Source organism: Serratia sp. G204Y (genome assembly GCF_051172435.1).
GTDB classification, from domain to species: Bacteria; Pseudomonadota; Gammaproteobacteria; order Enterobacterales; family Enterobacteriaceae; genus Serratia; species Serratia sarumanii.
Genome location: NZ_JBPIZA010000001.1, coordinates 1,908,486 through 2,363,292, shown reverse-complemented (window position 1 = coordinate 2,363,292; position 454,807 = coordinate 1,908,486). Strand labels below are relative to the sequence as shown.

General features: G+C 59.3%; 414 protein-coding genes, 2 tRNA genes, 5 pseudogenes and 1 other annotated feature (2 of these 422 only partly in view). Of the genes and pseudogenes, 236 read left to right on the top strand and 185 right to left on the bottom strand.

What is annotated here, in order from left to right; translation table 11 throughout:
* The 9 genes from ACSBQQ_RS11470 to urtE all read left to right on the top strand — a co-directional run.
* On the top strand, positions 1–2,558 hold the 3' portion of the coding sequence (locus ACSBQQ_RS11470; RefSeq protein ID WP_060428282.1) for a putative mucin/carbohydrate-binding domain-containing protein. It extends 10 nt beyond the left edge of the window; the window shows 2,558 of its 2,568 coding nt (coding positions 11–2,568); the start codon falls outside the window, past its left edge; its stop codon occupies positions 2,556–2,558.
* Between the two features lie 223 nt (positions 2,559–2,781).
* Positions 2,782–4,611: an allophanate hydrolase gene (atzF, locus tag ACSBQQ_RS11465; protein WP_033646985.1), complete on the top strand. Its 1,830-nt coding sequence runs from the start codon at positions 2,782–2,784 to the stop codon at positions 4,609–4,611.
* A 2-nt stretch (positions 4,612–4,613) separates the two neighbouring features.
* On the top strand, positions 4,614–8,234 hold the full coding sequence (gene uca / locus ACSBQQ_RS11460) for an urea carboxylase (protein ID WP_060428598.1): 3,621 nt from the start codon (positions 4,614–4,616) through the stop codon (positions 8,232–8,234).
* A 14-nt stretch (positions 8,235–8,248) separates the two neighbouring features.
* Positions 8,249–8,959, top strand: a complete 711-nt coding sequence (locus tag ACSBQQ_RS11455) for a GntR family transcriptional regulator (RefSeq protein ID WP_049212848.1) — start codon at positions 8,249–8,251, stop codon at positions 8,957–8,959.
* Between the two features lie 39 nt (positions 8,960–8,998).
* Positions 8,999–10,267 carry an urea ABC transporter substrate-binding protein gene (gene urtA / locus ACSBQQ_RS11450; RefSeq protein WP_033646977.1) on the top strand — a complete coding sequence of 423 codons (1,269 nt, stop codon included), beginning with the start codon at positions 8,999–9,001 and terminating at the stop codon, positions 10,265–10,267.
* A gap of 56 nt (positions 10,268–10,323) precedes the next feature.
* Positions 10,324–11,904, top strand: coding sequence for an urea ABC transporter permease subunit UrtB (urtB, locus tag ACSBQQ_RS11445; RefSeq protein ID WP_060418335.1), 1,581 nt, complete (start codon positions 10,324–10,326; stop codon positions 11,902–11,904).
* Positions 11,904–12,980, top strand: coding sequence for an urea ABC transporter permease subunit UrtC (urtC, locus tag ACSBQQ_RS11440; protein ID WP_033637598.1), 1,077 nt, complete (start codon positions 11,904–11,906; stop codon positions 12,978–12,980). Before urtB ends, urtC begins: the two co-directional genes overlap by 1 nt.
* Positions 12,977–13,783, top strand: a complete 807-nt coding sequence (gene urtD / locus ACSBQQ_RS11435) for an urea ABC transporter ATP-binding protein UrtD (protein WP_015377102.1) — start codon at positions 12,977–12,979, stop codon at positions 13,781–13,783. Before urtC ends, urtD begins: the two co-directional genes overlap by 4 nt.
* Positions 13,784–13,795: 12 nt before the next feature.
* Positions 13,796–14,494 carry an urea ABC transporter ATP-binding subunit UrtE gene (urtE, locus tag ACSBQQ_RS11430; protein WP_060387435.1) on the top strand — a complete coding sequence of 233 codons (699 nt, stop codon included), beginning with the start codon at positions 13,796–13,798 and terminating at the stop codon, positions 14,492–14,494.
* A gap of 7 nt (positions 14,495–14,501) precedes the next feature.
* Here the strand turns inward: urtE and ACSBQQ_RS11425 are convergent, their stop codons facing one another.
* A complete protein-coding gene (locus ACSBQQ_RS11425; protein ID WP_060428284.1) occupies positions 14,502–14,759 on the bottom strand; it encodes a type II toxin-antitoxin system RelE/ParE family toxin in 258 nt (85 codons plus the stop codon).
* Between the two features lie 25 nt (positions 14,760–14,784).
* The gene (locus tag ACSBQQ_RS11420; RefSeq protein ID WP_033646967.1) at positions 14,785–15,048 is read right to left on the bottom strand and encodes a type II toxin-antitoxin system ParD family antitoxin; all 264 of its coding nucleotides are present in this window, start codon (positions 15,046–15,048) and stop codon (positions 14,785–14,787) included.
* Between the two features lie 135 nt (positions 15,049–15,183).
* Here ACSBQQ_RS11420 and ACSBQQ_RS11415 point away from each other — a divergent pair, with 135 nt between their 5' ends.
* A complete protein-coding gene (locus ACSBQQ_RS11415; protein WP_060418338.1) occupies positions 15,184–15,696 on the top strand; it encodes a DUF2165 family protein in 513 nt (170 codons plus the stop codon).
* Positions 15,697–15,718: 22 nt separating this feature from the next.
* Here the strand turns inward: ACSBQQ_RS11415 and ACSBQQ_RS11410 are convergent, their stop codons facing one another.
* The 3 genes and pseudogenes from ACSBQQ_RS11410 to ACSBQQ_RS11400 form a co-directional block, all read right to left on the bottom strand.
* Complete coding sequence (locus tag ACSBQQ_RS11410) at positions 15,719–16,231, bottom strand: GNAT family N-acetyltransferase (protein ID WP_435013033.1); 513 nt, start codon at positions 16,229–16,231, stop codon at positions 15,719–15,721.
* Positions 16,232–16,272: 41 nt separating this feature from the next.
* Positions 16,273–17,490, bottom strand: a complete 1,218-nt coding sequence (locus ACSBQQ_RS11405) for an FAD-dependent oxidoreductase (RefSeq protein WP_043146941.1) — start codon at positions 17,488–17,490, stop codon at positions 16,273–16,275.
* Positions 17,491–17,567: 77 nt separating this feature from the next.
* A pseudogene (locus ACSBQQ_RS11400) lies at positions 17,568–17,708 on the bottom strand (DUF4865 family protein); the annotation flags it as partial.
* Between the two features lie 123 nt (positions 17,709–17,831).
* On the opposite strand from ACSBQQ_RS11400, the gene ACSBQQ_RS11395 reads away from it, so the two are divergent.
* The gene (locus ACSBQQ_RS11395) at positions 17,832–18,701 is read left to right on the top strand and encodes a LysR substrate-binding domain-containing protein (RefSeq protein WP_060428285.1); all 870 of its coding nucleotides are present in this window, start codon (positions 17,832–17,834) and stop codon (positions 18,699–18,701) included.
* On the opposite strand, the gene sseA is transcribed toward ACSBQQ_RS11395, so the two are convergent.
* A complete protein-coding gene (sseA, locus tag ACSBQQ_RS11390; RefSeq protein WP_060428287.1) occupies positions 18,698–19,543 on the bottom strand; it encodes a 3-mercaptopyruvate sulfurtransferase in 846 nt (281 codons plus the stop codon). The two genes, ACSBQQ_RS11395 and sseA, sit on opposite strands and share 4 nt — an antisense overlap.
* Positions 19,544–19,645: 102 nt before the next feature.
* Between sseA and ACSBQQ_RS11385 the strand changes: the two genes are divergently transcribed.
* Positions 19,646–20,068, top strand: coding sequence for an NUDIX hydrolase (locus tag ACSBQQ_RS11385; RefSeq protein WP_043146947.1), 423 nt, complete (start codon positions 19,646–19,648; stop codon positions 20,066–20,068).
* Here ACSBQQ_RS11385 and ACSBQQ_RS11380 read toward each other — a convergent pair.
* Positions 20,056–21,495: a PLP-dependent aminotransferase family protein gene (locus ACSBQQ_RS11380; RefSeq protein ID WP_033646949.1), complete on the bottom strand. Its 1,440-nt coding sequence runs from the start codon at positions 21,493–21,495 to the stop codon at positions 20,056–20,058. The genes ACSBQQ_RS11385 and ACSBQQ_RS11380 overlap by 13 nt on opposite strands.
* Before the next feature lie 180 nt (positions 21,496–21,675).
* Here ACSBQQ_RS11380 and ACSBQQ_RS11375 point away from each other — a divergent pair, with 180 nt between their 5' ends.
* The 3 genes from ACSBQQ_RS11375 (at position 21,676) to ACSBQQ_RS11365 (ending at position 23,849) form a co-directional block, all read left to right on the top strand.
* Complete coding sequence (locus tag ACSBQQ_RS11375; protein ID WP_033637613.1) at positions 21,676–21,858, top strand: DUF1127 domain-containing protein; 183 nt, start codon at positions 21,676–21,678, stop codon at positions 21,856–21,858.
* Between the two features lie 9 nt (positions 21,859–21,867).
* Positions 21,868–22,491, top strand: a complete 624-nt coding sequence (locus tag ACSBQQ_RS11370; protein ID WP_060428290.1) for a glutathione S-transferase family protein — start codon at positions 21,868–21,870, stop codon at positions 22,489–22,491.
* 227 nt (positions 22,492–22,718) lie between these two features.
* A complete protein-coding gene (locus ACSBQQ_RS11365) occupies positions 22,719–23,849 on the top strand; it encodes a Gfo/Idh/MocA family protein (protein ID WP_060428292.1) in 1,131 nt (376 codons plus the stop codon).
* 102 nt (positions 23,850–23,951) lie between these two features.
* Here the strand turns inward: ACSBQQ_RS11365 and ACSBQQ_RS11360 are convergent, their stop codons facing one another.
* From ACSBQQ_RS11360 to ACSBQQ_RS11350, 3 genes are read right to left on the bottom strand one after another with little or no spacing between them, the layout of a single operon-like run.
* Positions 23,952–25,823, bottom strand: coding sequence for an amidohydrolase (locus ACSBQQ_RS11360; RefSeq protein ID WP_060428294.1), 1,872 nt, complete (start codon positions 25,821–25,823; stop codon positions 23,952–23,954).
* Positions 25,824–25,844: 21 nt separating this feature from the next.
* Positions 25,845–26,390: an antibiotic biosynthesis monooxygenase gene (locus ACSBQQ_RS11355; RefSeq protein WP_060428296.1), complete on the bottom strand. Its 546-nt coding sequence runs from the start codon at positions 26,388–26,390 to the stop codon at positions 25,845–25,847.
* A gap of 48 nt (positions 26,391–26,438) precedes the next feature.
* Positions 26,439–27,083 carry a hydrolase gene (locus ACSBQQ_RS11350; protein WP_033637618.1) on the bottom strand — a complete coding sequence of 215 codons (645 nt, stop codon included), beginning with the start codon at positions 27,081–27,083 and terminating at the stop codon, positions 26,439–26,441.
* A gap of 140 nt (positions 27,084–27,223) precedes the next feature.
* Here ACSBQQ_RS11350 and ACSBQQ_RS11345 point away from each other — a divergent pair, with 140 nt between their 5' ends.
* From ACSBQQ_RS11345 to ACSBQQ_RS11310, 8 genes are all read left to right on the top strand, one after another.
* On the top strand, positions 27,224–28,135 hold the full coding sequence (locus ACSBQQ_RS11345) for a LysR substrate-binding domain-containing protein (RefSeq protein WP_033646934.1): 912 nt from the start codon (positions 27,224–27,226) through the stop codon (positions 28,133–28,135).
* 42 nt (positions 28,136–28,177) lie between these two features.
* On the top strand, positions 28,178–28,546 hold the full coding sequence (locus ACSBQQ_RS11340; protein ID WP_060428298.1) for a cell envelope integrity TolA C-terminal domain-containing protein: 369 nt from the start codon (positions 28,178–28,180) through the stop codon (positions 28,544–28,546).
* 154 nt (positions 28,547–28,700) lie between these two features.
* Positions 28,701–29,732 carry a fatty acid desaturase gene (locus tag ACSBQQ_RS11335; protein WP_060418342.1) on the top strand — a complete coding sequence of 344 codons (1,032 nt, stop codon included), beginning with the start codon at positions 28,701–28,703 and terminating at the stop codon, positions 29,730–29,732.
* A 40-nt stretch (positions 29,733–29,772) separates the two neighbouring features.
* Complete coding sequence (gene osmF, locus ACSBQQ_RS11330) at positions 29,773–30,702, top strand: glycine betaine ABC transporter substrate-binding protein OsmF (RefSeq protein ID WP_033637621.1); 930 nt, start codon at positions 29,773–29,775, stop codon at positions 30,700–30,702.
* Positions 30,703–30,763: 61 nt separating this feature from the next.
* The gene (locus ACSBQQ_RS11325; RefSeq protein ID WP_033637622.1) at positions 30,764–31,924 is read left to right on the top strand and encodes an ABC transporter permease; all 1,161 of its coding nucleotides are present in this window, start codon (positions 30,764–30,766) and stop codon (positions 31,922–31,924) included.
* Positions 31,921–32,856 (top strand): ABC transporter ATP-binding protein, encoded by a 936-nt coding sequence (locus ACSBQQ_RS11320; RefSeq protein ID WP_033637623.1) that lies wholly within the window; start codon positions 31,921–31,923, stop codon positions 32,854–32,856. Before ACSBQQ_RS11325 ends, ACSBQQ_RS11320 begins: the two co-directional genes overlap by 4 nt.
* Complete coding sequence (locus ACSBQQ_RS11315) at positions 32,853–33,626, top strand: ABC transporter permease (protein WP_033637624.1); 774 nt, start codon at positions 32,853–32,855, stop codon at positions 33,624–33,626. The genes ACSBQQ_RS11320 and ACSBQQ_RS11315 overlap by 4 nt, the downstream gene beginning before the upstream one ends.
* Positions 33,627–33,654: 28 nt before the next feature.
* Complete coding sequence (locus ACSBQQ_RS11310; RefSeq protein ID WP_077791439.1) at positions 33,655–34,416, top strand: phosphate/phosphite/phosphonate ABC transporter substrate-binding protein; 762 nt, start codon at positions 33,655–33,657, stop codon at positions 34,414–34,416.
* A 6-nt stretch (positions 34,417–34,422) separates the two neighbouring features.
* Here ACSBQQ_RS11310 and ACSBQQ_RS11305 read toward each other — a convergent pair.
* The 5 genes and pseudogenes from ACSBQQ_RS11305 to ACSBQQ_RS11285 all read right to left on the bottom strand — a co-directional run.
* Positions 34,423–34,503: pseudogene (locus tag ACSBQQ_RS11305) on the bottom strand (SDR family oxidoreductase); the annotation flags it as partial.
* A 175-nt stretch (positions 34,504–34,678) separates the two neighbouring features.
* A complete protein-coding gene (locus ACSBQQ_RS11300; protein ID WP_016928550.1) occupies positions 34,679–34,855 on the bottom strand; it encodes a hypothetical protein in 177 nt (58 codons plus the stop codon).
* A gap of 106 nt (positions 34,856–34,961) precedes the next feature.
* A complete protein-coding gene (yedA, locus tag ACSBQQ_RS11295; RefSeq protein WP_060428300.1) occupies positions 34,962–35,882 on the bottom strand; it encodes a drug/metabolite exporter YedA in 921 nt (306 codons plus the stop codon).
* A 110-nt stretch (positions 35,883–35,992) separates the two neighbouring features.
* Positions 35,993–36,487, bottom strand: a complete 495-nt coding sequence (locus tag ACSBQQ_RS11290) for a DUF2878 domain-containing protein (protein ID WP_033637629.1) — start codon at positions 36,485–36,487, stop codon at positions 35,993–35,995.
* A 177-nt stretch (positions 36,488–36,664) separates the two neighbouring features.
* Positions 36,665–37,318 carry a helix-turn-helix transcriptional regulator gene (locus tag ACSBQQ_RS11285; protein WP_060428302.1) on the bottom strand — a complete coding sequence of 218 codons (654 nt, stop codon included), beginning with the start codon at positions 37,316–37,318 and terminating at the stop codon, positions 36,665–36,667.
* Between the two features lie 103 nt (positions 37,319–37,421).
* On the opposite strand from ACSBQQ_RS11285, the gene ACSBQQ_RS11280 reads away from it, so the two are divergent.
* The 3 genes from ACSBQQ_RS11280 (at position 37,422) to ACSBQQ_RS11270 (ending at position 40,153) form a co-directional block, all read left to right on the top strand.
* Positions 37,422–38,876: an MFS transporter gene (locus ACSBQQ_RS11280; RefSeq protein WP_060421402.1), complete on the top strand. Its 1,455-nt coding sequence runs from the start codon at positions 37,422–37,424 to the stop codon at positions 38,874–38,876.
* Between the two features lie 186 nt (positions 38,877–39,062).
* Positions 39,063–39,632 (top strand): helix-turn-helix domain-containing protein, encoded by a 570-nt coding sequence (locus tag ACSBQQ_RS11275; protein WP_033646915.1) that lies wholly within the window; start codon positions 39,063–39,065, stop codon positions 39,630–39,632.
* Between the two features lie 2 nt (positions 39,633–39,634).
* Positions 39,635–40,153 (top strand): GNAT family N-acetyltransferase, encoded by a 519-nt coding sequence (locus ACSBQQ_RS11270; protein WP_043146968.1) that lies wholly within the window; start codon positions 39,635–39,637, stop codon positions 40,151–40,153.
* Positions 40,154–40,156: 3 nt separating this feature from the next.
* Here the strand turns inward: ACSBQQ_RS11270 and ACSBQQ_RS11265 are convergent, their stop codons facing one another.
* From ACSBQQ_RS11265 to ompC (ACSBQQ_RS11255), 3 genes are all read right to left on the bottom strand, one after another.
* On the bottom strand, positions 40,157–40,987 hold the full coding sequence (locus ACSBQQ_RS11265; protein ID WP_043146972.1) for a 5'-nucleotidase, lipoprotein e(P4) family: 831 nt from the start codon (positions 40,985–40,987) through the stop codon (positions 40,157–40,159).
* Between the two features lie 17 nt (positions 40,988–41,004).
* The gene (locus ACSBQQ_RS11260; RefSeq protein ID WP_060428304.1) at positions 41,005–41,856 is read right to left on the bottom strand and encodes a GNAT family N-acetyltransferase; all 852 of its coding nucleotides are present in this window, start codon (positions 41,854–41,856) and stop codon (positions 41,005–41,007) included.
* A gap of 179 nt (positions 41,857–42,035) precedes the next feature.
* Positions 42,036–43,133 carry a porin OmpC gene (gene ompC, locus ACSBQQ_RS11255; protein ID WP_033646909.1) on the bottom strand — a complete coding sequence of 366 codons (1,098 nt, stop codon included), beginning with the start codon at positions 43,131–43,133 and terminating at the stop codon, positions 42,036–42,038.
* Between the two features lie 241 nt (positions 43,134–43,374).
* On the opposite strand from ompC (ACSBQQ_RS11255), the gene ACSBQQ_RS11250 reads away from it, so the two are divergent.
* The 4 genes from ACSBQQ_RS11250 to dinG all read left to right on the top strand — a co-directional run bounded on the left by ACSBQQ_RS11250 (position 43,375) and on the right by dinG (position 47,135).
* A complete protein-coding gene (locus ACSBQQ_RS11250) occupies positions 43,375–44,031 on the top strand; it encodes a glutathione S-transferase family protein (RefSeq protein ID WP_041034091.1) in 657 nt (218 codons plus the stop codon).
* A gap of 124 nt (positions 44,032–44,155) precedes the next feature.
* Positions 44,156–44,488, top strand: a complete 333-nt coding sequence (locus ACSBQQ_RS11245) for a carboxymuconolactone decarboxylase family protein (protein WP_033653414.1) — start codon at positions 44,156–44,158, stop codon at positions 44,486–44,488.
* Positions 44,478–44,870, top strand: coding sequence for a tautomerase family protein (locus tag ACSBQQ_RS11240; protein WP_060425546.1), 393 nt, complete (start codon positions 44,478–44,480; stop codon positions 44,868–44,870). The genes ACSBQQ_RS11245 and ACSBQQ_RS11240 overlap by 11 nt, the downstream gene beginning before the upstream one ends.
* A gap of 66 nt (positions 44,871–44,936) precedes the next feature.
* The gene (gene dinG, locus ACSBQQ_RS11235) at positions 44,937–47,135 is read left to right on the top strand and encodes an ATP-dependent DNA helicase DinG (protein WP_033637643.1); all 2,199 of its coding nucleotides are present in this window, start codon (positions 44,937–44,939) and stop codon (positions 47,133–47,135) included.
* Here dinG and ACSBQQ_RS11230 read toward each other — a convergent pair whose 3' ends face one another.
* A complete protein-coding gene (locus ACSBQQ_RS11230; protein WP_033646897.1) occupies positions 47,136–47,570 on the bottom strand; it encodes an Lrp/AsnC family transcriptional regulator in 435 nt (144 codons plus the stop codon). It lies immediately after the preceding gene.
* A 136-nt stretch (positions 47,571–47,706) separates the two neighbouring features.
* Here ACSBQQ_RS11230 and ACSBQQ_RS11225 point away from each other — a divergent pair, with 136 nt between their 5' ends.
* Positions 47,707–48,615, top strand: coding sequence for a DMT family transporter (locus ACSBQQ_RS11225; protein ID WP_033637645.1), 909 nt, complete (start codon positions 47,707–47,709; stop codon positions 48,613–48,615).
* Positions 48,616–48,618: 3 nt separating this feature from the next.
* Here the strand turns inward: ACSBQQ_RS11225 and prpR are convergent, their stop codons facing one another.
* Positions 48,619–50,208: a propionate catabolism operon regulatory protein PrpR gene (prpR, locus tag ACSBQQ_RS11220; RefSeq protein ID WP_033646895.1), complete on the bottom strand. Its 1,590-nt coding sequence runs from the start codon at positions 50,206–50,208 to the stop codon at positions 48,619–48,621.
* 245 nt (positions 50,209–50,453) lie between these two features.
* Between prpR and prpB the strand changes: the two genes are divergently transcribed.
* The 4 genes from prpB to ACSBQQ_RS11200 all read left to right on the top strand — a co-directional run bounded on the left by prpB (position 50,454) and on the right by ACSBQQ_RS11200 (position 54,742).
* Positions 50,454–51,344, top strand: a complete 891-nt coding sequence (gene prpB / locus ACSBQQ_RS11215; protein ID WP_060428306.1) for a methylisocitrate lyase — start codon at positions 50,454–50,456, stop codon at positions 51,342–51,344.
* A 33-nt stretch (positions 51,345–51,377) separates the two neighbouring features.
* Entirely contained in the window at positions 51,378–52,541 is a 1,164-nt protein-coding gene (gene prpC / locus ACSBQQ_RS11210; protein ID WP_033646891.1) for a bifunctional 2-methylcitrate synthase/citrate synthase, read from the top strand.
* 40 nt (positions 52,542–52,581) lie between these two features.
* Complete coding sequence (locus tag ACSBQQ_RS11205; protein ID WP_060387816.1) at positions 52,582–54,033, top strand: bifunctional 2-methylcitrate dehydratase/aconitate hydratase; 1,452 nt, start codon at positions 52,582–52,584, stop codon at positions 54,031–54,033.
* A 79-nt stretch (positions 54,034–54,112) separates the two neighbouring features.
* The gene (locus tag ACSBQQ_RS11200; protein WP_060387451.1) at positions 54,113–54,742 is read left to right on the top strand and encodes a LysE family translocator; all 630 of its coding nucleotides are present in this window, start codon (positions 54,113–54,115) and stop codon (positions 54,740–54,742) included.
* Here ACSBQQ_RS11200 and ACSBQQ_RS11195 read toward each other — a convergent pair.
* On the bottom strand, positions 54,739–55,578 hold the full coding sequence (locus tag ACSBQQ_RS11195) for a helix-turn-helix transcriptional regulator (RefSeq protein WP_033637650.1): 840 nt from the start codon (positions 55,576–55,578) through the stop codon (positions 54,739–54,741). The genes ACSBQQ_RS11200 and ACSBQQ_RS11195 overlap by 4 nt on opposite strands.
* 99 nt (positions 55,579–55,677) lie before the next feature.
* Here ACSBQQ_RS11195 and ACSBQQ_RS11190 point away from each other — a divergent pair, with 99 nt between their 5' ends.
* The 4 genes from ACSBQQ_RS11190 to ACSBQQ_RS11175 are packed head-to-tail and all read left to right on the top strand — an operon-like array spanning position 55,678 to position 60,689.
* Entirely contained in the window at positions 55,678–57,102 is a 1,425-nt protein-coding gene (locus tag ACSBQQ_RS11190) for an MFS transporter (RefSeq protein ID WP_060387452.1), read from the top strand.
* Positions 57,103–57,158: 56 nt separating this feature from the next.
* Positions 57,159–57,788, top strand: coding sequence for an FMN-binding negative transcriptional regulator (locus ACSBQQ_RS11185; protein ID WP_060428308.1), 630 nt, complete (start codon positions 57,159–57,161; stop codon positions 57,786–57,788).
* Positions 57,789–57,826: 38 nt separating this feature from the next.
* Complete coding sequence (ybiB, locus tag ACSBQQ_RS11180; RefSeq protein ID WP_060428310.1) at positions 57,827–58,786, top strand: DNA-binding protein YbiB; 960 nt, start codon at positions 57,827–57,829, stop codon at positions 58,784–58,786.
* A gap of 46 nt (positions 58,787–58,832) precedes the next feature.
* Complete coding sequence (locus ACSBQQ_RS11175; RefSeq protein ID WP_060419967.1) at positions 58,833–60,689, top strand: M3 family metallopeptidase; 1,857 nt, start codon at positions 58,833–58,835, stop codon at positions 60,687–60,689.
* Positions 60,690–60,755: 66 nt separating this feature from the next.
* Here ACSBQQ_RS11175 and ACSBQQ_RS11170 read toward each other — a convergent pair whose 3' ends face one another.
* The 3 genes from ACSBQQ_RS11170 to ACSBQQ_RS11160 all read right to left on the bottom strand — a co-directional run bounded on the left by ACSBQQ_RS11170 (position 60,756) and on the right by ACSBQQ_RS11160 (position 62,736).
* Positions 60,756–61,391, bottom strand: a complete 636-nt coding sequence (locus tag ACSBQQ_RS11170) for a carbonic anhydrase (protein ID WP_435013016.1) — start codon at positions 61,389–61,391, stop codon at positions 60,756–60,758.
* Between the two features lie 287 nt (positions 61,392–61,678).
* Positions 61,679–61,939 (bottom strand): multiple stress resistance protein BhsA, encoded by a 261-nt coding sequence (bhsA, locus tag ACSBQQ_RS11165; RefSeq protein WP_015377148.1) that lies wholly within the window; start codon positions 61,937–61,939, stop codon positions 61,679–61,681.
* A 167-nt stretch (positions 61,940–62,106) separates the two neighbouring features.
* A complete protein-coding gene (locus ACSBQQ_RS11160; RefSeq protein ID WP_033646882.1) occupies positions 62,107–62,736 on the bottom strand; it encodes a flavin reductase family protein in 630 nt (209 codons plus the stop codon).
* A gap of 118 nt (positions 62,737–62,854) precedes the next feature.
* Between ACSBQQ_RS11160 and rlmF the strand changes: the two genes are divergently transcribed.
* The 5 genes from rlmF to ACSBQQ_RS11135 all read left to right on the top strand — a co-directional run bounded on the left by rlmF (position 62,855) and on the right by ACSBQQ_RS11135 (position 67,813).
* Positions 62,855–63,820, top strand: coding sequence for a 23S rRNA (adenine(1618)-N(6))-methyltransferase RlmF (gene rlmF, locus ACSBQQ_RS11155; RefSeq protein ID WP_170929824.1), 966 nt, complete (start codon positions 62,855–62,857; stop codon positions 63,818–63,820).
* A 295-nt stretch (positions 63,821–64,115) separates the two neighbouring features.
* Positions 64,116–65,420 (top strand): methyl-accepting chemotaxis protein, encoded by a 1,305-nt coding sequence (locus ACSBQQ_RS11150; protein ID WP_033653405.1) that lies wholly within the window; start codon positions 64,116–64,118, stop codon positions 65,418–65,420.
* Positions 65,421–65,603: 183 nt separating this feature from the next.
* Positions 65,604–66,173, top strand: coding sequence for a TetR/AcrR family transcriptional regulator (locus ACSBQQ_RS11145; RefSeq protein WP_060418344.1), 570 nt, complete (start codon positions 65,604–65,606; stop codon positions 66,171–66,173).
* A gap of 183 nt (positions 66,174–66,356) precedes the next feature.
* On the top strand, positions 66,357–66,821 hold the full coding sequence (locus ACSBQQ_RS11140; RefSeq protein WP_230199884.1) for a GNAT family N-acetyltransferase: 465 nt from the start codon (positions 66,357–66,359) through the stop codon (positions 66,819–66,821).
* Entirely contained in the window at positions 66,809–67,813 is a 1,005-nt protein-coding gene (locus tag ACSBQQ_RS11135; RefSeq protein ID WP_060387457.1) for an alpha/beta hydrolase family protein, read from the top strand. The genes ACSBQQ_RS11140 and ACSBQQ_RS11135 overlap by 13 nt, the downstream gene beginning before the upstream one ends.
* On the opposite strand, the gene ybiO is transcribed toward ACSBQQ_RS11135, so the two are convergent.
* The 6 genes from ybiO to dps form a co-directional block, all read right to left on the bottom strand.
* Entirely contained in the window at positions 67,810–70,035 is a 2,226-nt protein-coding gene (ybiO, locus tag ACSBQQ_RS11130) for a mechanosensitive channel protein (RefSeq protein WP_060387458.1), read from the bottom strand. The two genes, ACSBQQ_RS11135 and ybiO, sit on opposite strands and share 4 nt — an antisense overlap.
* 154 nt (positions 70,036–70,189) lie before the next feature.
* The gene (gene glnQ, locus ACSBQQ_RS11125; protein WP_004939230.1) at positions 70,190–70,912 is read right to left on the bottom strand and encodes a glutamine ABC transporter ATP-binding protein GlnQ; all 723 of its coding nucleotides are present in this window, start codon (positions 70,910–70,912) and stop codon (positions 70,190–70,192) included.
* On the bottom strand, positions 70,909–71,568 hold the full coding sequence (glnP, locus tag ACSBQQ_RS11120; RefSeq protein WP_004939229.1) for a glutamine ABC transporter permease GlnP: 660 nt from the start codon (positions 71,566–71,568) through the stop codon (positions 70,909–70,911). The genes glnQ and glnP overlap by 4 nt, the downstream gene beginning before the upstream one ends.
* Positions 71,569–71,672: 104 nt before the next feature.
* Positions 71,673–72,416: a glutamine ABC transporter substrate-binding protein GlnH gene (gene glnH / locus ACSBQQ_RS11115; RefSeq protein ID WP_004939223.1), complete on the bottom strand. Its 744-nt coding sequence runs from the start codon at positions 72,414–72,416 to the stop codon at positions 71,673–71,675.
* Positions 72,417–72,753: 337 nt separating this feature from the next.
* Positions 72,754–73,020, bottom strand: a complete 267-nt coding sequence (locus ACSBQQ_RS11110) for a DksA/TraR family C4-type zinc finger protein (RefSeq protein ID WP_033646872.1) — start codon at positions 73,018–73,020, stop codon at positions 72,754–72,756.
* A 140-nt stretch (positions 73,021–73,160) separates the two neighbouring features.
* Positions 73,161–73,664: a DNA starvation/stationary phase protection protein Dps gene (gene dps, locus ACSBQQ_RS11105; protein WP_004939215.1), complete on the bottom strand. Its 504-nt coding sequence runs from the start codon at positions 73,662–73,664 to the stop codon at positions 73,161–73,163.
* 354 nt (positions 73,665–74,018) lie between these two features.
* Between dps and ACSBQQ_RS11100 the strand changes: the two genes are divergently transcribed.
* Entirely contained in the window at positions 74,019–74,570 is a 552-nt protein-coding gene (locus ACSBQQ_RS11100; protein ID WP_033647478.1) for an AAA family ATPase, read from the top strand.
* Here the strand turns inward: ACSBQQ_RS11100 and ACSBQQ_RS11095 are convergent.
* Entirely contained in the window at positions 74,552–75,019 is a 468-nt protein-coding gene (locus tag ACSBQQ_RS11095) for a YhcH/YjgK/YiaL family protein (protein WP_033646871.1), read from the bottom strand. The genes ACSBQQ_RS11100 and ACSBQQ_RS11095 overlap by 19 nt on opposite strands.
* Positions 75,020–75,151: 132 nt before the next feature.
* On the bottom strand, positions 75,152–76,039 hold the full coding sequence (gene rhtA, locus ACSBQQ_RS11090; RefSeq protein WP_004939202.1) for a threonine/homoserine exporter RhtA: 888 nt from the start codon (positions 76,037–76,039) through the stop codon (positions 75,152–75,154).
* A 400-nt stretch (positions 76,040–76,439) separates the two neighbouring features.
* Between rhtA and ompX the strand changes: the two genes are divergently transcribed.
* Positions 76,440–76,958 carry an outer membrane protein OmpX gene (gene ompX, locus ACSBQQ_RS11085; protein ID WP_033637662.1) on the top strand — a complete coding sequence of 173 codons (519 nt, stop codon included), beginning with the start codon at positions 76,440–76,442 and terminating at the stop codon, positions 76,956–76,958.
* 87 nt (positions 76,959–77,045) lie between these two features.
* On the opposite strand, the gene ACSBQQ_RS11080 is transcribed toward ompX, so the two are convergent.
* Positions 77,046–78,029, bottom strand: a complete 984-nt coding sequence (locus ACSBQQ_RS11080; protein ID WP_039566890.1) for a nitrilase family protein — start codon at positions 78,027–78,029, stop codon at positions 77,046–77,048.
* Positions 78,030–78,120: 91 nt separating this feature from the next.
* Between ACSBQQ_RS11080 and ACSBQQ_RS11075 the strand changes: the two genes are divergently transcribed.
* The gene (locus ACSBQQ_RS11075) at positions 78,121–78,993 is read left to right on the top strand and encodes a LysR family transcriptional regulator (RefSeq protein WP_043146992.1); all 873 of its coding nucleotides are present in this window, start codon (positions 78,121–78,123) and stop codon (positions 78,991–78,993) included.
* A gap of 3 nt (positions 78,994–78,996) precedes the next feature.
* Here the strand turns inward: ACSBQQ_RS11075 and ACSBQQ_RS11070 are convergent, their stop codons facing one another.
* The 6 genes from ACSBQQ_RS11070 to ltnD all read right to left on the bottom strand — a co-directional run bounded on the left by ACSBQQ_RS11070 (position 78,997) and on the right by ltnD (position 84,649).
* Positions 78,997–79,527, bottom strand: a complete 531-nt coding sequence (locus tag ACSBQQ_RS11070; RefSeq protein ID WP_033637665.1) for a GNAT family N-acetyltransferase — start codon at positions 79,525–79,527, stop codon at positions 78,997–78,999.
* Positions 79,528–79,590: 63 nt separating this feature from the next.
* Positions 79,591–80,961 carry a GntP family transporter gene (locus ACSBQQ_RS11065; protein WP_033646865.1) on the bottom strand — a complete coding sequence of 457 codons (1,371 nt, stop codon included), beginning with the start codon at positions 80,959–80,961 and terminating at the stop codon, positions 79,591–79,593.
* Positions 80,962–81,066: 105 nt separating this feature from the next.
* Positions 81,067–81,843, bottom strand: coding sequence for a 2-oxo-tetronate isomerase (gene otnI, locus ACSBQQ_RS11060; protein WP_033646864.1), 777 nt, complete (start codon positions 81,841–81,843; stop codon positions 81,067–81,069).
* A 3-nt stretch (positions 81,844–81,846) separates the two neighbouring features.
* On the bottom strand, positions 81,847–82,479 hold the full coding sequence (otnC, locus tag ACSBQQ_RS11055; protein ID WP_033637668.1) for a 3-oxo-tetronate 4-phosphate decarboxylase: 633 nt from the start codon (positions 82,477–82,479) through the stop codon (positions 81,847–81,849).
* On the bottom strand, positions 82,476–83,735 hold the full coding sequence (otnK, locus tag ACSBQQ_RS11050; protein ID WP_080281273.1) for a 3-oxo-tetronate kinase: 1,260 nt from the start codon (positions 83,733–83,735) through the stop codon (positions 82,476–82,478). Before otnK ends, otnC begins: the two co-directional genes overlap by 4 nt.
* Positions 83,735–84,649 carry an L-threonate dehydrogenase gene (gene ltnD, locus ACSBQQ_RS11045; protein WP_033646860.1) on the bottom strand — a complete coding sequence of 305 codons (915 nt, stop codon included), beginning with the start codon at positions 84,647–84,649 and terminating at the stop codon, positions 83,735–83,737. The genes otnK and ltnD overlap by 1 nt, the downstream gene beginning before the upstream one ends.
* A gap of 283 nt (positions 84,650–84,932) precedes the next feature.
* Here ltnD and ygbI point away from each other — a divergent pair, with 283 nt between their 5' ends.
* Complete coding sequence (gene ygbI / locus ACSBQQ_RS11040) at positions 84,933–85,703, top strand: DNA-binding transcriptional repressor YgbI (protein ID WP_033637671.1); 771 nt, start codon at positions 84,933–84,935, stop codon at positions 85,701–85,703.
* A 149-nt stretch (positions 85,704–85,852) separates the two neighbouring features.
* Here ygbI and ACSBQQ_RS11035 read toward each other — a convergent pair whose 3' ends face one another.
* The 4 genes from ACSBQQ_RS11035 to ACSBQQ_RS11020 form a co-directional block, all read right to left on the bottom strand.
* Entirely contained in the window at positions 85,853–86,380 is a 528-nt protein-coding gene (locus ACSBQQ_RS11035) for a hypothetical protein (RefSeq protein ID WP_048321379.1), read from the bottom strand.
* A 122-nt stretch (positions 86,381–86,502) separates the two neighbouring features.
* Positions 86,503–87,270 carry a molybdopterin-dependent oxidoreductase gene (locus tag ACSBQQ_RS11030; protein ID WP_033637672.1) on the bottom strand — a complete coding sequence of 256 codons (768 nt, stop codon included), beginning with the start codon at positions 87,268–87,270 and terminating at the stop codon, positions 86,503–86,505.
* The gene (locus ACSBQQ_RS11025; RefSeq protein WP_033646856.1) at positions 87,263–87,868 is read right to left on the bottom strand and encodes a cytochrome b/b6 domain-containing protein; all 606 of its coding nucleotides are present in this window, start codon (positions 87,866–87,868) and stop codon (positions 87,263–87,265) included. The genes ACSBQQ_RS11030 and ACSBQQ_RS11025 overlap by 8 nt, the downstream gene beginning before the upstream one ends.
* A gap of 12 nt (positions 87,869–87,880) precedes the next feature.
* Positions 87,881–88,507, bottom strand: a complete 627-nt coding sequence (locus ACSBQQ_RS11020; RefSeq protein WP_033637674.1) for a hypothetical protein — start codon at positions 88,505–88,507, stop codon at positions 87,881–87,883.
* Between the two features lie 140 nt (positions 88,508–88,647).
* Here ACSBQQ_RS11020 and ACSBQQ_RS11015 point away from each other — a divergent pair, with 140 nt between their 5' ends.
* From ACSBQQ_RS11015 to ACSBQQ_RS10975, 9 genes are all read left to right on the top strand, one after another.
* Positions 88,648–89,319 (top strand): heavy metal response regulator transcription factor, encoded by a 672-nt coding sequence (locus ACSBQQ_RS11015; protein WP_033637675.1) that lies wholly within the window; start codon positions 88,648–88,650, stop codon positions 89,317–89,319.
* The gene (locus ACSBQQ_RS11010; RefSeq protein ID WP_033646854.1) at positions 89,316–90,737 is read left to right on the top strand and encodes a heavy metal sensor histidine kinase; all 1,422 of its coding nucleotides are present in this window, start codon (positions 89,316–89,318) and stop codon (positions 90,735–90,737) included. Before ACSBQQ_RS11015 ends, ACSBQQ_RS11010 begins: the two co-directional genes overlap by 4 nt.
* Before the next feature lie 516 nt (positions 90,738–91,253).
* Positions 91,254–92,093, top strand: coding sequence for a winged helix-turn-helix domain-containing protein (locus ACSBQQ_RS11005; protein WP_060428313.1), 840 nt, complete (start codon positions 91,254–91,256; stop codon positions 92,091–92,093).
* 168 nt (positions 92,094–92,261) lie between these two features.
* Positions 92,262–92,891, top strand: coding sequence for a helix-turn-helix transcriptional regulator (locus ACSBQQ_RS11000; RefSeq protein WP_033646850.1), 630 nt, complete (start codon positions 92,262–92,264; stop codon positions 92,889–92,891).
* A 425-nt stretch (positions 92,892–93,316) separates the two neighbouring features.
* Complete coding sequence (gene ecpA / locus ACSBQQ_RS10995; RefSeq protein ID WP_033646847.1) at positions 93,317–93,904, top strand: common pilus major fimbrillin subunit EcpA; 588 nt, start codon at positions 93,317–93,319, stop codon at positions 93,902–93,904.
* A 77-nt stretch (positions 93,905–93,981) separates the two neighbouring features.
* Positions 93,982–94,650, top strand: a complete 669-nt coding sequence (locus tag ACSBQQ_RS10990; protein WP_049196268.1) for a hypothetical protein — start codon at positions 93,982–93,984, stop codon at positions 94,648–94,650.
* Positions 94,651–94,700: 50 nt separating this feature from the next.
* Positions 94,701–97,220 (top strand): fimbrial biogenesis outer membrane usher protein, encoded by a 2,520-nt coding sequence (locus ACSBQQ_RS10985; RefSeq protein ID WP_039566876.1) that lies wholly within the window; start codon positions 94,701–94,703, stop codon positions 97,218–97,220.
* Positions 97,210–98,844: a fimbrial adhesin EcpD gene (ecpD, locus tag ACSBQQ_RS10980; RefSeq protein WP_039566874.1), complete on the top strand. Its 1,635-nt coding sequence runs from the start codon at positions 97,210–97,212 to the stop codon at positions 98,842–98,844. The genes ACSBQQ_RS10985 and ecpD overlap by 11 nt, the downstream gene beginning before the upstream one ends.
* Before the next feature lie 18 nt (positions 98,845–98,862).
* The gene (locus ACSBQQ_RS10975; RefSeq protein WP_049233507.1) at positions 98,863–99,522 is read left to right on the top strand and encodes a fimbria/pilus periplasmic chaperone; all 660 of its coding nucleotides are present in this window, start codon (positions 98,863–98,865) and stop codon (positions 99,520–99,522) included.
* Here ACSBQQ_RS10975 and ACSBQQ_RS10970 read toward each other — a convergent pair.
* Positions 99,519–100,985 (bottom strand): annotated as a pseudogene (locus ACSBQQ_RS10970) (HAMP domain-containing sensor histidine kinase). The gene ACSBQQ_RS10975 and the pseudogene ACSBQQ_RS10970 overlap by 4 nt on opposite strands.
* 3 nt (positions 100,986–100,988) lie before the next feature.
* The gene (locus ACSBQQ_RS10965) at positions 100,989–101,702 is read right to left on the bottom strand and encodes a response regulator transcription factor (protein WP_039566873.1); all 714 of its coding nucleotides are present in this window, start codon (positions 101,700–101,702) and stop codon (positions 100,989–100,991) included.
* A gap of 150 nt (positions 101,703–101,852) precedes the next feature.
* Here ACSBQQ_RS10965 and ACSBQQ_RS10960 point away from each other — a divergent pair, with 150 nt between their 5' ends.
* The 4 genes from ACSBQQ_RS10960 to ACSBQQ_RS10945 all read left to right on the top strand — a co-directional run bounded on the left by ACSBQQ_RS10960 (position 101,853) and on the right by ACSBQQ_RS10945 (position 104,137).
* Positions 101,853–102,464 (top strand): cytochrome b/b6 domain-containing protein, encoded by a 612-nt coding sequence (locus tag ACSBQQ_RS10960; protein ID WP_039566871.1) that lies wholly within the window; start codon positions 101,853–101,855, stop codon positions 102,462–102,464.
* A 10-nt stretch (positions 102,465–102,474) separates the two neighbouring features.
* Positions 102,475–103,251 (top strand): molybdopterin-dependent oxidoreductase, encoded by a 777-nt coding sequence (locus ACSBQQ_RS10955; RefSeq protein WP_039566870.1) that lies wholly within the window; start codon positions 102,475–102,477, stop codon positions 103,249–103,251.
* A 59-nt stretch (positions 103,252–103,310) separates the two neighbouring features.
* Positions 103,311–103,601 carry a pentapeptide MXKDX repeat protein gene (locus ACSBQQ_RS10950; protein WP_039566869.1) on the top strand — a complete coding sequence of 97 codons (291 nt, stop codon included), beginning with the start codon at positions 103,311–103,313 and terminating at the stop codon, positions 103,599–103,601.
* Positions 103,602–103,666: 65 nt separating this feature from the next.
* Positions 103,667–104,137, top strand: coding sequence for a YkgB family protein (locus tag ACSBQQ_RS10945; RefSeq protein ID WP_033637683.1), 471 nt, complete (start codon positions 103,667–103,669; stop codon positions 104,135–104,137).
* 44 nt (positions 104,138–104,181) lie between these two features.
* Here ACSBQQ_RS10945 and ACSBQQ_RS10940 read toward each other — a convergent pair whose 3' ends face one another.
* On the bottom strand, positions 104,182–106,221 hold the full coding sequence (locus ACSBQQ_RS10940; RefSeq protein WP_033653535.1) for a choline transporter: 2,040 nt from the start codon (positions 106,219–106,221) through the stop codon (positions 104,182–104,184).
* A 399-nt stretch (positions 106,222–106,620) separates the two neighbouring features.
* Here ACSBQQ_RS10940 and betI point away from each other — a divergent pair, with 399 nt between their 5' ends.
* From betI to betA, 3 genes are all read left to right on the top strand, one after another.
* Positions 106,621–107,223, top strand: coding sequence for a transcriptional regulator BetI (gene betI / locus ACSBQQ_RS10935; protein ID WP_004939107.1), 603 nt, complete (start codon positions 106,621–106,623; stop codon positions 107,221–107,223).
* 14 nt (positions 107,224–107,237) lie between these two features.
* Positions 107,238–108,710, top strand: coding sequence for a betaine-aldehyde dehydrogenase (gene betB / locus ACSBQQ_RS10930; protein ID WP_033653381.1), 1,473 nt, complete (start codon positions 107,238–107,240; stop codon positions 108,708–108,710).
* A 137-nt stretch (positions 108,711–108,847) separates the two neighbouring features.
* Positions 108,848–110,515 (top strand): choline dehydrogenase, encoded by a 1,668-nt coding sequence (gene betA, locus ACSBQQ_RS10925; protein ID WP_060426551.1) that lies wholly within the window; start codon positions 108,848–108,850, stop codon positions 110,513–110,515.
* Positions 110,516–110,624: 109 nt separating this feature from the next.
* On the opposite strand, the gene ACSBQQ_RS10920 is transcribed toward betA, so the two are convergent.
* From ACSBQQ_RS10920 to ACSBQQ_RS10910, 3 genes are all read right to left on the bottom strand, one after another.
* Positions 110,625–112,250, bottom strand: a complete 1,626-nt coding sequence (locus ACSBQQ_RS10920) for an FMN-binding glutamate synthase family protein (RefSeq protein WP_049196260.1) — start codon at positions 112,248–112,250, stop codon at positions 110,625–110,627.
* A gap of 186 nt (positions 112,251–112,436) precedes the next feature.
* Positions 112,437–113,027 carry a LuxR family transcriptional regulator gene (locus ACSBQQ_RS10915; RefSeq protein WP_004939094.1) on the bottom strand — a complete coding sequence of 197 codons (591 nt, stop codon included), beginning with the start codon at positions 113,025–113,027 and terminating at the stop codon, positions 112,437–112,439.
* Between the two features lie 21 nt (positions 113,028–113,048).
* Positions 113,049–113,765, bottom strand: a complete 717-nt coding sequence (locus ACSBQQ_RS10910) for an EAL domain-containing protein (protein WP_033637688.1) — start codon at positions 113,763–113,765, stop codon at positions 113,049–113,051.
* Positions 113,766–114,277: 512 nt separating this feature from the next.
* Between ACSBQQ_RS10910 and ACSBQQ_RS10905 the strand changes: the two genes are divergently transcribed.
* Genes ACSBQQ_RS10905 through ACSBQQ_RS10890 form a run of 4 tightly spaced genes read left to right on the top strand, consistent with a single transcriptional unit; the run spans position 114,278 to position 119,244 of the window.
* Positions 114,278–114,820: a fimbrial protein gene (locus tag ACSBQQ_RS10905; RefSeq protein WP_033647475.1), complete on the top strand. Its 543-nt coding sequence runs from the start codon at positions 114,278–114,280 to the stop codon at positions 114,818–114,820.
* Between the two features lie 48 nt (positions 114,821–114,868).
* Positions 114,869–115,555: a fimbrial biogenesis chaperone gene (locus ACSBQQ_RS10900; protein ID WP_033646826.1), complete on the top strand. Its 687-nt coding sequence runs from the start codon at positions 114,869–114,871 to the stop codon at positions 115,553–115,555.
* A gap of 12 nt (positions 115,556–115,567) precedes the next feature.
* On the top strand, positions 115,568–118,162 hold the full coding sequence (locus ACSBQQ_RS10895) for a fimbria/pilus outer membrane usher protein (RefSeq protein ID WP_033646825.1): 2,595 nt from the start codon (positions 115,568–115,570) through the stop codon (positions 118,160–118,162).
* Positions 118,163–118,176: 14 nt separating this feature from the next.
* Positions 118,177–119,244 carry a fimbrial protein gene (locus tag ACSBQQ_RS10890; protein WP_033647471.1) on the top strand — a complete coding sequence of 356 codons (1,068 nt, stop codon included), beginning with the start codon at positions 118,177–118,179 and terminating at the stop codon, positions 119,242–119,244.
* A 73-nt stretch (positions 119,245–119,317) separates the two neighbouring features.
* Here the strand turns inward: ACSBQQ_RS10890 and ACSBQQ_RS10885 are convergent, their stop codons facing one another.
* From ACSBQQ_RS10885 to ACSBQQ_RS10865, 5 genes are all read right to left on the bottom strand, one after another.
* Positions 119,318–119,770, bottom strand: coding sequence for a helix-turn-helix domain-containing protein (locus ACSBQQ_RS10885; RefSeq protein WP_033637692.1), 453 nt, complete (start codon positions 119,768–119,770; stop codon positions 119,318–119,320).
* A 206-nt stretch (positions 119,771–119,976) separates the two neighbouring features.
* Entirely contained in the window at positions 119,977–121,557 is a 1,581-nt protein-coding gene (locus ACSBQQ_RS10880) for a malate:quinone oxidoreductase (protein WP_060387464.1), read from the bottom strand.
* A 461-nt stretch (positions 121,558–122,018) separates the two neighbouring features.
* On the bottom strand, positions 122,019–123,446 hold the full coding sequence (gene phoA, locus ACSBQQ_RS10875; protein ID WP_060387465.1) for an alkaline phosphatase: 1,428 nt from the start codon (positions 123,444–123,446) through the stop codon (positions 122,019–122,021).
* A 131-nt stretch (positions 123,447–123,577) separates the two neighbouring features.
* On the bottom strand, positions 123,578–124,285 hold the full coding sequence (locus ACSBQQ_RS10870; RefSeq protein ID WP_033646821.1) for a glutathione S-transferase N-terminal domain-containing protein: 708 nt from the start codon (positions 124,283–124,285) through the stop codon (positions 123,578–123,580).
* Between the two features lie 74 nt (positions 124,286–124,359).
* Positions 124,360–125,043 carry an ArsR/SmtB family transcription factor gene (locus tag ACSBQQ_RS10865; protein WP_033646820.1) on the bottom strand — a complete coding sequence of 228 codons (684 nt, stop codon included), beginning with the start codon at positions 125,041–125,043 and terminating at the stop codon, positions 124,360–124,362.
* Between the two features lie 175 nt (positions 125,044–125,218).
* Here ACSBQQ_RS10865 and ACSBQQ_RS10860 point away from each other — a divergent pair, with 175 nt between their 5' ends.
* The gene (locus ACSBQQ_RS10860; RefSeq protein ID WP_033646818.1) at positions 125,219–125,566 is read left to right on the top strand and encodes an antibiotic biosynthesis monooxygenase family protein; all 348 of its coding nucleotides are present in this window, start codon (positions 125,219–125,221) and stop codon (positions 125,564–125,566) included.
* A 31-nt stretch (positions 125,567–125,597) separates the two neighbouring features.
* On the opposite strand, the gene ACSBQQ_RS10855 is transcribed toward ACSBQQ_RS10860, so the two are convergent.
* Positions 125,598–126,329, bottom strand: coding sequence for an isochorismatase family protein (locus tag ACSBQQ_RS10855; protein WP_033646817.1), 732 nt, complete (start codon positions 126,327–126,329; stop codon positions 125,598–125,600).
* Positions 126,330–126,461: 132 nt separating this feature from the next.
* Here ACSBQQ_RS10855 and ACSBQQ_RS10850 point away from each other — a divergent pair, with 132 nt between their 5' ends.
* Complete coding sequence (locus tag ACSBQQ_RS10850) at positions 126,462–127,358, top strand: LysR family transcriptional regulator (RefSeq protein ID WP_033646815.1); 897 nt, start codon at positions 126,462–126,464, stop codon at positions 127,356–127,358.
* A 168-nt stretch (positions 127,359–127,526) separates the two neighbouring features.
* Positions 127,527–128,024, top strand: coding sequence for an AAA family ATPase (locus ACSBQQ_RS10845; RefSeq protein ID WP_033653370.1), 498 nt, complete (start codon positions 127,527–127,529; stop codon positions 128,022–128,024).
* Between the two features lie 115 nt (positions 128,025–128,139).
* Here ACSBQQ_RS10845 and cynS read toward each other — a convergent pair whose 3' ends face one another.
* Positions 128,140–128,610 (bottom strand): cyanase, encoded by a 471-nt coding sequence (gene cynS, locus ACSBQQ_RS10840; protein ID WP_033637703.1) that lies wholly within the window; start codon positions 128,608–128,610, stop codon positions 128,140–128,142.
* Between the two features lie 19 nt (positions 128,611–128,629).
* Complete coding sequence (locus ACSBQQ_RS10835; RefSeq protein ID WP_039566854.1) at positions 128,630–129,283, bottom strand: carbonic anhydrase; 654 nt, start codon at positions 129,281–129,283, stop codon at positions 128,630–128,632.
* Positions 129,284–129,397: 114 nt separating this feature from the next.
* Between ACSBQQ_RS10835 and cynR the strand changes: the two genes are divergently transcribed.
* Positions 129,398–130,297, top strand: a complete 900-nt coding sequence (gene cynR, locus ACSBQQ_RS10830) for a transcriptional regulator CynR (protein ID WP_060387466.1) — start codon at positions 129,398–129,400, stop codon at positions 130,295–130,297.
* A gap of 22 nt (positions 130,298–130,319) precedes the next feature.
* Here cynR and ACSBQQ_RS10825 read toward each other — a convergent pair whose 3' ends face one another.
* Positions 130,320–131,624, bottom strand: a complete 1,305-nt coding sequence (locus ACSBQQ_RS10825; protein ID WP_053088908.1) for an MFS transporter — start codon at positions 131,622–131,624, stop codon at positions 130,320–130,322.
* Between the two features lie 677 nt (positions 131,625–132,301).
* Between ACSBQQ_RS10825 and ACSBQQ_RS10820 the strand changes: the two genes are divergently transcribed.
* Complete coding sequence (locus ACSBQQ_RS10820) at positions 132,302–133,894, top strand: ABC-F family ATPase (RefSeq protein WP_049233478.1); 1,593 nt, start codon at positions 132,302–132,304, stop codon at positions 133,892–133,894.
* A gap of 51 nt (positions 133,895–133,945) precedes the next feature.
* On the opposite strand, the gene moeB is transcribed toward ACSBQQ_RS10820, so the two are convergent.
* Both moeB and moeA read right to left on the bottom strand, forming a co-directional pair.
* Positions 133,946–134,701, bottom strand: coding sequence for a molybdopterin-synthase adenylyltransferase MoeB (moeB, locus tag ACSBQQ_RS10815; protein WP_043147021.1), 756 nt, complete (start codon positions 134,699–134,701; stop codon positions 133,946–133,948).
* A gap of 2 nt (positions 134,702–134,703) precedes the next feature.
* The gene (gene moeA, locus ACSBQQ_RS10810) at positions 134,704–135,942 is read right to left on the bottom strand and encodes a molybdopterin molybdotransferase MoeA (RefSeq protein WP_060428317.1); all 1,239 of its coding nucleotides are present in this window, start codon (positions 135,940–135,942) and stop codon (positions 134,704–134,706) included.
* A 157-nt stretch (positions 135,943–136,099) separates the two neighbouring features.
* Between moeA and ACSBQQ_RS10805 the strand changes: the two genes are divergently transcribed.
* From ACSBQQ_RS10805 to ACSBQQ_RS10770, 8 genes are all read left to right on the top strand, one after another.
* Positions 136,100–136,636, top strand: a complete 537-nt coding sequence (locus ACSBQQ_RS10805; RefSeq protein ID WP_033646798.1) for a DUF924 family protein — start codon at positions 136,100–136,102, stop codon at positions 136,634–136,636.
* A 357-nt stretch (positions 136,637–136,993) separates the two neighbouring features.
* On the top strand, positions 136,994–137,950 hold the full coding sequence (locus tag ACSBQQ_RS10800; protein WP_033646796.1) for an isoaspartyl peptidase/L-asparaginase family protein: 957 nt from the start codon (positions 136,994–136,996) through the stop codon (positions 137,948–137,950).
* Between the two features lie 19 nt (positions 137,951–137,969).
* Positions 137,970–139,847: a dipeptide ABC transporter ATP-binding protein gene (locus ACSBQQ_RS10795; protein ID WP_033646794.1), complete on the top strand. Its 1,878-nt coding sequence runs from the start codon at positions 137,970–137,972 to the stop codon at positions 139,845–139,847.
* A gap of 23 nt (positions 139,848–139,870) precedes the next feature.
* Positions 139,871–141,406, top strand: a complete 1,536-nt coding sequence (gsiB, locus tag ACSBQQ_RS10790) for a glutathione ABC transporter substrate-binding protein GsiB (RefSeq protein ID WP_033646792.1) — start codon at positions 139,871–139,873, stop codon at positions 141,404–141,406.
* Positions 141,407–141,458: 52 nt separating this feature from the next.
* On the top strand, positions 141,459–142,379 hold the full coding sequence (gsiC, locus tag ACSBQQ_RS10785; protein ID WP_033646790.1) for a glutathione ABC transporter permease GsiC: 921 nt from the start codon (positions 141,459–141,461) through the stop codon (positions 142,377–142,379).
* A gap of 9 nt (positions 142,380–142,388) precedes the next feature.
* Positions 142,389–143,297, top strand: a complete 909-nt coding sequence (gene gsiD / locus ACSBQQ_RS10780; protein WP_170929825.1) for a glutathione ABC transporter permease GsiD — start codon at positions 142,389–142,391, stop codon at positions 143,295–143,297.
* A 106-nt stretch (positions 143,298–143,403) separates the two neighbouring features.
* A complete protein-coding gene (locus ACSBQQ_RS10775; protein WP_029988820.1) occupies positions 143,404–143,640 on the top strand; it encodes a type II toxin-antitoxin system CcdA family antitoxin in 237 nt (78 codons plus the stop codon).
* A gap of 2 nt (positions 143,641–143,642) precedes the next feature.
* A complete protein-coding gene (locus ACSBQQ_RS10770; protein ID WP_019454426.1) occupies positions 143,643–143,957 on the top strand; it encodes a CcdB family protein in 315 nt (104 codons plus the stop codon).
* A 38-nt stretch (positions 143,958–143,995) separates the two neighbouring features.
* On the opposite strand, the gene fghA is transcribed toward ACSBQQ_RS10770, so the two are convergent.
* Genes fghA through ptrR form a run of 3 tightly spaced genes read right to left on the bottom strand, consistent with a single transcriptional unit; the run spans position 143,996 to position 146,928 of the window.
* Positions 143,996–144,838: an S-formylglutathione hydrolase gene (gene fghA / locus ACSBQQ_RS10765; RefSeq protein WP_033654970.1), complete on the bottom strand. Its 843-nt coding sequence runs from the start codon at positions 144,836–144,838 to the stop codon at positions 143,996–143,998.
* Between the two features lie 14 nt (positions 144,839–144,852).
* Positions 144,853–145,977, bottom strand: coding sequence for an S-(hydroxymethyl)glutathione dehydrogenase/class III alcohol dehydrogenase (locus ACSBQQ_RS10760; RefSeq protein ID WP_033637718.1), 1,125 nt, complete (start codon positions 145,975–145,977; stop codon positions 144,853–144,855).
* Positions 145,978–146,007: 30 nt separating this feature from the next.
* Complete coding sequence (gene ptrR / locus ACSBQQ_RS10755) at positions 146,008–146,928, bottom strand: putrescine utilization regulator PtrR (RefSeq protein WP_033654969.1); 921 nt, start codon at positions 146,926–146,928, stop codon at positions 146,008–146,010.
* A 105-nt stretch (positions 146,929–147,033) separates the two neighbouring features.
* Here ptrR and ACSBQQ_RS10750 point away from each other — a divergent pair, with 105 nt between their 5' ends.
* From ACSBQQ_RS10750 to mglC, 7 genes are all read left to right on the top strand, one after another.
* A complete protein-coding gene (locus ACSBQQ_RS10750) occupies positions 147,034–148,191 on the top strand; it encodes a YbfB/YjiJ family MFS transporter (RefSeq protein ID WP_060387473.1) in 1,158 nt (385 codons plus the stop codon).
* 244 nt (positions 148,192–148,435) lie between these two features.
* Positions 148,436–149,101 carry a GTP cyclohydrolase I FolE gene (folE, locus tag ACSBQQ_RS10745; RefSeq protein WP_004938969.1) on the top strand — a complete coding sequence of 222 codons (666 nt, stop codon included), beginning with the start codon at positions 148,436–148,438 and terminating at the stop codon, positions 149,099–149,101.
* 79 nt (positions 149,102–149,180) lie between these two features.
* A complete protein-coding gene (yeiB, locus tag ACSBQQ_RS10740) occupies positions 149,181–150,353 on the top strand; it encodes a DUF418 domain-containing protein YeiB (protein WP_060387474.1) in 1,173 nt (390 codons plus the stop codon).
* A 127-nt stretch (positions 150,354–150,480) separates the two neighbouring features.
* Positions 150,481–151,518: an HTH-type transcriptional regulator GalS gene (gene galS, locus ACSBQQ_RS10735; RefSeq protein WP_033646782.1), complete on the top strand. Its 1,038-nt coding sequence runs from the start codon at positions 150,481–150,483 to the stop codon at positions 151,516–151,518.
* Positions 151,519–151,782: 264 nt separating this feature from the next.
* Entirely contained in the window at positions 151,783–152,775 is a 993-nt protein-coding gene (gene mglB / locus ACSBQQ_RS10730; RefSeq protein ID WP_039566832.1) for a galactose/glucose ABC transporter substrate-binding protein MglB, read from the top strand.
* A 99-nt stretch (positions 152,776–152,874) separates the two neighbouring features.
* Positions 152,875–154,383 carry a galactose/methyl galactoside ABC transporter ATP-binding protein MglA gene (mglA, locus tag ACSBQQ_RS10725; protein ID WP_033637724.1) on the top strand — a complete coding sequence of 503 codons (1,509 nt, stop codon included), beginning with the start codon at positions 152,875–152,877 and terminating at the stop codon, positions 154,381–154,383.
* An 11-nt stretch (positions 154,384–154,394) separates the two neighbouring features.
* The gene (mglC, locus tag ACSBQQ_RS10720; protein ID WP_004938953.1) at positions 154,395–155,405 is read left to right on the top strand and encodes a galactose/methyl galactoside ABC transporter permease MglC; all 1,011 of its coding nucleotides are present in this window, start codon (positions 154,395–154,397) and stop codon (positions 155,403–155,405) included.
* A gap of 66 nt (positions 155,406–155,471) precedes the next feature.
* Here mglC and sanA read toward each other — a convergent pair whose 3' ends face one another.
* The 8 genes from sanA to metG form a co-directional block, all read right to left on the bottom strand.
* A complete protein-coding gene (sanA, locus tag ACSBQQ_RS10715; protein WP_060428321.1) occupies positions 155,472–156,215 on the bottom strand; it encodes an outer membrane permeability protein SanA in 744 nt (247 codons plus the stop codon).
* A gap of 169 nt (positions 156,216–156,384) precedes the next feature.
* Positions 156,385–158,082 (bottom strand): NAD-dependent malic enzyme, encoded by a 1,698-nt coding sequence (locus ACSBQQ_RS10710; RefSeq protein WP_033637726.1) that lies wholly within the window; start codon positions 158,080–158,082, stop codon positions 156,385–156,387.
* Positions 158,083–158,303: 221 nt separating this feature from the next.
* Entirely contained in the window at positions 158,304–159,188 is an 885-nt protein-coding gene (gene cdd, locus ACSBQQ_RS10705) for a cytidine deaminase (RefSeq protein ID WP_041034193.1), read from the bottom strand.
* 137 nt (positions 159,189–159,325) lie between these two features.
* The gene (locus ACSBQQ_RS10700; protein ID WP_043147033.1) at positions 159,326–160,021 is read right to left on the bottom strand and encodes a CidB/LrgB family autolysis modulator; all 696 of its coding nucleotides are present in this window, start codon (positions 160,019–160,021) and stop codon (positions 159,326–159,328) included.
* Positions 160,018–160,425, bottom strand: a complete 408-nt coding sequence (locus ACSBQQ_RS10695) for a CidA/LrgA family protein (protein WP_033654965.1) — start codon at positions 160,423–160,425, stop codon at positions 160,018–160,020. The genes ACSBQQ_RS10700 and ACSBQQ_RS10695 overlap by 4 nt, the downstream gene beginning before the upstream one ends.
* A gap of 138 nt (positions 160,426–160,563) precedes the next feature.
* Positions 160,564–161,778, bottom strand: a complete 1,215-nt coding sequence (locus ACSBQQ_RS10690; protein WP_033646776.1) for an MFS transporter — start codon at positions 161,776–161,778, stop codon at positions 160,564–160,566.
* A gap of 130 nt (positions 161,779–161,908) precedes the next feature.
* Positions 161,909–162,976 (bottom strand): sugar ABC transporter substrate-binding protein, encoded by a 1,068-nt coding sequence (locus tag ACSBQQ_RS10685; RefSeq protein ID WP_060428323.1) that lies wholly within the window; start codon positions 162,974–162,976, stop codon positions 161,909–161,911.
* A 222-nt stretch (positions 162,977–163,198) separates the two neighbouring features.
* Positions 163,199–165,226 (bottom strand): methionine--tRNA ligase, encoded by a 2,028-nt coding sequence (metG, locus tag ACSBQQ_RS10680; protein WP_033637732.1) that lies wholly within the window; start codon positions 165,224–165,226, stop codon positions 163,199–163,201.
* A gap of 159 nt (positions 165,227–165,385) precedes the next feature.
* Between metG and apbC the strand changes: the two genes are divergently transcribed.
* Positions 165,386–166,498 (top strand): iron-sulfur cluster carrier protein ApbC, encoded by a 1,113-nt coding sequence (apbC, locus tag ACSBQQ_RS10675; protein WP_033637733.1) that lies wholly within the window; start codon positions 165,386–165,388, stop codon positions 166,496–166,498.
* 45 nt (positions 166,499–166,543) lie between these two features.
* Here apbC and ACSBQQ_RS10670 read toward each other — a convergent pair whose 3' ends face one another.
* Entirely contained in the window at positions 166,544–167,173 is a 630-nt protein-coding gene (locus ACSBQQ_RS10670) for a phosphatase PAP2 family protein (RefSeq protein ID WP_060428326.1), read from the bottom strand.
* Between the two features lie 231 nt (positions 167,174–167,404).
* On the opposite strand from ACSBQQ_RS10670, the gene udk reads away from it, so the two are divergent.
* The 4 genes from udk (at position 167,405) to dcuC (ending at position 172,159) form a co-directional block, all read left to right on the top strand.
* Entirely contained in the window at positions 167,405–168,046 is a 642-nt protein-coding gene (gene udk / locus ACSBQQ_RS10665; protein WP_004938922.1) for a uridine kinase, read from the top strand.
* A gap of 126 nt (positions 168,047–168,172) precedes the next feature.
* Positions 168,173–168,754, top strand: coding sequence for a dCTP deaminase (gene dcd, locus ACSBQQ_RS10660; protein WP_060428327.1), 582 nt, complete (start codon positions 168,173–168,175; stop codon positions 168,752–168,754).
* A gap of 44 nt (positions 168,755–168,798) precedes the next feature.
* A complete protein-coding gene (gene asmA / locus ACSBQQ_RS10655; protein ID WP_060428329.1) occupies positions 168,799–170,631 on the top strand; it encodes an outer membrane assembly protein AsmA in 1,833 nt (610 codons plus the stop codon).
* 175 nt (positions 170,632–170,806) lie between these two features.
* Entirely contained in the window at positions 170,807–172,159 is a 1,353-nt protein-coding gene (gene dcuC / locus ACSBQQ_RS10650; protein WP_060428332.1) for an anaerobic C4-dicarboxylate transporter DcuC, read from the top strand.
* Positions 172,160–172,190: 31 nt separating this feature from the next.
* On the opposite strand, the gene ACSBQQ_RS10645 is transcribed toward dcuC, so the two are convergent.
* The gene (locus ACSBQQ_RS10645; RefSeq protein ID WP_033646770.1) at positions 172,191–173,774 is read right to left on the bottom strand and encodes a TerC family protein; all 1,584 of its coding nucleotides are present in this window, start codon (positions 173,772–173,774) and stop codon (positions 172,191–172,193) included.
* 609 nt (positions 173,775–174,383) lie between these two features.
* On the opposite strand from ACSBQQ_RS10645, the gene galU reads away from it, so the two are divergent.
* Entirely contained in the window at positions 174,384–175,280 is an 897-nt protein-coding gene (gene galU / locus ACSBQQ_RS10640) for a UTP--glucose-1-phosphate uridylyltransferase GalU (protein ID WP_033638708.1), read from the top strand.
* Between the two features lie 53 nt (positions 175,281–175,333).
* Positions 175,334–176,227 carry a UTP--glucose-1-phosphate uridylyltransferase gene (locus tag ACSBQQ_RS10635; RefSeq protein ID WP_033637738.1) on the top strand — a complete coding sequence of 298 codons (894 nt, stop codon included), beginning with the start codon at positions 175,334–175,336 and terminating at the stop codon, positions 176,225–176,227.
* 201 nt (positions 176,228–176,428) lie between these two features.
* Here ACSBQQ_RS10635 and ACSBQQ_RS10630 read toward each other — a convergent pair whose 3' ends face one another.
* The gene (locus ACSBQQ_RS10630) at positions 176,429–176,740 is read right to left on the bottom strand and encodes a hypothetical protein (protein ID WP_168175571.1); all 312 of its coding nucleotides are present in this window, start codon (positions 176,738–176,740) and stop codon (positions 176,429–176,431) included.
* Between ACSBQQ_RS10630 and ACSBQQ_RS10625 the strand changes: the two genes are divergently transcribed.
* The 16 genes from ACSBQQ_RS10625 (at position 176,676) to ACSBQQ_RS10550 (ending at position 196,773) form a co-directional block, all read left to right on the top strand.
* Positions 176,676–177,812, top strand: coding sequence for a polysaccharide export protein (locus tag ACSBQQ_RS10625; RefSeq protein ID WP_033637739.1), 1,137 nt, complete (start codon positions 176,676–176,678; stop codon positions 177,810–177,812). The two genes, ACSBQQ_RS10630 and ACSBQQ_RS10625, sit on opposite strands and share 65 nt — an antisense overlap.
* A gap of 14 nt (positions 177,813–177,826) precedes the next feature.
* Positions 177,827–178,261, top strand: coding sequence for a protein-tyrosine-phosphatase (locus ACSBQQ_RS10620; protein WP_033637740.1), 435 nt, complete (start codon positions 177,827–177,829; stop codon positions 178,259–178,261).
* Between the two features lie 12 nt (positions 178,262–178,273).
* Entirely contained in the window at positions 178,274–180,421 is a 2,148-nt protein-coding gene (gene wzc / locus ACSBQQ_RS10615; protein ID WP_033637741.1) for a tyrosine-protein kinase Wzc, read from the top strand.
* A gap of 88 nt (positions 180,422–180,509) precedes the next feature.
* Positions 180,510–181,199, top strand: coding sequence for a cytidylyltransferase domain-containing protein (locus tag ACSBQQ_RS10610; protein WP_033637742.1), 690 nt, complete (start codon positions 180,510–180,512; stop codon positions 181,197–181,199).
* A 3-nt stretch (positions 181,200–181,202) separates the two neighbouring features.
* Positions 181,203–183,443, top strand: a complete 2,241-nt coding sequence (locus ACSBQQ_RS10605; protein WP_033637743.1) for an N-acetylneuraminate synthase family protein — start codon at positions 181,203–181,205, stop codon at positions 183,441–183,443.
* Positions 183,444–184,682, top strand: a complete 1,239-nt coding sequence (locus ACSBQQ_RS10600; protein WP_039566814.1) for an oligosaccharide flippase family protein — start codon at positions 183,444–183,446, stop codon at positions 184,680–184,682.
* Entirely contained in the window at positions 184,679–185,185 is a 507-nt protein-coding gene (locus tag ACSBQQ_RS10595; protein ID WP_071998120.1) for an acyltransferase, read from the top strand. The genes ACSBQQ_RS10600 and ACSBQQ_RS10595 overlap by 4 nt, the downstream gene beginning before the upstream one ends.
* A gap of 47 nt (positions 185,186–185,232) precedes the next feature.
* On the top strand, positions 185,233–186,249 hold the full coding sequence (locus ACSBQQ_RS10590; protein ID WP_060428333.1) for a hypothetical protein: 1,017 nt from the start codon (positions 185,233–185,235) through the stop codon (positions 186,247–186,249).
* Positions 186,250–186,277: 28 nt separating this feature from the next.
* The gene (locus tag ACSBQQ_RS10585; RefSeq protein ID WP_033637747.1) at positions 186,278–187,417 is read left to right on the top strand and encodes a glycosyltransferase family 4 protein; all 1,140 of its coding nucleotides are present in this window, start codon (positions 186,278–186,280) and stop codon (positions 187,415–187,417) included.
* Positions 187,417–188,751: an O-antigen ligase family protein gene (locus ACSBQQ_RS10580; protein ID WP_033646766.1), complete on the top strand. Its 1,335-nt coding sequence runs from the start codon at positions 187,417–187,419 to the stop codon at positions 188,749–188,751. Before ACSBQQ_RS10585 ends, ACSBQQ_RS10580 begins: the two co-directional genes overlap by 1 nt.
* A 31-nt stretch (positions 188,752–188,782) precedes the next feature.
* Positions 188,783–189,844, top strand: a complete 1,062-nt coding sequence (locus tag ACSBQQ_RS10575; RefSeq protein ID WP_435012967.1) for a glycosyltransferase family 4 protein — start codon at positions 188,783–188,785, stop codon at positions 189,842–189,844.
* The gene (locus ACSBQQ_RS10570) at positions 189,841–190,905 is read left to right on the top strand and encodes a glycosyltransferase family 4 protein (protein WP_060428337.1); all 1,065 of its coding nucleotides are present in this window, start codon (positions 189,841–189,843) and stop codon (positions 190,903–190,905) included. The genes ACSBQQ_RS10575 and ACSBQQ_RS10570 overlap by 4 nt, the downstream gene beginning before the upstream one ends.
* 69 nt (positions 190,906–190,974) lie before the next feature.
* Positions 190,975–192,390, top strand: a complete 1,416-nt coding sequence (locus ACSBQQ_RS10565) for a mannose-1-phosphate guanylyltransferase/mannose-6-phosphate isomerase (RefSeq protein WP_033637751.1) — start codon at positions 190,975–190,977, stop codon at positions 192,388–192,390.
* Between the two features lie 63 nt (positions 192,391–192,453).
* On the top strand, positions 192,454–193,827 hold the full coding sequence (cpsG, locus tag ACSBQQ_RS10560; protein WP_033637752.1) for a phosphomannomutase CpsG: 1,374 nt from the start codon (positions 192,454–192,456) through the stop codon (positions 193,825–193,827).
* A 127-nt stretch (positions 193,828–193,954) separates the two neighbouring features.
* Positions 193,955–195,349: an undecaprenyl-phosphate glucose phosphotransferase gene (gene wcaJ, locus ACSBQQ_RS10555; protein ID WP_049213009.1), complete on the top strand. Its 1,395-nt coding sequence runs from the start codon at positions 193,955–193,957 to the stop codon at positions 195,347–195,349.
* Between the two features lie 98 nt (positions 195,350–195,447).
* Entirely contained in the window at positions 195,448–196,773 is a 1,326-nt protein-coding gene (locus ACSBQQ_RS10550; RefSeq protein WP_060428602.1) for a cellulase family glycosylhydrolase, read from the top strand.
* 206 nt (positions 196,774–196,979) lie between these two features.
* Here the strand turns inward: ACSBQQ_RS10550 and ACSBQQ_RS10545 are convergent, their stop codons facing one another.
* On the bottom strand, positions 196,980–199,970 hold the full coding sequence (locus ACSBQQ_RS10545) for a beta strand repeat-containing protein (protein WP_033646762.1): 2,991 nt from the start codon (positions 199,968–199,970) through the stop codon (positions 196,980–196,982).
* A 636-nt stretch (positions 199,971–200,606) separates the two neighbouring features.
* On the opposite strand from ACSBQQ_RS10545, the gene ACSBQQ_RS10540 reads away from it, so the two are divergent.
* The 15 genes and pseudogenes from ACSBQQ_RS10540 (at position 200,607) to gndA (ending at position 218,106) form a co-directional block, all read left to right on the top strand.
* On the top strand, positions 200,607–202,379 hold the full coding sequence (locus ACSBQQ_RS10540) for a type I secretion system permease/ATPase (protein ID WP_033637754.1): 1,773 nt from the start codon (positions 200,607–200,609) through the stop codon (positions 202,377–202,379).
* A gap of 52 nt (positions 202,380–202,431) precedes the next feature.
* The gene (locus tag ACSBQQ_RS10535; protein WP_033646761.1) at positions 202,432–203,763 is read left to right on the top strand and encodes an HlyD family type I secretion periplasmic adaptor subunit; all 1,332 of its coding nucleotides are present in this window, start codon (positions 202,432–202,434) and stop codon (positions 203,761–203,763) included.
* A 2-nt stretch (positions 203,764–203,765) separates the two neighbouring features.
* Positions 203,766–205,142: a TolC family outer membrane protein gene (locus ACSBQQ_RS10530; RefSeq protein WP_016928415.1), complete on the top strand. Its 1,377-nt coding sequence runs from the start codon at positions 203,766–203,768 to the stop codon at positions 205,140–205,142.
* A 175-nt stretch (positions 205,143–205,317) separates the two neighbouring features.
* A pseudogene (locus ACSBQQ_RS10525) lies at positions 205,318–205,425 on the top strand (IS200/IS605 family transposase); the annotation flags it as partial.
* Positions 205,426–205,649: 224 nt separating this feature from the next.
* Positions 205,650–206,663: a UDP-glucose 4-epimerase GalE gene (gene galE / locus ACSBQQ_RS10520; protein ID WP_033646759.1), complete on the top strand. Its 1,014-nt coding sequence runs from the start codon at positions 205,650–205,652 to the stop codon at positions 206,661–206,663.
* A gap of 571 nt (positions 206,664–207,234) precedes the next feature.
* Positions 207,235–207,768: a dTDP-4-dehydrorhamnose 3,5-epimerase gene (rfbC, locus tag ACSBQQ_RS10515; RefSeq protein ID WP_033646757.1), complete on the top strand. Its 534-nt coding sequence runs from the start codon at positions 207,235–207,237 to the stop codon at positions 207,766–207,768.
* Complete coding sequence (gene rfbD / locus ACSBQQ_RS10510) at positions 207,769–208,650, top strand: dTDP-4-dehydrorhamnose reductase (RefSeq protein WP_033646754.1); 882 nt, start codon at positions 207,769–207,771, stop codon at positions 208,648–208,650. It begins immediately after the preceding gene.
* A gap of 1 nt (position 208,651) precedes the next feature.
* A complete protein-coding gene (locus tag ACSBQQ_RS10505) occupies positions 208,652–209,431 on the top strand; it encodes an ABC transporter permease (protein WP_060428339.1) in 780 nt (259 codons plus the stop codon).
* Positions 209,421–210,638 carry an ABC transporter ATP-binding protein gene (locus tag ACSBQQ_RS10500; protein ID WP_033646749.1) on the top strand — a complete coding sequence of 406 codons (1,218 nt, stop codon included), beginning with the start codon at positions 209,421–209,423 and terminating at the stop codon, positions 210,636–210,638. The genes ACSBQQ_RS10505 and ACSBQQ_RS10500 overlap by 11 nt, the downstream gene beginning before the upstream one ends.
* Before the next feature lie 2 nt (positions 210,639–210,640).
* Positions 210,641–211,615 carry a methyltransferase domain-containing protein gene (locus ACSBQQ_RS10495; protein WP_052210560.1) on the top strand — a complete coding sequence of 325 codons (975 nt, stop codon included), beginning with the start codon at positions 210,641–210,643 and terminating at the stop codon, positions 211,613–211,615.
* A 24-nt stretch (positions 211,616–211,639) separates the two neighbouring features.
* Positions 211,640–213,604, top strand: a complete 1,965-nt coding sequence (locus ACSBQQ_RS10490) for an HAD family hydrolase (protein ID WP_060428341.1) — start codon at positions 211,640–211,642, stop codon at positions 213,602–213,604.
* Positions 213,604–214,848, top strand: coding sequence for a glycosyltransferase family 4 protein (locus tag ACSBQQ_RS10485; protein WP_033646744.1), 1,245 nt, complete (start codon positions 213,604–213,606; stop codon positions 214,846–214,848). The genes ACSBQQ_RS10490 and ACSBQQ_RS10485 overlap by 1 nt, the downstream gene beginning before the upstream one ends.
* Entirely contained in the window at positions 214,849–215,763 is a 915-nt protein-coding gene (locus ACSBQQ_RS10480; RefSeq protein ID WP_050438915.1) for a glycosyltransferase family 2 protein, read from the top strand.
* 73 nt (positions 215,764–215,836) lie between these two features.
* Positions 215,837–216,553 carry a glycosyltransferase family 2 protein gene (locus tag ACSBQQ_RS10475; RefSeq protein ID WP_080281272.1) on the top strand — a complete coding sequence of 239 codons (717 nt, stop codon included), beginning with the start codon at positions 215,837–215,839 and terminating at the stop codon, positions 216,551–216,553.
* Positions 216,554–216,699: 146 nt separating this feature from the next.
* A complete protein-coding gene (gene gndA / locus ACSBQQ_RS10470; RefSeq protein ID WP_060428343.1) occupies positions 216,700–218,106 on the top strand; it encodes an NADP-dependent phosphogluconate dehydrogenase in 1,407 nt (468 codons plus the stop codon).
* 74 nt (positions 218,107–218,180) lie between these two features.
* Here gndA and hisIE read toward each other — a convergent pair whose 3' ends face one another.
* The 9 genes from hisIE to hisL form a co-directional block, all read right to left on the bottom strand.
* Complete coding sequence (gene hisIE, locus ACSBQQ_RS10465; RefSeq protein ID WP_033637763.1) at positions 218,181–218,801, bottom strand: bifunctional phosphoribosyl-AMP cyclohydrolase/phosphoribosyl-ATP diphosphatase HisIE; 621 nt, start codon at positions 218,799–218,801, stop codon at positions 218,181–218,183.
* Complete coding sequence (gene hisF / locus ACSBQQ_RS10460; RefSeq protein WP_033637764.1) at positions 218,795–219,571, bottom strand: imidazole glycerol phosphate synthase subunit HisF; 777 nt, start codon at positions 219,569–219,571, stop codon at positions 218,795–218,797. Before hisF ends, hisIE begins: the two co-directional genes overlap by 7 nt.
* Positions 219,553–220,290, bottom strand: a complete 738-nt coding sequence (hisA, locus tag ACSBQQ_RS10455; protein ID WP_033637765.1) for a 1-(5-phosphoribosyl)-5-[(5-phosphoribosylamino)methylideneamino]imidazole-4-carboxamide isomerase — start codon at positions 220,288–220,290, stop codon at positions 219,553–219,555. Before hisA ends, hisF begins: the two co-directional genes overlap by 19 nt.
* Before the next feature lie 5 nt (positions 220,291–220,295).
* Positions 220,296–220,886: an imidazole glycerol phosphate synthase subunit HisH gene (gene hisH, locus ACSBQQ_RS10450; protein WP_033637766.1), complete on the bottom strand. Its 591-nt coding sequence runs from the start codon at positions 220,884–220,886 to the stop codon at positions 220,296–220,298.
* Complete coding sequence (gene hisB, locus ACSBQQ_RS10445; protein WP_033637767.1) at positions 220,886–221,953, bottom strand: bifunctional histidinol-phosphatase/imidazoleglycerol-phosphate dehydratase HisB; 1,068 nt, start codon at positions 221,951–221,953, stop codon at positions 220,886–220,888. Before hisB ends, hisH begins: the two co-directional genes overlap by 1 nt.
* Complete coding sequence (gene hisC, locus ACSBQQ_RS10440; RefSeq protein WP_060428344.1) at positions 221,950–223,038, bottom strand: histidinol-phosphate transaminase; 1,089 nt, start codon at positions 223,036–223,038, stop codon at positions 221,950–221,952. Before hisC ends, hisB begins: the two co-directional genes overlap by 4 nt.
* Entirely contained in the window at positions 223,035–224,342 is a 1,308-nt protein-coding gene (gene hisD, locus ACSBQQ_RS10435; RefSeq protein WP_060428347.1) for a histidinol dehydrogenase, read from the bottom strand. The genes hisC and hisD overlap by 4 nt, the downstream gene beginning before the upstream one ends.
* A 4-nt stretch (positions 224,343–224,346) precedes the next feature.
* Positions 224,347–225,246 carry an ATP phosphoribosyltransferase gene (gene hisG / locus ACSBQQ_RS10430; RefSeq protein WP_049234311.1) on the bottom strand — a complete coding sequence of 300 codons (900 nt, stop codon included), beginning with the start codon at positions 225,244–225,246 and terminating at the stop codon, positions 224,347–224,349.
* A 69-nt stretch (positions 225,247–225,315) separates the two neighbouring features.
* Positions 225,316–225,442: a sequence feature (His leader region), on the bottom strand.
* Positions 225,418–225,465, bottom strand: a complete 48-nt coding sequence (gene hisL / locus ACSBQQ_RS10425; RefSeq protein WP_100396937.1) for a his operon leader peptide — start codon at positions 225,463–225,465, stop codon at positions 225,418–225,420. Its footprint overlaps the feature before it by 25 nt.
* Positions 225,466–225,694: 229 nt before the next feature.
* Between hisL and ACSBQQ_RS10420 the strand changes: the two genes are divergently transcribed.
* Complete coding sequence (locus ACSBQQ_RS10420; protein ID WP_039566785.1) at positions 225,695–226,519, top strand: SDR family oxidoreductase; 825 nt, start codon at positions 225,695–225,697, stop codon at positions 226,517–226,519.
* On the opposite strand, the gene ACSBQQ_RS10415 is transcribed toward ACSBQQ_RS10420, so the two are convergent.
* The gene (locus tag ACSBQQ_RS10415) at positions 226,512–227,441 is read right to left on the bottom strand and encodes a LysR family transcriptional regulator (protein WP_048321390.1); all 930 of its coding nucleotides are present in this window, start codon (positions 227,439–227,441) and stop codon (positions 226,512–226,514) included. The genes ACSBQQ_RS10420 and ACSBQQ_RS10415 overlap by 8 nt on opposite strands.
* Positions 227,442–227,690: 249 nt before the next feature.
* Between ACSBQQ_RS10415 and speB the strand changes: the two genes are divergently transcribed.
* The 3 genes from speB (at position 227,691) to ACSBQQ_RS10400 (ending at position 230,997) form a co-directional block, all read left to right on the top strand.
* Entirely contained in the window at positions 227,691–228,623 is a 933-nt protein-coding gene (speB, locus tag ACSBQQ_RS10410) for an agmatinase (protein ID WP_060387490.1), read from the top strand.
* A gap of 76 nt (positions 228,624–228,699) precedes the next feature.
* The gene (locus ACSBQQ_RS10405; protein WP_033646725.1) at positions 228,700–230,085 is read left to right on the top strand and encodes a sodium:solute symporter; all 1,386 of its coding nucleotides are present in this window, start codon (positions 228,700–228,702) and stop codon (positions 230,083–230,085) included.
* A gap of 99 nt (positions 230,086–230,184) precedes the next feature.
* On the top strand, positions 230,185–230,997 hold the full coding sequence (locus ACSBQQ_RS10400) for a nitrilase-related carbon-nitrogen hydrolase (RefSeq protein ID WP_225845457.1): 813 nt from the start codon (positions 230,185–230,187) through the stop codon (positions 230,995–230,997).
* A gap of 62 nt (positions 230,998–231,059) precedes the next feature.
* Here the strand turns inward: ACSBQQ_RS10400 and corA are convergent, their stop codons facing one another.
* Together corA and ACSBQQ_RS10390 are read right to left on the bottom strand one after the other, a co-directional pair.
* Positions 231,060–232,043, bottom strand: a complete 984-nt coding sequence (gene corA, locus ACSBQQ_RS10395; RefSeq protein ID WP_033637778.1) for a magnesium/cobalt transporter CorA — start codon at positions 232,041–232,043, stop codon at positions 231,060–231,062.
* A gap of 11 nt (positions 232,044–232,054) precedes the next feature.
* Positions 232,055–232,474, bottom strand: a complete 420-nt coding sequence (locus ACSBQQ_RS10390; protein WP_041034264.1) for a GNAT family N-acetyltransferase — start codon at positions 232,472–232,474, stop codon at positions 232,055–232,057.
* A gap of 131 nt (positions 232,475–232,605) precedes the next feature.
* Here ACSBQQ_RS10390 and ACSBQQ_RS10385 point away from each other — a divergent pair, with 131 nt between their 5' ends.
* The gene (locus ACSBQQ_RS10385) at positions 232,606–233,706 is read left to right on the top strand and encodes a PQQ-dependent sugar dehydrogenase (protein WP_049212987.1); all 1,101 of its coding nucleotides are present in this window, start codon (positions 232,606–232,608) and stop codon (positions 233,704–233,706) included.
* A gap of 13 nt (positions 233,707–233,719) precedes the next feature.
* Here the strand turns inward: ACSBQQ_RS10385 and ACSBQQ_RS10380 are convergent, their stop codons facing one another.
* Complete coding sequence (locus ACSBQQ_RS10380) at positions 233,720–234,340, bottom strand: glutathione S-transferase family protein (protein ID WP_048322642.1); 621 nt, start codon at positions 234,338–234,340, stop codon at positions 233,720–233,722.
* An 89-nt stretch (positions 234,341–234,429) separates the two neighbouring features.
* On the bottom strand, positions 234,430–235,086 hold the full coding sequence (locus ACSBQQ_RS10375; protein WP_033646717.1) for an HAD family hydrolase: 657 nt from the start codon (positions 235,084–235,086) through the stop codon (positions 234,430–234,432).
* 288 nt (positions 235,087–235,374) lie between these two features.
* On the opposite strand from ACSBQQ_RS10375, the gene ACSBQQ_RS10370 reads away from it, so the two are divergent.
* A complete protein-coding gene (locus ACSBQQ_RS10370) occupies positions 235,375–236,397 on the top strand; it encodes an isopenicillin N synthase family dioxygenase (protein WP_039566769.1) in 1,023 nt (340 codons plus the stop codon).
* Between the two features lie 59 nt (positions 236,398–236,456).
* Here the strand turns inward: ACSBQQ_RS10370 and ACSBQQ_RS10365 are convergent, their stop codons facing one another.
* Positions 236,457–237,602: a trans-sulfuration enzyme family protein gene (locus ACSBQQ_RS10365; RefSeq protein WP_060428349.1), complete on the bottom strand. Its 1,146-nt coding sequence runs from the start codon at positions 237,600–237,602 to the stop codon at positions 236,457–236,459.
* Positions 237,603–237,614: 12 nt separating this feature from the next.
* Positions 237,615–238,982, bottom strand: a complete 1,368-nt coding sequence (locus ACSBQQ_RS10360) for a pyridoxal-phosphate dependent enzyme (protein ID WP_033646711.1) — start codon at positions 238,980–238,982, stop codon at positions 237,615–237,617.
* Positions 238,983–239,448: 466 nt separating this feature from the next.
* On the opposite strand from ACSBQQ_RS10360, the gene ACSBQQ_RS10355 reads away from it, so the two are divergent.
* Positions 239,449–240,654 carry a serine hydrolase gene (locus ACSBQQ_RS10355; protein WP_038881127.1) on the top strand — a complete coding sequence of 402 codons (1,206 nt, stop codon included), beginning with the start codon at positions 239,449–239,451 and terminating at the stop codon, positions 240,652–240,654.
* Positions 240,655–240,753: 99 nt separating this feature from the next.
* Here the strand turns inward: ACSBQQ_RS10355 and ACSBQQ_RS10350 are convergent, their stop codons facing one another.
* From ACSBQQ_RS10350 to ACSBQQ_RS10340, 3 genes are all read right to left on the bottom strand, one after another.
* A complete protein-coding gene (locus ACSBQQ_RS10350) occupies positions 240,754–241,245 on the bottom strand; it encodes a fimbrial protein (RefSeq protein ID WP_223181936.1) in 492 nt (163 codons plus the stop codon).
* A 19-nt stretch (positions 241,246–241,264) separates the two neighbouring features.
* Positions 241,265–242,182 carry a fimbrial protein gene (locus tag ACSBQQ_RS10345; RefSeq protein ID WP_072022384.1) on the bottom strand — a complete coding sequence of 306 codons (918 nt, stop codon included), beginning with the start codon at positions 242,180–242,182 and terminating at the stop codon, positions 241,265–241,267.
* 133 nt (positions 242,183–242,315) lie between these two features.
* On the bottom strand, positions 242,316–242,645 hold the full coding sequence (locus ACSBQQ_RS10340; protein ID WP_033646709.1) for a hypothetical protein: 330 nt from the start codon (positions 242,643–242,645) through the stop codon (positions 242,316–242,318).
* A gap of 665 nt (positions 242,646–243,310) precedes the next feature.
* Here ACSBQQ_RS10340 and ACSBQQ_RS10335 point away from each other — a divergent pair.
* From ACSBQQ_RS10335 to ACSBQQ_RS10295, 9 genes are all read left to right on the top strand, one after another.
* Positions 243,311–243,832, top strand: a complete 522-nt coding sequence (locus tag ACSBQQ_RS10335) for a fimbrial protein (protein WP_060387494.1) — start codon at positions 243,311–243,313, stop codon at positions 243,830–243,832.
* Between the two features lie 78 nt (positions 243,833–243,910).
* The gene (locus tag ACSBQQ_RS10330; protein WP_033654626.1) at positions 243,911–244,447 is read left to right on the top strand and encodes a fimbrial protein; all 537 of its coding nucleotides are present in this window, start codon (positions 243,911–243,913) and stop codon (positions 244,445–244,447) included.
* 46 nt (positions 244,448–244,493) lie between these two features.
* A complete protein-coding gene (locus ACSBQQ_RS10325) occupies positions 244,494–247,028 on the top strand; it encodes an outer membrane usher protein (protein ID WP_072269908.1) in 2,535 nt (844 codons plus the stop codon).
* A gap of 81 nt (positions 247,029–247,109) precedes the next feature.
* A complete protein-coding gene (locus ACSBQQ_RS10320) occupies positions 247,110–247,874 on the top strand; it encodes a fimbria/pilus periplasmic chaperone (RefSeq protein ID WP_048321394.1) in 765 nt (254 codons plus the stop codon).
* 71 nt (positions 247,875–247,945) lie between these two features.
* A complete protein-coding gene (locus tag ACSBQQ_RS10315; RefSeq protein WP_060428350.1) occupies positions 247,946–248,584 on the top strand; it encodes a fimbrial protein in 639 nt (212 codons plus the stop codon).
* A gap of 50 nt (positions 248,585–248,634) precedes the next feature.
* Positions 248,635–249,189 (top strand): fimbrial protein, encoded by a 555-nt coding sequence (locus tag ACSBQQ_RS10310; RefSeq protein ID WP_033646700.1) that lies wholly within the window; start codon positions 248,635–248,637, stop codon positions 249,187–249,189.
* A gap of 24 nt (positions 249,190–249,213) precedes the next feature.
* Positions 249,214–249,636 (top strand): hypothetical protein, encoded by a 423-nt coding sequence (locus ACSBQQ_RS10305; protein ID WP_060428352.1) that lies wholly within the window; start codon positions 249,214–249,216, stop codon positions 249,634–249,636.
* Positions 249,633–251,021: an FKBP-type peptidyl-prolyl cis-trans isomerase N-terminal domain-containing protein gene (locus ACSBQQ_RS10300; RefSeq protein WP_060428354.1), complete on the top strand. Its 1,389-nt coding sequence runs from the start codon at positions 249,633–249,635 to the stop codon at positions 251,019–251,021. Before ACSBQQ_RS10305 ends, ACSBQQ_RS10300 begins: the two co-directional genes overlap by 4 nt.
* Positions 251,018–251,683, top strand: a complete 666-nt coding sequence (locus tag ACSBQQ_RS10295; RefSeq protein ID WP_041034282.1) for a response regulator transcription factor — start codon at positions 251,018–251,020, stop codon at positions 251,681–251,683. The genes ACSBQQ_RS10300 and ACSBQQ_RS10295 overlap by 4 nt, the downstream gene beginning before the upstream one ends.
* A 54-nt stretch (positions 251,684–251,737) precedes the next feature.
* On the opposite strand, the gene ACSBQQ_RS10290 is transcribed toward ACSBQQ_RS10295, so the two are convergent.
* The 4 genes from ACSBQQ_RS10290 to deoC form a co-directional block, all read right to left on the bottom strand.
* Complete coding sequence (locus tag ACSBQQ_RS10290) at positions 251,738–253,105, bottom strand: L-serine ammonia-lyase (protein WP_033646691.1); 1,368 nt, start codon at positions 253,103–253,105, stop codon at positions 251,738–251,740.
* 92 nt (positions 253,106–253,197) lie between these two features.
* Positions 253,198–254,496 (bottom strand): HAAAP family serine/threonine permease, encoded by a 1,299-nt coding sequence (locus tag ACSBQQ_RS10285; protein ID WP_004938697.1) that lies wholly within the window; start codon positions 254,494–254,496, stop codon positions 253,198–253,200.
* Positions 254,497–255,475: 979 nt separating this feature from the next.
* Complete coding sequence (gene deoR, locus ACSBQQ_RS10280) at positions 255,476–256,240, bottom strand: DNA-binding transcriptional repressor DeoR (protein WP_033646689.1); 765 nt, start codon at positions 256,238–256,240, stop codon at positions 255,476–255,478.
* Positions 256,241–256,392: 152 nt separating this feature from the next.
* Positions 256,393–257,073, bottom strand: a complete 681-nt coding sequence (deoC, locus tag ACSBQQ_RS10275) for a deoxyribose-phosphate aldolase (protein WP_033637798.1) — start codon at positions 257,071–257,073, stop codon at positions 256,393–256,395.
* 211 nt (positions 257,074–257,284) lie between these two features.
* Between deoC and ACSBQQ_RS10270 the strand changes: the two genes are divergently transcribed.
* A complete protein-coding gene (locus ACSBQQ_RS10270) occupies positions 257,285–258,121 on the top strand; it encodes a hypothetical protein (RefSeq protein ID WP_033646685.1) in 837 nt (278 codons plus the stop codon).
* A 37-nt stretch (positions 258,122–258,158) separates the two neighbouring features.
* Here the strand turns inward: ACSBQQ_RS10270 and ybjG are convergent, their stop codons facing one another.
* Positions 258,159–258,764, bottom strand: a complete 606-nt coding sequence (gene ybjG / locus ACSBQQ_RS10265) for an undecaprenyl-diphosphate phosphatase (RefSeq protein WP_033646683.1) — start codon at positions 258,762–258,764, stop codon at positions 258,159–258,161.
* 5 nt (positions 258,765–258,769) lie between these two features.
* Positions 258,770–259,504: a phosphatase PAP2 family protein gene (locus ACSBQQ_RS10260; RefSeq protein WP_060428356.1), complete on the bottom strand. Its 735-nt coding sequence runs from the start codon at positions 259,502–259,504 to the stop codon at positions 258,770–258,772.
* Between the two features lie 146 nt (positions 259,505–259,650).
* Between ACSBQQ_RS10260 and ACSBQQ_RS10255 the strand changes: the two genes are divergently transcribed.
* Both ACSBQQ_RS10255 and eco read left to right on the top strand, forming a co-directional pair.
* Positions 259,651–260,496, top strand: a complete 846-nt coding sequence (locus ACSBQQ_RS10255) for a 5'-methylthioadenosine/S-adenosylhomocysteine nucleosidase (RefSeq protein WP_033646681.1) — start codon at positions 259,651–259,653, stop codon at positions 260,494–260,496.
* 140 nt (positions 260,497–260,636) lie between these two features.
* On the top strand, positions 260,637–261,149 hold the full coding sequence (gene eco / locus ACSBQQ_RS10250; protein ID WP_033637803.1) for a serine protease inhibitor ecotin: 513 nt from the start codon (positions 260,637–260,639) through the stop codon (positions 261,147–261,149).
* A 55-nt stretch (positions 261,150–261,204) separates the two neighbouring features.
* On the opposite strand, the gene ACSBQQ_RS10245 is transcribed toward eco, so the two are convergent.
* On the bottom strand, positions 261,205–262,110 hold the full coding sequence (locus tag ACSBQQ_RS10245; protein WP_053091702.1) for a LysR family transcriptional regulator: 906 nt from the start codon (positions 262,108–262,110) through the stop codon (positions 261,205–261,207).
* Between the two features lie 58 nt (positions 262,111–262,168).
* Between ACSBQQ_RS10245 and ACSBQQ_RS10240 the strand changes: the two genes are divergently transcribed.
* The 6 genes from ACSBQQ_RS10240 (at position 262,169) to ACSBQQ_RS10215 (ending at position 268,229) form a co-directional block, all read left to right on the top strand.
* Positions 262,169–263,338: a four-carbon acid sugar kinase family protein gene (locus ACSBQQ_RS10240; RefSeq protein WP_133306279.1), complete on the top strand. Its 1,170-nt coding sequence runs from the start codon at positions 262,169–262,171 to the stop codon at positions 263,336–263,338.
* On the top strand, positions 263,335–264,336 hold the full coding sequence (pdxA, locus tag ACSBQQ_RS10235; protein WP_033646678.1) for a 4-hydroxythreonine-4-phosphate dehydrogenase PdxA: 1,002 nt from the start codon (positions 263,335–263,337) through the stop codon (positions 264,334–264,336). Before ACSBQQ_RS10240 ends, pdxA begins: the two co-directional genes overlap by 4 nt.
* Before the next feature lie 32 nt (positions 264,337–264,368).
* A complete protein-coding gene (locus ACSBQQ_RS10230) occupies positions 264,369–265,061 on the top strand; it encodes a 4-hydroxythreonine-4-phosphate dehydrogenase (RefSeq protein WP_033646677.1) in 693 nt (230 codons plus the stop codon).
* A gap of 184 nt (positions 265,062–265,245) precedes the next feature.
* Positions 265,246–265,596, top strand: coding sequence for a hypothetical protein (locus ACSBQQ_RS10225; protein WP_130042894.1), 351 nt, complete (start codon positions 265,246–265,248; stop codon positions 265,594–265,596).
* A 381-nt stretch (positions 265,597–265,977) separates the two neighbouring features.
* Positions 265,978–267,459, top strand: a complete 1,482-nt coding sequence (locus ACSBQQ_RS10220; RefSeq protein ID WP_033646675.1) for a hypothetical protein — start codon at positions 265,978–265,980, stop codon at positions 267,457–267,459.
* Positions 267,456–268,229, top strand: a complete 774-nt coding sequence (locus ACSBQQ_RS10215) for an ankyrin repeat domain-containing protein (RefSeq protein WP_025302229.1) — start codon at positions 267,456–267,458, stop codon at positions 268,227–268,229. Before ACSBQQ_RS10220 ends, ACSBQQ_RS10215 begins: the two co-directional genes overlap by 4 nt.
* A 49-nt stretch (positions 268,230–268,278) precedes the next feature.
* On the opposite strand, the gene sigJ is transcribed toward ACSBQQ_RS10215, so the two are convergent.
* From sigJ to ACSBQQ_RS10200, 3 genes are all read right to left on the bottom strand, one after another.
* Entirely contained in the window at positions 268,279–269,175 is an 897-nt protein-coding gene (gene sigJ, locus ACSBQQ_RS10210) for an RNA polymerase sigma factor SigJ (RefSeq protein WP_060428358.1), read from the bottom strand.
* A 1-nt stretch (position 269,176) separates the two neighbouring features.
* On the bottom strand, positions 269,177–269,617 hold the full coding sequence (locus ACSBQQ_RS10205; RefSeq protein WP_049213125.1) for a carboxymuconolactone decarboxylase family protein: 441 nt from the start codon (positions 269,615–269,617) through the stop codon (positions 269,177–269,179).
* A 300-nt stretch (positions 269,618–269,917) separates the two neighbouring features.
* Positions 269,918–271,606 carry an aspartate:alanine antiporter gene (locus ACSBQQ_RS10200; RefSeq protein ID WP_004938680.1) on the bottom strand — a complete coding sequence of 563 codons (1,689 nt, stop codon included), beginning with the start codon at positions 271,604–271,606 and terminating at the stop codon, positions 269,918–269,920.
* A 294-nt stretch (positions 271,607–271,900) separates the two neighbouring features.
* On the opposite strand from ACSBQQ_RS10200, the gene ACSBQQ_RS10195 reads away from it, so the two are divergent.
* Entirely contained in the window at positions 271,901–272,290 is a 390-nt protein-coding gene (locus ACSBQQ_RS10195; RefSeq protein ID WP_033637808.1) for an inner membrane protein YbjM, read from the top strand.
* A gap of 45 nt (positions 272,291–272,335) precedes the next feature.
* On the opposite strand, the gene ACSBQQ_RS10190 is transcribed toward ACSBQQ_RS10195, so the two are convergent.
* Positions 272,336–272,599, bottom strand: coding sequence for a GrxA family glutaredoxin (locus tag ACSBQQ_RS10190; protein ID WP_004938676.1), 264 nt, complete (start codon positions 272,597–272,599; stop codon positions 272,336–272,338).
* A 230-nt stretch (positions 272,600–272,829) separates the two neighbouring features.
* Between ACSBQQ_RS10190 and ACSBQQ_RS10185 the strand changes: the two genes are divergently transcribed.
* The 9 genes from ACSBQQ_RS10185 to rlmC all read left to right on the top strand — a co-directional run bounded on the left by ACSBQQ_RS10185 (position 272,830) and on the right by rlmC (position 281,087).
* Positions 272,830–273,132, top strand: a complete 303-nt coding sequence (locus tag ACSBQQ_RS10185) for a YbjC family protein (RefSeq protein WP_033646672.1) — start codon at positions 272,830–272,832, stop codon at positions 273,130–273,132.
* Positions 273,133–273,186: 54 nt separating this feature from the next.
* On the top strand, positions 273,187–274,089 hold the full coding sequence (gene rimK / locus ACSBQQ_RS10180; RefSeq protein ID WP_049213124.1) for a 30S ribosomal protein S6--L-glutamate ligase: 903 nt from the start codon (positions 273,187–273,189) through the stop codon (positions 274,087–274,089).
* A 135-nt stretch (positions 274,090–274,224) separates the two neighbouring features.
* On the top strand, positions 274,225–274,704 hold the full coding sequence (locus ACSBQQ_RS10175; RefSeq protein WP_004938666.1) for a YbjN domain-containing protein: 480 nt from the start codon (positions 274,225–274,227) through the stop codon (positions 274,702–274,704).
* A gap of 406 nt (positions 274,705–275,110) precedes the next feature.
* On the top strand, positions 275,111–276,220 hold the full coding sequence (potF, locus tag ACSBQQ_RS10170; RefSeq protein WP_033637811.1) for a spermidine/putrescine ABC transporter substrate-binding protein PotF: 1,110 nt from the start codon (positions 275,111–275,113) through the stop codon (positions 276,218–276,220).
* A 123-nt stretch (positions 276,221–276,343) separates the two neighbouring features.
* Positions 276,344–277,477 (top strand): putrescine ABC transporter ATP-binding subunit PotG, encoded by a 1,134-nt coding sequence (gene potG / locus ACSBQQ_RS10165; protein WP_060428360.1) that lies wholly within the window; start codon positions 276,344–276,346, stop codon positions 277,475–277,477.
* Between the two features lie 24 nt (positions 277,478–277,501).
* On the top strand, positions 277,502–278,464 hold the full coding sequence (gene potH, locus ACSBQQ_RS10160) for a putrescine ABC transporter permease PotH (RefSeq protein WP_033646669.1): 963 nt from the start codon (positions 277,502–277,504) through the stop codon (positions 278,462–278,464).
* Positions 278,461–279,306: a putrescine ABC transporter permease PotI gene (potI, locus tag ACSBQQ_RS10155; protein WP_016928360.1), complete on the top strand. Its 846-nt coding sequence runs from the start codon at positions 278,461–278,463 to the stop codon at positions 279,304–279,306. The genes potH and potI overlap by 4 nt, the downstream gene beginning before the upstream one ends.
* Before the next feature lie 104 nt (positions 279,307–279,410).
* Complete coding sequence (locus tag ACSBQQ_RS10150; protein ID WP_060387528.1) at positions 279,411–279,890, top strand: YbjO family protein; 480 nt, start codon at positions 279,411–279,413, stop codon at positions 279,888–279,890.
* A gap of 69 nt (positions 279,891–279,959) precedes the next feature.
* On the top strand, positions 279,960–281,087 hold the full coding sequence (rlmC, locus tag ACSBQQ_RS10145) for a 23S rRNA (uracil(747)-C(5))-methyltransferase RlmC (RefSeq protein WP_060387529.1): 1,128 nt from the start codon (positions 279,960–279,962) through the stop codon (positions 281,085–281,087).
* On the opposite strand, the gene ACSBQQ_RS10140 is transcribed toward rlmC, so the two are convergent.
* From ACSBQQ_RS10140 to ACSBQQ_RS10105, 8 genes are all read right to left on the bottom strand, one after another.
* Positions 281,084–281,368 (bottom strand): type II toxin-antitoxin system RelE family toxin, encoded by a 285-nt coding sequence (locus ACSBQQ_RS10140; RefSeq protein WP_041034302.1) that lies wholly within the window; start codon positions 281,366–281,368, stop codon positions 281,084–281,086. The two genes, rlmC and ACSBQQ_RS10140, sit on opposite strands and share 4 nt — an antisense overlap.
* Positions 281,358–281,609, bottom strand: a complete 252-nt coding sequence (locus ACSBQQ_RS10135; RefSeq protein ID WP_004928423.1) for a type II toxin-antitoxin system Phd/YefM family antitoxin — start codon at positions 281,607–281,609, stop codon at positions 281,358–281,360. Before ACSBQQ_RS10135 ends, ACSBQQ_RS10140 begins: the two co-directional genes overlap by 11 nt.
* Positions 281,610–281,710: 101 nt before the next feature.
* Positions 281,711–282,445 (bottom strand): arginine ABC transporter substrate-binding protein, encoded by a 735-nt coding sequence (artJ, locus tag ACSBQQ_RS10130; protein ID WP_043147094.1) that lies wholly within the window; start codon positions 282,443–282,445, stop codon positions 281,711–281,713.
* Positions 282,446–282,642: 197 nt separating this feature from the next.
* Positions 282,643–283,311: an arginine ABC transporter permease ArtM gene (gene artM / locus ACSBQQ_RS10125; protein WP_033637817.1), complete on the bottom strand. Its 669-nt coding sequence runs from the start codon at positions 283,309–283,311 to the stop codon at positions 282,643–282,645.
* Positions 283,311–284,027: an arginine ABC transporter permease ArtQ gene (artQ, locus tag ACSBQQ_RS10120; RefSeq protein ID WP_033637818.1), complete on the bottom strand. Its 717-nt coding sequence runs from the start codon at positions 284,025–284,027 to the stop codon at positions 283,311–283,313. The genes artM and artQ overlap by 1 nt, the downstream gene beginning before the upstream one ends.
* Positions 284,028–284,036: 9 nt before the next feature.
* Positions 284,037–284,768, bottom strand: coding sequence for an arginine ABC transporter substrate-binding protein (gene artJ, locus ACSBQQ_RS10115; RefSeq protein ID WP_033637819.1), 732 nt, complete (start codon positions 284,766–284,768; stop codon positions 284,037–284,039).
* Positions 284,769–284,800: 32 nt separating this feature from the next.
* Positions 284,801–285,529, bottom strand: a complete 729-nt coding sequence (gene artP, locus ACSBQQ_RS10110) for an arginine ABC transporter ATP-binding protein ArtP (RefSeq protein ID WP_038884338.1) — start codon at positions 285,527–285,529, stop codon at positions 284,801–284,803.
* Positions 285,530–285,793: 264 nt separating this feature from the next.
* Complete coding sequence (locus ACSBQQ_RS10105; RefSeq protein WP_049197171.1) at positions 285,794–286,336, bottom strand: lipoprotein; 543 nt, start codon at positions 286,334–286,336, stop codon at positions 285,794–285,796.
* A gap of 159 nt (positions 286,337–286,495) precedes the next feature.
* Between ACSBQQ_RS10105 and ACSBQQ_RS10100 the strand changes: the two genes are divergently transcribed.
* Both ACSBQQ_RS10100 and ACSBQQ_RS10095 read left to right on the top strand, forming a co-directional pair.
* Positions 286,496–286,819 (top strand): heavy metal-binding domain-containing protein, encoded by a 324-nt coding sequence (locus tag ACSBQQ_RS10100; RefSeq protein WP_033637822.1) that lies wholly within the window; start codon positions 286,496–286,498, stop codon positions 286,817–286,819.
* Between the two features lie 119 nt (positions 286,820–286,938).
* Positions 286,939–287,775: an N-acetylmuramoyl-L-alanine amidase gene (locus ACSBQQ_RS10095; RefSeq protein WP_049197174.1), complete on the top strand. Its 837-nt coding sequence runs from the start codon at positions 286,939–286,941 to the stop codon at positions 287,773–287,775.
* Here ACSBQQ_RS10095 and ACSBQQ_RS10090 read toward each other — a convergent pair whose 3' ends face one another.
* Together ACSBQQ_RS10090 and ACSBQQ_RS10085 are read right to left on the bottom strand one after the other, a co-directional pair.
* Complete coding sequence (locus ACSBQQ_RS10090) at positions 287,776–288,786, bottom strand: NAD-dependent epimerase/dehydratase family protein (RefSeq protein ID WP_033646660.1); 1,011 nt, start codon at positions 288,784–288,786, stop codon at positions 287,776–287,778.
* 158 nt (positions 288,787–288,944) lie between these two features.
* The gene (locus ACSBQQ_RS10085) at positions 288,945–290,384 is read right to left on the bottom strand and encodes a DUF2867 domain-containing protein (protein ID WP_060428362.1); all 1,440 of its coding nucleotides are present in this window, start codon (positions 290,382–290,384) and stop codon (positions 288,945–288,947) included.
* A gap of 150 nt (positions 290,385–290,534) precedes the next feature.
* On the opposite strand from ACSBQQ_RS10085, the gene ACSBQQ_RS10080 reads away from it, so the two are divergent.
* Positions 290,535–290,882: a DUF1294 domain-containing protein gene (locus tag ACSBQQ_RS10080; protein WP_060428604.1), complete on the top strand. Its 348-nt coding sequence runs from the start codon at positions 290,535–290,537 to the stop codon at positions 290,880–290,882.
* Here ACSBQQ_RS10080 and ACSBQQ_RS10075 read toward each other — a convergent pair whose 3' ends face one another.
* Positions 290,883–291,710 carry a MurR/RpiR family transcriptional regulator gene (locus tag ACSBQQ_RS10075; protein WP_043147107.1) on the bottom strand — a complete coding sequence of 276 codons (828 nt, stop codon included), beginning with the start codon at positions 291,708–291,710 and terminating at the stop codon, positions 290,883–290,885. It abuts the gene before it with no gap.
* Between the two features lie 167 nt (positions 291,711–291,877).
* Here ACSBQQ_RS10075 and ACSBQQ_RS10070 point away from each other — a divergent pair, with 167 nt between their 5' ends.
* Both ACSBQQ_RS10070 and ACSBQQ_RS10065 read left to right on the top strand, forming a co-directional pair.
* Positions 291,878–293,434 (top strand): PTS transporter subunit EIIC, encoded by a 1,557-nt coding sequence (locus tag ACSBQQ_RS10070; protein ID WP_060428364.1) that lies wholly within the window; start codon positions 291,878–291,880, stop codon positions 293,432–293,434.
* Positions 293,431–294,126, top strand: coding sequence for an N-acetylmannosamine-6-phosphate 2-epimerase (locus ACSBQQ_RS10065; protein WP_033646654.1), 696 nt, complete (start codon positions 293,431–293,433; stop codon positions 294,124–294,126). Before ACSBQQ_RS10070 ends, ACSBQQ_RS10065 begins: the two co-directional genes overlap by 4 nt.
* Positions 294,127–294,156: 30 nt before the next feature.
* Here ACSBQQ_RS10065 and ltaE read toward each other — a convergent pair whose 3' ends face one another.
* From ltaE to ACSBQQ_RS10040, 5 genes are all read right to left on the bottom strand, one after another.
* Positions 294,157–295,173: a low-specificity L-threonine aldolase gene (ltaE, locus tag ACSBQQ_RS10060; protein ID WP_060418404.1), complete on the bottom strand. Its 1,017-nt coding sequence runs from the start codon at positions 295,171–295,173 to the stop codon at positions 294,157–294,159.
* Between the two features lie 76 nt (positions 295,174–295,249).
* On the bottom strand, positions 295,250–296,971 hold the full coding sequence (poxB, locus tag ACSBQQ_RS10055; protein WP_033646648.1) for a ubiquinone-dependent pyruvate dehydrogenase: 1,722 nt from the start codon (positions 296,969–296,971) through the stop codon (positions 295,250–295,252).
* 199 nt (positions 296,972–297,170) lie between these two features.
* Positions 297,171–298,172, bottom strand: coding sequence for an NADH oxidoreductase (gene hcr / locus ACSBQQ_RS10050; protein WP_060428365.1), 1,002 nt, complete (start codon positions 298,170–298,172; stop codon positions 297,171–297,173).
* Positions 298,173–298,228: 56 nt separating this feature from the next.
* Positions 298,229–299,878, bottom strand: a complete 1,650-nt coding sequence (gene hcp / locus ACSBQQ_RS10045; RefSeq protein ID WP_060428367.1) for a hydroxylamine reductase — start codon at positions 299,876–299,878, stop codon at positions 298,229–298,231.
* A gap of 180 nt (positions 299,879–300,058) precedes the next feature.
* Complete coding sequence (locus ACSBQQ_RS10040) at positions 300,059–300,955, bottom strand: lysine exporter LysO family protein (RefSeq protein WP_435012936.1); 897 nt, start codon at positions 300,953–300,955, stop codon at positions 300,059–300,061.
* Between the two features lie 187 nt (positions 300,956–301,142).
* On the opposite strand from ACSBQQ_RS10040, the gene ACSBQQ_RS10035 reads away from it, so the two are divergent.
* Positions 301,143–302,801, top strand: a complete 1,659-nt coding sequence (locus tag ACSBQQ_RS10035) for an ATP-dependent endonuclease (RefSeq protein WP_033637834.1) — start codon at positions 301,143–301,145, stop codon at positions 302,799–302,801.
* A 17-nt stretch (positions 302,802–302,818) separates the two neighbouring features.
* On the opposite strand, the gene ACSBQQ_RS10030 is transcribed toward ACSBQQ_RS10035, so the two are convergent.
* Complete coding sequence (locus ACSBQQ_RS10030; RefSeq protein WP_060428369.1) at positions 302,819–303,772, bottom strand: VirK/YbjX family protein; 954 nt, start codon at positions 303,770–303,772, stop codon at positions 302,819–302,821.
* Positions 303,773–303,966: 194 nt separating this feature from the next.
* On the opposite strand from ACSBQQ_RS10030, the gene macA reads away from it, so the two are divergent.
* Complete coding sequence (macA, locus tag ACSBQQ_RS10025; RefSeq protein WP_033637836.1) at positions 303,967–305,082, top strand: macrolide transporter subunit MacA; 1,116 nt, start codon at positions 303,967–303,969, stop codon at positions 305,080–305,082.
* The gene (gene macB / locus ACSBQQ_RS10020) at positions 305,082–307,028 is read left to right on the top strand and encodes a macrolide ABC transporter ATP-binding protein/permease MacB (RefSeq protein ID WP_049197188.1); all 1,947 of its coding nucleotides are present in this window, start codon (positions 305,082–305,084) and stop codon (positions 307,026–307,028) included. Before macA ends, macB begins: the two co-directional genes overlap by 1 nt.
* Positions 307,029–307,115: 87 nt before the next feature.
* Here macB and cspD read toward each other — a convergent pair whose 3' ends face one another.
* Positions 307,116–307,337 carry a cold shock-like protein CspD gene (gene cspD / locus ACSBQQ_RS10015; RefSeq protein ID WP_004928349.1) on the bottom strand — a complete coding sequence of 74 codons (222 nt, stop codon included), beginning with the start codon at positions 307,335–307,337 and terminating at the stop codon, positions 307,116–307,118.
* Between the two features lie 355 nt (positions 307,338–307,692).
* Between cspD and clpS the strand changes: the two genes are divergently transcribed.
* Both clpS and clpA read left to right on the top strand, forming a co-directional pair.
* Positions 307,693–308,013, top strand: a complete 321-nt coding sequence (gene clpS, locus ACSBQQ_RS10010) for an ATP-dependent Clp protease adapter ClpS (RefSeq protein ID WP_004928347.1) — start codon at positions 307,693–307,695, stop codon at positions 308,011–308,013.
* Between the two features lie 27 nt (positions 308,014–308,040).
* Positions 308,041–310,320 (top strand): ATP-dependent Clp protease ATP-binding subunit ClpA, encoded by a 2,280-nt coding sequence (clpA, locus tag ACSBQQ_RS10005; protein ID WP_025302261.1) that lies wholly within the window; start codon positions 308,041–308,043, stop codon positions 310,318–310,320.
* 205 nt (positions 310,321–310,525) lie between these two features.
* Here the strand turns inward: clpA and infA are convergent, their stop codons facing one another.
* The 5 genes from infA to trxB form a co-directional block, all read right to left on the bottom strand.
* Positions 310,526–310,744 (bottom strand): translation initiation factor IF-1, encoded by a 219-nt coding sequence (gene infA, locus ACSBQQ_RS10000; protein ID WP_002211347.1) that lies wholly within the window; start codon positions 310,742–310,744, stop codon positions 310,526–310,528.
* 105 nt (positions 310,745–310,849) lie between these two features.
* Complete coding sequence (gene aat, locus ACSBQQ_RS09995) at positions 310,850–311,575, bottom strand: leucyl/phenylalanyl-tRNA--protein transferase (RefSeq protein ID WP_033637838.1); 726 nt, start codon at positions 311,573–311,575, stop codon at positions 310,850–310,852.
* Between the two features lie 29 nt (positions 311,576–311,604).
* The gene (cydC, locus tag ACSBQQ_RS09990) at positions 311,605–313,344 is read right to left on the bottom strand and encodes a heme ABC transporter ATP-binding protein/permease CydC (RefSeq protein ID WP_060428372.1); all 1,740 of its coding nucleotides are present in this window, start codon (positions 313,342–313,344) and stop codon (positions 311,605–311,607) included.
* Between the two features lie 2 nt (positions 313,345–313,346).
* Complete coding sequence (gene cydD, locus ACSBQQ_RS09985; protein WP_060425590.1) at positions 313,347–315,113, bottom strand: heme ABC transporter permease/ATP-binding protein CydD; 1,767 nt, start codon at positions 315,111–315,113, stop codon at positions 313,347–313,349.
* A gap of 240 nt (positions 315,114–315,353) precedes the next feature.
* On the bottom strand, positions 315,354–316,325 hold the full coding sequence (gene trxB, locus ACSBQQ_RS09980) for a thioredoxin-disulfide reductase (RefSeq protein WP_033637844.1): 972 nt from the start codon (positions 316,323–316,325) through the stop codon (positions 315,354–315,356).
* 654 nt (positions 316,326–316,979) lie between these two features.
* Here trxB and lrp point away from each other — a divergent pair.
* The 5 genes from lrp to serS all read left to right on the top strand — a co-directional run bounded on the left by lrp (position 316,980) and on the right by serS (position 324,760).
* Positions 316,980–317,474, top strand: a complete 495-nt coding sequence (lrp, locus tag ACSBQQ_RS09975) for a leucine-responsive transcriptional regulator Lrp (protein ID WP_004928318.1) — start codon at positions 316,980–316,982, stop codon at positions 317,472–317,474.
* A gap of 120 nt (positions 317,475–317,594) precedes the next feature.
* On the top strand, positions 317,595–321,194 hold the full coding sequence (locus ACSBQQ_RS09970) for a DNA translocase FtsK 4TM domain-containing protein (protein WP_060428374.1): 3,600 nt from the start codon (positions 317,595–317,597) through the stop codon (positions 321,192–321,194).
* Between the two features lie 198 nt (positions 321,195–321,392).
* Positions 321,393–322,004 carry an outer membrane lipoprotein chaperone LolA gene (lolA, locus tag ACSBQQ_RS09965; RefSeq protein WP_019454555.1) on the top strand — a complete coding sequence of 204 codons (612 nt, stop codon included), beginning with the start codon at positions 321,393–321,395 and terminating at the stop codon, positions 322,002–322,004.
* Between the two features lie 67 nt (positions 322,005–322,071).
* Positions 322,072–323,358 (top strand): replication-associated recombination protein A, encoded by a 1,287-nt coding sequence (locus ACSBQQ_RS09960; protein WP_048322053.1) that lies wholly within the window; start codon positions 322,072–322,074, stop codon positions 323,356–323,358.
* Between the two features lie 109 nt (positions 323,359–323,467).
* Positions 323,468–324,760, top strand: a complete 1,293-nt coding sequence (gene serS / locus ACSBQQ_RS09955; RefSeq protein WP_033637847.1) for a serine--tRNA ligase — start codon at positions 323,468–323,470, stop codon at positions 324,758–324,760.
* Positions 324,761–324,811: 51 nt separating this feature from the next.
* Here serS and ACSBQQ_RS09950 read toward each other — a convergent pair whose 3' ends face one another.
* On the bottom strand, positions 324,812–325,177 hold the full coding sequence (locus tag ACSBQQ_RS09950) for a DUF1801 domain-containing protein (protein WP_039566712.1): 366 nt from the start codon (positions 325,175–325,177) through the stop codon (positions 324,812–324,814).
* A gap of 163 nt (positions 325,178–325,340) precedes the next feature.
* On the opposite strand from ACSBQQ_RS09950, the gene ACSBQQ_RS09945 reads away from it, so the two are divergent.
* On the top strand, positions 325,341–326,492 hold the full coding sequence (locus tag ACSBQQ_RS09945) for an MFS transporter (protein WP_033637849.1): 1,152 nt from the start codon (positions 325,341–325,343) through the stop codon (positions 326,490–326,492).
* Positions 326,493–326,541: 49 nt separating this feature from the next.
* On the opposite strand, the gene pflA is transcribed toward ACSBQQ_RS09945, so the two are convergent.
* The 4 genes from pflA to ycaO form a co-directional block, all read right to left on the bottom strand.
* Positions 326,542–327,282, bottom strand: coding sequence for a pyruvate formate lyase 1-activating protein (pflA, locus tag ACSBQQ_RS09940; protein ID WP_033637850.1), 741 nt, complete (start codon positions 327,280–327,282; stop codon positions 326,542–326,544).
* 279 nt (positions 327,283–327,561) lie between these two features.
* Complete coding sequence (gene pflB / locus ACSBQQ_RS09935; protein WP_004928286.1) at positions 327,562–329,844, bottom strand: formate C-acetyltransferase; 2,283 nt, start codon at positions 329,842–329,844, stop codon at positions 327,562–327,564.
* A gap of 54 nt (positions 329,845–329,898) precedes the next feature.
* The gene (focA, locus tag ACSBQQ_RS09930; RefSeq protein ID WP_019454548.1) at positions 329,899–330,759 is read right to left on the bottom strand and encodes a formate transporter FocA; all 861 of its coding nucleotides are present in this window, start codon (positions 330,757–330,759) and stop codon (positions 329,899–329,901) included.
* A 460-nt stretch (positions 330,760–331,219) separates the two neighbouring features.
* Positions 331,220–332,983: a 30S ribosomal protein S12 methylthiotransferase accessory factor YcaO gene (gene ycaO, locus ACSBQQ_RS09925; RefSeq protein ID WP_060428376.1), complete on the bottom strand. Its 1,764-nt coding sequence runs from the start codon at positions 332,981–332,983 to the stop codon at positions 331,220–331,222.
* A gap of 801 nt (positions 332,984–333,784) precedes the next feature.
* On the opposite strand from ycaO, the gene ACSBQQ_RS09920 reads away from it, so the two are divergent.
* Entirely contained in the window at positions 333,785–334,114 is a 330-nt protein-coding gene (locus ACSBQQ_RS09920) for a hypothetical protein (protein ID WP_071883793.1), read from the top strand.
* A gap of 109 nt (positions 334,115–334,223) precedes the next feature.
* Here the strand turns inward: ACSBQQ_RS09920 and ACSBQQ_RS09915 are convergent.
* Positions 334,224–334,369, bottom strand: a pseudogene (locus ACSBQQ_RS09915) (site-specific integrase); the annotation flags it as partial.
* 99 nt (positions 334,370–334,468) lie between these two features.
* Here ACSBQQ_RS09915 and ansB point away from each other — a divergent pair.
* The 9 genes from ansB to lpxK all read left to right on the top strand — a co-directional run bounded on the left by ansB (position 334,469) and on the right by lpxK (position 346,774).
* Positions 334,469–335,515, top strand: a complete 1,047-nt coding sequence (ansB, locus tag ACSBQQ_RS09910; protein ID WP_033646620.1) for an L-asparaginase 2 — start codon at positions 334,469–334,471, stop codon at positions 335,513–335,515.
* Between the two features lie 308 nt (positions 335,516–335,823).
* Positions 335,824–336,909 carry a 3-phosphoserine/phosphohydroxythreonine transaminase gene (gene serC, locus ACSBQQ_RS09905; RefSeq protein ID WP_033646617.1) on the top strand — a complete coding sequence of 362 codons (1,086 nt, stop codon included), beginning with the start codon at positions 335,824–335,826 and terminating at the stop codon, positions 336,907–336,909.
* A gap of 113 nt (positions 336,910–337,022) precedes the next feature.
* The gene (gene aroA / locus ACSBQQ_RS09900; protein WP_060387542.1) at positions 337,023–338,309 is read left to right on the top strand and encodes a 3-phosphoshikimate 1-carboxyvinyltransferase; all 1,287 of its coding nucleotides are present in this window, start codon (positions 337,023–337,025) and stop codon (positions 338,307–338,309) included.
* Positions 338,310–338,568: 259 nt separating this feature from the next.
* Complete coding sequence (cmk, locus tag ACSBQQ_RS09895; RefSeq protein ID WP_004928270.1) at positions 338,569–339,258, top strand: (d)CMP kinase; 690 nt, start codon at positions 338,569–338,571, stop codon at positions 339,256–339,258.
* A gap of 184 nt (positions 339,259–339,442) precedes the next feature.
* A complete protein-coding gene (gene rpsA, locus ACSBQQ_RS09890; RefSeq protein ID WP_004928267.1) occupies positions 339,443–341,116 on the top strand; it encodes a 30S ribosomal protein S1 in 1,674 nt (557 codons plus the stop codon).
* A 62-nt stretch (positions 341,117–341,178) separates the two neighbouring features.
* Positions 341,179–341,463, top strand: coding sequence for an integration host factor subunit beta (ihfB, locus tag ACSBQQ_RS09885; RefSeq protein ID WP_004928264.1), 285 nt, complete (start codon positions 341,179–341,181; stop codon positions 341,461–341,463).
* 276 nt (positions 341,464–341,739) lie between these two features.
* Positions 341,740–344,010, top strand: coding sequence for a ComEC family protein (locus ACSBQQ_RS09880; RefSeq protein ID WP_080311516.1), 2,271 nt, complete (start codon positions 341,740–341,742; stop codon positions 344,008–344,010).
* A gap of 35 nt (positions 344,011–344,045) precedes the next feature.
* Positions 344,046–345,794 carry a lipid A ABC transporter ATP-binding protein/permease MsbA gene (gene msbA / locus ACSBQQ_RS09875; protein ID WP_021504329.1) on the top strand — a complete coding sequence of 583 codons (1,749 nt, stop codon included), beginning with the start codon at positions 344,046–344,048 and terminating at the stop codon, positions 345,792–345,794.
* On the top strand, positions 345,794–346,774 hold the full coding sequence (gene lpxK, locus ACSBQQ_RS09870) for a tetraacyldisaccharide 4'-kinase (RefSeq protein WP_039566698.1): 981 nt from the start codon (positions 345,794–345,796) through the stop codon (positions 346,772–346,774). The genes msbA and lpxK overlap by 1 nt, the downstream gene beginning before the upstream one ends.
* A 2-nt stretch (positions 346,775–346,776) precedes the next feature.
* Here lpxK and hglS read toward each other — a convergent pair whose 3' ends face one another.
* A complete protein-coding gene (hglS, locus tag ACSBQQ_RS09865) occupies positions 346,777–348,183 on the bottom strand; it encodes a 2-oxoadipate dioxygenase/decarboxylase HglS (RefSeq protein WP_060428378.1) in 1,407 nt (468 codons plus the stop codon).
* Between the two features lie 525 nt (positions 348,184–348,708).
* Here hglS and cspE point away from each other — a divergent pair.
* The 6 genes from cspE to ACSBQQ_RS09835 all read left to right on the top strand — a co-directional run bounded on the left by cspE (position 348,709) and on the right by ACSBQQ_RS09835 (position 352,973).
* Positions 348,709–348,918: a transcription antiterminator/RNA stability regulator CspE gene (cspE, locus tag ACSBQQ_RS09860; protein WP_019454537.1), complete on the top strand. Its 210-nt coding sequence runs from the start codon at positions 348,709–348,711 to the stop codon at positions 348,916–348,918.
* Positions 348,919–349,139: 221 nt separating this feature from the next.
* Complete coding sequence (locus ACSBQQ_RS09855) at positions 349,140–349,361, top strand: cold-shock protein (protein ID WP_004928241.1); 222 nt, start codon at positions 349,140–349,142, stop codon at positions 349,359–349,361.
* A gap of 113 nt (positions 349,362–349,474) precedes the next feature.
* Positions 349,475–350,701: a winged helix-turn-helix domain-containing protein gene (locus ACSBQQ_RS09850; protein WP_043147155.1), complete on the top strand. Its 1,227-nt coding sequence runs from the start codon at positions 349,475–349,477 to the stop codon at positions 350,699–350,701.
* Positions 350,702–350,997: 296 nt separating this feature from the next.
* On the top strand, positions 350,998–351,180 hold the full coding sequence (locus tag ACSBQQ_RS09845) for a Trm112 family protein (protein WP_004928237.1): 183 nt from the start codon (positions 350,998–351,000) through the stop codon (positions 351,178–351,180).
* The gene (gene kdsB / locus ACSBQQ_RS09840; RefSeq protein ID WP_004928235.1) at positions 351,177–351,926 is read left to right on the top strand and encodes a 3-deoxy-manno-octulosonate cytidylyltransferase; all 750 of its coding nucleotides are present in this window, start codon (positions 351,177–351,179) and stop codon (positions 351,924–351,926) included. The genes ACSBQQ_RS09845 and kdsB overlap by 4 nt, the downstream gene beginning before the upstream one ends.
* 150 nt (positions 351,927–352,076) lie before the next feature.
* A complete protein-coding gene (locus ACSBQQ_RS09835) occupies positions 352,077–352,973 on the top strand; it encodes a YcbJ family phosphotransferase (protein WP_033654240.1) in 897 nt (298 codons plus the stop codon).
* Between the two features lie 7 nt (positions 352,974–352,980).
* On the opposite strand, the gene elyC is transcribed toward ACSBQQ_RS09835, so the two are convergent.
* A complete protein-coding gene (elyC, locus tag ACSBQQ_RS09830) occupies positions 352,981–353,754 on the bottom strand; it encodes an envelope biogenesis factor ElyC (RefSeq protein WP_060428380.1) in 774 nt (257 codons plus the stop codon).
* A gap of 152 nt (positions 353,755–353,906) precedes the next feature.
* On the opposite strand from elyC, the gene cmoM reads away from it, so the two are divergent.
* The 7 genes from cmoM (at position 353,907) to ACSBQQ_RS09795 (ending at position 364,636) form a co-directional block, all read left to right on the top strand.
* Positions 353,907–354,692, top strand: coding sequence for a tRNA uridine 5-oxyacetic acid(34) methyltransferase CmoM (gene cmoM / locus ACSBQQ_RS09825; RefSeq protein WP_033646604.1), 786 nt, complete (start codon positions 353,907–353,909; stop codon positions 354,690–354,692).
* On the top strand, positions 354,689–356,011 hold the full coding sequence (gene mukF / locus ACSBQQ_RS09820; RefSeq protein ID WP_004928228.1) for a chromosome partition protein MukF: 1,323 nt from the start codon (positions 354,689–354,691) through the stop codon (positions 356,009–356,011). The genes cmoM and mukF overlap by 4 nt, the downstream gene beginning before the upstream one ends.
* On the top strand, positions 355,992–356,720 hold the full coding sequence (gene mukE / locus ACSBQQ_RS09815; protein WP_033637863.1) for a chromosome partition protein MukE: 729 nt from the start codon (positions 355,992–355,994) through the stop codon (positions 356,718–356,720). Before mukF ends, mukE begins: the two co-directional genes overlap by 20 nt.
* Entirely contained in the window at positions 356,717–361,165 is a 4,449-nt protein-coding gene (gene mukB, locus ACSBQQ_RS09810; RefSeq protein WP_060428382.1) for a chromosome partition protein MukB, read from the top strand. The genes mukE and mukB overlap by 4 nt, the downstream gene beginning before the upstream one ends.
* A gap of 221 nt (positions 361,166–361,386) precedes the next feature.
* The gene (ldtD, locus tag ACSBQQ_RS09805) at positions 361,387–363,195 is read left to right on the top strand and encodes a L,D-transpeptidase (protein ID WP_071883794.1); all 1,809 of its coding nucleotides are present in this window, start codon (positions 361,387–361,389) and stop codon (positions 363,193–363,195) included.
* 180 nt (positions 363,196–363,375) lie between these two features.
* On the top strand, positions 363,376–363,924 hold the full coding sequence (locus ACSBQQ_RS09800; protein ID WP_033637866.1) for a YcbK family protein: 549 nt from the start codon (positions 363,376–363,378) through the stop codon (positions 363,922–363,924).
* A gap of 64 nt (positions 363,925–363,988) precedes the next feature.
* A complete protein-coding gene (locus ACSBQQ_RS09795) occupies positions 363,989–364,636 on the top strand; it encodes an MBL fold metallo-hydrolase (protein WP_033646596.1) in 648 nt (215 codons plus the stop codon).
* A 76-nt stretch (positions 364,637–364,712) separates the two neighbouring features.
* Here ACSBQQ_RS09795 and ACSBQQ_RS09790 read toward each other — a convergent pair whose 3' ends face one another.
* From ACSBQQ_RS09790 to ACSBQQ_RS09770, 5 genes are all read right to left on the bottom strand, one after another.
* Positions 364,713–365,903, bottom strand: a complete 1,191-nt coding sequence (locus ACSBQQ_RS09790; protein ID WP_039566691.1) for an amino acid aminotransferase — start codon at positions 365,901–365,903, stop codon at positions 364,713–364,715.
* Positions 365,904–366,147: 244 nt separating this feature from the next.
* Complete coding sequence (gene ompC, locus ACSBQQ_RS09785) at positions 366,148–367,275, bottom strand: porin OmpC (RefSeq protein WP_039566689.1); 1,128 nt, start codon at positions 367,273–367,275, stop codon at positions 366,148–366,150.
* Positions 367,276–367,576: 301 nt separating this feature from the next.
* Positions 367,577–368,977, bottom strand: coding sequence for an asparagine--tRNA ligase (asnS, locus tag ACSBQQ_RS09780; protein ID WP_033637870.1), 1,401 nt, complete (start codon positions 368,975–368,977; stop codon positions 367,577–367,579).
* A gap of 212 nt (positions 368,978–369,189) precedes the next feature.
* Positions 369,190–370,395, bottom strand: a complete 1,206-nt coding sequence (gene pncB, locus ACSBQQ_RS09775; protein WP_033646591.1) for a nicotinate phosphoribosyltransferase — start codon at positions 370,393–370,395, stop codon at positions 369,190–369,192.
* A 255-nt stretch (positions 370,396–370,650) separates the two neighbouring features.
* Positions 370,651–372,351: a GGDEF domain-containing protein gene (locus ACSBQQ_RS09770; RefSeq protein WP_033646589.1), complete on the bottom strand. Its 1,701-nt coding sequence runs from the start codon at positions 372,349–372,351 to the stop codon at positions 370,651–370,653.
* Between the two features lie 336 nt (positions 372,352–372,687).
* On the opposite strand from ACSBQQ_RS09770, the gene pepN reads away from it, so the two are divergent.
* The gene (gene pepN, locus ACSBQQ_RS09765) at positions 372,688–375,306 is read left to right on the top strand and encodes an aminopeptidase N (protein WP_033646587.1); all 2,619 of its coding nucleotides are present in this window, start codon (positions 372,688–372,690) and stop codon (positions 375,304–375,306) included.
* A 56-nt stretch (positions 375,307–375,362) separates the two neighbouring features.
* On the opposite strand, the gene ssuB is transcribed toward pepN, so the two are convergent.
* From ssuB to ssuE, 5 genes are read right to left on the bottom strand one after another with little or no spacing between them, the layout of a single operon-like run.
* Positions 375,363–376,136, bottom strand: coding sequence for an aliphatic sulfonates ABC transporter ATP-binding protein (gene ssuB, locus ACSBQQ_RS09760; protein WP_033646586.1), 774 nt, complete (start codon positions 376,134–376,136; stop codon positions 375,363–375,365).
* Positions 376,133–376,927, bottom strand: coding sequence for an aliphatic sulfonate ABC transporter permease SsuC (gene ssuC / locus ACSBQQ_RS09755; RefSeq protein ID WP_033646585.1), 795 nt, complete (start codon positions 376,925–376,927; stop codon positions 376,133–376,135). Before ssuC ends, ssuB begins: the two co-directional genes overlap by 4 nt.
* Before the next feature lie 11 nt (positions 376,928–376,938).
* Positions 376,939–378,087, bottom strand: coding sequence for an FMNH2-dependent alkanesulfonate monooxygenase (gene ssuD, locus ACSBQQ_RS09750; protein ID WP_033637877.1), 1,149 nt, complete (start codon positions 378,085–378,087; stop codon positions 376,939–376,941).
* Between the two features lie 20 nt (positions 378,088–378,107).
* On the bottom strand, positions 378,108–379,073 hold the full coding sequence (locus ACSBQQ_RS09745; RefSeq protein WP_049213677.1) for a sulfonate ABC transporter substrate-binding protein: 966 nt from the start codon (positions 379,071–379,073) through the stop codon (positions 378,108–378,110).
* A gap of 24 nt (positions 379,074–379,097) precedes the next feature.
* Positions 379,098–379,676, bottom strand: a complete 579-nt coding sequence (ssuE, locus tag ACSBQQ_RS09740) for an NADPH-dependent FMN reductase (RefSeq protein ID WP_033654227.1) — start codon at positions 379,674–379,676, stop codon at positions 379,098–379,100.
* A gap of 258 nt (positions 379,677–379,934) precedes the next feature.
* Here ssuE and pyrD point away from each other — a divergent pair, with 258 nt between their 5' ends.
* Both pyrD and ACSBQQ_RS09730 read left to right on the top strand, forming a co-directional pair.
* Positions 379,935–380,945 carry a quinone-dependent dihydroorotate dehydrogenase gene (pyrD, locus tag ACSBQQ_RS09735; protein WP_047568298.1) on the top strand — a complete coding sequence of 337 codons (1,011 nt, stop codon included), beginning with the start codon at positions 379,935–379,937 and terminating at the stop codon, positions 380,943–380,945.
* 176 nt (positions 380,946–381,121) lie between these two features.
* The gene (locus tag ACSBQQ_RS09730) at positions 381,122–381,670 is read left to right on the top strand and encodes a cell division protein ZapC (RefSeq protein WP_033637882.1); all 549 of its coding nucleotides are present in this window, start codon (positions 381,122–381,124) and stop codon (positions 381,668–381,670) included.
* Positions 381,671–381,676: 6 nt separating this feature from the next.
* On the opposite strand, the gene ACSBQQ_RS09725 is transcribed toward ACSBQQ_RS09730, so the two are convergent.
* Positions 381,677–382,780 carry a YcbX family protein gene (locus tag ACSBQQ_RS09725; RefSeq protein WP_049213679.1) on the bottom strand — a complete coding sequence of 368 codons (1,104 nt, stop codon included), beginning with the start codon at positions 382,778–382,780 and terminating at the stop codon, positions 381,677–381,679.
* Positions 382,781–382,883: 103 nt separating this feature from the next.
* Here ACSBQQ_RS09725 and rlmKL point away from each other — a divergent pair, with 103 nt between their 5' ends.
* The 6 genes from rlmKL (at position 382,884) to rmf (ending at position 390,941) form a co-directional block, all read left to right on the top strand.
* Complete coding sequence (rlmKL, locus tag ACSBQQ_RS09720) at positions 382,884–385,010, top strand: bifunctional 23S rRNA (guanine(2069)-N(7))-methyltransferase RlmK/23S rRNA (guanine(2445)-N(2))-methyltransferase RlmL (RefSeq protein ID WP_086557021.1); 2,127 nt, start codon at positions 382,884–382,886, stop codon at positions 385,008–385,010.
* Positions 385,011–385,015: 5 nt separating this feature from the next.
* On the top strand, positions 385,016–386,920 hold the full coding sequence (locus ACSBQQ_RS09715; RefSeq protein WP_049195835.1) for an ABC transporter ATP-binding protein: 1,905 nt from the start codon (positions 385,016–385,018) through the stop codon (positions 386,918–386,920).
* Positions 386,921–386,993: 73 nt separating this feature from the next.
* Entirely contained in the window at positions 386,994–388,310 is a 1,317-nt protein-coding gene (gene pqiA, locus ACSBQQ_RS09710) for a membrane integrity-associated transporter subunit PqiA (RefSeq protein WP_071883795.1), read from the top strand.
* A complete protein-coding gene (gene pqiB / locus ACSBQQ_RS09705; protein ID WP_033646578.1) occupies positions 388,297–389,943 on the top strand; it encodes an intermembrane transport protein PqiB in 1,647 nt (548 codons plus the stop codon). The genes pqiA and pqiB overlap by 14 nt, the downstream gene beginning before the upstream one ends.
* Positions 389,940–390,500 carry a membrane integrity-associated transporter subunit PqiC gene (gene pqiC / locus ACSBQQ_RS09700; protein WP_039566678.1) on the top strand — a complete coding sequence of 187 codons (561 nt, stop codon included), beginning with the start codon at positions 389,940–389,942 and terminating at the stop codon, positions 390,498–390,500. Before pqiB ends, pqiC begins: the two co-directional genes overlap by 4 nt.
* Positions 390,501–390,770: 270 nt before the next feature.
* Complete coding sequence (gene rmf / locus ACSBQQ_RS09695; RefSeq protein ID WP_004928150.1) at positions 390,771–390,941, top strand: ribosome modulation factor; 171 nt, start codon at positions 390,771–390,773, stop codon at positions 390,939–390,941.
* A 63-nt stretch (positions 390,942–391,004) separates the two neighbouring features.
* On the opposite strand, the gene fabF is transcribed toward rmf, so the two are convergent.
* The 4 genes from fabF to ACSBQQ_RS09675 form a co-directional block, all read right to left on the bottom strand.
* Complete coding sequence (gene fabF / locus ACSBQQ_RS09690; RefSeq protein WP_060387545.1) at positions 391,005–392,282, bottom strand: beta-ketoacyl-ACP synthase II; 1,278 nt, start codon at positions 392,280–392,282, stop codon at positions 391,005–391,007.
* Complete coding sequence (locus ACSBQQ_RS09685; protein WP_033637890.1) at positions 392,279–392,806, bottom strand: winged helix-turn-helix transcriptional regulator; 528 nt, start codon at positions 392,804–392,806, stop codon at positions 392,279–392,281. Before ACSBQQ_RS09685 ends, fabF begins: the two co-directional genes overlap by 4 nt.
* Before the next feature lie 306 nt (positions 392,807–393,112).
* A complete protein-coding gene (gene fabA / locus ACSBQQ_RS09680; RefSeq protein ID WP_004928144.1) occupies positions 393,113–393,631 on the bottom strand; it encodes a bifunctional 3-hydroxydecanoyl-ACP dehydratase/trans-2-decenoyl-ACP isomerase in 519 nt (172 codons plus the stop codon).
* Between the two features lie 68 nt (positions 393,632–393,699).
* Entirely contained in the window at positions 393,700–395,448 is a 1,749-nt protein-coding gene (locus ACSBQQ_RS09675; protein WP_033646573.1) for an AAA family ATPase, read from the bottom strand.
* A gap of 210 nt (positions 395,449–395,658) precedes the next feature.
* Here ACSBQQ_RS09675 and matP point away from each other — a divergent pair, with 210 nt between their 5' ends.
* The gene (gene matP / locus ACSBQQ_RS09670) at positions 395,659–396,117 is read left to right on the top strand and encodes a macrodomain Ter protein MatP (RefSeq protein WP_004928138.1); all 459 of its coding nucleotides are present in this window, start codon (positions 395,659–395,661) and stop codon (positions 396,115–396,117) included.
* Between the two features lie 88 nt (positions 396,118–396,205).
* Here matP and ompA read toward each other — a convergent pair whose 3' ends face one another.
* Both ompA and sulA read right to left on the bottom strand, forming a co-directional pair.
* On the bottom strand, positions 396,206–397,285 hold the full coding sequence (gene ompA / locus ACSBQQ_RS09665) for a porin OmpA (RefSeq protein WP_033638719.1): 1,080 nt from the start codon (positions 397,283–397,285) through the stop codon (positions 396,206–396,208).
* Between the two features lie 357 nt (positions 397,286–397,642).
* Positions 397,643–398,149: an SOS-induced cell division inhibitor SulA gene (gene sulA / locus ACSBQQ_RS09660; RefSeq protein ID WP_033646571.1), complete on the bottom strand. Its 507-nt coding sequence runs from the start codon at positions 398,147–398,149 to the stop codon at positions 397,643–397,645.
* 229 nt (positions 398,150–398,378) lie between these two features.
* Here sulA and ACSBQQ_RS09655 point away from each other — a divergent pair, with 229 nt between their 5' ends.
* Positions 398,379–399,035 carry a TfoX/Sxy family DNA transformation protein gene (locus tag ACSBQQ_RS09655; protein ID WP_033646570.1) on the top strand — a complete coding sequence of 219 codons (657 nt, stop codon included), beginning with the start codon at positions 398,379–398,381 and terminating at the stop codon, positions 399,033–399,035.
* Between the two features lie 4 nt (positions 399,036–399,039).
* On the opposite strand, the gene yccS is transcribed toward ACSBQQ_RS09655, so the two are convergent.
* Positions 399,040–401,175: a YccS family putative transporter gene (yccS, locus tag ACSBQQ_RS09650; protein WP_033646568.1), complete on the bottom strand. Its 2,136-nt coding sequence runs from the start codon at positions 401,173–401,175 to the stop codon at positions 399,040–399,042.
* 26 nt (positions 401,176–401,201) lie between these two features.
* A complete protein-coding gene (locus ACSBQQ_RS09645; RefSeq protein ID WP_033637896.1) occupies positions 401,202–401,654 on the bottom strand; it encodes a YccF domain-containing protein in 453 nt (150 codons plus the stop codon).
* A gap of 166 nt (positions 401,655–401,820) precedes the next feature.
* Between ACSBQQ_RS09645 and helD the strand changes: the two genes are divergently transcribed.
* On the top strand, positions 401,821–403,875 hold the full coding sequence (helD, locus tag ACSBQQ_RS09640) for a DNA helicase IV (RefSeq protein ID WP_033637897.1): 2,055 nt from the start codon (positions 401,821–401,823) through the stop codon (positions 403,873–403,875).
* Between the two features lie 32 nt (positions 403,876–403,907).
* On the opposite strand, the gene ACSBQQ_RS09635 is transcribed toward helD, so the two are convergent.
* Positions 403,908–404,366, bottom strand: a complete 459-nt coding sequence (locus tag ACSBQQ_RS09635) for a methylglyoxal synthase (RefSeq protein ID WP_015377363.1) — start codon at positions 404,364–404,366, stop codon at positions 403,908–403,910.
* Positions 404,367–404,489: 123 nt separating this feature from the next.
* A complete protein-coding gene (locus tag ACSBQQ_RS09630; protein WP_049235528.1) occupies positions 404,490–405,155 on the bottom strand; it encodes a DUF2057 family protein in 666 nt (221 codons plus the stop codon).
* A 255-nt stretch (positions 405,156–405,410) separates the two neighbouring features.
* On the opposite strand from ACSBQQ_RS09630, the gene ACSBQQ_RS09625 reads away from it, so the two are divergent.
* Positions 405,411–405,824 carry a CoA-binding protein gene (locus tag ACSBQQ_RS09625; protein WP_033637899.1) on the top strand — a complete coding sequence of 138 codons (414 nt, stop codon included), beginning with the start codon at positions 405,411–405,413 and terminating at the stop codon, positions 405,822–405,824.
* A gap of 57 nt (positions 405,825–405,881) precedes the next feature.
* On the opposite strand, the gene hspQ is transcribed toward ACSBQQ_RS09625, so the two are convergent.
* On the bottom strand, positions 405,882–406,199 hold the full coding sequence (gene hspQ / locus ACSBQQ_RS09620; RefSeq protein ID WP_033637900.1) for a heat shock protein HspQ: 318 nt from the start codon (positions 406,197–406,199) through the stop codon (positions 405,882–405,884).
* A gap of 60 nt (positions 406,200–406,259) precedes the next feature.
* The gene (gene rlmI / locus ACSBQQ_RS09615) at positions 406,260–407,444 is read right to left on the bottom strand and encodes a 23S rRNA (cytosine(1962)-C(5))-methyltransferase RlmI (protein WP_033646566.1); all 1,185 of its coding nucleotides are present in this window, start codon (positions 407,442–407,444) and stop codon (positions 406,260–406,262) included.
* A 378-nt stretch (positions 407,445–407,822) separates the two neighbouring features.
* Between rlmI and ACSBQQ_RS09610 the strand changes: the two genes are divergently transcribed.
* The 3 genes from ACSBQQ_RS09610 to yccX all read left to right on the top strand — a co-directional run bounded on the left by ACSBQQ_RS09610 (position 407,823) and on the right by yccX (position 409,996).
* Positions 407,823–408,203: a hypothetical protein gene (locus ACSBQQ_RS09610; RefSeq protein ID WP_033637903.1), complete on the top strand. Its 381-nt coding sequence runs from the start codon at positions 407,823–407,825 to the stop codon at positions 408,201–408,203.
* Positions 408,204–408,597: 394 nt separating this feature from the next.
* Complete coding sequence (locus ACSBQQ_RS09605; RefSeq protein WP_033646565.1) at positions 408,598–409,560, top strand: acyltransferase family protein; 963 nt, start codon at positions 408,598–408,600, stop codon at positions 409,558–409,560.
* A 157-nt stretch (positions 409,561–409,717) separates the two neighbouring features.
* The gene (gene yccX / locus ACSBQQ_RS09600; protein WP_060428384.1) at positions 409,718–409,996 is read left to right on the top strand and encodes an acylphosphatase; all 279 of its coding nucleotides are present in this window, start codon (positions 409,718–409,720) and stop codon (positions 409,994–409,996) included.
* Positions 409,997–410,030: 34 nt separating this feature from the next.
* On the opposite strand, the gene tusE is transcribed toward yccX, so the two are convergent.
* Both tusE and yccA read right to left on the bottom strand, forming a co-directional pair.
* Positions 410,031–410,360, bottom strand: coding sequence for a sulfurtransferase TusE (gene tusE / locus ACSBQQ_RS09595; RefSeq protein ID WP_004928095.1), 330 nt, complete (start codon positions 410,358–410,360; stop codon positions 410,031–410,033).
* A 111-nt stretch (positions 410,361–410,471) separates the two neighbouring features.
* Entirely contained in the window at positions 410,472–411,131 is a 660-nt protein-coding gene (yccA, locus tag ACSBQQ_RS09590) for an FtsH protease modulator YccA (protein ID WP_004928091.1), read from the bottom strand.
* A 230-nt stretch (positions 411,132–411,361) separates the two neighbouring features.
* Here yccA and ACSBQQ_RS09585 point away from each other — a divergent pair.
* Positions 411,362–411,449 (top strand) — tRNA-Ser (locus ACSBQQ_RS09585).
* Positions 411,450–411,676: 227 nt separating this feature from the next.
* Positions 411,677–411,892: a hypothetical protein gene (locus ACSBQQ_RS09580; protein WP_038875263.1), complete on the top strand. Its 216-nt coding sequence runs from the start codon at positions 411,677–411,679 to the stop codon at positions 411,890–411,892.
* 91 nt (positions 411,893–411,983) lie between these two features.
* Here ACSBQQ_RS09580 and ACSBQQ_RS09575 read toward each other — a convergent pair whose 3' ends face one another.
* Together ACSBQQ_RS09575 and ACSBQQ_RS09570 are read right to left on the bottom strand one after the other, a co-directional pair.
* Positions 411,984–412,466, bottom strand: a complete 483-nt coding sequence (locus tag ACSBQQ_RS09575; RefSeq protein WP_033646562.1) for a hypothetical protein — start codon at positions 412,464–412,466, stop codon at positions 411,984–411,986.
* Complete coding sequence (locus tag ACSBQQ_RS09570; protein ID WP_060428386.1) at positions 412,467–413,264, bottom strand: winged helix-turn-helix domain-containing protein; 798 nt, start codon at positions 413,262–413,264, stop codon at positions 412,467–412,469.
* A gap of 403 nt (positions 413,265–413,667) precedes the next feature.
* On the opposite strand from ACSBQQ_RS09570, the gene ACSBQQ_RS09565 reads away from it, so the two are divergent.
* The 5 genes from ACSBQQ_RS09565 (at position 413,668) to ACSBQQ_RS09545 (ending at position 419,387) form a co-directional block, all read left to right on the top strand.
* Positions 413,668–414,279: a response regulator transcription factor gene (locus ACSBQQ_RS09565; RefSeq protein ID WP_060428389.1), complete on the top strand. Its 612-nt coding sequence runs from the start codon at positions 413,668–413,670 to the stop codon at positions 414,277–414,279.
* 181 nt (positions 414,280–414,460) lie between these two features.
* Positions 414,461–415,045 (top strand): fimbrial protein, encoded by a 585-nt coding sequence (locus ACSBQQ_RS09560; RefSeq protein ID WP_033637910.1) that lies wholly within the window; start codon positions 414,461–414,463, stop codon positions 415,043–415,045.
* 49 nt (positions 415,046–415,094) lie between these two features.
* Complete coding sequence (locus tag ACSBQQ_RS09555) at positions 415,095–415,790, top strand: fimbrial biogenesis chaperone (protein ID WP_041034559.1); 696 nt, start codon at positions 415,095–415,097, stop codon at positions 415,788–415,790.
* A 15-nt stretch (positions 415,791–415,805) separates the two neighbouring features.
* Positions 415,806–418,298, top strand: a complete 2,493-nt coding sequence (locus tag ACSBQQ_RS09550; RefSeq protein WP_060428391.1) for a fimbria/pilus outer membrane usher protein — start codon at positions 415,806–415,808, stop codon at positions 418,296–418,298.
* Positions 418,299–418,316: 18 nt separating this feature from the next.
* Positions 418,317–419,387, top strand: a complete 1,071-nt coding sequence (locus ACSBQQ_RS09545; protein ID WP_086556881.1) for a fimbrial protein — start codon at positions 418,317–418,319, stop codon at positions 419,385–419,387.
* 48 nt (positions 419,388–419,435) lie between these two features.
* On the opposite strand, the gene ACSBQQ_RS09540 is transcribed toward ACSBQQ_RS09545, so the two are convergent.
* On the bottom strand, positions 419,436–419,696 hold the full coding sequence (locus ACSBQQ_RS09540; RefSeq protein ID WP_033637916.1) for a DUF1471 domain-containing protein: 261 nt from the start codon (positions 419,694–419,696) through the stop codon (positions 419,436–419,438).
* Positions 419,697–419,846: 150 nt separating this feature from the next.
* Here ACSBQQ_RS09540 and ACSBQQ_RS09535 point away from each other — a divergent pair, with 150 nt between their 5' ends.
* Positions 419,847–420,776 (top strand): LysR substrate-binding domain-containing protein, encoded by a 930-nt coding sequence (locus ACSBQQ_RS09535; protein WP_060428395.1) that lies wholly within the window; start codon positions 419,847–419,849, stop codon positions 420,774–420,776.
* A gap of 7 nt (positions 420,777–420,783) precedes the next feature.
* Here the strand turns inward: ACSBQQ_RS09535 and soxR are convergent, their stop codons facing one another.
* Complete coding sequence (gene soxR / locus ACSBQQ_RS09530) at positions 420,784–421,254, bottom strand: redox-sensitive transcriptional activator SoxR (protein ID WP_033637918.1); 471 nt, start codon at positions 421,252–421,254, stop codon at positions 420,784–420,786.
* 144 nt (positions 421,255–421,398) lie between these two features.
* Between soxR and ACSBQQ_RS09525 the strand changes: the two genes are divergently transcribed.
* Genes ACSBQQ_RS09525 through ACSBQQ_RS09515 form a run of 3 tightly spaced genes read left to right on the top strand, consistent with a single transcriptional unit; the run spans position 421,399 to position 426,000 of the window.
* Positions 421,399–421,827 carry a DoxX family protein gene (locus ACSBQQ_RS09525; protein WP_033646556.1) on the top strand — a complete coding sequence of 143 codons (429 nt, stop codon included), beginning with the start codon at positions 421,399–421,401 and terminating at the stop codon, positions 421,825–421,827.
* The gene (locus ACSBQQ_RS09520) at positions 421,824–422,909 is read left to right on the top strand and encodes an efflux RND transporter periplasmic adaptor subunit (RefSeq protein WP_033646555.1); all 1,086 of its coding nucleotides are present in this window, start codon (positions 421,824–421,826) and stop codon (positions 422,907–422,909) included. Before ACSBQQ_RS09525 ends, ACSBQQ_RS09520 begins: the two co-directional genes overlap by 4 nt.
* A 10-nt stretch (positions 422,910–422,919) precedes the next feature.
* Positions 422,920–426,000, top strand: coding sequence for a MexW/MexI family multidrug efflux RND transporter permease subunit (locus tag ACSBQQ_RS09515; RefSeq protein WP_060428397.1), 3,081 nt, complete (start codon positions 422,920–422,922; stop codon positions 425,998–426,000).
* 49 nt (positions 426,001–426,049) lie between these two features.
* On the opposite strand, the gene ACSBQQ_RS09510 is transcribed toward ACSBQQ_RS09515, so the two are convergent.
* The 5 genes from ACSBQQ_RS09510 to ACSBQQ_RS09490 form a co-directional block, all read right to left on the bottom strand.
* On the bottom strand, positions 426,050–426,850 hold the full coding sequence (locus tag ACSBQQ_RS09510; RefSeq protein WP_060387549.1) for a DNA/RNA non-specific endonuclease: 801 nt from the start codon (positions 426,848–426,850) through the stop codon (positions 426,050–426,052).
* Between the two features lie 152 nt (positions 426,851–427,002).
* Positions 427,003–428,463 carry a TrkH family potassium uptake protein gene (locus ACSBQQ_RS09505; RefSeq protein WP_060428399.1) on the bottom strand — a complete coding sequence of 487 codons (1,461 nt, stop codon included), beginning with the start codon at positions 428,461–428,463 and terminating at the stop codon, positions 427,003–427,005.
* Positions 428,464–428,580: 117 nt separating this feature from the next.
* Positions 428,581–428,895 (bottom strand): hypothetical protein, encoded by a 315-nt coding sequence (locus ACSBQQ_RS09500; RefSeq protein ID WP_033637923.1) that lies wholly within the window; start codon positions 428,893–428,895, stop codon positions 428,581–428,583.
* A gap of 236 nt (positions 428,896–429,131) precedes the next feature.
* Positions 429,132–429,731 carry an NAD(P)H:quinone oxidoreductase gene (gene wrbA, locus ACSBQQ_RS09495; protein ID WP_033637924.1) on the bottom strand — a complete coding sequence of 200 codons (600 nt, stop codon included), beginning with the start codon at positions 429,729–429,731 and terminating at the stop codon, positions 429,132–429,134.
* A 157-nt stretch (positions 429,732–429,888) separates the two neighbouring features.
* Complete coding sequence (locus tag ACSBQQ_RS09490; protein ID WP_047568150.1) at positions 429,889–430,464, bottom strand: helix-turn-helix domain-containing protein; 576 nt, start codon at positions 430,462–430,464, stop codon at positions 429,889–429,891.
* Between the two features lie 67 nt (positions 430,465–430,531).
* On the opposite strand from ACSBQQ_RS09490, the gene ACSBQQ_RS09485 reads away from it, so the two are divergent.
* On the top strand, positions 430,532–431,455 hold the full coding sequence (locus ACSBQQ_RS09485; RefSeq protein ID WP_060428401.1) for a DMT family transporter: 924 nt from the start codon (positions 430,532–430,534) through the stop codon (positions 431,453–431,455).
* Between the two features lie 50 nt (positions 431,456–431,505).
* On the opposite strand, the gene cycA is transcribed toward ACSBQQ_RS09485, so the two are convergent.
* On the bottom strand, positions 431,506–432,906 hold the full coding sequence (gene cycA, locus ACSBQQ_RS09480; RefSeq protein WP_033637927.1) for a D-serine/D-alanine/glycine transporter: 1,401 nt from the start codon (positions 432,904–432,906) through the stop codon (positions 431,506–431,508).
* Between the two features lie 349 nt (positions 432,907–433,255).
* On the opposite strand from cycA, the gene ACSBQQ_RS09475 reads away from it, so the two are divergent.
* Positions 433,256–433,331, top strand: a tRNA-Lys gene (locus ACSBQQ_RS09475).
* 220 nt (positions 433,332–433,551) lie between these two features.
* On the opposite strand, the gene ACSBQQ_RS09470 is transcribed toward ACSBQQ_RS09475, so the two are convergent.
* Together ACSBQQ_RS09470 and ACSBQQ_RS09465 are read right to left on the bottom strand one after the other, a co-directional pair.
* Positions 433,552–434,055: a DedA family protein gene (locus ACSBQQ_RS09470; protein ID WP_033646548.1), complete on the bottom strand. Its 504-nt coding sequence runs from the start codon at positions 434,053–434,055 to the stop codon at positions 433,552–433,554.
* A 74-nt stretch (positions 434,056–434,129) separates the two neighbouring features.
* Complete coding sequence (locus ACSBQQ_RS09465; RefSeq protein WP_033646546.1) at positions 434,130–435,443, bottom strand: MFS transporter; 1,314 nt, start codon at positions 435,441–435,443, stop codon at positions 434,130–434,132.
* A 382-nt stretch (positions 435,444–435,825) separates the two neighbouring features.
* Here ACSBQQ_RS09465 and ACSBQQ_RS09460 point away from each other — a divergent pair, with 382 nt between their 5' ends.
* Entirely contained in the window at positions 435,826–436,128 is a 303-nt protein-coding gene (locus ACSBQQ_RS09460; protein WP_033637930.1) for a putative quinol monooxygenase, read from the top strand.
* A 111-nt stretch (positions 436,129–436,239) separates the two neighbouring features.
* Here the strand turns inward: ACSBQQ_RS09460 and ACSBQQ_RS09455 are convergent, their stop codons facing one another.
* The 7 genes from ACSBQQ_RS09455 to ACSBQQ_RS09425 all read right to left on the bottom strand — a co-directional run bounded on the left by ACSBQQ_RS09455 (position 436,240) and on the right by ACSBQQ_RS09425 (position 443,332).
* Positions 436,240–436,800 carry a hypothetical protein gene (locus ACSBQQ_RS09455; RefSeq protein ID WP_033654200.1) on the bottom strand — a complete coding sequence of 187 codons (561 nt, stop codon included), beginning with the start codon at positions 436,798–436,800 and terminating at the stop codon, positions 436,240–436,242.
* Complete coding sequence (locus ACSBQQ_RS09450; protein WP_039566654.1) at positions 436,784–437,350, bottom strand: GNAT family N-acetyltransferase; 567 nt, start codon at positions 437,348–437,350, stop codon at positions 436,784–436,786. The genes ACSBQQ_RS09455 and ACSBQQ_RS09450 overlap by 17 nt, the downstream gene beginning before the upstream one ends.
* A 123-nt stretch (positions 437,351–437,473) precedes the next feature.
* Entirely contained in the window at positions 437,474–438,193 is a 720-nt protein-coding gene (locus tag ACSBQQ_RS09445) for an enoyl-CoA hydratase-related protein (protein WP_033637933.1), read from the bottom strand.
* The gene (locus ACSBQQ_RS09440) at positions 438,186–439,358 is read right to left on the bottom strand and encodes an MFS transporter (protein WP_060387552.1); all 1,173 of its coding nucleotides are present in this window, start codon (positions 439,356–439,358) and stop codon (positions 438,186–438,188) included. Before ACSBQQ_RS09440 ends, ACSBQQ_RS09445 begins: the two co-directional genes overlap by 8 nt.
* Positions 439,355–440,566: a 5-aminolevulinate synthase gene (gene hemA, locus ACSBQQ_RS09435; protein WP_033646541.1), complete on the bottom strand. Its 1,212-nt coding sequence runs from the start codon at positions 440,564–440,566 to the stop codon at positions 439,355–439,357. Before hemA ends, ACSBQQ_RS09440 begins: the two co-directional genes overlap by 4 nt.
* Positions 440,567–440,581: 15 nt before the next feature.
* Positions 440,582–441,793 carry an acetyl-CoA C-acyltransferase gene (locus ACSBQQ_RS09430; protein WP_060387553.1) on the bottom strand — a complete coding sequence of 404 codons (1,212 nt, stop codon included), beginning with the start codon at positions 441,791–441,793 and terminating at the stop codon, positions 440,582–440,584.
* Positions 441,794–441,802: 9 nt separating this feature from the next.
* A complete protein-coding gene (locus ACSBQQ_RS09425) occupies positions 441,803–443,332 on the bottom strand; it encodes a 3-hydroxyacyl-CoA dehydrogenase NAD-binding domain-containing protein (protein ID WP_060387554.1) in 1,530 nt (509 codons plus the stop codon).
* Positions 443,333–443,667: 335 nt separating this feature from the next.
* On the opposite strand from ACSBQQ_RS09425, the gene ACSBQQ_RS09420 reads away from it, so the two are divergent.
* The 3 genes from ACSBQQ_RS09420 to ACSBQQ_RS09410 all read left to right on the top strand — a co-directional run bounded on the left by ACSBQQ_RS09420 (position 443,668) and on the right by ACSBQQ_RS09410 (position 445,852).
* Positions 443,668–444,384: a LuxR family transcriptional regulator gene (locus ACSBQQ_RS09420; protein ID WP_060426508.1), complete on the top strand. Its 717-nt coding sequence runs from the start codon at positions 443,668–443,670 to the stop codon at positions 444,382–444,384.
* A gap of 181 nt (positions 444,385–444,565) precedes the next feature.
* Complete coding sequence (locus ACSBQQ_RS09415; protein ID WP_033637941.1) at positions 444,566–444,994, top strand: universal stress protein; 429 nt, start codon at positions 444,566–444,568, stop codon at positions 444,992–444,994.
* 177 nt (positions 444,995–445,171) lie between these two features.
* Positions 445,172–445,852, top strand: coding sequence for a hypothetical protein (locus ACSBQQ_RS09410; RefSeq protein WP_033637942.1), 681 nt, complete (start codon positions 445,172–445,174; stop codon positions 445,850–445,852).
* A 45-nt stretch (positions 445,853–445,897) separates the two neighbouring features.
* On the opposite strand, the gene ACSBQQ_RS09405 is transcribed toward ACSBQQ_RS09410, so the two are convergent.
* The 5 genes from ACSBQQ_RS09405 to ACSBQQ_RS09385 all read right to left on the bottom strand — a co-directional run bounded on the left by ACSBQQ_RS09405 (position 445,898) and on the right by ACSBQQ_RS09385 (position 452,195).
* Positions 445,898–446,911, bottom strand: a complete 1,014-nt coding sequence (locus ACSBQQ_RS09405) for an Ldh family oxidoreductase (RefSeq protein WP_060387556.1) — start codon at positions 446,909–446,911, stop codon at positions 445,898–445,900.
* A gap of 19 nt (positions 446,912–446,930) precedes the next feature.
* Entirely contained in the window at positions 446,931–448,496 is a 1,566-nt protein-coding gene (locus tag ACSBQQ_RS09400; protein ID WP_033646537.1) for an APC family permease, read from the bottom strand.
* Between the two features lie 44 nt (positions 448,497–448,540).
* A complete protein-coding gene (locus ACSBQQ_RS09395) occupies positions 448,541–450,157 on the bottom strand; it encodes an aldehyde dehydrogenase (NADP(+)) (protein ID WP_060428403.1) in 1,617 nt (538 codons plus the stop codon).
* 54 nt (positions 450,158–450,211) lie between these two features.
* A complete protein-coding gene (locus ACSBQQ_RS09390; protein WP_060428405.1) occupies positions 450,212–451,132 on the bottom strand; it encodes a dihydrodipicolinate synthase family protein in 921 nt (306 codons plus the stop codon).
* A gap of 208 nt (positions 451,133–451,340) precedes the next feature.
* The gene (locus tag ACSBQQ_RS09385) at positions 451,341–452,195 is read right to left on the bottom strand and encodes an AraC family transcriptional regulator (RefSeq protein ID WP_033646534.1); all 855 of its coding nucleotides are present in this window, start codon (positions 452,193–452,195) and stop codon (positions 451,341–451,343) included.
* 389 nt (positions 452,196–452,584) lie between these two features.
* On the opposite strand from ACSBQQ_RS09385, the gene ACSBQQ_RS09380 reads away from it, so the two are divergent.
* The 3 genes in view from ACSBQQ_RS09380 to ACSBQQ_RS09370 are tightly spaced (each overlapping or abutting the next) and all read left to right on the top strand, a layout consistent with a single transcriptional unit that may run on beyond the window.
* A complete protein-coding gene (locus ACSBQQ_RS09380) occupies positions 452,585–453,532 on the top strand; it encodes a 4-hydroxyproline epimerase (protein WP_033654191.1) in 948 nt (315 codons plus the stop codon).
* Entirely contained in the window at positions 453,532–454,656 is a 1,125-nt protein-coding gene (locus ACSBQQ_RS09375) for an NAD(P)/FAD-dependent oxidoreductase (RefSeq protein WP_060428407.1), read from the top strand. Before ACSBQQ_RS09380 ends, ACSBQQ_RS09375 begins: the two co-directional genes overlap by 1 nt.
* Positions 454,653–454,807, top strand: partial view of a (2Fe-2S)-binding protein gene (locus ACSBQQ_RS09370; protein ID WP_033646529.1) — the 5' portion only. It continues 106 nt past the right edge of the window; the window shows 155 of its 261 coding nt (coding positions 1–155); its start codon is at positions 454,653–454,655; its stop codon lies off the right edge, out of view. The genes ACSBQQ_RS09375 and ACSBQQ_RS09370 overlap by 4 nt, the downstream gene beginning before the upstream one ends.

Below are 454,807 nucleotides of genomic sequence, written 5' to 3'. Positions count from 1 at the left end.
TCACGAAAACCCAATCACTTTACACGTTGACCCGGCCGGTCTGGCTGGATGCGGCAGGCATGAGCAAGGGCATCGATCACGATCGTCAGCACCTGGGCATCATTCTCGCCGCCGGGCAGGTGCTGCGAGTGCGGCAGACCAACGCGGCGTTTACCGGCAAGCTCACGCTGCGCTTGCTGAATGACGACAGCAAAACGGAGGCTGAATTCAGCGTCGGCGCGAGCTGGGTCGAGGCCCAGGTCAATGCCGTTTCGGTGCCGTTTATCGATACGCCGTACGGGCAGGGCGAACCGGCGCTGGAGTTCGAGTATCCGGACACGGCGAAAGCGCTGCCGGTTTATCGCCGTGGCGAAAACGAAGCCGCATTTTTCGCCCGCTGGGACGATCGGGACGCCGAGTTTGCGCTGGTCGATGCGGAATACGCGGTATTGCTGGTGCCGAAAATCAGTAAACCGGCGCTGAAGTCGCTGGGCGAAGCGAAAAACATCGACGGGCTGATCGCCTACTATGACCGCATTTTCACCTTCTACAATGCGCTGACCGGCGTTTCGTTCGAGGCCGAACACGAATCCGATCGTAATATTCGCAACCGCTACTTTATGAAGGCCGATAAACACGGCGCCGGCGCCGCGTATTACGGCGGGCGCTGGACGGCGGAAACCAGCAACTCGGTCAGCAGCTTCTGGCTGACGCCGAAAGACAGCAACTGGGGTAGCCTGCATGAGATCGCGCACGGCTATCAGGGGCACTTTATGGGCGACAAATATTTCTCCACCGGTGAGATGTGGAACAATATTTACGCCGCTTGCTATCAGGACGTGATGCTGGGAGAGCGCAAATACCAGGAAGGGTGGCTGTATAACTACGGCAACGCGGCCGGCGTCGAGAAGAAAATCGTCGATCTGATCGCTCAGGGCACGCCGCTCAACCAGTGGGATCTGCGCTCCAAGCTGTTCTTCGCGATGCTGATGGTCGACAAGGCAGGCAAGAACGCCTTCACGCACTTTAACCAGCAGTATCGCCAAAGCTGCAATACGCCGGGCTTCGTGCCGTCCGAACATGCCTTGCTGGATCTGCTGTCGGCAAGCTTCGCCGCGGCCGGAGAGCAAATCGACGTGACGCCGTTCGTCGAGTTGACCGGCGGCGTGATCACCCAAGCGCAGCGCGATCTCAACGCGTTCAGCCACGCCAAGGCGGTGTACCCGCTCTATCAACTGGTGGATGCGCAGAGTTTGCCGGCGGTGCAGGCACAGCTGAAGCTGGATTCCTCCCTGCGGCTGGTCGATTCCTGTCAGCTCAAGGCGAGCGGCCTGAAAGGCGATGTCGCCCTGAGTCTGGATATCGATGACTTTGCGCAGATCTACGGTGAGGATCTGGTGCTGATGGAAGGGGCGCGCTATGCCTACAAGGTTCGTATCGACGCGCCGACCCTGGCCCTGAATGCGTTGCCGATCGGCGTGTACACCCTGCGTTTACCGACCGGCAAGGATCGCAAATATCGGCCGACGGCGGGTTACCTGACGGTGAAGCAGGGGAAAAACGCGGTAACGCTTCGCTTCGAACGCAAAACCGCTTCGCCGATCGTTTCACAGGAGATCGCTCTGTTGGGCCTGAGCGATGCGGTCTTCGCCACCGTGGTCGTCGATCGCGCCAAGGGCGCAGTGGTGGTTGACGTGACCAGTACCACGCCGCATTCCTACTTCCCCGGTGAAACCTATGCCCGGGTGACGCTGCGCGATCGGCAGGGCGCGGTGCGCTTCACTAAGGAGATTCAGGGCACTCAGGCTACGTTGAGTCACGACGAACTGCCGTTTGCCGAGGGTGATGACATCGAGATTTACCATGTGGAGCCGAGCCGGGTGCGCTTGAATCCGGCGGCGGCCGGCGTCATCGACAACAAAAACAAAACCAACGTGCTGCGTATCGAAAAAAGCGGGCTGAAAAATCCGGCGTTGCCCGGCGATCCCGAACAAGCGCTGCTGGCGCGCCTGGAACAGGCGGCGCAGCGTTTGCGCCGCCTGCTGCCGGCCTACTACGCGCCGTCGTCGTCGTTCAAGGACGATATTTATCTGGCGATCGGCGCCTTCGCCGAGCCGCAGCGCGAGTCGCTGTTGGCGACCTATCGGGATTGCCTGCCCGCCGACAATACGCCGCCGGACGCTAACGTCGGCAATGCGTTTACCGTGGTTTGCAAAGGGATCGGCGATCGCCAGTTTCTGACCGGCGCCGTCGATCTGGTGAAGAAAACCGTGACCGTGACGCTGTCGGCGGGGATTGCTCACCACTACTTTGCCGATAGCTACGCCTTCCTCAGCGTGACGGATGCGGACGGTAACACCTTGCTCAGCTACGACGTCATCGGCAGCCAAAATCAGCCGGCTAAAACCTGGGTGCTGCCGCTGTCGGGTTATGGCGGTGAGGTGATCCATCTGCGGCATGAAGAGCCGGACAACCGTCTGGCGATCGTCAACGAGATGCAGCACGTGCGGTTGGCGGAGAAGGGCAAGCAACAGACCTACTGCATTACCTCGATCGGTTTGAAACGTATCAACGACTGATCCACATCCCCCTCCTGGGGCGGCGAGCGTCGTCGCCCCGGTTTTCCTCTGCATCATCCCCTTATTGCACTCTTTTTGTTCTGCCGCTGCGCGCCGCTGGTGCAGCCCATTCGCCGCCGTCGTCATAAGTTTTAATTATAATTTATTGAAATCATGAGATTAAAAATTGGCACGCCGGTTGCTCTGTTGAATCCCATCTTGTGTACCAGATGGAATTCAGCCGATGAGCGACCCTGTTGAAACGTGCGGTTTTACCCTCAGTGAATGGCAGCACCATTATCAAACCCGTCCGGCGGGCGAGCGCCTCGCCTGCGTCAGCGCCACGATCGAAGCGCTGGTCGCCGATTTGGATTCAGACGACAACGCCTGGCTGTATCTCGCCACCCCGGCGCAGCGCGAGCGGCAGTATCGGCAACTGGCACAGAGGCTCGAAGCAGTCGCCGGCGATCTCAGCCGCCTGCCGCTGTTCGGCGTGCCGTTCGCCATCAAAGACAATATCGACGTCGGCGGCTGGCCGACCAGCGCCGCCTGCCCGGCGTTCACCTATCAGGCCGCGGCGGACGCCACCGTGGTCGCCAACCTGCGCGCCGCCGGGGCGATCGCCATCGGTAAAACCAATCTCGACCAGTTCGCTACCGGGTTGGTGGGCACCCGCTCACCTTATGGCGCAGTGGTCAACAGCTTCGACAGCCGCTACGTCAGCGGCGGCTCCAGTTCCGGCTCCGCTTCGGTGGTGGCGCGCGGCCTGGTGCCGTTCGCGCTGGGCACCGACACCGCCGGTTCGGGCCGCGTGCCCGCCGGGTTCAATAACATCGTCGGGCTGAAGCCGACCAAAGGGCGGTTGTCCAACCGCGGCGTGGTGCCGGCCTGCCGGTTGAACGATACGGTATCGGTCTTCGCGCTGACGGTGGCCGATGCCGCGCAGGTGGCGGAACTGGCGAGCGGCTTTGACGAAGCAGATCCGTATTCCCGCCCCGATCCGCATACCGCGCCGGCGGATATCCCCGCCGCGCCGCGTTTTGCCGTTCCCGCCCAGCTGGAGTTTTTCGGTGACGTGCAGGCCGAGCGGGCGTTTCACCGCGCGCTGGCGCAGCTGCAGGCGGGCGGCGCCACGTTGGAACCCCTCGATTTCGCGCCGTTTCGCACCCTGGCGGAGCAGCTGTATTACGGCCCCTGGGTGGCGGAGCGCACCGTGGCGATTGAGCAGGTGCTGGAAGCGAGCCCGCAGGCTATCGACCCGGTGGTGCGCGGCATCGTCGGCAACGGCCTGGGCTACAGCGCCTGCGACGCCTACAAGGCGGAATACCTGCGTGCCGAGCTGGCGCGGCAGATCGCCCAGCGGCTGGCGCCGTTCGACGCGCTGGTGGTGCCGACCGCGCCCACTATTCGCACCCTGGCGGAGATGGCGCAGGAGCCGGTGCTGTTCAATTCTCAGTTCGGCACTTACACCAATTTCACCAACCTGGCCGATCTGAGCGCGCTGGCGCTGCCGGGGCCGCTGCGCGAAGACGGGCTGCCGGCGGGCATCACCCTGATTGCGCCCGCCTGGCATGACCGGGCGCTGGCGGCGTTTGGCCTGCGCTGGCAACGGCAAAGCGCCTTGCCGCTCGGGGCAACCGGCCGGGCATTGCCGCCGCAGCCGGCGCCGGCCCCGTCTTCGGGACACGTGCGTCTGGCGGTAGTGGGCGCTCACCTCAGCGGTATGCCGCTCAACGTCCAGCTGACGCAGCGCGATGCGGTGCGGGTGGAGCAAACCGTCACCGCTCCCTGTTACCGCCTGTACGCGCTGGCCGATACCGAGCCGCCGAAGCCGGGGCTGGCGCGTGTGGCGCAGGGAGCGGCGATCCGTCTTGAGCTGTGGGACATCCCGCTGGCCCGTTTCGGCGAGTTTGTGGCGGAAATTCCGGCGCCCTTGGGTATCGGCACGCTGCTGCTGGCGGACGGCCGGCGGGTGAAGGGGTTTATCTGCGAAGCCTGGGCGCTGGAAGGCGCCACGGATATTACCGAGTTTGGCGGCTGGCGCGACTATCTCGCCGGCGTTAAGGGGGCATGAATATGTTTACTACCGTACTGATCGCTAACCGCGGCGAAATCGCCTGCCGCGCCATTCGCACCCTGAAACGCCTGGGCGTCACCAGCGTGGCGGTTTATTCCGACGCCGACCGCAATGCGCCGCACGTCACCGAAGCCGACAGGGCGGTGGCGCTCGGCGGCGACAAGGCCGCCGACAGCTACCTGAGCATCGACAAGATCCTTGCGGCGGCGGCAGCCACCGGCGCGCAGGCGATCTACCCCGGCTATGGCTTTTTGTCCGAGAGCGCCGAGTTTGCCGACGCCTGCGAGGCGGCGGGCATCGCCTTTATCGGCCCGACGGCGGCGCAGATGCGCGAGTTCGGTCTCAAGCACCGGGCGCGCGAGCTGGCGGCGTTGGCCGGGGTGCCGATGACGCCGGGCACCGGCTTGCTGGAGAGCGTGGAGCAGGCGGTTGCCGCCGCCGCGCGCATCGGCTACCCGGTGATGCTGAAAAGCACCGCCGGCGGCGGCGGCATCGGCCTGACGCGCTGTGACGACGAGGCGGCGCTGCGCGAGGCGTACGACAGCGTCAAACGGCTGGGAGAGCAGTTCTTCCGCGACGCCGGCGCGTTTATCGAACGCTTCGTCGATCGGGCGCGTCACGTCGAGGTGCAGATTTTCGGCGACGGCCAGGGGCGGGTGGCGGCGCTCGGCGAGCGCGACTGCTCGCTGCAGCGCCGCAACCAAAAAGTGGTGGAGGAAACCCCGGCGCCACACCTGCCGGCGGCGACCCGCCAGGCGCTGCATCGGGCGGCGGTGGCGCTGGGCGAATCGGTGAATTACCGCAGCGCCGGCACCGTGGAATTTATTTACGACGCCGCGCGCGACGAGTTTTACTTCCTCGAAGTGAACACCCGCTTACAGGTCGAGCACCCGGTCACCGAGATGGTCACCGGCCTGGATCTGATCGAATGCATGCTGCAGGTGGCGGCGGGCGATGCGCTGGATTGGGCGGCGTTGCAACGCGCGCCGCAGGGCGCGGCGATCGAAGTGCGTCTCTACGCCGAAGATCCGCTGAAGAACTTCCAGCCCAGCCCCGGCGTGCTGACCGAGGTGCATTTCCCCGCCGACGTGCGCCTCGACGGTTGGGTGGCGACCGGCAGCGAAGTCTCGGCGTTTTACGACCCGATGATCGCCAAGCTGATCGTACACGGCGCTGACCGCGCGCAGGCGCTGGAAAAACTGCGCGTGGCGCTGGCGGCGACCCGTTTGCACGGCATCGCCACCAACCTCGATTATCTGCGGCAGGTGATCGCCACGCCGCAATTTCAGCGCGGCGACGTTTGGACGCGCCTGCTGGACGATTTGCATTACCAGCCGCACTGCCTCGAAGTGCTGCAACCCGGCACCTACAGCAGCGTGCAGGACTATCCCGGCCGCCTCGGCTATTGGGACATCGGCGTGCCGCCGTCCGGCCCGATGGACGACTTCGCGTTCCGGCTGGCCAACCGCATCGTCGGCAACCACCCGGCGGCCGCCGGGCTGGAGTTCACCCTGCAGGGGCCGACGCTGCGCTTTCACTGCGACGCCACCATCGCGCTGACGGGTGCCAGCTGCCCGGCCGATCTGGACGGCGAAGCGGTCGCCTACTGGCGGCCGATCGCGGTGCGGGCCGGGCAGGTGCTGACGCTGGGGCGCGCCACGCACGGTTGCCGCACCTATCTGGCGGTACGCAACGGCTTCGACGTGCCGGTGTATCTCGGCAGCCGTTCCACCTTCGCGCTCGGCCAGTTCGGCGGCCACGCCGGGCGCACCTTGCGCGTGGCGGACATGCTGGCGATCGCTCAACCGGAATTGGCCGCCAGCACCACGCCGGCGCCGATCGCCGCGCCGCAGGCGATGGACGACAGCCTGATCCCGCACTACGGCGACCAGTGGCACATCGGCGTGCTGTACGGGCCGCACGGCGCGCCGGACTTTTTCACCGCCGAATCGATAGACGCCTTCTTCGCCACCGACTGGCAGGTGCATTACAACTCCAATCGCCTCGGCGTGCGCCTGTCGGGTCCGAAGCCCGAGTGGGCGAGAGAGGACGGCGGCGAAGCCGGTTTGCATCCTTCCAATGTGCACGACTGCGAGTACGCCATCGGCGCGATCAATTTCACCGGCGACTTCCCGGTGATCCTGACCCGCGACGGGCCGAGCCTCGGCGGCTTCGTCTGCCCGGTGACCATCGCCAAGGCCGAGCTGTGGAAAGTGGGGCAGGTGAAGCCGGGCGACCGCATCCGGTTCCATCCGATCGGTTTTCGCCAGGCGCAGTCGCTGGAACAGGCGCAGCTCGGCAGCATCGAAGCGCTGGCGGCGGTGAAGGCCATCACCCTGCCGCCGCCGGATCTGGCCCCGGCGGATACCGTTTCCGCCGCGGTGCTGGCGGCGCTGCCAGCGGCGGAAGGGCGCCCGGCGGTGGCGTATCGCCAGGCGGGAGACGGCTACATCCTGATGGAGTATGGCGACAACGTGCTCGATCTGGCGCTGCGGCTGCGCATTCATCTGCTGATGCAGTCGCTGCGGCAGGAGGCGATACCGGGCGTGGCGGAGCTGGCGCCGGGCGTGCGTTCGCTGCAGATCCGCTACGACAGCCGGCTGATAAGTCAGGCCGATCTGCTGCAGCGCCTGCTGGCGCGCGAACGGGCGCTGGGGGACGTCAGCCGCCTGAAGGTGCCGACGCGCACCGTCTGGCTGCCGATGGCGTTCGAGGATTCGGCCACGCTGGGGGCGGTCGATCGCTATCAGCAGACGGTGCGCGCTTCGGCGCCCTGGCTGCCGAACAACGTCGATTTCATTCAGCGTATCAACGGCCTGAGCCGACGCGAGCAGGTGCGCGACATCCTGTTCGACGCCAGCTACCTGATCCTAGGGCTGGGAGACGTCTACCTCGGCGCACCCTGCGCGGTGCCGCTCGATCCGCGCCATCGCCTGCTGAGCTCCAAATACAACCCGGCGCGCACCCACACCGCCGAAGGGACGGTCGGCATCGGCGGCATGTACATGTGCATCTACGGCATGGATTCGCCGGGCGGTTACCAGCTGGTGGGGCGCACGCTGCCGATCTGGAACAAATTCCTCAAAAACCCGCAGTTCACCGCCGGTGAACCCTGGCTGCTGCGCTTCTTCGATCAGGTGCGCTTCTACCCGGTCAGCGAGCAAGAACTGGACGAGCAGCGCGAAGCGTTCCGCGAAGGGCGCATGCAGGTGCGCATCGAAGAGAGCGAATTCGACTTCGCCGCCTACACCGATTTCCTGGCCGACAACGCCGGGGCGATCGCCGACTTCCAGCATCGCCAGCAGCAGGCGTTCAACGCCGAAGTGGCGCGCTGGCGCAGCGATGACGACGAGGCCGAGGCGCAGCTGTTGCCGCCGGTTGAAGAAGACGTGATCGACGGCGATCTGGTCAGCGCCGATCTGAACGGCAGCGTGTGGAAGATCCTGGTGGAGCCGGGGCAGGCGGTGGCGGCCGGGCAGCCGCTGATCGTGGTCGAGGCGATGAAGATGGAATTGGCGGTCACCGCGCCGCGCGCCGGGATCGTCAAACGCATCAGCTGCCGGCAGGGGCGGCCGGTCGGGCCGGGCGACGCCCTGCTGTGGCTGGAAAAAGCGATCTGAATGGAGGGGCGAGGATGCAAATCACCAACGGAGAGCACAAGGCGCGGCCGGAGGGGCTGGCGGAGCGCATTTATCTGCAGCTCAAGGCCGACATCTTCGAGTTTCGCCTGCTGCCGGGCGATCGCTTCAGCGAAAGCGACGTGGCGCAGCGCATGGCGGCCAGCCGCACGCCGGTGCGTCAGGCGCTGTTTCGACTCGAGCGCGAAGGCTATGTCGAGGTGCTGTTTCGCAGCGGCTGGCAGGTGCGGCCGTTCGATTTTGCCTACTTCGAAGAGCTGTACGACCTGCGCATCGTGCTGGAACAAGAGGCGGTGAAACGGCTGTGCGAATGGCCGGCCGGGGAAACGCCGGCCGCGCTGGCGGCGCTGAACCGTTTTTGGACCGAAGCGCCGCGTCTGGCGGACGGCCAGGTGGTGTCGCAGCACGACGAGCAGTTTCATCAGGCGTTGGTAGCCGCGGCGGGCAACGGCGAAATGGCGCGCATCCACCGCGAGCTGACCGAAAAGATCCGCATCATTCGCCGACTGGATTTCACCCAGCAGGCGCGGGTGGACGCCACCTACCGCGAACACGCCGCCATTTTGCAGGCGATCCTGCAGCGGCAAAGCGGGGCGGCGCAAGCGCTGCTCGGCGAGCATATCGCCGTCAGCAAGGCAGAGGTACGAAAAATAACGCTGCACATGTTGCACCAGGCGCGGGCCCAGCAGCCGGCGCGCTCGGCGTAACGATTTTGATTTCATTCACACACATCAGGAGTTTGAACTATGCAACGTCGTCGTTTTATCAAAGCTTTTGCGCTGTCCGCCGCCGCGCTCGGCCTGGGCCTGGCCTGGAGCGCGCAGGCCGCCGACACCATCAAGGTCGGCATTCTGAGTTCGCTCTCCGGCACCATGGCGATTTCCGAGACGCCGCTGAAGGATGTGGCGCTGATGACCATCGACGAGATCAACGCCAAAGGCGGGGTGCTCGGCAAAAAGCTGGAGCCGGTGGTGGTGGATCCGGCCTCCAACTGGCCGCTGTTCGCCGAAAAGGCGCGCCAGCTGCTGAGCCAGGACAAGGTGGCGGCGGTGTTCGGCTGCTGGACTTCGGTGTCGCGCAAGTCGGTGCTGCCGGTGTTTGAGGAGCTGAACGGGCTGCTGTTCTACCCGGTGCAATACGAGGGCGAAGAGATGTCGCCGAACGTGTTCTATACCGGCGCGGCGCCGAACCAGCAGGCGATCCCGGCGGTGGAATACCTGCTGAGCGAGGACGGCGGCGGCGCCAAGCGCTTCTTCCTGCTGGGCACCGATTACGTCTATCCGCGCACCACCAACAAGATCCTGCGCGCCTTCCTGCACAGCAAAGGCGTACAGGACAAGGATATTGAAGAGGTCTACACGCCGTTTGGCTACAGCGATTACCAGACCATCGTCGCCAACATCAAAAAATTCGCCGCCGGCGGCAACACCGCGGTGATCTCCACCATCAACGGCGACTCCAACGTGCCGTTCTACAAAGAACTGGCCAACCAGGGCGTCAAGGCCACCGACGTGCCGGTGATCGCCTTCTCGGTCGGCGAGGAAGAACTGCGCGGCATCGACACCAAACCGCTGGTGGGCAACCTGGCGGCCTGGAACTACTTCGAATCGCTGGATAACCCGACCAACAAGCAGTTTGTCAGCCAGTGGAAAGCCTACGCCAAGGCGCACAACCTGCCGAATTACGCCACCGCGGTGACCAACGATCCGATGGAGGCCACCTACGTCGGCCTCCACATGTGGGCGCAGGCGGTGGAAAAGGCCGGCACCACTGACGTCGATAAGGTGCGCGCGGCGATGGCCGGGCAAACCTTCGCCGCGCCGTCGGGCTTCACGCTGACCATGGACCAGACCAATCACCACCTGCACAAGCCGGTGATGATCGGCGAGATCGAGGGCAACGGCCAGTTCAACGTGGTGTGGCAGACCGAGGCACCGGTGCGCGCGCAGCCGTGGAGCCCGTATATCGCCGGCAACGACAAAAAACCGGATTACCCGGTGAAAGGCGGCAAGTAACGTCACTCAGCGCCGGCGCGGCCCAGCGCCCGCCGGCCCAACAGAAGAGGCAGCTGATGCAATCTCCGTTTTTATCCTCTCTGCGCGTCGGGCTGTGGCTGCTGTGCGCCTGGCCCCTGCTGGCGCAGGCCGGGCCGGCCGATGAGTTCGCGGCGGCCAACCGTGCGCAGCAGGCCAAGTTGCTGCAGGCCTGGGCGGCTGAGCCGGACGCCGCGCGCCTGCCGCTGCTGCAGGGGCTGCAGCAGGAAACCGTGGCGATCGACGGGGCGAAGCGCGCCTTTATCCGCCAGGGCGATCGCTATCTGCCGCTCGAGGGCGAGGCGGCCCCGGTTGGCGAACCGAAGAAGGTGTGGCTGAACAACCGGCTGCGCATTCTGATCGCCAACGCGTTGTCGGCGCAGCGGCTGGTCAGCGCGGACGCGGCGGTGCGGCTGCAGGCGGCGACCGCGCTGCAGCGCGAAGCGCAGGGCGAGCAGTTGCCGCTGTTGACCCGGCGGTTGGCGCAGGAGAAAGACCCGCAGGTACGCGACGCGCTGAGCATTGCGCTGGCGAACCTGCAATTGGCCGACGCCAGCCCGCAGGTGCGCTTCAATGCGGTGCGGCTGCTGGGGGAATCGGGCGAGCCGGAAACCCGCGCGCGGCTGCAGGCGTTGACCGACGCCGCTCACGAGCCGGACGCCACGGTGCGCGCCGAGGCGCAACGCAGCCTGCAGCGGGTGCAGCATCGCCTGATGATCGGCGATCTGCTCGGCCAGGCGTTCAGCGGCCTGTCGCTCGGCTCGATCCTGCTGCTGGCGGCGCTCGGGCTGGCGATCACCTACGGCCTGCTCGGCGTCATCAATATGGCGCACGGCGAAATGCTGATGCTCGGCGCCTATTCCGCTTACCTGGTGCAGGGGCTGTTTCAGCAGTTTGCGCCGCAGTGGCTGGCGCTCTACCCGCTGGCGGCGCTGCCGGTGGCGTTCGCTATCACCGCCGGGATCGGCATGCTGCTGGAGCGCACGGTGATCCGCCACCTGTATGGCCGGCCGCTGGAAACCCTGCTGGCCACCTGGGGCATCAGCCTGGTGCTGATCCAACTGGTGCGGGTGCTGTTCGGCGCGCAGAACGTCGAGGTCGCCAACCCGGCGTGGCTGTCGGGCGGCGTGCAGCTGCTGCCGAACCTGGTGCTGCCGTGGAACCGTATCGCGGTGATCGCATTCGTGCTGTTGGTGCTGGCGCTGACCTGGCTGCTGCTGAACAAGACCCGGCTCGGCATGAACGTGCGCGCGGTGACGCAAAACCGCGCGATGGCGGCCTGCTGCGGCGTGCCCACCGGGCGGGTGGACATGCTGGCCTTCGGGTTGGGATCCGGCATCGCCGGGCTCGGCGGGGTGGCGCTGTCGCAGTTGGGCAACGTCGGGCCGGAGCTGGGGCAAGGTTACATCATCGATTCGTTCCTGGTGGTGGTGCTCGGCGGCGTCGGCCAGCTGGCGGGGACGGTGGCGGCGGCCTTCGGCCTCGGCATCGTCAACAAGATCCTCGAGCCGCAGATCGGCGCCGTGTTGGGCAAGATCCTGATCCTGGTGCTGATCGTTCTGTTTATTCAAAAGCGTCCGCAGGGGCTGTTCGCCCTCAAGGGCAGGGTGATTGACTGATGAGCCAACCATTGACCGTAACCGGCGTGCAGAAAGCGCCCCGGCTGGCGTTGAGCATCGGCGCGCTGGCGTTGCTGGTGCTGCTGGTGATGCCGTTCTTGACGCTGTTGCCGGCGGATCATCCGCTGGCGGTGTCTACCTATACCCTGACGCTGGCGGGCAAGATCCTGTGCTACGCGGTGGTGGCGGTGGCGCTCGATCTGGTGTGGGGCTATGCCGGGCTGCTGTCGCTCGGCCACGGGCTGTTCTTCGCGCTCGGCGGCTACGCCATGGGCATGTACCTGATGCGGCAGGCGGCGGGGGACGGGCTGCCGGCGTTTATGGCGTTTCTCTCCTGGAATGAGCTGCCGTGGTTCTGGAGCGGCACCCAGCATTTCGCCTGGGCGCTGTGCCTGATCGTGCTGGTGCCGGGCCTGCTGGCTTTCCTGTTCGGCTACTTCGCCTTCCGCTCGAAAATCAAAGGGGTGTATTTCTCGATCATGACCCAGGCGCTGACCTATGCCGGCATGCTGCTGTTCTTTCGCAACGAAACCGGCTTCGGCGGCAATAACGGCTTTACCGGTTTCACCACGCTGCTCGGCTTTCCCATCACCGCCGCCGGCACGCGGGTGGCGCTGTTCCTGGCGACGGTGCTGCTGCTGGCCGCCAGCCTGGCCATCGGCTTTGCGCTGGCGCGCAGCAAGTTCGGCCGGGTGCTGACCGCGGTGCGCGATGCGGAAAACCGGCTGACCTTCTGCGGCTACGATCCGAAGGGCTTCAAGCTGTTCGTCTGGACGCTGTCGGCGGTGCTGTGCGGGCTGGCCGGCGCGCTCTATGTGCCGCAGGTCGGCATCATCAACCCCGGCGAAATGTCGCCGACCAACTCGATCGAGGCCGCCATCTGGGTGGCGCTCGGCGGGCGCGGCACGCTGGTGGGGCCGCTGCTCGGCGCCGGCATCGTCAACGGCGCCAAGAGCTGGTTCACCATGGCCATTCCCGAATACTGGCAGTTCTTCCTCGGCCTGATGTTTATCGTCGTCACGCTGTTTCTGCCCAAAGGGGTGATCGGCCTGCTGCGCCGGAGGAAAACCTCATGAAAGCGATGCAAGTGACCGACGAACTGTTTACCCATCCGCTGCCGGCGGACAAATACCGGCAGCAAACCGATCCGGTGCTGCAGCTCGACAACGTCAACGTCAGCTTCGACGGTTTTCGCGCGCTGACCGATCTGTCGCTGCGCATTGGCGTCGGCGAACTGCGCTGCGTGATCGGCCCCAACGGCGCCGGCAAGACCACGCTGATGGATGTGATCACCGGCAAGACCCGGCCGGACAGCGGCAGGGTGTTTTACGATCAGACCGTCGATCTGACCCGGCTGGCGCCGATGCAGATCGCCCACGCCGGCATCGGCCGCAAGTTTCAAAAACCGACGGTGTTCGAGGCGCTGACGGTGTTCGAAAATCTGGAGATCGCGCAGAAAACCCGCAAGTCGGTGTGGGCCTGCCTGCGCGCCCGCCTGAGCAGCGAACAGCGCGACCGCATCGACGAGATGCTGAAGACCCTGCGGCTGGGGCATGAACGCCACCGGCCCGCCGGGCTGCTGTCACACGGGCAGAAACAGTTTCTCGAGATCGGCATGCTGCTGGTGCAGGAGCCGCACCTGCTGCTGCTCGACGAGCCGGCGGCCGGCATGACCGACGCCGAAACCGACTACACCGCCGAACTGTTCCGCGAGCTGGCGGGCAAGCATTCGCTGATGGTGGTGGAGCACGATATGGGGTTTGTGGAAACCATCGCCGATCGCGTGACGGTGCTGCACCAGGGGCAGGTGCTGGCGGAAGGATCGCTGGCGCAGGTGCAGGCCGATGAACGGGTGATTGAGGTATATCTGGGGCGCTGAGGAGGCGTAACGATGCTGCAGGTAGAGGAATTGAATCAATATTACGGCGGCAGCCACATTCTGCGCGGCCTGTCGTTCGAGGCGCGCATTGGCGAGGTGACCTGCCTGCTGGGGCGCAACGGCGTGGGCAAAACCACGCTGCTGAAATGCCTGATGGGATTGGTTCCGGCGCGCAGCGGCAGCGTCCGTTGGCAGGGCGAAACCATCACCGGTAAAAAGCCGCATCAGCGGGTGCGGGCGGGCATCGCCTATGTGCCGCAGGGGCGGGAGATTTTCCCGCGCCTGACGGTCGAGGAAAATCTGCTGATGGGGCTGGCGCGCTTTTCCGGCGCCGCCGCGCGCACGGTGCCGGATCCGATCTATGACTTGTTTCCGGTGCTGCGGCAAATGAAGGATCGGCGCGGCGGCGATCTCTCCGGCGGGCAGCAGCAGCAGTTGGCGATCGGCCGGGCGCTGGCCTGCCGGCCGCAGCTGCTGATCCTCGACGAGCCGACGGAAGGGATCCAGCCTTCGGTGATCAAGGAGATCGGCGCGGTGATCAAACAGCTGGCGGCGCGCGGCGATATGGCGATCCTGCTGGTGGAACAGTTCTATGACTTTGCCGCCGACCTGGCGGACAGCTATCTGGTGATGTCGCGCGGCAGCATCGTGCAGCGCGGCGCCGGCAGCAATATGGAACAGGACGGCGTACGCGGGCTGGTGGCGATTTGACGTTGGATCAGCTGAAAAAGGATCGGCTGAGCGGATCGTGGGAGTGATTCAGCACTCTGATGATATTCACCTCCCGCCTGTGCTGACGAAAATAAATCAGGTGGTTGGCGACGGGCAATACCCCTAGGCCGGGGCCGATTGCATCGATGTTTCTGCCGAGTTGGGGGTGGCTAAGGTTATCGAAAGCCTGATGCAGGTGGCGCAGATAATCTTCGGCCACCTGTAAGCCAAAGTGCGCCAATCCGCAAAAATAGATCTCTTCCATATCGCCAAGGCTTTTGGGCGGACGGTTACTTTCCTGCGCATCCTTTTGCTTTGCTCCGTATTCTTTCCATGAACACATCACGATCCCATTCGACGGCTTCGCCGCTGTGCTCTCCTTCGGCAATCAGGCGCCTAAGCTCTTCCAGTTTTGAGGCGGCGGTACGTTCGCGCAAAGTGCGCACGGATTCGCGGATGACTTCGCTGGGCGTGCGGTAATCGCCGCTGGCCACCAGGTCTTCGACGAAGCTACGCAGTTCGTCACCCAGATCAACCGTTAATGTTCTGCCCATTGTTCCCCCTCACTTTCGGCTATGCTGCGTCATTGTAAGATTAGTTCTTACATTGTGCACGTCAAACTCTCAGGATCTCGACTGCGGCACCGCCATGATGGCGGAAGCCGCAAGTTTATTAATTAAGGATAACCCATGAACGAAATCACTGTGTCACGCCTCGGTTGCATCGTCCTGTCCCTGTTTCCGGCCCTGTGGGGGCTGTTCAGCCTGTTGAACAATACGGCGGATTTCGCCGGCACCGCGCGCAACGCGGTGGGGCCATTGCTTGCCATGCAGGATACCTATCAAACGCCGGGGCTGATGTGGCGCGCGATCGGCGCCGACTGGGCCTGCATGTTGGGGTTGGCTGTCATCACCACGCTGGAAACGCTGGCCGGCCTATTCGCGGCGGCGGGCGTTTTGCTGATGATCGGGCGATTTAAAGGCCCTTACGCCGCCTTCGCCAAGGGCAAAATCTGGGCGATGCTGGGGGCGCTTTGCGCGATCGCGGTGTGGGGCGTCGGCTTTATGGTGGTCGCCGGCGACTGGTTTATGGCCTGGCAGGCCAAGCAGGATCCGCTGGCGGTGCAGTTGGGGGCACTGATCTACCTGGCGCCCAATGCGTTTGCCTTGCTGTTCCTGATGCTGCAGCGGGAGCCGCGCTAAACGAAGGCGGAGCGGGGCGCGGTTACAGCGCCTTGCTCATATACCAGATGCCTATCGAGCCCTGGGCGCTGGTGTAGCAGGTCTCGCCACAAATGCTCAATCCCTGGCGCTGATAAAAGCGTTGGGCGCCGGCGTTGCGTTGCAGCACCTCCAGCCACAGCGTCTTCTGCCGGCGCTCGATGGCCCGCTGCTGCACCTGTTCGAACAGGCGCTGGCCATAGCCGTTGCCGGCATGGCCCGGCAGGAAATAGATTTTCTGCAGCTCTGCGCCGCGGGTTTGCGTTGGCGCCAGCAAGCTGTCGACGTTGAGCCGCGCATAGCCGACCAGGGCGTCATCCTCATAGGCCAACAGCCAGCACACGTCGGGATCGCGCAGCGTCCGTTCCAACGCGGAGACGGCAAAATCCTCGGCCAGAAAGGCCTCCAGCTCGTGCGGGTAACGCCACAGCTCACCGAAGTGCGCGCGATAGGTGCGGATGCCGATATCGCGCACCTGGGTTAAATCTTCCAGCAATGCCTGACGGACGGTGAACATGAATGAACCTCATCGAAGCGGGAACCGATGAGTATAGCGGGTTAACTTTCAAGATGCCGCGGCGTTTCGCGGCGAAAACCCAGGCCGATGATGCGGCCGAACAGGCGCGGCAACCAGCGGCTGTTGCCGACGCGGGCGATCAGGCGCGAACCGCCCGCCGCGCGGCGTTCGCCCGGCTTGCGCTGGCTCATTTTGATCTGCAAAAACTGGATGGCCCGGGTGGGGAATTCGCGCCGGCGCTGCACGCTCAGCAGATGCTTCAGCTGCAGCCGATGCTGGCGCAGCGGCGGGATCAGGGCGTTGGCGGCGGCCACCGCGTCCTGAATCGCCAGGTTGACGCCCACGCCGCCGATCGGCGACATGGCGTGCGCGGCGTCGCCGATGCACAGCACCCCCGGTTTGGCCCAGCTATCCAGACGATCGATGCGGATGCTCAGCAGCTTCACCTGATCCCACTCGACGATCTCCTGCAGGCGATCGTCCTGGAATGGCGCCACCTCGGCGAGGTGCAGCAAAAATTTCTCCAGGCCGCTGCGGCGGATCGCGTCGAAGCTGCCTTTATCGATCGAGTAGCCGCACTGCCAGTAGTCGCCGCGGTCGATCATGATGAAGTTCTGCTTCGGCCCGGTATGGCCCATCGACCAGGCCGGATCGCCCGGTTGCTTGCTGAGCTTCATCCACAAGACGTCGCGAGGGGCGCCGAAGGAGCGGCTGCTGAGCGCCGCCTGCTCGCGCACCACCGAGTTGCGGCCGTCGGTGCCGATCACCAGCTGGCTGCGCACGCGGATCGGGCCTTCCGGCGTGTCGGCCAGCACGCCGCATACCTGGCCGCGGTCGTAGAGCAGCTTATGAACCTGCGTCGAGGTGAGCAGCCTGAAATGGGGGAACGCGGCGGCCTGCTGCGCCAAAAAGTTGAGGAACTCCCACTGCGGCATAAAGGCGATAAATTTGCAGCGCGTCGGCAGGCGAGTGAAATCCGCCAGCTTAATGTCGCGCCCGGCGACTTCGGCGTGCAGGGATTCGGCGCGCTGGTGCGGCAGCGCCAGCAGTTCGTCGAGCAGGCCCAGCTGGTGCATGACTTCCAGCGTCGACGGGTGAATGGTGTCACCGCGAAAATCGCGCAGGAAGTCGGCGTGCTTCTCCAGCACCGTCACGTCGATCCCCGCCCGCGCCAGCAGATAGCCGAGCATCAGCCCGGCGGGGCCGCCCCCCACGATGCAGCAGGTGGTGGCGTACGGTGTGATCGGTGATGACGGCATGGCGGTTGACCCCGGAGAGCGGCCCGCATCCCGCGAGCCGCAAGTGAATGGTTTAATGTTGATAATGATTATCAATATCAAGTTTGGCTGTCAACCCGCGGCGCAGTGTGGTCAAAGGGGGCGGACAGATGGCCGACGCGGAACAGCTGGCCGTTGTGCGGCTGTGCCTACGGCGGTTCACGCCATAAATCCAGCCGCACTAACCGCCACTTGGCGGGCTGCGGCATCGCGAGCATAAGGATTCTCCGCAAAGACGTTGACCGGGAGAGCGTGACACGCCATCTTTATCAGTAAAATCGGTATTATTTTTATCGATGGTTCAGAAAATCAGGATGGTCAGCATGAGGCGAATAACGTTCGATCTCGAGGATTTGCGCAGCTTCGTCACCGGCGTCGAGCTGGGCAGCTTCGCCAAGGCGGCTGAACGGCTGGGGCGTTCGACGTCGGCGGTCAGCGCTCACCTGAAAAAGCTGGAACAGCAGCTCGGCGCGCCGATCCTGCGCAAGGCCGGGCGCGGCATGGTGATGACCGAGGCGGGGGAAACGCTGCTCGGTTACGCGCGCCGCCTGCTGGAGCTCAATGACGAAGCCGCCGCCGCGGTGCGCGGGTTGGATTTGCAGGGCACGGTGCGGCTGGGGCTGCAGGAGGATTTCGGCGAGACGTTTCTGCCGCAGGTGTTGGGCAGCTTCGCGCGCGCCAATCCGAAGGTGCGCATCGAGGCGCGCATCGCGCGCAATGCCGAGCTGATCGACTGGGTGCTGAAAGGTCAACTGGATCTGTCGCTGGCGTGGGATGGCGGTTTGAGCACGCCGTTTAATCTGGCGCTGGGGCAGCGGCAGCTGCACTGGATCGCCTCGCCCGGCTTCGCGCTGGCGCCCTGGCGAGAAGGGGATGAGCCGTTGCCGTTGGTGATGTTTGACGCGCCTTGCCTGATGCGCAGCGCGGCGACGCAGGCGCTGGATCGCGTCGGCATACCCTGGCGCATCGCCTTTACCAGCCGCAGCCTGAACGGCGTGTGGGCGGCGGTGAGCGCCGGATTGGGCGTCACGGTGCGCACGGCGGCGGGTTTGCCGCCCGGCCTGGCGCCGCTGGCCCCCGATCTGCTGCCCGCTCTCGGCCAGCTCGGCGTGGTGCTGCACCGCGCCGAGGATCAGCCTTCGGCCGCCGTGCAGCGGCTGGCGCAGATCGTGGTCGAGCGGATCGAAACTTAATCTTGGGCGATCGGCTGCTTGCCGCTCAGCTGGCCCCATTCGCTCCAGGCGCCGTCATACAGCTTGACCTGCGGCGCGCCGAGCGACAGCAGGCCGAACGCCAGCACCGCCGCCGTCACGCCGGAGCCGCAGCTGGTGATGATCGGGCCGTTGATATCCACCCCCTTGTCGTTGAATGTTTGGCGCAGCGCCTCCAGCGATTTGAAGCGGCCGTTTTCCAGCAGCTCGCCGTACGGAATGTTGATGCTGCCGGGAATATGGCCGCGGTGCAGGCCGGGGCGCGGCTCCGGCGCTTCGGCATAAAAGCGCGGCGCGGCGCGCGCGTCGAGAATTTGCACCGGCGTGCCTAACGCCTGCTCCACTTGCCGCATATCCACCACCGCGTCGGCGTTGAACCGGGCGTTGAACGTCTGCGGGGCAGCCTGCGCCGGGCCGGTTGCCAGCGCCTGGCCCTGCGCGGTCCAGCCGTTCAGCCCTTCGTCCAGCACGTAAACGCGCTCGGCGCCGAAATTGCGGAAAGTCCACCAGCCGCGCGGCGCGGAGAACTGGTTGCCTTCGTCGTAAATCACCAGGGTATCGCGCTCGCTGATGCCCAGCTTGCCCACCGCCGCGCCAAACTCCGCCGCCGTCGGCAGCATGTGCGGCAGCGCGGTGTTTTTGTCCGCCACCTCGTCGATATCGAAATAGACCGCGCCTGGGATATGGCCGCGTTCGAACTCGGCAAGCATATCTTTCTTCGGCGTCAGCCCCACCGGCGACATCCGGACGTCGATCACCACCAGATTTTCATCGTTGATATGTTGCGCAAGCCATTGAGGGGTCACCAGAAACGGAGAATTCATCGTATTGTTCGCCTGTTGTGAAAACGGATTTTCACTATACACCAGGCCGTGCCGGGATGGAGTATGATGTTCAGGCAACGGTATGGGCGGGAGACGGAAAACATGACGGATCGGGCGTTTGACGGGGCCAAGATCGCGCTGCTGTGCGACGGCCGCCTGCTGGTTTACCAACGGGACGACAAGCCGGGCATTCCGTGGCCCGGGATGTGGGATCTGCCCGGCGGCGGGCGGGAAAACGGCGAGACGCCGCTGCAGTGCGTGCTGCGGGAAACGCAGGAAGAGTTTGGGGTGTTGCTCGCCGAACGCCAGGTTGTCTGGCAGCGGCGTTACGACGGTATTCAGCCCGGCTACCCGCCGACCTGGTTTATGGCCGGAGTGATCACCCCGGCGCAGATCGCCGCCATTCGCTTTGGCGATGAAGGGCAGCGCTGGCGAATGATGCCGGTAGAGCAGTTTATTCACCACCCGCAGGGCATCGGGCATCTGCGCCGCCGGGTGGCGGTGTATTGGCTTCAGTCCGCCTGAGGTTGCAGCACGCCGCTCGGCATCAGTGCCTGGATGGTGGCGCCGACCCGCTGCACCGCCTGTTCGATCTCCGCCGTCAGCTTCGGCGCATAGTTGATGCGCAGGCAGTTGCGGTATTTGCCGGCGGCGGAAAAGATGCTGCCGACGGCGATCTGCACGCCCTGCTGCTCGAGATGGCGGTTCAGCCGCAGGGTGTCGAACGCCTCGTCCAGTTCGATCCACAGCATAAAGCCGCCGCGCGGCCGGCTGACGCGGGTGCCGGCCGGGAAGTGTTTCAGGATAAGGTCGGTCATGCGATCGCGGTTCTGCTGGTAGCGGGCGCGCATGCGCCGCAGGTGCTGCAGATAGTGCCCGCCGCGGATGAATTCGGCGATCGCCAGCTGCGGCTGGGTGGCGGTGGCGCCGGAGCCGATGAACTTCATGTGCAGCACCCGCTCCAGGTAGCGGCCGGGCGCGATCCAGCCCACCCGCAGCCCCGGCGCCAGCGTTTTGGAAAACGAGCTGCACAGCAGCACGCGGCCGTCTTCGTCGAACGACTTGATGGTGCGCGGCCGCGGGTAGTGATAGGCGATGTCGCCGTAGACGTCGTCCTCGATGATCGCCGCGTCGTGGCGCTGCGCCAGCGTCAGCAACCGCTGTTTGTGGGCGTCGGGCATGATGTAGCCCAGCGGATTGTTGCAGTTGGGCGTCAGCAGAATCGCTTTGATCGGCCACTGTTCCAGCGCCATCTCCAGCGCCGCCAGGCTGACGCCGGTGAGCGGATCGGTGGGGATTTCCAGCGCCTTGATGCCCAGGCCCTTCAGCGTCTGCATGGTGCCGTGGAAGCAGGGCGAATCGACCGCCACGATGTCGCCGGGTTGGCAAACGGCGCGCAGCCCGGCGGAGATCGCCTCCTGGCAGCCGGTGGTGATCAGCAACTGATCGGGGCCGATTTGGCAGCCGGAATCCAGCAGCAGGCGGGCGACCTGCTCGCGCAGCGCGGCCACGCCCTGAATGCTGTCGTAATACAGGCTGCGCAGATCGCCGTGGCGGGCGGCGTTGCGCAGGGCGACGATCAGCGGTTTCATCGTCGGCTCGGCGATATCCGGCATGCCGCGCCCCAGCTGGATCAGGCCCTCGCGCGGCCGGCTGCGCACCAGCTCCAGCACCTGCTCCCATTGCGAAATGTCCACCGGCCGCTGCACCGGCGCCGTCATGGCGGGCAGCTCGGCCTGCGCGCGCCGCGTATGCACGAAGTAGCCCGACTTCGGCCGCGCCTCCACCAGGCGCTGTTCTTCCAGCAGCCGGTAGGCTTGCTGCACCGTGCTGATGCTGACGCCGTGCTCCTGGCTCAGCGCGCGCACCGAAGGCAGGCGATGGCCGGCGGGATACAGCCCTTGCTGAATGCGTTGGCTGAGAATGGCGGCCAGAGTGGCGTAGCGTGTCATACAGAGGCCTCTTATTGGGATGCAGGATTAAAAAACCGGTACAGATGCTTTCAAAGTAAACCATTCAGCGGTTTTTTTGGCGCAGCTGTATGAAAAAAATAGCGCCAGCGTGAATCTGTATTGTTTTTCTCCCGGCGAGCATGATGACTGCAACGCAAAAACAGCAGGGAGAATAACAACATGGCACTGTTTGATGGCATGACGACGTGGCGACGGGTAGGCTGGTCACGCTGGCGTTGGTATTTGTTGCGCCGCAGTACGCGCAGAGAGTTACTGCTGCTGAACGACAGGCAATTGGCGGATATCGGCCTGACGCGGGCGGATGCGCGGCGCGAAGGCGATAAACCGTTCTGGAGAGGGTAAGGAAAGCGAATGCTGAAATTATTGGGCAAAGCCTCATCGATCAACGTGCGCAAGGTATTGTGGACCTGCCAGGAGCTGGGGTTGCCGCTGGCGCGGGAGGACTGGGGCAGCGGCTTTCGCTCCACGCAGGAGCCGGTGTTTCTGGCACTGAATCCCAACGGCCTGGTGCCGGTGCTGATCGACGGCGAGCGGGTGCTGTGGGAGTCGAACACCATCTGCCGCTACCTGGCCGGACGGGAAGGGCGCCGCGATCTGCTGCCGCAGGAACCCGGCGCGCGCGCGGCGGTGGAGATGTGGATGGACTGGCAGGCCACCGATCTGAACGGCGCCTGGCGCTATGTGTTCATGTCGCGGGTGCGCGGGCATGCGGATTATCAGGATGCCGCCAGCCTGGCCGCCGCCGAGCGTGAGTGGAATAGGCTGATGGGGCTGCTGGACAAGCATTTGGCGCAGCACGGCCCTTATACCGCCGGCGCGGCCTTCACGCTGGCGGACGTGGTGCTGGGGCTGTCGCTGAATCGCTGGCTGATGACGCCGTTCGAGCGGCCGAATTATGCGGCGCTGGCGGCCTATCAGCAGCGCCTGCTGCAACGCCCTGGCTACGTGCAGCATGGCGCCAACGGTTTACCTTGATATGAAATAAACGGTTCATTTTATCTCGTCCGGATACGGCAAGCCGTATCCGGGCTTTCCCGTTGCATCATCCCGTCAATGTTTCATGAACGGCATCACGAATGTGAACTTTATTTTCCTTTTTTCTTGTTGTTGAAATTTAAATTCCATATAAACCTGTTATCAGCCGGCGCGTTTCATTGAGCGGCGCCTGGTTCTACACAGGATTTCGATCACGGGAGAAAATGATGAAACAGGTACGCGTTGGGTTAATCGGCACCGGCTATATCGGGCGTTGTCACGCCATCGCCTATGCGCAGGCCGCCACGGTCTTTCCTCTGAAAGGGGAGCTGGTGCTGGAGATGCTGGCGGAAGTGACGCCCGAGCTGGCGGCGCAGCGCGCAACCGAGTTCGGCTTTGCGCGCTCGACCGGCGATTGGCGGCAGCTGGTGGCCGATCCGGCGATCGACGTGGTGGACATCTGCGCGCCCAACTTCTTGCACAAAGAGATGGCGCTGGAGGCGATCCGCCACGGCAAGCACGTGTATTCGGAAAAGCCGCTGGCGCTGGACGCCGCCGACGCGGCGGAGATGGTGCAGGCCGCCCGCGCCAAGGGCGTGAAAACGCTGGTCGGTTTCAACTACATGAAGAACCCGACCAGCCAGCTGGCGCGCGAGATCATCGCCAACGGTGAAATCGGCGAGGTGGTGCATTTTTACGGCACCCACAATGAGGATTATCTGGCCGACCCGCGCACGCCGCTCGACTGGCACTGCCGCCGCGCCAGCGCCGGGCTGGGCGCGCTGGGGGATCTGGCGGCGCACATCGTCAACATGGCGCACTACCTGGTGGGCGACATCGTGGCGGTCTGTGGCGATATGCAAACGGTGATCAAACAGCGCCCGGACCCGCAAGACCCGGCGCGCCTGTTGCCGGTGGAAAACGAAGATCAGGCCGGCGCGCTGCTGCGCTTCGCCGGCGGGGCGATGGGCACTATCGAAACCTCGCGCATTGCCTGCGGGCGCAAGATGGGGCTGACCTATGTGGTCACCGGCACCAAGGGCACGCTGAGCTATACCCAGGAGCGGATGGCGGAGCTGAAGCTGTATCGGCACGATGAGCCGGCGGAGCGGCAGGGGTTCAAGACGCTGCTGGTGGGGCCGAAGCACCCGGACTACGCGGCGTTCTGCATCAGCGCCGGGCACGGCATCGGCTTTAACGATCAGAAGACGGTGGAGATCCGCGATCTGGTCAACGGCATCTCCGCGGGCGATCGCATGTGGCCGGACTTTGAAGAAGGCTGGAAGGTGTCCTGCGTGCTGGATGCGATAGCCGCCTCCGCCGAGCAGCGGCGCTGGCTGGAGACCAACCGCGATTGAAAATGAAATGGCGCTCTCCCGTGGGCAGCGCCATTAGTTTGCTATGTTGCTAACTTAATATCTTATTAAGCTAGTTACATAATAAGTTGTTTGCCTGGCAACTTAGAACGAGAAGCACGAACAGCCGAACGCGCCCCAGAAGGCGTTTTCATCCGACACCGGGATGCTGGAGCGGCGCGCGATGTCATGCTGGTGCGCGTGTACGCCGCACGGGCCGCAGCATTGGTGCGCCTGGCTCAGCACGCCGACTCTGGCCGCCGCCGACGGCGGCGCGGAACGGTAGTGGCCCGGCACCTGGGTGACCGGCGACCACTCCGGCAGCACCGGCAGCGGCGGCGGCGCCAGCGGCGAGAAGCTGCCGGCGGCGTAGACCACCTTGCCGTCCACCACCGTCATTACCGACTCAATGCCTTTGATCTGCTCTTCCGGCACGCTGAAATAGTCCTGCGACAGCACCGCCACATCCGCCAGTTGGCCGACCTTGATCTGGCCTTTCTTGCCCTGCTCGGTGGAGAACCAGGCGCTGCCTTGCGTCCACAGCATCAGCGCCGTTTCGCGATCCAGCCGGGCACTGTCGTCGTACATCGCCATGCCGCCGACGGTGCGGCCGGAAACCAGCCAGTACAGCGCCGTCCACGGGTTGTAGCTGGCGACGCGGGTGGCGTCGGTGCCCAGCCCGACCGGCAGCTCGGCCGCCAGCATTTTCGCTACCGGCGGCGTGTGTTTGGTGGCTTCGATGCCGTAGCGGTCAGCGAAATATTCGCCCTGGAACGCCATGCGGTGCTGCACCGCAATGCCGCCGCCCAATGCCTTGACCCGTTCGATATTGCGCTCGGTAATGGTTTCGGCGTGGTCGAACAGCCAGTGCAGCCCGTTGAACGGAATGTCGCGGTTCACCTTCTCGAACACGTCCAGCATGCGGCTGATGGATTCGTCATAGGTGGCGTGCAGGCGGAACGGCCAGCGGTGCTCGACCAGATGGCGCACCACCCGCTCCAGCTCGTCCTCGGTGCCCGGCGGCAGGTCCGGGCGCGGCTGCAGGAAGTCTTCGAAGTCGGCGGCGGAGAACACCAGCATCTCGCCGGCGCCGTTGTGGCGATAAAAGTCGGTGCCCTGGCCCGGCTTGAGCATGTCGGTCCACAGCTCGAAGTCTTCCAGCTCCTGCTTCGGCCGCTGGGTGAACAGGTTATAGGCGATGCGAATGGTCAGCTGCTTTTTCTCGTGCAGCTCGGCGATCACCTGATAATCCTCCGGGTAGTTCTGGAAGCCGCCGCCGGCGTCGATGGCACTGGTGAGACCCAGACGGTTCAGCTCGCGCATAAACTGGCGAGTGGAGTTGACCTGCTGCTCCAGCGGCAGCTTCGGCCCTTTCGCCAGCGTGGCGTACAGGATCATGGCGTTGGGCTTGGCGATCAGCATGCCGGTCGGGTTGCCGTTGGCGTCGCGCTGGATCTCGCCGCCCGGCGGGGTCGGCGTGTCTTTGGTGTAGCCGACTACCTTCAGCGCCGCGCGGTTGAGCAGCGCGCGATCGTAGAGGTGCAGAATGAACACCGGCGTGTCCGGCGCCGCCTGGTTGATTTCGTCGAGCGTCGGCATGCGGCGCTCGGCGAACTGGAATTCGGTCCAGCCGCCGACCACCCGCACCCACTGCGGGTTCGGCGTGCGCAGCGCCTGTTCTTTCAACATGCGCAGCGCGTCGACCAGCGAAGGCACGCCTTCCCAGCGCAGCTCCAGGTTATAGTTCAGGCCACCGCGGATCAGGTGCAGGTGCGAGTCGTTCAGGCCCGGAATGGCGGTGTGGCCGTGTAGGTCGATCACCTGGGTTTCCGGCCCGGCGTGCTGCATGACTTCGCTTTCGCTGCCGACCGCCAGAAATTTGCCGTCGCGGATGGCGACCGCCTGTGCGGTGGGATTTTGGCGATCGACGGTGTGAAACTTGCCGTTGGTGATGATCAATGAAGCGTGGTGGTTCATAACATTCTCCCGGCGAACCGCCTAGCGGCGGGTCAGCCATTGATGAAAAACGCGGGTCACGATAGGCATCCACAGGTACACCACCAGGGCGACCACGGTGGCGTCATTGAGAAAATGGCCGAGCAGCGTGCCGTTCAGCTGCGGCAGTGCCAGCCCCCAAAACCAGGGCACCAGATTGGTGGAAGGGAAGATCACCAGCAGGGTGATGATGAACTGCTTCCACTGGGGCGGCTGGCGCACGCCGGGGTTGGGTGGGGTAAACCAGAACTCTGCGCCGGGGCGGATCTCGATATGGTCGTTCTCCAGCAGCAGCGGGGTGACCTCTTCGATGTATTGCTTGCGCAGCGGCGAGTGGATCCAGCGGTACAGATTGTCGAGGTTGTCGAAGCGAACCAGCACCGTATAGGCCTGCTCGTCGCCGGAAGGGCGGATGACGTTGACGCCCAAATGGCCGGTGAAGCCCGCGGCGTCCGGCATGATGCGGTTCAGCCAGGCCTCATAGGCCTGCTCGTTCCCCGGTGCCAAACGGTGGGTGATCACCAGCGTGACATGCTGCGGATGGGCCATAAAACCGACTCCTGAAAATACCCCGGCGCGGAGCCGGGGTAAGGGGAATTATTTCAGCGTGCGGGCCGGTGCGTGGTGCACCATGGTGTAAGCGTAGTCGACGCCCATGCCGTACGCGCCGCTGTGTTCGCGCACCAGCGCCATCACCGCGTCGTAGGTGTCTTTGCGCGCCCAGTCGCGCTGATACTCCAGCAGCACCTGCTGCCAGGTCACCGGCACGGCGCCGGCCTGCACCATGCGATCGATCGAGCGCTCGTGCGCATCGACGGAGGTGCCGCCGGAGGTGTCGGTCACCACATACACTTCATAGCCGGCTTCCAGCGCCATCAGCGCCGGGAAGGTCAGGCACACTTCGGTCCACAGCGCGGAGATCACCAGCTTTTTGCGGCCGGTGGCTTCCACGGCTTTAACGAAGGCCGCGTCTTCCCAGGAGTTCATCGAGGTGCGTTCAATCGGGGTGATTTCCGGGTGTACCGCCAGCAGTTCCGGCCAGATATAGCCGCTGAAGCTTTCGGTTTCTACCGAGGTGAAAAGGGTTGGCACGTTGAAAATCTTGCCCGCCTTCGCCAAACCAACAACGTTGTTTTTCAGTTGCTGACGATCAATATTAGCCACGCCGAAGGCCATTTGCGGTTGATGGTCGATAAAAATCAGTGCGGAGTTGTCTTTATCAAGTAGTTGAAACTTGGACATAATTTACCTTCCCAGTGATATTTCGGTTGAACATCTGATGAGTGTAACGCCGATAAAACGCATGGTAGGCAGAGGGCGATTTCAAAGATACCGCAGAATTTTTGCCGACTTGTTGAGTTTTTTTATACACGGGAGAAAGCATGAGATTAAACCTGGAAGCGCTGCTGATTTTGGACGCGCTGGACCGGCACGGATCTTTCGCCGCCGCGGCCGCCGCACTGTTTAAAACCCCTTCGGCACTCAGCTATATGGTGCAAAAGCTGGAGAACGATCTCGACATCACCCTGCTGGATCGCTCCGGCCACCGGGCGAAGTTCACCGATACCGGCAAGCTGATGCTGGAAAAAGGGCGGGTGCTGCTGCGGGCGGCGCAGGATCTGGAGCAGCAGGCGCGCTACGTGGAGAACGGCTGGGAAAGCGAGATCACGCTCGGGATCGATGCCTCCTTCCCGTTTGCCCGCCTGTTGCCGCTGATCGACGAGTTCTATCGGCAGCATCATCATACCCGGCTGCGTTTCAGCCACGAGGTGCTGGCCGGCTCCTGGGAATCGCTGGTTTACGGCTGCGCCGACATTATCATCGGCGCCATCTGCGAGCCGCCGTCGCGGGTGGGTTATGCGTTCAGCCGCCTGGGGCAGTTGGATTACGTGTTCGCCGTCGCGCCACAGCATCCGCTGGCGGCGCTGCCGGAACCGTTGCCGAAAGATGAGATCCGTCAGCACCGGGCGGTGGTGGTGCGCGATACCTCGCGGGTCAACGCGCCGCAGAGCCTGAACCTGCTGGAAGAACAGGATACGCTGACGGTCTTCGGCTTCGACGCCAAGCTGCAGGCGCAGTTGGCCGGGCTGGGCTGCGGCTATCTGCCGCGTTCTCTGGCGGAACCTTACCTGAACAGCGGCGAACTGGTGGCGAAACGCGTTGAATCTGAGCGCTGCAGCGACGTTGCCTATTTCGGCTGGCGGGAAAGCGCCAGCGGTCTGGCGGCCAAGTGGTGGCGCGAGCGGCTGCAGCGTTACGCGGATGACGGCGAGGCTTACCCGGCGGCGCAGTGATCGCCGTCATATAAGGATTAACAACCCAATAAGATATAGGGAATGAAAAAGACACTAGGCCTGTTGGCGCTGTTGCTGTTAAGCGGCTGCGGCGCCGGGCGTCAGGCCGGCATCCCGTTGCCGGAGCCGCAGGCCGAGGCGCAGGCCACGGCGCTGCTCAGCTATCCGGTGCGGGTGCATAACGCGGTGAGCCGCGAGCAGCGTTTGCCTGAACGCGCGCGCGGCCAACGCTGCACCATCAGCATTCGGCTGCGACCGGACGGCAAGCTGGCGAGCAGCAAGATCGTAAGAGGCGACGCGCCACGGTGCGCAGCGGCGAGCGCGGCGGTGCAGCGCGCGCAGTTTCCGCCGATGGCCAACGCCACCGAGTATGCGCTGTTCAACGCCGTGGTGCTCGATTTCGTTCCCTGAAGATGTGACCGACGGGCCGCCTGCGCGGCCCGTTTTTTCGCTTTTACGCGTACGCAACCCGCTGAATTTTCACTTAGCTTTGCCATTTTCGTTATTTTGAATGCCGCTACGGCTCACGGATACTGGGAGAAAATCTCTTACCGCGAGCTGCAGCATGTCCCACGCCCACTATTTGCACCCCGAACAGCGCGAACGAATCAGGCAGCTTTATCGGCGCCGGCATTGGCGGCTGGAGCTGCCCACCTGGGGGATCATGGCGGCGGTGTACGGCGGCTGGTTCGGCGTGGCGCTGGGGTGGCAAACGCTGGGCCCGTGGCTTGGCGCGCCGCTGCTGATACTGCTGACCACCTGGTACATGTCGTTGCAGCACGAGCTGATCCACGGCCATCCGACGCGCTGGCCGCGCGTCAATCAGCTGTTCGGCCTGTTGCCGCTGGCGGTGTGGTATCCCTACGGGCTGTATCGCGATTCGCATCTGCGCCACCATCGCAACGACCACCTGACCGATCCGCACGAAGATCCCGAAAGCTATTACTTCAGCGCCGCGCAGTGGCGGCGCTATCCCCGGCTGCTGCCGCTGCTGGCCGCCGTGCGCAATACGCTGATCGGCCGGGTGCTCCTTGGCCCGGCGCTGGATATCGCCGCGACCCTGGTCGGGGCGGTGAAAGCGCTTGCCGCCGGGGAGTGGCGCGTCTGGGCGAGGTGGTTGGTGCACCTGTCGCTGTTGGCGATGCTGCTCGACTGGCTGCAGGCGCAGGGTATCGGCGCGGCGTTTTACCTGCTGGCCATCAGCTACCCGGCGCTGGCGCTGACCAAGGTAAGATCGTTTTTTGAGCATCGCGCCGTGGACGCACCGCAGGCACGTTCTATTATTAATGAGGCGGGTTGGCCGTGGCGGCTGCTGTTTCTCAATCTGAACTACCATTTAGTGCATCACGATCTGCCCGGCCTGCCCTGGTATGGTTTGCGCGAAGTCTATCTGGCGGAGCGCGAGGCGTACCAGCGCCGCAGCCAGGGATTTGTCGCGCAAGGCTACGGCGAGTGGCTGCGCGATTACGCCCTGACGCCGATCGACGTCGGCGTGCATCCGTTGCGCGCCGGTGAACCGCAGGGGGAGGGCGATGCCCTGCCGACGGAAAAATTTATTGCGCGCTGGAAGCGCGTTTCTCAGGATTTTCCAACTTAACCGGCCCATGAGCCGGAAAACGTATAACCAGAGGAAAAGTATGGCAATCACCTTATCACGCGGACGTTCCTTTGCCGTCGCGCTGGCCCTGCTGGCCACCGGCGGTCTGGCGCAGGCGGCCGACTCGGTGCGCGTCGGCTCCAAGATCGACACCGAAGGTTCGCTGCTCGGCAACATCATCGTGCAGGTGCTGGAAGCCAACGGCATCCAGACCACCAACAAGCTGCAGCTCGGCACCACCAAGGTGCTGCGCGGCGCCATCACGTCCGGCGAGATCGACATCTACCCGGAATACACCGGCAACGGCGCGTTTTTCTTCTCCGATGAGAAAGATCCGGCGTGGAAGAACGCCCAGGCCGGTTTCGAGAAGGTGAAGCAACTCGACTACGACAAAAACAAAATCGTCTGGTTGGACGCGGCGCCGGCCAACAACACCTGGACCATCGCCATTCGCCAGGACGTGGCGGAGGCCAATCACCTGAAGACGCTGTCGGATCTCGGCAAGTGGATCAACGGCGGCGGCAAGTTCAAGCTGGCGGCCTCGGCGGAATTTATCGAGCGGCCGGATGCGCTGCCGGCGTTCCAGAATGCCTACGGCTTCAAGCTGAATCAGGATCAGCTGCTGTCCCTGGCCGGCGGCGATACGGCGGTGACCATCAAGGCGGCGGCGGAGCAGACCTCCGGCGTCAACGCGGCGATGGCCTACGGCACCGATGGCCCGGTGGCGGCGCTGGGGCTGCAGACGCTGGCGGATCCGAAAGGCGTACAGCCGATCTACGCGCCGGCACCGATCGTGCGCGAAGCGGCCCTGAAGGCGCACGCCAATCTGCCTGAGCTGCTGAAGCCGGTGTTCGCCTCGCTGGACGGGCCGACGCTGCAAAAACTCAACGCGCAGATCGCCGTGGAAGGCCAGGACGCCAAACAGGTGGCGGCCGCTTACCTGAAAGAGAAAGGGTTTGTTAAGGGATAATGCCGAGGTGCCCCCTCTGCCGTCGGGAGAGGGGGTAAACCGAGGGAACCGGAGCGTTTCTTTGACTATCGCCGTAAAACATCGCGTCTTGTTGACGCTGTTCATGCTGTTGCTGCTGGCCGCGTTCGGCCTGCCGTTCCTCAGTTATGCCCCCAATCGCCTGTTGTCGGGCAAAAGCCTCTCCTTGTTCTCCCTGCTGCACGGCCCGGCGCTGTGGCTGCTGTTGCCGCTGGCGGCATTGGCGATCCTCAGCCTGTTGCCGCCGACGCGGGGACGGGCGCTGCTGGCGGCGCTGGCCGCCTGCGGGGTGCTGACGCTGGCCTTCTGGATCAGCGGGCAGGCCGCCGGGCGTCTGGCGCAGGAGGGATCGCGCCTGGCGCGCACCTCCTGGGGCAGCGGGTGCTGGCTGACGATGGCGCTGAGCCTGCTGATCGCCGCCGACGCCATGGCGCGCATCACCGCGTCGCACCTGTGGCGCATGCTGGGCAACGCGCTGGTGCTGGTGCCGCCGGCGCTGCTGCTGTTCGGGCATCAGCTCGATCAGCTGTCGCTGCTGAAGGAGTACCACAATCGCCAGGAGGTGTTTGACGCCGCGCTGCTGCAGCACCTGACCATTCTGCTGGCGACGATGGCGCCGGCGCTGGCGATCGGCGTGCCGCTCGGGGTGCTGTGTTTTCGCTCCGAGCGCTGGCAGCGGCCGATTTTCTCCGCGCTGAACATTATCCAGACCGTGCCGTCCATTGCGCTGTTCGGCCTGCTGATCGCGCCGTTGGCGGGGCTGGCGACGGCGGTGCCCTGGCTGGCGGAACACGGCGTCAGCGGCATCGGCATGGCGCCGGCGATCGTGGCGCTGGTGCTGTACGCGCTGTTGCCGCTGGTGCGCAGCGTGGTGGCGGGGCTGCAAAGCGTGCCGGCGGGGGTGATCGAATCCGCCACCGGCATGGGGCTGACGCGCGGGCAGATCTTCCTGCGCGTGCAGCTGCCGTTGGCGCTGCCGCTGTTCCTGACCGGCGTGCGCATTTTGGCGGTGCAAACCGTCGGCATGGCGGTGGTGGCGGCGCTGATCGGCGCCGGCGGCTTTGGCGCCATCGTCTTTCAGGGGCTGCTCAGCAGCGCGCTGGATCTGGTTCTGCTGGGGGTGATCCCGGTGGTCATGATGGCGGTCATCGTCGATTCGCTGTTTAAATTTTGGGTTTCAATCCTGGACGTATCGCGCCGATGATTCACTTTGAGCAAGTCAGCAAAATTTTTCAGGGCAAGCCGGCGGTAGACGATCTCACGCTGCACATCGCCGAGGGCGAATTCACCGTGTTGATCGGCACCTCGGGTTCCGGCAAGTCCACGACGTTAAAAATGATCAATCGCCTGATCGAGCACGATCGGGGCAAGATTCTCTTTGCCGGCGAAGAGATCCAGTCGTTCAAACCGCAGGATCTGCGGCGGCGCATGGGCTATGCGATCCAATCGATCGGCCTGTTTCCGCACTGGACGGTGGAGGAAAACATCGCCACCGTGCCACAGCTGCTGAAATGGCCGCGCGCGCGCATTCGCGATCGGGTAACCGAACTGCTGGAGCTGTTGCATCTGGAGCCGGATCTGTTTCGCCGTCGCTATCCGCATCAGCTGTCCGGCGGGCAGCAGCAACGGGTAGGGGTGGCGCGCGCGCTGGCCGCCGATCCCGAGGTGTTGCTGATGGACGAACCGTTCGGCGCGCTGGATCCGGTCACCCGCGCGGCGTTGCAGGCGGAGATCGCGCGCATCCATCAGCTCTCCGGCCGCACTATCGTGTTGGTGACGCACGACATCGACGAGGCGCTGGGCTTGGCGGATCGCCTGGTGCTGCTCGATCAGGGGCGGGTGGTGCAACAGGGCACGCCGCTGGCGCTGCTGACCGCGCCGGCCAATGACTTCGTGCGGGACTTCTTCGGGCGCAGCGATCGCGGCATCAAGCTGCTGTCGCTGGGAACGGTGGCGGAGCGAGTGCGGCCCGGCGCCGCCGAGGGCGAACCGATCGCCGCCGCCATGAGCCTGCGCGAGGCGCTGTCGGTGTTTGTGGCGCGCGGCAGCGACTGCCTGCCGGTGGTGGATGAACGGGGCGAAGCGTTGGGGGTCTTGCACTTCAACGATCTGATCGCCGGGCAGGCGCTGTCATGAGCGGGCGCATCTGGCGCCTGCTGCGCGATCCGCTGCCCTGGACGCTGGCGCTGCTGTTGGCGCTGGTGTTCGGCATGGATCATCTGCGCGGCCTGTTTGCCGCCTGGTTCCCCGATCTGGAGCGGCCCATTTATCAGCAGGACAGCTTTATCGCGCTGGTGGGGGCGCATCTGTCGCTGGTGGCAATCTCCAGCCTGATCGCGGTGGCTCTCGGCGTAGCGGCCGGCGTGGCGGTAACCCGGCGCAGCGGCCGGGAGTTTCGTTCGCTGGTGGAAACGGTGGTGGCGGTGGGGCAGACCTTCCCGCCGGTAGCGGTGCTGGCGGTAGCGGTGCCGGTGATGGGCTTCAGCGAACAGCCGGCGATCATTGCGCTGGTGCTGTACGGCCTGCTGCCGATCTTGCAGGGCACGCTGGCGGGCATCGAATCGGTGCCGCCCGCCACGCGCGAGATTGCCCGCGGCGTGGGGATGAGCGCCTGGCAAATTCTGTGGCGGGTCGAATTGCCGCTGGCGGCGCCGGTGATCGTCGCCGGGATCCGCACGTCGGTGATCATCAACATCGGCACGGCGGCCATCGCTTCCACCGTCGGCACCAAGACGCTCGGCTCGCCGATCATCATCGGTCTGAGCGGCTTTAACACCGCCTATGTGATCCAGGGCGCGGCGGTGGTGGCATTGTTGGCTATTATCACCGATATGCTGTTCGAACGTTGGGTGCGTTATCTCACCGCCTGGCGTCAGCAGACGCTGGCGACCACTCCGGCGGGGTAAGGGGGAAATGATGCAGGTGTCTCTACCGATGTACGGCGTTGGCCGGGAGCAGGCCGAATCTTTCTGGCAGGTATTGCGCGACAAGCTGCTGCGCCTGGGGCTGCCGGCGGCGCCGGAGCGGCTCAGTTGGCCGGACGATTTGGCGCAGCACTGGCGGCGCGACGATCTGCTGCTCAGCCAAACCTGCGGTTATCCGTTGGTCAGCACTCTGCCGCAGGTGCAGCTGATCGGCACCTACCATTATCGGGTTGAGGGGTGCGACGGGCCGAATTACCGCAGCTGGCTGGTGGTGCGCGCGGGCGACCCCGGCGAACGGTTGGCGGATTTTCGCGGCCGGACGGCGGCCTATAACAGCACCGATTCCCAATCCGGCTACAACGGCCTGCGCGCGCTGATCGCGCCGCTGGCGCAGGACGGGAAATTCTTTGGTGCGGCGATTGCCTCCGGCGCGCATTATCAGTCGCTGAAGCTGATCCGCAGCGGGCAGGCGGATATCGCCGCCATCGATGCGATCAGCATGGAACTGCTGCGCCGGGCGCAGCCGCAGGCGCTGGAGGGGCTGAAAATCATCGGCCGCACGGCAGCGGTGCCCGGTCTGCCGCTGATCACCGCGGCGGGTACGCCGCCGGAACAGGTGGAAATCCTGCGCGCCGGCGCCCGAGCGATGCTGGATGAGGCGGTCAGCGACCGCCTGCTGATCGGCGATTTCAGCCTGGTGCCACGTTCGGCCTACCAGATTATCACCGTGCTGGAACAGCAGGCCGCCGCGCAGGGCGTGACGGCGCTCTAGCCGCCGTTACAGCAGGGCGTCGCCGTCGATGTCGATCGCGCTGCCGGTGACGAAGCCGTTCTCCATCGCCAGCAGGTAACCTGCCGCGCGTCGGCCTGTATCAGGCGCAGCGCGTCGTTTTTCTCCCCGGCGTGGGGAAGGCGGCTATGGCGCGGTGAGGAACTGCTCGAAATGCCTGGTGCCCGCATCGCTCGCCGGTGTTGGAACGCGTCAGGCGGCTGCAGCGCTTTTTACAGCTGCGCTGCCAGCGCTGGCTGGACGATCACTTGGCCTGAAGGGTTTCGGTTTGCGCCGGCGTGGCGGCGGCATCCCCGGCAGGCGCGCTTTCTTCGTGCGGGGTGGTGGAACGGGTGTAGATGTTCAGCCCGGCGAGGAATACGCCGCCCAAAGAACCGAAGGCGCACAGGGCGATGACGATGACGAACGCTTTTTTCAGCATAGGAATAATTTCGCAGGTTGCTTGGAACAGCGGGAATTATAGCCCCTTCGCCGGGTGAAACAAGAATCGTTTTTAACGGCGGCCCGCAGACCGCCCTTTGCGATCGCTACCGTTCGCTGTCGATGGCCTGCACGCGGGCCGGGCGGACGAACAGGTATTTTCCCAGCGTCACCAGCACCACCGCCGCCACGATGATCACCAGCGCCAGCCACTCGCGCGGCGCCAGCGATTCGCCGGCAAAGCCGATGCCGAGCAGCACCGCCACCACCGGGTTGACGTAGGCGTAGCTGGTGGCGACCGCCGGGCGCACGTTCTTCAACAAGAACATATAGGCGCTGATCGCCAGCATCGAGCCGAAGACGATCAGATAGCCCAGCGCCAGAAAGCCGCCGGTGCTCGGCATCTGAGTCAGACGCTCGCCGCTCAGCTGACTGGCTGCCAATAACACCACGCCGGCGACCAGCATTTCCGCCGCGCCGGCCATCGGCCCGGCCGGCAGCGAGATGCGCGATCCCAATACCGACCCGAAGGCCCAGCTGGCCGACGCCAGCAAAATCAGCAGCGCGCCGGTCGGGTTGCCCACCAGGTTGTTGCCGGTATTAAGCAGCACGATGCCCACCAGACCGAGCGCGATGCCGGCCCATTCCAGTTTGGTGTTGCGCATCCCCCACAGCAGGCTGAAGCAGAGGGTGAACAGCGGCACCGTCGCCACCATCACCGCGGCGATGCCGGACGGCACGTGTTGGTGCTCCGCCACCGTCACCAGGCCGTTGCCCACCGCCAGCAGCAGAATGCCGATGGCGCCGGCGGCCAGCCACTGCTTCGGCGTCGGCAGCGCGTGGCCGCGCCAGGCCAGGAAACTGAACAGCAGGATACCGGCAACCAGAAAGCGAATGCCGGCCATCATCAGCGGCGGCCACTGCGCGACGCCGAGGCGAATGACGAAATAGGTGGAACCCCAAACGATATATAACGTGAACAACGCCCCGATCAACGGCAGGACGCTACGGCTTTGTTGGCTAAGCATAGGGATATGTTTTTGCAGGGGTGATTATTATTAGAACGCTCAGTAAACCCGATCGGGCAACCGATAAGCAATGGCTTTCGGCATTATTTTTCCCGGCCGCCGCCCGCCGTTCAGCTGTCCCGCCGCTTCCACTGCAGCCAGCTGACGGCCGGCAGGTAAATCGACCAGCCGACGGCCAGCAGCAGCAGCATGAACTCCGGCGGCACGCCGGGCAGCAAGGCGTCCAGCTTCCAGGACACGGCGTAGGCGAAGGGGCCGACGGCGGCGCCCAGCACCGCCAGCGGCCAGGGGGCCGCTCTGACCACGTCCAGCAGCCAATACCACCAGCAGCCGAAGCCGATCCACAACGCGATGGTCCAGAGCGGCAGGCCGTGTTGCCCGCTGTAGTGCAGCACGCCGCTGTAGCTCCACAGCCCATCCATGCCGATACCGCCCAGGGCGGCCAGGGCCGCGCCTTTGCGGCGGGCGGCCGGGGTAAAGATCAGCGCCAGCGCCGCGCCGGCCAGCAGGATGCCGTTGAGCCGATCGCGAGTCAGCAGCGCCAGCAGCCAGCAGACGCCCAGTCCCAGCGTCGCCAGCCAGAATCCGGCATGCGGCTTCTTCATCGTTCAACTCCCGTGGGGTTACTCTGCCGCTGCGCGCCAGGCGCCGACGGATTTGCCAGAGCGAGCGCGAGGCCCGCTGTTGGTCTGAATATGCGTTAATTCAACCTTAGAAGGGAAGGTGCGGGATGCACAAGCAGAATAATCTGTACCGGTTGAAAACGTGGGCAAAAACCGGTGTTAAAGGAGCGAAATCCGGTAGGCGCAGCGGCGCGAGCCGGCCAGAATGTGTTCGGCGCGTTCCACCTGCGCCTGCAGCACTTCGGTGAAGATGCTCAGCTCCGCCCGGCAGAAGCCCTGGCAGACGGTAGCGGCGGCGCAGATCGGGCAGTGGTTTTCCACCAGCAGATAGGAACCGTCTTCCTCCTGACGCCATTCGGCCATATAGCCTTCGCGGCAGCGGATTTCGGTCAGGCGCGCCACGCGCTCCTGCAGATCGGTGGCGCCGATCATCGCCTGCTTGTAGTTGATGCGGTTTTCCTGCTCGCGGGTCTCGATCAGCACGTCGAGCGCCTGTTCGCCCAGCTTGTCGCGCACGGTGCGCAGCAGCTGCACCGTCAGATCCGCATGGGTGTCGGGAAAGCGCGCGTTGCCGGCCGAGGTCAAATGCCACAGCTGCACCGGGCGGCCCACGCCGCGCGTTTCCGCCACCGCTTCGACCAGCCCCTCTTTCGCCAGCTTGACGAACTGCTGGCGGGCCGCCTCACCGGTGGTGCCGAGCACCTTTCCTGCGTCAGAAGCTTGCTGTGGGCCGCGGGTTTTCAATAGCGTCAGCAAGCGGTCACTGACCGATTGTGCGGTGCTGCCGCTATTTTCCAAGTTTATTCTTGACATATTTCTCCGCCTCGCCCTAACTTATTCCAAGATAACTCTTGTTAAATTTAACGCAATCTTATGACCAACTCAATGCCATTCCTCTGAAAACAGGACGACAACCGTGATAACCCATGACGATAGCCGCTGGAGCGACCTTTTCTCCGGCAAAAATGCGGCCAGTGCGATCGCGCTTTCGCTCGGCGTGGCGCTGCATGCCATCAATATTCTGGTCGCCACCACCATTCTGCCCTCGGTGGTGCAGGATATCGGCGGTCTGGATCTCTACGCCTGGAACACCACGCTGTTCGTGGTGGCGTCGATCCTCGGTTCCGCGCTGTCGGCCCGGCTGCTCAGCGGCTACGGCGCGCGCAGCGCCTATCTGGTGGCTTCGCTGTTCTTCATCGCCGGGGCGGCGCTGTGCGCGCTGGCGCCGAGCATGCCGGTGATGCTGATCGGCCGTACGGTGCAGGGCTTCGGCGGCGGGCTGATCTTTGCGCTCTCCTACGCGATGATCAACCTGGTGTTCGAGCAGCGATTGTGGCCGCGCGCCATGGCGCTCATCTCGGCGATGTGGGGCATCGCCACCCTGGTGGGGCCGGCGGTGGGCGGCATTTTCGCCGAGCTGAACGCCTGGCGTTGGGCCTTCGGCATTCTGCTGCCGATCATGGCGCTGTACGCCGCATTTACCTTCCTGATCCTGCCCAAGGGCAAAGCGCAGCAGGCGGCCGCGCCGTTGCCGACCACGCAGCTGCTGTTGCTGACCGTGGCGGTGCTGGCGGTGTCCGCCGGCAGCCTGGCGCACAGCGCCTGGATCAACCTGGCGGGCATCGCGCTCTCGCTGGTGCTGATGGCCTGGCTGCTGAAGCGCGAAGCGCACTCGCGCGCCCGCCTGTTGCCGCACGGCGCGCTGCGGCGCGGCTCATCGCTGGCGGCGCTCTACATCACGACCGCGTTGCTGGTGATCGGCATGACCAGCGAGATCTTCGTGCCCTATTTTCTGCAGCTGCTGCACGGCCAGTCGCCGCTGATCTCCGGCTATATTGCCGCCGCCATGGCCGCCGGCTGGACGCTGTCCGAGATCCTCAGCTCCGGTTGGCGCGGGGCGGGCATTCGCCGGGCGATCGTCAGCGGGCCGCTGTTTGTGCTGGTGGGGCTGCTGGCGCTGGCGATTCTGATGCCGGTGCCGTCCGGCGGCCACTGGCAGGCGCTGGCGCCGATCGTCATTGCGCTGTTGCTGGTGGGGTTCGGCATCGGCTTCGGCTGGCCGCACCTGCTGACGCGCATTTTGCAGGTGGCGCCCGAAGCGGACAAAGATATCGCCGGCGCTTCGATTACCACGGTGCAGCTGTTCGCCACCGCATTCGGTGCGGCGCTGGCCGGGATGATCGCCAATCTGGCGGGGCTGAACGATCCGGGCGGCGCGGCGGGCGCGGCGTCGGCGGCGCGCTGGCTGTTCCTGGCGTTCGCGCTGGCGCCGCTGCTGGCGGTATTCAGCGCCTGGCGCTGCGCGGCGATCGCGCCGCCGGGCGCCGAGACGGGCAATCTTGTACAAAACCCGCCCTCGCGCGAGTGCTAGAACGCTCCTCCTTCTTCGATAGTGTTTGCGGTGATAGTGGCGTTCTTGCTGCGCAGTATGCTGGCGGTGGTGTTGCTGAGCATGCTGATATTCATCGCGCTGCGCGGCATTTTTTAAAATCCGCTTGCCATATCTCTAATTTGAGATTATTTCTCTTATATGGGATTTTAAGGCGGAGTGTGAGCGATGGATAACGGTTTGGAGACTGCCGACCTGAGGTTGGCGCAGCGGCTGGCGGATTTGCGCCAGCAGCAGGGGTGGTCGCTGGAGGAGTTGGCGCAGCGCACCGGTCTCAGCCGGGCGACGCTCTCGCGGGTGGAGCGCGCCGAAACCAGCCCGACGGCGTCGCTGCTGAACCGGCTGTGCGCCGCCTACGGGTTGACCATGTCGCGCCTGTTGAGCGAAATCGAAGACGAACCGCCGGAGCTGTTGCGGCCGCCGCAACAGCCGGTATGGGTCGATCGCGCCAGCGGTTTTCACCGTCGCTCCGTTTCTCCTCCCGCCGCGCTGTATAAGGCCGAGTTTATCGAAGCCCGGCTCGATGCCGGCGCGCAGATCGATTACGACCTGCCGTCGATTCCGGCGCTGGAGCATCACCTCTGGCTGCTGTCCGGGCAACTGGAGCTGACGTTGGAAGGGCGCGTTTTCCGGCTGTCGCCCGGCGATTGCCTGCGCTACCGCCTGTTCGGCGCGTCCCGTTTCCATGTCCCCGGCGATGAGCCGGCCCATTACACGCTCGTTATCTGCAGGCCATAGCCATGATTGAATTGCAACAGTGGGGCGCCGACGCGGCGCAAAGCGCCGTGGCCGACTTGGCCGAGATGCTGCACGCCAGCGTGGCGCACGGCGCCAGCATCGGTTTTGTCATGCCCTTTACGGTGGAGCAGGCGCGGGCATTTTGGCAGGGGCTGCTGCCGGCCCTGGCGCGGGGAGAGCGTGCGATGCTGGTGGCGCTGGCGAACGGTCGGCCGGTCGGCACAGTGCAGCTGCTGTTGGCGATGCCGGACAATGGCCGCCACCGGGCGGAAGTGGTCAAGCTGATGGTGCACCCGCAGGCGCGGCGGCAGGGCGTCGCGCGGCTGTTGATGCAGGAAGTGCAGGCGCTGGCGGCGCGTCATCGCCGCAGCCTGTTGGTGCTGGATACCCTGAGCGGCAGCGCGGCGCAGGGGTTGTACCGCCAATTGGGGTTCGAAGCGGCAGGTGACATCCCACAATACGCCCGCGCCAGCGACGGCGGGGCGTTGGAAGCCACCTGCTATATGTACAAACTGCTGTGAGGCTTAGCGCCCGCGCCAGGCTTTGATCGCCTGTTGGCGCACCTGCAGCTTCTGCTGCGGCGTCAGCTTGTTGTAGTCGCGGGCCAGCCCGCTTTCCCAATCGCCGTACAGCGGGTTGGGCAGCACGATGAATTCGGTGCCGAACTTGTTCTGGTTCTCGCTGACGAATGCCCGGCGCTGCGCGTTGTCCTGGTGGTAAGTCGCGGCGCCGAAGTCGTTCAGGTTGTCGCCCGCGTACACCACGATGTCGTAGCCGGCTTGTTTGATGGCGTCGAAGCGCGCCTGCTTATTGGAGGTATCGGTGCTGAGCAGCACGGTCTTTTCCGACATGCCGGTGAAACCGAGCTTCTGCATGTTGGCCACCGTGGCGGCGTATTCGCTCTGCTTGCGGTTCGACACGTAGAACATCGTGCCCTGATGGGCGTTGACGTAGCGGGCGAACGACACCGCGCCCGGCACCGCGCCGGCCTGTTCGGCCTGCGTCCATTTGGCCCAGGTGGCGCCGTCGTATGGCTGGCCCTGCTGCGCCTGCCAGCCGGAGTAGGCGCTGTTGTCCAGCATGGTTTCATCCAGATCGACCACCACCGCCTTTTTACGGCCCGGCGCGGCCCTGGCCTGATCGAAGGCGCGCTGCGCGCTGTTGAACGCCTGATGCGCCAGCGCGCGGTATTCGCCGGACTGTTGGAACCAGTTCACCGCCAGCACCGACTGATGCGCCAGCCGCTGCTGGGCCTGCGCGTCGGTGTGCGGCGGCTGCGCGCAACCGGCCAACGTCAGCAGCGCGACGCCAATCGCCGCGCCGAGGGTGAGTGTCCTTGCCTGTTTTCCTGCCATTGTTATCTCTCTCGGTTTTATTCTTGTGGGCTGTCCAGCAGCATATCCATCTCGAACTGCGGCAGGGGATCCTGCCGCCAGCCAAGATGCGTAAAGAAGGGGGCGGCCACCTCGGGCACAACGACGTTGGCAGTCAGCGGCAAAGGGGCGAACCGTGTTTGCAGGGCGGCCAGCAAGGCGCGCGCATGCCCCTGGCCGCGGTGCTGCGGCGGCACGTAGATCAGGCGCAGCCAGCAGTGCTCGGCGCCGGGCATCACCACGGCGTAGGCCTGACGATTGAGCGTATAGGCTTGCGGTTTGCCCGGCAGCTTGAACAGCGATTCGGGGGCGATCAGCCAGGGCAGATCGGTGGCGCCTTCCGCCGTCAGGCGATGGCTGACGGTCAGCGGATCGACCGCCTGCAGTTCCGCCGTGCCTGGCGGCGCTTCCGCCGGCGCCTGATGGCCGGTCAGGGTGCGCACGATGCGCAGCCCGGCGCGGTGGTACAGCGCCAGCGCGGCGTCGTTGCCTTCGATCACTTCCAGCGACAGCCGCCGGTCGCCGCGGTGGCGGGCGTCCGCCACCAGCCGCTGCATCAGCGCCTTGCCCAGGCCCTGGCCGCGCATCTCCGGGCGCACGGAAAAGGCCGCGACCCGGCTGTGCCGGCCGCGGCGGGCGATCAGCGCCACCGCCACCGGTTCATGGCGGTGGGTGACGATCAGGCTGTCGTTCAGGCTGAGATCTTCGGCGCCGAAACGGGCGGCGAAGGTCGGCCCGTCGACAACGAAGCGCACGATGTAGTTTTCAAAGCAGTGGCTGAGGATGTTCGCCAGTTCGTCGCTGCTGTAGCGCAGGGCGTTGTGGAAGTCGAAGCGTCCGTCGTTATGCATGGCTGATTTCGCTCGGGGAGAAAGCTATACATGTAGACCCGTTTTTTTTGCAAGGCAAGCGGGGGGATTGGACAGGGGGAAAATAAAAACAAAAAAGCCGGACGCAGCCGCCCGGCGAAATAAAACTCTGGGTATCAAGTGACGCTAAAGTTTGCAGTGGTGGTTATTCATTCATCACATCAGAACTGGTAGGTCAGGGCGACAACAACCACGTCGTCGTTTTTCAGACCCAGCTTGTTGTCGTCATCGAGCTGGTTGATTTTATATTCGACATAAGTGGACATGTTTTTGTTGAAGTAATAGGTTGCCGCTACGTCGAAATATTTCACCAGATCGACGTCGCCGATGCCTTCAATATCTTTGCCTTTCTGCTGAACGTAACCCAGCGATGGGCGCAGACCGAAGTCGAACTGATATTGCGCGACCAATTCAATCCCTTCCGCTTTATTGGCGAAGCCGCTAACGGAAGTGGCGTTGTTATTGATGGTGGCGGTGCCGGAAATAGGCGCGATATTGCGGCTCTGCGAATAAGTCGCGGCCAGGTAGACGTTGTTGTTGTCGTATTTCAGACCACCGGCCCAGATATCGGCCTTGTCGCCTTTACCGAAGGTGCCCGCTTTTTGCGTGGTGGTGCGGTTGGAAGAGGCATAGGCGGCGCCCACGCTCAGGCCATCGATGATTTCGTAGCTGGAGGAGAGGCCCCAGCCGTCGCCGTTCGCCTTGCTGGCGGAGCGGCCGTCGTTTTCGTTCTTGCCCTGGTACTGCACGGCAAATTTCAGGCCGTCGACCAGTCCGAAGAAGTTGTTATTACGGTAGGTGGCGACGCCGTTGGTACGGCCGTTCATAAAGTTGTCGGTCTTGATGTAAGCATCGTCGCCGAATTCAGGGATCATATCCGTCCAGGCGCCGACGTCGTAAATGATGCCGTAGTTGCGGCCGTAGTCGAAGGAACCGAGGTCCTTATATTTCAGACCGGCGAAGCCCAGACGCGTTTTGGTATCTTTAGTGCCGTCGGATTCCGTGTGGTTGGCGGCGATCTGATATTCCCACTGGCCGTAGCCGGTCAGCATATCGTTAATCTGAGTCGCGCCTTTAAAGCCGATACGCACGTAGGTTTTATCACCGTCGTTGCCGGCATCATCGGAGAAATAATGCAGGGCCTTTACACGACCGTAAAAATCGAGTTTGTTGCCGTCTTTATTGTAGATTTCTGCTGCCTGTGCCGCTTGCGCAAGTAAAAGTGCCGGAATAATAACGGCCAGAAGATTACGTTTCATGGGTTACCCTGCTTTATTCGATTGAAAGACGCTTATCATCAGTTGCATTGCTGTTTTACTGTGCCGCCTGATTGTTGGCGGCGGAGAATTTTTACCGTAGTAATGTGATCTATTTATGACAAAAAATTCATTTTCATGTCGAACGATTAAAAAAGTCGCGTAAAGAGTGAATTTTTTCTTCGGCCGACGGTCGGCGGCTGGTCTACAGTTATCGATACCTTGTTCCGCTGCGGGAGGAATCATGCACGATACTTATACTTTGTTCGGCACGCAGGGCTGCGGCTCGACGATCGTGGCCGCCGCGTTGGTGTTGACCGCTTTCCCCTGGGGCTATGAGGAGGTGGACTACACGCAGGACGGCCCGGAGCGCGATCGCCTGCTGGCGCTGAACCCGTTGGGCCAGGTGCCCACCTTAGTGTTGCCCAATGACGAAGTGATGACGGAGAGTGCGGCGATCATTCTGTTGCTGCACGATCGCGCGCCGCACGCCGAACTGGCGCCGCCCGGCGGCTCGCCGCTGTTGCCGCGTTTTCTGCGCTGGCTGCTGTTCATCAACGCGGAGATTTACCCCACCTTCACCTATGCCGACCATCCGCAGCGCTGGCAGCCGCAAGCGGCGGGCGCGGAACAGCTGAAAAACGCGGTAATGGATTATCGCGAGCGCTTATTGCGGCAGCTGAACGCCGCCGCCGGCGCTGCGGGCCCGTGGTTTCTCGGCAAGAGCTTCAGCGCGTTGGATCTGTACGTGGCGGTGATGTGCAACTGGCGGCCGGGCCGCGCGTGGTTCCGGCAACACTGCCCGCGGCTGTACGCCATCGCAGAGCGGGTGGAACAGCGGCCGGAGCTGAATGCGTTGCTGAGCGCCCATTTCGACGGTGTTGCCCCGCTGGAATCGTGATGCCTCCCCGCCGCCCGGCGGGGAACCCTCCCGTTTTTCTGAACCGAGACTGCTGAAAATCCCGATTTTCACTCGCTGCGGCGGCGGGTAGCGTAAGGCTATCCGCAACTGACAGGAGAGTGTGATGCCATCAGAATCCCAGGCCGGGCAGCAGGCGTTCGGCGATATTGCCCCCAAGCTGGCGCAGCTCAGCGACAGCGTTTTGTTTGACGATATTTGGCAGCGGCCGGCGCTGAGCCCGCGCGAGCGTAGCCTGATTACCGTCGCCGCGCTGGTGGCGCTCAACCGCGTGGAACAGCTGCCGTTTCACCTGCAGCTGGCGCAGCGCAACGGCGTGACGCGCCAGCAGCTGGCCGAGCTCATCACCCATCTGGCGTTCTACGCCGGCTGGCCCGCGGCGGCGTCGGCCGTGGCGCGCCTGCGTGAACTGGAACAGGAGGACAACCATGCCGTTTAGCCGCATCGCCCTGCATCAGGGCAAGTCCGCCGACTATCTGCAAACCTTGTCCGACAGCCTGCATCAGGCGCTGGTGGAGGCCTTCGAGGTGCCGCCGACGGATAAATTTCAGGTGATCGATCAATACCGCCCCGGCGAACTGATCTACGATCGCGACTATCTCGGCGGGCCGCGCAGCGCGGATTTCGTGCTGTTTTACATCACCGCCGGGCGGCCGCGCGACACCGATACCAAGCGGCACTTCTACGGGCGGCTGGCGGCGCTGCTGGCGGAAAACCTGCGGCTGCGCCCCGAGGATGTGATGGTGGTGATCACCACCACCCAGTTGGACGAGTGGTCGTTCAGCGCCGGGCGCGCCTCGATGATCGATCCGCAGGCGTAACTCGGGCTGACGCCGCGGGCGGTCTGTGGGACAATGGCGCCATCATTTCGTTTAGATAAGAGTTGAATGGCGCTCTCCTCCGCAGTTAAAGATCAGATTGGCCAGTGGTACAAAGCCCTGCAGCAGCAAATACCGGATTTCATTTCCCGTGCGCCCCAGCGCCAGATGATCGCCGAGGTGGCGAAGACGCTGGCCGGCGACTACCCGCGCCATCTGGCGATCGAGGCGCCGACCGGCGTCGGCAAAACGCTGTCATACCTGATCCCGGGCATCGCCGTCGGGCGGGCGGAGAGTAAACCGCTGGTGGTCAGCACCGCCAACGTGGCGCTGCAGGACCAGATCTACAGCAAGGATTTGCCGCTGCTGAAAAAGATTATCCCCGATCTGAAATTTACCGGCGCCTTTGGCCGCGGGCGTTACGTGTGCCCGCGCAATCTGGCGGCGATGAGCACCGACGTTAGCCAACAGGGCGATCTGACGCTGTTCCTCGACGACGAGCTGGCGCCGTCCAGCGGCGAAGAGCAAGCGCTGTGCCAGAAGCTGACCAAGGCGCTGGCCCGCTTCGAGTGGGACGGGCTGCGCGATCACTATCAGCAGAGCATCGACGATCCGCTGTGGGCCAAGCTGAGCACCGACAAGGCCAACTGCCTGGGGCGCAACTGCCACTACATTCGCGAATGCCCGTTCTATATCGCCCGCAAAGAGATCGAGAGCGCCGACGTGGTGGTGGCCAACCACGCCCTGGTGATGGCGGCGCTGGAGACGGAATCGGTGCTGCCGAACCCGAAAGAGCTGTTGCTGGTGCTGGACGAAGGCCACCATTTGCCGGAGGTGGCGCGCGACGCGCTGGAGATCGACGGGGAAATCACCGCGCTGTCGACCAACCTGCAACTGGACATGATCGTGCGCCAGGTCGAGCAGTGCATGACGCAGTACCGGCCGAAGAATCCGCCGGGGCTGGCCAACAGCGAGCGGCTGAAAAACCATTGCGAGGAGCTGCGCGAGCTGGTGCAGATCTTCGAGCATCAGGTCAGTGCCTATCTGCCCGGTGACAGCGTGGCGGCCGAGCACCGTTTTGAAATGGGCGAGCTGCCGGCGGAGATGGTGGAGAGCTGCGCGCGGCTGTTCAAACTGACCGATGCGCTGCGCGGGCTGGCGGAGTTCGTGCTTAACGATCTCACCGAGCAGACCGGCAAGCATGACATCGTGCGCCTGCACCGGTCGATCATTCAGATGAGCCGCACGCTGGGTTATCTGGAGGCGATGAGCAAGCTGTGGCGGCTGGCGGCGCTCGACAAATCCTCCAACGCGCCGATCTCCAAATGGGTCACACGCGAGCTGCGCGATAACGTCACTCATCTTTACCTGCACTGCGTCGGCATCCGCGTCAGCGACCAGCTGGAGAAGCTGCTGTGGCGCAAGGTGCCGCACGTGGTGGTCACCTCGGCCACGCTGCGTTCGCTGAACAGCTTCGCGCGTTTGCAGGAGATGAGCGGGCTGAGCGAGAAGGCCGGCGATCGTTTCGAAACGCTCTCTTCGCCGTTCAATCACGTCGAACAGGGCAAGATTGTCATTCCGCAGATGCGCTACGAACCGGCTCTCGCCAACGAGGCGGAGCACCTTGAGGAGATGGCGCGATGTTTCCGCGCCGAGCAGGCGAGCGGCAAACACAAAGGCATGCTGATCCTGTTCAGCAGCCACCGGGCGATGCAGACTTTCCTCAGCTACGTGACCGATCTGCGGCTGATGCTGCTGGTGCAGGGCGACCAGCCGCGCTACCGGCTGGTGGAAGAGCACCGCAAGCGGGTGGAGAAGGGCGTCGCCAGCGTGCTGGTGGGGCTGCAATCGTTCGCCGAAGGGCTGGATCTGAAAGGCGAGCTGCTGACCCAGGTACACATTCACAAAATTGCGTTCCCGCCGATCGACAGCCCGGTGATCATTACCGAAGGCGAGTGGCTGAAATCGCTGAAGCGCTATCCGTTCGAAGTGCAGAGCCTGCCGAGCGCCTCGTTCAACCTGATCCAGCAGGTCGGCCGCCTGATCCGCAGCAACCAATGCTACGGCGAGATCGTGATCTACGATCGCCGGCTGTTGACCAAAAACTACGGTTCGCGGCTGTTGGCGTCGCTGCCGGTGTTCCCGATCGAACAGCGCGCGGTGCCGGAGGCCGACAAGGCGCATCTGGCGGCGTTGAAATCCGCCGCCGACGCGGCCAAAAAAGAGAAGAAGCGCGGCAATCCGTTCGCCCGCAAGCGGCGGCGTTAATTAGAGCAGCGGCGGCAGGCGGCGTTTGACCGGCGTGGTTTTCACGATCGAGGTGTTGCTCTGCGCATGCTCGGCCAGCCGATCGAGGGTGTGGTCGAGCTGCGCCATCGAGTGCGCCACCAGCCGCACGATAAAGCAGTCTTCGCCGGTCACCTTGTCGCATTCGACCACTTCCGGAATCGCCTGAATCAGCTGTTCAACCTTCTTCAGCATGCCCGGCAGCGGCTTGATGCGCACCAGTGACTCGAAGGCGTAGCCCACCGCCTGTAGGTTGACGTTCAGGGTATAGCCCTGGATCACGCCGCTTTCCTCCAGCCGCCGCAGCCTTTCCGACGTGCTCGGCGACGACAGCCCCACCTGCGCGCTCAGCGTCTTCAACGACGCGCGCGCGTCCTGCGCCAAAAGAGTCAGGATCTGGCGATCGATATCATCCATAACGGCTCCGTTAGGTGTTTTCTTTATTATAGCTACGAGAAAAAGGCAGTTAAGCATATCTGCCTTTTTTATGCTATGGAAAGCCGCTCGGCGAAGCCGCAAGCTATGCCTCTGGGCAAGTTTGGAGGAACGCAGAATGAATGCAGAGATAAAACGCGGCTCGCTGGAGATGACGGCGGCGATGCTGATTTCCGGCTCCATCGGCTGGTTTGTGCTGATGTCCGGCCAGCCGGTGGTCAACGTGGTGTTTTGGCGCTGCGCGGTGGGGGCGCTGGTGCTGCTGGCGGTGTGCGGCGCGCTGGGGCAGCTGCGGCGCGATGTGCTGACGCGCGCCACGCTGCTGCTGGCGATCGCCGGTGGGGTGGCGCTGGTGATCAACTGGCTGCTGCTGTTTGCCGCCTATTCCTATGCCTCTATCTCCATCGCCACGGCGGTGTACAACACCCAGCCGTTTATGCTGGTGGGGCTGGGGGCGCTGTTTCTGGGGGAACGGCTGACCGCCCGCAAGCTGCTGTGGCTGGGGCTGGCGTTCGGCGGCATGATGCTGGTGGTGCTGGCGCAGCCGCGGCAGGCGGGGGAACAGAGTCATTATTTGGCGGGCATCGCGCTGGCGCTCGGGGCGGCGTTTTTCTACGCCCTGATGGCGCTGGCGGCCAAGCGGCTGAAGGGCACGCCGCCGCATCTTATTGCGCTGATCCAGGTGGCGGTAGGGGCGGTGATGCTGTTGCCGCTGGTGGATTTCCACGTTTCGGCCAGCGCTGGGCAGTGGGGCATGCTGGCGACGCTCGGCGTGCTGCACACCGGCCTGATGTACGTGCTGATGTACGGCGCGCTGCAGAAGCTGCCGACCAACCTGATCGGCTCGCTGTCGTTCATCTACCCGATCGCCGCCATGCTGGTGGATCGCCTGGCGTTTGGCCACCGGCTGTCGGCTTGGCAACTGCTGGGCGCGGCGATCATCCTGCTGGCGGCGGCGGGCATGAACCTGCTGGGCGAGCGGCGAGCGCGACTGCTGCCGGCCTCGGACGGCCGGCGCGCCGGCTGATGCTCAGTTCGTTTTTTTCAGCCGGCGCCATAAGGTGGTGCGGCTGATCCCGAGCAGCCGGGCGGCGGCGGCGTGGTCGCCCCTGCACCGCGCCAGCGCTTCGTGGGCGGAGACGGGCGCTGGTGGTGTCTCGGGGGGCGTGGCCGCCGCCAGCTCCGGCAGCAGCCAGCGCAGCGTCTCGCCGCTCGGCGCGGTGCCGGTGCTCAGCATCAGCGCCACCCGCTCCATCATGTTGCGCAGTTCGCGCAGGTTGCCGGGCCAGGCGTAATGACTCAGCGCGGCGTAACAGCCGGCCAGGGCGGCGCGCAGCGGCTCCGTCAGCGGCACGTCGAGCGCCGCCAGCGACCGCTTCAGAAAGTGTTCCGCCAGCATCGCGATATCGTCGCCGCGCGCCCGCAATGGCGGCAGCTGCAGCCGCAGGGCGCTCAGGCGGTAGAACAGATCGGCGCGAAAGTCGCCCCGTTGAATCGCCTGCTCCAGGTGGCTGTGGGTGGCGCTGATGACGCGAAAGTCGACCGTTACCGGCTGTTGCCCACCCACCCGGGTGACGGTTTTCTCTTCCAGCGCGCGCAACAACCGGGTTTGCAGGTGCAGCGGCATTTCGCCGATCTCATCCAGAAACAGGGTGCCGCCGTTGGCGGTTTCCAGCAGCCCACGTCGGCCGCCGCGCCGTGAGCCGGTAAAGGCGCCTTCCTCATAGCCGAACAGCTCCGCCTCCAGCAGCGATTCGGCGATGGCGCCGCAGTTGATGGCGACGAACGGCGGCGTCGCGCCTCTGGCCGGCGCGCCGCGCCGGGAAAAGTATTCCCGGTGGATCGCCTGCGCCGCCAGCTCCTTGCCGGTGCCGGTTTCTCCTTCAATTAATACCGCCGCCGGCGAGCGGGCGTACAGCATGATGGTGCGCCGCGTCTGCTCTATCTGCGGGGAGTCGCCTTGCAAATCGCTCAGCCCGTAGCGCGGCTGCAGGGTATTACGCGTGGCGTAATCGCCGCCGCGTTTGCCGCCGCCCTGCATCAGGCGCGTCACGTCCAGCGCATCGCTGAAGGCGGCGCGCAGGGTGGCGGCGGAATAGAGAAAAATGGCGGTGAGCCCAGCCTCTTCCGCCAACTCGCTGATGAGGCCCGCTCCAACCACGGCCTGAATGCCGGCGGCTTTCAGCTCGGCGATCTGGCCGCGCGCGTCCTCTTCGGTGACGTAGCTGCGCTGCTCAAGCGGCAGATCGAAGGTCTGCTGGAACTCCAGCAGCGCGGGCAGAGGGGTTTTATAGGTGATGACGCCGATCCGATCGGCGGTTCTGCGCGCCTTGCTCAGCGCCTGCAGCAGGTCGAAGCCGCCGGGCTTGACCAGGATGACCGGCACCGACAGGCGGCTTTTCAGGTAGGCGCCGTTGGAGCCGGCGGCGATGATGGCGTCGCAAGGCTCGGTAGCCAGGCGGGCGCGGATGTGCTGCACCGCCTCCTCAAAGCCGAGGCGGATCGGGATGATGGTCGCCAGATGGTCGAACTCGAGGCTGATGTCTCGGAACAGATCGAACAGGCGGGTGATGGAGACGGTCCAGATCACCGGTTTGTCCGGCGTGACGTGATCGCTCATGGTGGGTTACCGAATGGAAGTAGCTGCATTAGGTGTAGCCCGGTTTCAGTTATGTTTCAAATTTTCTGCGTGAAACAGCGATTGAAACGTTGGCTGAAACGTTTTTTACCTCTTTGTCTGGCCAATGGCGCTGCAGATGTTGTAACTCGCTTATTTTTATCGATTTTAATTTTTCCCCTCACCGAAGTGCAACCTGGCCCGCCCCTTGCTCTGTCTGTTTCATCTGGCTAATCGGAGAAAACGTCATGACGCTGCGCTCACCCGGGCTCGCCTTTCGCCAGGCCCTGAGTAAAGAAAAACCCCTGCAAATCGCCGGCGCGATCAACGCCAACCATGCGCTGCTGGCCCAGCGGGCCGGATTCCAGGCCATCTACCTTTCCGGCGGCGGCGTGGCGGCCGGTTCGTTGGGGCTGCCGGATCTGGGCATTTCGACCCTGGACGATGTGCTGACCGACATTCGCCGCATCACCGACGTTTGCCCGCTGCCGCTGCTGGTGGATGTCGACAGCGGTTTCGGCGCTTCGGCGTTCAACGTCGCCCGCACGGTGCGATCGGTGAGCAAGGCCGGGGCGGCGGCGCTGCATATCGAAGATCAGGTCGGCGCCAAGCGCTGCGGCCATCGCCCCAATAAGGCCATCGTTTCCACCGGAGAGATGGTGGATCGCATCAAGGCGGCGGTGGATGCGCGCAGCGATCCGGACTTCGTGATCATGGCGCGCACCGATGCGCTGGCGGTGGAGGGGCTGGAGGCGGCCATCGAGCGCGCTCAGGCTTACGTGGCGGCCGGGGCCGACATGCTGTTTCCGGAAGCGATCACCGAGCTGGGCATGTACCGCCGCTTTGCTGAGGCGACGCAGGTGCCGATCCTGGCCAATATCACCGAATTCGGCGCGACGCCGCTGTTTACCACCGACGAGCTGCGCAGCGCCCAGGTGGATATGGCGCTGTATCCGCTGTCGGCCTTCCGGGCAATGAACCGCGCGGCGGAGCGGGTGTACCGCGCTTTGCGCGAGGAGGGCACGCAGAAAAGCGTCATCGACACCATGCAGACCCGCAACGAGCTGTATGAAAGCATCAACTATTATTTGTTCGAAGAGAAACTCGACGCCCTGTTCGCTCGCCAGCGCGACAAATAGGCGCCATTCACGCACAAGCCAAACGAGGACGGTATGAGCCAAGCGATCCCCCCGCAAAGCCCGACTGGCGTTAAGCCGAAAAAATCCGTGGCGTTATCCGGCGTGCCCGCCGGGAATACCGCGCTGTGCTCCGTAGGGCGCAGCGGCAACGATCTGCACTATCGCGGTTACGACATTCTCGATCTCGCGCGCCACTGCGAGTTTGAAGAGGTCGCCCACCTGCTGATCCACGGCAAGTTGCCCAACCGCGATGAGCTACAGGCCTACAAACACCGTCTCAAAGCCCTGCGCGGCCTGCCCGCCAGCGTGCGCACGGTGCTCGAGGCGTTGCCTGCGGCGTCTCACCCGATGGACGTGATGCGTACCGGCGTCTCGGCCCTTGGCTGCACGCTGCCGGAAAAAGAGCAGCACGGCGCGGCCGGCGCGCGCGACATCGCCGACCGGCTGCTGGCGTCGCTGGGATCGATGCTGCTGTATTGGTATCACTACAGCCACAACGGCGAGCGCATTCAGCCGGAGACCGACGACGACTCCATCGGCGGCCACTTCCTGCACCTGCTGCACGGCGAAGCGCCTTCCGCCAGTTGGGAGCAGGCGATGCACGCGTCATTGATCCTGTACGCCGAGCATGAGTTCAACGCCTCGACCTTCGCCGGCCGGGTGATCGCCGGCACCGGATCCGACGTCTATTCGGCGATCGTCGGCGCCATTGGCGCGCTGCGCGGGCCGAAACACGGCGGCGCCAACGAGGTGTCGCTGGAGATCCAGCAACGCTATGAAACGCCGGACGAAGCGGAAGCCGACATTCGCCGCCGCATCGACAACAAAGAGGTGGTGATCGGCTTCGGGCACCCGGTGTACACCGTCTCCGATCCGCGCCATCAGGTGATCAAAGAGATCGCGCTGCGCCTGTCGCGGGAGGCGGGGGCGATGAAGCTGTATGACATCGCCGATCGGCTGGAAAGCGTGATGCGCGACACCAAAAAGATGTTCCCCAACCTCGACTGGTTCTCGGCGGTGTCTTATCACCAGCTGGGGGTGCCCACCGAAATGTTCACGCCGCTGTTTGTCATGGCGCGGGTGAGCGGCTGGTCGGCGCACATCATCGAGCAACGGCAGGACAACAAAATCATTCGCCCGTCCGCCAACTATACCGGGCCGGAAGCGCGGGCGTTCGTACCGCTGGATCAGCGCTGAGCGCCGATCGTTATTCACTATGGAGTTTTCGGGAATCATGATGCTTGAGTCTGCCAATACCCGCCGTCCGCCGTTCGATCGCGAAATGGTCGATATCGTCGATTATGTGATGAAAGAGGCCGTCGATACCCCGGCGGCGTACCGCACCGCCCACTATTGCCTGCTCGATACCCTCGGCTGCGGGCTGGAGGCGCTGAGCTACCCGGCCTGCAAGAAACTGCTGGGGCCGGTGGTGCCGGGCGCCGAGGTGCTGAACGGCAGCCGGGTGCCGGGCACCCGCTTCCAGCTGGATCCGGTGCAGGCGGCGTTCAATATCGGCGCCATGATTCGCTGGCTCGACTTCAACGATACCTGGCTGGCGGCGGAGTGGGGGCACCCGTCGGACAACCTGGGCGGGATCCTGGCGGTGGCCGACTGGCTCTCGCGCCAGGCGGTGGCGGCGGGCAAAGCGCCGCTGACCATGCGGCAGGTGCTGATCGCCATGATCAAGGCGCATGAGATCCAGGGCTGCCTGGCGCTGGAAAACGCCTTTAACCGGGTGGGGTTGGATCACGTACTGCTGGTGAAGGTGGCGTCCACCGCGGTGGTGGCGCAGATGCTCGGCCTGAGCCGGGCGGAGATCCTGAACGCGGTGTCGCTGGCGTGGGTGGACGGGCAGTCGCTGCGTACCTATCGCCATGCGCCGAACGCCGGCACCCGCAAATCCTGGGCGGCGGGGGATGCGACCGCGCGCGCGGTGCGGCTGGCGCTGATGGCTGCCACCGGCGAGATGGGCTATCCCTCGGCGCTGACGGCGCCGACCTGGGGGTTCTACGACGTCTCGTTCAAAGGCAAGCCTTTCCGCTTCCAGCGGCCGTACGGCGCGTACGTGATGGAGAACGTGCTGTTTAAAATTTCGTTCCCGGCGGAGTTCCATGCCCAGACCGCCGTGGAGGCGGCCATGACGCTGCATCGTCAGATGCAGGCCGCCGGCAAAACCGCCGCCGACATCGCCGCAGTGAGCATCCGCACTCATGAGGCCTGCTTGCGTATTATCGACAAGCAGGGGCCGCTGGATAACCCGGCGGATCGCGATCACTGCATTCAGTATATGGTGGCGATCCCGCTGCTGTTCGGCCGGCTGACGGCCGCGGACTACGAGGATCGGGTGGCCGAGGATCCGCGCATCGATGCGTTGCGCGGCAAGATCCGCTGCCATGAAGATCCCGCCTTCACCCGCGATTATCACGATCCGGAAAAACGATCGATCGCCAATGCGCTGACGGTGGAGTTTACCGACGGCAGCCGTCTGGATGAGGTGGCGGTGGAGTATCCTATCGGCCATGCGCGGCGGCGCGAAGAGGGCATCCCGCTGCTGATCGAGAAGTTCAAAACCAACCTGGCGCGCCAGTTCCCGGCTCTGCAGCAGCAGCGCATTCTCGAGGTGTCGCTGGACCGGCAGCGGCTGGCGCAGATGCCGGTCAATGAGTATCTCGATTTGTGGGTGATCTGAGATAAGCGGCGCTGACAAGCCACGTCGGCGTCGCTATGATGGGCGCTCCATTCCCGTCCCTCTTCTTATCAGGTGATTCATGATTGATGCCGCAACGCTGTTGTTGTTTTCCGGTGCCTGCGTGGCGCTGGCGCTGACCCCCGGCCCGGATATGCTGCTGATCGCTTCGCGAAGCGTCAGCCAGGGGCGGCGCGCCGGTTTCGCTTCGCTGGCGGGCATTCAGCTCGGCACGTATTGTCACGCGCTGGCGGCGGCGCTGGGGTTGTCGCAACTGTTCGTCGCGGTGCCGCTGGCTTACGACGCGGTGAGAATGCTGGGCGCCGTCTATCTGCTCTATCTGGCGTGGAAAACGCTGCGATCCGGCAGCAGTTTGCAGGCTTCCGCCGGGTTGCAAGCGGTGCCGACGGCGCGCATCTTCCGCCAGGGGCTGTTCACCAACATCCTCAACCCGAAAATGGCGCTGTTCGTGCTGGCGCTGTTTCCGCAGTTTATCGATCCGCGTTCAGGCTCGGTGGTGGTGCAGATGCTGGCGCTGGCGACGGTGCTGAATCTGGTGGGCTTGCTGATTAACGGCGGGGTGATCCTGGCAGTCAGCGGCATGAAAAGCCGCTTTGCCGGCCGCCGCTTCAGCGCCCGCTGGCCGAACTACCTGCTGAGCGGGGTGTTCGCCGGGCTGGCCTGCAAGCTCATTTTCGACAGCCGCCGCTAACCCTCACGCAGCAGCGCTTCAAACGCCGCGCTGGCCGGTTCGTCCGGCAGCGCGCTGTACATCACCAGCCGCAGGTGATTCTCTTCGTCGACGATGAAAGAGGCGTGGTCAAAGGTGACCGGGCCGATTTCCGGGATGGCGAAGCTGCGCCGTCCCTGGCAGCGCCCGTGAATGTCGTGCTGCCGCCAGAGCTGGCGGAACTGCGGCGACACCCGCTCCAGCGCCTGTACCCGTTGGCGCATCACCTCATCCTCCGGCGCGCGAGCGTAGTCGCGGCGGAAGCTGGCCAGGATTTGCGGCGCCTGCGCCCGCCACTCCAGCAGGCGTGCATTGAGCTGCGGATCGGCAAACAGCATCCACAACATGTTGCGCTCTTCCGGCGGGCGTTCGGCGATGGCGAACAGCCGCTGCGCCGCCGGGTTCCAGGCGATGATGTCCCAACTCAGGTTCATGACGTAGGCCGGCCGCAGCGCCAAATCGTCCAGCAGCCGCCGCACCAGCGGCGAGACCTGGCACCACTGATGGCCGACCGGCACCGGCGGCCGCTGATGCGCCAATAAAAACAGGTGGTAGCGGCCGGCGGCGTCGAGCTGGAGCACCCGCGCCAGGTTTTCCAAAAATGCCACCGACGCATTGATTTCCCTGCCTTGTTCCAGCCAGGTGTACCAGGTGAGGCCGACGCCGGCCAGCGCCGCGACCTCCTCGCGCCGCAATCCCGGCGTGCGGCGGCGGCTGCCGCTCGGCAAACCGACCGCCTGCGGCGACAGTTGTTCTCGCTTTTGACGTAGAAAATCCGCCAGTTCGTGGCGAGTGCGCTCGAGGGTGCGTGGGGGCATGGCGGCCGTCCTGTTGCTGTCAGTAATAGTATAAATGGCTATATAGTAACAGTTTAAAACATGTTTCATACTGCGGCCATCATAATCTCTGGAGGTGGTATGGAACATTCATTATCTCGTGAACGGCGAGGGTTGGCCGGCCTGCCGGTGCTGCTGTTGGGCGGTTTTGTCACGGTGTTCGATCTGTTTGTGGTCAACGTGGCGGCGCCGGTGATCCAGCGAGAATTCGCCGCCGATTTTGCCGGCGTCGGGTTGATCGTCGCCGGTTATGAACTGGCGTTCGGGGTGCTGTTGATCGCCGGCGGGCGTCTGGGCGATCGCTTCGGGCGCCGGCGTCTGTTCAGCCTCGGCATGCTGGGATTCACGCTGACTTCACTGCTGTGCGGGTTGGCGGGATCGCTCAGCCTGCTGATCGCCGCGCGTATTCTGCAGGGGGCGGCGGCGGCGCTGCTGTTTCCGCAAATTTACGCCTTGATGCGGGTGCTGTACGAGCCGCAACAGCGGCGGCGCGCCTTCGCCTGGCTGGGCATGACGCTGGGGCTGGCGGCAATCTTCGGCCAGATCCTCGGTGGTTTTATCATCGAGGCCAACCTGTTCGGCAGCGGCTGGCGCATGATCTTTCTGATTAATCTGCCGATCGGCGCGCTGGCGCTGTGGGCGGCGCGGCGCATTCCCGAATCGCGGGTGGCGCAGGCGCAGCGGCTGGATGGCGTTGGCCTGGGGCTGGCGGCGACCGGCCTGACGCTGTTGCTGCTGCCGCTGCTGGAAGGGCCGGCGCGCGGCTGGCCGTGGTGGATCGCGCCGATGTTGGCGCTGGCAATGCTGACGCTGTGGGGCTTCCTGCGTTGGGAGCGCCGTCTGGCGCAGCGCGGCGACGATGCGGTGCTCGATCCGGCGCTGTTCCGCCAGGCGGGCTTCGCGCCGGGTATGGCGGTGGTGCTGGCGATTTATGCCACCGCTTCCTCGTTTTTCTTGTGTTTCGCGCTGCTGCTGCAGGCGGGGGCGGGGTTGACGCCTTTTCAGGCGGGCAGCCTGTTCGCCCCGGCCAGCGCGGCCTTTATGTTGGCGTCGATGTTGGCGCCCCGGCTGGCGCTGCGTTGGGGCAACCGTGCGTTGAGCGCGGGCGTGGCGATTTACGCCGCCGGGCTGGCGCTGCTGATGGCGCAGGCGCTGTGGGGCGCGGCGCTGGCGCATCCGCTGCGGCTGCTGCCGGGGTTGGTGGTGCTGGGATTCGGCCAGGCGCTGAGCATGACGCCGCTGCTGAATCTGGTGCTCGGTTTGGCGCACGAGCGGCAGGCGGGCATGGCGGCGGGGCTGGTTGCCACCGTGCAGCAGGTGGGGGGCGCGCTGGGCATCGTGGTCAGCGGCGTCGGTTTCGTGCCGCTGCTGGCGCACGGCGGCGCGGCGGAGCGCTATGCCGAGGCCTTTGCCGGCGCCATGGTATTTAATCTGTTGGCGATGGGCGTCGCCCTGATCTTGTTAAACCGGATCACGCGAAATAGTCAGAAAGCGGATCTTAAGTAGGCCGCCGGCGGGTGCTTTACTGTCGTCATGATGAGAGAGCGTAAGGAGCCACACTGATGTTTCAACCCGCCGCATTTCGCGAAGACGATCTGGATGCCCAACTGGCGCTGGTGCGCGCCCACCCGTTGGGGCTGCTGGTCAGCCACGGCGAGCAGGGATTGACGGCCGATCCGCTGCCGTTTCTGGCCGATGTCGAACAGGGGCAGGTCCGGCTGCGGGCGCACCTGTCGCGCGCCAACGAGCACTGGCGGCGGCTGCAGCACGCGGCGGAATGCCTGGTGATTTTTCAGGGGGTGGAGGGCTATGTGTCGCCCGGCTGGTACCCGAGCAAGCGCCAGACCGGCAAAGTGGTGCCGACCTGGAATTACAGCGTGGTGCAGCTGTATGGCGTGCCGAAGGTGACGGACGACCCGGCCTGGCTGCGCCGCCAGCTGATCGATCTTACCGCGCAGCAGGAAGGAGGGCGCCCGGCGCCCTGGCGGCTCGACGACGCGCCGGCCAACTACATCGCCGCGCAGCTTAAAGGCATCGTCGGTATCGAGATCGCCGTCACCCGGCGCGAAGGCAAATGGAAGATGAGCCAAAACCGCAGCGCCGACGATGCCGGCGGGGTGATCGCCGGGCTGCGCGACGGCGATGAAACGCAGCGGCGGCTGGCAGAGGAGGTTGAGCGGCGGCGCGGATAGGGTATGCTAACCGAAGAGTGAGCAAGGGGAACCTTCGGATGGATTACACCAAAATTATCAAAGAAATAGGCCGCGGCAAAAACCATGCGCGCGACCTGGACCGGCAGACCGCCTTTGAGCTGTATCAGGCGATGCTGGCCGGGGAGGTCCCCGAGCTGGAGCTGGGCGGCATTCTGATCGCGCTGCGCATCAAGGGTGAGGCCGAAGAGGAGATGCTGGGCTTCTACCAGGCGATGCAGCAGCAGGTGTTGCCGCTGCAGGCGCCGCAGGGGCGGCCGCTGCCGGTAGTGCTGCCGAGCTATAACGGCGCGCGCAAGCAGGCCAGCCTGACGCCGCTGCTGGCGTTGCTGCTCGCGAAAGTGGGCCTGCCGGTGGTGGTGCATGGCGTGCTGGACGACAGCACTCGCGTGACCAGCGCCGAGATTTTCCGCGCCCTGGGGCTGCCGTGGTCGGAACAGGCCGTTCACGCCCAGCAGCGTCTCGATAACGGCGAGGCAGTGTTCATGCCGGTTTCCACGCTGTCGGCGCCGCTGGCGCGGCAGCTCGGGCTGCGTTGGCGCATGGGGGTGCGCAACAGCGCCCATACGCTGGCCAAGCTGGCGACGCCGTTCGGCGAACAGGATGCGCTGCGCCTCGCCAGCGTCTCACACCCAGAGTATGTCGGCCGGGTGGCGTCGTTTTTCCGCCAGATCGGCGCCCGCGGGCTGTTGATGCACGGCACCGAAGGCGAAGCCTACGCCAACCCGCTGCGCTGCCCGCAGATTCACTATATTGCCGGCGGCGAACAGCGCGTGTTGCTGGAGCGCACCTTGCAGGATGAAACGCCGACGTTGCCGGCGGCGAAAGACGCGGAAACCACCGCGCGCTGGACCGAGCGCTGCCTGGCGGGCGAGGTGGCGATCCCGCAGGCCATCCAGCGGCAGGTCGCCTGTTGCCTGGTGGCCGCCGGCGAGAGCGAAACGCTGGAACAGGGGCTGCAGCGCCTGCGTCAGGCCTGAGCGCGACTATACTGGGATATTTCCTCATCGGCAGAGAAGGACGGTTATGCAACAGGCTCTCGATTACTTCAATCAATTGAACCAGGATTACCTCGACGTTCACCGCGCCAAAGAAGAGCTGTTCTGGCAAAACTACATGGGCACCGGCGGTGAAGAGGTGTCGGCGCGCTTTGCCGCCGCGGAAAGCGCCTATAAGCGCTTTATCGCCGAACCGCGCCGGCTGGCGGAGATCCGCAATCTGCTGGCCGGATTGGAAACGCTGCCGCAGGAGGCGCAGCGCGATGCGCTGATCCACGGCCTGCAAGGTTGGCTGCGTTTCTTCGACTGCAACGCCATTGAAGATCCGCAGGCGCAGGCGCTGTTGGATCGGATCATCCACGCCGAATCCGATCTCTACTCGCGCCGCAAGGGCTACCAGGTGACGCATCTGAACGCCGAAGGCCAGCGGGTGGCGGCCTCGCTCGGCGAGCTGTTGACCAACCAGGCGACCAACCCGAACGAAGACTACCGCCGCAGCTCGCAGCAGGCGCTGCGCGATCTGGAGCAATGGCTGCTGCATAACGGCCTGCCGGAACTGATTGGCTTGCGCAACCGCTTTGCGCGCCAGATGGGCTATCGCAACTATTTCGACTACAAGGTGAACAAAACCGAGCGCATGACGCCGGAGCAGCTGTTCGCCATTCTGGATCGCTTCGAGCGGGAAACCCGCGAGGCCAACGCGCGCAGCCTGCAGCAACTGGCGGCCGACAAGGGCAGCCAGGCGCTGGAGCCGTGGAACGTGCGCTTTGCCAGCGCCGGCGACGTCACCCGCCAACTGGATCCTTACTTCCCGTTTTCGCGTTCGCTGGAGCGCTGGGTCGACAGCTTCAAACGTCTGCACATCGGCTTTGGCGGCGCCGAGATGAACCTCGATCTGCTGGTGCGCAAAGGCAAGTATGAGAACGGCTTTATGCACGGCCCGGTGCCGCCGTTTGTGCGCCAGGGGGAATGGGTGCCGGCGCGCATCAACTTCACCAGCCTGGCGCAGCCGGGGCAGGTGGGCAGCGGCGCTTACGGGCTCAACACCCTGTTCCACGAGGGCGGCCACGCGGCGCATTTCGCCAACATTCGCCAGAATGCGCCGTGCTTCTCGCAGGAATTCCCACCGACCTCGATGGCCTATGCCGAAACCCAGTCGATGTTCTGCGACAGCCTGCTGGACGACGCCGACTGGTTGAAACGCTATGCGAAAAACGCCGCCGGCGAAGCGGTGCCCGATGCGCTAATCGAAGCCGGTATCGCGGCGCGCCAGCCGATGCGCGCGTTCAACGAACGCCATATCCTGCTGGTACCGTACTTCGAGTGGGCGCTGTATCAGTGGGATGACGAGCAGCGCACGCCGGAAGCCATCACCGCGCTGGCGCGCGAGGTCGAGCAGAAGATCCTCGGCATCAGCGGCAGCCCGCGCCCGACGCTGGCGATCCCGCACCTGCTGTCGCTGGAGTCCGCCTGCTCTTATCAGGGTTATCTGCTGGCGATGATGGCGGTGGAACAAACCCGCCAGTTCTTCCTGCAGCGCGACGGTTACCTGACGGACAACCCGGCCATCGGCCCGGATCTGGCGCAACACTATTGGTTGCCGGGCAACAGCGTCAGCCATGATGACACGCTGCGCAGCCTGACCGGCGAAGGGTTCAACCCGGACTATCTGGCGCAGGCCTGTAACCAGACGGTGGCGCAGGCGTGGCGCGAGGCGCAGCAGACGATGGCCGCCGCCGCCGCGCGCCCGCAGCCGCCGGCGGATTTCGATTTGGAGGCGCATATTCGGGTGGTGGACGGCGAGACGGTATTGGCGGACAACGCCGACGGCGACGAACGGATGTGTCGCGATTTCGCCGCAGCGATAGAGGCGCGTTTGGTTTAAGGCTGACAATAAAAAAATCCACGCGGCAGCGTGGATTTTATTTAATGATAAAATCTGGGCGTTATTTTATTCGAAATAGACGTCGGGATTATCGGCCAGGGAAACGAAGCTCTTGGTGTTTCTATCCAGCGTACGAATTTCGCCGCTTTCGATGTCGTACACCCAGCCGTGCAGGCGCAGCCCGCTGTTGCGCAGACCCACCGCCACAGAAGGGTGGGTTTTGATATTATTTAGCTGGGCGATAACGTTCTCTTCCACCATAGCGTTAACTTTGTCTGTTTCGCTATTCCAGGTTTTCTTCTCGACCACCGCTTTGGCCGCATCCGCGTAGTGCAGCCAGTGGGCTACCGCAGGCATGGGATCGAGGCAGTGACAGGACGCGATAGCCTTCATGGCGCCACAGTTCGAGTGGCCACAAATCACGATATCAGTTACGCCCAGCGCCACTACCGCGTATTCGATAGTCGCAGAAACCCCACCCGGCTCCGGGCCAAAGGAAGGGACGATGTTACCGGCGTTGCGAATAACGAACAGTTGCCCAGGCTCTTGCTGCGTCACCAGCTCGGGCACCAGGCGGCTGTCAGAACAGGAAATAAACAGCGCTTTGGGATTTTGGCTGGAGGCCAGGCTGCGAAAGAGTTCCTTACGCTGCGGGAAAATCTCTTTCTGGAAACTGAGGAAACCTTCAATGATATGTTGCATACAACGCTCTCTGCATCTGTAGTCTGCGTAATATGATAATCATCCTCTTCCGTTAGTCCAGCAATGGCACGGTAAAAAAATGTGTGTACATATCCCCTGTAAACCACATTAAATACGGGGTTTAAACCCGTTTCCGGCAGAATTGTCCGGTTCGCTTACGCGTGGGTTGCTGATAAAGCGGGTAGCAAAAAACCGGCTGTCGTGCCCATGCAGCGCTGACGCAAGCGAAGATAAAAAAAGCCCGCCGGGGTGATATCCGGCGGGCTTTTTGGCGTCTGGTGCGGTGATTATTTGTAGATAACCGCGGTGGCGTGCATCAGGTTGTTACCGCTGGTCGAAGTGATGGTGAAGGCCTTGGCGCCTGCCGCATCGGCTTTGGCGGCCAGTTGAGACTTCAGGCTGCTCAGGTCGGTCGCGCCGCTGGCGACGATCACGCCGGCTTTTTCGAATTGGGCGGCATCCTGGGCGCTGACGTGTTCAGCGGCGAAAGTGGTGAAAGAAACGGTGGCCAGGGCGATAGCGGCAGCAAAAGTTTTGATGGTTTTCATGTTCGTCATTCCTGTCAAAGTGAATTAGGGAGAAAGGGGGTTGCCTTTCGATGGGAAGATTATTGCGCAGTGACAGGCGGGATGAAATCGGAGAGTGTTGATGGGTTTGTTCAGATTTTTTGATTGTTAATCCCCCCGTTTATCTTCTGCCTAAACGGGGGAGACGATCAGCGCGTCGGGCGCGCCAAATCGAAACGGTGCTGTTCGGAAATGCCGTAGTAGGCGGTCGGGCCGCCGGCGCGCAGAATAGGTTCGGCAGCGGCGGTCTGGTAGACGCCGTGTTCGTCCAGCAGCGCCGGATCGAGGTGCACCGCCACCACCTCGCCCAATACCAGCCAGGTTTCCACCTGTTCACCGGCGGCGGTTTGCAGCTGAATGCACTGGGTCAGCCGGCATTCGAAGTTAACCGGACTTTCGGCCACGCGCTCGGCTTTGACCCGGCGCCCGGGCAGCGGCGTGACGCCGGCGAAGGCGAATTCATCCTCGCCGCGCGGCAGGGGGATGGAACTGTTGTTCATCGCTTCCGCCAGCGGGCGTGTCGCCAGGTTCCAGACGAATTCGCCGGTTTCCACGATATTCGCCACGCTGTCTTTCCAGCCGGTGCTGGCGAAACCGACGATCGGCGGACGGTAGTTGAAGCAGTTGAAAAAGCTGTAGGGCGCCAGATTGCGCAAGCCGGCGGCGCTGCGGGAAGAGATCCAGCCGATGGGGCGCGGGCCGACGATGGCGTTCAGCGGATCGTGCGGCAGGCCGTGGCCGGCGGCGGGTTCATAATAATAACGAGATTCACGGCTCATGGGGGATCCTGTGGCAATCGATGAGGTTTTCATTGTGCCGGGTTTCCCGCCGCTGCGCCATTGCGGGCGGGATGTGTTATCTTACGCGCCGGAAATACCTTCAAGAGAGCCCGTCACGGTGGAAAAAAAGAAAACCTTCCCGCAGCAGAAAAGCGGCCTGCATCCGCGCAACCGTCATCGTTCACGCTATGACTTCCCGGCGCTGATCGCCAGCTGCCCGGCGTTGGCGCCGTTCGTAAAACCGAACGCCTGGGGCGATGTGTCGGTGGACTTCGCCGATCCGGCGGCGGTGAAAATGCTCAACCGTGCGTTGCTGCAGCACTTTTACGGCATCGAACACTGGGATATTCCGGCGGACTACCTGTGCCCGCCGATCCCCGGCCGCGCCGATTATCTGCACCACCTGGCGGATCTGCTGGCGACCAGCAACGGCGGCGAGATCCCGCGCGGCAAGGGCGTGGCGATCCTCGACGTCGGCGTCGGCGCCAACTGCATTTACCCGATCGTCGGCCTGCGCGAATACGGCTGGCGTTTCACCGGGTCTGAAATCGATTCGGTGTCGCTCAACGCGGCCAAAATGATCGTCGAGATGAACCCGACGCTGCGCAACAGCGTGCGTCTGCGGTTGCAAAAACAGCCTGAGCTGATTTTTAGCGGCATCATCGGCGCGGCCGAGAAATTTGACGCCACCCTGTGCAACCCGCCGTTCCACGCGTCCGAGCAGGAAGCGCGCGCCAGCACCCGCCGCAAGCTGCATAAATTGGGCAAAGGGGAAGTGGCCGACAAGCCGGTGCAAAACTTCGGCGGCAAGAACAACGAACTGTGGTGCGAAGGTGGCGAAGAAGCCTTCGTGCGCAAGATGGTGGAAGAGAGCGTCGGCAAGGCCAACAACTGCCTGTGGTTCACTTCGCTCATCTCGAAAAACACCACGCTGCCGGCCATTTACCATGCGCTGAAGGTGGCGGGCACGGCCGAGGTGCGCACCATCGAGATGGCGCAAGGGCAGAAGATCAGCCGCTTTGTCGCCTGGACCTTCCACGACGCCGAGCAACAGGCCGCCTGGGCAGCCGAACACTGGCGCTAATCCTTCCGGCGCCGGTTATCCTGCCGGCGCCGACAAAAATCCGCATTTTACCTTTCAATTTTCATCACTTACGTTATTCTCAATACGGAATTAATAATAAAAATCTTAGGCTGTTGGTTTATTTAAATTCTAATAATTACTTTACTGAATAAATAAATTCAATCCGGTTAATAGCAATAACCAGAAGGAACGGCGCTGCCCGTTCCTTCCGCGATGGCACGTCTGCGTGTGGGCGCGGCACGTGGCCAGGCAAAAATAAGAAAAGCGCCATCATCTGCCACAAGGACTACACCTTATGCTGTTACGATTCAGTCAGTTAACTACCCACAAAGGCGCCGAACTGAGCGCGATAGAACACGCCGTTCCGATGATCGTATTCTCGCCCGATGGCACGGTATTGCGCGCCAACGATCTTTTCCTCAACACGCTGGGATTTCAACGCGATGACGTGATTGGCCGGCATCACCGTATTTTCTGCGATCCGAACTATGTTGCCAGCCCGCTATACCGCAAACATTGGGAGACGCTGAATAAGGGCCAACCCATTACGGACACCATAAAGCGCATCGCGAAAAACGGCGAGGCGGTGTGGCTGCAAGGCACCTATGCGCCGGTGCTGAATAAACAGGGTAAGGTGGTGGAGATCGTCAAGATTGCCAGCGAAGTGACCGAGCGAGTGACCCAGGCGCAGGAGCATCGCAGCCTGCTGGCGGCGCTGAATCGATCGATGGCGATGATCGCTTTCACGCCGCAGGGCACCATCGTCAGCGCTAACGACAATATGCTGGCGCTGATGGGCTATCGGCTGGAAGAGGCGTGCGGGCAGTCGCATGCGGTGCTGTGCCCGCCGGAGTTCGCCAATTCCGACGATTATCGGCGGCATTGGCAGCGCCTGGCGCGCGGCGAGTTCATCACCGGGCGTTTTGAGCGCCTCAACCGGCGCGGCGAACGGGTATGGCTGGAGGCCAGTTACAACCCGATCCTCGACAACGAAGGCCAGGTGGTGAAGGTGGTGAAGATTGCCCAGGACATCACCCGGCTGATGCAACAGCAGCAGCATGAAGAAGAGATGGTGCGCAACGCGCATCATCTGTCGCTCGATACCGATCGGCAGGCGGCGCAGGGCGCGATCATCGTGCAGCAGGCGGTGAAAGGCATGCAGCAGGTCGAAGCGGCGGCGCGCGAAACCTCGGACGTGGTCACCGAGCTGGGCAAGTGTTCTCAGCAGATCGGCACCATCGTCGAAGCCATTCGTAAAATCGCCTCCCAAACCAACCTGCTGGCGATTAACGCCTCGATCGAAGCCGCCCATGCCGGTGAGCACGGGCGCGGTTTTGCGGTGGTCGCCAACGAAGTGCGCACGCTGGCGGAACAGTCGCGTAAGGCGGCGACCGAGATTGAGCGCATGACCAAGTCTATCCAGCAAGGCGTGGCGGCGGCGATTGCCGGCATGGCAACCTGCGTAGAGCAGGCCGGCGGCGGCGTGGCGCTGACCCACGATGCCGGGGAAGTGATCAACCAGGTCAACATCGGCATGCACGACGTCGTGAAACTGATGCAGGCGTTTACGTCGGTGAAGCAGGGCGACGCGCTGCACTGAGTTTTCACCACGCCGCCCGCCGAAAACAGGGGCGGCGTTTTTATCTTCCCGCCGATTCACACGCCGTTGAGCCGTGGTTCAATTTTACCGGCCTATGCTATCCTTAAATGTGAACGAACGTTTGTTCATTGATGTTTATTCGATGGCGCCAGGCGCCCCCCTTCACCGTTTCGGGAGTTGCCGATGGGAAACCGAGAAAAGATTGTCGAGGCCGCGCTGCACAGCTTTACCCATAAGGGATTTCACCAGACCAGCATGCGGGATATCGCGCAGACGGCGGGCGTCAGCGTCGGCAACCTCTATAACCACTTTACCGGCAAGGAGGCGTTGATCGGCGAGATTGCGCTGCTGGAAAACGGCGTATTCACCGAGTTTGCCGCCGGATTGTGGGCCGACAGAAAGCGGCCGAAGCAGGCTCTGTCGGCCTTTTTTACCGCCTATCACGCTTTTGTCGCTGAGCCGGCCAATGTGCAGTTGTCGGCGGAGATCGTGGCGGAGGTGGCGCGCAACCCGGCGTTGGCCGAGCCGTTCGGCGCTAACCAGCGGCAGCTGATTGAGGCGCTGGCGACGGTTATCGCCGAGGCTCAGCAAACCGGTGAGATTGCACCGGCGATAGCGCCGTTACCGCTTGCGCAGCTGGTGTTGGACGTGATCGAAAGTCAGGCCTGGCGGCAGGCGATCTTTGCGTCGTCCGCGCCGGAGGAGACCACGCCGGTGCGGCTGTTGGAACAGCTGCTCTACCGGCATCCCTAGTCGAGGTGGATATGCTGCACATTGAGCCGTACCACGATGCTGACCGCCTGCAAACGGCGGCGCTGATCTACGCTGCGTTCTGCGACAAGTTCCAGCGCGCGCCGTCTGAGCCCCCGCCTTCAGTGGCGTCTGTTCTATCGGCTGTGGCGTTGGAAGCAAGGCGGCAGCCGGGAGCGCAGCTTCGTGGTGAAGCAGGATGAACAGGTGGTGGCGGCCTTTGCCCTCAATGCGGCCGCTGGCGAGAACAACGCCGGGCGGCGTCCGCATGCCTTGCCGATTTGGCGGCTGTGCCGCCGCTATGGTTGGCTGAACGTTTGGCGCATGTATCTGCAAATGGCGGTGTTGCGGCACACCCCGGCGGCCGATGAACTGTATCTCTCTTACTTGGCGGTAGCCGAGAGTCAGCGCGGCAAAGGGGTGGGCAAGCGGCTGCTGCAATGGATGAACGACTACGCTGCCGGGCAAGGCGCGGGCCGGTGCCTGAGCCTGCACGTCAGCCGGCGCAACGTGGATGCGCTGCGCCTGTATCGGCGCTGCGGTTTTCAGGTGCGGCGAGAAGAGCATTACGCTGCGTTGGGATGGCTGTTCGGTCAGGCCGACTGGGTGTTGATGGAGAGACGCTGCGGGGAGGCGACGTGCGCAAAATAGGACTGTGCAGCGTGGTGCTGTTCCTGCTGGCGTTCGGCTGGGTCATTTTCGTCAACGACTTTCGCTTCGTCACTGAACCGGTCACGGTGACCGCCGGCGGCAACCGGCTGACCGGCACGCTGGTGTTGCCGCAGCATGCGCCGGTCAAGCCCGGCGTCGTGGTGTTCGTACACGGTGATGGGCCGGCTAACGCCAGCCGCGACGAAGGCTATTACGGCATTTGGGAGGCGATGGCGCAGCAGGGCTACGCGGTTTTATCCTTCGATAAGCCGGGCGTTGGCGGCTCCGGCGGCAACTGGCTGCATCAGACCATGGCGGATCGCGCGCGGGAAACCGCCGATATCATCGACTGGGCCCGGCGGGACGGGCGCTTCGATGCGCGCTGCGTGGGGCTGTGGGGCACCAGCCAGGCGGGGTGGGTGATGCCGGCGGTGGCGCGTTTGCGCCCCGACATCGCCTTCACGCTGGCGCTGGCGCCGGCGATCAACTGGCTGCGGCAAGGGCGTTATAACACCCGGGCGGCGATGGCGGCGGCAGGGGATGATGAAGCGCTGATCCAGGCGCGCGAGGCGCATTGGCGCCACATTCAGACGCTGCTCGAACAGCCGGACGGCTACGCGCAGTACCGCCGCGAGTATGGCGCCGCCGCTGCATTGAGCGCCGACCGCTGGCACTTTATCCGCGCTAACATGGCCAGCGACGCGACGGCGGAATTGCGGCATTTCACCACGCCGGTGCACCTGATCCTGGGCGGGCGCGACGTCAACGTGGACGCGGACGAAACCGAGCGCGTGTATCGGCAAACGATCCCGGCCTCACTGCTGACGGTGACGCGCATCGACGAGGCCGATCATGTGATGATCAAACCGCTGTTCGCCCGCCATCCGTGGCTGATCAACGTGGTTGGCCTGTTTGCGCCGCGCTCGGTGCAATACGACGCCTACCGACAGGACGTGGCGGCCTTTCTGGCCGCTCAGCCCTGCGGGCGCTAACCGCCGGGGACCGAGGGCGGCGCCTGTTCTTCGTGCGGCTGCGGCGCGCGGGAGATCTGCATCGCCTGCTGCGGCATGCCGATGCCGGCCCGATCGAAATGGATTTTCACCAGCCGATCGAGGGCGTATTGCACCACCCACTGTTTCAGCGCCTGCGTGCGCACCGTCACGCGGGTGGTGAACGAGCGGTCGCCCAACGCCACCACGCCGTTGAAGACCGGCTCGCCAATCAGGAAATGCTTCACCTGTTCATCCTGCTTCAGCGCAGCGACGGCCTGATGCAGCACCTTATTGACCCGATCGATGTCCTCGTCGCGGCTGACGGTGTAGTTGGCGCGATACACTCCGAACTCACGCGCATAGTTGGCCAGCGTGGTGATCGAGGAGTACGGCACGATGTGGTAGACGCCGTAGTCGTCGCGCAGGCCGATCGAGCGGATGGTCATGCGCTCCACGGTGCCGGTGATGCCGCTGACGGTGACATATTCGCCGGTGTTCATGCCGTTTTCGAACTGGATGAACACGCCGGTGATCACGTCTTTCACCAGCGTCTGGGCGCCGAAGCTGATGGCCAGCCCCAGCGCGCCGGCGCCCGCCAGCAGCGGCGCGATGTTCAGCCCCACCTGCGACAGCACGATCATCACGGTAATGGTGCTGATAACGATGGCCAGCACGTTGCGAAACAGCGTCAGCAGCGTGCGTTCGCGCGCGCTCGGCCGCACGCCGTTGCTCAGTTCCAACGCCAGGCGGTGCTCGATGATGCTGGCCATCAGCGTCCAACTGAAGACGGCGATCAGCAGGATCAGCAGGATATGCACCAGCCCGCCGAGCGTTCGCTGGCCATTTTCGCTGCCCGCCCACTGGTACAGGTTGATCAGGTGCCAGGCATCGAGCAGGAACAGCGTCACCGCCAGCACCACCATCACCCGCAGTATCTTCAGCCCGTTGGGGATGTAGGAGTTGATGCGCCGCTCGAGCATCGGATAGCGCAGATTAACGTCGGTCGGCAGCGAAATGCGGCGGAAAATCCAGCGGGTCAGCATGCCGGACAGCAGAGCGCCGACGCCGACCACCAGCAGGCTTTTCACCGTGGCGCTCATCATAAAGCGCAGGCTGTTGCCGATGTCGAACTGGGACAGCACGAACAACACCAGAAAATAGGCGATCGCCAGCAGATGCCAGATATGCCCCAGGCCGCGCAGGATCGCGCTGAAAAACGCCATCGACCGTTCGGCCAGCAGGTTGATCTGTTGCTGTATCGGCTTGCGGTTGTGCAGGATCAGCCAGATGGCGTACAGCGTCAGCGCCAGCATCACCACCAGATTGACGGCGGCGGCGGCCGGGTAGCTGATCTGCACCGCCACCACCGGCACCACCACCATCAGGCCGTAGCCGATCAGGCCGCTGAGCCAGGCGAGGCGCGTGTTCCAGTAGCGCGCGCTCTGGTCGCTGAAGGGGAAGGGGCGCAGGTAGTCGAAGTTGGGGGCGAAAATCAGCCGCAGCACCGCTTTGAAAAACTCAATCACCGCGAAGGCGCTGAGAAACAGGGTCTGCAGCCGCAGAATGGTGGCGCTGTCGGCGTGGACGTGGCGGGCGAACAGGTTGCCCGCCGCCAGCGCCAGCAGCAGCACCAGCAGATCGACGGCGAAAGCGCCGAGAATGGCGGCGGGGCGCTTATACCACGGGCCGCGCTGTAGCCGCGCGTTGTGCCCCCAGCTGCCCATGCGTTTGTACAACGGCGCGATCAGCCGCCGGATCAGGTGGAACAGCGCAAAGGTGACCGCCACCGTCAGCAGAAAGTAACCCAGCGCGCGGAAAAAGCCGGCGGGATTGAAAACGCGCTTCGGACCGGAGTCGATCAGCTTTTGCAGCGCGCCGAGCTTCTGGTTAAAGGTGCCGATGCCCTCCTGCGCCAGCGAGTTCAGGCTGTCGCTCAGCGTGGCCGGCGTTGATTCCTCCGGCGTTGTTGGGGCGGCGGCGGGGGCGTCGCCGGCGGCCTGTTTCAGGTGGTTGATGAGTGCCGCGCGCGCTTTGTCGTCTTGCAGCAGATCGGCCAGCGCGGCGTAGGCGGCCTTCTGCTGCTCGCTCTTGTCGGCGGGCGCGGGCGGCGCGTTTTGCGCCAGCGCCGGTGGCGCGAAGACGTTCAGGGTCAGCAACAGCAGCAGGAAAAGCAGGTGTTCTCGCAGATGAGAACCTCGTCGGGAGTCTGCGTTTGGCGGCATTGTTCCTCTCTTTGGCGTTCTGTGATCGGCGGATGTCAGAGCAATACGATGAAAAACAATGAATATAGTAGGAAAGGTGGCGCGATGTGGCGTGGGAACGCGTGCGGAATGAAAGCGGCGGGCGCGTGGCGCGCCCGCCGTGAAACCGCCAGGATCAGGATACGTGCTGCAGGAACTCCTGCAGACGCGGGCTTGGCGGATGGTTGATCAGGTCGTGCGGGTTGCCGTCTTCGGCAATCCGGCCCTTATCGATAAAGATCAGGCGCGACGCCACTTTTTCGGCAAAGCCGACTTCGTGGGTGACGATGACCATCGTCATGCCTTCCTCGGCCAGATCCTGCATCACCTTCAGCACTTCGTGGCGCAATTCCGGATCGAGCGCGGAGGTCGGCTCGTCGAACAGCATCATTTTCGGCTTCACCGCCAGCGCGCGCGCAATCGCCACGCGCTGCTGCTGCCCGCCCGACAGTTCGGACGGGTAGTGGTGGGCACGCTCCGCCAGACCGACCTTGGCCAGCAGCTCGCGCGCCAGCTTTTCCGCATCGGACTTCTTCGCGCCGCGCACGCGGATCGGGCCGAAGGCGACGTTTTCCAGCGCCGTCAGGTGTGGGAACAGGTAGAACTGCTGGAACACCATGCCGGCTTCCTGGCGGATCAACCGATCGTCCACTTTCGGATCGTTGGCTTTCAGGCCGTCGACGATCAGATCGCCGCTGGTGACCTCTTCCAGCTTGTTGATGCAGCGCAGCAGGGTGGATTTGCCGGAGCCGGACGGCCCGATGATCACCACCACTTCGCCTTTGTCGATCTTCAAATCGATGTTATGCAGCACCTGGGTTTGGCCAAAATGCTTGGAGACGTTTTTAAATTCAATCACAGGATTTTCATCCTTCTTTCCAGACGACGCAGCACGAAGCTCAGCACCAGGGTAATAATCAGATAGATAACCGCCACGGCGCTCCAGATTTCCAGCGCGCGGAAGTTACCGGCAATAATTTCCTGACCCTGACGGGTCAGCTCCGCCACGCCGATCACGATGAACAGCGAGGTGTCTTTGATGCTGATGATCCACTGGTTGCCCAGCGGCGGCAGCATGCGGCGCAGCGCCAGCGGCATAATGACGTAGCGGATGGTTTCGCGGCGCGACAGGCCGAGCGCCAGGCCGGCCTCGCGGAAACCGTTATGAATCGACAGCACCGCGCCGCGGGTGATTTCCGCAATGTAGGCGCCGGAGTTGATCATGATGGTCACCACCGCCGCGGTGAACGGATCGATGCGCAAATCGGTGAACGCCATCGGCAGGGCGAAGTAGATGAACATCACCTGCACCACGATCGGCGTGCCGCGGATCACTTCGATAAACACCAACGCGATGTGGTTGGCGATCCAACCGCCGTAGGTGCGGGCAAAGCCGGCGACGAGGCCGATGATCAGGCCGCCAATCAGACCGAGGACCGAAATCCACAGGGTCATTTTGGCGCCCTCTAACAAGATAGGAATGGCGGGCCAGATGGCGCTCCAGTCGAACTGCATGATATTTCTCCCGGTGATCCCGAACGTGGGTATCAGATACAACGAAGCGCAGGGGGGGTAAGCGCCCCCCTGTGCTTAAGTTAATAGCTTGCCAAATTCACAGCTTACTTAGGTTCGGTGCCGAACCACTTCTTGTAGATCTCGTTATAGGTGCCGTTCTCACGCAGGGTCTTCAGCGCGCCGTTCACCTTCTCGCGCAGCTCGTCGCTGCCTTTAGGGAAGGCGATGCCATACTGCTGTGCTTCCAGCGAATCGCCTACGGTTTTGAACTTGCCGGCGCCGGCCGTCTTGATGAAGTACAGGATGTTTGGCGTGTCGTGCAGCACCGCATCGGCGCGCTTGGTGCCCAGCTCCATGTAGGCGTTGTCGATGTTAGGGAACTGACGCAGATCCTTGGTTTTGATGTGCTGCTTGGCGTAATCCACCGAGCCGGTGCCGCTCTTCACCGCCACCACTTTGCCGTTCAGATCGTCGATGCTTTTCACGCTGTTGTTGTCGGCGTTGACCATCACCAGCAGGCCGCTCTTGTAGTAGCCGTCGGAGAAGTCGATGGCTTTCTTGCGCTCATCGGTGATGGTGATGCCGGCCAGCGCCAGATCGACGTTTTTGGTCTGCAGCGCCGGAATGATGCCGCCGAAGTCCATTGGCTTCAGGGTGTAGTCCAGCTTCAGCTCTTTGGCGACGGCGGCCCACAGGTCGATGTCGAAGCCGACGTATTTGTCGCCTTGTTTGAACTCAAAAGGAACGAAAGCGGTGTCGGTGGCGACCACCAGTTTGTCTGCTGCGTGGGAACTTACGGCAAAGGCCAGAGAGAGTGCGGCCAGGGAGACTTTAAAAATCGACTTCATGAGAGGAATTCCTGTACAGGTTGCGGATTACCCATTTTTTATATTGCAGTTGGTGCCATGAAAAAATCGTGCCATGTTTTCAACTACTATAAAAACAAAGAGTTATTGCGTGATGTTGTGCCGTAAAGGCGAATTGTTATGGTTATGCACCAAGGTGAGGCGCCAAAATGGTGCGTAAGAATTATCTTGGTGCACGGGGCTATCATTAACCAAACTTTGGCTGTGAAACAACCGTTCTTTAACGTTTTTGCTTCAATATTGATAACTAACTCTAACTTTCATGATGCACTGACGGTGCAAGCGGAGCCGCGAGCGGCGAAAAGGGGGGCAGATAATGCTAGCGCAACTGGCTGTCTTTGCTGCCGCGCCGGTTGTACAGGCTGGCGGCCGCGTGTTTTTTGTCTTGTTCGGTCTGGCAGGCGAGGCAAAAACGCACGCCGATTAACGCCTTGCGGCGCGCCTCGGGGATCGGTTCTCCGCATTCCTGGCAATAGCGCTCGCTCTCGCCGTGCCCGAGCGCTTCACGCGCGCGCTGCACCGCATCGTCGACGGTGGAATCAATCTGATCTTGTACGGCGCCGTCCGCCGCCCAGCCGCTGGCCATCGTTACCTCCTGACAAAGGAACCTTACCGTTTAATATGGGCCGTTTTTTGTACAATGCAACGGCCGCGCAAAAGAAAACAGGCCGGGCGAAGCCCAGCCTGTTCTGCCCGGAACGACGGGCGCTCTGCAACTTTTTAGCGTTATTCGATGTTGGATTCGATGAACCACAGGAACTTGTCCAGATCGCGCGAAGCGGCGGTGAACATGTCGGCGGTATCTTCGTCTTCCACTTCGGTAATGGCTTTACGGATATCATTCGCGACCGCGCCGTAGCGATCGGCCAGCGCTTTCAGGTGCTCTTGCACGCTGTGGATATTGGTCGGATAGCTTTTCAGCGGCGTCCGATCGTTAACCACCTGTACGGTGCCCAGTGCCACGCCGCCCAGTTGCACCACGCGTTCGGCGAAGGTGTCCTGATGCTCGATGATGGCGGTGCGGAAGCCGTCCAGCATTTCATGGACCGCGATGAAGTTTGCGCCGCGCATATTCCAGTGCGCCTGCTTGGTGATCAACGAAAGATCGATGAATTGCACGACCTGATGGTTCAGCGCCTTGATGGCGGCCAGTTTGACTTTTTCGTCCAGATCGTTACGGGTATACAGCAGATCAGAAGATTTCGTTTTCACCAGTTTAGCGGTACTCATATCAGATATCCTCTTGATTAGTCGTTGTCCTATTTCGTTACGGGATCAATTATAGCAGGGGTATTTATTTTTGCCGTACGAAAATGGCTATTGCACAAATAGGAATGGCCGAATGGCACTATTTTATTTGTTTTTTGTTTTTGTGTAACTTTATGAAAGTTATTGTTATTTCAATTTAAGTTATTATTTGTGTCAGTGAATATTTACCCCTGTTATTTTATTTTTTGCCGGCATGCGGGTTCGGCTAAATATCTGCTTTGTTATCGGGGTGTTAATTTCAAGCCTATTCAGATTGATAGCCGTAATTGATGCGGATAAAGTAAGGGAATTAACCCCGGACTTTATTGGCGAATGATGAAAATTAACGTCGTCGGCACCAGCGGCAGCGGTAAAAGCACCCTGGCGCGTCAACTGGCGGAACGTCTTGACGTTCCCTATATCGAGATGGACAGGCTCTATTGGCGGCCCGAGTGGCAGGGGACGCCCGATGACGCGTTCTTGGCGCGGCTTGAGCAGACGCTGGCCGAAGCGGGAGGAGGCTGGGTGCTGGACGGCAACTACAGCCGCACGCAGGCGATCAAGTGGCGCGAGGTCGATTATATCCTGTGGCTGGACTACGGCTTCTGCCGCACGCTGTGGCAGGCCGTGCGCCGCGCGTGCCGGCGCGCGGCCAGCAAACGCGAGCTGTGGCCGGGCACCGGCAATCGGGAAAGTTTCCGCCGTTCTTTCTTCAGCCGCGAGTCGATCGTGCTGTGGACGATCCGCACTTACTCGAAGAACCGGCGAAAATACCTGGCGGAGATGGCCCGTACCGATGCAGGGCGCCGTTTCAAGCGCTTGCGCTCTCCCCGCCAGGCCGCCGATTTTCTACGGACGCTGCCGCAGGTTCACAGCAGCAGGCGGTGATGGATCCTCACTACCGCTTTCTTGATGTGCTGCGGCCGCTGCCACAGGCAGCCGGTTTTGTGCGCTTCCATCTGGAAAAAGATCGCGAACATGCCGTGCGTCATGTGCAGCGTTTGCGGGTGGCGTTTGATGTCCAGCAGCAGAAGGTCGCTATTTTCCGCGTGGGGATGTTCGCGGTGCCAGTCGCCCGCCAGGCCGTATTCGATGCGTTCTTCGCCGCTGATCAGCAGATGCAGCGCGATGTACTCCTGATGCATTTCGGCGCGCTTTTCCGCCGCCGGCACGGTGGTCAGCGTCATCACGTCCATAAAGATGTTGTCGCCGTCGATCGGGTGATGGCCCAGCGCCAGTTCGGGCAGGTCGCATCGGCGTAACTCGGTCAGGGTTGAAACCAGCGCCGGCGCGAGTCCGCGGCCGAAGCGGGGGTTGAACAGGCTGTTGTGAATCACTGTTATTCTCCATGTGAGCGAAAGTCCAAAGAGCCTGCGATACAGGCTAAGGGGAAGTATGCCGATTTGTCACGAGGAAAACAGTTAACCCGCCTGCATTCCGACGTTGCGGTCGGCAGGCGAGTCAGGCGATCAGGAAAGGCTTTCGAGGCGCGGCTTGGGGCGAATGGTCAGGGCGGAGCCCATGGAGGCGGCGATAATCGCCGCCAGCGCCAGCCATTGCACGCCGCTCAGGTGTTCGCCGAGGAACAGCATGCCGGACAGCGCCGCCATCGCCGGTTCGAGGCTCATTAAGGTGCCGAAGGTGCGCGCCGGAATTTTGGGCAGCGCGATGATCTCCAGCGAATATGGCAGCGCGGTGGAGAGGATCGCCACCGCCAGCGCCACCGGCAGAATATCGAGGTTGAACAGTACGCTGCCGGTTTGCCAGGCGCCGATCGGGCAGAACACCAGCGCGGCGATCAAGGAGCCGAGCGCCACCGTACCGGGGCCGTGATCGCCGCCGGCCTTCTGGCCGAAGATGATATAGACCGCCCAGCAGGCGCCGGCGCCGAGCGCACAGGCGGCACCGAACGGATCGATCCCGCCCACGCCGTGGCCGAGCGGCAACAGGAACCATAACCCGGCGATCGCCAGCGCCACCCAAAGAAAGTCGATCGGCCGGCGCGACGAGAACATGGCCACCGCCAACGGGCCGGTAAACTCCAGCGCCACGGCGATGCCGAGCGGCACGGTGCGCAGCGACAGGTAGAACAGGTAGTTCATCGCGCCGAGCGACAGGCCGTAAATCAGCAGCGGCAAGCGGCTGCCGGCGACGATGCGCATACGCCACGGGCGGAAGATAATGAACAGAATCAGGGTGCCGATGAAAAGGCGCAGCGTCGTAATGCCTTCGGCGCCCACGATCGGGAACAGGCTTTTGGCCAACGAGGCGCCGCTCTGGATAGACACCATGGCGATGATCAACAGACAGATGGGCAGAAGCGCGGAGGGCGCTCTGCCGGAAGTAGATAACGACATCCTTAACGAGCCTTTTTTGCGCCGTTCCTCAGCCTTGAGAAAACGGTCGAAACGGGGATGCGAGCAGTGTAAATGAAATGGCGAAAATCTGTCTGAGAAAAGCGCGCATCGCGGTGAAATCCGCCGATCCTCGGATGAGATGTGGCGGATTTGGTCAAAAAGTGCGCTTTTTCTTAAGAATTATCTGGATATTAAATTGGTGATTTTTGTCACAGAAAGCCGTAGAATACGGCCGAAAATAGAGCGAAAAGAAGCAGATACACTGTTCTTGAAATCTTCTGTTACACGATATAAAGCTTTAGACACTCATTTCAAGGCAGAGTTTCACGCTAATTTTTGTTATATTTTCAAAGCATGAACAAATGGATGTACTTAATAATAAAACGCGTTTGAGGTGGTTATGAAAAAAATTGCATGTCTTTCCGCAGTAGCAGCTTGCGTATTAGCAGTTAGCGCAGGTACCGCATTCGCTGGTCAGAGCACCGTATCCGCTGGCTATGCGCAGGGTGATCTCCAAGGCGTTGCTAACAAGGCCGACGGTTTCAACCTGAAATACCGTTACGAGTTCGACAACAACCCACTGGGTGTGATCGGCTCCTTCACCCACCTGGAAAAAAATCGTTCTGAAAACGGTTTCTACAAGAAATCTCAGTACGATTCCATCACCGCAGGTCCAGCTTACCGCTTCAACGACTGGGCGAGCATCTACGGTGTGATCGGTGTTGGCTACGGCAAAAACATCGACAACGCCCAGGCTGGTGGTAACAAAGGTGGCAACAGCGACTACGGCTTCACCTACGGTGCCGGTCTGCAGTTCAACCCAATCGAAAACGTTGCCCTGGACGTTGGCTACGAGCAGAGCCGCATCCGCAGCGTGGACGTTGGCAGCTGGAACGTTGGCGTAGGCTACCGCTTCTAAGATTTCTTCATGCCTGCGGGCGTGAATGCGCGGCACAGGTTGCCGCGCGGATAAAAAATCCGCCTTCGGGCGGATTTTTTTTATCTGTCATTGGCCGCCGCGCCCCGTCGGCTGCGTCGAAAAGCGTGCGCTGCGGGCATCGCGCTCATAGCCTTGCGGTTCGGTCAGTAAACCGTACAGCTCGGGGCGGCGTCCGTAAATCCAGCGGCGGCCGGTGCTGAGCGGGATCAGCGTCAGATCGAGATCGGCGCTGACCATCCGGTCTTCCGCCGCCCAGGTCTCCGCCACGATGCGGCCGTAGGGATCGAGGATCATCGCATTGCCGGTGCGTACCTCATCGTCATCGCGGCCCACGCCGTTGCTGAACAGCAAAAACAGCCCGTTGTCGTGAGCGCGCGAGGGCAGCCAGCGCATCAGCCAGCCGCGGCCGTGTTCGCCGCGAAAGGCGGCTTCTATCGCCTGCGGATCTTCCGCCCGCCGCTGCCACAGCGCCTGTGGGATCGGCTTCATGCCGTGCGGGCTGCGCGAATGGGTGCCGCCGGTCTGGTGCGGGGCCATCAACACCTCCGCGCCCAGCAGCGCCGTTGCGCGCACATTCTCCACCAGATTATTGTCCCAGCAGATCAATACGCCCACGCGCACGCCCCAGGGGGTGTCGAATACGGTATAGCGATCGCCGCTGGCGATAGCCGGGTGTTCGAAGGCGTGCAGTTTACGGTGCACATGCAGCGCGCCGTCCGGCAGGCATACGGCGTAGGCGTTGTAGCAACGGCCGTCGTCGCCCAGCTCGATCAGCCCGACGCCGATCGCCATGTTGTATCGCTCCGCCAGCGGGCGAATGCGCGCCAGCGAAGGGCTGGCGGCGATCGGTTCCGCCAGCGCCCGCACTTCGACGTCGGACAGATGGCGCACGTGCCAATAGCCGGTGATGCACATTTCCGGGAAGGCCAGCAGCTGTACCTGCTGCTCGGCCGCCTGAGCGATAAAGCGCTCAATGATCGACAGGTTGTAATTCTTATCGTTGGCGCGATGCTGGAACTGCACCGTGGCGGCGCGCAATGAGATGGTCATGGTGTCTCTCCGGTTAGGGTCTGCGTTGATTACAGCAGGTGGATTGATTATTGTATAATCAATTAAATTCCCTATTTGATAACCTGATGGAATGGACATAAAACAACTGCGCGCCCTGGTGGCGCTGGCCGAGCAGGGCAACTATCGACAGGCGGCGAGCCGGCTGTGCATCAGCCAGCCGGCGCTGAGCAAGCAGATTCAGGCGCTGGAAACCCAGCTCGGCGTTCGATTGTTCGAGCGTGGCCGACAGGGCGCGGCGCTCACCGCCGGCGGGCAGCGGCTCTACCCGGAGGTGCAGGCGCTGGTGGAACAGTACCAGCAGTTTCAGCGGCGCGCCCGGCGGGTGGCGCTCGGGGAAGCGGGGCGGCTGGCGCTGGGATTTGGCCTCTCCAGCTTTCATCTGGCGCCGCAGCTGGTGGCGGCTTTTCGCCAACGGTTTCCCGAGGTGGCGATCGGCCTGGAGGACATCCCGTCGGAGCGGCAGTATCAGTTGCTGTTACAGGGGGAGTTGCAGGCGGGGTTCGTGCGTTTGCCGGTCAATACGCCGCTGTGCGGCGTGGCAATGCTGAGTGACCGGTTGGTGCTGGCCGCGCCGGGCGCGCTGGCGCTGCGCGCCGACGATCTGATGGCGCGTTTCAATCAGCTGCCGCTGTTGCAGTTGACTCCGAAGCGCGGGCGCGGGCTGAGCGATCAGTCGCTGCGGTTTATCGCCGCTCACCGCTTGACGCCGAACGTGGTGCAGCAGGCCGGCGATATTCAGACGCTGTTGGCGCTGGTCGCCGCCGGCGTCGGCGTTGCGCTGCTGCCGCACAGCATCACGCATATCGCGCCGGCCGGCATCGACATTTTACCGCTGAGCGGCGAGGAAACGGAGTGGCAGGTCGGTATCGCCTGGGACCCGCAGCGCGCCGACGCGCTGCGGGACAACTTTGTTCAGACGGCGTTGGCGATGCAACGCGGTTAGGTTTTAGAGCGGGCAATGCATCACGACGATCGGGCTCTGGTGATACTCGCTGCGGCGGCTTTCGCTAAAGCCGACTTTTTTCGCCAGCGCCAGCGAAGCCTGGTTTTCCGGCGAGATGATGCAGACGGTTTTCTCCCCCGGCAGGTGCGTTTTACCCCAGGCCAGCGCCGCCCGCAGTGCCTCGGTGGCGTAGCCTTTGCCGTGCGCAGAACTCACCAGCGTCCAGCCCATTTCCGGCGCGTCGAGCGCCGGGGTGATATCGCGCAGGCCGTCGAAGAAGCCGATGCTGCCGAGGTACTCGCCGCTCTGTTTGTCACGCACCGCCCAATTTCCATACCCCAACAGCGCCCAGTGGCCAGCGTAGCGCATCAGGCGCCCCCAGGAGTCTTCCCGGTCGCGCGGCGTGCCGCCGATATAGCGTACCACCAGCGGATCGGCCCACAATGCGGCCAGCGACTCGAAGTCGTCCAGCCTGTGCGCGTCCAGCCGCAGGCGTTCGGTGACAAGCGTTGGCGCGGTGTTGATTACGGTCATGTTGCTGCTCCTGCACAGGGTGAAAGGCGATGAAAAACAACGGCGTTCAGTATGCCAGAGAAATCACACCGCCAGCCACAACAGCCAGGTGAACAGAAAGCCGCTCAGGCCGAGCAGGGTGGTCAGCACCGTCCAGGTTTTCAGGCCGTCGGCCACTGACAGCCCCAGATAGCGCGTGACGATCCAAAAACCGGAGTCGTTGACGTGGGAAAGCCCCAGCCCGCCGAAACAGGTCGCCAGCGTCACCAGCACCAGCTGCAGCTGATTCAAGCCGCTGACCGCCTCCGACAACAGGCCGCCGGTGGTCAGGATCGCCACGGTGGCGGATCCCTGCGAAGCGCGCAGCGCCAGCGAAATGATAAAGGCGGCGGGCACCAGCGGCAGGCCGATGGCCGTCAGCACCTCCGCCAGCGCCTTGCCGACGCCGGATTCCACCAGCACCTTGCCGAACACGCCGCCCGCGCCGGTCACCAGGATCACCACCGCAGCGGTCGGCAGCGCAGCGCCCATCACATCGCTGGCGTGTTGCAGGCTCCAGCCGCGGCGCAGCGCCAGGAAGTAGAAGGCCAGCAGCAGGGCGATCATCAGCGCCACCGCCGGCGAGCCCAGCAGCGACAGCGTATCGCGCAGCGCCGAGCCGGCAGGCAACAGCGTGGCGGAGACGGTGCCGAGCATGATGATGGCGATCGGGATGACGATCAGCGCTGCCACCAGCCCGGCGCCGGGCGGGTTGATGCGATCGCTGAGCGGCGCTTGCCCTTCCGGACGCGGTTCCGGCGCCGCCAGCTGCAGCTGTTCCAGCACCTCTATCGATAACGGATAGGTTTTGCGGTTGAGGTAGTTGGCGGCGAAATAGCCGATCGCGCCGACCGGAATACAGATCGCGAGGCCGATGATGGTCAGCCAACCGATGTCGGCGTTGAGCAAACCGGCGGCGGCCACCGGGCCGGGGTGCGGCGGCAGCGCGACGTGGACCGTCAACATCACGCCGGCCATCGGCAGGCCGAACTTCAGCGGCGACACTTTGGCGACCTTGGCGAAGCCGTAGATAATCGGCGCCAGAATGATAAAGCCGACGTCGAAGAACACCGGAATGCCGAGGATAAACGCGGCGAGGGTCAGCGCGGCGACGGTGCGTTTCGGCCCCAGCCCTTGGCTGAAGCGCTGCGCCAGCGACTCGGCGCCGCCCGAGTGTTCGATCATGCGGCCAAGCATCGCCCCCAGGCCGATGATGATGGTCACCGAGCCGAGCACGCCGCCCATCCCGGCGGTCATCACTTTCATCACTTCACCGGTCGGAATGCCGCTGGCCAACGCCACCAGCAGACTGACCACCAACAGCGCGACAAAGGGTTGCACCTTCGCCTTGATGACCATCAATAACAGCAGCACCACGCCGAGAACGGCAATCAGCAACAGCAGAGAGGTAGACATGAAAAAAGCCTTTCGTTGGGTAAGCGTTGGGCACCGCGATCGCCGCGTGGCGATACGGGTGCGTTTCATTGTTATAAAATCGATTTCCTGGTGTCGGCGGCGGCGTTAGCGGTAAGGTTTCAGCCAGCCGAGCCCGGCGGCGGTGTCGCCGCGCGGCCGGTATTCGCAACCTACCCAGCCTTGATAACCGAGCGCATCCAACTTGTCGAACAGCCACGGGTAATTCAGTTCGCCGTCATCCGGCTCATGGCGATCCGGCACCGAGGCTATCTGGATATGCGCGTAGCGCCCGGCCAGCGTTTCCAGCAACCCGCTGATATTGCCATCCACTAACTGCGCGTGGAAAAAGTCGAACTGAATGAACACGTTCGGTCTCTCGATAGCCGCCACCGCCTCCGCCGCCTGATGTTGACTGGCGAACAGGTAGTCGGGTTTGACCGGTGGGCTGAGCGCTTCGATCAGCACCTTGACGCCGTGCGGGGCGAAGGCGTCGGCGGCATAGCGCGCATTGGCGATAAAGGTGTCGAGATAACGCTGCCGGTCCGCGCCCGCGGGTACCACGCCGGCCATCAGGTGCACGCAGGGGCAGGCGAGGGCGATGGCGTAGGCCAGCGCGCGATCGATATCGGCGCGCGCATCCTGCTCGCGGCCCGGCAGCGCCGCCAGCCCCCATTCGCCGGCGGCGACATCGCCGGGCGCGGTGTTGAACAGCACCTGTTGCAGGCCGTGTTTGCGCAGTTTTTCCGCCAACAGCTCGGCGGGATGCTCGTAAGGGAACAGGAACTCCACCGCGTTGAAGCCTTGTTTGGCAGCGGCGGCGAAGCGCTCGAGGAACGGCACTTCGTTAAACATCATCGATAAATTGGCGGCAAATTTAGGCATGGGTCAGCTCCGTAATTCGGCAATTTCATCATCGGTCAAATAGCGGATCGGACGATCGCCGAGGGTGAAGATCAGCCGCGCCGCATCTTCCATCTCTTCGGTATTGTCCGCCGCCGCTCGCAGGTCTTTACCCGTCACCACCGGCCCGTGGTTGGCCAGCAAAAAGGCGCGGTGGGTGGGCGCCAGGCGGGCCAGATCCTGCGCCAGCCTTTCGTCGCCGGGGCGATAGTAGGGCACCACCGGCACCTTGCCGACGCGCATCACCACATAGGGGGTGAACGGTTTGATGGCGTTGTCGACGTCCAGCCCCTGCAGGCAAGAGAGCGCCGTGAGGTAGGTGCAATGCAGGTGCACCACCGCTTTGCATTCCGGGTTGTTCAGATACAGCGCGCGGTGAAAGCTGATCTCTTTCGACGGCTTGTCGCCGGACAGCCAGTCGCCGTTCAGGCTCACTTTAGACAGGCGGTCGGCCTGCAGCTCGCCGAGACAGGAGCCGGTCGGCGTCGCCAGCAGCGCGCCGTCCGGCAGCAACAGCGAGAGGTTGCCGGCCGAGCCGGTGGCGTAACCGCGTTGGAAAAACGAGGCGCCCAGGCGCACCATCTCTTCTCGTGCCTGCTGTTCGATGGTCGTGGTCATACTGGAAACTCCGTTTGCGCGCGCGTGAAGAAGGCTTCATCGCCAAAATTGCCTGATTTCAATGCCAGGGAAATGGCCCGATCGCTGGCGCGCACCCAGGGAACGCCGGGGGAAATGCTAGGGCCGATATGGAAGCCGCGAATGCCCAGCGCCTGCGTGACCACGCCGGAGGTTTCGCCGCCGGCGACGATAAAGCGGCTGAATCCCAACTGGCGCAGTTGCACCACCAGCTCGGCGAACAACGCCTCCACCGCCTCGCTGGCGGCGCTACCGTACTGCCGTTGCGTTTGCTGCAGCGCTTCCGGCGCTGCGGTGGCGTAGATCAGCGGGGCAAGCGCCTCCCCGGCGTGACGCTGCGCCCAATGCGCCAGCTCGGCGGCGTAGGCGGCGCGCGCCTGCGGATCGAGACAGCGGCCGATATCGATGGCCTGCGCCGCCGCGCGTTCGCGGTAGTGCGCCACCTGCCGGTTAGTCATGACGGAGCAAGAACCGGACAGCACCGCCGCTTTCTCGCCCTGCGGCGCGCCGGCCGCCTCTGCCGAACGCTCGCCGTTCTGCGCCCACTGCCGCGCCAGGCCGATCGCCAGGCCCGAACCGCCGGTCACCAGCTTCATCGTTTTCAACGCTTCGCCCTGGCTGAGCAGATGCCGTTCGTTGAGCGTATCCAGCACCGCGTAGCGCACGCCTTCCTGCGCCAATTGCCGCAGTTTCTCGCTGATCGCCCCGGCGCCGCGATCCATTTCCGCCGCCGTCACCAGCCCGCAGCGCCCGGTGGCCTGGGATTCCATCAGGCGCAGCAGGTTGCTGTCGGTCATCGGCGTGACCGGGTGATGACGCATGCCGGATTCGGACAGCAGCTGTTCCCCGACGAACAGGTGGCCCTGATAGACCGTGCGGCCGTTTATCGGCAACGCCGGAGATACCACAGTGAAACTTTCCCCCAGCGCGGCGAGCAGGGCGTCGGTCACCGGGCCGATATTGCCCTGCGCGGTGCTGTCGAAAGTGGAGCAGTATTTGAAGTAGAACTGGCGGCAGCCCTGTTTTTGCAGCCAGGCCAGCGCCTGCAACGACAGTTCGACCGCCTGCTCTGCCGGGCAGGAGCGCGATTTCAGGCTGATGACCGCCGCCTGCGCGCTGACCGGCGTTTCGTCTTGCGGCACGCCGTTCAACTGCACCGTCGGCAGGCCGTTTTGCACCAGAAAACTGGCGATATCGGTCGCGCCGGTAAAATCATCCGCGATTACGCCGAGCAGCATCAGATTGCCTCCTTTTTCTGCGGCAAATCGATGCCGGCAAAGATTTTGATTACCGCACTGTCGTCTTCTTTACCGTAACCGGCGTTGCTGGCGGCGGTAAACATGGTGAAGGCGGTGGAGGCCAGCGGCAGCGGGAAGTGCAGCGCCTTGGCGGTATCGGCCACCAGCCCCAGATCCTTGACGAAGATATCCACCGCCGATTTGGGCGCATAGTCGCCGTCGACCACGTGGCGCATGCGATTTTCGAACATCCAGGAGTTGCCGGCGGCGTGGGTGACCACGTCGTACATCACGTCCAGCGGGATGCCGGCGCGGGCGGCCAGCGCCATGGCTTCCGCTCCGGCGGCGATGTGTACCCCGGCCAACAGCTGGTGGATGATTTTAACCGTCGCGCCCAGGCCGATCGCCTCGCCGATGCGGTAAACCTTGCCGGCGATGGCGTCCAGCACGGGTTGCAGGCGCTCGAAGGTGGCGTCGGCGCCGGCGGCCATCACCGTCATCTGGCCTTCCTCCGCCTTGGCCGCTCCGCCGGAAACCGGCGCATCCAGCATCGGCAGCCCGTAGTCCAGCAGCCGTTGCTCGATCTGTTTGGCGTCATCGGCGGAAATGGTCGAAGAGACCATCACCGCGGTGCCCGGCTTGAGCTTTGGCGCCAGGCCTTGTTCGCCGAACAGGATCTGCTTCACCTGGGCGGCGTTCACCACCAGCAGCAGCACGGCGTCCAGTTCGGCGGCGAAATCGCGCGCGCTGGTAGACGCGTGTTTTGCGCCGGCCTGTTGCAGCGCCGCCAGCGCCTGCGGATTCAGGTCCGCCCCGTAGGTGGTCAATCCGGCGCGGAGGCACGAGCGCGCCGCGCCCATGCCCATCGCGCCCAGCCCAATGACGCAGACGGCATAATTCCCTGGGTGTGTCATACTGCACTCCTGTTAATTTTAGTGATAATTTGTTTTGTTGTGTTAAATGTAAGCGCTTGACGGCCGTTTATCCGCGATCGATATCACAATAATTAACAATGTGTGAGACGAATTCTTCGTACGGTTTCTGGCCTGTATCAACATTATTGTTATGTTTTTAAATAAGTTTATGTTTTTCTGGCGTCACTGCGCGCGCCGTCACGCCGCGAAAAATTAGGGCTATCGGCGAACGAAAATTGACGTAAAATCACAATTATTATCACCGCAGCAACGAGAGGGAACCGTGATACCTGTAGAACGCCATCAACAAATTCTTGCGCTGGTATCCGAACGCGGCGTCGTCAGCATTGCCGAGCTGACCGAACGGCTGGGGGTGTCGCATATGACGATCCGCCGCGATTTGCAAAAGCTGGAGGAACAGGGCGCGGTGCAGTCGGTCTCGGGCGGCGTGCAGGCGCCCGAGCGGGTGGCGAGCGAACCTTCGCATCAGGCCAAAGAGGGGATGTTCAGCCGGCAGAAAATCGCCATCGGCCGGCTGGCGGCGCGGCAAATTCCCGCCAATAGCTGTATTTATCTGGATGCCGGCACCACCACGCTGGCGCTGGCGAAGCAGATCGGTGAACGTGACGATTTGACGGTGGTGACCAACGACTTTGTCATCGCCGGCTTCCTGATCGAACACAGCCAGTGCAGAATCATCCACACCGGCGGCACCGTGTGCCGGGAAAACCGCTCCTGCGTCGGCGAAGCGGCGGCGCAGGCGCTGCGCGGTCTGTTTATCGATCTGGCGTTTATCTCCGCCTCTTCGTGGAGCATGCGCGGCCTGTCGACGCCGAACGAAGACAAGGTGATGGTAAAGAAGGCCATCGTCGAGGCCAGCCGCCGCTGCATTCTGCTCAGCGACACCTCGAAATACGGCAAGATCGCGACCTACCTGGCTCTGCCGATCGCCGCCTTTGACGCCGTCATTACCGACGAGGGGCTGCCCGCCGCCGCGCGGGAGGCAATCGAGCAAGCGGGGCTTGCGTTGCTGACGGCAGGGGAAGAAGAGTAAGAACGAACCGGAGTCAGGATGAAAGTTCGGTATCGATGCCACATGCGGGCGGTTCACTTGCTTCAACGCCGCCGCGTTCACGCCATTCGCGGCGCCTTTGTTCCCACCACTCTTCGTGGAAGGCTTGCATCTCTTTCAGGCGTTGTTCCTTAACGTGCTGCTGGTAAGTATGGGGTGTTATGGGGGTTATGCGGGATTTCGATGACATAGAGGCCGTCCTTTATAAACTCTATTTTGTATGAATAATGCCCTTTTTCAGCGTGTTTTTTCAACAGGAAATCATAAATTTTAGCTAATGCTGGCCTTAACGGTGCACTGAAGATGATCCTGGCATGATACTGATAAGCAAACTTGAGAAGGGTTTCCCCGATGCCAACGACGAATAAACGTTCGCGTTGGAGAAGGGTGTAATGCATTGCGGTATAGGTATCGAAAGCTGAGCGCTGGTGCTTGCTTGCGTCGCTCAGCGCCTTAACATCATAAAACTCCAGAGAGAAAGCATTATCGAGGAGAGTAGTGTCCACATACACTGGGGCAAACCAATGGTGCATGTTTTGCCCAATTTTCTTGAAATCCAAATGATAGATGGCCGTTTTACCATCACTTTTTCTTACAGTAATCTGATACCTGTATGTGTCTGCTATCCCTGTGTGTGACTCCCTCACATCAATCTCCATGATGAAATCCTTTTTACTATTATTTTTCCTATAGTTATCCCCTTTGTGACGAACCGATTATTAACTGCGGCGGAGAAGACCCTCCAGCCGCCGATGGAGCTTATGCGCAGCACCGCGCAAAACTAAATGCCGCTGAACCAGTTGTAGCCCTGATCTTCCCAATAGCCGCCCGGATTGACGTCGCTGACGAAGATGGCGGCGATATGTTTGGCGTTTTTGAACCCCAGCTTGGTGGGCACCCGCAGCCGCAGCGGGTAGCCATAGTCCGCCGGCAGCGCCTTGCCGCCGAAATCCAGCGCCAGAATGGTCTGAGGGTGCAGCGCGGTGGCCATGTCGAGGCTGGAGTAGTAGCGATCGGCGCATTTGAAGCCGACGTAACCGGCATTCAGATCCGCCCCGACGTGCTGCAGAAAGGTGCGCAGCGGCACGCCGCCCCATTGGCCGATGGCGCTCCAGCCCTCAATGCAGATCAGACGCGTGATCTGGCTTTGCTGCGGCAGCCGTTGCAGCTGTTCCAGCGTCCAGGGCGCTTTTTTCTCCACTTTCCCCGCGACCTCAAGCCGGTAGCCGGCCAGATCGATCTCGGGGACGTTGTATTCCGGGTAAAACGCGTTGAAGGGGAAAGGCTGGGTAATCTGATCGGGCCGGTAAGTTTGCGCCAGCCGCTGGCCGCTGAACAGCCAGGCCTGCACCCGGTCGTTCCAGCGCGACATGGCCCACAGCACCTTATCCACCCGATCGCCGTCTTGCAGGTTGCAACCGGTGAGCATGGCGATGCCGCCCAGCGTCAGGCCGGAGCGCAGCATCAGGCGGCGCTGCAGATTGACCAGCTGCTTTTTTTGGTCCGGTTCCAGTTTTGGCGCGGTTGCCCGCGGCTTTTTCTCATTCATGTTTGCCACCCGTTATCATCGCCCACAGCGTTTTGGGCACGACGATCACCATAAAGACGTGGATCGCCACGAACAGGCCGATGCCGACCATGGCGAAGAAATGCACGTAGCGCGCGAAATCGAAGCCGCCAAACAGGGCGACCAATCCCTGCAGCTGAACCGGCTTCCAAATCGCCAGGCCGGACAGCACCAGCAATAGGCCCAGCGCCAGCACGCCGAGATACATCAGCTTCTGAATGGCGTTGTAGTGGCCATGCCGGTGGCGCAGGCGCAGCGTCAACGCCAGCCAGATATCCTGCCGCAGCGCGCCGACGCGAAGCGGCAACAGATCGCGGCGAAAATGGCCGCTGAACAGGCTCCACAGCAGATAGCAGGTGGCGTTGAGCGCCAATAGCCACATCACCGCCAAATGCCAACCAATCGCGCCGCCCAGCCAACCGCCCAGCGTCATCTGCGGCGGAAAGCGGAAATCGAACAGCGGCGAGGCGTTATAGATCTCCCAGCCGCTCATAAACATGCACACCATGGCGAACAGGTTGATCCAATGAGTGATTCGAACCGGCCAGCGATGCACCGGCCGCGACGCGTTGGGTTTCATGGCTTTCTCCGGTTACATCGGCGGCACGGTGCCGTCTTTGCCGGCGGATATGCGGGTGGCGACGCGCTCGCCCTTATCGTTGGCGGCGGAGAACAGCACGATGTGCACGCCCGGTTTCAGCAGGCTCAAATCGCCCGGATCCAGCGTCACGATTGGCACGTCTTCCGGCACGACGACGGTTTTCTGCTGGTTGCCGTAGGTGACGGTCAGGGTGCGGCCGTTGGATTTCACCAGTTTGCCGACGGTGCCGTTGGTCATGGTGTCTACTTTGCCGTCGGCGGATTCCCAGGCCGAGTGCCCTTCGCCGGTGCCGCGCAGGCTGGCGGCGAACACGTGCACCTCCAGCGCTTTGAGCGTGCCGTCCGGCTGCGGCACGGCGGCGGTGCCGATAAAGCTGTCCGGTTTGATGTCGTCCAGCGTGGCCTTGGAAACGCTGAGCACTTTGGTCTGATCGTTCAGCTTGACGCTGAGCGTCTCACCCTTGCGATCGGTCAGCTGCAGATTGCCGTCGGCCACCTGGCTGATGGTGCCGCGCAGCGGCGCGATAACCTTGCCCGGCGTTTGAGCGGCGGCGGCCAGGCCGCTGGACAGCAGCAAGGTGGACAACAGTAAACCGGCTATACGATGACGGGTAATCATAACGTTCTCCTGAAATGAGTTTGCCGGGTAAGCATGGTTGAGCCATTGGGTCAGCGCCATGGCCGTTTGATGACATTAATGTCATCAAGTTTGTCCGCCGAAGCTGCTAGTATTTTTGCAGACGTAACGAGGTGGTGAGCATGCGAATACTGGTAGTTGAAGACGATATCGGCACAGGGGATTACCTGAAGAAAGGGCTGAGCGAGGCGGGGTACGGCGTCGATTTGGCGCGCACCGGCACCGACGGGTTGTTTCGCGCGTTGGAGCAAGACTACGATGCGATCGTGCTCGACGTGATGCTGCCGGGGCTGGACGGTTGGCAGATCATCGAGGTGCTGCGCAAGAAAAGCGACGTGCCGATTCTGTTTCTCACCGCTCGCGACGGCGTGCAGGATCGCATCCACGGTCTGGAGCTGGGCGCGGACGATTATCTGATTAAACCGTTTTCGTTCACCGAACTGGTGCTGCGTTTACGCACCTTGCTGCGCCGTGGGCCGGCGCGCGAAGCCGATCATTACGCCATCGCCGATCTGCAGCTGGACGTGCTGCGCCGCCGGGCGGTGCGTCAGGAACAGGTGATCCCGTTGACCAACAAGGAGTTCATGCTGCTGCACCTGCTGGTGCGGCGCGAGGGCGAAGTGCTGTCGCGCACGCAGATCGCCTCTCAGGTGTGGGACATGAATTTTGACAGCGACACCAATGTGGTTGACGTGGCGATCAAACGCCTGCGCGCCAAAATAGACCGGCCGTTCGACGTCAAGCTGATCCACAGCGTGCGCGGCATCGGCTATGTCTGCGAGCCACGCTCGTGAACGGGCGCACTTCACGTCGGCCGGTGTCGCTGACGCTGCGCACCGCCACGCTGTTCGCGCTGGTGGCCGCTTTGGTGGTGAGCGGGACGGGCGGGTATCTGTATAGCGCCATGCGCCAGGAAATGACGCTGCGCAGCGATCTGCAGGTGACCGGGCGCGTAGAGTATTTCCGCCATTTGCTGGGACAGCGCTTTCCTTTGGCGCGCCTGACCGCCAATAACGGCCTGTTTGAAAACATGCTGGGCAATGAACAGGACGTGCTGATTTTCCAAATTCCGGGGCAAAAACCGCTCATCAACGTGAACCCGGCCGGGGTGGCATTGCCGCCGATCGCGCCGACGCCGGCCGGCCAGGCGCAGACGTTGGCCGCCGTGCGCGGCGGGGAAACGGCGCAGGGGGTGCCGCTGCGCGCGGCGTCGGCGATGGTGCGCCTGGAAGACGGCAGCCTGTTGCAGATCTCCGCCGCGCATGTGATGGTCAACGAGCAGAAGATGCTGGCGCGTTACCTGTGGCGCATCGTCGCGGCGGTGGCGGTGGCTTTCCTGCTGATTGCGCTGCTGGGGTATGGGGTTATGCGCCGGGGATTGAAGCCGTTATGGCGCATGGCGGCGCAGGCGTCGCAGATTGCGCCCAATACGCTGTCGACGCGCCTCAGCGAGCAGGGAGCGCCGAAGGAATTGCAGCAGTTGACCCGTTCGTTCAATGCGATGCTCGATCGGTTGAATGAAGGCTATCAGCGCCTGACGCAGTTTTCCGCCGATCTAGCCCATGAGATCCGCACCCCGATAGGGGCGCTGATGGGCCAGTGCCAGGTGGCGCTTTACCAGCCCCGCAGCGTGGAGGAGTACGAAACCCTGCTGTCGAACAATATGGATGAGCTGGAGCGCATTTCCCGCATGGTGGAAAACATCCTGTTTCTGGCGCGCGCCGGGGAGGCGCAGTCTGCGCTGAACTACGGCCGTCTGGATGTGGCGCTGGAACTGCGGCGGGTGGCGGATTACTTCGAAGGGCTGGCGGAAGAACGCGGCATCGCGCTGAGCTGCGAAGGGGAAGGCGAGTTGAAGGCGGACGCGATGTTGTTCCAGCGGGCGCTGAGCAACCTGGTGGCCAACGCGGTGCGCTATGCCGATGAAAACAGCCTGATCGCGTTGCGGGCTGAATGGCGCGCCGATGCCTGGTGGGTGCAGGTTATCAATCAGGGGCCGCCGATCGCGCCGGCACAGCTGGAAAAATTGTTCGATCGTTTCTACCGCGCCGATCCCGCGCGCAGCGCCGGCAATCATGCCAGTGGGCTGGGGCTGTCTATCGTGCGCGCCATCATGACGCTGCACGGCGGTGAGGTGCGCGCGCAGTGTTCCGCTGGCCAGGATGCTGCTTGCTTGACCTTTAGCCTGATATTCCCTTCATCAGTTCAATGAACTGCGCGAATGTTTTCGCCTGTTGCGAATAATGCGACAGGCGTCATTCGTAAGCTTTTCCTTTCATTATTATTTCCCCAGCGCCTTGGCTGAACCTAAATTTTAACATTTGCGTCGCGGCAAGCGCGTTAATTCATCAGGCTAATGCGTATGCCGGCTATATGTGATTGCGCTCAACATTCACGTGTTATTATTTTTTTATTAAAATTTAGTTCTGCGGCTATTTTTTGAGATGATTTTTCTTAAAGTTGATAATTTGCGATATAAAAAACTAACTTTTTGGTTTTTATCGCGTCAATATATCAATGGGCGTGGTGATTGGTTAACCTTTGGTTATGGTTTGCAAGAAAAATCCTATATAACGGTGGTGAGGTGAAAAAGCGTATTTCGTGGCGTTGATTGCGTGGTTTTTCTTGCCTGCATTTGGGTGTTTTTGCGAATTAACCCGATTTAATATTTCATTAACATTTGACGCCAAACTATAAATTATCGCTATAGTGAAAACATGTGAATAAAATGAAATATAGATTTAATGACCATATTCTCTTTGACGCAGACACCAGAACCCTTAGCCCAACTGATTTTTCTGACGATCCCATATCCATATCCAGTCCTTCCAAGCGGTTGTTGCTGCTGCTGATTGCCCACCATGGCGAGGCCGTGGGGCGTGAATTGATATTCAAGAAGGTCTGGGACGATTACGGCATGGTTTCCAGCAATAATAATCTTAATCAGTGCGTCAGCAAATTACGCCGGGTGATTAAAAATCTGGGCGTCGAAGAAGAGGTTATTGTCACTGTCCCTAAAGTGGGTTTTATGCTGCGTGATGAGATTACCATCGAGTCTTATGAGGAAGCGGAAGATAGACACGATGCAGAACCCGCCGCCTCTTTGCCGGAGCCTGCGCCCGAAGCGGCGATAAACCCGCCATCCGCAACCGTCATCAACCGGGCCACCTCTTTTTTCGGTGATTCCCGCCGCGGCTGGCTGATGATCTGTGCATTGGTCCTGGGGGGCATCCTCATGGCCATTGCTGTCACCGCCTATTTCAGCGGCTCGGAGGCCCGGCAGGAGAGCTACCTGGGAAAGTCCGGCAATTGTAAGGTTTTCATGTCCTTGCCTGCCGCCTCGGCGTCGGTCAACGCCAGCCTGAATCGGGACATTCTGGCTTACGCCGCTCACCAAACGAGAGAATGCAGCGGCGATGAGTTTTTGCTGGTGGTGCGCAGCAATCAGGTCAGGGCTTACATTTCCGGCATTTCCCGCTTATTCCTGCTGCGCTGCAAGATTTTGCGTGAACATAAAATGGAGATCTGTTCCGGCTTGGAAAGCGACAATGCCGAGTTTATTAATTGACCATCGATAGCCGTCGGCTCAACGCGATTGAAAGGACGGTGGATATGACAAAAATATTACAGCATTGAAATTGAACGTTTGCTTTTCATTTGGCGGGGTGCCGTGTGGCGTCTATCGAGAGGTATTTCCCTTTCTCTACCGCTTTCTACCTCATTATGGTGATTATGTATGGTTAAAGCCGATTTCGGTGATGCGCTGCTATTTTTTGAACCCAGCTATTTAGTGAGAACAGGAATGGAAGCATTTCTCGTTACCCGATCAAGTGACAGGTATTTTATCGATGCCTTGAGCGAGCTGGAGGGAGCATTGAAAGGAGGGAAGCCGCGCGCGCTTATTATGGAGTTATATCATCAGAACGAATATTTGTATGATGTATTGCGGTTCGTTCTGACGGCAAAAAATGTCTGGCCGGAAATTCCCTTGGTGATTTTCACCGCGGTAGAACACCCCGGTATATTAGCGCTGTTAGCGACGGATGCGCGCATAGCTATAGTGGCAAAGGAGGAGCCTTTGCATTGCCTGCGTGATGCCATTGCGGCTGCGGGGGAGTTCTCCGGCTATCGTTCCCCGCATATTCGTGCCCGGTTGGCCCATTCGCCTGTCGCATTATCTGACGGTGAATGGCGAGTTTTGGCCATGATGGCTGCCGGCGCATCTCCACGAAGCATTGCCAACCTGACCCGGCGAAGTTACAAAACCATCAGCTCCCATAAACTGAATATTATGCGAAAACTGAGCCTCAATCAGGCCGGTTTTATGCGGCTTATTCTTACCCTGAGAACCCGCTATCCTTCCTGAAATGTGGCAAGAGTCACCTCTTCTCTGCAGCAGTCGATCTTCATTGGCTGCTGCTCTCCTGAGTTAATCCAATCAATCTTCTCTCCGCAACGAATGACGCGGGCTGAAATTCTGTACGGACATGGCAAGGATAAACAGGGTTGCTTTGTGGTTAAACAACAACCGCTTTGATGGGGTTAAACCACAATATGATTGTGCTTTCATCAAAGGCTTAATCCGTGTTTTAACGTGACTGGAGGTGGTTAAAACCTTAATTGCGGTATTTAAATCTAAATATTTGAACTTTAATAGTTAATGATTCTTTTTTGAACGGCTGGGGATATTCTTGTGGCGTCAAGCAGACTGGCTAAACGCAGTGATGCAAACGGCTGGCTGAGAATGGACGAAAGAAAGAAAACATATTCAACATTGAAGGGAGTTATACCATGAAGAAAATGACACTGGCTCTGGCGATCGTTTCCGCCTTTGCAGCGGTCAGCACTGCTCAAGCCGCCGACGTTACCGCTCAGGCGTTGGCAACCTGGTCTGCGACCGCCAAGAAAGACACCACCAGCAAACTGGTTGTGACGCCGATTGGCAGCCTGACCTTCAACTATGCAGAAGGCATTAAGGGTTTCAACAGTCAGAAAGGCCTGTTTGACGTCACCGTGGAAGGCGATACCACGGCCACCGCTTTCAAACTGACCTCAAAACTGGTCTCCAATACGCTGACTCAGCTGGATACTTCCGGTTCTACGCTGGAGGTCGGGGTGAACTACAACGGTGCGGCGGTAGAGAAAACGGCTGAAACCACCATGATCGACACCACCGCCGGCATTTTGGGCGGCAATCTGAGCGCCCTGTCCAACGCCTATAACCAGGCCGGCCGCACCAGCGCGCAGGATCAATTCACCTTCAGCATCATCGGCGCGACGTCAAACGGCACCACCGCCGTTACGGATTTCAGCACGTTGCCGGAAGGTATCTGGAGCGGCGACGTCAGCGTCGAGTTCAACGCGACCTGGACTTCCTAATCCCCCGAACGATCTGCACCTGGCAGGGGGGAGACCTCCTGCTATTTATCGCTCATCAACGCCAGTGGAATACCGCAATGACACGCTTTTCTCTCGCCGTCACCCTGATGTTAATGCTGCTGCGGCCGGCTTTGGCTCTCGATGTGGGTGAGATCAGCTCCTTCATGCCTGGCGACAGCGCGCGCCTGAGCAAGGAAATCAAAAACACCACCGACAGCGGCCGGCTGGTGAACATCAAGATCGAACGCATTTCCAGCCCTCTGGCCTCCGGTACGGCGATCCCGATGAGCAGCCGGGATGAAATGCTGCTGTCGCCCGCCAGCCTGATCTTGCCGGCCAACGCCAGCGACGTGATCCGCTTTTACTACAAGGGGCCGAACGATGCTCAGGAGCGCTACTACCGCATCGTTTGGTTCGATCAGGCGCTGAGCGAGGCGGGGCAAAACTCGGCTCGGCGTAATGCCGTGGCCACCACGTCGGCGCGCATCGGCACCATTTTGGTGGTGGCGCCTCGGCAGGATCGCTTCGCCTATCAGTTCGCCAACGGACGGATCAAAAACACCGGCAACGCCACATTCAAAGTGGTGGCCTACGGCAATTGCAGGAACAAGCAAGACGGCAGCGACTGCAAGGAGAACTATTTCGTGATGCCGGGCAAGGATCGCGCCTTCAGCAAGGTTGATGTCAACGATAAAAAAGGGCGCGTCGCGCTGTGGCACGGCGAACAGTTTATCCCGGTGAAGTAATGCGCGCGTTATCCACGATGGATGCAAAACAATCACGCAAGGAGTGGCATGTGAACGCTGTGCTGTTGAAAACGCTTTTGGCTGCCGGTGCGCTGGCGCTGCCGACGCTGTTGCCTGGCCGTATGGCGATGGCGGCCGGTTTGACGCAGATTAACGGCGTGCTGATCCCGCAAACCTTCAGCCTGGCGTTGCGCGAGGGGATGAGTATTCCGCTGTTGTTGCATTATGAAAAGAGCGATGGCGTCAAAGACGACAGCCGCATCGGCCATGCCTTTCTCTACCTGGATCAGGACAGGCTAACGATTCGTCGGGTGACGCTGGAGGATAACGACGACGGCGCCCGGCTGACGGCGGCGATAGCCGGCCAGCTGCAGGCTTTGCAGGATGCGCCATTCGATCGGCAGCAGCATATCCGGATCGCGGACGACGCCTGGCTGGCGCTGGATTTCCGGCAGCTCAACCTGCAGCTAGTGGTGAAGGAATCCGCGCTCGGAACGGTGCTGCGCGCCCGCTCCAGCGACATCGGCGCGTCCAGCGTGGATGCCGTAAGCAGCACGCTGGATTATAGCCTCGGGGTCTACGATAACCGGGCCCGCGCCAGCGAAGGCAATACCTCCAGTTATTTATCGCTCAACAGCGTTACCGCGTTGCGTGAACACCACGTGGAGTTGAACGGTTCCATCTACGGTATCGGCAGCGGCGATGAAAACGCCACGCTGTACAAAGCGATGTACGAGCGTGATTTCGCCGGCCGCCGTTTCGCCGCCGGCATGCTGGACAGCTGGAATCTGCAGTCGCTGGGGCCGGTCACCACCATCAACTCGAGCAAGATTTATGGTCTGTCCTACGGCAACCGCGCCAACTCGACGGTATTCGATAATTCCCAATCGCTGACGCCGATCGTGGTTTTTTTCCCCTCGGCCGGCGAGGTGCATTTGTCGCGCGATGGGCGGCTGCTCAGCGTGCAAAACTTCACGATGGGCAACCATGAAGTGGACACCGGCAGTCTGCCCTACGGCATTTATGACGTCGAGGTGGAGATCGTGGTCAACGGCAAAGTGGTGGATAAACGCATGCAGCGAGTGAATAAACTGTTCAGCCCCAATCGCGGCGCCAATGCGCCGCTGGCCTGGCAATTCTGGGGCGGGATGCTGCGCATGGACGACTGGCGCGGCGAGCGAGAGCGCCACCGCCCGGCAAAGGACTCTTATTTGCTTGGCGCTTCGGCTACCGGCAATCTGCACACGCTGAATTGGGCGCTGTCGGGGTATTCGTTTGACGGCAACGCCGTCGGCGAGAGCCGCGTCAGCCTGCCGGTGACCGAGTCGATTCAGATCAACCTGCAAAACATGGCGGCCTCCGATCGCTCCTGGAGCCTGGTCAATAGCGTCAGCGCCGCCTTGCCCGGCGGCTTCAGCAGCGTATGGATCAATCAGGAGAAAACGCAGATTGGCGATCGTCTGTTGCAAAATGACGCCTATAACCGCGCCGTTGGCGGCAGCCTTAATCTGGGGGCGCTGTGGTCTCCGCTGGGCACCCTGAGCGCCAGCTACAACGACGATAAGAAGAACGACAGCCACTATTACAACGCCGACTATTACCAGAACATCTTTACCGGCCGCTTTGGCACGCTGGGCGTGCGGGCGGGCGTGCAACGCTACAACAACGGCAGCAGCAACGCCAATACCGGCAAGTACATCGCGCTCGATTTTTCGCTGCCGATGGGCAACTGGCTCAGCGCCGGCGTTTCCAACCAGAACGGCTACACCACCGCCAACCTGGCGGCGCGCAAGGACATCAAGGACGGGCCGATCCGCACCCTGGGCGCCAACCTGTCGCGGGCGATTTCCGGTGATACCCGCGGCGACAACCGCTTCAACGGTGGTGGCTATGCGCGCTTCGACACCAAGTATTCTGCCGGCACGCTCAACGTCAGCAGCTCCGCCGACGGCTATGTTAACAGCAGCCTGACCGCGAGCGGCAGCATGGGCTGGCAAGGGCGTGATATTGCCATCAGCGGCCGCAACGAAGGCAACGCCGGGATTATCTTCAATACCGGCATTGAAAACGACGGCCTGCTGACCGCACGGGTTGACGGCCGGATGGTGAAGCTGAGCGGCAATAAGAATTACCTGCCTTTGTCGCCTTACGGTCAGTACGACGTTGAGCTGATGAACAACAAAAACTCGGCGGAGAGCTTCGACATCGTCACCAAGCGCAAGAGCAGGCTCACCCTGTATCCGGGCAACGTGGCGGTGATCTCGCCGGAGATAAAACAGATGGTGACGGTGTTCGGCCGCATCAAGGCGGAGGACGGCACGCTGCTGGCCAACGCCTATATCAAGAACCATATCGGCCGCACCCGCACCGATGAGAAAGGCGAATTTATCATGGACGTCGACAAGAAATTCCCGGTTATCGATTTTACCCACAGCGGCAATCAGACGTGCGAAGTGGATTTGGATCTCAGCAAGGCGCAAGGCGCGGTGTGGGTCGGCGACGTGATCTGCACCGGGCTGAAAACCTATGCGGGCAATCTGTCATCCGGGGAGTCTGACCATGAGAGCTAACGTTGCGCTGTTGTTGTTGGCGCTGGTCACCCCCGCGCTGCAGGCGGCGGTCAGCCAGACCAACTGGCCGGATGCGGCGGTAATGAAATTTGTCTTCGTGGAGAACAACGCCGACGACAACTTTTTCGTTACGCCGGCCGGCGGGCTGGATCCGCGCATGACCGGCGCCAACAAGTGGACCGGGCTGAAATACGGCGGTTCCGGCACTATCTATCAGCAGAGCCTGGGGTACGTGGACAATGGTTACAACACGGGGCTGAATGCCAACTGGCGCTATGACATGTGGCTGGAAAATGCGCCGATAAAGAATCCGTTCCTCGGCTTGCGTTGCATCAACTGGTATGCCGGTTGCAATATGGATACCAGCTTGATTCTGCCGCAGACCACCGACGAAAAGGGATTTTACGGCGCCGTGGTCACGCCCGGCGGCGCAAAATGGATGCACGGCATGATGTCGCCGAGCTTCTATCAGTATCTGAAGCAGATGGCGGCGGGTGACGCTTTCAGCATGCAGGTCAACGGTTGCCAAACGTCGGTGGCTTACGACGCCGCGGCCGGCGGCCGCTGCCAGGATCAGGCCAGCGGCAGCTGGTACAAGCGCACCGTCACGCACAGCAAGGCGGCGCACCTGCGCTTTATCAATACCAACGCCGTATCGGAGGTGTTCGTCAACAGCGATGGGGTGCCGATCATCGGCGAGGGCAATGCCGATTGCAAGAACCAGACTATCGGCGCCCGCTCGGGCATCATGTGCAAGATGGTCAGCTATGATTTGCAGACCGACGGCAGCGTCAGCAATACCTCGATTCATGTTTTCCCGGCGATTAACCATGCGGCGCTGTCATCCGCGGTGAACGCCGCCGACCTGCAGTTCAGTCTGAACGGCAACACCTGGAAAAACACGTCGGGCACCGGCAGCTACTATACCTTTAACGAACTGAAGAGCAGCAATGCCGTCTATGTGTTCTTCTCCAGTAACTTCTTCAAACAGATGGTTGCGCTGGGGATTTCCGACAGCGGCACCCGCGATCTGATCAATTTCCGTTTTCAGAACACCACCTCGCCGGAGTCGGGATGGTATGAGTTTTCCACCTCAAACCAGCTGATTATCAAGCCGCGCGATTTCAGCATCAGCATTATTTCCGATGATTACGACAACAGCCCTCATCGTGAAGGTTATGTCGGCCCGACGGAGCCGGCGCTGGAGTTCGGCTACCTGGTGACTACCAGCGGCAAAACCGCCGCCGATCAGGTGAGGGTGATGGCGACCGGGCCGACTCAGGCGATCAACGGGGTGAACTATTGCCTCTTTTCTTCCGCGGATAACAGTACCCAGGTGCCGTTTCCCGCCACCCTCGGCATCACCACCAGCACCAACGGCCAGCAGAGCTTCGCCGCCGGCTGCGATGGCCAGTGGCACGACATGACTAATGCGCTCTGGAGCAGCACCCCGTGGAATGATATTTCCGGCGAAGTGGGGGTGCTGAACAAGACCCGCGTGACCTTTAGTATTCCGATGAATAATCCGATCTCGCTGAGAACCGTCGACGGCAACGGTTGGTACGGCGACGTCAGCGCCGCCGGTGAAATTCATGTCGAAGCCACCTGGCGCAACATCAATTGAGGGCAGAGCGTGAAACTTATGCTGATAGGGTTGCTGTGTTTGTCCTTCCCCTTTACCGCCGCTGCAATCAATGTCGGCACCCTGACGTTTGCCATGGATCAGGATCGCTCATTCACCGCCAAGCGGGTGTTGAATAACAACCGCAGCGCGCGCCTGTATCAGGTGAGCATTCGCGCCATCGATCGGCCGGGAGAGCGCGAGGTGCGCAGCCGGCCGGCGGATGGCGAACTGCTGTTCGCGCCGCGCCAGCTGACTCTGCAGGCCGGGCAGGCGGAGTACTACAAGTTTTTCTACCGCGGGCCGCAGGATAATCGCGAGCGTTATTACCGGGTGTCATTTCGCGAAGTGCCGACCCGATTGTTCGAGCCGGGGCCGCGTCGGGGCGCCGGGGTCAACCTGGAGCCGATCGTGGTGATGGACACCATTCTGGTGGTGCGCCCGCGTCAGGTAAACTTTGCCTATCGGCTCGATACCCAGCGCGGTACGCTCACCAACACCGGCAACACCTACTTCAAGTTCCTGCTCAAGCCGGGCTGCAACAGCACGGATGAAGAGGGCGTCACCGAATACCTGCGCCCCGGCGATACGCTGACCCATGCCGGTATTCGGCTGAAGGGGCAGAAATTCATTATCTATAACGACAAATTTATCAGCGTCGATCGCAGCTGCCTCGATTAACGCGGCGGAATGGCAAACCGGAAACAGGCACCGCTTTGCGCTTGTTCGATCAGCTGAATATCGCTGTCGTGCAGCTGCAAAATGCGCCGCACGATCATCAACCCCAGCCCGCCGGAAGGGCGCCGGGCGCCGCTCAGGACAGACGGGCGCACGAACAGATCGGCGCGCAGCGTCTGCGGAATACCAGGGCCGCTGTCGCTGACCTGCACCATCACCCGATCGTCCTGCCGCCACAGCCGCACGCCGATGTCGCCGCCGGGCGGCGTATGGCGAATGGCGTTGTCCAACAGGTTGGTCAGCACCCGCTCAATCATGCTGAGATCGGCGAACACCGGCGGAATGCCGGGGGCGATGTCAGCGTGCAGCCGCTGGTTGCGCGCCTCCGCCGCCAGCTCGAACTTTTGGAACACGTCCTGCAACAGCTCGCTGAGGGAGAAGGGCTCTTTCTGCGGTTTCACCACGCCATACTCCAGCCGCGCCAGCTCGAACAGCTCCTGCGCCAGCTTGCCCACCTTGCGGCTCTGCGCCAGCGCGATCTCCAGGTAGCGCTGCCGATCGGCTTCGCTCAGGGTGGCGGCTTTGACCGACAGCGTCTACAGATAGCCGTGCAGCGAGGTGAGCGGGGTGCGCAGATCGTGCGAGACGTTGGCGATGAACTCGCGCCGCAGCCGATCCTGCTGCGCCAGCGTTTGCCACTGTTCGGCAAGGCGCTGCGCCATGCGGTGGAAGGCCTGCTGCAGCTGGCTGACTTCGTCGCGCCCGGCCCTGACCGCCGGCAGCGATGCGTAGGCCTGCACCGCCTCGATGCCGCCGCTGTCCAGCGCGCTGACCTGCCGGGTCAGGCGACGGATAGGGCGCGTCACCCAATAAAACGCCAAACCGCCGGCCAGCAGGCTGAACAGCACCATCAGCCCGGAGGTCCACAGCGCCATCCTGACCGCCGAGTTGAACTGGGCGTTGCTGGCCAGCGCCGTGTACTCTTCGCCGAGCAGCACCACGTACAGATAGCCTTCGATCCGGCCATCAACCTTTAGCGGCGCGACGCTGAACACCTTGCGCCCGTCCGCGCTGCGCGGATCGTCGCCATACACCGGCATCGGCGCGCCACCGAGCAGCGCCTGCAGCGGCGGCAGCGCGACCCGCTGCCGCTTCAGATGCCCGGCCGGCGCGGCGTTGCCGATAATCGTGCCCTGTTTGTCGAGCAGGTAAACCTCAACGCTGGGATTCACCGCCATCAGCTGATCGAACAGGGTATGCACCGCCTGCGGATCAGGCCCGTTCACCCCCAGCAGCGGGTTGCTGTCGGCAATATGCTGCGCCAGGTTGCCGGACAGGCGCTGGATCACTGCCTGGCTATATTGGGTGCTGCTGCGCACCTGCATCCAGCCGGAAAAGGCGCAGCCGATGACGATCAGCAGCGCGAAGATCAGCGTGAGGCGTTGCGCTAACGTAAGGTTTTTCATGGCTCACTCTTGCGGCGCGGCCGCGAATTTATAGCCCATGCCCCACACCGTGAGGATGCGCTCGGGTTCCGCCGGGTTGCGCTCTATTTTGATGCGCAGCCGGTTGATATGGGTGTTGACGGTGTGCTCATACCCCTCGTGCTGATAGCCCCAGACCTGATTCAACAGGCTCAGGCGCGAGAACACCTGACCCGGGTGGCGGGCGAAAAAGTACAGCAGGTCGAATTCGCGCGGCGTCAGCTCGACCGGCTGCTGGTGCAGGTACACTTCGCGGGCGATGGGATCGATGGTCAGATCGTTGAAACTGAGCACGCCGGCGTCCATGCGCAGGTTGCGGCTCATCGCTTCCTGGCGGCGGAACAGCGCCTTGACCCGCGCCACCAGCTCCAGCATGGAGAAGGGCTTGGCCAGATAGTCGTCGGCGCCCAGTTCCAGCCCCAGCACGCGGTGTACCTCGCTGGAGCGTGCGCTGATGATGATGATCGGCGTGTAGCGCGTCATGGTGCGCGCCCGGCGGCAAATTTCCAATCCGTCCACGCCCGGCAGCATCAGATCGAGGATGAGGGCGTCCCAGCCGCCCTGTTCCAGCATCGCCATGCCCCGGTTGCCGTCGGCGGCGTGGCTGATGGCGTAACCCTCGTCGCGCAGATGCAGCTGCAGCAGTTCGGCGATGTCGCCGTCGTCCTCGACGATCAAAATTCGTTTTGGCTTGTCCATTCTCATTACCGCTGATTGCCCGTTTCTCTCTGAAGTCTACACAACCCCCACCGGCGGAGTTATCACATTTTATTTAACTTTGCGTGAGGTCTTGGGGAACAAATCCGGGGAATACTCGGCTCATCGCCTCATTGGTCGCCAGGAGTTCGCATGAACCTCACTCTCACCCCGGAACAACGACAGACGGTGCATCCGCTGTGGCTGCGGTTGACGCACTGGCTGAATGCGCTGGCGATGCTGATCATGGTGACCAGCGGCTGGCGCATCTACAACGCCTCGCCGCTGTTCAACTTCAGCTTTCTCAATGAGCTGACGCTCGGCGGCTGGCTGGGCGGCGCGCTGCAGTGGCACTTCGCCGGCATGTGGCTGTTCGGCGTCAACGGGCTGTGCTATCTGCTGATCAACCTGGCCAGCGGGCGTTTCAAACGCAAATATTGGCCGCTCAGCCCACGGCAGTTTCTCGCCGATATGGGCGCCGCGCTGCGCGGCAGGCTGCAACACGCCGACCTGCGCCACTACAACATGGTGCAGCGCGTGGCCTATCTGTCGGTGATGATCCTCGGCGTGATGAGCGCGCTGTCCGGGCTGGTGCTGTGGAAATCGGTGCAGTTTCCGCTGCTGCGCACGCTGCTCGGCGGCTATGAGGCGGCGCGCTATATCCACTTTTTCGCCATGTCGGCGCTGGTGGCCTTCGTCGCGATTCACCTGGTGATGGTGGCGCTGGTGCCGCGCACGCTGCTGGCCATGCTGCGCGGACGCTAAGGAGTGAATGATGGAAAAGGATAAACAGATCATGACGATCGATGAAGGGCAGGCGATCGTCAAAGAAGCGCAGCGGCTGTTGAGCGCGTCATCCCGCCGCCGCTTTCTGCGCAATGGCCTGACGCTGGGCGGCATCGCCATGCTCACCGGCTGCGATCTCAGCGACAACGCCAACGTCGAACAGGCACTTAGCCGCATGTCGCGCTTCAACGATCGGGTGCAGGGCTGGCTGTTCGACGGCGAGCGCCTGGCGCCGGTCTACCCGGAATCGATGATCACCCGGCCGTTTCCGTTCAACGCTTTCTACGCCGAGGAGGACGCGCCGGACATCAACGGCGACGACTACCGGCTGGAGGTGGCGGGACTGGTGCAGGACAAACGCGCCTGGAGCCTGCCGCAGCTGCACCGGATGGCGCAGGTCAGCCAGGTGACGCGCCATATCTGTGTCGAGGGCTGGAGCGCCATCGGCAAGTGGGGCGGCGTGCCGTTCGCGACCTTTCTCAAGGTGATTGGCGCGGATCTGAGCGCCCGCTACGTCAGCTTCAAATGCGCCGACGACTACTACACCAGCATCGACATGGCCACCGCGCTGCATCCGCAGACGATTATCGCGCTGACTTATGACGGCCAGATCTTGCCGCGCAAGTACGGCTACCCGATGAAGCTGCGCATGCCGACCAAGCTGGGTTACAAGAACCCGAAACACATTCAGGTGATCGAGGTCACCAACCGCTTCCCGGGCGGTTACTGGGAAGACCAGGGCTACAACTGGTTTGGCGGCAGCTGAGGCGGCCGCCGGCCATTCTCCGGCACTCCGGTGCCTTTGACATGACGGAAGGAAATACCATGAAAAAGTTATTCGCAATGATGATGTGCAGCGCGCTGATGCTGGGCGTAGCCGGCGCCAACGCCGCTGATGGCATGAGCAAAGACGCGATGGAAAAGGACGGCATGAGCCAGATGTCGCACGACGGCATGGCGAAAGATGGGATGAAGAAAGAGTGCATGGGCAAGGAGTGCATGAAGAAAGACAAGATGGGCAAAGACGCCATGAAAAAGGATGGCATGGCGAAAGACGGTATGGCCAAAGACGGCATGAAGAAAGACGAAATGAAGAAGGACGCGATGGGGCACTAAGCCGCCGCACTCCGCGGCCGCCAGCGGGCGATCCGCGGTGGCCGTGGGCAACATAAGGAGAGAGGATGATGCTGGCGACATGGCTGCGGCGCTTTCAGCGCTCGAACGGGGACGTTATCTTTATGCGCGCGGCGCTGGTGGTGATCTTCGCCGCCTTCGGCTACGCCAAATGGTTTGATTACGAGGCGCAGGGGCTGGTGCCGCTGATCGGCAACAGCCCGCTGCTGAGCTGGATGCATCAGGCGTTCGGCATCCGCGGCGCCAGCTATGCGCTGGGCGTCGCTGAGTGGAGCTTCGGTTTGCTGCTGCTGGCGGGATTCTGGTCGCGGCGGCTGGGGTTGCTGGGGGCGATCGGTTCGACGGTGACCTACCTGACCACGCTGACGCTGATATTTTCCACGCCGGGTGCCTGGGAGCCTTCCGCCGGCGGTTTTCCGGCCATGGCCGGCGCCACCAGCTTTTTGATCAAGGATCTGGTGTTGCTGGCCGGTTCCCTGGTGCTGCTGAAAGCCGATTTGCCGGCCGAGCAGGCATAAAAAAGGGCGTAGCCTGGCTACGCCCTCTGGTTATTGATCGACCGTCACATATCCGGGAAGGTCAGGGTGCCCCCCGGCGCTTCGCGATGAATGTGCAGGAAGTTCAGGTGCTTCTCGTACTGGTCGAGGATATCGCCAATCACCTGTTCCTTGCTGTAGTCCATCAGGTCGTTGCCCTGGGTGCCTTCCATCAGGAAGGTTTCCAGCCGGTAGTAGTGCGACTTGCCGGAGCGGGCGCGGTAGGTGAAGCCCGGCACCGAGTAGCGCATCGGCCAGATCTGATAGATGAAGTTCTGTTCCTCGCCCAGGTGCACCAGCAGCTCCAGGTGGTTCAGGCGCTCGTCTTCGGTCGGCGGCACTTCACTGAACTCCACTTTCGCGCCGCGCAGCTCCAGCTCGCGCGCCACGTCCTGCATTGCCGGGCGGCAGACTTTATCCAACATTTTCTGCGTGTACTGGGTGCCCGGGTAGTTCATCACCCGCGACAGGCGCTGTTTCCAGTTGAGCACGTCGTGGCTGGAGACCGGCACCGGCGCCAGGGTGCTGAGCGCGCTAGCCTTGCGGTAGTCTTCCACCCGCAGCGATTTATACAGCCCGGCCATCACGAAGAAGATCACGAAGCTGAACGGCAGGCCCATGATCACCGTGGTTTTCTGCAGCGCCGGCACGCCATCGGTCATCAGCATGCCGATGGTCAGCAGGCCGATGGCCACCGACCAGAAAATCCGCAGCCAGTTTGGCGCATCATTATTGATGTCGGCCAGGCGCGAGGTGAAGTTGCCCAGCACCAGCGAGCCGGAGTCCGCCGAGGTGACGTAGAACAACAGGCCGGTGATGGTGGCCACCGAGGCGCTGAAGGTGAAGCCGGGGTATTGCGCCAGCAGGCTGTAGAAGCCGCGCTCCGGGAACTGCATCACTTCCTGCGCAAACTCGGCGTTGCCGTGAATGATCTGGTACAGCGCGCTGTTGCCGAAGATTGACAGCCACAGCAGGGTGAACACGAACGGAATGATCAGCGTGCCGACCACGAACTGGCGAATGGTGCGCCCGCGCGAGATGCGCGCCAGGAACAGGCCGACGAACGGCGACCACGCCACCCACCAGGCCCAGAAGAACAGCGTCCAGTTGTTCATCCACTCCACCGGCCGATCGAAGGCGAAGCTGTTGAGCGTCATGCCCATAAAGCGGTTGATGTAATCGCCGACGTTGAGCACCAGCGCATTGAGCAGGAACTCGGTGTCGCCGAAGAACAGCACGAACAGGATCAGGCCCAGCGCCAGCAGCACGTTCAGCTCGGACAGGATGCGGATGCCCTTGTTGACGCCCGAGGTGACCGAGATGGTGGCCATGATCACCGACAGCAGGATCAGCGAGCCCTGCACCGTCAGGTTTTCCGGGATCTCGAACAGCACCTTGAGGCCGTAGTTGAGCTGCACCACGCCGATGCCCAGCGTGGTGGCGATGCCGAAGATGGTGCCGAGCACCGCGGCGATATCCACGCTGTGGCCGATCGGGCCATTGATGCGCTTACCGAAGATCGGGTACAGCGCCGAGCGGATGGTCAGCGGCAGATTGTAGCGATAGCTGAAGTAGCCGAGGGCGATGCCCATCAGCGCATACATCGACCAGCCGGTCAGGCCGTAGTGGAACAGCGTCCAGACCATCGCCTGGCGCGCGGCCTCCAGCGTTTGCGCGTCGCCTTCCGGCGGCATCATGTACTGGGTCACCGGCTCGGCGACCGAGAAGAACATCAGGTCGATGCCGATGCCGGCGGCGAACAGCATCGCCGCCCAGCTCATCAGGCTGAACTCCGGCTTGGACTGCTCCGGCCCGAGCTTGATCGAACCGAAGCGCGAAGCGGCGATAAACACCACGAACACGATGTACAGCGTCGCCGCCAGCAGGTAGTACCAACCGAAGGTGGTCGACACCCAATTCAGCGTGCGGGTGATCCACTGCCCGGAGAAGTCGGTGAAAAAGATGGTCATCAGCGAGAAGGCCAGGATCAGCCCCGCCGAGGTGAAGAAAACCACAGGGTTGAGGCGGTCCTGCTGCGGTTTGGAGGAGGTTTCGCGTGTTGTCATCGTCATCCTCTGAACTGAGTAAAATCGTGCCGCTCCGCATTTCGGGGCGCGTTGGCGCCGCCGGAAAACGGGCGAATGAAGGCGGCGGCCACCCCATCAGGAGGGCCTGAGTAACGCCGCTTTCGCCTGTTAACGAAGCGCCGGCGCGCTTCGCGGCGGGAACCGCTTACAGCCACTGATTTTGGTCAGATTCGTTAATTACCTCACAAAAATCAGCCAGTTCCACAACCAGATAGTACAAATTTTTAACCAGGCGGCAATAAAATATATGCAATTTTTATTGAACGTTCAATCAAAAAAAAGTTTAATAGTCCCCATGATGACCTGAATCACGGGCGAAACGGCAGTGAAATTTGCCCGCTGAGATAAGGCCGAAGTCGGTTTTGTGAGAGTCGAAATATGCCAAAGGTAGGAATGCAGCCAATCAGAAGGCAGCAGTTGATTGATGCCACGCTCGCCGCGGTAAACGAAGTGGGAATGCATGACGCCACCATCGCGCAGATCGCGCGGCGGGCCGGCGTTTCCAACGGCATCATCAGCCATTATTTCAAGGACAAGAACGGCCTGCTGGAAGCCACGATGCGCTATCTGATCAGCCATCTGGGCGAGGCGGTGAAGCTGCGTTTGCAGGCGCTGACCGATAACAGCCCGGCGGCGCGGCTGCAGGCGATCGTCGCCGGCAACTTCGACGACAGCCAGATCAACAGCGCGGCGATGAAGACCTGGCTGGCCTTTTGGGCCAGCAGTCTGCACCAACCGCAGCTCAACCGGCTGCAGCAGGTGAACGGCCGCCGGCTCTATTCCAACCTGTGCGCCGAGTTTCGCCGCGTCATGCCGCAGCCGCAGGCGCGGTTGGCGGCCAAGGGGCTGGCGGCGCTGATCGACGGACTGTGGCTGCGCAGCGCGCTGCGCGGCTCGGCGTTCAATCAGGCGCAGGCGCTGGCGCTCACGACCGAATACATCACGTTCCAACTCCGGGGGCAGACGCCGCCCGGAGGATAACTCAAGGAGATCCTATGTCCCGTTTTGGCTTGCAGAAGCTCTATATTCATGGCGCCTATGTAGACAGCACCGCTGGAAAAACCTTCAACGCCATCAACCCGGCGAACGGCGAAGTTCTGGCAGAAGTCCAGGCCGCCGGCGCTGAAGACGTCGATCGTGCAGTGGCCAGCGCGGCCAGCGGGCAGAAGGTGTGGGCGGCGATGACGGCGATGGCGCGTTCGCGCATCCTGCGCCGCGCGGTGGATATTCTGCGCGAGCGCAACGATGAGCTGGCGGCGCTGGAAACGCTGGATACCGGCAAAGCGATGTCGGAAACCACCGCGGTGGACATCGTCACCGGCGCCGACGTGCTGGAGTATTACGCCGGCCTGATCCCGGCCATTGAAGGCGAACAGATCCCGCTGCGCGAAACCTCATTCGTCTACACCCGCCGCGAACCGCTGGGCGTGGTGGCCGGCATCGGTGCCTGGAACTACCCGATTCAAATCGCGCTGTGGAAGTCCGCGCCGGCGCTGGCGGCGGGCAACGCGATGATCTTCAAGCCGAGCGAAGTCACGTCGTTGACGGCGCTGAAGCTGGCGGAAATTTACACCGAAGCCGGCCTGCCGGACGGTGTCTTCAACGTGGTGACCGGCAGCGGCGCGGAAGTTGGGCAGTACCTGACTGACCATCCGGGCATCGCCAAAGTCTCTTTCACCGGCGGGGTGAAAACCGGCAAGAAGGTGATGGCCAACGCGTCGGGGTCGACGCTGAAGGAAGTCACCATGGAGCTGGGCGGCAAGTCGCCGCTGATTATCTTCGACGACGCCGATCTGGATCGCGCCGCCGATATCGCCATGATGGCCAACTTCTACAGCTCCGGCCAGGTGTGCACCAACGGCACCCGCGTCTTCGTGCCGGCGGCGCTGCAGGCGCAGTTTGAGGCGAAAATCCTCGAGCGCGTGAAGCGCATTCGCCTCGGCGATCCGACCGATCCGCAGACCAACTTCGGGCCGCTGGTCAGCTTCGCGCACATGGAATCGGTGCTGCGCTTTATCGAAAGCGGCAAGAACAGCGGCGCGCGCCTGCTGTGCGGCGGCGAACGCGTCACCCACGGCGAATTCGGCAAGGGCGCTTACGTGGCGCCGACGGTATTCAGCGACTGCCGCGACGACATGGAAATCGTGCGCGAGGAGATCTTCGGGCCGGTGATGAGCATTCTCAGCTACCAGAGCGAAGAGGAAGTGGTGCGCCGCGCCAACGATACCACCTTCGGCCTGGCCGCGGGCGTGGTGACCAACGATCTGGCGCGCGCGCACCGCGTGATCCACCAGCTGGAAGCCGGCATTTGCTGGATCAACACCTGGGGCGAGTCGGCGGCGGAAATGCCGGTCGGCGGCTACAAGCAGTCCGGCGTTGGCCGCGAGAACGGCCTGACTACGCTGGAACACTACACCCAGATCAAATCGGTGCAGGTTGAGCTGGGCGAATACGCCTCGGTATTCTGATCTTCCCGCCGTCTTTCGAGCCGCAGCCGCGTTGGCTGCGGCCGACAATCTCTAGAGAGCCAAAATACACAGCCTGTTGCCGAGTCGCGCTTCGCGTCTTTGCCTGACCAGGCCTCTATAAAGTAAGGAGATAATGAATGGAATTTGACTACATCATTATCGGTGCCGGTTCCGCCGGCAACGTGTTAGCCACCCGATTGACCGAGGACGCCGACGTCAGCGTCCTGCTGCTGGAAGCCGGCGGCCCGGATTACCGGATGGATTTCCGTACCCAGATGCCGGCCGCGCTGGCGTTTCCGCTGCAGGGCCGCCGCTATAACTGGGCGTATGAGACCGATCCTGAGCCGCACATGAACAATCGCCGGATGGAATGCGGCCGCGGCAAAGGGCTGGGCGGTTCGTCCCTGATCAACGGCATGTGTTACATTCGCGGCAACGCGATGGACTTCGATAACTGGGCCAAAGCGCCGGGTCTGGAAGACTGGACCTATCTGGACTGCCTGCCGTATTTCCGCAAGGCGGAAACCCGCGATATCGGCCCGAACGACTATCACGGCGGCGAGGGTCCGGTGAGCGTCACCACGCCGAAAGCCGGTAACAACGAACTGTTCCACGCCATGGTGGAAGCCGGCGTGCAGGCGGGTTACCCGCGCACCGACGATCTGAACGGTTACCAACAAGAAGGCTTCGGCCCGATGGATCGCACCGTGACGCCGAAAGGGCGCCGCGCCAGCACCGCCCGCGGCTATCTGGATCAGGCGCGTTCGCGGCCGAACCTGAAGATCGTCACCCATGCGCTGACCGACCACATTGTGTTCGACGGCAAGCGTGCGGTGGGCGTCAACTATTTGCAGGGCGACAGCAATCAACTGACCCACGCCAAAGCGCGGCGCGAAGTGCTGCTGTGCGCCGGCGCCATCGCCTCGCCGCAGATCCTGCAGCGTTCGGGCGTCGGCCCGGCGGCGCTGCTGAACAGCCTGGATATCAAGGTGGTGCACGATCTGCCGGGCGTCGGGGAAAACCTGCAGGATCACCTGGAGATGTACCTGCAGTACGCCTGTAAGAAACCGGTGTCGCTGTACCCGGCGCTGCAATGGTTCAACCAGCCGAAGATCGGCGCGGAATGGCTGTTCAACGGTACCGGCGTTGGCGCCAGCAACCAGTTCGAGGCCGGCGGCTTCATCCGCAGCCGCGCAGAATTCGCCTGGCCGAACATTCAGTATCACTTCCTGCCGGTGGCGATTAACTACAACGGCAGCAACGCGGTTAAAGAGCACGGCTTCCAGGCGCATGTCGGCTCGATGCGTTCGCCGAGCCGCGGCCGGGTGCAGGTGAAGTCGAAAGATCCGCGCCAGCACCCGAGCATTCTGTTCAACTACATGTCGACCGAACAGGATTGGCAGGAGTTCCGCGACGCTATTCGCATCACGCGCGAGATCATGGCGCAGCCGGCTTTGGACGAATACCGTGGCCGCGAGATAAGCCCGGGGCCGGAAGTGCAGACAGACGAGCAGCTGGACGCCTTCGTGCGCGAGCACGCCGAAACCGCCTTCCACCCGTCCTGCTCGTGCAAGATGGGCGAGGATGAGATGGCGGTGGTCGATGGGCAGGGCCGGGTGCACGGCATGGAAGGATTGCGGGTGGTGGATGCGTCGATCATGCCGCTGATCATCACCGGCAACCTGAACGCCACCACCATCATGATCGCCGAGAAGTTAGCCGATAGCATTCGCCAGCGCGCGCCGCTGCCGCGCAGCACCGCCGACTATTACGTCGCCGGCGATGCGCCGGTGCGCAAACAGTAACCGACACGCCCTCTCGCCGTTGAGGGGGAGGGCCGCCGTAGCAAGCAACCCCTCTCCATATGCTCTTCCCCAAGGCGAGGGGGCAACTCTCTTTTTATTCCTTATCCCATCATGCCGCCGGCAGCGAGATCGCCTGATCGAAACTGGTGGGCGTCGCCATGCGCCACATGCGGGCGTAGAACTCGCTTTTGATCTCCGGTTGCAGCAGCGCGCCCGGCTCCAGGTAGTAATAGATATCGGCGTACACCTTGATCTCGGTCGGCGTGATGCGGCGCAGCATATGGTGCGAGGTCAGCTGCTCCGGGCGGCTGACGCCGGCCGCCGCCAACATGTCCGCCAGCGCTTTCACCGTATTTTGATGGAAGTGGTAGACGCGTTCCGCCTTGTTCGGCACCACCAGCGCCTTTTGCCGCAGCGGATCTTGCGTCGCTACGCCGGTCGGGCAGTGGTTGGTGTGGCAGCTCTGCGACTGGATGCAGCCGACGGCGAACATAAAGCCGCGCGCCGAGTTCACCCAATCGGCGCCGAGCACCAGCACGCTGGCGATGTCGAACGCGCTGATGATCTTGCCGCTGGCGCCTATCTTGATCTGGTCGCGCAGGCCGCAGCCTACCAGCGTGTTATGCACGAACAGCAGCCCTTCGCGCAGCGGCATGCCCATATAGTTGGAAAGCTCAAGCGGCGCGGCGCCGGTGCCGCCTTCCTTGCCGTCCACCACGATGAAATCCGGCAGGATGCGGGTGTGCAGCATCGCCTTGACGATGGCGACGAACTCCCACGGGTGGCCGATGCACAGCTTGAAACCGACCGGTTTGCCGCCTGACAGCTCGCGCAGCTGTTGTATGAAATGCATCATTTCCAGCGGAGTGGTGAAGGCGCTGTGCGACGCCGGCGAGATGCAATCGACGCCTTCCGGCACGCCGCGGGTGGCGGCGATTTCCGCATCCACCTTTTTCGCCGGCAGAATGCCGCCGTGGCCGGGTTTGGCACCCTGGCTGAGCTTGATTTCAATCATTTTCACCTGCGGGCTTTGCGCCTGTTCGGCAAAGCGCCGCGGATCGAAATGGCCGTCGGCGGTGCGGCAGCCGAAATAGCCGCTGCCCAGCTCCCACACCAGATCGCCGTTGTTTTCACGGTGATAGCGGCTGATGCTGCCCTCGCCGGTGTCGTGGTAGAAATTGCCCTTGGCCGCGCCGAGGTTGAGCGCGCGAATGGCGTTGGCGGAGAGCGCGCCGAAGCTCATGGCAGAAATGTTGAAGATCGACGCGGAGTAGGGCTGGCGGCAGTCGGCGCCGCCGATGGTGATGCGGAAACTGGTCGGGTCGGCGGCTTCCACCGGCCGCATGGAGTGGCCGATGCACTCATAGCCGGTTTGGTAGACGTCCAGCAGGGTGCCGAACGGTTTGTCGCCCATCTCGTTTTTCGCCCGGCGATACACCAGCGTGCGCTGGGTGCGCGAAAACGGGATCTCTTCATTATCCTGCTCGAGGAAATACTGGCGCAGTTCCGGGCGGATGAACTCGAAGAAGAAGCGCATGCGGCCGATGATCGGGTAGTTACGGCAGATGGCGTGGCGCTGCTGGGTGAGATCGTAGATACCCAACACCATCAGGCAACCGCAGGCCAGGGCCGGCAGCCAGAACCACGGATAGTTGTGCATCATGATCAAGAAAGCCAGGGTGAGCAAGATGCTCAGTACAAAGCAGGTATAGCGGCTGAATAAGGACGACTTCATAACATCTCCTGATGTTTATTTTAATCCACACGACATGACTCACGGATAATCCGTGTGCGAATCGTAGCCAACAGGAGGAGATGTTGTGTGTCTGTTGCTGCTTTGTCGCCGGTTGTTACATTAATTTAACGTGGCGGCAGGGGAGACGGGTTGCCGCGCGGCGTACCGCGCAACAAGCCAGGATGTTTATTTGCCGGCGACGAAGATGGTGCTCATGCTGCGCAGCCGCAGCTTTTTCATCGCGCTGTATTTCTGCGAAAAGATGGTTTTTGGGTGCGTGCCGCGCTTTTCCGCAATGTGCAGCAGGCTGTCGCCGCGCAGCAGATTGAAGATCACGTCGCTTTCCGCCGGGCTGAGCTCGCGGGTTTTCTGCACTCTGATGCCGCCCGGCTCCTTGCTTTCCAGCAGCCGCTGGATTTTTTCCTGCAGCGAATAAAGCGGAATGCGGGTGGAGACCAACTCAACGGAAATCCCCAGGATCGACAGCAGTTTCACCACGCGCTCGTCGTCGTAGAACACCAACAGGCGCGTTTTGCTGTTGTACTGCTGGTGCAGGGACACCAGGCTTTCGATCACGTTAACGCTCTGCTCCAGGTTTTGCGAGGTGAAAATCAGCGCGATATCGTGCTTGGTGATCTTCTCTGCTTTGGCGCCGCCGTGCATGAAATCGGAAAACAGGCGGATATCGTACGCGCCGTAGTGTTTCTTCAGCAGCACCGACAGGCCAACATAGCTGTACTTACACTCACTAATCACAAGAACGTTGTTTTTAGACATAGGGCAAACACCAATACCGAGTTAAAAGTATTCAGCTGTAAGAAGCGAGTTCAAATCCTTGATGCTGGATTCCTTCCACAGCTTTCCCTGCAGTGCGTAATATGGCATTTCATCCAGCCATTTCTTGTGTTCGGGAGTTTCAACTCCTTCGATAATTACCTTGTAATGATTAAGGTAAAAGAAGCGCAGTAATGCGCGCATCAAGCCCTCGCCGCCGGACTTTTTCATGAAGTCCCAGAGCAGAAAACGGTCGAGCTTAACGAAGCGGAACTGGCTGTTGTACAACGCGGAAAAACCCGCATAGCCAGAACCAAAATCATCGAGCCAAAATGAATAACTATTCAATGACGGATCGCCGTGCACGCGATCTTTCACCAGCCGGGTTGAATTCTCGCTGATCTCGAAATGAATACAGCGCATGGCATTAATTCTTTCGGCAAAGTGAGTATTCGCCAGCGATTGCAGAGAATAATCGTCAACATTCAAAGTGGCTATCACTTGGTTTTCATGAAACCAGTGTTTGTATTTATCGATCAGATTGATCTGATCCATCAAAATCTCAATCCGGGTGGCGCTATCGGCGTGGCGAAAGAACTGTTCAGGAGAAAAATGAGCGTATTCGCTATTAAACGTAAAGCGAGACAGACATTCGACGGCCAGCAATTGTCCCGATTTCGCGAACATTGGCTGAAAAACATAATTAATGCCGTTATTTTTCTCTCTGAAAGAACCGCTCATTTCCCAATCCTTGGATTGATATTTAACTTGTTGATTTTAAATGATTAAAAAGAAAGTTACTCCAGGTTTATTGGTAAATTTCTTATTTAAAGCGCCAGAATGGCCGAAGCGTGTCGACAGACCATTTAACGCGTAATTCGTGCCAAAGTCCAAATGTCGCAATATGTTACTAAATGTAAATATTCGGGATAATATGCTGATTTTCAGGCCTTAATGCAAAATCTTGAACTCTGCAGCTTTCCCAAACACAGATTATTCCTATTCATATGAATCGTCAACATCGATCGATAGGTATTCGCCGATAGTTTATTCCTATCAAGAGAGGCCTTATGAATGTTTTAAACGATTTAACATTAAGAATATGCTTAGTCTATATTTCGTCCGGCAATGAGTTCATCGAGGCAACGCTCCTTTTCAGCAAGGGAGTGCTATCGCTGAGTGTATGCTCAGTGGCGGCAATATATATAAGCCCGCCACTGAATCGATTATTTTATTGTTCTATGGAGCTGGAAATGAAAAAAGTATTATTGCCTTTGGCTGCCCTGGTATTGTCTGCAACTGCTTCCAACGCAATGGCAGCAAACGGCACTGTTAAATTCACCGGTGAAATCAAACAGTCTACCTGCCAGGTAACTAGCGATACTCAGAATAAAGAAGTTTACCTGGGTACTTACCCAACTTCTGCTTTCCCAACCGTGGGTTCTAAATCCGCTTCTAAAGCTTTCCAGATCTCTCTGGAAAAATGTGATGCCGGTGATTACAGCCTGCGTTTCGACGGTAACACCGTTGCCGGCAACCCAGACCTGTTGTCCGTAAGCAACGTTGGCGGCACTGGCGCTGCAGCTACCGGCGTGGGTATCGAAATCACCGATAACAACGGCAAGCCATTCGCTATCGGCGACGGTTCCAACATCAACGACGACGTAGCGAAAGTCACCATCGCTGCTGACGGTAAAGCGACCTTCAACCTGCAGGCTCGTTACCGTTCATTCGACAGCAACGTAACTGCAGGTCTGGCTAACGCCACCAGCCCGTTCACTATCGAATACAAATAATCGTCTTTCAGGACACACACGGCCAAGGATGGCCCGTAGAGGAAACCGATGAAAAAGTTCTTTGCTGCTCTGCTGATGCTGGGCACCTTTAACAGCTACGCCGGTATCCAGGTAGATGCCACTCGCGTGATCTATAAAGGCGACGACAAATCCGCCTCTCTGCCGATTCATAACGATGCTTCAGAAGCTTATATGGTGCAGACCTGGCTGGACACCGGTGACAGAAACCAAGTGCCGAAAAATCTGCCTGTCGTTGTCGTTCCACCGATTCTGAAATTGGACGCTGCCAAAACTGCAGTTCTGCGCTTTATCTATTCCGGTAATGGCTTACCTCAGGATAAAGAAACCCTGCTGTGGATTAACGTGCAGGAAATTCCGCCGGCGCCGAAGCAAGAAAACGTGCTGCAGGTTGCGGTGCGTACTCGAATCAAACTTTTTTACCGGCCGGTGGCGTTGAAAACGACGCTGGACGAGCAAGTACAAAACTTGCGTTGGCAGCGTGAAGGTTCACGTCTGCAAGTGATTAACGATGGCCCGCTGCATATTACCTTTGGGGCGCTGCATTTGAAAAACAGCGCGGGCAAGACCGTGGATGTGGACGCCAACATGGTGAGCCCGAAAGATCGCTTATCGATCAGCATCCCGGCGGGCGTCAGCGTTGGCAACAAGATTGCTTTCAGTTATATCAACGATTTTGGCGGTAGAACGGAAGTCAAGGACGTTCCAGTACAATAAGAGAGACAGGGAATGGCAAATCAACGAAAAGTAGCAGGCGGAACGACGCGGCTGACACAGCTGATCCGAATTGCAATCATTGCCGCCAGTGCGCCGATGTTCTGGAGTGAAGCGGCGCTGGCAGAGTTTAACATGTCGTTTATTCACGGCGATGAAAACCTGAGCAATGCGGAAGCGGTCGCTCAGGGCGATGCTTTGCAACCGGGCGTTTACCCATTCGACATCTACGTCAACCTGACTCAGGTCGATCATAAGGATGTTACTTTTCGTCAGGTTAAAGGCCAGACCGCGTCTCAACCCTGCCTGAAAGTTGAAGACCTGCGCAACTACGGCATCAAACTGCCGGAAACGCTGCAGGCCGGCAGCTGCGTTGATCTGCCTGCGTTGGTTAAAGACGCCACCGTCAGCTATGACGCGGCGGTGCAGCAGATCAACATTTCCGTGCCTCAGACCATGATGGATCTGAGCGCTATCGGCGCGATCCCGCCAAGCATGTACGATGAAGGCATCAACGCGCTGTTCGCCAACTATAACTTCAACTACAACAAGAACAGCTATCGCAAAGATGACGCTGACGACAGCGAGTACATGTTCCTCGCGTTGAACAGCGGCCTTAACCTGGGCAGATGGCGCCTGCGCAACAACTCCACCTGGGACAAACAGAGTGGCAGCAGCAGCAACTGGACCAACGTCTCTTCCTGGGCCGAGACCGACATCGTGCCATGGCGCAGCCGTTTGGTGATGGGGCAGGCGAGCACCAACAACAGCGTGTTCAACAGCTTCCAGTTCCGCGGGGTGCAACTCTCCAGCGTTGACGACATGCTGCCGGACAGCCTGCGCGGTTATGCGCCGGTGGTGCGCGGCGTGGCGGCGACCAACGCCCGCGTCGAGATTCGCCAGAACGGTTACGTCATTTACAGCACCAACGTTGCGCCGGGTCCTTTCGAGATCCACGACGTCTATCCGCATACCAACAACGGTGACCTGCAGGTGACCGTCAACGAGGCCGACGGTTCGCACAAAACGTTCAGCGTCGCCTACTCTTCCGTGGCCAACATGCTGCGCGAAGGCATTTGGAACTTCCAGCTGACCGCCGGTAAATACCATAACGGTAACGGTGGCTATCAGCCGAAGCTGATTCAGGGTACTGCGGCATACGGCATGAACTATGGCCTGACGCCGTTCGGCGGCGCCATCATTGCCGAGCACTACCGTTCCGCTGCCGTGGGTATCGGTAAGAGCCTGGGATCGTGGGGTGCCATCTCCGTGGACGGTTCGATCTCCGATACCGAGCTGGCGAACGGCGATCGCAAGCAGGGGCAGAGCTTCCGTTTCCTGTACTCCAAATCGCTCAACCAGATGGGCACCAACTTCCAGTTGGCGGGCTATCGCTATGCGACTTCCGGTTACTATGATCTCAGCGATGCGGTCCAGGAGCGTAACAGCTGGCGCAACGGCATTTATGCCAATGATTACTGGGATCCGAACGATCTGCAGCCGGGCCAGCCTTCCTGGAGCAACAATCAGAAACGCACCCGATACACCGCGCGCTACGGCAACAAGCGCGAACGCGTCGAGCTGTCGCTCAGCCAGCAGCTGTGGGCGGGGGCCAGCCTGTACGCCAACGTGAGCCATCAGAACTACTGGGGCGTATCCGGTAACGATCGTACGATTCAGCTGGGTTACAACGACGGCTTCAAGCGCATTTCCTACGGCGTTTATCTACAGGATACGCGCGGCCAGTACGGCTATTCCGATCGCAGCGTGAACTTCACGATGTCGATCCCGTTGGATTGGGGCCAGAGCAACAATTCGACCACTGCCAACTTCAGCGCGGCGCACAGCAAACAGAGCGGCGACAGCTACTCGACCGGCATCAGCGGCACCATGCTGGACGATCGTCGCATGAACTATTCGGTTTCCACCGGGCATACGCAGTCCTCCGGTCAGAGCAGCAACCTGAACCTGGGCTACAGCAGCAGCATCGGTAACATCGACGGTAGCTATGCCTACAGCTCGAAATACCGTCAGGAAGGGGTGGGCCTCTCCGGCGGCCTGCTGGTGCACTCCGGCGGCGCGACGCTGACGCAGCCGTTGCAGAACACTATCTTGCTGGTGGAAGCGAAAGACGCCAAAGGCGTGCGTCTGGAAAACCAGCCGGGCGTGACCATCGATCGCTTCGGTTATGCGGTTGTGCCGTCGGCCAACCCGTACCGCTACAACTATGTGGCGCTGCGCACCGAAGATTTCGGCCCGGGCCTGGATGTGCCTGTGGCCAGTAAGCAAGTGGTGCCGACCGAGAAATCGGTGGTGAAGGTGAGTTTCGATACCTTCAAGGGCGTCAGCCTGCTGATTCACGCTCGTCTGGGTGACAACGGTTATCCGGCCATCGGCGCCGGCGTGTTCAACGAGTCCGGCCGCAACAGCGGCACCGTGGGCCTGGAAGGCGCAACCTATGTTTCCGGCGTGAAAGCGGGTGAGAAACTGACGATCAAATGGGGGCCGAAAGCCGACCAGCAATGCGTACTGCCGATCCCGGCGGACGTGGGCGACAAACAAGCGGCCATGGGATATCAGGAACTGACCCTGCAATGCCAAAAACTGTAAGGTACACCATGAACTTGAGCAAATTAGCACGTAATACACTTCTGTCAGTGGTGGGGCTGGCGGGGTTGGCGATGGCGCAACAGGCGGCGGCGATGCAGTGCCGTTTCGGCAACTCGACCGGCAGTAGCAGGCCAACCGGCAGCGTGACGCAGGATATCGACGTCGGCCGCCCGATCGTGTTGGCTGCCAGCGACTTTGTTAAAGGTAACCTGATTTGGCGTTCTCAGAACTTTACCTCCACCTTTACCTGCTGGGATACCGACAACTACCCGCGTGGAGAGAACGCTTACATCTATTGGAACCCGCAGAACTCGTTCGGCGCACTGGATAAGTCGTTGGAGATTGGGGTGTCGATCAACGGGCGTGATTATGATGCGATCAACCTGAAGCAAAGTTCCAACCGGCCGACGGGCCCTGATTTGGGGCCGGGTACCAAACCGGGCAGTAATAGAAGGAAAGCCGATCCTCAGGCGGTGACCGCCACTTATTCGGTGTATATCAAAGCCACCGGGGTGAAACCGCCGGCGGGTAACTTCCCGCCGCTGGCGCGCGCTTCGCTGTTCCAGATCGATGGTGAGTTGGGCCTGAACGCCACCAAAGACAGCAACTTTAACGCCTATATTAAAGGGTTGGACAAGATCCGCGTGATCCAGTGCAATCCGCAGATCACCGTGTTGGCCAACAACGGCGCCAGCGTCGATTTCGGTGTGTTGACGACGTCCAGCGCCAAAACCGGCACTATCGCCAAGCAGGTGCCGTTCGATATCAAGGCGACCTTGAGCGGCGGCGAGTGTGCCGGCCAGTCTCTGCAGGCCAGTTTCAGCAGCACCAACGCCGATCCGTCAGATAACACGCAGATCCTGCCGACCACCAAACCGGGCGTGGCGATCTTCCTGACTCAGCAACGCGACACCAACAAAACGCCGATCCCACTGCAAACCAACGTGGATTTCGGCGGCGTGCTGCAGGATAAGCAGAACGAAGTGAAAGAGACCTTTATCGCGAACCTGAAGTGGTTGACCAATACGCCGAAGACCGGGGTGTTCAACGCCACCGCCAACGTTGACGTCACCTTCAAATAATCCGGTGTCGCTTCAATTAAAAAGGGTTCAGTTCGCGAGAACTGAACCCTTTTTACGTGTTATGCCGCGTTTATCAGCGCAGCCCCATCCAGGTGGTGCAAACGCCTTCCGGCGGTTTGCCAGCGTACCAGCGGGGCAGCGTAGGAGCATCGTGGCGTGGCTCAGCCTCCACCGGCTGCGCCGGCCATTCCGCCACGTCCCAGCGGGTGGTGCGGCGATACACCGCCGGGGTTTTGCCGAACTGTTTCTTGAAGGCGCGTGAGAACGAAGGCTGAGAATCGAAGTGGTATTGCAGGGCGATATCCAGGATCGGGCGCGGGGTGGAGCGCAGCGCCTGCGCCGCCTGCGACAGGCGCCGCTCGCGGATATAGCTGCCGAGCGCGTGGCCGGTGGTGCTGCGGAACATGCGCTGCAGGTGCCATTTGGAGTAGCCCGACTTGGCGGCGACGTTATCCAGCAGCAGCGGCTGGTCCAGATGAGTTTCAATCCAGTCTAGTAAATCGTGAATGATATTGACGCGATCCATGGTTTTAGTTCTCCCGCAAAAACGACATTCAGGTCACAGTGACTTAGCTTAATTATCCAAGAATATACTTTGATAATAGGCGCGAGTGCGCCGTTACGCAAGGGTAAACCGGGGGTAAAAAGGTGACCAAAAATGCTCTTTGAATCGCAGGGGGATAAAAGAAAGGCCGCATAAAGCGGCCTTTTCAGCAGGAAACGAGTGGAAAATCAGTTAGTTTCCGGCTTCACTTCAATGTAGTTCAGACCCAGTACGTTGCTGGTGTAGCCGCGGATCTTGTTGGTCATCTCGATATCGCCGTTCAGCTTGTGGCCGTAGGACGGGATGATCTCTTTCAGCTTGCTCTGCCATTCCGGCGTCGCCACTTTGTCTTTGAACACGGTTTCCATCAGGTGCAGCATGATTGGCGCAGCGGTGGAAGCGCCCGGTGACGCGCCCAGCAGAGCGGCGATGCTGCCGTCTTCAGAGCTGACGACTTCGGTGCCGAACTGCAGCACGCCGCCTTTATCCGCGTCTTTCTTGATGATCTGCACGCGCTGGCCTGCGGTCCACAGCTTCCAGTCTTCCTGCTTGGCGTCCGGGAAGTACTCTTTCAGCGCGGCGAAGCGATCGTCGTCGTTCATCATCAGCTGGCCGACCAGGTATTTCACCAGATCGAAGTTATCCAGACCGACGTGGGTCATCGGCATCAGGTTCGAGGTGCTCAGCGAGTGCAGCAGATCGAACAGCGAACCGTTCTTCAGGAACTTGCTGGAGAAGGTGGCGAATGGCCCGAACAGCAGCACGCGCTTGCCGTCCAGCATGCGGGTATCCAGGTGCGGCACGGACATCGGCGGCGAACCTACGCTGGCCAGGCCATACACTTTGGCCAGGTGCTGGTTGGCGATCGCCGGGTTGGTGGTGACCAGGAACTGGCCGCCGACCGGGAAGCCGCCGTAGCCGTCGGCTTCAGGGATGCCGGATTTCTGCAGCAGGGTCAGGGAGGCGCCGCCTGCGCCGATGAACACGAACTTGGCGTTAACGGTGGTTTCTTTACCGTCGCGGTTCAGATCGGCAACGGTCACGCTCCAGGTCTGATCGGCGTTGCGCTTGATGTCGCGCACTTCGTGGCTCAGGTTCAGCTTGAACTTGTCGCTGGTGCTCAGCGCGTCAACCAGCTGATGGGTGATCACGCCGAAGTTGACGTCGGTACCCAGCGGCATGCGGGTCGCGGCGATTTTCTGCGCCGGATCGCGGCCGTTCATCACCAGCGGCGCCCACTGTTTGATTTGCGCAGGATCTTCGGAGTATTCCATGCCGCGGAACAGGGTGCTGTGCTGCAGCGCCGCGTAGCGTTTACGCAGGAAGTTGACGTTGTCGTCGCCCCACACGAAGCTCATGTGCGGCACGCTGTTAATGAAGGATTTCGGATCTTTCAGGACATTGTTTTTCACCTGATAAGACCAGAACTGGCGAGAGATTTCGAAAGACTCGTTGACCTTCACCGCCTTGCTGATGTCGATGGTGCCATCGGCTTTTTCCGGCGTGTAGTTCATTTCGCTGAAGGCGGAGTGGCCGGTGCCGGCGTTGTTCCAGCCGTTGGAGCTCTCTTCCGCCACGCCGTTCATGCGCTCGTACATGTCGATGGTCCAGGTCGGCTCCAGCTCATGCAGATAGGTGCCCAAGGTGGCGCTCATGATGCCGCCGCCGATCAACACCACGTCGACGGTTTTATTCTTCTCTTCAGCCGCCGCCTGCTGCGTAACGCTAAACAGGCTGAGACTGAAAATCAGGACGAGTAATTTTCTCATTGAATTAAATCTCTTGTGTGTAAATTCTACTCATTGCAGGTGAAAGAATTTAGCGGGAGTTACCCTGGAAAATAGTGAAGCCGACCGCCCGGCGTGAGCCGATAGGCAGCGATAATGCCTTTTTGTTAATAGGGTTTTTAACGAAAAGTGAACTATTGCAGGCCGTCCGGATGCAAATTGATCGGTTCACGTTACTGGCGGGGTATTATTGTTTGCGAGAATGTTAAAAACTACTTTTGTAACTAAAAAAAATGAATATAAGCAAAAATAGGCCGGTTGCTGTCGCAGGAATAAACAGAGAGGGGAGTAAGGCCATATAACCGCGTTATTTTCAGGGGTTAATTGTCGCGTAATTAAACGTTATTTCGTTATCACACAATAATTGCGGTTAAATTGCAAATACGCATCGGTAACCAATAATAAACGGCCGCCGTTGCAGGCGGCCAGGATTCACAAGGCGGTTACTTGATGCCCATCGCATCGCGCATGGTGAAGAACAGATCGGTCTGATCGGTCAACCCCACCACGTTGGCGGCGTGCGGGCCGTAGGCCGCGACGCGCAGCTGGGTGCCGGTGTGCCCCTGCGATTCCTCTTCCGAGTTGCCGTAGCTGAGGGTCATCGGCGCGCCGTCTTTGGTGGTCAGTGTCTGGGTCAGGCCCGGCGCTTTGGCGTCGGCGGCGACGATCTGGCTGGAGTGCGCGTGGTCGGCGGTGACGATCACCAGCGTGTTGCCGTCGGCGCGGGCGAAGGCCAGCGCTTTTTGCACCGCCTCGTCCAGATCGACGGTCTCACCAATCTGCCCGCACGGGTTGGCGGCGTGATCCTGCTTATCGATCGACGCGCCCTCTACCTGCAGGAAGAAGCCGTTCGGGTTGTCTTTCAGCAGCGCGATCGCTTTTTCGGTCATCGCCGCCAGCGTTGGCGTGGCCGCGGTGCGAGCCGGGTTGTTTTCGCAGGTCACCGCCGGTTTGTCGAGGTTGCCGTGATAGCTGGCTTTCGGCCCCAGCCAGCGCACCGGCATGTTGCCGTCGGCGAACAGGCCCAGCAGCGGTTTTTGCTGATTGGCCAGGGTAACGGCCTGCAGTTCATCCGCGTTGATCACCCACTGATAACCTTGCGCCGCCGCTTGATCTTTCAGTGATTTTCCTTGCCATTCGCCGCTTTTCGCCAGTTGGTTGAAGGATTTCGCGCCGCCGCCCAGCGTGACGTCGGCACGGGTTTTCAGCAACTGCTCGGTGATGGAACCGCGGCCGCCGTTTTCCAGCGCGTTAGCGGCGCATTTCTCGCTGGTTTCCTCCGGGCCGTAGCATTTGCGCGAGGTAACGTGCGACACCAGCGCCGCCGGCGTGGCGTCCTGCAGTTCGGCGGTGGAGACGTTGCCGGTGGCCTTGCCGGCCGCCTTGGCGATCTCCAGCAGCGTCGGCTGGTCTTTGCCGTTCACGTCCACGCCGAGCGCGCCGTTATAGGTTTTCACCCCGGTGGCCCAGGCGGTGGCGGAAGCGGCGGAGTCGGTCACGTAATCCGGTTTGTGGGTTTTCTTGTCCAGCGAGTAGTGGGTGTATTGCCCGGTCAGCGGCAGGTCGTCGATGCCCTTGAAGTAACCGCCTGCGCCCTCGGCATAGTTGCGGGCGGCGGTGATCTCGGAATCTCCCATGCCGTCGCCAATCAGCAGGATCACGTTTTTCACCGTTTTGTCCGACAGCGACGCCTTCAGCGCGGCGGTCTGATCGCCGGCCAGACGACGGGCGCCGCCCGGTTCGGTGAGGGTGCCGCGCGCGGCGCGCTCGGTCAGGCCATCGGCATTGGCCGAGTTTTCCGCCGCGATGGCGGAGGAACAGAGCAGGGCGGACAGCACGGCGCCGGCGATCAGGGATACAGCAGGTTGCATGGGGCAAGCTCCTTGTCGTAATACAACAATGTAAATAACATCAAATTGTTACGTAAGGAGAGTAGAGCAGAGGGATGACAATTTTATGACAGCGGAAGGCGGGACGGCCCGGCGGCCATCCCGTTTGACGATCAGGCCGCGCGCGCCGGTATAGTGAGCCCACGCTGCACCGCCGGCCGCGCCAGACCGCGCTCCAGCCACTGCGCGACGCGGGGGAAACTGTCGAACTCCACCAGCTCGCGCGCCTCATAGAAACCGATCAGGTTGCGCACCCAGCCCAGCAGCGAGATATCGGCGATGGTGTAGTCCGCGCCCATGATCCAGTCGCGGCCTTCCAGGCGCGTTTCCAGCACGCCGAGCAGGCGTTTCGATTCGTTTTTGTAGCGCTCCAGCGGCCGCTTGTCTTCATACTCGCGCCCGGCGAATTTGTGGAAGAAACCGAGCTGGCCGAACATCGGGCCGACGGCGGCCATCTGGAAGAACACCCACTGAATGGTTTCGTAACGCTGCGCCGGATCCTGCGGCAGGAAACGGCCGCTCTTTTCCGCCAGGTAGAGCAGAATGGCGCCGGATTCGAACAGCGGCAGCGGCCGGCCGCCGGGGCCGTCGGGATCGATGATCGACGGGATCTTGCCGTTCGGGTTCAGCGCCAGGAATTCCGGCGTCCAGGTTTCGTTGTTGCCGATTTCGATCAGGTGCGCTTCATAGGGCAGGCCGATCTCTTCCAGCATGATGGACACTTTGACGCCGTTCGGCGTCGGCAGGGAATAGAGCTGCAGCCTTTCAGGATGCTGAGCCGGCCAGCGTTTGACGATCGGGAATTGGGTGGAATCGAGCATGGAAACTCCTCGGGTTGGCGGGGTGGCTTAAGCGTACCCCGTGAGTATTGCAGTAAAACTACCCCGCCGCCGGGTTACACCGTGAGTTCAAAATGTGCTGCCAGCGCTTTTTTACCGGCAGGGGTCAGCTGCAACTCGCGGCTGTCGAGTCGGCGGACGATCCAGCCGCGGTGGATAAAGGCGGCCAACAGCGCGGCGCCCAGTGCGCCACCGAGGTGAGAGCGGCGTTCGCTCCAGTCCAGGCAGCCGCAGGCGAAGCGGCGGCGGGTGGGGGCGGGGGAGCAATCGACGCCCAGCCGCGCCAGCGCGGCCTGACCGGCGTCGCTTAAGCGGTAGTCTTCCTCACCGCTCAGCCAGTTCAGCGCATGCAGCCGATCGTGCAGTTTCACCGCCACCTCGCCCGCCATATGGTCGTAGCAGGTGCGGGCATATTGCAGCGTGGTGGGCGTGCTGCTTTTCACCGACGTGCGCGGCACGCCCGCCAGCGCCATCAGGCCTTCCAGCGCCTCGGCCACCGGCTGACCGGCCAGCCGAAAATAGCGGTAGCGCCCCTGTTTGACGCAGGCGATCAGCCGCTGCTCCAGCAGTTTCGCCAGATGTGTGCTGGCGGTGGACGGGGCGACCTCGACCGCCGCGCTGAGCTCGGTGGCGGTGTAGGCGCGCCCATCCATCAACAGGCACAGCATGCGCGCCCGGGTGCGGTCGGCGATGGCGGCGCTCAGCGCCGCCAAACGATCTTCTAGGTCGATGTTATGCATACTTCGAGGTTAGACGAAGTATGACTGCGCGTCCATTGTTAACCTGTGGCTGTCGCATTCTGGTGTTGTGCGTCTGTGTTCGCTGGATATTGATGAGCGGGCGTTGGAATCGGTGCGGTGGCGCCATTCCTACAATGCGCGCGTACCTGAGTTTTACCGTTGAGAGGAGACGATAATGATCGCCGTGATTTTTGAACTGCAGGCCGCCGACGGGCAGCGCGATACCTATCTGGCGCTGGCGGCGGAGCTGAAGCCGCTGCTGGCGCAGATCGACGGATTCATCTCCATCGAGCGCTTTCAAAGCCTGGCCGATCCTGCGCGCCTGCTGTCGCTCTCCTTCTGGCGCGACGAGGCGGCGGTGCAGCAGTGGCGCAATCTCGAGCAGCACCGGGCGGCGCAGGCGCGCGGACGTGGCGAGGTGCTGGCGCAGTATCGGCTGCGGGTGGCGGAGGTGGTGCGGGACTACGGGCTGGAGAGACGCGAACAGGCGCCGCAAGATAGCCGTTGTTATCACCGCACCTGAAGAAAGCCCGCCGCCGGCGGGCTTTCGTCCGTTATTTCGCTTCGCTGCCCACCTTCATTGCCCCGGCGTAGCTGGCGCCCATCCCCCAGGCGGCGCCGTGGTCGCGGGCGATCTGCAATACGCCTCCCGCCGTGGCTTTGCGGCTCCAGTCCTGCTGCCATTCCAGCATCAACGCCACCCAGTTGATGGGCGTGGCGCCCGCCTGTACCAGACGCTGCATGGCGTTGTTTTGGCTGTCTGGCGTAATGTCGCCGGTGACGTCCGACAGGATATAAACCTCATAACCCTCGCCCAGGGCGGACAGCGCCGGCAGCATCACGCAGCTGGCGGTCCACAGCCCGCCGATGATGATTTTCTTGCGGCCGGATTGTTTGATCAGATCCACCACGCGCCGATCCTGCCAGACGTTGATGGCGGTGCGATCGTACACCTGCAGGTCCGGGCGTGCCTGCGTCACCTGCTGGAATACCGGCCCGGCGAAGCTTTTGGCGTTGGCCGAGGCCAGAATGGTCGGCACGTTGAACACCTTGGCGGCCTTGGCGATGCCGGCGGCGTTATTGACCAGGTTGGTTTGATCGATAGAGGAAATGGTCATGCCGAACATGTCCTGCAGATCGACCAACAGCAACAGGCTGTTCTCGGCGGTCAGCGGTTGCACATAACCCGCCTGGCTGCTGTCGGCGGCGGGGGATTGCGCCAGCGCGGCGACGGGGGCGGCGGCGGCGCTCAGGCCGAGCATCAGGGCGAACAGGGTCTTTTTCATTATTAACTCCATGATTATCAGTAGATTAAATTCACCTCTCACTCAGGGAGGCGGTTGAATAAAGTCTACTGAGGTTGTTGAAGTTAATAATCTGTGTTTTATTGAATTTATAATTAACCATAAGGACATAATATGGACGTGCTACTGACGATGCGCGCCTTTCGTCGCGTGGTTGAGCGCAACAGTTTTTATAAGGCGGCGGAGGATCTGGCGATCACGCCGGCGGCATTGAGCAAGCAGATTAAGCAGTTGGAAAACCGGTTGGGGACGCTGTTGCTGGTGCGCACTACCCGCAGCATGAGCCTGACCGAAGCCGGGCAGCTCTATTACCAGGAAGCCTGTCGGTTGCTCGGCGAGTTCGACGCGCTGGAGCAGACGGTTGCCGCCAGCGCGCAGCAGGTCTCCGGCACGCTGCGGGTCAATGCGCCGCTTTCGTTCGGCCTGACGGTGTTGTCGCCACTGCTGCCGCCGTTTATGCAACGTTACCCGCAGCTGCAGATGGAGCTGACGTTGGACGACAGAGTATTGGACGTGGTGGCGGCCGGTTTCGATATTTCCTTGCGCATTCGCCGACGGCTGCCGGATTCTTCCCTCAGCGCCCGGGCGCTGGGTGAAGTGCACCAGCGAATTTGCGCCGCGCCCGGCTATTTGGCGCAGCACGGCGTGCCGCAAACGCCGAATGAATTGCAGCGACACAGCTGTCTGGCCTATTCCCTGGCGGAAAGGCCGGGGCAGTGGCAGTTCACCGCCGGTGAGGAGAGCCTGAGCGTGACGTTCACTCCCAGGTTGATCGCCAACAACAGCCTGATGCTGCGGGATATGCTGGTGGCGGGACTGGGTATCGGTTCGCTGCCGTCGTTCGTGGCGGACCCCGAGATCGCCGCCGGCAGGCTGGTGCGGCTGTTCCCTGAACAGATTGCCGACGTGCATCAGGTTTTCGCGGTTTACCCGACGCGCCGGCATGTGCAGCAGAAAGTGAGTTTATTCACCGAATTTGTGCGAGAACAGGGATTGATGACGGCGAATTGACAACGGTGCACGATTGTCATATTCCTTAGCTATGAAAAAATCCTACCGCCCATTCGCGCAAATTATTATCACCCTTCTCCAAAGGGTGGGATAGCGCGTGTGTCGCCAATAAAAACCCGCCGGCAGGCGGGTTTTTTTATCCCCTTCCGGCAACGACCGGAGAACGTCATGAAAACCTACCCTGCAGTTTTACACCTGATGTGTGGCAAGGCCGGCGCAGGCAAATCGACGCTGGCGCAGCGTTTGGCGCAGCAACCGCAAACGCTGTTGCTGGTCGAAGATGCGTGGCTGGCGACGCTGTATGAGCAGGAGATGACCAGCCTGCAAGACTATGCGCGCTGTTCCGACCGGTTGCGGCGGGCGCTGGGCGGACACCTCGTTCAACTGCTGCGCGGCGGCTGGTCCGTAGCGCTCGATTTCCCGATGAATACGCCAGACAGGCGGCGCTGGGCCAAAGCGTTGGCGGAGGAGGCCGGCGTTGCGCACTGTCTGCATTTTCTCGACGTCAGCCATGCGCAATGCCTGAGCCGGATAACGCTGAGAAACGCGCGCGGCGAGCACCCGTTTACACTGAGCGAAGCGGAGTTTGAGCGCCTGGCGCAGTACTTTGTTCCCCCGGCGGAAGAGGAAGGGATGACAGTCTTGCGTTATGGCGAACAGGATTGAAAACCGGCGCCATGACGGCGCCGGCAATAGGGTTAGGCTTTGGCGTTAAACGCGTTGTAGAAGGCGACTTCCGCGCACGGCAGCGCGGCCTGGAAGGCGATGGCGCGGAAGTAGATTAGAAAGGCTTGGTCGGCAGGTATTTGCCGTCCAGGGTGATCACCGCGCGTTCGCCGCCTTCCGGATCGGCCACCTTCTTGATATCCAGCTTGAAGTTGATGGCGCTGATGATGCCGTCGCCGAACTGCTCGTGTACCAGCGCTTTCAGCGTGGAGCCGTAAACCTGCAGCATTTCATAGAAGCGATAAATGGTCGGATCGGTCGGCACGCCACCGGGAATGCTGCCGCGCAACGGGATGGTTTGCAGCAGCTGTACCGCCTCTTCGTCCAGCCCGAGCTTGGCTGCCACGGTGCGTGCCGCTTGTTCCGGCAGCGCATGCTGCCCCAGCAGCGCGGCGGTGACGAACGCCAGGCTGAGTCCGGTACCCTCAGCCAGCGCGTCGAAAGTCAGGTTATGGCGGATCTTGGCGGCCATGATGGTGTCGGTGAGCGCTGCGCGCGGGGCGGCGTTGTGCAGAGAGTGTGTCATGTTAGCTCCTTTTGTTGACTTAAAAACGGGCGATCGCCGGGGTGGCGGTCACCTCGGGATGGGTGGCGAGCGGCACGAAGCGGCGGGTTTCGCCGTCCAGCGCGTCGATAGCGCCGCTGGCGATGTCATAGACCCAACCGTGCAGCGTCAGGCGTCCCTGATCCAGCGCCAGGGCGACGGAAGGGTGCGTTTTGATGTTGTTGAGCTGGGCGATGACGTTTTCGCGCACCATCGATGCGACCCGCGCCTCGTTGGAAGCGTGCGGATAAGCCTGATTGACCGCCTTCGCGGAATCGGCGTAACGCAGCCAGCCGGCGACCGTGGGCAGGTGATCCAGACACTGGCAGGTGGCGATGGCGGTCATTGCGCCGCAGTCGGAATGGCCGCAGATCACGATATCTTCCACGCCCAGCGCGGCGACGGCGTACTCGACCGAGGCGGTAACCCCGCCGGGTTCGGGGCCGAAAGAAGGCACGATGTTGCCGGCATTGCGGATCACGAACAGATCGCCCGGCTCGCGCTGGGTGACCAGCTCCGGCACCAGCCGGCTGTCGGAACATGAGATAAACAGGGTGCGCGGGTTTTGGCGGCTCGCCAACTGCTGAAACAGCGCCGTGCGTTCAACAAAGGCTTCGCGCTGGAACTTCAGGAAGCCTTCAATCACCTCTTTCATCCGTTTCTCCATTGGGTGTCGTTATGCGATGGCGGCATGATGAACGCTTCTGGCTATAGGGTCTAAGACCCATTTATAATGCCAGCTATAGGTTTTACTAATAGCTTGGGCGTTATGCTGCTGCGACACATCCGTTATTTTCTGGCCGTTGCCGAACAGGGCAATTTCACCCGCGCCGCCGAAGCGCTGCACGTGTCGCAACCGACGCTGTCGCAACAGATCAAGCAGCTGGAAGACACATTGGGAGCGCCGCTGTTCGATCGCAGCGGCAGAGCCGTGCGCCTGACCGACGCCGGTGAGGCGTGGATGCGCTATGCGCGCTTGGCGCTGCAGGATCTGGATGCCGGCGCGCGGGCGATCCATGACGTGGCGACGCTGGCGCGCGGCCATTTGCGGCTGGCGATGACCCCCACGTTCACCGCCTATCTGGTGGGGCCGGCGGTCGATGCCTTCTACCGCCGCTATCCGGGGATTACGCTGAGCATTGAAGAGATGGCGCAAGAGCGAATGGAGGCGCTGCTGGCGCAGGATAGGCTGGATCTGGGCATTGCCTTCGAGATGGCGCAGTCGGCGGAGGTGGAAGCTGCGCCGTTGTTCAATGAGTCGCTGGAGCTGATGGTCGGCGCCGATCATCCCTTGGCGTCTCATCGCCGGCCGCTGACGCTGGCGGAGTGGCAACATCTGCCGCTGGCCTTGCTGAGCGGCGACTTCGCCACGCGCCAGTTTATCGATCGCTACTGCACGCAGCTGGGTTTCCGGCCGCAGGTGGCGGTGGAGGCCAATGCGCTGGGCGCCATCGTCGAGATCGTGCGGCGCGGGCAGCTCGCCACGCTGCTGCCGGCCGCCATTGTGCGCGAGAACCGGCAGTTGAAAAAAGTGGCTTTGGCCAACGCCATGCCGGTGCGGCAGGCGGTATGGCTGCAGCGCAAAGGCGCTTACCGCAGCGCCGCCGCGCAGGCGTTTATCGCCCTCTTGCAGGAACAGGGCATTACGCCGGCGCCGGGCAGCCGATAGCCGCACGGCCCGGCAGCAGGCGCTATTCTTTATGACGTTCGCGGAACAGCAGAGTGGCGATCAGGCTGACGGTCAACATGCCGGTGACGTACCACGCCGGCGCCATCGGATTGCCGCTGACGTCCAGCAGCCAGGTGACGACCAACTGCGCCGATCCGCCGAACAGCGTCACGCCAAAGGCGTAGATCATCGAGGTGCCGGTGGCGCGCACGTGGCGCGGCAGCGCCGAGACGATCAGCATAGTGCTGGCCAGCATGTTGATGCCCAGCGCGCCGATCAGCAGGATGCGGAAAACGATCGCCAGCCACAGGGTTTGCGTGGCGCTGAGGAACCAGAAGGTCGGGTAAATCAGGATCAGTGCTGCAAAGATTGAGAACAGCAGCGGCCTTTTGTAGTTCTGCACCCGATCGACGTAACGGCCTGCGCAATAGACGGCGATGATCTGTACCACAGAGGCAATACAGCTGAACAGGTAGGCGGTCGGGCCGGCGATGTGATAGGTCTGCATCATGTAGGTCGGCATATACAGCAGCACCACGTAGACCATCACGGTGCCGGACATGATGATCAATACGCCCAGCAACAGATCTTTGGCATGATTGCTCACCAGATCCCATACCGGATTCAGCGGCGGCCGCGCGTGAGCCGGCGCCTCTCCAGTGTAGGTCTCTTCCAGATGTTTGCGAATATAGATGCCGACGGGAATGATCAACAAACCGATGATGAACGGCACGCGCCAGCCCCAGGCATACAGTGCCTGCTCCGGCAGAAAATAGGTGAGCGCCAGGCCTAAAGAGGCGCCAAGCAGGGCGCTGATGCCCTGGCTTATCGCCTGCCAGCTGACGAAGAAGCCGCGTTGGTTGGCCCCTGCCGACTCCAGCAGCAGCGTGGTGGCCGAGCCCACTTCACCGCCGGCGGCAAACCCCTGAATCAGGCGGCCAACCACGATCAGCACCGGCGCCAGAACGCCGATTTGCGCATGGGTGGGCGCGAAGGCGATCAGCGCGGTGCCGACGCCCATCAGCACGATGGTCATCAGCATGGCGGCCTTGCGGCCGACCCGATCGGCATAGGCACCCAGCACCATGCTGCCCAGCGGGCGCATGATAAAGCCGACGCCGAACACCGCCACCGACATCAACAAGGAGCCGTAGGCGCTGTCGCTGGGAAAATAGAGTTTGCCGATAATGGCGGCAAAGAAGCTGTAGACGGTGAAGTCGAAAATCTCCAGGCCGTTGCCCAGGCTGGCGCCGACAATGACTTTGTAATTTACCGCGCCCTTCCCCGCCGTTTGGCTTTTGGGCAATGCGTTTTCAGCAGTGTTCATCGTTGTCTCTCGCGATAGGTGGACGGTGTGTTGTTATTATTTTCTGGCCGGGGTGGTGTTATCCGGGGCGGCGATAACCGAGCCCCGAAACGCCAACAAAACGGCAACGTCACGTTTACATATACTTGTATGTACAATCATATGCAATATGAGAGTAGTTAGCGGGATAACGGTGGTTTGATTTTCACATCTTTCTGTATTTAATTGTTTTTATTTGATTTTCTCTTCAGCTGGAACGAATGTGCCATGTCGATTTAGTGAGCTGTAACGCATTAATCCTCTAAAAAACCTTGGTAATTAAGAAGGCGGTCACAAAATGTCGCGTATAGCAGAATGTGTGGCGATAGTCGGAAAAAACTAGAATTAAATAGAGACGTGTTGGCTGTATTAATGATTTTCATAAGGTGAACAGATACGATTTATTCGTGCCTGGGGCGGTTCTGGGGAGAATAAATGTCATTTTTAAGTTTAATTAATATATTTGGCGAATTGGTTTCAAATATTGTACGGCTTGCTGCGTGAAATCTCGCCGTGAATTTTATCGGTATTATTCAACCCAGCTATGACTCATCCGTCGTCACCGCTCAAAATGTCACCAAAACTTCCCGCGATCTCTTAACCCCGTTGTGGCATAATGCGCGCCAAATCACATTCCCTATGTATAAAGAGCGAGCGCTGTGTTAAGCACCAACAACATCACCATGCAGTTCGGCAGCAAGCCGTTGTTTGAAAACATCTCTGTTAAATTCGGCGGCGGCAACCGTTATGGCCTGATCGGCGCCAACGGCTGCGGCAAGTCCACCTTTATGAAAATCCTCGGCGGCGATTTGGCGCCGACCGGCGGCAACGTGTTCCTCGATCCGAACGAGCGCCTGGGTAAACTGCGTCAGGATCAGTTCGCCTTCGAACAATACAGCGTGCTGGACACCGTGATCATGGGCCACACCGAGCTGTGGGCGGTGAAGGAAGAGCGCGACCGCATCTACGCCATGGCGGAGATGAGCGAAGAAGACGGCTATAAAGTGGCCGATCTGGAAGTCGCCTACGGCGAGATGGACGGTTACACCGCCGAAGCGCGCGCCGGTGAACTGCTGCTTGGCGTCGGCATTCCGGTGGAACAGCACTATGGCCCGATGAGCGAAATCGCGCCGGGCTGGAAGCTGCGCGTGTTGCTGGCGCAGGCGCTGTTCTCCGATCCGGAAATCCTGCTGCTCGACGAACCGACGAACAACCTGGACATCGATACCATTCGCTGGCTGGAGCAGGTGCTGAACGAACGCAACAGCACCATGATCATCATCTCGCACGACCGTCACTTCCTGAACATGGTCTGCACCCACATGGCGGATCTGGATTACGGCGAACTGCGCGTTTATCCGGGCAACTACGACGAATACATGACCGCCGCCACCCAGGCGCGTGAACGTCTGCTGGCCGACAACGCCAAGAAGAAGGCGCAGATCAACGAGCTGCAATCGTTCGTCAGCCGTTTCAGCGCCAACGCCTCCAAATCCAAGCAGGCCACCTCGCGCGCCCGCCAGATCGACAAGATCCAGCTGGAAGAAGTGAAGGCCTCCAGCCGCCAGAACCCGTTCATCCGTTTCGATCAGGACAAGAAGCTGTTCCGTAACGCGCTGGAAGTGGAAGCGCTCACCAAGGGCTTCGACAACGGCCCGCTGTTCAGCAAGCTGAACCTGATGGTGGAAGTGGGTGAGAAGGTTGCGGTGCTGGGCGCCAACGGCATCGGTAAAACCACCCTGCTGAAAACGCTGGTAGGCGACGCGCAGCCGGACACCGGCACCGTGAAGTGGTCGGAAAACGCCCGTATCGGTTACTACGCGCAGGATCACGAATACGAGTTCGACGATACCCTGACCGTGTTCGACTGGATGAGCCAGTGGAAGCAGGAAAAAGACGACGAGCAGGCGGTGCGCAGCGTGCTGGGCCGTTTACTGTTCAGCCAGGACGACATCAAGAAGAAAGTGAAGGTGCTGTCCGGCGGTGAGAAGGGCCGCATGTTGTTCGGCAAGCTGATGATGCAGCGCCCGAATATTCTGGTGATGGACGAACCGACCAACCACCTGGATATGGAATCCATCGAATCGCTGAACATGGCGCTGGAGATGTACGAAGGCACGCTGATCTTCGTCTCCCACGACCGTGAGTTCGTCAGTTCGCTGGCGACGCGCATTCTGGAAATCACCCCGAACAAGGTGATCGACTTTACCGGCAACTACGAAGACTATCTGCGCAGCCAGGGCATCGTGTAACCCTCGCGGCAACGCATCAGGGCGGGAATTATCCCGCCCTTTTTTTATCCGTCATTCCCCGCCGCACACCTCGCAGTGCGGATCCTTCGGCAGTTTCATCTCGCGGAACTGCATGCTCATCGCATCGAACATCAACAGCTTGCCGCGCAGCGGCTGACCATAGTCGGCCAGCAGCTTGATGGCCTCCATCGCCTGCAGGGTGCCGATAGTGCCGACCAGCGGCGCCATCACGCCCGCTTCGACGCAGGTGAGGGCGCTGTCGCCGAACAGCCGGCTCAGGCAGCGGTAGCAGGGCTCGCCCGGCTGATAGGTGAACACGCTGAGCTGGCCTTCCATGCGGATCGCCGCGCCGGAAACCAGCGGCCTCTGCTGCGCGTGGCACAGGCGGTTCAGGGCATCGCGCGCCGCCACGTTGTCGGTGCAGTCCAGCACCAGATCGCAGGCGGCGATCTCTGCCGCGACCGCGTCATCTTCCAAACGGCCGTCGATCGCGTCGATGCGGATATGCGGGTTGATGGCGCTCAGTTCCCGCTTGGCTGAAGCGACCTTGCTCTGGCCGATGCGATCGTCGCGGTGCAGGATCTGGCGCTGCAGGTTGGAGAGCGAGACGGTGTCGAAATCCACCAGCACCAGATGGCCGACGCCGGCCGCTGCCAGATATGGCGCGGCGGCGCAGCCCAGCCCGCCCAGCCCGGCGATCAGCACGCGGGCGGCCTTCAGCTTCTCCTGGCCGTCGAAGTCAAAGCCGCGCAGCACGATCTGGCGGTTGTAGCGCAGCGCTTCGGCGTCGGTCAATTCCGGCAGCATGTTCAGCTCCTCAGCAGGGCATTGAATGGCTCGATCTCCACCGTTTCGCCTACCGCCACCGAACCGCGTTCGCGCTCCAGCACGATGAAACAGTTGCCCTGGCTGTAGGAGCTGAAGACGTGCGAGCCCTGGTGGCCGGTGGTGCTGACCTCCAGTTCGCCTGCGGCGTTGCTGCTGAACACGCCGCGCTGGAAATCGAGGCGGCCCGGCGATTTCTTCAGCGGCGTCAATGCGCGCGCCCGCAGGCGCGGCGGCAGGCGCCAGTCGCTGTGGCCGGCCAGCTTCGCCAGCAGCGGCTGCACCAGCTGGTAGAAGGTCAGGGCGGCGGAAACCGGGTTGCCCGGCAGGCCGCAGAACCAGGCGTGGCCCAGCTTGCCGAAGGCGAAGGGTTTGCCGGGTTTGATCGCCAGCTTCCAGAAGCTGACCTGGCCCAGCTCGTCGAGCATCTGTTTGGTGTAGTCGGCCTCACCGACCGAGACGCCGCCGCTGCTGATGACCACGTCGGCCTGGCTGTCCGCCCGTTCGAAAGCGGCGCGCAGTGCATCGCGATCGTCGCGGATAATGCCGAGATCGAGCACCTCGCAGCCCAGCTGTTCCAGCATCAGGCGCACCGCGAAACGGTTAGTGTCGTAGATTTGGCCCGCCTGCAGCGGCTGGCCGACCGGCTGCAGTTCGTCGCCGGTGGAGAACACCGCCACCTTCAGCTTACGCATCACCTGCACCTCGGCGACGCCAAGCGAAGCCAGCAGCGGCAGCTGCGCGGCGCCCAGCTTCACGCCCGCCGGCAACACGCTCGCGCCGCGGCGAATGTCTTCACCCGCCAGACGGATATTCTGTCCGGCTTCAACCGGCGCGGTAAAACGCACGCCCTGGTCGCTCACCTCGGCCTGCTCCTGCATCACTATCGCGTCCGCCCCGGCCGGGATCGGCGCGCCGGTCATGATGCGCACGCAGCTGTTGGCCGGCCATTGGCCGTCGAACGGCGCGCCGGCGAAGGCCTTACCGGCGACCGGCAGCGGCGCATTGGCCGCCAGATCGGCGAGGCGCACAGCATAGCCGTCCATCGCCGAGTTGGCGAACGGCGGCACGTCGAGCGGTGAGACCACCGGCGCGGCGGTGATGCGGCCGGTGGCGGCGGTCAGGGCGATGGATTCGGTCTGCTGCAGCGGGGCGATCTGCCCGAGCATTTTTTCCAGCGCTTGCTCCAGGGAAATGAGATCGGAAGTATGGCAATGATCCATAAAGGGAACTCCGTAATCAGGGTGCGCTAAAATAGCGACAAAGTGCGGGTATTATGGCAGAGAACGCCGGGGGGGAGAACGGGTTATGCCCGCCATCTTTCGCACTGCGGTGCTGGGGCGATCGGGTATAAACTGCGTAAAACAGAGGAGAATCATGATGCATAAACAGGTTATCGACTTCTGGTTCGACGAGATCGAACCGATCATGTGGTTCAAAAAGGACGACGATTTCGATCGTCTGCTGCACAGTCGTTTCGGCGAAATCTGGCGCGCGGCGGCGGCGGGGGAATTGGCGCACTGGCGCGACACCATCGAGGGGCGCCTGGCGGAGGTGATCGTGCTCGATCAGTTCAGCCGCAACCTGTTCCGCGGCACGCCGCAGTCGTTCGCCTGCGACGGCATGGCGCTGATCCTGGCGCAGGAGGCGATCCGCAGCGGCGAGTGCGAACGGCTGAGCCGCGAGCAGCGCGGTTTCCTTTATCTGCCGTTCATGCATTCGGAATCGCCGCTAATCCACCAGCAGGCGCTGGTGCTGTACACCGAGCTCAATAACGGCGACCAGCTGGAGTTCGAGCTTCGGCACAAGGCGATCATCGATCGTTTCGGCCGCTACCCGCATCGCAATGCGATATTGGGGCGCACCAGCACGCCGGAAGAAGAGGCTTTTTTACAGCAGCCCGGATCGGGTTTTTAATCTCGGATCATCTGCGCCCGGCCGGGGAAAAAACAGCAGGCCGGGCGCCGCAATAAGCGTTATTCAGCGCGAACGTTTATTTCCTTACGCCATGCCGCTATTTCCGCACGCGGAATTACCAATAATCTCGGCCGTACGATCGGCGGTTTACGGCTTTTTATAACCTGCTGTTTTTATTCCAATAAGCTATTTCAAGGTGCGAAACGGTCTAAGCGGACTACGCTAAAAGCGGGACGTGGACGTTATGCTGTACTTCCACTGTAGGACTAAATAGAGTCGAAAAAGACTGAATAATAATGATACCGCGCTCAGCTTATTCGCTGCGCAACGGCGGGATTAACACAGGGTGTCAGGCAAATGAGCAAACCAGTGATTGCCATTCATGGCGGCGCGGGCGCAATTACCCGGGCGGCGCTGAGTGCGGAAAAAGAACGGCAGTATATCCAGGCGCTGTCCGAGATCGTGACCGCCGGGCAGGCGATACTGGCCCAGGGCGGCAGCGCGCTGGACGCGGTGACCGAAGCGGTGCGGCTGCTCGAAGAGTGCCCGCTGTTCAACGCCGGCAAAGGCTCGGTGTTTACCCATCAGGGCACCCACGAGCTTGATGCCTGCGTGATGGACGGCCGCACCTGCGATGCCGGCGCCGTCGCCGGCGTCAGCCGCATCCGCAACCCGGTGCTGGCGGCGCGCGCGGTGCTGGAAAATAGCGAACACGTGCTGTTTGCCGCCGAAGGCGCCGAGAAGTTTGCCGCCGCCCACGGCCTGGAAATGGTCGCTCCCGATTTCTTCTTTACCCAGGAACGTTTCGATCAGCTGCACCGCGCCCAGGCGGAGCAGGGCCGGGTATTGCTCGATCACGACGGCGCGGCGCAGGCCGGCGATCCGCTCGATCCCGATCGCAAATTCGGCACCGTCGGCGCGGTGGCGCTGGATGCGCTGGGCAACCTCGCCGCCGCCACTTCGACCGGCGGCATGACCAACAAGCAGGCCGGGCGGGTAGGCGACACGCCGATTATCGGCGCCGGCTGCTATGCCAACAACGCCACCGTGGCGGTTTCCAGCACCGGCACCGGCGAAATCTTCATGCGCGGCGTGGCGGCCTATGACGTCTCCGCCCTGATCGAATACGGCGATCTGAGCCTGCAGGCGGCCAGCGATCGGGTGGTGATGGAGAAGCTGCCGGCCCTCGGTGGCAGCGGCGGCATGATCGCCGTCGATCGCCACGGCAATATCGCGCTGCCGTTCAACTGCGAGGGGATGTATCGCGGTTTTGGCTATGTCGGCGATGCGCCGTCCGTCGGGATTTACCGCTAAGCGTTCACCGGGAGGGTGCATGACCGACGTTTTACTTCGACCCGCCGCCAGCGGCGGGCCGTCATTGCCGCCGCAGCGGGTGCTGACGGTGCGCGATCTGAGCATCAGCTTTCCTCAACCGGACGGCGCCGTGGCAGCGGTGCGCAACCTGTCGTTCGATCTCGATCGCGGCGAGACGCTGGCGATCGTCGGTGAGTCCGGCTCCGGCAAATCGGTCACTTCGCTGGGGCTGATGCGGCTGGTGGAGCAGGGCGGCGGGCGCATCGTCGGCGGCGTCATGACGCTGCGCCGGCGCGACGGCGCGCTGCTCGATCTGGCGCAGGCCTCGCAGAGCACGCTGCGCACGGTGCGCGGCGCCGACATGGCGATGATCTTCCAGGAGCCGATGACCTCGCTCAACCCGGTATTTCCGGTCGGCGAGCAGATCGCCGAATCGCTGCGCCTGCATCAGGGCATGGATCGCCGCAGCGCGCGCCAGGAGGCGCTGCGCATGCTCGATCTGGTGCGTATTCCGGAGGCCAAAGAGGTGCTGGGGCGTTACCCGCACCAGCTTTCCGGCGGCATGCGCCAGCGGGTGATGATCGCCATGGCGCTCTCCTGCAAGCCGGCGCTGCTGATCGCCGATGAACCCACCACCGCCCTCGACGTCACCATTCAGGCGCAGATCCTGCAGCTGATCCGCGTGCTGCAACGGGAGATGCAGATGGGGGTGATCTTCATTACTCACGACATGGGCGTGGTGGCAGAGATCGCCGATCGGGTGCTGGTGATGCGCCGCGGCGAGCAGGTGGAACAGAATCGGGTGCGCGAGCTGTTTGCCGCGCCGCAGCAGGCCTATACCCGGGCGCTGTTGGCGGCGGTGCCGAAGCTGGGGGCGATGGCCGATCGGCCGCTGCCGGCGAAGTTTCCGTTGCCGGGCGGCGAGGGGGATACGGCGCCGCAGGATACCGTGCCGCCCGGCGCCGCGCCGATCCTGCAGGTGGAGCATCTGGTTACGCGCTTTGATCTGCGCGGCGGGTTGTTCAATCGGGTTACTCGCCGGGTGCACGCGGTGGAAAACGTCAGTTTCGATCTTTACCCCGGCGAGACACTGGGGCTGGTGGGCGAGTCCGGCTGCGGCAAGTCCACCACCGGGCGCTCTTTGCTGAAGCTGGTGGACAGCCAGAGCGGCACCATCACCTTCGCCGGGCGGCGGATAGATCAGTTGAAGGGGCCGGCCCTGCAGCACCTGCGGCGCGATATTCAGTTCATTTTTCAGGATCCATACGCTTCGCTTGATCCGCGTCTGACGGTCGGTTTTTCCATCATGGAGCCGCTGCTGGTGCACAACGTGATGCGCGGCCGCGAGGCGGAGCAACGGGTGGCCTGGCTGCTGGAGCGCGTCGGCCTGCTGCCGGAGCATGCGCGCCGCTACCCGCACGAATTTTCCGGCGGCCAGCGCCAGCGCATCTGCATCGCGCGCGCGCTGGCGCTGAACCCGAAAGTGGTGATCGCCGACGAGGCGGTGTCGGCGCTGGACGTGTCGATTCAGGCGCAGATCGTCAATCTGCTGCTCGACCTGCAGCGCGAGTTCGGCGTCGCTTTTCTGTTTATTTCACACGACATGGCGGTGGTGGAGCGCATCAGCCACCGGGTGGCGGTGATGTACCTCGGGCAGATCGTCGAGATCGGCCCACGGCAGGCGGTGTTCGACAACCCGCAGCACCCTTACACCCGCAAACTGATGGCGGCGGTGCCGGTGGCCGATCCCGCCCACGCCCACAAACGGCAGCCGCTGCCGGCCGATGAGATCCCGAGCCCGGTGCGCGCGCTGGGCGATGAACCCGTTACCGCACCGCTGGTGCAGGTTGGCGCCGGGCACTTTGTCGCCCGCCACCCGATCGCCGGTGCTTTTTAAAGACCTCAGGAGAGACAAGCGACATGAAGCACACATTCAAACGCAATGCGCTGTTGGCCGCCGTACTGCTGGCGGCGGGAACCGGCCCGGTCTGGGCGGCGAAGGACGCGGTGATCGCCGTGGCCTCCAACTTCACCACCCTCGATCCTTACGACGCCAACGATACGCTGTCGCAGGCGGTGGCCAAGTCTTTCTATCAGGGGCTGTTCGGCTTCGACAAGGACATGAAGCTGGTGAACGTGCTGGCGGACAGCTATGAGGTCAGCAAAGACGGCCTGACCTACACCGTCAAACTGCACCAGGGGATTAAATTCCACGACGGTACCGCGTTCAACGCCGAGGCGGTGAAGGTAAACCTCGATCGCGCCAGCAACCCGGACAGCCACCTCAAGCGCTACAACCTGTTCAAGATGATCGACAAAACCGAAGCGGTGGACGCCAATACGGTGAAGATCGTGCTGAAAGCGCCGTTCTCGGCGTTCGTCAACAACCTGGCGCACCCGGCGGCGGCGATCATCTCGCCGGCGGCGCTGAAGCAATACGGCAAGGAGATCGGTTTCCACCCGGTCGGCACCGGGCCGTATCAGTTCGTCACCTGGAACCAGACCGATTTCGTCAAGGTGAAGAAGTTCGACGGCTACTGGCAGCCGGGGCTGCCGAAGCTCGACAGCATCACCTGGCGCCCGGTGGTGGATAACAACACCCGCGCGGCGATGCTGCAAACCGGCGAGGCGACCTTCGCCTTCCCGATCCCTTACGAGCAGGCCAAGGTGCTGGAGGGCAATGCCAAGCTGGACGTGGTGGCCGCGCCGTCGATCCTGCAGCGTTACATCAGCATGAACGTCACTCAGAAGCCGTTCGACAACCCGAAGGTACGCCAGGCGCTGAACTATGCCATCAACAAGGACGCGCTGATCAAAGTGGCGTTCGCCGGGTACGCGGTGCCGGCGGAAGGGCCGGTGCCGCCGGCCATTGACTTCGCTGCCCGCTATAAGCCGTGGCCGTACGATCCGGCCAAGGCGCGCGAGCTGCTGAAAGAGGCCGGCTACCCGAACGGCTTCACCACCACGCTGTGGTCTTCCCACAACCACAGCACCGCGCAGAAGGTGCTGCAGTTCACCCAGCAGCAGCTGGCGCAGGTGGGGGTAAAAGTGACGGTGACGGCGATGGATGCCGGGCAGCGTGCGGCGCAGGTGGAGAGCGTCGGGGTGAAGGACACCGGCGTGCGTCTGTTCTACACCGGCTGGTCGGCCTCGACCGGGGAAGCGGACTGGGCGCTGTCGCCGCTGTTCTCCACCCAGGCGGCGCCGCCGAAGCAGTTCAACACCGCGTTCTACAGCAACCCGCAGGTGGATAAGGATCTGACCGACGCGCTGGCGACCACCGATCGCGCCGAGAAGCAGAAGCTGTATCAGGACGCGCAGGATCGCATTTGGGCCGATGCGCCCTGGATCTTCCTGGCGACCGAACGTCTGTTGTCGGCCAACAGCAAACAGCTGAGCGGTTTCTACGTGATGCCGGATACCTCGTTCAACTTTGATAACGCCGATCTGAAATAAGGCGCCCATCCCCGCCTGCGGCCAAGCGTCGGCGGGCGGGGGAAGGAATGAGATGCTCAATTATTTTCTGAAACGACTGCTGGGCCTGATCCCGACGCTGCTGATCGTGGCGGTGCTGGTGTTCCTGTTCGTCCACCTGCTGCCGGGCGATCCGGCGCGGCTGGCGGCGGGGCCGGAGGCCGACGAGGCGGTGGTGCAGCTGGTGCGCAAGGATTTGGGGCTGGATCAGCCGCTGCCGCAGCAGTTCGCACACTTCTTCGTCAACGCGCTGCGGGGCGACTTCGGCATCTCGATGGTGTCCAAGCGCCCGGTGAGCGAAGAGATCGCCTCGCGCTTTATGCCGACCTTTTGGCTGACCGTCACCAGCATGCTGTGGGCGGTGGCGTTCGGCCTGGCGATCGGCGTGGTGTCGGCGGTGTGGCGCAACCGCTGGCCGGATCGCCTCGGCATGACGCTGGCGGTGTCGGGGATCTCGTTCCCGGCCTTTGCGCTCGGTATGCTGCTGATGCAGGTGTTCTCGGTCGAACTGGGGTGGCTGCCGACGGTGGGCGCCGACAGCTGGCGACACTACATTCTGCCTTCGGTCACCCTGGGGGCGGCGGTGGCGGCGGTGATGGCGCGTTTCACCCGCGCTTCGTTCGTCGAGGTGCTGCAGGAAGACTACATGCGCACCGCGCGCGCCAAGGGCGTGCGGGAAAGCGTGGTGGTGATGAAACACGGCCTGCGCAACGCGATGATCCCGGTGGTGACCATGATGGGGCTGCAGTTCGGCTTCCTGCTCGGCGGTTCGATCGTGGTGGAGAAGGTGTTCAACTGGCCGGGATTGGGGCGGTTGCTGGTGGACTCGGTGGAGATGCGCGATTACCCGGTGATCCAGGCCGAGGTGCTGCTGTTCTCGCTGGAATTCATCCTGATCAACCTGCTGGTGGATATGCTGTACGCGGCGATCAACCCGGCGATTCGTTATCAATGAGGACGCGGCATGATTAAGCATTGGCGGCGCAACGCCGCACTGAAGGCGATGCCGCTTATCGACCCCAATGCGGTACGCACGCCGTGGGGCGAGTTTTGGCGGCGTTTTCGCCGCCAGCGGGCGGCGCTGGTCGCCGGTCTGTTGGTGCTGCTGCTGATTGCGGCGGCGCTGCTGGCGCCTTATCTGGCACCGTTCGATGCGGAAAACTATTTCGATTACGATCGGCTGAACGAGGGGCCTTCGCTGATGCACTGGCTGGGCGTGGATTCTCTCGGGCGCGATATCTTCAGCCGCATCCTGATGGGCACGCGCATTTCGCTGGCGGCCGGGGTGTTCTCGGTGCTGGCGGGCGGGGCGATCGGCACCCTGCTGGGGCTGCTGGCCGGCTACTATGAGGGCTGGTGGGATCGCCTCACCATGCGCGTCTGCGACGTGCTGTTCGCGTTTCCCGGTATTCTGCTGGCGATCGGCGTGGTGGCGATCATGGGCAGCGGCATGGCCAACGTGATCGTCGCGGTGGCGATCTTCAGCATTCCGGCCTTCGCCCGCCTGGTGCGCGGCAATACGCTGGTGCTGAAGCGCCTGACCTATATCGAGTCGGCGCGCAGCATCGGCGCTTCGGACTGGACCATCATCCTGCGGCACATTCTGCCGGGCACCCTGTCTTCGATCGTGGTCTATTTCACCCTGCGCATCGGCACCTCGATCATCACCGCCGCCAGCCTGTCGTTTCTGGGGCTGGGCGCCCAGCCGCCGACGCCGGAGTGGGGGGCGATGCTCAACGAAGCGCGCGCCGATATGGTGATCGCGCCGCACGTGGCGATCTTCCCCAGCCTGGCGATATTCATTACCGTGCTGGCGTTCAACCTGTTGGGCGACGGACTGCGCGACGCGCTCGATCCTAAGCTGAAGGGGTGATGCTTTAACGTATGGCGCATATTTGAACGGGCTCAAATGACGTCTCAATGCTACTATCGTTCAATAAACCGTGTTGTTTGCACGAAAATGAGTGAGAGAGGTGCCGATGCCAGTAAAACAACGAACGACGCAAAGTGTGACCATGACGCTGGAACGCAGTTTGTTGAGCCGTGCGCGTGAGGCGGGGATTAATCTCAGCGCGACGCTAACTGCTGCTTTAGATGCTGAGTTACGTCAGCATGAGAGGATAAAATGGCAGGAAGAAAACCGAGAGGCGCTTGAAGCGCTTAACCGATTTAATGATGAGCATGGTTGCTTTAGCGACGAATACAGGACGTTTTAGCGATGCAATTTACGGTGTATGCGAATAGGGGGAACAGCGCGGTTTATCCCCTGCTGCTTGATGTGACGAGCGATATCATTGGGCAATTAAATCGTCGAGTTGTGATCCCTTTGTTGCCCGTTGAAAAATACCCGGGGAGTACGCGACCGGAACGCTTGATCCCGTTGATCAGATTGATTGATGACAACGAGTACGCCGTGATGACATATGAAATGGCCAGCATCCCGGTTCGGGCTTTGGGGGCCGAGTTTTGTGATGTTTCCCAGTATCGGACCAGGATAAAAGCCGCCATCGACTTTCTTCTTGACGGTATTTGAAGAAATCCGGGCGCTTTAATAACCGCCCGGATTTTTTATCAGCGGAACAGGTGCTCGGCGTGGAAGCGCAGGTGATCTTCCACGAAGGTGGCGATGGTGAAGTAGCTGTGATCGTACCCCGGCTGAATGCGCAGCGTCAGCGGCCAGTCGCGCTGGCGCGCCAGCTCGGCTAACCGCGCCGGCTGCAGCTGATCGGCCAGGAACTGGTCGTCGTCGCCCTGGTCGATAAGGACCGGCATTTTTTCCGCGCCGCTGGCCAGCAGATGGCAGCTGTCGTACTGCAGCCACTGGCTTTCGTCGCTGCCCAGATAGGCGGTGAACGCCTTGCGGCCCCACGGCACCTGGCACGGGTTAACGATCGGCGCGAACGCCGATACCGAGCGGAAGCGCTGCGGATTGCGAAACGCCATTATCAGCGCGCCGTGGCCGCCCATCGAGTGGCCGAAGATCGACTGACGATCGCTGACGCTGAAGTGCTGTTCGATCAGCGCCGGCAGTTCGGCGCTGATGTAGTCGTACATGCGGAAGTGGCGATCCCACGGCGCCTGGGTGGCGTTCAGGTAGAACCCGGCGCCCTGGCCCAGATCGTAGCCTTCGTCGTTCGGCACTTCGTCGCCACGCGGGCTGGTGTCCGGCATCACCAGCACCAGGCCCAGCTCGGCGGCGATGCGCTGCGCGCCGGCTTTCAACGTGAAGTTCTCGTCGTTGCAGGTCAGCCCCGACAGCCAGTACAGCACCGGCGGCGGGTTGTCATCGCGCGGCGGCGGCAGGTAGATGCTGAATGTCATGTTGCAATTCAGGCTCTGCGCCGCGTGGCGATAGCGCTGCTGCCAGCCGCCGAACATGCGGTGCTCTTCGAGAAGTTCCAATGACAACGTCATCTCTGCCTCCTGGCTTATTGGTCGAAGTGGATGACGGAACGGATCGATTTGCCTTCGTGCATCAAATCGAACGCTTCGTTGATCTGCTCCAGCCCCATGGTATGGGTGATAAAGTCGTTCAGCGCGAATTCACCGTCCAGATAGCGTTCGACGATGCCCGGCAGCTGCGAACGGCCCTTGACGCCGCCGAACGCCGAACCGCGCCAGACGCGGCCGGTGACCAGTTGGAACGGACGGGTCGAGATCTCTTCGCCCGCGCCTGCGACGCCGATGATCACCGATTCACCCCAGCCCTTGTGGCAGCACTCCAGCGCGGAACGCATCACGTTGACGTTGCCGATGCACTCGAAGGAGAAATCGACGCCGCCGTCGGTCAGCTCGACGATCACGTCCTGAATCGGCTTGTCATAGTCTTTCGGGTTGATCAGATCGGTAGCGCCCAGCTTGCGTGCCAGATCGAACTTGCTGGTGTTGATGTCGATGCCGATGATGCGGCCCGCGCCGGCCATCTGCGCGCCGATGATCGCCGACAGGCCGATGCCGCCCAGGCCGAAGATCGCCACGGTGTCGCCCGGTTGCACTTTGGCGGTGTTCATCACCGCGCCCATGCCGGTGGTCACGCCGCAGCCCAGCAGGCACACTTCTTCCAGCGGCGCTTCCTTGTTGATTTTCGCCAGTGAGATTTCCGGCACCACGGTGTACTCGGAGAAGGTGGAGGTGCCCATGTAGTGGAAGATCGGCTTGCCATCCTTGAAGAAGCGGGTGGTGCCGTCCGGCATCAGCCCTTTGCCCTGGGTGGCGCGGATCGCCTGGCACAGGTTGGTCTTGCCGGATTTACAGAATTTGCACTCGCCGCACTCCGGGGTGTAGAGCGGGATCACGTGATCGCCGACTGCCACGCTGGTGACGCCTTCACCGACCGCTTCCACCACGCCGCCGCCCTCGTGGCCGAGGATCGCCGGGAACACGCCTTCCGGATCTTTGCCGGACAGGGTGTAGGCGTCGGTGTGACAAACGCCGGTGGCGACGATCCGCACCAGCACTTCGCCTTTTTGCGGTGGCATCAGCTCGACTTCTTCGATCTTCAGCGGCTGGTTCGGGCCCCAGGCAACGGCGGCGCGGGTTTTGATCATCTCCATCATAGTCTCCTCAGTGGTTTTCTTTTTAAATCAGGCGATATCGACAACGTCTGATAAATCGTTGGGGGTGCTTTCATCAACAGCGGCGGTTTCCGTCTGTTCAATAATCAACTCTTTCAGCGCGCGCACGTTCGGGCCGAACGCGTCGCGGCGCCACAGCAGCCAGGTGGCGGTGTCGGCCACGTCCGGCGGCAGGGGGTGAACCCGGACCCGCTCATGACCCGGCAGCAGGCTCAGCACCGAATGCGGGATCATCGCCAGCCCGGCGCCGCTGGCGACGCAGGCCAGCATGGCGTGATAGGACTGGATCTCCATAATTTGCCCCGGCCGTGCGCCTTCGCGCTTGAACCAGGCCTCCAGCCGCAGGCGGTAGGAGCAGCTGGCGCGAAAGGCGAACAGCGTCTCGCCATTGGCGTCTTTGGCGCTGTGGATCGGCGCGTGATCGAGACAGGAGATCACCACCATATGTTCAGGATAGGCGATGCAGCCGTTCAGCTCGTCATAGGGTACCGGGCCGTCGACCAGCGCCGCGGCCAGCGTGCCGGCGCGCACCCGATCGGCGATTTCGCCGGAGGTGCCGGTGGTCAGCGACAGCGAAACCTGCGAGAAGCGCTGGTGGTAAGCCGCCAGCAGCGAGGGCAGGCGGGTAGCGGCGGTGCTCTCCATCGAGCCGAGGGCGAAGTTGCCCGCCGGTTCGCCGGCGTGGGTGATGCTCATCGCCTCGTCGCTCAGCGCCAGGATGCGGTTGGCGTAGCACAGAAAGTTATGGCCCATCGGCGACAGGCGCAGGCGCTGTTTTTCGCGGATAAACAGATCGGCGCCCAGCTCCTGTTCGAGCTGGCGCAGTCGGGTGGTCAGATTCGACGGCACGCGGTGCAACTGCTCGGCGGCGCGGGCGACCGAGCCGGTTTCCGCTACGCAGCAGAACATGCGAAGCTGGGTCAGATCCATAATATTCTCGTTTCGTGATGAACTTGATTAGTATTATTCAGTTTTTGTGAGTTTAATACTGCGGCATGATACTGGCAACTTTCTTTTAACCTTTTGGATGCCGATATGGCTTTACGTATTGCCTTGAGCGGTTTTGCCGCGCTGATCGTTGCGATGGGCATTGGCCGCTTCGCTTTCACCCCCCAGGTGCCGCTGATGATCGCGGAACACCAGTTCACACTGACCGGCGCCGGGCTGGTGGCGGCGATCAACTATTTGGGCTACCTGTGCGGCGCCTACGACGCGATGCGCGCCACGCGCCACGTCGAGCGGCGCCTGTGGCTTGGCGTGTGGGGCGCGGTGGCGCTGACGCTGCTGTCGGCGCTGGCGCAGGATGAATGGACGCACGGCGCGCTGCGCTTCGTCATCGGCTGGGCCAGCGGCTGGGCGATGGTGCTGGTGGCGGCCTGGACCAATGAGCGGTTGGCGCACTACGGCCGGCCGGCGCTGAGCGCGGCGGTGTTCGCCGGGCCGGGCGCCGGTATCTTCCTCAGCGGCATGCTGGCGGTGGGCATCAACACGCTGGGGCTGACGGCGGCGCAGGCCTGGCTGGTGTATGGCGTGCCGGCGCTGGCGTTGGTGGGGGCGATTAGCGCCTTTCTGCCGCGCAGCGGCGAGCTGCATCGCCCGGACGTGGCCCCGGAACCGCTGCTGCTGACGCCGGCGCTCAAACGCCTGGTGTGGAGCTACAGCCTGGCCGGGTTCGGCTACATCCTGCCGGCGACGTTCTTGTCGCAGATGGCGGCGGCGCGTTTTCCCGGCAGCCTGTTCGCGCAGTTCGTCTGGCCGGTGTTCGGCGGCGCGGCGGTGCTGGGGATCGTTATCGGCATTTTGACCCGCCATCGGCTGACCACCCAGAGCCGGCTGGCGATCACGCTGTGGATACAGGCGCTGGGCGTGCTGAGCGCCGAAGTGGTGCCGGGCGTGGCCGGCCTGGCGCTCGGGGCGTTGCTGACCGGCGGCGGCTTCCTCTGCGTGGTGCAGCTCGCCCTTCAGCACGGCCGTGAACTGGCGTCGCGCCATGCGCGCTACATGGCCGGGTTGCTGACCACCGGTTATGCGATCGGCCAACTGGTCGGGCCGATGCTGTCGGCGCTGTCGACCGCCTTGACCCATCGACTGGAGCCGGCGCTGTACGTGGCGGTGGCGGCGCTGTTGGTGGCCGGTGCGCTGGTGGTGAATACCCCGGCGCGGCGGTTGGCGCAAAAAACGGCGATGCGGTGATTGAAATCCATACAAAAAGCGTGGAATCCCGCAGCCGGCCTGATTGTGCTAAATGCGAATATTTCACCTGCGGATGAAGCACAATCACTGGATAATCGCCGCGCTCTCATCTACAGTGGGGGCAAAATCTTGACCGGGTTCACGTTATCCACCACGAAAACTCTGCCGTCACGAGAGCAAGCAATTCGCTGGCCGCACGCCCTACCAGGCCGCCGGCGGGTTCCGTCCGCAGGAGAACAAATACATGACATCATTAAGTAAAGAAGCCGCGCTGGTGCATGCGGCGCTGGAAGAGCGTGGTCTGGAGACGCCGCTGCGCGGGGAAGTGCTGGATCGCGAAACGCGCAAGCGCCGCATCAAAGAGCACATGACCGAAATCATGCAGCTGCTGAACCTCGATCTGTCCGATGACAGCCTGGCGGAGACGCCACATCGCATCGCCAAAATGTATGTCGACGAGATCTTCTCCGGGCTGGACTACGCCAACTTCCCGAAAATCACCGTTATCGAGAACAAGATGAAGGTGGATGAGATGGTGACGGTGCGCGATATCACGCTGACCAGCACCTGCGAACACCACTTCGTGACCATCGACGGCAAGGCCACCGTGGCCTATATCCCGAAAGACTCGGTGATCGGCCTGTCGAAGATCAACCGCATCGTGCAGTTCTTCTCCCAGCGTCCGCAGGTGCAAGAGCGCCTGACCCAGCAGATCCTGGTGGCGCTGCAGACCCTGCTCGGCACCAATAACGTGGCGGTATCGATCGATGCGGTCCATTATTGTGTCAAGGCGCGCGGCATCCGCGACGCGACCAGCGCCACCACCACCACTTCGTTGGGGGGGCTGTTCAAGTCCAGCCAGAATACCCGCCAGGAGTTCCTGCGCGCGGTGCGTCATCACCAGGGGTGATGGCGTTGCGGGGCGACCCGCACGACGACAACAGGCGCCTGAGGGCGCCTTTTTCATGAGCGGAAGACAGCGATAAAAAATGAACAGTCATCCTCTGCCGCGCATCGCCACGCTGGACTGCGTGCGCGGCATCGCCATCCTCGGCATTTTATTGCTGAACATCAGCGCCTTCGGCTTGCCGAAGGCCGCCTACCTCAACCCGGCCTATTTGGGCATGCCGTCATCGCGCGACGCCTGGACCTGGGCGCTGCTCGATCTGTTCGCCCAGGCCAAGTTCCTGGCGATGTTCGCGCTGCTGTTCGGCGCCGGGCTGCAAATGCTGCTGCGGCGCGGCAAAAGCTGGATCCGCGCGCGGCTGTCGTGGCTGCTGCTGTTCGGCCTTGCGCACGCCATCTTCCTGTGGGACGGCGACATTCTGCTGGCCTACGGGCTGATCGGCCTGGTGTGCTGGCGCATGATCCGCGAAGCCAAAGAAACCTTCCAGCTGCTGAAAACCGGCGTGGTGCTGTATTTGATCGGCGTGGCGGTGCTGCTTTTGCTCGGCTTCATCTCGCACGGTGAGCCGGGCAGCTTCTGGCAGCCGGGCGCGGCGGAGCTGCAGTACGAGAAGTTCTGGAAGCTGCAGGGCGGTTTCGAAGCCTGGCGCAGCCGCGCCGATCTGCTCTCGTCCAGCCTGCTGGCCATCGGCGCGCAGTATGGCTGGGAGCTGGCGGGGCTGATGCTGTTCGGCGCCGGGCTGATGCGCAGCGGCTGGCTGCGCGGCAGTTATTCCTCCGGTTATTATTTGCGGCAGGCGGCGTGGCTGCTGCCGCTTTCGGTGCTGATCCAGCTGCCGGCGGTGGCGCTGCAATGGCAGGTGCATTGGGACTATCGCTGGAGCGGTTTCCTGCTGCAGGTGCCGCGCGAACTGGGCGCGCCGCTGCAGGCGATGGGCTATCTGGCGCTGTGTTACGGTTTCTGGCCCACGCTGTCGCGCATGCGCATCGCCCACTGGCTGACCCTGGTGGGACGTATGGCGCTGAGCAACTACCTGCTGCAAACGCTGATCTGCACCACGCTGTTTTATCGCTTCGGCCTCTATGAGCAGTTCGACCGGCTGCAGCTGTTGGCATTTGTGCCGCTGGTCTGGCTGGCCAACCTGGCGTTTTCCGCACTGTGGCTGCGTTACTTCGAGCAGGGGCCGATGGAGTGGCTGTGGCGCAGGCTGACGCAGCTGGCCGCCGGCGAAGCGGAACCCAGGGCGTTGAAGTGAGCGCCTGCCAGCAGGTTAAAAAAATGTATGTAAACGTTTTCTTTCCTGTGACGCAATTCACGCAGAGCAGCGGGCCAATCGGGGTAGGATAGCGCCACCGGCCACTACCCCGATTTCAGGATCCCGCATGCCTCCAGTTCATCCGATCACCATCCGCGACGTGGCGAAACGCGCCGGAGTCTCCGTGGCGACCGTCTCCCGCGTGCTGAATCACAGCGCGCTGACCAGCAAGGAGACACGCGAGCAGGTGCTGCAGGCGGTGGCGGAGCTGGGCTATCGCCCCAACGCCAACGCGCAGGCGCTGGCGACCCAAAGCAGCGATACCCTGGGCGTGGTGGTGATGGACGTCTCCGATCCGTTCTTCGGCGCGCTGGTGAAAGCGGTAGACACGGTGGCGCAGAAACACCACAAATACCTGCTGATCGGCAACAGCTATCATCAGGCGGACAAAGAGCGCCACGCGATCGAAGTGCTGATTCGCCAGCGCTGTAACGCCCTGATTGTTCACGCTAAAGCCCTGAGCGACGCCGAGCTGATCGGCTTTCTGGAGCAGGTGCCGGGCATGGTGCTGATCAACCGGATTATTCCCGGCTATGAGCCGCGCTGCGTCGGGCTGGATAACGTCTGCGGCGCGGAAATGGCGATGCGTCTTTTGCTGTCGCAGGGCCATCGGCGCATCGGCTATCTGGGCTCCAATCACCCGATCGAAGACGGGCCGCTGCGCCAGCAGGGCTATGCGCAGGCGATGGCCGCCGCCGGGCTGGCCACGCCCGACAACTGGCGCGCCTACGGTTCGCCGGATCTGCAGGGCGGCGAGGCGGCGATGGTGGAGCTGCTGGGGCGCAACTTACAGCTGAGCGCGGTGTTCGCCTACAATGACGCCATGGCCGCCGGCGCCATGGCGGTGCTGAAAGAAAACGGTATCACGGTGCCGCAGCATTTCTCGCTGATCGGCTTCGACGACATCCCCATCGCGCGTTACACCAGCCCCAAGCTTACCACGGTGCGCTACCCGATCGTCTCGATGGCCACGCTGGCCACCGAGCTGGCGTTGCAGGGCGCGGCAGGCCTGACGGAGCCGCAGGCCGCTCATCTGTTCATGCCGACGCTGGTGCGGCGCCATTCTGTCGCCCCCTGGCAAAGTGAGGCGACGGTCACTCTCTGACGATTTAATCTTGTGTAACCGTTTTCAATCTGTGAGAAAATTCACAGAATATTAACATCACGCCGTCTATGCTCTAGGCGTTTTCCGGCGCAAAGGCCCTTGCCGCTGCAACCTTTATCTCGCGCTGACACAGCATTTCTCGGAAATAACAAAATCCACGGACGGCAGGTGTTGAGTGGAAATCGCCTGGCCTGGGGTGTGCGCACTGCCGGTGACCATTGGCTCAAAGACGAGTAATACCCTACACAGAACCGGAGACTGACAATGAATAAGAAGGTTTTCACCCTGGCCGCCATGGCCGCAGCCATGATGTTTGGCGCCGCAGCCCATGCTGACACCCGTATTGGCGTCACGATTTACAAGTACGACGACAACTTCATGTCGGTGGTGCGCAAGGCGATCGAGAAGGACGCCAAGGCTTCACCGGACGTCACCCTGCTGATGAATGACTCGCAGAACGACCAGTCCAAGCAGAACGATCAGATCGACGTGCTGCTGGCCAAGGGCGTGAAAGCGCTGGCGATCAACCTGGTCGACCCGGCCGCGGCGCCGGTGGTTATCGATAAGGCGCGCGCAAACGATATCCCGGTGGTGTTCTACAACAAAGAGCCTTCCCGCAAGGCATTGGACAGCTACGACAAGGCGTATTACGTCGGCACCGACTCCAAAGAATCCGGCGTGATCCAGGGCGAGCTGATCGCCAAACACTGGCAAGCCAACCCGGCCTGGGATCTGAACAAAGACGGCCAGATCCAGTTCGTACTGCTGAAAGGCGAGCCGGGCCACCCGGATGCCGAAGCGCGCACCACCTACGTGGTGAAAACGCTGAATGAAAAAGGTATCAAGACCCAGCAGCTGCAGATGGATACCGCGATGTGGGATACCGCGCAGGCGAAAGACAAGATGGATGCCTGGCTCTCCGGCCCGAACGCCAACAAGATTGAAGTGGTGATCGCCAACAACGACGCCATGGCGATGGGCGCGGTGGAAGCGCTGAAGGCGCATAACAAGACCACTATCCCGGTGTTTGGCGTCGATGCGTTGCCTGAGGCGCTGGCGCTGGTGAAATCCGGCGCGATGGCGGGCACGGTGCTGAACGACGCCGACAACCAGGCGAAAGCCACCTTCGAGCTGGCGAAAAACCTGGCGGCGGGCAAACCGGCCACCGAAGGCACCCAATATAAAATCGAAAATAAAGTCGTGCGTATTCCTTACGTCGGCGTAGATAAAGACAACCTGTCTCAGTTTGTTAAATAAGAATTGAGATCCCGCTAAGACCCCGCCTGCGGCGCCAACACCAGGAATACCGCCGGCGGGGATGTTTACGACTGCAAGACAGTTAAGCCAGGTGTATTTATGGCCGATAGCTCACGCGAATTTTTGCTGGAAATGACGGATATCTGTAAGTCATTTCCCGGCGTCAAAGCCTTGGACAATGTCAATTTACGCGTCCGTCCGCACTCGATTCACGCCCTGATGGGGGAGAACGGCGCGGGGAAATCGACCTTGTTGAAATGCCTGTTCGGCATTTATAAAAAAGACAGCGGCAGCATTGTGTTTCAGGGCCGGGAGATCGATTTCAAGAGTTCGAAGGAAGCGCTGGAGCACGGCGTTTCCATGGTGCACCAGGAGCTGAACCTGGTGCTGCAACGCACCGTGATGGACAATATGTGGCTGGGGCGCTACCCGACCAAAGGCCTGTTCGTCGATCAGGAAAAAATGCTCAAAGACACCCAGGCGATCTTCGACGAGCTGGATATCGACATCAACCCGCGCGAAAAGGTGGGCAACCTGTCGGTGTCGCAGATGCAGATGATCGAAATCGCCAAGGCGTTCTCCTACGACGCCAAAATCGTCATCATGGATGAACCGACCTCCTCGCTGACGGAGAAAGAGGTCAATCATCTGTTCACCATCATCCGCAAGCTGAAAGAGCGCGGCTGCGGCATCGTTTATATCTCGCACAAGATGGAAGAGATCTTCCAGCTGTGTGACGAGATAACGGTGCTGCGCGACGGCCAGTGGATCGCCACCCAACCGCTGGAAGGGCTGGATATGGACAAGATCATCGCCATGATGGTCGGCCGCTCGCTCAGCCAGCGCTTCCCCGACAGGCAGAACACGCCGGGTGAGGTGATCCTCGAGGTGAAAAATCTGACGTCGCTGCGCCAGCCCTCGATCCGCGATGTGTCCTTCGATCTGCACCAAGGCGAGATCCTCGGCATCGCCGGGCTGGTGGGCGCTAAGCGCACTGATATCGTCGAGACGCTGTTCGGCATTCGCGAAAAGGTGGCGGGCACCATCAAGCTGCACGGAAAAGCGATCGATAACCACAGCGCCAACGAAGCGATCAACCACGGTTTTGCGCTGGTGACCGAAGAGCGCCGATCCACCGGGATTTACGCTTACCTCGACGTGGGCTTCAACTCGCTGATCTCCAATATCCGCAATTATAAAAACAAGCTCGGCCTGCTGGATAACGCGCGGATGAAGAGCGACACCCAGTGGGTGATCGACGCCATGCGGGTGAAAACGCCGGGGCATCACACCCATATCGGCTCGCTGTCCGGCGGCAATCAGCAGAAGGTGATCATCGGCCGCTGGCTGCTGACGCAGCCGGAGATCCTGATGCTGGATGAACCGACGCGCGGCATCGACGTGGGCGCCAAGTTCGAGATTTATCAGCTGATGACCGAACTGGCGAAGAAGGGCAAGGGGATCATTATCGTCTCGTCCGAAATGCCGGAGCTTTTGGGGATCACCGACCGTATTTTGGTGATGAGCAATGGTCAGGTTGCGGGCATCGTTAACACCAAACAGACCTCGCAAAATGAAATCTTACGTCTCGCCTCCCTGCACCTTTAAGGATCGGAATTATGAACGCGCTAAATAAAAAAACCTTATTTACCTATTTCAAGGAAGGCGGCATTTACGTGGTGTTGCTGGTGCTGTTGGCCATCATCATCATTCAGGATCCTACCTTCCTCAGCCTGATGAACCTGAGCAACATCCTGACGCAGTCTTCGGTGCGCATCATCATCGCGCTGGGCGTGGCGGGGCTGATCGTGACCCAGGGCACCGACCTGTCCGCCGGGCGGCAGGTGGGGCTGGCGGCGGTGGTGGCGGCCACGCTGCTGCAGTCGATGGATAACGTCAACAAGGTGTTCCCGCACATGGAAACCTGGTCGATTCCCCTGGTTATCCTGCTGGTGTGTGCGGTCGGCGCGGTGATCGGCCTGGTTAACGGCCTGATTATCGCCTATCTCAACGTGACGCCGTTCATCACCACCCTGGGCACCATGATCATCGTCTACGGCATCAACTCGCTGTATTACGACTCGGTCGGCGCTTCGCCGGTGGCGGGCTTCGATCCGAAGTTCTCCACCTTTGCCCAGGGCTTCTTGCGCTTCGGCGACTTTAAGCTGTCGTACATTACCTTCTATGCGCTGATCGCCATCATATTCGTCTGGATCCTGTGGACCAAGACCCGCTTCGGCAAGAACATTTTCGCCATCGGCGGCAACCCGGAAGCGGCCAAGGTGTCCGGGGTCAACGTGCCGTTGAACCTGATCATGATCTATGCGCTGTCCGGCGTGTTCTACGCCTTCGGCGGCCTGCTGGAAGCGGGGCGCATCGGCAGCGCCACCAATAACCTCGGCTTTATGTATGAGCTGGACGCCATCGCCGCCTGCGTGGTGGGGGGCGTCTCCTTCGCCGGCGGGGTGGGTACGGTGTGGGGCGTGGTGACCGGGGTGATCATCTTCACCGTCATCAACTACGGCCTGACCTATATCGGCATCAACCCGTACTGGCAGTACATCATCAAGGGCAGCATCATCATCTTCGCCGTGGCGCTGGACTCGTTGAAATACGCCAAGAAGAAGTAGATTTACCGCAGTACAGACGACAAGGCCGGCAAAATATGCCGGCCTTTCTGTTGGGCGTTTGCCGCGTCAGGGCTGTTTGGCTTTCTGCTTCTCTTCTTTCAGCTTGTGCTCCAGCTCGACCAGCTGTTCCGGCGAAACGGCGGGATAGCCCTGGGCGTCTTCCGGTACGTTGTGCATGGCGGAAATCGGGATCAGCGGGCCGAGGAAGCGCGGTTCGCGCTTGAGGATATAGAGATCGGTCAGTGCGCCCAGGCGGGCGAAGATCTCGCGGGCGCGCACTGTCATCATGTCTTTCGGCGACGGCACCGCGTAGCACTGCGCCTGAATGCCCATGTGCAGGGCGATGAACAGCGCGCGCTCGCAGTGGAAGCGCTGGGTGATGATGATGAAATCGTTGGTGTCGAACACCTTGCGGGTGCGCACGATGGAGTCCAGGGTGCGGAAGCCGGCGTAGTCCAGCACGATATCGCTCGGCGCCACGCCGGCGGCGATCAGATCGCGGCGCATGGTCATCGGCTCATTATAGCTTTGCTGGGCGTTGTCGCCGCTCAGCAGCAGGTATTTCACCTTGCCGCTGTTATAGGCGTTGATCGCTCCCTGAATGCGGTAACGGTAGTACTGGTTGATCACCCCGGTGCGGTAATACTTGGCGGTGCCGAGCACCACGCCGACCTGGCGGTGCGGCAATGCCTGTAGTTCGTCGTAGACGTAAGGCGCGGTTTTCCAGCTGATCCAGCGATCGAGCGCAATAGCCGAACCCATCAACACCGCAATGAAGATGAACAGGCTGATGATCAGGCGTTTCCACATGTTGTTGCCTTACGCGCGCCGGGCTGAAAAAGATGGATCAAGGCTACTTTACCTGACCGACCTACGCAAGACGTGAACCGCCTGAAGCACGCGCGCCGCCGCATTTTTCGGCGTTTTTGTCGCACAAAAAAGCCCGGCGGAGCCGGGCTGGGTCATTTCAGCGCGCCATTCAGAACGAGGTGCGCTTGTAGCTGCGGTATTGCGGCCGCCAGAAGTTGTGTTCGATGGCTTTCGACAGCGCGTCTTCGGAGGTGACGATCGCCACGCCCTGCAGCTGCGCGGCTTTACCCACTTCCATGGCGATGCACTTCGACACGCCCTGAATATCGTCGATATTTGGCAGCAGCGCGCCGTGGCCGTCGGTGGCCAGCGGCGAGCAGTCCGCCAGCGCGCGGCTGGCGGCCATCAGCATGGCGTCGGTGACGCGGGTGGCGCCGGAGGCCAGCACGCCGAGGCCGATCCCGGGGAAGATATAGGAGTTGTTGCACTGGGCGATCGGGTACAGCTGGTCTTTATAGCTCACCGGCGCGAACGGGCTGCCGGTCGCCACCAGGGCGGCGCCGTCGGTCCAGTTGATGATGTCTTCCGGACGGGCTTCCACGCGCGAGGTCGGGTTGGACAGCGGCATCACGATAGGGCGTTCGCAGTGCTTGTGCATCTCGCGGATCAGCTCTTCGGTAAACAGCCCCGGCTGGCCGGACACGCCGATCAGAATGGTCGGCTTGGCGTTGCGCACCACGTCCAGCAGCGAGATGGCGTCGCTGGCGGTTTCCCAGCCGGCCAGGTTGTCGCTCTTCTGCACCAGCTTGCTCTGGAAGTCGAGCAGGTTCGGCAGTTTGTCGGTCAGCAGGCCGAAGCGGTCGACCATGAACACGCGGGCGCGCGCTTCGTCTTCGCTCAACCCTTCGGACTTCATCTGCGCGATGATCTGCTCGGCGATGCCGCAGCCGGCGGAACCGGCGCCGAGGAAGGTGACGGTCTGATCGCGCAGCTGGCTGCCGGCGGCGCGGCTGGCGGCGATCAGGCTGCCGAGGGTGACCGCGGCGGTGCCCTGGATGTCATCGTTGAAGCAGCAGATCTCGTCGCGGTAGCGGTTCAACAGCGGGGTGGCGTTGTTCTGCGCGAAGTCTTCGAACTGCAGCAGCACGTTCGGCCAGCGGCGTTTGACCGCCTGAATAAACTCTTCGACGAAGGCGTGGTACTCCTCGCCGGAGATGCGCGGATGGCGCCAGCCCATGTACAGCGGATCGTTGAGGCGTTGCGGGTTGTTGGTGCCGACGTCCAGCACCACCGGCAGGGTGTAGGCCGGACTGATGCCGCCGCAGGCGGTGTACAGCGACAGTTTGCCGATCGGAATGCCCATGCCGCCGATGCCCTGGTCGCCCAGGCCGAGAATGCGCTCGCCGTCGGTGACCACGATCACCTTGACGTTCTGCTTGGTGGCGTTTTGCAGCATGTCATCGATGCGATCGCGGTTCGGGTAGGAGATGAACAGCCCGCGCGCGCGGCGATAGATATCGGAGAAGTGCTCGCAGGCCTCGCCGACGGTCGGGGTGTAGATGATCGGCATCATCTCGCTCAGGTGCGAGTCCAGCAGGCGGTAGAACAGGGTTTCGTTGGTGTCCTGGATGTTGCGCAGGTAGATGTGCTTGTCGTTATCGTTCTTGAAATCCTGATACTGACGGTAGGCGCGTTCCACCTGTTCTTCGATGGTTTCCACCGCTTCCGGCAGCAGGCCGTGCAGGTTGAAGTGGCTACGTTCTTCCTCGGTGAAAGCGCTGCCTTTGTTCAGCAGCGGAAATTCCAGCAGAATCGGGCCGGCGTAAGGGATGTAGAGCGGGCGTTTGCTTTCGTATTCTAGTTCCATCAGTTTTACTCTTCACGTATCAGATAACTTTATTGCCGACGATCCTAAAAGATAAAGAGCAGATGTACAGCATTTGTTGCCCGATGATGAACCAGGTTGGCGTAATTATCGACAATCAAATGATTTTTTAACTAAAGAAAGTGTCTCTGGCGGCGTCGGGGCATTGTATTTGGTGGGCGGGGCTGTTAGCGACGGAACCGGATGGCTCCGCCGTTGAGCGCTTAGAACGCGGCGCGGCTGACGTTTTGGCAGCCCAGCGCCGCCAGGGTGACGCGGGTGGCGTCCCACTGACTGATGATCGCCTCCTGCGGTTCGGCCAGCACGGCGCGGCGGATGTTCAGGCAGTCGCCGCCGGAGAGGTTCAGCAGGATCAGCGCGGCCTGCAGCGGCGGCAGGCTCGGGTTGAAGGCGGCGTTTTCCGCATAGCGGCCGGCGTAGATGGTGCCGTCCGCCGTTTCCAGCGCCACGCCGCTGTGGGCGTTGCTGTACGGCGCGTGGCTTCGGTTGGCTGCCGCCAGCGCCGCCTGTGCCAGCGCATCGTTCAGCGCCAGCTGATGGCCATGATCGACCTCGTCCATCAGCAGCGAGGCGACATCGAGATCTTTCGGGCCGAAGGCGTCCGGCAGATAGTCCGCCAGCGTGGCCGGCGCGCGGCCCGGCAGACGGATCTGCAGCTCGCCGCCGCTGTTCAGTTCATTCATAAACTGGCGGCAATGGCCGCACGGCGTGTAGTTGACGGTGACCGAGGCCAGCGCTTTTTCGCCGCGCAGCCAGGCGTGCGTTACCGCACTCTGTTCCGCATGCACGGATTGCTGCAGCGGCGCGCCGCTGAATTCCATATTGGCGCCGAAATAGAGGTTGCCGCTTTGCCCGCGCGCGATGGCGCCGACATGGAAGTGCGATATCGGGGTTAACGAGCAGGCCGCCGCCAGCGGCAGCAGCGCGAATGCCAGCGCATCATCGTCCAGCCCGCAGCCTGTGCGGATCGCCGCCGCTTGCTCGGCCGTGAACATCGCCGGAAAGTCAGGCGCGTCCAGATAGGGCTGCAGGGCGGATTGCAGTGTCGCGGGCAGTGCGCTGAACGCGGTGTGAAAACGCGGATGCATAGAAAGTCTCTCTACAGGTTAACGGGATAACATTCTAGGCAGGCCAGAGACATTAAAGTGTGATTAATGTCTCTTAATTGATGAAATTAGTGCAATGAGATACATAAATGCGAGATGTATCGCAAGTTTCACCCTGTTCAACTGAACAGGTGCAGCAGCACCGGGAACAGGAACGGTGCCAGCAGCGAGGTGATGATGCCGCAGATCACCAGCGCCAGCGAGCCGAAAGCGCCTTCCTGGTAGTCCATCTCCGCGCAGCGTGCGGTGCCCAGCGCGTGGGACGCGGTGCCCATCGCCAGGCCGCGCGCCGAGTGGGTGGTGATTGTCAACAGGTTGAACAGCGTATGGCCGAACACGGCGCCGAGGATACCGACGAAAATGACGCAGACCGCGCTGATCGCCGGAATGCCGCCGAGCGAGTCCGCGACGGCCATGGCGATCGGCGTAGTGACCGATTTCGGCAGGATAGAGGCGGCGATTTCCGGCGTGGCGCCCAGCCACAGGGCGATGGCGCCGCCGCTGATCATGGCGGTCAGGCTGCCGATGAAGCACACCGCGATAATCGATTTCCAGCGCGCGCGGATCTGGTGCAACTGCTCATACAGCGGGAAGGCCAGCGCGACGACCGCCGGCTGCAGCAGATCGTTGAGGATTTTGCTGCCCAGGAAGTAACGCTCATAGGGGATGCCGGTGAGCAGCAGCAGCGGGATGATCACCGCCATGGAAACCAGCAGCGGATTGAGCAGCGGCATATTCAGCTTGCGCGCCAGCCAGCGCGCGGCGAAATAGACCGCCAGCGTCAGCGGCAGCGACCACCAGATTTCATGGATCATGAGTTACCCTCCGTGTCGTCGGGTTTGCCGGCGATGCGGCGCTCGCGATGAAAATAATGTGAGGTATAGCCGACCACCACCAGCACCATCAGCGTACTGATCAGGCAAGAGATAACCAGCGGGCCCAGATGCGCGACGATCTGGTCGTAGTATTTCATCACCCCGACGCCGATCGGCACGAACAGCAGCACCATGTAGCGGATCAGCAGATGGCAGCCGGGTTTAACCCATTTGGCCGGCATAATCTGGGTAGAGAGCAGGGCGAACAGCAGCAGCATGCCGAGGATGCTGCCGGGAATGGCGAACGGCAGCAGCGCCGCCAGCGCGTTGCCGACGAACAGACAAAGGTAGATGAGGAGCAGGGCCCTCAGGTATTTCCAGCATAGTGTGAGCACGTTGGCCATTGTCTTTTCCCGTTTAACTGATACATTCATCATACAATTAAACTGTGAGCCATGCCACAGATCGCGCCATGAATTCTCGCTATGGGCGCCATGCCCGATCGGCGGGTTGACAGCCCGGAATGGCCGCTACGCGCGGATTCAGCGCGCGTCTTCGGCGGTTGCCGCAGCCTGTTCTGCCAGCCGATGGCCAAGGAAGAAAAACAGCAGGCTAAGCAGCGCGCAAACGATCAACATCACGAACATCAACGGCGGCGCGGCATAGCTGAGCAACATACCGCTCAGAACCGGGTTGATGGCGCCGCCCAGCGCGCTGAGGTTTTGCACGCCATAGTAGCTGCCTTTCAGATGCGGCGGCGCGATAAAGTCGATGAACATATATTCCACCGGAATGACGATGATTTCGCCGAGGGTAAACACCGCCATCGCCACCATCCACAGCCAGACCGCCTGGCCGGCCATCATGAAACCGAGCAGCCCGACGATGAAAAACAGCGTGCCCAGCACCAGCCAGCGCAGCATGTTTTCCTGGCGCATGCCGCGGCTGAGCAAGTATTGCAGGGCGATAACGATGCCGGCGTTGACGATCATTACCAGCCCGATGATCTTGTAGGCGAACTCGGCGCTGGAGACGGTGATCAGGTACTGCGACAGATAGCCGGTGAACTGACCGAACACCACGGCGCCCAGGGTGCTGCCGAGGGTGAAGTAGATAAGCCGCCGATCGCTGCGCAGGATAGTCACCGTCTGGCGGAAGTTGGGGAGCGCCGCCGGTGCGGCGGCGGTTGGCGCCGGGCGCTGTTCCCGGCCGCGCAAGCGCAGGCTCAGCGCCGCCACCGTCGCCAGCGCCAACCCGCCTGACAGATAAAACGGCAGCAGCGGGCTAAGCCCGGCCACCAGCACGCCGAGCGCAGAGCCGATCGCCCAGCCGACGTTGACCAACGTATAGTTGATAGAGAAAGCCTTGATGCGCTGCTCGACCGGCAGCCAGTCGGCGAAGCAGGCCTTGATGGTGATACTCAGCACCGAATAGCAGGTATGCAGGATCGCCAGCACCACGATGACGCCGCCGGGGCGCGGGATCCAGGGAATGGCGAAGAAGCTCAGCGCAAACAAGACAATCGACAGCAGGATCAGGCGGTTTTTGCTGAATTTGTCCACCAGATAGCCGCCGTACAGGCTGGCAAGGATGCCGAGGGTCAGGCTGACGCCCAGGATCACGCCCACGCTCTTCGGCAGCAGATGGAAATGCTCGGTGAGGTAGATGGTGATGAACGGCAGCGTCACGCCGCGGCCGATGGTCAACACCAGTGAACTGGCCAGCAGTACGTTGATCAGCGAGGGGAATCCCTTCATTCGAAGCCTGTTTATGCATACAGTTATGGGCGATGCAGATAACATAGCGTATTTTGGCGAGGACGGAAGGGGAAAGCCGATAATTAGGTTAAAAACAGAGGCTGCGTCGCCAGCCTCGTCAAAAACAGCACTATTTACCGTGTTCGGCCTGCAGCGTGGCGAACCACGGCTGGACGAAATCGCTGCTGCTGCCCCAGCCGGGGATGATCTTCGCCAGCCCGGCGACGTTGACCGGCCCCGGCTGCGCCAGCAGCAGCGCTTGCGGAATGACCGTCGCTTTGAACTGATAGCTGTCCGGCGTGCTTTCCCCGGCGATCTTGTTGGCCACCAGGCGCAGGTTGACTGCGCCGATAAGCTTCGGATCCACCGCCACGCTGACCTGCCACGGGCTGCCGGCCTCGCGCATCAACTGCAAGTCCTGGTTGGAGATATCGATGCTGTACAGCTTGATTTCGGTGCGGCCGTTCTCTTTCAGCGCCTTGTAAGCGCCCTGGGTGAAGGCATCCCAGGTGCCCCAGATGGCGTCAATCTTGCCTTTCGGGTATTTCGCCAGCACCGCGCCCACCTTGTTGGCAGTATCGCCCTGCACGTCGGAGGAGACCGCGCCGATCGATTCCAGCTCGTGAATGCCCGGATGCTGTTTCAGCAGCTGCTGATAGGCGGCCTGGCGGCGTTCCATCGGCGGGAAGCCGGCCACCCAGAGTTTGATGATGTTGGCCTGGCCGTTGAAATCCTTCACCAGCTGGCCGAAGGAGGCGTTGGCCAGCGAAGCGTCGTCCTGTTGCGAGACGGTGACGCCGGGAACGCTGCCGCTGACGTCGGTATCGAAAGCCGCGACGGCGATGCCGGCCGCCGCGATGCGTTTGACCAGCTCGGTGGAATAGGGGGCTCGCCCCTGCGAGAGAATGATGCCGTCATATTTCTGGCTGATAGCCTGGTTGACGAAGTCCTGGAAGCGCGCGTCGTCGCCATTGCTGAGGAAAGTGTCCACCTTGAAGCCCAGCTTGCGCCCTTCCTGAATGGCGCCCGCCAAGAATTGCGTGGTGTTGTCGTCGGAGCCGAGATTGCGGATCACCGCGATGCGCACCGGCCCCTGATGCTGAGCGATGGCGGCCGGCACGGCGGCATTTTCCGCCGCCTGCAGCGGCAGGGCAGCCAGCAGGCTGAGGGCGAGCAGCGAAGTCTTGAGGTTTTTCATTATTATAGGCTCCAAAAAAGCGGGTAAAGGGTCCCGGTGAAGGTCTGTTATAGCAGTCTTTCTGTCTGGACGTCTATTTGTTGTTGCTGAGCATCATAGCGGGATACGGCGGGCGAGGGAATCGGAGCGGTTATGACGTTTTCTTACTGTTTATAACCTTGGGTTTGAGGCATTAAAAAAGGGCCGAGCAAGCTCGACCCTTGATGTAACGCGCCGGCGCGGTTACTTGACCTGCATGCCGGGCTGCGCGCCGCTGTCCGGGCTCAGCAGGAAGATCTCTTTCCCGCCGGGGCCCGCCGCCATCACCATGCCTTCCGAAACGCCGAAGCGCATTTTGCGCGGCGCCAGGTTGGCGACCATGATGGTCAGGCGGCCTTCCAGCGCTTTCGGATCCGGGTAAGCGGAGCGAATGCCGGAGAAGATCTGGCGCGATTCGCCGCCCAGATCCAGCTGCAGTTTCAGCAGTTTGTCAGAGCCTTCGACAAAGTCGGCGCTCTTGATCAGGGCGATGCGCATGTCCACCTTGGCGAAGTCGTCGAAGGTGATGGTTTCCTGAATAGGATCATCGGCCAATGGACCGGTCACCGGTTTGGCGGCGGCCATGTCTTCCTTCGAGGCGTTGACCATCTCGCTGACCTTGTCCAGATCGATGCGGTTGAACAGCGCTTTGAAGGCGTTCACCTGATGGCCCAGCAGCGGTTGCGGGATCGCGTCCCAGCTCAGCTCGGCGTTGAGGAACGCTTCGGCGCGCTCGGTCAGCGAAGGCAGCACCGGCTTCAGGTAAGTCATCAGCACGCGGAACAGGTTGATGCCCATCGAGCAGATGGCCTGCAGGTCGGCGTCGCGGCCTTCTTCCTTCGCCACCACCCAAGGTGCCTGCTCATCCACGTAGCGGTTGGCCAGATCGGCCAGCGCCATGATTTCGCGGATCGCGCGGCTGAACTCGCGGCCGGCGTAAGCTTCGGCAATGCTCTGCGCCGCGTCAACGAAGGTCTGGTACAGCGCCGGATCGGCCAGGCTGTCGGCCAGCTTGCCGCCGAAGCGCTTGTTGATAAAGCCGGCGTTGCGCGACGCCAGGTTCACCACCTTGTTGACGATGTCGGCGTTTACGCGCTGCACGAAGTCTTCCAGATTGAGATCGATGTCATCAATGCGCGAAGAGAGCTTGGCGGCGTAGTAATAGCGCAGGCAGTCGGCGTCCAGATGCTGCAGGTAGGTGCCGGCCTTGATGAAGGTGCCGCGCGATTTGGACATTTTGGCGCCGTTCACCGTCACGTAGCCGTGCACGAACAGGTTGGTCGGTTTGCGGAAGTTGCTGCCTTCCAGCATCGCCGGCCAGAACAGGCTGTGGAAGTAGACGATGTCCTTGCCGATAAAGTGATACAGCTCGGTGGTGGAGTCTTTGCGCCAGAACTCGTCGAAGTCCAGATCGCCGCGCTTGTCGCACAGGTTCTTGAAGGAGCCCATGTAGCCGATCGGCGCGTCCAGCCAGACGTAGAAGTATTTGCCCGGCGCATCCGGGATCTCGAAGCCGAAGTAAGGCGCATCGCGGGAGATGTCCCACTGCTGCAGGCCGGATTCGAACCACTCCTGCATTTTGTTCGCCACCTGCTCTTGCAGCGCGCCGGAGCGCGTCCACGCCTGCAGCATTTCGCTGAAGGCCGGCAGGTCGAAGAAGAAGTGCTCGGAGTCGCGCATCACCGGCGTCGCGCCGGAAACCACGGACTTCGGATCGATCAGCTCCGTCGGGCTGTAGGTGGCGCCGCACACTTCACAGTTGTCGCCGTACTGATCCGGCGATTTGCATTTCGGGCAGGTGCCTTTCACGAAACGGTCCGGCAGGAACATGCCTTTCTCCGGATCGTACAGCTGAGAAATGGTGCGGTTCTTGATAAAACCGTTTTCTTTCAGGCGGCTGTAAATCAGGGTGGACAGCTCGCGGTTTTCATCGCTATGGGTCGAATGGTAGTTGTCATAGCTGATACCAAAGCCGGCGAAATCCTGTTGGTGCTCCTGGCTCATCTCCGCGATCATTTCTTCCGGTTTCACGCCCAGCTGCTGCGCTTTCAGCATGATCGGCGTGCCGTGCGCGTCGTCCGCGCAGATGAAATGCACTTCGTGGCCGCGCATTCGTTGGTAACGCACCCAGATATCCGCCTGGATGTGCTCGAGCATGTGGCCGAGATGGATGGAACCATTTGCGTACGGTAGCGCGCACGTCACCAATAATTTTTTCGCGACTTGAGCCATAGTGAGAACTTGCTTTCTGTAATGAATAAAAGGGCCTTCGATGTTAACCGATCGCGCCCTTCGCTGCTAGGGCGGTTTCTTGCAGGTTATATGCGTCAGCGGCAGCGCAGTTCTGATATGCTTAGCCGGAAGCTACCCATTCAAAATCAAGGAGCCGGGATGAACGCAAAATCCCCTGAGCAGACCAACCCCGAAGTTCTGCGCGCCCTGGTGACCGGTGTACTGGCCGCCTTTGAACACCCGACGTTGAAAAACAACCTGACCGCATTGAAGGCCATTCATCACTGCGCGTTGCTGGACGATGTGCTGCATATCGAACTGACGATGCCGTTTGCCTGGCAGAGCGGTTTTGAGGCGCTGCAGGCGAGCGTCGGCCCCGAATTGCTGCGCGTGACCGGCGCTTCCGCCATCGACTGGAAGCTGAAACACGACATCACGACGCTGAAACGCGCCAACGGCCAGGCCGGCATCAAAGGCGTGCGCAACATCGTCGCCGTCAGCTCCGGCAAAGGTGGGGTGGGCAAATCCAGCACCGCCGTCAACCTGGCGCTGGCGCTGGCCGCCGAGGGTGCCAAGGTTGGCATTTTGGACGCCGACATTTACGGCCCGTCGATCCCCAACATGCTGGGCACCGAACATGAGCGGCCGACTTCACCGGACGGTCAGCACATGGCGCCAATCATGGCGCACGGCCTGGCGACCAACTCCATCGGCTATCTGGTGACCGACGACAACGCCATGGTGTGGCGCGGCCCGATGGCCAGCAAGGCGCTGATGCAGCTGCTGCAGGATACGCTGTGGCCGGATCTGGATTATCTGGTGCTGGATATGCCGCCGGGCACCGGCGACATCCAGCTGACGCTGTCGCAGAATATTCCGGTAACCGGCGCGCTGGTGGTCACCACGCCGCAGGATATCGCCTTGCTGGATGCCGCTAAGGGCATCGTGATGTTCGAGAAAGTGCATGTGCCGGTGCTGGGCATCGTGGAGAACATGAGCGTGCATATCTGCAGCAACTGCGGCCACCATGAGCCGATCTTCGGCACCGGCGGCGCCGAGAAGCTGGTGCAGAAATACCACAGCCGCCTGCTGGGGCAGATGCCGCTCCATATCTCGCTGCGCGAAGACCTGGATCGCGGTACGCCGACGGTGATCAGCCGCCCGGACAGCGAATTCGCCGAGAGGTATCGTCAACTTGCCGGCCGCGTGGCCGCGCAGATGTATTGGCAGGGCGAGGCGATCCCGACGGAGATCGCGTTCCGCGCGCTGTAATCTGCCTATCGCACTGCAAGAACCCGGCTTAAACGCCGGGTTTTTTTATGGGATGCGGGCAGGGTTGTGCAAATCTGCCCGGGTATAAGGGCGTTCGATCTGCGCCAGCGTTTTGGCGATATGCTCCAGCAATCCCTGGGTGGGGGCCGGCTGCCGCTGCCCCATCAGCGCCAATGGCAAGGCCAGCGCGATGGCGAAGTGCGGCCAGGAAAGATGCGGGCGCGCTTTGTTCCGCTGCAACCGCAGGAACAGTGCGCTGGCCAGGTAGCCTAAAATCAGCCCGCTGATCACCTCTGATACCGAGTGCACGCGAATTTCCAGCCGCGACACGCCGATGGCGAAAGGCAATATCCACCCGGTCAGCAAAGCGATGCTGCGTATCGGGTGGGAAAAGCGGCCGGTCAACGTCCAGAGCAGTGGCGGCCAGATGCTGGCCGCGAGGGCTGAATGGCCGCTGAATCCGGTGAAATCATAGCGCTCGCTGCCGATGCCCCAGCCCATAAAGGCCAGTTTGGACAGGCAGACCACCCCGCCGGTGAATCCGAAGATCAGCGCCCACTGCCAACCCGCCGCGCGGGTGGCGGGAGACATGAGCAGCAATAAAAACAGAATCAGCGCGCAGGGCAGCAGCAGCATGCTGTCGCCGAAAAAAGTCAGAAAATACCAATCCAGCACATCAATCTCCGATGAAAGGGGGCGGGGAGCAAAAGTCAGCGCCGGGGAGTGTAACCCGTTACGGCGCGTTGCCCTAGCCGCGAGATTCTTAAAATGCCGCGTGCCCGTGGCGTGGCAGCCCGAATTCGCGCGCCGCCGCGCAATATACAGTGGCGCAATCCCCGGCGACTCCCTATAATTGTCGCGTTTTAGTTCCCCCCCTTCACAATACGAAATCAGGTCTTTAATTTTATGACTGACAATCCGCATCAGTGCGTCATTATTGGTATAGCTGGCGCATCTGCCTCCGGAAAAAGCCTTATTGCCAGCACGTTGTACCGCGAACTCCGCGAGCAGGTCGGCGATGAGCACATCGGCGTTATTCCAGAAGACAGTTACTATAAAGACCAGACTCACCTGACCATGGAAGAACGGGTCAAAACCAACTATGACCACCCGAGCGCCATGGATCACAACCTGCTGTTCCAGCATCTGCAAATGCTGAAAGCCGGCAAGGCGATCGAGCTGCCGCTGTACAGCTACACCGAGCACACGCGCAAGAAAGAAACCGTCCATCTCGAACCTAAAAAAGTGATCATTCTGGAAGGCATCTTGCTGCTGACGGATATCCGCCTGCGCCAGGAGATGAACTTCTCGATCTTTGTCGACACGCCGCTCGATATCTGCCTGATGCGCCGCATGAAGCGCGACGTCAATGAGCGCGGCCGCTCGATGGATTCGGTGATGGCGCAATACCAGAAAACCGTGCGCCCGATGTTCCTGCAGTTTATCGAACCTTCCAAACAATACGCCGATATCATCGTCCCGCGCGGCGGCAAAAACCGCATCGCGATCGATATTCTGAAAGCCAAAATCAGCCAATTCTTTGAATAATGCCGCTTACATGGCCGGAAATGCGCATTTCCGGCCGGCGGCCAACTATTTGCACCCCGGCGTAGACCTTTCGCCCGTTGTGTGGCAATTTTTGTTTAGTTACGCGTTTTGATGGAGAAGAAAGACATGAGACTGTGCGACCGCGATATAGAAGCCTGGCTGGATAGCGATAAACTGGTGATTTCCCCGCGCCCGCCGCTCGAACGCATCAACGGGGCCACAGTAGATGTCCGTTTGGGCAATCAGTTCCGCGTGTTCCGCGGCCATACCGCGCCTTTTATCGATCTTAGCGGGCCGAAAGACGAAGTCAGCGCCGCGCTGGATCGCGTGATGAGCGACGAGATTGTCCTGCCGGAAGGCGAGGCGTTCTTCCTTCATCCCGGTGAACTGGCCCTGGCGGTGACCTTCGAATCCGTGACGCTGCCGAACGATCTCGTGGGCTGGCTCGACGGCCGCTCTTCTCTGGCGCGTCTGGGGCTGATGGTGCACGTGACCGCGCACCGTATCGATCCGGGCTGGCACGGGCGCATCGTGCTGGAGTTTTACAACTCCGGCAAGCTGCCGCTGGCGCTGCGGCCGGGGATGCTGATTGGTGCCTTGAGCTTTGAGCCGTTGTCCGGCCCCGCGGCCCGGCCATACAACAGCCGGCAGGACGCAAAATATCGCGATCAGCAGGGCGCAGTAGCCAGTCGAATCGACAAGGACTAACGGCGCGGGATGCACCGTCGGTGTGGCGCTGACAAGAGGGTGGCATGAGAAGATTACTGACGACATTGGCGATTTTACTGGTGGTCGTGGTGGCGGGGATGTCCGCGCTGGTACTGCTGGTCAATCCGAATGATTTTCGCGGTTACATGGTCAAAAAGGTCGAGCAGAAGAGCGGCTACCAGCTGACGCTCGAAGGCGATCTGCGTTGGCATATCTGGCCGCAGCTCAGCATTTTGGCCGGGCGCATGACGCTGACCGCGCCGGGCGCCAAGACGCCGGTGGTGAGCGCGGAAAACATGCGTCTTGACGTCAAACTGTTGCCGCTGCTGTCGCATCAGCTGTTTGTGAAACAGGTGATGTTGAAAAACGCCGTCATTCGCCTCACGCCCGACAGTGAAGAGCTCTCGCAAGTGGACGCCCCGATTGCGCCGGCCGGCAGCGGCGCTGATGCGGCAGACGCGGCCTGGAAATTCGATATCGATAACCTGCGCGTCGTGGACAGCCTGTTGATTTGGCAGCGCGCCGACAACGAGCAAATCAATGTCCGGGACATCAATCTTACCCTGCAGCAAACGGAGAAACGGCAGGCGCGGCTGGACATCTCCAGCCGGGTCAACCGCGATCAGCGCGACCTGGCCTTCAGCATGGCGGCCGATATCGATCTGCAGCAGTTCCCGCACCAGATCGGTGCCAAGGTGACCCAGTTCAATTACCAATTGGCGGGGGCAGATATTCCGAACGGCGGTATTCAAGGCGAGGGCAATGCTCAGGTGGTCTATCAGCAGACGCCGGCGCAAATTGCCGTCAGCCAGCTGAACGTCAGTGCCAATAACAGCCAGTTGACCGGCGATATCAGCGCCAGCCTGGGGGCGGTGCCCGGCTATGTGGTGAACCTGAATTCGGCTAATCTCGATCTCGACGCGCTTTCCGGTTGGCAATCCAGCACCAATACCGCCGAGCAGCCCGCCGTGACCGCCGCGCCGGTGATCGCCAGCCAGGTTGACGATCGGCAGCAGAACCTGGAAGCGCTGCGCGATTTCAATGCACAGCTGAATCTGCAGGCGGCGCAGTTGACCTACCGCGGTATGAACGTTACCCAGTTAGCCGTCGCGGCGGATAATCAACGCGGCCTGCTGACGCTGAATAAACTTGCCGGGCAATTGGCCGGCGGTGATTTCTCCTTGCCGGGATCGCTCGACGCTCGCGGCAATAAACCGGTGATAAACGTGCAGCCGACCCTGAACCAGGTTGAGCTCGGCACGGTGCTCAAAGCCTTCGACATGCCGCAGATGCTGACCGGCAAATTCAGCATGAAAGGAGATTTGACCGGCGATCGCCTTTCTTCACAGTCATTTGAGCACCGTTGGCGCGGTACGGCGCAGTTGGCAATGCAGGATGCGCAGTTGCACGGCCTGAACATTCAGCAATTGATCCAACAGGCGGTGGCGCGCAACGATAACAGCGTGCGCGGGCAAGACAGCTATCAGCGCTATACCGAAGTCAAAAGCGTCTCGGCGCGGGCCAGCCTGAGCCAGGGCACTGTCAAGCTCAGCAGCCTGACGGCGGATTCGCCTTTGCTGGCGCTGACCGGCGCCGGCAGTATCGATATGCCGGGAAAACAGTGCGATATGGCGCTTAACGTGCGCGTTACAGGCGGCTGGCAAGGGCGCGGCGAACTGATCGAGCAACTGCAAAAAACGCCGATCCCGCTGCGGGTTTACGGGCCGTGGCAACGGCTGAATTACCAACTGCAGGTCGATCAGGTGCTGCGTAAAACGCTGCAGGATCGGGCTAAAGATGCGCTGAACAAATGGGCTGAAAAGAACAAGGATTCGCGCGAAGGCCAGGATCTGAAGAAGCTGCTCGACAAGCTGTAATCCCTCCTGACGCGGGCCGTTTTACGGCTCGCGTCAATATCGGCGTTTCCCGCGATAATTTCCCTCCGTTACCTTGATGAAGGTCATGAAGACTCACGCTCGATTTGTGCAGAGTAAGAGCATATTTTGCTATGACTATGCGCCTGAGCGCGAAAACATAACGAGTTGAGGAAACATGATAGAGCTTCTTATTGGCGCGGCGGTGGCGGCGGGCGTGGGCCGTTACATCATCAAAGGATATTCCGCCACCGGTGTCTTGATGGTGGGCGGGTTACTGCTGCTCAGTATCAGCGCCCTGATGGGGAAAACGCTGTTGCCGTCCGGCGCCGCGTCTACCGGCTGGCGCGCGACCGATATTATCGAATACGTCAAGATCTTGCTGATGAGCCGCGGCGGCGATCTGGGCATGATGATCATGATGCTGTGCGGTTTCGCCGCCTACATGACGCATATCGGTGCCAACGATGTGGTCGTCAAGCTGGCCTCGCGCCCGTTGCAGATGATCAACTCGCCTTATCTGCTGATGGTGGCTGCCTATTTTGTCGCTTGCCTGATGTCATTGGCGGTCTCTTCCGCCACTGGCCTCGGCGTATTGCTGATGGCGACGCTGTTCCCATTGATGGTGAACGTTGGCATCAGCCGCGGGGCGGCGGCGGCCATTTGCGCTTCGCCGGCGGCGATTATCCTGGCGCCGACCTCCGGCGACGTGGTGCTGGCGGCCAAGGCGGCGGAGATGCCGCTGGTGGACTTCGCGTTCAAAACCACGCTGCCTATCTCGATTGCCGCCATCGTCTGCATGGCCGTGGCGCACTTTTTCTGGCAGCGTTATCTCGACAGGAAGAGTGATGAACAGCATCACATCGTGGACGTCAGCGAAATCAAAACGCATGCGCCGGGGTTCTACGCGATACTGCCGTTTACGCCGATCCTCGGCGTGCTGCTCTTCGACGGCAAATGGGGGCCGGAGCTGCACATCATTACCGTGCTGGTAGGGTGCATACTGTTGGCGGCCGCGATCGAGTTCGTGCGCAGCTTCAGCGCCAAACAGGTATTCAGCGGCCTGGAAGTGGCGTATCGCGGCATGGCGGACGCATTCGCCAGCGTGGTGATGCTGTTGGTGGCCGCGGGCGTCTTCGCGCAGGGGTTGAGCACCGTCGGCTTTATCAGCGGATTGATCGGGTTGGCGCAGTCGTTCGGCACCGGCGGTTTGATCATGATGCTGGTGTTGGTGGTGATTACCATGCTGGCGGCCATGACCACCGGCTCCGGCAATGCGCCGTTCTATGCGTTTGTCGAACTGATCCCGAAACTGGCGGCGCAGATGGGCGTGAATCCGGCCTACCTGGTGATCCCGATGCTGCAGGCGTCTAATCTCGGCCGCACGCTGTCGCCGGTCTCCGGTGTGGTGGTGGCGGTCTCCGGCATGGCGAAAATCTCGCCGTTCGACGTGGTGAAGCGCACTTCGGTGCCGGTGATTGTCGGGCTGGTGGTGGTGATCGTGGCGACGGAGCTGCTGGTTCCCCAGTAACATTGAGGCCGGGCAATGCCCGGCCTCAATGTTAAACCTCGTAGTCCTCCGCTGGGAGAGGCGGGGTGATCTTCACTTTAAGGATGCGGTGGCTGTTGACCTCCAACGGCTCGAACAGGTAGTCACCGATCCTGATTTGTTCGCCTTCTTGCGGCACGCGCTGGCTGTGTTCCATCAATAGCCCCGCCAGCGTGTGGTATTCGCGCTTTTCTTCCAGCGGCATCGGCAAGTACAACACCAGATCTTCCAGCGGCATATAGCCGTTGGCGATCCAGCTGCCGTCCTCGTTTTGCTGAATGTCGTGGCGTGCGTCCACCTCTTCGCCGGCCTCCGGCAGGTTGCCGGCGATGGTTTCCATCACGTCCGTCAGGGTGACGACGCCTTCGACGGAGCCGAACTCATCGACCACAAAGGCAAAGTGCGTCTGCGCCTGGCGGAATTGTTCCAGGGCGCTTAACAGCGTGAGCTGTTCCGGGAAGATCAACGGTTGGCGTATCAGCGCACGTAGATCCAGCGGCGCTTGCGCCAGCTGCTGTTTGAGGACGTCGATGGTGTGGATCACGCCCAGCGGCTCATCGCTGGCGCTGCTTTCCACCACCACGATGCGCGTGTGCTGATTACGCTCCAACAACTGCGTCAGCTTTTCCTGCGGATCGTTCAGCTCAAGGTATTCGACGTCGTGACGCGAGGTCATGATGCTGCTGACGGTGCGCTGCGCCATGCCCAGCACGCGTTCGATCATGCGCCGCTCTTGCTGGTTGAAGATCTCGCCGTTTTCGCTGTCGCTGTCCGCCAGCAGGTTGGCGGAATGGCTGTCGACCTCCGCTTCTTCATGTTTGCCGCTCAGCATGCGCAGCACAGCCTCGGCGGTACGTTCGCGCAGTGGCCGCACCTTTGACAGGAAACGACGGCGGTTGAACTGCGCCAGTTGGTTCAATGCCTCGATCATTACCGAGAAGCCGATCGCCGCGTAGAGATAGCCTTTCGGAATGTGGTAGCCGAAGCCCTCCGCCACCAGGCTGAAACCGATCATCAGCAGGAAGCTCAGGCATAGAATAACGATAGTCGGGTGAGCGTTGACGAAACGCGTCAGCGGCTTGCTGGCCAGCAGCATCAGGCCGATGGCGATACAGACCGCGATCATCATCACCGCCAGGTGATCGACCATCCCAACGGCGGTGATCACCGAGTCGAGCGAGAAAACGGCGTCCAGCACCACGATCTGCGCCACCACGGGCCAGAAACGCGCGCCTTTGCGTGCGCCGTGCTGCTCTTCATCCTTACCTTCCAGCCGCTCGTTCAGCTCCATGGTGGCTTTGAACAGCAGGAATATCCCGCCGACCAGCATGATCAGATCGCGGCCGCTGAAGGGGTGCTCCGCAACGATGAACATCGGTTTGGTCAGCGTCGCCAGCCACGAGATGGAGGCGAGCAGCGCCAGACGCATGACCAGCGCCAGCAACAGACCGACGACACGGGCCTTATCTCTTTGTTGTTTTGGTAGTTTGTCCGCCAGAATGGCGATGAAGACAAGGTTGTCTATACCCAGCACGATTTCCAGCACGACCAACGTGGCCAGGCCGGCCCAAATTGTTGGATCAGCGATCCATTCCATACGCCCAATTTCACCTGTAAGTTCTACGGCTTATGCCGCTCGGGAATGATGGGCGTTGAGGCGGCAAAATTCAACTTTAATCGGGAGGACGTGGATCAGAATAGGAGGATTGCCGCAAACATCGATCGGCGCCGAGTGGCCAACGGAGCCAGGGGCCGGAGGGCGCAAATATCTACCGGGATGTATGCGCTCAGAAAAGAAACGCCTTATTAAATTTATTTAAATCAAAACATTAAAACAATTTTCCTTGACTATGATTCTTATCGGTATAAGGCATGAGTAGTCTTATTCTGAAAACGGCTGGCTGGGGGGATCTAAGGCTTGTATCACTTAGACATTAGTATAAGAATCTTAGTCATATAACGGCAGTAACTAGCATTGTTTGGTTATAAAGGCACCGGTTTTTTTACTTTTTTGTGAACGGCATGGCAGTTCAAACGAAGAATGAGAGCCGTTTTGCATAAAAATTGTTTGGCTCATGCAATGACGTGGTGGATACGTCATAACAGTACTTTGGTAGCTGCAAGCCAAGGGCGGTAGCGTGCCCGATTGAATCCCTTTGTTCACGCTGCGCAGGTGAATGCAGCGCTACGATGAATTGGAATGAAAATGCAAACAAGACTCAAGGCAGTGATCCCCGTTGCGGGGTTGGGAACCCGTATGTTGCCGGCGACCAAGGCGATTCCTAAAGAAATGTTGCCCGTGGTCGATAAGCCCTTAATCCAGTACATTGTTGCTGAATGCGTGGCGGCGGGGATTAAAGATATCGTATTGGTTACGCACTCATCGAAAAACGCGATTGAAAACCATTTTGACACTTCGTTTGAGTTGGAGGCCATGCTCGAAGCGCGTGTGAAACGCCAGCTCCTGAGTGAAGTGCAAAGTATTTGCCCGCCGGACGTTACCGTGATGCAGGTGCGTCAGGGACAGGCGAAAGGGTTGGGGCATGCGGTGCTGTGCGCCAAGCCAATGGTGGGTGATTCTCCTTTCGTTGTGCTGTTGCCCGATGTTTTATTGGATGATTCTACGGCGGATTTGCGTAAGGAAAATCTGGCTAAAATGATCCAGCGTTTTGGTGATACGGGTTACAGCCAAATCATGGTTGAACCGGTGCCGGAACAAGATGTGTCCAAATACGGTGTGGTAGATTGCGCTGGCGCGACGATCGCGGCAGGAGAAAGCGCGCCGATGACTGCGGTGGTTGAGAAGCCGGCCCGCGAGGATGCGCCTTCCAATCTGGCCGTCGTCGGCCGATATGTGCTTGCCGCCGATATTTGGCCGTTACTTGAGAAAACCCCTCCCGGCGCGGGCGATGAGATTCAACTGACCGATGCGATTGCGATGTTGATGGATGAGCAAACGGTGGAAGCATTCCATATGAGCGGCAAGTCCCACGATTGCGGCGACAAGTTTGGCTATATGAAGGCGTTTGTGCAGTATGGTCTGCGTCACGGTACGGAAGGTGAGAATTTCAGCCGCTGGTTGAAGCAGACGTTAGGAAAGTAACAGGTTGTCGCCACCGCGGCTGAAAGCGATCACGAGATTGAATGAGGTCTACCATGACGAAGTTGAAAGCGGTTATTCCCGTTGCCGGATTGGGCATGCGTATGCTGCCGGCGACCAAAGCGATTCCGAAAGAGATGTTGCCAATCGTTGATAAGCCGTTGATTCAATACATTGTCAACGAATGCGTCGCGGCGGGGATTAAAGAGATCATCCTGGTGACGCATTCTTCCAAGAACGCCATTGAAAACCATTTCGATACCTCATTCGAGCTGGAGGCGATGTTGGAGGCGCGCGTGAAACGGCAATTGCTGGATGAGGTGCAGTCGATAACGCCAAAAGGCGTGACGCTGATGCACATTCGCCAAGGGCAGCCGAAAGGACTGGGGCATGCCGTTCTCTGCGCTAAGCCGTTGGTCGGTGATTCTCCCTTTGTCGTGCTGTTGCCGGACATCTTGCTGGATGACGCGAAAGCCGATTTGAAGAAAGACAACCTGCCACACATGATTGCGCGCTTTGAGCAGACCGGTCTGAGCCAGGTTTTGGTGCAAAAGGCAGACGAACACGTACTGCACGATTATTCCGTGGTGGAGTGTGAGGCCAGCAGCCTGGCTCCTGGCGAAAGTGCTCGTATCACATCAATTATCGAAAAACCGGCGCCGGAAACCAAGTTGGAATCCAACTACTCGGCGGTGGGGCGCTATGTCTTGTCTGCAGATATTTGGCCGCTGCTGGAGACCACGGAACCGGGAGCCTGGGGGCGCATTCAACTGACCGATGCGATAGCAGAATTGTTGAAACGCAAACCGGTAGAGGCGACAGAGCTGGTGGGGGAATCGTTCAACTGCGGCGAAAAACTGGGTTACCTGCGCGCTTTTGTCACTTATGGCTTACGTCACCCGACCCAAGGCAAAGCGTTCCGCGAGTGGGCTGAACGGCTGTCGCTTTGAGTAAAACTTATCGCTTCTCTCGATGAGGGCCGTTGCCATCATGGCGGGAGAAGCTAGAATAGTTGTTGAATTTTGGGGAATTTCACTGTTCCAATTTTTATTTTAGTATACATTCTACTGCGAGTAGCCAAGTTGCTATGGCGAGAGAATTTTATGCGTATGGCCGTCTGATTCTGACAAGTCGCTGTTATTTTTAAAAAATTAAAGCTTTAAACTTGCCTCCGCACTGATTTTTACCGGTGCCGGGCATTTCAGTTTATTTACCTCGCTCATAATAGCTTTGCTCTTATCAACGGCAGATAAACGTTCTTGATAATTGCAAACAGAGCTTATGTTTTGAGACGGCACAGCAAGCGACAGACCGTTTGATAAGGTTACAGAGACGCTGCCACGGTTGGCGCGCATAGTAGCTTTGCAGATACATTTACCTGAAAGTGATGATAATTTGATGGCAAAACGACAATTGAAAGTGATATCGCTATTGATATCGATCAGCGTAATCAGTGGATGCACCGTGTTTCCTGGAACCCATTTATCGACCAGCGGAAAAGAAGTCGTAAAACAAGAAGATGCTGACTTCGATATCGATAAGATGGTTAATATTTACCCGATGACACCGAAGTTGTTGGACTCGATGCGTCCGACAAAGGTGGTTGCTCAGCCGAATGCGCAGTTGGACGCATCGCTGCGCACGTATGAATACCGGATCGGGGTAGGTGACGTCCTTAATGTCACCGTTTGGGACCATCCAGAATTGACCACGCCTGCGGGCCAATACCGCAGCGCCAGCGACACAGGCAACTGGGTACACTCCGACGGCACGATTTTCTATCCTTATATCGGTAAGGTTAACGTGGTGGGTAAAACCGTTACCCAAATTCGCGATCAGATCGCCTCCCGTTTGGCTCAGTACATCGAAAGCCCGCAGGTTGACGTTAATATCGCCGCTTTCCGCTCGCAAAAAGCTTACGTGACGGGCGAAGTTACCAAATCCGGGCAGCAGCCTATCACCAACGTACCTTTGACGGTGATGGATGCGATCAACGCCGCCGGCGGGCTGACGGAGAATGCCGACTGGCGCAACATCATCCTGACCCACAACGGCAAAGAACAGCGTCTTTCATTGCAGCAATTGATGCAGAATGGGGATTTGACTCAGAACCATCTGCTCTATCCTGGGGATATTCTGTATATTCCGCGCAACGACGATCTTAAAGTGTTCGTCATGGGTGAAGTTAAAACCCCATCGACGCTAAAAATGGATCGCAGCGGCATGACGCTGACGGAAGCGCTGGGCAATTCTCAGGGGATAAGCCAAGCTGCGGCAGATGCGACCGGTGTCTTCGTTATCCGCCCACTGCACGGAACACAGGGCGACAAACTGGCTAATATTTATCAGCTCAACATGTCTGATGCGACAGCATTGGTGATGGGGGCTGAATTCCATCTGCAACCGTATGACATTGTTTACGTGACGGCAGCGCCTATCGCGCGTTGGAACCGCCTGATCGTTCAGCTGGCACCAACCATCGATAGCTTCAACAATCTCACGGAAGGCTCACTGCGTATCCGTAATTGGCCGTAGTAGGGAGGCTAGCCATGTTTGATTCTATCTTGGTTGTCTGCGTAGGTAATATTTGCCGCTCCCCTACGGGGGAGCGTCTCTTGAAGCAGCATCTGCCGGACAAAGAGATCGCTTCCGCAGGCATCGGTGCCTTGGTTGGCAAAACCGCGGATAAGAGCGCTATTTCCATTGCGGAAAAACATCAGCTGTCGTTAGAAGGGCATGAAGCCAGGCAGTTGACGAAAGAAATGTGCCGGGAATATTCATTAATTCTGGTTATGGAGAAAGGGCATATTGATGCTGTTTGCCGCTTGGCGCCGGAGGTGAGAGGCAAAACCATGCTTTTCGCCCATTGGTTGGGGCAGAAAGAAATTCCCGATCCTTACAGAAAGAGCGCCGAAGCGTTTGAGTTTGTTTACCGCCTTCTTGATGATGCAGCCCAAAAATGGGCCCAGGCATTAAATCGTTAACCAGAGATTACAATGACTGATAATACGAAACCAGGCTTATCAACAGCCAATAATCATGATGAGATTGATCTAAGTCGCTTGCTGGGAACTTTAATTGATCACCGCTGGCTCATCATCGGGATTACAGCGTTATTCTCTGTTGCCGGTATCATTTATTCCCTGTTCGCCACGCCTATATATCAAGCTGACGCCATGGTTCAGGTTGAGCAAAACGTCGGGAACTCGTTGGTCAACGACCTATCTCAAATGCTGCCTAACAGTCAGCCGGGTTCTTCCACGGAGATTGAACTGATCAAGTCACGCATGGTGACGGGTAAGACTGTCGATGATCTGAATCTTGAAACGGTGGTGCAGCAGAAGTACTTCCCGATTTTTGGCCGCGGCTGGGCTCGTTTGACGGGTACCGAACCTGCCAAAATTGCGCTGTCCCGTCTCAATGTGCCTGCCAACTCTGACGATGTTGAGCTGGAATTGACCGTGATTGACGCCCAGCAATATGTGCTGAGCAACAACGGCACCGAGATTATCAAGGGGAAAGTTGGCGCGCTGGAGAGTGGCCATGGGATTTCTTTGCTGGTTAGCGAAATTTCGGCGGAGCCAGGCACTGTCTTTGAAATCGCCAAGTTGCCGCGTTTGGTGGCGACCAACAATCTGCTGGATGCTTTGACGGTTGAAGACAAAGGTAAAGACACCGGCGTGCTGGCGTTGAGCCTGGTCGGGGATGATCCTGTCTTGGTGCGAAACATTCTTGACAGCATCAGCAAAAATTACCTGTTGCAGAACGTCGAACGTAAATCGGAAGAGGCGGCTAAAAGTCTGGACTTCCTGAAAGATCAGTTGCCTGAAGTTCGTAGTTCTTTGGATAGTGCCGAAGATAAACTCAATCGTTTCCGTCAGGCGAATGATTCTGTCGATTTGTCCCTTGAAGCGAAGTCTGTTTTGGACACGATTGTGGGGGTTGAGGCTCAACTGAACGAGCTGACGTTCAAAGAGGCGGAAATTTCCAAGCTTTATACCAAAGAGCACCCGGCTTATCGTGCGTTGATGGAAAAACGCGCCACGTTGCAACAAGAAAAAGATAAGCTGAACAAGCGCGTTAGCGTTATGCCGAAGACCCAGCAGGAAATCTTGCGTTTGACCCGTGATGTACAGGCTGGGCAAGAGATCTACATGCAGTTGCTGAATAAACAGCAAGAACTGGGCATCACCAAGGCAAGCACAGTCGGTAACGTACGTATTGTGGATCCTGCCGTTACGCAGCCTCGTCCGGTTAAACCGCAAAAAACCATTATCGTTTTGATAGTCACGTTGCTAGGCGGTCTATTCTCCACCGGTTTCGTTTTGCTTAAAACCATGCTGCATCGCGGCATCGAAAGTCCGGAACAGTTGGAACAGCAGGGGATCAACGTTTACGCGAGTATTCCGCTGTCCGAATGGCAGCAAAAGAGCGACCGCGAGACCATGCTGTCCGGCAAGCGCAGCAGTAACAGGAGTTACACCCTACTTGCCGTGGGCAACCCGGCGGACTTGGCGATTGAAGCCGTCAGAAGCTTGCGTACCAGCCTGCATTTTGCCTCGCTGGAAGCCAAAAATAACGTTCTGATGATTTCCGGTGCCAGCCCAAGCATCGGTAAAACGTTTGTCAGCATTAACCTGGCGGCGGTGATCGCCCAGGCGGGTCAGCGCATTTTGGTCGTTGACGCCGATATGCGCAAAGGTTATGCCCACTCGTTGTTGAACTGTGAATTGGGATTGGGGTTGTCTGACGTGTTGTCCGGCCAGGCGTCGGCGCAGCAAGCGATCAAGCAAACATCGATCGAGAATCTCAGCTTTATCTCGCGCGGCAAGATTCCTCCGAACCCATCGGAGTTGTTGATGCACAACCGCCTGACAGAGTTCCTGGAATGGGCGGGCAAAGAGTATGACATCGTGTTGGTCGATACCCCACCGATCCTGGCGGTAACGGATGCCGCTATTGTGGCGCGCAATGTCGGCACGACGCTGTTGGTTGCACGTTACGGCGTGAACTCGCTGAAAGAGATTGAGGTGAGTATTCGTCGCTTCGAACAAAACGGCATGGAAATTAAAGGTATTATCCTTAACGCCGTTGAAAATAAATCGGGTAGCGCCTACGGCTACTACGCTTACGAATATAAATAAACTCCCTTCTATGTAAAAGCTCCTCATTATGAGGAGCTTTCTGATTCATTCAAAAGTAATGCATAAAATCCAATTTCGGAGAGAATAAATGAGTAATCTTGCAATTATTCCGGCAAGGGGTGGGTCGAAAGGTATTCCCAAAAAAAATATTAAAGAAATTGCAGGTAAACCATTAATCGCTTGGAGCATAGAGCAGGCATTAAATTCTTCGAGTATTGATCGTGTTATTGTTTCTACAGATTGTGAAGATATCGCTGCCGTAGCCAGAGAATATGGCGCGGAAGTCCCGTTCATGCGTCCGGCCCATCTGGCGAACGATACCGCTGCGACTGAGCCCGCGCTTTTGCATACGCTGGAGTGGTTGGCTGAACATGAGAGTTACCACCCTGAGTATACCGTCCTGTTGCAGGCTACTTCTCCTGTTCGCAAAGATGATGCGATTGATTCTGCAATCAGAAAGATTATTGAAAAGAAAGCCGATTCACTGCTGAGCGTATGTGAGTTTTGGCATTTCTTGTGGGAAAATGAAGATAATCCGAAAGCCTATTACGACTACTTAAACCGTCCGCGTCGGCAAGATATTAAGCCTGAAAATATCAAACTTAAAGAAAATGGTTCAATTTACGTTACGAAAAGCGAAATTCTCCTCAGTACCGGTAATCGTCTTGGTGGCAAAGTTGTAGCGCATAAGATGTCGGAAGAGGAAAGCTTTGAAATTGACACCATGCTGGACTGGGCGGTTGTTGAAGTAATTTTGAAAAATTGGAGTGGGAGATAATTTATGTTAATTCAGAAAAAAATATCTGACTTTTTAGTGTTTGAAACCGAATCAATCATTAAAGCCTTAGAAAAAATCAACTCGAATAAAAAGCGCATTATTTTTGTTGTCACTGAAGACGGCAAGCTGTGCGGCTCTTTCTCAGACGGTGATTTCCGTCGTTGGATCACTAACGGCGACTTCGATCTGAGCCGCGAAATGTCGGAAGTGATGAATCAGAACGTCCGCTATAAAAAAGTGGATGCGCCACGCAATGAGATTGAATCGCTGTTTTCGAATGGCGTTGACGTTCTGCCGCTGGTTGATGATTATCGTCGTTTGGTCGCCGTTGCGCTGCAAAGCGAAAAAGGCCTGACGATTGGCAAACACACTATCACGGAAACCTCGCCGACTTACATTATTGCTGAAATTGGCAACAACCATAATGGCGATATTAAGCTGGCTAAGCATCTGGTTGACCTGGCGGTTGACGCGGGCGCCGATTGCGTCAAGTTCCAAATGCGCGATCTGAGCTCTTTGTATAAGGGCGGCAACGATAAAGACAAATCCGCCGATCTTGGCGCACAGTACACGCTGGATCTGCTGAGAAAATTCCAGCTCAGCAATGAAGAACTGATTGAAGTGTTCGATTATTGCAAGGAGAAGGGGCTGACCCCGCTGTGTACTCCTTGGGATCTGAAGAGCCTGGAAGTGTTGGAAAACTACGGCATGGAAGGTTATAAGGTCGCTTCCGCTGACTTCACTAACCACGAAATGTTGGCCGCGTTGGCCGCTACGGGCAAACCGCTGATTTGTTCTACCGGTATGTGCAGCGAAGCAGAAATCAAAAGCTCGGTAGACTTCTTGAAATCGAAAGGTGCCGAGTTTGTGATCCTGCATTGCAATTCTACGTATCCGACGCCGTTCAAAGACGTCAACCTGGCCTATATCAAACGTCTGCAGCAGGTGACGGGCTGCTTGGTCGGCTATTCTGGCCATGAGCGTGGCATTTCAGTGCCGATCGCCGTGACCGCGCTGGGCGCAAGAGTGATCGAAAAACACTTCACCATCGACAAATCCATGGAAGGCAACGACCACAAGGTGTCGTTGTTACCCCCTGAGTTCAAAGAGATGGTCGTACGTATCCGCGAAGTTGAAGAGTCCATGGGCAACGCCGGCGAACGTACTATCACCCAAGGGGAAATGATCAACCGCGAAACTCTGGCAAAAAGTTTGATTATCAATCGCGATCTGAAAAAAGGTGAAATCATCACTCGCGAGATGGTTGAAGTGAAGAGTCCGGGGCAGGGTCTGCAGCCTCTTTATCTGGAGCAATTGGTCGGTAAGAAAGCCAATCGTGACCACGAAAAAGGCGGATATTTCTATGAGTCGGATCTAAATGATGTGGCGATAGAAGCCAAGGACTATGATTTCAATCGTCCGTTCGGCATTCCAGTGCGCTACCACGATTACGGCAAGTTGAAGAATAAATCCAATCTGGACTTCGTCGAGTTCCATCTGAGCTATCAGGATATGGAACTCGATTTGACAGAATTCTTCTCCGGCGCTGAAAATATCGGTTTTGCGGTACATAGCCCCGAGCTGTTCGCCAACGATCATATTTTGGATCTGGCGACGGATGATCCCGTTTATCTTGCTCATTCGATCAAACAGCTGCAGCGTGTCTGCGATGTGACTCGCGCGTTGAAGCAATATTTCCCGAAAACTGAGCGTCCGGTCATCGTGGTGAATGCAGGCGGTTTCAATACCACCGGTTTCTTGCCAAAAGAATCACGCCAGGCGATGTACGAACGCATTGGCGCCGCTCTGGGTGAAATCAATCAAGAAGGTGTTGAAATCATCATCCAGACGATGCCTCCGTTCCCATGGCACTTTGGTGGTCAAAGCTACCATAACCTGTTTGTCGATCCGGACGAGATTAAAGCGTTCTGTGAGAAATACGGCTACCGCATCTGCTATGACACGTCGCATTCCATGATGGCTTGTAATTACTACCAATGGGATCTTCATGAGTTTACCCAAAAGGTCGGCCCTTACACCGCACATATGCATATTGTTGATGCTTTGGGAGTGGATGGTGAAGGGGTACAGATCGGTAAAGGCGATGTGAACTTTGACGAGCTGGCTGATGATCTGCGGCGTCATGCGCCGGGAGCGCAGTTTATTCCTGAAGTGTGGCAGGGACACAAAAACCAAGGGGAAGGGTTCTGGCATGCGCTTAACTTCCTGGAAAAGTATCTGTAAATGAGTAAAGCCATTATGGGGGCTGCGGCCTTGTCGGTAGGGGATATTCTCGGCAAGGTCATCGGCTTCATCATATTGCCTTATTTGACAGCACACCTAGGCGCGTCGGGGTACGGCGCGCTGACTCTTTATTTGTCCGTTATTCAGATCTTGATCATTTTCATTTCGTTCAGTGGTCAAGGTCTGTTGCCGGTCAAATACATGCAGGAGGGGGAAGGGAGCTCCCTGGTGTTCCGCAGAGATAACATCGCCTTGGCTTTCGCGTCGAGCGCGCTACTGGTGGCTATATTCTACATTGTCACACTGGTCGCCAAGATCTCTGTTTCTTTCAGCGACGGTTTTCTGGTTGTTTTGGCATCTCTGGCGCAGGCGCTGAACTTTATCAATTTATCGCATTTGCGCATTAGTCAGACCTATAAAGTTGCCGCTATCGGCCAATTTTTGCTTTCCGCATTCAACGTTTTATTCACTATCGCTCTTTTTGAAATGATAGCGTCGACGCCAGGACAACGTTTGATAGCGATCGCGGCATCATTTTTCAGCATTCAGCTGGCCTACGAGTTCTTTGTTTACAGAAAAATAGCGGTTGAACGCAGCGTGCTCCAACCGTTGCGTAAGCGTTATAAGGAAATCATTAGCTACGGGGTATCCCTATTGCCACATCATGGCAGTTATTGGATTAAATCCTCGGTGGATAGATTCTTCATAGCGCATTACATGAGTACGGCGGTAGTCGGGGTTTATGGCTTGGCGTTTCAGCTAACCTCTATCGTTATGCTCTTTTTCGGCGTAATCAACCAGGCGTTCCAACCTTTCATTTATCGCAAGCTTAAAGCGAACGATTTTAGAGGGGTCGAGCTCATTCAATATGGTTACACAGCTCTGGTTATCGTTTCGTGCATTATTTACTTCTTTATTTTGCCATTTGCTTTCCCGTATCTGTTTAATGCTGAGTTCAATCGCGCTATTTATTACTTCAACATTCTTTTGCCTGGAACTGCATTTTTATCGATTTATTATATTTTTACGCACTCACTGTTTTACTATCGTAAAAATAAATTAATCTCAATTATTACCATGGGTTCGATGATAACGCATTTGATTGGTATATTTGTCATCACCATGACAGAAATTAAAGTTGAGTATTTCTGCCTGGTTTATGCAATTTCTAGTTTTTATGCGTGTGCAGTGACTTTTTATTGTGGTAAGCGACAGATCAGTATTGAGAGGAAAAGATGATAGCAAGTCTTAAACGATGGTTGCGAAACTTACGTAAGCAGCGTTATCGTTCAAAAGTTATCAGAATGGCTGAAAGATGTGGTCAAGATCCGAAAATTAACTTTTTAACTATCGTTAATAATAAAACCCGACTTGGTGATAACTTTAACTCCAATGGTTTGACGGTGGTTGGAAAGGGCGGTGTTACTATCGGTGATAATTTCCACTGTGGTTTTGGTTGTGTATTGATCACAGAAAATCACAATCATCATGGGAATGCGATTCCCTACGATAACACTTATGTGATTAAGGATACGCATATCGGGGATAATGTTTGGCTTGGGATCAATGTGATTGTTCTGCCCGGGGTTTCCATTGGGGAAGGGGCCATTATCCAAGCCGGCAGCGTGGTGGTTAAAGATATAGAGCCCTACGCTATAGCCGGCGGCCATCCAGCGAAACCCTTTTCGCAACGCGATGTTGCTCACTATCTGCAGCTTAAGGCTGAAGGCAAATTTCATTGAACGGCAGTTATACATTCATGCCCGTAGCTTAATCGGATATTAGAAATATGAGTAAATACATTGCGTATATTGAGTCACCGCTTCAGGCTTTTAATCTCATTGAGTATCTTGATGCGAAGAACATTGTGCTCGATCTGCTGATTGTCAATAAGCGTTCGGCCAATTCTGCGTTGAATCACGGGCAGATTGTTTATCTGTTGAACATGATTAAGCATCGCTCCCTGGAAACCATTGATGTTGAAGGGAAACTGGGTAATGCTTTTGATATTAAACGGCAATTGAAGAGTGTAACATCGGTGGTGAGTGCGAAGGAAACTGTCACTTTGATTGCCGGTGAGTATCGCGCGAGGGTTTTTTGGATTTTAGCGCATAAATATTCGAGAAGAAATGTGGTCCTGCTGGATGATGGTACGGCAACGCTCAGAATTAAACGCTACAATAATCTCACTGCTCGGGGCGTCGTGAAGTCGGTTTTCCTCAAGTCACTTGGTATGACCAATAATGAGAGAGAAAAAATAACCTTTTTCTCTGTTTATGACATCGAAGGTAATGTTTCAAAAAGAGATGTGGTCGTTAAGCACAGTTACCAAAATTTTAAGGCTAAACTGGCCAGTCTTCCTGATGGAAAGAACAGGGTCTTCATTATAGGTACGCCGCTTTATGAGGCAGGGGTAACGTCTGTTGATGATATTGACTTGACGCTAAGAATGATAAATGACTTAAAGTCAAATCAGATGGGTGCCGAGCTTGTTTATATTCCTCACCGCCGCGAGCGTGAAGAGAAAATAGATGAAATCAGAAAGTTTGTAGAGGTCCGTCGGTTGGATTTTCCCTTTGAGGTTTATCCCATTGTGGCTGGTGAGAACGTCAGTTGCATAGCCGGATTTTATTCATCATTGTATGACAATCTCGTAAAAATATATGATGAAAAAATTAAGATAATCGCTTACGTTCTTGATGAGAAAGTTTTATCGCCAGAGTGGAGTGGATTTGTTAACGCGATTTATAAAAACTATGAGAGTTATGAAAACGCGGATATTACGCTGATTAAAAACAAATTTTAATTTTATAAATTTACCGTGGTGATGGAAAATGAAGATTGCTTTAATTAACACACTTTATGCTCCTTATAAAATCGGTGGTGCTGAAGTATCAGTTCAGTTGTTGGCTGAAAGCCTGCAACGAGCCGGGCATGAAGTTGGTGTGTTTTGTCTTCATGAATTTGATGAGATAAAATATGACACTCTTAATGGCGTTCATATTGCTTATTTACCTCTCAAAAATATGTACTGGCCATTTCAGGCTTCTTCGGCAAGCAAATTAAAGAAAGCGGTGTGGCATCTGCTTGATTCTTATAATCCATTTATGGCTCGTGCCATGCGTAAGGAGCTGCGCAAATTTTCTCCGGATGTGGTGCATACCAACAACCTCAGCGGTTTTTCCGTCGCAGCGTGGCGAGTGGCCAAGAAGCTGGGGGCGCGCGTGGTACACACGACTCGCGATTATTATCTATTCCATCCGAACGGCACGTTGTTTAAACATGGCCAAAATATGGACGTACAGTCGTCTGCAGTGCGCATCGCATCTTTTCTGAAGAAAAAAGCCAGTCAGCGCGTAGACGTTTTTGTTGGCATAAGTAAATATATTTCCGCCTTGCATCGGGAAAATGGATTTGCGCGCAACGCGGTACATACGCATATCTACAACCCTGTCGCCGCGATAGAGTATGTACCGACCGTCAACGAAAAGGTCAGGATCGGTTTTGTCGGTCGCCTCACCGAAGACAAAGGTTTTGATGAGTTTTGTGCTCTGGCAAAACAGGCCAGCGGCGATCCGCAGGTTGCATTCTACGCCGCCGGCAGATTCAATGGTGACGCCGCTGGCGAGAGGTTGAAGGTGTTAGCGTTGGAGGCAGGTATTCATTTGCTTGGCTTTATCAAGATTGAAGAGTTTATGACGCAGATTGACGCCGTTGTTCTACCAACGCGATGGAATGAGCCCTTTGGGCGAACCGTTGCGGAATCGGCCATCTCTGGTAAGGTTGTGTATACGCCTTTCAATGGCGGAGTGGCAGAAATCGCAGCTTTTTATGATAATATTTTCGAGCTAAAAGATTTTTCTGTCGCCAGTGTGGTTAGCGTCGTGAGAGAAAATAACAACAAACCGCGTCGTTCGTTTTTTGAACTAGAAAAAATAACCGATGCTTATGAGAGCGTGTATAGAGGGTCATAATGAGGGTATCGACAAAGTCGTTGGTTGTTTTTCTTTTGCTGATGTACATGACATTGCTCTCATTGAATGGCGTTGTGACCGTCGCTGCGTATATGTCGACCAGGGCACTTTTATTATATAAAGACTTTTTTGCCATGGCAGTGCCGGTTTTCGTCCTAATCTTGCTTTTTGCGCGTAACCCTAACGTGTCAAAACAGTGTAGAAGCGTAATGATCTTTTTCCTGTCGATGGTGATCTTCTCGTTAGTTTATGTACTTTTAAGTATGATCACCGGCAGGTTTGATTTCTTCCGCTCTATCGTTCAGTTTCGCTTAGAGTTACTGACATTCGGTTCTTTTTTCTTTGCCGCCGTTTTACTTCTTTTTGAATATAATGAGCGTGTCGAGATTGTTAATAAAATCATTAAGTACTATATTTTCTTTGCCGTATTGAATGCGCTCTTTGCGGTCGCCGAATCCAGTTTGGCAGGCCTGCTTTATGCACTAATCGGTTTTGACCCTGGCCCACAGTTGACACAGTTTGGTAAAGAATATGGTCTTCTGTTACGCACCATTCAGGGGCAATTACGTGCTTTTGGTCTGCTCACCGGGCCATTCAGCCTCAGTGAATATCTGTTTTTTGCACTGGTATTATCGCCTTATGTAAGCGAAAAAAATCGCAAGAAATATATTCTTCTCATTATGGTTGGGATCGCATTTTCAACATCGAAAACGGCGATTATCATGGCACTGCTTTATATCATGTTCCTGATGCTGAGACGCTTTTTCTCTCAACGTTTTAGCCTGAATTCAGTCACTATGGTAACGATGGTCTTGTCACTGTTCTTTTATATTACGACGACCAATTACAGTATTTATGAGATGATATTCCCGAAGGAGAATGCTTACGCGGAGAACAGCATTTTACTTCGTACGGTCAATATAGAAGCCGTGCGAGCTGACAGTGAGTATTCGCCATTTATCGGTGCTGGGTACGCTGTGAATGGCAACGCGGTGGTTGGTGATGACAATACGAACTCAATCCCGCTTGATAGTATGTATATCTACATGTTGTCGAATTACGGTAATGTCGGCATTATCCTTCTGGTTATTGTCGCTACGTTAATTCTTGGCATTCTTTATCAGCGTACTCGTCTTGGCCTTAACCCCAGTGTTTACCTATACTGGATGATCTCGCTTTCGATGAATTTCGTTTATAATAACCCGTTGACAAATTATCCAGGCTATATATTCGCAATCATAATATCGATTTTGTTATTATCGATTAGAACGCCGGAGACGGGTTCCGTGAGTCGCTCAAGAAAAAATGTAGGTTATGTGCAATCGCTACATTGACACGGTGTTATTTAAAATTGCGAGGTAATTAATGATTTATGTCAATGCGCGATTCTTAACGCAGGATTTGACAGGGGTTCAGCGGTTCGCTCAGGAAATATGCCTTGCGCTGAGTAAGATTAGGCATGATATCGTTTTTGTCTCGCCACCAAACATTATTCACCACGATATCGCGTCGCAATTGAATGTTCAGGTGGTGGGTAAGAAAAGCGGTCACTTTTGGGAGCAGGTAGAGCTTCCTGCTTTTTTAAACAAAAATAAAAGCCCGCTTCTAATAAATCTTTGCAATACGGCGCCGATCTTTTATCGTAATAAAATTGTTACTCATCACGATGTTATATATAAACGCTATCCGCAAAGTTACTCTGCAAAGTTTCGTTTCGTTTATAATAACTTTGTTCCCCTGATGTTGCGTCACAGTAAGGCGTTGATTACAGTTAGCGAATTTTCTAAAAAAGAAATTAGCCAGGCGTTTGACTACCCATTAAATAATATTTACGTAATCTATAATGCGGTGTCCGAGCAGTTTAAACCCATAGCGTCGGCATCCAATACAGAGCGCCCTTATTTATTGGCCGTTTCGTCTCCAAATTATCATAAGAACTTTCATGGTCTGATTGCCGCTTTCTCTCAAATGGCAAACGGCCAGGAAGTGACACTGAAAATCATTGGGGCCGCCAACAAGAACTTCGCGGATGTTGGGTTTTCGACGGAAGGAACTGCAACGAACGATAACATACAGTTTTTGGGGCGTGTGAGCGATCAACAGCTTGTAGAACTCTATTCTCATGCTCGCGCCTTTGTGTTCCCCTCTTTATATGAAGGGTTCGGCATTCCTCCGTTAGAAGCGCAGGCTTGTGGTTGTGCGGTAGTAGCGTCCAATCGGGCTTCTTTGCCCGAGGTATTGTCGAAGAGTGCATTGTACTTTGATCCGGAAAACATCCTGGAAATGAAACAGGCACTGGAGCGGATTATGCAGGATGAAGCGTTGCGCCAAATTTTAATCGCTGAGGGATTTACGAATGTCAAACGTTTCGATTGGATGCGTTCGGCAGCAGCGTTGAGTGAGATAATGACGAGATCTATGCAATGAAAAAAAAAGTGCTGCATGTCGCCGAGACAGTGAAGGGTGGCGTCGCTACGGTAATTAGACAACTTGTACAGCAAAATGATGAATTTGATTTTTACTGTGTGTTGCCCGATAGTCAATATCGTGAGATTGGCGCTTTCCCCGCAGAAAAAATGAAGGTATTTACGCGGACAGGGAGAAATATTTCTTCGTTTATCTCTTTGGCTATTAACTATATCCAGATGGTACGTAAAGAAAAACCGGATGTCATTCACGTCCACAGTACTTTTGCGGGGGTTGTTTGCCGGCTGTTAACGCCATTGGTAAGAATGACATGCAGGCCTAAAATTATTTATTGTCCGCATGCTTTTTCTTTCCTGATGGACACATCAGAAAAGAAAAAGAAGGTTTATGCCAAGATAGAGAAAATTCTGCAAAAGAATACCGATGTTATCATCTGTACCAGCGAATATGAGAAACGAACGGCACTGATGGCCGGGTTGAGTCCTGATAATTTGACTGTGGTATATAATGGCGTTGAACCCCCTGTAACGCTGTCGGATGATACCAATCCTTATCGCCAAGATAAAATAAATATATTGTTTGTCGGCCGTTTTGATTATCAAAAAGGATTTGATTTGGTTCAGCGGATTGCCGACGAATTGGATGACAGATTTTTAATCACGATCGTCGGCGGCAATGTACACGCAAAAGAGCAACCGGCGCCACATTCCCGGATGGATTTTAAAGGTTGGTTGACTTCGGCAGAAATGGCGCCTTATTTCACCTACGCCGACGTGTTGTTGATGCCAAGCCGATGGGAGTCGTTCGGTCTGGTCGCCGTTGAAGCTGAAAGCTATGGGTTGCCCGTTGTCGCCAGCCGCTGCAGTTCATTGCCGGAGGTGGTGAGCGAAGGCGTTACGGGGTATCTGTTTACGACCAATCAGGCCGATGAGGCCGTTGAGATATTGAATGCTCGCGACCAACGCGATTGGAGTGCAATGAAAGTTGACTGTGTCGATTTCTACAATGCTAATTTTACTTCAGAAAAAATGATATCCAATACTTATCGTCATTACAGATAATCGATACATCCGTTTTTTGGAATGAAAATAATTTTTTTTACTATTTATATTTAATCGGTGAGAGTAAAAATGAGTAACCTTTATCCTGTTATTATGGCTGGGGGAACAGGGAGTCGCCTGTGGCCGCTTTCTCGTGAATTATTCCCCAAACAGTTCTTAGCGCTGTGCAATGAATTTTCCATGTTGCAAACGACAGTCATGCGGCTTAAAGGGTTAGAGATTATTAATCCTCTTGTTATATGTAACGAAGAGCATCGTTTTATCGTGGCCGAACAACTGCGCCAAATCACGCGTTTATCGCATAATATTATTCTGGAGCCGGTAGGGCGTAATACGGCGCCGGCGATTGCGCTTGCCGCTTTGCAGGCGGTTTCCAGCGGTGACGATCCGCTCATGTTGGTATTGGCCGCGGATCACGTCATTCAGGACGAAGCGATTTTCCGCGATGCGGTCAATCAGGCGATTCCCTATGCTGAAGCGGGAAAACTGGCTACTTTCGGCATCGTGCCGACGGGCCCGGAAACGGGCTATGGGTACATTCAAAAAGGTACCAGCGTCGACGGTTCCAGTATCTGCGGCGTTTCGCGCTTTGTCGAAAAGCCTAATCTTGAAACGGCGCAGCAGTATCTGGCCAGCGGCGACTATCTCTGGAATAGCGGTATGTTTTTGTTCAAAGCCAGCCGTTACCTGGAAGAATTAGGCCGTTTCCGCCCAGATATTCTGGACGCGTGCAAGCAGTCGCTTGCGCATTTGACCCCCGATATGGACTTTATCCGCGTTGACCGAGATGCGTTCATTGCCTGCCCGGATGAGTCTGTCGATTATGCCGTGATGGAACAGACTGCCGATGCTGTCGTCGTACCCCTGGACGCGGGATGGAATGACGTGGGATCATGGTCTGCGTTGTGGGAAATCAGCGAAAAAGACACAAAAGGGAACTCTACTTTCGGTGATGTTCTTGAGCATAACTGTTCAAATAACTATATTCGCGCGGAGCATAAATTGGTGGCCGCTGTCGGGGTGACCAATTTGGTTGTAGTTGAAACCAAAGATGCCGTGTTGATTGCCGATAAAGATAACGTCCAAGACGTAAAAGAAATCGTCAACCAACTGAAGCGACAAAAGCGTTCCGAAAGCAAACAGCACCGTGAAGTTTATCGTCCGTGGGGCAAACATGATGCGATTGCTCAGGGCGATCGCTTCCAGGTGCGCCGCATTACTGTAAAGCCAGGCGAGAAATTGTCCTTGCAGATGCACCATCATCGTTCGGAACACTGGGTAGTGGTGTCAGGCACTGCCAAAGTGCATACCAATGGTAAAATGCAACTGATCAGTGAAAACGAATCCGTTTATATCCCTCTTGGGGTCGAACATTCTCTCGAAAACCCGGGAAAAATCCCGCTTGATTTGATTGAGATTCAGTCGGGTGCCTATTTGGGAGAAGACGATATCGTGCGAATCGGCGACTCCGCTCAGCATAATTAATCATTTTGGTGCGGTGGATATTTGAGCCGCATCACTGTATTTACGTTTGGTAAGGATCTCAACATGTCTCAATCATTGACTTGTTTCAAAGCATACGACATTCGCGGGCAGCTGGGTGAAGAGCTGAACAACGATATTGCCTATCGTGTCGGCCGTGCATATGGGGAGTTTTTGCAACCTAAAAGCGTTGTCGTCGGGGGAGACATCCGTTTGACCAGCGAGGAACTGAAACTCGCGTTGGCGGAAGGGCTGCGCGATGCCGGGGTTAATGTTCTGGATATTGGCGTCAGTGGGACGGAAGAAATTTATTTTGCCACTTTCCACTTAGGTCTCGATGGCGGCATAGAAGTGACGGCCAGTCATAATCCTATGGATTACAACGGAATGAAGCTGGTGCGGAGCCAGGCTAAACCGATCAGCGGCGATACCGGTTTGCGCGATATTCAGCGTTTGGCAGAAGATAATAACTTCGCTGCGGTGGATCCGACCCGACGCGGCAGCTACGAAACAATATCGATTGAAAAAGAATATGTGGATCATCTGCTGAGCTATGTGAATACGGCTAACTTCAAACCGTTGAAGCTGGTCGTCAACTCCGGCAACGGCGCTGCAGGTCACGTTATCGATGCTGTCGAATCGCGTTTCAAGCAGCTTCAGGTGCCGGTTGAATTTATCAAGGTTCACCACCAGCCTGACGGCAATTTCCCCAACGGTATCCCTAACCCGCTGCTGCCGGAGTGTCGGGAAGATACGGCGCAAGCAGTGCGTGCGCACAAGGCGGATATGGGAATCGCGTTTGACGGTGATTTCGATCGCTGCTTCTTGTTCGATGAACACGGCGGATTCATTGAAGGTTACTATATCGTTGGCTTGTTGGCGGAGGCGTTCCTGGAGAAAGACGCTGGGGCGAAGATCATTCATGACCCGCGCTTGAGCTGGAACACCATCGACGTGGTCAAGCAGGCAGGCGGGGTGCCGGTGATGTCGAAAACGGGCCATGCATTCATTAAAGAGCGTATGCGCCTGGAAGATGCCGTTTACGGTGGTGAGATGAGCGCCCACCATTACTTCCGCGACTTTTCATATTGCGACAGCGGCATGATCCCATGGTTGTTGGTTGCTGAGTTGCTGTGCATTAAAAACAAGACGCTCGGGGAGTTGGTCGGGGATCGGATGATCGCTTATCCAGCATCGGGTGAAATTAACAGCAAACTGCAAGATCCAAAAGCTGCAATTGAAAGAGTACTCAATCGCTATCAGCCTTCGGCACTGGAATTTGATACGACCGATGGCATTAGTCTGGAATTTGCAGACTGGCGATTTAATTTACGTAGCTCAAATACTGAGCCGGTGGTGCGTTTGAATGTCGAATCACGAGCCAATCCTGCACTGATGCAGCAAAAAACAGAGGAAATACTGGCCTTGCTTCGACGCTGATCTCTGGTTTTAAAGCTATATTTTAATGCTGGGCGAGCGGTATATGCCCAGCGTTGTGAAGCGATATAGGTACCAGAGAAAACTAACAAAAGGCATCTATACTATGATAGTTAATAGGCAGTTATCTATGAACGGTTTCCGTCGGGGCGTGTTGCATACTAATGCGTCTCTTACTTCAATGCTTCAGCGCTTCTCTGATATTTTCGTTATCTTTAGCGGGCTGTACTTGTCTTGCCTAATCTCCGGTGCCGCATTTAGCGTGCAGCACTGGATTATGGTATTAATATCGATCGTTATCTTCCAAATGATTGGTGGGATTACTGACTTTTATCGTTCGTGGCGTGGTGTGCGTGCGGGGCTGGAGATCCAGCTCATTTTGCAAAACTGGTCGCTGAGCCTGCTGTTGACCTCAGGAACGGTGGCGTTGATAAATGTCTTCAATAACGAGTATTCCGTCTATATCCAATGGTATCTGCTGGTCTGCTGCGGTTTGGTCATTACGCGCAGCGTGATCCGGCTGCTCTTGGGATACATGCGCAATATTGGTTTCAATACCCGTAATGTGGCCATCATGGGCGCGATGCCCGTCGGTATTCGTCTGGCAGAATCTTTACGTGACGCGCACTGGATGGGATTTAAAGTGTTGGGCATTTACGACAACGATAATTCTCCGTTGAACAGCAAAATCGAACGCTGCGGCGACTTGTCTCAGCTCGTGAGCGACGCGAAAAGTGGCCGTATCGATAGGGTCTATATCGCAATGTCGATGGAGCAGGAAAAATTGATCAAAGATACGATCGCGGATCTTTCTGATACGACCTGCTCAGTGATGCTGATCCCGGATATCTTTACGTTCAACATATTACAGTCACGATCGGAAGAGATTAATGGCGTTCCCGTCGTTTCGTTATTCGATACGCCAATGAGCGGGGTTAATCAGGTAATTAAGCGTATTGAAGACATCATTCTGTCAATATTTATTTTGCTGTTCATTTCTCCGGTTCTGTTGCTGATCGCCTGCATGGTCAAATTTACCTCTTCCGGGCCCATCATTTTCAAACAAAGGCGTTATGGCATGGATGGCAAGGCCATCGAGGTATGGAAATTCCGCTCGATGACCGTGATGGAAGATGGCGATAAAGTCGTTCAAGCGAAAAAAGGGGACGCGCGCCTGACGCCGGTCGGCTCCTTCTTGCGTCGTACCTCTCTGGATGAATTGCCGCAATTCGTCAATGTACTGAAAGGCGACATGTCGATTGTAGGCCCAAGGCCGCATGCCGTGGCACATAATGAGCAGTATAGAAAGTTGATCAACGGCTATATGCTGCGCCATAAAATGAAGCCGGGTATCACGGGGTGGGCGCAGATCAACGGTTGGCGTGGCGAGACGGATACGTTGGAAAAAATGCAAAAGCGCGTTGAGTTCGATCTCGACTACATCCGTAACTGGAGCGTTTGGTTGGACATTAAAATCGTCTTCCTGACCATTTTCAAGGGATTCATTAATAAAGCGGCGTATTAGATTTTCTTTAAGGATGTCGCGCCTGGGAAATGTGGATTTCCTGATCTCTGGGGATGTTGAGACAGTTCATTTTTCTTTTAAAACTGGAGGTCGGTCAGATGTTGACTAAAACAAACCGTAAACTGAGGTGCTGGAAGGGGGCGGCTTCATCGCTGGCCTTCGCATTGCCGCTGATGTTTATCAGTGCGAACGCGTTGGCTTTCGAAGTCGGGGTTCATGCGCATTTTCGCTGGTACCCCAACGATCCGGATAAATATTTGGATCTGATTAAGCGTTACGGTTTCACGTCGTATCGAGCGGATTTTCCCTGGAGCGGATTGGAACAGCAAAAAGGGCAGTATGTCATAACCGGCAATATGCAAAAGGCCGACCAAGCGTTTAACGATGCCCAGGCAAAATTTGGTCTGAATGGGTTATTAGTATTGGCGTACGGTAACAAACTCTACGATCCATCGGGTTATCCAACGACGCCTGAAGCCATTCAGGCTTTTGCCAACTACGCGTATTGGACGGCCTCCAAATATAAAGGCAAGATCAAGTATTATGAGATCTGGAACGAATGGACGAATGCCACTGCGATTAAGCCGAAGCCGCGCACGCCACCGCCGCCGGAGATTTTCGTCGCGTTGGTGAAAGCTACGGCTGCTGCGGTTCGAAAGGCCGATCCCAACGCAATTGTCATTACTGGAACGGCCAACCCAACAGGAACCCGCGATCCTTCCTGGGTTGATAACATCGTTAAACTCGGCGTGTTGAATTACGTTGATGGTTTCTCCATCCACCCTTACTCCTATGGCAACGATAATTACGCTATACGGGCCCCTGAGGGGAACCTCGGCGTCGTGGATAAATTCGAGGCCCGGCTTGCAAAGGCAGCAGGTAAGACGGTGCCGATTTATATCACTGAAATCGGCGTGCCAACCTATGACGGTAAAGGCGGGTTATCAAAAGATGTGGCTGCGCAATATGTGGTGAAATATACTTTCCTGGCCAAATCGCGGCCCTTTATCAAAGGGATATGGTGGTACGATTTGCTCGATGATGGAGACAACCCGAAAATCAATGAACATCGATTTGGGCTGCTGACGAGAAACGGTCAACCGAAGCCGTCGATGCTGGCTTTAAGTAAGGTCGCAGATGTTGCGCGATCGTATTCCGTTGAGAAATACCAAGTGCTGCCGGGCGGTAAAATTTCCATCGCATTGAAAGGGAATAATCAACATGCGATGCTATTCTGGCAGGAAAAACCGGTGGCTAAGCCATCCAGCGGTATTTCTTCAGGCTTGCGCAGTTTTATGGCGAGTGAGGCGCCGCAAAACCAAAGTGCTACGCCGCTCAAAGAGGTTCAGGGGAATTCGGCTGCGCCCGATGGCGATGTACCGGTAATGATGCGCTCTAGTGCTCCGATTGCCTCGCCCTGGTAGGCAGGCTGTGAGTAAAAAACCGCAAGCTTATTAAGCTTGCGGTTTTTTTTTGTCCAGCGTCATAAGCGGCTTGCTGCTTCGTCATTCGCCTGCATTTGCCGCCTATAAAAAAGCCAGCCGGCATAGCCGGCTGGCATCAGTATATAACTGCCGTTCTCCATGCGGCCCTGAATAAATAATCAGGGCGCTTGGTGAAGGCGTTACGCTTACGCGTAGTGCAGCGTATCCACCAATTGCTGGTGGTTTTGCCCAGTCAGGTATACCACGGTATCGTTGAGGTCCAGCGAGTGGTTATCGTTGTTGTCGATAATCACGTAAGAGCTGGCAGTGTTACCGCCACCGCTGAATACAACGGATGCCACACCCACTTTCGACGTCAGCGAGTTGCTGCTATCCAGGCCAAGAATACCGCCCAGCAGGCCGATAACGCCATTGGTCAAACCGCCCACCAGTGTCCCCAACAATGCATCCAACGTGTCGGCAGAACGCGTACCGTAGTTCGCTACCGCGGTGCCGCTGGCGTCATCGGAGATAGTCAGGCCGCCATGGTTCACGTCGACAATCGAGTCCTTGAGGCTATTAAAGTCCTTGATGGTCACACCCGCCTGCGTGTTACTGGCCTTGATGTCGTAGGTGTTGGCACCTGCGCCGCCGGTCAGCGTGGTGTTGCCAATCACGCCCAGAGTATCGGCCGCACTGGAACCTTCTACGGTCATTTGGTAACCGTTCAGGCCCAACGCCGTCAACACCGGTGCCAACAGGTTGGTGGTGACAACGCTCAGCGGCAGAATGTTCAGCAACTGAATGATGATACCGTCACCGGTACCGCCATGGCTGGAGTCGAGATTCAGCCCCGCGGTATTGGTGGACGCATTGATATCACGCACGTTGCTGAAACCGCTGCCCACCGTCAGATCTAGCGCGTGATCACCGGTCACGTTGATGGTCTGAACCTGCGCATTGGTGCCGGCCAATGACAGAATATTGTCAAAGCTGCCGGTACCGCCCGAGGCTACGTTAACTGTACTCAATGCAGTACCGCCAATCAGGCTGCTGCTGCTGTTGAGGGTGATGGCACCGGCGTTCACATTGGCGGAACTCACCGCATCGAAGTTGATGTCGAAGTGATTGGTGGCATTCTGGACGAAGGTAAAGTTCAGCGTGCTGGCAGCGGTCGCGTCCCCTTTCACTGCCAACTGTGCGGCGTTGCCGCCGGCGGCGTTGATGACGTTGACGTTAGCCAGACCGGAGACCACAAACCCCTGAGTGCCCAGATTGGTGGCCGCCGCGTTCTGCGTAACCGTGCCGCCCGTAGTGCCTTCGACCGTGGACGTGCCGTTGGTCAGGCCAAAGTCAAAGGTGTTGTTTGGCGTTGTCACGCTGGTGGTAGTCGGTGAACCGATCAGCGGCGTCGTAATCAGCGTACCGACGGACTTGCCGATATAGCCGGTCAGGTCGATCTGCTCGAAGTTCGAGAAGTTGTTGGCGTTGCTGGTCACGGTGCTGGTACGAACGCCCAGGGCGTTTTGGTTGGTCACCACGGTTTTGGTGATGAAGTTGGCGGAGATGGAGTCCGTACCCGCGCCGCCATTAGCGGAGATGCCGGCGCCGACGGTGTTGGCTGCGCCGGTTGCCGCATTCCCCGCCCATTTCAGCGAGTCGTTGCCGTTGCCAAGGTTAAAGTCGCCGGTGCCTGTGGCGATGTTGGCCGTCGACGTCACGATGACATCATCATTTCCGGAACTGGCGTTCAGAATCACGTTGCCATTGTTAACGGTAATATCGACACCAGGGTTAACCCCGTTGTCAGACAGGTTGACCGTTGCTGCACTGGTGCCGTTGATGGTCAGATTCGCCAGGTGGTCGGCGAACTTCAGGTTCACGATGCTGGCGGCATTGGCGTTCAGTTGCACATCCGTCAACACTGCCGTTTCGGCATTGCTAATTTGGTGAGATGCGCCGGTGTTGACGGTGCCCGTCGCGTTGCCGCCGGCGGCCGTTGCCGTCAGAGACGCCGCGGTTTTGTACAGCAGGCTGGTACCGATATCGTATTCGAAGCCATGCTGCTGAGTGACGGTGGCACTGTCAGTGGCGACGGAGCTGCGCAGGTCGTTGATAATGGCCTGCGTGATGGCCGTTTTGCTCCCCAGCGCACCATAGCTGGCTAATTGCGCAGCGGTGGCGGCAGTGCCATGCACCAGGGTAAAGATATGCTGAACAAAATCATCGCCAGTCAATTGAGCGCCTTTCTTTTGCGACTCTGCTGAATTGATCAGGGTAGTGATGACCTGTGCATAAGTTTTACCGGCAAACAGTTCTTTGCTCCAGGTGTCCAGCCCGCGGGCATCGACGCCACGGCCAGGAATTGCCAGGAAGGCTGCTGCGACTTGTTCCTGATAGTTCAGAGCCGGCAGTTCACCCGGTTGCCACACGTGCGTCGCCGCCTGGAAGTGCTGTTGGGCCGTGGTATCGCCGGCGGCAACGGTGCCCTTCAGTGCTGCGATCACTTGAGCTACGACGTCGCCACGAGTCGAGCCGCCACTCAGCAAGGCGAGATAGCTGCTGCTTTCGGCCGAAGTTGGTGCGCGTTCATAGCTGTTTTGGAAGATGGCGTTGATGAAATCGCTATCGCTTAACGTTTTCAGCGGGCTGTTGTTCACGAAGGTTTGTGCGACCGCCGCCAGCGTTTTGCTGCCCTGCGCCAATACGGTTCCCCAGTAGGTAATGCCGTCCTGAGTTTGCGTTAAGCCCACGACATGGAAAACACCCTGTACGTCAGCTGCGCCGGCCGACGATGCGGCTGTCGCGACAGGGAACAGGGTTTTTTCGACTTGAGCTTCGAAATTGCTCTGTGCTGTCAGCAGCGTTGAATCAAAACCGCTGTAGCTAAGTACGTCGTTAATCACCTTGGCAACAACGGATGCCGTGGTGGGGTTGCCCGCTAAAAGATCGGCAAGCACGCTGCTGCTGGGGGCACTACCGTTCACTGCGGTGTAGACCTTGGTTACGATTTGAGAAGCCGTCAGACCGTTCAGGCTTGAGGTGCCGGTAATGAATTTTTGCGCAACTTGCTCCAGAGAAAGTGCAGAAGTTTCAATTTTCTGCGAGTAGTAATCTAACGCCGCGGTATCAATATTCTTTCCAGAGATTGCAAGGAAAAAAGCAGCCGCTTTTTGCTGTGCTACTAATGTGGCCATACGTTACCCCTTTGGATGTACCCATTTTCTACGGACATAAGAAAGATGTGACCGGCCCCCCATAGCCGTGCCAGGAAGAGGTTTGGTCAGATTTTTTAGTATTAAAGCTTGTGAAAACAACGGCATATAAAAATGACATACTAATGCCAATTGTTGCTTTCACGTTTTAATCAAAGGAGCTGATGAGATTTTTGTCAAGGCTATAGGATTTTTTTTATTTCTATTGTTTTGGTTTTTCTATAACTAATTGTGTTGTCAATTAATCCTGCGTTTTTGTCGCAGTTGATTAATATTTTTTATGAGTGCAATGATTTTGGTTGTTTTTTTAACGGTGGGGATTATTAGATTTCTAATTATTTCCAGTGGTGGCGGTTTGACTTTGCCGGGGCGTGGGAAAGGGGGGCGGTGTCCTGTCATTCAGGTTTGGATAACTTTTTGCTTTATATTGGTTTTTTTTTGAATTTTTGAGGAATGTTTTTTTCGTCTGCCGCCTTGCTGGAATTCCAAATGTGTATCTATAGTTAATGAAAAAGCAGCTGCAGTCTTGAGCATGTTTGGGGGCTTTTTTTGTGAGGTTAATCTCATAAAAATCAATGCGGATTTTGACTGACAGTGCACATGATGTAAGGGCAGAAAGTGAACCAATTTATACCGCGCAATGAAATTGCGGATGTTATACGGACTCGCAGCAAGGTTTTCTGGACCGTTGGCATATTTACCGCATTTATTAATTTATTAATGCTAGTTCCTTCTATCTATATGCTCCAGGTTTATGACCGGGTGCTTCCTTCTCGCAATGAAATCACGCTGTTGATGCTGACGCTGATCATGCTGGGCATGTTCGGGATGATGTCGCTGTTGGAATACGTGCGCAGCATGGTGGTGATCCGTATCGGCAGCCAGCTGGATATGCGGCTCAACACGCGAGTCTATACCGCGGCCTACGAGGCGAATCTGAAAAACGGCTCGTCTGATGCCGGCCAGATGCTGAGCGATTTGACCAATCTGCGCCAATTCCTCACCGGCAGCGCGCTGTTCGCCTTCTTTGATGCGCCGTGGTTTCCAATCTATCTGTTGGTGATATTCCTCTTTAACCCTTGGTTGGGGCTTTTCGCTCTGGTCGGTGCGCTGTTGCTGATCGCATTGGCGGTGATCAACGAAATGGTGTCGAAAAAGCCGCTGGCGGAAGCCAGCAAGCTGTCGATTATGTCCGGGACGCTGGCCAGCACCAATCTGCGCAATGCCGAAGTGATCGAAGCTTTGGGGATGTTGCCTAACCTGAAACGCCGGTGGTTCGGTCTGCACCAGCGGTTCTTGAACAGTCAGCGCATCGCCAGCGAACGCGCATCGCGGGTCACGTCGATCACCAAGTTTGTGCGCATGTCGCTGCAATCATTGGTGCTGGGGCTGGGGGGCTGGCTGGCGATCGATGGGCACATCACGCCCGGTATGATGATCGCCGGTTCCATTCTGATGGGGCGAACCCTGGCGCCGATTGAGCAGGTTATTAACGTCTGGAAGAGCTACAGCGCGGCGAAGCTTTCTTATGGCCGGTTGGTCAAGCTGCTGGAAACGCATCCGCAACGGGGTACCGGCATGTCCTTGCCGCGCCCGGAAGGGGTGCTGGCCGTAGAAGGCGTCACCGCCACGCCGCCGGGATCCCAAGGCGATGCGGTATTGCATAACGTGAGTTTTGCCATCCAGCCCGGTGACGTGCTGGGGATCATTGGCCCGAGCGCGTCGGGGAAATCGACGCTGGCGCGTTTGCTGGTCGGCATTTGGCCGGTCAGCGAAGGGATTGTTCGGTTGGATAATGCCGACATCTATCAGTGGAACAAGGATGAGTTGGGGCCGTATATCGGCTATCTGCCACAGGACATTGAGCTGTTTGCCGGGACTATCGCCGAGAATATCGCCCGCTTTAACGATATTGACTCAGAGAAAGTCATTGAAGCCGCCAAGCTGGCCGGCGTGCACGAACTGATCCTGCGTTTCCCTAACGGCTACGATTCGGTGCTCGGCAACGGTGGCGCTGGGCTTTCCGGTGGACAGAAACAGCGTATCGGCCTGGCGCGCGCATTGTATGGCGACCCTTCGCTGGTGGTATTGGATGAGCCTAACTCCAACCTGGATGATGCGGGCGAGAAAGCGTTGAACCAGGCCATTATGTTCCTCAAGCAACGTAATAAAACGGTGGTTCTGATTACCCATCGCACCAATTTGCTGTCGATGACCAGCAAGCTGTTGCTCCTGGTAAATGGCAACGTCAACGCATTCGGCCCGACTCAACAAGTGCTTCAGGCGTTAGCCAATGCGCAAAAAGCGCAGGCGCAACCGCCTCAGCAAGCGGTGAGGGCGGTAAATTCCGAGCCGGATGAAGGCAATATCCCGAAAACGCAAATTAATTAAGCCGTGAATTGCCTGGCGGCTTTATTGCCGTCCGCAGTTTAAAGGAGTTGGTATGTCGACGCACATTGGCGAGCCGCAAGACTCGTATATTGAAGAGATCCCGCAGGATGAACGGCGGTTTACCCGGATGGGCTGGCTGGTCGTGGGAATTGGTCTGTTCGGATTTTTGGCCTGGGCAGCGTTCGCGCCTCTGGATAAAGGGGTGGCATCGCCGGGATCGGTAACCGTTTCCGGCAACCGCAAAACGGTGCAGGCCCCGGCCAGCGGCATCATCAAGAATATCGCGGTGAAAGACGGCGACAAGGTGAAAGCCGGAGAAGTCCTGGTGCAGTTGAGCCAGGTGCAGGCACAGGCGCAGGTCGATTCCCTGCGCGACCAGTACTACACCACGCTGGCCACCGAAGGGCGTTTACTCGCCGAGCGCGACGGTCTGAGCAACGTCACTTTTTCCCCTATTTTTGCCCAGATCAAAACTCAGCCGCGCGTGGCTGAAATCATCGCGTTGCAAACGCAGCTGTTCGCCTCCCGCCGCCAGGGGCTGCAAAGTGAAATTGACGGTTATAAGCAGTCGATGGACGGGATTCGTTTCCAATTGAAAGGCCTGCAGGATTCGCGCGCCAACAAGCAGATTCAACTTTCCAGCCTGCGTGAGCAGATGAACAGCATGAAGCAACTGGCGGCGGACGGCTACCTGCCGCGCAACCGCTACCTGGAAGTGCAGCGTCAGTTTGCCGAGGTGAACAGCAGCATCGATGAAACCGTCGGGCGGATTGGCCAGCTGCAAAAGCAGCTGCAGGAATCTCAGCAGCGTATCGACCAGCGTTCCGCCGACTATCAGCGCGAGGTCAGAACGCAACTGGCGCAAACCCAAATGGACGCCAGCGAGTTTCGCAATAAGCTGCAAATGGCCGATTTCGATCTGGGCAACACTGCCATCACCTCACCGGTGGACGGCACCGTGGTCGGATTGAATATCTTCACTCAGGGGGGCGTCGTGGGAGCGGGTGACCACCTGATGGACGTTGTACCCAGCCAGGCGACATTGGTGGTGGATTCTCGCCTCAAAGTCGACCTGATCGATAAGGTGTACAACGGGTTGCCGGTGGATCTGATGTTTACCGCCTTCAACCAAAACAAAACCCCGAAAATTCCGGGAACGGTCACGTTGGTTTCCGCCGATCGCCTGGTCGACAAAGCCAACGGCGAGCCTTACTACCAGATGCAGGTCACGGTCTCGCCGGAGGGCATGAAGATGCTCAGTGGCGAGGACATCAAGCCGGGGATGCCGGTGGAGGTGTTCGTGAAAACGGGGTCGCGCTCGCTGCTGAGCTATCTGTTTAAACCTATTTTGGATCGCGCTCATACTTCATTAACCGAGGAATAATTTTGATTCAATCAAAACGACAGGCTGCCGGTCTGGTTATCGGCACCCTTTTGTTTGCGATATCTGCGCCGGTTTATTCGATAGGGATTTTAGACGCATATTCGCTGGCATTAGAAAAGGACCCGACTTTCCGGGCGGCTATAAAAGAGAAAGAAGCGGGAGATGAGAACGAAAACATCGGCAGGGCGGGGCTGCTGCCGAAAGTGTCGCTGAACTATCAGAATTCGCCGCGCAACTGGCAGACGCAAAAATATCCGCAGAGCGACTTTTTCGGCAATGTTTCGGAGGTCACCCGGCGGCAGCAATATCGCAGTTATTCCAGTTCGATCACGCTGACGCAGCCGCTGTTCGATTATGAAGCGTACGCGCGCTACAAAGCCGGCGTCGCGCAGACGATGATGTCGGACGAACGCTATCGCGGTAAGTTGCTGGATCTTGCGGTTAGGGTGATTAACGCCTATGTCGAAGTGGCCTATTCCAAGGATCAAATCGCGTTGGCCGAAGCGCAAAAGGCGGCTTACAAGGAACAACTGACCTTGAACGATCGCCTGATGAGCGCCGGTGAAGGCACCATTACCGACGTATCGGAAACCCAGGCACGCTACAGCTTGGCCGAAGCGCAGGTCATCGAAGCGCGCGATGCGCTGGATGCCGCGCAGCGCGAATTGGAAGTGATTATCGGCATGCCGCTGAACCAGCTGGATGAGTTGCAGGTGTTGCGGCCGGGCAAGTTCAAGGTGGCGCCGCTGATCCCGTCCAAGTTTGAAGAGTGGCAAAAGATCGCGCTGGAGAATAACCCGGTGCTGGCCGCCTCGCGTCATGGCGTGGATGCCGCCAAGTATGACGTTGAAAGGAATCGGGCGGGCTTTATGCCGCAGGTTCAGCTGTATGCTTCGCATTCGGAAAACGACTCCAGCAGCGATAACACGGTTAACCAGAAATACCGCACCGACAGCATCGGCGTGCAGGTCAGCATGCCTATTTATTCCGGCGGCGGCGTTTCGGCGTCGACCCGGCAGGCGGCGGCGCGCTATGGCCAGGCGATGTATGAGATGGATGCGCAGACGGGCACCACGCTCAACGATCTGCGCAAGCAGTACAATCTGTGCATCAGCAGCCGCGCCAAGGTGGCGGCCTATGAGTTGGCGGTACAATCGGCCACCACACAGGTGACGGCGACCCGGCAAAGCGTGCTGGCCGGGCAACGTGTCAACGTTGACGTGCTCAACGCCGAACAGCAGCTCTATAGCGCCCAGCGCGATCTGGCCTCCGCCAAGTACGCCTACATCAAGTCGTGGATTACCTTGCTGAGCGACTCCGGTACGTTGGATGAAAAAGATGTTATGCGGGTAGCGCAGTATTTTGCCCGCAGTCGCTAGCAACATATTCACTATGAGCATTAATCTGAAAGAGCAGCGTTGAGCTGCTCTTTTTGTTATCAATCCTAAACCACCCCTTATGGAGGTGGTGATCGTTCATGTGGGACTATGCCCGTAGGGGGCACATGCTAAATACTGCCTCGGTTTGTTATCAGCAAATCAAGGGGTAAGTAGCATGAACAGATATGAATCCGCTTCCCATGTATTCTATCGCTGTCAGTATCATCTCGTATGGACACCGAAGTTCGGATACAAAATCCTCAAGGGTAATCTCGGTAAAGAGCATCAGCACATTGTGCACAAAAGAGAATACACTGGTGCTGCCTACGACAACTCTTTTCGTTTGCATACTTGTAAAGCCAATCGAATCAAAGGAACTCTATGAACATAGGGATGGTCAATTATGATAGAAAAGACGTGCGTTAGTGCGAATTTCATTTAAAATCAATTGATTGCTTAAATAAGGCAGTTCATCTTGAGCGCCAGGAGCGCGAGTAAGGAGTTTTTATGGCGGTTTTAATCACCGGAGGAGCCGGTTATATCGGTTCTCACACTGTTCTGGCTTTGTTAGAACATGGCGAAGATGTTGTAGTGTTAGATAATTTATCAAACTCTTCCGATGAGTCTCTGCGTCGCGTTGAGAAACTCGCGGGTAGAAGTGCTCAGTTCTACCAAGGCGATATCTTGGATGCTGAGTGTCTGCATCGCATCTTCGAGGCTCACGACATCTCGGCTGTGATCCATTTTGCTGGGCTAAAGGCTGTCGGAGAGTCGACGCGTAAGCCGCTCGAGTACTATCAGAACAATGTCACCGGCACGTTGGTATTGTTGGAGGAAATGCGTCGTGCGGGTGTGCATAAGTTTATCTTTAGTTCTTCTGCCACGGTGTATGGCACTCCAGAGCAAGTTCCTTTGACCGAGACGTCTCGCGTTGGCGGTACGACGAATCCTTACGGCACGTCGAAGCTGATGGTAGAACAAATTTTGCAAGATTTCGCTAAAGCAGAACCGCAATTCTCCATTACCGCCTTACGTTACTTCAACCCGGTTGGTGCGCACGAATCCGGCATGATTGGTGAAGATCCAAATGGTATTCCCAACAATCTGATGCCTTATATTGCTCAGGTGGCAATCGGAAAACTGGAGAAACTGTCTATTTTCGGTGACGACTATCCGACTAAGGATGGTACGGGGGTCAGAGATTATATTCATGTCATGGATTTGGCTGAAGGGCACCTCAAGGCGATTGAACACATCGATGAGCACAGAGGCTTTACAGTCTATAATCTGGGGACAGGGGTAGGATATTCGGTGTTGGAGATGCTCCATGCTTTTGAAAAGGCTTCAGGTCGCAACGTAGCTTACCAAATTGTACCACGCCGAGACGGCGACATTGCCGAATGCTGGTCCGCTCCAGGGTTGGCGTTCAAAGAATTGGGATGGAAGGCTACCCGTGATTTGGATGCCATGATGCGTGACGCGTGGAATTGGCAGAAGAACAACCCTCAGGGTTATCGCTAAAATAACACTGAATAGGCGTGATTTTTTATTACGCCTGTTTTATTTTCCTTATATGGCAACTTGTTTTTTACATTATATTTCAGTTAGACGTCTGTATTAACAATCTCATTATCACCATCAGAGTTATCCTATGTTAAATATCCCCAAATAAGTGATATCTTTAAAAAAATATTAAAAAAATCATTTTATATCAATGAGATTAATTCTCGATGAGAGTAGCTATGCATGGTTTTTCACGTTGTTAACGCACATACTTCATCATTAGCCTGCTATCATTGATGTGTCCCAACCAGGCCCTATGACACTTAACGATTTGATATGTTAGAGTAATGTTATGACTAGCACGGCCTCTAGGTAGAGGCTGTGTTCATGCTGGAGGATGCTTTAAAGGAATGAAGAAACTGTGCTATCCTGCAATGTCTTCAGTAGCGAACTATCTTAAGTTGATTTAGAGGGCGTTTAGACCCACTCAAATATAGTTCAATGTGAGGTGTTCTCGGCTTATTCAAAATGGCAGCAGCGCTAGGGAGACACTGGTTGGGTAGGAAATTCCGAGTGAGTGAGTAGTCAAATGAAAGTAATTGATACAAAGATTGCCGGCGTCAAAGTGATTGAACCTAAGATTTTCGGTGATCAGCGTGGCTTCTTTTTCGAAACGTTCCAAAAGCAACGTTACCAAGAACTACTTGATATTGAACATGATTTTGTTCAAGACAACTATTCTCGTTCGACACGTGGCGTGCTGCGAGGTTTGCACTTTCAGACCTCTCGTCCCCAGGGGAAGCTGGTCTATACCCTAAGAGGGGAGGTCTATGATGTTGTGGTGGACATCCGTCCAAATTCACCTTCTTTCAAACAATGGTTAGGGATCAATCTATCTGAGGGTAACAAGAAGCAACTGTGGATCCCACCTGGCCTTGCACATGGTTTCTTGGTGTTGAGTGATGAAGTCGACTTTGCTTATAAATGCACCGATTACTATGATCCGAAGAACGAGCACTGCTTGAGTTGGAACGATCCTGAACTGGCGATTGAATGGCCTATAGAGCATCCCCAGCTTTCTGAGAAGGATCTTAAAGGCAAATTATTCAGCGAGCTTTTTTAAATGCGTATACTGGTAACTGGCGGCAATGGTCAACTAGGCCATTGCTTGGCGGATACATTGCCTGGCAATTGGCAGATCGTTAGCCTGGACCGCAGACAACTTGACATTGCTGATTGGCCTGCAGTGCAGCAAACTGTTGCGGAGTTGAATGTAGATTTCATTGTAAATGCAGCAGCTTATACGCTAGTGGATAAAGCTGAAGAAGAAATCATCGTTGCGGAGGCTGCAAATGTTATTGGTCCAGCTAATCTGGCTATGATTGCAGAGAGCCTAAGCATTCCACTGATTCATATTTCGACAGACTATGTTTTTAGCGGTGCAGAAGAGGGCGTTTCTTTGTGTGAAGATTCACCAACGGGGCCGCTAAATGTCTATGGTCAAACCAAACTGCTTGGCGAAAAAGCCGTACTAACCACGTGCTCACGCGCCGTGGTGATCCGCACATCCTGGTTATTCAGTGAGCATGGCACCTCTTTTGTGCATACCATGCTTAAATTAGGAAAGACACGTAAATCGCTTGCTATTATTAACGATCAGTTTGGTCGACCTACCTATGCTGGTGATTTAGCTAAATGTATTCTCACTATTATTAGCCAAGGGGTTAATGAACCCATGCTATATCATTTTTGCGGGGACAAGATTGTCTCGTGGTTTGAGTTTGCTGCGGAGATTTTTTCTTTAGCTAAGGTATTTGACGATAGTTATAGATTTATGGCTTTGTCTTCTATTAACAGTGAACAATATAAATGCGCAGCCAAAAGACCTAAGCATGCGATACTTAACTGCGAAAAAATATATCGTGAACGCGGGATCTGCAATAGCAACTGGCGAGTGAGCCTGGAAAAAGTAGTTCCAAAAATTATTGATCAGATGAATAATTAATATGAAGACATTGTTGAAAAATACAGGTTTGATTTTTAATCTTACCAAGCGGGATGTTGAAAGTCGCTATCGTGGGACTAGTCTTGGTATCGTATGGTCGCTGCTAAACCCTGTGATTATGCTTTCTATCTATAGCTTTATTTTTGGCTTTGTTTTTAAAGCCAAGTGGGGGCTGACAACGACAGAAAATTACACTTTGATTATGTTTACCGGTCTGCTGACACATGCTTTTATTGCCGAATGTCTTGGCAAGGCGACAACAATATATGTATATAATGTCAGCTATGTTAAAAAAGTTTTATTTCCTCTTGAATCCTTGTGCTGGGTGTCTGTTTTTGGCGCATTATTCCAATTCTTTATGGGATGCATTGTTTTTGCCATTTTTTGTATTTTACTAAAGCAACCTGTTAGTCTAATGGCATTATTAGTTCCTATTGTTATTCTTCCATTGATTTTATTATCATATAGCATTTCATTATTTTTGTCATCGCTAGGTGTTTATATTCGTGATATGGGGCAGGTTGTTTCAGTTATCATTGCCTTAATGTTATTTATGTCGCCTATATTTTATCCTATTACTGCTGTTCCAGAACAATATCGTATGCTGATTTATATTAATCCGTTAACGTTTATTGTCGAAGCTTTACGTGATGTCGTCCTGTACGGAAAATTATTCAGTCTTGAAGGCTATGCACTCTATTGGGGTATCAGTATTGTGCTGTACGTATTAGCTATAACTTGGTTCAAAAAGGTAAAGAGAGGCTTTGCTGATGTCCTCTAATATTGTTATCTCTGCGCAAAATCTGCGTAAAGTTTATCAGATTTATTCCAGCCCGATGCAGCGCCTGGGAGCCTTGCTGGGGTATCGGGGGGCTAAGGGTAGGGAGTTTGTCGCTCTGGATTCCGTTAATTTCGAGATTAGAAAAGGTGAAACAGTCGGTATTATTGGTGTCAATGGTTCCGGTAAATCAACTCTGTTGCAAATGATCTGTGGAACTTTGGCGCCTACAAGCGGCAGCGTATTTACTAAAGGGCGTATTGCACCGTTGTTAGAGCTTGGCGCTGGGTTTAATCCAGAGTTCACAGGGCGTGAAAACGTTTACCTGAATGCATCTCTTCTGGGCTTAACGCGTAAAGAAATTACGGAGCGTTTCGATAAAATAGCTAGCTTTGCCGATATCGGTGAATTTCTCGAGCGGCCGGTTAAGACTTTTTCGAGTGGTATGTTTGCACGTTTAGCCTTTGCCACTGCCATTCATGTCGATCCTGAAATATTAATCGTAGATGAAATTCTTGCTGTTGGAGATTCACGCTTTCAGCGAAAATGTGTAAAGAAGTTTAATGAAATCAGAAATGATGGATGTACAATCCTGTTCGTTTCGCACGATGATTATCAGGTTCGAAATATCTGTAATAGTGCACTATACCTTGAAAAAGGTGTACAGCGTTATTTTGGAAATGCAGATGTTGCTGTTCAGCATTACCTTTCTGATATGCAGAAGAGTGTGATGGAGACTCAAGATGCCGAAAATAAAGCTATTGAAAATGAAATAAGTAGCAGATTGATAAAAATAGCTAATGTATCTCTTCTCGATCGGACTGGGAATTCAGTAACCGAGCTGGCTAGCGGTGACAATGTTAAACTGTCTTTCGATTACAAATATGAAGGAAGTGACGGGGAATTCGATGGGCTGACCTTTGTCTTTAATCTTTACCGTAAAGATGGGGTATATATCTGTGGGACGACTACAGCAATGCGTGGCTTAGAACCATTTTCCCTAAGTCGGGAAGGACGAGTGACTATTGATTTTCCCGCATTGAAGTTGTTGTCAGGTATTTATAACTGGCGAGTCGCTGTCAATGATCAAGATGGTATACAGATAATTAACGAAGCTGTACCGGTCTGTGAGTTTTCTGTAGCCGATAACTTCAGTGCCGTTGGAATTTATGATATTGAACATAGCTGGTCTGTGGTGGCCAAGGGGTAAGTATGGAACGGATTGAGAACGATCTTCTTAAGTTGCAGTTTTTAAGAGAAGAACATCACCAGCGTTATCAGTACGTTGCCAGTTTTGCCAAGGGAGTTGTGGTTGACTGTGCATGCGGTATCGGATATTCGGCACCTATCGTCTTGTCTAACCCTGCTGTAGTCAGTTACACAGGGTTGGATGTTGATCGAGAGGCAATCGCCTATGCACAAGAGCACAATACTACGGATTCTCGTTTTGAGTATGGTTCGATTTTAGCCTTGCCGTTCGATGATTGTAGCGTCGATACATTTATTTCCTTAGAAACGTTGGAGCATCTTGAGCAACCTGAATTAGCGATTGCAGAAGTCAAACGCGTGCTGAAACCAAATGGGATATTTATTTGCTCTGTGCCAACTAAAGATTACGAGAATTTTTGTGTCAGTTTGTATGGGCCTAACCCTTACCATATTCAAGCCTTCTCTTTAGAAGCTTTGAAAACATTGTTGCAAGCCCAATTTTCGCATGTTGATATTGCTGTTATCGCTCAAGAACTCGTCTCTATAGTGCATACATTTCAAGATCAAAAGATGCCGCCTGCGGTATTTAATGCAAAAAACAAGAACGTAATGAACGGTTCTTTCATTGCGATTTCATCTAATGTTGACGCTATTTATAATAAGAATACGCTATTTACAGGTATGAGTCGCATAGAATATGATCAAGAATTGGTCTCTCCATTGCGTCAAAGTTTGGAGTTTGCAGAACGCTTGGCTGAACAACGTTGGCAGTTGTTGCTTGAGGCTGAAAAAAGAATCAATGAAGTAACATATTATAAAGAACAGGCAGAGCGCATCTCTGAAGAAAGAATGCAAGCATTCAGGGACACGGAAGAGATGGTCCGTTCCCGAGATCAAGCTTTGTCTGAGGCAGAGCGGATTATTCAGATGCTTAAGGAACAGCTGGAAAGCGTTTCAAAGCAAAATTCGAACCAATAACTCTGTGAATGGATTATATCTACAATGATTGTCACGATTGCCGATAATATCGAAACCATTCTGGTCGATTTTTTTGATACTGTAGTCGAGCGTAGTTGCCACCCTGAAGTCGTGAAACGTAAATGGGCTGCCGCTCTCGCGGATTCATATCGTATTTGTCTATCCGTAGAGGATCTATATGCTCTACGTTTAAGAATCGAAGCGGGATTGTGCGCCAGTAGTCAAATGCAAGGCGATGACGCTGAATTCCGTTATGATGATATGTCGCTTGCCTTGTATTATGAACTTCAACGTGCGCAGATTGCGGCTCGATTGCCAGAAAGTGACACCTTCCTTGCTTTTTGCCGCGATCTAGAGTTGGCTATTGAGCTATCTGTGCAAAAACCAATAGTAGCAACGTTGGACATGCTGAGAGCTGAAAAAGCGAAAGGTAGACGTATTTATTTGGTTTCTGATTTTTATTTAGATCAACAATCAATTGTTTATTTTGCCAAATGTCATGGGTTTGATGATATTTTTGATGGATTCTTCGTTTCCAGCGAAAATAAGCGAACGAAGAAAGAAGGGCGAGCTTATGATGTGGTTATTGCAAGATTAGGTTTGAATGTTAAAAAGACGATTATGTTGGGCGACAATGCACACAGTGATGTTGCTATGTCGACAGCCAGGGGGCTGTTTGCGCATCATTTGCCTGTGGATCAACACCGATATGATGAGAGCCTACTGGCGGATCGTGAGCGCCTTGCGGTGGAGAACAAAGTTAATCGGGTGATCGCTGAAGATAATTTCAGCTTTAACTGGGTAAGTAGTGCAATTTATTTATTCACGCGTCGGCTCTATTGGTCTTTGGTGATAAACCAAGCTAAAAACGTTTATTTTTTTGCAAGGGAAGGCGAGTTTCTTCAAAAGGCGTTTGACAAATTCCAAGCTAGTTTGCCGAAAAATTTTTCGCGTATTACTAGTCATTATATGTATGTGTCGCGTCGAGCAACCTACTTGCCTTCATTAGGGCCTTTGGGTGGCAGCACATTCAACAAGTTATTATATCAGTATGGTTCATGTAGCCTGGCTGCCTTTTTGAAAAGCATTAATCTCGATGATTATGTATCTGAGCTTAAAGTGCGTTTTCCTCAGGTGGATTTTGAAGAGCAGCATTTGAATATTGCTGGATTGCCGGCGTTTTCTGCGTTAATAGATGATGAACTCTTTAAGGCTATCTATGAACGCGAGCGCAAAGAACAGAATATCTATCTCAATGACTACTGTGACTCGTTGATGGCAGAAAAACATGATGAATGGGTTCATGTTGTTGATGTCGGCTGGAAGGGTAGTATTCAAGATAATTTGGTAAAAGCGACCCAGCGCAATATGTCTGGTTACTATTTCGGTATATTGGATGGGGCTGAAACCCATAAGAACAATATTAAAGAGGGGCTGCTGTTTGATCATCAGTGGGGGCAGCGCCTTGGTGATGATATGTTTAACGAGTTCCGTGCCGGTTTTGAAGTTTTTATGGGGGCCTCGCATGGCAGCCTAAAGAGATATGGTGTTGACATCGATAATTTTGTTTTCGACCATAACGACTCAGAGCTCGCTTTCTTCTATGAGCAAATAGCGCCATTCCAAGAGCGTGCATTGCATCAATTCAATGGTTTTTCAAAAATAGAGCGTGTTTATTCGCTATCTGATCATGAGATCAGCAAAGCGGTTAAAAAGTTTTACTTTCGTGGCGTGATGTTGCCGAGTCGGGTTGAACGTGAAAAATTTTCGTTGATCAAACACTATGAGAATTTTGGCGTATTCAACTTTAGCTCCTTTGGGCAGAGTAAACGTTCCCCCCTGTCTTATTTTAAGCGCTTGGTGAGAAATCCTCGACACACCATTGGTTCTGCTTGGTGGAAACCTCTGGATTTCCATGCAAATGGCGTATGGTATTTGAAATATCCTTATTTTTTGGTGAAAAAAATAAAGTTTAAAGGGGCTAAATAATGAGTAAAATTGCTTTTTTACTATGGAGTCCGGATATCAGTGGCGGCACTAATGTCATTTTTGAACATGCTACGCGTATGCGAAAGAATGGTGACGATATCACGATTATCACTGAGGATAAACCAAACAATAAGCGGTTAGAGTGGTTTCCAGGTGCAGAAAAACTGACTTGGATGGATTATGCTGAAGCTGCTGAAAAAAAGTTTGATCTGGTTATTGCGACTTGGTGGCGTACTGTATTTTATCTCAACAAAATCAATGCCAAGAAATATGCATTTTTTGTTCAATCCATCGAGTCGCGTTTCTATCCGGAAGATGAAGTGACTTTACGCACGCTTGTCGATCTGACTTATAGCTTGCATGTTAATTTTATCACTGAAGCGACATGGATTAAAGAATACCTTAAAGAACATTTTGACCAAGATGCGTTATTGGTCAGAAATGGAATTAGCAAGGCTTATTTTAATGATGAGATTAAACCAAAGGTGCCTCGAGCGTCTGAAAAGCTACGTGTATTAGTGGAAGGTCCGTTAAACGTCAGCTTTAAAAATACGGAACTTGCAGTTGAGTTGTGCCGGCAGTCTCGTGCTGATGAAGTCTGGTTTGTCACATCGACTGAAATTGGTGCTTACCCGAACGTTGATCGTCTGTTTAGCCGTGTGCCAATTTCTGAGATCGGTAGTATTTACGCCTCTTGCGATGTTTTGGTTAAACTTTCCACCGTTGAAGGAATGTTTGGCCCCCCGTTGGAGATTTATCATACTGGTGGCACCTCCATCAGTTATGATGTGACTGGTTACGACGAATATATTGAGCATAATGTCAATGGACTGGTGTCTTTCAGCCGCCAAAACCAGGAAATCATCGAGTTTATAAACCGCCTTAAGGATAACCCTGATGAGCTGGCTCAATTGAAAGCAAATGCTTTGGCTACCGCTGAAAAGTGGCCGGATTGGGAAAGCAGTTCCAAAGAGTTTTCAGCAGCGTGCGAGCAGCTTATTGCATCGGGAGTTATTACCTCGGTTACCTTACTTAAGGCGCAGACAGAGCGCTTTTGGCTCTTCTATGAGGAGTCATTGCGCCAGGCGCAGCAGGGGGGACAGGCGGGCATTCCCTCTCTAAATCGGTATGCACATTTTCGTCAGCGTGTTATCAATAAATTGCATCGCGACTACCCTACGATTTTTTCCTTGCTTCGGAAACTCAAATGGACGGTAAAATCTTATCTGCCGGGAGCTCGATGAGTGTTTGATTACGAAGTTGTGGTGTGTACTTACAACGGTGAACGCTACATTGTCGAGCAGCTTGCCTCAATTGTCGGCCAGACAATCTCTCCGCGGAGGATCATTGTCAGTGACGATGGTTCTACGGATAATACGCTGAAATTGATTGCTAATTTCGCTGCAACGACGTCAGTTCCGTTCGATGTGCAGCAGCGTGTTGCGGGCCCAAAAGGGCCCGCGCATAATTTCCTGCATGCGCTTTCTTTGACGACGGCAACGAACGTCTTTTTGAGCGATCAGGATGACGTTTGGGTAACTGATAAAATTGAATATTATCAGCGAGCGGTCAGCCAAATCGGCGATGAGTCCGTGCCGTTATTAATCTTTTCAGATGCTGAATTAGTTGACAGCGAACTTCGCTTCTTGAGCGCTTCTTTTTTACAGAATGAGCGACTTAATCCTGATCACCAGTTGGTGTTTCCTCGCTTGCTTTTCCAAAACTGTATCCAGGGTGCAACTGTGATGGTGAATCGATCACTGCTTAAGCATCTTCGCCCTAGCCAGCATATGTTGATGCATGATTGGTGGCTGGGTTTGCTGGCTACCACTTTTGGAAGGTTGGTGTTCCTTCCTGAACGATTGATAAAGTATCGGCAACATGCGAATAACGTGGTTGGCAGCAGTGGCTATGGATTGAAACGTATTCTGGCAAAATTTATGCGGCTGCCCTCAGTTGCGCATCAGAATCGGTTAGTGATTGAGCAGGCGATAAGTTTCTATGAGATATACGGTGGGGAACTCAAAAAAGAGGATAAGAAATTTTTGGAGAGGATGTTAAGATCCCGACGTTTTGTGCTTTGGCAGCTTTTCTTGCTAAAATGTGGGGTTGCAAGAACAACCATTACGAGAACTATTTCCTTGTATTTCTTATATTAGAGTTTTTATGCCTGAATCTTTAGTTGAGCCATGTCGGTGCTTCATTTCAGTTATATCTCACGGTCATGGCAACATGATCATTGATGAGGGATGTCTAAAACTGCTGGCCTCAAACAACTACATTGTCGTTTTGAAAGATAACAAGCCACAGCGTGAACTTCAGGAATATTGTCAGGAGTCTGGCATTCATTATCTTGTTGATCAGCCTATGGGGTTTGGCGCAAACAATAACTATATTTTCACTTGGTGCCAGCAAGAGTTAGGAATGCGTGATGGGGATCGCTTTTTGGTGCTTAACCCTGATGTTTTTATCGAACCATCTGTGCTGGCAGCACTGCTGTTGCACGCGGAACAAAACACATACTCGCTAGTTGCGATCAATCTCTTCAACGATAAAAATTTTACTATTTATGACAAAGGGATAAGGCATTTCCCAACCATTAGCAGCTTTGCGGTTTCATTCTTGCTGCAGAAAAATAAGTCTATCTACGATAAAGACAAAATTACTCAGGATACGGAAGTTGAATGGGCAGCAGGCTCGTTTTTACTGTTTACTGCCAAATGCTATCGAGAGCTGGGCGGATTTGATACGCGCTACTACATGTACTGTGAAGATCTTGACATTTGCTGGCGAGCGAGGCGGGAGTTAGGGATAAACGTTGTTTATTTGCCTCAATTTAAAGCATTGCATCTTGCTCAAATGCGTAGTCGCTCACTTTTTTCTAAACATTTTATCTGGCACGTTACCAGCGCTTTGCGTTTTTGCTTGAAACAAGCGTTGAATAGATAAAATTGTCTTATCAACCCTCAGAGAGTGTCGACCTATCGCACCAATCACTACCCACCCGGCTCAATCCTGAGTTAACATGTGTGCCACATCACAAAACCTGTTGGCCGACGTTGCCAGCAGGGTCATCCTCAGACAGGAGTTCCTAAATGTCCAAGCAACAAATCGGCGTTGTCGGCATGGCGGTAATGGGCCGCAACCTCGCGCTGAACATCGAGAGCCGTGGTTACACCGTTTCCATTTTCAACCGTTCTGGCGACAAAACTGACGAAGTGATCGCTGAGAACCCGGGCAAGAATCTGGCGCCGTATTATACCGTTGAAGAGTTTGTCGAATCGCTGGAAAAACCGCGCCGCATCCTGCTGATGGTGAAAGCGGGCGAAGCAACGGATAAAACCATTGCCTCGCTGACTCCGCACCTGGACAAGGGCGATATCCTGATCGACGGCGGCAACACCTACTATCAGGACACCATCCGTCGTAACCGCGAACTGTCCGACCAGGGCTTCAACTTCATCGGTACCGGCGTTTCCGGCGGTGAAGAGGGCGCGCTGAAAGGGCCTTCCATCATGCCTGGCGGCCAGAAAGAAGCTTACAAGCTGGTGGCGCCGATCCTGGAGAAAATCGCTGCGGTTGCGGAAGGCGAGCCTTGCGTGACCTACATCGGCGCAGACGGTGCCGGCCACTATGTGAAAATGGTGCACAACGGCATCGAATACGGCGACATGCAGCTGATTGCCGAAGCCTATTCCCTGCTGAAGCAGGCGCTGAACCTGAGCAACGAGCAACTGGCCGAAACCTTCGCCGAGTGGAACAAGGGCGAACTGAACAGCTACCTGATCGACATCACCAAAGACATCTTCACCAAGAAAGACGAAGAGGGTAAATATCTGGTTGATGTGATCTTGGACGAAGCCGCCAACAAAGGCACCGGCAAGTGGACCAGCCAGAGCTCTCTGGATCTGGGCGAACCGCTGTCGCTGATCACCGAGTCGGTGTTTGCGCGCTACCTGTCCTCGCTGAAAGACCAGCGCGTTGCCGCGTCTAAAGTGCTGACAGGCCCGAAAGTGGCGCCGTTCACCGGCGACAAAGCCGAATTCATCGAGAAAGTGCGTCGCGCGCTGTATCTGGGCAAGATCGTGTCCTACGCGCAGGGCTTCTCTCAGCTGAAAGCCGCGTCTAAAGAAAACAACTGGGATCTGCACTACGGCGAAATCGCCAAGATCTTCCGCGCCGGCTGCATCATCCGCGCCCAGTTCCTGCAGAAGATCACCGACGCTTACGCGGCGGATGCCGATATCGCCAACCTGCTGCTGGCGCCATACTTCAAGCAAATCGCCGACGAGTACCAGCAGGCGCTGCGTGACGTGGTGGCCTATGCCGTGCAGAACGGTATTCCTACGCCGACCTTCTCCGCTGCGATCGCCTACTACGACAGCTACCGCTCCGCGGTGCTGCCGGCGAACCTGATCCAGGCGCAGCGCGACTACTTCGGTGCGCACACCTATAAACGCATCGACAAGGAAGGCGTGTTCCATACCGAATGGATGGAATAAGCCCGCCCGTTGAGCGATAAAAAAAGCCGCCGAGGTTAACGCCCGGCGGCTTTTTTATTGGGCGCGAGTTAGCGTCACGCTTTTTTCTGATGCCGCTCGCGCAGCCGGCCGATCACCGCGCTCAGGTCCAGATCCTGGTCCTGCAGCAGCACCAGCAGGTGATAGATCAGATCCGAGGCCTCGTTGGTCAGCTCTTCGCGATCGTTGACCGTGGCGGCCAGCGCGGTTTCCACGCCTTCTTCCCCGACCTTCTGCGCGATGCGCTTGGTGCCGCTGGCATACAGGCTGGCAGTGTACGAGCTGTCCGGGCTGGCGTGCTTGCGCTCCGCCAACAGCTGCTCCAGCTGATAGAGGAACGTCCAGTCGCTGGCGGCCGGGTGGAAGCAGCTGCTGTTGCCGAGGTGGCAGGTCGGGCCGATCGGGTTGGCCAATACCAGCAGCGTGTCGTTATCGCAGTCCGGCGTGATGCTGACCACCTTGAGGAAGTGGCCGGAGCTTTCACCCTTGGTCCACAGGCGCTGCTTGGTGCGCGAGAAGAAGGTGACGTTGCCGCTCTGCTCGGTGGCCGCCAGCGCTTCCGGCGTCATGTAACCCAGCATCAGCACTTCGCCGGAAACGGCGTGCTGCACGATGGCCGGCATCAGGCCGTCGGTTTTTTCCCAGTCCAGCTGGTTGTTCTGTTGTTCTGTCAGCACACGCGAATCTCCACGCCTTGTTCAACCAGGAACCTTTTCAGCTCGCCGATATTGATGATTTGTTTGTGGAACACCGACGCCGCCAGCGCGCCGTCGACGTCCGCATCGCGGAACGCTTCCAGGAAGTGCTCCATGGTGCCCGCGCCGCCCGAGGCGATCAGCGGTACCTTGCAGGCCTCGCGCACCCGGCGCAGCTGCTGCAGATCGTAACCGTTGCGCACGCCGTCCTGGTTCATCATGTTCAGCACGATCTCACCGGCGCCGCGGCGCTGCACTTCCTGTACCCAGTCGAGGGTTTCCCACTGGGTGATGCGGGTGCGGCTCTCGTCGCCGGTATATTGGTTGACGTGATACTTGCCGGTTTCACTGTCGAACCAGGTGTCGATGCCCACGACGATGCACTGCACGCCGAAGCGTTCCGCCAGGCGGCTAATCAGCTCGGGATCGGCCAGCGCCGGCGAGTTGATCGAAATCTTGTCGGCGCCGAAAGACAGGATCTGGCTGGCGTCCTCGGCGCTTTTAATGCCGCCGGCGACGCAGAACGGAATATCAATCACCTCCGCCACGCGCGATACCCAGCTTTTGTCCACCACCCGGCCGTCGCTTGAGGCGGTGATATCGTAAAACACCAGCTCGTCCGCACCTTCTTGCGCATAGCGCTGCGCCAGCGGCACGATGTCGCCGATGATTTCGTGGTTGCGGAACTGCACGCCTTTCACCACTTGCCCGTCTTTAACATCCAGGCACGGGATTATCCGTTTTGCCAGCATGCGATCGCCTCCTCAACGCTAAATTTACCTTCCAGCAGGGCGCGCCCCACGATCACGCCGGCAACGCCGCTGCCGCGCAGCTGGGCGATGTCATCCAGATTGCCGATGCCGCCCGAGGCCTGGAAGGCCACCTGCGGATAGCGGCGACTGATCGCCTGATACAGCGCCACGTTGGAACCGGCCAGCGTACCGTCGCGCGAAATGTCGGTGCACAGCACGTGCTTCAGCCCGTAGGGCAGGAACTGCTCCACCACCTGTTCCAGCGTGGCGTCGGAATCCTCCTGCCAGCCGCTGATGGCCACGCGTTTCACGCCCTGCGCGTCGATGCGCACGTCCAGCGCCAGCACCAGCGCGTCGGCGCCGTAGCGCTCGAACCAGCTCTGCACCAGTTGCGGCTGTTTCACCGCGGTGGAGCCGATCACCACGCGCGTGGCGCCGGCCTCCAGCAGGGCGCTGACGTCTTGCTCGTTGCGGATGCCGCCGCCGACCTGCACCGGCACATTAACCCCCGCCAGCAGTTTGCGCAGCAGCGGGATCTGGCGCGCCGCCGGATCCTTGGCGCCGGTCAGATCGACCAGGTGCAGCACCTGCGCGCCCTGTTGTTGATAGTCCTGCAGGCGTAACAGCGGATCGTTGCCGTAGTCGCGCTGTTGGCCGTAATCGCCCTGATGCAAACGCACCACCTTGCCGTCGATCAAATCCAAAGCCGGAATAATCATGCTGCCTACATCTCCAGAAAGTTTTTCAACAGTTGTGCGCCGGCCGCTCCAGAACGTTCTGGATGAAACTGCACGCCGAAGAAGTTGTCTTTTTGCACGGCGGCGGTGAAGGGCTCGCCGTAGTTCGCCTGGGCGATGGTGCTGGGGCATATCGGCATCGCATAGCTGTGAACGAAATAGAAGTAGGCGCCGTCATCGATGCCGCGGAACAGATGGTGGCCCGCCTGCGCGGACACCTGATTCCAGCCCATGTGCGGCAACGGCAGGCCAAAGTCGGTCATCTGCTTGACCGGCGTATCGATGAGGCCGAGCGTGGTCACGCCGCCGTTCTCTTCGCTGCTGGCCGCCAGCAGCTGCATGCCGAGGCAGATGCCCAGCACCGGCTGCGTGCAGGCCTTGATCAGCTCGATCAGATCGCGCTCGCGCAGTTGATCCATCGCCGCCTGCGCGGTGCCGACGCCCGGCAGGAACAGCTTGTCGGCGCGCAGCACGATCTCCGGATCGCGGCTCACCTCCGGCTGGTAACCCAGGCGCCGCACCGCGTAGGTGACGGAGGCCAGGTTGGCGCAGCCGGTATCCAAAATCACCACGTTCATCACAGCACTCCTTTCGAACTCGGCAGGGTATTGCCCTCGACGCGGATCGCCTGGCGCAGCGTGCGGCCAAACACTTTGAACAGGCTCTCGACCCGGTGGTGGTCGTTTTTGCCCTTGGTCTTCAGGTGCAGCGTGCAGCCCATGGTGTAAGAGAGCGAACGGAAGAAGTGCTCGACCATTTCGGTGCTGAGATCGCCGACGCGCTGATAGTTGAACTCGGCCTTGTACTCCAGGTGCGGGCGGCCGGAAATATCCAGCGCGCAGCGCGCCAGGCACTCGTCCATCGGCAGCACGAAGCCGAAGCGGGCGATGCCGCGCTTGTCGCCAAGCGCCTTGTTCAGCGCTTCACCCAGCGCCAGACCGGTGTCTTCCACCGTGTGGTGATCGTCGATATACAGATCGCCTTTGACGTCGATCTCCATGCGGAAGCCGCCGTGGGTGGCGATCTGATCCAGCATGTGATCGAAGAAGCCGACGCCGGTTTTGATCTTGCTGCCGCCTTCGCGATCCAGCCAGACGTTGACGTCGATCTGCGTCTCTTTGGTCACGCGGTTAACCCGCGCGTGGCGGTCGCGCAGGGTCAGCTGGCGCACGATCTCTTTCCAGCCCAGCACGCCGCGCTGGTAGCGCAGCCCCTGGATGCCCATGTTTTCCGCCAGCTGCACGTCGGTCGGCCGATCGCCGATCACGTAGCTGTGGGCGGCATTCAGCACGCCGGGTTCGAGGTAGCCCTTCACCAGCGCGGTTTTCGGTTTGCGGCAGTCGCAGTTGTCCGCCGGCAGGTGCGGGCAGATCAGCACATCGGCGAACTGAATGCCCTGTGAGCTGAGGATCTGCATCATCAGGTTGTGCGGCGGATCGAAGGTTTCCTGCGGGAAACTGGCGGTGCCGAGCCCATCCTGATTGGTGATCATCACCAGCTGATACCCCGCCTGTTGCAGCGCCAGCAGGGAAGGGATCACGTCCGGCTCGAGCGCCAGCTTGTCCAGGCGGTCAACCTGGAAATCTTCCGGTGGCTCGGCGATCAGCGTGCCGTCACGATCGATAAAGAGGATTTTTTGGCTCACATTGGCTCCTGGCGAGTCTGGTTGGCGCCGGGCAGGGCGGACAAGGCGTCCACCACGCGTTGACATTCGTCGCGGGTGCCTATGGTGATGCGTAGGCAGCCGGACAACCCGGGCTGTTTGTTTTGGTCTCGTAAGATAATGCCCTGATCCCACAAGCTTTTAAACACATTACTTGAGGCGGTGAAGCGGGCCAGCAGGTAATTGCTGTCGCTGGCGAAAACCTGCTCGACGCAGGCGCATTTTTCCAGCTGTTGCTGCAGCCAGCTGCGGGTGGCGGCGATGTCGGTGACGCGCTGACGCATGGTGCGGATACCTTCTTCGCTCAGCGCCTGCGAGGCGATATCCGCCACCGGCGTCGAGAGCGGGTAAGGCGCGATCACCTTCAGCAGCAGGGCGATCAGATCTTCGTTGGCGAGCGTAAAGCCGCAGCGCAGGCCGGCCAGCGCAAAGGCCTTCGACAGCGTGCGCAGGATAGCCAGGTGCGGATAGTCGCTCAGCCACCCGGCCACCGAGGCCTGCGGGCAAAACTCGATATAGGCTTCGTCCACCGCGACGATCGCCTTGCCTTTGGCCAGCTCCAGCAGGTTGCGCAGCGAGTCCGGGTCGATCAGGTTGCCGGTCGGGTTGTTCGGGCTGCAGACGTAGATCAGCTTCACGTTGTCCATGCTGTCTGCGATGGCCGGCAGATCCAGCTGCCAGTCCTCTTTGGCGGCCACGGTGCGGCGCTCCACGCCGAAAGTTTCGGCGCTGACGGCGTACATGCCGTAGGTCGGCGGGCAGAACAGAATGGCGTCTTTGCCCGGCTCGCAGAAGGCGCGGATCAGCAGTTCGATGCCTTCATCGGCGCCGCGGCTGACCAGCACCTGCTCTTTCTTCACCCCGGCGTAGGCGGCGTAGCGTTCGATCACCAACGCCGGCTGGCACTCCGGATAGCGGTTGAAGGTTTGCGCGGTCAGCTGGAACTCGGGCGCGATCGGGTATTCGTTGGCGTTCAGCCACACGTCGCCCTTACCGCCGAGGCGGCGCGCCGATTGATAAGGGGTCAGCTCGCGAACGTTGGCGCGCGCCAGTTTTTCGATGCTCATGCTTGCTCCTTCAGGGCGGCGACGCGCAGGGTCACGGCGTTCTTGTGGGCGATCAGCTGCTCGGCGGCGGCCAGCGTCTCGATGGTGGCGGCCAGGTTGCTGAAGCCCTGCGGCGTCAGCTCCTGCACCGTCATGCGTTTTTGAAAATCGGCCAGCCCCAGGCTGGAGCAGGTGGCGGTGTAACCGTAGGTCGGCAGCACGTGGTTGGTGCCGGAGGCGTAATCGCCGGCGGACTCCGGCGACCAGTCGCCGAGGAACACTGAGCCGGCGCTGGTGATGCTGTCCACCAGCTCGCGCGCATTGCGGGTCTGAATGATCAGGTGCTCCGGGCCGTAGCGGTTGCTGATGGCCACGCACTCAGGCAGATCGCGCGCCACGATCAGGCGGCTGCTCGCCAGCGCCTGGCGGGCGGTCTCGGCGCGCGGCAGCTCGGCCAGCTGGCTTTCCACCGCTTCGGCCACTGCCCGCGCCATCGCCGCGTCCGGCGTCAGCAGGATCACCTGCGAATCCGGGCCGTGTTCGGCCTGCGACAGCAGATCGGAAGCGACGAACGCCGGGGTGGCGCCGGCATCGGCGATCACCAGCACCTCCGAAGGCCCGGCCGGCATGTCAATGGCCGCGCCGTCGAGACGCTGGCTGACCTGCCGCTTGGCTTCGGTCACGAAGGCGTTGCCCGGCCCGAAGATTTTCGCCACGCGCGGCACGCTTTCGGTGCCGAACGCCAGGGCGGCGATCGCCTGTGCGCCCCCGACCTGAAACACTTCCTGCACGCCGCACAGCTGCGCCGCATACAGGATCTCATCGGCGATCGGCGGCGGCGAGCACAGCACCACCCGGCGGCAGCCGGCGATGCGCGCTGGCGTCGCCAGCATCAGCACGGTGGAGAACAGCGGCGCCGACCCGCCGGGAATATACAGGCCCACCGAGTCGATTGGGCGGGTCACCTGCTGGCAGCGCACGCCCGGCTGGGTTTCGACGTCCACCGCCGGCAGTCGCTGCGCGTTGTGGAAGGTGTCCACGTTGGCGACGGCCACCGCCATCGCCTGTTTGATGTCATCGCCCAGTCGCGCGCAGGCGGCGGCGATCTGCTCGGCGCTGACGCGCAGCGCGGCGACTTCCGCCTTGTCGAAGCGGGCGCTATAGTCGCGCAGCGCCCGATCGCCGTTGGCCTTCACGTTGTCGAGGATCTCGCTCACCGTGCGGGTGATGCTGTCGGAAGCGGCGATTGCCGGGCGCATCAGCAGCTCGGCCTGGCGTTCGGCGCTGCACGTTGCCCAGTCGATCGGCGTGTTGAAGGTCGACATGGCGTTACTCCATCATCTTTTCAATCGGCAGCACCAGAATCGAGCTGGCGCCGAGCGCTTTCAGTTTTTCCATGGTTTCCCAGAACAGGGTTTCGCTGCTCACCATGTGCATCGCCACGCGGTTCTGCGCGCCGGCCAGCGGCAGGATAGTCGGGCGTTCGGCGCCCGGCAGCAGCGCGACGATCTCGTCCAGCTTCTCGCTCGGCGCGTGCAGCATGATGTATTTGGATTCGCGCGCCTGGATCACGCCCTGAATGCGGGTCATCAGGCGGTCGATCAGCTGCTGTTTGGCTTCCGGCATTTCGCCGTCGCGCTGGATCAGGCAGGCCTTGGAGCGGTAGATCACCTCCACTTCGCGCAGGCCGTTGGCCTCCAGCGTGGCGCCGGTAGAGACCAGATCGCAGATGGCGTCGGCCAGGCCGGCGCGCGGCGCCACTTCCACCGAGCCGTTCAGCAGGCAAGATTTAAAGCGCACGCCCTGCTTGTCGAGGTATTGCTTCAGCAGGTGCGGGTAAGAGGTGGCGATGCGGGCGTCCTGCAGGTTTTGCGGGCCGGTATATTCGGCGTCGAGCGGGGTGGCCAGCGACAGGCGGCAGCCGCCGAAATCGAGGCGGCGCAGGGTGAAGTAACGCGGGTCTTCGCCCTGAGCGCGGCGGCTGAGCAGCTCTTCTTCCAGCACGTTTTCGCCGATGATGCCCAGATCGACCACGCCGTCCATCACCAGGCCCGGAATGTCGTCATCGCGCACGCGCAGGATATCGATCGGCATGTTTTCCGCGAAGGCGATCAGACGCTGCTGCTGCAGGTTGATCTTGATGCCGCAGCGCGCCAGCAGTTCCTGGGATTCCTCGCTCAGGCGGCCCGACTTCTGCATTGCGATCCGTAAACGTGTCTTGTCCAGCATGGTAACCTCTGTTTAATCTGTAATTTTATGAATTTGTTGTAAAAATATTCTTTCTGTCTGTCCGAAGCCAAAAAAAAACCCTCGGAAGAAATCTTCCGAGGGCTCTCTCTTGCGTTCTGCGCGCCACTGGAAGATTAACAAACCGTCTTCCAGCACACATCGCCTGAAAGACTAGTCAGGGTGATGGTGATGATGGTGGTTGAACTGAACGCGTGTCATGGTGTTTTTCTCTAATCAAAAGCCGGTAAAAACCGTATGCCGATTAAGCTAAACTATCCTCTGTCCACCGCGCAACCTTTTTTTAACGTCATAAATTTAATTTATTGAAACAGGTTAGGTTATTAGCCACACACGGCTTTACCTAACCTTAAGCCGGGCAGATTGTATCGCCGTGCACAGTGGCGTAGCCTTAGGGGTAGGGCGCTGCGATCTTCAGGAGAGGAAGAGGATGAAAAAGGTAGCCATTATTGGTTTGGGTTGGCTGGGCATGCCGTTGGCGCTGTCGCTGATGGGGCGCGGGTATGACGTGGTCGGCAGCAAAACCACGCCGGACGGCGTCGAGGCCGCGCGCATGAGCGGCATCGAATGCTATCAACTGGAGCTGACGCCGGAGCTGGAGTGCGATCCGGACGATCTGGAATCGCTGCTGCGCGTGGATGCGCTGGTGGTGACGCTGCCCGCGCGCCGCACCGTGGAAGGCAGCGAGAACTATTTCAATGCGGTGCGCATGCTGGTGGACAGTGCGATGGCCTTCGGCGTGCCGCGCGTGATCTTCACCAGTTCCACCTCGGTGTACGGCGAAACCGCCGGCACGCTGCGCGAAGAGTCGCCGCTGCGGCCGGTCTCGCCGTCGGGCCGGGTGCTGGCCGAGCTGGAGCGCTGGCTGCATGAATTGCCGAATACCTCAGTGGACATTCTGCGGCTGGCGGGGCTGGTGGGCGCCGATCGCCACCCCGGCCGCTTCCTGGCGGGCAAACTCGACGTGAAGGGCGGTTCGCAGGGGGTGAATCTGGTGCATCAGGACGACGTCATCGCCGCCATCCAACTGCTGCTGAAGCTGCCGAAGGGCGGCCACGTATACAACCTGTGCGCGCCGCGTCATCCGGCCAAACGCGAATTTTATCCGGCGCTGGCCGAACAGCTGCACCTGGAGCCGCCGCAGTTCGCCGACGAAGCGGAGCAGGATGAGCGGCTGGTGGACGGCAACCGCATCTGCAACGAGCTGGGTTTTGAGTACCAGTATCCCGATCCGGCGCGCATGCCGGTCAGCTAACGTCCGTCAGGCCCCGCGCATGCGGGGCTTTTTTTTCGCCGGCGCGCGCCAAATCCTCCAGCAGCGCGTTCAACGCCTCGTCGGGCTGGACGGGGCGGCTGACCAGGCTAAGCGTGGCGCGGTAAGAGAGCGCCGTGCCGCCCAGCTGCCGCAGCAGCCCCTGTTCCACCCAGCGCGCCGCGTAGTGGGTGGGCAGATAGCCGAGACAGGTGCCGCTCAGCACCAGATGGGCGACGCTTTCCATATGGTGGGCCACCGCCGCCAGGTGAGGCGGCGCGATCGGGCACAACTGCTGCGCCAGCAGGTAGCCGCGCTTGACCCAGCGCGCGTTTTCAATCTGCTCGCGCTCCGGTTCTTCCACCGTGAACAGCGGGTGATCCGCGCTGCAGTAGATCGCCTGCGTCTCCTCCAGCCACGGCTGATAACGCAACGCCTCCAACTGCTGGCCGAAGTAGCCGATGCCCAGATCGAGCTGCCGGTGCAGCAGCCCTTGCTCAATCTCGTTCGGCGAACAGATGCGGCACTGCAATTGCACGTCCTGGTGGCGGCGCTGGAAATGTTTGATGGCCTGGCTGAACGGATTGCCCGGCAGCGAAACCAGATTATCCACCAGACCGATCTGCAGATCGCCGGTCAGCAGGCCGTTCAGCGACTGGCTGACTCGGGTGAAGTCGCGGGCGGCGTTGAACAGCGAGCGGCAGGCGATCAGCATGCGTTCGCCCTTGGGCGTCAGCCGGAAGCCGGAGCGGCCGCGTTGGCACAGGCGAAAACCCAGCCGGGTTTCCAGCGAGGCCAGATGAGTGCTGATGGTAGACTGGTTCATCAGCAGCGCTTCCTGCGCGGCGCTGACGCCCTGAGCTTCCGCCACCGCGACGAATACCCGCAGCAGTTTCAGATCGATATCGCTTAGGTTGGTGAGCATCGTCCCCTCCGCAGAACGTCGGCCGGTTAACCCATTTTTAACATCGAGAAAATAGGTGCGGCGCTGAAGATATGGCCTCCCTTATGGCATGAAGTGGAAATAAAAATCAATACTTCAATAGGTTAGTTACATCGCGTTTTTCGATGTTTACATGCAAAAGCGGGAATGGTAGCCGGGGTGGCCAGCGGGGTAGTCTGCGAATGTTGCTCAAATGTTTCAATTCATCGCAGATCAAGACAAGGAAACGCCATGCTGAACCAACCCCAAAGCGGTAACGATATGCCGCGCTTTGCCGGTATCCCCACCATGATGCGCCTGCCCGCCGCCGAACAGGCGCGCGGTTTGGACGCCGCCTTTGTCGGCATTCCGCTGGATATCGGCACCTCCAACCGCAGCGGCACCCGCTATGGCCCGCGCCAGATCCGCCAGGAATCGGTGATGATCCGCCCCTACAACATGGGCACCGGCTCCGCCCCGTTCGAACGGCTGCAGGTGGCCGATCTGGGGGATGTCGCCATCAACCCTTACAGCCTGGCGGACAGCGTGCAGCGCATCGAGGCGGCTTACCACGAGATCCTGGCGCACGGCTGCATGCCGTTGACGCTCGGCGGCGACCACACGCTGACGCTGCCGGTGCTGCGCGCCGTCGCCCGTCGACATGGCCCGGTCGGGCTGATCCACGTCGATGCGCATTCCGACACCAACGAGGAGATGTTCGGTGAACAGCTGGCGCACGGCACCACCTTCCGCCGCGCGTTCGAGGAAGGGTTGCTGGCGCCGGAAAAAGTGGTGCAGATCGGCCTGCGCGGCAGCGGCTATGCGGCGGACGACTTCGACTGGTCGCGCCGTCAGGGCTTTCGCGTGGTGCCGGCCGAGGCCTGCTGGCACCGATCGCTGACGCCGCTGATGGCGGAGATCCGCGAACAGATGGGCGATGCGCCGGTTTACCTCAGCTTCGATATCGACGGGCTGGATCCGGCCTTCGCACCGGGCACCGGTACGCCGGAGGTCGGCGGGCTGTCGGTTTGGCAGGGGCTGGAGATCGTGCGCGGCTGCCATGGGCTGAACCTGGTGGGCGGCGATGTGGTGGAAGTGTCGCCGCCTTACGATCGCTCCGGCAACACGGCGCTGCTGGCGGCCAACCTGCTGTTTGAAATGTTGTGCGTGCTGCCGGCCCGCTGAGGCGGCGCACTGACCCTACCGGCGGAGCGGTTGCGTCGGGGCCCCTGATAACAATAACAACGGAGTGGAGGTACCCATGAATCTCGATCTGCTGGTCGTGGTGTTTTACTTTCTGGTGATAGGCGCGGTGGGGTGGATGGGCATTCGCCGCGCCAATTCCAAAGAGGCGTATCTGGTCGCCGGGCGCAACCTGGGGCCGGGGCTGTATCTGGGCACGCTGTCGGCGGTGGTGCTCGGCGGCGCGTCGACCATCGGCAGCGTCAAGCTCGGCTACACCTACGGCATCTCCGGCGTCTGGCTGTGCGGCGCGCTGGGGCTGGGCATCGTGGTGTTGAGCCTGGTGCTGGCCAAGCCGCTGCTCAAGCTGAAGCTGTATACCGTCAGCCAGGTGTTGTCGCGGCGCTATCATCCGGCGGCGCGGGTTACCAGCGGCGCGATCATGCTGGCGTATGATCTGATGGTGGCGGTGACTTCGATCATCGCCATCGGTAGCGTGATGCAGGTGATGTTCGGCCTGTCGTTCAGCGCGTCTATCCTGCTCGGCGGCGGGCTGGTGGTGCTGTATTCGACGCTGGGGGGCATGTGGTCGCTGACGCTGACCGACATCATTCAGTTCATCATCATGACCGTCGGCATGATGCTGGTGCTGATGCCGATGAGCATCGTCAAGGCCGGCGGCTGGGAGGCGTTCACCAGCCTGCTGCCCGCCGGTTACTACCAGCTGTCGTCGATCGGGCTGGACACCATTCTGGTGTTCTTCCTGATCTACTTCTTCGGCATTCTGATCGGCCAGGACATTTGGCAGCGGGTATTTACCGCCCGCAGCGCCAACGTGGCGCGCTTCGCCGGGCTGGGGGCGGGCGTCTACTGCGTGCTGTACGGCGTGACCGGCGCGCTGATCGGCATGGCCGGCAAGATCGTGCTGCCGTCGCTCAGCAACACCGACGGCGCCTTCGCCGCTATCGCGCAGGCGGTGTTGCCGGTCGGCGTCAGCGGGCTGGTGGCCGCCGCGGCGTTGGCGGCGCTGATGTCCACCGCCAGCGCCTGCCTGCTGGCCTCTTCCACCATCGCGCTGGAGGACGTATTGCCGGCCATCCGGCGCAAACCTTCCGGCGGGTTGGCCGCCGGGCGCTTCACCACGCTCCTCATGGGCGCGGTCATGCTGGGGCTGGCATTCGTGGTGCGCGACGTGCTGGCGGCGCTGACCCTGGCTTACAACCTGTTGGTGGGCGGCATGCTGATCCCGCTGGTGGGGGCGATCTTCTGGCCGCGCGCCACCAGCGCCGGCGCCATCGCCAGCATGCTGACCGGCAGCCTGTGCGTGGTGGGGCTGATGGTCTGGCACGGCATCGACGCCAACAGCCCAATCTACGGCGGCCTGCTGGGCGGCGGCGTCGCCTTCGTGCTGGGCAGCCTGTTGAGCCGCCCGGCAGCGCAGCTGCAGACCCAAACCGAGCGCTGAAACGCACTGAGCTTTTATCGCGGCGCCTTTGCTGCTTTACTGGAGGGCGGGGCGCACGGCTCCCGAATGGGTTTAACGGCGGTCGTAAGGAGATTGGGAGTGAAGGAAAAAATCAGCGTCGCATGCTGCCAGTTAGCGTTGCGGGTCGGGGAAGCGGAACATAATCGGGCGCTGTCCGCCCAGGCTACCCGCCGGGCGGCGCAGCGCGGCGCCAACGTTATCGTGCTGCCGGAGCTGGTGAACAGCGGCTACGTGCTGCGCGATAAGGCGGAGGCGCGGGCGTTGGCCGAGGCTGAAGACGGGCCTAGCCTCAGCCTGTGGGGAGCCCTGGCGCGCGAGTTGGATGTGGCGATCGTCGCCGGTTTCTGCGAGCGCCTGCCCGATGGCGAGGTGGCCAACAGCGCGGCATTGATCGATGCGCAGGGGGTGAGGGCGATTTATCGCAAAGCGCACCTGTGGCATGAAGAGAGCACCATCTTTACCGCCGGCGATCGGCCGCCGCCGGTCGTCGAGACCCGCTTTGGCCGGTTGGCGGTGATGATCTGTTACGATCTCGAATTCCCTGAGTGGGTACGGCTGCCGGCGCTGGCCGGCGCTCAGCTGCTGTGCGCGCCGGTCAACTGGCCGCTGGCACCGCGCCCGCAGGGCGAACGGCCGGCGGAAATGGTGAAGGCGCAGGCCAACGCCGCCGTCAATCGGCTGTTCATCGCGGTGTGCGATCGTTGCGAAACGGAGCGCGGCGTTGCGTGGATCGGCGGCTCGGTGATCGTCGACGCCGACGGCTATCCATTGACGCAGAGCCTGGCAGGCGAAGGCATGGTGCTGGCATCGATGGATATCGGCTCGGCCGATGACAAGCACATCGGCCGCCACAATCACGTGCATCGCGATCGGCGGCCGATGCTGTATTGAAGCGGCGTGGCGGGCCGCTCCGCAGATCGTTTCTCCGGCGGGAAAACCCGCCGTTTTGGCGCTTACAGCCAGCCCGATTTCTTCAGCTTCTGATACAGGAAAATGCAGCCGACGGCGGTCACCCCCAGCGTGGCGTGGTAGGCCCACGGGAACTTCAGTTCCGGCATGTCGGCGAAGTTCATGCCGTACAGGCTGAAGATCACCGTCGGGATGGCCAAAATCGCCCCCCAGCCCGCCAGGCGTTTCACCACTTCGTTCTGTTTGACCGTCACCAACGCCAGGTTGACGTGCATGGCGTTGGTCAGCATTTCGCGCATGTCGTCGATATTGCTGACCACCTGATGCGCGTGATCCTGCACATCACGCACATAGGCGCGCAGCTCTTTCGGGATCACCTCTTCGTGCAGGCGGATCAGCTGGTTGCAGATTTCATCCATCGGCAGCGCGGCGTTGCGCAGCGCCAACAGGTGGCGGCGCAGGGTATAGACGTTCTCGATCGCCGCCTGATCGAACTCCGACTGAAACATGTTGGCTTCGATATTCTCGATGGTGCTCTCGAAGCGCGTCACCACGCTGCGGTAGTTGTCCACCACGAAGTCCAGCACCGAATAGAGGGCGAAGCCTGGCCCGCGGCACATCTGCTTGCGGTTCTCCTCCGCCTTGGCGCGGATCGGCGCGTAGCTGGGCGAGGCGCCGTGGCGCACCGTCACCAGAAAGTTTTTGCCGACGAAGAAATGGGTTTCGCCGTATTCGATTTCGTCGTTCTCGCCCCACTGCGCGGTTTTCACCACGATGAACAGCGAGTCGCCGTAGGTTTCCAGCTTCGGCCGCTGGTGCGCGCACAGCGCGTCTTCGATCGCCAGATCGTGCAGGCCGAACTCTTCCTGCACCTTGCGCATAAACGCCGGCTCCGGCTGCCGCAGCCCCAGCCAGATGAAGGTATCCGGCTGTTTGACCACCTCGCTGATATCGTCGATGGTCACTTCGCCCAGCCGTTGGCCGGCTTTGTACGCCACACAGTTCACCACCATGCTTTTGCTGTCCATCCGTCCATCCATTAATCAGTCAGGGTTTTGGTAAGAAAATAACACTCATGTTCCACCGGATACTCTTTCAGCGTCATTTGCAGCTGATAGCCGAGTTTTTCGTAGAACGGCCGCGCTTGGAAGCTGAAGGTATCCAGGCGAGCGTAGCGGCAGCCGCGCGCCTGCGCCTCGCGTTCGGCGGCGCGCATCAACCGGCCGCCGAGGCCGCTGCCGCGCTGGGAATCCGCCACCCACAGCCATTCGACGCTCAGCCAGTTGCCCCAGGTTTCGGCGGTCAGCCCGCCGATCACCGTGCCGGCCTCGTCGCGCGCATAGACGCTGAGCGGCTTGCGGTGACGGGCATCGATATGCGGCAGGTTGTAAGCGCGCAGGCCTTGCCTGATCGCATCGAGAGTGTGTTCGTCAATCGCGTCGGTAACGGTAATGTCCATGATTCCTCCTGGGTGATGGGTTAACTTAAGCACACTGCGGCTAAAAGGCAACCTGTTGAAATGTAATGCAAACGACCGCGCCCGCTGAGTGGGCTACACTAAACGGGTCATTTCACCCCCAGGAGGATGCCATGCCCCGATTGACTTTGCTGGCCGGTTTGCTGCTGTGCAGCGGCCTGCTGCACGCCGCGCCGACGGTCAGCCAACTGCAGGACGGCCTGGAACACCCGTGGTCGCTGGCCTTTTTGCCGGCGGAACAAGGCCTGCTTATCACCGAGCGGCCCGGCCGGCTGCGGTTGTGGCAGCAGGGCAAAGGCCTGTCGCCGCCGATCGCCGGCGTGCCGCAGGTTTACGCCGAGGGGCAGGGCGGCCTGCTGGAGGTGTTGCCGGCCCCCGACTTCGCCGCCAGCCGCCGGGTGTACCTCAGCTTCGCCGAACCAGGCGAGGGCGGCAAAGCCGGCACGGCGGTCGGCTACGGCCGTTTGAGCGACGACGGCGCGCGGCTGGAAAACTTCAAGGTGATCTTCCGCCAGCTGCCCAAGCTGTCGGTCGGCAATCACTTCGGCGGCAAGCTGGCGTTCGACAGGCAGGGCTACCTGTTTATCGCGCTGGGCGAAAACAACCAGCGGCCGACGGCGCAGGAGACCGACAAGCTGCAGGGCAAGCTGGTGCGACTGACCGCCGAAGGCGCGGTGCCGCCGGATAACCCCTGGGTCGGCCAGGCCGGCAAACGGCCGGAGGTTTGGTCCTACGGCCACCGCAATCCGCAAGGGTTGGCGCTGAACCCGTGGAGCGGCGCGATCTGGGAACACGAGCACGGCCCGCGCGGCGGCGATGAGCTCAACCTCCCGCTGCCGGGTAAAAACTACGGCTGGCCGCTGGCCACCTACGGCATCAACTATTCCGGCCAGCCGATCCCCGAGGCCAAAGGGGAACGGGTGCCCGGCACCGAACAGCCGCTGCACTATTGGCGGGTATCGCCCGGCCTCAGCGGCATGGCGTTTTATGACGGGCAGCGCTTCCCCGCCTGGCGGCACTCGCTGTTCATCGGCGCGCTGGCGCAAAAGGAACTGATTCGCCTGACGCTGGAAGGCGACAAGGTGGTGGCGGAAGAGCGGCTGCTGGGCGATCGCGGCGAGCGCATTCGCGAGGTGCGCAGCGGACCGGATGGCTATCTGTATCTGCTGACGGACGAGCGGGACGGCAAGCTGCTGAAGGTCGGGGCGTCGTAACGCCCCGCAGCGATCAGGTGAGTTCGCTCATCACGCCGCGCTGATAGGCCGGGCGGGCGCGCAGCTGCTGATACCAGCGCTCCATGTTCGGCCGCGGGCGGCGGGCGATCGGCATTTCGAACCAGGCGTAGGCGAAGCTGCCGAGCGGGATATCGCCGAAGCCGAACGCGTCGCCGGAGAGGTAAGGCTGGTGCGCCAGCGTCTGTTCGATGACGTCGAAGTGCTTTTCCAGCGTGGCGATCGCCGCTTCGATTTTCGCCATGTCGCGCAATTCCGGCGCGGTGCGGATCAGGCCCCAAAAGACGATGGTGAAGGCCGGGACGATGGTTGAGGTGGTCCAGTCCATCCACTTCTCGGCGGCGGCGCGCGCCTGCAGATCTTGCGGATAGAACGTCGCGTCGCCGAATTTCGCCGCCAGATAGCGCACGATGGTGTTGGATTCCCACAGCACGAAGTCATCGTCCTGCAGCAGCGGCACCAGGCCGTTCGGGTTCAGCGCGCGGTAACTCTCTTCGTTCACCTTGCCGAACGCGCCGCCGGCGTTGATGTGGGTATAGCTCAGCCCCAGTTCGGCGGCGCACCACAGCACCTTCCTGACGTTGTTCGAATTCTCACGGCCCCAAATGGTCAGCATTGCGCAACTCCGTTAGTGGATTAAGGACCCTCTATACCTACGCCACAAAACGCTATTTGTCACACCGCAGGGCACTTTTTGCCTGCCGCTCAGCGTTCCCAGCGGCACACTTCCCAGCCGTGCTCCGCCGCCAGCGCGCTCAGTTCGCTGTCGGGGTTGATCACCGTGGCGCTGTCGACGAATTGCAGCATCGCTTTATCGTTGAGGGAGTCGCTGTAGCCGTGGCTGTGTTCGAATTTCAGGTGCGGATGCTGCGCCAGCCAGCGTTGCAGGCGGATCACCTTGCCCTGTTGATAGGTCATGGTGCCGTAGGTGTTGCCGGTGAAGCGGCCGTCGCTGATTTCCACGCCGATCGCCAGCGCATCATCGGCGCCGAGCTGTTCGGCGATCGGCGCCACCAGATGCTCGCCGGTGGCGGAGATCACCAGAATGCAGTCGCCGCGCTCGCGGTGCCACTGCAGGCGTTCACGGGCGGCGGGATAGACGCGCGGCAGGATGTCACGCCGGATGTAACGCTGTACCCAGCCGGCCACGGTTTGCACGCTCAGGCCGGCCAGCGGCGCCAGCGTGGCCTGCATGTAGTCCTCCATCGACAGCTTGCCCTGATAATAAAGCTGCATCAGCTGCTGCTCCTGCAGCTCCAGCTCCGCCGGCGCGAAGCCCTGGCCGACCAGCCAGCGGATCCACAGGCTGGCGCTGTCATCGTCAATCAGGGTTTCATCCAGGTCGAATAAGGCTAAATCCATCAGTATTTCTCCGGCAGGCAGGGTATGAGGTCGTTTACAGGATAGCGGATAGCGCCCGTCGCCAGCCAGCGGCGTCGGCGAAATTGCGCAGAGCATAAGAAACATTGATGACGGTTTTGCGACAGTTTGTTGAACGTTTGCATAACTTAGAACGCAACAATATTGGCCGCCCCGGCGAGCGCGGTGATAACTATGGAACAAATGCAGCTACCCGGTAGGGAGTGACAATGTTGATTATTCGCCTGTATGGCAGCCCGATTGTGATTGGGGAAGAAGAGGAACCGCACGATGACGCATCTGACGACGCTGAAGACGCTGCCGCTGCTGGATCTTTCGCTGCTTGACGGCGATGCGCGCCAGCGGCGCGCCTTTCTCGACGATCTGCGCGCGGCGGCCCGCGACGTCGGCTTTTTCTATCTGCGCGGGCACGGCGTGGACAGTGTGCTGAATGCGCGGCTGCAGCAGGGCGCGCGGCAATTTTTCGCGCTGCCGGAAGCCGACAAATTGGCGGTGCAGATGGTGCATTCGCCGCACTTTCGCGGTTACAACCGGGCGGCGGCGGAGCTCACGCGCGGCCAGCCGGACTGGCGCGAGCAGTTCGATATCGGCGCCGAACGCCCGGCGCTGACGCTGTCTGACGACACCCCGCGCTGGGCGCGCCTGCAGGGGCCAAACCAGTGGCCGGCGGCGCTGCCGACGCTGAAACCGCTGCTGCTGCAGTGGCAGCAGGCGATGACCGCCATGTCGCTGCGGCTGCTGCGCGCTTTCGCTTTGGCGCTGTCGCTGCCGGAGCAGGCTTTCGATCGCTTGTACGGCGAGAAGCCCAACGAGCACATCAAACTGATTCGCTACCCGGGGCGGGACGCTACCGGCAGCGCACAGGGCGTCGGCGCGCACAAGGACTCCGGCTTTCTCAGCTTCCTGCTGCAGGACGCACAAAAAGGGCTGCAGGTGGAGGTGAGCGAAGGGCGGTGGATTGACGCCCAGCCGCGTGAAGACACCTTCGTGGTGAACATCGGCGAGCTGCTGGAGCTGGCGACCAACGGCTATCTGCGCGCCACGGTGCACCGGGTGGAAACGCCGCCGGCGGGGCGCGACAGGCTGTCGATCGCTTTTTTCCTCGGCGCGCGCTTGGACGCGGTGGTGCCGTTGTATCAACTGCCGCCGCCGCTGGCGGCGCAGGCGCGCGGCCCGGCCAGCGATCCGCTCAACCCGCTGCTGCGCGACGTGGGGTATAACTACCTGAAAGGCCGCATCCGTTCCCACCCCGATGTGGCGCAGCGCTTTTATCGGGACGTCATCGGCGTCTGAATAGCGGGCACAAAAAAGCCCGGCGCGCCGGCCGGGCTGATGGCGCTTGATGCGGGCGATTATTCCGCCAGTGCCTGCTGCAGATCGGCGATCAGATCTTCCACATCCTCAATCCCCACCGACAGGCGCACCAGCTGCGGCGTGATGCCGGTTGCCAGGCGCTGTTCCAGCGGAATGGAGGCGTGCGTCATGCTGAACGGCTGGCTGATCAGGCTTTCCACGCCGCCCAGGCTTTCCGCCAGGGTGAACAGGCGCGAGCGCTGGATGACCCGGCGCGCATAGGCATCGTCGCCTTTCAGCCGCACCGAGATCATGCCGCCGAAGCGCGTCATCTGGCGCGCCGCCAGCGCGTGCTGCGGATGGCTAGGCAGGCCGGGATAGTAGACGTTTTCCACCTGCGGCTGGCTCTCCAGCCACTGGGCGATGCGCAGTGCGCTGTCGCTGTGGCGCTGCATGCGCAGTGCCAGGGTGCGAATGCCGCGCAGCGTCAGGAAGCTGCTGAACGGATCGAGAATGCCACCGACCGCGTTTTGCAGGAAACCGAGCTGTTCCGCCAGCGCCGGGTTATCCCCCACCGCCGCGACGCCGGCCACCACGTCGGAGTGGCCGTTGAGGTATTTGGTGGCGGAGTGCACCACCACGTCAAAGCCCAGATCCAGCGGGCGCTGCAGATACGGCGAAGCGAAAGTATTGTCCGCCACGCTGATAAGCTGATGCTTTTTAGCGATCGCGGCGATGGCGCTCAGATCCGCCAGCTTCAGCAGCGGGTTGGTCGGGGTCTCTACCCAGATCATTTTGGTATCCGGCTCGATAGCCTGCTCCAGCCCGGCGAGATCCGCCGGTGACAAGTAGGTGACGCGCAGGCCGGCGGTGCGGCTGCGCACCTTTTCCAGCAGGCGATAGGTGCCGCCGTACAGATCGTCTACCGCTACCAGGTGGCTGTCCTTATCGAGCAGCTCCAGCACCGTGGAGCAGGCCGCCAGGCCGGAGGCGAAGGCGTAGCCGCGGCTACCGCCTTCCAGTTCGGCGATGGCACTTTCCAGCGCGGTGCGCGTCGGGTTGGCGCTGCGGGAGTATTCGTAGCCGGTATGCTCGCCCGGCGCCGGTTGGGCGTAGGTGGAGGTGGCGTAAATCGCCGGCATCACGGCGCCGGTGGCGTCCGGGGTGTAACCGGCGTGAACGGTCAACGTATCAAACTTGGCCATAATGGGTCCTTATTAACGTAATTTTTGGCGCCAGGCGTTAAGCACGTCTGTGCGGGTAATCAGGCCGAGGAAGCGCTCGCCGTCGAGCACCACCGCGACGTGGCCATGGTTGAAGGTGGCCTGCAATTCTTCGTAGCCGGCTTCTTTTTGCAGCGTATGGACCCGCTTGGTCATTGCGCTGCCGGCCGACAGGCTGAAGTGGGCGGCGTCGGCCTGGACGGCGTTCAGCAGATCCCACTCATCGATCAGGCCGACCACCCGATCGCCTTCCAGCACCGGCAGCTGCGAGATGTCGTACAGCCGCATGCGGGCGTGCACAATCGCCAACGTGTCGTCCGGCGCGGCAGAAACGGCCGCGCCTTCGTCGTGGCGGTAGGCGATCAGATCGCGCAGATCGCCGTGCTGCGGTTTGCTCAACAGGCCCTGTTCCAGCATCCAGTGGTCGTTATACATTTTAGACAGGTATTTGTTGCCGCTGTCGCAGACAAAGGTCACTACCCGCTTGGGTTCGGTCTGTGCGCGGCAGTAACGCAGCGCGGCGGCCAGCAGGGTGCCGGTGGACGATCCCGCCAGCACGCCTTCCTTGCGCAGCAGATCGCGCGCGGTGGTGAAGGCTTCTGCGTCGCCGATGCGGTAAGCGTTGCGAACCTGGTCAAAGTCGCTGAGCGGCGGGACGAAGTCTTCGCCGATGCCTTCCACCAGCCAACTGCCCGCTTCGCCGATGTGACCGTTGTCGAGATAGTCCGCCAGTATTGAACCCGCAGGGTCGGCCAGCACGAATTCCGTCTGCGGCGAAACCTCGGCGAAATAGCGGCTCAGCCCGCCCAGCGTGCCGCCGGAGCCGACGCCAACCACGATAGCGTCCACGTCCTGCTCCATCTGCCGCCACAGCTCGGGGGCGGTGGTGGTGGTATGGGCCGCCGGGTTGGCCGGGTTGTTGAACTGATCGATATAAAAGGCGCCGGGGATCTCCCCGGCCAGGCGTTTGGCGTAATCCTGATAGTAAGCCGGATGCCCCTTGCCGACGTCCGAACGGGTCAGCTGCACTTCCACGCCCAGCGCGCGCAGGTGGAAGATCTTCTCGCGGCTCATCTTGTCCGGCACCACCAGCAGCAGCTTATAGCCTTTCAGCGCCGCCACCAGCGCCAATCCCAGGCCGGTATTGCCGGCGGTGGCTTCGATGATGGTGCCGCCCGGCTGCAGCTTGCCGTCGCGCTCGGCCTGTTCGATCATCGACAGCGCTACGCGGTCTTTGATCGAACCGCCGGGGTTTTGATTCTCCAGCTTGACGAACAGCCGGCACGGGCCGGTATCGAACCGGGTCAGTTCCAGCATCGGGGTATTGCCAATCATCTCGATGACGGAATGGGGGATCGCCATGACTCATCTCCAGGATTATTCGGTATAAAAGTCGTTATATGGATGATAGCGCTGAGGATAAGCGCTTTAAAAAGAACAAATAACGGTTCTATATGCCATTATGGAATATATTAATCTTTTTTAGACGTATAGATGCGCAGATGTTTAGCGGTGCAGATGCTTGGCCGTGTAGCCGTGGGTGGGTGCAAAAATGTGCGTCGCGATGCTTTTTTGAACGATAAGCGGGGGCCTGCGTACAGTTATGTAAAAATGCTGAAAATTCACGCTAAACCCTGCAAAAATAAGATAAATCACATAAACTCACAGCAAGGGCATTTTCGGTGCGTTGCGTTACCCGCTATGGGCGCCGCAGGGGGTTGCGGCCGGCACGCGCGCACCGGGCCACTCTCGCTGGTTGGCTTAAAACGTGAACATGTTTGAAAGTTAACGCTATTTCAATGGTTTGAATGGACACTCTGGCGACGTCATGATGAAAAAAAACTTATCCACTTCCCTGAAAAAACTGACCTTCAGCGTAGGCATCCTGTTGCTGGCCGCCCCGGCCGTGCACGCGGCCGAGCCGCCGGCGCCGCCGCAGGTAGACGCCAAGGCCTACATTCTGATGGATTACAACAGCGGCAAGGTGCTGACCGAAGGCAATGCCGACACCCGTCTCGATCCCGCCAGCCTGACCAAGATCATGTCCAGCTACGTGATTGGCCAGGCGATCAAGGCCGGCAAGATCAAGCCGGAAGACCTGGTCACCGTCGGCAAAGACGCCTGGGCGCCCGGTAACCCGGCGCTGCGCGGTTCTTCGCTGATGTTCATCAAGCCGGGCGATCAGGTGCCGGTACTGGAGCTGAATAAGGGCATCGTGATCCAGTCGGGCAACGACGCCAGCATCGCGCTGGCTGACTACGTGGCGGGCAGCCAGGATTCGTTCGTCGGCCTGATGAACAACTACGCCAAATCCCTGGGGCTGCAGAACACCCACTTCCTGACGGTGCACGGCCTGGATGCGGAAGGGCAGTACAGCACCGCGCGCGACATGGCGCTGCTGAGCCAGGCGCTGATCCGCGACGTGCCGGACGAATACGCGCTGCATAAAGAGAAAGAGTTCACCTTTAACAAGATCCGCCAGATTAACCGTAACCGCCTGCTGTGGAGCAGCAACCTGAACGTCGACGGCATCAAGACCGGTTACACCAGCGGCGCCGGCCACAACCTGGTGGCGTCGGCCACCGACGGCCCGATGCGCCTGATCTCGGTGGTGCTGGGCGCGCCGAGCGATCGCGTGCGCTTTAGCGAAAGCGAAAAGCTGCTGACCTGGGGCTTCCGCTTCTATGAAACCGCGACGCCGATCAAGGCCGATAAGCCGTTCGTCACCCAGAAAGTGTGGTTCGGCGACGTCAGCGAAGTGCCGCTCGGCGTGGCGAAAGACGCCTCGGTCACCATTCCGAAAGGGCAGATGAAAAACCTGAAGGCCAGCTACAAGCTGACCCAGCCGACGCTGGAAGCGCCGCTGGCGAAAAACCAGGTGGTCGGCACCATCGATTTCCAGCTGGACGGCAAGACCATCGAACAGCACCCGCTGGTGGTGATGCAAGAGGTGAAAGAGGGCAACTTCTTCAGCCGCATCTGGGATATGGTGATGATGAAGCTGAGCCAGTGGTTCGGCGGGATCTTCGGCTGAATACCCTGATGTGAGGAGCGCGCCCCGGGCGCACGATCCTCGACCTGGCCGCAACTGAGAGGTTGCGGCTTTTTTTTCGCGATTTTTTGGGGGCGGTGATTAAAAGTAGTCCACCAGCATGGTGGCGCCGCTGGTGAAATCGCCTTCCGCCAGGGTGACGGCGCTGTTTTTCACCGGCACCGCATCAAGCGTCGGCGGATTGGCGTAGTCGATGTTCAGCGGCGTATTGATGGCGAAGGCCTTACCGTTGGCCAACAGTTTGATGCCCAATCCATTGACGCTGCTGGTTAACACGCTGCCGTCGAAGGCCGCCGCGCTGCCCATGATCTTCATTTTCAGCTGGCGGCTGTTATCCAGAAACTCGCATTTGATGCTGTAATCGATGCGTTGCATATAGCGATTGCCGTCGATGCGTTTGATGCCGACCTTGCCGAAGTCGATATCGATGGTGCGCCCGTCGTTGATCACGCAAGGCGGAGGCGCCACCACGGTGGCGGTGATGTTGACCTTGGTGCCCTGGTCGGCGGCCTGAGCCGCGGCGCTAATCAGGCTCAGCGCCCACAGCAAAGCGCAGCGCGTTTTACTCGTCATGTTCATTCTGGCTCCCGTCTCAAGGTGCGCTGAAGATCAGCGTGGCCGAACCCGACAGCGGGCCGGTGGCGATGCTGGTGTAAGGGACATTGTTCTTTACCGGTACAAAGGTCACGGTATCGTTGCCCTGGCCGTTGACGATGCGCGTTCTGAAGGCGTTGTTCGGCTTCACCACCGCGCCGTTGTACATCATCGCCACGCCGACGTTAGGATTGGTGGTCTTGATAAAGTCGCTGGAGAAGCCGCTGGCATCGCTGACCATGCGGATCAGAATATCCTGCGTCGCGCTCTGGTCGTCGCATTGGTAGCTGAGCGCTTTGTCCTGTTTTATCTGGGCATCATTGGCGCTCTGGGTCAGAAAGTCCTGACGGATCTGGCCGAAGTCGACGTTAATCTGCTGGCCGTTGTTGATGGTGCAGCTGGTGGTGACGAAGTAAGCGTCGTTGTCGGCGATCAGGCGCCAGCGATAAACGCCGCACTGTGGGCAACCCGGCTGATCGTTGGTCTGAATAAAGTTGATTTGGCCGATGACGTCGCCCTTGTTCACCTTGATGTCCGGCGTTGGGAAACGGTTCAACACGATATAAACCCGGATGGCGACCGACTGGGTTTGCAGGCCGGTAAGGCTGAGTACGCTGATGCCTGATGGCACCGGGGAGTTGTAATCGCTGCCGTTGATGGTGGTGCCGCTGCCGATGGCGCCAAAAATCGCACTGTTCATCGACAGCGCCGGGCTGTCGGTTTTGAGATAGTCATACCAGCTCGCGACGTCGTTTTTACAGGTGACCTGGCTGACGTTGACGATTTCGTTTTTGCCATAAGAAAGCTGTGGCCCGATGCGTACCCGGACGTCAACCGGCGTGGTCGAGCCCCCGGGTGGAATCAGTCCGCCATCGGACGTGCGGCAGGTAAACGCGTTGGCGTTGCCAAACAGCATGAAGAAAGATAATGCCAGGCAGCAACGTAAAAATAGCAGGGCTGTTTTTCTCACGATAATATCCCAATATATATAAATAGTGTGCGGCGTTACTCCGCAATGAAATATTGCCAATCAGGCCGGCTGGCCATATTTATTCCGTTAAAGGGGAGTGAGGGGCATCGCTGTTGGAGATGCCGTCGTTATCACCGTTCAGCAACGCGGTGGGATACCACCTCAATGAGTTGTTGATAGAGCCGTCCGTCACAATCACTTTTTTCCGGGAGACAAGATCCAACAATAGCCGCCGCGCCCGGTAAACACCGACGTTGACGGCATTGGCCAGTTGCCGCGTCGATAGCCATTGCTGCTGTGGCGGCAACCCGCCGATAGGGCACTTACGGGGCGACTGCGCGAATAATGTTTGCAGCAGATCGTGCTGCAATTGCCGTATTTCCTTTTGTTTCGGAGATAACGCTTCCATAGCACTTCCTCTGTATTCCGATTGCCGTATTCCTAAGAAAAAACAAACTTTCGCTGCCTACCAACAACGAGGTAAAACGCGAACAAAGAAAATTCCTATCTATTTATCAGGATTGAAAAAAAAGGCGTTGCCCGCCCCGTTTTTACCTGTGCTTAGGCAGGGGTGGCGTCACGCTGAAACCTAAAATTTTGGTTTATTATATTCACAAAGCACCACTTTGCGATCTGATTACTTGGGAATCCAAGAAAAACAGGATATTGCTCTATAAAAGCATCTTTTACGATCTATGAGGCTAAAAATAACAGTAAATTAACTTCAATTAGGAAATAAATTGCGAATGTTCGCCTTGATCAAAAAAAGCCTTTTTTTGCTGAGAGGCATTTGCCATAATATTCATCGCCGGACAAGAAGGGCGGATTAGAAAGTATTGGCCTCTGCTTGTTGTGATTTCGTTTATTTTTATATGACGGATTCATTAATGGGCGGGCCGCTGCAGACTTGCCGTTATCGACGTATTTATTGTCGATGCCTTTGGGTTTTGGCAGTTAACCAACCAGCAAGATGCTAAAGAATCAGGGCTGCGCACATATAAGCGCGAGCAGGTTTCCTGTTGCTCTTTTTCTTGATTGGAATATGCATTTTTTCTTATAAGGAATATAGGTTCTATGAAACTTAACAAAATCATGATGGCTGCAGTGATTGCATTTGGCACAAGTTCTTTTGCACAGGCAGCCGATCAGGGACACGGTAAGGTCACCTTCACGGGCTCTATTATTGATGCGCCATGCTCTATTGCGCCCGAGTCGATCGATCAGACCGTAGATCTGGGCCAGGTTTCCAACGTGGCGTTGAAAAACGGCGGCAAATCCAACCCGCGTCCGTTTGAAATCAAACTGGAGCAGTGCGACATCACCACGCTGAAAACCGTTAAAACCACCTTCAGCGGCGTCGCATCGTCCACCGACAAGGATCTGTTGGGTATCGCGGGCACCGCCAGCGGCGCCGGCGTAGCCATCTCTTACAATGGCCAGCCGATCAAACTGGGTGAAGCGACTACCGCGCAGACCCTGAATACCGGCAACAACACCCTGCATTTCGCCGCCTACCTGCAGGGCGAAGGCGCTTCCGCCGCCATCGTTCCGGGCGATTTCACTGCCGTAGCCGATTTCACCCTGGCTTATCAGTAAGTGAGCCCGAAGGCTTAATCAACCAGGCATGGGGTTCGCCGCATGCCTGGTGAATCTCCCTGTCAAAGGAATGTCGCGATGTTTTTACCAAGGAATCGAGCGGGTGCCGTTCTTTTGGCGTCGTTGGCGTTTGCGCCCGGCCATGCAACTTCCGCCGCGCAGGGGTGGGGCAAAGTCAACATGCACGGCGCCATTATCGACACCGCCTGCGCCATTGCCGCCGGCAGCCGCGATCAGACGATCGATATGGACACTATTCCTCTCGGGCAGATCATTCGTGACGGCCAGGGGATGACCAAACCTTTCAGTATCGAATTGGTCAATTGCATTTTGGAACGGCCGGAAAACAAGCCTGACTGGAAATTCTTTCAGGTCACGTTTGATGGTTATGCGGAAGGCGCTCTGTTTGGCGTACAGGGCGATGCGCGCGGCGTTGCATTGGAGATAAAAGACAGCAGCGGCACGGCGGTTATTCCAGGGAAACCTTTGCCGATGGAGGGAATAATACCGGGGAACCGAGTGCTGAATTATTCCATGACGTTGATGCCGAATCACCAGCCGTTGAAGGTGGGAGCGTATTTTTCCACAGTGCGTTTTAAGCTGGATTATTTTTGATTTTTTCTCGTACTGACGGTTAATTCGTTATTGAAAGGACTTTATTATGCTTTCACCGGCAGGGAAGTTATTTCGTCTTCAGGCCTTGGGGCTTTGCGTTGCCCTTTCTCTGGGAAATCCAATCGCGTTGGTCTATGCCGCCGACGTGATTCAATTCAATACCGACGTATTGGACATCAACGATCGCAAAAATATCGATCTGAGCCAATTCACGCGCAGCGGCTACATCATGCCGGGCGTTTATACCATGGTGGTGCACGTCAATAAGAACGATCTGCCGGAACAGCCGGTGACGTTTATGGCGCCCGAGAGCGATCCTAAAGGCAGCGAAGCCTGTCTTTCGCCGGAGTTGGTCAACCAACTGGGGCTGAAAGAAAAACTGTTAAGCACGCTGAACTGGACGCACGGCGGCCGTTGCCTTGACGCCTCCAGCCTGGCGGGGATGGAAGCCCGCGGCGATCTTGCCAGCTCTTCGCTGTATCTCAACATTCCTCAGGCCTATCTGGAATACAGCTCGGAAAACTGGGACCCGCCTTCGCGCTGGGATGATGGTATTCCTGGGCTGCTGTTTGACTATAACGTCAACGCCCAAACGCAAAAACATCAGAAGGGCGGCAGCAGTTACAGCCTGAGCGGCAACGGCACCGGCGGCGCCAACCTGGGCGCCTGGCGTCTGCGCGCCGACTGGCAGGCCAACCTCAACCATCAGACCGGCTCTTCTCAGCCGACCGATAAACAGTTCGACTGGAGCCGCTATTACGCCTACCGGGCGATCCCGGCGCTGCGTTCGCGGCTGACAATGGGTGAGGATTACCTGAACTCCGACATTTTCGACAGCCTGCGCTTTACCGGTGTCAGTCTGCGATCCGACGACAGCATGTTGCCGCCCAACCTGCGCGGCTATGCGCCGGAAGTGACCGGCGTGGCGAAAACCAACGCCAAGGTGGTGGTCAGCCAGCAGGGGCGCGTGCTGTATGAAACGCAGGTGGCGGCGGGGCCGTTCCGCATTCAGGACATCAACGATGCGGTTTCCGGCGAGCTGGACGTGCGCGTCGAAGAGCAGGACGGCAGCGTGCAGGAGTTCAAGATGAACACCGCCAACATCCCTTATCTGACGCGGCCGGGTACGGTGCGTTACAAGCTGGCGACGGGCAAGCCGTCGGAGTGGGGGCACCATCTGCGCGGGCCGATGTTCGGCACCGGCGAGTTCTCCTGGGGGATCAGCAACGGCTGGTCGCTGTACGGCGGGGGCATCGCCGGCGGCGATTACAACGCGCTGTCGCTGGGGATCGGGCGCGATCTGATGGCGCTGGGGGCGTTGTCGTTCGATGCCACGCAGTCGCGTGCGCGTTTGCCGCAGGATGGCACGTTGACCGGCGGTTCGTACCGGCTGAGCTATTCGAAGAACTTCGATGAATACGACAGCCAGGTCACCTTCGCCGGTTACCGCTTCTCTCAGGAAGACTTCATGAGCATGGGGGACTACCTGGATGCGCGTTACGAAGGGGGGCGCAGCGGCAAGAGCAAGGAGATGTACACCATCACCTTCAACAAACAGTTCCGCGATCTGGGGCTGAGCACTTATCTCAACTACAGCCACCAAACCTACTGGGATCGGGCACCGAACGATCGTTACAACCTGATGGTGTCGCGCTACTTCGACATCGGCGATTTCAAGAACGTCAGCGTGTCGCTGTCGGCCTATCGCAACCGTTACAACGAGCGCAACGACGACGGGATGTATCTGTCGCTGTCGCTGCCCTGGGGCAGCGCGGGCACGCTCAGTTACAACATGACGCTCGATCGCGAAGAGAACGCCCACCGGGTCGGGTACTACAACCGGGTCGATGAACACAACAACTATCAGATCAGCGCCGGCGCCGCACGCAGCGGAGCGACGGCCAGCGGTTATTACAGCCATCAGGGCGATATGGCGCAGATCAACGCCAACGCCAGCTACCAGGCCGGCCGCTACAGCGCCGTCGGTATCGGCGCGCAGGGCGGCCTGACAATGGCGGCGGAAGGGGCGGTGCTGCACCGCGTCAATACGCCGGGTGGCACGCGTTTGCTGCTCGATACCGAAGGCGTCGCCGGTGTGCCGGTGCGTGGCTACGGCAGTACGGTGCTGACCAACCGTTACGGCAAGGCGGTGGTGGCGGATGTAAACAGCTACTACCGCAACAAGGCCAGTATCGATCTCAACAGCCTGAGCGACAACGTCGAGGCGACGCGTTCGGTGGTGCAGGCCACGTTGACCGAGGGGGCCATCGGCTACCGCAAGTTTGAGGTGATTGCCGGCGAGAAGGCGATGGCGATCGTCAAGCTGGCGGACGGCAGCGAGCCGCCGTTCGGCGCCACGGTGCTGAATGCCCGCAAACAGGAGACCGGCATCATCAATGACGGCGGCAGCGTTTACCTGTCCGGCCTCAATCCCGGCGAGCGCATGAGCGTGCACTGGAACGGCGCGGCGCAGTGTGAAATCCAGCTGCCGGCGCCGCTGCCGGCCGAAATGTTGATGAACACGTTGCTGCTGCCTTGCCGTCCTCTTGCCGGCGACAAGCCGGCGGCCGACGCCAACTGACATACACCCGGCGGAGTGCGCTCCGCCGCTAAACCGCCGGGGCGGGCTCGTCCGCTTCCGGCCGACTGGAACCGTGAAGACATGATGAATCTGACTATGACCAGAAAGACCGTTTTCCTTGTGGGCCCGCTCGCCGCCGCGTTGACGATCGGCGCGGTCAGCCTGCCCGCTCATGCGGCCATCGCGCTGGATCGCACGCGCGTGATTTTCGACGGCGACCTGAAAACGGTCAGTCTCAACATCAGTAACCAGAACAAACAGTTGCCGTATCTGGCGCAGGGATGGATCGAAGACGACCGCGGCAACAAGATCCAAAGCCCTTTCACCGTGCTGCCGCCGGTGCAGCGGGTGGAACCGGGCAAACCGAGCCAGGTGAAGATCCAGTCGCTGCCGGCGGCGCGTCAGCTGCCGCAGGACAGGGAGACGCTGTATTACTTCAACCTGCGCGAGATCCCGCCGCGCAGCAATAAGCCGAACACGCTGCAGATAGCGCTGCAGACGCGCATCAAAATGTTTTATCGCCCGGCGGCGCTCGCCCCGAAAAAGAATGCCGCACCGTGGCAGGAGCAGCTGACGCTGACCCGGCAGGGCGACAAGTACGTGGTGAACAACCCGACCCCGTATTACGTGACGATCGTTGAGGCGAGCGCCGGCAAGGGCGGGAAAGGGGCGGCGGGCTTTGAACCGCTGATGGTGGCGCCGAAGGCCAGCGCCCCGCTGAACGTCTCCGCCGCGAGCCTCGGCAACGGGCCGTCGCTGGCGTACATCAACGATTACGGTGGGCGGCCGCAGTTGAACTTCCGCTGCGCCGGCAATGCCTGCCAGGTCGTGCCGGTCGCCAAATGACGAGCCGCGCGCCAGCAGGGAAGACAGAGTGAACACAGCGGAGTGAACGAATCATGCAACGAAATATCCCCATGCTGTTGGGAAAAGCCTATGAACGTCATCAGCGACGCACTATCGGCCTGACGGTGTTGGCCGCGCTGATGGTGCCGCTGACGGCGGGCACGATGCTGGTGCTGATGCCGCCGGCCCGCGCGGTGGACAACTGGGAGGTGGAGGGCGCGAACGGCACGCTCCACGTCTACGGCGCGTTGACGGAAAGCGCCTGCAGTCTGGAAATGACCACCGCTCGTCAGGAAGTGTGGCTGGGGGAGACGGGAACGGCGCATTTTCAGCGCCCGGGCGATCGCGGCACGCCGGTGGCGTTCGAGCTGACGCTGAAAGACTGCCTGCGGGCGCCGGCGAGCAACCGCGACGCCTGGACCGGGGTGCTGGCCTGGAGCGGCAGCCAGCCTGCGGTGTCCGTGGCGTTTGCCGCGTCGGCGGATGACGATGCGCCGAGCCTGGTCAGGGTCGCCGGCGTTACCGGCTTGGGGCTGCAGTTGGCGGATGCCAGCGGCCTGCCGGTGCGCCTCGGCGCGCGTAACAAACCGATCTTGCTGACGCCGGGGCAAAACACCCTGACGTATACGGTGACGCCGGTGCGCACCCCGGCGACGCTGAGCGCCGGCGCCTACCGTGCGGCGATCGATTTCCGCCTTTATTACGACTAATACGCCGCTTGCGCCGAGCCGGCGCAAGCCTAACCAAAGGGAGTGGCGTCATGCGCGCGACAGAGACGAACCGGCGCCGGAGCGCGCTGTTGGGGGCAGGCATGGTCATGGTGGCCGGCATGATGGCGCAGCCGGCGGACGCGGCGGAAAACATGCGCTTTCACGGGACGCTGGTGGCCGAGCCGTGCGTCATTCAGCCGGGAGATGAGGATATCCAACTGGATTTCGGCACCATCGTCGACAAATACCTGTATCTGAACACCCGCACCCATAGCCAAACCTTCGCGTTGCACCTGACCGAGTGCGATCTCAGCCTGGGCAATACGGTGGCCATTACGTTTACCGGCACCGAGAACGCCAAACTGCCCGGCCTGCTGGCGCTGGATGCCGGCAGCCTGGCCTCGGGGATCGGCATCGGGTTGGAGGACAGCAGCGGCAAGGCGCTGCCGCTCAATCGCGCCAGCGATAAATTCCGCCTGAATGCCGGCAACACCACGCTCACGCTGCAGGCCTATGTGCAGGGGGAGCCGGAGGCTATCCAAACGAAGACCATCGGCCGCGGCACCTTCAGCGCGGTGGCCACTTTTACGCTGGAATACGAATAAGCGTCTACAAGGACAAAAAACGCAATGATGATAAAGCCCCTCAATCGCGCCCTGCGCATGGGCCTGCTGTGCCTGTTGGCGTTGAGCGCCGCCGCCTGTCAAAACCAAAAATCGGGCAAACCCGCCGTGAACACCCAAAATCAGGCTGTGCAAGCGCCGTCAGAAGAGGCTTTGCGCAAGCAGCGTGAGGCCGAGCAGCTGCAGCAGTGCCAGCAGCAACTGGGCGCATTGCGCACCATCAACGAGAAGCAGTATCAGCGCTATAAACAGGCCTTCGACAGCCTGATGAGCGGCGCTTCGCAGTACGCCAATCTGCGCGCGCGGGTAAACGGCGACACGCAGGAGACGGTGGATGCGCTGTATCGCTACAAGGTCAACTATCTGTGCGCCGGGGTGAATCAGGCGGTGTTGACCGGGCTGGCGGATCGCGGAGAGCAGGTTAAATGAGGCTGCGTCTGCTCGGCTGTGTCGCTCTGCTGTTCACCGGCGTTGCGCAGGCGGACGACGGCGTGCCGGCGCTGCTGCAGTTTGCCGAGCAGTATCAACGGCAGAGCACCGGGCCGAAGAGCGAAAACGCGGCGCCCGCCGACCATGCGTCGGGGCAAAAAAAGCGTGAGCCGGCGAAGCGCCCGTCGGACACCCACCAGCCGGCTTCACCGGCCAAAGCTTTTACGCTGAGCCAGGCATTATTGGCACGTGACCAACAGCTGGCGCGCCAGCGAATGGAACTGACGATGTTGCGCCAGGAACTTGCCGCGCTGCGGGCGGAGAAAGCGGCGCCACCCGTCGCGACGTTGCCTGATTCGTCAACGCTGCAGCAGTGGATCGCCGGGCTGGGCGCCGCCTGGCGCGGTTCGCCCGATGCCCAGCGCGCCGAGGCGCTGCTGCGTCAGGCGACGCAGGAAACCGCCAAAACCAAAGCGGCGGCGATGCAGGCCGAACGGCGCGCCAGCGAGCTGGAGTCCGCCGCACAGGCATCGGCACAGACGCTTGCACAACGCCAGCGTGAGCACCAGGAGGCGCTGCACGCTCTGCGCGCCGCGTTGGAAGCGAGTGAGCAGAAGCGAGCCGCTGAGCAGAAGGCGACCCAGCAGGCGCGCGAGGCGCTGTTGGCGCTGCATCAGCGGCTGCAATGGGAGATGACGCCGGAGCAGTTGAAGGATGAACGCAAGCGTTTGTCCTATGCGGCGGGCAGTGCGCTGGGGCGGGATATTCAGGGGGTAATGACGGAGCGTCAAAGCTGGGGCGTACCGGTGGACCGCGACAGCCTGTTGGCGGGCGTCATCGATAGCGTGTCGGGGCGTTTGCAGCTGTCGCCGGATGAACTGAATGCGCTGACGGCGCAGGCGGATGCCGCCGCCGTGGCCGCGCGTGAGAAACGCGTTAACGAACAGCGGCGGCGTGACGAAGATTACCTGGCGCAGTTCCGTCAACAAAAGGGCGTTAAGCCGTCGGCGATGGGCTTCTGGTATCGGGTGGATTACGCCGGGGAGGGGACGTTGGCGCCAACGGCGGTGGTCGATGTGGTGGTGAAGGAGAAACTGACCGACGGCACGGTGATCCAGGATATGGAACTGAGCGGCAAGGTGCTGTCGCAACCGCTGTCCGAATATCCGCCGCTGTTTCGGGAGGCGATAAGCCATCTGCATAACCACGGTTCGCTGACGATGGTCGTGCCGCCGGCGCTGGCCTACGGCGAAACCGGCTATCCGCCGAAGGTGCCGCCCAACGCCACCATGGTTTATGAATTACGCATCGACAACAGCCAGGCACCGGCAAAGGGTGCCAAGGCGGTTAAACGGGAAGCCGACACGGCGGGAGGGCAGGGATGAACACCATGATAAAAATCGCGCTATTTGATGAAAACCGTTACTTCAGCGCTGGTTGGCAGGAGGCCCTGGCACTGCACTTCAGCACTTACGGCAAGCGCACGCTGTTACTGGATGCGCAGCAGGTTCACGAAGCCGATCTGGTGTTCTGCTATTTTCCTCCCGGCGTGCAAAGCTGTTTTTGTCACTTCTTTGAGGCGCAGGCTGCGGGGCGCCAAACGCTGTATTTCTCGTTGCGAACGCCGGAGGGGCGGCATAAACGCACCGCCGGCACCCGCTGCGCGCTGGAGGCCGGCGTCATCTACCACGATACGCCGCTGGTATCGGCGCTGTATCAGGTGAACGCCGAGTTGGAGCGGCGCAGCAAATGGCCGGGCAGGCCGAGTTGTGGCATGAACTGCGTATGCCAGCACCGAGGCCTGACGCTGCGCGAACAAGAGATCATGCGCTGCATGACGCGGGAGATGGGAGTGACGCAAATCGCACGGATGCTGGACATCAGCGTGAAAACCGTCAGTAATCACAAGATGAGCGTTATGCGCAAGATGGGGTTCCGGCGTAATGCCGAACTTTACGGCTGGCTGCGGCACAGCGCCCGTCCCGGCGCCGTGGGGGCGCGAGCCGGCATTCAGCCTGGCATTGCGGCAGGGAAGGCGCAGCACTGAGAAGGCGCCGGCCCAATCGGAGCGGCCGGCGCCTTTAGTGCCTCGCCGTGGCGGTCAGTTGCAGGCCACGACCTTGATCGCCAGCCCGCCCTGCGAGGTTTCGCGGTATTTGGCGTTCATGTCTTTGCCGGTTTCGTACATGGTTTCGATCACCTTATCCAGACAAACTCGCGGTTCGCTGGTGCGGCGCATCGCCATGCGTGCGGCGTTGACCGCCTTGACGGCGGAAATGGCGTTACGCTCGATGCAGGGCACCTGAACCTGGCCGGCGAGCGGATCGCAGGTCAGCCCCAAATGGTGCTCCATGGCGATCTCCGCCGCGATGCACACCTGCGCCGGGCTGCCGCCCAGCAGCTCGGTCAACCCGGCCGCCGCCATCGAACAGGCCACGCCCACTTCCCCCTGACAGCCCACTTCGGCGCCGGAGATCGAGGCGTTCATCTTGTACAGCGCGCCAATCACGCCGGATGCCAGGAAGTAACGGGTGTAGGAGTTGGCGTTTACCGGACGGATGAACTTGTCGTAGTAAGCCAGCACCGCAGGAATGATGCCGCAGGCGCCGTTGGTCGGCGCGGTGACCACGCGGCCACCGGCGGCGTTCTCTTCGTTGACCGCCAGCGCGAACATGTTGATCCAATCGACCACGTTCATCGGGTCGATATTGTTCTTGTCTCCGGTCACCAGAATGCGGCGCAGCGCGGCGGCGCGACGCGGCACCTTCATCGGGCCGGGCAGCAAGCCTTCGGTGTTGATGCCGCGTTCGATACCGGCGCTCATCACCTGCCAGACGTCGGCGAAGTGCGCGTCGATATCGGCCTTGCTGCGCAGCGCCAGCTCGTTCTGCATCACCAGGCCGGACAGCGACAGCCCGGTGTCTTTGCAATGCTGCTGCAGATCGTGCGCCGATTTGAACGGGTAGGGCACCGGCGTGGCGCCCTCGGCAGACTGGCCGAAGTGCTCTTCGTCGACGATGAAACCGCCGCCGATCGAGTAATAGGTTTTGCTGTGCAGCAGGCGCTCACCGGCGAAGGCGCGGATGCGCATGCCGTTTTCGTGCAGCGGCAGGTTATCGCTGTGGAAATTCATGCCGCCGTGCTGCGGGAAATCCACCTCGTGATGGCCGTTGGCCAGCGGCAGGCGGCCGCGCTGTTCGACGTCGCGGATAAAGCCGGGAATGCTGTCGATGTCCACGTCGTGCGGCAGGTTGCCGGCCAGGCCCATGATGATGGCGATATCGGTGTGGTGGCCTTTACCGGTCAACGACAGCGAACCGTACACGTCGACCACCACGCGGGTGGTGTCCTGCAACTGCTGGTGGGCGATCAGATCGTCGACGAACTGTTTGCCGGCTTTCATCGGGCCAACGGTGTGGGAACTGGATGGGCCGATGCCAATTTTGAAAATATCGAAAACGCTGACCATGGTCTCGCCTCCTTCTTCAGGTTTCAGGCGGTGAATACGGGAAATGGGGGAGTGCGGGAGGGCCGGCGCGCAGCGGCGCCGGCCGGACGTGATTAGCCGAGCAGGCTGAACACGATAGCAGAGATGGCGATCAGACCCATCACAACCACGAACACGTTGCTGATGTGGCCGCTGTACTTGCGCATGGCAGGCACTTTACGGATGGCATACATCGGCATCAGGAACAGCAGCATGGCGATGATTGGGCCGCCCAGGGTTTCGATCATGCCCAGGATGCTTGGGTTCAGGGTGGCGACGATCCAGGTGGTCACCAGCATGAAGATAGCGGTCATGCGGTTCAGCTTGGCGGTGCTGACGGTTTTGCCGCGGCTCTTCATCGACTTGGCAACCAGGCCGTTGAAGCCTTCACGCGCGCCCAGGTAGTGGCCCAGGAACGATTTGGTGATGGCGACGAAGGCGATAACCGGCGCGATGTACTCGATCATCGGGTTATTAAAGTGGTTAGCCAGGTAAGACAGAATCGAGATGTTCTGCGCCTTGGCTTCCGCCAGGTTTTCCGGCGTCAGGCTCAGCACGCAACTGAACACGAAGAACATCACGGTCAGCACCATCATGATGTGTGCGTAGGCCAGAATGCGGGAGCATTTCTTCTCGGCGTCTGCGCCGTACTCTTCGCGTTTGGCGACGGCGAAGGCGGAGATGATCGGCGAGTGGTTGAAGGAGAACACCATTACCGGGATCGCCAGCCACAGGGTCATGATCAGGCCGTGGCCCATGCCGGTACCGCTGCCGGACAGCGACACGTTTTCGAAGATGGCGCCGGTCCAGTTAGGGATCAGATACACCGCCAGCAGCATCAGCACCGCGACAAACGGGAAGACCAGGATGCTCATGGTTTTCACGATGGCCTGCTCACCGAAGCGCACGATGGTCATCAGGCCGACGATCAGGATCAGCGACAGGATGGCGCGCGGTGGCGACGTCATACCCAACTGGTGGGTGATGAAGCTGTCGACGGTGTTGGTGATCGCCACGCTGTAAACCAGCAGAATCGGGTAGATGGCGAAGAAGTACAGCAGGGTGATCAGTTTACCGGCGGTGATGCCGAAGTGCTCTTCTACCACGGCGGTGATGTCTTCACCGGGATTCTTGCCGGACAGAACGAAACGGCACAGGCCGCGGTGGGCAAAGAAGGTCATCGGAAAAGCGATGATGGCCATGATGATCAGAGGAATCAAACCGCCGATGCCGGCGTTGATTGGCAAGAACAGGACGCCTGCGCCGATGGCGGTGCCGTACAGGCCCAACATCCACATGGTATCCGTTTTACGCCAGGTACTGCTGGAGCCCGAGGCCGCAGAGGCAATTGTGCCGGTCTGTGTAGTGTCCATAAATATCTCCGAAGTGAACACGAATTTAAAATTAAAAGGCAAAACTTAAGGTTAAACCGTCAAACGTCCTATTCAGGCAACGCTTGCGGTAAGAATCAGGTGTTGCTTGCGGGGATGTTTTGGCGTCCCCCTGGTTGTTTATTGCGTTCATTACCAAGGCACAGCGCCGGGTAATTCACTAAAGACTTTTCACCGTCACGGGCGATAAAAGTCGTTACCACTGCCGATAGGTCTTTGCCTGTCGATTTTTGTTGGCGGCAAGATAACGATTTACAGTAGAAACAACCGTGATCCTGCTCTCAAATGCGTAATATGTGCAGTTATCTGCTTTTTTATCGATTTTTCGCGCATTTGTTGCACATTTGTGTAAGATTTTGTGCTGAGAACGCTCTCATAATAATTTCTGCGATTATGCGGTTTGTACAATAATTAGCCGGATAAAGCGCTGTGCTCAGCAGCAAGCCGAGCAATATATTTTATGCGTGGTTTTGGATCTAGCGAAAAACCCGGATTAAGCAGTTTTAGTGATGTGGATCACATTGTATTTTTAAGTAAAATTTCATTCATCAATTTGTTTTTAAATGGTTTTTAATGAAAATCGCCGTTAATAACGAAGGGAAATTACTTACGTGGTTAGCGGATAGAAATGCGTAACCATTCATCATATAAATAACAGATGCCTAACAGGTATTGGCGAGATTTGCTGCAACCGCTTAAACCGCCGTTTATTTAAACATCCCGACCTTTGGCGCGATTTATCATATAAAAGCCATAAATAGTCGTTAATTCACCCAGCCGACAGCGTGTTTAGCCTGCGAGAAAATAATCACTCGGGTGACCTGTTGCATTTTATTAACCTGATGTTGCGTGCGGATAAGCGAAAAACGCGAATCGATTGCGCATTATTTGTTCATTTTCGGGCGGGGAAAGAAGGGGATTGCAACGGTGCGCCGTCGGTTTCGACGGCGCAGAAGGCGGACTAATAGCGGGTAGCGATGGCGTTGTCGTTGAAGAACGCCATGAAGTCGGCGTCCGGCTGGCGGTCGCTGATCACCCGATCGAACTGCGTCAGCGGGCCGATGCAGGCCGGCTTGGTTTTGCCGAACTTGCTGTGATCCGCCACCAGGATCTTTTGCTGCGCCATCGCCATGGCGCGATGCTTCATCTCCAGCTCGTCGAAGTTGAAGCAGGTGGCGCCATGCTGCAGGCTGAGGCCGGCGGCGGAGATAAAGGCGATGTTCGGACAGATGTGATCGAGCTCGTTGCGGCCGCCGACGCTGGAAAAGATGTAGTTGTTCGGCTTGAACTCACCGCCGCACAGGACCACTTTGCAGTTCGGTTTGTCCTGCAGCGCCAGGAAGGTGTTCAGCGAGTGACACACGGCGGTGAAGATCAGCTCGTCGGCGATGGCGTCGATGATCGCCGGGGTGGTGGTGCCGCAGTCGAAAAACACCGTGTCGTTTTCATTGATCAACGGGGCCGCCAGCAGGCCGATGCGCCGTTTCTCCGTCACCTGCTTGGCTTTTTGATCGGAAACGAAGTAGTTGGTCACGCCGTTGCTGCGCGGATCGGTCACCACATAGCCGCCGAGCAGCACCACCGGCGCCGGTTCGGCGCTCAGATCGCGGCGAATGGTCATCTCCGAGACCCCAAGCAGCACGGCGGCTTCTTTCAGGTGGATCTTGTCAGCGCGTTTTAACGCCTGAACTAACCGGTTGATACGTTCTTCGCGCCGCGTTTCCATAGGTCCGTCTTCCCACAGGTAGTAGAGGTAAAGGGCGTGCCGGCGTTTCCGGCGTTAAACACAACGATGCGGGGCAATATCGGGCCGCATTGGCCGCCCGTATTGTCCCGCATCGTTGTGTATTGGCTGTGCCCGTCAGGGCATGCCGACGATCAGTAGCTGCCCGCCGCCGGCTGGGCGCCGGATACGATGGCGACGCCGGAGCTGGTGCCGATACGCGTGGCGCCGGCGTTGATCATCTTCTCGGCGGTGGCGCGATCGCGCACGGCGCCGGAAGCTTTCACGCCCATTTCGCTGCCCACGGTCTCGCGCATCAGTTTGACGTGCTCTTCCCGAGCGCCGCCGGTGCTGAAGCCGGTGGAAGTTTTCACGAAGGCCACATCGAGTTCGCGACACATTTCACAAACCTGGACGATCTGCGCATCGCTGAGCAGGCAGGTTTCCAATATTACCTTCAACGGGATCGCCGCGCAAACCTCGCGCACGGCGGCGATGTCGGCTTTCACTTCGTCCAGCAGGCCGCTTTTCAACCAGCCGACGTTGATCACCATATCGATCTCTTGCGCGCCGGCGGCGATCGCCGCTTTGGCTTCAAAGGCTTTGGCGACGGTCAGGCCAGCGCCCAGCGGGAAACCGATCACCGAGCAGACTTTCACGGTGCTTTCCTGCAGCAGCTGGGCCGCCAGCGGCACGTAGCCGGAGTTGACGCATACCGCATAGAAGTTGTGCTGCTGCGCTTCTTCGCACAGTTTGGCGATCTGCAGTTCGGTGGCGTCCATCGCCAGCAGGGTGTGGTCAACGTAGCTGGCGTAATCGATGTTTTCGGTGGTCATCGCGATTCCTTAGTGAGGTTAAGACAGTAAGCGGGATGGGTAATGTGAAAATAATAACATTCAGATGTCGATAAACCTAGCGATGTTTAAAAATGTCGACGAGATCGTCGCGAACAGGCCGTTATGCGTATAACTTAAAGGTGTGGTTTTGTTATTTAAATAACATTTAGCGGCTCGCGGCCTGCGCGGGCGCAACGTCGAGGGAAAAAAGATGAAGATCAACATCGATCTGGCTCCTGAAGCTTTCGGGGCGCAGCGGCAGGAACTGTTCCGCAACGCGGATTTCGCGGTGAGTGCGCATCGCTGCGCAAAATGCGGGCCGATGCTGACGCTGGCGAACAGCCGTGGCGCGCTGACGGTTTTACCGTATCAGGGCCTCGCGATCTGGGATGCTGAGTTTGACGGTTACTCACTGAAGTCGGGCCGCCGCAGCGTGCGGGGCGCAGGAAAAAAGCGCGCTGACGATGCCGCGTTCTATCCCGCCTGGTCGGGTCAGGATCCGGCGCCGCCACTGATGCAACGCGTGTGGCTGGAGCTGACGGGCGATGAGCTGACGTTGCATGGCGAAGGCGAGCGGTTGGGCGGGCGTTGGCGCATCGGCCCGGCGCTGCGTTTGGCAGCCCAGAGCGCGCAGTTCGCCATAGAGATGAAGGTCACTAACCTAGGCGAGCGGCCGCAGCCGCTGCCCTATGTGTGTCGCCTCAACTATGATTGCATTCCCGACGCGGTATTCCGCCAGAATCTGCCGACGCCGGCTTTGTTAGGGGATGCGATCGGGCAAGAACTGCTGTGCTCCGACGATCTGACGCGCTATGTGGATCAGGCCGAGTTCTTTATGCTGACGCCGCAAGGCCGGCGCTATGTGACGCGCTTCGCCACCGGGCAATTCAACTATGGTCTCCGGCGCATCGCCGTTCAGGGCAACCGGCGGCTGCTGGCCTTTGTTCAGCCGGCGAACTGCCGCCCGAATGCGCCAGAGGGTGAGGCGGGGGTGATGCTGGGAGCGGGAAAAACGCGTGCGTTCTGCGTGACCACCGGCGTGGTGTGAAATCACGGGGCGGTAATGCCCCGGTCATGTTGTACGGTTACTCTTTCACCCAGCCGCGGCGAATGGCGAAGGCGAACAGGAAACGATACAGGCGCGACAGCTTGTCGGCGAGGGGATCGCCGAACAGATTCCACACCAGCTGGGCGAACAGGCAGCCGACCAGGCCGAGCAGGAAACCGCCGACCATATCCAGCGGCCAGTGTACGCCGAGGTAAACGCGTGACCAGGCGATGCCGACGGCGACAATCATCAGCAGCGCACCGGACCAGACCCGGTGCCAGAACAGGAACGCCAGCGCAAAGGTAAAGATGGCGGTGCCGTGATCGCTCGGGAACGAGCTGTCCGGCGCGTGTGCCAGGAAGGTATACCCCATGCCGGCGACGAATGGGCGCTCATGCGGCAGCAGCGCGCCGATAGCGGAGGCGGCAAGCATGGCGAACAGCAGCGCGATCGTGGTTTTCGCCACCACTTCGCGCTGTGAAACCAGCTGGCTTTGCGGCCCCCACAGCCACAGGCCGACGATCAGCAGCGGCACGATAATGATCAGATCGCGCGCCAAAAAGGTGGCGAAATCAATCATCCACTCGGGAGACGCCGGGGTCGCATTGATCCAGGCGAAAAGAACATGGTTTAACTGCTCCATAACCGTTACCTCATCTTGCGGCACCAATAGCCGCTAACCATCCAATAAATAACCAACTGGCTTAACCAAACCCACCAACCCGCCCACAGGTTATGGGTAAGAAAATGTGCGCCGCGTATGATCTGACCAAAGCCCATCAACATGCCGAGCGCAATGCCGCCGCACCAGCACCACCAGGCCAGGCGCGGGCGCTGCGGATAAAACAGGAAAAACAACGCCATGACCGCGAAACCGCTCGAGGCGTGCCCGCCGGGGAAACAGCGGCCGGGGCCCGGCAGCGCCGGCACCGCACCGAACAATGGGAAGGACATCGCCTTGCCGCCGTACTCGATCAGATCCCACGGACAGGAGTGCGCGCTGGTGGCCTTGAGAATGCCCACTACCAACGGGCCGATCCCGAGAAGCAACATGCTGACGATCAGGCGCGCGCTGCGGCGATAGATGCCCCAAAACAGCGCCAGTACCGCCCCGACGATCACTATTTGCTTCAGCAGGCGGTGGTTGATCAGATCCAGCCAATCATTGTTTTGCCACGGGAAATGCCCGCTGGCGGCATCGTACCAAAGGTTGCTGATCGCCCAGTCCAGCTGTTCGCTGCGGGAGAGCCACAGGAACAGCAGGCCGCTGATCAGCAGGCCAAAAACCTGCCAACGGTAAAAGGATGCCGGCAGGGAGTAAAGGGCGGTTGTCTTAATTTGCGGTGCCGTTGAGGATTGATTTAATGACGATTCTGGATTCACGCGCAGGCTCGGTGGCAGGATTGAATAGCGCCACTGTAATCATTCCGTCTTAAGAAAACCTTAGTCCGCCGGTAAGAAAACCCTATCCGACGTTACCGCCTTCGGCTAAGGTAATCGTTTGCTTTTTTTGGGATGAGAGTGTGGTGATGAAGAATAAAGCGCGTGTCTTACTGTTGGCGGCCGCCGGTGCGGCCTTTTCTCCGTTGAGTTTTGGCCAACCTGCGGCCGCCGGGCCGATCGTGGTGCAGGGCGCCATGCCGGTAGAGGCGGAACGTTTCGCCCTGCGGTTGGAAAACCCGCGCGAGGAGCAGATCGGCGGCTGGCGCTTTTGGCACGGCACCGTAGACGGCTACCCGGTGGTGGTGTCGGAGACGCTGAAGGGCATGTCCAACGCCGCGGCGGCCACGGCGATCGCCGCCACGCAGTTCCGCCCGGTGGCGATCATCAACCAGGGCACCGCCGGCGGCCACGATCCTGCGCTCAAGGTGTATGACATCGTGCTGGGCAAATATTCGGTCAATCTCGGGGCGTTCAAAACGCCGGCCAAGGCGTTGGGGGCAGGCAGCGACTCGCGGCAGTGGCAGCCGATGGATCTGTTGGCTTCCAAAGGCAGCGCCGGCGAGGACAAAAAGGCGCACAGCCTGCGTCAGTTTCCCGCCGACCCCAACCTGCTGGCGATTGCGCAAAGCGTTAAGGGCGATTACCGACAGGGCAAGGTCGTGGAAGGGGTAATCGGTTCGGCCGACGTGTGGAACAGCGAGCTGGACCGCATTCGCTATTTCCACGACAGTTATCAGACTTCGGTCGAAGAGATGGAGACCGCCTCCGCCGCGCAGATCGCCGCCGAATTCAAGGTGCCGTTCGTCGGCATTCGCGTGTTGTCCAACAACATCACCAATCAGGGCAACTACGATCCGCAAACCGGGCTGGCATGCCAGGATTATGTCTATCAGGTGGTGAAGGCCTATGTTGCCAACCTGAAGAAACGCTGAGTCATTGCTCCGGTTAATCGACGATATCAGGCGATTGTCACTATTGAACGCCTATTGTAAAGAAGATTAAACCTGTGGCGGGCTTAGCTGTAGTGTATTAGTTTATAGGCGGATTATTTGACAACGTGTAGGGATAAAACATGAATAAGGCATCCGTTGTATTTTCCGGCCTGCTGATGGCCGTTTCCGCCGGCGCTATGGCGGCTACCTCTGGCGATGACGCGGATATCAGCAAACAGCCACTGGAAAAGGTCGCGCCTTACCCGAAAGCCGAGAAGGGCATGAACCGCCAGGTGATCTACCTGCCGAAGCAAGAACACGAAGAGAACTACAAAGTGGAGCTGCTGATCGGCAAGACGCTGGAAGTGGACTGCAACCGCCACATGATCGGCGGCACGCTGGAAACCAAAACCCTCTCCGGCTGGGGCTACGATTATCTGGTGCTGGAGAAGCTCTCTGAACCGGCCTCGACCATGATGGGCTGCCCGGACAACACTAAGACCAAGCAATTCATCGCCGCTAACCTGGGCGACGCCGCGATGCAGCGCTACAACAGCCGCCTGCCGATCGTGGTGTATGCGCCGAAAGACGCGGAAGTGAAATACCGCATCTGGAAAGCCGAAGATACCGTAAGCCAGGCCGAGCAGAAGTAATCGCCGCCTGACGCCGCTCCGCTTGCCCTGCGCGGCAGGCGGAGACTTTTCCCCGTTACGCTTTCTTTCCGCCCGCCAATACCGCCCGTTCGGTTTCTTCCCCCATGGCGATCAGCCAATCCAACACCGTTGAGAAGATCGCATCCTCCTGGCCGTCGGCCTGGGTCATCAGCACGTAATCCGTCCCGTCAGGCGCAAAGCCATATGGCGCCACCAGCGCGCCGTTGACGATGTCATCCGCCACCAGCGCCAACGGGCCGATGCCGATACCGGCGCCGGCGACCGCCGCCTGCAGGCTGAGATAGAAATGTTCGAAACGCAGCTCGTTGCCCGGCTGGATCTCGAAGCCGCTGTGGGCGCACCAGTCGCGCCAGGCGAACGGTCGCGTCTCGGTGTGGAGCAGGGTGCCGCGCAGTTCACGCCCCGCCGCGGCATGCTCCCGGCGGCATACCGGGCCGACCCGTTCTTTGAGGAACGGGCGGGCGACCACGTCGTCGGCGATCGGGAAATCGTTGCGGCGAATCGCCAGATCGATGCCTTCGCGCGAGAAGGCGACGGCGCCGCCGGCGGAGACCAGCTGCAGATCGCGCTCTTTCCCCACCGCCTGCTGCAAACCGGCCAGGCGCGGGATCAGCCAGCGGATCAGAAAGGTCGGCTCGCAGGAGATCACCAACGGGCGATTCTGATGATGCCGACAGGCGCGGTCGATCGCCGACTGCAGGTTGTCCAGCCCCCGGCCGATCTCGCTCGCCAGCTCTTGCGCCTGCGGCGTCGGATGCACCATGCGGCTGGTGCGCTGAAACAGCGCGAATCCCAAGGTTTGTTCGAATTCGCGCACCGCACGGCTGACGGCGCCGTCGGTGACGTTGAGAGATTTGGCGGCTTTCGACACGCTGCCGTACCGCACCGTAGCTTCGAAAGCCCGTAATACCGCCAGGTTAGGCAATCTTCGTTGACGCACTGCGCCCCCTTTTGATTGAGTTTTTATCAATCATCGATACTACGCAAATCGTTTTTTATTGCCAGCCAAATCCGCCAAAGTGTGCATCACTTTCCACTTACGGGTAACTGCGATGATTGCCATTCTCGCCGATGATCTTACCAGCGCGCTCGACGGCGCGGCCCCGTTCGCCGCGCGCGGACTGAGCGCCTGCGTCATGCTGCGCCTGCCCGATGCCGCGTTGCAGGGCGCGGAGATTGTCGCCTTCGATTTAGATTCCCGCTTCGTTTCGCCGGAGCAGGCGGAGCGGCGTTTTCGCCATGCCGCCGCCAGTGTGAAACCGGCGCGCCTCATATACAAAACGATCGATTCCACGCTGCGCGGCAATTTGGGGCCGGAAACGCGCGGGGCGCTGACGGGCAGCGGGCGCCGTCTCGCCATCGTTGCGCCGGCCTTCCCGGATGCCGGCCGCACCACGGTGGGCGGCCGACAATACGTCGACGGCGTCGCGCTGGAGCAGACCGCCTTTGCATGCGATCCGAAGAACCCGATCGTCACCGGCTACGTCATGGAGCGCATGGCGGGGCTGGAGCCGACGCGTTTTCAGGTATTCGACGCCGCAGACAACGGCGAGTTGGATGAGGTCGTGAGGCGGATCGGCATGGCCGAACCGGTGGTGTGGGTGGGATCGCCGGGCCTGGCGGCGGCGCTGTCGCGTGCGTTGCCCCCTGAGGAGAACGCGCCGCCCGCTCAACCGCCGCTGAGAGCCAGCAAAGTGCTGGTGGCGATTGGCAGCCTGCATCCGGCGAATGACGCCCAGCTGGCAAGCCTGCGGCAGGCGGGCGCGGTGCTGGTCACGGTGCCTGAAGCGGCCGATCCCGAGGCGGTAGCGCAAGAGGTGCGAGCGGCGTTTGCGCGTGCCGATGTGGTTTGCCTGATTTCGCCCCGGGCGCGAGCGGGTGCGGCGGACCATGCCGCTGTGCTGGGCGCGGTCGTCAGCCGTTGCACGCCCGCCTTCGACGGGCTGGTGGCGACCGGCGGCGATACCGCGCGGCGCATCGTCGACGCTATGGCGGCCGGCTCATTGACGCTGTTCGGCGAGGTGGAACCCGGCGTGCCTTTCGGGTTGTTAAATCTGCCGGGCCGCAGGCTGCCGTTCGCCACCAAGGCGGGCGGTTTTGGCCGGGCCGGTACGTTGTTGAACTGCGTAACCCGGTTGCGCGCTGACCGAGAAGGAGAAGAACAATGACCCTTTCCACCTTGCCGCTGGCGATAACGATGGGCGATCCCGCCGGCATCGGGCCGGAGATCATTGCCAAACTGGCGGCCACAGAGCGGTTGAGCACGCCTTATGTGGTGATTGGCGATGCCGGCGCACTGGCGCGCGCGGCGGCCAGTCTGGGGCTGACGCTGCCTATCCGCGAACTGCCCGCCTCGCTGGCGGGATGGGACGAAGCCTGGCTGCGAGGGGAGACCGCCGTCTATTCCGCCGGCGTTGCGCTGCCGGCGGACTTGCCCCTCGGCAGGCTCGATAAGCGCGCGGGCGCGGCGTCTTATGCCTGGGTGGTTGCCGCCATCGATCTGGCGCTGGCGGGGCGCATCGCCGGCATCGTCACTGCGCCGCTGAACAAGGAAGCGATGCGCCTGGCGGGGATCGATTATCCGGGGCACACCGAGATCCTGGCGGCGCGATCGGGCACCCAGGACTTCGCCATGATGCTGGCCAATGACGAGCTGCGGGTGATCCTGGTTTCCATTCACGTTTCGCTGCGGGACGCCATCGACGCGGCGACCGTGGAAAACGAGCTGCGCGCGTTTCATCTGGCGCAAACGGCCTGCCGGGCGTTGGGCATAGCGAAACCGCGCATTGCGGTGGCCGGCCTGAATCCGCACGCCGGTGAAAACGGCCTGTTCGGCCGCGAAGATCTTGACGTCATCGTGCCCGCCATCGCCCTGGCGCGGGAACAGGGGTTGGACGTCAGCGGCCCCTGGCCCGGCGATACCGTTTTCATGCGCGCCCGGCGCGGGGAGTTCGACATTGTGGTCGCCCAATATCACGACCAGGGCCTGATCCCGGTGAAATATCTCGGGGTGGATCACGGCGTTAACGTCACCGTCGGCCTGCCGTTTATCCGCACCTCGGTCGACCACGGTACGGCGTTCGATATTGCGGGCAGCGGACGGGCGGAACACGCCAGCCTGCTGTACGCCTTCCGGCAGGCGGAAAAAATGCTGCGCGCCCAATAACTCATATCACCTGAAGACAATAAGGAAACACCATGCACACACCCGAGTTTATTTTCATGCTGACGCGCAACGACAGCACGGTGCCCGATGCGCAAGCGCGGCTGCCAGAAGTGCTGGCTGCCGGCGTGAAGCATATCGGCTTTAAGGATATCGGCTTGCCGCTGGATCAACTCAAACAGTTGGCGCAGGCGATCCACGCCGGCGGCGCCACCGCGTACCTGGAAGTGGTCAGCCTGGATGAAGAAAGCGAGATGAATTCGGCGCGCGCGGCGCTGGAATTGGGCGTTGATGTATTGATGGGGGGAACGCGCCCGGAAAGCGTGCTGCCGATCCTTCGTCAGTCTGGCCTGCGCTACTATCCGTTCGCCGGCCGCATCAGCGGCCACCCCAGCGTGCTGGAAGGTGACATTGACGATATTGTCGCCAGCGCCCGCCAGCGCGCCGCTTTACCGGGCGTGACAGGGCTGGATCTGCTGGCCTACCGCTTTGCCGGCGACGTGCCGACGTTGATTCGGCGGGTGTGCGATGCGGTCGGCAAACCGGTTTATATCGCCGGGTCTATCGACCGGGAAGATCGCATCGCCGCCGTGGTGACGGGCAATGCGGTTGGTTTCACCGTCGGTACCGCGGCGCTGGACGGCGTGTTTCCCGCCGATAAGCCGGGGCTGACGGCGCAAATCAACGCGGTGAAATGCCTGATTGGCAATGTGATCCGCAAACTGTAACGCGTCTCCATTCGGTTCTTTCCAGGGCGATGGGGCGGTTATCTCATCCGTTGAATCATTAATTTGCATGGCTTCTCTTTTTTAATGCTCTTGCGAGCAGGCACGCCCTTGGGTGCTCGCCGACGTTTACCCGGCAACACAGTGTGATTGCCGCCAGATTCAATATATATAGAGGGAGTGAAAAATGATTAAAGGGTTAGGGAGTGCCGTTGTGGCGGTGAGCCTGTTGTTAACCGGCTGCGATACCTTCAGCCTGCTGCGCGATCAAAAGATCGCCGACGCTTTTCACGTCGGCGCCGACAAGCGCTCGGTCAGCCGGGATTTCGGCGCGCCGATCGCCACCCGGCCGACGCTGAACGGCCAGGGGGTGTGCCACGACTATAACCACCGCTTGCCGAACGGCACCGTGACGCCGTTCTACGTCGGCTTCAGAAACAGCGACGGCAAAGTGGTGGCCTTTGGCCCCACCACCTGCGGGGAAGCGCAGGCCAACGGCAACCTGAACAGTGATGAACCTATTAAACAGCGGTTCTAAACGGGTGCTGCTGCGCCGGCCTGGGGCCGGCGCAGCAAAAGCAGCCCAGCAACGTCGGGTGTGCCATTTTTCTTTTTCTCTATATCCCTTCTGATTCTCCGCCAGGCTTTTATCTGAGATTTATTTTCCTATGGCGTTTGCCAGACGCCGCTGCCGAAAAACGCCACTGCATGAATTTCCTCCACCGAGTGTTACGGTGTGAACAGCAAGACAACAAAGCAATCTTTGCTGAATTGTGCTAGTTTTTCGAACATTCACGGACATGCAGTGACCTGCAAGATAAGGATATCCAATGCGTTATCGTTCGCTAAATCTCGGCGAGGTGACAAGGAAAGGGGCCGGAACGCCGCCTCAGGGAACCGACGTACGGGCTGGTGCCGTATGAAGCTGCACTCTCTCTTTTCTGAACACACGGCGCCGGAAAGTTTCTCCCGGATACTCACCCCGACACAAGCTCGCCATGAGCTGGAACGGCATTATCTGTTCGGCGGCGCAGCCGGCATATCGATAAGCAGCCGGTATTCCATAACCCGTAATACTCAATCCGGTATTGGCGTCACCGGTTATCGTGAGGACGCGGCTGTGAAGCGCAGCGTGTTCGATGATCTCAATCGGGGCGGCTTGCTGGCGATTGATGAGGGAATGGGCGCCTGGACGCCGACCAAATACGCGTTTTACGTCGACGCGGAAGGCCGATTACAGCGCTATCCCGGCAGCTCTCTTCCTGCCTTTTACCCTACAGGGCGCGTGATCGCCCGCTATGAAGAAATGGTCAGCCGCTATGGCCGGCGGGCAAAACCGACGGTGCTGCCGGCGAGGCAGAATACGACCCGGAATCCCCCTCTGCAGCAAGCCATCGCTACCGCAGTGGCAACCGTTGCCGCCACGGTACAGGCCATCCGTCCGATGACCAAGGCAGAACGCTGGCAAGAACGCCAGTACCTGATAGGGCGAGGCAACCGCAGCATTTACCCGGATGCGCGCATGGCGGCACAGCGATTGGCGGAGAACAACGTCGCGGTCGAAAAGGCGAAGTTGGCTGAGAATGTTTACAAGACCACTAACCCGCTCAAGGACACGATAGACATCCCTGAGGGCTGGAAGGACATCAGTAACAATGATGGGGCGCTGGGCCGGCTTGGTTTGAGCAGTAACATGCTTTATGACAAACCAATGAATCCTGACTTTTTAGCCCGAGTTTATCAGCCAGACGAAAGTGTCTTTGGCAAGGCGATGAACCCGACGGTGGTATTCCGCGGATCGCGGGCACCAGAATTCCCGGAGGGAATAAGCCGCGCAACCCAAAAAGCCTTAATAAGGGGTGACTTATCAGGCATTAAAAATCTCAGTGACTGGAAAAACAACGGTGCTCAGGGAATAGGGCTTAATTCTGAATACTACAAAAAAGCGGTTGGTATTGGCGATAAAATTTCAAAGGTATCCAATATCGATGTTGCAGGTCACTCATTAGGCGGTGGCATGGCGTCTGCTGCCTCCATGGCCAGCGGCAAGCCAGCTTGGACGTTTAATGCCGCTGGATTGCATGCGGGAACCGTAGAAAAATACGGCGGCTCTATAATAGGCAGTGTCGATAATATTCAGGCGTATCGCGTGAAAGGGGAGCTGTTGACCAAGCTGCAGGAGGTTGATTTGTGGGAGGATGCCAAAGACCTCAAATTTTATCCGCCGGCGGTGATGGCGAAAGAACGGTTGTCCATGTTGGCGCCTGACGCCGTGGGAGTAAAACACACGCTTTCCGGTGGAACAGGCTCACTGCTGGATAAGCACGGTATAGATCAGGCGATACAATGCATTGAAAATGAAAAAAACGATGACATTGCCACAATCAAGGGAAGAATATGAAAAAACTTATTCTCATTATCACGATGGTAGTGTCTACGCTCATCATGCAGGGGTGCGAAAAAGGTATGGATTTACAACCGCAGGATTATTTTGACGGTCAGCAATTGGACATTGCCAAAGCCATTTATGATGGTGATAGGCCGCAGTTGGATAAACAGTTATCATCAGTAAACAAAGAGATCTTAAATCGTCCAGCTAAGGAAGAAATGACCTTATTGTTCTGGGCAATAAACAATGCCATCTATGATAAAACCACACCTGAAAGGCTGAAAATTATCACTGATTTGGTAAAAGCCGGCGCAGATCCTTTACAGCCTCAACCCAACACGCCAGGTAGCCCAGCTGAATTTGTTATGAAAGCGGATAAAGGTATCTGGATACAGGCTATGTTAGAGGGCGGACTTTCTCCAAATGCTAGGGATAAGGTTCATAATCAACCCATTATATTTAATAGCATCTTTGCAAAAAACACAGAAACATTAGAGGTCATGTTGGAGCATGGTGCGGATATAAATATAAGAAATTCACTGGGTGATACGCTGCTCATCGATGCTTTAGACTATCACTCCTATGACCACGTCATTCTTCTATTAGAAAAAGGCGCCGATAGCGATATAAGAGGCAACTCGGGTTGGACGATGGGCAATCAACTGCAACGGCTGATTAATAGGAGTCAGGACGGCAGTGAGGCGAAAGAGTCTCTTGAGCGCATCAGAGACGAGCTAATTAAGCGTGGCGGGAAATGGCCGCCTGCCCCGGTCAGTCAATAAACCGTCTCGCTGTAATACCAGAAAATTGGCACATGTTGTAAGGGTATTCTTACCGCAGAGGCATTGTCCACAGACGGTCGAGTTGCGAAAGTTTGCTTGGGTTGCGCACGATAAATACCTGAGCCAGTCGGCCTTCGGCATTCAAGCTGAGACTGACAGACGCCGTAATACGGCCTTGTTCGGATAGCAAGGCGCCTGGCACGCCATTGATGAGCGCGTGTTGCCAGAGATAGGCTCGCCAAAATACGGGCAATTTACCGCCGATAAATTCGAGCACGTCACGTTTGCCGACGAGTTCAGCCAGGTTGGCGGGCACTTTGCCGCCGCCGTCCGCACTGAGCTTAACGTCTTCGGACAACAGGGTCGAAAGCGGTTCGATATCTGCCGTTTCCACCGCCGTTTTGAAAGCGATAAGCAAGGCTTCCTGCCGCTCTGTGGGCTGGGTTTTACGCCCCTCTGGGCGGCCAACTTTTTCGCGCGCGCGTGACACCAGTTTACGACACGCCGTTTCTTCTCCACCTAATGTCATGGCGAGATCCGCGTAGGGCAAGTCAAAGATGTCATGCAGCAAATAGGCTGCGCGCTCGCGGGGAGTGAGTCTTTCGAGCAACAGCATAAAGGCCGTCGACAGCGACGATGAGAGTTCCAACGTTTGCTCGGGCGTTTTGGCTACGGCGGTTTGAATGGGTTCTGGTAGCCAAATACCGACATAATCGACGCGAGCCTGCTGCGCGGCGCGCAGCAGGTCAAGACAACGACGAGTGCAGACGGTGGTCAGCCAGGCAGCAGGATTCAGAATGCTGTGGCGATCCGCATTTAACCATTTGATATAGGTATCTTGCACGGCATCTTCCGCGTCGGCCAGAGAACCTAAAATACGATAGGCGAGGCCGATCAGAAGCGGTCTTCTCGATTCGAACAGTGCTGCATACTTGTCGTTTTTCATATTAGTGGCCGGAAATATGAATTCTATTCCACAGATTTATCATAGTGATATTTGCGGTTAGCGCGCTGATTTCTTCCTCGGAATAGTACGCGCGCAATGCCGCGCGCAGTGGGCCATACTCGGTATGGCGTTCAAGCCGCGTTAACGCTTCTGTCCAGGCAAATGCGGCGCGCTCGCGAGGCGTGAAATCATCAACGTGTTCCCATACCACCAGCCTGTCCAGACGTGCGTTGGTTTCACCGTCCTCACGCGCTTCTTTGGTATGCATCTCGACACAGTAACCGCAGCCATTGATTTGCGAAGCGCGCAGGAGGACGAGATGGTAGATCTTGCGCTCCAGATTGTGCGCGTCGATAGCGCCATGCACTTTCAGCAGCGCGGAAAAAACGTTGGCAATGGTTTGCGCATGATTGACAGGGTCGGTATTCACTGGCGTAGTCATAAGAACTCCTCATTTATCGGGTTAACACATATAGATGACGAATGAGAAGAGGGATGTGTGACCGAACCACAGCAAAAATGTGCATTTCGGGGTCGTGGGCCGTTGATGTAATACGTTTTTCAGGCAACAAAAAACCCGATAATCTTGAACCTAAAAGGCGGGATTATCGGGCTCCACAAAATGGGGACATCAAAGAAAAGCAGTGGCACTAATTCAGACTGCTGCCCCCAACGAAAGTTCTGGCCGGCGACAAAAAAATCAAAATATTTTTATCGCCGAACCATCTCTCCCGCTAATCGATCAGCCGAGTATCCCTGGCCATAGCACCACGATGAGTGAACCCGCCAGCGTTAACAGCACGTTAGCGATGGCGTAGGTGCCGGCATAGCCCAGCGCCGGGATATTGCTGCGCGCGGTGTCGCTGATGATCTCCATCGCCGGCGCACAGGTACGGGCGCCCATGATGGCGCCGAACAGCAGGGCGCGGTTCATGCGCAGCACGTAGGCGCCGAACAGGAAGCAGATAATCACCGGCACCAGGCTGACGATCAGCCCGGCGATCAGCATCTGGCCGCCGACCGCGCCCAGGCTGTGGCCGATGCCGGCGCCGGCACTCAGGCCCACGCCTGCCATAAACACCATCAGGCCGAATTCTTTCACCATGTTCAGCGCGCCCTGCGGAATGTAGCCGAAGGTCGGGTGGTTGGCGCGCAGGAAGCCGAGCATGATGCCGGACATCAGCAGGCCGGCGGCGTTGCCGATGCCGAACGAGAAGTTACTGAACTGAATGGTGATCTGGCCGATCAGCAGGCCGATGATGAAGAAGGCGCAGAACGCCAGCAGGTCGGTCACCTGGCTGTGGATCGAAATAAAGCCAATCTTCTCCGCCACGCTCTTCACCCGGCGCGCGTCGCCGCTCACCTGCAGCACGTCGCCTTTGTTAAGCACGATGCTGTCGTCGATCGGCATTTCGATCTGGCTGCGGATCACGCGGTTGAGGAAGCAGCCGTGGTCGGTCAGCTTCAGCTGGCTCAGGCGCTTGTTCACCGCGTTGCTGTTCTTCACCACGATCTCTTCGGTGACGATGCGCATGTCGAGCAGATCGCGATCGAACACTTCCTTGCCGTTGCGGAAGCTCGGATCCAGCCGCGCGTGGGCGTCCGGGTAGCCGACCAGCGAGATTTCGTCGCCCACCTGCAGCACCGCGTCACCGTCCGGGTTGGCCAGAATGCCGTTGCGGCGGATGCGTTCGATGTAACAGCCGGTCTGGCGGTAGATGCCCAGTTCGCGCAGGTTCTTGCCGTCGGCCCAAGCCACCAGTTCGGGGCCGACGCGGTAGGCGCGGATCACCGGCAGGTAGACCTTGCGCTGGCTGTCGGTGTCCAGGCCGCGTTCGCGGGCGATCTGCTGGGCAGAGGTGGATAGGTCCTGGTGCTGCAGCTTCGGCAGGTAGCGCGCGCCGAAGATCAGGCTGACCAGACCGATCAGGTAGGTGAGGGCGTAGCCGAGGCTCAGATGATCCTGCGCCGCCAGCAGCGCCGGGCCGTTGACGATGGTGTTGCGCAGCGTATCGCCGGCGCCCACCAGCACCGGCGTCGAGGTCATCGAGCCGGCCAGCATGCCGGCGGTCAGGCCGATGTCCCAGTGGAACAGTTTGCCGAGACCGATGGCGATCACCATCGCCGAGCCGACCATCACCAGCGCCAGCATCAGGTAGTTTTTGCCGTCGCGGAAGAAAATCGAGAAAAAGTTGGGCCCGGCTTCCACGCCCACGCAGAAAATAAACAGCATAAAGCCGAGATTCAGCGCCTCGGTGTTAATGGCGAAGTGTTGCTGGCCGAGCAGCAGCGAAACCACCAAAACGCCAATGGAATTACCGAGTTGGACGGAGCCCAGACGGAGTTTACCGAGGCACAGCCCCAGTGCGAGTACCACGAACAGTAACAGAATGTAGTTACCGTTTAACAAACTAGCGACGTTTATGTTCACGGAGGATAACTTATTGTTTACCAGTAAGTGCTTGATATAGATAACTATAAGAGATAGATTCAGCCTTAAAACGACGTTATAAATCACCACCAGCGGAAGGCAAAGCGAACCATCGTTCGGCGGCGTTCATTCTAGACGCTATGACCGATGACAGCCAGCACAGAAAGCTGATTTCCTGCGCCGCCGTGCGCATTTAACTCTCTTTTGACCAAGGAAAAAATTCGGTTCAGCGTCACCGCGCGGGTGAGCGGTCCGATTTCTATTGATGCGGTAATTGGGCGGGGGAGAATTCGCATGACGAGTTATAGATATTGGCTGGGCATTCTCAGCTGTTTTCTGTTGTTCAGCCTGGTGTTTCTCGGCCAGCAAACCGGCCTGTTCGGCAGCACGGATCATGAGCACCACGGCGAAACCGGTCTGCTGCTGTTTGTGATCCCCGGTGCGATCGCCAGCTATCTGTCGAGCCGCAAGCGGCTGCTTTGCCCGCTGCTCGGCGCGCTGTATGCGCTGCCGCTGTGTCTGCTGATCCGCCATTTCTGGCTGACGCCGTCCTCTTCGTTCTGGCAGGAGCTGGCGTACGCCACCAGCGCGGTGTTCTGGTGCGTGTTCGGCGCGATGCTGATGCTGTTCGCCCTCGGCCTGTTGCAGACGCTGCAGCAGCTGCACCGGCGGCAGCGGCAATAAAAAAAGGCGCGTTAAGCGCCTTTTTTGTCTTTGTCGTTCAAAAACTTACTGGAACAGGTTCAGGTGTTCTTTGGCGTAAGCTTCGAAATCGGTGCAACCGCCGATGTGCTTCTCATCCAGGAAGATCTGCGGCACGGTTTCAACCGGTTTGCCGACGGTTTTTTCCAGATCGGCCTTGGTGATACCTTCCGCGTGGATGTCAACGTAACGGAAGTTGAAATCGTCGCGTTCTTCAGTCAGTTTTTCCGCCAGTTCTTTAGCGCGGACACAATAAGGACAGCCAGGACGCCCGAAGATTACTGCAAACATGCAACGCTCCTTAATTGGATTTTCAATAAATTGTTCGCTACTGCAACGACATCCCGTCACCGAAAAAGTCATTACCTGCGTCAGATGGCGCCTACTATGCCCGTTGAGCCGGCGAAAAAAAAGCAGGAATTACCTGTTAGTTTGATTCATGTAACCAATTAGTCTGCCGGGACTGTCGCCACCGACGGGAATTCACTACACTGGAGGCAGACCTTCTGGAGAAGAAAAATATGCGTTCATTCGGTGACTTACCGCGCCCGGTGCTGGTGTTGGAAGGGCTGGGCATCGTGATGCTGGTGCTGGCCTACCTCAGCATTCACGGCCACCTGCAGCTGCCGGGCTGGCTGGCTTCGCAGCAGGCGGCGGTCGGCATGATTTTCCTCGGCGTGGCGCTGATGGTGCCGGCGGCGGCGTTTCTGGTGTGGCGCGTGGTGCAGGGCTTCGGGCCGCTGATGCGCGGCGGGTTGCCGCCGGAAAACGATCGCCGCAAGCCGCAATCGAAAGATAATCAGGACAGCGATCCGCGCGCCTGAGCGCCGCGGCCGCTAACCCGCCTGCCGGGCAGGCGTTGGCCTTTGGGGTGACGAGTGAAAATTGCCATTCTTTCTCGCGACGGAACGCTCTACTCATGCACGCGGCTGCGTGAAGCGGCGGAAGATCGCGGGCACAGCATCGATATCATCGATCCGCTCTCCTGCTACATGAACATCAATCCGGCGGCGCCGACCATTCATTATCGCGGCCGCCAACTGGAGCGTTACGATGCGGTGATCCCGCGTATCGGCTCCGCCATCACCTTTTACGGCACGGCGGTGCTGCGCCAGTTCGAGCTGCTCGGCAGCTACCCGCTAAACGAATCCGTGGCCATTACCCGCGCCCGCGACAAGCTGCGTTCGCTGCAGCTGCTGGCGCGGCAGGGCATCGATCTGCCGATTACCGGCTTTGCCCATTCGCCGGACGATACCGGCGATCTGATCGAGCTGGTCGGCGGCGCGCCGTTGGTGGTCAAGCTGGTGGAAGGCACGCAGGGCATCGGCGTGGTGCTGGCGGAAACCCGCCAGGCGGCGGAAAGCGTGATCGACGCCTTTCGCGGGCTGAACGCCCACATCCTGGTGCAGGAATACGTGCGTGAAGCGCAGGGGCGCGACGTGCGCTGTTTGGTGGTCGGCGGCCGGGTGGTGGCCGCCATCGAACGGCAGGCCAAGCCCGGCGAGTTTCGCTCCAACCTGCACCGCGGCGGCACCGCCCGCAAGGTGACCATCACCGCCAGGGAGCGGGCGATCGCGGTGAAAGCGGCCAGTACGCTGGGGCTGGACGTCGCCGGGGTGGATATCCTGCGCGCCGAGCGCGGCCCGCTGGTGATGGAGGTCAACGCGTCGCCGGGGCTGGAAGGGGTGGAAACCACCACCGGGCTGGACATCGCCGGCATGATGATCGAATACATTGAGCAGCGCGGCCGGCCGGGCTTTCGCCTGAAATCCGGCGGTTGACGGGGCGGGGGCGCGCTTTTCCCGCCGTGCAATATCTGAATTAGTGAATTAAGCCGTATTGATCGTGGCGTATCGGGTGAATATTCCGTAAGCTATGCGCCTTTTCGCGTATTGAATATTGTGAGGCTGGTTATTATGGATTCACTCATTGTCCCCGATTTGGCGCTGTTGCGGCGCTGGCTGGATCAGTCGGGCATCTCTTTCTTTGAGTGCGATTCCTGCCAGGCGCTGCACCTGCCGCACATGCAGAACTTCGACGGCGTGTTCGACGCCAAGATAGATCTGGTGGACAACGTCATTCTGTTCTCTGCGCTGGCCGAGGTGAAACCGACCGCGCTGATCCCGCTGGTGGCGGACCTGAGCCAGATCAACGCCAGTTCGCTGACCATCAAGGCGTTCGTCGACATTCAGGACGACAACCTGCCGAAGCTGATCGTCTGCCAGTCGTTGAGCGTGGCGGTCGGCATCACCTACGAGCAGTTTACCCACTTCATGCAGCAGGGCGAAGAGCAGGTCTCGATGGTGATCCTCGAGGCGCGGGCGAACGATCTGCTGTTTATGGGTGATGAAGAAGAGATCCCCGCTGGCGCCGTGCGTCAGCCGATGCTGCACTGATCCTCGCCGTACCTTAAGCATGCCGTCGCTCCGGCGGCATGCTGCCGTTATTCCCCTCCGCAATAAAATATTCTGCACTTTGGCCTTTGCCGCCCGATCTTTCTCGCCTTTTGTGCCGTTAATGGCGTATCACATAGAGAAAAACTGCATAAAAAATCGATAAAAGGCGTTTTTTACCCTGGGGGCTGGCGGGTTGCGATGGCAGCGGCTATGCTGCTGATTCTGCAAAGGGCTTGCGATTTCCCTTGTGGCCACGCGAGCAGGGCAGTGAAAAAAGGCGCATGCAATCATATGCATAGCCATTCAGTTCGCGGTTGCAACGATTGCGCTCGATCAGGAAAGGTTTTGTATCGCTGCAGATACAAGTTCAATTCTATGATTCACCCTGTTTTGGAGGAAGTTACGGATGGTCACCCAACGTAAAAAGTGGTTATCGGGTGTGGTTGCCGGCCTGTTGATGGCCGCGTCCGTCACGGCGTCAGCCGAAGAGAAAACGCTGCACGTGTATAACTGGTCCGACTATATCGCGCCGGATACCCTGGCCAAATTCCAGAAAGAAACCGGCATCAAGGTGGTGTACGACGTCTTTGACTCCAACGAAGTGTTGGAAGGCAAATTGATGGCGGGCAGCACCGGTTATGATCTGGTGGTTCCTTCATCCAACTTCCTCGAGCGCCAGTCGCAGGCCGGCATCTTCGAGCCGCTCGACAAGAGCAAAATGCCCAACTACAAGAATCTCGATCCCGAGATGCTGAAGCTGGTGGCGCACAATGACAAGGACAACAAATACGGCATCCCTTACCTGATGGTGACCACCGGCATCGGCTACAATGTCGACAAGGTGAAGGCGGCATTGGGCAAAGACGCGCCGGTCGACAGCTGGGATCTGATCCTCAAGCCGGAAAACCTCGAGAAGCTGAAAAGCTGCGGCGTCTCCTTCCTCGATGCGCCGAGCGAGGTCTACGCCACCGTGCTGCACTATCTGGGCAAAGATCCCAACAGCACCAACGCGGCGGACTATACCGGCGCGGCTAACGATCTGCTGCTGAAGCTGCGGCCGAACATCCGTTACTTCCACTCGTCTCAATACATCAACGATCTGGCGAACGGTGATATCTGCGTGGCGATCGGCTGGTCGGGCGACGTGATGCAGGCGGCCAATCGCGCCAAAGAGGCGAAGAACGGCGTGAACGTGGCCTACGCGATCCCGAAAGAAGGGGCGCTGACCTACTTTGACATGTTCGCCATGCCGGCGGACGCCAAGAACAAAGACGCCGCCTACCAGTTCCTGAACTTCCTGATGAAACCTGACGTGATGGCGGGCATCAGCAACTATGTCTATTACGCCAATGCGGTGAAGGACTCCACGCCGCTGGTGAACGCTGAGGTGCGCAATAACCCGAACGTCTATCCGCCGGCCGATCTGCGCGCCAAGCTGTTCACGCTTAACGTACAGTCGCCGAAGCTGGACCGTGTCATTACCCGCGCATGGACTAAAGTTAAAAGCGGGAAGTGATGATGGGGGGATATCCCCCGATCGTCGGTAAACCGGCAGGCGGGCGCTCCCCGCCTGCATTGCCGTTTTGGGCCACGGCGCTCGCCGTGGTTTTGTGCCGCTTTACGCCGGAGAGCACCCCGATTGAACGACGCCATCCCTCGTCCTCAAGCCAAGTCGCAGAAGGTTTTCACCCCTCTGCTGGAAATCCGTAACCTCACCAAAACCTTCGACGGGCAGAACGCGGTCGAAGACGTCAGCCTTACCATCTACAAGGGCGAGATCTTTGCGTTGCTCGGCCCGTCCGGCTGCGGCAAATCCACCTTGCTGCGCATGCTGGCCGGTTTCGAGCAGCCCTCGGAAGGGCAGATCGTGCTCGATGGGCAGGATATGTCGCACGTGCCGCCGTACCAGCGGCCGATCAACATGATGTTTCAGTCCTACGCGCTGTTCCCGCACATGACGGTGGAGCAGAACATCGCCTTCGGCCTGAAACAGGACAAAATGCCACGGGCGGCGATCGCCGAGCGGGTGGCGGAAATGCTGGCGCTGGTGCACATGCAAGAGTATGCCAAGCGCAAGCCGCACCAGCTTTCCGGCGGCCAGCGGCAGCGGGTGGCGCTGGCGCGCAGCCTGGCCAAGCGGCCGAAGCTGCTGCTGCTGGATGAGCCGATGGGCGCGCTGGACAAGAAACTGCGCGATCGCATGCAGTTGGAAGTGACCGACATTCTCGAGCGCGTCGGCGTCACCTGCGTGATGGTGACGCACGATCAGGAAGAGGCGATGACCATGGCGGGGCGCATCGCCATCATGAACCGCGGCAAGTTCGTGCAGATCGGCGAGCCGGAAGAGATCTACGAGCATCCGAACAGCCGCTTCAGCGCCGAATTTATCGGCTCGGTCAACGTCTTCGACTGCGTATTGCAAGAGCGCCACGACGATGCGCTGATCCTGCAAAGCCCCGGGTTGCGCCATGCGATCAAAGTCGATCCGGACGCCTCGGTGGTGGGCGGCGTGCCGATCCAGGTGGCGCTGCGACCGGAAAAGATCCTGCTGTGCGAACAGGTGCCGGAAGACGGCTGCAACTTCGCGGTGGGAGAAGTGGCGCATATTTCCTACCTGGGCGATCTGTCCATTTATCACGTGAAGCTGCACAGCGGGCAGATTATCAGCGCCCAGCTGCAAAACGGCCACCGTTTCCGCAAGGGGATGCCGACCTGGGGCGATGAAGTGCGTCTGTGCTGGGAAACCGACAGCTGCGTAGTGTTGACGGTGTAGTGGAGCCGGTGAGGAGTAACCCGTATGACCCTGCTTTCTGAACGCACGCCGGAACCGCCGGCCAAAACGCCCGGCACCCTCAAGGCGCTGTTCCACCGCCTGCTGATGGCTCACGGCCGCAAGCTGGTGATCGCGCTGCCGTATTTATGGCTGACGCTGCTGTTCATGCTGCCGTTCCTGATCGTGTTCAAGATCAGCCTGGCGGAGCTGGCGCTGGCGGTGCCGCCTTACACCGAGCTGATGAGCTGGGTGGACGGCAAGCTGAACATCGCGCTCAACTTTGCCAACTACCTGCAGCTGACCGACGATCCGCTGTATATCGACGCCTACCTGCAGTCGCTGCGCGTGGCGGCGGTCTCGACGCTGTGCTGCCTGATCATCGGTTATCCGCTGGCCTGGGCGGTGGCTCACAGCAAGGCGTCAACCCGCAACATTCTGCTGCTGCTGGTGATCCTGCCTTCCTGGACCTCGTTCCTGATCCGTGTCTATGCCTGGATGGGCATTCTGAAAAACAACGGCATTCTTAATAACTTCCTGATGTGGCTGGGTGTCATCGATCAGCCGCTGGTGATCCTGCACACCAACCTGGCGGTGTATATCGGCATCGTTTATTCCTATCTGCCGTTTATGGTGCTGCCGATCTACACGGCGCTGATCCGGCTGGATTACTCGCTGGTGGAGGCGTCGCTGGATCTGGGCGCCCGGCCGCTGAAAACCTTCTTCAGCGTGATCGTGCCGCTGACGCGCGGCGGCATCATCGCCGGTTCGATGCTGGTGTTCATTCCGGCGGTGGGGGAGTTCGTGATCCCGGAACTGCTCGGTGGGCCGGACAGCATCATGATCGGCCGCGTGCTGTGGCAGGAGTTCTTCAATAACCGCGACTGGCCGGTGGCCTCGGCGGTCGCCACCATCATGCTGCTGTTGCTGATCGTGCCAATTTTGTGGTTCCACAAACACCAGAACAAGGAAATGGGGGGGCAGGCATGAACAACTTGCCGGTAGTGCGTTCACCGTGGCGCATCGCCATCCTGACGATCGGCTTTACCTTCCTGTATGCGCCGATGCTGATGCTGGTGATCTACTCCTTCAACAGCTCCAAGCTGGTGACGGTGTGGGCCGGCTGGTCCACGCGCTGGTATACCGAACTGTTCCACGACTCGGCGATGATCAGCGCGGTGGGGCTCAGCCTGACCATCGCCGCCGCTTCCGCCACCGCCGCGGTGGTACTGGGGGCCATCGCCGCCGTGGTGATGGTGCGCTTCGGCCGCTTTCGCGGTTCGACCGGCTTCGCGTTTATGCTGACTGCGCCGCTGGTGATGCCGGACGTGATCACCGGCCTGTCGCTGCTGTTGCTGTTCGTGGCGATGGGGCACGCCTTCGGCTGGCCGTCGGAGCGCGGCATGTTCACCATCTGGCTGGCGCATGTCACCTTCTGTACCGCTTACGTGGCGGTGGTGATCAGCTCGCGCCTGCGCGAGGTGGATCGCTCAATTGAAGAGGCGGCGATGGACTTGGGGGCACCGCCGCTGAAGGTGTTCTTCGTCATCACCTTGCCGATGATCGCGCCGGCGCTGATCTCCGGCTGGATGCTGGCGTTCACCCTGTCGCTGGACGACCTGGTGATCGCCAGCTTCGTCTCCGGCCCGGGCGCTACCACGCTGCCGATGCTGGTGTTCTCCAGCGTGCGCATGGGGGTGAATCCGGAAATTAACGCGTTGGCCAGCCTGATCCTGCTGGTGGTGGGCATTCTCGGCCTGATCGCCTGGTGGTTTATGGCGCGCTCGGAAAAACAACGATCGCGCGAATTGCAGCGGGCGGCCCGTAGCTGAATCGTAACAAACCTGCTATTTTTGCAATCAATAAGTATTGCAACTAACTACCTGACTTTACATGCGCCACCTGTATAGGTGGCGCGTCGTAGCGGAATACGGATATGTCAGACATGCTGAAAAGCGGGCAGGGAATGGGATCGACTTCGGATGCGCCGGTGCCGGTGATGGTGGCGGGTACCGCCATGGTCGCGATCAAGTGTATCAGCGTGGTGCTGCTGCTGGGCGAGCTGGGCGTCGACGGCGCGCAGGAGTTCGTCAACACCAGCGCGCAGGCGTGGGATTCTACCTTTATCTTTCTGGCCGGCCTGCTGCTGCTGTGCCTGCAAATCAGCTGCGGCTTTGCCGTGATGCGCGGCCGCAACTGGGGGCGCTGGGGCTATGTGGTCTGCCAGTGCATCGTAGTGCTTTACCTGCTGTTGGCCACCATCGGCAGCGTCTTCCCCGAGGTGTTCACCGTGGAAGGCGAAACCAGCGGCCAAATCCTGCACGTTCTGATCCTGCAAAAGATCCCCGACGCGGTGATCCTGGCGTTGCTGTTTGTTCCCACCGCCAGCCGCCGCTTCTTCGCCGCGCGCAAGTGAGATTTTAGGCGCGCGGAGTGGTAAACTCTGCGCCCTTGATTCGTCATCCTGAACTTCACGGTAATCTTCATGCATTGCGCTTTGTATACGGCGGGCACCTGCCGTTCCTGTCAGTGGCTGGATAAGCCCTATCCGCAGCAACTGGCCGACAAACAGCATCACCTGCACTCGCTGCTGGCCGGGCGCGACGTCGCGCAGTGGCTGCAGCCGGTGGCGGGGGAACTGAGCGCATTTCGCAATAAAGCCAAGATGGTGGTCAGCGGCAGCGTGGAGCGCCCGCTGCTCGGCATGCTGCACCGCGACGGCACACCGGCCGATCTGAGCGACTGCCCGCTGTACCCTGCCGGTTTTGCGCCGATGTTCGCGGTGCTGAAAAGCTTCATCGCCCGCGCGGGCCTGACGCCGTACAACGTGGCGCGCAAACGCGGCGAGCTGAAGTACCTGCTGCTGACCGAAAGCACGCTCGACGGCGGCGTGATGCTGCGCTTCGTGCTGCGCTCGGAAACCAAGCTGGCGCAGCTGCGCGCCGCGCTGCCGTGGCTGCAGCAGCAGTTGCCGCAGCTCAAGGTGATCTCCGCCAATATTCAGCCGGTGCACATGGCGATCATGGAAGGGGAGCGCGAGATTGCGCTGACCGAACAGCAGGCGCTGGAGGAACGGTTCAATCAGGTGCCGCTGTTCATCCGCCCGCAAAGCTTCTTCCAGACCAACCCGCAGGTGGCCGCCGATCTGTATGCCACCGCCCGCGACTGGGTGCGCGCGCTGGGTATCGACAGCATGTGGGATCTGTTCTGCGGCGTCGGCGGTTTCGGCCTGCACTGCGCGCAGCCGCAAACGCGGCTGACCGGCATCGAAATCAGCGCGGAAGCGATCGCCTGCGCGCGCCAGTCGGCGCAGCGGTTAGGGTTGTTGCACGTAGATTTTCAGGCGCTCGATTCCACCCGTTTCGCCACCGCCGAAGGCCAGGTGCCGCAGCTGGTGCTGGTCAACCCGCCGCGGCGCGGCATCGGCCAGGCGCTGTGCGACTATTTGAGCCGGATGGCGCCGGACTATATTCTCTATTCGAGCTGCAACGCCGAGAGCATGGCGAAAGATATCGAGATGTTGCCGGGGTACCGCATCGAACGGGTGCAGCTGTTCGACATGTTCCCGCATACTGCGCACTACGAAGTGCTGACGCTGTTGGTGCGGCGTTAAAGGCGCTTTTTGGCAGCCGTGTAAGCCGCTGAATGTTCGCGTTTGCCCACAGACAGGACCAGAACCACGATCTCCGTTTCCATGACGCGATACACCAAACGAAAGCCGGATGCTCTGAGTTTGATTTTGTAGCAATCGGGCAAACCGGCGAGTTTGTTGGCAGGGACGTGGGGATTAACCAATACCGATACCAGCTTTTTTTTGAACTGTTCCCGGATCACCGGGGACAGTTTTTTAAATTCCTTCAGCGCATGTTCTTCGAATTCAAGCTTATAAGTCATCCAAATTGACCTTAATGCGTTTGCCGTTCATCCGTGAACGAACGATTTCAGCGAGTTCGATATCTTCCAGGTACTCCGCGATAGCCTCCCAGGTTTCCGGTGAGACGTAATATCCCGAAATCTTACCGTTGGTCAGGACGGCGACCGGCTGCCCTTGTGCCTCTTTAAGGGCGGCGTTGGGCGATTTCTTAAAATCGCTGATGCTGACTGCGGAATCGGCAAGAATGGGTTGAACCGTCATGATGTTATCCTTGATGCTAAATTCAGTATCAAATTTAGCACTAAATGGATGGGGTAGCAATCGGATGGAGCCGCCAAAGGATGGCGGCTCCACATGCGGACTTACTGCGGGAACCACTTGTCGTTGATGGCCTTGTAGGTGCCGTCGGCCTTGATGGCGTCCAGCGCGGCGTTCAGCTTGGCCAGCAGCGCCTGGTTGTCCGGGCGCACCGCGATGCCGAGACCTGTGCCGAAGTATTGCGCGTCGGTAACGTGTTCACCGACCGGCGCCAGCTGCGGGTTGGTTTTCAGCCACTCGTTCACCACGGCGGTGTCGCCGAACACGCCATCAATACGGCCGTTTTTCAGCTCCAGAATGGCGTTTTGGTAGCTGTCGTAAGAGACGGTGGTAATCTCCGGATGCTTGTCCTGCATGTATTTCTGGTGGGTGGTGCCGTTTTCCATGCCGAGTTTTTTGCCTTTCAGATCCGCCAGCGAGCTGAACTTGCCTTTTTGCGCAATCACGATCGCCGAGTTGGCGTAGTAAGGCTGGGTGAAGGCGACCTGTTTGCTGCGCTCCGGCGTGATATCCATACCGGAAATCACCGCATCGTATTTCTTGAATTTCAGCGCGGCGATCAGGCTGTCGAACGCCTGGTTGGTGAAGGTGCACTGCGCCTGCATCTGCTTGCACAGCGCGTTGGCCAGATCGATATCGAAGCCGACGATCTGGTTATTGGCGTCGAGCGATTCGAACGGCGGGTAGGTGGCGGAAGCGGCGAAGCGGATGGTCTCGGCCGCGGTGGCGTTAAAGGTGATTCCGGCCAACATCGTCGCGGCAAGCAGCAGTTTTTTCATGCGTAGAGCTCCTGTCTGGATCCTGAAAGTGATTTTTCGCTATCGTTTGTTTTTACTGGTAATCGCCAGAGGTTTTTGCGAGGACACCTGCTGATAACCCTGCCATCGAGTGAATTAAAATGCAATGAAAATGATTAAATATTGCCTCGAGAATAAAAAAAGCCCCGCACTACGGCGGGGCTTGAGGGGAGGCGGCCTCAGTTGCGGCGCTCAAACGCCAGCGCGCGGCGCTCCACCAGCCGCATCAGCAGCGTCAGCAGGCCGTTAACGCACAGGTACACCAGGCCTGCGGCGCCAAACACCATGACGTCGTAAGTGCGGCCGTACATCAGCTGGCTGTAGCCCATCACTTCCATCAGCGTGATGGTGTAAGCCAGCGAGGTGCTTTTGAACACCAGCACCACTTCGTTGGAGTAAGACGACAGCGCGCGCTTGAAGGCGAACGGCAGCAGGATGCGCAGCGTCTGCCGGCGCGACATGCCCAGCGCTTCGCACGACTGCCATTGCCCGGCTGGAATGGCGCGCACCGCGCCGTAGAACAGTTGCGTGGTGTAGGCCGCGCTGTTCAGCGCCAGCGCTATCATCGCGCACAGCCAAGGCTGCGACAGCAGATTCCACAGCCACGGGTAGTCGCGGATCGCCGGGAACTGGCCGGGGCCGTAGTAGATCAGGAAGATCTGCACCAGCAACGGCGTGCCGGTGAACAGCGTCACGTAGATCTTGACCAGCGGCGTCAGGATTGGCGTTTTCAGCGTCAGGATCACCGTCAGCAGCAGCGACAGCACCAGCGCGACGATCAGCGCGGCGACGGTCAGCGTCAGGCTGGTGTGCAACCCTTTGAGGATTTCCGGCAAATACTCAATCATCAGACCGGCCCCCGCTCAAAGCGCGTGGCGCGCAGCTCAATGCGTTTGATGACGTATTGGCTGAACAGCGTCACCAGCAGGTAGATGGCCGCCGCGATCACATACCAGGTAAAGGGTTCTTGTGTGCGGGTGGCGATGCTCTTGGTTTGCAGCATCAGATCGTTCACGCTGATCAGCGACACCAGCGCGGTGTCTTTCAGCAGCACCAGCCACTGGTTGCCGAGGCCGGGCAGGGCGTGGCGCCACATCTGCGGCATGATCAGGCGAAAGAAGATCGCCGCCTTGCCGAGCCCCAGCGCCTGGCCGGACTCCCACTGCCCCTGCGGTACCGCTTTGAGCGCGCCGCGCAGCGTCTGCGAGGCGTAGGCGGAATAGAGCAGGGCCAGAGCGATCACCCCGCACAGGAACGGGCTGACTTCGAAATTGTCGATCGCCAGCTGAATCGGCAGCTGGAACAGACCGAGGTTGAGGGTAAAGCCGTCGGAGAGCATCAGCAGCAGCTGCGACGAACCGAAATAGATAAACAGCACCACCAGGATTTCCGGCAGGCCGCGTAGCACGGTCACCCAGGCGGTGCCGAGCCAGCTGACCGCTTTCCAGCGGGACGATTCCCATACGGCGAACAGCATCGCCAGAATCAGCCCGAGGATCAGGGCGCAAACGGCAAGGCCGACGGTCATGCCGGCGGCGCTTGCTAAAGGTTGAAATTCATTCATCGGGGCGTATTACTGCTGGAACCATTTTTTGTAGATGGTTTCATAGGTCCCATCCTGCTTGATCTTGTCCAGAGCGGCGTTGAACTTGCCCTGCAGCTCGGTGTTCTTCTGGCGTACCGCGATGCCGAGGCCGGTGCCGAAGTAGTCTTTATCCGTGACTTTGGCGCCCACTGCCGCCAGCGCGTCATTCTGCTTCAGCCATTCGTTAACCACCGCGGTATCGCCGAACACCGCATCAACGCGGCCGTTCTTCAGATCCAAAATGGCGTTCTGGTAGCTGTCGTAAGGCACGGTGGTGATTTCCGGGTGCTTGTCGGTCAGGTATTTCTGGTGAGTGGTGCCGTTTTGCACACCCACTTTCTTGCCTTTCAGCGCCGCCACGTCGGCGATTTTGCCTTTCTGCGCGATGAACAGCGCCGAATTATCGTAGTACGGCTTGGTGAACAGCACCTGCTTTTCACGTTCCGGCGTAATGTCCATGCCGGCCATCACCGCATCGAAACGCTTGAATTTAAGGCTTGGGATCAGGCTGTCGAACGCCTGGTTGGTGAAGGTGCACTCGGCCTGCATCTCTTTGCACAGCGCGTTGGCCAGATCGACATCAAAACCCTGAATCTTGTTGCCGGCGTCAATAAATTCAAATGGAGGATAGGAGGCTTCGGTAGCGAAACGGATGGTTTCGGCTGCGGAGGCGGAAACGCTGATGCCGGCCAGAACGGCGGCGATTATTAGTTTTTTCATCGCAAACTCCCCAAATTACAGCAAGTTAATTGTTAGTGTGATAAGTAGTTGGCAAACTCGGTGGTCCGCGGCTGCGTGAAGTGGCTGCTGTCGCCTTGCTCCACCACGTGGCCGTTTTCCATGTACACCACGCGGCTGGCGGTCTTGCGCGCCACTTCCACTTCGTGGGTGACGATCACCTGCGTGATGCCGGTGCCGGCCAGTTCGCGAATGATGCTGACGATCTGAGCGGTGATTTCCGGATCCAGCGCCGCGGTCGGTTCATCGAACAGCAGCACCTGCGGTTCCATCATCAGGGCGCGGGCGATTGCCACGCGCTGCTGCTGGCCGCCGGAAAGGTGCAGCGGGAAGCGATCGGCGAAGTCGGTCAGGCGCAGGCGCTTGAGCAGCTTGTCGGCGCGCTCCATCGCCTGAGCCTTGGTCAGACCCAGCACGCGGCAAGGCGCTTCGATCAGGTTCTGAACCACGGTGAGGTGAGGCCACAGGTTGTATTGCTGGAACACCATGCCGACATTTTGACGCAGTTCGCGAATGGCTTTCTCGCCAGGCGCCTGCTTGAAGTCGAATTGGTTGCCGGCGATCTGCAGTTGGCCCGAACGCGGCATTTCCAGCAGGTTCAGCACCCGCAGCAATGAACTTTTCCCGGCGCCGCTTGGGCCAAGCAGCACCAGGGTTTCCCCGGCTGGACAATCCAGCGTGATGTCAAACAGCGCCTGGTGAGCGCCGTAATAGCAATTGATACCGTTAAGTTGAATACTCATGCGCCAGAATTGAATAGACATTGATGCCGCAAATGTTAACTTCCACAGAATACTTATGCAATCTTTGTGCGTTAAAATTTATGAGTGTGCGGCGGGACAGTAAAAGATTAGCACAAGATACCGCGACTCAAGCCGAGGGAGGGGATTTGTGGTGCAGGCTGTGAGATCGGTAGCGAAATTTTTTCTATTGGACGAAATCTGAGCGGCAGGCGGGAGGCGGGGATGGCCGACGCGGCAAACCCGCGTCGGCCTGGGGATCGCGGGTTACTGGTTTTCCAACACCTGGCGCACGCTGCCGTTGGTGGCATGCGCTGGAACATTCAGGTAGCGAATATCATCAACCACCCAGCAGGTGCCTTCGCGCACCATCAGCACTTCGTCCTGCCAGTTCACGGTGCTGTTGGCGTCTTTTTGGTAGCTCAAGTCGACGCGCAGCGGGATGTTTTTCGCATCGGTGTTAGGAATGGTCGAGGCGCTGGCGACGGACGCGCTGCTTGGTCCCTGCGCATTGCCGGAGAACAAGTCGCCGGTGATCCGATGCTTGCCTAGGTTCTGGGCGGCGCTGACCAGATCCTGATACAGCACTTTGCTCAGGTAAGGCTGCAGCTGCGCCAGGCGGTTACTGTCCGGCAGGCCGGCGCCCTGCTGGATGCGCAGGTCATAGAACTTTTGCGCGACCGTATCCGGGCCGCCTTCCACACAGCTGCCGCTGCGGGTGCCGATATCCTTGTATGCCGGCTCCACCGTGGTACAGGCACTCAGCAACAGCGCTAAGGGTAAAACAGCCGCAATCGTTTTTGTTTTCATCTTATTACCTTATGTGAAAGTCTCTACCATGAAGACCGATAGCTTACAGTATAAATGCGTTTTTTGGCCTTGCATTCGTACTGCGTGCCATTGATTAAGCGAACATAACGCTAATCTTCTGGTCATAGATACGTTGAATTAATCAAACAAGGAATTCTGATGCAGCTTTCAACTACCCCGACCCTGGAAGGGTTCACCATCACCGAATATTGCGGCGTGGTCACCGGCGAAGCGATCCTCGGCGCCAACATCTTTCGTGATTTCTTCGCCGGCGTGCGCGATATCGTCGGCGGCCGCTCGGGCGCTTATGAGAAAGAGCTGCGCAAGGCGCGCTTGATCGCGTTCGAAGAGCTGGAAGATCAGGCGAAAGAGCTGGGCGCCAACGCGGTGGTCGGCATCGATATCGATTATGAAACCGTTGGCAAAGACGGCAGCATGCTGATGGTGACCGTCAGCGGCACCGCGGTGAAAGCCAGCCGCTAATCCCACTCCCCAACGCCCTGGCGCGTCCGGGGCGTTTTACTTTGTCCGACGGTGGCTTCCGTGGCGATTATTGATTAACGTTAACGCTATATCAGGTCATCACATCACAGGGAGGATAAGTGAAAATTTGGCCAGGGATCATCGCCGCCGCGCTGCTGGCGGGATGCCAAAATCCGCAGCAGGACACGCTCGTCGATCGCGGCGCTTACCAGCTCGAAACCCTGCATCAGGCGCAGGGCGCGGATCAACGCATCCGCTTTCTGGTGATGCACTACACGGCGGAAGACTTCCACTCATCGCTGAAAACGCTGACCGACGAACACGTCAGCGCGCATTATCTGCTGCCGGCGCATCCGCAGCGCGAACACGGTAAACCGACGGTGTTCCGCCTGGTGCCGGAAGCGATGCGCGCCTGGCATGCCGGCGCCAGCGCCTGGCGCGGCCGCAGCAACCTCAATGACACCTCGATCGGCATCGAAATCGTCAACAAGGGCTTCACCCGCAGCATGCTGTTCACCCACTGGCAGCCCTATACGGCGGAGCAGATCGCCGTGCTGATCCCGCTGAGCCGCGACATCATCCAACGCTATGGCATCCAGCCGCAGGACGTGGTGGGGCACAGCGACATCGCGCCGCAGCGTAAACAGGATCCCGGCCCGCTGTTCCCCTGGCGGCAGCTGGCCCAGGCCGGCATCGGCGCCTGGCCGGACGAACGCGACGTGCAGCGTTTGCTGGCGGGGCGCGATCGCCATGCGCCGGTACCGATGGCGCCGCTGCTCGAAAAGCTGGCGCGTTACGGCTACGCGATCGACCCGTCGTGGAATGCGCGGCAGCAGCGCAATGTGCTGGCGGCGTTTCAGATGCACTTCCGGCCCGACGATGTGCGCGGCGAACCGGATGCGGAGAGTGAAGCGATTGTCGATGCGCTGCTGGTGAAGTACGGCGCGGCGCGTTGATTACAGGCCGTGCAGCTTGCCGTGATCTTTCAGCCAGCGGGCGGTGCGCGCGATGCCTTCTTCCAGCGAGACGATCGGCTGATAGCCCAGCTCTTGCTGTGCGCGGGTGGTATCGAGCGTGAGGTCGAAATTGAGTTTGGCGACGCCGTAGTGGGTCAGCACCGGCTCCTTTTCGCTTTTGCTGCCGAGGCGCTCCATGCCGCGGGCCATCATGTCGAGCATCGGATAGGGGACGGAGCGGATATGGCACTTCATGCCCAAATCGTCGATCAGCTGCTGCACCACGGTGCGAAGCGGGCGCGGCTGCTGGTTGGTGATGTTGTAGGCGCGGCCGGACGGCGTATCTTCTTTTAGCGTCGCCAGCCACATGGCGTGCACCGCATTCTCCAGGTACGTCATGTCCACCATCGCCGCGCCGCCGCGCGGCAGCAGCAGGTTGCCGTAGCGTTTGATCATCTGCAGCAGCCGCGGCAGCATCACCTTGTCGTGCGGCCCGAACAATCCCTGCGGGCGCAGAATGGTGAAATGGGTCTGCGGATTGGACAGCGCCAGCTGCTGGATCACCTGCTCGCCGGCGGCCTTGCTGCGCGCGAACTCGTTGGCGTAGCGCTGCGGGCGAAAGTCTTCGGTCACGTTGCGGTGATGGTGGTAATCGAAATAGATCGCCGGGGAAGAGATGTGAATGAACTGCGCCACGCCGTAGGCCGCCGCCCATTCGCCGAGGCGGCGGGTGGCGCGGACGTTGGCCAGTTCGAAGGCCTCTTCGGTGCCCCAGGGCGAGGTGAAGCTGGAGCAGTGCCACAGCACGTCGACGTCCGTCAGCATCGCCTTGGCCTGCGAAGAGATCAGATTGGTGAGATCGGCATGAATGAACTCCGCGCCCATTTTTTCCAGCAGGCCGCCCATCGCCTGGTTGCGGCCGGTGGCGCGCACTTTGATGCCCTGACGGCGCAGATATTCGACGGCGTTACGGCCTAACCCACTGGTGGCACCGGTGACCAATACCTTCATAACGGACTCTATTCTCACCCAAAATCGGAATACCGGCGGGCGCTTGCGGCGCTCCCAGCAAATAAGATGCCATTCTTCCGTGATTTCGTGCGCTATGCAATCGGAAAGCCCCGAAGCACAGCGGCAAACTGTGCGGTTGATCGACAAATGAACGGCGTTCAGCGCCGTTGGCGGTCCAGGCCCTCGGCAAGTTCGGCGATGCGCTTCGCCATGCCGCGGAAAATGAACAGATGCGCGGGCATCATGGCGAACCAATACAGCAGCCCGCTGAAGCCGGCCGGATGCCACCAGGCGCGCACGTCCAGCGTGCGGCGATCGCCGTGATCGGTAATGGTGAAGCTCAGCCGCCCCAGTCCCGGCGCCTTCATGCCGAACAGCAGCGCCAGTTGCCGCAGCGGTTTCAGCGTGATGACTTTCCAGCCGTCGATCTCGTCGCCCAGCGCCAGGGTCGCGCGCGCCGGGCGGCCATAGACCACGCCGTTGCCGATCATGTCGTCCATGCGGGCGCGGATCCGCCACAGAATATTGGCGTAGAAATAGCCTTCTTCGCCCCCCAGCTGCTGCACCGTTTGCCATAGGGCCTCGCGGGTGGCGGCGGTGTCCAGTGAACAACCGGCCTGTTTCGGGTAGTAACCGTAGCCGGGGCGCCAGCGGGCCCGCGCCGCCGGATCGTAGCCCCAGTCGGCGGAATCGACCACCTCCTGTTCGCGCTGCAGCGTGGTGGCGACCGCCTGATCGAAGGTGTGCAGCCGCTGCGGGATCAGCGCCTGCAGCGGCCGGCCGTCGGCGGGCAGATCGTGCTTCAGCCCCTGGATCAGCGCGCGGGCGATCGGCGTCGGTACCGAGGTGATCAGGCTGATGAACCACACCGAAATCAGCCGCGTCGGCAAGGGGATCGGGATCAGCCAGCGCCGCTTGCCGCTGAGGGCGATAAAGCGTTGGAACATGTCCTGATAGCTGAGGTACTCCGGCCCGGCAACGTCGAAGATGCGGTGCTCCTGCGCCGGGTGCGCCAGCAGGTCGGCCAGATAAACCAGCAGGTTCTCCAGCGCCACCGGCGACGACTTGGAGCGCACCCAGCGCGGCGGCGTCAGCACCGGCAGGTTATAGACCATGTCGCGCATCACTTCGAACGCCGCCGATCCGGGGCCGACGATGATGCCGGCGCGCAGTTCGGTCACCGGCACGCCGCTCTGGCGCAAAATCTTGCCGGTCAGGCGGCGGGCCGCCAGGTGCGGCGAACTGTCGTCGTTCGGCTGCAGCGCGCCGAGGAAGATCACCTGTTTGACGCCGGCATTGCGCAGCGCGTCACGCAGGTTTTCCGCCGCCTGGCGCTCCTTCTCGATAAAATCGTCGCCGTCGCCCATCGCGTGCACCAGATAGTAAAGCGTATCTGTCTCCCACAGCGCCGCGCTCAGGGTTTCCGGGCGGTACAGATCGGCATACAGGCAGTTGACCTGCGGCCAGTTCCGCTCCTGCAGCCACTCGATGCGCCGCGCGGCGGCGGTAATCTGGTGCCCCTGTTCGATCAGGTGCGGGATCAGGTTCTGGCCTATATAGCCGCTGGCTCCAAGAACCAGTACGCGTTGGGGTGTCATCGGGCCGCCTTGTGCGGTAGAGGATTGGCAGAACGACAGGATGCCAAATTCAGGGTTTAAATGCACTTTTTGTATGGGTATAAGCCGGTTGCATCCATCGTGGCGCAGGTTCACACTACGCGCCCTTTATCGAACGAAAAACCGGATGTCATGAAGCTCAATGTGATTTGTTACGCCCTGCTGGGCCTGGCGCTGGTCGCCAGCCTGTTCTCGCTGCATCCGGTGTGGATGTGGTTGCTGCTGGCCAACCTGCTGACGTTTCTGATCTACGGCGGCGATAAGCTGGCGGCGCGCAAGGGGTGGCGGCGGGTGCCGGAGGCTACGCTGTTGCTGTTCGGCGCGCTGGGCGGGTGGTTGGGCGCACTGGCGGCACAGCAGCTGTTTCGCCACAAAACCCAGAAGCAGCCGTTTAAAACCTGGTTCATCCTCAGCGTGGCGCTCAACCTGGCGGCGGTGCTGGGGCTGTGGTACTGGGTTTATGGCCGCTGGATCTTCTGATTACAGCAGCAGCGGCAGGGTAGCGCTGGCGGTGGCCTGCATCGCCTGAGCGTAGGCGGGATCGCGCCGAGCCAGTTCGGCGATCATCAACTCCACCAGCAGCATGGCGCCGACCTTGGCCGGCAGGGCGCCGGCGGTCAGCGGCCCTTCCGGTTTGGCCGCCACCAGCAGCGTATCCGCCAGCTTGGCCAGCGGGCTGCGTTGGGTGTTGCTGACGGCGATCACGCGTGCGCCGCGCCCTTTGGCCAATGCCACCGCATGCAGCACGTCCTTGGTGGAGCCGGAGCTGGAGATGACGATCAGCAGATCCCGCTCACTCAGCGAGGCGGCGTTCATCGCCGCCCGGTGCATGTCGCTGAACAGCTGCGCCGGTTTGCCGAGGCGCAGCAGCTTGTAGTGCAGGAAATCGCCGATGATGGCGCTGGCGGCGACGCCGTAAATCTGCACCGAAGCGCAACGCTGCAGGCTGTCCGCCGCCTGTTGCAGCGCCTGCGGATCCAACAGCGCGCCGGTATCCCGCAGCGCCTGAACGCTCTCTTCCACCAAATTTTCCGTCGCGCTTTGCCGCGTCGTCGCCTCCGGCTGGCTTTGTTGCAGGCTGAGGGCCAGCGCCATTTTAAATTCGGTATAGCCTTTGCAGCCCAGATGGCGGCACAGCCGCGTGACGCTGGCTTCGCTGGTGGCGCTTTCACGCGCCAGTTCGGTGATGGTCAGGTAAACGGCGCGGGAGGGCTGCGCAAGAAGATAGTTGCCGAGCTTTTGCAGCGTGGGGCTGTACCCCGCCAAATCCTGCCGCAGCCGCAATAACAAGTTGCCTGTATTCATCACGTTACCTTTCTGAGTATTCCCGTTTCTATTGTGGCGGAAAGACGCCGCCGCTCGCCAGCGAAATCGACGGATTGTGAAGCCGATCATCGTTATGAATAAAATTTTCATTAAATTAATTTTAATGTGGTAAAAATTTTCATCATAAAAATGATAGCGGGGAAAAATTTATGTCAACACCAGAATTGTCGCGCTCCGGCGGCTGGTTCGAAAAAGCCCAGCTGTTCGGCAAATCGTTCATGCTGCCGATCGCCGTGCTGCCGGCGGCCGGCCTGCTGTTGGGGATCGGCGGTGCGCTGTCCAATCCCAATACCGTCGAGGCTTATCCCTTCCTCGACGTCGGCTGGCTGCAAAGCGTATTTACCGTGATGGCCAGCGCCGGCGCCATCGTGTTCGCCAACCTGGCGATCCTGTTCGCGGTCGGCGTGGCGGTGGGGTTGGCCAAAAGCGACAAGGGCACGGCGGGGCTGGCCTCGCTGATCGCCTACCTGGTGATGAACGCCACCATCAATGCGCTGTTGAAAATCAACGGTACGCTGGCCGCGCAGAACGCCGGCGCAGTGGGGCAGGGAACGATTCTCGGGATCCAGACGCTGGAGACCGGGGTGTTCGGCGGGGTGGTCATCGGTCTGGTGACCTGGTATCTGCACGGCCGCTACAACAAGATAGCGCTGCCGCCGTTCCTGGGCTTTTTCGGCGGATCGCGCTTTGTGCCGATCGTCAGCTCGCTGGCGGCGATGGCGGTCGGCGCCCTGATGACCGTGGTGTGGCCGCCTTTCCAACGGCTGATCTTCGACATGGGCGGGCTGGTGGACGCCAGCGGCTATCTCGGCACCTTTATCTACGGCTTCGTATTGCGCATGCTCGGGCCGTTCGGCCTGCATCACATCTTCTACCTGCCGTTTTGGACCACCGCGCTCGGCGGCAGCGAAGTGATCAACGGACAGCTGGTGGAAGGCACGCAGCGCATTTTCTTCGCCCAGTTGGCCGACCCGAATACGCAGCAGTTCTACATCGGCACGGCGCGCTTCATGTCCGGCCGCTTTATCACCATGATGTTCGGCCTGGTCGGCGCCTGCCTGGCGATGTACCAAAGCGCGCGCCCGGAGAACCGCAAACGCGTCGGCGGGCTGCTGCTGTCGGCGGCGCTGACCTCTTTCCTGACCGGCATCACCGAACCTATCGAATTCTCGTTCCTGTTCATCGCGCCGGCGCTGTACGTGGTGCACGCGCTGTTCGACGGCCTGGCGTTCGCGATCGCGCACATTCTGCATATCACCATCGGCCAGACGTTCTCCGGCGGTTTTATCGATTTCATGCTGTTCGGCGTGCTGCAGGGCGAAGCGAAAACCCATTGGATGTATGTGCCGCTGGTCGGGGTGCCCTGGTTCTTCCTGTACTACTTCACGTTCCGTTTCCTGATCCTGCGCTTCAATTTCAAAACGCCGGGGCGCGAGGTGGAAACCGCGCCGGAAGCGGTGACGACCGGCACCGAACGCTCGCAGCAGGTGCTGGCGGCGCTGGGCGGCAAAGAGAATATCGTCGAACTGGATTGTTGCGCCACGCGGCTGCGCGTGACGGTAAAACAGAGCCGGTTGCTGGACGAAAGCGGGCTGAAGGCCAGCGGCGCGCGGGCGGTGATCGTTCGCGGCAACGGCGTTCAGGTGATCTATGGCCCGCACGTGACCATTATTAAAAACGAAGTCGAGGAGTTGTTGGATTTATGACGCTTTCCATTTTGCAGCAGATTAAGGGCCGGCTGGTGGTGTCTTGCCAGGCGCTGGACGACGAGCCGCTGCACAGCGATTTTATCATGGCGCGCATGGCGCTGGCGGCCGAGCAAGGCGGTGCGGCGGCGATCCGCGCCAACGGCGTCGAAGACGTTAAAGCCATCCTGCGCACGGTGGCGCTGCCGGTGATCGGCATTATCAAGCGCGATTATGCCGGTAGCGATGTCTATATCACGCCGACCCTGCGTGAAATCGATGAGCTGATGACTGCGGCGCCGCAGATGATTGCATTGGACGCTACCGGCCACCGGCGGCCAGGGGAGCTGCAGCTGGCGGCGCTGGTTGCCGCGATCCGCGCCAGGTATCCCCGGCTGCTGCTGATGGCGGACATCGCCACCGTGGAAGAAGCGCAAGAGGCTGCCAGGTTGGGGTTCGACTGCGTGGGCACCACGCTGCACGGCTATACCGCCGAAAGCCGGGGCGCCCGACTGGCGGAGGACGATTTCGGCTTTCTGCGTGCGGTGCTGGCGGCGGTGCCGGTGCCGGTCATCGCCGAGGGCAATGTCGAAACGCCGGCGATGGCCGCGCGCTGCCTGGCGCTGGGGGCGCATGCGGTGGTGGTGGGCGGCGCCATTACGCGCCCGCAGCAGATCACCCGCCGCTTTGTCGAGGCCATCGGCGGGCGGTGAAGGGCTCCCCGGCGCGCCGGGGAGGGGAAATCAGGCGTGCTGCTGGAGGAACTCCCGCCACAGCTCGACCACCCGCTGCAGATCCTGACGGCTGACGTCGAGGTGGGTCAGAATGCGCGTCAGCGGGCCGCTGCTGATCAGCACGTCGCGTTCGCGCATCCACGGGCCGAATTTGGCCGCCAGCGCCGGCGGTTGGCGCAGGTACAGCACGTTGGTCTGTGCGCCGGGTTCGACGACCTCCACGCCGATCTGCCGCAGCTGTTGCTCCAGCCAGACCGCGTTGTCATGGTCTTCGCGCAGCCGCGCGACGTTATGTTCCAGCGCGTAGAGGCCGGCCGCCGCCAGGATGCCGGCCTGACGCAGCCCGCCGCCGGTCATCTTGCGCCAGCGCAGCGCGCGCTGAATGAAGGCCTCGCTGCCGCACAGCAGCGATCCGACCGGCGCGCCCAGCCCTTTCGACAGGCAAATGGTGAAGGTGTCGCAGTATTGCACGATCTCTTTCAGCGGCAGGTTCAGCGCCACGGCGGCGTTGAAGATGCGCGCGCCGTCGATATGCAGCGCCAGCTGCCGCTCGCGGGTAAACCGCCACGCCTGCTGCAGGTAGGCCTGCGGCAGGACTCGGCCGCCGATGGTGTTTTCCAGGCTCAGCAGCCGGGTGCGGGCGAAGTGGATATCGTCGGGTTTGATGGCGGCGGCGAGCTTGTCCAGCGGCAGCGTGCCGTCCGCGTCGGCCTCGATCGGCTGCGGCTGGATGCTGCCCAGCACCGCTGCGCCGCCGGCCTCGTATTTATAGTTGTGCGCCTGTTGGCCGACCAGATACTCGTCGCCGCGCTGGCAGTGGCTCAGCAGCGCCACCAGGTTGGCCTGGGTGCCGCTGGGCAAAAACAGCGCCGCCTCTTTGCCCGACAGGCGCACCGCCTCGGCCTCCAGCGCGTTGACCGTCGGGTCATCGCCGTAGACGTCGTCGCCGACCTCTGCCTGAGCCATCGCCTGGCGCATGGCGGCGCTGGGGCGGGTGACGGTGTCGCTGCGTAGATCGATAAGCATAGGGTTCCTGGAATGTAAGGGAGAGGAAAAGGGTACATGGCATCATATACCCTTATTTCACCGGGGGGCAGCTTGCTTAGCGCAGCCAGTTGGTTTTCGCCAGCTCGACCACTTCGTCGCCGCGGCCGTTGATGATGGCGCGCAGCATGTACAGGCTGAAGCCTTTCGCCTGTTCGAACTTGATCTGCGGCGGCATCGCCAGCTCTTGCTTGGCGGTGACCACGTCCAGCAGCGCCGGGCCGGGGTGCGCCAACATCTCCTGCAGCGCGCCGTCCAGATCCGAGGCTTTTTCCACGCGGATGCCCTTGATGCCGGCGGCGTTGGCGATCGCCGCGAAGTCCGGGTTATGCAGGTCGGTGCCGTCGGTCAGGTAGCCGCCGGCCTTCATCTCCATCGCCACGAACCCCAACACGCTGTTGTTGAACACCACGATTTTCACCGGCAGCTTGAGCTGCGCCAGCGACAGGAAATCCCCCATCAGCATGGTGAAGCCGCCGTCGCCGCACATGGCGATCACCTGTTTATCCGGCGCGGTGGCCTGGGCGCCGATCGCCTGCGGCATGGCGTTGGCCATCGAACCGTGGTTGAACGAACCGAGCAGGCGGCGCTTGCCGTTCATTTTCACGTAGCGGGCGGCCCACACCGTCGGCGTGCCGACGTCGCAGGTGAAGATGGCGTCGTCGCTGGCGTACCGGCTGAGCTGCTGCGCCAGATACTGCGGGTGGATCGGCTGGTCGTCATTGGCGGTCGCCAGCCCGTCGAGATCCTTGCGCGCGTTGCGGTAATGCTCCAGCGCCTTGTCGAGGAACGCCCGGTCGCGCTTGGGCTCCAGCTGCGGCAGCAGGGCGGTGAGGGTGGTGTGGATATCGCCCACCAGCGCCATATTGACCGGGCAGTGCGCGCCGATGCTGCCGGGGTTGATGTCGATCTGAATGATGTTGGCGTTGGTGGGGTAGAACGCGCGGTAGGGGAACTGGGTGCCGAGCAGCACCAGCGTGTCGGCATTCATCATCGCGTGGTAGCCGGAGGAGAAGCCGATCAGCCCGGTCATGCCGACGCTGTAGGGGTTATCCCATTCGATATGCTCCTTGCCGCGCAGCGCGTGTACCACCGGCGCCTGCAGCAGCTCGGCCAGCTTGACCACCTCATCGTGCGCGCCGGCGCAGCCGCTGCCGCACATCAGGGTGATGTTCTTCGCCTTGTTCAGCGTCTCCGCCAGCTTGTTCAGCTCGCTCATCGGCGGCTGCACCAGCGGCAGCGCCGGGGTATGCCAGGTCAGGGTCGCGTCTTCCGGTGCCATGCGCAGCGCCACATCGCCCGGCAAGACCACCACCGAGACGCCGCGGTTGAGGATCGCCTTGCGCATGGCGATCTCCAGCACGCGCGGGAGCTGTTCCGGATTGGAAACCAGCTCGCAATAGTGGCTGCATTCGCGGAACAGCTCCTGCGGATGCGTTTCCTGGAAGTAGCCGCTGCCGATTTCGCTGGAAGGAATGTGCGCGGCGATCGCCAGCACCGGCACATGGTTGCGGTGGCAGTCGAACAGGCCGTTGATCAGGTGCAGGTTGCCGGGGCCGCAGGAACCGGCGCACACCGCCAACTGGCCGGTGAGCTGGGCTTCGGCGCCGGCGGCGAAGGCGGCCACCTCTTCATGGCGGGTGCCCAGCCATTCGATGGTGCCCATGCGGTGCAGGCTGTCGCTCAGGCCGTTGAGCGAATCGCCGGTCACGCCCCAAATGCGTTTTACGCCGGCTTGATCCAGCGTTTTGGCGATCAGTGTGGCTACGGTTTGCTTCATGGTTCCCCCAAACATGGTTTAAAAAACGATGTGTACTCGATCCGGTGAGCGGCAGCAGAACAACTGCAAGCATAGCTTACCGGCGGTGGACGAGATGCGGTCAGGAAGGGTAAAGAGCGTAGGACGGGGGAAAGTGTAACCGGGCGGGGAGGGGGGAACTTGCCGATAAATGCCCCATCGCGGCGATGGGGCCTGGGGATCACGCCAATGTGACGTCGCCCTGCAGTTGGCAACTGCAGGCCAGCACATAGCCCTGAGCTACCTCTTCTGCGCTCAGCGTCATGGTGCTGGTGGTGATGTAGTCGCCCTCGAGGATGCGGGTTTTGCACGAGCCGCACACCCCGGCACGGCAGGCGGCGTTGACCGGCAGGGCATTGGTCTCCATCGCCGCCAGCAGCGTGCTGCCGACCGGCACGCGGAATTCGCGCAGCGGGCGGGCGGCGCGTAGCGTCAGCCCTTCAGTGGCATCGGCCTGCGTTGTCGGCGTGTGGAACTGCTCTTTATGGAAACGCTCGGCCGGCACGCCGAGCCGGCGGCACAGCTGCTCCACCTGTTCCATATAGGGCGCAGGGCCGCAGGTCATCACCGTGCGTTCGGCGATATCCGGCGCCGCCTGCCGCAGCGTCTGCTCATCGATGCGGCCGCTGAGGTAGCCGGGTTGCAGATCCCGCTCGGCCATCAGCGTCAGGCGCAGCTGCGGATGGGCGGCGCACAGCGCACGCCACTGATCGGCGAAAATCGTGTCGGCGGGGGTGCGCACGTTAAAGATCACGGCGATATCGCAGGCCGGACGGTTGGCGGTCAGCCAGCGGCACATCGAGACGATCGGCGTCACGCCGCAGCCGGCGGCCAGCATCAGATAACGATCGGCCGGGTGGCGCTCGCAGCTGAACTCGCCCTGCGCGTCGGACAGCCACAGCGTGTTGCCGGGCTTGACCTCTTGCGTCAGCCAGCGCGATCCGATGCCGTCCGGCAGGCAGCGCACGCTGATGCTGAGAAAGCGGCTCTGGCCGGGCGAGGAGGAGAGCGTATAGGCGCGCAGCGTCTCCTCGTTGTTGCGGATGCTGACCAGCGCAAACTGGCCCGCCTGATAAGGGTAGAAAACGTCGCATATCAGGTTCAGCGTCCAGACGTCGGCGGTTTCGCGCTGGATGGAATGTACCTGCATGCGGTTCGGGCAAAGCGGAGTGGGTTGAGTCATCGGGGCACCTCAAAAAGCAAAGGGGCCGGCGCAGGCGGCCCCATAACGTAATGGCATCAGGCGAGCAGCGCGTTGATATCCTGCTCGACGGTGGTGATCGGACGCAGGCCGAATTTCTCGTTGAGGATCGCCATCAGGTTGTCGGTCAGGAAGCCCGGCGCGGTCGGGCCGGTGACGATGTTTTTCACCCCCAGCGACAACAGCGTCAGCAGAATGACGATCGCCTTCTGTTCAAACCACGACAGCACCAGGCTGAGCGGCAGCTCGTTGACGCTGCAGCCGAGCGTGTCCGCCAGCTTGACCGCCAGCATGATGGCGGAATAGGCGTCGTTGCACTGGCCGACGTCCAGCAGGCGCGGCAGCCCTTCCAGCGTGCCGAAGTCCAGCTTGTTGAAACGGTACTTGCCGCAGGCCAGCGTCATGATCAGGCAGTCTTGCGGCACGCTGCGGGCGAAGTCGGTGAAGTAGCTGCGCTCGTCGCGGCTGCCGTCGCAGCCGCCGACCAGGAAGACGTGGCGCAGTTTTTTCTGCGACACCAGATCGATCACCGTGTCGGCGGCGTTCAGCAGCGTCTGGCGGCCGAAGCCGACGGTGATCAGGTGCTCGATCTCGGTGTAAGGGAAACCGTTCATGTCCTGCGCCTGGCGGATCACGGCGCCGAAGTCGTCGCCCTCCAGATGGTTGACGCCCGGCCAGCCGACGATGCTGCGGGTCCAGATGCGATCGCCGTAGTTGCCGAGGTTCGGATCGATGATGCAGTTGGAGGTCATCACGATCGGGCCGGGGAATTTGGCGAACTCCGTCTGCTGGTTCTGCCAGCCGCTGCCGTAGTTGCCCACCAGATGCTTGAATTTTTTCAGTTCCGGATAGCCGTGCGCCGGCAGCATTTCACCGTGAGTGTAGACGTTGACGTTTTGCCCTTCGGTTTGTTCGAGCAGCATGCGCAGATCTTTCAGATCGTGGCCGGAGATCAGAATGGCTTTCCCGGCCACCGGGCGCACGTTGACCGCGCTGGGCTGCGGATCGCCGTAGGCCTGGGTTTCGCCGCGATCGAGGATCGCCATCACGTTGAAGTTCATCTTGCCGATGCCCATGGCGTTGTTCAGCAGGGTGTCGACGTCGCGCGGCCGGGTGCCGAGCCAGGCCATAAAGGCGTGGTAGTCGGCATAGAGCTGCTCGTCGAACTGGCCGAGCACGTGCGCGTGTTCCATATAGGCCGCGGCGCCTTTCAGGCCGTACAGGCACAGCATGCGCAAACCGTGGACGTCGTCGCCGACCTCGGCCTTGTCGCCGTTGAGGGCAAACTGCGCCGCCTGTTGCAGCAGCGCAGGCATATCGTCACCGGCCAGCTGCAGCGCCGCCATCGGGTGATCGACGCGCACGCCGGCATCCAGCAGCCGGCAACGGGCAGCCAGCGAATCGCGCAGCAGCAGGGTTTCGCGCGCGTAGCCGATGATGCGCTGGGAGTCGAAGTTGACGTTGGTCAGGGTGGAGAAGAAGGCGCGCGGGGCGAAGCTGTCGATCTCGTGATCGACGATGCCCAGCGAACGCGCCTGCAGTGCCCAGGCGGAGAGGCCCTGTAGCGCCGCCACCAGCAGATCCTGCAGATCGGAGGTTTCCGCCGTCTTGCCGCACATGCCCTGAGCATACGCGCAGCCGTTGCCTGCCGGGGTACGGATGGTTTGTTCACATTGCACACAGAACATAGTCGCTTCCTTTTATTTTTAAAGTTGCATTTGTAATGCTTGTTTAAAAGCATAGATCGGCGATCGGGGTTGCAAAAGGCTTTTGTGCGACTACTGCGGGCAAGTTTGATTTAGCGCAATTTTGCCGTGCGGATGGGAATTATTACGCTTTGGGGACCGGGCGGCCCCCAGGGGAGAGGATCAGGAGAACAGGGCGATCAGCACCGGCGCCAGCAGGCTCAGCAGGAAGCCGTGCACGATGGCGGGGGGCACCATGTCCAGCCCGCCGCTGCGCTGCAGCACCGGCAGGGTGAAGTCCATCGAGGTGGCGCCGCACAGGCCGAGGGCGGTGGAGCGGCTGCGGCGCACCAGCGTCGGGATCAGCATGATCGCCACCAGCTCGCGCGCCAGATCGTTGAAGAACGCGGCGCTGCCCATCACCGTGCCGTAGGCGTCGGTGATCAGAATGCCCGACAGCGAGTACCAGCCGAAGCCGGAGGCCATCGCCAGCCCGGCCTTGACCGGCAGCCCCAGCAGCTGCGCCGCCAGCGCGCCGCCGGCCAGCGACGCGACGGTCACCACCAACGCCACCAGCGTGCCGCGGCGGTTGAGCACGATCTGGCGCAGCGTCATGCCGCTGTTGCGCAGCTGAATGCCGACCAACAGCAGCAGGAAGATCAGCGCATATTCGCTGCCTTTATGGGCGAACTGCAGCCATTGCCACTGCGTCAGGCCGAGCAGGAAGCCGCCGAGCACCACGCCGCACAGCTTGAGCGACTCCAGCGCCATGTGCACGCGCGAAGGCAGCTTTTCCTGTTTATGGCTGCTGCGCCACGGCATGCGCCGCTCCAGCAGCGCCAGCAACAGCAGATTGGCGCAGAGAATGCAGAAGAAGAACACCGCGCTGTATTGGAAGATCAGCACCAGGTTGCTGCTGAGATCTTCCATGAACGCCAGGCTGATACCCATGAAAAACAGGATCACGTACACCATCCAGCTCAGCAGCCGGTTGATCAGCACCAGCAGCGGGCGATGGCGTAAGGGAATGAGGTAACCGACAATCAGCGGTAACAGAATAATCAACAGTCCTGAGTACATGGTGCAGCTTGTGTCCTTGAGTTTTGGCGCGCGCCGAACGGCGGCGAGGAGCACACGCTAACCAAAAGCCCGGCCGGAGTAAAGCGGCAGATTTGACGTTGGCCGCTTGACCTGCAAGGGGTTTTTTGACCATGCTCTGTGAAGGTTGCCTCATTGACGAGGCGACGGCGCGCACGGGAGGCGGCGGATGTTCTTGGAGCGTATCGAAATTGTAGGTTTTCGCGGCATTAACCGGCTGTCCCTGATGCTGGACGACAACACGCTGTTGCTCGGCGAAAACGCCTGGGGTAAATCCAGCCTGCTGGATGCGCTGACGCTGCTGCTGGCGCCGGAGCAGAAGCTGTATCGGTTTGAGGCGCACGACTTCCATTTCCCGCCCGGAGAAGAGGCGGCCAAAGAGCGCCACCTGCAGGTGGTGTTCACCTTCTGCGAAAAAGACATCGGCCATGCGCACCTGCCGCGCTATCGCCACCTGACGCCACTGTGGGTCAAGGGCGAAGATGGTCTGAGCCGCATTCATTACCGCTGCGAAGGCGAGCTGGCCGACGACGGCACGGTGTGCACCTGGCGCGGTTTTCTCGACGCCGACGGCAACGCCTTTCAACTGCACCATATCGAACAGCTGGCCCACGCCATCATCCGCATTCATCCGGTATTGCGCCTGCGCGACGCGCGCTTTATTCGTCGCCTGCGCCCCAGCAGCCTCGGCGATGAACGCAAACCCGATACCCAGGCGCTGGCGCAGCAGTTGGATCAGCTGACGCGCGAGCTGGTGCGCAATCCGCAGAAGCTGACCAACGGCGAACTGCGTCAGGGGCTGGCGGCCATGCAGCAACTGCTGGAGCACTACTTCGCTGAGCAAAGTTCGCAGGTGACGCGGCCGCGCCGCCGCGGCGGCGAACCGGAGCAGGATGCCTGGCGTGCGTTGGACGGCATCAACCGCATGGTGGCCGAACCGAACAGCCGCAGCATGCGCCTGATCCTGCTGGGGATGTTTTCCACCCTGCTGCAGGCCAAGGGCGACGTTAAGCTGGATGCGCATGCACGGCCGCTGCTGCTGGTGGAAGACCCGGAAACTCGCCTGCACCCGATTATGCTGTCGGTGGCTTGGGGGCTGCTCAATCAGCTGCCGCTGCAGCGCATCACCACCACCAACTCCAGCGAACTGGTGTCGCTGGTGCCGGTGGAGCACGTCTGCCGGCTGGTGCGCGAGTCGGGGCGGGTCGCGACCTACCGTCTCGGGCCGCGCGGGCTGAGCGCCGAAGACGGGCGGCGCATCGCGTTTCACATCCGTTTCAACCGGCCGTCGTCGCTGTTCGCCCGCTGCTGGCTGCTGGTAGAGGGCGAGACCGAAGTGTGGCTGCTGAACGAGCTGGCGCGGCAGTGCGGCTACCATTTCGAGGCGGAAGGGGTGCGGGTCATCGAGTTCGCCCAGTGCGGCCTGAAGCCGCTGCTGCGCTTCGCCCGCCGCATGGGCATCGAGTGGCATGCGCTGGTGGACGGCGACGAGGCGGGCAAAAAGTACGCCAATACCGTGCGCAGCCTGCTGGACAATCATGAAGACAACGAACGCGATCGGCTGACCGCGCTGCCGGCGCCGGACATGGAACACTTCATGTTCCGCGAAGGGTTCGGCCCGGTCTATCACCGGATGGCGTCGGTGCCGATCAACGCGCAAATGCCGGTGCGCAAGGTGATCCTGAAAGCGGTCCACCACTCGTCGAAGCCGGATCTGGCGATCGAGGTCGCGATGCAGGCCGGCGAATGGGGCACGGACTCGGTGCCGCCGCTGCTGAAGAAAATGTTCTCACGGGTGATCTGGCTGGCACGCGGCCGGGCGGACTGACGACGGCCCACCGGGCGTTATCGGGCGCAGAAATGCGCCGCCAATCCCTGTTCCAGCTCGTCCAGCAGCTGATAGCGGCGGCGATACTCGGCGCGCTTCTTGCTGGCAACCTCTTCGAGCGGCTTGCGGGCGATGCGCGCGGGCAGCAGGAAATAGCCGCTGTCGAGCGGTTTGGCGCCCATCGACAGCCAGAACTGATCGTAATCGGCGTGCAGTTGGTCCTTCTTCTTACTCTGGTAACGCCAGTTTTGATAGATATGGGTGGCGTTGCCGACCGCCACGATCTGGCGGATGCCGAGGTGCCGCGCCAGCGTGCAGATGCCTTCCAGCACCAGCCGTTTGGGGAACAGGCCGTGGCACTCTTTGGTGGTGTGCTGGATCTCGGCGTGCGGCACCTCATGGTTTGCGCCCTGCAGGCCGCCGATGAACAGCGTCGGCTGCTGCTGATAATGCATCAGCGCAAAGGTGATCTCCGCCAGCATCACGCCGTTGGCGTTGCGCAGCAGCAGCGTGGCTTCCCCTTCCTTATTCAGCTTGTCGATCGCCGCCAGTTCCAGCGCGATCGGCGCTTCGTTTTTGCCCATCGCGCGGGCCAGCACGAAAGGCTGCGGGCCGAGGTGGCCGAGGCGCATCTTCAGCGGCATGCGCTGCGCGATGAGATCGTAATGATCGCGCAGGGCGAACAGGCATTCGATCTTGCTCATGTTGGCCGCCAGATAGGGGCGATGCAGTTTGCACGGCAGGTTCGGCTGCGCGCTCAGGATCTCCTCCCGCAGCGGGTTGCTGGCCAGGGTGCTGAGCAGGCCGCTGGTGGTGCGCCAGTTGAGCAGCGAACGGCCGAGAAACTTCAGGCGAAACGCGGGCTTTTTCCAGGCGTTGCTTGGCGCCTTTTCGCCATTGATCAGCGCCGTCATCAGTTGCCAGCCGTTAAGCGGCCGGGCGGAGGCGAGTGGGTAGCTGAGCTGTGACATGATGAAATCCTTGGCTGTATTGAATGGCGCTATTTCATCAAGGCTTCACTAAACGGGAGTTCAATGCTGAACTGTAACCAGGCGTGTCTCCACATTGTGTTGAGCTAAGGTTTAGTTATTCCCTACGGTGCGTGCTAATTTAGCTCCGCCGCCGCAATGGGCGGTTGATATTCACAAGCACAGGCAGGTCAATTTTGACAGGGTTTACAGGACATAAACGCCGCTGGATACTCGTTCTGGCGGTCATTGCGGCGCTTGCTGCGGCGGCCGTTTGGCACTTTCGCCATCCGGCGCCAACCGATTTCAAAACGGTGAAAGCCAGCAAACGCGATCTGCAGCAGAACGTGTTGGCGACCGGCCAGCTGGACGCGGTGCGCAAGGTTGACGTCGGCGCGCAGGTCAGCGGGCAGTTGGAAAAGCTGTATGTCGAGATCGGCGACAAGGTGAAGAAAGGCCAGTTGCTGGGCGTTATCGATCCGCAACAGGCGCAGAACAGCATCCGCGAAGGCGAGGCGACGCTGCGTGAACTGCATGCGCAACTGCTGCAGGCGCAGGCCGAACAGCAGCTGGCGGCGGTCACGCTGCAGCGCAACCAGGCGCTGGCCAAGCTGCAGGCGGTGTCGCGCCAGGATCTGGATCAGGCGGCGACGCAGCTGGCGGTGAAGAAAGCGCAGGTGGGCACCATCAATGCGCAGATCGCGCGGAACCAGGCCAGCCTGGATACCGCCAAGATCAACCTGGCCTATACCCGCATCGAGGCGCCGATGGATGGCGACGTGGTGCAGATCACCACGCTGCAGGGCCAGACGGTGATCGCGGCGCAGCAGGCGCCGAACATTCTGACGCTGGCGGATCTCGGCACCATGCTGGTGAAGGCGCAGGTGTCGGAGGCCGACGTCATCAACCTCAAGCCGGGTCAGAAGGCCTGGTTCACGGTGCTGGGCGATCCGACCCGGCGCTTCGACGGCGTGCTGAAAGACATTCAGCCGACGCCGGAAAAGGTCAACAACGCCATCTTCTATTATGCGCGTTTCGAAGTGCCCAACCCGGAAAGGCTGCTGCGCTTGCAAATGACGGCGCAGGTGCATATTCAGTTGGCCGGCGTCGAGCAGGCGCTGGTGATCCCGCTGGCGGCGCTGGGCGATCAGATCGCCGACAATCGCTACCACGTCTCGGTGCTGAAGCAGGGCAAGGAAGAGAAGCGCGAGGTGGCCATCGGCCTGCGCAACAATATCGACGTGCAGATCCTCAGCGGCCTCGAGGCGGGCGATGAGGTGATCGTCAGCCGCGGCGGCGTGGAGGCCGGCTGATGGCGGCGCTGTTGCAGCTGAGCGGCATTCGCCGCAGCTACCGTTCCGGCGAGCAGACGGTGGAGGTGCTGAAGGGGATCAGCCTGAGCATCGACGCCGGTGAAATGGTGGCGATCATGGGGGCCTCCGGCTCCGGCAAATCGACGCTGATGAACATTCTCGGCTGTCTGGACAAGCCGAGCGCCGGCGTGTATCGGGTGGCCGGGCAGGATGTGGCGACGCTGAGCGACGATGCGCTGGCGCAGCTGCGGCGCGAGCATTTCGGCTTTATCTTTCAGCGCTATCATCTGCTGCCGCACCTGAGTGCGGCGCACAACGTCGAAGTGCCGGCGGTGTACGCGGGGCTGGGCAAAGCGGCGCGGCGCGAGCGGGCGGAGGCGCTGTTGCGGCGTCTGGGGCTGGGGGAGCGCGTCAACTACCGGCCGAGCCAGCTTTCCGGCGGCCAGCAGCAGCGCGTCAGCATCGCCCGCGCGCTGATGAACGGCGGGCAGGTGATCCTGGCGGATGAACCGACCGGCGCGCTCGACAGCCACTCCGGCGAAGAGGTGATGGCGATCCTCAAACAGCTGTGCGCCCAGGGCCACACGGTGATCCTGGTGACCCACGATCCGGCGGTGGCGCGCCAGGCGGAACGGATCATCGAGATCCGCGACGGCGAGATTATCGCCGATTCGCGCCCGGCACCGCAGGAGAATGCGCAGGCCAAGCCGCTGGCGCTGGCCGCCGCGGCACCTTCCTGGCGGCAGATGGGCGGCCGTTTCCGCGAGGCGCTGGTGATGGCCTGGCGCGCGATGGCGGCCAACAAGATGCGCACCGCGCTGACCATGCTCGGCATCATTATCGGCATCGCCTCGGTGGTGTCGATCCTGGTGATCGGCGACGCCGCCAAGCAGATGGTGCTGGCGGACATTAAATCTATCGGCACCAACACCGTCGACATCTACCCCGGCAAGGACTTCGGCGATGACGATCCGACCTACCGGCAATCGTTGAAATACGGCGATCTCGATGCGCTGCGCGAACAGCCGTACATCAGCGCGCTGTCGCCGAGCATCAGCAGCAGCATGCGGCTGCGCTTGGGCAACGTCGACGCGGCGGCCAACGTCAACGGCGTCAGCGAGCAGTTCTTCCGCGTGTACGGCATGAGCTTTACCCAGGGCGTCGGCATCGACTCGATGCAGGTGCAGTCGCAGGCGCAGACGGTGGTGATCGACGCCAATACCCAGCGGCGGCTGTTCCCGCACCAGAAGAACGTGGTGGGCGAGGTGATCCTGGTAGGCAACATGCCGGCGACGGTGGTCGGCGTGGCCAGGGAGAAGCAGTCGATGTTCGGCAGCAGCAAGACGCTGAACGTGTGGGTGCCTTACAGCACCATGGCCAACCGATTGATGGGCAACAATTATTTTGACTCGATCACCGTGCGCATCCGCGACGGCTACGACAGCAAGGAAGCGGAACAGCAGCTGTCGCGCCTGTTGACGCTGCGCCACGGCAAGAAGGACTTCTTCACCTATAACATGGACAGCCTGGTGCAAACCGCCGAGAAAACCACCCGCACGCTGCAGCTGTTCCTGACGCTGGTGGCGGTGATTTCGCTGGTGGTCGGCGGCATCGGCGTGATGAATATCATGCTGGTGTCGGTGACCGAACGCACGCGCGAGATCGGCATCCGCATGGCGGTGGGCGCCCGTTCCGGCGACGTGTTGCAGCAGTTCCTGATCGAAGCGGTTCTGGTCTGCCTGGTGGGGGGCGCGCTGGGGATTACGCTGTCGTTCGCCATCGGCCTGGCGGTGCAGCTGGTATTGCCGGGCTGGCAGATCAGCTTCCCGCCGGCGGCGTTGCTGAGTGCGTTCCTCTGTTCCACCGGCATCGGCGTGGTGTTCGGCTATCTGCCGGCGCGCAATGCCGCGCGGCTGAATCCGATCGATGCGCTGGCGCGCGAGTAGGTAACAGGCATAAAAAATGCCAGTCACACGGCGGCTGGCATTTTTATCGCAGTCACGCTCAGTGCAGCGCGACTTTGCCGGAAGCGTTTAGGACAGCGCCTCGCTTTCCACCGGCACAATAAGACTGGCATGGTTCCCTTTCGGCCCTTGATGCACGTCGAAGCTGACCTGCTGGCCCGCCTTCAACGTTCTGTAACCATCCATCTTGATGGTGGAATAATGCGCGAAAATATCTTCGCCGCCGCCGGCTGGGCAGATGAAGCCAAAACCTTTGGCGTTGTTAAACCATTTAACAGTACCCGTCTCCATGCTTTTACATCCCTCGCAACGCTATTTTAAGTGAGATGAATAACTGATTTCGCACCCGCCGTGGGCGGGTAGCAGGGTGGACAAGGGGTGGTTAAAAGACCACCAGCCACGAATTTACACTCTAGAGCAAATGATCGGGGCGTCAAGGGATCGGCTTTTGTCGGCGGGGAGCAGTTCACCAAAGTTTGAAGCAGGTAACGCTATTGCCACGATTCAGTCACAATTGGCCCGTTTTTTTGCGCATGTTACAGTGCGGCGGGACGATGCCGAAGATGATAAAATAGTAACTATCCCCACTTTGAATAACCGAAACCTGCCCCCATATCTGAGGGCAGAGCAGAGAAGATGAGCAGCGATGGGCAATAACAACGACTGGCTAAACTTTGAACACTTGGCCGAAGAAAAACAAATCGATGCGGTAAAACCGCCGTCTATGTATAAAGTTATACTTAACAACGACGATTACACACCGATGGAATTTGTGATTGACGTTCTGCAAAAGTTCTTTTCTTATGATATTGAACGCGCAACGCAACTGATGCTCACGGTCCACTATCAAGGCAAGGCGATCTGTGGTGTTTTTACCGCCGAGGTGGCGGAAACCAAAGTCGTCCATGTGAACCGGTACGCAAGGGAGAACGAGCATCCGTTGCTTTGTACGCTGGAAAAAGCCTGAATAAGGCAATCTATTGGGGAGGTGCTTATGCTCAATCAAGAACTGGAACTCAGTCTCAACATGGCTTTCGCCAGGGCGCGTGAGCACAGACACGAGTTTATGACCGTGGAGCACCTGTTGCTGGCGTTGCTGAGCAACCCTGCCGCGCGAGAAGCGCTTGAGGCATGTACGGTGGATCTGGCCGCGTTGCGCCAGGAGCTGGAAGCCTTCATCGAACAAACCACACCGACGCTGCCCGCCGGCGAAGAAGAGCGCGACACTCAGCCGACGCTCAGCTTCCAGCGCGTGCTGCAGCGCGCGGTCTTCCATGTGCAATCTTCCGGCCGCAGCGAAGTGTCCGGCGCCAACGTGTTGGTGGCCATTTTCAGCGAGCAGGAGTCGCAGGCGGCCTATCTGCTGCGCAAACACGACGTCAGCCGTCTCGACGTGGTGAACTTCATTTCACATGGCACGCGTAAAGACGAGCCGGGCCAAGCGCCGAATGCGGAAAACCCGGTGAACGAAGAGCAGTCCGGAGGGGAAGACCGTATGGAAAACTTCACCACCAACCTCAATCAGTTGGCCCGTGTGGGCGGCATCGATCCGTTGATCGGCCGCGATCGTGAGCTGGAGCGCGCGATTCAGGTGCTGTGCCGCCGTCGTAAAAACAACCCGCTGCTGGTCGGCGAATCCGGCGTCGGCAAGACCGCCATCGCCGAAGGGCTGGCCTGGCGTATCGTGCAGGGCGACGTGCCGGAAGTGATGGCGGACTGCACGCTGTATTCGCTGGACATCGGTTCACTGCTGGCCGGCACCAAATACCGCGGCGACTTCGAGAAGCGCTTCAAGGCGCTGCTCAAGCAGCTGGAGCAGGATCAGAACAGCATTCTGTTCATCGATGAAATTCACACCATCATCGGCGCCGGCGCGGCTTCCGGAGGGCAGGTGGATGCCGCCAACCTGATCAAACCGCTGCTGTCGAGCGGCAAGATCCGGGTGATCGGTTCGACCACCTACCAGGAGTTCAGCAACATCTTCGAAAAGGATCGTGCCCTGGCGCGCCGTTTCCAGAAGATCGACATCACCGAGCCGACGGCGGAAGAGACCGTTCAGATCATCAACGGCCTGAAGACCAAGTATGAAGCGCACCACGACGTGCGTTATACCGCCAAGGCGATCCGCGCCGCGGTGGAGCTGTCGGTGAAATACATCAACGATCGTCATCTGCCGGACAAGGCGATCGACGTGATCGACGAGGCGGGCGCCCGCAGCCGGTTGATGCCGGCCAGCAAGCGCAAGAAAACCGTCAACGTGGCCGATATCGAATCCGTGGTGGCGCGCATCGCTCGTATCCCGGAGAAAACCGTGTCGGCCAGCGATCGCGACGTGCTGAGAAACCTGGGCGATCGCCTGAAGATGCTGGTGTTCGGCCAGGATCAGGCGATCGAAGCGCTGACCGAGGCGATCAAGATGAGCCGCGCCGGCCTGGGCCACGAGCGCAAGCCGGTCGGTTCCTTCCTGTTCGCCGGGCCGACCGGGGTCGGGAAAACCGAGGTCACCGTACAGTTGGCCAAGGCGATGGATATCGAGCTGCTGCGTTTCGACATGTCCGAGTACATGGAGCGGCATACCGTCAGCCGTCTGATTGGCGCGCCTCCGGGCTATGTCGGTTACGATCAGGGCGGGCTGCTGACCGATGCGGTGATCAAGCATCCGCATGCGGTGGTGCTGCTCGATGAGATCGAGAAGGCGCACCCGGACGTGTTCAACCTGCTGCTGCAGGTGATGGACAACGGCACGCTGACCGACAACAACGGCCGCAAGGCGGACTTCCGCAACGTGATCCTGGTGATGACCACCAACGCCGGGGTGCGGGAAACCGAACGCAAATCGATCGGCCTGGTGCAGCAGGACAACAGCACCGACGCGATGGAAGAGATCAAGAAGGTGTTTACGCCGGAGTTCCGCAACCGTCTGGACAACATCATCTGGTTCAACCATCTGTCTACCGAGGTGATCCAGCAGGTGGTCGACAAGTTTATCGTCGAACTGCAGGCGCAGCTGGATGCGAAGGGCGTCTCGCTGGAAGTGAGCGACGAAGCGCGCGACTGGCTGTCGGTGAAGGGCTACGACCGCGCGATGGGCGCTCGTCCGATGGCGCGCGTCATGCAGGAGAACCTGAAGAAACCGTTGGCCAACGAACTGCTGTTCGGCTCGCTGGTGGACGGCGGCTCCGTGAAGGTCGAGCTGGACAAGGACAAGAAACAGCTGACCTACCACTTCCTCAGCGCCGCCAAGCGCAAGGCGGACGAGGGCGCGGTGCACTAAGGCCGCCTTTAGGCAAAGAAAAAGCGATGCTTCGGCATCGCTTTTTTTATGGGTGAGATTCACCGTACAACAGAAACGAGTGAGCCCTCTCAGTTTACCTGCGCACCTGCAACCCGTTGTGTAACGTCGCTGCGGGGGTAAACGGAAAGGGCTCCCGAGGGATTACATCCTCGATGCCGCCAACGTGTGGCGTGCGGTGAGCCGATTAACGGCTACGGAAGACAATGCGGCCTTTGCTCAGGTCGTACGGGGTCAGCTCTACAGTGACTTTGTCGCCCGTCAGGATGCGGATATAGTTTTTACGCATTTTACCGGAGATGTGTGCGGTTACCACGTGCCCGTTTTCCAATTCAACGCGGAACATGGTGTTCGGCAGCGTATCAAGAACGGTGCCCTGCATTTCAATATTGTCTTCTTTGGCCATCGAATCCTCTAGGTCTAACTACCTTAGTTTTTAACCGGCAAGATAATGCCGAAAAACCCCCATTATGTAAAGATGTGTCGGTGAACATTGCACCGTTTCCACCAATTAGTTTACTGGAGAGGGCGGTTCAGCCGGCTGTGGGGATATGACTTGCGGCTCCCAGCACGCCGGCGCCAAAGGCCGCCGTTGAAGGGTGCTGAGCTGCTGCAAAAATTGACGGCGCGGAATTTCACGCGCGCCAAGGCGGGCAGTGTGAGCGTTCAGCACCTGGCAGTCAATCAATTCCCCGCCATAAGCGGCAAAATGGCGGCAAAAGGCCATCAATGCGCATTTTGAGGCGTTGGTGACGCGGCTGAACATCGATTCGCCGCAGAACAACGCGCCCTGCGCCACGCCATACATGCCGCCGACCAGTTGATTATCCTGCCATACCTCCACCGAGTGCGCGTAGCCGAGGCGGTGCAGATGCTGATAGGCGCGCTGTACCTCCGGGCCGATCCAGGTGCCTTCATCCGGCCGGTGGGCGCAGGCGGCGATCACCGCGGCGAAGTCGTGATTGAGCGTGATGCGAAACGGATCGTGGCGCAAAAAGCGTTTCAGGCTGCGGTTGAGATGAAACTCTGTCGGGAACAGCACCGCACGCGGATCGGGCGACCACCACAGGATGGCTTCCCCCGGCGAATACCAGGGGAAGATGCCGCGCTCGTAGGCCGCCAGCAGCCGCGGCGCCGTCAGGTCGCCGCCGATAGCCAGCAGGCCGTTAGGGTCGCGCAGGGCGCTTTCAGGCGAGGGGAACGCCAGCGACTGTGGGGAAAGCTTCACGATGCGCATACGGGGGCTCTGCGTCCTCTACGGGCCGATTACGGCGCCAGGTTGCTGATACGGTTGCGAAAGCGGGCATAGCGGCCCTGCCGGCGCATCAGGGTAGCGTGATCGCCCTGTTCGACAATCCGGCCGTCGTCCATCACGCAAATGCGGTCGAGATGCTCCAGGCCGTACAGACGGTGCGTCACCAGGATCAGCGTCTTGCCCTGACAATGCCGGCGCAGCAGCGCCAGGATCTGCTGCTCGGTTTCGGCGTCCAGCCCTTCGGTCGGTTCGTCGAGCAGCAGCAGCGGGGCCGGGTGCAGCAGCGCGCGGGCGATGCCCAGGCGGCGCTGTTCGCCGCCGGACAGCTGCCGGCCGCCTTCGCCCAGCCAGGCGTTCAGCCCGCCGTCGCTGTCCAGCAATTTATCCAGCCCCACCTGCCGCAGCACCTCGCTCAGGCGAGCGTCGTCGGCATCCGGCGCGGCCAGCCGCAGGTTTTCCCGCAGCGTATCGCTGAAGATATGCACCCGCTGGCTGACGACCGTGGTCATCCGACGCAGCGTGGCTTCATCATAATCCTCCAGCGGTTCGCCGTTGAGCAGAATGTTGCCGCCGTCGGTGCGCCAGGCGCGGGTCAGCAACTGCAGCAGGGTGGACTTGCCGCAGCCGGTGCGGCCGAGCAAGGCGATGTGTTCGCCGGCCGCGACCTCGAGCGTGACGTCGCGCAGCACCGGCTGCGGCTGGTCGGGGTAGGTGAAGCTCAGCTGTTGCAGGCTAAGCTGAGCCCGATCGGCGGCGGCCGGGCCGGCGGCCGGGAAGGTGACCTCCGGCTGACGATCGATGATCTGCTTGACCCGCGTGGCGGAGGCAATGACCTGGCCGAGGTGCTGGAAGGCGCCGGCGACCGGCATCAGCGCTTCGAACGACGCCAGCGCGGCGAAGACGAACAGCGCGATCAGCGCGCCGGGCTGGCTATCGCCGCCGATGCCGGCGGCGGTCAGCCACAGCAGCAGCGTCACCGTCAGCCCGCTGGCGAGGATCATCAGCGCCTGCGCCTTGCCGCTCAGCGAGGCCTGCTGCCACTGGCGGCGTTGCCACCGCTGTTCGGTGGCGTTCAGCATCTGGCGGAAGTCGTTGACGGCGCCGAACACCACCAATTCCGCCTGCCCCTGCAGCCAGGCGGTGAGGTCGGTGCGGTATTGGCCGCGCAGCGCGGTAAGCTGGCCGCCGATCGGCTTGCCGGCGCAATAAAACACCGGCGGCACCAGCAGCAACAACAGCAACAGGATGCCGCCCAGCGTCAGGGCTAGCGCAGGATCCAGCCAGCTCAGGCCGTAGGTGACCACCAGGATCACCACCGCTGCGCTGATCAGCGGCGAGATCACCCGCAGATAAAGATGATCCAGCGTATCCACGTCCGCCACCAGGCGGTTAAGCAGCTCGGCCTGGCGGAAACGGGCGATGCCGCCCGGCGTCAGCGGCAGGATCTTGCTGAAGGTGAACACCCGCAGATGCGACAGCACGCGGAAGGTGGCGTCGTGGCTGACCACGCGCTCGGCATAGCGCCCGGCGGTGCGGAAGATTGCCGCGCCGCGCACGCCGGCGGCCGGCAGCATGTAGTTAAAGGTCAGCAGGCCCGCCAATCCGGCCAGCGACGAGGCGGCCAGGAACCAGCCGGAGAGCGCCAGCAGGCCGATGCTGGCCAGCAGAGTGACGATCGCCAAGAGGATGCCGAGGCTAATCAGCAGGCTATGGCGGCGGTACAACGCCAAAAACGGCAGCAAAACGCGCATGATTAAAGCTCCCCGCGGCGATGGGCGATCAGAGTGGCAAACAGGCCCGGTTGGGCGCTGAGGGTGGCGTAATCGCCCTGTTGCACGATGCGCCCGTTATCCATCACCCAAATCTGATCGTAGTCTTCGGTGTCTTCCAACTGGTGCGTCACCAGCAGGGTGGTTTGCTGATGCGAAGCGGCGTTCAACGCCTGCATCACCCGCTGCTCGCTGTGGGCATCGAGGCTGGCGGCCGGTTCATCCAGCAGCAGCAGGCGGCGCGGGCCGATCAGCGCCCGGGCGACCGCTACGCGCTGCGCCTGGCCGACCGACAGGCGGGCGGCGTTGTCGCCCACTTCGGTGTCGAGCCCCTGCGGCAGATAAGGGAGCAGTTCGCTGACGTAGGCGAGTTCCACCGCCTGCTGCAGCTGCGCTTCGTCGGCCTGCGGGCAGCCCAGCAGGATATTGGCGCGCAGGGTTTGCGCCGGCAGGTGCGGGTTCTGGCCGACCCAGCTCAGCTGCTGGCGCCAGGTTTCGGCGGACAGGTCACGCAGCTCGACGCCGTTGACGGTCAGCGATCCGCGATAGGGCAGGAAGCCGAGCAGCAGATTGAGCAGTGAACTTTTGCCGGCGCCGCTCAGCCCGACCAGAGCCACGCGCTGCTGTGGTTGCAGGGTGAAGCTCAGCGGCCCGGCCAGCAGCACGCCGTTCGGCGACAGGATTTCCAACGCGTTCGCCTGCAGCGTCAGCGGTTGATCGGCGGGCAGTTGCCGCGTGCCGTTGCCCATCTGCTCGCCTTCGGCGCTGAGGAAGGTTTCCAGTGCTTCCGCCGCGCCGACCGCCTGCGCCTTGGCGTGGTAGAAGGTGCCGAGATCGCGCAGCGGTTGGAAAAACTCCGGCGCCAGAATCAACACCAGAAAACCGGAAAACAGCGTTACCCCGAGGCCGTAGCTGCCGAAGTTGAGTTCGCCGAGGTAGGAAAAGCCGAAGTACACCGCCACCACGGCGATGGAGATCGAAGCGAAGAATTCCAGCACGCCGGAAGAGAGGAAGGCCATGCGCAGCACTTCCATGGTGCGGCTGCGGAAATCTTCGGAAGATTTGGCGATTTGCGCGGTTTCGGCCTGCGCGCGGTCGAACAGCCGCAGGGTGTCCAGGCCGCGCAGGCGGTCGAGGAAGTTGCCGCTCAATCGCGCCAGCGCCACGAAGTTGCGGCGGTTGGCGTCGGCGGCCCCCATGCCGACCAGCGCCATGAACAGCGGGATCAGCGGCGCGGTCGCCAGCAGAATGATGCCTGCGGCCCAGTTGATCGGGAAGACGGCGATCAGGATCAGCAGCGGGATGAAGACCGCCAGATACATCTGCGGCAGATAGCGCGAGTAATAGTCCTGCATATCCTCGATCTGCTCGACGATGATGCTGGCCCAGCTGCCCGCCGGTTTGCCCTGGATCCAGGCAGGCCCGAGCTGCTGCAGCTTATCCAGCACCTGTTGGCGCATGCGCTGGCGGATCACCTGGCCACACCGGAAACCGACCCGTTCCCGCAGCCAGCTTAACAGCGCCCGCAGCGCGAACGCGGCGGCCAGCCAGATAAACGAAGGGATCAGCTGTTCGCGCGGGGTATGCTCGATGATCAGGGCGTGCAGCAGGCTGGCCAACAGCCACGCCTGCGCCACGATCAGCAGGCCGCTGAATAGCCCCAACAACATGGAAAGGCGCAACCAACGCTGCGCTAACGAACTCTGGGTTTTAAGCCAACGGGTTAACTGTTGCTGTCTGGTTTTTTTCATCAGATATGCGTCTGCGTCGCCGGCGCCCGTTTGTTACGGGCTTGGTTAACGTACTGTTAAATAATAGTGTTTGGCGCAATCGGCGACAAACAAGCGAGGCCCCATGTTACCTCGTCACCCGACAGACTGAAAATAATAAAGCGGCCAAATGTGGCTATAACAGACGCGAGAAGGGGAGTGCGGAGGGGGGAAACAAAAAAAGCGGCTCGAGAGCCGCTTTTTGCTGATGAAGAGAACGTTTTAGCAGACTTCTGCGCCGGCGATGCCGTCCAGGTAACGCTCCGCGTCCAGCGCCGCCATACAGCCGGTGCCGGCGGAGGTGATCGCTTGGCGGTAGATGTGATCCATCACGTCGCCTGCGGCGAACACGCCGGGGATAGTGGTTTGAGTCGCATTGCCGTGAATGCCGGACTGCACCTTGATGTAGCCGTTTTCCAGCTCCAGCTGGCCGCCGAAGATGCCGGTGTTCGGGCTGTGGCCGATGGCGATGAACACGCCGGCCAGTTCCAGTTCACGGGTTTCGTTTTCCGCTTTGGTGCTGCGGATACGCACGCCGGTCACGCCCATTTCATCGCCCAGCACTTCGTCCAGCGTATGGTCGGTGTGCAGCACGATGTTGCCGCTTTTCACTTTTTCCATCAGCCGGTCGATCAGGATCTTCTCCGAGCGGAAGCTGTCGCGGCGGTGGATCAGGTGAACCTCGGCGGCGATGTTGGACAGGTACAGCGCTTCTTCAACGGCGGTGTTGCCGCCGCCGACCACCGCGACTTTCTGGTTGCGGTAGAAGAAGCCGTCGCAGGTCGCACAGGCGGAAACGCCTTTGCCCTTGAAGGCCTCTTCGGAAGGCAGGCCAAGATAGCGGGCGGAGGCGCCGGTCGCGATGATCAGCGCGTCGCAGCTGTATTCGCCGCTGTCGCCGAACAGGCGGAACGGACGCTGCTGCAGATCGACGCTGTTGATGTGATCGAAGACGATTTCGGTCTGGAACTTCTCCGCATGCTCGCGCATGCGCTCCATCAGCGCCGGACCGGTCAGGCCTTCGGCGTCGCCCGGCCAGTTTTCCACTTCAGTGGTGGTGGTCAGCTGGCCGCCTTGTTCCATACCGGTGATCAGCACCGGGCTCAGGTTGGCGCGCGCCGCGTAAACGGCGGCGGTGTAACCGGCCGGGCCGGAGCCCAGAATCAGTAATTTGCTATGTTTAGCCGTGCCCATGAATAACCTCTTTATTCCACAATGGCGGACAATGAAGCCGATTGTAGGGAAAATGACGCAGTAAAAAAAGCGCCGGGCGACGTTGTTAACGATTTGTATGATAGTTGTCGCCTATTAATGCACCCGCTGTCGGCAAATCGTACGCCGAACGCAGAAATTTACCTTATCAAAGTCGCATTAGGCCGCTGAATCGCCAAGCGCGCAAAAACGGCGCATTCTGCGACTTAGGCCGCTCCCTGCCGGGGTTTATCTGCCAGCGATTCATAACCAAAAATGGGATGCAGACTTTTCGTGACGGTACGTTGTTCTGATTTTGCTTCTTTTACTTTGACAATCCGCTGCGCATTTGCGAAAACATCATAGGAAGAAGAAATTATCCCCGTAACACCAGCAAATCGTACGTATTTGCGCCGCGAGGCGGCAATGCGCGGTGGATGTGCGGAGCAGGGCGCGCAAGCGTTTGCTGATTTTTTCTCGACCTTAACGTCGTTACCGGCGCCGCGCGGGGTTGGACAGACAGGCTGCACGGCGTGGAATGATGGTAGTGAAGAAGCATATGACAGGCATCGGGTCTTCGCTTGGAACGAACCCTTACACATTGACGTTGGCTAGGGTGTGGCAAGTGCACGGAAGAAAATAAGAGAGACAATAATAATGGCAGACAACAAGAAACGCCCGGGTAAAGATCTTGACCGTATCGACCGCAACATCCTGAATGAGCTGCAGAAGGATGGGCGTATTTCGAACGTCGAGCTTTCGAAGCGCGTGGGGTTATCCCCGACACCATGTTTGGAACGCGTGCGCCGTCTCGAGCGCCAGGGTTTCATTCATGGCTATACCGCATTGCTTAACCCGCATTATCTGGATGCGTCCCTGCTGGTTTTCGTGGAGATCACGCTGAACCGCGGCGCGCCGGATGTGTTTGAGCAATTCAACTCGGCAGTGCAGAAGCTTGAAGAGATTCAGGAGTGTCATCTGGTTTCCGGTGATTTCGACTACCTGTTGAAAACCCGCGTACCGGACATGTCGGCTTACCGTAAACTGCTGGGCGAAACCTTGCTGCGTTTGCCGGGGGTCAACGACACCCGCACCTACGTAGTGATGGAAGAAGTGAAACAGAGTAACCGTCTGGTTATCAAAACACGGTAAGGTGCAGGTGCAAAACCTGATTAAATTGGTTACACTCCTGTTTATTCATACAGTTTCGGCGCCGGGGAAGCTTCTCGGCGCTGTTGCTATGTCAGCTAACAGGAACCTGGAGAGCCTTTCTTGAGCCAGGAATATACAGAAGATAAAGAAGTTACCCTGAAAAGACTCAGCAGTGGCCGGCGTTTGCTGGAGGCTGTGCTTATCGTGGTAGCGATTTTTGCCGTTTACCTCATGGCTGCGCTGGTCAGTTTCAACCCGTCTGACCCAAGCTGGTCGCAGACCGCGTGGCATGAGCCGATTCACAACTTGGGCGGCGGTGTTGGGGCCTGGTTGGCCGACACGCTGTTCTTCACCTTCGGGGTGCTCGCCTACGCGATACCGCCGATCATGCTGGTTCTGTGCTGGGCGGCCTATCGCCAACGAGCCAACAGAGACTACGTCGACTATTTCGCACTCTCCCTGCGCCTGATCGGCACCCTGGCGTTAGTGCTCACCTCCTGTGGGCTGGCGGCGCTGAACGTTGACGATCTCTATTACTTCGCTTCCGGCGGCGTGATCGGCAGCCTGCTGAGCAACGCCATGTTGCCATGGTTCAACGGCATCGGCGCCACGCTGGCGCTGCTGTGCGTGTGGGCGGCGGGGCTGACGCTGTTTACCGGCTGGTCCTGGCTGGTGATCGCCGAGAAGATCGGCGGGGCGGTGCTGGGTGTCGCGACTTTCATGACCAACCGTTCGCGTCGCGAAGCGCGTTATTTCGAGGATGACGAGCGTTACGTTGACGACGAGCCTGAGCAGGCAAGGAAGGGCGCCGCCGCAGCGGTTGCCGCGACCGCCGCCGGAGCCGCGGCCGCCGATGACGACGTGTTGTTCTCTGCGCCTTCGGTCACTGAAAGCGCCAAAGAGGCGGCGGAAGACGCCGCCGATCCGTTGCTCAGCGGCCTGCGAGCCGACGATGGTGAGGTTGAAGCCGACGCCGCGCCAATCGCGCCGGCGGCTTCGCCTGCACCGGCGGTGAAGGCAGCGATCCACGAGCCCGTTGCAGCGCCGATCGCCGCTCAGGCGCCGTCGGTAACGGTGGCGCCGGCCGCGCCGGCCTCGGTCAATCAGCACCCGGTGAGCGCCCCGGCGCAAGACGCCACGCCGCCGCTGTACTCCTTCGAAATTCCGGAAGAAACGCCTGCACCTAAGGCGACGCGTCCTGTCGATCCTTATCAGGATGACGATGAGCCGCGTCTCGGCAATTGGCAAGAGCCGGCTGCGCCGCAGCCGCCGGCGCGTTCTCCCTTTGATTTTACCGCCGCGCAGCGCGACAGCGCCGACGTCAGCGGAGCGGGTGGTTTCAGCGCTTCCGGTGCCAAGCCACAGCTGGATACGGCAGCCGCTGCCGCTGCGGGCGCCGCAGCGGCGACCTTCATGCCGGCCTTCACGGCCACCAGCGACGGCAATCCGCAGGTTAAGCAGGGCATCGGCCCTGAGCTGCCGCGGCCGAACCCGGTGCGCATCCCGACCCGTCGCGAGCTGGCTTCTTACGGCATCAAGCTGCCTTCGCAGCGTGCGGCCGAGCAGGAACAGCGCCAGGCGGATCCTCAGCAGCCGACGGCGGTGAGCCCGCAGGAAGAAGAGGCGCTGCAGGAAGCCGCGCTGCGTCAGGCGTTTGCCGAGCAGCAAAGCCAACGCTACGGCGAAAGCTACGCGCCGGAGCAACAAGATGACGAGAGCGCCCTGCAGGAAGCCGAGCTGAGCAAGGCGTTTGCCGAGCAGCAGAGCCAACGCTACGGCGAAGGTTATCAACAGAGCGACGAAGAGGCGCTGCAAGAAGCCGCGCTGCGCCAGGCGTTCGCCGAGCAGCAGCAGGCGCGCTACGGCCAGCAAGCGGCTGCTCCGCAAGCGCCGGCCGCCAGCCCGGTGGATACCCGCAATGCTTTCAGCTTCTCGCCGATGGCGGATCTGGTGGATGATGGCCCGAGCGAGCCGATGTTCACGCTGTCTCCGCAGCTTGAAGAGCGCATTGAACAGCAAAGCGAGCAACAGGACGACGTGCCGTTCGGCCAGTTTGAGCCTGCGGCGCCGGTTGCCCAACCTCAGCAACCGCACTCGCAGCCTCAGCAATACCAGCAGCCGCAGCAACCGGTGCAGCAGCAGCCTCAGCAAACTCAGGCCGAGCAGCATCCGGCGATGGACAGCTTGATTCACCCGTTCCTGATGCGCAACGATCAGCCGCTGCAGAAGCCGACCACGCCGCTGCCGACGCTGGATCTGCTGACCGAGGCCCCGAAAGAGGTAGAACCGGTCGACTCCTTCGCGCTGGAACAGAAGGCGCGTCTGGTGGAGGCCAGCCTGGCCGATTACCGCGTGAAAGCCGACGTGGTGGACATCCTGCCGGGGCCGGTCATCACCCGCTTCGAGCTGGATCTGGCGCCGGGCGTTAAAGCGGCGCGCATTTCCAACCTGTCGCGCGATCTGGCACGCTCGCTGTCGACGTCGGCGGTGCGCGTGGTAGAAGTGATCCCCGGCAAGCCTTACGTCGGTCTGGAGCTGCCGAACGCCAAGCGGCAAACGGTGTACCTGCGCGAAGTGCTGGATTGCCCGGCCTTCCGTGACAACCCGTCGCCGCTGTCCATCGTATTGGGTAAGGACATCTCCGGCGAACCGGTGGTGGCCGATCTGGGCAAAATGCCGCACTTGCTGGTCGCCGGTACCACCGGTTCCGGTAAGTCGGTCGGGGTCAACGCCATGATCCTGAGCATCCTGTATAAAGCCACGCCGAAAGAAGTGCGCTTTATCATGATCGACCCGAAAATGCTGGAGCTGTCGGTTTACGAAGGCATTCCTCACCTGTTGACCGATGTGGTCACCGACATGAAAGACGCCGCCAACGCGCTGCGCTGGTGCGTGGGGGAAATGGAACGCCGCTACAAGCTGATGTCTGCCCTGGGCGTGCGTAACCTGGCCGGCTACAACGAGCGCGTCGATCAGGCCGAGGCGATGGGGCGTCCGATCCCGGATCCGTTCTGGAAGCCGACCGACAGCATGGACATCACGCCGCCGGTGTTGGAGAAAGAGCCGTACATCGTGGTGATGGTCGACGAATTCGCCGATCTGATCATGACGGTCGGCAAGAAGGTCGAAGAGTTGATCGCTCGCCTGGCGCAGAAAGCGCGTGCGGCGGGTATCCATCTGGTGCTGGCGACCCAGCGTCCGTCGGTGGATGTGATCACGGGTCTTATCAAGGCCAACATCCCGACGCGTATCGCCTTTACCGTGTCGAGCAAGATCGACTCCCGCACCATCCTCGATCAGGGGGGCGCCGAGTCCTTGCTGGGTATGGGCGACATGCTCTATCTGGCGCCGAACTCCTCGATTCCGGTGCGCGTGCATGGCGCATTCGTGCGCGATCAGGAAGTGCACGCGGTGGTCAAGGATTGGAAAGCGCGCGAGCGGCCCCAATATAAAGAGGGCATTCTCAGCGGCGGCGAAGACGGCGAGGGCGGTGCCGGCGGTGGTATGGACGGCGACGAAGAGCTGGATCCGCTGTTTGACCAGGCGGTGGATTTCGTGGTGGATAAACGCCGCGCCTCCATCTCCGGCGTACAGCGCCAGTTCCGTATCGGCTATAACCGCGCGGCGCGCATCATCGAACAGATGGAAGCGCAGGGCATCGTCAGCGAGCAGGGGCACAACGGCAACCGCGAGGTGCTGGCGCCGCCGCGGCACGATTGATGGTCGTTTAGCCATTGCAATTCAATAAGAAAGGGCCGCTTAAGCGGCCCTTGTGCAAAGAAGCGTAAACCCGTTTCTTCTCGGAACATTGGCCTACCGGCCGATCGCCGGCTTCGGGTAAAGTAACGGGGTAAAGGGTTGATTTGACCCGCACGGCGTCGCCCTGCGGTTAACGCATTTCATAAGGTATCTGGAATAATGAAAAAACTGTTAGTTGCCTGCTGTCTGCTTTCGGGATTCGCTTCTACCTCCGTGCTGGCCGACGCCGCACAGGATCTGCAAAGTCGCCTGGCGAAGGTGAACAGTTTCCACGCCAGCTTCTCGCAAACCGTGACCAGCGCCGACGGCGCCGCGGTGCAACAGGGGGAAGGCGAGCTGTGGGTGAAGCGGCCAAACCTGTTCAACTGGCATATGACCTCGCCCGATGAGAGCGTGCTGGTCTCCGATGGCCAGACCCTGTGGTTCTATAACCCATTCGTCGAGCAGGTGACGGCAACCTGGCTGAAGAACGCCACCGGCAATACGCCGTTTATGCTGATCACCCGCAATAATGCCAGCGACTGGAAACAGTACAACGTGAAGCAAAAGGGCGATGATTTCGAGCTGACGCCGAAGTCCGCCAGCGGCAACCTGAAGCAGTTCGCCATCAGCGTGACCAACAGCGGCACCATCCGCAGCTTCGCCGCGGTGGAGCAGGACGGCCAGCGCAGTTCCTACACGCTGAAAAGCCAGCAGAACGTCGCCGCCGATCCGGCCAAATTCAAATTTACCCCGCCGAAGGGGGTGACGCTGGACGACCAGCGCCAGTGAGGTGCAAGTGAGTAATAATCTGTCGCTCGATTTTTCCCAGAACGAGTTCCAGCCGTTGGCCGCGCGTATGCGGCCGACCACGCTGGCGCAGTATATCGGCCAGCAGCACCTGCTGGCCGCCGGCAAGCCGCTGCCGCGCGCCATTGAGGCCGGGCAACTGCACTCGATGATTTTATGGGGGCCGCCGGGCACCGGGAAGACGACGCTGGCAGAACTGATCGGCCGTTACGGCCAGGCGGATGTCGAACGGATCTCAGCCGTGACCTCCGGTATCAAGGAAATCCGCGAGGCGATCGAACGGGCGCGACAAAATCGCGACGCCGGCCGCCGCACCATCCTGTTCGTCGACGAAGTGCACCGCTTCAATAAGAGCCAGCAGGACGCTTTCCTGCCGCACATCGAAGACGGCACCATCACCTTTATCGGCGCCACCACCGAAAACCCGTCGTTCGAGCTGAACTCGGCGCTGTTGTCCCGCGCCCGCGTTTACCTGCTGAAGGCGCTGACTGCCGAAGATATCGGCCAGGTGCTGGATCAGGCGATGGGCGACAAGGCGCGCGGCTTTGGCGGCCAGAATATCGAGCTGCCGGCGGAAACGCGCCGCCTGCTGTCGGAGCTGGTGGGCGGCGACGCACGCCGGGCGCTGAACAGCCTGGAAATGATGGCCGACATGGCGGAGTTGGACGCCAAAGGCGTGCGGGTGCTGACGCCGGAGCTGCTGAAAGAAGTGTCGGGCGAGCGCAGCGCGCGCTTCGACAACAAGGGCGACCGTTATTACGATCTGATTTCCGCGCTGCATAAATCGGTGCGCGGCTCGGCGCCGGACGCCGCGCTGTATTGGTATGCGCGCATCATTACCGCCGGCGGCGATCCGCTTTACGTGGCGCGCCGTCTGTTGGCGATTGCCTCTGAAGACGTGGGCAACGCCGATCCGCGCGGCATGCAGGTGGCGATCGCAGCCTGGGATTGCTTCACCCGCGTGGGGCCAGCGGAGGGCGAACGCGCCATCGCGCAGGCGATCGTCTACCTGGCCTGCGCGCCGAAGAGCAATGCGGTTTACACCGCGTTCAAGGCCGCCATGCGCGACGCCAAAGAGCAGGCCGATTATGACGTGCCGGAGCACCTGCGCAACGCGCCGACCAAGCTGATGAAGGAAATGGGGCTGGGGGCGGAGTACCGTTACGCCCACGACGAACCCAACGCCTACGCCGCTGGCGAGAACTATTTCCCGCCCGAAATGGCCCATACGCGCTACTATCAACCGACCTCGCGCGGGCTGGAAGGGAAAATCGGCGAAAAGTTGGCATGGCTGGCTGAGCAGGATCAAAATAGCCCGACAAAACGCTACCGCTAGCGAGGCCGTTGCGGTAAGGTTAGCGGGTATCACTCTTCTTTTATGCGGCTATAAATCAGCCGCATAGAACAACAACACTTCTTTCAATAACAACAAGCACAGGATTAGCATGCTCGATCCCAATCTGCTGCGTAATGAGCTAGACGCAGTCGCCGTCAAACTGGCTCGCCGAGGCTTTAAACTCGATCTGGATCTGCTGCGTTCGCAGGAAGAACGTCGCAAAGTTCTGCAGGTAGAAACTGAAACGCTGCAAGCGGAACGCAACTCCCGATCGAAATCCATCGGCGCGGCCAAAGCGCGTGGGGAAGACATCGAGCCGCTGCGTCGCGAAGTGAACGAGCTGGGTGACAAGCTGGATGCCGCCAAGGCGGCGCTGGATGCGTTGCAGAGCGAGATCCGCGATTACGCCCTGACGCTGCCTAACCTGCCGGACGACGCCGTGCCGGATGGTAAAGACGACAGCGAAAACCTGGAAGTTGCCCGCTGGGGCGAACCGCGCCAGTACGACTTCGCGGTGCGCGATCACGTCGATCTGGGCGAAATGGCCGGCGGGCTGGATTTTGCCGCCGCGGTTAAGCTGACCGGTTCGCGCTTCGTGGTGATGAAAGGGCAAATCGCCCGCATGCACCGCGCGCTGTCCCAGTTCATGCTGGATCTGCACACCGAGCAGCACGGCTACCTGGAGGCCTATGTGCCTTATCTGGTTAACCACGCCACGCTGTACGGTACCGGCCAGTTGCCGAAGTTCGGCGAAGACCTGTTCCATACCCGTCCGCTGGAAGAAGAAGCCGACAGCAGCAACTACGCGCTGATCCCAACGGCGGAAGTGCCGCTGACCAACTTGGTGCGCGACGAGATCGTGGAAGAGGAAACTCTGCCGCTGAAAATGACTGCACACACGCCATGCTTCCGCGCGGAAGCCGGTTCTTACGGCCGCGACACCCGCGGTTTGATCCGCATGCACCAGTTCGACAAGGTCGAGATGGTGCAGATCGTTCGTCCGGAAGATTCGATGGATGCCCTGGAAGAGCTGACCGGCCACGCGGAAAAAGTGCTGCAGCTGCTGAACCTGCCTTACCGCAAGGTGCTGCTGTGCACCGGCGACATGGGCTTCGGCGCGTGCAAAACTTACGATCTGGAAGTGTGGCTGCCGGCGCAGGATACCTACCGCGAGATCTCGTCCTGCTCCAACATGTGGGACTTCCAGGCGCGTCGCATGCAGGCGCGCTGCCGCAGCAAAGCCGACAAGAAACCGCGCCTGGTTCACACCCTGAACGGCTCCGGCCTGGCGGTTGGCCGTACGCTGGTGGCGGTGCTGGAAAACTACCAGCAGGCCGACGGCCGCATTCAGGTGCCTGAAGTGCTGCGTCCTTATATGGGCGGCCTGGAATATATCGGCTAAACGGCAAACCACGAAAAAAGCGCCTGCGGGCGCTTTTTTTATGTCGAGAATTCAGCCCGTAGTCAGCGCATAAGCCTGTTGAATGTAGTCCGCCAGATGTTTGCTTTTCACCTCGTCGGGCGAGTGGAGCTTGATGTGCCGCCGATACTGGCCGCTGCCTTCGAGCTGGAGATAACGATCTTCCAATCGGTAGCCGTGGCCGAACTCCACCGTGACGTGGTGGCGATAGGCGAAAACGCCGCAGAAAAATTGGCTATGCGAGAACATGATGCCGCCGTATTTGACCGATTCGGTGACGCCGTTGCCGCACGCTGCAGCTATCCGGCGCACCTGCTGTACGATCTCCAGCAGTTCGCCGTGCGTGCTGCCGATGTCCGCCAGCAGGGCCTCTACCGCCGCATCATTTGCCTGACTCATCTTGCTTCTCCATCGTCAAATTCGCCCTGCGCTGAGCATAGCGCTTTTTCAGCCGGTTAGCCGGAAACAAATCGTGCGGTGCAATGATAAGAGGCGATTGACTTTTTTATCGCCAGTGGCATGATGCGCGCACTCTCATTGCGCGTTCGGTCACAATTTCACTATGTCCGCATACTCCCGCCCAGTGCTCTTATTGCTCTGCGGCCTTTTGTTGCTCACGGTATCCATTGCCGTTTTGAATACGTTAGTGCCTCTTTGGTTAACCCATGCTCAGCTGTCGACCTGGCAGGTGGGAATGGTCAGTTCCTCTTATTTCAGCGGCAACCTGTTGGGCACGCTGGTGGCGGGCAAACTGATCCAGCGCGTCGGCTTCACCCGCAGCTATCATCTTTCTTGTCTGGTGTTCGCCGCCGCGACTGCCGGCATGGTGCTGTCGATCGATTTTTGGAGCTGGCTGGGCTGGCGCTTCTTCGCCGGCGTCGGCTGCGCCTGGATCTGGGTGATCGTGGAGAGCGCGCTGTTGCGCAGCGGCAACCTGAGCAACCGCGGCCAGCTGCTGGCGGCCTATATGATCGTTTATTACCTTGGTACGGTGACCGGCCAATTGCTGTTGAGCATGACCTCGACCGAGTTGCTGCACGTGGTGCCGTGGGTGACCGCCATTGTGATTAGCGCCATGCTGCCGATGCTGTTCGCGCGGGTCAACCGCCATGAAGACGAGCCGCAGCAGGCGGCGGTGTGGACCATGCTGAGACGCCGCAGCGCGCGCCTCGGCATCAACGGTTGCATCATTTCCGGCATTGTGCTCGGTTCGCTATACGGCCTGATGCCGTTGTACCTCTCCCATCAGGGCATGAGCGACGCCAACGTCGGTTACTGGATGGCGCTGCTGGTCAGCTCCGGCATCGTCGGCCAATGGCCGGTCGGGCGCCTGGCCGATCGTTACGGGCGCCTGCTGGTGCTGCGCATTCAGGTGTTCGTGGTGATCCTCGCCAGCGTGGCGATGCTCGGCAACTACGCCATGGCGCCTTCGCTGTTCATCCTCGGCTGCGCCGGCTTTACCCTGTATCCGGTGGCGATGTCCTGGGCCTGCGAGAAGGCGCTGCCGCACGAGTTGGTGGCGATGAACCAGGCGCTGTTGATGAGTTACACCATCGGCAGCCTGCTGGGGCCGTCGATGACGGCGTTGCTGATGCAAAACTATTCCGACCGCGTGCTGTTCGTGATGATCGCCGCCGTGGCGCTGGTTTACCTGCTGATGCTGCTGAAGAAACAGAAGCCGGATCACCATCACACGCCGTTCGCCGCCGCCTGAGCATGAAAAAACCGGCCATGAGCCGGTTTTTTCTTTTGGCGTGCGCCAATCAGTAAATCACTTTGTGGCCGTAGCTTTCCAGGATGCCTTTGACGCGATCCATGGTCTCGGCTTTCGGCGGGTGCACGCCGTCCAGCTTGTACTCTTCCCCCATCGCTATCCATTTGTGCTTGCCCAGCTCGTGGTAGGGCAGCAGCTCGATTTTCTCGATGTTGGTCATGTCTTTGGTGAACTCGCCCAGCAGGTGCGCCGACTTATCGTCGTCTGACCAGCCCGGCACCACCACGTAGCGGATCCAGGTGCGCTGGTTGCGTTTCGCCAGGTAGCGGGCGAATTCCAGCGTGCGGTGATTGGAGACGCCGACCAGGTTCTGGTGGATCTCGTCGTTCATCTGTTTCAGATCCAGCATCACCAGATCGGTGGTGTCCAGCAGCTCGTCGATCACCGGATCGTAGCGGCGCACAAAGCCATTGGTGTCCAGGCAGGTATTGATGCCTTCGGCGTGGCAGGCGCGGAACCAGTCGCGCACGAATTCAGCCTGCAGGATCGCCTCGCCGCCGGACGCGGTCACGCCGCCGCCGGAGGCGTTCATGAAGTGGCGGTAGGCCACCGCGTCTTTCATCAGCTCTTCGACGGTCACTTCCTTGCCGCCGTGGGTGTCCCAGGTGTCGCGGTTATGGCAATAGAGGCAGCGCATCAGGCAGCCCTGGAAGAAGACGATAAAGCGGATCCCTGGCCCATCGACGGTGCCGCAGGATTCGAAGGAGTGGATGCGACCAATTGCTGACATTGCGGGGTTTTCTCCAATATTGACTGTCAAACGCAGTCTAAAAATAGGCGCGTGGCCGCCGGCCAGGTATCTGCGATGCAGCAGCGGGTGGAACCGCCACCGGGGTAATGATGCCTGTCGGCCGGTCAGTTGCCGGATAACTGTTTTGCCGGCTATCCATTCAGTATAGATGTCCGGCAAAACAGACTCGTACAGAGTCAGGGGAGAGCGGTGGGAGAAAAGGGCCGGCAAAACCGGCCCCTGCGTTGGTGCCGAGCAGTTTCCCGCCCGGCCGGCGTATTACATCGTTTGAGTGAAGGTACGAGTAATCACGTCCTGCTGCTGCTCTTTGGTCAGCGAGTTGAAGCGCACGGCGTAACCGGAAACGCGGATGGTCAGCTGAGGGTATTTCTCAGGGTTTTCCATCGCGTCCAGCAGCATTTCGCGGTTCATCACGTTGACGTTCAGGTGCTGGCCGCCTTCGATGGAGGCTTCATGGTGGAAGTAACCATCCATCAGGCCCGCCAGGTTGGCTTTACGCACGTCGTCGTCTTTACCCAGCGCGTTAGGCACGATGGAGAAGGTGTAGGAGATCCCGTCTTTCGCGTAGGCAAACGGCAGTTTGGCTACCGAGGTCAGGGAGGCTACTGCGCCTTTCTGGTCGCGGCCGTGCATCGGGTTGGCACCTGGGCCGAACGGTGCGCCTGCGCGGCGGCCATCTGGGGTGTTACCGGTTTTCTTACCGTACACCACGTTGGAGGTGATGGTCAGTACGGACTGGGTCGGTACCGCATTGCGGTAGGTGCGCAGTTTCTGAATTTTCTTCATGAAACGTTCCACCAGGTCGCAGGCGATGTCATCGACGCGGGCGTCGTTGTTACCGAACTGCGGATACTCGCCTTCCACTTTGAAGTCGATGGCCAGGCCGTCTTCGTCGCGAATGGTGGTGACTTTCGCGTACTTGATGGCAGACAGGGAGTCGGCCGCCACGGACAGGCCGGCGATGCCGCAAGCCATGGTGCGATAAACGTCACGGTCATGCAGTGCCATCAGCGCAGCTTCGTAGCTGTACTTGTCGTGCATGTAGTGAATGATGTTCAGCGCGGTCACGTACTGCTTGGCCAGCCAATCCATAAAGTGGTCCATGCGCGCCATGACTTTGTCATAGTCCAGCACTTCGTCCATCATCGGCGCTTCTTTAGGGCCGACCTGCATTTTCAGTTTTTCGTCAACGCCGCCGTTGATGGCGTACAGCATGGTTTTCGCCAGGTTGGCGCGGGCACCGAAGAACTGCATTTGTTTGCCGACGATCATCGGGCTGACGCAGCAAGCGATGGCGTAGTCATCGTTGTTGAAGTCAGGGCGCATCAGGTCGTCGTTTTCGTACTGAACGGAAGAGGTGTCGATGGACACTTTCGCCGCGAATTTCTTGAAGTTCAGCGGCAGCTTCTCAGACCACAGGATGGTCATGTTCGGCTCCGGAGACGGCCCCATGGTGTACAGGGTGTTCAGGAAGCGGAAGCTGTTTTTGGTGACCAGGGTGCGGCCGTCAACGCCCATACCGGCCAGGGATTCCGTTGCCCAGATTGGGTCGCCGGAGAACAGCTCATCGTACTCAGGGGTACGCAGGAAGCGCACCATACGCAGTTTCATCACCAGGTGGTCGATCAGTTCCTGCGCTTGTTCTTCGGTCAGTTTGCCCGCCTTGATGTCGCGCTCGATGAACACGTCGAGGAAGGTGGACACGCGGCCGAAGGACATGGCTGCGCCGTTCTGGGATTTCACCGCGGCCAGGTAGCCGAAGTAGGTCCACTGCACCGCTTCTTGCGCGCTGGTGGCCGGGCCGGAGATGTCGTAGCCGTATTTGGCGGCCATCTCTTTGATCTGAGCCAGAGCGCGGTGCTGTTCAGCGATCTCTTCGCGCAGCTGGATGGTCATTTCCAGATCTTCACCGTTTTCCAGTTTTTCCTGCAGCGATTTGAACTGGTTCAGCTTGTCGGCCATCAGGAAGTCGATACCGTACAGCGCCACGCGGCGGTAGTCGCCGATGATGCGGCCGCGGCCGTAGGCGTCCGGCAGGCCGGTCAGCACGCCGGATTTACGGCAGTTCAGGATGTCTTTGGTGTAAACGTCGAATACGCCCTGGTTGTGGGTTTTACGGTATTCGGTGAACACTTTTTTCAGCTGCGGATCCAGCTCGCGGCCGTACACTTTGCACGAACCTTCGACCATTTTGATGCCGCCGAACGGGATCAGCGCGCGTTTCAGAGGGGCGTCGGTCTGCAGACCCACGATGGTTTCCAGCTCTTTGGCGATGTAACCCGCGTCGTGAGAAACGATGGTTGAAGCAACGTTGGTGTCGAAATCAACCGGCGCGTGAGTGCGGTTTTCCAGTTTGATCCCTTCCATAACCTTGTCCCACAAGGTGGTGGTGGCCTGAGTTGCCCCAGCCAGGAAGGACTCGTCACCTTCATAAGGCGTGTAGTTTTTCTGGATGAAGTCACGAACGTTGACTTCATTCTGCCAGTCACCCTTGCTGAAACCTTCCCAAGCGTTGGCTAATTTCTCGTTAAGTTCGGTCATTGTACACCTACCTTTGATTGTGGATTTCTAACTCTGCGCGCGGTAACTCACAGCTTAGTGCTGTTCGCGGCCCCCGCGCAGATAAATTACCCAGTAAGTCAACCCAACCAGCAGACCGCCACCGATGATGTTGCCGATGGTGACCGGAATCAGGTTGTCGATGATGAAGTTGCTTACTGTCAGATGAGCGAATTGCTCAGGTACCGCCCCTACGGCTTGCCAGAATTCCGGCGTGGCGAAGTGTTTGACCACGATGCCCATAGGGATCATAAACATGTTGGCGATGCTGTGCTCGAAGCCGCTGGCGACAAACATCCCGACCGGCAGCACCATGGCGAGCATCTTGTCGGTCAGGGTGCGGCCGGAGTAGCTCATCCAGACCGCCAGGCAGACCATCAGGTTAGCCAGAATGCCGAGGCACACGGCTTCGATAAAGGTGTGATGCAGCTTGTGGTCTGCGGTTTGCAGGACATTCAGCCCCCACTGGCCGTTGGCGACCATATACTCGCCGGAGAACCAGATCAGCGCCACGAAGAACAGCGCGCCGACCAGATTGCCGAGATAAACGTTCAGCCAGTTGGCGCCCAGCTGGCCCCAGCTGATGCGGCCGCTGGCCTTGGCGATGACGATGAGCACGGTAGAGGTGAACAGGTCGGCGCCCGACACCACCACCAGCATTAACCCGAGAGAGAAGCAGATGCCGCCGACCAGTTTCGCCAGCCCGAAAGGCACGCCGGCGGTGCCGGTGGTCGCCGTGATGTAGAAGACGAAGGCGATGGAAATGAAGACACCGGCGGTGATCGCCAAATAAAACGTTTTCAGCGGATGTTTGGTGGCTTTATACACGCCGGCATCTTCAGCGATTTTCGCCGTTGCCGCAGGTAAAATCAGATCGAAGGGGCTGTCAGTTTTCAAACTAACTCTCGCTCTTAAGGGTTAAAACAACGCAATGAGATACTAGCAAAGCAGTATAGGGGAAAATTTGATTTGGATCATAAGGCGGGGAAGTAGAGCGGCAAAATGACGTGTTTTTTGTGTGGTTTTTGTGGTTAATTTATTGATTTCTAAGATAAAACAATTTTTTAATGTTTGCAAATTTTTTTGAATGCGCAGGGTGGGCCGCAGGCGCTAAAGTTAAATTTTTAGGCGTTTTGTCGCCGCGCAGCGCTGAAAGTTTAATTATCGGTTAATTATTATTTCACCGTCCGGCAACAATTGACGGTTTATTTATTTTTATGGTCGTTTAACCGCCTATTTTCCGGCGAAAAAATAAAACCGCATGCGTTGAAATAAACCGCAAAAATGAAAACGCCGCAACGGCGTGCGGCGTTTGGCAGCAGGGGTACTCCCAAAGTGGCAGTACCCCTGATGACGCTTAGGCTTTGACCCAGTGGCGGCGTTTGGCCGCCTGCAGCTTCTCGTAGGCCGCCAGCAGCGCCTGATGGGCCGGCAGCGCCTTCAGATCGGCATAGACGGCGAACAGCCCGTTGAAGCGTTCTTCACCGCTGATGGCGGCGGAGGCGGCGTCGACCGCTTCCTGGCCATACATCTTCACGAACGCGGTATAGTATTGCGCCGCTTCGCGTTCAGGCTCCTGCGCCAGCAGCAGCAGCGTTTGCAGGCAGCGGTAGTAGTTGCTGCGCGCCGGGCTCAGCACCGAGGCGTTGAAATCCTGCGTCCATTCGGTCCAGATCAGTGCCTGATCCAGATCGCCGCCCGCCAGCGCCAGCATCGCCTTCAGCTCGCCCACGCGCAGGGTATGCCAGGCGTTGTCTTTGCCGCTGGCAATGCCCAGCAGTTCGCGTACGCGGGTGAAATCGTCCAGCCCTTCGTCATCCAGTTGCTCGATCAGCGCCAGGTACTCTTCCGGCTCCCACTCGCTGCCCGGCAGCGCCAGCAGCGTGTCGCGCAGGTGCGCGCCCATGCTGTTGTTGGCCAGCAGCAGGTCTTCCGCCGGATAAATGTCGGACATGCCCGGCACGATGATGCGGCAAGCGTAGACGCCCAGGTGCTCGTAGTCGGCGATGTACACTTCCGCGTCTTCCTTGTCGAAGATGCTCATCAGGGTGGCGAACTCTTCCTGCGTGCTGCCGCTGAAGTTCCAGTCAACGAACGGGTAATCCGCGTCCTGTTTGAACAGATCCCAGGAGATCAGGCCGCTGGAGTCGATGAAGTGCGTTTCCAGGTTGGTGTGTTCCGCCACTTCTTCGTCATCGAAGGTCGGCGCGGTGAACACGTCGAGATCTTTCAGGCTGCGGCCCTGCAGCAGTTCGGTCACCGTGCGTTCCAGCGCCACGCCGAAGTCCGGGTGCGCGCCGAACGAGGCGAAGCAGGTGCCGTTGGTCGGGTTGAACAGCACCACGCAGATCACCGGGTAGTTGCCGCCCAGCGAGGCGTCATAGGAGAGGATCGGGAAACCTTCCTCTTCCAGTTTGGCGATGGCTTCCACCACGCCCGGGTAGCGGTTCAGCACTTCGTCCGGGATCGCCGGCAGGCTGATGGATTCGGCGATGATGCGGTTTTTCACATAGCGCTCGAACACTTCCGACAGGCCCTGCACGCGCGCTTCGTTGGCGGTGTTGCCGGCGGACATGCCGTTGGAAACATACAGGTTGCCGATGATGTTCATCGGGATGTACACGGTTTGCTGATCGGACTGGCGGGTAAACGGCAGCGCGCACACGCCGCGATCGGCGTTGCCGGACTGCAGATCGACAAGATCGCTGGCGCTCAGCTCTTGCTGCGGATCGTAGAAGGCGTGCAGGCGTTCGTCGAGGATGCCGGCCGGCAGCGCGTCGTCTTCAGGGATCGGGAACCATTTCTCATTCGGGTAGTGCACGAAGTCGCCTTCGGCGATCTGCCGGCCCAGATAGAAATCGGCGAAGAAGTAGTTGGTGGACAGGCGCTCGAAATATTCACCCAGCGCGGAGGCCAGCGCGGCTTTTTTGCTGGCGCCTTTGCCGTTGGTGAAGCACAGCGGGCAATCGCGATCGCGAATGTGCACCGACCACACGTGCGGCACCGGGTTCAGCCAGGAGGCTTCTTCGATGTTGAAACCGAGATCGCTCAGTTTCTGCTGGAAACGGGCGATGGAGTCTTCCAGGGCGGCATCTTTACCGGGGATAAAAGTTTGCGTCATTGTCTTCATTTCATGTTTTCATGTTGACAGGTGTTTTTGTTTTACCTTTAATTTTCAAAATGTTGATTGAAAATTAGGCTGTATATTGTTCCGGTGTTTTTTGACGTTTTCTCATTCTTGCAGCAAAACGCGGGGTACGTGGTGGGGCCGAACTGAACACCAAAACAGCCTGCCATGAAGATGGCGTTACCCTGAGGGTTACCTCAACCTTGAGGGATATCTTCTCACACGTGAGAGAAAAAAGGGTAGGTTCAGTCGGTTCAGTCGGTTCAATATTTATATATAAATGATTTATATGGCTATCCTTCTGTTTTTTGAACCGACCTCACAGCAACGAGATGCAGAAACATCAAGCGAGAGGCTGCGCATCGTCTTGGTGGCGTGACACCATGAATCCATAGGTTAAAAGCTCTTGACATTCACCGGAAAAATGAGAATGATAATCAAACTCATTTGCCTGGGTTGTAAAACTGCCGCTCCCTCAGAACCATAAATATAGCTTTAGTCATGGGCGAATGGGAAATACAGATTAAATGATTTGCATTTTTAGTTTTCTCATTAATTATCATGGTTAGGGGAGATGACAGTTATAGAGGTATAAAATGAAATTTTCATTAGATAGTGCTTTTTATAAACGATGGTTAAGAAATTCGTTATATATTTTTTCAATATTCAGTGTTGTAAATTATATTAGTGAAGGTGTTCATGATGGAAGTTATTTCTTTATCGTGATTTTTGGCATTTGTTTTATTGTGGGCTTTGTTTTTTCATTGTTTAACTTAAATTTACAGGAACGTAAAGATGAAAGAACTTAATTTGAGTGAAATTAATCGAGTTACAGGTGCGGGCGGTGAACAAATAGCTCAACTGGCCGGCACTGTCGCCGGTACTTGGCTCGGTGGCGGTAATCCCTATGCTGGGGCCCTCGGCGGGTATGCGGCCGGAGAAATTTACAATGGAATTCAGAACGGCTATCAAACGGCTCCAAATATAGATGTAGGTATCGGATCTTACAATGCTAACTTTAATTCTGACTTAGGCGCTAGCGGTAGTTTTTCTGTTGCAGATGTGCAAGCCATGGGATGGTGTAATTTTAATATGACTTATTTCTCTAGCTCTAGCGGTTGTTAAATGTCAATCGTTAAGCAGGCATTTTTCAATGCCTGCAATTCGATTTTTCGATTGATAATATTTTTGTGTGTTCTGGTTGACTAACGTATAGCAATTAAATCAATCCACTCTACAATTTCTCATTCAGCGATTGAGGGTATAACTCAGTGTATACCTGCCAAAGCAGATTCAAGTTGCGATGGCCGGTGGCCTGGGCGACACCTTCTCAATGCTAAACCCCACCTCAAATAGCCTGCTGCCCGCATCACGGCGCAGATACGGGGTTTTGCGTCATTCCTAAAGCGGCGGCAAAGTCACAGTTTTTTTAAGGATAGGGGCCATAATTCAGCGAGTTATCTGTCACGGAGAAATCTAATGAAATCAGTGAAACTCAGCGCGTTAACCCTCTTGTTGACCGGCTTCAGCGCCTCGGCGCTGGCGCTGCCCAACATCACCCTGCTGGCGACCGGCGGCACTATCGCCGGCGGCGGTGAGTCGGCGACGAAATCCAACTATACCGCGGGCAAGCTGGGCGTCGAGGCGCTGGTCGATGCGGTGCCGGAGCTGAAAAACGTCGCCAACGTGCAGGGGGAGCAGGTGGTGAACATCGGCTCGCAGGACATGAACGATCAGGTCTGGCTGACGCTGGCGAAGAAAATTGACGCCGACTGCGGCAAGACCGACGGCTTCGTCATCACCCACGGCACCGATACGCTGGAGGAGACGGCCTATTTCCTCGATTTGACGGTGAAATGCGACAAGCCGGTGGTGCTGGTAGGGGCGATGCGGCCGGCGACGGCGATGAGCGCCGACGGCCCGTTCAATTTGTACAACGCGGTGGTGACGGCGGCGGATCCGCAATCGGCCAACCGCGGGGTGCTGGTGGCGATGAACGACACCGTGCTGGATGCGCGCGACGTCACCAAGACCAACACCACCGCCGTGCAGACCTTCCAGTCGCCGAACTACGGCCCGCTGGGGTATATCCACAACGGCAAGATCGATTACCAGCGCTCGCCGCAGCGTAAGCATACCCGGGATACGCCGTTCGACGTCAGCAAGCTGAACGAATTGCCGAAGGTCGGCATCATCTACAACTATGCCAACGCCTCCGATGCGCCGGCCAAGGCGCTGATCGCCGAAGGCTACCAGGGCATCGTCAGCGCCGGGGTCGGCAACGGCAACCTGTATAAAACCGTGTTCGACACCCTGGCGACGGCGGCGCACAATGGTGTGGCGGTGGTGCGCTCATCGCGCGTGCCGACCGGCGCCACCACCGAAGATGCGGAAGTGGACGACGCCAAGTACGGCTTTGTGGCCGCCGGCACGCTGAATCCGCAAAAAGCGCGCATACTGCTGCAGCTGGCGCTGACGCAAACCAAAGACGCGAAGCAGATCCAGCAGATGTTCAATCAGTACTGATCGTTTTCTCTCCTGCGGGGGCCGGCCGGGCTCTCGCAGCCATCTTGGCTGAATACAGCATAAAACACCGCGTTAACCCGCTGAATTTCCCCATATCACAGGGTTTTATCGTCCAAACAATCGCGACGGCCGCAGAGCCTGTCATCACCCGGCGCGGCCGTTTGCCGCCGACGGGCGAATAAGCGTTGCAGCCATGGGGCGTGAGTGATAAAACCGATGGGTTGGTTAACGCGAGCGTTAACTTCGGGCGTCTTTTCGACAGGTCGCTTTTCTGCGGCGAACAGTGACAGTGAATGTGGTGAGGGGAAATGACTCAGGTTTATAATTTTAGCTCTGGCCCGGCGATGCTGCCGGTGGAAGTGTTGCGTCGTGCGGAACAGGAACTGTGCAACTGGCACGGGCTGGGCACGTCAGTGATGGAGATCAGTCACCGCAGCAAAGAATTCATCGCCGTTGCCGAGCAGGCGGAACAAGATCTGCGCGATCTGCTGAAAGTCCCCTCCAACTATAAAGTGCTGTTTTGCCACGGCGGCGCCCGCGCGCAGTTCGCCGCGCTGCCGCTGAACCTGTTGGGCGACAAGGCCACCGCCGACTATATCGACGGCGGCTATTGGGCGCACAGCGCCATCAAGGAAGCGGAAAAGTATTGCGCCCCGAACGTCATCGACGTGAAAACCCGTATCGACGGCCTGAGCGGCATCAAGCCGATGAAAGCGTGGCAGCTCAGCGACGACGCGGCTTATGTCCACTATTGCCCGAATGAGACCATCGACGGCGTGGCCATCGATGAAACGCCGGACTTCGGCGACAAGGTGGTAATCGGCGATTACTCCTCGACCATCCTGTCCCGCCCGCTCGACGTCAGCCGTTTCGGCGTGATTTACGCCGGCGCGCAGAAAAATATCGGCCCGGCTGGCCTGACGCTGGTGATCGTACGTGACGATCTGCTGGGTAAGGCGCGCAAAGAAGTGCCGTCGATCCTCGACTACACCGTGCTGGCCGAGAACGACTCGATGTTCAACACCCCGCCAACCTTCGCCTGGTACCTGTCGGGGCTGGTGTTCAAATGGCTGAAAGAGCAGGGTGGCCTGGTGGAGATGCAAAAACGCAATCAGGCCAAGGCCGAACTGCTGTACGCGACCATCGATAAATCCGACTTTTACCGCAGCCAGGTGGCGATCGCCAACCGTTCCTGGATGAACGTGCCGTTCCAGCTGGCCGATGCGGCGCTGGACAAGGTGTTCCTCAGCGAAGCCGAAGCCATCGGCCTGCAGGCGCTGAAAGGCCACCGGGTAGTTGGCGGGATGCGCGCTTCTATTTACAATGCCATGCCGCTGGCCGGCGTGCAGGCGCTGACCGACTTCATGGCCGACTTCGAACGTCGTCACGGTTGATTCCGTCAGCCCGCCCGGCGCGGGCTGCTCAGGCTGTTGTCCTTTTGCATTAAAGCGGCTCCGGCATTATTCCGGAGCCGTTTCGTTTATCAGAATTGGAGAGTTTTGTTCACATGGTGGATTCCCTGACGTTACACCCGGTCGCCCTGGTCAATGGCACCGTCAACTTACCCGGCTCCAAGAGCGTTTCTAACCGCGCTCTGCTGCTGGCGGCGCTGGCGAAAGGAACGACCCGGCTGACCAACCTGCTGGACAGCGACGACGTGCGTCATATGCTGAACGCGCTGCAGGCGTTGGGCGTGAACTATCAGCTTTCCGCCGATCGCACCGTGTGCGAAGTGACCGGCGTGGCCGGGCCGCTGGTGGCCGGCCAGCCGCTGGAACTGTTCCTCGGTAACGCCGGGACGGCGATGCGGCCATTGGCGGCGGCGCTGTGCCTCGGCGAAGGCGACGTGGTGTTGACCGGCGAACCTCGCATGAAAGAGCGCCCGATCGGCCATTTGGTGGACGCGTTGCGCCAGGGCGGGGCGCAGATTGATTACCTCGAGCAGACCGATTACCCGCCGATTCGCCTGCGCGGCGGCTTCCAGGGCGGCGACGTCACCGTTGACGGCAGCGTCTCCAGCCAGTTCCTGACCGCGTTGCTGATGACCGCGCCGCTGGCGCCGCAGGATACGCAGATCCACATCAAGGGCGAGCTGGTTTCCAAGCCGTACATCGACATCACGCTGCATCTGATGCGCACCTTCGGCGTATCGGTGAGCCACGACAACTATCGGGTGTTCCATATCCAGGGGCGCCAGACGTATATCGCGCCGGGCGATTACCTGGTTGAGGGCGACGCGTCTTCCGCTTCTTACTTCCTGGCGGCGGCGGCTATCAAGGGCGGCACCGTGCGCGTGACCGGCATCGGCCGCAAAAGCGTGCAGGGCGACACCAGGTTTGCCGACGTGCTGGAGAAAATGGGCGCGCGTATTACCTGGGGCGACGATTTCATCGAGTGCAGCCGCGGTGAACTGCGCGGCATCGACATGGACATGAACCACATTCCGGACGCGGCGATGACCATCGCCACCGTGGCGCTGTTCGCCGAGGGGCCGACCACCATCCGCAATATCTACAACTGGCGGGTGAAGGAGACCGACCGTTTGGCGGCGATGGCCACCGAGCTGCGTAAAGTGGGGGCGGAAGTGGACGAAGGGGAAGACTACATTCACGTCGTGCCGCCGGCCAAACTGCAGTTTGCCGAGATTGGCACCTACAACGATCACCGCATGGCGATGTGTTTCTCGCTGGTGGCGCTGTCGGATACTCCGGTCACCATTCTCGATCCGAAATGCACCGCGAAAACCTTCCCGGACTATTTCGAACAGCTGGCGCGCATCAGCCAGCCGGCGTAACCCGTCAAATCGTTTATTTTAAGGCCCCTTTGTGGGCCTTTATCATTTTTAACCTTTGGCGACCGGCATTTCTTCTATACTTTTTCGCGGTTGTGCGCTTATTTTCAACAACCGGACAGTTCCAGGGTAACAGATCGCCGTAGGGCAGCGTATAATACGCCACCGTATTTGCCCCTGATTGGGCAGGTGACAGAGCGCACGGGCTTCGAGTCGAAGCACGCCGTGTCTCTGTGAGGTTTTCTACCTGAAGGAGAGAGAAATGACGGCTACAGCCCCGGTGATAACCGTTGATGGACCAAGTGGCGCAGGCAAAGGCACGCTGTGTAAAGCGTTGGCCGAGTCTCTGGGTTGGCGTTTGCTGGACTCCGGCGCGATCTATCGCGTGCTGGCGCTGGCAGCGTTGCATCATCAGGTGGATATCACTTCTGAGGAAGCGCTGGTTCCGCTGGCCGCACATCTCGATGTTCGCTTCGTTGCCCAGGACGGCAAGCTGCAGGTGATTTTGGAAGGTGAGGACGTCAGCAACGAGATCCGCACCGAAACCGTCGGCAACACCGCGTCGCAAGCGGCGGCGTTTCCGCGCGTGCGCGAGGCGCTGCTGCGCCGCCAGCGCGCATTCCGCGAGGCGCCCGGCCTGATTGCCGATGGCCGCGACATGGGCACGGTGGTGTTCCCGGACGCGCCGGTCAAGATTTTCCTCGACGCCAGCTCGGAGGAGCGCGCGCACCGCCGCATGCTGCAGTTGCAGGAGAAGGGCTTTAATGTTAACTTTGAACGTCTTTTAGCCGAGATAAAGGAACGGGACGACCGTGACCGTAATCGGCCTATCGCGCCTCTGGTGCCCGCTTCTGACGCCCTCGTGCTGGATTCTACCAGCATGTCGATCGAAGAAGTGATCCGGCAGGCGTTGACGTATGCACAGAAAGTGTTGGCGTTGCCGCAGCAATAAGCGCGGCGGCGCTATTGGCTTTTTGTCATATTTGTCATAGCGGTATCGCAATATATCGGGTAAAATTTTACCCCTGTAACCTTAAACCCTGTCGGCATGGAGCCAATGGCGGGGTATGTGAAACAACCCCATTCGGCGGGACGCTAAATGGACGTTAAACTAAAGAACCCTGAAGATTAACAACATGACTGAATCTTTCGCTCAACTCTTTGAAGAATCCTTAAAAGAAATCGAAACCCGCCCGGGTTCCATCGTTCGTGGCGTCGTTGTTGCTATCGACAAAGATATCGTGCTGGTTGACGCCGGTCTGAAATCTGAGTCTGCCATCCCGGCTGAGCAATTCAAAAACGCCCAGGGCGAGCTGGAAATCCAGGTTGGTGACGAAGTTGACGTTGCTCTGGATGCTGTTGAAGACGGCTTCGGTGAAACCCTGCTGTCCCGTGAGAAAGCTAAGCGTCACGAAGCTTGGATCACGCTGGAAAAAGCTTACGAAGAAGCTGAGACTGTAACTGGTGTTATCAACGGCAAAGTGAAGGGTGGCTTCACCGTCGAGCTGAACGGCATCCGCGCGTTCCTGCCAGGTTCCCTGGTTGACGTGCGTCCGGTACGTGACACTCTGCACCTGGAAGGCAAAGAGCTTGAGTTCAAAGTCATCAAGCTGGATCAGAAGCGCAACAACGTTGTCGTTTCTCGCCGTGCGGTTATCGAATCCGAGAACAGCGCTGAGCGCGATCAACTGCTGGAAAACCTGCAGGAAGGCATGGAAGTTAAAGGTATCGTTAAGAACCTCACTGACTACGGTGCATTCGTTGATCTGGGCGGCGTAGACGGCCTGCTGCACATCACTGACATGGCTTGGAAACGCGTTAAGCACCCAAGCGAAATCGTCAATGTTGGCGATGAAATCACTGTTAAAGTGCTGAAGTTCGACCGCGAGCGTACTCGTGTATCCCTGGGCCTGAAACAGCTGGGCGAAGATCCATGGGTTGCTATCGCGAAACGTTACCCAGAAGGCACCAAGCTGACTGGTCGTGTAACCAACCTGACTGATTACGGCTGCTTCGTAGAAATCGAAGAAGGCGTTGAAGGTCTGGTACACGTTTCTGAAATGGATTGGACCAACAAAAACATCCATCCGTCCAAAGTTGTTAACGTGGGCGACGTAGTGGAAGTGATGGTTCTGGACATCGATGAAGAACGTCGTCGTATCTCCCTGGGCCTGAAGCAGTGCAAATCCAACCCATGGCAGCAGTTCGCAGAAACCCACAACAAGGGCGACCGCGTTGAAGGTAAAATCAAGTCTATCACTGACTTCGGTATCTTCATCGGCCTGGACGGCGGCATCGACGGCCTGGTTCACCTGTCTGACATCTCCTGGAACGTTGCAGGCGAAGAAGCAGTTCGTGAATACAAGAAAGGCGACGAAATCGCAGCGGTTGTTCTGCAAGTTGACGCAGAGCGCGAGCGTATCTCCCTGGGCGTGAAGCAGCTGGCTGAAGACCCGTTCAATAACTACCTGTCTATGAACAAGAAAGGTGCTATTGTTACTGGTAAAGTCACTGCAGTTGACGCCAAAGGTGCTACAGTTGAATTGGCAGGCGGCGTAGAAGGTTACCTGCGTGCATCTGAAGCCTCTCGCGACCGCATTGAAGATGCAACTCTGGTTCTGAACGTAGGTGACGAAGTTGAAGCCAAATTCACCGGCGTTGACCGTAAGAACCGCGTTGTAAGCCTGTCCGTACGTGCTAAGGACGAAGCTGACGAGAAAGACGCCATCGCAACTGTTAACAACAAACAGGAAGAAGGCAACTTCTCTAACGCAATGGCTGAAGCTTTCAAAGCGGCTAAAGGCGAGTAATGACGGGGGGCGGTCTCTGACCGCCCCGATACGGTAGTTTAGCTGCAAAGCTTGGAGGTACTATGACCAAGTCTGAACTTATTGAAAGACTTGCTGGCCAGCAATCTCATATTCCGGCGAAGGCCGTTGAGGATGCAGTGAAAGAGATGCTTGAGCACATGGCCGCAACGCTGGCCGAGGGCGAACGCATTGAGATCCGCGGATTCGGCAGTTTTTCTCTTCACTACCGTGCCCCGCGTGTAGGCCGCAACCCGAAAACCGGCGACAAAGTCGAGCTGGACGGCAAGTACGTTCCTCACTTCAAACCAGGCAAAGAGTTGCGTGACCGCGCCAATATCTATGGCTAGTCGCTGACTGCCCATAGCGTTGTTGCTTGTAAAGAATATAAAACGGTGCCTTTAAGGCGCCGTTTTTTTTCGCCTGCAATTCCCCTGGCTCTGCTTGTGAATTGCGTACCGCGCCGCATTTGCGGTGTGGCTGCTGCATATGCCTCTCTTATCCTGCCGTGCTCGCCGCATCCTCACTAAAGCCCGCTGGCGGCGACATGTCGCTTGAATAATCCTGCTTGCTCTTCGTGACGCGTTTTTGCTCATAGTGAAGCCGATGGGAGAAGAGCGATCAAAATTTCGCTGGATCTGGCGATATTCGCCGTTATCTGCGGCATCCTGCCGCTGCTGCTTTTACCGCAGTTGCCAGAGCAATGGTTGCTGTGGCCGATGCTGCTGGTCGCCGGTTTACTGCTGCGCACCCGTTGGCCGTTCTGCCGTTATTTGGCCTGCCTGGGATTGGGATTCATATGGGCAGTTTTCAACGCCGGAAGCCTGCTCGGGCAAATGGATCGCTTAAGCCGCGCGCCGGAAGTGACGGCGGTGGTGCAGATAAGCAGCGTCGCACTGGAGCCTGCCGTCAGTAAGCAGACCCTGATGCGCATCGAGCGGGTCGACGGCCATTGGCTGGCGCCTGCGCTGGCGTTTACCACGACATGGGCTCCGAAAGAGCAACGGCTGTGTGCCGGGCAGCGTTGGCAATTGAAACTGCGCATGCGGCCGGTGCATGGCAAGCTCAATGAAGGAGGCTTCGACAGCCAACGTTGGGCGATCGCACAGCGCCAGCCGTTGACCGCTCAGGTCAGGCAGGCGCGCTTGCTGGAGGGGAATTGCGGCCTGCGCCAGCGCATTATCAGCCATGCTGAAGCCAACATTGGTGAATTGCGTTACAAGGCGGTGTTGCTGGCGTTGGCGTTTGGGGAAAGAACCGCGCTCGAACAGGCTTTGCGCACGCTGATGTTGAAAACCGGTATCGCTCATCTGATGGCCATATCGGGGTTACATGTTGCGATGGTCGCCATTTTGTTCTGGGCAGTGCTGCGCGCTCTGCAGTTTTTCCTCCCCGCCCATCTGATTGGTTATCGTTTTCCGTTGATCGCGGGCTGGGTGGCGACGCTGATCTATGTTTGGTTGGTGGGCGCCCAGCCGCCGGCGGTGCGTACCGCGTTGGCGATGACGCTGTGGATGCTGCTGCGTTTGCGCGGCGTGCATTGCTCTTCATGGCAAGTGTGGCTGTGGTGCATCGGGCTTATTTTGCTCTGTGATCCGTTGGCGGTCTTGTCAGACAGTTTCTGGTTGTCGGTACTGGCGGTGGGGTGCCTGATTTTTTGGTTCGAGTGGGCACCGCTCGGCGAGCGATTTCGTTCGGCGTGGTATTGGGCTCCGGTGCGCTGGCTGCATATTCAGCTAGGCATGACGTTGCTGCTGGTGCCGATGCAGGCCGCGCTGTTTCTGGGCCTGACGTTGACCTCGCTGCCGGCCAATCTCTGGGCGGTGCCCATCGTCTCATTGGTGACGGTGCCGTTGATTTTACTGGCGTTGATTTGCGGCATCTTCCCCTCGCTAAGTTACGGGCTTTGGTGGTTGGCGGATTTCACATTGGGATGGGTGTTTGTGCCGTTAAATTATCTGCAGCGCGGCTGGGTGGATTTGGGGGCCGCCTCTTTGCTTGCCAGCGCGTCGGGATGGCTTCTCGTTATCTGTTGGCGCTTTCATTGGTGGTGGCGCTATGCGCCTGGACTGGCAGCGATAGCCATATGCTGCGTGTTATGGCGAGGTAAAGCACCGGATTACCATTGGCGCGTCGACATGCTCGATGTCGGGCACGGCCTGGCGGTGGTGATCGAGCAAAACGGCAAGGGGATACTGTACGACACCGGCGATCGTTGGGCGACAGGCAGTGCCGCAGAACGGCATATATTGCCGATGCTGAACTGGCGGGGCATTGAGCTGGAGCAGATCATTATCAGCCATATTCATCTCGATCATATCGGCGGGCTCCCGACGATGCGGCGAGCGTTCCCGCAAGCTACCGTGCGCAGCCCGATACGCGGGGAAGGGCATTTACCCTGCATCGCCGGCGAGCGTTGGCGCTGGCAGTCGTTGCAATTCGAGGTGCTGTGGCCGCCGAAAATGCTCAAAAGGCCGGTTAATGACGACTCTTGCGTGATCCGTATCGACGACGGGAAATACAGTCTGCTGCTCACCGGCGATGCGGAAAAGAGGGCGGAGGCGCAGCTGCTCCGATTGCGGCGCGACCGCTTAATGGCCACGGTATTGCAGGTGGGGCACCATGGCAGCAAAACTTCCTCAACACCGCCTTTTTTGCGCGCGGTTAATCCCGAAGCTGCGCTGGCGTCCGCATCTCGTTACGGTAAATGGCGTTTGCCGGCGCGTAAAGTGGTCGCCCGATATCGGGCAAATGGCATTACATGGCACGATACGACGCGCTCCGGCCAGTTGTCGGTGCTTTTTTTCGACAACGATTGGCAAATTAAAGGCTTTCGCGAACAATTAATGCCCCGTTGGTACCATCAGCGGTTTGGCGTAGAGGGCGATAATGAGTAAAATAGGCCGCTATTTCTTCCGATGCTGGTATTTGCATGATGAATGATAAAGATCTCTCGACCTGGCAGACGTTCCGTCGACTCTGGCCGATGATCACTCCTTTTAAGACCGGGCTGATTGTGGCCGCCATTGCGTTGATTATGAACGCAGCGGGGGACACGCTGATGCTGTCTCTGCTTAAACCGTTATTGGACGATGGGTTTGGAAAAACCGACAGCAGCGTGCTGGTGTGGATGCCGCTGGCGGTGATTGCGCTGATGCTGATGCGCGGCGTGACCAGCTTTGTTTCAAGCTACTGCATTTCCTGGGTTTCCGGCATGGTGGTGATGCAGATGCGCCGCCGCCTGTTTGGCCACATGATGAGAATGCCGGTGGCCTTCTTCGATCAGCAATCCACCGGGACGTTGCTGTCGCGCATTACCTATGATTCCGAGCAGGTGGCGTCTTCTTCTTCCAGCGCGCTGGTGACCGTGGTGCGCGAAGGGGCCTCGATCATTGGCCTGTTCATCATGATGTTCTACTACAGCTGGCAGCTGTCGGTGATCCTGATCGTGCTGGCGCCGATCGTCTCCATCGCCATTCGCCTGGTGTCCAAGCGTTTTCGCAACATCAGCAAGAACATGCAGAACACCATGGGGCAGGTGACCACCAGCGCCGAACAGATGCTGAAAGGCCATAAAGAAGTGCTGATCTTCGGTGGCCAGCAGGTGGAAACCGAGCGCTTTAACTCGGTGAGCAACCGCATGCGTCAACAGGGCATGAAACTGGTCTCTGCGTCTTCCATTTCCGATCCGATCATTCAGCTGATCGCTTCGCTGGCCCTGGCGTTCGTGCTGTTTGCCGCCAGCTTCCCAAGCGTGATGGAAACCCTGACCGCCGGCACCATTACCGTGGTGTTCTCGTCAATGATCGCGCTGATGCGTCCGCTGAAGTCGCTGACCAACGTCAATGCCCAGTTCCAGCGTGGGATGGCGGCCTGCCAGACGCTGTTCTCCATCTTGGATATGGAACAGGAAAAAGACACCGGCACCCGCGAAGTGAAGCGCGCGAAAGGCGACATCGAATTCCGCAACGTCACCTTCTACTATCCGGCTAAAGAAACGCCGGCGCTGCGTGATATCAACCTGAAAATCGCCGAAGGCAAGACTGTGGCGTTGGTGGGCCGCTCGGGTTCGGGTAAATCCACCATCGCCAACCTGCTGACGCGCTTCTACGATATTCAGGAAGGCGAAATCCTGATGGATGGCCACGATCTGCGTGAATATACCCTGGCCTCACTGCGTAATCAGGTGGCGCTGGTCTCGCAAAACGTGCACCTGTTCAACGATACCATCGCCAACAACATCGCCTATGCGCGCGAGAGCGAATACAGCCGCGAGCAGATTGAGAAAGCGGCCGAAATGGCGTACGCGATGGACTTCATCAACAAGATGGAAAACGGCCTGGATACGGTGATCGGTGAAAACGGCGTGATGCTGTCCGGCGGCCAACGTCAGCGCATCGCAATCGCGCGTGCTTTGCTGCGCGATTGCCCGATCCTGATCCTGGATGAGGCGACTTCTGCGCTGGATACCGAATCCGAGCGTGCCATTCAGGCCGCACTGGACGAGCTGCAGAAAGACCGTACTTCGCTGGTGATCGCACACCGTCTGTCGACGATTGAGAAGGCGGACGAGATCCTGGTGGTGGAGGACGGTCGCATCGTCGAACGCGGCGAGCACGCCGAGTTGCTTGAACGGCAGGGCGCCTATGCGCAACTGCACCGCATGCAGTTTGGTCAATAATGATTGAGCGCATTTGGTCCGGCGGTTCGCTGCTTTATCTGGCGCTGCTGCCGCTCTCCTGGCTGTATGGCCTGTTCAGCTGGCTGATCCGCCTCAGCTACCGCTGTGGCCTGCGCAAAAGCTGGCGCGCGCCGGTGCCGGTGGTGGTGGTGGGCAACCTCACCGCCGGCGGCAACGGCAAAACGCCGATGGTGATCTGGCTGGTGGAACACCTGCAGCAGCGGGGCTATCGCGTTGGCGTGGTTTCGCGTGGTTACGGCGGTAAGTCGGCGGTCTATCCCCTGGTGCTCAATCAGAATACCTCGACCCGCGAGGCGGGCGATGAGCCGGTGCTGATTTATCAGCGGACCGGTGCGCCCGTGGCGATTGCGCCCAAGCGAGCAGAGGCGGTGCAGGCCTTGCTGCAACAACAGCCACTGGATGCGATCGTCACCGACGATGGCTTGCAGCACTATGCTTTACAGCGTGACTTCGAGCTGGTGGTCATCGACGGCGTGCGTCGCTTCGGCAACGGCTGGTGGTTGCCGGCCGGGCCGATGCGCGAGCGTGCTGCGCGGCTTGGCAGTGTCAATGCGCGCGTCGCCAATGGCGGCGTGGCGCAGGCCGGGGAAATTGCCATGCGCCTGCAGGCGCGTGATGCGGTGAACCTGCTGAGCGGTGAACGTCGCCCGGTGGCCGAGCTGCCGCGCGTGGTAGCGATGGCGGGCATCGGCCATCCGCCGCGTTTCTTCGCGACGTTGGAAAAACTGAACGTCGAGGTGGTGCAGGAAGTGGCGTTTGCCGATCATCAGGAATATCAGCAGGCGCAGCTGGCGGCGCTGGTTGCTGCCGATCAAACGCTGTTGATGACGGAGAAGGACGCGGTGAAATGTCGCGCCTTTGCCCAGCCCAATTGGTGGTATTTGCCGGTTGATGCGGTGCTACCGTCCGCTCAGGCTGAGCAACTGCTGCAGGATATCGAATCTCTGCTGACCAAGTAACCTCAGGATGTCAGCGTGGCAAGCCCCAGGGCTTGCGCGCAGGCTTCCAGCGAACGCTGCTGGGTTTGCTGATATAGCGCCAGCTCGTCGATCACCTCACTGCCCAACGCTTGTTCAAACGCTGCCCGGCTGGAAGCGGCGTTGTACTGCGCGTGGCGGCTGTCCCCCAGATTCGACTGGAAAATCCCCGCGGCGCTGACCGGCAGAAAATCTTCATACACCAGCGGCTGGAAGCGAACGTGTTCTTTCTCGATCAGTTGCTCCAGAGTGCTGTGCTTATCCAGCGACTCTTTGGCCGCCAGGCCGCATTCGGTCGGGAAATAGCGGAACCAGGCCAGCTGTTGCTCGCGCAGCGTGGCGTAATCATCCGGAAACGCCCGGAAGTTTTCCTCCAGCAGTTGATAGTAGCGCTCGGTATTCTTCTCGCTCGGCGGCCCCTGCAGCGCATCGTTGGTGGCCTGCAGCAGACGGTCGTAGAGTTCTCGTCCTTTCGTCGTCAGCGCCACACCGCGCTGTTCGATCTCGCCGAAGCGCGCGGTATGGTGGCCGGCGACGGCACGGCCGTCATGCTCAACGAAATCGACGCGTTCTTCCAACGCCTTGAAGCTGGTTTGGCGCAGCAGGATCGCGCGACGACGGCGCGGCGGGCCCTCGATGACCGCCTTGGGCGTAATGCCGCGGCCGGGCATCGCCTGCTGAACACGATCGATATCCAGCGTGCGCGGTGTCAGATGGTTGATATGCGGCCCTTTAAACGCCACCACGTCGGCGATCAGGCGATGCTGATCGTGCAGCTGCCGGTATTCTTCGGCGCTGACCGTCGCCTGGTTGTGCCAGCGGAAGGTTTCCAGCGCTTGTTCGACAAATTCTTGCGCCTGCACTTCATTCAGCCCGCCTTGCGCTTCCTGCAGCGCGATCAGCTCCAGCGCGCGATCGGTAAAGATGCGGCGGCGCGCCAGCAAGCGCTCGGCCAGCGCACGCAGCGCGGGATCTTCTATCAGTTCCAGGCGCAGCAGGGAGGTGAACACGCGGAAAGGGCTGATCTGCAGCGCGTCTTCGTGTACGGCGCGAAAAGCGGTGGAGTGCACCGGAACGCCCGCCACCGACAGGTCATAGTAACCGACCGGCGCCATGCCCATCACCCGGAACAGGCGGCGCAGGGTGGCCAGCTCGTCCGCGGTGCCGACCCGGATGGCGCCGTGGCGCTCCATCGCCAGGCGTTCTATCTCGCCGGTAATTTGCAGTTGATGAGCCAGTGCGGCATCTTCGCGCAGAACCTGTCGGTTGGTTTCCGCCACCAGCTCCAGCAGATCGCCGTACAGCGGCACCTCCTTTTGATACATGTCCGACATCGCGTGAGAGAATCTGGCGCGGATTTCATTAGGTGAAACGAACTGCTGGGCGGTCATGCGCATAGCTCCTTGATTCAGCATAATCTGAAAAATCGTGTTTTTAGCGGCAAAAGTGCTGGCGAAAAAGCCGTCTGCCTTGTTTTCCCCTCAAGTTTAGCTATCTGGTTTGGGATTTGTTATAGACGTGGCAAGCATATTAGAGTTTTATGCGTCAGCTCTCATTTGCAGCGCACAGACGGGCAAAAGATGCCCTGGCGAGCGGAGAGACGCGGTGGTTCGGCCGCGGCGACCATTAAATTAAGTCATGCATATTCAGGGAGATAAAAATAAATTCGGCTTATTTATGAATTTAAGGCAATAAACCTCTTGTGCATTCACCAGTTTTATGAGTAAATGCAAGTCGGCCTGTAATCCAGACCTATTTATGTTCGAGTTTAGAGTTAAGCAGTTCCTCCAAAAACGTTATCATCCGATTCCGCTTCAAAGACGAACCTTCTAAGTACCTCCCATAAGTAATGTTTCTGAAACGGCCCCAATTGCCTCTTATGGCAGGTTTTGTAAATATATTTAAAGGTAAATGTAATGTCTAAGAAGACTGGTCAGGTTAAGTGGTTCAACGAAAGCAAAGGTTTTGGTTTCATTGAGCAGAACGACGGCGGCAAAGATGTATTCGTACACTTCTCCGCAATCATGACCGACGGTTTCAAGACCCTGGCTGAAGGCCAGCGCGTCGAGTACACCATCCAGGACAGCCCGCGCGGGCCGGCTGCCGCCAACGTAGTTGCTCTGTAAGAATACAGGGAACGCGTATAAGAGATCTTAATACAACCATGGTGATGCGTCAGCGCTGAGTCATGCGGAAGATATTAAGTTCAACAAGCCCGCCTTAGTGCGGGTTTTTTATTTTTTGCTCACGAGAGGTTTGTTACGAAAAACTTTAGGATGGGCTGGTAGCGTCCAGACAATATAAAAAATGACGTTGTCAAGGATGCTCAAGTAAAAGGATATAAGTTATGTTTAAAAATACTGTGTTAAAAATGGGCCGCGTGAAATGGTTTAATCAGGCCGAAGGCTATGGTTTTATTTCACCGGTAGATGGCAGCGACGAAATCTATGTCAATCGCAACGCTATCGCCAACACCAAAAATAAGTCGTTGAACGAAGGTCAGAACGTCGAGTTCTCGATCTATCGCAGCTCACATGGGCTGTCCGCGGCAGACGTTATCGCGTTCTGATCGCATCCACCTTCCTCGCCAGTGCCGGTGTCGCCACCCGCATGCACTGGCGAAGATAAATCCCTCGATATCCACTATTATCAGGCCATTGCCTACTTGCCACGGATATCAGGATGACCACCCCGATAATTTCCCTTACCGCCGCTCGCGCGCTGCACCTTGCCGCCCAGGGACTGCTTTCTCCGCTTAAACGCCAAGCTCGGCCCGACGACGTCGTGAACGCGATCCAGCGCATGGGGCTGTTACAAATCGATACCATTAGCGTCGTCGCCCGCAGCCCGTATCTGGTGCTGTTCAGCCGTTTGGGGGCCTATCAACCGGAATGGCTGGAGCAGGCGCTCGCCGGCCGCAAGCTGTTCGAGTATTGGGCGCACGAAGCCTGTTTCCTGCCGATCGAGGATTTTGGTCTGCTGCGGCATCGCATGCTGGCGCCGCATGATATGGGCTGGAAATATTCCGCCGACTGGGTGCAGCAGCACCAGGCGGCAATGGACAACCTGCTGCGGCACATCGAACAACAGGGGCCGGTGCGCTCCGCCGATTTCAGCGCCGAGAAGAAAGGCAACAGCGGATGGTGGGACTGGAAACCGGAGAAACGGCATCTGGAGATCCTGTTTACCGCCGGCAAGCTGATGGTGGCCGAACGTCGCAACTTCCACCGGGTTTACGATCTGACCGAAAGGCTGCTGCCGGCCTGGGACGATGCGCGTCATGCGCTGCCTGCGGAGCGGGCGCGCCAGCAAATGTTGCATCGCACCTGCCGCTATCTGGGCATTTTCCGCGCCGAATGGTTGGCGGATTACTATCGGCTGAAACGCGTGGCGCCAAAAACTTTGCTGGCAGAGCTGCAGGATCAGGGGGAGATTTCGCCGGTGCGGGTAGAGGGGCTGGAAGGGCAGTTCTATGTGCATGGCTCACTGACGGAACTGCTGCCGCTGGCGGAACAGGGCAAGCTAAAATCGACGGTCACCAGCCTGCTGTCGCCGTTTGATCCGGTGGTTTGGGATCGCCGCCGGGCGCTCGAGCTATTCAACTTTGACTATCGGCTGGAGTGCTATACGCCGAAGGAAAAACGCCGCTATGGCTACTTCACCTTGCCGGTGCTGCATCGGGGTGAACTGGTGGGGCGCATTGACGCCAAGGCGCACCGCCGCCAGGGGGTGTTCGAGATCATCAGCTTTCATGCGGAGCCGCGGGTGCGCTTCGGCAAACGGCGGGCCCAGGATATTCGGCAGGCCATCGCGCGTATGGCCAAATGGCACGGCGCGCAACGCGTCGCGCTGGGCGACATTCCGGCGGCGTTGGCCGCTGAATGGGGTGCCGGCTGGGAAGTGGGATAACGAGCGACGCCGTCGGTGGGGTAAAACGAAGTTCAGCGCCGCTCGTTACAAAGGGGCTCAGTGGCTGAAGTTAGCGAACAGAGCGATGATTTTATGCAGACGTTTGATCACGTATTACGGCCTTTTTGTGATTTGTATCACAAAATTCTACGCCGGGATGCGCCGCAGTTCAAGCTGTTGCGCCGGCGCGCTGAGGAAATATCGCTGGGTTGGCGCCGCCGGTGATTAACCTGAGGCCGGGCGTTATGCTATCCTCACTGCCTTTCCCAGATGACCAATCCCCTAGCGGAGGATGCATGGACCACCGTTTACTCGAAATCGTTGCCTGCCCGGTATGCAACGGCAAACTCTATTTCAATAAAGAAAACCAGGAACTGGTGTGCAAAGCGGACGGGTTGGCTTACCCGCTGCGCGACGGCATTCCGGTGCTGTTGGAAAATGAAGCGCGTGCGCTGTCGCTGGATGAGAAGCACGCATGAGTTTTATCGCTATTATTCCCGCCCGCTACGCCTCAACCCGTTTGCCGGGCAAACCGCTGGCCGATATTCACGGCAAGCCGATGGTGGTGCACGTGATGGAGCGCGCCCGCGAGTCCGGCGCCAGCCGCGTCATCGTGGCGACCGATCACCCTGAAGTCGCCAAAGCGGTGGAAGCCGCCGGCGGCGAAGTGTGCATGACCAGCCCGGATCACCATTCCGGCACCGAGCGTCTGGCGGAAGTGATCGCGCACTACGGCTTTGCCGACGATCAGATCATCGTTAACGTGCAGGGCGACGAACCGCTGATCCCGCCGGTGATCGTGCGTCAGGTGGCTGAGAACCTGGCAGGCAGCCAGGCCGGCATGGCGACGCTGGCAGTGCCGATCGAGAGCGCCGAAGAGGCTTTCAACCCCAACGCGGTGAAGGTCGTGATGGACGCGCAGGGCTACGCGCTCTATTTCTCTCGCGCCACCATTCCGTGGGATCGCGAGCGTTTCGCCGCGTCGAAAGAGAGCATCGGCGACAGCCTGCTGCGTCATATCGGCATCTACGCCTATCGCGCCGGCTTCGTGCGCCGCTACGTCAGCTGGGCGCCGAGCCAACTGGAGCAGATCGAGCTGTTGGAACAGCTGCGGGTGCTGTGGTACGGTGAAAAAATCCACGTGGCGGTCGCGAAAGCGATCCCGAGCGTGGGAGTCGATACGCCGGAAGATCTCCAGCGCGTGCGCGACAGCATTCAACCCTGAGCCTGAGTTCGTCGGCGCGGCGCGCAACGCGCCGACGATGTAATACCCTCCATTATTGATCCCCGTTTTGTTGATCTGCGTTGAAGAATTTTTCCGCTCACCGTTCGATGATGTTACGCATCCCCCCTATTAGCCTGAGGTGAATGCCTTATGGAGCAGTTACGCGCCGAACTGAGCATTGTGCTGGGTGAGTCCATCAGCCGGCTGGAGCGGGTGAGCGAGCAGCCTTATGCGCATATGTATTCGCTGTACGATCGGCAGGGCAACGCGATCCCGCTGATGGCGAAAAGCTTTATCTGTCAGGGTATCGCCCAGCAGGAGGCGTACAAGCTGTCAATGCTGGCGCGCGACGGGGATATTCGCCTGCCTACGGTGTACGGCGTGGTGTGTACCCACCAGGCGCCGTACAAGGAAATCCTGCTGATCGAGCGCCTGCGCGGCGTGTCGGCTGAAGCGCCGACGCGTTCGCCGGATCGCTGGAATATGCTGATGGAGCAGATCGTTGACGGGATATTGGCCTGGCACCGCATCGACAGCCACGGCAGCGTCGGCAGCGTTGACAGCACGCAGGAGAACGACTGGTTTTGCTGGTATCAACAGCGGGTCGAAGTGCTGTGGGCGACGGTGGTCAATCTCACCACCCCGCAGCTGACCATGGCGGATCGCCGTTTGCTGTACCGCACGCGCGAAGCGCTGACCCATTTTTTCGTCGGCTTCGACGATCCTTGCGTTCTGGTGCACGGCAACCTGTCGCTGCGCAGCATGCTGAAAGATCCCAAAAGCGATCAACTGCTGGCGATGCTCAATCCCGGCGTGGTGCTGTGGGCGCCACGCGAATACGATCTTTTCCGCCTGTGCGAGGCGGGTATGCCCAGCCAACTGCTGTTCAGCTATCTGCGGCGGGCGCCGGTCGCCGACGCTTTTCTGGCGCGGCGCTGGCTGTACGTGGTGTGGGAAGCGGTGGGGCGTTTGATCCATACCGGCAAGCTGGAGCGGCGGCCGTTCGACTATGCGTCGCAACAGCTGCTGCCCTGGCTGGCCGGTTGAACGGGTCTTACTCGGCGCCGGCGCGGTCCGCGCCTTTCAGCCATTGCCACAGGCTGCCCAGCGTTTCATACCAGGCGCGCTCGGTATGGCCGAGGAACATTGACGACGGCGTGGCGCGATCCCAGATATTCAGCGGCGAGTCGATCGCCAACTGGTTGGCCGGCGCCGGGATCGGGTGCAGGCCCTTGGCCTTGAAGAAACGCATGGCGCGCGGCAGATGGTTGGCGGAGGTGACCAGAATGAAGGGTTGCTCGCCGACCAACTTGGCGACCTGAGCGGCTTCTTGCTCGGTATCGCGCGGTTCCCTCAGGATCACCATATCGCTGCGCGGCACGCCCAGGCTTTCGGCCACCAGCGCCGCCGTGGCGGCGTTGCTTTGCATGCGTCCGGCGGACGCGCCGGTAAACACCATCCTGGCGCCGGGATGCGCAAGATAAAGCCGCACGCCTTCCGTCACGCGCGGCAGACTGTTGCCGAGCAGGTTCGAGCTGGGCGCCCAATCGGGATTGTAGGTATAGCCCCCGCCCAATACCACGATGTAGTTGACCGGATCGTTGCCGCGATAAGTCTGGTATTCGGCTTCGATCGGCCGCAGCAGCCGGTCGGCCACCGGTTGCAGGCTGAAAAGCAGTAAAAACAGCCAGCTCAGCGTGAAAATCGTCTTACCGCTTTTTTGCCAGCGGGTGAACCACAGCAGCAGCAGCGCCAGCCCCATCAGCAGCATCAACAGCGGCAGCGGCATCAGCATGGCGCCAAAGAACTTTTTCAGGTTGAACAGCATCGAAAATCAGATCCTTTTGGGTGAAAAAGCGGCATCCAGGCATAAACGGGCCGCAAGAAGATACATTCTAAGCCAGTCTGTGCCAAAATAGCAGGTTTGAATGGGCGTGCGCTTTGCCGCCGACAAGAATGAGATCAGCGGAGCCGTTGTCCATGCAGGATCGCAATTTTGACGATATTGCTGAAAAATTTGCGCGTAATATTTACGGCACCACGAAAGGAAAAATTCGCCAGGCGGTGGTTTGGCAGGATCTGACCGGGCTGCTGGCGCAGTTGCCGCAGCGGCCGCTGCGCATCCTCGACGCCGGGGGCGGTGAAGGCCATATGGCCTGCCAACTGGCAGAATTAGGACATCAGGTGTTGTTGTGCGATCTTTCTGGTGAGATGATCCAGCGCGCCGCGCAGCTGGCGGAGCAGAAAGGTGTGAGCCAGAACATGCAATTCGTACAAAGTTCTGCGCAGGATATCGCTCAACATTTGGAACAGCCGGTTGATCTGATATTGTTTCATGCAGTGCTTGAATGGATCGCCGAGCCCGAAGCGGCGCTGCGGGCGTTGTATGACTGCCTGACGCCGGGCGGTGCGCTGTCGCTGATGTTCTTCAACGCCAACGGCCTCTTGATGCGCAACGTGGTGTTGGGTAATTTCCAACTGGTGGATCCCGAGGTCAGGCGGCGCCGCAAGCGTTCGCTGTCGCCGCAATATCCGCACGATCCGCTATTGGTCTACGGTTGGCTGGAACAGCTGGGCATGCGCATCAGCGGCAAAACCGGGGTGCGGGTGTTCCACGACTATCTGCAGAGCAGACAGCTGCAAACACAAAAATTTGAAGAGTTACTGGCGCTTGAACAGCACTATTGCCGGCAGGAGCCGTACGTGAGTTTGGGGCGCTATATTCACGTCATGGCGCATAAACCAAACCTGAAGGACGAACTATGAGTGAATTTTCCCAGACAGTACCCGAACTGGTCGCCTGGGCACGGAAAAATGATTTCTCTATTTCGCTCCCTACTGAGCGTCTCGCATTTTTGCTCGCCATCGCCACCCTGAACGGCGAACGGCTGGACGGCGAGATGAGCGAAGGTGAGCTGGTTGATGCATTTCGCCATGTCAGCAAGGGTTTTGAACAGACGCATGAAACGGTGGCGATGCGCGCCAACAATGCGATCAACGACATGGTGCGCCAGCGCCTGTTGAACCGCTTTACCAGCGAACTGGCGGACGGTAACGCGATTTACCGCCTCACGCCGCTGGGCATCGGCATTACCGATTACTATATTCGCCAACGCGAATTCTCCACGCTGCGTCTGTCGATGCAGCTGTCGATCGTGGCGCAGGAGCTCAAGCGCGCCGCCGACGCCGCCGACGAGGGCGGCGACGATTTCCATTGGCACCGCAACGTGTTCGCGCCGTTGAAATATTCGGTGGCGGAAATCTTCGACAGTATCGACATGACCCAACGCGTGATGGACGAGCAGCAGCAGAGCGTGAAAAACGACATCGCGGCGCTGCTGAGCAAAGACTGGCGGGCGGCGATCTCCAGCTGTGAAATGCTGCTGTCGGAAACCTCGGGCACCCTGCGCGAGCTGCAGGATACGCTGGATGCGGCGGGCGACAAGCTGCAGGCCAACCTGCTGCGCATCCAGGACGCCACCCTCGGCAACGTGGAGCTGGGCTTCGTCGACAAGCTGGTGTTCGATCTGCAAAGCAAGCTGGATCGCATCATCAGCTGGGGCCAGCAGGCGATTGACCTGTGGATCGGCTACGATCGCCACGTGCATAAATTTATCCGTACCGCTATCGATATGGATAAAAACCGCGTGTTCGCCCAACGCCTGCGCCAGTCGGTGCAAACCTATTTCGACCACCCGTGGGCGCTGACCCATGCCAATGCCGATCGTCTGCTGGATATGCGCGACGAAGAACTGGCGTTGCGCAGCGAGGAAGTGACCGGGGAACTGCCGCCGGATCTGGAGTTCGAAGAGTTCAGCGAAATTCGCGAACAGCTGGCGGCGATGATCGAAGAGGCGCTGAAGGTGTATCAGGAACAGCAGATGCCGCTCAACCTTGCAGCGGTGATGCGCGATTATCTGGCGCAATATCCGCGTGCGCGTCATTTCGACGTGGCACGTTTAGTGGTCGACCAGGCAGTGCGCCTCGGTGTGGCTGAAGCAGATTTCTCAGGGTTGCCGGCGGAATGGCAGGCAATCAATGATTACGGAGCCAAGGTCCAGGCCCATGTCATCGACAAATATTGAACAAGTAATGCCAGTCAAGCTGGCCAAGGCACTGTCCAACTCGCTGTTCCCGGCGCTGGACAGCCAACTGCGCGCGGGTCGTCACATCGGTATCGATGAGCTGGACAACCATGCCTTTTTAATGGATTTCCAGGATGAGCTGGAAGAATTTTACACCCGTTACAGCGTCGAGCTGATTCGGGCGCCGGAAGGTTTCTTCTATTTGCGCCCGCGCTCTACCACGCTGATCCCGCGCTCGGTGCTGTCCGAGCTGGATATGATGGTGGGTAAGATCTTGTGCTACCTGTACCTCAGCCCCGAGCGCCTGGCGCACGAAGGCATTTTCAGCCATCAGGAGCTGTACGACGAGCTGCTGAGCCTGGCCGATGAGAACAAGCTGCTGAAGTTCGTTAATCAGCGCTCCACCGGTTCGGATCTCGATCGGCAGAAGCTGCACGAAAAGGTGCGCACCTCGCTGAACCGCCTGCGCCGCCTTGGCATGGTCTACTTCATGGGCAATGACAGCAGCAAGTTCCGCATTACCGAGGCGGTGTTCCGCTTCGGCGCCGACGTGCGCAGCGGCGACGATCCGCGTGAAGCGCAGCTGCGCATGATTCGCGACGGCGAGGCGATGCCGGTTGAAACCAGCCTGTCGCTGAACGATGAGAATGAGGCTGAGGATCAGCAGGTTGATAACGCTCCTGACGGTGCAGAGGATGAACAGGAATGATTGAACGCGGTAAATTTCGCTCGCTGACGCTGGTTAACTGGAACGGCTTCTTTGCCCGCACCTTTGATCTGGATGAGCTGGTGACCACGCTGTCCGGCGGTAACGGGGCAGGGAAATCCACCACCATGGCGGCTTTCGTCACCGCACTGATCCCCGATCTGACGCTGCTGCACTTCCGTAACACCACCGAAGCGGGCGCCACCAGCGGTTCGCGCGATAAAGGCCTGCACGGCAAGCTGCGCGCCGGCGTGTGCTACTCCACCCTCGACGTCGTCAACTCGCGCCACCAGCGCGTGGTGGTCGGCGTGCGTCTGCAGCAGGTAGCGGGGCGCGATCGCAAGGTCGACATCAAACCATTCACCATTCAGGGCCTGCCGACCGCGGTGCAGCCGACCGAGCTGCTGACCCAGACCGTGGGTGAGCGCCAGGCGCGCGTGCTGTCGTTGCAGGAACTGAAGGATCGCGTGGAAGAGATGGAGGGCGTGCAGTTCAAGCAGTTCAACTCCATCACCGATTACCACTCGCTGATGTTCGATCTGGGCGTGATCCCGAAACGCCTGCGTTCGTCCGCCGATCGCAGCAAATTCTACCGTCTGATTGAAGCGTCGCTGTACGGCGGTATTTCCAGCGCTATCACCCGCTCGCTGCGCGATTACCTGCTGCCGGAAAACAGCGGCGTGCGCAAGGCGTTCCAGGATATGGAAGCGGCGCTGCGCGAAAACCGCATGACGCTGGAAGCGATCCGCGTCACCCAGTCGGATCGCGATCTGTTCAAGCATTTGATCTCCGAGGCCACTTCCTATGTGGCGGCGGACTATATGCGCCACGCCAACGAACGCCGCATCCATCTGGACGGCGCGCTGGCGCTGCGCAGCGATCTGTTGGGCAGCCGCAAGCAGCTGGCCGCCGAACAGTATCGCCATGTGGAAATGGCGCGCGAGCTGAGCGAACAGAGCGGTGCCGAATCCGATCTGGAAACCGATTACCAGGCCGCCAGCGACCACCTGAATCTGGTGCAGACGGCGATGCGTCAGCAGGAGAAGATCGAGCGCTATGAAGCCGATCTGGAAGAGCTGACCTACCGTCTGGAAGAGCAGAACGAAGTGGTGGCCGAGGCGAGCGAGCAACAGGCCGAAAATGAAGCGCGCGCCGAAGCGGCCGAGCTGGAAGTGGATGAGCTGAAGAGCCAGCTGGCCGACTACCAGCAGGCGCTCGACGTGCAGCAGACCCGTGCCATTCAGTATCAGCAGGCGCTGCAGGCGCTGGAGCGCGCACGCGCGCTGTGCCAACTGCCGGATCTGACCGCCGATAACGCCGAACAGTGGCTGGATACCTTCCAGGCCCGCGAGCAGGAGGCGACCGAAGCGCTGCTGATGCTGGAACAGAAGCTGAGCGTGGCCGACGCCGCGCACGGCCAGTTCGAACAGGCCTATCAGTTGGTGGGTAAAATCGCCGGCCAGGTCAGCCGCAGCGAAGCCTGGCAGTGCGCGCGCGAATTGCTGCGCGACTGGCCTTCGCAGCAGCACCTCGCCGAGCGCGTTCAGCCGCTGCGCCTGCGCCTAAGCGAACTGGAACAGCGCCTGCGCTCGCAGCAGGACGCCGAGCGCCTGCTGCAAGAGTTTTGCAAACGCCATGGCCAAGAGTACCAGCCGGACGATCTTGACATGCTGCAGCAGGAGCTGGAAGAGCGCCTGGAAGCGCTGTCGCAGAACGTCAGCGAAGCTGGCGAGCGCCGCATGGAGATGCGCCAGGAGCTGGAGCAGATCCAGCAGCGCATCCGTGAGCTGACGGCGCGCGCGCCGGTGTGGCTGGCGGCGCAGGACGCTCTGAGCCAGCTCAGCGATCAGAGCGGAGAGCCGCTGGAAAACAGCCAGCAGGTGACCGAATACATGCAGCAGCTGCTGGAACGCGAGCGTGAAACCACCGTCGAGCGCGACGAAGTGGCGGCCCGCAAACGTGAAGTGGAAGCGCAGATCGAACGTCTCAGCCAGCCGGGCGGCGCGGAAGATCAGCGCCTGGTCACGCTGGCCGAACGTTTCGGCGGTGTGCTGCTGTCGGAAATCTACGATGACGTCACCATCGACGACGCGCCTTACTTTTCGGCGCTGTACGGCCCTTCGCGCCACGCCATCGTGGTGCCGGATCTGTCGCTGGTGCGCGAGATGCTGGAAGGGCTGGAAGATTGCCCGGAAGATCTTTACCTGATCGAAGGGGATCCGCAGTCGTTCGATGACAGCGTATTCGCCGTCGAAGAGCAGGAAAAAGCGGTGGTGGTGAAAATCGCCGATCGCCAGTGGCGTTATTCCCGCTACCCGGAAGTGCCGCTGTTCGGCCGTGCGGCGCGCGAAAACCGCCTGGAAGTGCTGCATGCCGAGCGTGAAACGCTGGCGGAGCGCTATGCCACGCTGTCGTTCGACGTGCAGAAAACCCAACGTTCGCACCAGGCTTTCAGCCGCTTTATCGGTACCCATCTGGCGGTGGCGTTCGACGCCGACCCAGAAGCGGAGATCCGCAGCCTGAACGCCCGCCGTGGCGAAATCGAACGCGCACTGAACAATCACGAAGCGCAGAACCAGCAGCAGCGTCAGCAGTACGATCAGGCCAAAGAGGGTATTTCCGCGCTCAACCGCCTGATGCCGCTGGTGTCGTTGCTGAACGATGAAACGTTGCAGGACCGCGTCGACGAGATGCGCGAAGAGCTGGAAGAAGCGCAGGACGCCGCGCGTCATATTCAGCAGCACGGCGTGTCGCTGGCCAAGCTGGAGCCGCTGCTGTCGGTGCTGCAGAGCGATCCGCAGCAGCATGAACAGCTGCAGCAGGATTACGCGCAGGCGCAAAGCGTGCAGCGTCAGGCGAAACAGCAGGCGTTCGCGCTCACTGAAGTGGTGCAGCGTCGCGCGCACTTCAGCTATACCGACTCCGCCGGCATGCAGAACGCCAACAACGATCTCAACGACAAGCTGCGCCAGCGTCTGGAGCAGGCGGAAGCCGAACGCGCCCGCGCCCGTGAGCAACTGCGCCAGTATCAAACCCAGTTCACCCAGTACAGTCAGGTGCTGGCTTCGCTGAAAAGTTCGTACGACGCCAAGCGCGACATGCTGAAAGAGCTGAGCCAGGAGCTGGTGGACATCGGCGTGCAGGCCGACGCCAATGCCGAAGCGCGCGCCCGCGCGCGTCGCGACGAACTGCATGCGGCGCTGAGCAACAACCGCGCTCGCCGCAATCAGCTGGAGAAACAGCTGACCTTCTGCGAAGCCGAAATGGACGGCCTGCAGAAGAAACTGCGCAAGCTGGAACGCGATTATCATCAGCTGCGCGAGCAGGTGGTGACCGCCAAGGCGGGCTGGTGCGCGGTGATGCGCCTGGTGAAAGACAACGGCGTGGAACGCCGCCTGCACCGCCGCGAGCTGGCGTATATGGATGGCGACGAGCTGCGCTCGATGTCGGATAAGGCGCTCGGCGCGCTGCGTCTGGCGGTGGCGGATAACGAACATCTGCGCGACGTGCTGCGCCTGTCGGAAGATCCGAAGCGGCCGGAGCGTAAGATTCAGTTCTATATCGCGGTGTACCAGCACCTGCGCGAACGCATCCGTCAGGACATCATCCGCACCGACGATCCGGTCGAGGCCATCGAACAGATGGAAATCGAGCTGGGCCGTCTGACCGAAGAGCTGACCGCGCGCGAGCAGAAGCTGGCGATCAGTTCGAAAAGCGTGGCCAACATCATTCGCAAAACCATTCAGCGCGAACAGAACCGCATTCGCATGCTGAACCAGGGGCTGCAGGCCGTTGCCTTCGGCCAGGTGAAGAGCGTGCGGCTGAACGTCAATGTGCGCGAAGCGCACGCCACTCTGCTGGACGTGCTCTCCGAGCAGCAGGAACAGCATCAGGATCTGTTCAACAGCAACCGCCTGACCTTCTCCGAAGCGTTGGCCAAACTGTATCAACGCCTGAATCCGCAGATCGACATGGGGCAGCGCACGCCGCAGACCATCGGCGAGGAGTTGCTGGACTACCGCAACTACCTGGAGATGGAAGTGGAGGTATACCGTGGCTCCGACGGCTGGCTGCGTGCGGAAAGCGGCGCGTTGTCTACCGGTGAAGCCATCGGTACCGGGATGTCAATCCTGGTGATGGTGGTGCAGAGCTGGGAAGAAGAATCCCGTCGCCTGCGCGGCAAAGACATCTCGCCGTGCCGCCTGCTGTTCCTCGATGAAGCGGCGCGTCTGGATGCCAAGTCGATCGCTACGCTGTTTGAGCTGTGCGACCGTCTGGAGATGCAGCTGATCATCGCGGCGCCGGAAAACATCAGCCCGGAGAAGGGCACCACCTATAAACTGGTGCGTAAGGTGTTCCAGAACCACGAGCATGTGCACGTGGTGGGGCTACGCGGTTTCGCCGGCGAGCCACCGGCGCTGGGCACTGCGCCGGTTGAAACGCCGTAAGGCAGAAAAACGCCCTAAAAATCCGAAAATAGCCGCCGCAGGGTGGCTATTTTTTTGTGCGCGTGGATGATAGTCCTGCTTTTTTATCCGTTGAAAAGCGGTTAGTTTAATCACATAAACAGTTATTCGGCGCCCGCAGGGCGAAACGGCCTTTCTGTTTGTATACTGAAACTATATGCAGTTTTTGACGTTTTTTTTTGTGAGCATACAGGGGGCAAGGGATGTTGCTTAAAAAGGGAAACTTTCTACGACGTTTGGCGCTGAGTGGCGCTATCGCCTGTAGTCTTGTGTCGTCGTTTTCCGCATCGGCCACCGTCCCGGCGTTGCCGGTGGCATCAGCAGGCATGTCCGTTGCGCAGAGCCGTTCTGAACTGCTGGCCGCGTTGCCGCGCGGCATGGATTTGCACTACCTGTCCACGCTGGCGCCGCTGTATGCGGCGAATCACATGCAGCCGATGTGGCAGGATCGCGAAGCCGTTCAGCAATTTCAGCAGCAGCTGGCCGAGCTGGCGATGTCCGGCGTGCAGCCGCAGTTCACCCAATGGGTGAAGATGTTGACCGATCCGGCGCTCAGTGAAGCGGGCCGCGATGCGGTGCTGTCCGATGCGATGCTGGGCTATTTGCAGTTCGTCTCCGCCATCGGTGCCAACGGCAACAACTGGCTGTACAGCAATATTCCCTACAAGCTTGGCTTGCCGCCCACCGCGGTGATCAACCAATGGCAGCTGGCGGTGCGCCAGGCGCGTACTCTGAGCTACGTGAATTCGCTCGCGCCGCAGCATCCGCAATACGCCAAGATGCATCAGGCGCTGCGCGACATGCTGGCGGATAATCGTCCCTGGCCGCAGGTGGGCAGCGGCCCGAGCCTGCGCCCAGGCCAGATGAGCAATGATATTCCGGCGCTGCGTGAGATCCTGACGCGCACCGGTATGCTCGCCGCCGCGGCGCCGGAAGCGGAGCCGGAACCGGCGGTGGTTTCGGCGAAGATCAATGAGCCCGACGACGGCGGGCTGACGGTAGACGAAGAGAAAAGCCGCGTGACGGTCAGCCCATCGGCAGCGCCGGTGACGGAGCTGACCGCGGAACAGACGCCGCCGCAGATTGGCAGCGTGGTGAGCGATAACCTCTATACCGACGAACTGGTGGAGGGCGTCAAGCGCTTCCAGAAATGGCAAGGGCTGACGGCGGATGGCGTGATCGGCGTGCGCACCCGCGAGTGGCTCAACGTGTCACCGAAAACCCGCGCCGCGCTGCTGGCGCTGAATATCCAGCGCCTGCGGATCCTGCCGGGGCATGTCGGCACCGGCATCATGGTGAACATTCCCAACTACTCGCTGACCTACTACCAGAACGGCAATGAGGTGCTGTCTTCCCGCGTTATCGTCGGGCGGCCGAGCCGCAAGACGCCGCTGATGAGCAGCGCGTTGAACAACGTGGTGGTCAACCCGCCGTGGAACGTGCCGACTACCCTGGTGCGTGAGGACATCGTGCCGAAGGCGATGCGTGACGGTAACTACTTCCAGAAACACGGCTATACCGTGCTGTCGGGCTGGAGCAACGATGCGGAAGTGATCAACCCGGCGATGATCGACTGGAGCATGGTCTCTGCGCGCAACTTCCCGTATCGCGTGCGTCAGGCGCCGGGCGCGACCAACTCGCTGGGGCGCTTCAAGTTCAATATGCCGAGCTCGGACGCCATCTACCTGCACGATACCCCGAACCACAGCCTGTTCCAGAAAGACATCCGCGCGCTCAGCTCCGGCTGCGTGCGGGTGAACAAGGCTTCCGATTTGGCGAATATGCTGCTGCAGGACGCCGGCTGGAACAACAGCCGCGTGTCTTCCACGCTGAAAGAAGGGAATACCACTTATGTGAATATTCGCCAGCGTATTCCCGTAAAACTGTATTATCTGACCGCCTGGGTTTCGGATGACGGCCAACCGCAATTCCGTACAGATATTTACAATTATGATAATACGGTGCGATCGGGCGCACAAATTTTGGCTCAGGCCAAAAAATTAATGCAGTAAATGCAGTAATTATAAATAAATAACGGTCAGAATGTTTGGCTATACCGCAGGCCCTCGTAGCCGGGGGCCTGTAAACCTAGGCGTATCGCGGGTTGACTCAGCATACGCAGGCGGTTATGGTTCGGACAGTGCGCTGCTTTGTGCATTTATTTTGACATTCTTGCCGGGTTTAACAGAGTCATGGACAAAATTGATCATCACCGCCGTAAATGGCTGGCGCTAGGTGGCGCCGCTATGGGCATAGCGCTGCTTCCAGGGCAGGCGTTTGCCAGTATTTCCACCGCTCGACCGCGTATTTTAGTGTTGAATAACCTGAATACCGGTGAATCTATTAAAGCCGAGTTCTTTGACGGCAAAGGTTACAATAAAGAAGAGTTGGTGCGGCTAAATCATCTGTTCCGCGATTATCGCGCCAACAAGGTTAAATCGATCGATCCCCGCTTGTTTGATCACCTCTATCGTCTGCAGGGGCTGCTGGGCACCAGCAAGCCGGTGCAGCTGATCTCTGGATACCGTTCCGTAGACACCAACAACGAACTGCGTGCGCATAGCCGCGGCGTGGCCAAGCACAGCTACCACACCAAAGGCCAGGCGATGGATTTCCACATCGAAGGTATCCAATTGAGCAATATCCGCAAAGCGGCGTTAAAAATGCGCGCCGGTGGTGTAGGATATTACCCACGTAGCAACTTCGTACACATCGATACCGGCCCGGTTCGGACCTGGTAATCGCTGTGCCGTCAGTGAATAACGCCGCCCCTTGCGGAAGCGGCGTTATTGTCATTGGAGCCTTATGAAATACCATCTTATTCCCGTTACCGCCTTTAGCCAGAACTGCAGTCTGATTTGGTGTGAAAACACGCAGCAGGCGGCGTTGGTCGATCCCGGCGGTGAAGCGGAAAAAATCAAAGCGGAAGTCGCGCGGCAGGGGGTGACGGTCACCCAGATTTTGCTGACGCACGGCCATTTGGATCATGTCGGCGCGGCGGCGGAGCTGGCGGACCATTATCAGGTGCCAATCTATGGCCCGGATAAAGAAGACGCGTTTTGGCTGGACGGTTTGCCGGCGCAGAGCCGGATGTTTGGGCTGGAAGAGTGCGCGCCGCTGACGCCGACCCGCTGGCTGTCGGAAGGCGATGAGATGCAGGTGGGCGAGATGACGCTCAAGGTGTTGCATTGCCCTGGGCACACGCCGGGCCACATCGTCTTTATCAATGAGCAGGCGCGTTTGGCGCTGGTGGGCGACGTGCTGTTTAACGGCGGCGTGGGGCGCAGCGACTTCCCGCGCGGTGACCATCAGGCGCTGATCGCCTCTATTCGCACCAAACTGCTGCCGTTGGGCGACGACATGCGCTTTATTCCCGGCCACGGCCCGATGTCGACCTTCGGCCACGAGCGCCAGACCAACCCGTTCCTGCGCGAAGAGCCGGCGGTGTGGTAACGATTATTTCCCGGCAGAAATAATCAAGGGCGCATAGAGCGCCCTTTTTTACGATTTATGACCTGCGTCGATGCCTTTAGAGCACGGCGACGATGGCTTCACACAGCGGCGCCATGTTGTCCGGCGTCATGCCGGCCACGTTCACCCGGCCCGAGTTCACGGCGTAGACGCCGAACTCTTCGCGCAGACGCAGCACCTGTTCTTTGGTCAGGCCGCTGAACGAGAACATGCCGTTCTGTTGGATGATGAAGCTGAAGTCCTGCTGCGCGCCTTTCTCCTGCAGGGTGTTCACGAACAGCTGACGCATGCGGTGAATACGCTGGCGCATGTCGGTCAGTTCCTGCTCCCACATCGCGCGCAGCGCATCGTTGCCCAGAATGGTGGCGACAACCGCCGCGCCGTGTGACGGCGGGTTGGAGTAGTTGGCGCGAATGGCCGCTTTCACCTGGCTGAAGGCGCGATCGGCGGTTTCGGCATCGGCAGCCACAAGGGTGCAAGCGCCGACGCGCTCATTGTACAGGCCGAAGTTTTTCGAGTAGGAGCTGGCAACGATCAGCTCTTGATGTTTGGCGGCGAAAATACGCAGGCCCTGCGCATCTTCTTCCAGACCGTTGGCGAAGCCCTGGTAGGCGAAATCGAACAGCGGCAGCCAGCCATTGGCGACGGAAAGCTCAGCCAGCTGTGCCCACTGTTCCGCCGTTGGATCGATACCGGTCGGGTTATGGCAGCAGCCGTGGAACAGCACCACATCACCGGCCTGCGCCTGTTTCAGGCTGTTCAGCAGGCCGTCAAAGTCCAACGCGTGGTTGGCGGCGTCGTAGTAGGCGTACTCCAGCACTTCCAGGCCCACGGCGCTAAAGACGTTCTTGTGGTTTGGCCAGCTTGGGTTGCTGATCCAGATGCGCTTGGCGCTGGTCTGGTTGGCGATAAAGTCTGCCGCCACGCGCAGGCCGCCGGTGCCGCCGGGCGTCTGTGCGGTACGCGCGCGCCGCGCGGTAACGATCGGGCTCTCTTTGCCGAACAGCAGCTCTTGCGTGCAGCTGGCGAACGCCGGGATGCCTTCAATGCCGAGATAGTTTTTGGTGGTCTCGTTTTCCAGCAGATACTGTTCAGCTTTTTTTACGCTGGTCAGCACCGGCGTTTTGCCAGTTTCGTCTTTATAAACGCCAATCCCTAAATTGATTTTATTCGGGCGGGCGTCGGCGCGGAAAATGTCGGTCAGGCCCAGGATCGGGTCGGCGGGTGCGGCGGTGATTTTTTCAAACATGTCAGGTGCTTCCAAATCTCGGAGTTAAGCAGACAGAAGCATCAGGGTAGCGCCAGTTATCGGCTTTGCCAACCGTTTGCGATAAAAACACCGCGATCTTGTGAACGGGAAGGATTCGACAGAAAAAATGATGGGGAAGGGGAAATCTGCAGGATAAAACGTTACCGGGAGACACAAATAAAAACAGGGCCGAAGCCCTGTTTTTTAACTTAGCCGACGGTAAACCGCCGTTAAGCGAGACAACTTAGAACTGGTACACCAGACCAACGGCTACGATATCGTCGGTAGCGGTGCCGGTTGCTTTGGTGAACTCGTTGTCATCCAGCAGGTTGATTTTGTAATCAACGTAGGTGGACATGTTTTTGTTGAAGTAGTAAGTGGTACCAACAGAAACATATTTAACCAGATCCTGGTCAGAGCTTACGCCTGGGACGTTCAGGTTCTTGCCTTTAGACTGCAGGTAAGACACTTCTGGACGCAGACCGAAGTCGAACTGGTACTGAGCAGTGACTTCGAAGTTCTGAGTTTTGCTCGCGAAGCCACCGCACTTGTCATCGGTAGCTGCACAGCCTGCACCGAAGTTACCGCCGCCGAACGGAGTCATGTTACGGGTTTCTGCGTACATCGCCGCCAGGTAAACGTTGTTGGCATCGTATTTCGCGCCCACGGTCCATGCGTCAGCCTTGTCGCCACGCTCGTTGGAACGCAGTTTCTGGTCGTCGGTACGGTTGGAAGAAGCGTATGCAGCGCCGAAGCTTACGCCTTCGCCGATGTCATAAGTAGAGGAGATACCCCAGCCGTCGCCGTTTTGTTTCTTAACGTTACGACCGTCGTTCTGGTTTTTGCCCTGGTATTGCAGAGCGAAGTTCAGACCGTCAACCAGACCGAAGAAGTTGTTGTTACGATAGGTCGCAACGCCGTTGGTACGGCCGGTCATGAAGTTGTCGGAGTAGGTGTAAGTATCGCCACCGAACTCTGGCAGCATATCGGTCCAGCCTTCCACGTCGTACAGTACGCCGTAGTTACGGCCGTAGTCGAAGGAGCCGTAGTCAGCGAATTTCAGACCGGCGAAGCCCAGACGGGTTTTGGTGCCTTCGGTGCCCTGAGATTCGGCGTGGTTGGACTGAACGTTGTATTCCCACTGGCCGTAACCGGTCAGTTGGTCAGTAATCTGGGTTTCACCTTTGAAGCCGAAACGAACATAGGTCTGATCGCCGTCATTGCCTTTGTCGTCGGAGAAGTAGTGCAGACCGTCAACTTTGCCGTACAGATCCAGCTTGTTGCCGTCTTTGTTGTAGATTTCAGCTGCGTTTGCTGCACCAGCAGCCAACAGAGCCGGGATAACCACTGCAAGAATGTTGCGCTTCATCATTATTACCCTCATTGGTGTTATTCGGACACCTTTGCCACTGCCGCCAATAATTCTTTGGGAACTATTGTTGATAGATTGGTGTCGTCCTGTGTCTGAACGCAGTGTTCCATTCACAGGCGGGTTAATCTAGGACGAAAATGATACCAATGTCCCAATCAGGTTGCAAAAGGAAAGTATGTGTAACCAAATGTAATTTTTCGGGAACTTTGTGATGTGCGTCAATATTAAAAAATGCGAAAGGCCAGCGAGGCTGGCCTTTGTTTTGTAACGAAATCGTTTAAAAAACGTTTGATCGTATGAATTAGAAGCTTGCGTTACGTGGTGTGCGTGGGAACGGGATCACATCGCGCACGTTTTGCACGCCGGTGACATAGGCGATTAAACGTTCAAAACCCAGGCCGAAACCGGAATGCGGCACGGTGCCGTAACGACGCAGATCGCGATACCACCAGTAGTCTTCTTTATTCAGGCCCATCTCTTCCAGACGTTGATCGAGCATGTCGAGGCGTTCTTCACGCTGCGAACCGCCGATGATTTCACCGATGCCCGGCGCCAGCACGTCCATGGCCGCGACGGTTTTACCGTCTTCGTTCATGCGCATATAGAACGCTTTGATGTCTTTCGGGTAGTTCTTCACCACCACCGGCGCCTGGAAGTGTTTCTCCGCCAGATAACGTTCATGTTCGGAAGAGAGATCGATGCCCCAGGAAACCGGGTTTTCGAAGGTTTGGCCAGAGGCCAGCAGGATCTCAATGGCGTCGGTGTAGTCCACCTGGGCGAAATCGGAAGAGACGAAGCGCTCCAGACGAGAGATTGCGTCTTTATCCACGCGTTCGGCGAAGAATTTCAGATCGTCTGCACGTTCATCCAGCACCGCCTGGAACACATACTTCAGCATGCTTTCGGCCAGGCCGGCGACATCGTCCAGCGTCGCGAAGGCCACTTCCGGCTCGATCATCCAGAACTCCGCCAGGTGGCGGCTGGTGTTGGAGTTTTCGGCACGGAAGGTTGGGCCGAAGGTGTATACCTTGGACAGCGCACAGGCGTAAGTTTCGCCGTTCAGCTGGCCGGAAACGGTGAGGAAGGCTTCCTTACCGAAGAAGTCCTGGCTGAAATCGACGGCGCCCTTGTCGGTGCGCGGCAGGTTTTCCAGATCCAGCGTGGACACGCGGAACATTTCGCCGGCGCCTTCGGTGTCGGAGGCGGTGATCAGCGGGGTGGACACCCAGAAATAACCATTTTCATGGAAGAAGCGGTGGATCGCCTGCGCCAGGGTATGACGCACGCGCGCCACGGCGCCGATCAGATTGGTGCGCGGGCGCAGGTGGGCCACTTCGCGCAGGTATTCGATGCTGTGGCGTTTGGCCGCCATTGGGTAAGTATCCGGATCGTCGACCCAGCCGACCACGTTGATCGCGGTGGCCTGCAGCTCAAAGCTCTGGCCTTCGCCCGGTGAGGCGACGACCTTGCCGGTAACTTCAACTGAGCAACCGGTGGTCAGGTGCAGCACTTCATCCTGATAATTCGGCAGAGAATTATTAACGACGGCCTGTAACGGATCAAAGCAGGAACCGTCATAGACGGCCAGGAAGGAGATACCAGCTTTTGAATCTCTCCGGGTACGTACCCAGCCGCGTACGGTGACTTCACTGTCAACCGCAGCACGACCTTGCAGTACGTCGACTACAGGCACTACGCTCATAGATTTCTCTCTTTAATAATTTGGTTTAGAAATAGCTTACAACCCAAGAATATGGGGGTAATGGCTATGTTACTTGCCGCGGTGCAGAGCACAAGCAGAAATCATCGGATTGGCGCAACATTTATCGTGGCTGGCTGAAAAGAGGGCGGTCGGGATAAAACAAAAAAGCCGGCGCCTGAACCGGGCCGGCTTTCTCTCTATATATAGAAGGCTCAGCTGGCTTTCTTCACCAGCGGCAGATCGAAGGCCTTGCGCAGAGCCCTGACGAACGCCTGATCCTGGCAAATGGTTTTGCCGGGGCTGTCGGAGAGCTTGGCCACCGGCTTGCCTTTGCACTCGACCAGCTTGATCACGATATTCAGCGGTTTGACGCCGGGAATATCGCAGGTCAGGCGCGTGCCGATGCCGAAGCCGAGATTGATGCGCTGGTAGAAATGGCGATAGAGCGCCAGCGCTTTTTCCAGATCCAGGTTGTCCGAGAACACCAGCGTTTTGCTCATCGGATCGATGCCCAGCTTTTGATAATGGGCAATGGCCTTTTCACCCCACTCGACGGGATCGCCAGAATCGTGGCGCAGCCCCTGATAACGTTCGGCGAACTGCGGGCCGAAGTCGCGCAGGAAGGCATCCATGGTGATACAGTCGGTGAGCGCGATGCCAAGCTGATCCGGGTATTCATCCAACCAGGCTTGCAAGGCGGCGCGCTGGCTGTTGGCCAGCACCGGGCTTATTTGCTGATGCGCCTGGAACCACTCATGCGCCTGAGTGCCGACCGGCGCCAGGCCGAGCTGATGCGCCAGATCGTAATTGCTGGTGCCCGACAGGTACGGGAATTCGGTCTGCAAGGTGCTGACGATGGCCTGTTGCACGCCTTGAGAGAAACGGCGACGGGTGCCGAAGTCCATCAGCTTGAAGCGCGAAAGATCCAGATCGCCCGCCAGCGTCTTGAACTGAGCCAGCTTGGTTTGCAGATGCGCCACTGCCTGTTCCGGCGTCGCCAACGGAGAGCGCCGACGGTGCACCACTTCGCTGATCACCGCCAGCAACGGCACTTCCCACATGATCACTTCACGCCAGGGGCCGGCGATGCGGATTTGCAGCTTGCCGTCGCGGTTGTCTATGGTGACCTGCTGCGGATCGTAGCGGAACGTTCGCAGCCAGCTCAGGTAATCCTGACGGAAGAAGGGCAGACCCGAAAGATAAGCGAATTCGGCGTCGGTCAGCGCCAGCCGGCTCATCAACGCCACCTGCGCGCGGATCTCGTCGGCATATTCGCCCAGCAGTTCGTCGCCGCGGCAGCGGAATTCCGCCGCCACGCTGATCGCGGGATAGCGATGGAACACTGCTTGCTGCATATGAAGCTTATAAGCATCGGTATCAAGCAGTGATGTCAAAATCGGGGAAGCGTATTGAGTCATAGCGCGTTACAGCATCCTCGTCAGGCGCGTGTCCAAATCCGGATAATCATAAAAGTGGGGGTGGAGTATACCCGGATTATCCTGTTATTGAAGCTGCATCACACCATAAATCACCAAAGCGGGTCGAGGATTAAACGTGCCTTTATGGCGGCCTGATAGCGGCGGGGAGGAAAAAAAGCCAGATATGCCTGTAAGGTGAATGACTTAGCCTAATTAGTCATAAAAATTATAATGTTAATTATTTTAAACAGCGAATCAGATATAGCCGGCCTGGGTATGCACGTTGACCCGATCCTTGCCGTTCTTTTTGCAAAAATAGAGCGCTTCGTCCGCCTGTTTGATCGCCGCTTGCAGCGCGGTGAATGCGTTGACCGGCGCAATGCCGCAGCTGGTGGTGAAACGCACTTGCCGTCCATCGGCCAGATTTAGCGTCAGGCGATGAGTGCGGGCGCGCAATTGCTCCATGATGTCCCGCGCGTTGTCCAACGAACAGTTGCCCAGCAGCACCGCGAACTCTTCGCCGCCGTAGCGGCAGAAGATGTCGCTGGCGCGGAACGCGCGTTGCAGCAGGTGGCTGAATGCCACCAGCGCCCGGTCGCCCACGTCGTGGCCATAGCTGTCGTTGAGCTGTTTGAAGTTGTCGATGTCGATCAGGCAAAAGGCTTGCGGGTAGCTGCCGTCGCCCAGCAGCTGACATTCAAGGAAGAATTTACGGCGGTTGTAAATATTGGTGAGCGGATCGAGGAAAGAAGAGGCCTCGAGCTCTTTAATCAGCAGTTGTTTCTCACTTTCCAGCGAGACCTTGTCCAACTGGTATTGCCTGAGCTGCTGAATGGCGTCGCTGATGGCGATCAATTCCTGGCTGTAGAAGGCGTCGTTGCGATCGATATTTATCTCGCCGCGCGACAGCCGCACGATATTGTTGTGGGTCTTGGTCAGCCAGCGGTTGATGCTGGTGCAGAACACCAGCGCCGGCAAAATGAACAGCAACACCACCAGGCCGGCGAGTGCAATCATGCCGTAAATGGTCGTCTGGCTGTCGTAAATCTTGTGACGCGACGCGAGGGTTTCCAGTTCGAAGCTGCGTTGATACAGCGCCTGCGACAGCCCGCTCACATCGTCGACATAGCGCGAAATAAGCGCGGTGGGGTAGGGCTGATGGGTATCGATAGCGGTGTACAGCCCATGGGTAATCTGTTGGAGGCGCTCAGCGGAAACCTGGGCGAGCAATGCATTGACGATGTTGGTGATTTGTCCATCGTCGTAGTTGATCTTCATGAAGATCAATCGGGTGCTCAGCGCGTTCAGTACGCCGGTCAGCTGAATGGACTTCAGGTAGGCGTCTTTGCGAATGAGCGGTCTGACGTTGACGTCGATAATCTGATCGCTCAATTCCGTCAGTGACATATTCAGCCGGTTATTAAGGCGGATGGCCTCGAGAAACATAAAAGAGTCGGTATCCACCATCCGGGTATCGTAGGTGTAGCGGTAATAGCTCTTACTGGTTTGCGAGATGTAATAGGCGCTGTTGATGTTGAACAGATTGGCGTTGGTGTTATTGACCTGCGAAAGCTGCAGGTTGTCATTATCCAGCAGCTGTTCCATCAGGCTGATCATCGACAGCGCGGCGATTTTTTGCCGAACCCCGAGCTGTCTGGCGACCTCATCGTCCAGATGTTCGCGGATGCGGGTAATTCTTTCGCGCGCCGCCCGATCGGCGGCCAAACATTGTGCTCGGGTGATTTGCGGATCGATCAGGCTCAAGCGTTTGAGGCGGTGCGCCTGCAAGGCAGCCTGAAAGGCTTCGGAGATTTCTTTGGCGCGATCAATTTTGTACAGATTGAGTTGGTTATCGCGGTAGTCGGTATGGGCTTCGAGCAGCTCATCGACGATGAACAGAGAGAAGGAAGTCATCAGGCACAGGGTAAAAAAATAGATTGCGTATTTAATTTTCATAGTGCGAGTCATCCTGATCCTGATGCCGCAATTATACCACCATGCCGCCTGCGTCGCCTCAACTATGCCGGCGCCCTCCGGTGGCGGTTTTTTAGCATTAAATGCTGATTTTTATTTAGCCATTGGTCACCTGCGCTATCGCCTGGCGGGCGATTTATGATTTGCCTCTGATTTCTCTCTCGTGGTCGCCCGGCGGCTCTGGGCTTTTCGGCCAGCTGTGATACAGTTTATTCACAATTCAGGCCCACCGCGCGCCGCAGGGGAACACTCCGGCTGCGGTACGAAGCAGAAGAGCGGCCTGGCACCTATAACTCACCGAGACGTTTAAGGGTTTTTATGACACAACAGCCACAGGCAAAATACCGCCACGATTATCGCGCGCCCGATTACACCACGACCGATATCGATTTGGACTTCAGTCTGGACGCGGAAACCACGCGCGTGACCGCCGTCAGTAAAATAAAACGTCAGGGCGCGGCCGGCGCACCGTTGGTGCTGGATGGCGAAGATCTGACGCTGGTGAGCATTCAGGTGGACGGCCAACCGTGGAGCGCCTACCGCCAGCAGGATAACCAACTGATCATCGAAGCGTTGCCGGCACAATTCACTCTTACCATCGTCAACGACATTCACCCGGCGAAAAACACCGCGCTGGAAGGGCTGTACCTGTCCGGCGATGCGCTGTGCACGCAATGCGAAGCCGAAGGTTTCCACCACATTACCTATTATCAGGATCGCCCGGACGTGCTGGCGCGCTTTACCACCCGCATCGAGGCCGACAAGGCGCGCTATCCGTTCCTGCTGTCGAACGGCAACCGCATCGGCCAGGGCGAATTGGCCGATGGCCGCCACTGGGTGCAATGGCAGGATCCGTTCCCGAAACCTTGCTACCTGTTCGCGCTGGTGGCGGGAGACTTCGACGTGCTGCGCGACAGCTTCACCACCCGTTCCGGCCGTAAGGTCGCGCTGGAGCTGTTCGTCGATCGCGGCAACCTGGATCGCGCCGACTGGGCGATGACGTCGCTGAAGAACTCGATGAAGTGGGACGAGACCCGCTTCGGCCTGGAATACGATCTCGACATTTATATGATTGTGGCGGTCGATTTCTTCAATATGGGCGCGATGGAGAACAAAGGGTTAAACATCTTTAACTCCAAATACGTGCTGGCGAAGGCGGAAACCGCCACCGACAAGGATTACCTGAACATTGAAGCGGTGATCGGCCACGAATACTTCCACAACTGGACCGGTAACCGCGTAACCTGCCGCGACTGGTTCCAGCTCAGCCTGAAAGAGGGGCTGACGGTGTTCCGCGACCAGGAGTTCAGTTCCGATCTGGGATCGCGTTCGGTCAACCGCATCGACAACGTGCGCGTGATGCGCGGCGCGCAGTTCGCCGAAGACGCCAGCCCGATGGCACACGCCATCCGCCCGGACAAAGTGATCGAGATGAACAACTTCTACACCCTGACGGTGTATGAAAAGGGTTCCGAAGTGATCCGCATGATGCACACCTTGCTGGGGGAGGAGAACTTCCAGAAAGGGATGCAGCTCTATTTCGAACGCCACGACGGCAGCGCCGCCACCTGCGACGATTTCGTGCAGGCGATGGAGGACGCGTCCAACGTCGATCTGTCGCGCTTCCGCCGTTGGTATAGCCAGTCCGGCACGCCGCTGTTGACGGTGCGCGACGATTACGACGCGGAAACCCAGCAGTATCGTCTGCATGTCAGCCAGCAAACCGCGCCGACCGCCGATCAGCCGGAGAAATTGCCGCTGCATATCCCGCTGGATATCGAACTGTACGACAGCGAAGGCAACGTCATTCCACTGCAAAAGGGCGGCCTGCCGGTCAATAACGTGCTGAACGTTACCGAAGCGGAGCAAACCTTCGTGTTCGACGGCGTGGCGCATAAGCCGGTGCCGTCGCTGCTGCGCGAATTCTCCGCGCCGGTGAAGCTGGACTATCCGTACAGCGATCAGCAGCTGACCTTCCTGATGCAGCACGCGCGCAATGAATTTGCGCGTTGGGATGCGGCGCAGAGCCTGCTGGCGACCTATATCAAGCTGAACGTGGCGCGGCACCAGCAGAAGCAGCCGCTGTCGCTGCCGCTGCACGTGGCCGATGCGTTCCGCGCAGTGCTGTTGGACGAAAAACTGGATCCGGCGCTGGCGGCGCAGATCCTGACGTTGCCGTCGGAGAACGAAATCGCCGAGCTGTTCGCCACCATCGATCCGGAAGCGATCGCCGCGGTGCATGAAGCGATCGTTCGCTGCCTGGCGCGGGAGCTGGCCGATGAGTGGCTGGCGGTATATCACGCCAACAAGACCGACGGCTACCGCGTGGAGCACGCCGAGATCGCCAAGCGCGCCTTGCGTAATGTGTGCCTGGGCTATCTGGCGTTCGGCGAAGATGTGGCGCTGGCGGATCAGCTGGTGAGCGAACAGTATCGCCAGGCGGACAACATGACCGACTCGCTGGCGGCGCTGTCTGCTGCGGTCGCGGCCCAGCTGCCGTGCCGCGATGCGCTGCTGGCGGCGTTCGACGAACGCTGGCATCAGGATGGCCTGGTGATGGATAAATGGTTCGTGCTGCAGGGCAGCAGCCCGGCGGCAGACGTGCTGAGCAAGGTGCGCGCGCTGCTGCAACACCGTTCGTTCAGCCTGAGCAACCCGAACCGCACCCGTTCGCTGATCGGCGGCTTCGCTTCCGGCAACCCGGCGGCGTTCCATGCCGCGGACGGCAGCGGCTATCAGTTCCTGGCGGAGATCCTCAGCGATCTCAACCAGCGCAACCCGCAGATCGCCGCGCGCCTGATTGAACCGCTGATTCGCCTGAAGCGTTACGACGCGGGCCGCCAGGCGCTGATGCGCAAGGCGCTGGAACAGCTGAAAGGATTGGAAAACCTGTCCGGCGATCTGTACGAGAAGATCAGCAAGGCGCTCGACGCCTGATCTTTTCGCGCTGGATAGATCAAGGGACGGCCTGCGCCGTCCCTTTTTTCATCCCTTCAATTCGCCGCCCGACGGCCGCTGGCCGCTGTGGCCGGCGGTGATAACACCCGCTCCAGCACTTCGGCCTCCAGTTCCGCTAGCCGGGCCGAGCCTTTGCGGCGCGGCCGCGGCAGATCGAGAGTCAGATCCAGCCCGATGCGGCCCTCTTCAATCAGGATCACCCGATCCGCCAGCGCGATGGCTTCGCTGACGTCGTGCGTGACCAGCAGTATGGTAAAACCGTGCTGTTGCCACAGCGTTTCTATCAGCCCCTGCATCTCGATGCGCGTCAGGGCATCCAACGCCCCGAGCGGTTCGTCCAGCAGCAGCAGGCGAGGGCGGTGGATCAGCGCGCGCGCCAGGGCGACCCGCTGCTTTTGCCCGCCGGACAGCGCCGCCGGCCAGTCGCGGGCGCGATCCGCCAAGCCGACCGCGTCCAGCGCCTGCAGCGCCGCATCGCGCCACTGGCCGCGCAGCCCCAGGCCCACGTTGTCGATCACCGTTTTCCACGGCAGCAGGCGCGCATCCTGAAACATCAGCCGGGTATCCTCTTTAGCGGCGGCAAGCGGCGCGTTGCCGCTGAGCAGCGCGCCGCTGCTGGGTTGTTCCAGGCCGGCCAACAGGCGAAGCAGGGTGCTCTTGCCGCAGCCGCTGCGGCCGACCACCGCCACGAACTGCCCGGCGGAAATGCGCAGCTGAATATTGTCCAGCACGGTGCGGTTGCCGTAACCTTTGCCGATGGACTCCAGCGTCACCGGCGTGCCTTGCGCAAGGCGAGCGGGAAGGGTCATAGCGCTTCTCCCTGTTTCAGTTGATAGGCCGGATGCCAGCGCAACCAGACGCGCTCCAGCAGCTGTGCGCCCACGTCCGCCAGCTTGCCGAGCAGGGCGTACAGCACGATCGCCACCACCACCACGTCGGTTTGCAGGAATTCACGCGCGTTCATCGCCAGGTAGCCGATGCCCGAATTGGCCGAAATGGTTTCGGCGACGATCAGCGTCAGCCACATGAAGCCGAGAGCGAAACGCACGCCGACCATAATCGACGGCAGCGCGCCCGGCAGCACCACCTGCGTAAACAGGCGGAAACCGCTCAGGCCGTAGCTGCGGGCCATCTCCAACAGGCCGCGATCGATGTTCTTGATGCCGTGATAGGTATTGAGATAAATCGGGAATAGCGTACCGAGCGCCACCAGAAAGATCTTGGCGGATTCATCGATGCCGAACCACAGGATCACCAGCGGGATCAGCGCCAGGTGCGGCACGTTGCGGATCATTTGCACCGAGCTGTCCAGCAGGCGTTCGCCCCAGCGCGACAGCCCGGTAATAAAGCCGAGGATCAGCCCGATGCTGCCGCCGATGGCAAAGCCGATCAGCGCGCGCTGGCTGCTGATGCTCAGGTGCTGCCACAGTTCGCCGCTTTGGCTCAGGCTCCAGAAGGCGGCCAGCACCGCGCTCGGCGCCGGCAAAATGCGGTTGGACAGCCAGCCGGTTTCTACGGCGATCTGCCAGAGGATCACCAGCGCCAGCGGCAGCGCCCAGGGGGCCAGCCGATACAGGATGCGTTGCGCGTTCTTTGCCATCGGGGCGCTCCTCAGCTCTGCGACACTTTTTGCGGAACATAAATGTTGGCCACCACTTCGCCCTGCGGGCGCACCGGCTGAAGGCGCACGGGCGTTTCCTCCTGCGCCAGATCGAGGTGCGGGAACAGCAGTTCGCCGACGCGGTAGGCCTCTTCCAGATGCGGATAGCCGGAGAGAATAAAGGTGTCGATGCCCAGATCGGCATATTCCTGCATGCGCGCCGCGACCGTCGGGCCATCGCCCACCAGCGCGGTGCCGGCGCCGCCGCGCACCAGGCCGATGCCGGCCCACAGGTTCGGGCTGATCTCCAGGTTGTCCTTCTTGCCGCCGTGCAGCGCCGCCATGCGCCGTTGGCCGACGGAATCGAAGCGCGCAAAGGCCTGCTGCGCGTCGGCGATGGTTTCCTCATCGAGGTGAGCGATCAGCCGATCGGCGGCGCGCCAGGCCTCTTCGGTGGTTTCCCGCACGATGACATGCAGGCGGATACCGAAGCGTACCTGGCGGCCTTTCGCCGCCGCTTTGGCGCGCACCTCTTCGATTTTCTCTTTAACCTGCGCCGGCGGCTCTCCCCAGGTGAGATACATTTCTACCTGTTCGGCGGCCAGATCCTGCGCGGCGGCGGAGGATCCGCCGAAATAGAGCGGCGGGCGCGGCTGCTGCACCGGCGGGAACAGCAGTTTGGCGCCTTTCACCTGAATGTGCTTGCCGTCGAAATCGACGGTTTCGCCTTCCAGCACCCGGCGCCAGATGTGGGTGAACTCGGTTGAGGCTTCGTAGCGCTCTTCATGATTGAGATGCAACCCCTCCGCCGCCAGCTCTTCCGGATCGCCGCCGGTGACCAGATTGAACAGCGCGCGCCCGTTGGACAGGCGATCCAGCGTCGCCGCCTGGCGCGCCGCCAGCGTAGGGGAGATGATGCCCGGCCGCAGCGCGACCAAAAACTTCAGCCGCTGGGTGACCGGGATCAGCGAGGCGGCCACCAGCCAGGAGTCTTCGCACGAGCGGCCGGTGGGGATCAATACGCCGCCGAATCCCAGCCGATCCGCCGCCTGGGCGATCTGCTGCAAGTAACCGTGATCGACGCTGCGCGCCCCCTGTGCGCTGCCGAGATAGTGGCCATCGCCGTGGGTGGGTAAAAACCAGAAAACGTTCAGGCTCATCGTCAGTGTTCTCCCATTGTTTATTGCGCGCTTGGGCGCCAGATGCGTTGTGAGATGTCGACCTTCACCGGCACCAGCCGGTTGGCGTAAAACAGGTCGGCGGTTTGCTGCTGCGCGGCGATCGTCTGCGCATCGAGCGGTGTGATGGCGGTCGGCGGGCGGTGATCCAGATAGCTGGCGATCACCGGCTCCGGCAGCCCCATGGCGTTGGCCAGCAGGGTCACGCTTTGCGCCCGGTCGCTGCGGGTGAGCGCATCGGCCTGGGTCAGCACGGTCAGAACCTGGCTGATAAAGCTGCCGTTGGCTTCGGCGTAGGGGCGCGCCGCCAGATAGAAGGAACCGGTCTGGTTCAGATCGGTGCCGTCGCCGAGCACCCGTACGCCGCCCTGCAGCAGCGCGGCGGAATAATAAGGATCCCAGATGGCCCAGGCATCGACGTTGCCCTGCTGGAAGGCGGCGCGCGCATCGGCGGGGGTCAGATAGGCGGGCTGGATATCCGTAAATTTCAGGCCGGCCTTTTGCAGCGATCGCAGCAGCAGGTTGTGCGAGCTGGATCCTTTCTGGAAAGCGACCTTATGGCCTTTCAGATCGGCGACGGTTTTGATCGGGCTATTTTCCGGCACCAGGATCACCTCCGCCTTCGGTTTGGGCGGCTCAACGCCGACATACAGCAGGTCCGCGCCGGCGGCCTGCGCGAAGATCGGCGGAATATCGCCGGTGCTGCCCAGATCGATGCTGCCGACGTTCAAGGCCTCGAGCATTTGCGGGCCGGCGGGAAACTCGATCCAGCTGATGCGGGTAGCGGGGAAACGTTCCTCCAGCAGCCGGTGGCTCTTCGCCAGCACCAGGCTGACCGATCCTTTTTGGTAGCCGATGCGGAACTGCGCCGGATCCTGCGCGGCGGCGGCAGTGGCCCAAACCAACGACAGCAGGCCGGTGAGGGTAGCGGCGCTCAGCCAGCGCCGTAAAACGATGTGTTTTTTCATTCAGGCTCTCCTTTTCCAGGCCTTTCAGGCAGTCTGTCGCGCCGCCAGCGGCGAGGCGACGCGCAGCGCGGGCGGTTTGCGGCGGCCAAGCGCCAGATAGAAACTGGCCAGCGCCTCTTCCAGCCGGGCGGCGACGGCGTCGGTGAGCGTGGCGCCTTCGCCGGCCAGTTGGATCTGGCTGTCGTCGGCGAACACGCCGTGCAGCACTTCCTGCGCTTTCAGCGCCGCCAGCACCGGTTTCAGCGCGTAGTCCACCGCCAGCATGTGGCCGATCGAACCGCCGGTCGCCAGCGGCAGCACCACCTTATGATCCAGCGCGCGTTCCGGCAGCAGATCCAGCAGGGTTTTCAGCGCGCCGGAGAACGACGCTTTATAAACCGGCGTGGAAATCAGCAGGCCGTCGGCCTGCGCCAGCTGCTCGGCAAACGCCTTGATCGCCGGGCTGTTGAAGTTGGCGTACAGCAGGTCTTCGGCATCGAAGTCGTGCAGGGTATAAGCCGTCACTTCCACCCCTTGCTGCCGCAGCCAGTTCTGACTCAGCGCGAGCAGCGCGGCGGAACGTGATGGGATGCGTGGGCTGCCGGCCAGTGATATAACGCGCATTGCCACTCCTTATAACTAAAAGTTAGGTTTAATTAGAAAATCAAAAAGAAGTGTTTTAAACCTACCAGCAACCGGGCGCGTTTTTTAAATCTCATTTTTTGATTTCGATATGCGCAAAAGCGGATTGGCGCCGATTTGGCGGTGAAGAGAGAAAACGATTGCGTAAAAACGGCTTTTTTTGCCTTTAATCAATTCCAATTGGGCGGGGGATACCGGATAATACGCCCCCGGTTTGCAACCGGGAAATCAGGAGAGTCCATGTACTACCCCCTCATCAGGAAAGCGTTGTTCCAGCTCGATCCCGAGCGCGCGCACGAAGTGACCTTTCGTCAGCTCAGCCGTATTGCCGGCACCCCATTAGCGTTTCTTGTCCGTCAGTCCGTGCCGACCAAACCGGTCAGCTGCATGGGGCTGTCGTTCAAAAACCCGCTGGGATTGGCCGCCGGTCTGGATAAAAACGGCGAATGCATCGATGCGTTCGGCGCGATGGGCTTCGGCCATGTGGAAGTCGGCACCGTGACGCCACGCCCGCAACCGGGCAACGACAAGCCGCGCTTGTTCCGCGTGGTTGAGGCGGAAGGCCTGATCAACCGCATGGGGTTCAATAACCATGGCGTGGACAATCTGGTTGAAAACGTTAAGAAATCCCATTTCGGCGGCATCCTTGGGATCAATATCGGCAAGAATAAAGATACCCCGGTCGAACAGGGTAAAGACGATTATTTGATCTGCATGGATAAAGTTTATCCGTATGCCGGTTATATCGCGATTAACATCTCTTCGCCGAATACGCCGGGGTTACGATCCTTACAGTATGGCGAAGCGCTGGACGATCTTTTGGCTGCGATTAAAAATAAGCAGCAGGAATTACATGCGCGCCATCACAAATATGTGCCGGTGGCGGTAAAGATCGCGCCGGATCTTTCAGAAGAAGAATTGATCCAAATTGCCGATAGCTTGGTGCGGCATAATATCGATGGCGTGATCGCCACCAATACCACTTTGGATCGAAAATTGATCCAGGGGTTAAATTACTGCGAACAAGCGGGCGGGTTAAGTGGGCGTCCGTTGCAATCACGCAGCACGGAAGTGATCCGTCGTCTTTCCACCGAACTGCAAGGGCGCCTGCCGATTATCGGCGTGGGCGGCATCGATTCGCTGACGGCGGCGCGCGAAAAAATGGAGGCCGGCGCGAGCCTGCTGCAAATTTATTCCGGATTTATCTATCACGGCCCGCGTTTGATTAAAGATATCGTTACCCATATCTAATATTTTTCCTCTCATTTTATTCCGGGGGTTTATTTCTGCCCCCGGCTCGTCTATATTTTGTTCGTTAGCATAAATATCGTTCGCGGAATTATCCGATGTTTAAGCTATTTTATCGGTGATAAAATCGCCTTTTAGGGTGAGTGCGGCGTTGGCATAGGCAGCGAGAAGGATACGAAATGAAGATAAAACCTGACGATAATTGGCGTTGGTATTTTGATGCCGAACACGATCGGCTAATGCTGGATTTAGCTAATGGTATGATCTTCCGTTCACGTTTCCCGGCCAAAATGTTAACGCCGGATGCCTTCGATGAATGCGCTTTTTGCGTGGATGACGCCGCCCTTTATTTCACCTATGAAGAACAGTGCAAGCAGATCAAACTCAGCCATGAGCAGCGCGCCGAGCTGGTGTTGAATGCGCTGGTCGCCTACCGCTTCCTGAAACCGCTGATGCCGAAGAGCTGGCATTTCTCGCAGCAGCATTACCCGCTGCAGCCGAAAAACGGCGAGCTGGCGGCGGTGAAGGTGATGGAAAGCGGCGTGGAAGCGCGCTTGCTGGTGGTAGAGGCCGGGGATAACGCCAGCCTGTGCCTGCTGGCGCAAAATCAACTGACTGTCGCCGGCCGCACCATGGTATTGGGCGACGCCATCAAGGTGATGCACGATCGGCTGAAACCCTGCGCGCAGGATGAAAGCGCCGCCCCGGCTTACGACAGGGCGGTATAGGGCGGATTACGCCAGGGTCAAATCACTTTTCGGGATACAGCTGCAGCACAGGATGGTGCCGTTGTCGCCCAGCGCGCTTTTCTTCAGCGGCGCGACTTCACCGCTCAACAACGTAATGCGGCAGCTGCCGCAAATCCCGGCGCGGCAGGAGTAAGGCACGCGAATGCCTTGCTGTTCCAGCTGTTCGAGCAGGATCTGCTGGTTGTTGCCGGTAAACACCTTTCCTTCGTATTCGATAGTGACGCTGTGCTCGCTGTCTTGCGGCGCTTGCACGCTCTCCACCACTTTGCCGGCGCCATAAGGGCGCGGCGGCTTGGTCGACAGCACTTCCACCGTATCGCCCACGCGGATGATGCCGCTGCTGCGCGCGATCATGTTCTGGCCGAAATCGATATCGCCGTTGTCGGCGGAGCGGAATTTTTGCAGCGTACTCAGCGGTTCGCCGCTCGGGTGCTTGCGGCCGCGCTCGGTGCTGACGGTGGTGAGCACGCAGCGGCTGCAGGGTTTCACCAGATCGAACATCACATCGCCGACGCGGATAACCTGCCAACCGTCCTCGGCCCAGGCGGCTGCGCCGCTCACCACCAGATTGGGGCGGAACTGCTCCAGCTTGATGCTGCCGGGGCAACGCCGCTGCAGATCGTTGAACGAAGCCTGGTTAATCAGCAGATAAGGATAGCCATCGGCAAAGGTCAGCGGGATTTCGGGGTGCTTCTTCACCCGGCGGGTCAACTCCGGCCCCAGCCAGCGCAGCTGAACGTCGCGCTGGAAATAGCCGCTCAGCCAGCGGTTGATCTCATCCGGCGCGATCAGTGCGGTGAAATGGTTGCCCCACACCTCGGTCGGCTGCGGCGCGGCGGTGAAGTCGCTGAAGCGAATGGCGGCGCTTTCGCCGTCCGGCGCGCTCAGGAACAGCCCGTCCGGCAGCAGCGCCGGCGTGAACAGCACCATCTGCGGGTATTGGCGCGCGGTAATAAAGGTGCCATCCGGCTCGGTGATCATAAAGTTGCGGTCGAAGGCCAGACCGCTGCTGCCGACCTGGGCGTAAGAAAGCTGCAGACCGCGCAGTGATTTAACCGGATGGACGTAGAGTCTGGAAAGCGTGATCACCCTCATCTCCGTGCGATTATTAAATAGAAGGGAGCAACTTTATGACAAGCGGTGCGGATTAGCTATAATGCGCAACAATTTTCTTTTTGGTGATAAGCACGATATGAACTCTCTGTTTGCCAGCACGGCGCGTGGATTGGAAGAACTGTTAAAAAGCGAGCTGGAAGCGCTTGGCGCTCACGACTGCAAAGTGGTGCAGGGTGGGGTACATTTTCAGGGTGACGATCGTCTTCTGTACCAAAGCCTGCTGTGGAGCCGCCTGGCTTCGCGCATTCTGTTGCCGCTGAACGAATTCCGCGTGCACAGCGATCTGGATCTGTACCTCGGGGTACAAGCGATCGACTGGCCGAGCATTTTTGGCGTGGATAAAACCTTTGCCGTGCATTTCAGCGGCGTGAACGAAGAGATCCGCAACAGCCAGTATGGCGCGCTGAAGGTGAAAGACGCCATCGTCGACAGCTTCACCCGCAAACTCGACCAACGCCCGACGGTTGCCAAGCAGCAGCCGGATATTCGCGTTAACGTCTTCCTGCAGCGCGATATGGCCAGCGTGGCCCTCGATCTGAGCGGTGAAGGCCTGCATCAGCGCGGCTACCGCGATCTCACCGGCCAGGCGCCGCTGAAGGAAAACCTGGCGGCCGCCATCGTGCTGCGTTCCGGCTGGCAGCCGGGCACGCCGATGCTCGATCCGATGTGCGGCTCCGGCACGCTGTTGATCGAAGCGGCGATGATCGCCGCCGATCGCGCGCCTGGCCTGCACCGCCAGCACTGGGGCTTCAGCGCCTGGAATGGCCACAACGCCGAACTGTGGCGTGAAGTCACCGCCGAAGCGCAGGTGCGCGCGCGCCGGGGCCTGCAGGAAACCGCCTCTCGCTTCTTCGGTTCCGATATCGATCGCCGGGTGATTGAGATGGCGCGCGGCAACGCCCGCCGCGCCGGCGTCGCCGAGCTGATCACCTTCAACGTCGGCGACGTGGCGCGGTTGACCAATCCGCTGCCGGAAGGCCCGCTCGGCACCGTGATCAGCAATCCGCCGTACGGTGAGCGTCTGGAAAGCGAACCGGCGCTGATCGCGCTGCACAACATGCTGGGCCGCGTGATGAAAAGCGCCTTCGGCGGCTGGCAGCTTTCGCTGTTCAGCGCCTCGCCGGAGCTGTTGAGCTGCCTGCAGCTGCGCGCCGAGCGCCAGTTCAAGGCGAAGAACGGCCCGCTGGAGTGCGTGCAGAAAAACTATCAGCTGGCGGCGAACCCGGCCGGCGCCACTACCGGCGGCGTGCAGGTGGCGGAAGACTTCGCCAACCGTCTGCGCAAAAACTTGAAGAAGCTCGACAAGTGGGCGAAACAGCAGGGCATTGAATGCTACCGCCTGTACGATGCCGATCTGCCAGAATACAACGTCGCGGTGGATCGTTACGGCAGCAAGGTGGTGGTGCAGGAGTATGCGCCGCCGAAAACCGTCGATGCGCAGAAAGCGCGTCAACGCCTGTTCGATGTGATCAACGCGACGCTGGCGGTGCTGGAATTGCCATCGAATCAGCTGATCCTGAAAACTCGCGAGCGGCAGAAGGGCAAGAATCAGTACGAGAAGCTGGCGCAGAAGGGCGAGTTCCTGCTGGTGGAAGAGTATAACGCCAAGCTGTGGGTTAACCTGACCGACTATCTCGATACCGGCCTGTTCCTCGATCACCGTATTGCGCGCCGCATGCTGGGCGAGATGAGCGGCGGCAAGGACTTCCTCAACCTGTTTGCCTATACCGGCACCGCCAGCGTGCACGCCGGGCTGGGCGGCGCGCGCAGCACCACCACGGTGGACATGTCGCGCACCTACCTGGAATGGGCGGAGAAGAACCTGCGCGCCAACGGCCTGACCGGCCGTCAGCATCGGCTGATCCAGGCCGACTGCCTGTCGTGGCTGAGCAACGCCAACGAACAGTTCGACGTGATCTTCATCGATCCGCCGACGTTCTCCAACTCCAAGCGGATGGAGAACACTTTTGACGTGCAGCGCGATCATCTGGCGCTGATGAAAGATTTGAAACGGTTGCTGCGCCGCAACGGAACCATCATGTTCTCGAACAACAAGCGCGGTTTCCAAATGGATATGGCAGGGCTGAGCGCGCTGGGCCTGGAGGCGAAAGAGATCACCGCCAAGACGCTGTCGCAGGACTTTGCCCGTAACCGTCAGATCCACAACTGCTGGCTGGTGACTCACGCCGGCGAAGGAAAATAATTACTATGTCGTTAATCAGCATGTCCGGCGCCTGGCTCTCTTTCAGCGATGCGCCGCTTTTAGACAACACCGAAATTCATATCGAAGACAACGAGCGCGTGTGTCTGGTCGGGCGCAACGGCGCCGGCAAATCCACGCTGCTGAAGATCCTCGGCAAAGAGATCCCGCTGGACGACGGCCGGGTGATCTACGAGCAGGATCTGATCGTGGCGCGCCTGCAACAGGATCCGCCGCGCAATATCGGCGGCAGCGTGTTCGACTTCGTGGCCGAAGGCGTCGCGGAGCAGGCGGAACACCTGAAGGCGTACCATGCGATTTCCCATCTGGTGGAGAGCGACCCTAGCGAGAAAAATCTGGCGCGCATGGCGCAAATCATGGAGATCCTCGATCACCAGGGGCTGTGGCAGCTCGACAGCCGCATCAGCGAAGTGCTGCTGCAGCTGGGGCTGAACGGCGACGCCGAGCTTTCCTCGCTGTCGGGCGGCTGGCTGCGTAAAGCGGCTCTGGGCCGCGCGCTGGTGAGCTCGCCGCGCGTGCTGTTGCTCGACGAACCGACCAACCACCTGGATATCGAAACCATCGACTGGCTGGAAGGCTTCCTGAAAGAGTTCGACGGCAGCATCGTCTTCATCTCGCACGACCGTTCGTTTATCCGCAACATGGCGACGCGCATCGTCGATCTGGATCGCGGCAAGCTGGTTTCCTGGCCGGGCAATTACGATCTGTATCTGCAGAGCAAAGAAGAAGCGCTGCGGGTGGAAGAGCTGCAAAACGCCGAGTTCGATCGCAAGCTGGCGCAGGAAGAGGTCTGGATCCGTCAGGGCATCAAGGCGCGCCGTACCCGTAACGAAGGCCGCGTGCGTGCGCTGAAGGCGCTGCGCGTCGAGCGTTCGCAGCGCCGCGAAGTGATGGGCACCGCCAAGATGCAGGTGGAAGAGGCGACCCGCTCCGGCAAAATCGTGTTCGAGCTGGAAAACGTCAATTATCAGGTGGGCGAAAAAGTGCTGGTGCGCGATTTTTCCGCCCAGGTACAGCGCGGCGACAAGATTGCGCTGGTGGGGCCGAACGGCTGCGGCAAAACCACGCTGCTGAAACTGATGCTCGGTCAGCTGAAAGCCGACAGCGGCCGCGTGCACTGCGGCACCAAGCTGGAAGTGGCCTATTTCGATCAGCACCGCGCGGATCTCGATCCGGAGCGCACGGTGATGGACAACCTGGCGGAAGGCAAACAGGAAGTGATGGTCAACGGTCGTCCTCGTCACGTCTTGGGCTACCTGCAGGACTTCCTGTTCCACCCGAAACGCGCGATGACGCCGGTGAAGGCGCTGTCGGGCGGTGAGCGTAACCGCCTGCTGTTGGCTAAGCTGTTTCTGAAACCGAGCAATCTGCTGATCCTCGATGAACCAACCAACGATCTCGACGTCGAAACGCTGGAGCTGCTGGAAGAGCTGATCGACGGCTATCAGGGCACCGTGCTGCTGGTTAGCCACGATCGTCAGTTCGTCGACAACTCGGTGACCGAGTGTTGGATCTTCGAAGGCAACGGCGTGATCAACGCTTTCGTCGGCGGTTACTACGATGCGCATCATCAGCGCGCTACGGCGAAACCGATTCGTCAGGCGGCGCCGAGCACGAGCAAACCGGCGGCGGAGAAAAAGGCCGAGCAGCCGAAGAAAGCGGCGGCCAAGCTGAGTTACAACCTGCTGCGCGAACTGGAACAGTTGCCGCAGCGGCTCGAACAGCTGGAGGCGGAGATCGAAGCGCTGCAGGCGCAGATGAGCGACGCCGACTTCTTCACGCGGCCGCACAGCGAAACGCAACAAGTGCTGACGGCGCTGGCTAACGCCGAGCAGGCGCTCGAGCAGGCCTTCGCCCGCTGGGAAGAGCTGGAAGCGATGAAAAACGGCTGACCGTTGCGATACCGCCCGCGCGCTGCTGCGGGCGGTATCGACGTGCCGGTGAGCAACGTTATTTAGGAGGAATATGGTGTGTTCCCACAACAATCATCAGCAGCATAGTCATTCCGCACCTTCGGCGGAGCACCAGGATAACCTGATGCTGTGCCCGCAGTGCGACATGCTGGTGGCGCTGCCGCCGCTGGCCTATGGCAGCAAAGCGGTCTGCCCGCGCTGCAAAACCACGCTCAGCGCCCGCTGGGACGAGCCGCGCAAGCGGCCGATCGGTTACGCCCTCAGCGCCCTGTTCATGCTGGTGCTGGCCAACATTTTCCCGTTTATCAACATGCGCGTCGCCGGCATCGGCAATGAAATCCGGCTGATTCAAATTCCGGAAGTCATGGTGGCGGAAGACTACGCCAGCATGGCCACGCTGTTTATGGTGTTCGTGCAGCTGATCCCGGCGTTTTGCATGGTGGCGATCATTCTGCTGTGTGCCAAAGTGCGTTTGCCGCTGGGGCTGAAAGAGTGGATGGCCCGGGTGCTGTTCCAGTTCAAGACCTGGTGCATGGTGGAAATTTTCCTCGCCGGGGTGCTGGTCAGCTTCGTCAAGCTGATGGCCTACGGCGATATCGGCATCGGCAGCAGCTTCGTGCCTTATTGCCTGTTCTGCCTGCTGCAGGTGCGCGCCTTCCAGTGCGTGGATCGGCGCTGGCTGTGGCAGGACATCGAACCGGCGCCGCGCCTCGATCGCCCGCTGACGGTGGGGCGCACCGGCATGCGGCAGGGCGTGCGCTCTTGCGCCTGCTGCACGGCGATCCTGCCGGCCAATCAGGTGCGCTGCCCGCGCTGCCACACCAACGGCTACGTGCGTCGCCGCCACAGCCTGCAGTGGACGCTGGCGCTGCTGGTGACCTCCGTCATGCTGTACATTCCGGCCAACCTTATGCCGATCATGGTGACCGAGGCGCTGGGCAACAAAATGAACTCCACCATCATGGCGGGGGTGATCCTGCTGTGGGGCGACGGCTCTTATCCGGTGGCGCTGGTGATTTTCATCGCCAGTATCATGGTGCCGTCGCTGAAAATGCTGGCGATCGGCTGGCTGTGCTGGGATGCCAACGGCAGGAAGAAACCGCGCGCCGACAGCGAGCGCATGCATCTGATTTATGAAGTGGTCGAATTCGTTGGCCGCTGGTCAATGATCGACGTGTTTGTGATCGCCGTATTGTCGGCGCTGGTGCGAATGGGGCAGTTGATGAGCATTTACCCCGCGACGGGCGCCGTGCTGTTCGCGCTGGTGGTGATCCTCACCATGTTCGCCGCCATGACATTTGATCCCCGGCTGACCTGGGATCGCGCAAGTGAAACAATCAACAAGGAGCCGCAAGGTGACGGAAAATAATCATAGCGTCGCGGACGTCGAGAAGATCAAGCGCTGGTCGCCGGTGTGGATCATTCCCATCGTGACCGCGCTGATCGGCGCCTGGATCCTGTTTTACCACTTCAGCCATCAGGGGCCGGTAGTGACGCTGGTCACCACGACGGCGGAAGGGCTGGAAGCGGGTAAAACCAAAATCAAAAGCCGCAGCGTGGACGTCGGCGTGGTGGAAACTGTCACGCTGAGCGAGGATCTGAGCAAGGTGATGGTGCAGGCGCGCCTTAATTCCGGCATGGAGAAATTGCTGCGCCAGGACTCCGCCTTCTGGGTGGTGAAGCCGCAGATCGGCCGTGAAGGCGTCTCCGGGCTGGGCACGCTGCTCTCCGGCGCCTATATCGAACTGCAGCCGGGCAACAAGGGCAAAGACGGCAAAGACAACTATCAGCTGCTCGACGCGCCGCCGCTGGCCTCTCCGGATGCCAAAGGGCTGCGCATCGTGCTGGACAGCGAAAGATCGGGCCAGCTCAACGCCGGCGATCCGGTGCTGTTCCGCGGCTACCGCGTCGGCTCGGTGGAAACCAGCTATTTCGATCCTAAAACGCGCGCCATGCGCTATCAGCTGTTCATTACCGCGCCTTACGATCAGCTGGTTACCACCAACGTGCGCTTCTGGAAAGACAGCGGCGTGGCGTTCGACATGTCGGCGCAGGGCATGCGGGTGGAGATGGGGTCGCTGACCACCCTGTTCAGCGGCGGCGTCAGTTTTGACGTGCCGGAGGGCTGGGATCGCGGCGAACAGGCGAAAGAGAAGGCGGAGTACCAGCTGTTCGACAACCAGCGCAGCACGCAGGATTCGCTGTATACCGTGCATAAGGACTACCTGCTGTTCTTCTCCGACTCGGTGCGCGGCCTGCAGCCGGGCGCCCCGGTCGAGTTCCGCGGCATTCGTCTGGGCACGGTGGCGCAGGTGCCGTTCTACAAAGAGGGGATGGCGCAGCGCCTGGACAACGATTACCGCATTCCGGTGTTGATCCGCATCGAGCCGGATCGCTTCCAGAAAGAGCTGGGCGGCAATTTCGATATCGAAGGGCATTTGAAAGACGCCGAGTCCCGCGGCATGCGCGCCTCGATGAAGTCCGCCAACCTGCTGACCGGTTCGCTGTACATCGATCTCGACTTCTATCCGCAGGAGAAACCGTGGAAAGGGCCGCGCGAGCTGTTCGGTTATCCGCTGATGCCGACCACCAGCGGCGGTCTGGCGCAGATCCAGCAGAAACTGATGCAGACGTTGGATAAGATTAATTCGATGCCGATCAATCCGATGATCAACGAAGCGACCAAAACGCTGGCGGAAAGTCAGAAAACCATGAAATCGACGCAGCAGACCATGAAGTCGCTGAACGACATCATCGCCAGCAAAGAGATGCAGGCGCTGCCGCAGGACATGCAGAAAACCCTGCTGGAGCTGAACCGCAGCATGAAAGGGTTCCAGCCTGGTTCGCCGGCTTACAACAAGATGGTGGGCGATATGCAGCGCCTCGACCAGGTGTTGCGTGAGCTGCAACCGGTGCTGCGCACCCTGAATGAGAAGAGCAACGCGCTGGTGTTTGAAGCCGCCGGCAGCACTGACCCTCAGCCGAAGAAGGCCACGAAATGATGAAATGGATCCCGGTAGCCCTGGCGCTGTTGCTCAGCGCCTGCAGCAGTTCGCCACAGAAGACCTACTATCAGTTGCCGGCGCTGGGTGCGCCGGCCGCGGCCAGCAGCAGCGGCGCCTCCACGCGCCAGCTGTGGCTGGAGCACGTGAGCGTGGCGGATTATCTGGCGCAGAGCGGCGTGGTGTATCAGACCAACGACGTGCAGTATGTGATAGCGCAGAACAATCTGTGGGCCAGCCCGCTCGACCAGCAGCTGCAGCAAACGCTGGTCACCAACCTGAGCAGTGCGCTGCCGGGCTGGGTGGTCTCTTCGCAGCCGATGAGCAGCGATCAGGATGTGCTCAACGTCACCGTCAGCGGCTTCCACGGCCGTTTTGACGGCAAGGCGATCGTTCGCGGCGAGTGGGTGCTGAACCGCCAGGGGCGCTTGATCAAACGGCCTTTCAGCCTGGAATTGAAACAGGGCGAGGACGGCTATGATGCCCTGGTGCGCACCCTGGCGCAGGGCTGGCAGCAGGAAGCTCAGGCTATCGCAGCACAGATGGGCGGCATTTAGTCATAATTTGGTCTAAAATCGTCTAATCCCTGTCAGCGTGAAAATTCGGTTTTTTTCGCTGGCAGGGATTTCTATTTAATTTCAAACGGTTAAACCCTTCCCCGGCAGATCAGCCACTTAGCACTTTCCTCGGGCGTAGCTCACAAATATGACATTGGCGTGAATTTTGCGCATTGATCTTCTCTTCTTTTAGCGCTATTGATTACTCGTGGCTGCGCAAAAAGCAGCCATTGTTTTCTTTCCACCAGACCAAAATGAGGGAAACGAGGCATGAAGAGACAGAAACGCGATCGTCTGGAAAGGGCGCATTCGAGAGGGTATCAGGCAGGTATTTTAGGGCGTTCCAGGGAACATTGTCCCTACCAATCATCGGTGGACGCCCGGTCTCAATGGCTGGGAGGTTGGCGAGAAGCCATGGAAGACAGGGCTGTGACCGCTTAAGCGGCTCCCTGTCAAATAAAAGGAATAACCTCCGCCCTTGGCGGAGGTTTTTGTTTGTGCCGTTTATTCGTCCTGCCAGCGTTTCAGTAAAATACTCGCATTCACGCCGCCAAAGCCGAAGCCGTTTGATAAGGCGTAGGTCATGTCCATCGATTCAGCCCGTTTCGCGACCAGATGCAAGCCTGCCGCCGCCGGATCGGGATTGTCCAGATTCAGCGTTGCAGGAGCTATCTGATCGCGCAGAGCCAGGGCGGTAAAGATGGTTTCCAGCCCGCCGGCGGCGCCGAGCAGGTGCCCGGTCGCTGATTTCGTCGAGGTCACGGCGACAGTCCCGGCAGTGCCAAACAGGTGCTTGATGGCATTGATTTCGCCTAAATCGCCTACGGGTGTCGAAGTCGCGTGCGCGTTTAAATGCTGAACCTCTTCCGGGGCGATATTCGCCTGCTTCAACGCGATTTTCATCGCCCGATAGGCGCCGTTGCCGTCTTCAGCGCCGGAGGTCATGTGGTAGGCGTCGGCGCTGGTGCCATAGCCGACGATTTCCGCGAGCGGCGTAGCGCCGCGCGCCCGCGCATGCTCCAGCGTTTCAATCACCAGCATGCCGGCGCCTTCCCCCATGACAAAACCGTCCCGGGCGCTGTCGAAAGGCCGGGAGGCCTGTCGCGCCAACTCGGCCGGTGCGGTGGACATGGCGCGCGCGGCGGCGAATCCGCCCAGGCTAACGGTGTCGATAGCGGCTTCGGTACCGCCGCACAGGGCGATATCGGCCTCATCATTGCGGATCATACGCACCGCGTCGCCAATGGCCTGCACGCCGGCCGCACAGGCGGTGACCGGTGCGCCAATCGGGCCTTTGAAGTGATGCTTGATGGAAACGTGACCGGCCGCCAGATTGACCAGGAAAGAGGGGATGGTGAATGGCGACAGGCGCTTGGCGCCGCGGCTGTCCGTAGTGCGCACTGCCTGGGCAATGGCCGGGAAGCCGCCAATGCCCGAGGCGATGACGGTGGCGGTTCGCTCTTGTTTTTCCTCCGTATCGGCTATCCAGCCGGCCTGACGAACGGCTTCATCCGCCGCCGCCATGGCAAACAGAATAAAGCGATCCATTTTCTTTTGGTCCTTGGGGGCGACGGACGCGTCTGGGTTGAATCCCGCCTCGGCATCTTGCGCCAGTTCGGGGACTTGCCCCCCGACCTTGACCGGCAAATCTGCAACGATCTCGTCAGGCAAAGCCCGAATGCCGGACTCTCCTTTTAATAAACGTTGCCAGATGGTCTCCACGCCGCACCCTAACGGTGAAACGGCGCCCATGCCGGTAATAACGATACGACGATTGCTCATGACTGCTCCTTGGTGAGTTCGGATAAATCGGCGAGGCGCCGCTGCCGCATCAGTTCGGCGCGTTGACGTATGCCGTCATTTGCCGCAGGCCCCGGTGCCAACGTAATAAACTGCGGCGGCACCTGCTGTTGGGTCTCGACGTTGATCAACTGGACCTGGATCGGCCGATCGGTGCGGCCGTCGACTAACAAGGCGCTAATGTCACCGTCGATCAAATGGCGATTGCCCCATTGTGAGAGAGCGGCCAGTACGGGAAGAAAATCGTTGCCGCGTTCGGTGAGCAGATATTGATAGCGAACCGGCCGCGTTTGATAACGTTGCTTATGCAGAATGCCGTGGGCCACTAAATCCTTCAGGCGTCGGGCCAGGAGAGTGGGTGAAATCCCCAGACTTTGTTGGAATTCGTCGAACTTGGACAATCCCTGAAAGGCATCACGCAGGATCAGGATGCTCCACCATTCTCCGACGCGATCTAACGAACGTGCGACGGGGCAAGGTGTATCGCTAAAGCGGGTTTTTTGCATATCGCCTCTTTGTGGATACATTTATTGTAGTTACATGATAGCTATACTAGGCGATTTTGAGGGGCAAGAAAATGACCGGATGGAAAAAACCGCTATCGCGTCGGTGCGGGCTGCGGGGAGAGGCCTCGCTCAACTGGCCTGCGTTCGGGTAGGAATAGGGTGGAGACAGGGGGGGGAGAAAACGTTTCGGCAGCGGGCAATTAAAGGAGGTGAGTAGTCTTTAAACGAGAAGTGAAAGAAATGCCATCACGCTGGGCGTGATGGCATGCGAAGAGGAAGACGATGGCCGCCTTCTCCTCAGCGTGATCAGAACGCTGTGGTGTCCTTGAACAGGCCCACTTTCAGATCGGTGGCGGTATAGATCACTTCGCCGTCAACCAGCACTTCGCCATCGGCGACGCCCATGATCAGCTTGCGGGTGATGACGCGTTTGAAGTTAATGCGGTAGGTCACTTTCTTCGCGGTTGGCAGCACCTGGCCGGTAAACTTGACTTCACCGACGCCCAGCGCGCGGCCTTTGCCTTCGCCACCCAGCCAACCGAGGTAGAAACCGACCAGCTGCCACATCGCATCCAGGCCCAGGCAGCCTGGCATGACCGGATCGCCGATAAAGTGGCAACCGAAGAACCATAGGTCCGGATTAATATCCAGCTCCGCTTCCACATAACCTTTGTTGTGAGTTCCGCCGTCTTCGGTCATCTTGACCACGCGGTCCATCATCAACATGTTACCTGCCGGCAACGGTGGGCCACCGGCGCCGAACAGCTCGCCACGGCCGGATGCTTCGAGGTCTTCTTTCGTATAGGAATCGCGTTTATCTACCATGTTCTCAGTAAGCCTTATTTTAATGAAGGACGCAGGTTAGCTAACACGTGTACGCTGAACAAGTCCGATCAGCCGTGGTTGAACCAGTTGAGCCAGCGCAGCGGCCACGGACGACGGCGTTCCTGCAGGCTCACCTGCGCAATCCGTTCCTGAATGGCCGCCAACAAGTTCGGCTGTTGTTCGTCAGAGTAGAGGCAACCTGTGAGCAAAGGCAAGGCTTCCGCCGCGCTCTCTACCGCCCACAGATGGAATTGCCCTTCGCGTACCGCGTCGACGACATCCTGGCGCAGGCACAGGTGGCGCACGTTGGTCGCGGGCAATACGACGCCCTGTTTGCCCGTCAGGCCGCGGCGCAAACAAACCTCGAAGAAACCTTCGATCTTTTCGTTAACGCCACCTATCGGCTGTACGTTGCCGAATTGGTCGACGGAGCCGGTGACGGCGATCTGCTGGGTGATCGGTTGCTGTGACAGGGCGCTGATCAACGCGCACAGTTCAGCCAGCGAGGCGCTGTCGCCGTCTACTTCACCGTAAGATTGCTCAAAGACGATGGAAGCGGAGAAGGGTAACTGCTGATCCAGATCCAGCTCGGCGATCAAAAACGCCTGCATGATCATCATGCCTTTAGCGTGCAGGTTGCCACCCAGTTCGGCTTTGCGCTCGACGTCGGTGAACTCGCCGTCGCCGAGGTGCACAACGCAACTGATGCGCGACGGTTCGCCAAAACTGCGTGGATGGCCGGGATAATCCAGGACTGACAGGCCGTTGATTTGCCCGATCACTTCACCCTCGGTCTCAATCAGAATCTGGCCCAGCTCGATTTCATCCTGCATACGTTCGGCCAGATAGCTTTCACGCCATTCGCGGGCATTTAACGCCGCTTCGAACGCTTTGGCCGTAATGCGATCTTCTTCGGCATACAGTGCGGCTTCGGACAGCTGCTGGCCAAGCCAAACCGGCGAGAGTGGCAGGATGCCCTGGTCGCCACTGTAACGCACGGCCTGAACGATCAGCGGCGCCCAGGCGTCGCTCGCCAGCATCGGCAACTGCTGGTCGGCAATCACGCCATTGACGTAGCCGCACCACTGCGCCATATCATCAACTTCAGTCAGCTGCAGATCGTCTTCGAATTCACCGTAGACCGCTTGTTCACTCAGTTCCGGCTCGATATCGTGAAAATCGGCCAGGCCGTGGCGATCGCCGACCACAATCAGCCGCAGCTCCAGCGGCATTGGCGGAATGGCTACCGGCAGCGGGCGGGTTTCGTCTGGCGAAACCCAATGGAACTGACGTTGGCCGATCATTTGCTTCAGCCGCAGCCATAGCAACGGCTGAGCCAACAGGGCACGGGCCGACAGAATCAAAATGCCGCCGTTGGCCTGGTGCACCAGACCCGGCTGCAGGGTGATGTCGCCATTGTGGATCCGTACGCAGCCAAACAGTTGCTCCGGCTCAACCCACTCCTGGAACAGGCAAGCGCCGCCGGCGGCAAAAGGTTCATCGCCACGGCTGGCCGGCTCTACGCTGACTTTGCCATCCTGAATGACATAGTGGCTGCCGCGGCATGCCGTGTTTTTCGGCAGCAGTGGCGTGACGGCGTGAGCGATCAGTTCCAGATACTCTCGTGTTTCTTGCGCCTTCAACAGCATGAAACGCGGTGGCGATTGGGGGTGGCAAAATAGCGTCAGGGCATTTTCCAGCCGAGGCTGAATGGCGGAAAAGGGCACGGGTGCCAACTGAGCGGCGGTATCAAATATCGCCTGATAAGGCGTTACGTCCGGCAATAAAGATTGCCATTCAAGTCGGTTATTGGTCAAAGTGTTAGATGCAATCGTTAAAAAGGGAAAGGGCGATTATACAAGAATAACGGCGGCTTGATACATGCGGAGTGCCAGTTGGCATCAGGGAGTTTGACATCGCGCGGTGACTGTGCAAAAAACAGTCTAAAAGACGGCTTAATTGCCGGGGAAATTTGGCGCAAAGCTGTTATGCTTATTTGAAGTTACGCGGTCACTGAAGAGCTCAAGATGAAATATCAGCAACTGGAAAATCTGGAGAGCGGTTGGAAATGGAAGTACCTGGTGAAGAAACATCGGGAAGGGGAACTCATTACCCGCTACATTGAAAACAGCGCTGCTCAGGAGGCGGTTAACGAGCTGCTGAAGCTGGAAAATGAGCCGGTAAAGGTACTTGCATGGATTGCCGCTCACATGAATCCGGAACTGGATAACCGGATGAAACAAACGATCCGCGCCCGCCGTAAACGTCATTTTAACGCAGAACATCAGCATACGCGTAAAAAATCTATCGATCTGGAGTTTTTGGTTTGGCAACGATTGGCTGCCCTGGCGCGCCGACGTGGCGTTACGCTGTCGGAAACCGTCGTGCAGCTTATCGAAGACGCTGAACGCAAAGAAAAGTATGCGAACCAGATGTCGTCGTTGAAAGAAGACTTGAAGGCGATTCTTGGCAAAGATCCCAAGTAAGTGCGTGAGCGCGCCTGTGTTGCGCTTGGTTTCAACAATAGGATGAAAAAAAACCCCGCTATGCGGGGTTTTTATTAGGCGAGTAAACTTAGCCCTGAGGCTGAGTTACAACGTCTTTGATACCTTTAACTTCGATCTCTACGCGACGATCTGGTGCCAGGCAAGCGATCTGAGCTTTGGTAGCGCGGCCAGATTTGTAGCCACAGGTGTTGCCAGTAACTGCATCTGCTTCACCCATACCACGTGCAGAGATTTTGTCTGACGGGATGCCTTTGGAGACCAGGTAGTCAACAACGCTCTGTGCACGTTGTTCGGACAGTTTCTGGTTGTACTGGTCAGAACCAACGGCGTCGGTGTAACCCAGAACAACTACGGAACCGTCTTTAGGATCCATGGAGCTCAGCTGGCTGTACAGCTGATCCAGAGCCTGTTGGCCTTCTGCTTTCAGAGTAGACTTGTTGAAGTTGAACAGCACGTCAGACTTCAGAGTGAAACGCTTGGTTTCAACAACTGGAGCTGGAGCCGGAGCTGGTGCTGGAGCAACTACGTCATCCTGACCGAAGCGGTAAGAAACGCCCAGGCTCAGCATGGTGTTGTCTGGACGTGCGCCAACGGTACCTGCGTCACCGATGTTGCTTACGAACTGGTAATCCAGGCGAGTAGCCCAGTTTTTGGTCAGTGCGTATTCAACACCAACAGCAGCCAGCGGAGAAACGCCGGTGTCGTGGTCGCTCAGACGCTGACCAGTACGGCCGTAGTTAGCTTTGGAATCTGCACGCCATACCATACCACCCAGACGAGTGTAGATGTCCAGATCGTCAGCAATTGGGTAGCTCAGTTTAGCGGCCAGTTGAACGCCCTGCGCTTTGAAAGCACCGTTGTTCACGCTGCCTTTGTAAGGCATGCGGCCGAGCCAGTCATAGCCCAGTTCGAAGCCCAGGTATTGGTTTGCCTGGTAGCCCAGGAACGCGCCGGCACCCAGCTGATCTTTGTGGGTAGGACCGTTGCCGATACCGTTCTGGTAACCGTTGCCGTAGAAGCCAACGTCATGGTACTGGGACCAGCCCAGTTTAGCACCGGTGTACCAAGTGTTATCTTTTGGAGCGGCTTGCGCTACGGTAGCGAAACCTGCCAGTGCCACTGCTAATGCGATAGCTGTCTTTTTCATTTTGCGCCTCGTTATCATCCAAATAGGCAATGAGCTTTAAAGCTGTTTTAAGCCCTTGGTTAAATTCCTTCGCCAAGGTTTAAGCCCTCGTTTGTTACTCGCCAGTTTTTCTGACGTTATAGAGCAACCTTGGCGATGTAAAGTCTACAACGTGGCGCGAAAGTTACAAGTGTGATGTGATAAGGCTCTAAAAAAAAACGCGGAATCGTACATATTTGCTAACATTCTCAGCCTAAAAAAACGGCGATTCCTTGGGCGTTTTTACTTGCCAAACCGCAGCCGGACTAGCTTTGTGCCTTCCACCGCAAAGGTTCCGCTTATGGGGTGCGAAAATGATGGGAAAAATCCTAAATTTACTTAATGATACAAAGAAGAGTGAATTTTTAGGGTGGAACAGTGTCCGTGAGTCGGGTTAATGTCACGTTGAGGGCGCATGATAAACCCATAGGCATTACCCAATTCTGCCGCACGTCTTAATTTTAGACGATCCTCCTCCGTTAGCTCGGGCAACCAGCCAAGAACCACGCTGTAATTTCCCGTTTGCAGCGCTTTTTCCATAGCCTCGACCGTATTCACCGGGCTGATTTGGCTCAATTGCACCATCTTATCTACAGGCAGGCCGGATTGCTGCAGCCATTGCTTGCTTAATTTTTGCTGCGGTGTCAGCCACAGAAGCCAGCGAGACTGCTTGCCCAGTTGCAGCAGCAGGGGCAACAGCAATTGAGCCACTGCGGGCTGGCGCTCGTTGTAAACAAGTTCACTGATCAAGCCATTCTCTTTGCCGACATCCGTGTTCTTCTCAGCATTGCGCGCTGTAAAAGAGCCTTGGCTGAAATGAGGTTGGTAGAGTGATTGAGTACGCATAAAGTTCCCGCCCGTCGTGTTACTGTATGTTTATACAGTATCCCTGATTTGGGATAAGATCAACCCAAATTTTCGTAGCGGCTCGCATAATTGCGATCATTTTTTGTACCGGTGTTTTTTGTGATTGGCATGCGGGTGGATAGTGCGTATTTTCCTAATTAGTTGTTCACGTTACTCTTTTCATTGATAAGAGAAATAATACGACCGGAACCTAAAAAGGAGAAACGCTATGAAAAGGATGTCGATACGAAGGATCGCACAGGCTAAAAATTGCTTCGCGGCGCTGGGCGCCATCACCACGCGGTCACAGTTTGGCGGCTACGGCCTGCTGGCCGAGGGGGTAATGTTTGCAGTGATAGCGGAAGGAGAGTTGTACCTGCGGGCTACGGCGAGCATGGAACCGGCTTTTCGCGCCAGAGGGATGGTCAATATGGTCTATTCCAAGCGTGGAGTGCCCATCACTTTGCGTTATTACTGGGTTGACGAGTCGCTGTGGCGGGAACGCAACGAGCTGGTGGGGCTGGCCTGGCAGGCCGTCAGGGAAGCGCGTCGAGAGCAGCGGCTTAAGGCCGGCGATCACGGTCGATTGAAGGCGTTGCCGAATATCGATGTCAACATGGAGCGCTTGCTATGGCGAGCGGGTATCCGCAACGCCTATGACCTGCGGCTGCAAGGCGCTAAACGCAGCTATCTCCGCCTGCTGCAACAGCAGACCAATCTGGGGCTGCGTGTGCTGCTGTCGCTGGGCGGCGCGATAGCCGGTTATCATCAGGCGGCGTTGCCGGCCGAATTGCGCAACGAACTGGTGCGCTGGTTCGATCATACGATGGCGATGCGCCGCCATGGGCATGAGCCAGTGGTTCAGGGCCCATCGAGCGAGCCCTGAATAATTAGATTGCCTTATTGATTTGGGCGTGGAGTGCGGTGAGCTCCGGCAGCAGTTCGAGCATCAACCCCACCTGTTGCAACACCAACTGCTCTTTGCTTTCAGGTTCCGGAACGGCTCTGCGAATGCGCTCCGCCAGCTGTTCCAGCGCTTGCGCAATGCGCTGGCTGTTCCGTTCTTCCTGATGCAAGGCGCCGTCCACGTAACACACGGCATCATTGAGCAGATCGAGGGTGACAGGGGTATTCAGCCGCTCGCGGTGTGCCCCCAACGCCGAGATATAACTCAGGAGAGTGTGGTTGAGGCAAAGCAGGCGGAAGGCGGCTTCCTGCAATTCCTTGTCGGCCTTGGGATCGGCGGACATGTTGGAGATGACCGAAGCCAGTTCGGCATCGCTGTTGTGGGCATCTCGCCGCGCAATGCGGTAGGCGAGGCCGTTATCCTTACCCTGGTGGTATTGCACCAGAATGGCGTCCAGATAACGGCAGTTGGCATTCAGGGTTTTATCCACCACCGCCGGCAGTTGGCGGAATTTCCAGTCCGGCCAGATAAAGCTGACCGCCGCCCAGGCGATGGCGCAGCCCAACAAGGTGTCGTAAACGCGCGGGGCGGCTACTTCGAATCCTTCACCCAACAGGTTAAAGCATAACAAGACCAGTAGCGTGATGAACATGGTGGCGTGGGCATACTGGACGGTGCGGAAAGCGAAAAATAGAACGCCGGTGATGACGATCAACACCAGCTGTCCTTCCAGTGAAGGCACGAAATAGAGGATCGGCAGGCCGATCAGGATACCGGCCAGGGTGCCGATGATGCGCAGCGCCAGGCGTCGGCGGGTAGCGTTGTAGTTCGGTTGACAGACGAACAGGCTGGTCAACAGGATCCAGTAACCGTGCTGCATGCCGGTGAACTGGATGAAAGCGTAACCCACGCACAGCACCACCGACATGCGGATCGCGTGGCGGAACAGGGCCGATTGCGGCGTCAAATGGCGGCTGATGCGCAGGCGGATGTCGCTCCAGCCGGTTAAGCGATCGTCGGCCAGGCTGTTCTCTTCCGCTTGCCCGCTTGCCAGCGTCTGCTCTGACTCAATATTGGCCAGCTGCGCATCGATCGCATGCAGGTTTTTCAGCAGGTGCGCCAGCGCCTTGGTTTGTTCTGAATTGCCCTGGGTTTCGGCGATGCGCGCCAAGGCCTCCTGAATGCGGCTGAAGGCCGGCTCAAAACGCGGGTTGTGCTGGTATTTTTGCCGCAGCAGGATCGATTGTGCCAGTTGGCGGCAGGCGCGCGCCTGCATGCTCAGCAAACGCTGGAAGCGGAATAAAATATCGCTGTGGCGGAATTGCCGGCTGAGCGCGTGATACTGAACGTGGGAAGAGCTGGCGCGTTCGTGGATATCCTGCGCGACAAAATAGTAGTGCAAGGTACGGCGGGTGCCGCGCTGGCCGCGATCGCCTTTCAGGCGCGTCAGCAGCGAGGCTTTGGTCTGGTTAAGCAACGCGACCAACGCGCTGTTGGCCATCGCAACATCCATCCATGGCAGGTCGGCGTCGCGTTCGGCGTCGGGATCGAACAGGTTGGCTTTGGCATCCAGATAGTTGGCCAGTTGATCGTAGCAGCGCGCCAGGTTCTCTTGCAGTGGCCGGATAGGGAACAGCAGGTGGCCCGCCAGCGTCAGCAGGTTGTACCACAGCGCACCGATCACCAGCAGCAGCGGTTGCTGATACCAGGCATCGTACATGGCGGTGCCGAGCATGGTGTAAACCGCGATCAGCAGTGCGCCGAAGGCGATGGTGGCGTAACGTTGCCCCAAGGCGCCCAGAAGGATAAAACCGCAGGTCGACGTGGTTAAGCCAAGGGCGAACAACCAGGGATAGGGGAACAGCAGCTCGATTGAAGCTGAGGCGACAAAGAAGCACACCAGCGTGATCAGCAGGTTGCGTAACCTGCCGGCCAGGCGGTCATCCAAGTCGGTCAGGGCCGCTGCCACCACGCCCAGCGTCAGCGGGATGGTCAGCTTGGGAATGCCCAGCCACCAGGGAACGGCGGTGGTGCCGATCAGCGCAATAAGGATGCGCAGGTGATACAGCAGATTGCTGTTATAGGTGTAACGACGTACTGCGGGTGCAAAAGAGCGCACGAAAAACTCCTCAAACGGAGAAAAAATTAACGCTGATGATAGTGGCGGCGAGCATTCTCAATACGCGCTTGCTGAGCCATTTCTACCGAGACGACGCGGCGCCCCACCGGCCACAGCGCGATGGCGGCAATTTTGAAATTGGCGATGCCGACCGGAATGCCGATGATCGAAACGCACTGCACGATACCGGCGGCGATGTGTGACAGGCACAGCCACCAGCCGAACAGCACCAGCCAGATAACGTTGAGCAGTGAGCCGCCGGCGGAGAGCAGCGCATTGCTTTTTTCCGGGTAGAGCTCATCGACGTGGATTGCCTCATTGCCGAACGGCACCAGCGACAGCTTGGTGATTTCCCAGCAGGAGCGGGTGAGCGGCAGCGTGATGACCAGCAGCACGCTGAACACCGTGGCGATGAGCCAACCCAGCGTGGTGAAGAAACCGCCCAACACAAAATTAAGAATATTCAGTACAGTACGCATAGACGTCATTCTGCTCTAATGTTGGCCAAACCGCGATGCGGGCGTATTCACGATAAAAACGCAAAATCTATTCTACCCTTTTTTTAGCGCTAGAGTGCCACTGCTTATCGCAGGTAAACTGGCAGATATCCGTTATTTAATCTCAACATAGTCATGGCGCGACGATATGGAACTTAAAGCGACATCGCTGGGGAAACACCTGGCTCAGCACCCTTATAACCGCGTGCGGTTGCTGCACGCCGGCGTTGAGGTGAGCGGGGAAAAACATGAATACCTGATCCCCTTCAATCAACTGATTCAGGTCAGGTGCAAGCGCGGCATCGTCTGGGGCGAGCTGGAATTTGAATTGCCGGACGAAAAAGTGGTGCGACTGCACGGCACCGAGTGGCAGGAAACGCAGCGTTTTTATCACTATCTGCAGCAGGCGTGGCAGCAGTGGAGCGCCGAAATGAGTGAGGTCAGTGCCGGCGTGTTGCAACAGCAGGTGGCACAGATTCAGCGCATTGAGCAGCAAGATAAATGGTTCAAAAAGTCTGAGCTGGGCAAACTGCAGCAGCAAATCCGTGAAGCCTTCTCCGCGCTGCCAATGCCGGTGGCGCGCCTGGAGGAATTCGATAACTGCCGGGCCGATTACCATCTGTGTCTGCAATGGCTGCAGCAGGGGCAACGCAGTGTCGACCAACGCAACCGGCAGTGGACCGATCGCATGCTGGAGCAACATCACGACTTCTTCCAGACCGTCGAGAGCTCACCGCTCAATGACTCTCAGAGCCGTGCGGTGGTCAACGGCGAGGATTCCGTCCTGGTATTGGCGGGGGCCGGCAGCGGCAAGACGTCGGTGCTGGTGGCGCGCGCCGGCTGGCTGCTGCGCCGTCAGGAGGCGGAGCCGGGCCAAATCTTGCTGTTGGCGTTCGGCCGTCAGGCTGCGAGTGAGATGAATGATCGCATCAAAGAACGTTTGGGCGATGTCGGTATTCAGGCCAAAACATTCCATGCATTGGCGCTGCAGATCATTCAACAAGGCAGCCGCAAAGCCCCGGCCATCAGCCGGTTGGAAACCGATGCCAGCGCGCGCAAAGCGTTGCTGATTGCCCATTGGCGCGAGCAATGTGCAGAGAAAAAAGCCCAGGCGAAGGGGTGGCGTCAATGGTTGACCGAGGAGCTGGAATGGGACGTGCCGGAAGGCGACTTCTGGCAGGATAAACGCCTGGCGGACCGGCTGGCGGGCCGGTTGGAACGCTGGCTGGGGCTGATGCGCATGCACGGCGGCAGCCAGGCGGAAATGATTGAGCAGGCGGATGAAGAAATCCGCGATCTGTTTTCGAAACGCATTCGGCTGATGGCGCCACTGTTGAAAGCCTGGAAAAGCGCCTTGAAAGAGGAAGGAGCGGTGGACTTCTCCGGCCTTATTCATCAGGCGGTCAACATTCTCGACAAGGGGCGCTTCGTCAGCCCGTGGAAACATATTCTGGTCGATGAGTTTCAGGATATCTCGCCGCAGCGTGCGCTGTTGCTGGCGGCGCTGCGTCGGCAGAACAAGCAGACCTGCCTGTTTGCGGTGGGGGATGACTGGCAGGCGATTTATCGCTTCAGCGGCGCAGAGTTGACGTTAACCACGGCTTTTGCCACCCACTTCGGCGAAGGGGCGCAGTGCGCGCTGGACACCACTTATCGCTTCAACGAACGTATCGGCGAGGTGGCCAACCGGTTCGTGCAGCAGAACCCGCACCAGCTGAAAAAACCGCTCAACAGCCTGAGCAAGGGCAATAAAAAGTCGGTGGCGATCCTGCCGCACGAGCAGTTGGAGCCCTTGCTGGATAAACTGAGCGGCTACGCCAAGCCGGATGAGCGCATCCTGGTGCTGGCGCGCTACCATCATCTGAAACCGGAAGCGCTGGCGAAGGCGGCCACCCGCTGGCCCAAGCTGGATCTGGAATTTATGACCATCCACGCCAGCAAGGGGCAGCAGGCGGAATACGTCATCATCGCCGGTTTGCATGATGGGCGTGACGGCTTCCCCGCCGTGGCGCGCGAGTCGGTGTTGGAAGAGGTGCTGCTGCCGCAGCCGGAGGATTTCCCGGATGCCGAAGAGCGCCGTCTGCTGTATGTCGCGTTGACGCGCGCTAAACATCAGGTGTGGCTGTTGCAGGATCGTGAACGTCCTTCGGTGTTCGTTGAACACCTGCAAGATCTTGGCGTACCGGTGCAGAAAAAACCGTAAGCCTGGGCCTGGCGGCTGCCAGGCCGCGAGGACTATTTCAGGCGGTCTTGCAGGTAGCGCTGATAGTCGGGGATGGCGATCTCCACCTCGCTTTTGAACAGCGGAGAGTCGATCAGAAAGTCGGCGGTCGAGCGGTTGGTGGCCACCGGAATATTCCATACGGTCGCCAGCCGCAGCAGCGCCTTCACGTCCGGATCGTGCGGCACCGCGTTCAGCGGATCCCAGAAGAAGATCAGCATGTCTATCTTGCCTTCCGCAATCAGTGCGCCAACCTGCTGATCGCCGCCCATCGGGCCACTCAGCATGCTGGTGACGGGAATGCCGCTGGCGCGCTGGATCAGATTACCGGTAGTGCCGGTGGCGTACAGCTGGTGCTGCGCCAGAATGGTCTTGTGGCTTTCTACCCACTCCAGCAAGGCCTGTTTGCGGTGATCGTGCGCCACCAGCGCAATGTGTTTGCGCGCGGCGATAGTGCGGGTGGTCAATTCCATCTCGGTGTCCTTCGCTAATCGGGGAATGTGCGACAGATTACTGAAACTGTTTTTCACTGCCTAGCGTTTGCGCTTGAAAATGCGAAGAAAAGACGCCTTTACGGGGAAAGGCGCCGGGAGGGATCAGCGAATCGGTTGTTTATTGGCCCAGCGCAGAAAACGCTTCTGTGTTTCCTTGTCGGCCTGTTGAAACCAGTATTGCAGCATTTGTTCCGACACGTTTTCACCTTTCAACGTCACCGTCGGGGCGTTTATCGGCGCGCCGGCCAACGCGAGGGCTGAGGCATTGCCCGCGTTCGCCTGAACAAAGCTCGGAACGGAGGCCGGGCGGTTCTGGCGGTTGTAATCGGTCATCACCTTTTCCAAATCGGTATTGAAGGTGACGCTGTCGGGATGCAGCACATCATGCCGGAACGGCAGGGCGTTGCCGTCTTTATCGACCACCAGATAATTCAACGTTCTGTCAAAGCGTTGCGCATCACGATCGTTCTCGATGCGTGGCAGTTCGATCGCCACCTGGCTGATCTTTTGCGTATTGAAGGTGGCAACCAGCGGCAAGGAAGCATAGGCCTGCGTATGCTGGCCGGAACGTACGGTTTTGGTCACTTTAAACAGCAACTGGTGCTGCCCGCCATCCAGTTCAAGGCTGTCGGCGCCTTTTAACAACGAACCTGTCATTTTCTTGCCGTCGACCACCAGCAGGTCGATGTCCGGGGAGAGTTTCAGGGTCGTAGCCGCGGCAGGTATGCTGATGCTGAGCAACGCCGCAACCACCAGACCAAATTTCATCATTATCTCCTTATAAAGTGGCGTAACGCTAAGTGTTGAACACGGCATAGGTTGTGTCAAAATTTTTCAATCGGGTATTTTGTTTACATTTTTACATATTTTATCGCGATTAGACATGACCATGCGCAGCTGAACCGCGACAGCCTCTGACCATAAGATTGCGGTGAAGTTTCCCTTGCGTTGCGTTTAACCGAACGAATGCCGATCGGTTACACTCGAAATGGAAAGTGACGCAGTGATAAACGGGAGTTGAAGATGCAAGATCAAGAGATTGTTGAGCTGTTGCAACAGGTGAAAACTATCGCGCTGGTCGGTGCCAGCGATAACCCATCGCGGCCCAGCTATGGGGTGATGGCGTATCTGTTGGCGCAAGGGTATCAGGTGATCCCGGTCAGCCCAAAACTGGCGGGGCAGACGCTGCTGGGGCAGCAGGTTTACCCTACGCTGGCCGCTATCCCGCAGCCGGTGGATATGGTTGACGTGTTTCGCAATTCAGAAGCGGCTTACGGCGTGGCGCAAGAGGCGATAGCGATCGGCGCCAGGGCGCTCTGGCTGCAGATAGGGGTGATTAACGAGCAGGCGGCAGCGCTGGCGCAACAGGCCGGGTTGCGTGTGGTGATGGATCGCTGTCCGAAAATCGAAATCCCGCGCTTAGGGTTGGAGCGCTAAATAAAAAGGGCCAGGCGCGATGCCGGGCCCTCTCGGGTTTCTCAGGTCTTGGCGCGGTCAATTGCGCAAGCGTGGCGCCTGTAGCTGGTGACGGATGGATTCCGCCAGTTCATCCAGCGATGGTTGCTCGGGGTGTGCCTCCTGGGCTTCGCTATCCAGCTGCGCTTCCGCCAGATAGGTGTGTACCGGTTGGCCTTCCTCGTCTTCCATCACCACGTGGTACCAAGGGGCTGAACGCAGTTCATCGTTCGCCGCTATTTCGTCAGCTTTGGGTTGTTCCAAAGAGTATTCCGGGTCGATATCGATCACGACGCCCAAATACCCCAGCAGTTTATGCCTAACCTGTTGTCCGATACCGAATTTGCTGGCAATCATGATGACCTCCTGAGAAACAATGCCTTGCTCATATATGGGGGCAGGGCAGCGCATTTCAAGTTACATCACCCGACAAGCGAATCCTTTCAGATACAGCCCCTCAGGGTATGTGGCGATCACCGGGTGATCGGCAGCCTGTCGGAACTGCTCTATAAATTGTACATCACGTCCGGCATCTACAGCGGCGTCGGCCAAAATTTTCTGGAACAGGTCGGTCGGCATCAGGCCGGAGCAGGAGAAGCTGAGCAGAATGCCGCCCGGATTCAGCAGCTGCAGCGCCAGCATGTTGATGTCTTTGTAGCCGCGGCAGGCGCTGGCCAACTGATTCTTGTTCTCGACGAATTTCGGCGGATCCATGATGATCAGATCGAATTTTTCGCCTTGAGTGCGGTAGTTGCGCAGCAGCTGGAACACGTCATCGCGAACGAACTCCGCTTTGTTCAGATCCAGCTTATTGAGCTCGACGTTCTGTTTGGCGATATCCAGCGCCGCCTGCGAGGTATCCACGCTGATCACCTGCGCGCAACCGCCCATCAAAGCGGAAACGGCGAAGGCGCCGGTGTAGGAGAAGCAGTTCAGCACCCGACGGCCGGCGGAGTAATTGCGCGCCGCCAGGCGGCTGTCGCGCTGGTCGAGGTAGAAACCAGTTTTGTGCCCCTGCTGAATGTCCACCAGCAGCTTCATGCCGTGTTCGGTGATCGGCAGCAGTTCCGGCGGCAGATCGCCAAATACCGGGCCCTGCGCCAGCGGCAGGCCTTCTTTTTTACGTACCGCAACGTCGGAGCGATCGTAGATCGAACATTCCGGGTAGCAATGCTGCAGGGCGGAAAGCAGGGCCGGGCGCTGGTATTCGGCACCGGCGGACAGCAGCTGCAGCACCAGGAAATTCTGGAAGCGATCGATAGTGATGCCCGGCAGGCCGTCGGACTCGCCGGCGATCAGGCGGTATCCGTCCAGACCGTCGCGCTGTGCGACCCAATCGCGCCAGCTTTGCGCTTGCTGCAGGCGGCGAATGAAGAAATCGATGTTAATCTCTTCATCTTGCTGGAAGGTCCAGACGCGTGCGCGGATCTGCGACTCGGGCGAATAGGCGCCGCGTGCCAGCCACTTACCCTGGCTGTCGAGGATATCAATGGTTTCACCGGAGTGGGCTTTGCCCTCAACGCGTTGAACGGCGCCGGAGAACACCCAAGGGTGGCGACGGAGTAAGGACTTTTCACGTCCTTTGGCGAGATGTAAGCGCATGGTTAAACTACTTTTTATTCAATGGGTTAATTGGCTGGATTAAGCGTTTGCCAAAATAAGTTCGTCATCATAGCTGAATCTGACAGCGTTCACTACCGCGTTGGCTCGGATTGTATCGCGTTATCTCTGCGGGCGTCGCACCGAAGAGAGAGAAAGTGCAGCCTTCAAACTGAAGAAATGGCAGCTTAAAAAGGTGTATTATAGCAAGCCAGAGATGAAAGCATGTTGATCAGTGCGTGAAGGCGCTTTGTTACCTGCAGGATTGGATGTTTGACAGGGGATTATGCTTTATAGGGCATAAGGCGACAGAGTTATGTATTTATTCTCGTTAAAAGTGTTTTTGGCTGTTTTGTAATATAAAGTGAAGGGAGTGCACCAGTGAGATTTTTTTTGTTTTTCATTTTTTTTATGACGACTCACACAGTATTGGCTAACGAGTGGGTTTTTAGTGATGACGAAAACGCTATAAGTGATGGGGTATTAAAGATTTCGGTTCAGGCTGGGCATTATAAAATTTCATTTCCACCTACTGCGAACCCAAACTCAGGTGCTGTGTCGATTAACGGCGAGCGGTTTTACGGTAACCGTTCTTTTGGATTCGACGGCGAGCAAGCGGACATAATGATTGATAGGTTATTAAAGGTAAAGAGTGCTCAGGTTGAATATGATGATCGTTTTAAAACGAAAGTCGTTCGCAAGTTGGTTGATTTTTCTGACATTACATCATCCCTCGATAGCTTGAAAAATAAAAGTCATTGACACCTCTCACATCATCGACGATAGAGCAGATGGCTTTACTCGAAATAGGAATAGCGCTGTCGCTTGGTTGCCCGGCGGTATGTTTAGCCACGACGGCTGGCCGACGGTACGCTTTCTTGTGAGCAAGCAGAGCCCATCATTCAAGAGTGTGGATTGAAGATTACCGTTTTGTTTTTAACTAATTGATTATTATTATCTTTTGTGAAATTTCATAGTGATTAACTTCAGGCTGAGGTTCGCCTCACGGAAGAAAGCCTATCTCCGGGCAGATGGGGATGTAAGCTTTTTGTAAGTTTTTTGTGAGTTTTAGGTTTTTTCGCATTGACAAAAATCTTAACTTAATCTGTTATTGAGCACCTGATGTTTATTATGCAGATATTAGGATTTTTCTTAAATGTCTAAAGAAAGAAGCTTGTCGTTTGATTTTTTGAAAGGGTTGCTTATCTTGCTCGTCATCGTGGGACATTTATTGCCAGGCAGCGCTGATGTCGGTTTGCGTGGGGCAATATATTATTTCCATATGCCGCTTTTTCTAGGGGTGACGGGCTACTTTGTTCGGCGTTATTTTCTTGATGGCGGCGTGATTAGCGTGCTGAAAAAGTATCAGTGGCGCATGATAATTCCTTATATGTTGGCGTTCGTTGTTTACAGCGTTTATTCTCTTTACTCCTCAGAAGAAGTCGGTTTAAAGCAGTTCATCGGTCTATTTCTTTACCCCTACTATCATCTTTGGTATATCCCAGCAGTGATCATATTCGTGCTATATACTATGGTCATTTACAAGAGTAATTTCTTAATTGGTTTCTTTCTGTTCACTTCCGCGGTGTTATCTATTGTCTGGTACTGTTACGCCGACACGCTGGAAAACCAATATGCCTGGCTGAAATTCATTGGTGATAAGCGTTTCTATTATTACTACTCCTTCTTTTTATTAGGTTTCCTGGTCGGGGATAAGAATTTTTACGGTAACCCGCTGGCGTTGTTCGCTATCGCGTTGGTCGTAGGCATATTAGGGTACTATGAACCGAACGGGGCACTGCTGGATGCCGCCTCATGGTTTGCCTTTAATGCTGCGTTGTTGCTGTTGATGGTGAGTTTGTGTAAACGCCTGAAGCTGAGAATTGAGGGCTTTGTGGTCAAAATGGGGCAGGTATCTCTACCTATTTATCTTTGGCATGTGTTACCCATTTTGCTTGTCGGAGCAATGGTCGATAAGGATACGCTAGGTTTTTATCTCAGCGTAACGGCCATTATTTTCGCTCTGGTCATCATATTTATCCGCTTGCGTGGCAAAAGCAGATTTATCGACTCTTTCTTTTACGGGGAAAGGGCCAACTGGCTACCTGCCGAAAAATAGCAAGTCTGTCCCGGCCGAGGGAGCTCGGCCGTCTACTTTTTACGTAAGCCTCTATTATACAAATTGTTGTCCTCTGGCTCCTTGCCTCTTTATCTTTTGATTGAGTTTCTATACTCAATACATACTTATTCTTTAGACAAGATAACAGGGGGCGATTATGACACAAGTTTGCATTGCTGCGTATGTATATGGCGTGGTGCAGGGGGTTGGGTTTCGCTATTCCACCCAGCGGCAGGCCGAGGCGTTGGGGGTGACAGGCTATGCGCGCAATCTCGATGACGGCAGTGTTCAGGTGGTGGCCTGCGGCACACAGGCGCAGGTGGACAAGCTGCTGGAGTGGTTGAAACAGGGCGGCCCGCGCAGCGCGCGCGTCGAACGTGTGCTGGTGGAGCCGCAGGGCCTGGCTGATTACAATGGGTTTGGCATTCGTTATTAAACGCTCGCCTGCAGCGGCGCTGCGGGCAGAGCGGTCAAATGCATTTTACCGGTTTCGGCAATCCGGCGATTTTGGTGGCTTGTTTGGCCGGCCCTTTCGGGAACAGGCGATACAGATAGCGGCTGTTGCCTTTTTCTTCGCCGTATTTCTGCGCCATCGCTTTGACCAGCATGCGGATAGCCGGTGAGGTATTAAATTCCTGATAGAAGTCGCGCACGAAGCGCACCACTTCCCAGTGTGCTTCGGTGAGCACGATCTCTTCCTGCGCGGCCAGCAGCGGCGCCAGCCCTTCATGCCAGTCGGCGCTGTTTTTCAGATAACCCTGCGCGTCAGTGTCGATAACCTGACCTTCAAACTCCAACATACTGCCTCGATAACGGATAATTCGGAACGGCCGCCAGTTTAGCAAATTTTTTCAGCCGCAAAAAACAAAGCCCCGCCGGAGCGGGGCCTGGAAAGCTGGTGTAACGTGCGATCAGTTGCTGCGGGCGAAGCCCAGAATGCTCAACAGGCTGATGAACATGTTGTAGAGCGACACGTACAGGCTAACGGTGGCGCGAATGTAGTTGGTCTCGCCGCCGTGAATGATGTTGCTGGTTTCCCACAGGATCGCGCCGGCGGAGAACAGGATGAACAGCGCGCTGATGGCCAGGTGCAGGGCAGGGATCTGCAGGAACAGGTTGGCGATCACCGCCACCAGCAGTACCACAAAACCTGCCATCATCATGCCGGACAGGAATGACATGTCTTTACGGGTGGTCAGCACATACGCCGAGCAGCAGAAGAACACCGCTGCGGTGCCGCCCAGCGCCAGCATGATCAGATCGCCCGCGCCGGCGTTCAGGAACGAGCTGAGAATGGGGCCGAGGGCATACCCCATGAAACCGGTCAGCGCAAACGCCGCCAGAATGCCTGCCGGGCTGTTGGCCAGTTTATGGGTCAGGAACATCAGGCCGTAGAAACCAACCAGCATCAGCAGCAAGCCCGGCGCCGGCAGCCCCAGCATCGTGCTGGCGGTCGCGGTCAGCGCCGAGAAAGCCAGCGTCAGGGATAACAGGAAATAGGTGTTGCGCAGGACTTTATGCGTGCTGAGCAGCGAGTCGCGCGAAGAAGATGAGACGACAATGCGGTCCATAATGCTCTCTCTTATCAAGCCATCACAAAATAATCCCGATGATAGGCAGCGCAAACGCTTGATTAAAGTTTGTTTACCAATCTTTACCCTTAGTTATCATTGTTGCAACAGCAGGGAGGAGCGGACGCGCGTTTGTTCGGCGTTTGCTGCGTCTTCGCCGATTTTTCGCGCGGTTGAACGCGCCCAGGCTTTACAAGCGAATGAGGTCTGTTTATAGTGCGCGTCGTTGCGGAGGGGTGGCCGAGTGGCTGAAGGCAACGGTCTTGAAAACCGTCGACGGGAAACCGTTCCAGAGTTCGAATCTCTGCTCCTCCGCCATACATTCTGACCCCGTGCTCTCTGAGCACGGGGTTTTTGCTTTTGCGTGCGCAGAAACCGAGGCGCTTTTGCAGGAAACGCGATCGGCTATTGATAAGGGTCACGCATCGGTGAGATTATGCGGTCATCAAGGTTGGCTGCCCGGATGCCTGCTGCTGTCAGGCGCCGCCGGGGTGATAATCAACGCCGCCTTATCAATTTCGCTTAATGCTCTTATGGAGACAGAGATGAACTGGTATCAAGTCGCCCTATGGACCATGATCTTTTTGAAGTCCGGCGCTTTCCTGGTGTTCGTGTGGTGGTGGATGTTCAAACGCGCGACCAAACCCTATGTGCGCCCGCAAGACGTCGTGGTGGACGATAAGCCGTATGATGAGAACCTCACCATGGAAGAGGTGATGAAGAATCACGGCATCGTCCGCACGGATATGTCGGTAAAATAGTCCCCTCTCCAATCGGTATCTGGGGCGTGTTTGCCATAAGCGCGCCCCGTTGCGATCCTTCGCTGTCTCTCTATGGCATTCTGTTCTCAGGTTAACGGCATAGCGTTACCGGGAAAAGCACGCCATGAACGATGTACGCATCCTGCCGAGCTTTACGCATCGAAAAAACGCCGTTCTTAATGCCGAGAGAGATCATGGGGATTTCCTGGGTCAGCTCATCCGGCGCGTTGTCGTCGGGCGTTTTGCTGATTTCTCGGTGGGTGGTCATGTAAAACCCGTCATCTAACCTCTTTATATCAAAGTTTATTTTCCTATCCAGGCTGTAGGTTTTGCCTCTCACGGTGATGTCCCCACGCTGCACGATCATGGCATGATGTTCGTCATAGATGAATAAACTGCCCGTCACTTTTAATTCCAGGTCATCGCCTGAAGCTAATCGTTTTTTAGTGATCGTATCGGCCTGGCAATTCATATGCACAGGCGCGGCGGGGGTTAAAACGCGAAACAGGACAATGAAGAGAATCACTGCCAAAAATCCGATAGTCAGCATTTTGGGGTTGAGCAATGCGGCCATTTATTTTCCGTTGAGAATTTTGTAGGTAACACACTGGGTATATCGATCTTGTGAACCGAGATAACACACACCGAGGAAGGTGTTATAAGTCAACGTGTGTTTTACGGAGGAAAAATAGATGTCCGCTTTACTGGCTATACAATCCACACCGCTCTCTTCTAGCGCCTGGTTGACCATGCGCTTTTCCAGTTCGTCATCAATATGCTTGTCCGCATCCAGAGAATACAAGGTGCAGCGGTCTTTTTTCCCTAACGAGATTAAATTTTCTCTGGGTTGATCAGGCGGTTCAACAGGATAGAGCGCCGCGACGAACAACAGCGGAATAAATGCGCCGCAGATAGCGGCAATAGCGCGAATATTTACCTGTTTCTGCGGCGGTGTGTTATGTGATTCGGCAACCGACGGGAAAGACGAAAGCGGTACTGAGGCGGCAGAAGGGGGCGTTTCATTAACGGTTGCCTGCGGTGATGGGTAAATATCAATCATGGCGGTAAAGCAAAAACCGACTTTCGCCAGGGTCTTTATCGGCGAGGTTTCTCTCCCCAGCAGTTTGAACGCTTTCCTTATTTCACTGACGGCCACATTGAGGCTGATCGATGAGCCTGAAAAACCATACTCTTCCCATACCTTTTTTATCAATACCTCACGTTTCAATGGGATATTCGGATGAGTCAGCATTTCAATTAACAGGCGCGAGGCCGGATTGGATATCCGTATCGATGACTCATCGTTATCAATGAGTTGGAGACGACACGCGTTTGCGTCATAGAGCACGCAGAGGTCGATAATATATTTCATGTATTCAGGTTTTTATAATGGTATAGGCTTCCAGGTCGCGGCTAGTATTTAGTGAAACGTCGGTCAGGTCAAGGTTCTGGGTGGGAAACATAAATAATTCAGGGGGATTTTTATTTCTTCGACGAACAGAATGCATGGTGCATTGCTCTTTTTATTGTACTCAATAGCATTAAATTCTGAAAATATCTAATTTGTTAGATTATAATAATTAAAATTTGCGTTAATGAAAATAATGTTCCTGTTGTTAATGATTTGATGCAGAATTATCTTAGTGTTTTACGGCGCCTGCTTATGTGCCGGGCGCTTATTGATGGCTCCCAAACGGCAATGCGATTTTTCCAAGAAAACGGCAGGTATTTAGTGCAAGGCATCGCCGTTGTCTTTAGCCATGGATGGAGGAAGTATGCTCAGTATCGGTATCGTATCTGAAAACATCTTTTTCAGAGGGGCGATAAAAAGGATATTGGCGCCAAGGATTTTTCATAAGGATCACGTTATTGCTTACTACGACGATCTGCCTTTGGTCATGGGGCGAAATTGCCACGATATTCTGATCGTCGATGATGCGATCAAAAGCCTGTTGCGTTTCAGCATGGCGGCAGCGTTATTGTCTGCTATTCATGGCGTGAAAATTTTTTTGACGACAGAAGAGAAGCGTCGTCTGTTATTTCGTTCTGTCACGCGTGATGTGGTGGTGCTCGATAAAAGAGTGCGAGTTCCCGACATGAATAAGGAATTGTCTTTGCTGCTGGCTAATATTGCGCAGCATTCTGCATTAAATGGAAACGTTGAGGGTGGGGCGGCCCGCAATACGAAAATTTGCCTGACTGAAAGTGAAGTGGAAACGCTTCATTTGCTTTCTTTCGGCTATACGGTGACCCAGGTATCCCGAATGCTTGATAAAAGCGTAAAAACGGTCAGCACGCAGAAATGCAGTGCATTACGCAAAATGGGATTGAAGAATCGGGTGCACAATTTATTGGGGATTTCATCCGGTTTCTCAGCGGTTATCTAGGAGTTCGTTATTTTGTCGCTTTTATTATCGGCTGATGAATAACGCTATAGCTTGATTTTATAAAAACAGGAATGTGTTCACCCTTTTGCCTCTGTATTACGGGGAGGGATTGTTTCATCCCGCCAGCAGCGGCTGCTTTTTATTTATTCTCTCAAACCAAACTGTTATGGAGTTTTATCTCATGATGAAGAAGATGCTTTCTGTTGCAATCATGGCGGCCGCGGTCGCTGCGCCGGTGGCTTTTGCTGAAGACAATTCCGCCGGTGGCGTGATTAACTTTACCGGCGCCATTACCGACACCACCTGTACGATTAACGGCGGCAAGAGCGCGGATTTCACCGTAGCACTGAGCCCGATCTCGGTGACCGACGCGGGTAACACCGTCGGGCCAATCACCAAGAACAAGAAGTCCTTCTCGTTGACCTTCTCCGGCTGTTCGCCGGCGGCCGGTACCGCAGGCACCCCGCTGAAAATCTACTTCTCCTCCGCGGATAACATCTCCACCGACGGCAAATATTTGCTGAACAACTCGGTCAACGAGAACGACGCTTCCGTCGCGAAGAACGTAGGCTTCTCTCTGGCGGAAACCGGTTCTTCCACCCCGATCCAGCTGAACGTGCCTTATGTCACCGACATCATGGGCGACAAAGAGGCGCCGGATTCAGAAACCCTGACGCTGGACGCGTACTACTACAAAACCAACGCCGAAGCGGCAAAAGTGGGCGCTCTGAGCTCCAACGTGACTTACACCATTTCTTACCTGTAATCGCGCTGACAGCCAGGCCCTTGATAGGGCCTGGCCACCCGGGGGAACGATGAAAAAATACATGATGATAGCGGCGCTGATGCTGGGTTCCGTTGGCGCGCAGGCCAATGTGGTGGTTAACGGCACGCGGGTGATCTACCCGGCAAACAACAAGGACGTGATTGTCCAATTGCTGAATAACGGTACCGACCCCTCGCTGGTTCAGGCCTGGATCGACGACGGCGATATCAATTCCACCCCGGAAACCGCCAATGTGCCGTTTTTGCTGTCGCCGCCGGTGGTGAAAGTGAACGGCAACAGCGGGCAGCAGCTGCGTATTCAGAAAGTTGGCGCCGCGTTGGCGGCGGATCGTGAATCGGTGTTCTACCTCAACGTGCTGGATATCCCGCCGACGCCGGAAAACCTGCAGGGCACCAATACGCTGCAGCTGGCGATCAAGTCGCGCATCAAACTGTTCTACCGCCCGCAGGCGTTAACCCGCGGCGTGGAAAATGCCTTGGAAGAACTGACGCTGCAAGCCAATGGCAAAGGCTTCAACGTCATCAATAAAAGCCCGTATTTCATTACGGTAGCGAATATAGGCCAGGGTGCGGACAAGCATCTGCTGGTTGATTCGCTGATGGTCGCGCCGTTTTCCACCCAGTTTGCCGCCAGCAAACGAGCGGTCAGCAAAAACGCCCGTTATGACCTGATGTATATCGACGATCTGGGGGCTTACAAGTCTAAAGCCATCACCGCACATTAACCTGAAAGAACAACAATGAAGCTGAATAAAAAAGTCCTCTCGCTGCTGACCGCCTCTTCATTCTTGTTGCCGGATACGGCCTGGGCGGTGACGTTCGATACGTCGCTGTTGGCCGGCGAATCGCGCGATTCCGATCTCTCGCGTTTTTACCTCAATAATGACATGCCTGCCGGCCGGCAGGAGATCGATGTGTATGTCAACCATGACTGGAAAGGGCGCTATGCGCTGCTGTTTGGCACCCAACGCGACGATATCCAAATCGACTACCAGGATGCGCAGCGGCTGGGCATCGATCTGAGTCAATTGCCGGCGCCTCAGGCGCCCCAGACGACGCTGTCGATCGCCACGCTGGTGCAGGGCGGCCGGTTTGATATGGACGTCGGCGCGCTGAGCCTGCGGCTGACGGTGCCGCAGGCGCGGGTCAACCGATCGGAGGCGGGATACGTGGATCCGGCCTTCTGGAATCGCGGCATCTCCGCATTGACGCTGGCCTACAACGCGACGTACTACCACGCCGAGGCGCGCGGCGACGGCAATCGCAGCAACAACGACGATTTTTATACCGGGCTGGAATCCGGGATCAATCTGGCCGGTTGGCAATTTCGCGACAGCAGCAGCTTTCGCCACGGCAGCGGGCGGGGGAGCCACTGGCAGAACAACTCGCGCTATCTGCAGCGCGGCTTCGCCGACATCAAATCCAACCTGACCGCCGGCGATTTTTATTCGCCGGGGGATCTGTTCGACTCGGTGCGCATCCGCGGGGTGGCGCTGGCGTCGGACATCAGCATGCGCCCCAACTCGCAGCAGGGCTTTTCACCGATCGTGCGGGGCGTGGCGCAAACCAACGCCCTGGTGAAAGTGGTGCAGAACGGCAACGTGATCTACCAGGAAAACGTGCCGCCGGGTGCCTTTACCCTCGACAGTATTCAGCCGACCGGCTCGGCGGGCGATCTGTGGGTGACGGTCAAAGAGGCGGATGGGCGTGAACAGTCGTTCAGCGTGCCGTTTTCCGCCGTACCCAACATGTTGAAACAGGGCGTCAGCCAATACAGCGTGCTGGCCGGCAAGGTGAACGAAAGCAATACCGATTACGATCCCGGCTTTGTGCAGGGCACCCTGCAGTACGGTTTCAACAACCTGGTAACCGGCTATGCCGGCAGCATTTTGAGCGACGACTATCAGGCCTGGCTGCTCGGCAGCGGCTGGAACCTGCCGATAGGGGCGGTGTCCATCGACCTGACGCATGCCGATACCCGTCTGAAAAACCGCCGTGAAAGCGGGCAGAGCTTCCGTATCGCCTACAGTAAATTTCTCGATGCCACCGCGACCAACTTCACGCTGGCGGCCTACCGTTACTCCACCCGCGGTTACTACAGCTTTACCGACGCCATTTACTCTAATGACGGTTACCGCCAGCTGGAACGGCAGTTTGACCGCTGGCGCGACGAGGAGGGTTTGTCCGAACTGGATATGAACACCTGGGATGCGCTGCGGTCCGCCCGGCCGAAAAATACCTTTACGCTTAATTTGAACCAGCGTCTTAACGAAGGGTGGGGCACGCTGTTCTTCTCCGGCTCCCAGCGCGATTACTGGACGGCCAACGCGAAAAGCCGCGAATACCAGTTGGGATACTCCAACAATCTGGGGCGCGTCAGCTACTCCGTTTCCGCCAGCCGGGTGCGCAACAGCCAGCGTGAGGAAGAGACGCGTTATTACCTGTCGTTCAGCCTGCCGCTGTCGGTGTTCGACAACAACGCCTACCTCAGCACCGGCCTGTCGGCGACGGACTCTCACTATCAGCAAAGCACGGTCAGCCTGAGCGGCAACGCGCTGGAGTCCAACCGTCTGAGCTACTCGCTGAACGGCAGCAATCGCAGCGGCGGCGACAACATGGCCGGCGTCAATGCGGCCTACCGCACCCGTGTCTCGACGCTTGGCGTCTCCTACAGCGAAGGCAACGATTATCGCCAGAGCGGCCTCAGCGCGCGCGGCAGCCTGGTGGCGATCCCCTGGCATGTGCTGGCGTCGAACGAAATCGGCAACACCATGACGGTGGTCGAGGCGCCGCAGGCCGAAGGGCTGATGGTCAACGGCGACGAAAGCATCGTGACCAACGCCCAGGGCCTGGCGCTGGTGCCCTATGCCACGCCATACCGGCAAAACTCGGTCACGCTGTCGGATACCGGCCACAGCAGCGGGGCGGAAATCAGCGGCAACGTCGCCAACCACGTGCCTTACTACGGCGCGGTCAGCTACCTGAAATTCGAAACCGATCAACGTCAGCCATTCCAGCTGCGGGCGCAGCGCGCCGATGGCGCACCGCTGCCGTTCGGCGCCGAAGTGCTGGATGAAAACGGCCGGTCGATAGGCTTTGTCGGCCAGGCCAGCGTGCTGTACCTGCGCGTCGAACAGCCGCCAACGGCGTTGACGGTGCAACTGCGCGACGGCCGTTGCCGCATCGCCAAACCGACTCTGGCGCTCGACGCGTCGCCCGGCGTTTGCCGCTAATACAGGATAACCGAACCTATGATCAGGCTGATTTTTTTGCTGCTGCTGTCCGGGTTGTTCAGCGGCTATAGCTATGCTTCCTGCTATGGTAAGGGGGTGGAATTTGCGTCGCCGATTTTCGTCGATCTCTCCGATAAGCTGAGCGCCAATACGCCAGTATGGGAGGCGCAATATAATACCCAGTACACCGGCACCTTTAACTGCAGCAAGTCCAAAAGCAACTTTTCCTACACCATCAAACTTCCGACGAAAGACTCGCAGGCCGCGATTTTCGGTTTTAACGACGGCCAACAGTGGGTCCGCGCAGAAATCACCAACAAGATAAGTGACAGAACGTTGAGGGGGCGAGGGGAACACTCTGCTTCAGAATTAAATTCCTCGATGACCATTCGTTATTCTCTGGTGTCAAAGCCTAAGGATGGGCGGGTGGTACCGGGCGATACACTGATGCTCGATGATGCCTTAATGGTGAGTGACGTGACCGGTATCGGCATACTGGAATTACCGTTTTGGCTGCTGGAGCAGGTGGGGAAACTGCTCACCTGGCTGCTCACCGGCAACTGGCCTTATGACGATCGCGATATGTACGGCCAGCCGATGAACATCAAATACGCGCCCAAAACCACCACCTGCCGTTTCGACAACGCCGGCCTGACGGTCAGATTGCCGAAAATGGGCGTGGCGCAGGTGCTGAATAACAACCAACCCGGCTACACGCCGTTCTCGCTGAACATCAGCTGCCAGAACATGCAGCAGGAAGGCATCGCCGATCGCGCCGTCGAGATGTTCCTGTCCAGCAATAACCTGCTGGCCTCCGACGCCAGCGTGCTGACCAATGCCAACGCGGGCGGCGCGCAAGGGGTGGGGCTGCGCCTGGTCAAACGCGATATGCCGAGCTCGCCGGTGGTACTGTCGCCCTCCAATGTCGATCGCGGCAGCGCCACCTCATTGTTTCACGTCGCCGCCGGCGGCAGCCTGAACAGTCACTTTATCATCGGCATGGGCGCTTATTATTATCCTTATCAGCGCGATGGCGTGACGCAGGGTGAAATCAACACCTCGGCCACGCTGAACATTATTTATCCCTGATGAATGGGCGGGTGCAAAAAAACCGGCAGCCGCCGCTGCCGGGGTTGGTTATTGATAAGTCATCGCGCTGGCGTGCAGCTTGTTATTGCCTACGATCGCGATGATTTTGTAGTAACGGGCGCCAGCCTTGGCGGTTTTGTCCGCCAACATCTTTTCCGCATCGCTCAGATTCGCGGCACCGCTAACGGTAATCACCTGGCGCGGCGTCAGGGCGTCCGCCTGTTGACTATTGATTTGCGTTGCCGCGACTGTTGCGCCTGAAAAGACAAAAGCCCCTAGCAGCATCGTTTTCAACATGACGTTCTTCATGATGTTCTCCCCAAGCGCAATACGCTTGTTCTTTGCTATGGTTGAATCTTTTTGTTTCGTTATGCTAAAGGATAAGCAGCGAGGTGCCGGCGCGGTAGTGCCTGAAAGCGTAATGCATCGTTTCCAAACTGGAAACGATAAGGAGGGGGCATGCAGGATTTGAACGATCTTCAACTGTTTGCTTTGGTGGTGCGACATGGTGGTTTCGCCGCAGCCGAGCGGGCGAGCGGCGAAGCCAAATCAAAACTCAGCAAACGGGTGGCTCGTCTGGAGGCGAGTTACGGTGCGCGGTTAATCGAACGTTCGACGCGCAGTTTCCGCGTCACGGATATTGGCCGCGATGTGTATCGTCAGTGTGAGGCGATTATCGAGCGGTTGGAGGCGACCGATGCCATTGTCGCCCGTGCGCGCGACGAAGTGAGCGGCTGCCTGCGCATCAGTTCGCCGCCCGGTTTGATGCAGTATTATAATTCCCATCTGCTGTTGGGGTTTATGGCGCGTTACCCGGACGTGCGCGTACAACTGTTGATCCATGAGCGCCATGTGGATCTGATCAACGAAAAGATCGATGTGGCGTTTCGCATTACGAGTCATTTCGACCAGGATCAATCATTGATTAAACGCGATCTTGGCGTACGGCAACGCATTTTGGTCGCCGGCGCGCAGCTGGTGGAGAAAGCCGGCGGCTTGCCGCAGTCGTTCGAACAGCTGGCCAGCTTGCCGACGTTGTCGATGGGGGAGTGGCTGGATCGCGATCGATGGGAATTCGAGGATAATGCAGGCAATCAACGTACTTTCGTACACGTCCCCCGGCTGTGTTGCGGGGATTACAGCACGTTGCATAGTGCGGCGATTGCCGGGATGGGCGTCGCGTTTTTGCCGATCCATTTGTGTGCCAACGAATTGCGAACGGGTCAACTGCTGCGTCTGCTGCCGCAGTGGCGTGCGCCGAGCAGCATTGTTCATCTGGTGTTCACCAGCGGCAAAGGCCTGTTGCCGCCGGTGCGGGCGTTTATCGATCACAGCGTCGAGGTATTCGCCGAAGCCAATCGCCGCCTCTCGATGATGCCGGTTGCCTAGCCGCCTGTCACTGCCCATCCGGGTGTTCGAAAATATGCGCGCCGGCCCCTTGCCGGCCCAATATATCGTTCGGGTTGCGCAGCGGGCAGTCGGCGAGCGACAGGCAGCCGCAGCCGATGCAGCTATCGAGATGGTCGCGCAGCACCGTCAGCCGTTGAATACGCTCATCCAGCGTTTTGCGCCAGGCGGAGGACAGCACTCCCCATTGTTCTGAGGTCAGTTTGCTGCCGATGGGGAAACGGCTCAGCGCGGCGCGGATCTCTTCCAGCGGAATGCCCGCGCGCTGTGCGATCTTGATCACCGCGATATAGCGCAATACCACCGACGGATAACGCCGCTGATTGCCGGCGTTGCGCGTCGCCTGAATCAGCCCTTTACTCTCGTAGAAGTGCAGCGCGGATATCGCCACGCCGCTGCGTTTCGCCACTTCCCCGACGGTCAATAGCCGATTGGCGTCAATCGGTTCATTTCTTGCCATTTTATCTTCCTCAACTTGACCTCAAGTTAACCTGAGGTTTTATAGTTCAGCCTGCCGGGCTTGGCAACCGGCATCTCTCGAGACCTGCCCCCGCCTTATTGGGGAGAAGGATGGCTTTGGCTGTAAAATCAGGAAGAAACCGTTATGCAACGCTTTATCAACACCGCTCTGGACAGTTATTGGCTTTGGCTGCTCGCACGTCTGTGCTTGATGGTGATTTTTATCTCGTCGGGGCTCGCCAAGCTGTTCGCCATCGAAGGGAGCCTGGCGGAGATGCGCGCCGCCGGTTTGCATCCGGCCTGGCTGTTCAACCTGGCGTCGGCGGCGGTGCTGCTGACAGGTTCGGTATTGATCCTGCTGAACCGGTGGGTGTGGCTGGGCGCCGGCATGCTGTCGGTGTTTCTGATCCTGACTATCGCGATCGTCCACACCTTCTGGAATATGTCCGCTCCCAATATGCAGATTTCTCTCTACTTCGCGCTGGAACACATCACGGTGATCGGCGGGCTGTGGGTGACGGCCATCGCCAGCCGTTTGCGTCAACGTCTGGCCAACACGCGTGAGGCTGCATGATGAAACGATATCTCATTATCGCGGCGCTGCTGGCGGTACTCGTCGTCGCTGCGGTAGCGATGCGTTCCACCGCGCGGCAAAGCGAAGGCGCACCGGCCTATCCGCCGGTGAAAGTGGCGCTGGCGCCCGCACTGCGTGAACAGGCGGCGCGCAGCTACGCCGGCGTGGGCGAGCTGGAGGCGGCCAGCCAGGTGGAGGTGGCGGCGGAAACCAGCGGCCGCATCACGCGTATCCTGTTCGAATCCGGCCAAACGGTGCGGCAGGGGCAGTTGCTGGTGCAGCTCAACGATGCGGTCGAACAGGCTGAGCTGGTGCGTCTGCAGGCGCAATTGCGCAACGCCGATCTGCTGCTGGGGCGCATGCGAAAACTGATGAACCTCAACGCCACTGCGCGGCAACAGTTGGACGATGCGCTGGCCGAGCGGGATATGGCGCTTGGCGCGGTGCGGGAAACGCAGGCCAAAATTGCGCAGAAGGCGATCCGCGCGCCGTTTTCCGGCGTCATCGGCATTCGCCGCGTGCATGAAGGGCAATATCTCAACGCCGCCGAGGCGGTGGCGAACCTGGTGGACGCCGATACGCTGCGCGTCAACTTTTCGCTGGACGAACAAAGCAGCGCCGGGTTGGCGCCAGGCCAGGCGGTGTCGGTGCAGGTTGGGGCGTATCCCGATCGCGCTTTCCCTGCCGTCATTACCGCTATCGACCCGATGATCGGCAAATCCCGCACCGTGCAGGTGCAGGCGACGTTGACCAACCGTGAGGGATTGCTGAAGGCCGGCATGTACGCCGGCATTCGCGTCACGCAGCAGCAGCGCGTGGCGGTGCTGACGGTGCCGGAAACGGCGCTGACTTATACCGCGTACGGCGATACCGTGTTTCTGGCCCAGCAGGGTGAAAAGGGCATGACGGTCAAGCGCGTTTCGGTCACCGTGGGTGAGCGCAACGACGGGCGCGTCGAGATCGTCAATGGCCTGCAGGAAGGCGATCGGGTGGTGACTTCGGGCCAGCTCAAGCTGAGCGACGGCATGGCGGCCGAGCCGGTGGCGCAGGATACCCTGAACGCCGCCCAGGCCGGTTCCTGAGGAGAGACCGATGACATTTACCGATCTGTTCGTGCGCCGGCCGGTGCTGGCGCTGGTGGTCAGCACCCTGATCCTGCTGTTCGGCGCGCTGGCGCTCAGCAAGTTGCCGATCCGCCAATACCCCCTGCTGGAAAACTCGACCATCACCATCAGCACTGAATATCCCGGCGCGTCGTCCGAGCTGATGCAGGGCTTTGTCACGCAGCCGATCGCCCAGGCGGTGTCCTCCGTCGAGGGCGTTGACTACCTTTCTTCCTCTTCGGTGCAGGGGCGCAGCGTGGTGACGGTGCGTATGGCGCTGAACCGCGACTCCACCCAGGCGCTGACCGAAGTGATGGCCAAGGTCAATCAGGTGCGCTACAAGCTGCCGGAGCAGGCTTACGATCCGGTGATTGAACGTTCCGCCGGTGAGGCCACCGCCGTGGCCTATGTCGGCTTTTCCAGTAAAACGCTGTCCACGCCGGCGCTGAGCGAATACCTGACGCGGGTGGTGGAGCCGATGTTCACCACCATCGACGGCGTCGCCAAGGTTGAAGTGTTCGGCGGGCAAAAAATGGCGATGCGCCTGTGGCTGGACAGCGATCGGCTGGCCGGCCGCGGCCTGACCGCCGCCGACGTGGCCGACGCGGTGCGGCGCAACAACTACCAGGCGGCACCGGGCAAGGTGAAAGGGCAGTATGTGGTTGCCAACGTGCGGGTGAATACCGATCTCACCAGCGTTGAGGAATTTCGCAATCTGGTGGTGCGCAACGACGGCAATGGCCTGGTGCGTTTAAAAGACGTCGGCACTGTGGAGCTGGGCGCCGCGGCCACGGAAACCAGCGCCCTGATGGATGGCGAACCGGCGGTGTTCCTCGGCGTCTTCCCTACGCCGACCGGCAACCCGCTGGTGATCGTCGACGGTATTCGCCACCTGATGCCGGCGATCGACAAGATGCAGCCGCCGGGCGTGAAGATGGCGCTGGCGTTCGAAACCGCGCGCTTTATTCAGGCCTCGATCGATGAAGTGGTGCATACCCTGCTCGAAGCGCTGGTGATCGTGGTGGCGGTGATCTACCTGTGTCTGGGGTCGCTGCGCACCGTGTTGATCCCGGTGGTGACCATTCCGCTGTCGATCCTTGGCGCTGCCGGGCTGATGTTGGCCTTCGGCTTCAGCGTCAATTTGCTGACGCTGCTGGCGATGGTCCTGGCGATCGGCCTGGTGGTGGACGACGCCATCGTGGTGGTGGAGAACGTGCATCGTCATATCGAAGAGGGGAAAACGCCGCTGGCGGCGGCGATGATCGGCGCGCGCGAGGTGGCGGGGCCGGTGATCGCCATGACCCTGACGCTGGCGGCGGTCTATGCGCCGATCGGCCTGATGGGCGGGCTGACCGGCGCGCTGTTTCGCGAGTTTGCGTTGACGCTGGCCGGGGCGGTAGTGGTGTCCGGCGTGGTGGCGCTGACGCTGTCGCCGGTGATGAGCTCGCTCCTGCTGCCGGCCAAACAGAGCGAAGGGCGCGTGGCGCACGCCGCCGAGTGGTTCTTCGGCGGTCTGACGCGGCGCTATGCGCGCGCGCTGGATTTTTCGCTGCACCACCGTTGGTTGACCGGCGCGCTGGCGTTGCTGGTGATGATCAGCCTGCCGCTATTGTACCTGATGCCGCAGCGCGAGCTGGCGCCGACCGAAGATCAGGCCATCGTACTGACCGCCATCAAGGCGCCGCAGCACGCCAACCTGAACTATGTCGAGCGCTTTGCCTACAAGCTGGACGAGGTTTACAACCGCATGCCGGAAACCGAAAGCCGCTGGATCATCAACGGCAGCGACGGCACGGCGTCCGGCATCGGCGGCATCAACCTGACGCTGTGGCAGGCGCGTCAGCGCTCGGCGTCGGCGGTGCAGGCCGATCTGCAGCGGGCGGTGAACGACGTCGAAGGCACCAGCATTTTCGCCTTCCAGCTGCCCGCCTTGCCGGGCTCCACCGGCGGGCTGCCGGTGCAGATGGTGCTGCGCACGCCGCAGGACTACCCGCAGTTGTATCGCACCCTGGAAGAGGTGAAGCAGAACGCCAGAAACAGCGGCCTGTTTATGGTGGTGGACAGCGATCTGGACTACAACAATCCGCTGGCGGAGGTGCATATCGATCGCGCCAAGGCCAACAGTCTGGGGATCCGCATGAGCGACATCGGCGAATCGCTGGCGGTGCTGGTGGGGGAAAACTACCTCAACCGCTTCGGCATGGACGGCCGCGCCTATGACGTGATCCCGCAGAGCCTGCGCGAACAGCGGCTGACGCCGCAGGCGCTGGCGAGACAGTACGTCCGCACGCAGGACAATACGCTGGTGCCGCTCTCCACCGTGGTGTCGGTGGCCGTTAAGGTCGAGCCGAACAAGCTGACCCAGTTCAACCAGCAGAACGCCGCCACCCTGCAGGCCATTCCCGCGCCCGGCGTTTCGATGGGCGAAGCGGTGGCCTTCCTCGAACGGCAGGCCAATGCGCTGCCGGCCGAGTTTAGCCACGACTGGCAGGGGGATTCGCGCCAATATACCCAGGAAGGCAGCGCGCTGGCATTCGCGTTCCTGGCGGCGTTGGTGATCATCTATCTGGTGCTGGCGGCGCAGTACGAGAGCCTGAAAGATCCGCTGATCATCCTCATCACCGTGCCGCTGTCGATCTGCGGCGCCTTGCTGCCGCTGGCGCTGGGCTACGCCACGATGAACATCTATACCCAGGTCGGGCTGGTGACCCTGATCGGGCTGATCAGCAAGCACGGCATTTTGATGGTGGAGTTCGCCAACGAGTTGCAGATGCATCAGGGGCTGACGCGCCGCGCCGCGATTTTGCAGGCGGCGCAAATTCGCCTGCGGCCGGTGTTGATGACCACCGGGGCGATGGTGTTCGGCTTGATTCCGCTGCTGTTCGCCAGCGGCGCCGGCGCCGCCAGCCGCTTCGGCCTGGGGCTGGTGATCGTATCCGGCATGCTGGTGGGCACGCTGTTCACCCTGTTTGTGTTGCCGACGGTGTATACGCTGCTGGCGCGCGATCACGCGGTGGCGTCGCCCCGGCAGCGTGAACTGGCCGCGGCGCAAAAAGCGCTGGCGGAATAAACCGCCGGCGCCCGGATGAAAAATAAACCCGCCGCGGCGGGTTTTTCCGTCAGTTTTTGCAGCCCATCAATTCCGGCAGGACGCCGGGCTTGCTCTTCAGCGAGGCCTGCACGTCGTCCGGCAGACCGGCCCAGATGATCAGACCGGTGCGTTTCTCGATCTCGTCCACCGTCACGCGGAATTGGCAAAAATCGGCGCCCTTCGGCGTATTCTGATCGAACAGGAAAGCGGCATAGTGGTTCACCGCCGGGCTGTTGTTGATGAAAATCACTTTCCAGTAGGCGCTGGGGATGGTGTGCGCTTTCTGGGTGCCCGGCAGTTTGCCCATATCGCGCTCATACAGCGGCCCGGTCACGGTATAGACCGAGGAGATATCGGCGCGATCGATCAGCTTGCGTTCCTGATCTTCCAGCCGCGCCCAGGCGCCCTGGTTCAGATCGGACTTTTGCGGCGTGATGTTGGACAGGTAGTTCAGCGACTCCCAGTCGGAAACGCCCGCCAGCGAGGCCAGCGGCGCCTGATGACCGCGATCGACCTTCAACGCCGCATTGGCGCCGGTGTAATCGGCGGGCGCCAAAGTGTCCGCCGGATTGAGCGCCGGATCGGTTTTCCAGTTGCGCGTCTTGCCGCTGGCCGGCGTGTCTTTGGTGATGTGATAGGCCACCCAGTTGGCGAACTTGGTGGTGCTGTTGTTGTTCAACGTATAAGCGTGACGCACGATCGATACGTTGCTGCTGCCGCCGGTCGGGCAGCCGACGGCGCAGTTGTCGATGGATTCGAGCGTGTCGGCCGACGCCTGCGCGGCGAACAGCAGGGCGACCAGAGCCAACATCTTGTTGTTAAAACGCATATTCATATCCTCAATAAGTTAAAAAATACTGTATATATTTACAGTGAATTAAACTTATCGCAGTGAAACGAATACAACAATGCAACACATTCATGTTGTGAATGTGTCGGCGTTGGCAGAGCGGAACGGCGCCCTGTACGCCGCTCGGACTATCAAAAACGCCAAAACGCGCGTGAACAGAGGATCAACATCGGATAGATCTCGAGGCGGCCGAGCAGCATGGCGGCGCACATCAGCCATTTCGCCGCGTCGTTCAGCGTGCCGAAACCGGCGGCGGTTTCTCCGTACCCCAGCCCCATATTATTGATGCAGGCGGCGACGGTGGCGAAAGCGGTGACCAGATCATAGCCCATCAAGTTCAGCAGCCAGATAAACAGACAGGTGAACAGCACGTAAAGAAAGAAGAAGCTCCAGACGGAGCGCAGCGTCCGATCCTGGATCGGCGCATTGCCGACCTTGATGGTGTACATGGCGTTGGGATGCACCAGCTGGTTGATCTCGAGCCGGCTTTGTTTGTACATGATCAGAAAGCGCAGCGCTTTAATGCCGCCGCAGGTGGAGCCGACGCAGCCGCCGAAGAAACTCGCCGCCAGCAGCAGCATGATGGTGTGGGACGGGATCCGGGTGTAATCGGCGATGGCCAGGCCGTTGTCGGTCATCATCGAACTGGTGAGGAAAAAGCCATGCACGAAGGCGTCTTTGACGCCGTACATGCCCGAGCGGTATAGCTCGATACACACGATCGCCACGACGATGGCCAGAATCAACAGGAAAAAGCGCAGCTCGGGGCTGCGGTACAGCGGTTTCAGGCTGCGACGGCCGACGGCAATGAAATAGAGCGTGAAGTTCACCGCCGCCAGAATAGAGAAAATGCCGCCGACCATTTCCACCGCCGAACTGTCGTAGTACCCCAGGCTTTCGTTGCGAGTGGAAAATCCGCCGAGCGACACGGTGGAAATGCCGTGGCACAGCGCATCGAACCACGGCATGCCCGCCAGACGAAAGGCGACGGTACAGGCAAACCCCAGCCCAAGGTAGATCAACCACAGGTTTTTCGAGGTATCGGCCAGGCGTGGCGTCAGGCGTTCCTCCTTGAACGGGCCGGGCATTTCCGACTGGTAAAGTTTGGCGCCGCCGATGCCCAGCAGCGGCAGCACGGCCACGGCCAACACGATAACCCCGAGGCCGCCGATAAAATTGAGCTGGGAACGGTAATAGAGGAACGATTTGGGCACGTTCGAGACGTCATTCAGCACCGAGGCGCCGGTGGTGGTGATGCCGGAGACTCCCTCAAACATCGCGTCGACCAGCCGGACGTTCAGCGTGTCATCCAGCCACAGCGGCAGGGCGCTGATCGCGGAAAACAGCAGCCAAAACATCACGATGATCAGAAAACCGTCCTGGGTGCGCAGCTGCACTTTCGACTGCCGGGTGCTGAACCAGCCCAATCCGCCGAGCGTGGCGGCCACCACCAGGGTATAGAAAAATGAGAAGGCGCTTTTTTCTTTATACAACAGCCCCATCAGCAGGGGCGGGATCATTGAAAGGCTGTAAAGAAGGACCAAAAAGCTGCAAAGATGAATAACGACCAGGATCTGTTTGGTTCTGACCATACTGTTGCTCGGAATGCCTGCCGACAATGCGTCAATTTATTGAAGTGTATCAAGCATAAAGCAGGCGATATAAAAATAACGTAAAAATTCATATCGCCTAATAAGTATGGCGGGGCGTTATTCCAGCAGGTCGTTGACCGTACGGCGCACATAGTGCGTCATCTGCGCCAGATCGTCCGGTGACACCGGGCCGCCGCCGGCGCGCACCACCTGCTGTTCGATCTGGGTAATCTCCTGCTCGACCTTGTTGGCGATCTGCACTTTGACTATTTTGTCCACCGAAGACAGCAGCACCTTCAAGACCACTTTCAGCGCGATGTTCTCGCAGAACGAGTCGTAGTGATGAACCGGCGGCGGCGGGGCCGGAGCCGGCTCGGGCGCGCGCGGAGCCAGAGCCTTGAAGCTGTCTACATTTTCAATAATAAGATCCATGTCTCTTATTAGTTCATCAAAATCTTTAGACACTGACTTATTCCCTTCGCTGTGCGCAAAAAACAGAACGCCCGTCCTCGGGCTGAAAGCGGATGAGCGACGGGCAGAACGAATTCGGGCCTGGCCTTCAGACGCTGAATGGCCGGGGGAGGGGCATTCTAACCTTGCGGCGGGACGGCAACAAGATGGGGCCGTGCGAATGCGCGGCCCTTTGAATCACAGGCGCAGGAGGGGGCTTAACTTTTCAGCTTGGCGGTGATTTTTGCCACGTGCTCGCCCTGATAGCGGGCAATGGTCAGCTCTTCGTTGCTCGGCTGCCGCGAGCCGTCGGCGCCGGCGATGGTGGTGGCGCCATACGGGGTGCCGCCGCGCACCTGCGAAACGTCAAACAGCTCCGGCGTCGCATAGCCGATCGGCACGATGATGAAACCGTGGTGCGCCAGCGTGGTCCAGGTGGAACTGATGGTGTGTTCCTGGCCGCCGCCGGTGCCGGTGGAGGAGAAGACGCTGCCTACCTTGCCGTACAGCGCGCCGGAAGCCCACAGGCCGCCGGTCTGATCGAGGAAGGTGCGCATCTGCCCGGCCATATTGCCGAAGCGGGTCGGCGTGCCGAAGATAATGCCGTCATAGTCCGCCAGCTCTTGCGGGGTGGCGACCGGCGCCTGTTGATGTTGTTTGCCTCCGGCTTTGGCGAAGGCCTCCGGCGTCATGGTTTCCGGCACGCGTTTAATCGTCACGTCCACGCCGTTAACCCGATTCGCGCCTTCGGCCACCGCCTGCGCCAGGCTTTCGATATGGCCGTACATTGAGTAATAAAGCACCAACACTTTCGTCATGTTCCGTACTCCCGCTCAGATGATTAACAAAAACCCTTGATAAGCATAGAAGCGAATGACGAACTTGGTTTTGTTGGATGGCGGATTCAGGGCAAGCGCCGCAGCTTGTGCGCCAGCCGCTGTTCCTGCCAGCGTGCCAGCGCGGGGCGGTGGGCAGTCAGAAGGCGACGTTGCGGATAAAGCGCAGGGGCAGGTCGCCGTGGTTGGCGTAAGCGTAGCGTTGATCGCTGTTGAAGGTTTGTGCGGCGCCGGCGCTGAGCGTCAGCGTGCCTTGTTCCAGCTCCAGCGTCAGGGTACCGGCAATCACGTAGATCATTTCGCTCCAGCCTTCGGCGTCCGGGGCAGAGTCATAGCGCTCGCCCGGCATCAGCGTCCATTCCCACAGCTCGGCCCGTTGCCGCGCCGGCACGCTGGCGGCGAACAGCGCCTGGCTGCCCGGCTGCGCGCCTTGCCAGGCCAACTCGCCCACCAGATGGCTGCCGCGCGCCTCCGGCGCCTGGATCAGGTCGGTGAAAGAAATCGCCAGGGCGGCGGCGATCTTGTCGAGCACCGCCAGACTGACGTTGCGATCGCCGGCCTCGATGCCCGCCAGCATGCGGCGGCTGACGCCGGAAAGCTCGGCCAGCGCCATCTGGCTCAGGCCCGCCCGTTGGCGGTAGCCGCGTAGATTGCTGCTCAGGTATTGCAGCACCTTGGGGGGATCGGTTTTTGCGTTATGCGCCGTATTGCTCATCGCCGGACTTTATCTCATACTGGCAGGATCTGTGCATTATATTGCACTCAGCAGGAAGGGCAAGCCGGTGTCAGCAGCAAAAAAATCCTTTATTTCCGCCGTGGTTCCGCAAATCAGGTTGCCGGAAGCGGTGTTGATTTTCATCACCATGATCTGGGGCGGCACCTTTTTGGCGGTGCATCACGCGATGCAGGTCAGCGGGCCGTTCTTTTTCGTCGGCCTGCGTTTCGCCACCGCCACGCTGGCGCTGACGCTGTTTTCGCTGCGCGTGCTGCGCGGCCTGACCCAGTATGAACTGAAGGCGGGCGTGCTGATCGGGCTGGCGATCATGTTCGGTTACAGCATGCAAACCGTCGGCCTGCAGACCATCACCAGCAGCCAATCGGCGTTTATCACCGCCATGTACGTGCCGATCGTGCCTCTGTTGCAATGGTTGGTGCTGGGGCGCTTCCCCGGCATCATGTCGTGGATCGGCATTCTGCTGGCCTTCACCGGCCTGATGCTGCTGGCGGCGCCGAGCAGCACCGACATGACGCTGAGCCTCGGTGAAATTCTGACGCTGGCCGGCACCCTGGGCATGGCGGCAGAGATCATTCTGATCGGCGCCTTCGCCGGCAAGGTCAATATCCGCCGAGTGACCATCGTGCAGCTGGCGACCGCCTCGCTGGCCTCCTTTTTGATGATGGCGCCGACCGGCGAGTCGCCGCCGCCGTATTCGGATTACCTGCTGTACAGCGCCATTGGGCTGGGGCTGGCCAGCGCCTTGATTCAGCTGACCATGAACTGGGCGCAGCGCAGCGTTTCGCCGACGCGCGCCACGGTGATTTACGCCGGCGAACCGGTCTGGGCGGGTATCGTCGGGCGGTTGGCCGGCGAGCGTTTACCGGGCGTGGCGTTATTGGGGGGCGCGTTGATTGTAATCGGGGTGGTGGTCAGCGAGCTGCGCGTGAGGCGCAAGGATAAAGCGGCGGTGGCGACGGAAGCGGATTAGCGCAGAGACATAGAAAGCAGGAAGGGGCGGAGATATCCGCCCCTTTTGCATCACGCGGTTTTCTTCTTGCGCAGGAACACGTAAGACAGGCCGAGCACGATGAACCACAGCGGGGTGACGATCAGCGCCTGGCGGGTATCTTCGCGCAGCGACAGCAGCACCAGCACGAACACGAAGAACGCCATGCACACCCAGCACATCAGCTTGCCGGCCGGCATCTTGTAGATCGATTTCTGGTGCAGCGCCGGGCGCTGTTTACGGTAGACCAGGTACGAGCACAGGATGATGGTCCAGACGAACATGAACAGAATCGCCGATACGGTGGTCACCAGGGTGAAGACCGTCATCACGTTCGGGATCAGGTAAATCAGCACCACGCCGCCCAGCAGGCAGATGCAGGAGAAGGTGAGGCCGTTGGCCGGCACCGCGCGCTTGGAAAGATTGGCGAACGATTTCGGCGCGTCGCCTTCCTGCGCCAGCCCGAACAGCATGCGGCTGGTGGAGAATACGCCGCTGTTGGCGGAAGAGGCGGCTGAGGTCAGCACCACAAAGTTGATCACGCTGGCCGCGGCCGGCAGGCCGATCAGCACGAACAGCTCAACGAACGGGCTCTTGTCCGGCACCACGGAGCTCCACGGCGTCACCGACATGATGACGATCAGGGCGAACACGTAGAACATGATGATGCGGATCGGAATCGAGTTGATGGCGCGCGGCAGCGATTTCTCCGGATCCTTGGTTTCCGCGGCGGTGGTGCCCACCAGCTCAATGCCGACGAAGGCGAATACCGCAATCTGGAAGCCGGCGAAGAAGCCGCTGATGCCTTTCGGGAACATGCCGCCGTCATTCCACAAATGGGTGAATGAGGCCACGGTGCCGGTCGGCGATTGGAACTGCATGGCGATCATCACCAGCCCGGCGACGATCAGCCCGACGATGGCGACAATTTTGATCATCGCAAACCAGAACTCCATTTCACCGAACATTTTCACCGTCGCCAGGTTAAGGCCGAGCAGCAACAGCACGCACAGCAGCGAAGCGATCCACTGCGACAGCTCGGGGAACCAGAACTGGGCGTAGGCGGTGATCGCCACGACGTCGGCGATGCCGGTGACCACCCAGCAGAACCAGTAGGTCCAGCCGGTGAAGAAACCGGCCCACGGGCCGAGCAGATCCGCGGCGAAATCGCTGAACGATTTGTATTCCAGGTTGGACAGCAGCAGCTCGCCCATGGCGCGCATCACGAAGAACAGCATAAAGCCGATGATCATGTACACGAAGATGATCGAAGGGCCGGCCAGACTGATGGTTTTACCGGAGCCCATAAACAGACCGGTGCCGATGGCGCCGCCTATAGCGATCAGTTGAATATGTCGGTTAGTGAGGTTTCGCCGTAGATGATCTTCTGAAGCGGGCGTCGCGTCAGTCGCTATTTTAGAGTGATCTACCATCTGATGATGTCCTGTTTTACCTGTCATTAGTGAAGTCGCGAGCTCTGAAGTGGCTCTTTTTTATACATTTATCCGGTTGGTCCGGCTTTAGTAAGGTAGTGCAATAACGCCACCTTTGTGCAACATGTTTACAACATTTATACGCGGGATAAAAGTCGATCAATCTTTACACGGAGGAGGCAAATCGGACGTTCAGGGAGCGGAAGATTACTCTTCAAAACGTGGGATTAACAGACCTTATGCGGCTTATCTCGTTGATTAAACAAAGGGTTGTAAAATTCGCATGAGAAAAAGTAATGGGTGTAAGCGTTCGACAGCGGCGCCGGCGAGGAAGACAGTTTAGCGCGTTGAGTTGTTCGATCAGTCGCTAGAGCCGTTGACTTTTAATCAATGGGTCGCAGGTTCGAACCCTGTACGACCCGCCAACCAAATCAGCGTGTTACGCTCGGACTTTTCTCTGTTTGTTTCCTCATTGCGCCGTTTTAAGCGCGCATTCTGCAAAAAAATTCGCATTTTTCGACTGATGTTCAGAAAGGTGATCTGGCGCAAACTGCAATGTTGCACCGCAGTTTATACGGCAAGAGAGGCTGTGCGCTGGCGCAACGTCGGCGCATGGGCCGAACATTTGCCCAAGAATCTTTCAGGTCAAGGTACGGGGAATATATGCGCAGCCGACATCAAGATCAGCGCCCAGGCGGCAGCCGAGAGCGCGGCGGTGGCATAGACGCGCCCCAGCGGCAGTTTCAGCATGCCGGCCATCAGCGGTACGGTATAGCGCATCACCGCCAGAAAACGCGAGGCGAACAGCAGCGGCAGCCCTCTCTTTTGCAAGGCGCGCTGGGCTTTGCGCAGCGGCGCGTGAAAGCGTGCCGGCAGCCGGCGGCGTAGATCGCGGCGGCATAGCAGCGCGCCGCAGTGGAACGACAAGATCGATCCCAGCGCGGCGCCGAGGGCGATGGCCGCCCAAACGGCGCCGAGGGGCAGCGCGTGCTTGCCCGCAACAATGCCCATCAGCAGCGTGACCGAAGCGGGCGGCAGGATGGAGGAAACGAAGATCACGGATTTACCCAGCGCAAACAGGAAAATCAGCAGCAGCAACATCTCCGGCTCCGGACTGTATTTGGCGATAATGTGCGTCAATTCATCCATTTAACACCTGCGGGCGAGGGGACTGAGTGCCAGTGTCCCATCCGCAGGTTCAATAAGGGTTAAATAACGCGCCGCTATCCGGCAATCTCTGCGTCTTGCTTGCTCACCTCGGCGCGCCGGTTTCTGAGCGCCCACAACAGCGCGGCGCACAGCAGCGAGAAAGCGGCCAGCACCAGCGGCCCGGCATGCGGGCTGTGAAAACGCTGTTCCGCCTCGGTGCGGATCAGCGGGGCTAAAAAGCTGAACGCGGCGCCGAGCGTGGTGCAAAAGCCGATGCCGGCCGCCAGCGCCGGGCCGGTGAGCACCTGAGCGGGAAACGTCCAGAAAATCGGCTGTACCGCCAGGAAACTGACTGCGCAACAGCTCAGGGCGACGATAGCGAGCAAAGGGCCGGCATAGGAAGAGACCACCAATCCCAGCGCCGCCGCGATCATGCAGCCGACGGCGATCGGTAATCTTCTGGCGGTGTTTCTGTCGGCAAAGCGCGGCAGGAAATAGACGCCCAGCGCGGAGAACGCCCAGGGAATGGCGGCCACCAGCGAGGCTTTGAAGCCGAGATGGGTGCCCATCAGCGAGGCGACCTGCGACGGCAGGAAAAACATCAGGCCGTACACGCCGATTTGCAGGGTGCCGTAGATCAACGCCAGATGCCAAACTTTGCCGCTTCTCATCGCCGCTTTGACGCTGCTGGTTTCGGTCTGCTGCTGTTCGGCGGCCAACTGTGCCACCAGCGCCGCACGCTCTTCCTCGGTCAGAAAGCGGGCCTGCTGCGGGCTATCGTCGAGATAGAAAAAGGCGAAGACGCCGAGGGCGACGGCCGGCAGCCCCTCCAGCACGAACATCCAGAACCAGCCGGGTTTGCCCAGCACGCCGTGCATCTCCAGCAAGGCTCCCGACAGCGGCGAGCCGAGCGTCAGGGCCGCCGGCACGCCAAGCACGAAAATGCCGATCACCGAGGCGCGCACCTTATTGGGAAAATAGATCGACGCGAGCAGCAGGATGCCGGGGTAAAAGCCGGCTTCGGCGATCCCCAGCAGAAAGCGCAAGACGATAAACTGCTGTTCGTTGGTCACCAGCCCGGTACAGGCCGACAGCGCCCCCCACAGCGCGGTGGTGGCGCTGAGCCAGCGTTTGGCGCCCCAGCGGTTCATCAGCAGGTTGGCCGGGATGCCGAACAGCGCATAGGCGGCAAAAAATATCCCGGCGCCCAGGGCAAAGGCGGATTGCGACAGCGCGATATCGATGGCCATCGCGTCCTTGGCAAAGCCGACGTTAACCCTGTCGATAAAGGCGATGAAGTACATGGCGAACATCAAGGGCACCAGTCTGCGCCAGGTTTTGCGGATGGCGGCGTTGAGCGCTGGAGCGGCATAGGTGGCGTGATTCACTGGCGATAACCTCTCTTCTGAGAATGACAAACGTCGGTCACAGGACCGTCCTGATGCCGTTGCCCGTAACACGGCGGTAACCACGGATTTTTTCGTGAGCCTTAAAGGTCTAAAGGACTAATGGTCAGGCCTTTAGGGGCGAAAAAAACGCCGCGTATCGAGTCGGCAGGTTGGTGCAGACATCACCACGGTGAATGGTGTGTTGCTTTCTTGTTAATTAAAAGTTCACACAGGGCTATGCCGCGTTCAAGCGCTTTGATCGCGATCTGTGTGCGCTATCACCGAATTGGCAACCCGGTGGTAGACCCGGAGAAAGGCGCTTTCATCTCGTGAGGGGGGGATATAAGGTGAAACGCGGCAAAACAAAATACAGGAGCGCTACATGCTGAAGGTCATCGCTGAAGATTTTATCCACCCGGAACACATTGCAACCGTTATGCCATGGTATCGCGAGCTGGTGGAGAAAACCCGGCAGGAACCTTTGTGCATCAGTTATGAGCTGTGTATCGACCAGCAGGATCCCGGGCATTTTATTTTTATCGAAAGCTGGCCGGATCGCGCCGCCCTGGATGCGCATTGCCAGACCGAGCATTTCACCCGGCTGGTGCCGCAGATCAACCAGCATCAGCGCAAGCCTTGCACCTTCCTGTTTATGCAGGTATTTCCTGAAACAGGTGATAAATAGGCGAAAAAATCCCCGCAGGGGGCGGGGTCAATGGCTTCTCACTACTATCTTGTTGTGATTAAAAAATAGGCTGATAATGATTTTCATTCTCTAAGAATGCTCTTAAATAAATCAGCCTGGTGAATGATTCACCGCCGGCTTTTCGCTGACTGTTTTAATGGCGCGCAACATACGGCGGCGTATCAGCCCGCTGACCAGGCGAATCGCATACCAATAGGGGGTAAACCGCCGCCGGCTGGCGTCGTCGGGGCAGAAGATGCGCGTTTCCGTCACCAGGCGGCAGCGGCCGTCCGGCAGAGGGCTCACGACATAACCCAGCGCCAGTTTGGCGACGCCGGGCTTAACGAAGGCCAGAAAGCCCGCCCCGTCAGCGACCTGCTCCAGACCGTATTCAGCCTGCCAAAAGCGGCCGATCAGGCCATAGACCAACGCGCTGTCATCCTGCTCAAGCAGGCAAAAGTTATGCAGGCCAAACGGCGGCGGGCTGGGTTTATTGCGTGGCATCAGCCGCGCGGGCAATTCGCGCAGCGCTATCATGCTGCGGAAAAAACGGTCGTGCTTGGGATCGTAAGCGGCCACGGCCGCCAGGATCCGCGCCTGTGGCGCGGCGATGGCGATCGCATGCCGCTCCGAGAACTGGTATTGCCCAAGGTATTTATTCAGCAGCGTCATGCTTTGCATTCTCCCGCCATTCGCTTTGCAGCAGAGCGAAACCGAATTCGTCGCCCCACGCGCCTTTGAAAAACACGTTTTGCCGCCAATGGGCCTCGCGCCGAAAACCCAGTTTGCCAAACAGCGTGGCGGCGGCAAGATTACGCGCGTCCACCACCGCAGTAATACGGTGCTTCGCCAGCGGCCCGAACAGCAGGGCGATGACGGCGTTCAGCGCCTCGCGCGCCAGCCCTTGACGCTGGTGGCTGGGCGCGAAGGTCACGCCCAGTTCAGCCTGGCGCCCCTCATCGAAGAAATGCACCGCGATATCGCCGAGCAACGCGCCGTCCTCGCGGCGCTCGACCGCCAGTTGAAACCAGCTGTCGTCACGGTTGAATTCGAGCCGCCGTTGCTGTGCGAAAAAGGCCTGCGCATCGGCGGCGCTGTAGTCGCTCCAGCTTTGGTAGCGCGCCACGTCCGGGTGGCTGCGGTAGGCGGTAAAGTGGGGCAGATCGTCGGCGGTGAACGGGCGCAGGCGAAGTCTGGGGGTCTGCAGAGGCAAAAGGCGCATTGTTTTTCCTTATCAGCGCATTAGGGCTAACGGCAGTGTAGCCCAGCGCCAAGAGGCGGGCTGCGTAAAATGAGCGGTGGCGGAAAAGCGGGAAATGTCGGTTCAGGCGAACCGGCGGGAGAATTATCGGCGGGCGGCAGCCTGGCGCAGGCGCTCGACCGGGCCTTGTTGAAAAGCGAATGAGGGGGCTTCTTGCCGTGCCAGCCCCTGGCGCACGATGGCCTTCACCGTTTGGCTGGCTGCAAGATCTTTTGCGGCGATCTGTTCGGCGATGCGCAGCGCCTCTTCCCGGGCCGCCCCCTCGCTGATACGGGAAATGGCGCCGTGCGACAGCGCCTCCCGTGCGCCGACGGTTCTGCCGGTTAGCAGCCAGTCGAGTGCGACATAGGGGGAAATGCGCGTCGGCAAGCGCGCGCATCCACCTTGTGCGGCGACTAACCCGAGCCCGGTTTCGGGGAAACTGAAGCGCGCGTTCTGGCCGGCGACGATCAGATCGCACGCCAGCGCCAGCTCAAAGCCGCCTCCGTACGCGATGCCGTCAACGGCGGCGATGATCACCTTGGCGATCTGCGCATGGATCAGCCCGCCAAACCCCTCCGGCGTGACGATGGGCAGTTCGCCCTGACGGAAGGCGTCGACATCCATGCCGGCGGAAAATACCGCCGGTTGACCGGCCAGAACGATCGCGCGCACCGAGTCATCGTTATCCGCCTGCCGCAGGTAAGTGCGGATCAGCTCGGCCATCTGCAGGTTGATGGCGTTCTTTTTTTCCGGCCGATTGAGGGTGATGACCGCAACCTGCTCGCCATGGCGCTCATAAAGCACCGGAAGGGCTTTACTCATTGCCGGTCTCTCCCCGGAAAAACAGCAGTGTCAGCAGCAGGGCGATGGCGCCGAGCGGCAGCGAAAACAGCGGCAGGTAATAGGCCGGCAGCGCGTAGAGCGTCAGGCCGCCCAGCATGCCGCCCGCCGCGATGCCGGCGTACAGCACCGAGCTGTTGAGCGACACGGTCAGCGCGCCAAAGCGTTTCGACAGCGACAACAGGTGATGCTGGATCGGCACCAGGTACATCCAGCCGGTGATGCCCCAGACCAGGAAGATGGCCAGCACCCACCAGGGGGAAGTGACATAAAAGGCCAGCAGAAACAGGGACAGCGTCTGGATCGCCACGGAAAACAGCAGCACGAACTTGCTGCCGAGGGCATCGGTTAACGCGCCGGAGGCAAAGTTGCCGATCACCGCGCCAATGCCGAACACCAGCAGCGCGAGGGGCAGGATCGCCTGCGGGCCGAACTGGGTGTTTTTCAGCAATACGCTGACGTAGCTATAGACGATGTGTTCCGAGCAAACGGCGAAAAAGGTGATCAGCAGCGTGGTCAGCACCGCCTTTTGCCGCAGCGGGGCGAGCCGCTCTTTCAGCGAATGCTTGCCTGGCGGCGCGATGGCGCGCAGCGCCAGCGACAGGCCCAGCAGCGCAATCGCCCCCAGCAGGGCGATGAACAGGAAGATTTCACGCCAGCCGATCAGTTTGGCGAGAAAAGTACCGAACGGAATGCCGAGCGCAATAGCCAACGTCATGCCGCCATAGACGATGGAAATGGCCAGGCCGCGGCGTTTTTCCGCCACCAGCCCCACCGCGGCGGCGGCGGCCTGCGGCGTGTAACAGGCTGCTCCCAATGCGGCCAGCACTCTGCCGAGCGAGATCTGCAGGTAGCTGGTGGCCCAGGCGCAGGCCAGGTTGCCGGCGATGAACAGCACCAGCGCCAGCTGCAGGATATGCTTGCGGTTGACGTTGCCCAGCAGCCAGGCGGTCAGCGGCGCGAACAGCATATAAGCCAGTGCGAATATCGATATCAACTGCCCCGCTTGCGCGGGGCTGACGGCAAAGGTGTCGGAAATGTCGCTGAGCACGCCGGCGACGATAAAGGCGTCGGTGCCGATGGCGAACGTGCCGGTCGCCATCAGACAGAGCGTGACCAGATGGCCGTTATAATCCGCTAACGTCATCCCGCCCTCCGCAGATCGTTCGCCGCCCAGACCCGCCCCAGCGCGGCCAGGAACGTCTCCACGTCGGCATGGGAGTGCGCCGAGGTCGGCGTCACCCGCAGCCGCTCGCTGCCTGCGGGCACCGTCGGCGCATTGACCGGTTGCACGTAAATATCATGCTCATCGAGCAGCACTTTGCTGATGTGTTTGTTGCGGTGCGGATCGCCGACCCTCAGCGGCAGGATATGGCTGTCGGCCGACACCAGCGGGATGCCGGCGGAGCGCAGGCCGGTTTTCAGGTGATCGACGATCGCCAGCAGGTGCTTGCGCTGGGTGTCATGCTCGAGGTTGTATTTAAAACTGGCCAGCGCGGCGGCCACCACCGGCGCCGGCGACGAGGTGCTGAAGACGAATGCCGGAGCCCAGCTGCGCACCGCCTCCACCACCGAGCGGGGCGCGGCGATATAACCGCCCGCCGCACCGTAAGATTTGCCGAACCCACCCTGAATAATGGTGATTTTATCCAGCAGGCCCAGCTGTTCGGCGTAGCCCAGCCCCCGTTCGCCATAGACGCCGGCGGAGTGGATCTCGTCGAGATAGGTCAGCGCCTGATATTGCTCCGCCAGCGCCACGATCTGCGCCAGCGGGGCGAAGTCACCGTCCATGGAATACAGCGACTCGAAGGCGATCAGCTTTGGCCGCGCCGGATCGGCGGCCTGCAGCAGTTCGGCAAGGTGTGCCACGTCGTTGTGGCGGAAGATCTTTTTCTCCGCTTTGCTGTAGCGGATACCGTAAATCATCGAGGCGTGATTCAGCTCGTCGGAGAACACGATCAGATCGGGAATGGCGTCGCACAGGGTGGACAAGGTGGCGTCGTTGGCGCCGAAACCGGTGGTGAACAGCAGCGCCGACTCTTTGCCGTAGGCGCTGGCCAACAGCGTTTCCAGCTCACTGTGGTAGACCGAGGTGCCGGAAATGCTGCGGGCGCCGCAGGTGCCCAGCCCGACCCGGTTAACCGCTTCGGTGGTGGCCAGCAGCACTTTGGGGTGGTGGCTCATCGCCAGATAGTCGTTCGAGCACCAGACGTTGAGGCGGCGCTCACCGTGGTGCCCGTGGCTGGTGGCCCAGGGTTTGTCCTGCACGCCGCGTTCAAGGTTGAGGAACTCGCGAAAACGCCCCTGTTTTTTGGTTTCCGCCAGCTTTTCTTCAAGAATGTTCAGTACGCTCATCGTATGTTCCTTGTGTTAAACGGCTTTAAGGTTTAATGACAGCCCCTGACCGACGCCGACGCACATCGTCACCAATGCGTTGCCGGCCTGCCGATCGCGTAGTTCCAGCGCCGCCGACAGCACCAGGCGCGCGCCGGACATCCCCAGCGGGTGACCGAGCGCGATGGCGCCGCCGTTCGGGTTGACCCGCGCGTCGTGGGCGTCGATGCGCCAGTGTTTCAGCGCCGCCAGAACCTGTGAGGCGAAGGCTTCGTTAATCTCGATGATGTCGAAGTCGTTCAAGGTGAACCCGCCGCGCTGCAGCAAGCGCTCGGTGGAGGCGATCGGCCCCAGCCCCATCAGCGCCGGTTCAACGCCGGCGGCCGCGCTGTCGCCGATCTCCGCCAGCGGTTGCCACCCCTGGCGTTTCACGTAGCGCCCGGAAGCCAGCAGCAGCGCGGCGGCGCCGTCGTTGATGCCGGAAGCGTTGCCCGCCGTGACCGAACCGCCGGCGGAGAACGCCGGTTTCAGCGCCTGCAGCTGCTGCAGCGTGCTGAGGCGCGGAAACTCATCCTGCGCGAATGTACGCATGGTCTTGCGATCCGCCGGCACGTCCACGGGCGTGATTTCCCGCGCCAGCCGGCCGCTGTCGATCGCCCGGCGGGCCTTTTGCTGCGAGGCCAGCGCGAACAGATCCTGCTCCTCGCGCGAGATGTACTGCCGTTGAGCCACGTTTTCCGCCGTGATGCCGAGCGGATCGCTGCCGTAGCGCTCCGCCAGCCGCGGGTTAACAAAGCGCCATCCCAGCGTGGTGTCGTACAGCTTCACCCCCTTGTCGAACGGCGTGTCGCCCTTGCTCAGCACATAGGGCGCGCGGCTCATGCTTTCCACGCCGCCGGCCAGAATCAGTTCGCTAAGGCCGCTGCGGATTTTCGCCGCGGCGTAGATCACCGCATCCAACCCAGAGGCGCAAAGGCGGTTGAGGGTGATGGCCGGCACCGACGGATCCAGCCCGGAAAGCAGCGCCGCCATGCGGGCGACGTTGCGGTTGTCCTCGCCGGCCTGGTTGGCGCAGCCCAGCACCACTTCGTCCAGCTTCGCTTCCGCCGCCGGATGGCGCTGCAGCAGACTGCGGATGATCGTTGCCGCCATGTCGTCGGGGCGGGTATGCGCCAGGCTGCCGCCATAGGCGCCAATCGCCGTGCGCGTGCCGTCGATCAGATAAACGCCGTCATCGTTAATGCTCATCATGGATCCTTAAGGCGTGGTCGTCAGCACCGGTTGCGCGGCGTGTAGAAGGGTGTAATGCGGCGCATAGCGTGCCGCGTGCAGCAGCTGCGCCAGGTTGCTCAGCGTCGTCCTGACGTTTTTCTCCCCCAGGCTATCGAGCCAGCCGAAAATGCCGTCGGCGTAGTTAACGCCGGCGACGGCGGCGACATCGATGTCTTCCCGGCTGCAGACGCCGCTTTCCACCATGATCACCGACTCGTTGATCAGGCTGCTGAGGACGCGGGCGACGATCAGCGCCGGGGAGTCCTTGATAAATTCAACCTGCGGGATTGCCGTGTGCAGCAGGCGTAAAAACAGCGCCTTATTGGCCGCAGAGGCGTGGCGGTTGTGCGCTGCCACCAGATACGCCGTGTCGGCGTAGTTCAGGGCGACATCGACCACAAAGGCATCCGCCGCCGTCAGCTCCGCCAATTGGCTCGCCGTGCGGCCATCGGTGACGCTGACGGTGAAAGCCTCATTGATCTGGACGGCCGGCCCCAGACCCGGTAAGGCCGGCCGTTGCTCCACGCGCAGCCGTGGCCACTGAAGCGCGGCCCGCTGTTGCAACAGGGTAAAAAAAGGGTGTTCGCCGTAAACGCGCAGCGTCTCGACGTCTGCATTGGAGGCGGCCGTTACCGGTAAGGCGTTTTCTTCGGCGGCAAAATAGGAGCGGCCGTTCTTTTTCCCCAACAGACCGGCATCGACCAGCGAACGCTGCAGATGGCCGGGGGTATAGCGCGGATCGTATTGCATGTCCTGCCAGATTTGCCGGCTGACCTGATAGTTGATGTCCTGGCCGATAAAATCGGTCAGCTCGAGCGGCCCCATGCGAAAGTGCCCGCCGGCCTTGAGGGCGCGGTCGATCTGCGGCGCGCGCGCCACGTGTTCTTCCAACAGGCGGAACCCTTCCAGGTAGTAGGGGCGGGCCATGCGGTTGACGATAAACCCCGGCGTGGCCTGGCAGACGACATCGCGTTTCCCCAACGCGGCCACCAGCTGACGGCAACGTTCGGTGGTGGCGCGTGCGGTAAAGTAGGCCGGGATGATTTCAATCAGTTTCATCAGCGGCGCGGGATTGAAAAAGTGCAAACCGATAAACCGCTCGCTGTGCGTCACCGCGGTTGCCAGCTTGTTAAGCGACAGTGAGGAGGTATTGGTGGCGATCAGCGTGTCGGGCTTGACCGCCGCGGCGATGGCCGCCAGCACCTCAAGTTTGGTTTGCTCTTGCTCGGCGATGGTTTCTATCACCAGATCGCTGTCGGCGATAGTCTCAAACACCGAGGTGAACACCAGATTGGCCAGCACTGCGCCTTTATCCTGCAGCGCGATCTTGCCCTGTTCGACTTTCTTGTTCAGGTCTTGCGCGATATATTCGCGAGCCTGATTGAGGGTATTGCCGTTGCGATTATAAAGCACCGTGCGAATGCCTTTTTGCGCGAAAAGATAAGCGATGCCTCTGCCCATCGTTCCCGCACCGATAATCGCAGCCGATTGAATTGCCGCATTACTTTCTGCCATAGAAAATCCCCGTCACTGTATGCCATGCGAAATTCGCAAATGCTTATTATCTCTTTGGATTTACGGCGGCACCGGGTGCCTGTCTGGAAAGTAATTGGCGGTGCCTTGGCTGTCTAACGGTAGAAATGACAGGTTTACGCGCCGAGGATATTATGCTATTCGCGTAGTTTTCCTGTGCGGCGCAATAAAAAGGCTTATTTTAAGGGGAATAGCTGTTTTCGTTATAGCGTTGGTATTTTTTATTATATGAAACGGCTACTGACGCCGGACGGCGATATTCTATAGTGAGTCTGACCTATCGATAAATCGGCATCGCTATCTGGAGAACCTGCGTTATGGATACCCGCACTCAACGGCTCATGGCGGAGGTGATTGGCAGCCTGGCCGATCGCGAACGTTTTCTGACGCAGCTGGGGCCCTGCGCTGAGGCGTTGGGGTTTGATTATTTCTCCTACATCGTGTTTTCCTGTTATCCGGCCAGCCGCCCCAAGATGCTGATCGAAGGGAATTTTTCAGCGAACTATCTCGAAGATTATCGGCGGCAGCGGGTGTATTTGCAGGATCCGGTTATTGAGCGCGCTCACCATTCCACGCTGCAGTTTCAGTGGGACGAAAGCTTTTATCACGAGCGGCCGCTGGTTTGGCGGCATATGGCGCAGTTCGGCCTGTGCGCCGGTTGGTCGCAGTCGGTCAAGGATTGCTATGGCCGGCTGGGGATCCTGACGTTTGCCGGCAAAGCGCTACCCGAGCAAACGCCGCAAGCGCGGGCGGCAAATGAAACCTTCTTCCTTTGGCTGGCGCAAACCGCCCATAAAACGCTGCGTGAAGCCTTGATCTCGGTGAACGACGACGCGATAAAAGATGTGCTGACGCTGCGCGAAAAAGACATCCTACGCTGGTGCAGCGAAGGGAAAACGGCGGAAGAGATCGCGCTGTTGATGGGGGTGAGCGAGCGCACGGTCAATTTCCATATCGGCAACTCGATTAAAAAACTTTCTGTCGCTAATAAGACCGCCGCCACCGCCAAAGCGGTTTATTTGCAGCTGATTTAATCTCGAGCAATAAATAATTAAGTCCCTATCCGTTATCGGCGTAATGTTTATATTTTGTTAAATTAAGAACTGTCCTTATTCAGTATTTACCCCCCGATCACAAAAGCGTGATAAAGCGATTCACCGCGGCCGTGCGCGGCAGTATTCTGTAGGCACCCGGTTTACATAGAAAGGACGTGATATGTACAAGACTATTTTAGTGCCGATCGATATTGAAGAGGATCTGTTGACCGAGCATGCGCTGAAGCATGTGGAATATTTGGCGAAGCTGTCCGGCGCTAAAGTGCATTTCTTCCATGCGCTGCCGGATGCCTCGGCGTTTGTTACTGCCTATTCGTTCGGTCTCAAGGAGTTTGAGAATCAGGCGGAAGTGAAGGCGGTGGATAAACTGAAGAAAATCATGTCCGAAATCGATCTGCCGTTGGATCGCCTCAATTATACCGTCAGCTTCGGCTCTGCACGCGATCAGGTGTTGGAACTGGCGGAAGAGATCGACGCCGATCTGATCATCATCGGTTCGCGTCGCCCGAGCGTGAAAACCTATCTGCTGGGATCTAACGCCGCCGCTATCGTTCGCCATGCCAATATTTCGGTAATGGTGGTCAGATAATCCATCTTAAGCCCACCGTTTTCGGGCGCGTTCTGCGGTTGCCGGTCGGCAGCAGAGCGTGCCTGGCGCTTTATTGCCATCTCAGCCTGAGCTGCTACGATTTTAGCTGACGTTTTTATGCCAACCGGGCCACCGGCCTTGCGCATATTCTTCATCTCAGCCAGAAGAGGGGCAGCTATGCCATTAGAAGTCGATGGGATTATCAGAGGCGATCGGGGCAGTGAACCGAGCCGTTGGCAACATGCGTCAACCAAGCCGCTTATTACGCTGACCTGGCATCACACCATTCCCTGGAACTGTTTGCGTAATGTCTGGAATGGTCTGGTGGCGGGGCAGCATTGGGACGCGCTGGACGAGTTTATGAACCTGATCGGTGTGCCAAACCGCGCCGAGGTGCTCAAACAGATCAAAAATAAAAATCTGCAGGATCGCGATGGATTACACACTCTGGTGACCTGGCAAGGATGGAATATCGTCGAGGGGCCAGGTAACGAATATCGCGCGCAGGGGGACGATCCCGGCGAAAACTTCGACGGTTGGTCGGGTAAGGGAATGAGCACTAATCAGCAAGCGACGCTGCAGCAGGTCAACGTGTTGTATCAGGTGATGGCGCCGTTGGGAAGCCGGGCGCTGGATGCCGCCAGACAGGCGCCGCCCATTACCGCTGAGGAAGCGGGCGTCTTGCAACGGACGATTAAACAGACCCGCCCAACGTTGCGAGGAAAGGAACCGATCCGGTGGCAAGAAGATATGTGGCATCAGGTGCAGCCGGGTAAAGAGGCGAAACACTTTGCCCGCTGGGATACCAAACCGGTGTGGCGCAAGCGCCTGCACAGCGATCTGGCTCAGGCAGGATAAGCCTTTCCCCGCGCCGGGTTGCCGGCGCGGGGCATTAACCCGGCGCTAATCGCACAGCGCCACGATTTCGTCGTACAACGTCCTGGGGATTTCCACGCCGTATTGCTCGCTCTGGCGCCGCTGCCGATAACGGCGTTCGCCGGGAATGCGTGCGCCTTGCGCCTGCATATCGGCAAACATCGCCTCTGCTCCGGCGAAATATTTCGCCTTATCCGCACCGAGAAAACGCTCAGGATCCAACGCGATGATCAGCTCACCGCCGTAAGGCGACGAACCGGTGCCGTCGTCATAGGCCAGCGATTCCTTGCTGGTCATATCGCCGATCAGCGGCCCGGCCAACAATTCCACCATCGCTGCCAGCGCCGAGCCCTTATGCCCGCCGAAGGTCAGCATTGCACCCTCCAGCACGCTGGCGGCATCGGTGGACGGATTGCCCGCCTTATCAATGCCCCAGCCTTCAGGCAGCGGGGTGCCGGCGCGGCGATGCAGTTCGATTTCGCCGCGCGCCGCCGCGCTGGTGGCCATGTCGAACAAAAACGGCGGCCGATCCGCACGCGGCCAGCCGAAGGCGATGGGGTTGGTGCCGAACAGCGGTCGCGAACCGCCGGCCGGCGTCACCCACGCGTGGCTGGGCGTGCAGGCCAAGGCCACCAACCCCTGTTCGATCAGCGGTTCGATGTCGGCCCACAGCGCGGAGAAATGCACGCAGCGGTTGATCGCCAGCGCGGCGATGCCATTGGCGCGCACCTTCTCGATAAAGACCGGCAGAGCGGTGCGGTAGGCCAGCAGGGAAAACGCGCCGCCGGCGTCGGCGCGCAAGATGGCCGGTGCCTGGTCGAACAACCTGGGCATCGCATCGGCAGAGACCTTGCCTGCCCGCAGCGATCGCACGCAGCCCAACAGCCGGTATAGCCCGTGAGAAGCGCAGCCGTCGCGTTCACCCTGGGTGACATTTTGCGCCACCGCCTCGGCATGAGCCGGATTGAAACCGTTGCTGCGCAGCGTACGCAACGCCAGTTGATAAGCCTGTTCCAGCGACAGCACGTGCATGGATGTCATTTCGATGTCCTCCCCGAGTTCATTCTTCTTCATCGCCGATAAAATTGGCCTGGGGTAAACAGGTATAGGCGCCCCAGTAGTAAATCGCCAGCGCAATCACCGCCATGGTGAGGGTGTCCCACGGGTGGGCAATAGCGCCGATGCCGCCAAAGCTGCTGAGATAGGAAAGCCCGATCACCAGCGCATAGAAGACGATCAGCCACAGCGAGGACCAAATTTGCTGCCGGAGGCTAACGGCATGGGTCGGCACCTGATTCTTGAACAGGATGTAGATGAAGAACATCAGGATCTGCAAGCCGAGCAGCCAGGAGACGGTGTCCCAGCCGGACCAGAAGACGATCAGCGCCGAAATGATAAACGACAGCGGGCCGAGCACGCAGAAACCGCGCACCCGGAACGGACGCGGCATATCGGGCGCATTGCGCCGCAGCCCGGCGGCGGTGACCGGGGCGATGGCGTAGCTCAGCACCAGGGCGGCGGACACCACGCCGATCAGCTTTTCCCACGACGGGAACGGCAGCGTCCAGAATACCGAGAGAGCGAAGGTCAACCACAGCGCCGGGCGGGGGATGCCGGAGTCGCCATCCACCCGGGTGAACAGTTTGAAGAAGGTACCGGCGCGTGCCCAACCGTAGATCACGCGAGGCGTGGCGTTCATATAGATGTTGCCGGTGCCGCTCGGCGAAACGATCGCGTCGCTGACCACCAGAAACGCCAGCCATCCCATGCCGAGCGTGATGGCGATGTCGCGGAACGGCAGGGAGAACTGTTGGCTGATGCCGGCCCAGCCGCCGCTCAGCATCTCGCTGGGGATACTGCCGAGAAACGCTATCTGCAGCAGCACATAGATGATGGTGGACAGCACCACCGACAGGATCAGCGCGATGGGAATGGTGCGCTGCGGCCGTTGCACCTCGCTGGCGACCGAAATGATCGGCGTCAGGCCGAGGTAAGCAAAGATGATGCCGCCGGCGGAAATGGCGGCCTCAACGCCGGCGGAACCGAAGGGGGCAAAGCCCTGGCTGTGCAGGTTTTCCGGTTTGAAAAAGCTGAACAACACCACGATCACCAGCAGCGGCACCAGAAACTTCAGCACGCTAATCAGGTTATTGGATTTGGCGAAGGTTTTTACGCTGTAATAGTTGAGCGCGAAGAAAAAGCACAGCAGCGCCAACTGCACCAGCCAGCCGACCGGGGTCGGGTCGCCGGAACCCGGCTGGCTGAGGAACGGGAACCAGGCGGCGGCGTACTGCCGGGCGGCGACGACTTCGATGGCGATCAGGCTGGAGAAGGCGATCAGCGTGATAAATCCCAGCAGATAACCCATCAGTTCGCCGTGTGAGAATACCGGATAGCGAATGATGCCGCCGGCGCGCGGCAGGGCGGCGCCCAGCTCGCAGTAGACGATGCCGAGCAGCAGCACCGCCAGGCCGCCGATCAGCCAGGAATAGATGCCGGCCGGGCCGGCGATGGAGGAGACATGGCTGGCGGCGAACAGCCAACCGGAGCCGAAGATGGCGCCCAGACCGATGAACGTCAGATCGGTGAGCGTAAGCTGCTTCTTGAATTTGCCTTGGGTTGTCATGGTATTACCCTTTTGTTATTGAGTGGCAGGCAGATGCGGCCGGGCTAATTTTGGGCAGGTGAAACCAGGGGATCTCGGGTGTAAACGCCGTTCACCAGCCGTAGCAGGTTGAGCGGGTTGGCGTCCTGCAGCGCCGGCGGCAACAGCGCTGCGGGGGTGTTTTGCAAACAGACCGGCCGCAGGAAACGCTCGATGGCCAGCGTGCCTACCGAGGTGCCGCGCGCGTCGCTGGTGGCCGGATAAGGGCCGCCGTGCACCATGGCGTCGCACACCTCCACCCCGGTAGGATACCCGTTGAACAGCACCCGACCGGCTTTGCGCGCCAACAGGGACGTCAGCCCGGCGGCCATCGCGAGATCGTCGTCGTCCGCCAGCAGCGTGGCGGTCAACTGGCCTTGCAATGCCGCCAGCGCCGCATGCAGCTGCGCTTCGTCATCCATCGCCACCAGGATGCTGACCGGGCCGAAGACCTCTTGTTGCAGCAGCGGGTCGGCCTGCAGCAGCAGCGTCCCCTCCGCCTGATAAAGCTGCGCCGCCGCGCGAAGAGCGGGCGTTTCGCTGCGGCCTGCCAGACGCCGCATACCCGGGTGGGTATCGAGGGCCGCCAGCCTGTGACGGTAGTGCTCCAGCGTGCCGGCATTCAGCATCGGTTGCGGCTCGGCGGCGTTGACCAGGGCGCTCATCGTTTCGGTCAGCCGCTCGAAGGCGGCGCCGCGCAGCGCGACGATCACGCCGGGCTTGGTGCAGAACTGACCGCAGCCGAGCGTGAAGGAAGAGACCAATTCCTGTGCGATGAGCTGCTCGCGCCGCGCCAGCGCCTTGGGCAGGATCACTACCGGGTTGATGCTCGACATTTCGGCGAAGACCGGGATAGGTTGAGGGCGTTGCGTCGCCAGATCGAAGAGCGCCCGGCCACCTTGCAGCGAGCCGGTGAATCCCACCGCCTGAATCGCCGGATGTTGTACCAAATCGGCCCCCACGCGGTTGCCGAAGATCATGTTGAAGACGCCGGCGGGCATCCCGGTGCGTTCCCGTGCGCGCTCGATCGCCTGAGCGGTCAGCTCCGCGGTGATCATATGGCCGCTGTGCGCCTTGAACACGATCGGGCAGCCGGCGGCGAGCGCGGCCGCGGTATCGCCGCCCGCGGTGGAAAACGCCAGCGGAAAGTTGCTGGCGCCGAAGACTGCCACCGGGCCGAGCGCCGTGCGGTATTGACGAAGATCGGGGCGCGGCAGGGGGGAACGCTGCGGCAGCGCGCAGTCGATGCGCACGCCCTCGACGTCGCCGCGCCGCAGCAGCGTGGCGAACAGCCGCATCTGGCCGCTGGTTCTGGCGCGTTCGCCGCTCAACCGCGCCTGGGGCAAGGCCGTTTCCTGCATGGCGAAGGCGAAGAAAACATCATCCAACGCGTCTATCTCCTCGGCGATGGCGTCGAGAAAGTTAGCGCGTTGTTCCGCGCTGAGCTGCGAATAGGGCGCAAAAGCCGCGGCGGCGGCTTCGGCGGCGGCGGCGGTTTCTGCCGCCGTGGCCTGGTGGAAGCGGTAACCGGTCGGCTGACCGTCGTCGGCGCGCAGGCTGAGCAGCGCCGCTTCCCCTTCGGCGCGGCGCTGGCCGCCGATAAATTGTTGGCCGCTGATGGCGGCATAGCGAGCGTTGGGCATCGGTTCCCCCGGTAGAGAAAGCATGACGCCCTGCATGGCCGGGCGGTGAAGGCGTTACAGGCCGACGTTCGGCAGCGACGGGCGAGTGGCCAGCGCTTTATCGATCATGGCGTTGATCTCGCTGAGCGTTTCCCCCTGCAGCGCCAGGCGCGGCGGACGAGTGACGGCGCTGCCGCGGCCGACTCGCTGCTCGCAAAGCTTGATGCACTGCACCAGGTCAGGGCGGGCATCGAGGTGCAGCAGCGGCATGAACCAGCGGTACAGCGCCAATGCTTCCTCATAGCGTTTTTCCTTCGCCAGCCGGAACAGGGTTTCCCCTTCGCGCGGGAAGGCATTGGACATGCCGGAGATCCAGCCTTGCGCGCCGACGGCGATGCTTTCCAGCACCACATCGTCCAACCCGGCGAACAGCACGAAGCGATCACCGACTTCGTTGCGCAGATCGATAAAGCGGCGGGTGTCGCCCGACGAGTCTTTGAAGCACACGATGTTCTCGCAGTCGACCAGCGAGGTCAGGATGTCGGGCGTGACGTCATTTTTGTAAATGGGAGGGTTGTTGTAGACCATGATCGGCAGATCGGTCACGCCGGCGACGCTGCGGAAATGCGCGGCGGTTTCGTGCGGCTTGGCGGAGTAGACCAGCGCCGGCATCACCATAATCCCGTCGACGCCGGCCTTTTGCGCTTCACGCGCCATATTCTGCGCGAAGGCGGTTGTGAACTCGGCGATGCCGGCGATCACCGGCACTTTACCGTCGGCGGCGTCTCTCGCCACTTCGATCACCGCCAGCTTTTCCTGCACCGTCATTGAGGTATTTTCACCGACGGTGCCGCACACCACCAGGCCGGAGACACCGTCGCGCACCAGGTTTTTGATCACCGTATGAGTGGCGTCGAGATCCAGAGAGAAATCGTTGCGGAACTGGGTCGTCACCGCCGGGAATACGCCGCTCCAGCTTATGGCTTTATGGCTCATCGTGTTTGTCCTGTCGTCCGTAAGTGTTAATGAAAAGTGAATCTTTGGTAAGGCTCACCGACAGATTGACCGGTATTGCGCAGGGAGGCTTGACGCTTTTCGCCGATTGCCGCGACGAAATTGGCACAATGCCGGCGGAACGCGGGCGTGAAAAATCCGGGCGCCGGCGCACCGTGAAAAGAGGGGGGTAACCAGATAAATCAGCGCGTTAAGCGGAAAGCGTCAGGCGGAAATCGCGCGGCGTGGAGCCGGTCATCGCTTTGAACTGACGGCTGAAGGCGCTGTGATCGGTGTAGCCGCACTGCAGCGCGATGTCGGTGATCGGCAGATCGCCGGCCAGCAGTTCAGTGGCCTTTTCCAGCCGCACTTTATGGATCATCTGGCGCGGGGTGAGGTGGAAGATACGTTTGCAGTAGCGTTCGATCTGCGCCACCGACAACCCGGTCAGTGCCGTCAGCTCCTCAAGCGCGATCGGCCGGGCATAGTGGCGGCGGATGTGCACGTCGATCGCCGCCAGCCGTTGGTAGGCCGGGTGATTGGCCCTGGCCTCCTGCAGATCGTGAGAAATACCCGCCATACCGATGATTTTTCCCTGTGCATCATACAGCGCCAGCTTTTGCGTCAGGCACCAGCCGGTTTCTCGGCCGTTGTACAGGTGCATTTCCAGCTGATCCTGGATCAGCACGCCGTGGCGCAATACCCGCAGATCCTGCTCGGTATAGTCGGATCCGAGCTGAGCGGGAAAAACGTCGGCGGAGGTTTTGCCCAGCAGCGGCGTGACGGTTTTGAAACCGCAGCGCCTGGCCAGCGTGAGGTTGGCCAGCAGGTAGCGGGCCTGGGCGTCTTTGATAAAGAACACCACGTTGGGGATCGCGTTCAGCAACGGCGCGATCAGCGCCAGCGTATTCAGCAGATCGCGCAGGTTGTTCGGGCGCTGCTGCGCCAGCCCGTCGCACAGGCGTGACAGATGTTCGACGGCAAAAACGTCCTCCTGTTCCGGCAGCCCCACGAGTGAAGGCGGCGAGAGAGAAACCGGAGGCTGATAGTCTGAAGTGGATCTCATAGCAGTCCCTTTTCGGTCGTTAGCCGGGAAAACAGGCGGGTCAGGTTGATGTCTTCGCATCAATATTAACTTTTCTGTAACGAATCAAGCGCTATTTCCGGCCACCTGCCAAATATGCGGATTGCCGCATACTTTTGCCGGACGGCGCGTGGCGGTTGCTTGAAAACTGCGGCGTTTCTCGTCATGCGGAGATTTAGCATGAAAGTAACGTCATGATAAATAAGTTATTGTTATGGCATTCGTTAATATCATGCCCGCAACGCGTCAGGCCTGACTTTTGTCACTATGCTGATTTCTTCATTCGCCGCGCCGAAACGCATCAAGCCGTTAAGCCCACATTCGTTCAGGCTAACGCTATTGGTAACATCTCATTAACTCAGGAGACGCCGATGGCACTTTCTGCGCATATCACCGCTTTGCGGGCGATCGATTCTCATACCGGCGGAGAGCCGACCCGCCTGATCGTGGAAGGTTTTCCCGATCTCGGCGCGGGCAGCATGGCGGAACGGCGGGCGCGCTTCGCGCAACATTATGATGATTGGCGCTGCGCGGTGATGCTCGAACCGCGCGGCAATGACGTGCTGGTGGGGGCGTTGCTGTGCCGCCCTTGCTCGCCACAGGCCACCGCCGGGGTGATCTTCTTTAACAACAGCGGCTATCTGGGCATGTGCGGGCACGGCACTATCGGGCTGATCGCTTCGCTGGCGCACCTGGGGCGCATCCACGCCGGGCGCCATCTGATAGAAACCCCGGTCGGCCCGGTAAACGCCACGCTGCACGAGGACGGCAGCGTCACGGTAGAGAACGTGGCGGCTTATCGTTACCGCCGCCAGGTGCGGCTTGAGGTGGCGGGTTACGGGCCGGTGACCGGTGACATCGCCTGGGGCGGCAACTGGTTCTTCCTGATCGGCGAGTCGCCGTTGTCCATCGATAAACAAAATCTGGAGGCGTTGACCGCGTTCACCTGGGCGGTGCGGCAGACGTTGGAACAGGCGGGCATTCACGGTGAAGACGGCGGAGCGATAGACCATATCGAACTGTTCGGTGACGATCCGCAGGCCGACAGCCGCAGCTTCGTGCTGTGCCCCGGTAAAGCCTATGATCGTTCCCCGTGCGGCACCGGCACCAGCGCCAAACTGGCGTGTCTGGCGGCGGACGGCAAACTGCCGCCGGACACGCAGTGGCGGCAGGCCAGCGTGATCGGCAGCGAATTCCAGGCCTATTATCGTTGGAACGGCGATCGCATCGCCCCCTTTATTCGCGGGCAGGCCTACGTGTGCGCCGATAGCCAGCTGCTGCTCGACGAACGCGATCCCTTCGTCTGGGGAATACGCTGATGGGCGCCGAGCGGGGAGCCGATGTCATCGTGGTCGGCGCCGGCATCATCGGCGCCGCCTGCGCCTGGCGGTTGGCGCGGGAAGGCTATCGCGTCTCGGTGGTGGACGATCGCCGCGCCAGCGCCACCGCCGCCGGCATGGGGCATCTGGTGTGCATGGACGATAATCCGGCCGAGCTGGCGTTGAGCGCTTATTCGCTGCGGTTATGGCGTGAAGTGACGGGGCGCATGCCGCAAGCGTGTGCCTGGCGCGGCTGCGGAACGCTATGGCTGGCGGATAAAGCGGATGAAATGGCCATCGCCGAGCAAAAGCGGGTGCGGCTGGCGGAGCAGGGCGTGGCCGCGGAATTGCTGACGGCGGAACAGATCGCCGCCATGGAGCCGATGCTGCGGCACGGCCTGGCCGGCGGACTGCGGGTGCCGGGCGACGGCATTCTGTATGCGCCGCTCGCGGCTCGCTGGCTGTTGGCCGACGGTGGTGCGGCAATCGACGTGGTGCACGGCGAAGCGGCAGCGCTGGAAGAGGGAGCCGTGCGGCTGGCGGACGGCAGACGCCTGGCCGCGCCGGTGGTGCTCCTGGCGTGCGGCCTTGGGGCCAATGGCCTATTGCCGCAGACTTTGCTGTACGCCAAAAAGGGCCATCTGGCGATCACCGATCGCTACCCGCTGCGGGTGCGGCATCAACTGGTGGAGTTGGGGTATGGGGCCAGCGCGCATGCCAGCGACGGCACGTCGGTGGCATTCAATGTGCAGGCACGGCCCACCGGGCAATGGCTGATCGGTTCTTCTCGCCAGTTCGGCGCCGTCGATTCGGTGTTGGACATGCCGCTGTTGGCGGCGATGCTTGCGCGTGCGCAGCATTTCTTGCCCGCACTGGCGCAGATGAACATCATTCGCTGCTGGACCGGGCTGCGCGCCGCCTCCGCCGACGGGCTGCCGCTGTTGGGCGCGCATCCACGGTATTCCTGGCTGTGGCTGGCACTGGGGCACGAGGGATTGGGCGTCACGACCGCCCTCGGCAGCGCTGCGCTGATCGCTGCGCAGATCGGCCGGCAAACGCCGGAGATTGACGATTCCCCGTATTTGGCGGCGCGGGCGTTTGCCGCCGAGGAGCTGCCTGTATGAATGAAAGACAAAACACGATCGCGTTGAGCATCGATGGCGAGCACCGGCGGGTGCCGGTTGGCCTCAGCGTTGCTGCGGCGCTCAGCCTGTGCGGCGACGATCGTTGTCGGTTGTCTGTTTCACATCAACCGCGCGCTCCCTTTTGCGGCAT

What these genes read in the sequence shown, in the direction of transcription:
- atzF (WP_033646985.1), top strand. Translation starts at nt 2,782, where the DNA reads ATGAGCGACCCTGTTGAAACGTGCGGTTTTACCCTCAGTGAATGGCAG.
- uca (WP_060428598.1), top strand. Translation starts at nt 4,614, where the DNA reads ATGTTTACTACCGTACTGATCGCTAACCGCGGCGAAATCGCCTGCCGC.
- ACSBQQ_RS11455 (WP_049212848.1), top strand. Translation starts at nt 8,249, where the DNA reads ATGCAAATCACCAACGGAGAGCACAAGGCGCGGCCGGAGGGGCTGGCG.
- urtA (WP_033646977.1), top strand. Translation starts at nt 8,999, where the DNA reads ATGCAACGTCGTCGTTTTATCAAAGCTTTTGCGCTGTCCGCCGCCGCG.
- urtB (WP_060418335.1), top strand. Translation starts at nt 10,324, where the DNA reads ATGCAATCTCCGTTTTTATCCTCTCTGCGCGTCGGGCTGTGGCTGCTG.
- urtC (WP_033637598.1), top strand. Translation starts at nt 11,904, where the DNA reads ATGAGCCAACCATTGACCGTAACCGGCGTGCAGAAAGCGCCCCGGCTG.
- urtD (WP_015377102.1), top strand. Translation starts at nt 12,977, where the DNA reads ATGAAAGCGATGCAAGTGACCGACGAACTGTTTACCCATCCGCTGCCG.
- urtE (WP_060387435.1), top strand. Translation starts at nt 13,796, where the DNA reads ATGCTGCAGGTAGAGGAATTGAATCAATATTACGGCGGCAGCCACATT.
- ACSBQQ_RS11425 (WP_060428284.1), bottom strand. Translation starts at nt 14,759, where the DNA reads ATGGAAGAGATCTATTTTTGCGGATTGGCGCACTTTGGCTTACAGGTG.
- ACSBQQ_RS11420 (WP_033646967.1), bottom strand. Translation starts at nt 15,048, where the DNA reads ATGGGCAGAACATTAACGGTTGATCTGGGTGACGAACTGCGTAGCTTC.
- ACSBQQ_RS11415 (WP_060418338.1), top strand. Translation starts at nt 15,184, where the DNA reads ATGAACGAAATCACTGTGTCACGCCTCGGTTGCATCGTCCTGTCCCTG.
- ACSBQQ_RS11410 (WP_435013033.1), bottom strand. Translation starts at nt 16,231, where the DNA reads ATGTTCACCGTCCGTCAGGCATTGCTGGAAGATTTAACCCAGGTGCGC.
- ACSBQQ_RS11405 (WP_043146941.1), bottom strand. Translation starts at nt 17,490, where the DNA reads ATGCCGTCATCACCGATCACACCGTACGCCACCACCTGCTGCATCGTG.
- ACSBQQ_RS11395 (WP_060428285.1), top strand. Translation starts at nt 17,832, where the DNA reads ATGAGGCGAATAACGTTCGATCTCGAGGATTTGCGCAGCTTCGTCACC.
- sseA (WP_060428287.1), bottom strand. Translation starts at nt 19,543, where the DNA reads ATGAATTCTCCGTTTCTGGTGACCCCTCAATGGCTTGCGCAACATATC.
- ACSBQQ_RS11385 (WP_043146947.1), top strand. Translation starts at nt 19,646, where the DNA reads ATGACGGATCGGGCGTTTGACGGGGCCAAGATCGCGCTGCTGTGCGAC.
- ACSBQQ_RS11380 (WP_033646949.1), bottom strand. Translation starts at nt 21,495, where the DNA reads ATGACACGCTACGCCACTCTGGCCGCCATTCTCAGCCAACGCATTCAG.
- ACSBQQ_RS11375 (WP_033637613.1), top strand. Translation starts at nt 21,676, where the DNA reads ATGGCACTGTTTGATGGCATGACGACGTGGCGACGGGTAGGCTGGTCA.
- ACSBQQ_RS11370 (WP_060428290.1), top strand. Translation starts at nt 21,868, where the DNA reads ATGCTGAAATTATTGGGCAAAGCCTCATCGATCAACGTGCGCAAGGTA.
- ACSBQQ_RS11365 (WP_060428292.1), top strand. Translation starts at nt 22,719, where the DNA reads ATGAAACAGGTACGCGTTGGGTTAATCGGCACCGGCTATATCGGGCGT.
- ACSBQQ_RS11360 (WP_060428294.1), bottom strand. Translation starts at nt 25,823, where the DNA reads ATGAACCACCACGCTTCATTGATCATCACCAACGGCAAGTTTCACACC.
- ACSBQQ_RS11355 (WP_060428296.1), bottom strand. Translation starts at nt 26,390, where the DNA reads ATGGCCCATCCGCAGCATGTCACGCTGGTGATCACCCACCGTTTGGCA.
- ACSBQQ_RS11350 (WP_033637618.1), bottom strand. Translation starts at nt 27,083, where the DNA reads ATGTCCAAGTTTCAACTACTTGATAAAGACAACTCCGCACTGATTTTT.
- ACSBQQ_RS11345 (WP_033646934.1), top strand. Translation starts at nt 27,224, where the DNA reads ATGAGATTAAACCTGGAAGCGCTGCTGATTTTGGACGCGCTGGACCGG.
- ACSBQQ_RS11340 (WP_060428298.1), top strand. Translation starts at nt 28,178, where the DNA reads ATGAAAAAGACACTAGGCCTGTTGGCGCTGTTGCTGTTAAGCGGCTGC.
- ACSBQQ_RS11335 (WP_060418342.1), top strand. Translation starts at nt 28,701, where the DNA reads ATGTCCCACGCCCACTATTTGCACCCCGAACAGCGCGAACGAATCAGG.
- osmF (WP_033637621.1), top strand. Translation starts at nt 29,773, where the DNA reads ATGGCAATCACCTTATCACGCGGACGTTCCTTTGCCGTCGCGCTGGCC.
- ACSBQQ_RS11320 (WP_033637623.1), top strand. Translation starts at nt 31,921, where the DNA reads ATGATTCACTTTGAGCAAGTCAGCAAAATTTTTCAGGGCAAGCCGGCG.
- ACSBQQ_RS11315 (WP_033637624.1), top strand. Translation starts at nt 32,853, where the DNA reads ATGAGCGGGCGCATCTGGCGCCTGCTGCGCGATCCGCTGCCCTGGACG.
- ACSBQQ_RS11310 (WP_077791439.1), top strand. Translation starts at nt 33,655, where the DNA reads ATGTACGGCGTTGGCCGGGAGCAGGCCGAATCTTTCTGGCAGGTATTG.
- ACSBQQ_RS11300 (WP_016928550.1), bottom strand. Translation starts at nt 34,855, where the DNA reads ATGCTGAAAAAAGCGTTCGTCATCGTCATCGCCCTGTGCGCCTTCGGT.
- yedA (WP_060428300.1), bottom strand. Translation starts at nt 35,882, where the DNA reads ATGCTTAGCCAACAAAGCCGTAGCGTCCTGCCGTTGATCGGGGCGTTG.
- ACSBQQ_RS11290 (WP_033637629.1), bottom strand. Translation starts at nt 36,487, where the DNA reads ATGAAGAAGCCGCATGCCGGATTCTGGCTGGCGACGCTGGGACTGGGC.
- ACSBQQ_RS11285 (WP_060428302.1), bottom strand. Translation starts at nt 37,318, where the DNA reads ATGTCAAGAATAAACTTGGAAAATAGCGGCAGCACCGCACAATCGGTC.
- ACSBQQ_RS11275 (WP_033646915.1), top strand. Translation starts at nt 39,063, where the DNA reads ATGGATAACGGTTTGGAGACTGCCGACCTGAGGTTGGCGCAGCGGCTG.
- ACSBQQ_RS11270 (WP_043146968.1), top strand. Translation starts at nt 39,635, where the DNA reads ATGATTGAATTGCAACAGTGGGGCGCCGACGCGGCGCAAAGCGCCGTG.
- ACSBQQ_RS11265 (WP_043146972.1), bottom strand. Translation starts at nt 40,987, where the DNA reads ATGGCAGGAAAACAGGCAAGGACACTCACCCTCGGCGCGGCGATTGGC.
- ACSBQQ_RS11260 (WP_060428304.1), bottom strand. Translation starts at nt 41,856, where the DNA reads ATGCATAACGACGGACGCTTCGACTTCCACAACGCCCTGCGCTACAGC.
- ompC (WP_033646909.1), bottom strand. Translation starts at nt 43,133, where the DNA reads ATGAAACGTAATCTTCTGGCCGTTATTATTCCGGCACTTTTACTTGCG.
- ACSBQQ_RS11250 (WP_041034091.1), top strand. Translation starts at nt 43,375, where the DNA reads ATGCACGATACTTATACTTTGTTCGGCACGCAGGGCTGCGGCTCGACG.
- ACSBQQ_RS11245 (WP_033653414.1), top strand. Translation starts at nt 44,156, where the DNA reads ATGCCATCAGAATCCCAGGCCGGGCAGCAGGCGTTCGGCGATATTGCC.
- ACSBQQ_RS11240 (WP_060425546.1), top strand. Translation starts at nt 44,478, where the DNA reads ATGCCGTTTAGCCGCATCGCCCTGCATCAGGGCAAGTCCGCCGACTAT.
- dinG (WP_033637643.1), top strand. Translation starts at nt 44,937, where the DNA reads ATGGCGCTCTCCTCCGCAGTTAAAGATCAGATTGGCCAGTGGTACAAA.
- ACSBQQ_RS11230 (WP_033646897.1), bottom strand. Translation starts at nt 47,570, where the DNA reads ATGGATGATATCGATCGCCAGATCCTGACTCTTTTGGCGCAGGACGCG.
- ACSBQQ_RS11225 (WP_033637645.1), top strand. Translation starts at nt 47,707, where the DNA reads ATGAATGCAGAGATAAAACGCGGCTCGCTGGAGATGACGGCGGCGATG.
- prpR (WP_033646895.1), bottom strand. Translation starts at nt 50,208, where the DNA reads ATGAGCGATCACGTCACGCCGGACAAACCGGTGATCTGGACCGTCTCC.
- prpB (WP_060428306.1), top strand. Translation starts at nt 50,454, where the DNA reads ATGACGCTGCGCTCACCCGGGCTCGCCTTTCGCCAGGCCCTGAGTAAA.
- prpC (WP_033646891.1), top strand. Translation starts at nt 51,378, where the DNA reads ATGAGCCAAGCGATCCCCCCGCAAAGCCCGACTGGCGTTAAGCCGAAA.
- ACSBQQ_RS11205 (WP_060387816.1), top strand. Translation starts at nt 52,582, where the DNA reads ATGCTTGAGTCTGCCAATACCCGCCGTCCGCCGTTCGATCGCGAAATG.
- ACSBQQ_RS11200 (WP_060387451.1), top strand. Translation starts at nt 54,113, where the DNA reads ATGATTGATGCCGCAACGCTGTTGTTGTTTTCCGGTGCCTGCGTGGCG.
- ACSBQQ_RS11195 (WP_033637650.1), bottom strand. Translation starts at nt 55,578, where the DNA reads ATGCCCCCACGCACCCTCGAGCGCACTCGCCACGAACTGGCGGATTTT.
- ACSBQQ_RS11190 (WP_060387452.1), top strand. Translation starts at nt 55,678, where the DNA reads ATGGAACATTCATTATCTCGTGAACGGCGAGGGTTGGCCGGCCTGCCG.
- ACSBQQ_RS11185 (WP_060428308.1), top strand. Translation starts at nt 57,159, where the DNA reads ATGTTTCAACCCGCCGCATTTCGCGAAGACGATCTGGATGCCCAACTG.
- ybiB (WP_060428310.1), top strand. Translation starts at nt 57,827, where the DNA reads ATGGATTACACCAAAATTATCAAAGAAATAGGCCGCGGCAAAAACCAT.
- ACSBQQ_RS11175 (WP_060419967.1), top strand. Translation starts at nt 58,833, where the DNA reads ATGCAACAGGCTCTCGATTACTTCAATCAATTGAACCAGGATTACCTC.
- ACSBQQ_RS11170 (WP_435013016.1), bottom strand. Translation starts at nt 61,391, where the DNA reads ATGCAACATATCATTGAAGGTTTCCTCAGTTTCCAGAAAGAGATTTTC.
- bhsA (WP_015377148.1), bottom strand. Translation starts at nt 61,939, where the DNA reads ATGAAAACCATCAAAACTTTTGCTGCCGCTATCGCCCTGGCCACCGTT.
- ACSBQQ_RS11160 (WP_033646882.1), bottom strand. Translation starts at nt 62,736, where the DNA reads ATGAGCCGTGAATCTCGTTATTATTATGAACCCGCCGCCGGCCACGGC.
- ACSBQQ_RS11150 (WP_033653405.1), top strand. Translation starts at nt 64,116, where the DNA reads ATGCTGTTACGATTCAGTCAGTTAACTACCCACAAAGGCGCCGAACTG.
- ACSBQQ_RS11145 (WP_060418344.1), top strand. Translation starts at nt 65,604, where the DNA reads ATGGGAAACCGAGAAAAGATTGTCGAGGCCGCGCTGCACAGCTTTACC.
- ybiO (WP_060387458.1), bottom strand. Translation starts at nt 70,035, where the DNA reads ATGCCGCCAAACGCAGACTCCCGACGAGGTTCTCATCTGCGAGAACAC.
- glnP (WP_004939229.1), bottom strand. Translation starts at nt 71,568, where the DNA reads ATGCAGTTCGACTGGAGCGCCATCTGGCCCGCCATTCCTATCTTGTTA.
- glnH (WP_004939223.1), bottom strand. Translation starts at nt 72,416, where the DNA reads ATGAAGTCGATTTTTAAAGTCTCCCTGGCCGCACTCTCTCTGGCCTTT.
- ACSBQQ_RS11110 (WP_033646872.1), bottom strand. Translation starts at nt 73,020, where the DNA reads ATGGCCAGCGGCTGGGCGGCGGACGGCGCCGTACAAGATCAGATTGAT.
- dps (WP_004939215.1), bottom strand. Translation starts at nt 73,664, where the DNA reads ATGAGTACCGCTAAACTGGTGAAAACGAAATCTTCTGATCTGCTGTAT.
- ACSBQQ_RS11100 (WP_033647478.1), top strand. Translation starts at nt 74,019, where the DNA reads ATGAAAATTAACGTCGTCGGCACCAGCGGCAGCGGTAAAAGCACCCTG.
- rhtA (WP_004939202.1), bottom strand. Translation starts at nt 76,039, where the DNA reads ATGTCGTTATCTACTTCCGGCAGAGCGCCCTCCGCGCTTCTGCCCATC.
- ompX (WP_033637662.1), top strand. Translation starts at nt 76,440, where the DNA reads ATGAAAAAAATTGCATGTCTTTCCGCAGTAGCAGCTTGCGTATTAGCA.
- ACSBQQ_RS11080 (WP_039566890.1), bottom strand. Translation starts at nt 78,029, where the DNA reads ATGACCATCTCATTGCGCGCCGCCACGGTGCAGTTCCAGCATCGCGCC.
- ACSBQQ_RS11075 (WP_043146992.1), top strand. Translation starts at nt 78,121, where the DNA reads ATGGACATAAAACAACTGCGCGCCCTGGTGGCGCTGGCCGAGCAGGGC.
- ACSBQQ_RS11070 (WP_033637665.1), bottom strand. Translation starts at nt 79,527, where the DNA reads ATGACCGTAATCAACACCGCGCCAACGCTTGTCACCGAACGCCTGCGG.
- ACSBQQ_RS11065 (WP_033646865.1), bottom strand. Translation starts at nt 80,961, where the DNA reads ATGTCTACCTCTCTGCTGTTGCTGATTGCCGTTCTCGGCGTGGTGCTG.
- otnI (WP_033646864.1), bottom strand. Translation starts at nt 81,843, where the DNA reads ATGCCTAAATTTGCCGCCAATTTATCGATGATGTTTAACGAAGTGCCG.
- otnC (WP_033637668.1), bottom strand. Translation starts at nt 82,479, where the DNA reads ATGACCACGACCATCGAACAGCAGGCACGAGAAGAGATGGTGCGCCTG.
- otnK (WP_080281273.1), bottom strand. Translation starts at nt 83,735, where the DNA reads ATGCTGCTCGGCGTAATCGCGGATGATTTTACCGGCGCGACCGATATC.
- ltnD (WP_033646860.1), bottom strand. Translation starts at nt 84,649, where the DNA reads ATGACACACCCAGGGAATTATGCCGTCTGCGTCATTGGGCTGGGCGCG.
- ACSBQQ_RS11035 (WP_048321379.1), bottom strand. Translation starts at nt 86,380, where the DNA reads ATGGAGATTGATGTGAGGGAGTCACACACAGGGATAGCAGACACATAC.
- ACSBQQ_RS11030 (WP_033637672.1), bottom strand. Translation starts at nt 87,270, where the DNA reads ATGAATGAGAAAAAGCCGCGGGCAACCGCGCCAAAACTGGAACCGGAC.
- ACSBQQ_RS11025 (WP_033646856.1), bottom strand. Translation starts at nt 87,868, where the DNA reads ATGAAACCCAACGCGTCGCGGCCGGTGCATCGCTGGCCGGTTCGAATC.
- ACSBQQ_RS11020 (WP_033637674.1), bottom strand. Translation starts at nt 88,507, where the DNA reads ATGATTACCCGTCATCGTATAGCCGGTTTACTGTTGTCCACCTTGCTG.
- ACSBQQ_RS11015 (WP_033637675.1), top strand. Translation starts at nt 88,648, where the DNA reads ATGCGAATACTGGTAGTTGAAGACGATATCGGCACAGGGGATTACCTG.
- ACSBQQ_RS11005 (WP_060428313.1), top strand. Translation starts at nt 91,254, where the DNA reads ATGAAATATAGATTTAATGACCATATTCTCTTTGACGCAGACACCAGA.
- ACSBQQ_RS11000 (WP_033646850.1), top strand. Translation starts at nt 92,262, where the DNA reads ATGGTTAAAGCCGATTTCGGTGATGCGCTGCTATTTTTTGAACCCAGC.
- ecpA (WP_033646847.1), top strand. Translation starts at nt 93,317, where the DNA reads ATGAAGAAAATGACACTGGCTCTGGCGATCGTTTCCGCCTTTGCAGCG.
- ACSBQQ_RS10990 (WP_049196268.1), top strand. Translation starts at nt 93,982, where the DNA reads ATGACACGCTTTTCTCTCGCCGTCACCCTGATGTTAATGCTGCTGCGG.
- ecpD (WP_039566874.1), top strand. Translation starts at nt 97,210, where the DNA reads ATGAGAGCTAACGTTGCGCTGTTGTTGTTGGCGCTGGTCACCCCCGCG.
- ACSBQQ_RS10975 (WP_049233507.1), top strand. Translation starts at nt 98,863, where the DNA reads ATGCTGATAGGGTTGCTGTGTTTGTCCTTCCCCTTTACCGCCGCTGCA.
- ACSBQQ_RS10965 (WP_039566873.1), bottom strand. Translation starts at nt 101,702, where the DNA reads ATGGACAAGCCAAAACGAATTTTGATCGTCGAGGACGACGGCGACATC.
- ACSBQQ_RS10960 (WP_039566871.1), top strand. Translation starts at nt 101,853, where the DNA reads ATGAACCTCACTCTCACCCCGGAACAACGACAGACGGTGCATCCGCTG.
- ACSBQQ_RS10955 (WP_039566870.1), top strand. Translation starts at nt 102,475, where the DNA reads ATGGAAAAGGATAAACAGATCATGACGATCGATGAAGGGCAGGCGATC.
- ACSBQQ_RS10950 (WP_039566869.1), top strand. Translation starts at nt 103,311, where the DNA reads ATGAAAAAGTTATTCGCAATGATGATGTGCAGCGCGCTGATGCTGGGC.
- ACSBQQ_RS10945 (WP_033637683.1), top strand. Translation starts at nt 103,667, where the DNA reads ATGATGCTGGCGACATGGCTGCGGCGCTTTCAGCGCTCGAACGGGGAC.
- ACSBQQ_RS10940 (WP_033653535.1), bottom strand. Translation starts at nt 106,221, where the DNA reads ATGACAACACGCGAAACCTCCTCCAAACCGCAGCAGGACCGCCTCAAC.
- betI (WP_004939107.1), top strand. Translation starts at nt 106,621, where the DNA reads ATGCCAAAGGTAGGAATGCAGCCAATCAGAAGGCAGCAGTTGATTGAT.
- betB (WP_033653381.1), top strand. Translation starts at nt 107,238, where the DNA reads ATGTCCCGTTTTGGCTTGCAGAAGCTCTATATTCATGGCGCCTATGTA.
- betA (WP_060426551.1), top strand. Translation starts at nt 108,848, where the DNA reads ATGGAATTTGACTACATCATTATCGGTGCCGGTTCCGCCGGCAACGTG.
- ACSBQQ_RS10920 (WP_049196260.1), bottom strand. Translation starts at nt 112,250, where the DNA reads ATGAAGTCGTCCTTATTCAGCCGCTATACCTGCTTTGTACTGAGCATC.
- ACSBQQ_RS10915 (WP_004939094.1), bottom strand. Translation starts at nt 113,027, where the DNA reads ATGTCTAAAAACAACGTTCTTGTGATTAGTGAGTGTAAGTACAGCTAT.
- ACSBQQ_RS10910 (WP_033637688.1), bottom strand. Translation starts at nt 113,765, where the DNA reads ATGAGCGGTTCTTTCAGAGAGAAAAATAACGGCATTAATTATGTTTTT.
- ACSBQQ_RS10905 (WP_033647475.1), top strand. Translation starts at nt 114,278, where the DNA reads ATGAAAAAAGTATTATTGCCTTTGGCTGCCCTGGTATTGTCTGCAACT.
- ACSBQQ_RS10900 (WP_033646826.1), top strand. Translation starts at nt 114,869, where the DNA reads ATGAAAAAGTTCTTTGCTGCTCTGCTGATGCTGGGCACCTTTAACAGC.
- ACSBQQ_RS10895 (WP_033646825.1), top strand. Translation starts at nt 115,568, where the DNA reads ATGGCAAATCAACGAAAAGTAGCAGGCGGAACGACGCGGCTGACACAG.
- ACSBQQ_RS10885 (WP_033637692.1), bottom strand. Translation starts at nt 119,770, where the DNA reads ATGGATCGCGTCAATATCATTCACGATTTACTAGACTGGATTGAAACT.
- ACSBQQ_RS10880 (WP_060387464.1), bottom strand. Translation starts at nt 121,557, where the DNA reads ATGAGAAAATTACTCGTCCTGATTTTCAGTCTCAGCCTGTTTAGCGTT.
- phoA (WP_060387465.1), bottom strand. Translation starts at nt 123,446, where the DNA reads ATGCAACCTGCTGTATCCCTGATCGCCGGCGCCGTGCTGTCCGCCCTG.
- ACSBQQ_RS10870 (WP_033646821.1), bottom strand. Translation starts at nt 124,285, where the DNA reads ATGCTCGATTCCACCCAATTCCCGATCGTCAAACGCTGGCCGGCTCAG.
- ACSBQQ_RS10865 (WP_033646820.1), bottom strand. Translation starts at nt 125,043, where the DNA reads ATGCATAACATCGACCTAGAAGATCGTTTGGCGGCGCTGAGCGCCGCC.
- ACSBQQ_RS10860 (WP_033646818.1), top strand. Translation starts at nt 125,219, where the DNA reads ATGATCGCCGTGATTTTTGAACTGCAGGCCGCCGACGGGCAGCGCGAT.
- ACSBQQ_RS10855 (WP_033646817.1), bottom strand. Translation starts at nt 126,329, where the DNA reads ATGAAAAAGACCCTGTTCGCCCTGATGCTCGGCCTGAGCGCCGCCGCC.
- ACSBQQ_RS10850 (WP_033646815.1), top strand. Translation starts at nt 126,462, where the DNA reads ATGGACGTGCTACTGACGATGCGCGCCTTTCGTCGCGTGGTTGAGCGC.
- ACSBQQ_RS10845 (WP_033653370.1), top strand. Translation starts at nt 127,527, where the DNA reads ATGAAAACCTACCCTGCAGTTTTACACCTGATGTGTGGCAAGGCCGGC.
- cynS (WP_033637703.1), bottom strand. Translation starts at nt 128,610, where the DNA reads ATGACACACTCTCTGCACAACGCCGCCCCGCGCGCAGCGCTCACCGAC.
- ACSBQQ_RS10835 (WP_039566854.1), bottom strand. Translation starts at nt 129,283, where the DNA reads ATGAAAGAGGTGATTGAAGGCTTCCTGAAGTTCCAGCGCGAAGCCTTT.
- cynR (WP_060387466.1), top strand. Translation starts at nt 129,398, where the DNA reads ATGCTGCTGCGACACATCCGTTATTTTCTGGCCGTTGCCGAACAGGGC.
- ACSBQQ_RS10825 (WP_053088908.1), bottom strand. Translation starts at nt 131,624, where the DNA reads ATGAACACTGCTGAAAACGCATTGCCCAAAAGCCAAACGGCGGGGAAG.
- moeB (WP_043147021.1), bottom strand. Translation starts at nt 134,701, where the DNA reads ATGCTGCCGGAATTGACCGACGCCGAAGCGCTGCGCTACAACCGCCAG.
- moeA (WP_060428317.1), bottom strand. Translation starts at nt 135,942, where the DNA reads ATGGATCATTGCCATACTTCCGATCTCATTTCCCTGGAGCAAGCGCTG.
- ACSBQQ_RS10805 (WP_033646798.1), top strand. Translation starts at nt 136,100, where the DNA reads ATGCATAAACAGGTTATCGACTTCTGGTTCGACGAGATCGAACCGATC.
- ACSBQQ_RS10800 (WP_033646796.1), top strand. Translation starts at nt 136,994, where the DNA reads ATGAGCAAACCAGTGATTGCCATTCATGGCGGCGCGGGCGCAATTACC.
- ACSBQQ_RS10795 (WP_033646794.1), top strand. Translation starts at nt 137,970, where the DNA reads ATGACCGACGTTTTACTTCGACCCGCCGCCAGCGGCGGGCCGTCATTG.
- gsiB (WP_033646792.1), top strand. Translation starts at nt 139,871, where the DNA reads ATGAAGCACACATTCAAACGCAATGCGCTGTTGGCCGCCGTACTGCTG.
- gsiC (WP_033646790.1), top strand. Translation starts at nt 141,459, where the DNA reads ATGCTCAATTATTTTCTGAAACGACTGCTGGGCCTGATCCCGACGCTG.
- gsiD (WP_170929825.1), top strand. Translation starts at nt 142,389, where the DNA reads ATGATTAAGCATTGGCGGCGCAACGCCGCACTGAAGGCGATGCCGCTT.
- ACSBQQ_RS10775 (WP_029988820.1), top strand. Translation starts at nt 143,404, where the DNA reads ATGCCAGTAAAACAACGAACGACGCAAAGTGTGACCATGACGCTGGAA.
- ACSBQQ_RS10770 (WP_019454426.1), top strand. Translation starts at nt 143,643, where the DNA reads ATGCAATTTACGGTGTATGCGAATAGGGGGAACAGCGCGGTTTATCCC.
- fghA (WP_033654970.1), bottom strand. Translation starts at nt 144,838, where the DNA reads ATGACGTTGTCATTGGAACTTCTCGAAGAGCACCGCATGTTCGGCGGC.
- ACSBQQ_RS10760 (WP_033637718.1), bottom strand. Translation starts at nt 145,977, where the DNA reads ATGGAGATGATCAAAACCCGCGCCGCCGTTGCCTGGGGCCCGAACCAG.
- ptrR (WP_033654969.1), bottom strand. Translation starts at nt 146,928, where the DNA reads ATGGATCTGACCCAGCTTCGCATGTTCTGCTGCGTAGCGGAAACCGGC.
- ACSBQQ_RS10750 (WP_060387473.1), top strand. Translation starts at nt 147,034, where the DNA reads ATGGCTTTACGTATTGCCTTGAGCGGTTTTGCCGCGCTGATCGTTGCG.
- folE (WP_004938969.1), top strand. Translation starts at nt 148,436, where the DNA reads ATGACATCATTAAGTAAAGAAGCCGCGCTGGTGCATGCGGCGCTGGAA.
- yeiB (WP_060387474.1), top strand. Translation starts at nt 149,181, where the DNA reads ATGAACAGTCATCCTCTGCCGCGCATCGCCACGCTGGACTGCGTGCGC.
- galS (WP_033646782.1), top strand. Translation starts at nt 150,481, where the DNA reads ATGCCTCCAGTTCATCCGATCACCATCCGCGACGTGGCGAAACGCGCC.
- mglB (WP_039566832.1), top strand. Translation starts at nt 151,783, where the DNA reads ATGAATAAGAAGGTTTTCACCCTGGCCGCCATGGCCGCAGCCATGATG.
- mglA (WP_033637724.1), top strand. Translation starts at nt 152,875, where the DNA reads ATGGCCGATAGCTCACGCGAATTTTTGCTGGAAATGACGGATATCTGT.
- mglC (WP_004938953.1), top strand. Translation starts at nt 154,395, where the DNA reads ATGAACGCGCTAAATAAAAAAACCTTATTTACCTATTTCAAGGAAGGC.
- sanA (WP_060428321.1), bottom strand. Translation starts at nt 156,215, where the DNA reads ATGTGGAAACGCCTGATCATCAGCCTGTTCATCTTCATTGCGGTGTTG.
- ACSBQQ_RS10710 (WP_033637726.1), bottom strand. Translation starts at nt 158,082, where the DNA reads ATGGAACTAGAATACGAAAGCAAACGCCCGCTCTACATCCCTTACGCC.
- cdd (WP_041034193.1), bottom strand. Translation starts at nt 159,188, where the DNA reads ATGCATCCGCGTTTTCACACCGCGTTCAGCGCACTGCCCGCGACACTG.
- ACSBQQ_RS10700 (WP_043147033.1), bottom strand. Translation starts at nt 160,021, where the DNA reads ATGATCCATGAAATCTGGTGGTCGCTGCCGCTGACGCTGGCGGTCTAT.
- ACSBQQ_RS10695 (WP_033654965.1), bottom strand. Translation starts at nt 160,425, where the DNA reads ATGGCCAACGTGCTCACACTATGCTGGAAATACCTGAGGGCCCTGCTC.
- ACSBQQ_RS10690 (WP_033646776.1), bottom strand. Translation starts at nt 161,778, where the DNA reads ATGAAGGGATTCCCCTCGCTGATCAACGTACTGCTGGCCAGTTCACTG.
- ACSBQQ_RS10685 (WP_060428323.1), bottom strand. Translation starts at nt 162,976, where the DNA reads ATGAAAAACCTCAAGACTTCGCTGCTCGCCCTCAGCCTGCTGGCTGCC.
- metG (WP_033637732.1), bottom strand. Translation starts at nt 165,226, where the DNA reads ATGGCTCAAGTCGCGAAAAAATTATTGGTGACGTGCGCGCTACCGTAC.
- apbC (WP_033637733.1), top strand. Translation starts at nt 165,386, where the DNA reads ATGAACGCAAAATCCCCTGAGCAGACCAACCCCGAAGTTCTGCGCGCC.
- udk (WP_004938922.1), top strand. Translation starts at nt 167,405, where the DNA reads ATGACTGACAATCCGCATCAGTGCGTCATTATTGGTATAGCTGGCGCA.
- dcd (WP_060428327.1), top strand. Translation starts at nt 168,173, where the DNA reads ATGAGACTGTGCGACCGCGATATAGAAGCCTGGCTGGATAGCGATAAA.
- asmA (WP_060428329.1), top strand. Translation starts at nt 168,799, where the DNA reads ATGAGAAGATTACTGACGACATTGGCGATTTTACTGGTGGTCGTGGTG.
- dcuC (WP_060428332.1), top strand. Translation starts at nt 170,807, where the DNA reads ATGATAGAGCTTCTTATTGGCGCGGCGGTGGCGGCGGGCGTGGGCCGT.
- ACSBQQ_RS10645 (WP_033646770.1), bottom strand. Translation starts at nt 173,774, where the DNA reads ATGGAATGGATCGCTGATCCAACAATTTGGGCCGGCCTGGCCACGTTG.
- galU (WP_033638708.1), top strand. Translation starts at nt 174,384, where the DNA reads ATGCAAACAAGACTCAAGGCAGTGATCCCCGTTGCGGGGTTGGGAACC.
- ACSBQQ_RS10635 (WP_033637738.1), top strand. Translation starts at nt 175,334, where the DNA reads ATGACGAAGTTGAAAGCGGTTATTCCCGTTGCCGGATTGGGCATGCGT.
- ACSBQQ_RS10625 (WP_033637739.1), top strand. Translation starts at nt 176,676, where the DNA reads ATGGCAAAACGACAATTGAAAGTGATATCGCTATTGATATCGATCAGC.
- ACSBQQ_RS10620 (WP_033637740.1), top strand. Translation starts at nt 177,827, where the DNA reads ATGTTTGATTCTATCTTGGTTGTCTGCGTAGGTAATATTTGCCGCTCC.
- wzc (WP_033637741.1), top strand. Translation starts at nt 178,274, where the DNA reads ATGACTGATAATACGAAACCAGGCTTATCAACAGCCAATAATCATGAT.
- ACSBQQ_RS10610 (WP_033637742.1), top strand. Translation starts at nt 180,510, where the DNA reads ATGAGTAATCTTGCAATTATTCCGGCAAGGGGTGGGTCGAAAGGTATT.
- ACSBQQ_RS10605 (WP_033637743.1), top strand. Translation starts at nt 181,203, where the DNA reads ATGTTAATTCAGAAAAAAATATCTGACTTTTTAGTGTTTGAAACCGAA.
- ACSBQQ_RS10600 (WP_039566814.1), top strand. Translation starts at nt 183,444, where the DNA reads ATGAGTAAAGCCATTATGGGGGCTGCGGCCTTGTCGGTAGGGGATATT.
- ACSBQQ_RS10595 (WP_071998120.1), top strand. Translation starts at nt 184,679, where the DNA reads ATGATAGCAAGTCTTAAACGATGGTTGCGAAACTTACGTAAGCAGCGT.
- ACSBQQ_RS10590 (WP_060428333.1), top strand. Translation starts at nt 185,233, where the DNA reads ATGAGTAAATACATTGCGTATATTGAGTCACCGCTTCAGGCTTTTAAT.
- ACSBQQ_RS10585 (WP_033637747.1), top strand. Translation starts at nt 186,278, where the DNA reads ATGAAGATTGCTTTAATTAACACACTTTATGCTCCTTATAAAATCGGT.
- ACSBQQ_RS10580 (WP_033646766.1), top strand. Translation starts at nt 187,417, where the DNA reads ATGAGGGTATCGACAAAGTCGTTGGTTGTTTTTCTTTTGCTGATGTAC.
- ACSBQQ_RS10575 (WP_435012967.1), top strand. Translation starts at nt 188,783, where the DNA reads ATGATTTATGTCAATGCGCGATTCTTAACGCAGGATTTGACAGGGGTT.
- ACSBQQ_RS10570 (WP_060428337.1), top strand. Translation starts at nt 189,841, where the DNA reads ATGAAAAAAAAAGTGCTGCATGTCGCCGAGACAGTGAAGGGTGGCGTC.
- ACSBQQ_RS10565 (WP_033637751.1), top strand. Translation starts at nt 190,975, where the DNA reads ATGAGTAACCTTTATCCTGTTATTATGGCTGGGGGAACAGGGAGTCGC.
- cpsG (WP_033637752.1), top strand. Translation starts at nt 192,454, where the DNA reads ATGTCTCAATCATTGACTTGTTTCAAAGCATACGACATTCGCGGGCAG.
- wcaJ (WP_049213009.1), top strand. Translation starts at nt 193,955, where the DNA reads ATGAACGGTTTCCGTCGGGGCGTGTTGCATACTAATGCGTCTCTTACT.
- ACSBQQ_RS10550 (WP_060428602.1), top strand. Translation starts at nt 195,448, where the DNA reads ATGTTGACTAAAACAAACCGTAAACTGAGGTGCTGGAAGGGGGCGGCT.
- ACSBQQ_RS10545 (WP_033646762.1), bottom strand. Translation starts at nt 199,970, where the DNA reads ATGGCCACATTAGTAGCACAGCAAAAAGCGGCTGCTTTTTTCCTTGCA.
- ACSBQQ_RS10535 (WP_033646761.1), top strand. Translation starts at nt 202,432, where the DNA reads ATGTCGACGCACATTGGCGAGCCGCAAGACTCGTATATTGAAGAGATC.
- galE (WP_033646759.1), top strand. Translation starts at nt 205,650, where the DNA reads ATGGCGGTTTTAATCACCGGAGGAGCCGGTTATATCGGTTCTCACACT.
- rfbC (WP_033646757.1), top strand. Translation starts at nt 207,235, where the DNA reads ATGAAAGTAATTGATACAAAGATTGCCGGCGTCAAAGTGATTGAACCT.
- rfbD (WP_033646754.1), top strand. Translation starts at nt 207,769, where the DNA reads ATGCGTATACTGGTAACTGGCGGCAATGGTCAACTAGGCCATTGCTTG.
- ACSBQQ_RS10505 (WP_060428339.1), top strand. Translation starts at nt 208,652, where the DNA reads ATGAAGACATTGTTGAAAAATACAGGTTTGATTTTTAATCTTACCAAG.
- ACSBQQ_RS10500 (WP_033646749.1), top strand. Translation starts at nt 209,421, where the DNA reads ATGTCCTCTAATATTGTTATCTCTGCGCAAAATCTGCGTAAAGTTTAT.
- ACSBQQ_RS10495 (WP_052210560.1), top strand. Translation starts at nt 210,641, where the DNA reads ATGGAACGGATTGAGAACGATCTTCTTAAGTTGCAGTTTTTAAGAGAA.
- ACSBQQ_RS10490 (WP_060428341.1), top strand. Translation starts at nt 211,640, where the DNA reads ATGATTGTCACGATTGCCGATAATATCGAAACCATTCTGGTCGATTTT.
- ACSBQQ_RS10485 (WP_033646744.1), top strand. Translation starts at nt 213,604, where the DNA reads ATGAGTAAAATTGCTTTTTTACTATGGAGTCCGGATATCAGTGGCGGC.
- ACSBQQ_RS10475 (WP_080281272.1), top strand. Translation starts at nt 215,837, where the DNA reads ATGATCATTGATGAGGGATGTCTAAAACTGCTGGCCTCAAACAACTAC.
- gndA (WP_060428343.1), top strand. Translation starts at nt 216,700, where the DNA reads ATGTCCAAGCAACAAATCGGCGTTGTCGGCATGGCGGTAATGGGCCGC.
- hisF (WP_033637764.1), bottom strand. Translation starts at nt 219,571, where the DNA reads ATGCTGGCAAAACGGATAATCCCGTGCCTGGATGTTAAAGACGGGCAA.
- hisA (WP_033637765.1), bottom strand. Translation starts at nt 220,290, where the DNA reads ATGATTATTCCGGCTTTGGATTTGATCGACGGCAAGGTGGTGCGTTTG.
- hisH (WP_033637766.1), bottom strand. Translation starts at nt 220,886, where the DNA reads ATGAACGTGGTGATTTTGGATACCGGCTGCGCCAACCTGGCCTCCGTC.
- hisC (WP_060428344.1), bottom strand. Translation starts at nt 223,038, where the DNA reads ATGAGCATCGAAAAACTGGCGCGCGCCAACGTTCGCGAGCTGACCCCT.
- hisD (WP_060428347.1), bottom strand. Translation starts at nt 224,342, where the DNA reads ATGTCGACCTTCAACACGCCGATCGACTGGGCAACGTGCAGCGCCGAA.
- hisG (WP_049234311.1), bottom strand. Translation starts at nt 225,246, where the DNA reads ATGCTGGACAAGACACGTTTACGGATCGCAATGCAGAAGTCGGGCCGC.
- ACSBQQ_RS10420 (WP_039566785.1), top strand. Translation starts at nt 225,695, where the DNA reads ATGAAAAAGGTAGCCATTATTGGTTTGGGTTGGCTGGGCATGCCGTTG.
- ACSBQQ_RS10415 (WP_048321390.1), bottom strand. Translation starts at nt 227,441, where the DNA reads ATGCTCACCAACCTAAGCGATATCGATCTGAAACTGCTGCGGGTATTC.
- speB (WP_060387490.1), top strand. Translation starts at nt 227,691, where the DNA reads ATGCTGAACCAACCCCAAAGCGGTAACGATATGCCGCGCTTTGCCGGT.
- ACSBQQ_RS10405 (WP_033646725.1), top strand. Translation starts at nt 228,700, where the DNA reads ATGAATCTCGATCTGCTGGTCGTGGTGTTTTACTTTCTGGTGATAGGC.
- corA (WP_033637778.1), bottom strand. Translation starts at nt 232,043, where the DNA reads ATGGACAGCAAAAGCATGGTGGTGAACTGTGTGGCGTACAAAGCCGGC.
- ACSBQQ_RS10390 (WP_041034264.1), bottom strand. Translation starts at nt 232,474, where the DNA reads ATGGACATTACCGTTACCGACGCGATTGACGAACACACTCTCGATGCG.
- ACSBQQ_RS10385 (WP_049212987.1), top strand. Translation starts at nt 232,606, where the DNA reads ATGCCCCGATTGACTTTGCTGGCCGGTTTGCTGCTGTGCAGCGGCCTG.
- ACSBQQ_RS10380 (WP_048322642.1), bottom strand. Translation starts at nt 234,340, where the DNA reads ATGCTGACCATTTGGGGCCGTGAGAATTCGAACAACGTCAGGAAGGTG.
- ACSBQQ_RS10375 (WP_033646717.1), bottom strand. Translation starts at nt 235,086, where the DNA reads ATGGATTTAGCCTTATTCGACCTGGATGAAACCCTGATTGACGATGAC.
- ACSBQQ_RS10370 (WP_039566769.1), top strand. Translation starts at nt 235,375, where the DNA reads ATGACGCATCTGACGACGCTGAAGACGCTGCCGCTGCTGGATCTTTCG.
- ACSBQQ_RS10365 (WP_060428349.1), bottom strand. Translation starts at nt 237,602, where the DNA reads ATGGCCAAGTTTGATACGTTGACCGTTCACGCCGGTTACACCCCGGAC.
- ACSBQQ_RS10360 (WP_033646711.1), bottom strand. Translation starts at nt 238,982, where the DNA reads ATGGCGATCCCCCATTCCGTCATCGAGATGATTGGCAATACCCCGATG.
- ACSBQQ_RS10355 (WP_038881127.1), top strand. Translation starts at nt 239,449, where the DNA reads ATGATGAAAAAAAACTTATCCACTTCCCTGAAAAAACTGACCTTCAGC.
- ACSBQQ_RS10350 (WP_223181936.1), bottom strand. Translation starts at nt 241,245, where the DNA reads ATGACGAGTAAAACGCGCTGCGCTTTGCTGTGGGCGCTGAGCCTGATT.
- ACSBQQ_RS10345 (WP_072022384.1), bottom strand. Translation starts at nt 242,182, where the DNA reads ATGCTGTTTGGCAACGCCAACGCGTTTACCTGCCGCACGTCCGATGGC.
- ACSBQQ_RS10340 (WP_033646709.1), bottom strand. Translation starts at nt 242,645, where the DNA reads ATGGAAGCGTTATCTCCGAAACAAAAGGAAATACGGCAATTGCAGCAC.
- ACSBQQ_RS10335 (WP_060387494.1), top strand. Translation starts at nt 243,311, where the DNA reads ATGAAACTTAACAAAATCATGATGGCTGCAGTGATTGCATTTGGCACA.
- ACSBQQ_RS10330 (WP_033654626.1), top strand. Translation starts at nt 243,911, where the DNA reads ATGTTTTTACCAAGGAATCGAGCGGGTGCCGTTCTTTTGGCGTCGTTG.
- ACSBQQ_RS10325 (WP_072269908.1), top strand. Translation starts at nt 244,494, where the DNA reads ATGCTTTCACCGGCAGGGAAGTTATTTCGTCTTCAGGCCTTGGGGCTT.
- ACSBQQ_RS10320 (WP_048321394.1), top strand. Translation starts at nt 247,110, where the DNA reads ATGATGAATCTGACTATGACCAGAAAGACCGTTTTCCTTGTGGGCCCG.
- ACSBQQ_RS10315 (WP_060428350.1), top strand. Translation starts at nt 247,946, where the DNA reads ATGCTGTTGGGAAAAGCCTATGAACGTCATCAGCGACGCACTATCGGC.
- ACSBQQ_RS10310 (WP_033646700.1), top strand. Translation starts at nt 248,635, where the DNA reads ATGCGCGCGACAGAGACGAACCGGCGCCGGAGCGCGCTGTTGGGGGCA.
- ACSBQQ_RS10305 (WP_060428352.1), top strand. Translation starts at nt 249,214, where the DNA reads ATGATGATAAAGCCCCTCAATCGCGCCCTGCGCATGGGCCTGCTGTGC.
- ACSBQQ_RS10300 (WP_060428354.1), top strand. Translation starts at nt 249,633, where the DNA reads ATGAGGCTGCGTCTGCTCGGCTGTGTCGCTCTGCTGTTCACCGGCGTT.
- ACSBQQ_RS10295 (WP_041034282.1), top strand. Translation starts at nt 251,018, where the DNA reads ATGAACACCATGATAAAAATCGCGCTATTTGATGAAAACCGTTACTTC.
- ACSBQQ_RS10290 (WP_033646691.1), bottom strand. Translation starts at nt 253,105, where the DNA reads ATGGTCAGCGTTTTCGATATTTTCAAAATTGGCATCGGCCCATCCAGT.
- ACSBQQ_RS10285 (WP_004938697.1), bottom strand. Translation starts at nt 254,496, where the DNA reads ATGGACACTACACAGACCGGCACAATTGCCTCTGCGGCCTCGGGCTCC.
- deoR (WP_033646689.1), bottom strand. Translation starts at nt 256,240, where the DNA reads ATGGAAACGCGGCGCGAAGAACGTATCAACCGGTTAGTTCAGGCGTTA.
- deoC (WP_033637798.1), bottom strand. Translation starts at nt 257,073, where the DNA reads ATGACCACCGAAAACATCGATTACGCCAGCTACGTTGACCACACCCTG.
- ACSBQQ_RS10270 (WP_033646685.1), top strand. Translation starts at nt 257,285, where the DNA reads ATGAAGATCAACATCGATCTGGCTCCTGAAGCTTTCGGGGCGCAGCGG.
- ybjG (WP_033646683.1), bottom strand. Translation starts at nt 258,764, where the DNA reads ATGGAGCAGTTAAACCATGTTCTTTTCGCCTGGATCAATGCGACCCCG.
- ACSBQQ_RS10255 (WP_033646681.1), top strand. Translation starts at nt 259,651, where the DNA reads ATGAAGAATAAAGCGCGTGTCTTACTGTTGGCGGCCGCCGGTGCGGCC.
- eco (WP_033637803.1), top strand. Translation starts at nt 260,637, where the DNA reads ATGAATAAGGCATCCGTTGTATTTTCCGGCCTGCTGATGGCCGTTTCC.
- pdxA (WP_033646678.1), top strand. Translation starts at nt 263,335, where the DNA reads ATGACCCTTTCCACCTTGCCGCTGGCGATAACGATGGGCGATCCCGCC.
- ACSBQQ_RS10230 (WP_033646677.1), top strand. Translation starts at nt 264,369, where the DNA reads ATGCACACACCCGAGTTTATTTTCATGCTGACGCGCAACGACAGCACG.
- ACSBQQ_RS10225 (WP_130042894.1), top strand. Translation starts at nt 265,246, where the DNA reads ATGATTAAAGGGTTAGGGAGTGCCGTTGTGGCGGTGAGCCTGTTGTTA.
- ACSBQQ_RS10220 (WP_033646675.1), top strand. Translation starts at nt 265,978, where the DNA reads ATGAAGCTGCACTCTCTCTTTTCTGAACACACGGCGCCGGAAAGTTTC.
- ACSBQQ_RS10215 (WP_025302229.1), top strand. Translation starts at nt 267,456, where the DNA reads ATGAAAAAACTTATTCTCATTATCACGATGGTAGTGTCTACGCTCATC.
- sigJ (WP_060428358.1), bottom strand. Translation starts at nt 269,175, where the DNA reads ATGAAAAACGACAAGTATGCAGCACTGTTCGAATCGAGAAGACCGCTT.
- ACSBQQ_RS10205 (WP_049213125.1), bottom strand. Translation starts at nt 269,617, where the DNA reads ATGACTACGCCAGTGAATACCGACCCTGTCAATCATGCGCAAACCATT.
- ACSBQQ_RS10195 (WP_033637808.1), top strand. Translation starts at nt 271,901, where the DNA reads ATGACGAGTTATAGATATTGGCTGGGCATTCTCAGCTGTTTTCTGTTG.
- ACSBQQ_RS10190 (WP_004938676.1), bottom strand. Translation starts at nt 272,599, where the DNA reads ATGTTTGCAGTAATCTTCGGGCGTCCTGGCTGTCCTTATTGTGTCCGC.
- ACSBQQ_RS10185 (WP_033646672.1), top strand. Translation starts at nt 272,830, where the DNA reads ATGCGTTCATTCGGTGACTTACCGCGCCCGGTGCTGGTGTTGGAAGGG.
- ACSBQQ_RS10175 (WP_004938666.1), top strand. Translation starts at nt 274,225, where the DNA reads ATGGATTCACTCATTGTCCCCGATTTGGCGCTGTTGCGGCGCTGGCTG.
- potF (WP_033637811.1), top strand. Translation starts at nt 275,111, where the DNA reads ATGGTCACCCAACGTAAAAAGTGGTTATCGGGTGTGGTTGCCGGCCTG.
- potH (WP_033646669.1), top strand. Translation starts at nt 277,502, where the DNA reads ATGACCCTGCTTTCTGAACGCACGCCGGAACCGCCGGCCAAAACGCCC.
- potI (WP_016928360.1), top strand. Translation starts at nt 278,461, where the DNA reads ATGAACAACTTGCCGGTAGTGCGTTCACCGTGGCGCATCGCCATCCTG.
- ACSBQQ_RS10150 (WP_060387528.1), top strand. Translation starts at nt 279,411, where the DNA reads ATGTCAGACATGCTGAAAAGCGGGCAGGGAATGGGATCGACTTCGGAT.
- rlmC (WP_060387529.1), top strand. Translation starts at nt 279,960, where the DNA reads ATGCATTGCGCTTTGTATACGGCGGGCACCTGCCGTTCCTGTCAGTGG.
- ACSBQQ_RS10140 (WP_041034302.1), bottom strand. Translation starts at nt 281,368, where the DNA reads ATGACTTATAAGCTTGAATTCGAAGAACATGCGCTGAAGGAATTTAAA.
- ACSBQQ_RS10135 (WP_004928423.1), bottom strand. Translation starts at nt 281,609, where the DNA reads ATGACGGTTCAACCCATTCTTGCCGATTCCGCAGTCAGCATCAGCGAT.
- artJ (WP_043147094.1), bottom strand. Translation starts at nt 282,445, where the DNA reads ATGAAAAAACTGCTGCTTGCCGCGACGATGTTGGCCGGAATCACCTTT.
- artM (WP_033637817.1), bottom strand. Translation starts at nt 283,311, where the DNA reads ATGATTGAGTATTTGCCGGAAATCCTCAAAGGGTTGCACACCAGCCTG.
- artQ (WP_033637818.1), bottom strand. Translation starts at nt 284,027, where the DNA reads ATGAATGAATTTCAACCTTTAGCAAGCGCCGCCGGCATGACCGTCGGC.
- artJ (WP_033637819.1), bottom strand. Translation starts at nt 284,768, where the DNA reads ATGAAAAAACTAATAATCGCCGCCGTTCTGGCCGGCATCAGCGTTTCC.
- artP (WP_038884338.1), bottom strand. Translation starts at nt 285,529, where the DNA reads ATGAGTATTCAACTTAACGGTATCAATTGCTATTACGGCGCTCACCAG.
- ACSBQQ_RS10105 (WP_049197171.1), bottom strand. Translation starts at nt 286,336, where the DNA reads ATGAAAACAAAAACGATTGCGGCTGTTTTACCCTTAGCGCTGTTGCTG.
- ACSBQQ_RS10100 (WP_033637822.1), top strand. Translation starts at nt 286,496, where the DNA reads ATGCAGCTTTCAACTACCCCGACCCTGGAAGGGTTCACCATCACCGAA.
- ACSBQQ_RS10090 (WP_033646660.1), bottom strand. Translation starts at nt 288,786, where the DNA reads ATGAAGGTATTGGTCACCGGTGCCACCAGTGGGTTAGGCCGTAACGCC.
- ACSBQQ_RS10085 (WP_060428362.1), bottom strand. Translation starts at nt 290,384, where the DNA reads ATGACACCCCAACGCGTACTGGTTCTTGGAGCCAGCGGCTATATAGGC.
- ACSBQQ_RS10080 (WP_060428604.1), top strand. Translation starts at nt 290,535, where the DNA reads ATGAAGCTCAATGTGATTTGTTACGCCCTGCTGGGCCTGGCGCTGGTC.
- ACSBQQ_RS10070 (WP_060428364.1), top strand. Translation starts at nt 291,878, where the DNA reads ATGTCAACACCAGAATTGTCGCGCTCCGGCGGCTGGTTCGAAAAAGCC.
- ACSBQQ_RS10065 (WP_033646654.1), top strand. Translation starts at nt 293,431, where the DNA reads ATGACGCTTTCCATTTTGCAGCAGATTAAGGGCCGGCTGGTGGTGTCT.
- ltaE (WP_060418404.1), bottom strand. Translation starts at nt 295,173, where the DNA reads ATGCTTATCGATCTACGCAGCGACACCGTCACCCGCCCCAGCGCCGCC.
- poxB (WP_033646648.1), bottom strand. Translation starts at nt 296,971, where the DNA reads ATGAAGCAAACCGTAGCCACACTGATCGCCAAAACGCTGGATCAAGCC.
- hcr (WP_060428365.1), bottom strand. Translation starts at nt 298,172, where the DNA reads ATGACTCAACCCACTCCGCTTTGCCCGAACCGCATGCAGGTACATTCC.
- hcp (WP_060428367.1), bottom strand. Translation starts at nt 299,878, where the DNA reads ATGTTCTGTGTGCAATGTGAACAAACCATCCGTACCCCGGCAGGCAAC.
- ACSBQQ_RS10040 (WP_435012936.1), bottom strand. Translation starts at nt 300,955, where the DNA reads ATGTACTCAGGACTGTTGATTATTCTGTTACCGCTGATTGTCGGTTAC.
- ACSBQQ_RS10035 (WP_033637834.1), top strand. Translation starts at nt 301,143, where the DNA reads ATGTTCTTGGAGCGTATCGAAATTGTAGGTTTTCGCGGCATTAACCGG.
- ACSBQQ_RS10030 (WP_060428369.1), bottom strand. Translation starts at nt 303,772, where the DNA reads ATGTCACAGCTCAGCTACCCACTCGCCTCCGCCCGGCCGCTTAACGGC.
- macB (WP_049197188.1), top strand. Translation starts at nt 305,082, where the DNA reads ATGGCGGCGCTGTTGCAGCTGAGCGGCATTCGCCGCAGCTACCGTTCC.
- cspD (WP_004928349.1), bottom strand. Translation starts at nt 307,337, where the DNA reads ATGGAGACGGGTACTGTTAAATGGTTTAACAACGCCAAAGGTTTTGGC.
- clpS (WP_004928347.1), top strand. Translation starts at nt 307,693, where the DNA reads ATGGGCAATAACAACGACTGGCTAAACTTTGAACACTTGGCCGAAGAA.
- clpA (WP_025302261.1), top strand. Translation starts at nt 308,041, where the DNA reads ATGCTCAATCAAGAACTGGAACTCAGTCTCAACATGGCTTTCGCCAGG.
- infA (WP_002211347.1), bottom strand. Translation starts at nt 310,744, where the DNA reads ATGGCCAAAGAAGACAATATTGAAATGCAGGGCACCGTTCTTGATACG.
- aat (WP_033637838.1), bottom strand. Translation starts at nt 311,575, where the DNA reads ATGCGCATCGTGAAGCTTTCCCCACAGTCGCTGGCGTTCCCCTCGCCT.
- cydC (WP_060428372.1), bottom strand. Translation starts at nt 313,344, where the DNA reads ATGCGCGTTTTGCTGCCGTTTTTGGCGTTGTACCGCCGCCATAGCCTG.
- cydD (WP_060425590.1), bottom strand. Translation starts at nt 315,113, where the DNA reads ATGAAAAAAACCAGACAGCAACAGTTAACCCGTTGGCTTAAAACCCAG.
- trxB (WP_033637844.1), bottom strand. Translation starts at nt 316,325, where the DNA reads ATGGGCACGGCTAAACATAGCAAATTACTGATTCTGGGCTCCGGCCCG.
- lrp (WP_004928318.1), top strand. Translation starts at nt 316,980, where the DNA reads ATGGCAGACAACAAGAAACGCCCGGGTAAAGATCTTGACCGTATCGAC.
- lolA (WP_019454555.1), top strand. Translation starts at nt 321,393, where the DNA reads ATGAAAAAACTGTTAGTTGCCTGCTGTCTGCTTTCGGGATTCGCTTCT.
- ACSBQQ_RS09960 (WP_048322053.1), top strand. Translation starts at nt 322,072, where the DNA reads ATGCGGCCGACCACGCTGGCGCAGTATATCGGCCAGCAGCACCTGCTG.
- serS (WP_033637847.1), top strand. Translation starts at nt 323,468, where the DNA reads ATGCTCGATCCCAATCTGCTGCGTAATGAGCTAGACGCAGTCGCCGTC.
- ACSBQQ_RS09950 (WP_039566712.1), bottom strand. Translation starts at nt 325,177, where the DNA reads ATGAGTCAGGCAAATGATGCGGCGGTAGAGGCCCTGCTGGCGGACATC.
- ACSBQQ_RS09945 (WP_033637849.1), top strand. Translation starts at nt 325,341, where the DNA reads ATGTCCGCATACTCCCGCCCAGTGCTCTTATTGCTCTGCGGCCTTTTG.
- pflA (WP_033637850.1), bottom strand. Translation starts at nt 327,282, where the DNA reads ATGTCAGCAATTGGTCGCATCCACTCCTTCGAATCCTGCGGCACCGTC.
- pflB (WP_004928286.1), bottom strand. Translation starts at nt 329,844, where the DNA reads ATGACCGAACTTAACGAGAAATTAGCCAACGCTTGGGAAGGTTTCAGC.
- ycaO (WP_060428376.1), bottom strand. Translation starts at nt 332,983, where the DNA reads ATGACGCAAACTTTTATCCCCGGTAAAGATGCCGCCCTGGAAGACTCC.
- ACSBQQ_RS09920 (WP_071883793.1), top strand. Translation starts at nt 333,785, where the DNA reads ATGAAAGAACTTAATTTGAGTGAAATTAATCGAGTTACAGGTGCGGGC.
- ansB (WP_033646620.1), top strand. Translation starts at nt 334,469, where the DNA reads ATGAAATCAGTGAAACTCAGCGCGTTAACCCTCTTGTTGACCGGCTTC.
- serC (WP_033646617.1), top strand. Translation starts at nt 335,824, where the DNA reads ATGACTCAGGTTTATAATTTTAGCTCTGGCCCGGCGATGCTGCCGGTG.
- aroA (WP_060387542.1), top strand. Translation starts at nt 337,023, where the DNA reads ATGGTGGATTCCCTGACGTTACACCCGGTCGCCCTGGTCAATGGCACC.
- cmk (WP_004928270.1), top strand. Translation starts at nt 338,569, where the DNA reads ATGACGGCTACAGCCCCGGTGATAACCGTTGATGGACCAAGTGGCGCA.
- rpsA (WP_004928267.1), top strand. Translation starts at nt 339,443, where the DNA reads ATGACTGAATCTTTCGCTCAACTCTTTGAAGAATCCTTAAAAGAAATC.
- ihfB (WP_004928264.1), top strand. Translation starts at nt 341,179, where the DNA reads ATGACCAAGTCTGAACTTATTGAAAGACTTGCTGGCCAGCAATCTCAT.
- msbA (WP_021504329.1), top strand. Translation starts at nt 344,046, where the DNA reads ATGATGAATGATAAAGATCTCTCGACCTGGCAGACGTTCCGTCGACTC.
- lpxK (WP_039566698.1), top strand. Translation starts at nt 345,794, where the DNA reads ATGATTGAGCGCATTTGGTCCGGCGGTTCGCTGCTTTATCTGGCGCTG.
- hglS (WP_060428378.1), bottom strand. Translation starts at nt 348,183, where the DNA reads ATGACCGCCCAGCAGTTCGTTTCACCTAATGAAATCCGCGCCAGATTC.
- cspE (WP_019454537.1), top strand. Translation starts at nt 348,709, where the DNA reads ATGTCTAAGAAGACTGGTCAGGTTAAGTGGTTCAACGAAAGCAAAGGT.
- ACSBQQ_RS09855 (WP_004928241.1), top strand. Translation starts at nt 349,140, where the DNA reads ATGTTTAAAAATACTGTGTTAAAAATGGGCCGCGTGAAATGGTTTAAT.
- ACSBQQ_RS09850 (WP_043147155.1), top strand. Translation starts at nt 349,475, where the DNA reads ATGACCACCCCGATAATTTCCCTTACCGCCGCTCGCGCGCTGCACCTT.
- ACSBQQ_RS09845 (WP_004928237.1), top strand. Translation starts at nt 350,998, where the DNA reads ATGGACCACCGTTTACTCGAAATCGTTGCCTGCCCGGTATGCAACGGC.
- kdsB (WP_004928235.1), top strand. Translation starts at nt 351,177, where the DNA reads ATGAGTTTTATCGCTATTATTCCCGCCCGCTACGCCTCAACCCGTTTG.
- ACSBQQ_RS09835 (WP_033654240.1), top strand. Translation starts at nt 352,077, where the DNA reads ATGGAGCAGTTACGCGCCGAACTGAGCATTGTGCTGGGTGAGTCCATC.
- elyC (WP_060428380.1), bottom strand. Translation starts at nt 353,754, where the DNA reads ATGCTGTTCAACCTGAAAAAGTTCTTTGGCGCCATGCTGATGCCGCTG.
- cmoM (WP_033646604.1), top strand. Translation starts at nt 353,907, where the DNA reads ATGCAGGATCGCAATTTTGACGATATTGCTGAAAAATTTGCGCGTAAT.
- mukF (WP_004928228.1), top strand. Translation starts at nt 354,689, where the DNA reads ATGAGTGAATTTTCCCAGACAGTACCCGAACTGGTCGCCTGGGCACGG.
- mukE (WP_033637863.1), top strand. Translation starts at nt 355,992, where the DNA reads ATGTCATCGACAAATATTGAACAAGTAATGCCAGTCAAGCTGGCCAAG.
- mukB (WP_060428382.1), top strand. Translation starts at nt 356,717, where the DNA reads ATGATTGAACGCGGTAAATTTCGCTCGCTGACGCTGGTTAACTGGAAC.
- ldtD (WP_071883794.1), top strand. Translation starts at nt 361,387, where the DNA reads ATGTTGCTTAAAAAGGGAAACTTTCTACGACGTTTGGCGCTGAGTGGC.
- ACSBQQ_RS09800 (WP_033637866.1), top strand. Translation starts at nt 363,376, where the DNA reads ATGGACAAAATTGATCATCACCGCCGTAAATGGCTGGCGCTAGGTGGC.
- ACSBQQ_RS09795 (WP_033646596.1), top strand. Translation starts at nt 363,989, where the DNA reads ATGAAATACCATCTTATTCCCGTTACCGCCTTTAGCCAGAACTGCAGT.
- ACSBQQ_RS09790 (WP_039566691.1), bottom strand. Translation starts at nt 365,903, where the DNA reads ATGTTTGAAAAAATCACCGCCGCACCCGCCGACCCGATCCTGGGCCTG.
- ompC (WP_039566689.1), bottom strand. Translation starts at nt 367,275, where the DNA reads ATGATGAAGCGCAACATTCTTGCAGTGGTTATCCCGGCTCTGTTGGCT.
- asnS (WP_033637870.1), bottom strand. Translation starts at nt 368,977, where the DNA reads ATGAGCGTAGTGCCTGTAGTCGACGTACTGCAAGGTCGTGCTGCGGTT.
- pncB (WP_033646591.1), bottom strand. Translation starts at nt 370,395, where the DNA reads ATGACTCAATACGCTTCCCCGATTTTGACATCACTGCTTGATACCGAT.
- ACSBQQ_RS09770 (WP_033646589.1), bottom strand. Translation starts at nt 372,351, where the DNA reads ATGAAAATTAAATACGCAATCTATTTTTTTACCCTGTGCCTGATGACT.
- pepN (WP_033646587.1), top strand. Translation starts at nt 372,688, where the DNA reads ATGACACAACAGCCACAGGCAAAATACCGCCACGATTATCGCGCGCCC.
- ssuB (WP_033646586.1), bottom strand. Translation starts at nt 376,136, where the DNA reads ATGACCCTTCCCGCTCGCCTTGCGCAAGGCACGCCGGTGACGCTGGAG.
- ssuC (WP_033646585.1), bottom strand. Translation starts at nt 376,927, where the DNA reads ATGGCAAAGAACGCGCAACGCATCCTGTATCGGCTGGCCCCCTGGGCG.
- ssuD (WP_033637877.1), bottom strand. Translation starts at nt 378,087, where the DNA reads ATGAGCCTGAACGTTTTCTGGTTTTTACCCACCCACGGCGATGGCCAC.
- ACSBQQ_RS09745 (WP_049213677.1), bottom strand. Translation starts at nt 379,073, where the DNA reads ATGAAAAAACACATCGTTTTACGGCGCTGGCTGAGCGCCGCTACCCTC.
- ssuE (WP_033654227.1), bottom strand. Translation starts at nt 379,676, where the DNA reads ATGCGCGTTATATCACTGGCCGGCAGCCCACGCATCCCATCACGTTCC.
- pyrD (WP_047568298.1), top strand. Translation starts at nt 379,935, where the DNA reads ATGTACTACCCCCTCATCAGGAAAGCGTTGTTCCAGCTCGATCCCGAG.
- ACSBQQ_RS09730 (WP_033637882.1), top strand. Translation starts at nt 381,122, where the DNA reads ATGAAGATAAAACCTGACGATAATTGGCGTTGGTATTTTGATGCCGAA.
- rlmKL (WP_086557021.1), top strand. Translation starts at nt 382,884, where the DNA reads ATGAACTCTCTGTTTGCCAGCACGGCGCGTGGATTGGAAGAACTGTTA.
- ACSBQQ_RS09715 (WP_049195835.1), top strand. Translation starts at nt 385,016, where the DNA reads ATGTCGTTAATCAGCATGTCCGGCGCCTGGCTCTCTTTCAGCGATGCG.
- pqiA (WP_071883795.1), top strand. Translation starts at nt 386,994, where the DNA reads ATGGTGTGTTCCCACAACAATCATCAGCAGCATAGTCATTCCGCACCT.
- pqiC (WP_039566678.1), top strand. Translation starts at nt 389,940, where the DNA reads ATGATGAAATGGATCCCGGTAGCCCTGGCGCTGTTGCTCAGCGCCTGC.
- rmf (WP_004928150.1), top strand. Translation starts at nt 390,771, where the DNA reads ATGAAGAGACAGAAACGCGATCGTCTGGAAAGGGCGCATTCGAGAGGG.
- fabF (WP_060387545.1), bottom strand. Translation starts at nt 392,282, where the DNA reads ATGAGCAATCGTCGTATCGTTATTACCGGCATGGGCGCCGTTTCACCG.
- ACSBQQ_RS09685 (WP_033637890.1), bottom strand. Translation starts at nt 392,806, where the DNA reads ATGCAAAAAACCCGCTTTAGCGATACACCTTGCCCCGTCGCACGTTCG.
- fabA (WP_004928144.1), bottom strand. Translation starts at nt 393,631, where the DNA reads ATGGTAGATAAACGCGATTCCTATACGAAAGAAGACCTCGAAGCATCC.
- matP (WP_004928138.1), top strand. Translation starts at nt 395,659, where the DNA reads ATGAAATATCAGCAACTGGAAAATCTGGAGAGCGGTTGGAAATGGAAG.
- ompA (WP_033638719.1), bottom strand. Translation starts at nt 397,285, where the DNA reads ATGAAAAAGACAGCTATCGCATTAGCAGTGGCACTGGCAGGTTTCGCT.
- sulA (WP_033646571.1), bottom strand. Translation starts at nt 398,149, where the DNA reads ATGCGTACTCAATCACTCTACCAACCTCATTTCAGCCAAGGCTCTTTT.
- ACSBQQ_RS09655 (WP_033646570.1), top strand. Translation starts at nt 398,379, where the DNA reads ATGAAAAGGATGTCGATACGAAGGATCGCACAGGCTAAAAATTGCTTC.
- ACSBQQ_RS09645 (WP_033637896.1), bottom strand. Translation starts at nt 401,654, where the DNA reads ATGCGTACTGTACTGAATATTCTTAATTTTGTGTTGGGCGGTTTCTTC.
- helD (WP_033637897.1), top strand. Translation starts at nt 401,821, where the DNA reads ATGGAACTTAAAGCGACATCGCTGGGGAAACACCTGGCTCAGCACCCT.
- ACSBQQ_RS09635 (WP_015377363.1), bottom strand. Translation starts at nt 404,366, where the DNA reads ATGGAATTGACCACCCGCACTATCGCCGCGCGCAAACACATTGCGCTG.
- ACSBQQ_RS09630 (WP_049235528.1), bottom strand. Translation starts at nt 405,155, where the DNA reads ATGAAATTTGGTCTGGTGGTTGCGGCGTTGCTCAGCATCAGCATACCT.
- ACSBQQ_RS09625 (WP_033637899.1), top strand. Translation starts at nt 405,411, where the DNA reads ATGCAAGATCAAGAGATTGTTGAGCTGTTGCAACAGGTGAAAACTATC.
- hspQ (WP_033637900.1), bottom strand. Translation starts at nt 406,199, where the DNA reads ATGATTGCCAGCAAATTCGGTATCGGACAACAGGTTAGGCATAAACTG.
- rlmI (WP_033646566.1), bottom strand. Translation starts at nt 407,444, where the DNA reads ATGCGCTTACATCTCGCCAAAGGACGTGAAAAGTCCTTACTCCGTCGC.
- ACSBQQ_RS09605 (WP_033646565.1), top strand. Translation starts at nt 408,598, where the DNA reads ATGTCTAAAGAAAGAAGCTTGTCGTTTGATTTTTTGAAAGGGTTGCTT.
- yccX (WP_060428384.1), top strand. Translation starts at nt 409,718, where the DNA reads ATGACACAAGTTTGCATTGCTGCGTATGTATATGGCGTGGTGCAGGGG.
- tusE (WP_004928095.1), bottom strand. Translation starts at nt 410,360, where the DNA reads ATGTTGGAGTTTGAAGGTCAGGTTATCGACACTGACGCGCAGGGTTAT.
- yccA (WP_004928091.1), bottom strand. Translation starts at nt 411,131, where the DNA reads ATGGACCGCATTGTCGTCTCATCTTCTTCGCGCGACTCGCTGCTCAGC.
- ACSBQQ_RS09580 (WP_038875263.1), top strand. Translation starts at nt 411,677, where the DNA reads ATGAACTGGTATCAAGTCGCCCTATGGACCATGATCTTTTTGAAGTCC.
- ACSBQQ_RS09575 (WP_033646562.1), bottom strand. Translation starts at nt 412,466, where the DNA reads ATGGCCGCATTGCTCAACCCCAAAATGCTGACTATCGGATTTTTGGCA.
- ACSBQQ_RS09570 (WP_060428386.1), bottom strand. Translation starts at nt 413,264, where the DNA reads ATGAAATATATTATCGACCTCTGCGTGCTCTATGACGCAAACGCGTGT.
- ACSBQQ_RS09565 (WP_060428389.1), top strand. Translation starts at nt 413,668, where the DNA reads ATGCTCAGTATCGGTATCGTATCTGAAAACATCTTTTTCAGAGGGGCG.
- ACSBQQ_RS09560 (WP_033637910.1), top strand. Translation starts at nt 414,461, where the DNA reads ATGATGAAGAAGATGCTTTCTGTTGCAATCATGGCGGCCGCGGTCGCT.
- ACSBQQ_RS09555 (WP_041034559.1), top strand. Translation starts at nt 415,095, where the DNA reads ATGAAAAAATACATGATGATAGCGGCGCTGATGCTGGGTTCCGTTGGC.
- ACSBQQ_RS09550 (WP_060428391.1), top strand. Translation starts at nt 415,806, where the DNA reads ATGAAGCTGAATAAAAAAGTCCTCTCGCTGCTGACCGCCTCTTCATTC.
- ACSBQQ_RS09545 (WP_086556881.1), top strand. Translation starts at nt 418,317, where the DNA reads ATGATCAGGCTGATTTTTTTGCTGCTGCTGTCCGGGTTGTTCAGCGGC.
- ACSBQQ_RS09540 (WP_033637916.1), bottom strand. Translation starts at nt 419,696, where the DNA reads ATGAAGAACGTCATGTTGAAAACGATGCTGCTAGGGGCTTTTGTCTTT.
- ACSBQQ_RS09535 (WP_060428395.1), top strand. Translation starts at nt 419,847, where the DNA reads ATGCAGGATTTGAACGATCTTCAACTGTTTGCTTTGGTGGTGCGACAT.
- soxR (WP_033637918.1), bottom strand. Translation starts at nt 421,254, where the DNA reads ATGGCAAGAAATGAACCGATTGACGCCAATCGGCTATTGACCGTCGGG.
- ACSBQQ_RS09525 (WP_033646556.1), top strand. Translation starts at nt 421,399, where the DNA reads ATGCAACGCTTTATCAACACCGCTCTGGACAGTTATTGGCTTTGGCTG.
- ACSBQQ_RS09520 (WP_033646555.1), top strand. Translation starts at nt 421,824, where the DNA reads ATGATGAAACGATATCTCATTATCGCGGCGCTGCTGGCGGTACTCGTC.
- ACSBQQ_RS09515 (WP_060428397.1), top strand. Translation starts at nt 422,920, where the DNA reads ATGACATTTACCGATCTGTTCGTGCGCCGGCCGGTGCTGGCGCTGGTG.
- ACSBQQ_RS09510 (WP_060387549.1), bottom strand. Translation starts at nt 426,850, where the DNA reads ATGCGTTTTAACAACAAGATGTTGGCTCTGGTCGCCCTGCTGTTCGCC.
- ACSBQQ_RS09505 (WP_060428399.1), bottom strand. Translation starts at nt 428,463, where the DNA reads ATGGTCAGAACCAAACAGATCCTGGTCGTTATTCATCTTTGCAGCTTT.
- ACSBQQ_RS09500 (WP_033637923.1), bottom strand. Translation starts at nt 428,895, where the DNA reads ATGGATCTTATTATTGAAAATGTAGACAGCTTCAAGGCTCTGGCTCCG.
- wrbA (WP_033637924.1), bottom strand. Translation starts at nt 429,731, where the DNA reads ATGACGAAAGTGTTGGTGCTTTATTACTCAATGTACGGCCATATCGAA.
- ACSBQQ_RS09490 (WP_047568150.1), bottom strand. Translation starts at nt 430,464, where the DNA reads ATGAGCAATACGGCGCATAACGCAAAAACCGATCCCCCCAAGGTGCTG.
- cycA (WP_033637927.1), bottom strand. Translation starts at nt 432,906, where the DNA reads ATGGTAGATCACTCTAAAATAGCGACTGACGCGACGCCCGCTTCAGAA.
- ACSBQQ_RS09470 (WP_033646548.1), bottom strand. Translation starts at nt 434,055, where the DNA reads ATGGATGAATTGACGCACATTATCGCCAAATACAGTCCGGAGCCGGAG.
- ACSBQQ_RS09460 (WP_033637930.1), top strand. Translation starts at nt 435,826, where the DNA reads ATGCTGAAGGTCATCGCTGAAGATTTTATCCACCCGGAACACATTGCA.
- ACSBQQ_RS09455 (WP_033654200.1), bottom strand. Translation starts at nt 436,800, where the DNA reads ATGACGCTGCTGAATAAATACCTTGGGCAATACCAGTTCTCGGAGCGG.
- ACSBQQ_RS09450 (WP_039566654.1), bottom strand. Translation starts at nt 437,350, where the DNA reads ATGCGCCTTTTGCCTCTGCAGACCCCCAGACTTCGCCTGCGCCCGTTC.
- ACSBQQ_RS09445 (WP_033637933.1), bottom strand. Translation starts at nt 438,193, where the DNA reads ATGAGTAAAGCCCTTCCGGTGCTTTATGAGCGCCATGGCGAGCAGGTT.
- ACSBQQ_RS09440 (WP_060387552.1), bottom strand. Translation starts at nt 439,358, where the DNA reads ATGACGTTAGCGGATTATAACGGCCATCTGGTCACGCTCTGTCTGATG.
- hemA (WP_033646541.1), bottom strand. Translation starts at nt 440,566, where the DNA reads ATGAGCGTACTGAACATTCTTGAAGAAAAGCTGGCGGAAACCAAAAAA.
- ACSBQQ_RS09430 (WP_060387553.1), bottom strand. Translation starts at nt 441,793, where the DNA reads ATGAGCATTAACGATGACGGCGTTTATCTGATCGACGGCACGCGCACG.
- ACSBQQ_RS09425 (WP_060387554.1), bottom strand. Translation starts at nt 443,332, where the DNA reads ATGGCAGAAAGTAATGCGGCAATTCAATCGGCTGCGATTATCGGTGCG.
- ACSBQQ_RS09420 (WP_060426508.1), top strand. Translation starts at nt 443,668, where the DNA reads ATGGATACCCGCACTCAACGGCTCATGGCGGAGGTGATTGGCAGCCTG.
- ACSBQQ_RS09415 (WP_033637941.1), top strand. Translation starts at nt 444,566, where the DNA reads ATGTACAAGACTATTTTAGTGCCGATCGATATTGAAGAGGATCTGTTG.
- ACSBQQ_RS09410 (WP_033637942.1), top strand. Translation starts at nt 445,172, where the DNA reads ATGCCATTAGAAGTCGATGGGATTATCAGAGGCGATCGGGGCAGTGAA.
- ACSBQQ_RS09405 (WP_060387556.1), bottom strand. Translation starts at nt 446,911, where the DNA reads ATGACATCCATGCACGTGCTGTCGCTGGAACAGGCTTATCAACTGGCG.
- ACSBQQ_RS09400 (WP_033646537.1), bottom strand. Translation starts at nt 448,496, where the DNA reads ATGACAACCCAAGGCAAATTCAAGAAGCAGCTTACGCTCACCGATCTG.
- ACSBQQ_RS09395 (WP_060428403.1), bottom strand. Translation starts at nt 450,157, where the DNA reads ATGCCCAACGCTCGCTATGCCGCCATCAGCGGCCAACAATTTATCGGC.
- ACSBQQ_RS09390 (WP_060428405.1), bottom strand. Translation starts at nt 451,132, where the DNA reads ATGAGCCATAAAGCCATAAGCTGGAGCGGCGTATTCCCGGCGGTGACG.
- ACSBQQ_RS09385 (WP_033646534.1), bottom strand. Translation starts at nt 452,195, where the DNA reads ATGAGATCCACTTCAGACTATCAGCCTCCGGTTTCTCTCTCGCCGCCT.
- ACSBQQ_RS09380 (WP_033654191.1), top strand. Translation starts at nt 452,585, where the DNA reads ATGGCACTTTCTGCGCATATCACCGCTTTGCGGGCGATCGATTCTCAT.
- ACSBQQ_RS09375 (WP_060428407.1), top strand. Translation starts at nt 453,532, where the DNA reads ATGGGCGCCGAGCGGGGAGCCGATGTCATCGTGGTCGGCGCCGGCATC.